Annotated in this window: 306 protein-coding genes, 3 tRNA genes, 3 pseudogenes and 3 riboswitches; of the genes and pseudogenes, 188 read left to right on the forward strand and 124 right to left on the reverse strand. The window is 71.8% G+C overall.

The features are described 5' to 3' along the window. The first annotated feature begins 219 nt into the window (after positions 1 to 219). The 6 genes from ACZ7EC_RS21725 to ACZ7EC_RS21750 all read left to right on the forward strand — a co-directional run bounded on the left by ACZ7EC_RS21725 (position 220) and on the right by ACZ7EC_RS21750 (position 7,728). On the forward strand, positions 220 to 1,890 hold the full coding sequence (locus tag ACZ7EC_RS21725; RefSeq protein ID WP_471064814.1) for a DUF3492 domain-containing protein: 1,671 nt from the start codon (positions 220 to 222) through the stop codon (positions 1,888 to 1,890). A gap of 560 nt (positions 1,891 to 2,450) precedes the next feature. After that, the gene (locus ACZ7EC_RS21730; RefSeq protein WP_471064816.1) at positions 2,451 to 3,512 is read left to right on the forward strand and encodes a hypothetical protein; all 1,062 of its coding nucleotides are present in this window, start codon (positions 2,451 to 2,453) and stop codon (positions 3,510 to 3,512) included. Positions 3,513 to 3,603: 91 nt separating this feature from the next. Further along, on the forward strand, positions 3,604 to 4,563 hold the full coding sequence (locus ACZ7EC_RS21735) for an NAD-dependent epimerase/dehydratase family protein (RefSeq protein ID WP_471064818.1): 960 nt from the start codon (positions 3,604 to 3,606) through the stop codon (positions 4,561 to 4,563). Continuing rightward, entirely contained in the window at positions 4,551 to 5,312 is a 762-nt protein-coding gene (locus tag ACZ7EC_RS21740) for a spherulation-specific family 4 protein (RefSeq protein ID WP_471064819.1), read from the forward strand. The genes ACZ7EC_RS21735 and ACZ7EC_RS21740 overlap by 13 nt, the downstream gene beginning before the upstream one ends. A gap of 63 nt (positions 5,313 to 5,375) precedes the next feature. After that, positions 5,376 to 6,554, forward strand: a complete 1,179-nt coding sequence (moeZ, locus tag ACZ7EC_RS21745) for an adenylyltransferase/sulfurtransferase MoeZ (protein ID WP_471064821.1) — start codon at positions 5,376 to 5,378, stop codon at positions 6,552 to 6,554. 190 nt (positions 6,555 to 6,744) lie between these two features. After that, positions 6,745 to 7,728 carry an alpha/beta hydrolase gene (locus tag ACZ7EC_RS21750; protein ID WP_471064822.1) on the forward strand — a complete coding sequence of 328 codons (984 nt, stop codon included), beginning with the start codon at positions 6,745 to 6,747 and terminating at the stop codon, positions 7,726 to 7,728. 66 nt (positions 7,729 to 7,794) lie between these two features. Here the strand turns inward: ACZ7EC_RS21750 and ACZ7EC_RS21755 are convergent, their stop codons facing one another. Next, positions 7,795 to 9,384, reverse strand: a complete 1,590-nt coding sequence (locus tag ACZ7EC_RS21755; protein WP_471064824.1) for an alpha/beta hydrolase — start codon at positions 9,382 to 9,384, stop codon at positions 7,795 to 7,797. Between the two features lie 161 nt (positions 9,385 to 9,545). After that, a complete protein-coding gene (locus tag ACZ7EC_RS21760) occupies positions 9,546 to 12,431 on the reverse strand; it encodes a lysylphosphatidylglycerol synthase transmembrane domain-containing protein (RefSeq protein WP_471064826.1) in 2,886 nt (961 codons plus the stop codon). A gap of 186 nt (positions 12,432 to 12,617) precedes the next feature. On the opposite strand from ACZ7EC_RS21760, the gene ACZ7EC_RS21765 reads away from it, so the two are divergent. The 5 genes from ACZ7EC_RS21765 to nudC all read left to right on the forward strand — a co-directional run bounded on the left by ACZ7EC_RS21765 (position 12,618) and on the right by nudC (position 22,831). Continuing rightward, positions 12,618 to 13,001, forward strand: coding sequence for an MGMT family protein (locus tag ACZ7EC_RS21765; RefSeq protein WP_471064828.1), 384 nt, complete (start codon positions 12,618 to 12,620; stop codon positions 12,999 to 13,001). 206 nt (positions 13,002 to 13,207) lie between these two features. Further along, positions 13,208 to 16,630, forward strand: coding sequence for an ATP-dependent helicase (locus ACZ7EC_RS21770; RefSeq protein ID WP_471064829.1), 3,423 nt, complete (start codon positions 13,208 to 13,210; stop codon positions 16,628 to 16,630). A gap of 107 nt (positions 16,631 to 16,737) precedes the next feature. Further along, positions 16,738 to 20,256: a UvrD-helicase domain-containing protein gene (locus tag ACZ7EC_RS21775; protein ID WP_471064831.1), complete on the forward strand. Its 3,519-nt coding sequence runs from the start codon at positions 16,738 to 16,740 to the stop codon at positions 20,254 to 20,256. A 47-nt stretch (positions 20,257 to 20,303) separates the two neighbouring features. Then, on the forward strand, positions 20,304 to 21,707 hold the full coding sequence (locus ACZ7EC_RS21780; protein WP_471064833.1) for a dipeptidase: 1,404 nt from the start codon (positions 20,304 to 20,306) through the stop codon (positions 21,705 to 21,707). Between the two features lie 179 nt (positions 21,708 to 21,886). After that, positions 21,887 to 22,831 (forward strand): NAD(+) diphosphatase, encoded by a 945-nt coding sequence (gene nudC / locus ACZ7EC_RS21785; RefSeq protein WP_471064834.1) that lies wholly within the window; start codon positions 21,887 to 21,889, stop codon positions 22,829 to 22,831. A gap of 120 nt (positions 22,832 to 22,951) precedes the next feature. Here the strand turns inward: nudC and ACZ7EC_RS21790 are convergent, their stop codons facing one another. Beyond that, on the reverse strand, positions 22,952 to 23,194 hold the full coding sequence (locus ACZ7EC_RS21790; protein ID WP_030338954.1) for a mycoredoxin: 243 nt from the start codon (positions 23,192 to 23,194) through the stop codon (positions 22,952 to 22,954). 286 nt (positions 23,195 to 23,480) lie between these two features. Here ACZ7EC_RS21790 and ACZ7EC_RS21795 point away from each other — a divergent pair, with 286 nt between their 5' ends. The 5 genes from ACZ7EC_RS21795 (at position 23,481) to ACZ7EC_RS21815 (ending at position 27,403) form a co-directional block, all read left to right on the forward strand. Then, the gene (locus ACZ7EC_RS21795) at positions 23,481 to 25,688 is read left to right on the forward strand and encodes an ATP-dependent DNA helicase UvrD2 (RefSeq protein ID WP_471064836.1); all 2,208 of its coding nucleotides are present in this window, start codon (positions 23,481 to 23,483) and stop codon (positions 25,686 to 25,688) included. A 163-nt stretch (positions 25,689 to 25,851) separates the two neighbouring features. Continuing rightward, complete coding sequence (locus ACZ7EC_RS21800) at positions 25,852 to 26,175, forward strand: hypothetical protein (RefSeq protein ID WP_471064838.1); 324 nt, start codon at positions 25,852 to 25,854, stop codon at positions 26,173 to 26,175. A gap of 170 nt (positions 26,176 to 26,345) precedes the next feature. Continuing rightward, positions 26,346 to 26,714, forward strand: a complete 369-nt coding sequence (locus ACZ7EC_RS21805; RefSeq protein WP_046421414.1) for a WhiB family transcriptional regulator — start codon at positions 26,346 to 26,348, stop codon at positions 26,712 to 26,714. Continuing rightward, positions 26,711 to 27,031: a hypothetical protein gene (locus ACZ7EC_RS21810; RefSeq protein ID WP_471064840.1), complete on the forward strand. Its 321-nt coding sequence runs from the start codon at positions 26,711 to 26,713 to the stop codon at positions 27,029 to 27,031. The genes ACZ7EC_RS21805 and ACZ7EC_RS21810 overlap by 4 nt, the downstream gene beginning before the upstream one ends. Before the next feature lie 159 nt (positions 27,032 to 27,190). Continuing rightward, positions 27,191 to 27,403: a hypothetical protein gene (locus ACZ7EC_RS21815; protein WP_471064841.1), complete on the forward strand. Its 213-nt coding sequence runs from the start codon at positions 27,191 to 27,193 to the stop codon at positions 27,401 to 27,403. A gap of 13 nt (positions 27,404 to 27,416) precedes the next feature. On the opposite strand, the gene ACZ7EC_RS21820 is transcribed toward ACZ7EC_RS21815, so the two are convergent. Continuing rightward, positions 27,417 to 28,829 (reverse strand): ABC1 kinase family protein, encoded by a 1,413-nt coding sequence (locus ACZ7EC_RS21820; RefSeq protein WP_471064843.1) that lies wholly within the window; start codon positions 28,827 to 28,829, stop codon positions 27,417 to 27,419. Beyond that, complete coding sequence (locus tag ACZ7EC_RS21825; protein ID WP_471064845.1) at positions 28,822 to 30,051, reverse strand: TOMM precursor leader peptide-binding protein; 1,230 nt, start codon at positions 30,049 to 30,051, stop codon at positions 28,822 to 28,824. The genes ACZ7EC_RS21820 and ACZ7EC_RS21825 overlap by 8 nt, the downstream gene beginning before the upstream one ends. A 207-nt stretch (positions 30,052 to 30,258) precedes the next feature. On the opposite strand from ACZ7EC_RS21825, the gene ACZ7EC_RS21830 reads away from it, so the two are divergent. From ACZ7EC_RS21830 to ACZ7EC_RS21845, 4 genes are all read left to right on the forward strand, one after another. Further along, positions 30,259 to 30,831, forward strand: coding sequence for a M48 metallopeptidase family protein (locus tag ACZ7EC_RS21830; RefSeq protein WP_471064847.1), 573 nt, complete (start codon positions 30,259 to 30,261; stop codon positions 30,829 to 30,831). Between the two features lie 139 nt (positions 30,832 to 30,970). Beyond that, positions 30,971 to 32,656: a TerD family protein gene (locus tag ACZ7EC_RS21835; protein ID WP_471064849.1), complete on the forward strand. Its 1,686-nt coding sequence runs from the start codon at positions 30,971 to 30,973 to the stop codon at positions 32,654 to 32,656. Positions 32,657 to 32,667: 11 nt separating this feature from the next. Then, positions 32,668 to 33,348 carry an AIM24 family protein gene (locus ACZ7EC_RS21840; RefSeq protein WP_471064850.1) on the forward strand — a complete coding sequence of 227 codons (681 nt, stop codon included), beginning with the start codon at positions 32,668 to 32,670 and terminating at the stop codon, positions 33,346 to 33,348. A 17-nt stretch (positions 33,349 to 33,365) separates the two neighbouring features. Then, positions 33,366 to 34,121 carry an AIM24 family protein gene (locus ACZ7EC_RS21845; protein WP_471064852.1) on the forward strand — a complete coding sequence of 252 codons (756 nt, stop codon included), beginning with the start codon at positions 33,366 to 33,368 and terminating at the stop codon, positions 34,119 to 34,121. Positions 34,122 to 34,211: 90 nt separating this feature from the next. Here the strand turns inward: ACZ7EC_RS21845 and ACZ7EC_RS21850 are convergent, their stop codons facing one another. Together ACZ7EC_RS21850 and ACZ7EC_RS21855 are read right to left on the reverse strand one after the other, a co-directional pair. Next, positions 34,212 to 34,733 (reverse strand): NUDIX hydrolase, encoded by a 522-nt coding sequence (locus ACZ7EC_RS21850; RefSeq protein ID WP_471064854.1) that lies wholly within the window; start codon positions 34,731 to 34,733, stop codon positions 34,212 to 34,214. Continuing rightward, entirely contained in the window at positions 34,730 to 36,178 is a 1,449-nt protein-coding gene (locus ACZ7EC_RS21855) for a zinc-dependent metalloprotease (protein WP_471064856.1), read from the reverse strand. The genes ACZ7EC_RS21850 and ACZ7EC_RS21855 overlap by 4 nt, the downstream gene beginning before the upstream one ends. Before the next feature lie 190 nt (positions 36,179 to 36,368). Here ACZ7EC_RS21855 and ACZ7EC_RS21860 point away from each other — a divergent pair, with 190 nt between their 5' ends. The 4 genes from ACZ7EC_RS21860 (at position 36,369) to ACZ7EC_RS21875 (ending at position 39,634) form a co-directional block, all read left to right on the forward strand. Continuing rightward, complete coding sequence (locus ACZ7EC_RS21860) at positions 36,369 to 37,493, forward strand: SDR family oxidoreductase (protein ID WP_471064858.1); 1,125 nt, start codon at positions 36,369 to 36,371, stop codon at positions 37,491 to 37,493. A 167-nt stretch (positions 37,494 to 37,660) separates the two neighbouring features. Further along, entirely contained in the window at positions 37,661 to 38,122 is a 462-nt protein-coding gene (locus tag ACZ7EC_RS21865; protein WP_397984130.1) for a molybdenum cofactor biosynthesis protein MoaE, read from the forward strand. A 190-nt stretch (positions 38,123 to 38,312) separates the two neighbouring features. Next, positions 38,313 to 38,486 carry a hypothetical protein gene (locus ACZ7EC_RS21870; RefSeq protein ID WP_471064860.1) on the forward strand — a complete coding sequence of 58 codons (174 nt, stop codon included), beginning with the start codon at positions 38,313 to 38,315 and terminating at the stop codon, positions 38,484 to 38,486. Between the two features lie 50 nt (positions 38,487 to 38,536). Then, positions 38,537 to 39,634, forward strand: a complete 1,098-nt coding sequence (locus tag ACZ7EC_RS21875) for a YlbL family protein (protein ID WP_471064862.1) — start codon at positions 38,537 to 38,539, stop codon at positions 39,632 to 39,634. A gap of 113 nt (positions 39,635 to 39,747) precedes the next feature. Here the strand turns inward: ACZ7EC_RS21875 and ACZ7EC_RS21880 are convergent, their stop codons facing one another. Continuing rightward, on the reverse strand, positions 39,748 to 40,290 hold the full coding sequence (locus ACZ7EC_RS21880; protein ID WP_397984127.1) for a PPA1309 family protein: 543 nt from the start codon (positions 40,288 to 40,290) through the stop codon (positions 39,748 to 39,750). Between the two features lie 163 nt (positions 40,291 to 40,453). Here ACZ7EC_RS21880 and ACZ7EC_RS21885 point away from each other — a divergent pair, with 163 nt between their 5' ends. The 4 genes from ACZ7EC_RS21885 to ACZ7EC_RS21900 all read left to right on the forward strand — a co-directional run bounded on the left by ACZ7EC_RS21885 (position 40,454) and on the right by ACZ7EC_RS21900 (position 45,662). Continuing rightward, on the forward strand, positions 40,454 to 43,369 hold the full coding sequence (locus ACZ7EC_RS21885) for a UPF0182 family membrane protein (RefSeq protein ID WP_471065280.1): 2,916 nt from the start codon (positions 40,454 to 40,456) through the stop codon (positions 43,367 to 43,369). 41 nt (positions 43,370 to 43,410) lie between these two features. Continuing rightward, positions 43,411 to 43,484: transfer RNA gene (locus tag ACZ7EC_RS21890), tRNA-Met, on the forward strand. A gap of 220 nt (positions 43,485 to 43,704) precedes the next feature. Further along, the gene (locus tag ACZ7EC_RS21895; RefSeq protein ID WP_471064864.1) at positions 43,705 to 45,516 is read left to right on the forward strand and encodes a tetratricopeptide repeat protein; all 1,812 of its coding nucleotides are present in this window, start codon (positions 43,705 to 43,707) and stop codon (positions 45,514 to 45,516) included. Positions 45,517 to 45,588: 72 nt separating this feature from the next. Then, a tRNA-Met gene (locus ACZ7EC_RS21900) sits at positions 45,589 to 45,662 on the forward strand. Positions 45,663 to 45,821: 159 nt separating this feature from the next. Here the strand turns inward: ACZ7EC_RS21900 and ACZ7EC_RS21905 are convergent. Then, the gene (locus ACZ7EC_RS21905) at positions 45,822 to 46,238 is read right to left on the reverse strand and encodes a Fur family transcriptional regulator (protein WP_085566460.1); all 417 of its coding nucleotides are present in this window, start codon (positions 46,236 to 46,238) and stop codon (positions 45,822 to 45,824) included. A gap of 145 nt (positions 46,239 to 46,383) precedes the next feature. Here ACZ7EC_RS21905 and ACZ7EC_RS21910 point away from each other — a divergent pair, with 145 nt between their 5' ends. Beyond that, a complete protein-coding gene (locus tag ACZ7EC_RS21910; protein WP_471064866.1) occupies positions 46,384 to 47,838 on the forward strand; it encodes a catalase in 1,455 nt (484 codons plus the stop codon). Between the two features lie 108 nt (positions 47,839 to 47,946). Here the strand turns inward: ACZ7EC_RS21910 and ACZ7EC_RS21915 are convergent, their stop codons facing one another. After that, positions 47,947 to 48,354 (reverse strand): cyclic nucleotide-binding/CBS domain-containing protein, encoded by a 408-nt coding sequence (locus ACZ7EC_RS21915; RefSeq protein WP_397984124.1) that lies wholly within the window; start codon positions 48,352 to 48,354, stop codon positions 47,947 to 47,949. Positions 48,355 to 48,504: 150 nt separating this feature from the next. Then, on the reverse strand, positions 48,505 to 49,305 hold the full coding sequence (gene hisN / locus ACZ7EC_RS21920) for a histidinol-phosphatase (RefSeq protein ID WP_471064867.1): 801 nt from the start codon (positions 49,303 to 49,305) through the stop codon (positions 48,505 to 48,507). Positions 49,306 to 49,558: 253 nt separating this feature from the next. Here hisN and ACZ7EC_RS21925 point away from each other — a divergent pair, with 253 nt between their 5' ends. Beyond that, a complete protein-coding gene (locus tag ACZ7EC_RS21925; RefSeq protein ID WP_471064868.1) occupies positions 49,559 to 50,152 on the forward strand; it encodes a TetR/AcrR family transcriptional regulator in 594 nt (197 codons plus the stop codon). A gap of 9 nt (positions 50,153 to 50,161) precedes the next feature. Here ACZ7EC_RS21925 and ACZ7EC_RS21930 read toward each other — a convergent pair whose 3' ends face one another. Beyond that, positions 50,162 to 51,853, reverse strand: a complete 1,692-nt coding sequence (locus ACZ7EC_RS21930; RefSeq protein ID WP_471064870.1) for an ABC transporter family substrate-binding protein — start codon at positions 51,851 to 51,853, stop codon at positions 50,162 to 50,164. 133 nt (positions 51,854 to 51,986) lie between these two features. On the opposite strand from ACZ7EC_RS21930, the gene ACZ7EC_RS21935 reads away from it, so the two are divergent. Genes ACZ7EC_RS21935 through ACZ7EC_RS21945 form a run of 3 tightly spaced genes read left to right on the forward strand, consistent with a single transcriptional unit; the run spans position 51,987 to position 55,719 of the window. Further along, on the forward strand, positions 51,987 to 52,976 hold the full coding sequence (locus tag ACZ7EC_RS21935) for an ABC transporter permease (protein WP_471064873.1): 990 nt from the start codon (positions 51,987 to 51,989) through the stop codon (positions 52,974 to 52,976). Next, positions 52,973 to 53,923 carry an ABC transporter permease gene (locus ACZ7EC_RS21940; protein ID WP_471064875.1) on the forward strand — a complete coding sequence of 317 codons (951 nt, stop codon included), beginning with the start codon at positions 52,973 to 52,975 and terminating at the stop codon, positions 53,921 to 53,923. Before ACZ7EC_RS21935 ends, ACZ7EC_RS21940 begins: the two co-directional genes overlap by 4 nt. Further along, the gene (locus ACZ7EC_RS21945; RefSeq protein ID WP_471064877.1) at positions 53,920 to 55,719 is read left to right on the forward strand and encodes a dipeptide ABC transporter ATP-binding protein; all 1,800 of its coding nucleotides are present in this window, start codon (positions 53,920 to 53,922) and stop codon (positions 55,717 to 55,719) included. The genes ACZ7EC_RS21940 and ACZ7EC_RS21945 overlap by 4 nt, the downstream gene beginning before the upstream one ends. Positions 55,720 to 55,815: 96 nt before the next feature. Here the strand turns inward: ACZ7EC_RS21945 and ACZ7EC_RS21950 are convergent, their stop codons facing one another. From ACZ7EC_RS21950 to ACZ7EC_RS21965, 4 genes are all read right to left on the reverse strand, one after another. Further along, the gene (locus ACZ7EC_RS21950; protein ID WP_397984118.1) at positions 55,816 to 56,139 is read right to left on the reverse strand and encodes a DMT family transporter; all 324 of its coding nucleotides are present in this window, start codon (positions 56,137 to 56,139) and stop codon (positions 55,816 to 55,818) included. Between the two features lie 93 nt (positions 56,140 to 56,232). Next, entirely contained in the window at positions 56,233 to 57,243 is a 1,011-nt protein-coding gene (rsgA, locus tag ACZ7EC_RS21955) for a ribosome small subunit-dependent GTPase A (RefSeq protein WP_471064879.1), read from the reverse strand. An 8-nt stretch (positions 57,244 to 57,251) separates the two neighbouring features. Then, positions 57,252 to 58,568: a 3-phosphoshikimate 1-carboxyvinyltransferase gene (aroA, locus tag ACZ7EC_RS21960; RefSeq protein ID WP_471064881.1), complete on the reverse strand. Its 1,317-nt coding sequence runs from the start codon at positions 58,566 to 58,568 to the stop codon at positions 57,252 to 57,254. Between the two features lie 72 nt (positions 58,569 to 58,640). Then, positions 58,641 to 59,363: a M50 family metallopeptidase gene (locus tag ACZ7EC_RS21965; protein ID WP_471064883.1), complete on the reverse strand. Its 723-nt coding sequence runs from the start codon at positions 59,361 to 59,363 to the stop codon at positions 58,641 to 58,643. A 50-nt stretch (positions 59,364 to 59,413) separates the two neighbouring features. Here ACZ7EC_RS21965 and ACZ7EC_RS21970 point away from each other — a divergent pair, with 50 nt between their 5' ends. The 8 genes from ACZ7EC_RS21970 to ACZ7EC_RS22005 all read left to right on the forward strand — a co-directional run bounded on the left by ACZ7EC_RS21970 (position 59,414) and on the right by ACZ7EC_RS22005 (position 66,774). Continuing rightward, complete coding sequence (locus ACZ7EC_RS21970; protein ID WP_471064885.1) at positions 59,414 to 60,229, forward strand: SOS response-associated peptidase; 816 nt, start codon at positions 59,414 to 59,416, stop codon at positions 60,227 to 60,229. Position 60,230: 1 nt separating this feature from the next. After that, complete coding sequence (locus ACZ7EC_RS21975; protein WP_471064887.1) at positions 60,231 to 60,857, forward strand: alpha/beta hydrolase family protein; 627 nt, start codon at positions 60,231 to 60,233, stop codon at positions 60,855 to 60,857. Between the two features lie 256 nt (positions 60,858 to 61,113). Further along, on the forward strand, positions 61,114 to 61,809 hold the full coding sequence (sigR, locus tag ACZ7EC_RS21980) for an RNA polymerase sigma factor SigR (protein ID WP_397984112.1): 696 nt from the start codon (positions 61,114 to 61,116) through the stop codon (positions 61,807 to 61,809). Next, entirely contained in the window at positions 61,806 to 62,108 is a 303-nt protein-coding gene (rsrA, locus tag ACZ7EC_RS21985) for a mycothiol system anti-sigma-R factor (RefSeq protein WP_471064889.1), read from the forward strand. Before sigR ends, rsrA begins: the two co-directional genes overlap by 4 nt. A gap of 204 nt (positions 62,109 to 62,312) precedes the next feature. Further along, the gene (locus ACZ7EC_RS21990) at positions 62,313 to 63,293 is read left to right on the forward strand and encodes a hypothetical protein (RefSeq protein WP_128791613.1); all 981 of its coding nucleotides are present in this window, start codon (positions 62,313 to 62,315) and stop codon (positions 63,291 to 63,293) included. A 73-nt stretch (positions 63,294 to 63,366) separates the two neighbouring features. Beyond that, positions 63,367 to 64,017, forward strand: coding sequence for a peptide deformylase (def, locus tag ACZ7EC_RS21995; protein ID WP_471064891.1), 651 nt, complete (start codon positions 63,367 to 63,369; stop codon positions 64,015 to 64,017). A 301-nt stretch (positions 64,018 to 64,318) separates the two neighbouring features. Continuing rightward, positions 64,319 to 65,404, forward strand: coding sequence for an epi-isozizaene synthase (gene cyc1 / locus ACZ7EC_RS22000; RefSeq protein ID WP_471064893.1), 1,086 nt, complete (start codon positions 64,319 to 64,321; stop codon positions 65,402 to 65,404). Beyond that, positions 65,401 to 66,774 carry a bifunctional albaflavenone monooxygenase/terpene synthase gene (locus ACZ7EC_RS22005; RefSeq protein ID WP_471064894.1) on the forward strand — a complete coding sequence of 458 codons (1,374 nt, stop codon included), beginning with the start codon at positions 65,401 to 65,403 and terminating at the stop codon, positions 66,772 to 66,774. The genes cyc1 and ACZ7EC_RS22005 overlap by 4 nt, the downstream gene beginning before the upstream one ends. Positions 66,775 to 66,831: 57 nt before the next feature. Here the strand turns inward: ACZ7EC_RS22005 and ACZ7EC_RS22010 are convergent, their stop codons facing one another. The 8 genes from ACZ7EC_RS22010 to nagB form a co-directional block, all read right to left on the reverse strand. Beyond that, entirely contained in the window at positions 66,832 to 67,794 is a 963-nt protein-coding gene (locus tag ACZ7EC_RS22010; RefSeq protein ID WP_471064896.1) for a helix-turn-helix domain-containing protein, read from the reverse strand. A gap of 247 nt (positions 67,795 to 68,041) precedes the next feature. Then, positions 68,042 to 69,052 (reverse strand): ribonucleotide-diphosphate reductase subunit beta, encoded by a 1,011-nt coding sequence (locus ACZ7EC_RS22015; protein WP_471064904.1) that lies wholly within the window; start codon positions 69,050 to 69,052, stop codon positions 68,042 to 68,044. 55 nt (positions 69,053 to 69,107) lie between these two features. Then, entirely contained in the window at positions 69,108 to 71,465 is a 2,358-nt protein-coding gene (locus ACZ7EC_RS22020) for a ribonucleoside-diphosphate reductase subunit alpha (RefSeq protein ID WP_471064906.1), read from the reverse strand. A gap of 124 nt (positions 71,466 to 71,589) precedes the next feature. Then, positions 71,590 to 71,724, reverse strand: a riboswitch (cobalamin riboswitch). 42 nt (positions 71,725 to 71,766) lie between these two features. Further along, a complete protein-coding gene (locus ACZ7EC_RS22025; RefSeq protein ID WP_471064908.1) occupies positions 71,767 to 72,273 on the reverse strand; it encodes a GNAT family N-acetyltransferase in 507 nt (168 codons plus the stop codon). Between the two features lie 81 nt (positions 72,274 to 72,354). Further along, the gene (gene mctP, locus ACZ7EC_RS22030) at positions 72,355 to 73,983 is read right to left on the reverse strand and encodes a monocarboxylate uptake permease MctP (protein WP_471064910.1); all 1,629 of its coding nucleotides are present in this window, start codon (positions 73,981 to 73,983) and stop codon (positions 72,355 to 72,357) included. Continuing rightward, entirely contained in the window at positions 73,980 to 74,243 is a 264-nt protein-coding gene (locus tag ACZ7EC_RS22035; RefSeq protein WP_471064913.1) for a DUF3311 domain-containing protein, read from the reverse strand. Before ACZ7EC_RS22035 ends, mctP begins: the two co-directional genes overlap by 4 nt. Before the next feature lie 138 nt (positions 74,244 to 74,381). Then, positions 74,382 to 75,146 (reverse strand): GntR family transcriptional regulator, encoded by a 765-nt coding sequence (locus ACZ7EC_RS22040; RefSeq protein WP_471064915.1) that lies wholly within the window; start codon positions 75,144 to 75,146, stop codon positions 74,382 to 74,384. Positions 75,147 to 75,330: 184 nt separating this feature from the next. After that, entirely contained in the window at positions 75,331 to 76,116 is a 786-nt protein-coding gene (gene nagB / locus ACZ7EC_RS22045) for a glucosamine-6-phosphate deaminase (RefSeq protein WP_471064917.1), read from the reverse strand. Positions 76,117 to 76,614: 498 nt separating this feature from the next. On the opposite strand from nagB, the gene ACZ7EC_RS22050 reads away from it, so the two are divergent. Continuing rightward, complete coding sequence (locus ACZ7EC_RS22050; RefSeq protein WP_471064919.1) at positions 76,615 to 78,090, forward strand: sensor histidine kinase; 1,476 nt, start codon at positions 76,615 to 76,617, stop codon at positions 78,088 to 78,090. 264 nt (positions 78,091 to 78,354) lie between these two features. Here the strand turns inward: ACZ7EC_RS22050 and ACZ7EC_RS22055 are convergent, their stop codons facing one another. After that, on the reverse strand, positions 78,355 to 78,612 hold the full coding sequence (locus ACZ7EC_RS22055; RefSeq protein WP_003992873.1) for a WhiB family transcriptional regulator: 258 nt from the start codon (positions 78,610 to 78,612) through the stop codon (positions 78,355 to 78,357). Positions 78,613 to 78,932: 320 nt separating this feature from the next. Further along, the gene (locus tag ACZ7EC_RS22060) at positions 78,933 to 79,901 is read right to left on the reverse strand and encodes a diacylglycerol/lipid kinase family protein (RefSeq protein WP_471064921.1); all 969 of its coding nucleotides are present in this window, start codon (positions 79,899 to 79,901) and stop codon (positions 78,933 to 78,935) included. Positions 79,902 to 80,195: 294 nt separating this feature from the next. Here ACZ7EC_RS22060 and ACZ7EC_RS22065 point away from each other — a divergent pair, with 294 nt between their 5' ends. Next, positions 80,196 to 80,639: a hypothetical protein gene (locus tag ACZ7EC_RS22065; protein WP_471064923.1), complete on the forward strand. Its 444-nt coding sequence runs from the start codon at positions 80,196 to 80,198 to the stop codon at positions 80,637 to 80,639. A gap of 10 nt (positions 80,640 to 80,649) precedes the next feature. Here ACZ7EC_RS22065 and ACZ7EC_RS22070 read toward each other — a convergent pair whose 3' ends face one another. The 3 genes from ACZ7EC_RS22070 to ACZ7EC_RS22080 form a co-directional block, all read right to left on the reverse strand. Further along, positions 80,650 to 81,750: an RNA polymerase sigma factor SigF gene (locus tag ACZ7EC_RS22070; protein WP_471064925.1), complete on the reverse strand. Its 1,101-nt coding sequence runs from the start codon at positions 81,748 to 81,750 to the stop codon at positions 80,650 to 80,652. Positions 81,751 to 81,770: 20 nt separating this feature from the next. Next, positions 81,771 to 82,187: an ATP-binding protein gene (locus ACZ7EC_RS22075; RefSeq protein ID WP_009190566.1), complete on the reverse strand. Its 417-nt coding sequence runs from the start codon at positions 82,185 to 82,187 to the stop codon at positions 81,771 to 81,773. 406 nt (positions 82,188 to 82,593) lie between these two features. Beyond that, the gene (locus ACZ7EC_RS22080) at positions 82,594 to 82,854 is read right to left on the reverse strand and encodes a UBP-type zinc finger domain-containing protein (RefSeq protein ID WP_471064927.1); all 261 of its coding nucleotides are present in this window, start codon (positions 82,852 to 82,854) and stop codon (positions 82,594 to 82,596) included. Between the two features lie 61 nt (positions 82,855 to 82,915). Between ACZ7EC_RS22080 and ACZ7EC_RS22085 the strand changes: the two genes are divergently transcribed. Further along, positions 82,916 to 84,511: a Na+/H+ antiporter gene (locus tag ACZ7EC_RS22085; RefSeq protein ID WP_471064928.1), complete on the forward strand. Its 1,596-nt coding sequence runs from the start codon at positions 82,916 to 82,918 to the stop codon at positions 84,509 to 84,511. Positions 84,512 to 84,581: 70 nt separating this feature from the next. On the opposite strand, the gene ACZ7EC_RS22090 is transcribed toward ACZ7EC_RS22085, so the two are convergent. Next, a complete protein-coding gene (locus ACZ7EC_RS22090) occupies positions 84,582 to 85,484 on the reverse strand; it encodes a 1-aminocyclopropane-1-carboxylate deaminase/D-cysteine desulfhydrase (RefSeq protein WP_471064930.1) in 903 nt (300 codons plus the stop codon). Between the two features lie 189 nt (positions 85,485 to 85,673). Here ACZ7EC_RS22090 and ACZ7EC_RS22095 point away from each other — a divergent pair, with 189 nt between their 5' ends. From ACZ7EC_RS22095 to ACZ7EC_RS22105, 3 genes are all read left to right on the forward strand, one after another. Next, positions 85,674 to 87,080: a family 2B encapsulin nanocompartment shell protein gene (locus tag ACZ7EC_RS22095; protein ID WP_471064931.1), complete on the forward strand. Its 1,407-nt coding sequence runs from the start codon at positions 85,674 to 85,676 to the stop codon at positions 87,078 to 87,080. 112 nt (positions 87,081 to 87,192) lie between these two features. Beyond that, on the forward strand, positions 87,193 to 88,329 hold the full coding sequence (locus ACZ7EC_RS22100) for a family 2 encapsulin nanocompartment cargo protein polyprenyl transferase (protein WP_471064933.1): 1,137 nt from the start codon (positions 87,193 to 87,195) through the stop codon (positions 88,327 to 88,329). 155 nt (positions 88,330 to 88,484) lie between these two features. After that, positions 88,485 to 88,817, forward strand: coding sequence for a DUF952 domain-containing protein (locus ACZ7EC_RS22105; protein WP_471064936.1), 333 nt, complete (start codon positions 88,485 to 88,487; stop codon positions 88,815 to 88,817). 23 nt (positions 88,818 to 88,840) lie between these two features. Here ACZ7EC_RS22105 and ACZ7EC_RS22110 read toward each other — a convergent pair whose 3' ends face one another. Continuing rightward, positions 88,841 to 89,257 carry a VOC family protein gene (locus ACZ7EC_RS22110; protein WP_471064938.1) on the reverse strand — a complete coding sequence of 139 codons (417 nt, stop codon included), beginning with the start codon at positions 89,255 to 89,257 and terminating at the stop codon, positions 88,841 to 88,843. A 62-nt stretch (positions 89,258 to 89,319) separates the two neighbouring features. Beyond that, on the reverse strand, positions 89,320 to 89,673 hold the full coding sequence (locus tag ACZ7EC_RS22115; RefSeq protein WP_471065282.1) for a helix-turn-helix transcriptional regulator: 354 nt from the start codon (positions 89,671 to 89,673) through the stop codon (positions 89,320 to 89,322). Between the two features lie 185 nt (positions 89,674 to 89,858). Here ACZ7EC_RS22115 and ACZ7EC_RS22120 point away from each other — a divergent pair, with 185 nt between their 5' ends. Further along, positions 89,859 to 91,013: an inorganic phosphate transporter gene (locus tag ACZ7EC_RS22120; RefSeq protein ID WP_471064940.1), complete on the forward strand. Its 1,155-nt coding sequence runs from the start codon at positions 89,859 to 89,861 to the stop codon at positions 91,011 to 91,013. Positions 91,014 to 91,029: 16 nt separating this feature from the next. Continuing rightward, positions 91,030 to 91,254, forward strand: a complete 225-nt coding sequence (locus ACZ7EC_RS22125; RefSeq protein ID WP_471064941.1) for a hypothetical protein — start codon at positions 91,030 to 91,032, stop codon at positions 91,252 to 91,254. A 100-nt stretch (positions 91,255 to 91,354) separates the two neighbouring features. Here the strand turns inward: ACZ7EC_RS22125 and ACZ7EC_RS22130 are convergent, their stop codons facing one another. The 4 genes from ACZ7EC_RS22130 to sodN all read right to left on the reverse strand — a co-directional run bounded on the left by ACZ7EC_RS22130 (position 91,355) and on the right by sodN (position 93,655). Then, complete coding sequence (locus ACZ7EC_RS22130; RefSeq protein WP_471064943.1) at positions 91,355 to 91,954, reverse strand: cysteine hydrolase family protein; 600 nt, start codon at positions 91,952 to 91,954, stop codon at positions 91,355 to 91,357. Between the two features lie 22 nt (positions 91,955 to 91,976). Continuing rightward, the gene (locus ACZ7EC_RS22135; RefSeq protein WP_471064944.1) at positions 91,977 to 92,387 is read right to left on the reverse strand and encodes a MarR family winged helix-turn-helix transcriptional regulator; all 411 of its coding nucleotides are present in this window, start codon (positions 92,385 to 92,387) and stop codon (positions 91,977 to 91,979) included. A gap of 138 nt (positions 92,388 to 92,525) precedes the next feature. Next, the gene (locus tag ACZ7EC_RS22140) at positions 92,526 to 93,089 is read right to left on the reverse strand and encodes a GNAT family N-acetyltransferase (RefSeq protein WP_471064946.1); all 564 of its coding nucleotides are present in this window, start codon (positions 93,087 to 93,089) and stop codon (positions 92,526 to 92,528) included. A gap of 170 nt (positions 93,090 to 93,259) precedes the next feature. Further along, positions 93,260 to 93,655 carry a superoxide dismutase, Ni gene (gene sodN, locus ACZ7EC_RS22145; protein ID WP_014674929.1) on the reverse strand — a complete coding sequence of 132 codons (396 nt, stop codon included), beginning with the start codon at positions 93,653 to 93,655 and terminating at the stop codon, positions 93,260 to 93,262. Positions 93,656 to 93,800: 145 nt separating this feature from the next. Between sodN and sodX the strand changes: the two genes are divergently transcribed. Next, positions 93,801 to 94,235 (forward strand): nickel-type superoxide dismutase maturation protease, encoded by a 435-nt coding sequence (gene sodX, locus ACZ7EC_RS22150; RefSeq protein ID WP_397987181.1) that lies wholly within the window; start codon positions 93,801 to 93,803, stop codon positions 94,233 to 94,235. Here sodX and ACZ7EC_RS22155 read toward each other — a convergent pair. After that, a complete protein-coding gene (locus ACZ7EC_RS22155; RefSeq protein ID WP_397984080.1) occupies positions 94,139 to 94,768 on the reverse strand; it encodes a CGNR zinc finger domain-containing protein in 630 nt (209 codons plus the stop codon). The two genes, sodX and ACZ7EC_RS22155, sit on opposite strands and share 97 nt — an antisense overlap. A 100-nt stretch (positions 94,769 to 94,868) precedes the next feature. Here ACZ7EC_RS22155 and ACZ7EC_RS22160 point away from each other — a divergent pair, with 100 nt between their 5' ends. After that, on the forward strand, positions 94,869 to 95,627 hold the full coding sequence (locus tag ACZ7EC_RS22160; protein WP_471064948.1) for a class I SAM-dependent methyltransferase: 759 nt from the start codon (positions 94,869 to 94,871) through the stop codon (positions 95,625 to 95,627). A 121-nt stretch (positions 95,628 to 95,748) separates the two neighbouring features. Here ACZ7EC_RS22160 and ACZ7EC_RS22165 read toward each other — a convergent pair whose 3' ends face one another. The 3 genes from ACZ7EC_RS22165 to ACZ7EC_RS22175 are packed head-to-tail and all read right to left on the reverse strand — an operon-like array spanning position 95,749 to position 98,466. After that, a complete protein-coding gene (locus tag ACZ7EC_RS22165; protein ID WP_471065283.1) occupies positions 95,749 to 96,501 on the reverse strand; it encodes an amino acid ABC transporter ATP-binding protein in 753 nt (250 codons plus the stop codon). A gap of 38 nt (positions 96,502 to 96,539) precedes the next feature. Next, entirely contained in the window at positions 96,540 to 97,472 is a 933-nt protein-coding gene (locus ACZ7EC_RS22170) for an amino acid ABC transporter permease (RefSeq protein WP_471064950.1), read from the reverse strand. Between the two features lie 40 nt (positions 97,473 to 97,512). After that, positions 97,513 to 98,466, reverse strand: coding sequence for an ABC transporter substrate-binding protein (locus ACZ7EC_RS22175; RefSeq protein ID WP_471064952.1), 954 nt, complete (start codon positions 98,464 to 98,466; stop codon positions 97,513 to 97,515). A 564-nt stretch (positions 98,467 to 99,030) separates the two neighbouring features. On the opposite strand from ACZ7EC_RS22175, the gene ACZ7EC_RS22180 reads away from it, so the two are divergent. After that, positions 99,031 to 100,254: an NAD(P)-dependent malic enzyme gene (locus ACZ7EC_RS22180; RefSeq protein WP_471064953.1), complete on the forward strand. Its 1,224-nt coding sequence runs from the start codon at positions 99,031 to 99,033 to the stop codon at positions 100,252 to 100,254. Between the two features lie 198 nt (positions 100,255 to 100,452). Beyond that, positions 100,453 to 101,418 carry a zinc-binding dehydrogenase gene (locus tag ACZ7EC_RS22185; RefSeq protein ID WP_471064955.1) on the forward strand — a complete coding sequence of 322 codons (966 nt, stop codon included), beginning with the start codon at positions 100,453 to 100,455 and terminating at the stop codon, positions 101,416 to 101,418. 52 nt (positions 101,419 to 101,470) lie between these two features. Here the strand turns inward: ACZ7EC_RS22185 and ACZ7EC_RS22190 are convergent, their stop codons facing one another. Together ACZ7EC_RS22190 and ACZ7EC_RS22195 are read right to left on the reverse strand one after the other, a co-directional pair. Continuing rightward, positions 101,471 to 102,460, reverse strand: a complete 990-nt coding sequence (locus tag ACZ7EC_RS22190; RefSeq protein WP_471064957.1) for a helix-turn-helix transcriptional regulator — start codon at positions 102,458 to 102,460, stop codon at positions 101,471 to 101,473. Position 102,461: 1 nt separating this feature from the next. Further along, on the reverse strand, positions 102,462 to 103,337 hold the full coding sequence (locus tag ACZ7EC_RS22195) for a DUF4097 family beta strand repeat-containing protein (RefSeq protein ID WP_471064959.1): 876 nt from the start codon (positions 103,335 to 103,337) through the stop codon (positions 102,462 to 102,464). 207 nt (positions 103,338 to 103,544) lie between these two features. On the opposite strand from ACZ7EC_RS22195, the gene ACZ7EC_RS22200 reads away from it, so the two are divergent. Beyond that, positions 103,545 to 103,724: a DUF6104 family protein gene (locus ACZ7EC_RS22200; RefSeq protein ID WP_028420339.1), complete on the forward strand. Its 180-nt coding sequence runs from the start codon at positions 103,545 to 103,547 to the stop codon at positions 103,722 to 103,724. Between the two features lie 68 nt (positions 103,725 to 103,792). Here ACZ7EC_RS22200 and ACZ7EC_RS22205 read toward each other — a convergent pair whose 3' ends face one another. The 4 genes from ACZ7EC_RS22205 to ACZ7EC_RS22220 all read right to left on the reverse strand — a co-directional run bounded on the left by ACZ7EC_RS22205 (position 103,793) and on the right by ACZ7EC_RS22220 (position 110,541). Next, positions 103,793 to 107,584, reverse strand: a complete 3,792-nt coding sequence (locus ACZ7EC_RS22205) for a multifunctional oxoglutarate decarboxylase/oxoglutarate dehydrogenase thiamine pyrophosphate-binding subunit/dihydrolipoyllysine-residue succinyltransferase subunit (RefSeq protein ID WP_471064961.1) — start codon at positions 107,582 to 107,584, stop codon at positions 103,793 to 103,795. Positions 107,585 to 107,884: 300 nt separating this feature from the next. Then, positions 107,885 to 109,003: a HAMP domain-containing sensor histidine kinase gene (locus ACZ7EC_RS22210; RefSeq protein ID WP_471065285.1), complete on the reverse strand. Its 1,119-nt coding sequence runs from the start codon at positions 109,001 to 109,003 to the stop codon at positions 107,885 to 107,887. 2 nt (positions 109,004 to 109,005) lie between these two features. Continuing rightward, positions 109,006 to 109,752, reverse strand: coding sequence for a response regulator transcription factor (locus ACZ7EC_RS22215; protein WP_397984070.1), 747 nt, complete (start codon positions 109,750 to 109,752; stop codon positions 109,006 to 109,008). A 111-nt stretch (positions 109,753 to 109,863) separates the two neighbouring features. Beyond that, positions 109,864 to 110,541 (reverse strand): spermine/spermidine synthase domain-containing protein, encoded by a 678-nt coding sequence (locus ACZ7EC_RS22220; RefSeq protein ID WP_471064962.1) that lies wholly within the window; start codon positions 110,539 to 110,541, stop codon positions 109,864 to 109,866. Between the two features lie 234 nt (positions 110,542 to 110,775). Between ACZ7EC_RS22220 and ACZ7EC_RS22225 the strand changes: the two genes are divergently transcribed. Together ACZ7EC_RS22225 and lon are read left to right on the forward strand one after the other, a co-directional pair. Beyond that, complete coding sequence (locus tag ACZ7EC_RS22225) at positions 110,776 to 111,528, forward strand: rhomboid-like protein (RefSeq protein ID WP_471064964.1); 753 nt, start codon at positions 110,776 to 110,778, stop codon at positions 111,526 to 111,528. 82 nt (positions 111,529 to 111,610) lie between these two features. Further along, positions 111,611 to 114,031 (forward strand): endopeptidase La, encoded by a 2,421-nt coding sequence (gene lon, locus ACZ7EC_RS22230; RefSeq protein ID WP_471064966.1) that lies wholly within the window; start codon positions 111,611 to 111,613, stop codon positions 114,029 to 114,031. A gap of 129 nt (positions 114,032 to 114,160) precedes the next feature. Here the strand turns inward: lon and ACZ7EC_RS22235 are convergent, their stop codons facing one another. After that, a complete protein-coding gene (locus ACZ7EC_RS22235) occupies positions 114,161 to 114,985 on the reverse strand; it encodes a lysozyme (protein ID WP_471064967.1) in 825 nt (274 codons plus the stop codon). A gap of 249 nt (positions 114,986 to 115,234) precedes the next feature. Between ACZ7EC_RS22235 and ACZ7EC_RS22240 the strand changes: the two genes are divergently transcribed. Next, positions 115,235 to 115,726, forward strand: coding sequence for a MarR family winged helix-turn-helix transcriptional regulator (locus ACZ7EC_RS22240; RefSeq protein WP_471064969.1), 492 nt, complete (start codon positions 115,235 to 115,237; stop codon positions 115,724 to 115,726). Positions 115,727 to 115,743: 17 nt separating this feature from the next. Here the strand turns inward: ACZ7EC_RS22240 and ACZ7EC_RS22245 are convergent, their stop codons facing one another. Beyond that, positions 115,744 to 116,532 carry a hypothetical protein gene (locus tag ACZ7EC_RS22245; RefSeq protein WP_471064971.1) on the reverse strand — a complete coding sequence of 263 codons (789 nt, stop codon included), beginning with the start codon at positions 116,530 to 116,532 and terminating at the stop codon, positions 115,744 to 115,746. A 384-nt stretch (positions 116,533 to 116,916) separates the two neighbouring features. On the opposite strand from ACZ7EC_RS22245, the gene ACZ7EC_RS22250 reads away from it, so the two are divergent. Genes ACZ7EC_RS22250 through ACZ7EC_RS22270 form a run of 5 tightly spaced genes read left to right on the forward strand, consistent with a single transcriptional unit; the run spans position 116,917 to position 122,641 of the window. Further along, on the forward strand, positions 116,917 to 119,823 hold the full coding sequence (locus tag ACZ7EC_RS22250) for a sensor histidine kinase (RefSeq protein ID WP_471064973.1): 2,907 nt from the start codon (positions 116,917 to 116,919) through the stop codon (positions 119,821 to 119,823). Continuing rightward, positions 119,820 to 120,311, forward strand: coding sequence for a roadblock/LC7 domain-containing protein (locus ACZ7EC_RS22255; RefSeq protein WP_471064975.1), 492 nt, complete (start codon positions 119,820 to 119,822; stop codon positions 120,309 to 120,311). The genes ACZ7EC_RS22250 and ACZ7EC_RS22255 overlap by 4 nt, the downstream gene beginning before the upstream one ends. Further along, positions 120,308 to 120,724, forward strand: coding sequence for a DUF742 domain-containing protein (locus tag ACZ7EC_RS22260; protein WP_471064976.1), 417 nt, complete (start codon positions 120,308 to 120,310; stop codon positions 120,722 to 120,724). Before ACZ7EC_RS22255 ends, ACZ7EC_RS22260 begins: the two co-directional genes overlap by 4 nt. Next, positions 120,705 to 121,364, forward strand: a complete 660-nt coding sequence (locus tag ACZ7EC_RS22265) for a GTP-binding protein (RefSeq protein ID WP_471064978.1) — start codon at positions 120,705 to 120,707, stop codon at positions 121,362 to 121,364. The genes ACZ7EC_RS22260 and ACZ7EC_RS22265 overlap by 20 nt, the downstream gene beginning before the upstream one ends. Positions 121,365 to 121,387: 23 nt before the next feature. Beyond that, positions 121,388 to 122,641 carry a styrene monooxygenase/indole monooxygenase family protein gene (locus ACZ7EC_RS22270; RefSeq protein ID WP_471064980.1) on the forward strand — a complete coding sequence of 418 codons (1,254 nt, stop codon included), beginning with the start codon at positions 121,388 to 121,390 and terminating at the stop codon, positions 122,639 to 122,641. A gap of 106 nt (positions 122,642 to 122,747) precedes the next feature. Here ACZ7EC_RS22270 and ACZ7EC_RS22275 read toward each other — a convergent pair whose 3' ends face one another. The 3 genes from ACZ7EC_RS22275 to ACZ7EC_RS22285 form a co-directional block, all read right to left on the reverse strand. Then, positions 122,748 to 123,779, reverse strand: coding sequence for a C40 family peptidase (locus ACZ7EC_RS22275; protein ID WP_471064982.1), 1,032 nt, complete (start codon positions 123,777 to 123,779; stop codon positions 122,748 to 122,750). 115 nt (positions 123,780 to 123,894) lie between these two features. Next, positions 123,895 to 124,221 (reverse strand): hypothetical protein, encoded by a 327-nt coding sequence (locus ACZ7EC_RS22280; protein ID WP_471065287.1) that lies wholly within the window; start codon positions 124,219 to 124,221, stop codon positions 123,895 to 123,897. Between the two features lie 4 nt (positions 124,222 to 124,225). Continuing rightward, complete coding sequence (locus ACZ7EC_RS22285; RefSeq protein ID WP_471064984.1) at positions 124,226 to 124,888, reverse strand: TetR/AcrR family transcriptional regulator; 663 nt, start codon at positions 124,886 to 124,888, stop codon at positions 124,226 to 124,228. A 119-nt stretch (positions 124,889 to 125,007) separates the two neighbouring features. Between ACZ7EC_RS22285 and ACZ7EC_RS22290 the strand changes: the two genes are divergently transcribed. Together ACZ7EC_RS22290 and ACZ7EC_RS22295 are read left to right on the forward strand one after the other, a co-directional pair. Beyond that, positions 125,008 to 125,601: a HutD/Ves family protein gene (locus ACZ7EC_RS22290; protein WP_471064986.1), complete on the forward strand. Its 594-nt coding sequence runs from the start codon at positions 125,008 to 125,010 to the stop codon at positions 125,599 to 125,601. Between the two features lie 108 nt (positions 125,602 to 125,709). Further along, the gene (locus ACZ7EC_RS22295) at positions 125,710 to 126,279 is read left to right on the forward strand and encodes a hypothetical protein (protein WP_471064988.1); all 570 of its coding nucleotides are present in this window, start codon (positions 125,710 to 125,712) and stop codon (positions 126,277 to 126,279) included. Positions 126,280 to 126,348: 69 nt separating this feature from the next. On the opposite strand, the gene ACZ7EC_RS22300 is transcribed toward ACZ7EC_RS22295, so the two are convergent. Then, complete coding sequence (locus ACZ7EC_RS22300) at positions 126,349 to 127,287, reverse strand: AurF N-oxygenase family protein (RefSeq protein ID WP_471064990.1); 939 nt, start codon at positions 127,285 to 127,287, stop codon at positions 126,349 to 126,351. A gap of 123 nt (positions 127,288 to 127,410) precedes the next feature. Here ACZ7EC_RS22300 and ACZ7EC_RS22305 point away from each other — a divergent pair, with 123 nt between their 5' ends. Next, positions 127,411 to 128,520, forward strand: coding sequence for a ferritin-like domain-containing protein (locus tag ACZ7EC_RS22305; RefSeq protein ID WP_471064991.1), 1,110 nt, complete (start codon positions 127,411 to 127,413; stop codon positions 128,518 to 128,520). Between the two features lie 115 nt (positions 128,521 to 128,635). Further along, entirely contained in the window at positions 128,636 to 129,514 is an 879-nt protein-coding gene (locus tag ACZ7EC_RS22310) for a hypothetical protein (protein WP_471065289.1), read from the forward strand. A gap of 72 nt (positions 129,515 to 129,586) precedes the next feature. Here ACZ7EC_RS22310 and ACZ7EC_RS22315 read toward each other — a convergent pair whose 3' ends face one another. From ACZ7EC_RS22315 to ACZ7EC_RS22335, 5 genes are all read right to left on the reverse strand, one after another. Next, on the reverse strand, positions 129,587 to 131,044 hold the full coding sequence (locus ACZ7EC_RS22315) for a penicillin-binding transpeptidase domain-containing protein (protein WP_471065291.1): 1,458 nt from the start codon (positions 131,042 to 131,044) through the stop codon (positions 129,587 to 129,589). Positions 131,045 to 131,079: 35 nt separating this feature from the next. Further along, positions 131,080 to 132,441: an FtsW/RodA/SpoVE family cell cycle protein gene (locus tag ACZ7EC_RS22320; protein WP_471064993.1), complete on the reverse strand. Its 1,362-nt coding sequence runs from the start codon at positions 132,439 to 132,441 to the stop codon at positions 131,080 to 131,082. 83 nt (positions 132,442 to 132,524) lie between these two features. After that, entirely contained in the window at positions 132,525 to 133,781 is a 1,257-nt protein-coding gene (locus ACZ7EC_RS22325; RefSeq protein WP_471064995.1) for an ATP-binding protein, read from the reverse strand. Then, positions 133,778 to 134,533: a hypothetical protein gene (locus ACZ7EC_RS22330; protein ID WP_471064997.1), complete on the reverse strand. Its 756-nt coding sequence runs from the start codon at positions 134,531 to 134,533 to the stop codon at positions 133,778 to 133,780. Before ACZ7EC_RS22330 ends, ACZ7EC_RS22325 begins: the two co-directional genes overlap by 4 nt. Positions 134,534 to 134,646: 113 nt before the next feature. Continuing rightward, complete coding sequence (locus ACZ7EC_RS22335) at positions 134,647 to 135,153, reverse strand: protein-tyrosine phosphatase family protein (protein ID WP_471064999.1); 507 nt, start codon at positions 135,151 to 135,153, stop codon at positions 134,647 to 134,649. A gap of 99 nt (positions 135,154 to 135,252) precedes the next feature. On the opposite strand from ACZ7EC_RS22335, the gene ACZ7EC_RS22340 reads away from it, so the two are divergent. Next, entirely contained in the window at positions 135,253 to 136,056 is an 804-nt protein-coding gene (locus ACZ7EC_RS22340) for a nuclease-related domain-containing protein (RefSeq protein WP_471065000.1), read from the forward strand. Positions 136,057 to 136,117: 61 nt separating this feature from the next. Here the strand turns inward: ACZ7EC_RS22340 and ligD are convergent, their stop codons facing one another. Then, positions 136,118 to 137,014, reverse strand: a complete 897-nt coding sequence (gene ligD / locus ACZ7EC_RS22345) for a non-homologous end-joining DNA ligase (protein ID WP_471065002.1) — start codon at positions 137,012 to 137,014, stop codon at positions 136,118 to 136,120. A gap of 53 nt (positions 137,015 to 137,067) precedes the next feature. On the opposite strand from ligD, the gene ku reads away from it, so the two are divergent. Then, on the forward strand, positions 137,068 to 138,084 hold the full coding sequence (ku, locus tag ACZ7EC_RS22350) for a non-homologous end joining protein Ku (RefSeq protein ID WP_471065004.1): 1,017 nt from the start codon (positions 137,068 to 137,070) through the stop codon (positions 138,082 to 138,084). A gap of 39 nt (positions 138,085 to 138,123) precedes the next feature. Here ku and ACZ7EC_RS22355 read toward each other — a convergent pair whose 3' ends face one another. Both ACZ7EC_RS22355 and ACZ7EC_RS22360 read right to left on the reverse strand, forming a co-directional pair. Beyond that, positions 138,124 to 139,944, reverse strand: coding sequence for a DUF2264 domain-containing protein (locus ACZ7EC_RS22355; RefSeq protein WP_471065005.1), 1,821 nt, complete (start codon positions 139,942 to 139,944; stop codon positions 138,124 to 138,126). Positions 139,945 to 139,958: 14 nt separating this feature from the next. Next, positions 139,959 to 140,939 (reverse strand): hydroxyacid dehydrogenase, encoded by a 981-nt coding sequence (locus ACZ7EC_RS22360; RefSeq protein WP_471065293.1) that lies wholly within the window; start codon positions 140,937 to 140,939, stop codon positions 139,959 to 139,961. Between the two features lie 496 nt (positions 140,940 to 141,435). Between ACZ7EC_RS22360 and ACZ7EC_RS22365 the strand changes: the two genes are divergently transcribed. The 3 genes from ACZ7EC_RS22365 to ACZ7EC_RS22375 all read left to right on the forward strand — a co-directional run bounded on the left by ACZ7EC_RS22365 (position 141,436) and on the right by ACZ7EC_RS22375 (position 146,837). Further along, complete coding sequence (locus ACZ7EC_RS22365; RefSeq protein WP_471065295.1) at positions 141,436 to 142,533, forward strand: LacI family DNA-binding transcriptional regulator; 1,098 nt, start codon at positions 141,436 to 141,438, stop codon at positions 142,531 to 142,533. A 192-nt stretch (positions 142,534 to 142,725) separates the two neighbouring features. After that, the gene (locus tag ACZ7EC_RS22370; RefSeq protein ID WP_471065006.1) at positions 142,726 to 143,112 is read left to right on the forward strand and encodes a DUF6083 domain-containing protein; all 387 of its coding nucleotides are present in this window, start codon (positions 142,726 to 142,728) and stop codon (positions 143,110 to 143,112) included. A gap of 704 nt (positions 143,113 to 143,816) precedes the next feature. Then, positions 143,817 to 146,837, forward strand: coding sequence for an AfsR/SARP family transcriptional regulator (locus tag ACZ7EC_RS22375; RefSeq protein ID WP_471065007.1), 3,021 nt, complete (start codon positions 143,817 to 143,819; stop codon positions 146,835 to 146,837). A gap of 32 nt (positions 146,838 to 146,869) precedes the next feature. On the opposite strand, the gene metK is transcribed toward ACZ7EC_RS22375, so the two are convergent. The 3 genes from metK to ACZ7EC_RS22390 all read right to left on the reverse strand — a co-directional run bounded on the left by metK (position 146,870) and on the right by ACZ7EC_RS22390 (position 150,213). Next, positions 146,870 to 148,108 carry a methionine adenosyltransferase gene (metK, locus tag ACZ7EC_RS22380; protein ID WP_471065009.1) on the reverse strand — a complete coding sequence of 413 codons (1,239 nt, stop codon included), beginning with the start codon at positions 148,106 to 148,108 and terminating at the stop codon, positions 146,870 to 146,872. 23 nt (positions 148,109 to 148,131) lie between these two features. After that, on the reverse strand, positions 148,132 to 148,587 hold the full coding sequence (locus ACZ7EC_RS22385) for a hypothetical protein (protein WP_471065010.1): 456 nt from the start codon (positions 148,585 to 148,587) through the stop codon (positions 148,132 to 148,134). Between the two features lie 117 nt (positions 148,588 to 148,704). Continuing rightward, the gene (locus tag ACZ7EC_RS22390) at positions 148,705 to 150,213 is read right to left on the reverse strand and encodes an amino acid adenylation domain-containing protein (protein WP_471065011.1); all 1,509 of its coding nucleotides are present in this window, start codon (positions 150,211 to 150,213) and stop codon (positions 148,705 to 148,707) included. Between the two features lie 206 nt (positions 150,214 to 150,419). Between ACZ7EC_RS22390 and ACZ7EC_RS22395 the strand changes: the two genes are divergently transcribed. From ACZ7EC_RS22395 to ACZ7EC_RS22440, 10 genes are all read left to right on the forward strand, one after another. Then, entirely contained in the window at positions 150,420 to 151,181 is a 762-nt protein-coding gene (locus tag ACZ7EC_RS22395; protein WP_471065012.1) for an alpha/beta fold hydrolase, read from the forward strand. Beyond that, a complete protein-coding gene (locus ACZ7EC_RS22400; RefSeq protein ID WP_471065013.1) occupies positions 151,178 to 152,416 on the forward strand; it encodes an MFS transporter in 1,239 nt (412 codons plus the stop codon). Before ACZ7EC_RS22395 ends, ACZ7EC_RS22400 begins: the two co-directional genes overlap by 4 nt. A 54-nt stretch (positions 152,417 to 152,470) precedes the next feature. Beyond that, on the forward strand, positions 152,471 to 153,547 hold the full coding sequence (locus tag ACZ7EC_RS22405) for a thioesterase domain-containing protein (RefSeq protein ID WP_471065014.1): 1,077 nt from the start codon (positions 152,471 to 152,473) through the stop codon (positions 153,545 to 153,547). Positions 153,548 to 153,573: 26 nt separating this feature from the next. Next, positions 153,574 to 154,068 (forward strand): SAM-dependent methyltransferase, encoded by a 495-nt coding sequence (locus tag ACZ7EC_RS22410; RefSeq protein WP_471065015.1) that lies wholly within the window; start codon positions 153,574 to 153,576, stop codon positions 154,066 to 154,068. A 116-nt stretch (positions 154,069 to 154,184) separates the two neighbouring features. Further along, the gene (locus ACZ7EC_RS22415; protein WP_471065016.1) at positions 154,185 to 155,651 is read left to right on the forward strand and encodes a coproporphyrinogen-III oxidase family protein; all 1,467 of its coding nucleotides are present in this window, start codon (positions 154,185 to 154,187) and stop codon (positions 155,649 to 155,651) included. Between the two features lie 2 nt (positions 155,652 to 155,653). After that, positions 155,654 to 156,703 (forward strand): PLP-dependent transferase, encoded by a 1,050-nt coding sequence (locus tag ACZ7EC_RS22420; RefSeq protein WP_471065297.1) that lies wholly within the window; start codon positions 155,654 to 155,656, stop codon positions 156,701 to 156,703. Next, complete coding sequence (locus ACZ7EC_RS22425; protein WP_471065018.1) at positions 156,697 to 157,749, forward strand: hypothetical protein; 1,053 nt, start codon at positions 156,697 to 156,699, stop codon at positions 157,747 to 157,749. Before ACZ7EC_RS22420 ends, ACZ7EC_RS22425 begins: the two co-directional genes overlap by 7 nt. Continuing rightward, positions 157,739 to 158,503, forward strand: coding sequence for a class I SAM-dependent methyltransferase (locus tag ACZ7EC_RS22430; protein WP_471065020.1), 765 nt, complete (start codon positions 157,739 to 157,741; stop codon positions 158,501 to 158,503). The genes ACZ7EC_RS22425 and ACZ7EC_RS22430 overlap by 11 nt, the downstream gene beginning before the upstream one ends. An 11-nt stretch (positions 158,504 to 158,514) precedes the next feature. Further along, positions 158,515 to 159,837 carry an ATP-grasp domain-containing protein gene (locus ACZ7EC_RS22435; protein ID WP_471065021.1) on the forward strand — a complete coding sequence of 441 codons (1,323 nt, stop codon included), beginning with the start codon at positions 158,515 to 158,517 and terminating at the stop codon, positions 159,835 to 159,837. 93 nt (positions 159,838 to 159,930) lie between these two features. Beyond that, the gene (locus ACZ7EC_RS22440; RefSeq protein ID WP_471065023.1) at positions 159,931 to 160,413 is read left to right on the forward strand and encodes an SAM-dependent methyltransferase; all 483 of its coding nucleotides are present in this window, start codon (positions 159,931 to 159,933) and stop codon (positions 160,411 to 160,413) included. A gap of 30 nt (positions 160,414 to 160,443) precedes the next feature. On the opposite strand, the gene ACZ7EC_RS22445 is transcribed toward ACZ7EC_RS22440, so the two are convergent. The 3 genes from ACZ7EC_RS22445 to ACZ7EC_RS22455 all read right to left on the reverse strand — a co-directional run bounded on the left by ACZ7EC_RS22445 (position 160,444) and on the right by ACZ7EC_RS22455 (position 162,514). Then, positions 160,444 to 160,902, reverse strand: a complete 459-nt coding sequence (locus ACZ7EC_RS22445; RefSeq protein ID WP_471065025.1) for a helix-turn-helix domain-containing protein — start codon at positions 160,900 to 160,902, stop codon at positions 160,444 to 160,446. A gap of 91 nt (positions 160,903 to 160,993) precedes the next feature. Beyond that, positions 160,994 to 162,172 (reverse strand): pyridoxal phosphate-dependent aminotransferase, encoded by a 1,179-nt coding sequence (locus ACZ7EC_RS22450; protein WP_471065026.1) that lies wholly within the window; start codon positions 162,170 to 162,172, stop codon positions 160,994 to 160,996. A gap of 51 nt (positions 162,173 to 162,223) precedes the next feature. Beyond that, entirely contained in the window at positions 162,224 to 162,514 is a 291-nt protein-coding gene (locus tag ACZ7EC_RS22455; protein ID WP_471065028.1) for a hypothetical protein, read from the reverse strand. A gap of 426 nt (positions 162,515 to 162,940) precedes the next feature. On the opposite strand from ACZ7EC_RS22455, the gene ACZ7EC_RS22460 reads away from it, so the two are divergent. Beyond that, complete coding sequence (locus ACZ7EC_RS22460) at positions 162,941 to 163,702, forward strand: hypothetical protein (RefSeq protein WP_471065030.1); 762 nt, start codon at positions 162,941 to 162,943, stop codon at positions 163,700 to 163,702. Positions 163,703 to 163,762: 60 nt separating this feature from the next. On the opposite strand, the gene ACZ7EC_RS22465 is transcribed toward ACZ7EC_RS22460, so the two are convergent. After that, the gene (locus ACZ7EC_RS22465; protein WP_471065032.1) at positions 163,763 to 164,989 is read right to left on the reverse strand and encodes a DNA cytosine methyltransferase; all 1,227 of its coding nucleotides are present in this window, start codon (positions 164,987 to 164,989) and stop codon (positions 163,763 to 163,765) included. 741 nt (positions 164,990 to 165,730) lie between these two features. Between ACZ7EC_RS22465 and ACZ7EC_RS22470 the strand changes: the two genes are divergently transcribed. From ACZ7EC_RS22470 to ACZ7EC_RS22480, 3 genes are all read left to right on the forward strand, one after another. Further along, positions 165,731 to 166,525 carry a hypothetical protein gene (locus ACZ7EC_RS22470; protein WP_471065033.1) on the forward strand — a complete coding sequence of 265 codons (795 nt, stop codon included), beginning with the start codon at positions 165,731 to 165,733 and terminating at the stop codon, positions 166,523 to 166,525. A 695-nt stretch (positions 166,526 to 167,220) separates the two neighbouring features. Further along, positions 167,221 to 167,364, forward strand: coding sequence for a hypothetical protein (locus ACZ7EC_RS22475; protein ID WP_360087597.1), 144 nt, complete (start codon positions 167,221 to 167,223; stop codon positions 167,362 to 167,364). A gap of 226 nt (positions 167,365 to 167,590) precedes the next feature. Further along, the gene (locus ACZ7EC_RS22480) at positions 167,591 to 168,160 is read left to right on the forward strand and encodes a hypothetical protein (RefSeq protein ID WP_471065298.1); all 570 of its coding nucleotides are present in this window, start codon (positions 167,591 to 167,593) and stop codon (positions 168,158 to 168,160) included. Between the two features lie 990 nt (positions 168,161 to 169,150). On the opposite strand, the gene ACZ7EC_RS22485 is transcribed toward ACZ7EC_RS22480, so the two are convergent. Continuing rightward, entirely contained in the window at positions 169,151 to 170,791 is a 1,641-nt protein-coding gene (locus ACZ7EC_RS22485) for a GmrSD restriction endonuclease domain-containing protein (protein WP_471065035.1), read from the reverse strand. A 154-nt stretch (positions 170,792 to 170,945) separates the two neighbouring features. On the opposite strand from ACZ7EC_RS22485, the pseudogene ACZ7EC_RS22490 reads away from it, so the two are divergent. Together ACZ7EC_RS22490 and ACZ7EC_RS22495 are read left to right on the forward strand one after the other, a co-directional pair. After that, positions 170,946 to 171,521 (forward strand): annotated as a pseudogene (locus ACZ7EC_RS22490) (tyrosine-type recombinase/integrase); the annotation flags it as partial. Positions 171,522 to 171,713: 192 nt separating this feature from the next. Beyond that, positions 171,714 to 172,097, forward strand: coding sequence for a DUF6083 domain-containing protein (locus ACZ7EC_RS22495; RefSeq protein ID WP_471065037.1), 384 nt, complete (start codon positions 171,714 to 171,716; stop codon positions 172,095 to 172,097). A gap of 177 nt (positions 172,098 to 172,274) precedes the next feature. On the opposite strand, the gene ACZ7EC_RS22500 is transcribed toward ACZ7EC_RS22495, so the two are convergent. Next, positions 172,275 to 172,346, reverse strand: a tRNA-Arg gene (locus tag ACZ7EC_RS22500). A gap of 108 nt (positions 172,347 to 172,454) precedes the next feature. Between ACZ7EC_RS22500 and ACZ7EC_RS22505 the strand changes: the two genes are divergently transcribed. The 25 genes from ACZ7EC_RS22505 (at position 172,455) to ACZ7EC_RS22625 (ending at position 198,470) form a co-directional block, all read left to right on the forward strand. Then, positions 172,455 to 172,976: a response regulator gene (locus ACZ7EC_RS22505; protein ID WP_397987173.1), complete on the forward strand. Its 522-nt coding sequence runs from the start codon at positions 172,455 to 172,457 to the stop codon at positions 172,974 to 172,976. A 126-nt stretch (positions 172,977 to 173,102) separates the two neighbouring features. After that, positions 173,103 to 174,107 carry an ArgS-related anticodon-binding protein NrtL gene (nrtL, locus tag ACZ7EC_RS22510; RefSeq protein ID WP_471065039.1) on the forward strand — a complete coding sequence of 335 codons (1,005 nt, stop codon included), beginning with the start codon at positions 173,103 to 173,105 and terminating at the stop codon, positions 174,105 to 174,107. A 57-nt stretch (positions 174,108 to 174,164) separates the two neighbouring features. Further along, positions 174,165 to 175,556, forward strand: a complete 1,392-nt coding sequence (gene lysA / locus ACZ7EC_RS22515) for a diaminopimelate decarboxylase (protein ID WP_471065041.1) — start codon at positions 174,165 to 174,167, stop codon at positions 175,554 to 175,556. 146 nt (positions 175,557 to 175,702) lie between these two features. Beyond that, entirely contained in the window at positions 175,703 to 176,995 is a 1,293-nt protein-coding gene (locus ACZ7EC_RS22520; protein WP_471065043.1) for a homoserine dehydrogenase, read from the forward strand. 6 nt (positions 176,996 to 177,001) lie between these two features. Continuing rightward, the gene (gene thrC, locus ACZ7EC_RS22525; RefSeq protein ID WP_397984019.1) at positions 177,002 to 178,060 is read left to right on the forward strand and encodes a threonine synthase; all 1,059 of its coding nucleotides are present in this window, start codon (positions 177,002 to 177,004) and stop codon (positions 178,058 to 178,060) included. A gap of 218 nt (positions 178,061 to 178,278) precedes the next feature. Beyond that, entirely contained in the window at positions 178,279 to 179,196 is a 918-nt protein-coding gene (thrB, locus tag ACZ7EC_RS22530) for a homoserine kinase (protein ID WP_471065045.1), read from the forward strand. A gap of 408 nt (positions 179,197 to 179,604) precedes the next feature. After that, positions 179,605 to 181,644 (forward strand): transcription termination factor Rho, encoded by a 2,040-nt coding sequence (gene rho / locus ACZ7EC_RS22535; protein ID WP_471065047.1) that lies wholly within the window; start codon positions 179,605 to 179,607, stop codon positions 181,642 to 181,644. A gap of 338 nt (positions 181,645 to 181,982) precedes the next feature. Continuing rightward, positions 181,983 to 183,113 (forward strand): LCP family protein, encoded by a 1,131-nt coding sequence (locus ACZ7EC_RS22540; RefSeq protein WP_471065049.1) that lies wholly within the window; start codon positions 181,983 to 181,985, stop codon positions 183,111 to 183,113. Positions 183,114 to 183,267: 154 nt separating this feature from the next. Next, positions 183,268 to 183,492, forward strand: a complete 225-nt coding sequence (gene rpmE / locus ACZ7EC_RS22545; RefSeq protein WP_019326867.1) for a 50S ribosomal protein L31 — start codon at positions 183,268 to 183,270, stop codon at positions 183,490 to 183,492. 108 nt (positions 183,493 to 183,600) lie between these two features. Then, positions 183,601 to 184,668, forward strand: coding sequence for a peptide chain release factor 1 (prfA, locus tag ACZ7EC_RS22550; protein ID WP_471065051.1), 1,068 nt, complete (start codon positions 183,601 to 183,603; stop codon positions 184,666 to 184,668). Positions 184,669 to 184,705: 37 nt separating this feature from the next. Then, positions 184,706 to 185,551, forward strand: coding sequence for a peptide chain release factor N(5)-glutamine methyltransferase (gene prmC, locus ACZ7EC_RS22555; RefSeq protein WP_397984014.1), 846 nt, complete (start codon positions 184,706 to 184,708; stop codon positions 185,549 to 185,551). A 47-nt stretch (positions 185,552 to 185,598) separates the two neighbouring features. Next, positions 185,599 to 186,246: an L-threonylcarbamoyladenylate synthase gene (locus ACZ7EC_RS22560; protein WP_471065053.1), complete on the forward strand. Its 648-nt coding sequence runs from the start codon at positions 185,599 to 185,601 to the stop codon at positions 186,244 to 186,246. Beyond that, a complete protein-coding gene (locus ACZ7EC_RS22565; protein WP_397984012.1) occupies positions 186,243 to 186,920 on the forward strand; it encodes an arsenate reductase/protein-tyrosine-phosphatase family protein in 678 nt (225 codons plus the stop codon). The genes ACZ7EC_RS22560 and ACZ7EC_RS22565 overlap by 4 nt, the downstream gene beginning before the upstream one ends. Before the next feature lie 88 nt (positions 186,921 to 187,008). After that, positions 187,009 to 188,247 (forward strand): serine hydroxymethyltransferase, encoded by a 1,239-nt coding sequence (locus ACZ7EC_RS22570; protein ID WP_471065055.1) that lies wholly within the window; start codon positions 187,009 to 187,011, stop codon positions 188,245 to 188,247. Positions 188,248 to 188,419: 172 nt separating this feature from the next. Then, positions 188,420 to 189,751, forward strand: coding sequence for an MraY family glycosyltransferase (locus tag ACZ7EC_RS22575; RefSeq protein ID WP_471065057.1), 1,332 nt, complete (start codon positions 188,420 to 188,422; stop codon positions 189,749 to 189,751). A 302-nt stretch (positions 189,752 to 190,053) separates the two neighbouring features. Beyond that, a complete protein-coding gene (locus ACZ7EC_RS22580) occupies positions 190,054 to 190,494 on the forward strand; it encodes a hypothetical protein (protein WP_471065058.1) in 441 nt (146 codons plus the stop codon). 210 nt (positions 190,495 to 190,704) lie between these two features. Further along, positions 190,705 to 191,541: a F0F1 ATP synthase subunit A gene (gene atpB / locus ACZ7EC_RS22585; RefSeq protein ID WP_471065059.1), complete on the forward strand. Its 837-nt coding sequence runs from the start codon at positions 190,705 to 190,707 to the stop codon at positions 191,539 to 191,541. 72 nt (positions 191,542 to 191,613) lie between these two features. Continuing rightward, positions 191,614 to 191,862 carry an ATP synthase subunit c family protein gene (locus tag ACZ7EC_RS22590; protein ID WP_345056149.1) on the forward strand — a complete coding sequence of 83 codons (249 nt, stop codon included), beginning with the start codon at positions 191,614 to 191,616 and terminating at the stop codon, positions 191,860 to 191,862. 37 nt (positions 191,863 to 191,899) lie between these two features. Beyond that, a complete protein-coding gene (locus ACZ7EC_RS22595; protein ID WP_471065061.1) occupies positions 191,900 to 192,445 on the forward strand; it encodes a F0F1 ATP synthase subunit B in 546 nt (181 codons plus the stop codon). Further along, entirely contained in the window at positions 192,442 to 193,257 is an 816-nt protein-coding gene (locus ACZ7EC_RS22600) for a F0F1 ATP synthase subunit delta (RefSeq protein ID WP_471065062.1), read from the forward strand. Before ACZ7EC_RS22595 ends, ACZ7EC_RS22600 begins: the two co-directional genes overlap by 4 nt. A 158-nt stretch (positions 193,258 to 193,415) precedes the next feature. After that, on the forward strand, positions 193,416 to 195,008 hold the full coding sequence (gene atpA, locus ACZ7EC_RS22605) for a F0F1 ATP synthase subunit alpha (RefSeq protein WP_397984005.1): 1,593 nt from the start codon (positions 193,416 to 193,418) through the stop codon (positions 195,006 to 195,008). Positions 195,009 to 195,029: 21 nt separating this feature from the next. After that, entirely contained in the window at positions 195,030 to 195,947 is a 918-nt protein-coding gene (locus tag ACZ7EC_RS22610) for a F0F1 ATP synthase subunit gamma (RefSeq protein WP_471065065.1), read from the forward strand. Then, complete coding sequence (gene atpD, locus ACZ7EC_RS22615) at positions 195,948 to 197,384, forward strand: F0F1 ATP synthase subunit beta (protein ID WP_471065067.1); 1,437 nt, start codon at positions 195,948 to 195,950, stop codon at positions 197,382 to 197,384. It begins immediately after the preceding gene. 110 nt (positions 197,385 to 197,494) lie between these two features. After that, the gene (locus tag ACZ7EC_RS22620) at positions 197,495 to 197,869 is read left to right on the forward strand and encodes a F0F1 ATP synthase subunit epsilon (protein WP_037656493.1); all 375 of its coding nucleotides are present in this window, start codon (positions 197,495 to 197,497) and stop codon (positions 197,867 to 197,869) included. A gap of 154 nt (positions 197,870 to 198,023) precedes the next feature. Then, positions 198,024 to 198,470, forward strand: coding sequence for a DUF2550 domain-containing protein (locus tag ACZ7EC_RS22625; protein WP_471065068.1), 447 nt, complete (start codon positions 198,024 to 198,026; stop codon positions 198,468 to 198,470). A gap of 84 nt (positions 198,471 to 198,554) precedes the next feature. On the opposite strand, the gene ACZ7EC_RS22630 is transcribed toward ACZ7EC_RS22625, so the two are convergent. Beyond that, a complete protein-coding gene (locus ACZ7EC_RS22630; protein ID WP_471065070.1) occupies positions 198,555 to 200,393 on the reverse strand; it encodes a glycosyl hydrolase family 18 protein in 1,839 nt (612 codons plus the stop codon). A gap of 261 nt (positions 200,394 to 200,654) precedes the next feature. On the opposite strand from ACZ7EC_RS22630, the gene ACZ7EC_RS22635 reads away from it, so the two are divergent. Next, positions 200,655 to 201,356 (forward strand): DUF4097 family beta strand repeat-containing protein, encoded by a 702-nt coding sequence (locus ACZ7EC_RS22635; protein WP_471065071.1) that lies wholly within the window; start codon positions 200,655 to 200,657, stop codon positions 201,354 to 201,356. 10 nt (positions 201,357 to 201,366) lie between these two features. Here the strand turns inward: ACZ7EC_RS22635 and ACZ7EC_RS22640 are convergent, their stop codons facing one another. Beyond that, positions 201,367 to 201,939 carry a cob(I)yrinic acid a,c-diamide adenosyltransferase gene (locus tag ACZ7EC_RS22640; RefSeq protein ID WP_397983999.1) on the reverse strand — a complete coding sequence of 191 codons (573 nt, stop codon included), beginning with the start codon at positions 201,937 to 201,939 and terminating at the stop codon, positions 201,367 to 201,369. A 318-nt stretch (positions 201,940 to 202,257) separates the two neighbouring features. On the opposite strand from ACZ7EC_RS22640, the gene ACZ7EC_RS22645 reads away from it, so the two are divergent. The 3 genes from ACZ7EC_RS22645 (at position 202,258) to ACZ7EC_RS22655 (ending at position 206,319) form a co-directional block, all read left to right on the forward strand. Further along, positions 202,258 to 203,106: a 3-hydroxyacyl-CoA dehydrogenase family protein gene (locus ACZ7EC_RS22645; protein WP_471065073.1), complete on the forward strand. Its 849-nt coding sequence runs from the start codon at positions 202,258 to 202,260 to the stop codon at positions 203,104 to 203,106. A gap of 190 nt (positions 203,107 to 203,296) precedes the next feature. Further along, positions 203,297 to 203,620, forward strand: a complete 324-nt coding sequence (locus tag ACZ7EC_RS22650; RefSeq protein ID WP_397983994.1) for an STAS domain-containing protein — start codon at positions 203,297 to 203,299, stop codon at positions 203,618 to 203,620. Positions 203,621 to 203,871: 251 nt separating this feature from the next. Then, positions 203,872 to 206,319, forward strand: coding sequence for an ATP-binding protein (locus ACZ7EC_RS22655; RefSeq protein WP_471065075.1), 2,448 nt, complete (start codon positions 203,872 to 203,874; stop codon positions 206,317 to 206,319). Positions 206,320 to 206,430: 111 nt separating this feature from the next. Here ACZ7EC_RS22655 and nucS read toward each other — a convergent pair whose 3' ends face one another. Next, entirely contained in the window at positions 206,431 to 207,102 is a 672-nt protein-coding gene (gene nucS / locus ACZ7EC_RS22660; protein WP_471065077.1) for an endonuclease NucS, read from the reverse strand. Between the two features lie 288 nt (positions 207,103 to 207,390). On the opposite strand from nucS, the gene ACZ7EC_RS22665 reads away from it, so the two are divergent. Further along, the gene (locus ACZ7EC_RS22665; RefSeq protein ID WP_471065078.1) at positions 207,391 to 207,783 is read left to right on the forward strand and encodes an SCO5389 family protein; all 393 of its coding nucleotides are present in this window, start codon (positions 207,391 to 207,393) and stop codon (positions 207,781 to 207,783) included. A gap of 170 nt (positions 207,784 to 207,953) precedes the next feature. Here ACZ7EC_RS22665 and ACZ7EC_RS22670 read toward each other — a convergent pair whose 3' ends face one another. Further along, positions 207,954 to 208,982, reverse strand: a complete 1,029-nt coding sequence (locus tag ACZ7EC_RS22670) for an LLM class flavin-dependent oxidoreductase (RefSeq protein WP_471065080.1) — start codon at positions 208,980 to 208,982, stop codon at positions 207,954 to 207,956. 220 nt (positions 208,983 to 209,202) lie between these two features. On the opposite strand from ACZ7EC_RS22670, the gene ACZ7EC_RS22675 reads away from it, so the two are divergent. Further along, positions 209,203 to 209,535 carry an ATP/GTP-binding protein gene (locus ACZ7EC_RS22675; protein ID WP_471065081.1) on the forward strand — a complete coding sequence of 111 codons (333 nt, stop codon included), beginning with the start codon at positions 209,203 to 209,205 and terminating at the stop codon, positions 209,533 to 209,535. A 10-nt stretch (positions 209,536 to 209,545) separates the two neighbouring features. Here ACZ7EC_RS22675 and ACZ7EC_RS22680 read toward each other — a convergent pair whose 3' ends face one another. From ACZ7EC_RS22680 to mce, 7 genes are all read right to left on the reverse strand, one after another. After that, the gene (locus tag ACZ7EC_RS22680) at positions 209,546 to 210,427 is read right to left on the reverse strand and encodes an ABC transporter permease (RefSeq protein ID WP_471065083.1); all 882 of its coding nucleotides are present in this window, start codon (positions 210,425 to 210,427) and stop codon (positions 209,546 to 209,548) included. Continuing rightward, complete coding sequence (locus tag ACZ7EC_RS22685; protein ID WP_471065085.1) at positions 210,424 to 211,719, reverse strand: ABC transporter ATP-binding protein; 1,296 nt, start codon at positions 211,717 to 211,719, stop codon at positions 210,424 to 210,426. The genes ACZ7EC_RS22680 and ACZ7EC_RS22685 overlap by 4 nt, the downstream gene beginning before the upstream one ends. A 130-nt stretch (positions 211,720 to 211,849) precedes the next feature. Then, entirely contained in the window at positions 211,850 to 212,644 is a 795-nt protein-coding gene (locus ACZ7EC_RS22690; RefSeq protein WP_471065087.1) for an ABC transporter permease, read from the reverse strand. Continuing rightward, positions 212,641 to 213,594 carry an ATP-binding cassette domain-containing protein gene (locus tag ACZ7EC_RS22695; protein WP_471065088.1) on the reverse strand — a complete coding sequence of 318 codons (954 nt, stop codon included), beginning with the start codon at positions 213,592 to 213,594 and terminating at the stop codon, positions 212,641 to 212,643. The genes ACZ7EC_RS22690 and ACZ7EC_RS22695 overlap by 4 nt, the downstream gene beginning before the upstream one ends. 154 nt (positions 213,595 to 213,748) lie before the next feature. Next, the gene (locus tag ACZ7EC_RS22700; protein ID WP_397983984.1) at positions 213,749 to 214,684 is read right to left on the reverse strand and encodes a coiled-coil domain-containing protein; all 936 of its coding nucleotides are present in this window, start codon (positions 214,682 to 214,684) and stop codon (positions 213,749 to 213,751) included. A gap of 183 nt (positions 214,685 to 214,867) precedes the next feature. Further along, positions 214,868 to 218,848 carry a polarized growth protein Scy gene (gene scy, locus ACZ7EC_RS22705; protein WP_471065091.1) on the reverse strand — a complete coding sequence of 1,327 codons (3,981 nt, stop codon included), beginning with the start codon at positions 218,846 to 218,848 and terminating at the stop codon, positions 214,868 to 214,870. Positions 218,849 to 219,055: 207 nt separating this feature from the next. Next, positions 219,056 to 219,496: a methylmalonyl-CoA epimerase gene (mce, locus tag ACZ7EC_RS22710; protein ID WP_397983982.1), complete on the reverse strand. Its 441-nt coding sequence runs from the start codon at positions 219,494 to 219,496 to the stop codon at positions 219,056 to 219,058. 149 nt (positions 219,497 to 219,645) lie between these two features. Here mce and ACZ7EC_RS22715 point away from each other — a divergent pair, with 149 nt between their 5' ends. The 3 genes from ACZ7EC_RS22715 to ACZ7EC_RS22725 all read left to right on the forward strand — a co-directional run bounded on the left by ACZ7EC_RS22715 (position 219,646) and on the right by ACZ7EC_RS22725 (position 223,252). Further along, the gene (locus tag ACZ7EC_RS22715) at positions 219,646 to 220,845 is read left to right on the forward strand and encodes an acetyl-CoA C-acetyltransferase (RefSeq protein WP_471065093.1); all 1,200 of its coding nucleotides are present in this window, start codon (positions 219,646 to 219,648) and stop codon (positions 220,843 to 220,845) included. A gap of 39 nt (positions 220,846 to 220,884) precedes the next feature. Then, entirely contained in the window at positions 220,885 to 221,841 is a 957-nt protein-coding gene (gene meaB, locus ACZ7EC_RS22720) for a methylmalonyl Co-A mutase-associated GTPase MeaB (protein ID WP_471065094.1), read from the forward strand. 211 nt (positions 221,842 to 222,052) lie between these two features. Next, positions 222,053 to 223,252: an MFS transporter gene (locus tag ACZ7EC_RS22725; protein ID WP_471065096.1), complete on the forward strand. Its 1,200-nt coding sequence runs from the start codon at positions 222,053 to 222,055 to the stop codon at positions 223,250 to 223,252. A 58-nt stretch (positions 223,253 to 223,310) separates the two neighbouring features. Here the strand turns inward: ACZ7EC_RS22725 and ACZ7EC_RS22730 are convergent, their stop codons facing one another. The 4 genes from ACZ7EC_RS22730 to ACZ7EC_RS22745 all read right to left on the reverse strand — a co-directional run bounded on the left by ACZ7EC_RS22730 (position 223,311) and on the right by ACZ7EC_RS22745 (position 225,985). Continuing rightward, positions 223,311 to 223,787: a MarR family winged helix-turn-helix transcriptional regulator gene (locus tag ACZ7EC_RS22730; protein ID WP_471065098.1), complete on the reverse strand. Its 477-nt coding sequence runs from the start codon at positions 223,785 to 223,787 to the stop codon at positions 223,311 to 223,313. Positions 223,788 to 223,879: 92 nt separating this feature from the next. Continuing rightward, the gene (locus ACZ7EC_RS22735) at positions 223,880 to 224,704 is read right to left on the reverse strand and encodes an AIM24 family protein (RefSeq protein WP_471065100.1); all 825 of its coding nucleotides are present in this window, start codon (positions 224,702 to 224,704) and stop codon (positions 223,880 to 223,882) included. Then, a complete protein-coding gene (locus ACZ7EC_RS22740) occupies positions 224,701 to 225,351 on the reverse strand; it encodes an AIM24 family protein (RefSeq protein WP_471065102.1) in 651 nt (216 codons plus the stop codon). The genes ACZ7EC_RS22735 and ACZ7EC_RS22740 overlap by 4 nt, the downstream gene beginning before the upstream one ends. A 1-nt stretch (position 225,352) precedes the next feature. Beyond that, the gene (locus ACZ7EC_RS22745) at positions 225,353 to 225,985 is read right to left on the reverse strand and encodes an AIM24 family protein (RefSeq protein ID WP_471065300.1); all 633 of its coding nucleotides are present in this window, start codon (positions 225,983 to 225,985) and stop codon (positions 225,353 to 225,355) included. Between the two features lie 192 nt (positions 225,986 to 226,177). Here ACZ7EC_RS22745 and ACZ7EC_RS22750 point away from each other — a divergent pair, with 192 nt between their 5' ends. The 7 genes from ACZ7EC_RS22750 (at position 226,178) to ACZ7EC_RS22780 (ending at position 231,191) form a co-directional block, all read left to right on the forward strand. After that, a complete protein-coding gene (locus ACZ7EC_RS22750) occupies positions 226,178 to 226,528 on the forward strand; it encodes a DUF3817 domain-containing protein (protein WP_471065104.1) in 351 nt (116 codons plus the stop codon). Then, positions 226,525 to 226,836 (forward strand): MTH1187 family thiamine-binding protein, encoded by a 312-nt coding sequence (locus ACZ7EC_RS22755; protein WP_471065106.1) that lies wholly within the window; start codon positions 226,525 to 226,527, stop codon positions 226,834 to 226,836. The genes ACZ7EC_RS22750 and ACZ7EC_RS22755 overlap by 4 nt, the downstream gene beginning before the upstream one ends. Positions 226,837 to 226,981: 145 nt before the next feature. After that, positions 226,982 to 227,749 (forward strand): hypothetical protein, encoded by a 768-nt coding sequence (locus ACZ7EC_RS22760; protein WP_471065108.1) that lies wholly within the window; start codon positions 226,982 to 226,984, stop codon positions 227,747 to 227,749. Further along, complete coding sequence (locus ACZ7EC_RS22765) at positions 227,746 to 228,393, forward strand: TetR/AcrR family transcriptional regulator (RefSeq protein ID WP_471065110.1); 648 nt, start codon at positions 227,746 to 227,748, stop codon at positions 228,391 to 228,393. The genes ACZ7EC_RS22760 and ACZ7EC_RS22765 overlap by 4 nt, the downstream gene beginning before the upstream one ends. Positions 228,394 to 228,502: 109 nt before the next feature. After that, entirely contained in the window at positions 228,503 to 229,012 is a 510-nt protein-coding gene (locus ACZ7EC_RS22770; RefSeq protein ID WP_397983973.1) for a MarR family winged helix-turn-helix transcriptional regulator, read from the forward strand. Between the two features lie 43 nt (positions 229,013 to 229,055). Continuing rightward, positions 229,056 to 229,394 carry a DUF3817 domain-containing protein gene (locus ACZ7EC_RS22775; RefSeq protein ID WP_471065112.1) on the forward strand — a complete coding sequence of 113 codons (339 nt, stop codon included), beginning with the start codon at positions 229,056 to 229,058 and terminating at the stop codon, positions 229,392 to 229,394. Positions 229,395 to 229,490: 96 nt separating this feature from the next. Beyond that, positions 229,491 to 231,191 carry an acyl-CoA mutase large subunit family protein gene (locus ACZ7EC_RS22780; protein ID WP_471065113.1) on the forward strand — a complete coding sequence of 567 codons (1,701 nt, stop codon included), beginning with the start codon at positions 229,491 to 229,493 and terminating at the stop codon, positions 231,189 to 231,191. 126 nt (positions 231,192 to 231,317) lie between these two features. Here ACZ7EC_RS22780 and ACZ7EC_RS22785 read toward each other — a convergent pair whose 3' ends face one another. Continuing rightward, positions 231,318 to 231,935 carry a TetR/AcrR family transcriptional regulator gene (locus ACZ7EC_RS22785; RefSeq protein WP_471065115.1) on the reverse strand — a complete coding sequence of 206 codons (618 nt, stop codon included), beginning with the start codon at positions 231,933 to 231,935 and terminating at the stop codon, positions 231,318 to 231,320. A 219-nt stretch (positions 231,936 to 232,154) separates the two neighbouring features. Here ACZ7EC_RS22785 and ACZ7EC_RS22790 point away from each other — a divergent pair, with 219 nt between their 5' ends. The 4 genes from ACZ7EC_RS22790 to ACZ7EC_RS22805 all read left to right on the forward strand — a co-directional run bounded on the left by ACZ7EC_RS22790 (position 232,155) and on the right by ACZ7EC_RS22805 (position 236,480). Next, a complete protein-coding gene (locus tag ACZ7EC_RS22790) occupies positions 232,155 to 233,132 on the forward strand; it encodes a tetratricopeptide repeat protein (RefSeq protein ID WP_471065117.1) in 978 nt (325 codons plus the stop codon). Positions 233,133 to 233,753: 621 nt separating this feature from the next. Beyond that, positions 233,754 to 234,386, forward strand: coding sequence for a DUF6230 family protein (locus ACZ7EC_RS22795; RefSeq protein WP_471065118.1), 633 nt, complete (start codon positions 233,754 to 233,756; stop codon positions 234,384 to 234,386). Between the two features lie 116 nt (positions 234,387 to 234,502). Then, positions 234,503 to 235,063: a DUF6114 domain-containing protein gene (locus ACZ7EC_RS22800; RefSeq protein WP_471065119.1), complete on the forward strand. Its 561-nt coding sequence runs from the start codon at positions 234,503 to 234,505 to the stop codon at positions 235,061 to 235,063. Further along, positions 235,053 to 236,480, forward strand: a complete 1,428-nt coding sequence (locus tag ACZ7EC_RS22805; RefSeq protein WP_471065121.1) for a hypothetical protein — start codon at positions 235,053 to 235,055, stop codon at positions 236,478 to 236,480. The genes ACZ7EC_RS22800 and ACZ7EC_RS22805 overlap by 11 nt, the downstream gene beginning before the upstream one ends. Before the next feature lie 99 nt (positions 236,481 to 236,579). Here the strand turns inward: ACZ7EC_RS22805 and pyk are convergent, their stop codons facing one another. The 3 genes from pyk to pta form a co-directional block, all read right to left on the reverse strand. Further along, positions 236,580 to 238,004: a pyruvate kinase gene (pyk, locus tag ACZ7EC_RS22810; protein WP_471065122.1), complete on the reverse strand. Its 1,425-nt coding sequence runs from the start codon at positions 238,002 to 238,004 to the stop codon at positions 236,580 to 236,582. 83 nt (positions 238,005 to 238,087) lie between these two features. Then, a complete protein-coding gene (locus tag ACZ7EC_RS22815; protein WP_471065124.1) occupies positions 238,088 to 239,296 on the reverse strand; it encodes an acetate kinase in 1,209 nt (402 codons plus the stop codon). Continuing rightward, positions 239,293 to 241,392 (reverse strand): phosphate acetyltransferase, encoded by a 2,100-nt coding sequence (gene pta / locus ACZ7EC_RS22820; RefSeq protein ID WP_471065126.1) that lies wholly within the window; start codon positions 241,390 to 241,392, stop codon positions 239,293 to 239,295. The genes ACZ7EC_RS22815 and pta overlap by 4 nt, the downstream gene beginning before the upstream one ends. Positions 241,393 to 241,604: 212 nt before the next feature. Here pta and ACZ7EC_RS22825 point away from each other — a divergent pair, with 212 nt between their 5' ends. Further along, on the forward strand, positions 241,605 to 242,630 hold the full coding sequence (locus tag ACZ7EC_RS22825; protein WP_471065128.1) for an ATP-dependent 6-phosphofructokinase: 1,026 nt from the start codon (positions 241,605 to 241,607) through the stop codon (positions 242,628 to 242,630). 49 nt (positions 242,631 to 242,679) lie between these two features. On the opposite strand, the gene ACZ7EC_RS22830 is transcribed toward ACZ7EC_RS22825, so the two are convergent. The 3 genes from ACZ7EC_RS22830 to ACZ7EC_RS22840 form a co-directional block, all read right to left on the reverse strand. Continuing rightward, on the reverse strand, positions 242,680 to 243,369 hold the full coding sequence (locus ACZ7EC_RS22830) for a helix-turn-helix domain-containing protein (protein ID WP_471065129.1): 690 nt from the start codon (positions 243,367 to 243,369) through the stop codon (positions 242,680 to 242,682). A 142-nt stretch (positions 243,370 to 243,511) separates the two neighbouring features. Continuing rightward, positions 243,512 to 244,195, reverse strand: a complete 684-nt coding sequence (locus ACZ7EC_RS22835; protein WP_471065131.1) for a response regulator — start codon at positions 244,193 to 244,195, stop codon at positions 243,512 to 243,514. After that, on the reverse strand, positions 244,192 to 245,823 hold the full coding sequence (locus ACZ7EC_RS22840; protein WP_471065132.1) for a sensor histidine kinase: 1,632 nt from the start codon (positions 245,821 to 245,823) through the stop codon (positions 244,192 to 244,194). Before ACZ7EC_RS22840 ends, ACZ7EC_RS22835 begins: the two co-directional genes overlap by 4 nt. Before the next feature lie 166 nt (positions 245,824 to 245,989). Here ACZ7EC_RS22840 and ACZ7EC_RS22845 point away from each other — a divergent pair, with 166 nt between their 5' ends. Further along, positions 245,990 to 247,366 (forward strand): cation:dicarboxylate symporter family transporter, encoded by a 1,377-nt coding sequence (locus tag ACZ7EC_RS22845; protein WP_471065134.1) that lies wholly within the window; start codon positions 245,990 to 245,992, stop codon positions 247,364 to 247,366. Between the two features lie 115 nt (positions 247,367 to 247,481). Here the strand turns inward: ACZ7EC_RS22845 and ACZ7EC_RS22850 are convergent, their stop codons facing one another. Next, on the reverse strand, positions 247,482 to 248,105 hold the full coding sequence (locus ACZ7EC_RS22850; protein ID WP_471065136.1) for a TetR/AcrR family transcriptional regulator: 624 nt from the start codon (positions 248,103 to 248,105) through the stop codon (positions 247,482 to 247,484). A 119-nt stretch (positions 248,106 to 248,224) separates the two neighbouring features. Here ACZ7EC_RS22850 and ACZ7EC_RS22855 point away from each other — a divergent pair, with 119 nt between their 5' ends. Together ACZ7EC_RS22855 and ACZ7EC_RS22860 are read left to right on the forward strand one after the other, a co-directional pair. Further along, positions 248,225 to 249,895: an MFS transporter gene (locus tag ACZ7EC_RS22855; RefSeq protein ID WP_471065138.1), complete on the forward strand. Its 1,671-nt coding sequence runs from the start codon at positions 248,225 to 248,227 to the stop codon at positions 249,893 to 249,895. Positions 249,896 to 249,990: 95 nt separating this feature from the next. Beyond that, positions 249,991 to 250,755, forward strand: coding sequence for a DUF2127 domain-containing protein (locus ACZ7EC_RS22860; protein WP_471065140.1), 765 nt, complete (start codon positions 249,991 to 249,993; stop codon positions 250,753 to 250,755). Between the two features lie 81 nt (positions 250,756 to 250,836). Here the strand turns inward: ACZ7EC_RS22860 and ACZ7EC_RS22865 are convergent, their stop codons facing one another. Together ACZ7EC_RS22865 and ACZ7EC_RS22870 are read right to left on the reverse strand one after the other, a co-directional pair. Then, positions 250,837 to 251,118, reverse strand: coding sequence for a hypothetical protein (locus tag ACZ7EC_RS22865; protein WP_471065142.1), 282 nt, complete (start codon positions 251,116 to 251,118; stop codon positions 250,837 to 250,839). A 253-nt stretch (positions 251,119 to 251,371) separates the two neighbouring features. Next, positions 251,372 to 255,853, reverse strand: coding sequence for an RICIN domain-containing protein (locus tag ACZ7EC_RS22870; RefSeq protein ID WP_471065143.1), 4,482 nt, complete (start codon positions 255,851 to 255,853; stop codon positions 251,372 to 251,374). Positions 255,854 to 256,524: 671 nt separating this feature from the next. Between ACZ7EC_RS22870 and ACZ7EC_RS22875 the strand changes: the two genes are divergently transcribed. Beyond that, positions 256,525 to 258,759, forward strand: a complete 2,235-nt coding sequence (locus ACZ7EC_RS22875; RefSeq protein WP_471065144.1) for a HelD family protein — start codon at positions 256,525 to 256,527, stop codon at positions 258,757 to 258,759. 91 nt (positions 258,760 to 258,850) lie between these two features. On the opposite strand, the gene glgB is transcribed toward ACZ7EC_RS22875, so the two are convergent. From glgB to ACZ7EC_RS22895, 4 genes are all read right to left on the reverse strand, one after another. Further along, the gene (glgB, locus tag ACZ7EC_RS22880) at positions 258,851 to 261,061 is read right to left on the reverse strand and encodes a 1,4-alpha-glucan branching enzyme (RefSeq protein WP_471065146.1); all 2,211 of its coding nucleotides are present in this window, start codon (positions 261,059 to 261,061) and stop codon (positions 258,851 to 258,853) included. A 30-nt stretch (positions 261,062 to 261,091) separates the two neighbouring features. Continuing rightward, positions 261,092 to 262,462 (reverse strand): maltokinase N-terminal cap-like domain-containing protein, encoded by a 1,371-nt coding sequence (locus tag ACZ7EC_RS22885; protein ID WP_471065149.1) that lies wholly within the window; start codon positions 262,460 to 262,462, stop codon positions 261,092 to 261,094. Between the two features lie 173 nt (positions 262,463 to 262,635). Continuing rightward, a complete protein-coding gene (treS, locus tag ACZ7EC_RS22890; RefSeq protein WP_471065150.1) occupies positions 262,636 to 264,333 on the reverse strand; it encodes a maltose alpha-D-glucosyltransferase in 1,698 nt (565 codons plus the stop codon). Beyond that, positions 264,330 to 266,558: an alpha-1,4-glucan--maltose-1-phosphate maltosyltransferase gene (locus ACZ7EC_RS22895; protein WP_471065152.1), complete on the reverse strand. Its 2,229-nt coding sequence runs from the start codon at positions 266,556 to 266,558 to the stop codon at positions 264,330 to 264,332. The genes treS and ACZ7EC_RS22895 overlap by 4 nt, the downstream gene beginning before the upstream one ends. A gap of 322 nt (positions 266,559 to 266,880) precedes the next feature. On the opposite strand from ACZ7EC_RS22895, the gene glgP reads away from it, so the two are divergent. Beyond that, on the forward strand, positions 266,881 to 269,499 hold the full coding sequence (gene glgP / locus ACZ7EC_RS22900; protein ID WP_471065154.1) for an alpha-glucan family phosphorylase: 2,619 nt from the start codon (positions 266,881 to 266,883) through the stop codon (positions 269,497 to 269,499). A 19-nt stretch (positions 269,500 to 269,518) separates the two neighbouring features. Here glgP and ACZ7EC_RS22905 read toward each other — a convergent pair whose 3' ends face one another. The 6 genes from ACZ7EC_RS22905 to ACZ7EC_RS22930 form a co-directional block, all read right to left on the reverse strand. Continuing rightward, positions 269,519 to 270,040 carry a DUF1990 family protein gene (locus ACZ7EC_RS22905; protein WP_471065156.1) on the reverse strand — a complete coding sequence of 174 codons (522 nt, stop codon included), beginning with the start codon at positions 270,038 to 270,040 and terminating at the stop codon, positions 269,519 to 269,521. A gap of 89 nt (positions 270,041 to 270,129) precedes the next feature. Then, positions 270,130 to 271,785 (reverse strand): M4 family metallopeptidase, encoded by a 1,656-nt coding sequence (locus ACZ7EC_RS22910; protein ID WP_471065158.1) that lies wholly within the window; start codon positions 271,783 to 271,785, stop codon positions 270,130 to 270,132. 369 nt (positions 271,786 to 272,154) lie between these two features. Beyond that, entirely contained in the window at positions 272,155 to 272,796 is a 642-nt protein-coding gene (locus ACZ7EC_RS22915) for a response regulator (RefSeq protein ID WP_471065160.1), read from the reverse strand. Continuing rightward, on the reverse strand, positions 272,786 to 274,036 hold the full coding sequence (locus ACZ7EC_RS22920) for a sensor histidine kinase (RefSeq protein ID WP_471065162.1): 1,251 nt from the start codon (positions 274,034 to 274,036) through the stop codon (positions 272,786 to 272,788). The genes ACZ7EC_RS22915 and ACZ7EC_RS22920 overlap by 11 nt, the downstream gene beginning before the upstream one ends. 26 nt (positions 274,037 to 274,062) lie before the next feature. Then, positions 274,063 to 274,797, reverse strand: a complete 735-nt coding sequence (locus ACZ7EC_RS22925) for an ABC transporter permease (RefSeq protein ID WP_471065164.1) — start codon at positions 274,795 to 274,797, stop codon at positions 274,063 to 274,065. Next, positions 274,794 to 275,702, reverse strand: coding sequence for an ABC transporter ATP-binding protein (locus ACZ7EC_RS22930; protein WP_471065165.1), 909 nt, complete (start codon positions 275,700 to 275,702; stop codon positions 274,794 to 274,796). Before ACZ7EC_RS22930 ends, ACZ7EC_RS22925 begins: the two co-directional genes overlap by 4 nt. 185 nt (positions 275,703 to 275,887) lie before the next feature. On the opposite strand from ACZ7EC_RS22930, the gene ACZ7EC_RS22935 reads away from it, so the two are divergent. Genes ACZ7EC_RS22935 through ACZ7EC_RS22945 form a run of 3 tightly spaced genes read left to right on the forward strand, consistent with a single transcriptional unit; the run spans position 275,888 to position 280,172 of the window. Continuing rightward, positions 275,888 to 277,783 carry an ABC transporter ATP-binding protein gene (locus tag ACZ7EC_RS22935; protein ID WP_471065167.1) on the forward strand — a complete coding sequence of 632 codons (1,896 nt, stop codon included), beginning with the start codon at positions 275,888 to 275,890 and terminating at the stop codon, positions 277,781 to 277,783. Then, positions 277,780 to 279,588: an ABC transporter ATP-binding protein gene (locus tag ACZ7EC_RS22940; protein WP_471065169.1), complete on the forward strand. Its 1,809-nt coding sequence runs from the start codon at positions 277,780 to 277,782 to the stop codon at positions 279,586 to 279,588. The genes ACZ7EC_RS22935 and ACZ7EC_RS22940 overlap by 4 nt, the downstream gene beginning before the upstream one ends. Before the next feature lie 11 nt (positions 279,589 to 279,599). Next, the gene (locus tag ACZ7EC_RS22945; protein ID WP_471065171.1) at positions 279,600 to 280,172 is read left to right on the forward strand and encodes a GNAT family N-acetyltransferase; all 573 of its coding nucleotides are present in this window, start codon (positions 279,600 to 279,602) and stop codon (positions 280,170 to 280,172) included. On the opposite strand, the gene ACZ7EC_RS22950 is transcribed toward ACZ7EC_RS22945, so the two are convergent. The 5 genes and pseudogenes from ACZ7EC_RS22950 to glgX all read right to left on the reverse strand — a co-directional run bounded on the left by ACZ7EC_RS22950 (position 280,105) and on the right by glgX (position 285,550). Next, positions 280,105 to 281,340: a hypothetical protein gene (locus ACZ7EC_RS22950; protein ID WP_471065173.1), complete on the reverse strand. Its 1,236-nt coding sequence runs from the start codon at positions 281,338 to 281,340 to the stop codon at positions 280,105 to 280,107. The two genes, ACZ7EC_RS22945 and ACZ7EC_RS22950, sit on opposite strands and share 68 nt — an antisense overlap. Positions 281,341 to 281,378: 38 nt before the next feature. Then, positions 281,379 to 282,098: pseudogene (locus tag ACZ7EC_RS22955) on the reverse strand (dolichyl-phosphate beta-glucosyltransferase); the annotation flags it as partial. Positions 282,099 to 282,160: 62 nt separating this feature from the next. Then, the gene (locus ACZ7EC_RS22960; protein WP_471065175.1) at positions 282,161 to 282,439 is read right to left on the reverse strand and encodes a hypothetical protein; all 279 of its coding nucleotides are present in this window, start codon (positions 282,437 to 282,439) and stop codon (positions 282,161 to 282,163) included. A 257-nt stretch (positions 282,440 to 282,696) separates the two neighbouring features. Then, the gene (locus ACZ7EC_RS22965) at positions 282,697 to 283,203 is read right to left on the reverse strand and encodes a SigE family RNA polymerase sigma factor (RefSeq protein WP_471065177.1); all 507 of its coding nucleotides are present in this window, start codon (positions 283,201 to 283,203) and stop codon (positions 282,697 to 282,699) included. Positions 283,204 to 283,318: 115 nt separating this feature from the next. Beyond that, positions 283,319 to 285,550, reverse strand: a complete 2,232-nt coding sequence (gene glgX, locus ACZ7EC_RS22970; protein WP_471065180.1) for a glycogen debranching protein GlgX — start codon at positions 285,548 to 285,550, stop codon at positions 283,319 to 283,321. Positions 285,551 to 285,818: 268 nt separating this feature from the next. Between glgX and ACZ7EC_RS22975 the strand changes: the two genes are divergently transcribed. The 6 genes from ACZ7EC_RS22975 to ACZ7EC_RS23000 all read left to right on the forward strand — a co-directional run bounded on the left by ACZ7EC_RS22975 (position 285,819) and on the right by ACZ7EC_RS23000 (position 292,172). Continuing rightward, on the forward strand, positions 285,819 to 287,042 hold the full coding sequence (locus tag ACZ7EC_RS22975; protein ID WP_471065182.1) for a L,D-transpeptidase: 1,224 nt from the start codon (positions 285,819 to 285,821) through the stop codon (positions 287,040 to 287,042). A gap of 169 nt (positions 287,043 to 287,211) precedes the next feature. Further along, entirely contained in the window at positions 287,212 to 288,429 is a 1,218-nt protein-coding gene (locus ACZ7EC_RS22980) for a L,D-transpeptidase (protein ID WP_471065184.1), read from the forward strand. 101 nt (positions 288,430 to 288,530) lie between these two features. Continuing rightward, a complete protein-coding gene (locus ACZ7EC_RS22985; RefSeq protein ID WP_471065186.1) occupies positions 288,531 to 289,298 on the forward strand; it encodes an enoyl-CoA hydratase/isomerase family protein in 768 nt (255 codons plus the stop codon). Positions 289,299 to 289,517: 219 nt separating this feature from the next. Next, the gene (locus ACZ7EC_RS22990; RefSeq protein WP_471065188.1) at positions 289,518 to 290,126 is read left to right on the forward strand and encodes an ATP-binding protein; all 609 of its coding nucleotides are present in this window, start codon (positions 289,518 to 289,520) and stop codon (positions 290,124 to 290,126) included. Between the two features lie 70 nt (positions 290,127 to 290,196). After that, complete coding sequence (locus tag ACZ7EC_RS22995; RefSeq protein ID WP_471065190.1) at positions 290,197 to 290,985, forward strand: polysaccharide deacetylase family protein; 789 nt, start codon at positions 290,197 to 290,199, stop codon at positions 290,983 to 290,985. Beyond that, positions 290,985 to 292,172 (forward strand): YVTN family beta-propeller repeat protein, encoded by a 1,188-nt coding sequence (locus ACZ7EC_RS23000; protein WP_471065191.1) that lies wholly within the window; start codon positions 290,985 to 290,987, stop codon positions 292,170 to 292,172. The genes ACZ7EC_RS22995 and ACZ7EC_RS23000 overlap by 1 nt, the downstream gene beginning before the upstream one ends. On the opposite strand, the gene ACZ7EC_RS23005 is transcribed toward ACZ7EC_RS23000, so the two are convergent. After that, positions 292,143 to 292,802, reverse strand: coding sequence for a GNAT family N-acetyltransferase (locus ACZ7EC_RS23005; protein WP_471065193.1), 660 nt, complete (start codon positions 292,800 to 292,802; stop codon positions 292,143 to 292,145). The genes ACZ7EC_RS23000 and ACZ7EC_RS23005 overlap by 30 nt on opposite strands. Before the next feature lie 47 nt (positions 292,803 to 292,849). On the opposite strand from ACZ7EC_RS23005, the gene ACZ7EC_RS23010 reads away from it, so the two are divergent. Next, a complete protein-coding gene (locus tag ACZ7EC_RS23010; protein WP_471065195.1) occupies positions 292,850 to 293,761 on the forward strand; it encodes a MerR family transcriptional regulator in 912 nt (303 codons plus the stop codon). Between the two features lie 59 nt (positions 293,762 to 293,820). After that, positions 293,821 to 294,033 carry an EF-hand domain-containing protein gene (locus ACZ7EC_RS23015; RefSeq protein ID WP_471065197.1) on the forward strand — a complete coding sequence of 71 codons (213 nt, stop codon included), beginning with the start codon at positions 293,821 to 293,823 and terminating at the stop codon, positions 294,031 to 294,033. A 52-nt stretch (positions 294,034 to 294,085) separates the two neighbouring features. On the opposite strand, the gene ACZ7EC_RS23020 is transcribed toward ACZ7EC_RS23015, so the two are convergent. From ACZ7EC_RS23020 to gcvT, 6 genes are all read right to left on the reverse strand, one after another. Further along, positions 294,086 to 294,640, reverse strand: coding sequence for a glycoside hydrolase family 25 protein (locus ACZ7EC_RS23020; RefSeq protein ID WP_471065199.1), 555 nt, complete (start codon positions 294,638 to 294,640; stop codon positions 294,086 to 294,088). Continuing rightward, on the reverse strand, positions 294,619 to 295,233 hold the full coding sequence (locus ACZ7EC_RS23025) for a GNAT family N-acetyltransferase (protein WP_471065201.1): 615 nt from the start codon (positions 295,231 to 295,233) through the stop codon (positions 294,619 to 294,621). The genes ACZ7EC_RS23020 and ACZ7EC_RS23025 overlap by 22 nt, the downstream gene beginning before the upstream one ends. Positions 295,234 to 295,262: 29 nt before the next feature. After that, entirely contained in the window at positions 295,263 to 296,630 is a 1,368-nt protein-coding gene (locus ACZ7EC_RS23030; protein ID WP_471065203.1) for an L-serine ammonia-lyase, read from the reverse strand. A gap of 55 nt (positions 296,631 to 296,685) precedes the next feature. Next, positions 296,686 to 297,951 (reverse strand): serine hydroxymethyltransferase, encoded by a 1,266-nt coding sequence (gene glyA / locus ACZ7EC_RS23035; protein WP_471065205.1) that lies wholly within the window; start codon positions 297,949 to 297,951, stop codon positions 296,686 to 296,688. 14 nt (positions 297,952 to 297,965) lie between these two features. Beyond that, positions 297,966 to 298,343 (reverse strand): glycine cleavage system protein GcvH, encoded by a 378-nt coding sequence (gene gcvH, locus ACZ7EC_RS23040; RefSeq protein WP_471065207.1) that lies wholly within the window; start codon positions 298,341 to 298,343, stop codon positions 297,966 to 297,968. A 128-nt stretch (positions 298,344 to 298,471) separates the two neighbouring features. Then, on the reverse strand, positions 298,472 to 299,590 hold the full coding sequence (gcvT, locus tag ACZ7EC_RS23045) for a glycine cleavage system aminomethyltransferase GcvT (RefSeq protein WP_471065209.1): 1,119 nt from the start codon (positions 299,588 to 299,590) through the stop codon (positions 298,472 to 298,474). 44 nt (positions 299,591 to 299,634) lie between these two features. Then, positions 299,635 to 299,747: riboswitch (glycine riboswitch) on the reverse strand. After that, positions 299,748 to 299,845, reverse strand: a riboswitch (glycine riboswitch). It lies immediately after the preceding riboswitch. A 178-nt stretch (positions 299,846 to 300,023) separates the two neighbouring features. Here gcvT and ACZ7EC_RS23050 point away from each other — a divergent pair. The 10 genes and pseudogenes from ACZ7EC_RS23050 to ACZ7EC_RS23095 all read left to right on the forward strand — a co-directional run bounded on the left by ACZ7EC_RS23050 (position 300,024) and on the right by ACZ7EC_RS23095 (position 311,691). Continuing rightward, positions 300,024 to 300,698: an AAA family ATPase gene (locus ACZ7EC_RS23050; protein ID WP_471065211.1), complete on the forward strand. Its 675-nt coding sequence runs from the start codon at positions 300,024 to 300,026 to the stop codon at positions 300,696 to 300,698. A gap of 40 nt (positions 300,699 to 300,738) precedes the next feature. Next, the gene (locus tag ACZ7EC_RS23055; RefSeq protein ID WP_471065213.1) at positions 300,739 to 301,524 is read left to right on the forward strand and encodes an enhanced serine sensitivity protein SseB; all 786 of its coding nucleotides are present in this window, start codon (positions 300,739 to 300,741) and stop codon (positions 301,522 to 301,524) included. 95 nt (positions 301,525 to 301,619) lie between these two features. Continuing rightward, positions 301,620 to 302,432 carry an enhanced serine sensitivity protein SseB C-terminal domain-containing protein gene (locus tag ACZ7EC_RS23060; RefSeq protein WP_471065215.1) on the forward strand — a complete coding sequence of 271 codons (813 nt, stop codon included), beginning with the start codon at positions 301,620 to 301,622 and terminating at the stop codon, positions 302,430 to 302,432. Between the two features lie 297 nt (positions 302,433 to 302,729). Further along, the gene (locus ACZ7EC_RS23065) at positions 302,730 to 303,728 is read left to right on the forward strand and encodes an ABC transporter permease (protein ID WP_471065217.1); all 999 of its coding nucleotides are present in this window, start codon (positions 302,730 to 302,732) and stop codon (positions 303,726 to 303,728) included. Between the two features lie 54 nt (positions 303,729 to 303,782). Further along, positions 303,783 to 305,531 carry an ABC transporter substrate-binding protein gene (locus ACZ7EC_RS23070; RefSeq protein ID WP_471065218.1) on the forward strand — a complete coding sequence of 583 codons (1,749 nt, stop codon included), beginning with the start codon at positions 303,783 to 303,785 and terminating at the stop codon, positions 305,529 to 305,531. Positions 305,532 to 305,603: 72 nt separating this feature from the next. Beyond that, positions 305,604 to 306,611, forward strand: a complete 1,008-nt coding sequence (locus ACZ7EC_RS23075) for an ABC transporter permease (protein WP_471065219.1) — start codon at positions 305,604 to 305,606, stop codon at positions 306,609 to 306,611. Next, positions 306,608 to 307,696 (forward strand): ABC transporter ATP-binding protein, encoded by a 1,089-nt coding sequence (locus ACZ7EC_RS23080; RefSeq protein WP_471065221.1) that lies wholly within the window; start codon positions 306,608 to 306,610, stop codon positions 307,694 to 307,696. The genes ACZ7EC_RS23075 and ACZ7EC_RS23080 overlap by 4 nt, the downstream gene beginning before the upstream one ends. Beyond that, positions 307,693 to 309,054: pseudogene (locus ACZ7EC_RS23085) on the forward strand (ABC transporter ATP-binding protein); the annotation flags it as partial. The gene ACZ7EC_RS23080 and the pseudogene ACZ7EC_RS23085, both read left to right, overlap by 4 nt. A gap of 538 nt (positions 309,055 to 309,592) precedes the next feature. Then, entirely contained in the window at positions 309,593 to 310,984 is a 1,392-nt protein-coding gene (locus tag ACZ7EC_RS23090; protein ID WP_471065222.1) for a M1 family metallopeptidase, read from the forward strand. A gap of 47 nt (positions 310,985 to 311,031) precedes the next feature. Then, positions 311,032 to 311,691, forward strand: a complete 660-nt coding sequence (locus ACZ7EC_RS23095; protein WP_471065224.1) for a trimeric intracellular cation channel family protein — start codon at positions 311,032 to 311,034, stop codon at positions 311,689 to 311,691. Here the strand turns inward: ACZ7EC_RS23095 and ACZ7EC_RS23100 are convergent. Beyond that, positions 311,600 to 312,886, reverse strand: coding sequence for an alpha/beta hydrolase (locus ACZ7EC_RS23100; protein WP_471065225.1), 1,287 nt, complete (start codon positions 312,884 to 312,886; stop codon positions 311,600 to 311,602). The genes ACZ7EC_RS23095 and ACZ7EC_RS23100 overlap by 92 nt on opposite strands. Before the next feature lie 159 nt (positions 312,887 to 313,045). Here ACZ7EC_RS23100 and ACZ7EC_RS23105 point away from each other — a divergent pair, with 159 nt between their 5' ends. Next, on the forward strand, positions 313,046 to 313,909 hold the full coding sequence (locus tag ACZ7EC_RS23105) for a thioesterase family protein (RefSeq protein ID WP_471065227.1): 864 nt from the start codon (positions 313,046 to 313,048) through the stop codon (positions 313,907 to 313,909). A gap of 21 nt (positions 313,910 to 313,930) precedes the next feature. Here ACZ7EC_RS23105 and ACZ7EC_RS23110 read toward each other — a convergent pair whose 3' ends face one another. Beyond that, positions 313,931 to 314,296: a YybH family protein gene (locus ACZ7EC_RS23110; RefSeq protein ID WP_471065229.1), complete on the reverse strand. Its 366-nt coding sequence runs from the start codon at positions 314,294 to 314,296 to the stop codon at positions 313,931 to 313,933. Between the two features lie 113 nt (positions 314,297 to 314,409). On the opposite strand from ACZ7EC_RS23110, the gene ACZ7EC_RS23115 reads away from it, so the two are divergent. The 5 genes from ACZ7EC_RS23115 (at position 314,410) to ACZ7EC_RS23135 (ending at position 318,970) form a co-directional block, all read left to right on the forward strand. Continuing rightward, a complete protein-coding gene (locus ACZ7EC_RS23115) occupies positions 314,410 to 315,297 on the forward strand; it encodes a LysR family transcriptional regulator (RefSeq protein WP_471065230.1) in 888 nt (295 codons plus the stop codon). Positions 315,298 to 315,483: 186 nt separating this feature from the next. Beyond that, a complete protein-coding gene (locus ACZ7EC_RS23120) occupies positions 315,484 to 315,993 on the forward strand; it encodes a toxin-antitoxin system HicB family antitoxin (protein ID WP_471065232.1) in 510 nt (169 codons plus the stop codon). A 266-nt stretch (positions 315,994 to 316,259) separates the two neighbouring features. Next, positions 316,260 to 317,099: a DUF4097 family beta strand repeat-containing protein gene (locus tag ACZ7EC_RS23125; RefSeq protein ID WP_471065233.1), complete on the forward strand. Its 840-nt coding sequence runs from the start codon at positions 316,260 to 316,262 to the stop codon at positions 317,097 to 317,099. 99 nt (positions 317,100 to 317,198) lie between these two features. Continuing rightward, positions 317,199 to 318,194, forward strand: coding sequence for an ATP-binding cassette domain-containing protein (locus ACZ7EC_RS23130; RefSeq protein WP_471065235.1), 996 nt, complete (start codon positions 317,199 to 317,201; stop codon positions 318,192 to 318,194). Beyond that, positions 318,191 to 318,970, forward strand: a complete 780-nt coding sequence (locus ACZ7EC_RS23135; protein ID WP_471065237.1) for an ABC transporter permease — start codon at positions 318,191 to 318,193, stop codon at positions 318,968 to 318,970. Before ACZ7EC_RS23130 ends, ACZ7EC_RS23135 begins: the two co-directional genes overlap by 4 nt. A 30-nt stretch (positions 318,971 to 319,000) precedes the next feature. Here the strand turns inward: ACZ7EC_RS23135 and ACZ7EC_RS23140 are convergent, their stop codons facing one another. Then, a complete protein-coding gene (locus tag ACZ7EC_RS23140; protein WP_471065238.1) occupies positions 319,001 to 319,627 on the reverse strand; it encodes a TetR family transcriptional regulator in 627 nt (208 codons plus the stop codon). Positions 319,628 to 319,772: 145 nt separating this feature from the next. Here ACZ7EC_RS23140 and ACZ7EC_RS23145 point away from each other — a divergent pair, with 145 nt between their 5' ends. The 4 genes from ACZ7EC_RS23145 to mnmA all read left to right on the forward strand — a co-directional run bounded on the left by ACZ7EC_RS23145 (position 319,773) and on the right by mnmA (position 323,027). Continuing rightward, complete coding sequence (locus tag ACZ7EC_RS23145; RefSeq protein ID WP_397983900.1) at positions 319,773 to 319,940, forward strand: hypothetical protein; 168 nt, start codon at positions 319,773 to 319,775, stop codon at positions 319,938 to 319,940. Between the two features lie 30 nt (positions 319,941 to 319,970). Next, positions 319,971 to 320,249: a DUF4190 domain-containing protein gene (locus tag ACZ7EC_RS23150; RefSeq protein WP_471065239.1), complete on the forward strand. Its 279-nt coding sequence runs from the start codon at positions 319,971 to 319,973 to the stop codon at positions 320,247 to 320,249. Between the two features lie 158 nt (positions 320,250 to 320,407). Continuing rightward, the gene (locus tag ACZ7EC_RS23155; protein WP_471065240.1) at positions 320,408 to 321,577 is read left to right on the forward strand and encodes a cysteine desulfurase family protein; all 1,170 of its coding nucleotides are present in this window, start codon (positions 320,408 to 320,410) and stop codon (positions 321,575 to 321,577) included. A 328-nt stretch (positions 321,578 to 321,905) separates the two neighbouring features. Further along, the gene (mnmA, locus tag ACZ7EC_RS23160; protein WP_471065241.1) at positions 321,906 to 323,027 is read left to right on the forward strand and encodes a tRNA 2-thiouridine(34) synthase MnmA; all 1,122 of its coding nucleotides are present in this window, start codon (positions 321,906 to 321,908) and stop codon (positions 323,025 to 323,027) included. Positions 323,028 to 323,033: 6 nt separating this feature from the next. Here mnmA and ACZ7EC_RS23165 read toward each other — a convergent pair whose 3' ends face one another. Together ACZ7EC_RS23165 and ACZ7EC_RS23170 are read right to left on the reverse strand one after the other, a co-directional pair. Then, positions 323,034 to 323,816, reverse strand: coding sequence for an alpha/beta fold hydrolase (locus tag ACZ7EC_RS23165; protein ID WP_471065242.1), 783 nt, complete (start codon positions 323,814 to 323,816; stop codon positions 323,034 to 323,036). Between the two features lie 37 nt (positions 323,817 to 323,853). Beyond that, positions 323,854 to 324,177, reverse strand: coding sequence for a DUF427 domain-containing protein (locus tag ACZ7EC_RS23170; RefSeq protein ID WP_471065243.1), 324 nt, complete (start codon positions 324,175 to 324,177; stop codon positions 323,854 to 323,856). Between the two features lie 74 nt (positions 324,178 to 324,251). Between ACZ7EC_RS23170 and ACZ7EC_RS23175 the strand changes: the two genes are divergently transcribed. The 5 genes from ACZ7EC_RS23175 (at position 324,252) to ACZ7EC_RS23195 (ending at position 331,447) form a co-directional block, all read left to right on the forward strand. Beyond that, positions 324,252 to 324,791 (forward strand): LOG family protein, encoded by a 540-nt coding sequence (locus tag ACZ7EC_RS23175; protein WP_471065245.1) that lies wholly within the window; start codon positions 324,252 to 324,254, stop codon positions 324,789 to 324,791. A gap of 7 nt (positions 324,792 to 324,798) precedes the next feature. Continuing rightward, positions 324,799 to 325,497, forward strand: coding sequence for an SDR family oxidoreductase (locus tag ACZ7EC_RS23180; RefSeq protein WP_471065247.1), 699 nt, complete (start codon positions 324,799 to 324,801; stop codon positions 325,495 to 325,497). A gap of 149 nt (positions 325,498 to 325,646) precedes the next feature. Then, on the forward strand, positions 325,647 to 326,645 hold the full coding sequence (locus tag ACZ7EC_RS23185; RefSeq protein ID WP_471065302.1) for a methionine synthase: 999 nt from the start codon (positions 325,647 to 325,649) through the stop codon (positions 326,643 to 326,645). Positions 326,646 to 326,660: 15 nt separating this feature from the next. Then, positions 326,661 to 328,859, forward strand: coding sequence for an NAD-dependent DNA ligase LigA (gene ligA / locus ACZ7EC_RS23190; protein ID WP_471065249.1), 2,199 nt, complete (start codon positions 326,661 to 326,663; stop codon positions 328,857 to 328,859). A 260-nt stretch (positions 328,860 to 329,119) separates the two neighbouring features. After that, positions 329,120 to 331,447: a putative bifunctional diguanylate cyclase/phosphodiesterase gene (locus ACZ7EC_RS23195; RefSeq protein ID WP_471065251.1), complete on the forward strand. Its 2,328-nt coding sequence runs from the start codon at positions 329,120 to 329,122 to the stop codon at positions 331,445 to 331,447. A 121-nt stretch (positions 331,448 to 331,568) separates the two neighbouring features. On the opposite strand, the gene ACZ7EC_RS23200 is transcribed toward ACZ7EC_RS23195, so the two are convergent. After that, positions 331,569 to 332,159 carry a TetR/AcrR family transcriptional regulator gene (locus tag ACZ7EC_RS23200; protein WP_471065253.1) on the reverse strand — a complete coding sequence of 197 codons (591 nt, stop codon included), beginning with the start codon at positions 332,157 to 332,159 and terminating at the stop codon, positions 331,569 to 331,571. Between the two features lie 93 nt (positions 332,160 to 332,252). Between ACZ7EC_RS23200 and ACZ7EC_RS23205 the strand changes: the two genes are divergently transcribed. From ACZ7EC_RS23205 to ACZ7EC_RS23245, 9 genes are all read left to right on the forward strand, one after another. Beyond that, a complete protein-coding gene (locus tag ACZ7EC_RS23205) occupies positions 332,253 to 332,624 on the forward strand; it encodes a DUF4267 domain-containing protein (RefSeq protein ID WP_471065254.1) in 372 nt (123 codons plus the stop codon). Positions 332,625 to 332,856: 232 nt separating this feature from the next. Further along, complete coding sequence (gene gatC / locus ACZ7EC_RS23210; RefSeq protein ID WP_006130840.1) at positions 332,857 to 333,153, forward strand: Asp-tRNA(Asn)/Glu-tRNA(Gln) amidotransferase subunit GatC; 297 nt, start codon at positions 332,857 to 332,859, stop codon at positions 333,151 to 333,153. A 2-nt stretch (positions 333,154 to 333,155) separates the two neighbouring features. After that, positions 333,156 to 334,652: an Asp-tRNA(Asn)/Glu-tRNA(Gln) amidotransferase subunit GatA gene (gene gatA, locus ACZ7EC_RS23215; RefSeq protein ID WP_471065256.1), complete on the forward strand. Its 1,497-nt coding sequence runs from the start codon at positions 333,156 to 333,158 to the stop codon at positions 334,650 to 334,652. Then, positions 334,649 to 334,888: a hypothetical protein gene (locus ACZ7EC_RS23220; RefSeq protein WP_471065257.1), complete on the forward strand. Its 240-nt coding sequence runs from the start codon at positions 334,649 to 334,651 to the stop codon at positions 334,886 to 334,888. Before gatA ends, ACZ7EC_RS23220 begins: the two co-directional genes overlap by 4 nt. Before the next feature lie 16 nt (positions 334,889 to 334,904). Beyond that, positions 334,905 to 336,419, forward strand: coding sequence for an Asp-tRNA(Asn)/Glu-tRNA(Gln) amidotransferase subunit GatB (gatB, locus tag ACZ7EC_RS23225; protein ID WP_471065259.1), 1,515 nt, complete (start codon positions 334,905 to 334,907; stop codon positions 336,417 to 336,419). A gap of 218 nt (positions 336,420 to 336,637) precedes the next feature. Continuing rightward, the gene (locus ACZ7EC_RS23230) at positions 336,638 to 338,893 is read left to right on the forward strand and encodes an MMPL family transporter (protein ID WP_471065261.1); all 2,256 of its coding nucleotides are present in this window, start codon (positions 336,638 to 336,640) and stop codon (positions 338,891 to 338,893) included. Continuing rightward, on the forward strand, positions 338,871 to 339,446 hold the full coding sequence (locus tag ACZ7EC_RS23235; RefSeq protein ID WP_471065263.1) for a GNAT family N-acetyltransferase: 576 nt from the start codon (positions 338,871 to 338,873) through the stop codon (positions 339,444 to 339,446). Before ACZ7EC_RS23230 ends, ACZ7EC_RS23235 begins: the two co-directional genes overlap by 23 nt. Positions 339,447 to 339,491: 45 nt before the next feature. Beyond that, positions 339,492 to 340,142, forward strand: a complete 651-nt coding sequence (locus tag ACZ7EC_RS23240) for a hypothetical protein (RefSeq protein WP_471065265.1) — start codon at positions 339,492 to 339,494, stop codon at positions 340,140 to 340,142. A 129-nt stretch (positions 340,143 to 340,271) separates the two neighbouring features. Then, positions 340,272 to 340,505, forward strand: coding sequence for a DUF6191 domain-containing protein (locus ACZ7EC_RS23245; RefSeq protein WP_471065267.1), 234 nt, complete (start codon positions 340,272 to 340,274; stop codon positions 340,503 to 340,505). On the opposite strand, the gene ACZ7EC_RS23250 is transcribed toward ACZ7EC_RS23245, so the two are convergent. Continuing rightward, positions 340,502 to 341,665 (reverse strand): PQQ-dependent sugar dehydrogenase, encoded by a 1,164-nt coding sequence (locus ACZ7EC_RS23250; protein WP_471065268.1) that lies wholly within the window; start codon positions 341,663 to 341,665, stop codon positions 340,502 to 340,504. The two genes, ACZ7EC_RS23245 and ACZ7EC_RS23250, sit on opposite strands and share 4 nt — an antisense overlap. A 52-nt stretch (positions 341,666 to 341,717) precedes the next feature. Next, a complete protein-coding gene (locus ACZ7EC_RS23255; RefSeq protein ID WP_471065270.1) occupies positions 341,718 to 342,716 on the reverse strand; it encodes an aldo/keto reductase in 999 nt (332 codons plus the stop codon). 74 nt (positions 342,717 to 342,790) lie between these two features. Between ACZ7EC_RS23255 and ACZ7EC_RS23260 the strand changes: the two genes are divergently transcribed. From ACZ7EC_RS23260 to ACZ7EC_RS23280, 5 genes are all read left to right on the forward strand, one after another. Then, positions 342,791 to 343,831: a 2-hydroxyacid dehydrogenase gene (locus ACZ7EC_RS23260; RefSeq protein ID WP_471065272.1), complete on the forward strand. Its 1,041-nt coding sequence runs from the start codon at positions 342,791 to 342,793 to the stop codon at positions 343,829 to 343,831. Between the two features lie 383 nt (positions 343,832 to 344,214). Continuing rightward, on the forward strand, positions 344,215 to 347,643 hold the full coding sequence (locus ACZ7EC_RS23265) for a putative bifunctional diguanylate cyclase/phosphodiesterase (protein WP_471065274.1): 3,429 nt from the start codon (positions 344,215 to 344,217) through the stop codon (positions 347,641 to 347,643). A gap of 243 nt (positions 347,644 to 347,886) precedes the next feature. After that, the gene (locus ACZ7EC_RS23270) at positions 347,887 to 349,737 is read left to right on the forward strand and encodes an acetolactate synthase large subunit (protein WP_471065276.1); all 1,851 of its coding nucleotides are present in this window, start codon (positions 347,887 to 347,889) and stop codon (positions 349,735 to 349,737) included. Positions 349,738 to 349,758: 21 nt separating this feature from the next. Further along, on the forward strand, positions 349,759 to 350,283 hold the full coding sequence (gene ilvN / locus ACZ7EC_RS23275; RefSeq protein ID WP_397983877.1) for an acetolactate synthase small subunit: 525 nt from the start codon (positions 349,759 to 349,761) through the stop codon (positions 350,281 to 350,283). A gap of 129 nt (positions 350,284 to 350,412) precedes the next feature. Next, positions 350,413 to 350,803: NAD(P)-binding domain-containing protein (locus ACZ7EC_RS23280; RefSeq protein ID WP_471065278.1), on the forward strand; the 391-nt coding region annotated here is incomplete at its 3' end.

Below are 350,803 nucleotides of genomic sequence, written 5' to 3' on the forward strand. Positions count from 1 at the left end.
CCTCCTCTTCCATCCATCCCCCCCGCGCCGGTCCTCCCCCCCCCCCCCCCCGCTGAGCGCCAAAACAAAAAACCCGCCAAAGGCACCCCCCCCCTTGAACACGCCCTCCCCCGCGCCCCCCCCCCCCCCCCCGCCACCCTCTTGTCCGCTTACGTTCGTCCCGCTGTGAGCCGCCGGGACCAACGGCGGCCGACCAGGAGGAAGATCGGGGGTGCGCGCGTGCGCACGGGACTGCTGACCGAGGGCGGCTATCCCTTCGTGGGCGGCGACGCCGGCCTCTGGTGCGACCGGCTGGTGCGCGGGCTCGGGCAGCACGAGTTCGACCTCTACGCGCTCAGCCGCAGCAGGCGCCAGGAGGAACAGGGCCTGCTCCCGCTCCCGCCCCAGGTGACCCGCGTCCGTACGGCGCCGCTGTGGACGGCGGACGACGACGGCGGCCCGGTCGGGTACGGACGGCGCGCACGCCGGCGCTTCACCGAGCACTACGCCGAACTGACCGCCGCGGTGTGCACGGCGGCGGACGCCGGCCAAGGGGTCGCGGCCGGGGACCCCAGCGCCTCCGGTGCGGTGGCGGACCGTTTCGCCAACGCCCTGTACGGGCTCGCCGAACTCGCCCGCGATCAGGGCGGACTCGGCGCGGCGCTCCGCTCCGACCTCGGCGTGCGCACCCTGGAGCGCGCCTGCCGCGCGCCCGGTGCGCCGCGCACGGCGCGCGAGGCGCGCGTGGCCGACCTGCTCACCGTCACCGCTCACCTCGAACGCGCCCTGCGCCCGCTCTCCCTCGACTGGTACGGCGACGACGCGCTCGGCGCCGCCGACCTCTGCCACGCCACCTCCGGCGGCCCCGCCGCCCTGCCCGGACTGCTCGCCCGGCACTTCCACGGGGTGCCGCTGCTGGTCACCGAGTACGGCGTCCAGCTGCGCGCGCACTACCTCGACCGCGGACCCGGCACCGCGCCCGCCGTCCGCGCCCTGCTCGCCGCCTTCCACGGGCGGCTCGCCACCGAGATCTACCGCCGCGCGGAGATCCTCACACCGGGCAACGCGCACGCCCGCCGCTGGCAGGAGCGGTGCGGAGCGGACCGGGCCAGGATCCGCACCGTCTACCCCGGCATGGCGGCCGACGGCTTCACCGAGGCCGGCGAGTCCCCGGACCGCGCGGACCCGGACACCCTGGTCTGGGTCGGGCGCGTGGCACCCGCCAGGGACCTGGTCTCCCTGCTGCACGCCTTCGCCGAGGTGCGCAGGCGCGAGCCCGGCGCCCGGCTGCGGGTCGTCGGTTCGCCGGACGGACCCGAGGGAGCGGAGTACCTCGGGCACTGCCGGGCGCTCGCGGCCCAGCTCTTTCCGGACGAGGCGGAGGGGGCGCACGCGGTCGGCTGCAACCCGGTGTCCTTCGAGGAGATCGGCGGCCCGGACGCGCCCACGCTGCCCGAGGTGTACGCCGCCGGAGCCGTCGTCGTGCTCTCCAGCGTGGTGGAGGGGTTCCCGACCGGGCTCATCGAGGCCATGTTCTGCGGCCGGGCGACCGTTTCCACGGACGTCGGCGCGGTGGTGGAGGTCATCGGCGGTACGGGACTGGTCGTGCCCCCGCGCAATCCGCGGGCGCTCGCCGATGCGTGCGTGGCGCTGCTGCGCGACCCCGAGCGCCGTGCGCGCCTCGGTGCGGCCGCGCGGGCCCGCGCGCTGGAGCTGTTCACGGTCGAGCAGAACGTCGCGGCGTTTCACGGCATCTACCTGGAGATCGTCTCGCACTGCCCGGTCCGCCGCGACCTCCTCGACGCGTCCGGCGCGCCGCTGCCCTTCGCCGCCCCCGCCGAATCCCACGTCCCCGCCCACTGGCCCGCCACCCCCACCTGGGCCCTCCCCAGCACGGAGCCCGCCCGATGAGCGACACACCGAGAATGCCGAGCGGTGGGGTGCCGTGGGAGCCGGAACCCTCGACGGACCCGGACCGGCCGACGCCGGCTGGGAGGGGTCCGGCGGCGGGGGGCGGGGGGTGGACTGCGACCGGGCCGGTCCAGGAGCAGAGGGAGTGGGCCTCGGCCGGGTCCGGTTCGGGGGCGTTGCCCGTCAATTCCGTTCCTCACCTGCCCCGTTCGGGCGGAGCCTCAACTGCCGGGCGGCCGCGTGCGGGTGAGGTCTCCGTGAGTTGGCCGGATGTCTCGGAGCACCTGCCCGCCACGCTCGGCGCAGCGGAACTCACCGTCGATTCCCTTACCGAACAGCCGCTTTCGGCTCTGACTCTCCCTGCCGGGGGCGACGAACCCGCGAACCGGCGGGCCGGCGCGGTGGCCTCCAGGGCCGGGGTGTCCCTCTCCAAGGCGCGTGCCGGTGAGCCCCATACCGCCGCGGCCCAAGTCGATGGCCCACCCGCGAGCCCGCCGACCGGCCGATCCCCCCACCGCGGAGCCGCCCCCCGCCGCCCCTCCGGTGACCCCGTCAAGGCGTTGCTGCACCGGCACCGCGACCTGTGCGAGCGGGCCGTCGACGCGCTGGAGATCGCGGCGGGGCTGGAGGCGGAGGGAATCACCGACCGGACCGCGGCGCGGTTCCGGCACCGGGACGTCTTCTCGCTCGCGGAGGAGCTGTACGCGCGGGTGCCGCGCACCGGGGAGCCCCGGCGCGAGCCGGAGCCGCCGCTGCCGGTGCCCCGAGTCGGCGCGCAGTGGGCCCTGGCGAGCCTGCTGCCGGGACTCGCCGCGGCGGGCACCGTGGCCGGGACGCGGCTCACGCAGGGACAGCCACGGCTGCTCGTGGCCGTCGCCGGGATCGTCGCCGTAGCCCTCGCGACCCGCGCCGCCCTGCGCACCGGGCCCCTCGCCGCGCGCCGCGGACCCCATGGCCCGCGCCTCGCCGCGTGCACCCTCTGGCTGCTCGGCTACGCCCTGTTCGGCGACGGCCTGCTGCACAACGTGCTCACCGGCGGCCCCGACGCGCTGCCCGACGGCGCACCCGGCGGCCCCTGGCCCACCGCCACCGCGCCCGCGCTCGCCCTCGCCCTCTCCCTCGCGCCGGCCACCTGGTGCGCGCACCTCCTCACCGCGGGCGCCCGGCGCAGGCTCGCCGGCAGCCGGGGGCTCGGAGACTTCACGGCCGCCGCGCGACCCCTGCTGCTCGGCGCGTTCGCGCTGTTCCTCGGCGCGCTCGCCGCGCTGCTCCTGGCGTGCGGCAAGGCCCTCGGCGAACCCGCGGCCTGCCCGCAGGCGCTCACCCTCGGCGCCCTGCTCCTGCTCGCCCGCCTGCTCACCGCGCACCGGCACCGGCGCGCCCCCGCCCTCGTCCTCGGCGCCGCCGTGATCACGCAGGCGGCGGCCCTCGCGCTGCCCCTCGCCGGGCGGCTGCCATACCTGGGCTTCCTCGCGACGCCGGTCCGCACCCTCACGGACACCCTCGGCGAGCCCGCCGTACCGGCGCTCATCTGCGGCATCGCGGCGCTGACCCTGCTGCTGCACGCCGGCCGCACGCTCACCCGCGCCTCGGCCCACGCACCCACCGGAGCACCCGAGTAGGCGCCCTTCTGTGCCGTACCGAACCACCAGCACCACCCCTTGAAGGAGACCTCCAGATGTCCACCGAACCCCTCACCCAGGGAGCCGCCCGATGAGGGTCCTGCTGATCGGAGCCAATGGCTACCTCGGCCGGTCCGTGGCCGAGCGGCTGCTCGCCGACCCCGCCGTCCAGCTCACCGCGCTCGGGCGGGGCGACGACGCGGACGTCCGGTTCGACCTCGCCACCGGCAGTCCCGGCGCGCTCACCCGGTTCCTGGGGGCGGTGCACCCCGGCGTCGTCATCAACTGCGCCGGCGCCACCCGCGGCGGCGCCCGCGAGCTGACCCGGCACAACACCGTCGCCGTGGCCACCGTGTGCGAGGCCCTGCGGCGCAGCGGCTGCGGCGCGCGGCTCGTGCAGATCGGGTGCGGCGCGGAGTACGGGCCCAGCCAGCCCGGCTCGTCCACGGCCGAGGACGCCGTACCGCGGCCCGGCGGCCCGTACGGTGTCAGCAAGCTCGCCGCCACCGAACTCGTCCTCGGCTCCGGCCTGGACGCCGTGGTGCTGCGCGTCTTCTCGCCCTGCGGCCCCGGCACACCGGCCGGCTCCCCGCTCGGCCGGCTCGCCGAGGCGATGCGCCGCGCGATGCAGTCCGGCGACGGGGAGCTGAAGCTCGCCGGGCTCGGTGTGCAGCGCGACTTCGTGGACGTGCGCGACGTCGCCCGCGCCGTGCACGCCGCCTCGCTCTCCGCCGCGCAGGGCGTGATCAACATCGGGTCGGGCCGCGCCGTACGCCTCCGGGACGCCGCCGGGGTGCTCGCCCGCGTGGCCGGTTACGGCGGCGCGCTGCACGAACTCGACGCCCCGCCCGGCGCGCCGCGCGCCGCCCTCGGCCACCCCAGGGCCGAGGCGGAGCACGTGGCCCCCGCGGCCTTCCCCTACCCGGACGGCTGCGGCGGCTGGCAGCAGGCCGATGTGCGCACCGCTCGCGACCGGCTCGGCTGGCGCCCGCGGATCAACCTCGAAGAGTCCCTGGCCGACATCTGGATGGAGGCGGCATGCCGCATCTGACCGGGGGCGCGGCGGTCGGCGCCGGGGGCGCGACCGGCACCGCCGTACGCACCGCGCTCGGCGTCCCCGGCTTCGCCCACCCCCTGGTCGCCCCCGCCCAGTGGGCCGCGCTCGCCCGTCCCGGCATCCCGCTGGACTGGGTGGTGCTCGACGTGGCCGGCGGCCCCGGCGCCCGTCCCGACCCGCACTGCCTCCAGGCGGTGGACCCGCTGCACCAGGCGGGCGTCCGCGTCCTCGGCCGCCTCGACCTCGCGCAGGGCGCCCGCGCCCGCGCCGACCTGGTCGGCGACGCCCACCGCTACCTCGACTGGTACCGGGTCGACGGCTTCCTCCTCGACCACTGCCCCCTCGGCCGCGCCGAACTCGACGGGGTGCGCCGGGTGCTCGCGGACCTGCGGGCGGTCACCGGCACCGGCCACCTCGTCCTCGGTCACGGCGGCCATCCTCATCCGGGCTACGCCGACCACGCCGACCAGCTGGTGACCTTCTCGGGGTCCTGGTCCGACTACCGCTGGTCGCAGGTCGCGGAGTGGACGTCCGACCACCCGCCCGAGCGGTTCTGCCACGTCGTGCACGGTGTGCCGCGCGGGCACCTGGAGGAGGCGCTGCGCATCGCGCGCTGGCAGGGCGCGGCCACCATCTACTTCACGGACCGCACCCGAGGCCGGACCTCCGGAGAGCCCTGGGAGGCGATGCCCGGCTACTGGGACGAGATCGTCTCGCGCCTCGGAACAGGTGTCTCGGAATGAAGAAGGGCGTGGCAGTGTTACGGGGAGAACAAACGTAGTGATTGACCGACCAACGGAGTCCCCGTGTCGCTGCCACCCCTGGTCGAGCCGGCTGCCGAGCTCACCGTAGACGAGGTCCGCAGGTACTCCCGCCACCTGATCATCCCCGATGTGGGCATGGACGGGCAGAAGCGGCTGAAGAACGCCAAGGTGCTGTGCGTGGGCGCCGGCGGCCTCGGCTCGCCCGCGCTGATGTACCTGGCCGCGGCGGGCGTCGGCACGCTCGGCATCGTGGAGTTCGACGAGGTCGACGAGTCGAACCTCCAGCGCCAGATCATCCACAGCCAGTCCGACATCGGCCGCTCCAAGGCCGAGTCGGCGCGTGACACCGTCAAGGGCATCAACCCTTACGTCGACGTGGTCCTTCACGAGGAGCGGCTCGAAGCCGAGAACGTGATGGACATCTTCCGTCAGTACGACCTGATCGTGGACGGCACGGACAACTTCGCCACCCGCTACCTGGTCAACGACGCCTGCGTGCTGCTGAACAAGCCGTACGTCTGGGGTTCGATCTACCGCTTCGACGGCCAGGCCTCGGTCTTCTGGTCCGAGCACGGCCCCTGCTACCGCTGCCTCTACCCGGAGCCCCCGCCGCCGGGCATGGTCCCCTCCTGCGCCGAGGGCGGCGTGCTCGGTGTGCTGTGCGCGTCGATCGGCTCCATCCAGGTCAACGAGGCCATCAAGCTGCTCGCGGGCATCGGCGAGCCGCTGGTCGGCCGGCTGATGATCTACGACGCCCTGGAGATGCAGTACCGCCAGGTCAAGGTCCGCAAGGACCCGAACTGCGCGGTGTGCGGCGAGAACCCGACCGTCACCGAGCTCATCGACTACGAGGCCTTCTGCGGTGTCGTCTCCGAGGAGGCGCAGGAGGCGGCGGCCGGTTCGACGATCACTCCCAAGCAGCTCAAGGAGTGGATCGACGACGGCGAGAACATCGAGATCATCGACGTCCGCGAGCCGAACGAGTACGAGATCGTCTCCATTCCGGGCGCCCGGCTGATCCCGAAGAACGAGTTCCTCATGGGCACCGCCCTGGAGTCGCTGCCCCAGGACAAGAAGATCGTCTTGCACTGCAAGACGGGTGTCCGCAGTGCGGAAGTCCTCGCGGTGCTGAAGTCCGCGGGCTTCTCCGACGCCGTGCATGTCGGCGGCGGCGTCATCGGCTGGGTCAACCAGATCGAACCGCACAAGCCGGTCTACTGACCGACCTCCGCTGAAAGCCCGTGGCCCTGAACCGAGTTCAGGGCCACGGGCTTTTTTCGCCGCCTCGGACCCGCCCGCGCTAGATGGTCGTGCACAACTCAGTTGTGCGCAATCTAATTGGGTGTTACCTTCCTTTGCGTATCCGTCGCCCGGCCGATCCGGCCGCCGGCCCGACACCCAGGAGCTCCTCATGTCCGAGATGTTCGAGACGTCCGAGACCACCGCCCGCCCGGTGCTGGAGCCGGCCGCCGCCGCCTTCGCCGAGGCCACCGCCAACCCGCCGTACCTCTTCGACCTCGGCCCGGTCGAGGGCCGCAAGGCCGTCGACGAGGTGCAGTCCGGGCAGAGCGGGAAGCTGCCCGTCGACGAGGAGTGGGTGAACGTGCAGGGCGGGCCCACCGGCTCCGTCCGCGCCCGCATCGTCCGCCCGGCCGGGGCCACCGGCACCCTCCCGGTGATCGTCTACATCCACGGCGCCGGCTGGGTGTTCGGCAACGCCCACACCCACGACCGCCTGGTCCGCGAACTGGCCGTCGGCGCCCGCGCGGCCGTCGTCTTCCCCGAGTACGACCTCTCGCCCGAGGCCCGCTACCCGGTCGCCATCGAGCAGAACTACGCCGTCGCCCAGTGGGTCGTCCGCGAGGGCGCCGCGCGCGGCCTGGACGCCGCCCGGATCGCGGTCGCGGGCGACTCCGTCGGCGGCAACATGTCGGCGGCGCTCACCTTGATGGCCAAGGAGCGCGGCGACGTCCCGCTGGTCCAGCAGGTGCTGTTCTACCCGGTCACCGACGCGTCCTTCGACACCCCGTCGTACCACCAGTTCGCCGAGGGCTACTTCCTGCGCCGCGACGCCATGCAGTGGTTCTGGGACCAGTACACGACCGACGAGAAGCAGCGCGCCGAGATCACCGCGTCGCCGCTGCGCGCCACCACCGAGCAGCTCACCGGGCTGCCCCCGGCGCTGGTCATCACCGGCGAGGCCGATGTGCTGCGGGACGAGGGCGAGGCGTACGCCGCCCGGCTGCGGGCCGCCGGGGTGCCGGTGACCGCCGTGCGCTACCAGGGCGTCATCCACGACTTCGTGATGCTCGACGCGCTGCGCGGGACCCGCGCCGCCGACGCCGCCATCGCCCAGGCGGTCGCCGTGCTGCGCGGCGCGCTCGGCACGGTCTGAGCCGGCGGGGACGCATACGGCGGCCGGCCCGGAAGGGTTTCCCCTCCGGGCCGGCTCGCGCGCGGCTCAGGCGCAGACCGCGCCCGCCTTCGGGATCGTCCCGTTGAGCAGGTACGCGTTCACCTTGCTCTGCACGCACGGGTCCTTGCTGTCGTACGCCCCGTGCCCCTGGCCCTTGAACGTCAGCTGGACGCCGACGCCCTTGCCGAGGGCCTCCGCCATCCGCCGCGCGCCCTCGTAGGGGGTGGCCGGGTCGCCCGTGTTGCCGACGACCAGGATCGGCGCCGCGCCGGGGGCGCTGACATCGGGGTGGTCGGCGGCGCCGGGCACGGCCCAGTCGGTGCAGCCGATCATGCCCCAGGCCAGGAAGTCCCCGAACAGCGGCGAGGCGGCGCGGAACTCGGGGAGCGCGCGCTGGACGTCGGCGACGGTGTAACGGGGCTTCTCGTCCGCGCAGTTGATCGCCACGTTGGCCGGCGTGATGTTGCTGTAGTGGCCGTTCTCGTCGCGGCCGTTCATCGCGTCGGACAGCACCATCAGCACCTTGCCGTCACCGTCGTACGCCTGCTCCAGGCCCTCGGTGAGGTACTCCCAGAAGTCCTTGGAGTACAGGGACTGCGCGATGCCGCTGGTCGCCGCGGTCTGGGTGAGCAGGCGCGGGGCGATACCCGGAATGGGCTTCTTGTCCAGGTCGGACAAGAGCTTCGCGATGCGGTTCTCGACGTCCTGCCGGGTGTCCCCGATCGGGCAGCCCTCCGGCTTGGAGACGCAGTCCTCGGCGAAGTTGCCGAGCGCGAGCTGGAAGCCCTTCGCCTGGCCGAGCGCGCTCTGCTCGGGGTCCTGGGTCGGGTCCACCACCCCGTCGAACACCGCCCGCCCGACGTGCGTGGGGAACAAGTGGGCGTAGACACCGCCGAGTTGGGTGCCGTACGAGATGCCGAAGTAGTGCAGCTTGCGGTCGCCGAGCACCCGCCGCATCAGGTCGATGTCGCGGGCCGCGTCGGTGGTGCGCACATGCGGCAGCACCTGCCCGGAGTCGCGCTCGCAGCCCGCGTTGAAGTTCCGGGTGCGCTGGACGAGCCGGCTGCGCTCGGTCGCGTTGTCCGGGGTCGCGTCCTGCTGGAAGAACGTGTCGAGCTGGGCGTCCGTCCTGCACGTGACCGGCGCGCTGCGGCCCACCCCGCGCGGATCGAAGCTGACCAGGTCGTAGCGGGTGCGCAGGGACGCGTAGTCCTGGGCGAAGGCGGGCAGCGCGGTGACGCCGCTGCCGCCGGGCCCGCCGAAGTTGAAGATGAGCGAGCCGATCCGCTCGCTCGCGGGTCCGCTGGCCCTGGCCCGGATCAGGGCGATGCCGATGGTGGTCCCCTGCGGCCTGCTCCAGTCCAGGGGTGCCCGCAGGGTGGCGCATTCCCAGGTGGTGCCGTTCGGCAGCGGGGAGGGCGCGCCCCCGCCGCCCTCCGCCTCGCTCGGCGCCGGGCAGGCCGTCCAGTCCAGCGTCTGCGTCGTGAGGGACGTCAGGGACGCGCCGGTGCCGGTGCGGACATCGTCGTCACCGCAGCCCGCCACCAGAGCGGCCAGCAGCACGGCGGCCGTCGTCAGGGCGGTGGTGCGCGGCCAGGGGGGAGCGGCGGCTCGCAGCCGGGAGGGAAAGGCCATGTCCCCATCCTGCGGGCGCGCACGCCGGGCCGCGCGGGGCGCGGGCCGTACGAGGTACGGCGCTCCCGCGCACGCCCCCGCGACGGTCTGCACCCTCAGGCCCCGCGACGGTCGACGCGCGCACGCCCCCGCGGCGGGGCGGTCCGGGGGCGCCCGGTGACCTACAGGGCTCCCTTACGGGTCAGGTGGTTGAACGCCAGCCACCCCGGCAGCACCGGCAGCCACAGCGTCATCAGCCGGAACAGCAGGACGGCGGGGGCCGCGACCTCCTTGGGCAGGCCGAAGGCGATCAGGCCGAGGGTGAGGCTGGCCTCGACCGCGCCCACGCCGCCGGGGGTGGGCGCCGCCGAGCCGAGCGCGTTGCCGGCGAGGAAGACGACCGCGACGCTGGCGATGCTCAGCGAGGTGGTGCCGTCGCCGAAGGCCCGCACGGAGGCGTCGAGGCACATGACGAAGCAGGCGGTCAGCAGCAGCATGCCGCCGATGCCGGTGACCAGCTTCTGCGGCCGCTGGAGCACGTCGAGCATGCGCGGCACGACGCCGGCGAACAGCGACCTGACGCGGGTGACCACGAACTTCCGCAGGAACGGCACCGAGGTCACCACCAGCACCAGCACCGCGACCGTCAGCAGACCCGCGATGACAGTCCGGGACGGCGACAGCGTCGGCGTCTTCTCGGTGCCGGTCAGATAACCGAAGGACAGCAGCATCAGGATGTGGCAGCCGAGCCCGAACAGCTGGGAGGCGCCGACACTCGCCACCGCGAGCCCCGGCCGCACCCCCGCGCGCTGGAGGAAGCGCGTGTTCAGCGCCACCCCGCCGACCGCGGCCGGCGCCACGATCTTCACGAAGGACCCGGCCACCTGAGCCGCCACCGTCCGCGGGAACGGCACCCGCTCGGGCACGAACCCCAGCAGCGCCATCGCCGCCGCCACATAGCTGACCGCCGAGAACAGCGCCGCCGCGATCACCCAGCCCCACTGGGCCTGCGCGAACAGGGTGCCGAACTGGATGTGGGTGAGCTGTGTCAGCAGGAAGTACGCGCCGATCGCGCCGGCGATGAAGCTGATCAGCGTGCGCGGACGCACCCGCTCCAGACGGGCCGGCTGCACCGGCGCCTGCGGCCGGATGCGCAGCACCTGGTGCCGGATCTGGGTGAGCAGATCCTCCTCGCGGGCCTCCTCTATGGCCTCGTCGATCGCCCGCCGCTCGGCCCGCTGCTCCGCTCGTACGACCTTCTTGTCGGACTTGTCGAGTCTGTGGAGCCTGTCGAGCTGCTCGTCGGTGTCCGCGTCCTCGGCGAGGGTGGTCCCGTTCGCCGCTGCGGCCTCCCGCAGCCGGGCCAGCTTGGCCTGCCGGGACGCCTCCAGGACCGCCTCCCGCTCCCGCTCGGCACGCTCCCGGCCCAGTCGGCGCAGGGTGTTGCGGGTGGAGCGGGTGAGCGCGATCGGCTGGAGCATCGGCAGACAGTCGGCCACCGTGTCCGGCCCGAGCACCTCGACCGCCGAGGCCACCGCGCGCTCGGCGCCGACCCGCAGGCCCAGCGTGGTCAGCAGCTGGGCCACGTCCATCCGCAGCAGCAGCTCACCGGCCGCGATCTCGCCGCCGCGCAGCTCGGTGAGGACCACCTCGCCGGAGTCGCGCACCAGGATCGCGTCCCCGGCCAGCCTGCGGTGCGCGATGCGCCGCGACTGGAGCGCGCGCACCTGCGACCAGGTGTCGCGCAGCAGCTCGTCGGTGATCTCCTCGTCCGCCAGCGCGTCCAGGGTGCGTCCGCCGGTGTGCTCGTAGACCAGCATCACCGCGTCCGGGCCCAGCTCCGAGGTGGCGATCAGCTTCGGCGCGTTGGCGCCCGCCGCGATCGCCGCGTAGGCCAGCAGCGCCTCCTGCTCCAGCGCCTGGCGCAGCGACTGGAGGCTGGAGCGAGTGGCGAAGCCGCGCAGGGTGAGGTTGCGCCAGGCCCGGTAGAAGAAGCCCTGGGCCTGCTGTTCCCGGTCCACGACGGTGACGTCCAGCGGCGGGCCGTCCTCCAGGGTGACGAAGTAGCGCCGGCCCCGGTCGCCGTTCTCGCTCTCCACGACCTCCTCGCGGGCCGCGCCGACCGGGCGGAAGCCGACGTGGCGGAGTCCGGCCATCAGGGTCTGGCCGGTGGGGCGGACATTGGGGGAGCCGACCGCGTACAGCGTGCCGTACGCCACCGACCAGCCGATCAGCACCGTCAGGACGATGGAGAAGGCGGTCGTGTAGCCGGTGACCAGCATGGAGAAGGCGTCGAGCAGCAGCACGATCCACAGCACCGAGCGCCAGCGGGGCCGGCGGGACATGCCGACGGCCGTCATATAGGCGATCACGGGCGCCAGATAGCCGTGCACCGGGTCGGTCAGGGCGTGCACGTCGACCGGCGAGGGCTGGGTCAGGGCGTCCTGGATCGAGCCCGGCGCGGCCCGCGCGACCCACAGGTCGGTGGCGAGCGTCACCCCGTGCGCCAGGACGGCGGCGAGGACGCCGTCGGCGATGCGCAGCCCGTCGCGTTTGACCAGCCGCTCGATCGCGAAGGCGACCGGGACCAGCAGGATCGCGATGCTGGAGGCCAGCCCCGCGAATCTGATCAGCAGATCGGGGGCCTGTCCGGTGCCCTTGTTGATGTCCTGTTCGAGGCCCGAGGTGGTGCCGTGCGCGAACGCGGCGACCGCGAGCAGCACCGCGATGGCGAGCAGCCCGACCAGGAGCCGCATCAGATCCGAGGGCCGGTGCACCCGCGCGGGGAGCAGCGGCTCGTCGCCCTCCACGGGGTCCGGGTGGTCGGCGTGCGGTTCCGCGTGCGGATCGCCGTCGTCTGCGTCGCCTCCGGAGCCGCTCCGGTCGGCCGGCGGGTTGTGCGGGATGTGCGCCCCCTCGGTGCGTTCCGCCTCGGTGCGTTCCGTGTCCGCGGGGTGCGGATCCCGGTGGGCGTCCTGGCCGCCCTGGCCCGTGCGGCCGGTGTCCGGGCGTGCGCCGGCGTCAGGGGTGCCCGAGCCGCCCTCGGGGTGCACTCCCTGCTGATTCATGGTCTCTTCTTGGTCTCGTATCACCGGTCACCGCCCGCACGATGGTGGCATGCCCCACCGACACAGGGGGGCGCCAGGGTGCGGATGCGCGGTCGCACAGTCTGCCGGAAGCGCCGTCCGGGGGCGAGGGGAGCGAGCGCCGCACCGCGCTCCGCGATGTCGGCGGGGTGCGGCAGGATGGGGCGAATGAGCGAGCAGAGCCCCGGCGCGGAGCCCCGCGAGACGTCCCCGGCCGACCTGCCCGAGTACGCCGAGCGGGTCCTGGAGGTCGCCGAGCTGATCCCGCCGGGACGGGTCATGACGTACGGCGACGTCGCCGAGTGGCTGGAGGAGGGCGGCCCGCGCCAGGTCGGCCGGGTGATGTCCCTGTACGGCGGCGCGGTGCCGTGGTGGCGCGTCGTGCGGTCCGACGGGGCGCTGCTGCCGGGTCACGAGCTGAGCGCGCTCGCGCACTACCGCGCCGAGGGCACACCGCTGCGCGAGGCGGGCAGGAGCGCCGGGGGCCACCTGCCGCGGCTCGACATGCGGCGGGCCCGGTGGGACGGAGGTGCGGACACGGGTCACACCTGACAGCTTCCGCCATAGGGGGCGGTCGGCGGCAACCTGTGGCCCGTACGGGTGATGGCCGGGACATCCGTGGCATGCCGTACGTTCGGGAGTCGGCGGTATCGCGCCGGCGGGCCGTGCGCACCTCACCCGGAGCACACCACCCCGCGCGCGTGACCGCCCGCCCGCCCGCACCACCAGCAGTACGACCACCAGGACCGGCCAACCACGTGAGCTCCTCTTCCTCCACCGGACACCCGCCGCACCCCGAGGCGCGGCGGGGGAGCCGTGGCGCTTACCGCCTGGTCCGTACCCCGGCGGCCCGCACGGCTCCTCCTGTTCTGGACGCCGCCCAGCGCGCCGTGGTTGACCACCGCTCCGGTCCCCTGCTCGTGCTCGCGGGACCGGGCACCGGCAAGACGACGACCCTGGTCGAGTCGGTGGCCGCGCGGATCGCCCGCGGCGCCGACCCGGACCGCGTCCTGGTGCTCACGTTCAGCCGCCGGGCCGCCGTCGACCTGCGCGACCGGATGGCCCTGCGCATCGGCGCGGCCCGCGCCCCGCGCGCGACCACGTTCCACTCGTACAGCTACGCCCTGGTCCGCGCGCACCAGGACAGCGGGCTGTTCGTGGAGCCGCTGCGGCTGCTCTCCGGGCCCGAGCAGGACGTCACCGTCCGCGAGCTGCTGGCCGGGCAGCCCGAGCTGGAGCGGCTGGGGCTGACCCATGTGCGCTGGCCGGACGAGCTGCGCGCCTGCCTGACCACGCGCGGCTTCGCCGACGAGGTCCGCGCCGTCCTCGCCCGCAGCCGCGAGCTGGGCCTCGCGCCAGGCGCCCTGGACGCCTTCGCCCGGCGCATCGGCCGCCCCGACTGGCGCGCGGCCGCCGCCTTCCTCGCCGAGTACCTGGACGTGCTCGACCTCCAGGGCGTGATCGACTACGCCGAGCTGGTGCACCGCGCAGTCCTGCTCGCCCGCCGCCCGGAGGTCGCCGCGGACCTCGCCGCCCAGTACGACGCCGTGTACGTGGACGAGTACCAGGACACCGACCCCGCCCAGGTGCGACTCCTGCACGCCCTGGCCGGCGGCGGCCGCACCCTGGTCGCGCTCGGCGACCCCGACCAGTCGATCTACACCTTCCGGGGCGCCGACGTGAACGGCATCCTCGACTTCCCGCAGTCCTTCCCGCGCGCCGACGGCACACCGGCGCCCGTGCACGTGCTGCGCACCAACCGGCGCTCCGGCGCGAAGCTGCTGGCCGCGACCCGGCTGATCACCCAGCGCATGCCGCTGCCCCGGCTGCCCGCCGACAAGGTGCGCGCCCACCGGGAGCCGGCCGCGGTGCGCGACGGCGGCCGGGTCGAGGTCTGCACGTACCCGACGCCGGGCACCGAGCTGGACAACATCGCGGACATCCTGCGCCGCGCCCACCTGGAGGACGGCCTGCCCTGGCGCGAGATGGCCGTCCTGGTCCGCGCCGGCGCCCGCTCCCTGCCGGCCCTGCGCCGCGCGCTGACCGCCGCGGGCGTCCCCCTGGACATCGACGGCGACGACCTCCCGCTGCGCCACGAACCGGCGGTCGCCCCCCTGCTGACGGCCCTGCGCGCGGTGGCGACGGCGGAGGCGCGGGGACGGGGCGCGGACGGTCGGCAGGTGGCGGCGGACCGGGGAACCGACGGCCGGGACCTGGACGCGGAGGGGCTCGCCCCGGACTCGCCCGACTCGCCGGAACCCGCGGGGGAGAGGCCGCCGGATTCCCCGGATGCCGCGGCACAGGCCCCCTGGCTCGACACCGAGACCGCGCTCACCCTGCTCGCCTCGCCGCTCGCCGGGATGGACGCCGCCGACCTGCGCCGCCTGGGCCGGGCGTTGCGGGAGGAGGAGCGGGCCGGCGGGAACATGGTGCCGCCGCCCTCGGACGAGCTGCTCACACGGGCGCTCGCCGAGCCGGAGCGGCTGGCGGTGCACGATCCGGCGTACGCCCGCGGCGCACAGCGGCTCGGCGCACTCCTGCGCACGGCCCGCGAGCGCCTCGCGAACGGCGGCACCGCCGAGGAGGCGCTGTGGGACCTGTGGAACGGCACCCCCTGGCCCGGCCGCCTGGAGCGCGCCGCCCGCCGCGGCGGCGCGGCCGGCCGCAACGCCGACCGGGACCTGGACGCCGTATGCGCCCTGTTCGCCACCGCCGCGCGCGCCGAGGAGCGCACCGGCGGCCGCGGCGCCCTGAACTTCCTGGCCGAGATCGAGGCCGAGGACATCGCCGCCGACACGCTGACCCGCCGTGCCGTACGGCCCGACGCCGTCCGCTTGATGACCGCGCACCGCGCCAAGGGCCTGGAGTGGCGCCTGGTCGTCGTCGCCGGTGTCCAGGAGGGCCTGTGGCCGGACCTCAGGCGCCGGGGCTCGCTCCTGGAGGCCGACCGCATCGGCCGCGACGGACTCGCCGAACCGCTGACTCCGGGCGCGCTGCTCGCCGAGGAGCGCAGGCTGTTCTACGCCGCCGCCACCCGCGCGCGCGACCGCCTGGTCGTCACCGCCGTGAAGGCGCCCGCCGAGGACGGCGACCAGCCGTCCCGTTTCCTGACCGAGCTGGGCGTCGAGCCGCGGGACGTCACCGGTCGGCCCCGCCGCCCGCTGGCCGTCGCCGCGCTGGTCGCCGAGTTGCGCGCCACCACCGTCGACCCGGACGCCTCTCCCGCCCTGCGCGAGGCCGCCGCCCGCCGCCTGGCCCGGCTCGCCGCGCTCACCGACGAGGACGACCGTCCCCTCGTGCCGGCCGCGCACCCCTCCCGCTGGTGGGGGATGTTCGAGCCGACCGCGAGCAAGGTGCCGCTGCGCCACCGCGACCAGCCCGTCGTGCTCTCCGGCAGCGCCCTCGACCAGCTCGCCAACACCTGCGCCCTCCAGTGGTTCCTGGGCCGCGAGGTGAAGGCCGACGCGCCCGCCACCACCGCCCAGGGCTTCGGCAATGTCGTGCACGTCCTCGCCGACGAGGTCGCCTCCGGGCGTACCCCGGCCGACCTGGACGTCCTCATGGAGCGCCTGGACTCGGTGTGGAACGCGCTCGCCTTCGACGCGCCCTGGAAGTCACGCCAGGAGAAGGACAACGCCCGCGCGGCACTCGAACGCTTCCTCAACTGGCATGTGATGAACCGCGCCACCCGCACCTCCGTCGCCAGCGAGCAGGACTTCGACGTCACCCTGGAGGCCGGCGACTACCAGGTGCGCATCCGCGGCCAGATGGACCGGGTGGAGACGGACGCCGAGGGCCGCGCCTACGTGGTCGACTTCAAGACCGGCAAGCAGGCGCCCACCGCGCGCGAGGTGGAGCGCCATCCCCAGCTCGCCGTCTACCAGCTCGCCATCCGCGAGGGCGCCGTGGACGCCGCCTGCGACGGCGCGCGCCCCGAGCCCGGCGGCGCCGAACTGGTGCACCTGCGACAGGGCGCCGCCAAGCGCGACGGCGGCGAGACCCTGCCCAGGGTGCAGACCCAGGAGCCGCTCACGGGGGAGTGGGTCGGCGAACTGCTGGCCACCGCCGCCGGAAAGGTCCTGGACGAGCGGTTCGGCCCGAGCGCCGGCCAGCACTGCGCCCACTGCGCCTTCCGCGCCTCGTGCAGCGCACGCCCGGAGGGGCGGCACGTGGTGGAGTGACGTACGGCACCCCGCGCATCCCTCCCGACGCTCCTGACCTGCGCCGATCCCCGCGCCGACGAGCGGCGCGCACGGGATTGTCAGTGCCCCCCGCTACCTTTTTGGACATGCCCGCCCCTCTCACCGATCCCGAGCAGCTCAAGGAGCTCCTCGGCATCCCCTTCACCCCGGAGCAGACGGCCTGCATCACCGCGCCGCCCGCCCCGCAGGTGATCGTGGCCGGTGCGGGGTCGGGCAAGACGACCGTGATGGCGGCCCGCGTGGTCTGGCTGGTCGGCACCGGACAGGTCGCCCCCGAGCAGGTCCTCGGGCTGACCTTCACCAACAAGGCCGCGGGCGAGCTGGCCGAACGCGTCCGCAAGGCCCTGGTCAAGGCGGGCGTCACCGACCCGGATGCGATCGACCCGGACAACCCGCCGGGCGAGCCGGTCATCTCCACGTACCACTCCTTCGCCGGCCGCCTCCTCACCGACCACGGCCTGCGCATCGGCCTGGAGCCCGCCTCCCGCCTCCTCGCCGACGCCACCCGCTACCAGCTCGCCGCCCGTGTGCTGCGCGAGGCCCCCGGCCCCTACCCGGCCCTCACCCGCTCCTTCGCCGATCTTGTCGGCGACCTGCTCGCCCTCGACTCCGAACTCTCCGAACACCTGGTGGAGCCGGGGACACTGCGCTCCTGGGACGCGGAGCTGCTGCGCACCCTCGGCGGCGCCAAGCTCGGCAACGCCGACCTGCGCAAGGTCCCCGAGACCGCGACCGCCCGCCGCGAACTCGCCGAACTGGTCCAGCGCTACCGGGCCGCCAAACGCGAACGCGACCTGCTCGACTTCGGCGACCAGATCGCCCTGTCCGCCCGCCTCGCGGCGCTGCCCGAGGTGGGCCGCCTGCTGCGCGAGGAGTTCCGGGTGGTCCTCCTGGACGAGTACCAGGACACCTCCGTCGCCCAGCGCGTCCTGCTCGCGGGCCTGTTCGGCGCCGGCACCGGCCACCCGGTGACCGCCGTCGGCGACCCCTGCCAGGCCATCTACGGCTGGCGCGGCGCCTCCGTCGCCAACCTGGACGACTTCCCCGACCACTTCCGCCGCGCCGACGGGCGCCCCGCCACCCGCCAGGCGCTCAGCGAGAACCGCCGCAGCGGCGGCCGCCTCCTCGACCTCGCCAACGGACTCGCCGCCCCGCTGCGCGCCCTGCACGCGGGCGTCGAGGCCCTGCGCCCGGCCCCCGGCGCCGAGCGCGACGGCCTGGTCCGCTGCGCCCTGCTGCCCACCCACGCCGAGGAACTGGACTGGCTCGCCGACTCCGTCGCCCACCTCGTGCGCACCGGCACCGCGCCCGGCGAGATCGCCGTCCTGTGCCGTACGGCCGCCGACTTCGCCGCGATCCAGGGCGCCCTCGTCGCCCGCGAGGTCCCCGTCGAGGTGGTCGGCCTGTCCGGGCTGCTGCACCTGCCCGAGGTCGCCGACCTGGTCGCCGTCTGCGAAGTCCTCCAGGACCCCGGCGCCAACGCGAGCCTGGTACGGCTGCTGACCGGCCCCCGCTGGCGCATCGGCCCCCGCGACCTGGCCCTGCTCGGCCGCCGCGCCCGCCTGCTCGTCGCCCACGCGGGCGCCGGTGACACCGACGACCCGGACCGCCGGCTCGCCGCCGCGGTGGAGGGCACCGACCCGGCCGAGGTGATATCGCTCGCCGACGCCCTGGACACCTTCCTGGACGCCCGCGGCGGCGACGAGGACGGGCTGCCGTTCTCCCCGGACGCCCGCGTGCGCTTCGCCCGCCTCGCCGGCGAACTGCGCGACCTGCGCCGCGCGTTGTCCGACCCGCTGATGGACGTCCTGCACCGCGTCCTCGCCGTCACCGGCCTGGAGGTGGAGCTGTCGGCGTCCCCCGGCGCGCTGGCCGCCCGCCGCCGCGAGACCCTCGCCAACTTCCTCGACGTCGCCGCCGCCTTCGCCGCGGGCGACGGCGAGGCCACCCTGCTCGCCTTCCTGGGCTTCCTGCGCACCGCCGCCCAGTACGAGAAGGGGCTGGACAACGCCCTGCCCGGCGGCGAGAACACCGTCAAGGTGCTCACCGCGCACAAATCCAAGGGCCTGGAGTGGGACGTCGTGGCGGTGCCGGGACTGGTCACCGGCACCTTCCCCAGCGCCAGGGGCCGCGACAAGTGGACCGCACAGGCCAAGGTGCTGCCGCACGCCCTGCGCGGGGACGCCGCCACCCTGCCCGACGTCGACGGCTGGGACGCGCGCGGCATGAAGGCGTTCCACGAGGCCGTGAAGGAGCACCAGCACACCGAGGAACTCCGCCTCGGCTACGTCACCTTCACCCGCCCCCGCTCTCTCCTGCTCGGCTCCGGCCACTGGTGGGGGCCCAGCCAGAAGAAGAAGCGCGGGCCCTCCGACTTCCTCCAGGCCCTGTACGCGCACTGCGCCGCCGGGTACGGCGAGATCGAGGTCTGGGCCGAGGAACCCGCCGACGACGAGGAGAACCCGGCCCTCCACCAGGCCGACGCCGACCTGGCCTGGCCGCTGCCCCTGGACGCCGGCGCCTTCGCCCGCCGCCGCGCCGCGGCCGAGACGGTCCTCGCCCACCTCGACGCCCTCCAGACCCCCGGCCCCGCCCCCGCCGACCCGGCCGCCGCCGAGGACCCGGACTGGCCGCCCCCGCCGGAGGAGCCGCCGTACGACGAGGCGTACGAAGAACCGCCGTACGACGAGGTTCCGCTCCACGGGGAGCCGCCGTACGAAGACCCGTACGACGCCGAGCCGCCGTACGAAGACCCGTACGACGCCGAGCCGCACCACGCGCCCCCCGCCGGCGACCCGTACGCCGACGCCGCCCCCGTCATCCCCCACCAGGCCCCCGCCCCCGCCGTCGCGGACCCCCGCCCGGCCCTCACCCCGGAGGAATCCCGGCTGATCGCCTCCTGGGACCGCGATCTGGACGCGCTCGCCGGGGAGCTGCTGCTCGCCCGCCGTGCCGTCACCGACGTACCCCTGCCCGCGACCCTGACCGCCACCCAGTTGCTGCGCCTGGCCGAGGACCCGGACGGGCTCGCACAGGAGCTCGCGCGCCCCATGCCGCGCCCCCCGCAGCCCGCCGCACGCCGGGGCACCCGCTTCCACGCCTGGGTGGAATCGCGTTACGAGGAGCTGGCGCTGCCCCTGCTGGAACCCGACGAGCTGCCCGGCACCGACGCCGAGATCGCCGACGAACAGGACCTGGAGGCGCTCAAGGCGGCCTTCGAGCGCACCGAGTACGCCCGGCGCACGCCGTACCGGGTCGAGGAGCCGGTCCAGCTCGTCCTCGCCGGGCGCGTCGTCCGCGGCCGGATCGACGCCGTCTACCGGGAGGGCGAGGGCGCGGCGGCGACGTACGAGATCGTGGACTGGAAGACCGGCCGGGAGCACACCGCCGACCCGCTCCAGCTCGCCGTGTACCGGCTGGCCTGGGCCGAACAGCAGGGCGTCCCGCTCGACGCGGTCACCGCCACCTTCCTGTACGTGCGCACCGGGGAGGCCGTACGCCCCCCGGACCTGCCGGACCGGGCCGCGCTGGAAACGCTGCTCACCGGCGGCTCCACGGCAGCAGGCGGCGAGGACGACGTGACCCAGCGCGCCCCCCGAGTGTGACGAACCGCCCGCCGAGGACCGGGGCGCGGGCCGATAGGCTCGTGAGCATGAGCCAGACCCCGGACAGCGCCGTCCGCACGTACATCGAGCAGCACCGCGCCGCCTTCCTCGACGACCTCGCCGCATGGCTGCGCATCCCCTCCGTGTCGGCCCAGCCCGACCACGCGCCCGATGTGCGGCGCAGCGCCGACTGGCTGGCCGGGAAGCTGACCGAGACCGGCTTCCCGACCGTCGAGGTCTGGCCCACCGCGGGCGCCCCGGCCGTCTTCGCCGAGTGGCCCTCCGGCGACCCCGCCGCGCCGACCGTGCTGGTCTACGGCCACCATGACGTGCAGCCCGCCGCCCGCGAGGACGGCTGGGACAGCGAGCCCTTCGAGCCCGTCGTCCGCGGCGACCGCCTCTACGCGCGCGGTGCCGCCGACGACAAGGGCCAGGTCTTCTTCCACACCCTCGGCGTCCGCGCCCACCTCGCCGCCACCGGCCGCACCGCCCCCGCGGTCAACCTCAAGCTGCTCGTCGAGGGCGAGGAGGAGTCCGGCTCGCCGCACTTCCGGGCCCTGGTGGAGGAGCGGGCCGGGCGCCTGGCGGCCGATGCCGTGATCGTCTCCGACACCGGCATGTGGGCCGAGGACACCCCGACGGTGTGCACCGGCATGCGCGGCCTCGCCGAGTGCGAGATCCGGCTGTACGGCCCCGACCAGGACATCCACTCCGGTTCCTTCGGCGGCGCCGTGCCCAACCCGGCCACCGCCGTCGCCCGCCTGGTCGCCGCCCTGCACGACGAGCGGGGGCAGGTGGCCGTCCCCGGCTTCTACGACGGTGTCGTGGAGCTGACCGACCGCGAGCGCGAACTCTTCGCCGAGCTGCCCTTCGACGAGGAGCGCTGGCTGCGCACCGCCAAGTCCCGCGCGACCGCGGGCGAGGCCGGGCACACCACCCTGGAGCGCGTCTGGGCCCGGCCGACCGCCGAGGTCAACGGCATCGGCGGCGGCTACCAGGGCCCTGGCAGCAAGACGATCATCCCGTCCTCCGCGCTGGTGAAGCTGTCCTTCCGGCTGGTCGCGGGCCAGGACCCCGACCACGTCGAGAAGGCCGTCCGCGCCTGGGCCGCCGAGCAGGTGCCCGCCGGGATCCGCTGCGAGATCGAGTTCGGGTCGGCCACCCGCCCCTGCCTGACCCCGCTCGACCACCCGGCCCTGAAGTCCGTCGCCCGCGCCATGGGCCGCGCCTTCGAGGGCCCGGTCCGCTTCACCCGCGAGGGCGGCTCCGGACCCGCCGCCGACCTCCAGGAGGTCCTCGGCACCCCCGTACTCTTCCTGGGGATCTCCGTCCCCTCCGACGGCTGGCACGCGCCCAACGAGAAGGTGGAGCTCACCCTCCTCCTCAAGGGCGTCGAGACCAGCGCCTACCTGTGGGCCGACCTGGCCGAGAACTGGCGGCCCACGCCCTGACCAGCACCGCCGTGGGAAAAGGCGCCACGGGCGCGAGGCACACTGGAGACACCGCCCCGCCCGCGCCCGACCCGGTGCGTTCCGCCGTACGCCACGCAGTCCCGTCGTACGCCGTGTTACGTCCGCCCGAACCGCCCGCCGAACCGAGAACCGCCGTACTGGGGGAGTTGGAAGCACCCGTGACCACCTGGACCGACGACACAGCCGACCGACCCATCTCGCTGACCGCCACCGGCGGCATCGACCGCGCCGCCCACCACCGGCTGGACGAGGCCTGGCTCGCGGCGGCGTGGAGCCACCCCTCGACCCGCTGTTTCGTGGTCTCCGGCGGCCAGGTGCTCGTCGACGAGACGGCCGACGGCCGCACCGAACTCGTGATGACCCCCTCTTTCGAGGCCCCGCTCACCGAGGCGCACCGCTACTTCCTCGGCATCGACGAGGAGGGCGTCGCCTACTTCGCGCTCCAGAAGGACGCGCTGCCCGGCCGCATCGACCAGTCCGCGCGCCCGGCGGGCCTGCGCGAGGCGGGCCTGCTGCTGTCCCCGCGCGACACCGCGCTCATGGTGCACGCGGTCGGCCTGGAGAACTGGCAGCGCACCCACCGCTTCTGCTCCCGCTGCGGCGAGCGGACCGTGATCGCCGCGGCCGGGCACATCCGCCGCTGCCAGGCCTGCGGCGCCGAGCACTACCCGCGCACCGACCCCGCCGTGATCATGGCCGTGACCGACGCGGAGGACCGGATCCTGCTCGGCCGCCAGGTGCACTGGCCGGAGGGCCGCTTCTCCACGCTGGCCGGCTTCGTGGAGCCCGGCGAGTCCATCGAGCACGCGGTGCGCCGCGAGGTCGCCGAGGAGGTCGGCGTCACCGTCGGCGGCGTCGAGTACGTGGCGAGCCAGCCCTGGCCCTTCCCGTCCAGCCTGATGCTCGGCTTCATGGCGCGCGCCACCACCACCGAGATCAACGTCGACGGCGACGAAATCTCCGAAGCCCGCTGGTTCTCCCGCCAGGAACTGCACGAGGCCTTCGAGTCCGGCACCGTGCTGCCGCCCTTCGGCATCTCCATCGCCGCCCGCCTGATCGAGATGTGGTACGGCAAGCCGCTGCCGACGCGCAGCTTCGTCTGAGCGACTCCGGGCGGGCGTCCACCACCGGGCCGTGCCGGCCGCCGTACCGCCAGGCAAACGGAACGGCGGTTCCCGAGGCCACTGTGGCCTCGGGAACCGCCGTCCGCCCGCTCGCGCGCGTTACGCCGCGAGCTTCTGCTTGACCTGGGCCAGCGAGGGGTTCGTCAGCGTGCTGCCGTCCGCGAAAAGCACGGTCGGGACCGTCTGGTTTCCGCCATTCGCCTTCTCCACGAAGGCCGCCGACTCGGGGTCCTGCTCGATGTTGATCTCGGTGTAGGCGATGCCCTCGCGGTCCATCTGGCTCTTGAGCCGACGGCAGTACCCGCACCACGTCGTGCTGTACATCGTCACAGTGCCCTGCATGTCTCTCGCGCTCCTCAGGCAGCTCGGTAAAGGTCGTCCGGGGGGAGAACGCGGGGGAGCGCTCCGCCATTCCCGCCGGGGGTACGGCGGGGGCGGGCCGGTTCGCGCCGGGGGTGTGCGGCCTCCACCTGCGCGTTCTGGCAAGGGAACAGATGCCCGGCCCCGGACCCGCCCGCCGTGACACGGTCCGCATGAGGCCCTGACACCGGACGCGTTAGTACGACTATGAGGTCCCGCCTGTGGACAACCGCCGCGGCCGTCCCGCGCGACCTGGCAGCATGGCTGTGTGACAGCAGCAACGCACTCCACCCTCCTCCCGCAGGTACCGGACGTCCCGGACTCGGCCGACGCGGTGCTCGAAGGGCTCGACCCCGAGCAGCGCGAAGTGGCCACCACGCTGCGCGGCCCGGTGTGCGTGCTGGCCGGCGCGGGCACCGGCAAGACCCGCGCGATCACCCACCGCATCGCCTACGGGGTGCGCTCCGGCATCCTCCAGCCCGCCAGCGTGCTCGCCGTCACCTTCACCAACCGCGCCGCCGGCGAGATGCGCGGCCGGCTGCGCCAGCTCGGCGCCCAGGGCGTCCAGGCCCGCACCTTCCACTCCGCGGCCCTGCGCCAGCTCCAGTACTTCTGGCCGAAAGCCGTCGGTGGCAGCCTGCCCCGGCTGGTCGACCGCAAGGTGCAGCTCGTCGCCGACGCGGCCGCCCGCCTCGGCACCCGGCTCGACCGCGGCGAGCTGCGCGATGTCACCGCCGAGATCGAATGGTGCAAGGTCACCCAGACCATCCCCGCCGACTATCCGTACACGGCCGCGAAGGCCGGCCGCGAGGCCCCCCGCGACCCCACCGAGATCGCCCACCTGTACGCGGCGTACGAGGACCTCAAACGCGAGCGCGCGGTGATCGACTTCGAGGACGTCCTGCTGCTCACCGTCGCCGTCCTCCAGGACCGCCAGGACATCGCCGAACAGGTGCGCGCCCAGTACCAGCACTTCGTGGTCGACGAGTACCAGGACGTCAGCCCCCTCCAGCAGCGCCTGCTGGAGCTCTGGCTCGGCGACCGCGACGACCTGTGCGTGGTCGGCGACGCCAGCCAGACCATCTATTCGTTCACCGGAGCAACGCCGGACCATCTGCTCGACTTCCGCACCCGCCACCCCGGCGCCACCGTCGTCAAGCTCGTCCGCGACTACCGCTCCACCCCCCAGGTCGTCCGCCTCGCCAACGGCCTGCTCGCCCAGGCCCGCGGCCGCGCCGCCGACCACCGGCTGGAACTCGTCTCCCAGCGCCCCTCCGGCCCCGAACCCGGCTACACCGAGTACACCGACGAGCCCGCCGAGGCCGAGGGTGCCGCCCGCCGCATCCGCGAGCTGATCGACGCCGGCGTCCCCGCCGCCGAGATCGCCATCCTGTTCCGCACCAACTCCCAGTCCGAGACCTACGAGCAGGCACTCGCCGACGCGGGCGTCCCCTACCAGCTGCGCGGCGCCGAGCGCTTCTTCGACCGGCCCGAGGTGCGCAAGGCCGGCGTCGCGCTGCGCGGTGCCGCCCGCTTCGGGGGCAACGACTCCCTCCTGGACGACGTCGTGGACCTGCCCTCCCAGGTGCGCGCCGTGCTGTCCGGCGAGGGCGGCTGGACCCCCGAGCCCCCGGCCGGCTCCGGTGCCGTCAGAGAGCGCTGGGAATCCCTCGCCGCCCTGGTCGGCCTCGCCCAGGACCTCGCCGCCGCCCGCCCCGGCGCCACCCTCGCCGACTTCGTCGCCGAACTGGACGAGCGGGCGGGCGCCCAGCACGCCCCCACCGTCCAGGGCGTCACCCTCGCCTCCCTGCACGCGGCCAAGGGCCTGGAATGGGACGTCGTCTTCCTGGTGGGCGTCGCCGAGGGCATGCTGCCCATCAGCTACGCCAGGACCGACGAGCAGATCGAGGAGGAGCGCCGCCTCCTGTACGTCGGCGTCACCCGCGCCCGCGAGCGCCTGCACCTCTCCTGGTCGCTCACCCGCTCACCCGGCGGCCGCCACAACCGCAAGCCCAGCCGCTTCCTCGACGGGCTGCGCCCCGGCACCACCCCCACCGCCGGCCGCAGCGCCGGGTCGGCCGGGGGCGTCGAGCGCGGCATCCGGGGCGCGGACACCGCCGCGGTGCCCCGGCGCGCCCAGCGCAGCCCGGCCCGCTGCCGGGTCTGCGGCCGCACCCTCACCGACGCCGGCGAGATGAAGCTGATGCGCTGCGAGGACTGCCCCTCCGACATGGACGAGGGGCTGTACGAGCGGTTGCGTGCCTGGCGCGCGGTCCAGGCCGCCGACAGCGGGCAGCCGGACTTCTGCGTCTTCACCGACCGCACGCTGATGGCCATCGCCGAGGCCCGCCCGGACAGCGCCGCCGAACTCTCCCGCATCCCCGGCGTCCTCAGCCGCAAGCTGCGCAGCTACGGAGCCGAAGTCCTGGCCATCTGCGCAGGTCAGGAGCTTGATGGCGAGATCGCGGCAGACTGATGCGAACTCGTCGCAAAAATAGTTTGCGCATGCGCCGGGAATCCCCATAGGTTCTAGGCACGGAAGCAGCGGCCTTCTCCAAGGCCCGCTCTCCGTGATGTACTTGCATATACGAAACGGACCGGTCCACCGGTCCCTGAGACGCCGAGAGGAGGCGAGTCCAGTGATCAGCATCAACGTCAGCGACATCCGCACGGCCAAACTGACCGATCGCTCGGCCGTCTCCCTGTGCCTGCTCGGCGCCCTCGACCGGGGCACCGGTCTGTCCGGCATCCGTGCCGCGCGCCCGGCGTCCTCCCTGCCCGTCGCGGGCCTTCCCGTCCGCGACGAGCGCAATGAGCGACCGACCAAGGCACTGGGAGCAGTAGAGGCGCAGGCGACTGCCTATGCCTTTACGGCGACTGGTGCCGGATTCCGGAAGCAGACGACGCAGCACCACCAGATGTGGGCCTTCCGTGGGCCAAAACCCTGGAGTTATCCAGCCTGATTCGCTCAGGCCGGCGCCTTCAGGGCCGCGGAACCCCATCCGGGATCCGCGGCCCTTCAGTTTTTCCCGAACGGGAAGGACGGCGCGAAGGGGCCTCGGGACAAGAAAAGAACCCGGTACCAGCCGACACCCGGTCAACCGGCCGGACGACCAGACGAGGAAGACCACCCGTGCAACTCGAAGCGCACGCCCCGTCCGTACCGCCTTCGCAAACGATCCCCCCGCCCGGCCTCACGGAGGACTCCACCTTGATCCCGCTCACCGCGCTCACCGCGCTCGACGACGCCATCGAGAACCTCGGCGTGCCCGTCCCGTGCCGCTCCTACGACCCGGAGGTCTTCTTCGCCGAGTCGCCCACGGACGTGGAGTACGCCAAGTCCCTCTGCCGCACCTGCCCCCTGATGGAGGCCTGCCTCGCCGGGGCGAAGGAGCGGCGTGAGCCCTGGGGCGTCTGGGGTGGCGAGCTGTTCGTCCAGGGTGTCGTCGTCGCCCGGAAGCGGCCGCGCGGCCGCCCGCGGAAGAACCCGGTCACAGCATGAACATCACAGGAACGATCGACCGCCCCCTCACGCACGACCCCAAGAAGCAGGCCCCGATGAAGCCGTCCACCAGCGAGCCCGCAGGCTCCGTGACCCCAGACTCCACCTCCGGCGCGACCGAAGCCCGCCAGAACAGGACCCGAGAGATGCAACTCATGCAAGAAGCCCTGGCCCGTGCGCATATGCACGAGCGCCTCCATGCCGCCCAGCGGCAACGCCAGGCCACCCGCCTGGCCGTCGCCCAGCGCATGCAGCGCCGCGCCGAACGCGCCTCCCTGCGCGCTCGCCGCGCGCTCGCCATGGCCGTCATGCAGTAGCGACCGCAGAGACCGCATACGAGAAAAAAGGTGCCTCCCCGTGCCGGGGAGGACTCGACCGATGCGGTGAGTTCACGCGGGGGCCGGTCCGGCCGAACGGACCGGCCCCCGCGGTGCGTTCTGCGTGCCGCCCGCCGGTGACGGAGTTATCGTCACCGGATGACGAGTCTTCCTCCAGGAAGCGATCACGGCGACCGCACGGAGCGCCCGGCCCCCCTCGAGTGCGCCCGCTGCGGTGCCCCCGCCCCCGCCCCCCACCCCGTCACCTGGACCTGCTCCGTGGAAGCCGGCGTCCCCCGCTACTTCTGCGCCGTCTGCTCCCGCGACAACCTCCGCGCCATCGAGGGCCGCCTGGACTCCCCCTGGTGGTGACCCCCCGCCGGGGTCACGCCTCCGCCGCGGACTCCTCGGCGACGTCGTCTTCGAGCTGCTCCTCCTCCGTGTCCCCCGGGTCTTCCGCATCCTCGGCCAGGAAGAAGCCCGGCAGCCAGGACTCCAGTTCTTCGCGCAGGCGGACCGTGGCGCCCAGCTGGCACAGGACACCGATGGTGCTGAGGGTCACGCGGTGGATGAGGAGGTACGCGGGGGGCAGGTTGAGCTGCTTGCCGAGCTGGTAGGCGGGGGAACGCGGGTCGGCGATGCGGGCGGCCTGGCTGCGCATCCAGGAGCGGGTGAAGGTGAACGCGTCCACGCGGGCCGGTTCGATGATCGGCAGCAGGTAGTCGAGGACCGCGTCCGGATCCAGCTCTATGGATTCCTTGACGAACCCCTCCTCGCACAGCAGCTCGTAGACCGTCTCCGCGTCGCCGTCCAGCGTGAGTCGCAGAGAGATCCCGATCGGCGTGGGCAGCCCTCCGGGAAGCCGGTCGACCGTGCCGAAGTCCAGGACCCCGAGCCGCCAGTCGTCCTCGCCGTCCGGACCGCCCGGCAGCAGCCGGAAGTTGCCCGGATGCGGGTCGGCGTGCAGCAGCCCGGTGCGGGCCGGGCCCGAGAACAGGAAGCGGGCGAGCAGCTGACCGGCCCGGTCCCGCTGCTCCGGCGTGCCGTCGGCGATGATCTCCGACAGCGGGATGCCGTCGATCCACTCCGTCACCAGCACCTGCTCGCACTGGTGCACCACCGCCGGGACCACCACGTCCGGATCGCCCGCGAACTCCCGCGCGTGCGCCGTCTGCGCGGCGGCCTCCAGGGCGTAGTCCAGCTCCTCGGAGACCCGGTCCCGCAACTCCGCGATCAGCGGCTTTATGTCCACGCCCGGAATGAGCGGCCCCAGCAGCCGGGCGAAGCGGCCCAGTTGGACGAGGTCGGACAGCAGGGCCTCGCCGGCGCCCGGATACTGCACCTTGACCGCCACCTCGCGGCCGTCGTGCCACACCGCCCGGTGCACCTGGCCGATCGAGGCCGCGGCCGCCGGCTTGTCCTCGAACTCCTCGAACAGCTCCCGCCAGTCCGGTCCGAGCCGCTCGGTGAGCACCGCGTGCACCGTACGGGTCGGCATCGGCGGGGCCGCCTCCTGGAGCTTGGTCAGGGCCACCCGATAGGGCCCGGCGACCTCCTCGGGCAGCGCGGACTCGAAGACGGACAGGGCCTGCCCGAACTTCATGGCCCCGCCCTTCAGCTCGCCCAGCACCTTGAAAAGCTGCTCCGCCGTGCGCTGCTGCAGCTCCCGGCCGACGATCTCCGCGGACTCGCCCACGATCCGCTTGCCCAGCCCCCAGGTCGCCCGGCCGGCGAAGCCGAGCGGGAGCGCGGCGAGCTTGGCGGTCCGGGTGACCGCCTTGCGCGGAAGATCAGACATGCGCCCTCCAAGTCCCTGTCGGCCGTGCCGCGCCGGCTTCACGTGCCCGCTCCGTCGACGGCTGTTGCACCGCCATTGTCGCGCGTGCGGGCCCGCGGGTTGCGGAGTGTGCCGCGTCTGCTTTGTCACCCGCTCTTTCCGCCGCGCCGCAGCGGCAGGCCGGATGGGGCGGGAGCGGCCGGGAATGCCAGTTCAGACCGGGTAGGGACACCTCCCAGCGGGCGCCCGCGGCGGAGGGCGACGCGCCGTCCAGGAAGGCCAGCGCGTGGGCGGCGGCCAGTCCGGCGACCGCCGTGGAAAGCGCCAGGTCACAGGCGCCGACCGGGCGGTTTCCGGCGCCGGAGCGCCACTGGGCGAGCAGCCGGGGCCAGGCCGGGTCCCGGTCCGTGCGCGACTCGTGCAGACAGCCGGCGCAGGCCGTCTCGCCCGGCAGCACCAGCGGTCCGACGACTCCTGTGCCCTCCACCACCCCCGCGTACAGATGCGGGGTGCCCGAGGCGAGCAGCGGCTGCGCGGCGCGCGGGTCCGGGGCGTGCACGGACACCTCGTCCCGTGGCGCGAGGATCACCAGCGAGAGTCCCGGTTCCCCGGAGCCGGAGCCGGGGGAGTGGGCATGGCGGGGCGGGCGGTCCGGGGCGGCCCGGCGGACGACCGCCGCTGCCGCCGCGGCCCGGAGGTCACCGACCGACTCGGCCGGCAGCCCACCCGGCGCCACGTCCCACGGCCGCACCCGCCCCTCGTCGCGCACCTCCACCTCGCCGATGCCCGCGCCCGAGAGCACCGCCGCCACCACGGCCCCCACCCGTCCCGCGCCGAGCACCCGCACCCGCAGCGCCCGGCGGGCGGCGAGCCGGGCCAGCGCGCCGCCCGGCTCCGGCGAGGTCAGGGAGAGCGAGGCGAGATCCGGGCGCAGCCGCCGCAGCACCTCCGTCTTCCCGCGCAGCGCGTCCGCGGCCGGTCCGCCGCCGCGCGCGTCGTCCACGAGGCCCGCGCGGGCCAGCCGGTCCACCAGTGTGTCGACCCGGCCCTCCGGCAGCTTCAGCCGGCGGCCCTCGGCGCGCAGCAGCGCCAGCCCGCGGGTGCCGTTGAGCAGGTCCAGGAAGCGGCTGGTGGCGGTGTCCATCGGACCGAGTGTCAGCGCGTGCGCGGGCGTCATCCCGAACTGCACCGTGCCGAGATCACGCCAGCCGCGCCGCAGCGCGGGTTTCACCACCGGATGCATCACAGGCCCCCATTTCCCTGTATCAGCGTGACTGTCAGGACATCGTCGGATGAGTCGTATCCCGCCGACGCCTGCCAGCATGCCCGCTCGGCCCGCGAGGCGTGGAAAGTTATCCACAGGCGGCGGTGATCTTCATATGAACCGGCAGGCACGGCGAACCGTCCGGGAGCCGGGACTTTGCCCCTGCCCAGCGGGTAACGTCGGGGCGTGTCCGCCGACCCCTTGCAGCACCGCGCCGGAAAGACAGAGCGCAGCGCGACGAGCGCGATCGAGGTCCGCAGGAGTGCCCGACGCCGCCGTACGGTCTCCGCGTACCGCGAGGGCGATCGTACGGTCGTACTGATTCCCGCCCGGATGTCGAAGACGGAGGAGCAGCGCTGGGTGACCGTCATGCTCGACAAACTCGCCGCCCAGGAGAGCCGGCGGGTGCTCGGCGACACCGAGCTGGCCGAGCGCGCCGAGCGGCTGTCGGCGCAGTTCTTCGACGGCGGCGCCCGCCCGGCCTCCGTGCGCTGGGTCACCAACCAGAACACCCGCTGGGGCTCGTGCACCCCGGCCGAAGGCAGCATCCGCCTCTCCCACCGGCTCCAGGGCATGCCCGAGTACGTCATCGACTACGTGCTCTGCCACGAGCTGGCGCACCTCCTGGTCCCCGGTCACGGCCCCGACTTCTGGCGGCTGCTGGAGGCGTATCCGCGCACCGAGCGGGCCCGCGGCTACCTGGAGGGCGTGGTCGCCGCCGCACGGCTGCCGCATGGGCCCGACGCGCAGGGCGAGTGACCGCGGCCCGCGTGTGTGTGGCCGGAATCGGTTCTGTACCGGGTCTGTACCGACCGGGACCGGCCGGGGTGATCGCCCGGCACAGCCGTTAGCCTGGCGCGACGCACTCGTATTTCGGGATGGGGGACGGTCGTATCGCATGGCCAGGGAATTCCAACGCGGCCACAAGGCCAGGATCAGTGACCTCACGGCGGGCACCGATCTGTACGTAGGCGTGCAGATCGCCGGACCCGGACTGACCTTCGACATCAGCTGCTTCGGCCTGGACGCCGAGGAACGGCTCTCGGACGACCGCTACTTCGTCTTCTTCAACCAGCCCGCGTCGCCGGAGGAGTCCATCCGGCTGCTCGGGGCCCAGGCGGGCGACACGGAGTCGTTCCGGGTCACGCTCGACCGCATCCCGGAGCGGATCCGCAAGCTGTCCTTCACGGCGACGCTCGACGGCGCCGGGCAGATGTCGCAGGCCGGCCCCGGTTACCTGCGGATCGTCGCGGGTGGCGAGGAGGTCGCCCGGTACTCCTTCACCGGTGCGGAGTTCTCCACCGAGCGGGCCGTCATGCTCGGCGACATCTACTTCAAGGACGGATGGCGGTTCGCCGCGGTCGGACAGGGCTTCGACGGCGGCCTGGAGGCGCTGCTGAGGAACTTCGGCGGCGAGGTGCTGGAGGAGGAGGCGCCCGCCGCGCCCGAGCCGCAGCCCCAGTCCGGCGCCCCCGGCTTCGCCCCGCCCGCGTTCGCCCCGCCCGCCGAGACCCCCGCCCCGCCCGCCTTCGGCGCTCCCGCGGGCCCCGCCCCGGCACCCGCCCCCGCGGCCCCCCAGGGCTACGCCCCGCCGGCCGCCACCACACCTCCGCAGGGCTTCACACTCCCCGGCCAGACCCCGCCCCCGGCCCCGACCGCGCCGGACGTGCACGGCGCGCCGACGGTCATCGCGCCCCTGACCCCGCCCGCCGGGCCGGCGGGCACCGTCCCGCCGCCCGCCCCGGCCCCCGCGCCGTACGGGCAGCCCCCGCAGCAGCCCTCGTACGGCGGCCCTCCCGCCGCCCCGATGCCGCCCCCCGGCTACGGCGGGCAGCCCGGCGCGCCGATGCCGCCGGGCTACGCGCAGATCCCCGGTCAGCAGGCCGCCTCCTACGGTGTGCCCCAGGGCGCTCCGCAGGGTGGTGCCGGTGTGGGCGCGGCGCTCCAGAAGTTCAAGGAGACGCCCACCGGGCAGCGCTGGACGCAGCAGAACAAGAAGCTCATGCGCGTCGACCTCGGCATCGGCGGGCAGCCGGTGCTGGCCAAGCAGGGCAGCATGGTGCTCTACCAGGGCAAGGTCGATTTCGGCTACAAGGGCGCCGGTTTCGCCGGCCGCATCGTCGGCAACACCACCGGCCAGGAGATGCAGCTGATGCGCTGCACCGGCCAGGGCCAGGTGTTCCTCGCCGAGAACGCCACCAACCTGCACCCGATCGAGCTCCAGGGCGACGCGATCTGCGTGTCCGCCGAGAACGTGCTCGCCTTCGACGAGACCCTCCAGTACGAGGTCCGCCGCATCGAGGGCCACGGCATTCCGGGCGGCGCGCTGTTCACCATGCAGTTCCAGGGCACCGGCACCATCGTCGTCAAGACGCACGGCGCGCCCGTGGTGCTGCCGGTCACCCCGACCACCTTCGCCGACTGCAACGCGGTGGTGGCCTGGTCGGCGGCCGCCCAGGTGATCGTCTCCAGCCAGGTCCGCATGCGCCGCAACGCCTACCCCGGCGACACCGGCGAGAGCGTCAACCTCCAGTTCCGGGGCGCGCCCGGCAACTTCATCGTCGTCCAGCCGTACGAGGTCTGAGGGAGCCCGTCATGAACCAGCCGCTCGCGGGCTTCGCTCCCGCACCCGTCACCGCCCGCATGGCGAACCACGGCGACTACATGCTCAAGGTTGCCATGCAGACCGGCAACGACCTCTTCGCGCGTGTGGGCTCGATGGTCGCCTACGAGGGTTTCGTGCAGTACGAGCCCAACCCGCCGGCCGTCCGCCAGATCGCCCGTGATTGGATCACCGGCGAGGGCGCCCCGCTGATGAAGTGCTCCGGGGACGGGCTGCTCTACCTCGCCGACTACGGCGCGAACGTCGTCGTGATCAACCTCGACGGCGACGGCATCTCCGTCAACGCCACCAACCTGCTCGCCTTCGACGCCCACCTGAGCTGGGGCGTGGAGCGGGTCAAGGGGCTCGCGAAGTTCGCCGGGCAGGGCCTGTGGAACACGCGGCTCTCCGGGCAGGGCTGGGTCGCCCTGACCTCCCGCGGCACGCCGATCGTCGTGGACTGCGGCGGCGGCGAGGACGAGACGTACGTGGACCCGGACGCGCTCGTCGCCTGGTCGCCGAACCTCAAGGTCAAGGGCAAGCGCAGTTTCAAGGCGCAGTCGCTGATCGGCCGGGGCAGCGGCGAGGCCTACCAGATGGCCTTCTCCGGACAGGGCATCGTCGTCGTCCAGCCCAGCGAGGACAGCACCGACCGCCTCCGGGTCCGGGGCTGAGGGGGAGTCAACACGCCATGCAGAGCCCGATTTTCGCGTACAACGACAATCAGACGCAGGAGCGCTGGAGCCTCCAGAACGCGCAGTTGCTGCGCGTCGTCCTGGAGGGCCACGACGACCTTCTGGCCCGCAAGGGCACCATGGTGGCCTACCAGGGCCTGGTCGAGTTCGACGCCGAGTACCGCAGCGACAACCAGCGGCACGCGCGTGCCCACACCGGCGAGGGCCTGGACCTGATGCGCTGCCACGGGCAGGGCACGGTGTATCTGGCCAACCTCGCCCAGCACGTGCACATCATGGACGTGGAGCAGGACGGGCTGACCGTCGACGGCTCCTACGTCCTCGCCATGGACTCCTCGCTGCACCACGAGGTCATCGCCGTCGACAGCCTCTACGGCATCTCCGGCTCCGGGAAGTACCAGCTCAACATCACCGGGCGCGGCCGGGTCGCCCTGATGACCTCGGGGTCGCCGCTGCTGATGCAGGTCACCCCGGACCGGTACGTCAACTGCGACGCCGACGCGATCGTGGCCTGGTCGACCGGGCTGCGGGTGCAGATGCAGGCCCAGACGCACTCCTCCGGGGTGTGGCGCAGGCGCGGCGACACCGGTGAGGGCTGGGAGCTGAGCTTCATGGGATCCGGGTTCGCGCTGGTCCAGCCCAGCGAGCTGCTGCCGCCGCAGCACGCGGTGATCGGCCAGGGCCTCGCCGCCCAGTTCGGCATGGGCCAGCACGGGGCGCGCGGCGCCAACCAGGGCAACGTCTGGAGCTGACCGCCGGGGAAAAGCGCACCCCCGCAGCGCCGAAGCCACCCGTAGAGCAGAAGTAAGGGGCGACCGCCATGGCGGTCGCCCCTTACCGGCTCACAGCCTCGCGCGGGCCGCGGCCAGGAGCCGTACGACCGACTCGTCGGCCACGCTCGCGACCTCGTCGTAGCCGAACCAGCGCAGGTCCAGGGACTCGTCGCTGATCGCCGCGACGGCGCCGGAGGGGGCCAGCGCCGCGTACTGGACGTCGTAGTGCCAGTGGCACGGCGACGGGATCGGATGCCGGTCCAGGCGCACCGGGCCGCCGGGCAGCAGCGTGAGCCCCGCCACGCCCGACTCCTCGGTCGCCTCGCGCAGCGCGGCCGCCGCCACGGTGGCGTCGCCCGGCTCGCAGTGGCCGCCCATCTGGAGCCACATCCGCAGCTTGCGGTGGAGGGTGAGCAGCACCCGGCCGCGCTCGGGGTCGATCACCAGGGCGCTCGCCGTGACATGCCCCGCGTGACAGGCCTTCCACATGCCGTCGGGGTGGGCCGCCAGGTGGTCCAGGTAGGACTGGCGCAGCTCGTCCTGGCCCTCGTACCCCTTGAGGACGAGGACCGCGTCGTCGTACAGGCTCACTCGGTGTCGTCGCCCCCGGCCTTGCCGTCCTTGTCGTCCTCGCCGGCGTCCTTGCGCAGGTCCGGCTTGCCGGCGGCCTCGCCGAGCATCTTGTCCAGCTCGGAGAAGTCCGGCTGCTCGCGGTGCACGAAGCCGTCCGGGTCGTCCAGGTCGGTCGCGGTCGGCAGCATGTCCGGGTGGTGCCACAGGGCGTCCCGGCCGTCGACGCCGCGCGCGTCGGTGAGGGAGGCCCACAGCCGGGAGGCGTCGCGCAGCCGGCGGGGGCGCAGCTCCAGCCCGATCAGCGTGGCGAACGTCTGCTCGGCCGGGCCTCCGGTGGCGCGGCGGCGGCGCAGGGTCTCGCGCAGCGCGTCGGCGGACGACAGACGGGGCTTGGCGGCCGCGTGGACCACCGCGTCCACCCAGCCCTCCACGAGCGCCAGAGCGGTCTCCAGGCGCGCCAGAGCGGCCTTCTGCTCGGGCGTGTCCTCGGGCTGGAACATGCCCTGCTGGAGCGCGTCCTGAAGCTGCTCCGGGTTCTGCGGGTCGAACTGGCCGACCACGTCCTCCAGCTTGGCGGTGTCGACCTTGATGCCGCGCGCGTAGCCGTCGACCGCGCCGAACAGGTGCGAGCGCAGCCACGGCACATGCGCGAACAGGCGCTGGTGGGCCGCCTCGCGCAGGGCCAGGTAGAGCCGGACCTCCTCCAGCGGCACGCCCAGGTCCTTGCCGAACGCCTCCACGTTGGCCGGCAGCAGCGCGGCCTTGCGGGCCGGGCCGAGCGGCAGGCCGACGTCCGTGGAGCCGACGACCTCGCCCGCGAGCACGCCGACGGCCTGTCCGATCTGCGTGCCGAACATGGCGCCGCCCATCGAGCGCATCATGCCGATCAGCGGGCCCGCCATGGCCTGCATCTCCTCGGGCAGCACATCGCCCATGGCCGCGCCGACCCGCTCGGCGACCGGGTCGACCAGCTCGCGCCACGCGGGCAGGGTCGCCTCGACCCACTCCGCGCGCGACCAGGCCACGGCGGAGGCGGAGCCCGACGGCAGGGAGGTGGCGTCGTCCAGCCACAGATCGGCCAGGCGTACGGCCTCCTCCACGGCCTTGCGCTCGGAGGGGCCGACGCTGGCGTCCTTGGCGCCGTCCGCGGTGCCCTGGGCGACCGTCTGGCGGGCGATCTGCTTGGCCATGTCCCAGTTCACCGGGCCGCCCTCGTAGGAGAGCATCTGGCCCAGCTGCTGGAACGCGGCACCGAGGTCGGTGGGGTTCAGCGAACCGAACATGGCAGCGAGCGGATTGTCGGCGCCGGGGCCGCCAAAGCCACCGGCTCCGGGCATGCCGCCGAAACCGAACGGGTTGGCCGGTCCCTGCTCACCACCGCTCTGCTGGTCCTTCTTCTTGCCCTCGTCGCCGTCCTCCGGCTCCTCCGGCGGAAGGCCGAAACCGAATGGGGTGTCACTCACGGGATTCCTCGGCTGGTAAGGCCACCGGTCTTCTCCGGCGGCGCGGCTGCCCGACAACACCACCCAGCGTAGACACCCGGACCCGATCGGGCCTCGATGCTCCGCCCGCGGGAGCCCTGCGGCAGGATGGATGCACCTCGTACGCGCGCGTCACCGCGCCCGTACAGAAGACAACCGCTGGAGATGCCGGGTGAGTTCCCCAGATCCGCAGGTTCGCGCAGCGCGAAACCACTCAGAGGCGTCCGCCGGGCGCAGACCCGCCGTGCGCGGGCCCGTCGTGGCGGTCACCGGGGCCGCGACCGGCGTCGGAGCCCTGCTCACGGCGCGACTCGCCGCGTCGGAGGAGATCCGGCGGGTCGTCGCGATCGACGAGCGGCGCGGGGAGTGCGAAGAGGCGCAGTGGCACATCCTGGACGTCCGCGATCCGGCCATCGCGGACAGACTGCGCGGCGCCGACGTGGTCGTCCACCTCGCGCTCGACCTGGATCTCGGCAGCGACGCGGCCGCGCGGACCGCTTACAACGTCCGGGGGACGCAGACCGTGCTGACCGCCGCGGCGGCGGCCGGCGTGCACCGGGTGGTGCTGTGCACCTCCGCGATGGTCTACGGCGCGCTGCCGGACAACGAGCTGCCGCTGTCGGAGGACGCCGAGCTGCGGGCGACGGCCGAGGCGACCGGCGTCGGGGACCTGCTGGAGATCGAGCGCCTCGCCCGGCGCGCGCCCCGCGCACACCCCGGTCTGAACGTCACCGTCGTACGCCCCGCCGTACTCGTCGGTGGCACGGACACCGCACTGACCAGGTATTTCGAGTCGCCGCGGCTCCTTGTGGTGGCCGGGTCGCGGCCCGCGTGGCAGTTCTGCCATGTCGAGGACCTGTGCGGGGCCCTGGAGTACGCCGTCCTGGAGAAGGTCGAGGGGGAGCTGGCGGTCGGCTGCGACGGGTGGCTGGAGCAGGAGGAGGTCGAGGAGCTCAGCGGCATCCGGCGCATGGAGCTGCCCTCGGCGGTCGCGCTGGGCGCGGCGGCCCGGCTGCACCGGATCGGGCTCACCCCGTCCCCGGCGGGCGACCTCGCCTACACGATGTACCCGTGGGTGGTCAGCGGGAGCCGGCTGCACGACGCGGGATGGCGGCCGAAGTGGACCAACGAGGAGGTCCTCGCGGAGCTGCTGGAGGAGGCCGCCGGGCGGCATACGGTGGCCGGCCGGCGGCTCGGCCGCAAGGACGCCACGGCGGCGGGCGCGGCCGGCGCGACGGTTGCCCTGCTGGGCGCGGCCGCGGTGGTACGGCGGGCCCGCAAGGCGCGCCGGCGGTAGGCGGCGCCTGTACGGGCGCCCGGTCGGGCCGCGGCCCTACGGGCATCGCGGCCGGTCTCGTCCGTACGAGCATCCCCTCCCGTCCGTACGAGCATCCAATGCGATCGCGCTCGCGCCGGGTGAACCTCGTATTCCTCGCCGTCTCGGGCGTGCGGCACGATGGGGGCATGGCTGAGATGAGCGAGCACCCCGGTGAGCGGGCCGCGCAGGATCCCGTCAAGCTGATCGGCGTCCGGGAGAGCGCGCTCTCGGTGGACGAGGTGTTCCGGGCGGTCGGCGACGCGGCGGCCGGCGGGATCGCGCTGTTCGTCGGGACGGTGCGCAACCACGACGGGGGCGCCGACGTCGACGCGCTCGGCTACTCCTGCCACCCCAGTGCCGAGGCGGAGATGCGGCGGATCGCCGAGAAGGTCGTCGCGGACCATCCCGTGCGGGCCCTGGCCGCGGTGCACCGGGTGGGGGAGCTGGGCGTGGGGGACATCGCGGTGGTCGTCGCCGTGGCGTGCCCGCACCGCGCGGAGGCCTTCGAGGCGTGCCGGAAGCTGATCGACGACATCAAGCACGAGGTGCCCATCTGGAAGCACCAGAAGTTCTCGGACGGCACGGAGGAGTGGGTCGGGGCCTGCTGAAGCGGACGGGGGTGCGCCGAAAACGGGCGAGATCTGTCGAAATGGGGCGGAGCGCTGCGCCGAACCGGTCACTCCCGGCCCATCACTGTCTCCGGTTGCGTAACCGCCCCCCGCACGTGAGCGTTGTGGGTGCGGATGGTTAATCTGCTGATCAGTCAGTTGCGGACGCTCACAGCGTTGGGAGGTCGGCATGGGCGCGCTTGTCTGGCTGCTGATTCCGCTCATGGGTGCGGTCGGCGGCGGGCTGTGGGGCAGTTGGGCCAACAGGACGCGCAGGGCCCGCAGCGACGGGCCCGAGCTGGACGGGTACGCCCGGTTCCGCGAGGCGATGGAGCGGTCCCACACGGGCGCGGGCGGCGTCTGACAGGGGTGCCCTGACAGTGCGCCGACAGACGCGTCACGTACTGTCGGGGCATGCCACGCCGCACCGCGACGATGCTCGCCTCCACCCTGATGCTGATCGCGCTCCTGTGCGCCGGAGTGCTCATCCCCGTGCCGTACGCGGAGATGTCCCCCGGCCCGACCGTGAACACGCTCGGGGACCACCAGGGCGAGCCGGTGCTCCAGATCTCCGGCCGTAAGACGTACCCGACGGACGGTCACCTGAACATGACCACCGTGCGCGTGACCAGCGTGGACTTCCGGATGAACCTGGTGGAGGCCGTCTACGGCTGGCTGTCGCGCGACAGCAAGGTCGTGCCGCACGACACGCTCTACCCGAAGGGCACGACGGAGGAGCAGTCCTCCCAGCAGAACGCCGAGGAGTTCAGCCAGTCCCAGGAGAGCGCCAAGGTCGCCGCCCTGAAGCAGCTGAACGTCCCGGTGAAGTCCTGGGTGATCGTCTCCACCGTGGTCAAGGGCTCCCCGGCCGAGGGCAGGCTGCACGCCGGTGACGTGATCAAGGCGGTCGACGGCCACGCGGTCAAGCAGCCCTCCGACGTCGCGGGCTTCGTCACCAAGCACAAGGCGGGCCAGAAGGTGGTCTTCACCGTCGTCCCCGCCAAGGAGCAGGCCGCCGCCGAGAAGGCCCACAAGACGGCCGCGAAGACCCAGGACGTCGCGATCACCACGGCCGCCTCCGACGACAGCGGGCCGAAGCGGGCCATCGTCGGCATCTCGGCCGGGACCGACCACACGTTTCCGTTCACCATCGACATCAAGCTCGCCGATGTCGGCGGGCCCAGCGCCGGTCTGATGTTCGCGCTCGGCATCTACGACAAGCTCACGCCGGGCGATCTGACCGGCGGCACGTTCGTGGCCGGCACCGGCACCATCGACGACAACGGCACCGTCGGGCCGATCGGCGGGGTCGACATGAAGACCGTCGGCGCGCGGAACAAGGGCGCCCAGTACTTCCTGACGCCCGCCGACAACTGCGCCGAGGCCGCCGCGGACAAGCCGGGCGGGCTCACCCTGGTCAAGGTGAAGACGATCAAGGACGCGCTGGCCGCGCTCAAGGACATCCGCGGCGGGAACACCGCGGCCCTGCCGAAGTGCACGGCCAAGGGCTGAGGCTGCGAGCGACGTGACATGACCGGGGGCGGCCGCTCGGACGAGGGGCGCCCCCGGCTGTAAACGCCGGCGGCGCCCCTGCTGTCGTACGAGAAGGATCAGCCGGCGGAAGATCAGTCGGCGAACGTCGCCGTCAGGGCGTCCGCGAGGCCCGGTACCAGGTCGGGACCGGTGAGAACCTCGGTCGGGGAGTCCTTCTCGCGCAACCGCAGCGCCGACTCGCGGGCGCCGCCGCGCAGCACCGCCACCGTCATCCGCACCTCCTGGCGCTCGGGGTGGTCCGCCACCCACTTGGCCAGCTTGGCCTCGCTGAGGTTCTTCGGGACCTGCGCCTCGGCGGACGGCGGCAGCATCAGCCGCTCCACGGTGAGCGCGCAGCCGGCCACCGCGTCGGGCCAGGCGATGGTGGCGAGGAACTCGTCGAGCGGCTTGCCGGACGGGATCTCGTCCTGCTCGATCGGGGTGAGACCGGCGGTCTCGGACTCGCCCTCCAGGCCCAGCTGGGCCGCGAGCGCGGGCTCCTGGCTGCGCAGCCGAGCGGTGTCTACGAGGGCGAAGAGGCGAGCGGGCTGGTCCCAGCCGAGGCCGGAGGCGTACTCGTCGATCTCGAGTACGGCCCGTGTGAGCGGGCTCGCTGCCATGGGAGTGTTGGACATGGTCACAATCCTGCCTCGTTCCCCACCGGAATCGGGAACCGAGCAGGGCCTGAGTAAGTTGCATATGTGTCGGCCCGCGATCACGGGGGGCCACCGGGGCCCGCGGAGCACGGGGCCCGAGGGATCGAGAGCGAATTTCGAGGGGCGCACCTTGGCTTTCCAGATGCCGGACCGCGGCCAAGGCCCTGCGGGGCCACGGACGGGGGCGGGCCGACCGTCCCGGCGGGTGAGGGTCCTGCTCCTGACGCTGGGCGTGCTCGCCGTCCTCGGTATGACCTTCAGCATGTTCGCCGGCTTCTGGACGAACTGGCTCTGGTACCGGTCGGTGCACTACTCGTCCGTGTTCACCACCACACTGTGGACCAAGATCGGACTGTTCTTCGTCTTCGGTCTGCTGGCCGCGGCCGTGGTCGGCCTCAACATCTGGCTGGCCCACCGGCTGCGGCCCCCGCTGAGCGCCATGTCCATGGAGCAGCAGAACCTGGACCGCTACCGCATGGGCCTCGCGCCGTACAAGACCTGGCTGCTGGTCGGTGTCTGCGCCCTGGTCGGGCTGATCGCGGGCGCCTCGGCGGCCGGCCAGTGGCGCACCTGGCTGATGTGGGTGAACGGAGTCCCCTTCCACGAGAAGGACCCCCAGTTCCACCTCGACATCGCCTTCTACGCCTTCGACCTGCCCTGGTTCCGGTTCCTGCTGGCCTTCGGCTTCGCCGCCGTCATCCTGTGCCTGATCGCCGCCGCCTTCACGCACTACCTGTACGGCGGGCTGCGCCTGACCAGCCCCGGCGCGCGCGCCACCGCCGCCGCGACCGGGCACCTCTCGGTGCTGCTCGGCCTGTTCGTCGCCCTCAAGGCGGTCGCCTACTGGCTCGACCGGTACGGCCTGGCGGTGAAGTCCAGCGACTTCAAGGCGAACGGCGACTGGACCGGACTGCGCTATGTCGACGCCAACGCCTATCTGCCGGCCAAGACGATCCTGTTCTGCATCGCCGTCATCTGCGCCCTGCTGTTCTTCGCCACCCTGTGGCGGCGCACCTGGCAGCTGCCCGTCATCGGCTTCGGCCTGATGGTCCTGTCGGCGATCCTGATCGGCGGGCTCTACCCGGCGATCGTGCAGAAGTTCCAGGTCGAGCCCAACGAGCAGGCCAAGGAAGCTCCGTACGTCCAGAAGAACCTCACGGCGACCCGCGAGGCGTACGGCATCGACGACACCGAGGTCACCCCGTACGACGGCAAGTCCACCACCACGGACAAGGCCAAGCTGCGCGCGGACGTGGACGACGCGGCGAGCATCCGGATCATGGACCCGAACATCGTCTCGCCGACGTTCCAGCAGGCGCAGCAGATGAAGGACTACTACGGGTTCCCGGCCAACCTCGACGTCGACCGGTACCCCACCAAGGACGGCAAGCTCCAGGACACCGTGATAGGCGTGCGCGAGCTGAACCTCGACGGCAAGGGGATCAAGCACAACTGGATCAACGACCACTTCCGTTACACGCACGGCTACGGCGTGGTCGCGGCCAAGGGCACCGAGGCGGCCGACGGCCAGCCCGTCTTCACCGAGTCCGACCTGCCCTCCAAGGGCGACCTGGGCACCTACGAGCAGCGGGTCTACTACGGCGAGAAGACCACCACGTACTCCATCGTCGGCGGCCCGCAGAAGGAGATCGACCGCCCCACCGACGACAACCGCGAGGTGACCACCAGTTACACCGGCAAGAGCGGTGTGAACCTCGACAACCCGCTCAACCGGGCCGCGTACGCGATGGCGTTCAGCGAACCGCAGATCCTGTACTCGGGCGCGATCGGCAAGGGCTCGCGGATCCTGTACAACCGCACGCCCAAGGAGCGCGTCGAGGCGGTCGCCCCCTGGCTGACCATCGACGGCGACGCCTATCCGGCCGTCGTCAAGGGCCGCATACAGTGGATCGTCGACGGCTACACGACGTCGAACGGCTACCCGTACTCCTCCCGTACGACCCTCGGCGACACCACGGCCGACTCGCTGACCGCCGGCAGCGACAACCGCAGCGTGGTGGCCCCGCAGAACCAGGTCAACTACATCCGCAACTCGGTGAAGGCGACCGTCGACGCGTACACCGGCGAGGTCAAGCTGTACCAGTGGGACACCGCGGACCCGGTGCTGAAGACCTGGATGAAGGCGTTTCCCGGCACGGTGCTGCCCAAGAGCGCGATCTCCGCACAGCTGCTGTCCCATCTGCGTTACCCCCAGGACCTGTTCAAGGTCCAGCGCGAGCTGCTCACCCGCTACCACGTGACGGACCCGCAGACCTTCCTCACCGGCAGCGAGGTGTGGCAGGTGCCCAACGACCCGACCAACAGGTCGGGTGACGCGGTGCCGCCGTACTACCTGAGCATGAAGATGCCCGGCCAGAGCAAGCAGGCGTTCTCGCTGTCCACCACGTTCACCCCGAGCGGCCGGGACAACCTCAGCGCCTTCATGTCCGTCGATTCCGAGGCGGACAGCAAGGATTACGGCAAGATCAGGATCCTGAAGCTGCCGACCAGTACGACGGTCGACGGGCCCAAACAGGTCCAGAGCCAGTTCAACTCCGAACAGGACGTCGCCGCAGCGATCAAACTCCTCAAGGGCGGCGACTCCGAGGTGGAGTACGGCAACCTGCTGACCGTGCCGCTGGACGGCGGGCTGCTCTATGTGGAGCCGGTCTATGTACGCGGCGGTGGACTGAAACTCCCCTTGCAGCGCAAGGTGCTGGTCACCTACGGGGACCGGCCGCCGGCGTTCGAGGACACGCTCGGCGAGGCGCTGGACAAGGTGTTCGGCACCAGCTCCGCCGCGGCCGGTGCACCGGACGGCGGCTCCAAGGCCCCGCCCGCCGCCCCGCCCGCGGCGAGCGACCCGGATGTCCGGCAGGACCTGGCCGACGCCCAGAAGGCGTTCGACGCCGGGCAGCGGGCCCTGAAGCAGTCCGGCGGCCCCGACTGGGACGCGTACGCGAAGGCGCAGAAGGACCTCAAGGCTGCGCTGCAGCGGGCCCAGGACGCGCAGAAGCAGCAGCAGAAGCCGCAGGAACAGCCGCGAGAGAAGGGCTGATCACCACCGCCCCGCGCCGTGATACGGTTGGCTCACAACGGCGCGGGGTGGAGCAGCTCGGTAGCTCGCTGGGCTCATAACCCAGAGGTCGCAGGTTCAAATCCTGTCCCCGCTACTGATATCGAAGGCCCGGATCCTTTACGGATCCGGGCCTTCGTGGTGTGTGAACTCGCCGCAGGCGAACACAAGTTGGGGAAGGAGTTCGCGCCGCGCCGCCGTGAGGAGCGAGGCGCTGTGTGTTTGACTTGTCGTCCTGTGGGCATGTCGACAAAACGCTGAAGTGACCTCACGGGGTGGGGTATACCGGGTGTACCCAGGTTGCGGGTGGTGCGACGATGGACGTTATGGGGGACAAGGCAACTCTGTTCGAGTCAGGGCGATTTGTACAGACTTCCGGTGAGGGGTCGGCCCGCGACGAGGCGGGCGACATGGCCGAAGCCGACGAGGAGGTGCGCCTCGCGCTCGCCGCACGCAGCGGTGACGCGGAGGCGTCCAGCGTCCTCGGCGCCATGCTGCTGCGCCGCGGCGACCTCGACGGCGCCGAGACCCATCTGCGGGCCGCCACCGCCGCCGGCGACCGGGCCGCCGCCAACAACCTGGGCGTCCTGCTGCACCAGCGGGGGTATTCCGAGGAAGCCGCCGGGTGGTGGCGGATCGCCGCCGTCGCCGGTTCCGCGGCCGCCGCGCACGCACTCGGCCGCTACCACCGCGAACGCGGGGACGAACCGGCCGCGGAGTACTGGCTGCGCCAGTCCGCCGAGCAGGGCCATGTCCTCGGCGCCTACGCGCTCGCCGACCTGCTGGAGCACCGCGGGGACGCGGCGGCCGGGCACTGGATGCGGCTCGCCGCCGAGCGCGGGCACCGGGAGGCGGCGTACCGGATCGCGCGCGCGCTCGACCGGGAGGCCGGCGGCCGGGGCGAGGGCGGGACTGACAACGCTGTCGCGGAGGCCGAGCAGTGGTACCGGCAGGCCGCCGCGCGCGGTCACCGGCGGGCCGCCCTGCACCTCGGGGCGATCCTGGAGCAGCGTGGAGAGCTGAAGGAGGCCGGGCGCTGGTACCTGACCTCCGCCAAGGACGGCGAGCCGCGGGCCGCCTGCGCCCTCGGCTTCCTGCTGCGGGACGCCGGGGACACCGAGAGCGCGGCCGTGTGGTGGCTGCGCGCCGCGCAGGAGGGCGACGGCAACGCGGCCAACGCGCTCGGCGCGCTGCACGCCGAGCGGGGCGAGACCCAGACCGCCGAGCGCTGGTACCGGGCGGCGCTGGACGCGGGGGACGACAACGGCGCGTACAACCTCGGGCTGCTCTGCGCCGAGCAGGGCCGCACCGCCCAGGCCGAGCAGTGGTACCGGCGCGCCGCGTACGCCGGGCACCGGGAGGCCGCGAACGCGCTGGCCATCCTGCTGCTCCAGGTCGGCGACACCTCCGGAGCGGAGCCGTGGTTCTCCAAGGCGGCCGAGGCGGGGAGCGTGGACGCGGCGTTCAACCTCGGCATCCTGTACGCCGGGCGCGGCGAGGACGCCATGGCGCTGCGCTGGTACGAGCGGGCGGCCTCGGCCGGGCACACCGAGGCCGCGCTCCAGGTCGGCATGGCGCGGCTGCGGGAGGGCGACGAGCGGGCGGCCGAGCGGCATCTGCGGTGCGCGGCGGGGGGCGGCAGCGCGGAGGCGGCCTACCGGCTGGCCGCGCTGCTGGACGCCCGCCGCCCCCCGCGCCCCGCGCACGAGCTGGGGGAGAGCGTCCACGAGAAGGCCGAGTGCGAGGAGTGGTACGAGCGGGCGGCCGAGCAGGGGCACCGCCGGGCGCAGGTGCGGGTCGGGATGCTCGCCTCCGCGCGCGGGGACGTGGTCGAGGCGGCGCGCTGGTACCGGGCGGCGGCGGAGGCGGGCTCGCGCAACGGGGCGTTCAACCTGGGGCTGCTGCTCGCCCGCGAGGGGAGCGAGCCGGAGGCCGTGGTGTGGTGGACGCGCGCGGCCGGCGACGGCCACGGCCGTGCGGCCCTGCGCCTCGCCCTCGTCTGCGCCCGCCGCGGCGACCTCGACGAGGGGCAGCACTGGGCGACCCGCGCCGCGGAGCTGGGGCCCGCGGAGGTCACCGAGCGGGCGGGCCGGCTGCGGGACGCGCTGCGTGAGGAGCTGTCCGCGTGAGTGGCCCTGGTCACTCGGACCCGAATGGATTTGCTTCCGTCGGCTTCCCTCGCGTAATGTCGTGTTCACCGACGCGGGGTGGAGCAGCTCGGTAGCTCGCTGGGCTCATAACCCAGAGGTCGCAGGTTCAAATCCTGTCCCCGCTACTGAAGGCCGAGGGCCGGAATCCAGAAATGGGTTCCGGCCCTCGGTCGTATGCGCGTGGCCCTCGTGCGGGTCGGTCCCCGCAGGGCGCGAAAGAGGAGTCCGGGGGCAAAAAAGGAGGGGGCTCGCGCCCCCTCCTCACTCCGTGAACCGCCGAGCCGTCACGCGCCCGCGCACTCCGGGCACAGTCCCCGGTACGTCACCTCGACGTCGGACACCGTGAAGCCGAAGCGCTCGGTGTCGGGGAGGTCGGCCAGCGGGTTGCCGGTGGGGTGGACGTCGCGGATCGCGCCGCAGCGGGCGCAGACCAGGTGGTGGTGCGGCCGGTGCGCGTTCGGGTCGTAGCGCTTGGCGCGCTTGTCGGTGGAGACCTCCAGCACCTCGCCGAGCGTGACCAGCTCGCCCAGGGTGTTGTACACGGTCGCGCGGGAGATCTCCGGCAGCTTCGCGACAGCCCGCGCGTGGACCTCGTCGGCCGTCATGTGCACGTGCTCGCCGTCGAGGACCTCGGCCACCACGCGTCGCTGCGCGGTCATCCGCCATCCGCGTCCACGCAGCCGTTCCAGAAGGTCGCTCATGGCCACCAGCCTAACAGCAGAGGGGACCAGGACGGGAATAGGTGTGACTTTGGAACTTCGCTTGACTTGGACTTAGTCCAATGTAGGATCAGTGACGGCTTTGGCCAAGGGACAGGATTGGCCGGCGTAGACGCAGGAGGCGCACGTGACGCAGGGACCGCTCACCACGGAGGCCGGGGCTCCGGTCGCGGACAACCAGAACAGCGAGACGGCGGGCGTCGGCGGCCCGGTGCTGGTCCAGGACCAGCTCCTGCTGGAGAAGCTGGCCCACTTCAACCGGGAGCGCATCCCGGAGCGGGTCGTGCACGCCCGCGGCGCCGGCGCCTACGGCACCTTCACGGTGACCGCGGACGTCACGCCGTACACCAGGGCCGCCTTCCTCTCCGAGGTCGGCAAGGAGACCGAGGTCTTCCTGCGCTTCTCGACGGTGGCCGGGAACCTGGGCGCGGCGGACGCGGTCCGCGACCCGCGCGGTTTCGCGGTGAAGTTCTACACCGAGGAGGGCAACTACGACCTCGTCGGCAACAACACCCCGGTCTTCTTCATCCGGGACGCGATCAAGTTCCCCGACTTCATCCACACCCAGAAGCGCGATCCGTACACGGGCAGCCAGGAGGCCGACAACGTGTGGGACTTCTGGGGGCTGTCGCCGGAGGCGACCCACCAGGTGACCTGGCTGTTCGGGGACCGCGGCATCCCGGCGTCGTACCGGCACATGGACGGCTTCGGCTCGCACACCTTCCAGTGGAACAACGAGGCGGGCGAGGTCTTCTGGGTCAAGTACCACTTCAAGACCGACCAGGGCATCAAGAACCTCACCGCCGGTGAGGCCGCGGTGCTCGCGGGCACCGACCCCGACTCCCACCAGCGCGATCTGCGCCAGGCGATCGAGCGGGGCGAGTTCCCGAGCTGGACCGTGGGCGTGCAGATCATGCCGGCGGCGGACGCGGCGGCGTACCGCTTCAATCCGTTCGACCTGACCAAGGTGTGGCCGCACGCCGACTACCCGGTCGTCGAGATCGGCAAGCTGGAGCTCAACCGCAACCCGCGCAACGTCTTCGCCGAGGTCGAGCAGTCGATCTTCAGCCCCTCGCACTTCGTGCCGGGCATCGGCCCCTCGCCGGACAAGATGCTCCAGGGCCGGCTGTTCGCGTACGGCGACGCGCACCGCTACCGCGTCGGTATCAACGCCGACCACCTGCCGGTCAACCGCCCGCACGCCACCGAGGCCCGTACGCACTCCCGCGACGGCCACCTCTACGACGGACGGCACGGCGGTGCCAAGAACTACGAGCCCAACAGCTTCGGCGGGCCCGCGCAGACGGGCCGGGCGCTGTGGCAGTCCTACGACGGCTTCACCGGCGGCACCGGTGACCACCCGACCCCGCGGCACGCCGAGGACGACGACTTCGTGCAGGCCGGAAACCTCTACCGGCTGATGACGGAGCCGGAGAAGGAGCGGCTGATCGCCAACCTCGCCGGGTCGATCTCCCAGGTCTCGCGCGAGGACATCGCGGAGCGCGCGATCGGCAACTTCGCGGCCGCGGACGCCGACTTCGGCAAGCGGCTGGAGGCGGCGGTGCGGGCCCTGCGCGACTGAGCGCGACCGAGACGGCGGCACTCGTCCGCCGGGCGGGCCGGGTCCCTGGTGCTCGGGGTCCGGCCCGTTCGCCGTGTCCGGGTCCCCGTGGGCGGCGCCCCGGACCGGTCAGGAGCCCGCTCTGGCCAGCGGGGCCGGCGCGCGGGCCGGGGACCAGCAGCGGATGATGTCCCGGACCGAGACGATCCCGGCGACCTCGCCCCGGTCGAGGACGATCAGATGCCGGAAGCCGCCGTGCGCCATGGCGCCGGCGGCCTCCTCCAGCGTCCAGGTCGGCGCCGCGAAGACGACGTCGGTGGTGGTGTGGGCATGGGCGCGCTCGACGTCCGGGTTCTGGCCGAGGCCGACGGAGTTGAGGATGTCGCGCTCGGTGAGGATGCCGATGCCGCCCGCGTCCGGATCGAAGACGACGGCGGCGCCGATGCGCCGGGCGGACATCAGGGTGGCCGCCTCACGGAGGGTGTGGGCGGGGCCGAGGGTGAGGATCACGGTGCTCATGGCGTCGCGGACCAGCATGGGTGGGGCCACCTCCTGGGGGTCCGGGGGCCTTGTCCCCGGATTCACAAGTTCACAAGTGGGGGTGGCTTCAGCGTCTCAGGTCACAGCCGGGTCAACAAGAGGGCGCGTGTGGCCCGCCGGGGGGCGTGCGCAAGCGCCCCGTGCGTCTCACTGGCGCCGGTTGAGATACCCCAGCAACTCGTCGTGCAGCAGTCCGTTGGACGCCGCCGCGTTGCCGCTGTGCGGTCCGGGGCGGCCGTCGAGACCGGTGAAGGTGCCGCCCGCCTCGGTGACGACGATCGCCGGGGCGGCCATGTCCCACAGCGACAGCTCCGGCTCCGCGCACATGTCCACGGAGCCCTCGGCGACCATCATGTACGGCCAGAAGTCGCCGTACGCGCGGGTGCGCCACACCTGGCGGGAGAGGTCCAGGAAGCCGTCGAGGCGGTCCTGCTCCTCCCAGCCGGACAGGGACGAGTAGGCGAAGGAGGCGTCCGCGAGGGTGCTGACGCCGGAGACGTGGAGCCGGCTCGCGGAGGTCAGATTGCGGCCGGTGAAGGCGCCGTGGCCCTTGGCGGCCCACCAGCGGCGGCCGAGGGCGGGGGCGGAGACCAGGCCCACGACGGGGTGGTAGCCCCCCTCGCCCGCCTCCATCAGCGCGATCAGCGTGGCCCACACCGGGACGCCGCGCACGTAGTTCTTGGTGCCGTCGATCGGGTCGATCACCCAGCGGCGGGGGCCGGTGCCCTCGACGCCGTACTCCTCACCGAGGACCGCGTCTCTGGGGCGGGCCCGCTGGAGCTGGCCGCGGATGAGTTCCTCGGCCGCCTTGTCCGCTTCGCTCACCGGCGTCATGTCCGGCTTCGTCTCCACCTTCAGGTCCAGGGCCTTGAAGCGGTCCATGGTGGCCGCGTCGGCCGCGTCGGCGAGGACGTGGGCGAGACGGAGGTCGTCGAGGTAGTCCGGCATGTACGTCACGCTATCGGCTGGCCGGGTACGGCAGCCAGCGGGGGCGTGCGTGTGTCGGGCCCGCCGGTCGCGGTGTCACACGTGTGCGCGGGCGGCCACCACGCACCCGCGCGCGACCACCGCGCACATACCCGCGGCCACCGCACGCCCGCACGCCCTCCATTGGCCCTCCGTGCCCGGCGAGCGGACCCTTGACATCATCCGAAAGTCCGTCAAATCTGGGCGGAACGCGGTCTGTCCCAGGGAGGCCACGATGGCTGCTGCCCGCGAAGCCTTGCTGGACGCCGCCGCCACGGCCCTGGCACGCCGGCCGTGGCCGGCCGTGCGCATGGTGGAGGTGGCCGCCGCCGCGGGCGTGTCCCGGCAGACCCTGTACAACGAGTTCGGCGGCAAGGACGGCCTCGCGCGGGCGCTGGTGCTGCGGGCCGCCGACGACTACCTCGCCGGTGTCGAGCGCGCCCTCACGGGCGGCGGCGGCATCTGGGAGCGGCTCACCGCCACCGCCGAGTGGACGGCGACCGCGGCCCGGCAGGACGCGCTGGTACGGGCGTTGCTCACCGGCTGCTGGAGCGAACGGCTCCCCGCGCCGCCGCGCGGCCCCGCGCCGGTACCGCCACCGCGCCGCCCGGAGCGCCCGCTCCCCTCGCCCCCCGACCTGGTGCGGACCGTCCGCGACCGCGCCGTCACCGTGCTGTCCGGACCCGGCGCCGGCCCCGCCGCCACCGCCGAACTCGCCCGCGCCTGCGAACTGGCGGTCCGCCTCGCCCTGTCCTGTGTCGCGGTGCCGCCGGGAGACGACGGGGTAGCCGGACTGGTCCGGGCCCTCGCCGGCCGCCCGGCGCCCTGAGCTACGCCGTCACTTCTTCACCCAGCCCACCTTCGTGTAGTCGACGTCGGCGAGACCCTCCGCGCCGAAGTTCGCGAGCCCCGAGCGCACGGCCAGGATCTCCGGGCGCTGGTACAGCTCGATGGAGTGGGCGAGGCGCCAGATCTCGGTGTCGGCCTGGTTGTACAGATCCGCGGCCTTCGCGTGATCGGTGGTTTCGCCGGCCCGCTTCAGCAGAGCGTCGATCTCCGGTGAGCCCACGGACCCGAAGTTCTGGAAGAGGTTGCGCCCCTTGGGCCGGACGAACACCGGGGTGAGCATGGACGGGTAGACGGCGTCCACGTTCCGGAAGCTGGTGAGGTCGAAGTTGCCGCGGTTGACGAACTGGTTGAAGTAGTCGTTGGCCGGCACCTTCTTCAGTTCGACCTTGATCCCGACCTGCGCCAGCTGCTGCTGCACCAGCTGGGCCTGGTCGGTCTGGGCGGAGGTGCTGCCGGCGCTGAGTACGTAGTCGAGGGTGAGCTGCCTGCCGCCCTTGGTGCGCGCCCTGCCCGCGCCGGCGTCCTTCCAGCCCGCCGCGTCCAGCAGCTTCTTCGCCGCTGCCGCGTCGTAGTCGGCGTACCCGCCCGAAGTGTCCTTGTAGCCCTGCTGGTTGGGCATGAAGAAGTGGTTGTCGAGCGGCTTGAGCTGGAAGGAGAGGTCCTTGGCGAACGCCTCGTCGATGCCCTGCCGGTCCACGGCGTGCTGGACCGCCTGCCGCACCCGCAGATCCTTCAGCGGGCCGCGGCCGCCGTTGAGCGTGATGTGCACCTCGTCCCAGCGCGCGCCCCGCCGGATGTCCGTGTCCGGCGCCTTGGCCAGCCGCTGGTAGTCCTCGGGCAGCAGCGCGCTGGTGTAGTCGATCTCCTTGTCGAGATAGGCGTCGGGGCGGGCGGAGGTGTCCAGGACGCGGTACACGATCGAGTCCAGCCTGGGCTTGCGGCCCCACCACTCGGGGTCCGGCACGAGCGTGATCGTCTGCGCGGTCTTGTCGTAACCGCCGATCTTGAAGGCGTCCCCGGAGACCGGCACCTTCTCCGCCCAGCTCTTGAGGAACTTGGCGGGGCTGTCGTAGTACCGCGCCGGGTAGAGCGGGTCGAACAGCCGCTGCCAGTCGGCGTACGGCGCCTTGAAGGTCACCTTCACCGCGTGCGGGCCGGAGCCCTGCCCGACGTCCGCGATCTGGTCGTAGCCGCTCGGATCGGCGGCCTCGTAGGCCGGGTCGGAGCCGTTCAGCGCCTGCCACTGGGCGCGGAAGTCGCGCCAGCTCAGCGGCTTGCCGTCGGACCACCTGGCCTTGGGGTTGAGCTCGTACTCGATCACCTGCGGGCTGGTGGAGACCACCTTCGCGGAGACCAGGAAGTCCGGGTTGGCGTGCGGGGTGCCCCGGGTGTCGGAGTCGAACAGATCGGGCATCACCGTCCTGATGATCTCCTGGGCGTCGCCCTGCTGACCGTCGACGTCGTTGACGTTGTACTGCGTGATCCACTGGTCGATCGCCAACCGCAGCGTGCCGCCCTGGCGCAGGTCGTCGAGCGGGCGCGCGCCGATGTCCTGGCCGTCTACCTCGGGCGCCGCCGCCTTCTTCGACGTGCCGTCCTGGCCGCCGGGCCCGCAGCCGGTCAGCAGGAGCGCGGTGGCCGCGGTGGCGGCGATCCAGGCTGCGGCGGATGTGGGGCGCATGTCGGTTTCCTTTGTGAGGTCGACAGGGGACGCGCCGAACCTAGAACGCCGCGGGTGGGGCGGGGGAGACCCCCGAGGTTACTGACATGTTCTCTTCATAGTGCGGCAACAAGAGGACTGGACCATGTGAGGCGTGCCCCTCTACCTGGCCAAACGTCTCGGCTACCACGCCGTCCTGCTGCTGGCCGCCGTGTGCCTGTCGTACCTGCTGGCCTCGCTGGCGCTCGATCCGCGCGCCTACTACGCGGGCCGGCAGCCACCGCTGTCCCCGGCCGCCGTGGACCACCACCTGGCCGCGCTCGGCCTCGACGACCACCAGCCGCTGCGGCAGCGCTTCCTGCACTGGGCCGACCGCGCGTTCCTGCACGGCGACCTCGGCGAGACCATCGACGGCACCTCGGTCGACGCCGAGTTCGGGCGGCGGATCGGTGTCAGTCTGCGGCTGCTGGTGGCGGGCACCGTCGTGGGCACGGTGACCGGCGTCCTCGTCGGCGCGTGGACGGCCGTGCGGCAGTACCGGCTCAGCGACCGCGCGGTCACCGTCGTCTCCTTCGCGCTGCTGTCCACGCCGGTGTTCCTGCTGGCCGTCCTGCTGAAGACCGGAGCGCTCTGGTTCAACCGGAGCACGGGCACCGACCTCATCCAGTTCACCGGCGAGAAAAGCGCGGGGCTGGACGGCGGCTTCTGGACCGTCCTGGAGGACCGCGCGGTCCATCTGCTGCTGCCCACCGTTTCCGTCGCCCTGTTCGCCATCGCGGGCTACAGCCGCTACCAGCGCAGCACCATGCTCGACGTGCTCGGCTCCGACTATCTGCGCACCGCCCGCGCCAAGGGGCTCGGCCGGCGGGCCGTGCTGCTGCGGCACGGGCTGCGCACCGCGCTCATCCCCATGTCCACGTACTTCTCCTACGGCTTCCTCGCCCTGTTCACCGGCGCCACCTTCACCGAGACGATCTTCGGCTGGCACGGCATGGGGGAGTGGTTCATCGACTCCATCGGCAAGGACGACGTGAACTCGGTCGTCGCCGTCAACGTCTTCGCCGCCGTCATCGTGCTGCTCTCCGGATTCCTCGCCGATGTGCTGCACGCGGCGCTCGACCCGCGTGTGCGGCAGGCGTCATGACGGCCGTCACCGGGATCCCCGAGATCCCCGAGGTCCCCGAGACCCCCGAGACCCCCGAGGTCCCCGGCGCCCTTGTGCCGGCCGCCGCCGCGCCGAGCGGGCGGGCCGCGCTCGTCCTGCGCCGCTTCCTGCGCGACCGGTCCGCACTCGCCGGGGCCGTCGTCCTGCTGCTGCTCTTTCTGCTCGCCTTCGTCGGGCCCTTTCTGACGTCGTGGTCGTACGATCACATCGACTATGGGGCGCTGCGTGCCGCGCCCGGTCCCGCGCACTGGTGGGGCACCAACCGCATCGGCCAGGACGTCTTCGCACAGACCGTCCGCGGGCTCCAGAAGTCCCTGATCATCGGCCTGCTGGTGGCGGTGCTGGCCACCGGGCTGGCCTCGTTCGTGGGGGCCTGCGCGGGCTACTTCGGCGGCTGGGCCGACCGCGTGCTGATGTTCCTGGTCGATCTGCTGCTGGTCTTCCCGTCCTTCCTGATCATCGCGATCGTCTCGCCCCGGCTGCGGTCCGGCGGCTGGGTGGCGTTCGTCGGACTGCTCGCGGTCTTCGCCTGGATGATCACCGCACGGGTCGTACGGTCCATGACCCGCTCCCTGAAGGAGCAGCCCTTCGTACGCGCCGCCCGGTACATGGGCGTCGGCCCCTTCCGCGTCATCTGGCGCCATGTGCTGCCCAATGTCGCCTCCTTCCTCATCATCGACGCGACCATCCAGGTCGGCGGCGCGGTGATGAGCGAGACCGCGCTGTCCTACTTCGGCTTCGGGGTGCAGCCGCCCGATGTGTCGCTGGGCACGCTGATCGCCGACGGCACCGGCGCGGCGATCACCTATCCCTGGATGTTCTTCTTCGCCGCCGGGCTGCTCGTCGTGTTCGTGCTCGCGGTCAATCTGGTCGGCGACGGGCTGCGGGACGCCCTCGACCCGACGTCGAAGGGAGGCCGGCGGTGAGTGCGCTGCTGGAAGTGCGGGACCTGGAGGTCGCGTTCGACGGCGTACCGGCCGTACGGGACGTGAGCCTCACCCTGGAGCGCGGCGAAGTCCTCGGCCTGGTCGGCGAGTCGGGTTCCGGGAAGTCCGCGACCGCGCTCGCGGTACTGGGGCTGCTGCCCGGCAACGCGAAGGCGCGGGGTTCGGTCCGGCTCGACGGCACCGAGCTGCTCGGCGCGACGGAGCGGGAGTTGGCCCGCGTGCGGGGCGGCCGCGTCGCGATGGTCTTCCAGGACCCGCTGTCCGCGTTCACCCCGGTGTACCGGATCGGCGACCAGATCGCGGAGGCGGTACGGGCCCACCGGGACGTGTCGCGCGAGCGGGCGCGGGAGCGGGCCGTCGAGCTGCTCGGCCTCGTCGGCATCCCCGAACCGGCCCTGCGGGCGCGGGCGTTCCCGCACGAGTTCTCCGGCGGCATGCGCCAGCGGGCCATGATCGCGATGGCGATGGCGAACGACCCGGACGTGATCCTCGCCGACGAACCCACCACCGCGCTCGACGTCACCATCCAGGCGCAGATCCTCGATGTGCTGCGCACCGCGCGCGAGGCGACCGGGGCGGCGGTGCTCCTCGTCAGCCACGACCTCGGCGTGATCGCGGGGATGGCGGACCGGGTGGCGGTCATGCGGGCCGGCCGGGTGGTCGAACAGGGCCGGGTGCGGGAGGTGTTCGAGACCCCGCGGGAACCGTACACCCGGCAACTGCTCGCGGCCGTCCCGCGCATCGACGCCCACCTCGACCCGCGACCGGTCACCGGCGAACCGGTGGTGAAGGTGCGCGGTTTGACCCGCACCTTCCCCGTGCGCACCGGCACGGCCCTCAGGCGCCGTACCGGCACGGTGTACGCGGTCGACGGGGTGGACCTCGACATCCGGCGCGGCGAGACGCTGGCACTGGTCGGCGAGTCCGGGTCCGGCAAGTCGACCACGCTGTTCGAGCTGCTCGAACTCGCGGCGCCGCAAGGCGGTTCGGTGGAGCTGTTCGGGCAGCGGCTCGGCACGCTCACCAAGGCAGGGACCAGGGCGCTGCGGCGGCGCGTCCAGATCGTCTTCCAGGACCCGATGGCCTCCCTGGACCCGCGGATGCCGGTCGGCGACATCATCGCCGAGCCGCTGCGCACACAGGGCGCGGAGCGGGCGGTGATCTCCCGACGGGTGCCCGAACTGCTGGGCCGGGTCGGTCTCGAACCGGCCCACGCCGACCGCTTCCCGCACGAGTTCTCCGGCGGCCAGCGCCAGCGGATCGCCATCGCCCGCGCGCTGTCCGTCTCGCCGGAACTCCTGGTCCTCGACGAACCCGTCTCCGCGCTCGACGTCTCCGTCCAGGCGGAGATCCTCGACCTGCTGCGGGAGCTCAAGCGGGAGCTGGGCCTCGCCTACCTCTTCGTCTCCCACGACCTCGCGGTCGTCCGCGCCATCGCCGACCGGGTGAGCGTGGTGTACCTGGGCCGCACGGTCGAGTCCGGCCCGGTCCGCGAGGTCTTCGAGCGTCCCCGCCACCCCTACACCCAGGCCCTCCTGTCGGCCGTCCCCGTCCCGGACCCGGTCCGCGAACGCGAACGCCGGCGGGCCCGCATCCTCCTCCTCGGCGACCCCCCGAGCCCGACCCGGCGGTACGACGGCTGCCGCTTCCGCCCCCGCTGCCCGCTGTACGCCGAACTGCCGCCGGAGGACCGGAAGCGCTGCGCCCACGAGGCACCGGACTTCACCGGCGACGGCGCCGCGTGCCACTTCCCGAGAGAACGGTCCGTGCTGTAGCGCCCCGAAGGGGCGCGGGGATCCGCGCGACCGGCCACCACGCACCCGCACCCCGACCGCGCACCCGGCGATCCACCGGCGAGCCGAGCGGCAGCGCTACCGCGCCGAACCCGACAGCTGCAGCCCGACGATCCCCACGATCACGAAGCTGATCGACACGATCTTCAGGGTGGACACCACATCCCCCAGGAAGATCATGCCGTAGATCGCCGTGCCGGTCGCGCCGATGCCCGTCCAGACGGCGTACGCGGGGCCCACGTCGAGTTTGCGCAGCGAGAGGGTCAGCAGGCCGAAGCTGCCGAGGGCGAAGGAGGCGAAGGCGATGGTCGGCCACAGGCGGGTGAAGCCGTGGGAGAGCTTGAGGCACACGGCGAAGCCGGTCTCCAGCACTCCGGCCACGATGACCAGCAGCCACGCCATGCGCTGTCCTCTCGTTGATCCGGATCTCCGGTCCGGTGCGATTATGCACTTGCCGCACCGCCGTCCGGGCAAACAACGCGAAGGCCGTCTTCCTCAGTCGCCTTCCGTGCGCTCCCGCGTCGCCAGCAGCCGGCGCAGCGAGTACAGCCGCGCCGGATCCGCGTGCCCCGCCTCCACCCACGCGTCCAGCGCGCAGTCCGGCTCGTCGTGGCTGCACGCGCGCGGGCAGTCCACTGTGCCGGGCTCCAGGTCGGGGAAGGCGTGGATGACGCGGGACGGATCGACGTGCGCCAGGCCGAAGGACCGGACGCCCGGAGTGTCGATCACCCAGCCGTCATCGCCCGCCAACGGCAGCGCCAGCGCCGAGGTGGTGGTGTGCCGGCCGCGCCCCGTCACCGCGTTGACATGTCCCGTCGTACGCCGCCGCTCCTGCGGCACCAGCGCGTTCACCAGCGTCGTCTTGCCGACGCCGGAGTGCCCCACGAACGCGGTGATCCGCCCGTCCAGCAGCTCGCGCACCCGCTCCGCCGCGTCCCCGTTCTCCAGCTCCGCGCGGCTGGTGACCACGTACGGGATGTCCAGGTGGCCGTACAGCTCCAGGAGTTCGTCCGGCGGGGCCAGGTCCGACTTGGTCATCACCAGCAGGGGTTCGAGCCCGCCGTCGAACGCCGCGACCAGGCAGCGGTCGATCAGCCGGGGACGCGGCTCGGGGTCGGCGAGGGCGGTGACGATCGCCAGCTGATCGGCGTTGGCGACCACCACGCGCTCGTACGGATCGTCGTCGTCCGCCGTGCGCCGCAGCACCGACGTCCGCTCCTGGATCCGGACGATCCGCGCGAGCGTGTCCTTCTTGCCGGACAGATCGCCGACCAGCATCACCCGGTCCCCGACCACCGCCGCCTTGCGGCCCAGCTCCCGCGCCTTCATCGCCGTCACCACCCGGTCCTCGACCAGGCAGGTCAGCCGTCCTCGGTCCACGGTCAGGACCAGCCCCTCGGCCGCGTCCTCGTGCTTGGGCCGGATGTTCGTCCGCGGCCGGTTGCCCTTGCGGTTGGGGCGGGAGCGGATGTCGTCCTCGTCGGTGTGCTTGCCGTAGCGGCGCATGGCTTTCCCTACTGCCCGAGCATCCCGGTCCACAGCTCGGGGAAGTCCGGCAGGGTCTTGGCCGTCGTTCCGATGTTCTCGATGCGTACGCCCTCGACCGCCAGGCCGATGATCGCGCCGGCGGTGGCCATGCGGTGGTCCTCGTAGGTGTGGAAGGTGCCGCCGTGCAGGGTGCGCGGGCGGATGTGCAGACCGTCGGCCGTCTCCGTGACGTCGCCGCCGAGTTCGTTGATCTCCTTGGTGAGCGCGGCCAGCCGGTCCGTCTCGTGCAGCCGCAGATGGGCCACACCGCGCAGCGTCGAGGGGGAGTCGGCGAGCGCGGCGACGGCCGCGATGCCGGGGGTCAGCTCGCCGACGTCGCTCAGGTCGACGTCGATGCCGTGCAGCGCGCCGGAACCGGTGAACACCAGTCCGGCCTCGGTGAGTTCGCAGGTGCCGCCCATCTCGGTGAAGATCTCCCGCAGTCGGTCGCCCGGCTGGGTGGTGCGCTCCGGCCAGTCCGGGATCAGCACCTTGCCGCCGGTCACCAGGGCCGCCGCCAGGAACGGCTGCGCGTTGGACAGGTCCGGCTCGATCGTCAGGTCCCGGCCGAGCAGCGCGCCCGGCGTCACCCGCCACACGTTCGGCTCGCCGCCCGACTCCGGGGTGTCCACCTGGGCGCCGACCGCGCGCAGCATGTCCACCGTCATCCGGATGTGCGGCAGGGAGGGCAGGCTCGCACCGGTGTGCCGGACCTCGACGCCCTGGTTGAAGCGGGGGCCCGAGAGCAGCAGCGCGGAGACGAACTGCGAGGAGGACGACGCGTCGATCGACACCGGGCCGCCGTCCAGCGCCCCGCCGCCGTGCACGGTCAGCGGCAGCGCGCCCCGGCCGTCGTCGTCGATCCGCGCGCCGAGCTGCCGCAGCGCGTCGATCACGCCGTGCAGCGGACGCTCGTACGAGCGCGGGTCGCCGTCGAACCGGATCGGACCGTCGGCCAGCGCGGCCACCGGCGGCAGGAAGCGCATCACGGTGCCCGCGTTGCCGACGTCCACCGTGGCCGGGCCGTGCAGGCCGGTCGGCAGCACCCGCCAGGCCTCGCCGGTGCCCTCGGGGCCTACGCCCTCCTCGATCTCGACGCCCATCGCGCGCAGCGCGCCCGCCATCAGCAGGGTGTCCCGCGAGCGCAGCGGGCGGCGCAGCCAGCCCGGCTCGGAGGCGAGGGCGGCCAGCACCAGGGCGCGGTTGGTGACCGACTTGGACCCCGGCACATGGACGGTGGCGTCGACGGCTCCGCTCGCGTGCGGAGCGGGCCAGAGGGCGGAGGAGGCGGTGTTCGGGGCCATGGGGCCCACTTTATAAGGAGGGCGGGAGCCGGACCCTCCGGCGGCGGGCCCGCCGTGCGGGCCGAACGGCCCTCAGACCTCCAGCAGCCAGCGCCCGCCGCCGATCAGCGAGCACAGCGACACGGCGTGGAACAGGAACAGCCACAGGGCCGCCGGGACATGCGTCAGCCGGGACAGCTGGTCCGCGTCCGAGTCCCCGGCCTCGCCCCGCCGCCGCTTGCTCTGCAGCTCGAACGGCGGCCGTACGCCCCCGAGCAGCAGGAACCACACCACCGCGTACGCGAACGCCGCCTGCACCTGCGGCCCCGCGAGCCACGACACCAGCAGGAACGCCCCGCCCGCGAGCACCACGGTGAGCACGCCGTACGCGTTGCGGATCATCACCAGCATCACCGCGAGCAGCGCGGTCGCCGCCCACAGCAGCAGCGTGATGCGGCCCGCGGCGAGCAGGGCGGCGCCGCCGAGGCCGAGCATCGAGGGCGCGGTGTAGCCCGCGGCTGCCGTGAGGATCATGCCGAGCCCGTACGGCTTGCCCCGGCTCACCGTCAGCCCGCTGGTGTCGGAGTGCAGCCGGATGCCGGTGAGCTGCCGCCCGGTGAGCAGGGCGATCAGCCCGTGGCCGCCCTCGTGCGCGATGGTGACCGCGTTGCGCGACACCCGCCACAGCGGATGCGGGACGACCACCACCAGCGCGGCGGCCAGGGTGGCGAGCACCACCCACAGATCGGGGTCGGGCTGGATACCGGTGAGCCGGTCCCAGAGGCCGGACGGCGCGAGGGCGGCGAGGCTGTTCATGTGTCCGAGTGGCTCCCAGGTGGCGGGCGGAGTCTGGCAGTGTGGCACGTATGTGCGGACGGTATGCAGCCAGTCGTAGGCCCGAGGACCTCGCCCAGACCTTCGGGATCGAGAAGTGGGAGCCCGAGGAGGCCCTGGAGCCGGACTACAACGTGGCCCCCACCAAAGAGGTCCACGCCGTGCTCGACCGCCCCTTGAAAGACGCGGACTCGCCGCGTCCGGTTCGCCAGCTGCGCACGCTCAGGTGGGGACTGGTGCCGTCCTGGTCGAAGACCCCCGAGGGCGCCGCCCGGATGATCAACGCCCGCGCGGAGACCGTGCACGAGAAGCCGTCCTACCGCCGCGCCTTCGCCGCCCGCCGCTGCATCCTGCCCGCCGACGGCTACTACGAGTGGGTGACCGGCCGGCAGGAGCGCGACCTGGAGGTCGAGGGCAGGAAGAAGCGGCCCCGCAAGCAGCCGTACTTCGTGCTGCCCGCCGACGGCTCCGTCTTCGCGATGGCCGGCCTGTACGAGTTCTGGCGCGACCGCACCCTGCCCGACGACCACCCCGGTGCCTGGTGGGTCACCTGCTCGGTGATCACCACGGAGGCCGAGCAGACCCCGCTGGCCGCCGCCCCCGCCGAGGGGCCGCGCTCGCTCGCCGACATCCACCCCCGGATGCCGCTGATGCTCACCCCGGACCGCTGGGACGCCTGGCTCGACCCCTCCCGCACCGACCCGGACGAACTGCGCGCCCTGCTCGCCCCGCCCCCGCCCGGACTGATGCGCGCCTACCCGGTCGCCACCGCCGTCAGCAACGTCCGCAACAACGGACCGGAGCTGCTGAAGGAGCTGGAAGCCCCCGAAGAGGGCACACTTTTCTAGCGTGATCGAGATTGTCGAGACCGACGCCGGAACCGCCCGCATCACCTGGCACCGGGCCGCCGACCCGCGGGCCGTCCTCGCGCTGAGCCACGGCGCGGGCGGCGGCATCGAGGCGCGCGACCTCCAGGCGCTCGCCGGGGCCCTGCCCGGCCACGGGGTGACCGTGGCCCTCGTCGAGCAGCCCTGGCGGGTCGCCGGCCGGAAGGTGGCGCCCGCCCCGAAGACGCTGGACACCGGGTGGCGGGGGCTCTGGCCCGCGCTGGCCGGCATGGAGCTGCCGGTGATCGCCGGCGGCCGCAGCGCCGGCGCCCGCGTCGCCTGCCGCACCGCCGCCGAACTGGGGGCCCGCGCCGTCCTCGCCCTCAGCTTCCCGCTGCACCCGCCGGGCAGGCCCGAGAAGTCCCGCGCCGGGGAACTGCTGGGCACGGGCGTGCCCACCCTCGTCGTCCAGGGCGGCAACGACCCCTTCGGCAGGCCGGCCGAGTTCCCCGAGGGGGGCTTCCGGATGGTCGAGGTGCCGGGCGCCGATCACGGCTTCGCCGTCCCCAAGCGCGCGGAGACGGGCCAGGAACGGGCTCTGGAGATCATCACCGACGCCGTCGCGGAGTGGACCGCGTCACTGGCGTGACCCGCGGGAATGCCGCGCGTCCGGGCGCTGTTGTGTCGCACAGAAGTGCTGAGGCCTCGGCACCGACGTCGTGGGAAGGGAAGTCCGCCGCATGGGTCCGACCGTATGCCCGGCCCGCCAGAACAGCCCCGAGCTGGCCTGGACGGTGTTCCACGCGCCCAAGGCCGCCACAATTCGAGGGGCGGCGGGCACGGGTCGTGTTCTATCCTCCGAATCGAGTGGGACCACTCCCGGTCCCGCCCGGAATCTTGAGGAGGTGGGTCCGGTCACAGGGACCGACGCGGGGACCGACAACGGCCAGGCGGAGCAGCCCGAGGGCCGGGGCACCAGTGCGGAGGCGTCCGCCGAGTCGTCCGCGGAGCGCAGCGCGCGCTTCGAGCGGGACGCACTCGAGTTCCTCGACCAGATGTACTCGGCCGCCCTGCGCATGACGCGCAACCCGGCCGACGCCGAGGACCTCGTGCAGGAGACGTACGCCAAGGCCTACGCCTCCTTCCACCAGTTCCGCGAGGGCACCAACCTCAAGGCGTGGCTGTACCGGATCCTCACCAACACCTTCATCAACTCGTACCGCAAGAAGCAGCGTGAGCCCCAGCGCTCCGCCGCCGAGGAGATCGAGGACTGGCAGCTCGCCCGTGCCGAGTCGCACATGTCGACGGGGCTGCGCTCCGCCGAGTCGCAGGCGCTCGACCATCTGCCCGACTCGGACGTGAAGGAAGCGCTCCAGGCGATTCCCGAGGAGTTCCGCATCGCCGTGTATCTCGCGGATGTGGAGGGGTTTGCCTACAAGGAGATCGCGGACATCATGGGGACACCCATCGGAACGGTGATGTCCCGGCTGCACCGGGGCCGCCGTCAACTGCGCGGCATGCTGGAGGACTACGCCCGTGAGCGCGGGCTGGTTCCGGCGGGCGCCGGAGAGTCGGACGAAGCGAAAGGCTCGGGCTCATGAGCTGCGGAGATCCGCACGAGACGGACTGCGGTGAGGTCCTGGACCATCTGTACGAGTTCCTCGACAGCGAGATGCCGGACGTCGACCGCGACAAGTTCCGGCACCACTTCGAGGAGTGCTCGCCGTGCCTGGAGAAGTACGGCCTGGAAGAGGCCGTGAAGAAGCTGGTCAAGCGGTGCTGCGGCCATGACGACGTGCCCGCGGACCTGCGCGCCAAGGTCATGGGGCGGCTCGATCTCATCCGCTCCGGACAGCCCGCGCCCGACCACGACATCACCACCACGGTCCAGGACAACTGAGCCCGCGCGCCGCCCGCGCCCCGCACCTTCCCGTCGCGCCGCCGGCGCCGGCGAGACGTACGGCACTGTCTGATCCCGCCCGCATCCGGGTAACCCATGGGTAATGAGCGCCGTTCCCACCGCACGTGGTTGGATGCGAGGGAGAGGGCGCCTGGGGGCACAAGCCAGCCCACTGTGCGGAACTGGAACTGGCAGGCGGGAATCGTGAGGATCTTCGGCAAGGGACGGCACCGGCCCTCCGCCTCCTGGCGGCAGGCCACCGATCGCGCGTTCACGCTCATCGGCGACGGTCGGTACGAGGACGCGGGCGAACTGCTGACCCGCGCCGCCGACCTGGAACCCTGGCTGTCGGAGTCCTGGTTCAACCTCGCGCTGCTGCACAAGTTCCGGCACGACTGGGAGCAGGCCCGTGCCGCCGGGCTGCGTGCCGTCGCCCTGCTCGACCGCGAGAGCGGCGCCCCCGACTGGTGGAACGTGGGCATCGCCGCGACCGCTCTCCAAGACTGGCCGCTGGCCCGCCGCGCCTGGCAGGCGTACGGCCTGAAGGTGCCCGGCGGTGCGACCGCCGCCGGGGAACCGCTCGGCATGGAGCTGGGCAGCGCGGCCGTACGGCTCTCCCCGGAGGGCGAGGCCGAGGTGGTGTGGGGCCGCAGGCTGGACCCCGCGCGGATCGAGGTGCTGTCCATCCCGCTGCCCTCCTCGGGGCGGCGCTGGGGCGAGGTCGTCCTGCACGACGGCGTCCCGCACGGGGAGCGCACCACCTCCGCGGGGCACAGCTACCCCGTCTTCGACGAGATCGAGCTGTGGGCGCCCTCGCCCGTGCCCACCTGGGTGGTCCTCCTGGAGGCGGCCACCGAGGCGGACCGGGACGCGCTGGAGCAGCTGGCCGCGGACGCCGGGTTCGCCGCGGAGGACTGGTCGTCCTCGGTGCGGCTGCTGTGCCGGATGTGCAGCGAGTCCCGGATGCCGTCCGACGAGGGCGAGGGGGAGCATCTGGACCCCCACGACCACAGCGAACCCGGCCACCCCGGCCCCCTGGGGCACCGCACGGACGGCCAGCTGTGGGTGCCCGAGCGGGAGTGCGGGGTGGCCGCGCCGCCTTCGCTGGTGCGGGGCCTGCTGGACGGATGGGTCGCCGACAGCCCGGATTCGAGGGACTGGCGGGACTTGGAAGAGGTTTGCTGAGCAGCGGGTGACCGGCCACCTTTAGGCTGTACACGCAGAATTTTCCAGGCTTGCAGGAAGGCGTACGTCGGTCATGGCGCAGCAGGACACCGATCAGCAGCACGCGGGCGTGCTCCCCGTCGACGACGAGGGCTATGTCGTGGACACGGAGGACTGCGAGGGGCGCGAGAAGGCCTGGCGGGAGAGCGGCACCTCCCGGCCGATCACGGTCGTCGGCAACCCGGTACTGCACAAGGAGTGCAGGGACGTCACCGAGTTCGGCGAGGAGCTGCGGCAGCTCGTCGCCGACATGTTCGCCAGCCAGCGCACCGCCGAGGGCGTGGGCCTGGCCGCCAACCAGATCGGCGTCGACCTGAAGGTCTTCGTCTACGACTGCCAGGACGACGAGGGCGTCCGGCACGTGGGCGTGGTGTGCAACCCGAAGCTGGTCGAGCTGCCCGCCGAGCGGCGCCGGCTCGACGACAACAACGAGGGCTGCCTGTCGGTGCCCGGCGCCTACGCCGAGCTGCCGCGTCCCGACGTCGCCGAGGTGACCGGTCAGGACGAGCAGGGCAACCCGATCAAGGTCCGCGGCACCGGATACTTCGCACGGTGTTTGCAGCACGAGACCGACCACCTCTACGGCTACCTCTACATCGACCGGCTCTCCAAGCGCGACCGCAAGGACGCGCTGCGGCAGATGGCCGAGAACGAGCCGCGCTACCCCGTGGTCGCCAACGACTAGGCTCCGGTGGGTTGTTGGGCGCCGGGCCGGGACCGCTCCCGGCCCGGCGCCCTTCTTCTTGCCCTCCTCCGTCCTCTTCTTCGCTCATCAGTGCTTCGCACAAACGGTCGCTTCTGTGATGCCGGTGATCATTAATCAGTCACAGCAGGGGGGAATCTCGGCATCATGGGGTAGTGAGTGGCGCAAATCCGTTCCCACGACGGTCAGTTGTAGTGCTGAATGGGAAGTGCGGGACAGGTAACGAGGCGCACCGGCCCCACCCGAGCGGGTGCGTATCCGGCGGCTGAGAGGGGTTTGTTCTGTGCAAGCTTTCCCACACAGCACCACAGAGACGACGACGGCGGTCGTGGTACCACCCTCACTGGCACTCCCGGTGATCGAGTCCGGCTTTCCCCGGCGACTGCACCCGTATTGGCCGCGGCTTCAGGAGAGGACCCGGCTGTGGCTGCTGGAAAAGCGGCTCATGCCCGAAGACAAGGTGCGCGAGTTCGCGGACGATCTGCGCTACACCGACCTGATGGCGGGCTACTACACGGACGCCCCCGACGAGGTGCTCCAGGCCATAGCGGACTTCAGCGCCTGGTTCTTCGTCTGGGACGACCGGCACGACCGCGACATCGTGCACGGGCGCGCGGGCGACTGGCGGCGGCTGCGCCACCGGCTGCACAGGGCACTCGACGCACCCCGGCACCATCTGCACCACCCCGACCCGCTGGTCGCGGGCTTCGCCGACAGCGTGCTGCGTCTGTACGGCTTCCTGCCGGGCACCTGGAACCGGCGCTTCGCCCGGCATTTCCACACGGTCATCGAGGCGTACGACCGTGAATACCGCAATCGCACCCAGGGATATGTGCCCGGCGTCGAGGAGTATCTCGCCCTGCGCCGGCTGACCTTCGCGCACTGGATCTGGACGGACCTCCTGGAACCCAGTGCCGGGTGCGAACTCCCCGACTCCGTGAGAAAGAACCCCTCCTATCGCCGGGCGGCATTACTCAGTCAGGAATTCGCCGCCTGGTACAACGATCTGTGCTCCCTCCCGAAGGAAATAGCGGGCGACGAGGTCCACAATCTCGGTATCAGCCTCATCACGCATGAGGGCCTGACCCTCGAAGAGGCGGTGGACGACCTCAGGCAGCGCGTCGAGACATGCGTCGACGAATTCCTGAAGGCCGAACGCGAGGCACTCCGGTTCGCGGATGCACTTGCCGACGGCACGGTCCACGGAAAGGAACTGAGCGCCGCCGTACGCACCTGCGTCGGCAATATGCGCAACTGGTTCAGCGCGGTCTACTGGTTCCACCACGAGTCCGGCCGGTACATGGTGGACAGCTGGGCCGACCGCTCCACACCCCCGTACGTCACCAACGAAGCGGCAGGTGAGAAATGACCGTAGAGTCCGTGCAGCCCGAGACCTCCGCAGTCCCTCCGGAGCTGCGTGAACCACCCCTGGCCGGCGGCGCCGTCCCGGTGTTCGGGCACGGCCTCCAACTGGTGCGCGATCCGCTGGACTTCATGTCCTCGCTGCGCGCCCACGGCGACATCGTGCGCCTGAGGCTCGGCCCGAAGACCGTGTACGCCGTCACCACCCCGGAACTGACGGGCGCGCTCGCCCTCAGCCCCGACTTCAAGATCGACGGCCCGGTGTGGGAGTCGCTGGAGGGCCTGCTCGGCAAGGAGGGCGTGGCCACCGCCAACGGCCCCCGCCACCGCCGCCAGCGCCGCACCATCCAGCCCGCGTTCCGGATGGACGCCATACCCAACTACGGCCCGGTCATGGAGGAGGAGGCGCACGCGCTGACCGAGCGCTGGCGCCCCGGCGAGCCCATCGACTGCACCTCGGAGTCCTTCCGGATCGCCGTGCGGATGGCCGCCCGCTGCCTGCTGCGCGGCGACTTCATGGACGAGCGCGCCGAGCGGCTGAGCACCGACCTCGCCACCGTCTTCCGCGGTATGTACCGCAGGATGGTGGTGCCGCTGGGCCCCCTGTACAAGCTGCCGTTTCCGGCCAACCGCGAATTCAACCGCGCACTGGCCGATTTGCATCTGCTCGTGGACGAGATCGTCGCCGAGCGGAGGGCCTCTGGTCAAAAGCCGGACGATTTGCTGACGGCATTGCTGGACGCGAAGGACGACAATGGTGAGCCCATCGGGGAGCAGGAGATCCACGACCAGGTCGTCGCGATAATCACTCCCGGCGCCGAAACGATCGCCTCCACGATCATGTGGTTGCTCCAGGCGCTCGCACAACACCCGGAGCACGCCGAGAAGGTGCGTGCCGAGGTCGAATCGGTGACCGGTGGTCAGCCCGTAGGATTCGAGCACGTCCGCTCCCTCAGGCACACCAACAATGTGATCCTGGAGGCCATCCGGCTGCGCCCCGCCGTATGGATTCTGACGCGCCGGGCGACCGCCGACACCGTGCTCGGGGAGTATCGCATTCCGGCCGGGGCGGACATCATCTACAGCCCGTACGCCATTCAGCGCGACGCCCGCTCCTACGACCGCCATCTCGACTTCGACCCGGACCGCTGGCTTCCGGAGCGGGCCGGGGAGGTGACGAAGTACGCCATGAGCCCCTTCAGCGTCGGCAACCGCAAGTGCCCCAGCGACCACTTCTCCATGGCCCAGCTGAGCCTGATCACCGCGGCGGTCACGGCGAAGTACCGCTTCGAACCCGCCGACGGCAACGACGACAGTGTCCGGGTGGGCATCACGCTGCGCCCGGACAACCTGCGGCTGCGGCCGCTGCCCTGGTGAGACGCCTGCGGTGACCCGGTGGGGGGCACCGGGAGCGATGCCGCTGCCGGCGCGCGTTCAGGCGGCCCGCGGGCCCCGGAACGCGCGCCGGTAGGCGTTCGGCGTGGTGCCGAGCGCCCGCACGAACTGGTGGCGCAGCGCGGCCGCCGTACCGAACCCGGTGCGGGCGGCGATCGCGTCCACCGTCTCGTCCGTGCCCTCCAGCAACTCCTGCGCACGCAGCACCCGTTGGCGCAGGATCCAGCGGTACGGCGTGGTTCCCGTCTCCTGCTGGAAGCGGCGGGCGAAGGTGCGCGGCGCCATGAGGGCGCGGGCGGCGAGCTGTTCGACGGTCACCTCCGCATCGAGGTGCTCCTCCATCCACACCAGCACCTCGCCGACGGTGTCGCAGGGCGCCTTGGGCAGCGGCCGCTCGATGTACTGGGCCTGGCCGCCGTCCCGGTGCGGGGGCACCACCATCCGGCGGGCGATCTTGTTGGCGACCTCGGGCCCCTGTTCCTTGCGCACCAGGTGCAGACAGGCGTCGATACCGGCCGCGGTGCCCGCGGAGGTGATCACCGGGTCCTCGTCCACATAGAGCACGTCCGGCTCGACGGCGAGCCGGGGGTAGCGCCGGGCCAGCTGCTCGGCATGGTGCCAGTGCACCGCGCACCGGCGCCCGTCCAGCAGCCCCGCGGCGGCCAGCACGAACACCCCGGAGCAGACGCTGAGCACCCGGCAGCCCCGCCCGACGGCCCGCCGCAGCGCCGCCAGCAGCTCGGGCGGGTACTCCCGGTCCGGGTAGCCCTCAGCGGCCGGCACGGCGATCAGATCGGCCTCTTCCAGCCGTTCCAGGCCGTGCGGTGTGGACACGGTGAACCCGCAGTGGGTGCCGAGGTCGGGCCCCTCGGCCGAGACCACGGCGAAGTCGTACACCGGCAGTCCTTCTTCGCTGCGGTCGATGCCGAACACCTCGCAGACGACGCCCAGTTCGAAGGGGTGCACTCCGTTCAGCAGCACGGCGGCCACGTTCTTCAGCATGCCCCCAGTGTGCCGCGGAGCTGGCAGTAAATCGAGGGTGCGCGGCAGTCCTGCCACTCCCGGTCAGCAGCGTCCAGCGGGACAGTAGTGGCATGACCGGAAACCAGATCCAAGGCCTCATCGGAATGACCGCGACCCTCGGAATCCTCGTCCTCCTGGCCCTTCCCTCGGTGCTCGGCATCCTGCGCGAGCGGCGCATCGACCGGCAGATCGGGAAGGCCCAGGAGGCCCGTGGAGACGAGGAGGCTCAGAAGTCCTCGTCCAGGTCGACGGTGCCCTCCACCGCCACCTGGTACGCCGACGGGCGGCGCTCGAAGAAGTTGGTCAGCTCCTGAACCCCCTGGAGCTCCATGAAGGAGAAGGGGTTCTCCGAGCCGTAGACCGGCGCGAAGCCCAGCCGGGTCAGGCGCTGGTCGGCGACGCACTCCAGGTACTGCCGCATGGAGTCCGTGTTCATGCCCGGAAGGCCGTCACCGCACAGGTCGCGCGCGAACTGCAGCTCGGCCTCGACGGCCTCCCGCAGCATGTCGGTGACCTCCTGCTGGAGCTGCTCGTCGAACAGCTCCGGCTCCTCCTTGCGGACGGTGTCGACCACGTCGAAGGCGAAGGACATGTGCATCGTCTCGTCGCGGAACACCCAGTTGGTGCCGGTGGCCAGGCCGTGCAGCAGACCCCGGCTGCGGAACCAGTAGACGTACGCGAAGGCGCCGTAGAAGAACAGGCCCTCGATGCACGCGGCGAAGCAGATCAGGTTCAGCAGGAAGCGCCGGCGGTCCGACCGCGTCTCCAGCCGGTCGATCGTGTCCACCGAGTCGATCCATTTGAAGCAGAACTCGGCCTTCTCGCGGATCGAGGGGATGTTCTCGACCGCCGCGAACGCCGCCGCGCGGTCCTCCGGATCGGGCAGGTAGGTGTCCAGCAGCGTCAGATAGAACTGGACGTGCACCGCCTCCTCGAACAGCTGACGGCTCAGGTACAGCCGCGCCTCGGGGGAGTTGATGTGCTTGTACAGCGTCAGCACCAGGTTGTTCGCGACGATCGAGTCCCCCGTCGCGAAGAACGCGACCAGGCGGCCGATCAGGTGCTGCTCGGCCGGGCTGAGCTTCGCGAGGTCGGCGACGTCCGAGTGGAGGTCGACCTCCTCCACGGTCCAGGTGTTCTTGATGGCGTCCCGGTAGCGCTCGTAGAAGTCCGGGTAGCGCATCGGGCGGAGCGTCAGCTCGAAGCCGGGATCGAGCAGGTTCTGGTTGCGGGTCATCGCTTTCGGCGCGAAGCGCCGTCCTCCAAGTGGGTGGTCGGGTGGCGGGCGGGAATTACTGGCAGGCTTCGCAGGACTCGGGGTTCTCCAGGGAGCAGGCGACGGCGTCGGGGTCCGCGGCCTGCTGGACGGGGATGGCCTGCTGCGCCCGGGCGGCGCGGGCGATCCGGGTCGCCGGGCGCGAGCGCAGGTAGTACGTCGTCTTCAGCCCGGACTTCCAGGCGTACGCGTACATCGAGGAGAGCTTGCCGATCGTCGGCGTCTCCATGAACAGGTTCAGGGACTGCGCCTGGTCGAGGAACGGGGTGCGCGCCGCCGCCATGTCGATCAGACCGCGCTGCGGGATCTCCCACGCCGTGCGGTACAGCGCCCGCACCTCCTCGGGGATCCACGCGAAGCCCTGCACCGAGCCGTTGGACTCGCGCAGCGCCTCGCGGGTGCGCGCGTCCCAGACGCCCAGCTCCTTGAGTTCCTGCACCAGGTAGGAGTTGACCTGGAGGAACTCACCGGACAGCGTCTCGCGCTTGAACAGGTTGGACACCTGCGGCTCGATGCACTCGTAGACGCCCGCGATGGAGGCGATGGTGGCCGTCGGCGCGATCGCCAGCAGCAGCGAGTTGCGCATGCCCACCCGCGCGATCCGGGTCCGCAGCGCCGCCCAGCGCTCGGGCCAGGTCTCCTGGACGCCGTAGTGGTCGGGGTGCAGCACACCGCGCGCGGTACGGGTCTTCTCCCAGGCCGGCAGCGGGCCGGTGCGCTCGGCGAGGTCGGCGGACGCCTCGTACGCGGCGAGCATGATCCGCTCGGCGATCCGGGTGGACAGCGCCTTCGCCTCGGGCGAGTCGAAGGGCAGCCGCAGCTTGAAGAAGACGTCCTGGAGGCCCATCGCGCCGAGGCCCACCGGGCGCCACCTGGCGTTGGAGCGGCCCGCCTGCTCGGTCGGGTAGAAGTTGATGTCCACCACGCGGTCGAGGAAGGTGACGGCCGTGCGGACGGTCTCGTCGAGCCGCTCCCAGTCGATGTCACCGTCGGCCACGAACGCGCCGAGGTTGACGGAGCCCAGGTTGCAGACGGCCGTCTCGCCGTCGTTGGTGACCTCCAGGATCTCCGTGCAGAGGTTGGAGGAGTGGATGACCTGGCCCGGCTCGGCGGTCTGGTTTGCGGTGCGGTTGGCGGCGTCCTTGAACGTCATCCAGCCCTGGCCGGTCTGCGCGAGGGTGCGCATCATGCGGCCGTACAGCTCACGGGCCGGCATGGTCTTCCTCGCCAGGCCCTTGCGCTCCGCCGCGCGGTAGGCGGCGTCGAACTCCGCGCCGTACAGGTCCACCAGCTCGGGTACGTCCGCCGGGGAGAACAGCGACCACTGCTCGTCGGCGTTGACCCGGCGCATGAACTCGTCCGGCACCCAGTGCGCCAGGTTCAGGTTGTGCGTACGGCGCGCGTCCTCACCGGTGTTGTCCCGCAGCTCCAGGAACTCCTCGATGTCGGAGTGCCAGGTCTCCAGGTACACCGCCGCCGCGCCCTTGCGCCGGCCGCCCTGGTTCACCGCGGCCACCGAGGCGTCCAGGGTCTTCAGGAACGGCACGATGCCGTTGGAGTGCCCGTTGGTGCCGCGGATCAGCGAACCGCGGGCGCGGATACGGGAGTACGACAGACCGATGCCGCCCGCGTGCTTGGAGAGCCGGGCGACCTGGTGGTAGCGGTCGTAGATGGAGTCCAGCTCGTCCAGCGGGGAGTCGAGGAGGTAGCAGGACGACATCTGGGGGTGCCGGGTGCCGGAGTTGAACAGCGTGGGGGAGGAGGGCAGGTAGTCGAGCCGGCTCATCAGCCGGTACAGCGCGGCCACCTCGTCCACGGAGCGCGCCGAGTCGTCCTCGGCGAGGCCGGCGGCGACGCGCAGCATGAAGTGCTGGGGTGTCTCGATGACCTGGCGGGTGATCGGGTGGCGCAGCAGGTAGCGGCTGTGCAGGGTGCGCAGGCCGAAGTAGCCGAAGCGGTCGTCGGCGGCCCGGTCGACGAGCTGGTCCAGCCGGGCGGCGTGCACGCGCACGAACTCGGCGGTCCGGTCGGCGATGAGCCCCTCGCGGTGCCCGACGGCGACCGACTCGGTGAAGGACGTCACGCCCTGCGAGGCGGCCTCGGCGCGGATGGAGAGGGTCAGCAGCCGGGCGGCGAGCCGCGAGTACGCCGGGTCCTCGGAGATCAGGCCGGCCGCGGCCTCGGTCGCGAGCTCGCGCAGCTCCGCCTCGTCGGCGTGGGCCGAGCGGCCGCGCAGCGCGGCGGCCGCGACCCGGCCGGGGTCGGCGTCGGGGAGGTCCCCGGTCAGCTCGGTCAGGGTCCGCAGCAGTGCGGCACCGGGACCGTCGTTCTCCAGGCCCTTGGCTGAAGCCGGTTCGGCTGGCGCGATGGTCACGTGGGGCTCTCCCTCGCTCGGCACGGGGCCTGGCGGAGGGCAGGGGGCAGCCACGAGCGCACACGGCGTCGCGTCCACCGGCCCACTCCACGAGGCCCGGACGTCTCAGAGCACCCGGTCCGGTGGGCCGGGTGCGCTGCCGGCAGGTCCTCGGACTGACTCCTGTGCGCGGATACGCACAAGTACACCGTTGCGGGACAGTTCCGGATTCGCACCGGATTCCCCTGCGACGACAGCGACCATGAGCATACATCTAGTGCCGGGCTGCCGTGTCACCCCCAGATGTTGTGTCGCCCTGGTGTCAGAGCGTCAACTTGTAGGTGATGAGGGTGACGTCGTCCAGCTCCGGGGCGGGGTTCCAGTCCCGCTCGGGCGTGCGCACGAACCCGAGACGTTCGTAGAGCCGGTGGGCGCTGTGCATGGTGCGCTGGCTGGAGAGGACGACGGACGAGCACCCCGCGGTGCCCCGAGCACGGTCGACACAGGCGCGCACGAGGGCTTCGCCGGTGCCCCTGCCACGTGCCTCGCGCCGCACTGCCAGCGCCCGGATCTCGGCCTCCGTGGGCCGCGCGATGTCGGCGACGGGGCCGCCCGAGGGGACGAAGGTCACGCCGCCGGCAAGGCGGTCCCCCAGCACGGCGACGAGGATCTCGGCGGAGGCGGCTCGCGCGGCCACGTCCTTGAGTACGGGGAGGTACGGGTCGCTCTCGCCGAAGTCGAGGTGGCCGTCGAGGAGGTAGGCCTCGGCCGTGAGCTCGCCGAGTTCGTCGTACTCGGCCGGGTCGGCGGGGCGGATGCGGATGTCCATGCAGGCGAGTGTGCACGGCAACGGGCCGCCGGAGCAGGTGCTTTCCGGCGGCCCGTGGGCGGTTGTCGTGTGCGGAGACGGTCAGTGGCTGGTGCCCGCCGTGGCCGGCGGCAGCTCCACCTGGACGCCCGGATCGCCCGCGTCCGCCGTGTAGTCCTCGGGACGGGTCTCGTCGATGCCCTCGGGGGCCTTCACGGCCTTCAGGACGACGGTCAGCACGACCGTGACGAGGACGTTGAGCACGAACGCCGTCATGCCGATGTAGCCGATCTGGCCGATGCCCGGAATGTCGTCGGCGGAGCCGCCGAAGTGCTTCTGGGTGGGGGAGGCGACACCGTACGCGGCGAGGGTGCCGTAGACCATGCCGACCGCCCAGCCCGCGAGCAGCGCCCAGCGGTGGAACCAGCGGGTGAACAGGCCGCCGACCAGGGCCGGGAAGGTCTGCAGGATCCAGATGCCGCCGAGCAGCTGGAAGTTGATGGCGACCGTCTTGTCCATGCCGAGCACGAAGACCAGCGCGCCGACCTTCACCAGCAGCGACACGAACTTGGAGACCTGCGCCTCCTGCTTCGGCGTGGCGTCCGGCTTGATGAAGTCCTTGTAGATGTTGCGGGTGAACAGGTTCGCCGCCGCGATCGACATGATCGCCGCCGGCACCAGCGCGCCGATGCCGATCGCCGCGAACGCCACACCGGTGAACCAGTCCGGGAACATGTCCTCGAACAGCTGCGGGATCGCCAGCTGCCCGTTGGTGACCTTCACCCCGGCCGCGATCGCCATGAAGCCCAGCAGCGCCAGCAGGCCCAGCATCAGGGAGTACAGCGGCAGGATCGTGGTGTTGCGGCGGATCACGTTGCGGCTCTTGGAGGAGAGCGTCGCGGTGATCGAGTGCGGGTACATGAACAGCGCGAGCGCGGAACCGAGCGCCAGCGTGGCGTACGTCCACTGCCCGGCGGGCGGCGGCGCGAGCGCCCCGCGCGGCTTGCCGGTGGCCGGGTTGACCTGGCTGAACGCGTGGGCCGCCTTGGCGAAGACGTCGTCGAACCCGCCCAGCTTGATCGGTATGTAGATGATCGCGACCAGGATCACGAGGTAGATCAGCGCGTCCTTGACGAAGGCGATCAGCGCGGGCGCCCGCAGGCCCGAGGAGTAGGTGTACGCCGCGAGCACCGCGAACGCGATCAGCAGCGGCAGGTCCTTCACGAACGCGTTGGTGTCGTCGCCGCCGCCGACGCCCATCACGTCCAGCACCGCCTGGATGCCGACGAGCTGGAGCGCGATGTACGGCATCGTCGCCAGGATGCCGGTCACCGCCACCGCGAGCGACAGCCCCTTCGAGCCGAACCGGCCGCGCACGAAGTCGGAGGTGGTGACGTACCCGTGGCGGTGCGAGACCGACCACAGCCGCGGCAGGAAGGTGAAGATCAGCGGGTACACCAGGATCGTGTACGGCACCGCGAAGAAGCCGGACGCGCCCGCCGCGTAGACCGCCGCCGGTACGGCCACGAAGGTGTACGCCGTGTACAGGTCGCCGCCGAGCAGGAACCAGGTGATCCAGGTGCCGAACGACCGGCCGCCCAGGCCCCATTCGTCCAGCGTGTGCTCGTTCTCGGCGCGGCGCCAGCGCGCGGCGAGGAAGCCCAGGACCGTGACGGCCAGGAAGAAGAAGATGAAGACGCCGAGCGCGACGCCGTTGACTCCGGTCTTCACTGCGCGGCACCCCCCTGCGCGGCACGGCGGGAGCGCTGGTCGTGCTGCCAGAGCTTGTACGCGATCATGGTGAGGGCGGTGGAGATCAGCACCCAGGCCATCTGGTACCAGTAGAAGAACGGGATCCCGATGAACGCCGGATCCGTCTTCGCGTACGAGCCGACCCACAGCATCGCCACGAACGGCGCGACGAGACAGATGCCGATGACCACGCGGAGCGGTGTCACCACCGGTGGTCTCGCTTCGGGCGTTTCAGACATGCTGCGGCTCCGTCCCCTCGTAGATCACCGGTGTAATGAGCAGGCAATCTAGGTGACGGTGTCGTGGCAGAGGAAGACCCTGTCCGCAGGTCGGTATATCGATTCGGCGAAGGCCCGGCCCGCTCCGAACGCGAGGCCCTAGTCCAGCGGGCGCTTGAGCCGGGCGACGAACTTGTACCGGTCGCCCCGGTACACCGAGCGCACCCACTCCACCGGGAGGCCCTCACGGTCCAGCGAGTGCCGGGAGAGCATCAGCATCGGCAGTCCGACGTCGGTGCCGAGCAGACCGGCCTCCCGCGGGGTGGCCAGCGAGGTCTCGATGGTCTCCTCGGCCTCGGCGAGATGGACGTCGTACACCTCGGCGAGCGCGGTGTAGAGGGACGTGTACTTCACCAGCGAGCGGCGCAGCGCGGGGAAGCGCTTGGCGGACAGGTGGGTGGTCTCTATGGCCATGGGCTCGCCGTTGGCCATGCGCAGCCGCTCGATGCGCAGCACGCGCCCGCCGGCGGAGATGTCGAGCAGCCCGGCGAGCCGGTCGTCGGCGGTGATGTAGCCGACGTCCAGCAGCTGCGAGGTCGGCTCCAGGCCCTGGGCGCGCATGTCCTCGGTGTAGGAGGTGAGCTGGAGCGCCTGGGAGACCTTGGGCTTGGCGACGAAGGTGCCCTTGCCCTGGATGCGCTCCAGACGGCCCTCCACGACCAGCTCCTGGAGCGCCTGGCGGACGGTGGTGCGGGAGGTGTCGAACTCCGCGGCCAGCGTGCGCTCCGGCGGGACCGGCGTGCCCGGAGCCTGCGTCTGCGTCATGTCGAGCAGGTGCTTCTTCAGGCGGTAGTACTTCGGCACGCGCGCGGTACGGACGGTCGTGCCGGCCTCGTTCTCCGCACTGCTGACGTCGGTGCTCATGCTCTGCCTTCCCGGCTCCGGATGCCGAAAGCGACCGACATCCCCATCGGCCACGGCTCACATCGTGGCACGGCCTGCCGCGTCAGGACTCCACCCGCGCGCTCCGTGATCCCCCTGTATACCGCCGGGGCCCGAGCTGGTCTAGTCCAACAGGGGTCCCGGCGGGGGGTCCGGCCCCGGCGCCCTAGATCCCCTGCCACTGCGGCTTGTTCGCGTACGTGTGCCGGAAGTAGTCCGCCAGCTTCAGCTTGGACGCGGCCGCCTCGTCCACGACGACCGTGGCGTGCGGGTGCAGCTGGAGCGCCGAGGCCGGGCACACGGCCGCCACCGGCCCCTCCACGGTCGCCGCCACCGCGTCCGCCTTGCCCTCGCCGGTCGCGAGCAGCACCAGGTGCCGCGCCTCCAGGATGGTGCCGATGCCCTGGGTGATGACGTGGTGCGGGACCTGCTCGATCGCGCCGTCGAAGAAGCGGGCGTTGTCCACGCGGGTCTGCTCGGTCAGGGTCTTGATCCGGGTGCGGGAGGCGAGCGAGGAGCAGGGCTCGTTGAACCCGATGTGCCCGTCGGTGCCGATCCCGAGCAGCTGGAGGTCCACCCCGCCGGCCGCGGCGAGCGCGCGGTCGTACGCCTCGCACGCCGCCTGGACGTCCTCGGCCGTGCCGTCGGGGCCGAGGAAGGAGTCCATGGCGATGCCGAGCGGCTCCAGCACCTCGCGGCGCAGTACCGAGCGGTAGGACTCGGGGTGCTCGGCGGGCAGGCCCACGTATTCGTCGAGCTGGGCTATCCGGGCCCGCGCGGTGTCCACGGCGCCGGAGCGCACCTTGGCCGCGAGCGCCTGGTAGACGGGCAGCGGGGTGGAGCCGGTGGCGACGCCGAGCAGGGCGTCGGGCTTGCGGCGCAGCAGCTGTGCCATGGCCTCGGCGATCAGCTCGCCACCCGCCGCGGCGTCCGGAACGATGACAACTTCCACGCTGGACCTGCCGTTCTGGAGAGGGCTCGTGCGTCTATGTGGTTTAGACCAATCTAGCAGAGCGGGTCCCCGCCGCCGATGGCTCGGTGCGCGGGGCCGCGGAATTTCCGACGCCTTCCGTCCCCATGGTCGACCCCGGCGGGCTAGGCTGCGTGGCATCGAGTGCCATGGGCCGCGTATGCCCGTAAGGGCATGGACATGCCCCATGGTCTAGTCCACAATCGAAGCGACTGTCCGAACGGTGCGTACGACGCGGTACGCGAGCGGACAGCACGAAGCGAACAAGCCCCGCCTTCCCCGCACAGGAGGGCGGATCGAGGAACCGGCGCTCTCTGCCCTGACTGCCCCGGCTCCTCGGCCTTCGGCCGACCGGGACCGCACACCCCACGGCCGATGATGCTCCGGGCTGCGGTGCCGGGAGGGTTGAGGGTCCCTTCCAGGCGCCGCGGCCCGCGGGTGTTTTCCGGCCATGCCGGGCCCGCGGGTACGCTCGCAACCGTGCCCTCCATGAACGAACTGGTCCGCCAGCACACCGCTCTCGACGACTCCGACCTCGAGTGGCTCCACCTGCTGGTCTCGGAGTGGCAGCTGCTCTCCGACCTCTCCTTCGCCGACCTGGTCCTGTGGGTCCCCACGCGGGACGGCACCCGGTACGTCTCGGTCGCCCAGATGCGCCCCAACACCGGCCCCACCTCCTACCAGGACGACATGGTCGGCCACCTCGTCCCGCGCGGCCGGCGGCCGATGCTGGACGTGGCGCTGGACGAGGGCCGGATCGTGCGCGAGGGCGACCCGGAGTGGCGCGAAGAGGTCCCCGTACGGGTCGAGTCCATCCCCGTACGGCGCGAGGGCCGGGTCCTCGGGGTGATCGCCCGCAACACCAACCTGCTCACCGTGCGCACCCCGAGCCGCCTCGAGCTGACCTACCTGCAGAGCGCCTCCGACCTCGCCCAGATGATCGCGGCCGGGTCCTTCCCCTTCCCCGGCCAGCAGGTCGACATGGACGCCTCGCCGCGCGTCGGCGACGGACTGATCCGGCTGGACGTCGACGGCATCGTGCAGTACGCCTCCCCGAACGCGCTGTCCGCCTACCACCGCCTCGGTCTCGCCGCCGACCTGGTCGGACACCACCTCGGCCGGACCACCGCCGAGCTCGCCCCCACCCGCGGCCCGGTGGACGAGGCGCTGGCGAAGGTGGCCAGCGGCTGGGCGCCGCGCGAGTTCGAGATCGAGTCACCCGACGGGGTGATCCAGTTCCGGTCCATCCCGCTCAAGCCCAAGGGCACCCGGATCGGGGCGCTGGTGCTGTGCCGGGACGTCACCGAACTGCGACGGCGAGAGCGTGAGTTGATCACCAAGGACGCCACCATCCGGGAGATCCACCACCGGGTGAAGAACAACCTCCAGACCGTGGCCGCCCTGTTGCGTCTCCAGGCCCGGCGCATCGACTCCGAACGCGGACGGGCGGCCCTGGAGGAGGCGGTGCGCCGGGTCGGCTCCATCGCCATCGTGCACGAGACGCTCTCGCAGAACCTGGACGAGCGCGTGGAGTTCGACGACATCGCCGACCGGGTGCTGTCGATGGTGGCCGAGATCTCGCCGGGCAAGGTGACCGGCCGGCGCAGCGGGCGGTTCGGGATACTCGACGCCGAGGTGGCCACGCCGCTGTCGATGGTGCTCACCGAGGTGCTCCAGAACGCCCTGGAGCACGGCTTCCGCGAGGGCGAGACCGGCACGGTGGAGGTCGCGGCGGTGCGCGGCGGCACGGCGAAGGAGTCCCGCCTCCTCGTCACCGTCCAGGACGACGGGGTCGGCCTGCCCGAGGGCTTCGACCCGCACCGCTCGGGCAACCTGGGGCTCCAGATCGTACGGACTCTGGTGGAGGGCGAGTTGGGCGGCACGTTCGACATGGTCCCGGCGCCGGAGCGGGGCACGCGGGTGATCCTGGACATCCCGGTGCGCGCGCAGAAGTAGTCAACGGCCTCCTGTGGAGGCGCCGTTGGTATCGACCAATGGTGCCGGCGGGTGGGCCGGTGGTCGGAAAGCGGTACCGGTGGGCGGCCCGGGGGCCCGGACAGCAAAAAGCCTCGGACCGTCTTCGGTCCGAGGCTCGTGCTCGTTGCTGCGCTGCTGTTCGCTGGCGGCATCGGGGGATACTGCGCGCTGCTGCTCGGGGGCGGGAGATGCGTGCGCGATGCACGCGCCGCCAAGCTCAGGCTGTCAGCTGGGGTGGGTGTGTCAGGCGGAGGCCTGACGAGCCCGGTTGCGGGCGGCACGGCGCTTCATCGCGCGACGCTCGTCCTCGCTGAGGCCACCCCAGACGCCGGAGTCCTGGCCGGACTCGAGCGCCCACTGCAAACACTGCTCGATCACCGGGCAGCGACGGCAGACGGCCTTGGCTTCCTCGATCTGCAGCAGCGCGGGACCGGTGTTGCCGATGGGGAAGAACAGCTCGGGGTCTTCCTCGCGGCAAACGGCGTTGTGACGCCAGTCCATGGCTGCTACCTCTCCTTGGTATTACGTGCAAGTTGCTTGTGAATGTGAACGCTTTCACGAATCCCTCGACAAGTGAAGGGCCGAACGCCGAGTCTCCCCCGGCGGGGTCCTTGGTATGAAGAGGGGTTCCGGTGATCAGTGGAGGCCGGTGTTGGGGGCCGTCCCGATCGCCACGTAGAGACTCGCAAACCTCAGCGGCGGATACAACCCCTTCCGGAAAGTTTTTTTTGATTCCTCGGTGTCGACTGGGTCACAGCCGTACTTCCATGGGGTGGATCCTGGCCTAAACGTTCGAGTGAAAGGACTTTCGCCTCTTCCACTCACACAATCACACGCAGTGCGCGGCGTACGCCTGTGAACGTCACGCTGGTGCGCAGCCCCAGGTGGTCACCGTCCATCTGGAGCGGCAGCGGAGCCTTCGAATGCAAGGTGAAGCGGTCCAGATCATGGAGCGGGAAGGCGTGCCTGCCCCGGGGCCCGCGCTCGGGGGACGAAGTGAGCAACTGGGTGCCATACCGGGCAACCGCGGCCGTCGACAGGCGGCTGAGACCGAGCACGTCGATGCCCGTGTCGAACGAGGCCTTAGGCGATGTGTACATGGGGCGATTGCCGAGATAGGTCCAAGGGGACGTGTTCGAGACTATGGCGACAACAAGGTCCTCGATCGGGTCCTCGCCGGGCCGCTCCAGCGTGATCAGACCGTGCCGGCGATTGGCCTCGGCGAGGAACTGCCGGATCACCTGCCGTACGTAGAGGGCGTGCGTCGACCTCTTGCCCCGGTCGCGCTGCTGCTCGACCCGGCCGACGACGCCCGCGTCGAAACCGAGTCCGGCGTTGAAGGTGAACCAGCGGGCCGGGACCCCTTCGTCCTCGCTGCCCGGCGTGCCGGAGGCGAGGCCGAGGCCCACCGTGCGCTCCCGGCCCTCGCGCAGCGCGTCCAGCAGGGCGCCGGTGGCCTCGACGGGGTCGTTGGGCAGGCCCAGGGCGCGGGCGAAGACGTTGGTGGAACCGCCGGGTACGACGGCGAGGCCGGGCAGCCGGGCCAGATCGGGGCCGGCGTGCAGCAGTCCGTTGACGACCTCGTTGACGGTGCCGTCGCCGCCGAGCGCCACGACCATGTCGATGTCGTCGCTCTCGGCCGCCTGCCGGCCCAGGTCGCGCGCGTGCCCGCGGTACTCGGTGGTGACCGCCTCCAGCTTCACCTCGCTGGCCAGCGCGTGGATCAGCACGTCACGCCTGCGTGCGCTGGTGGTGGTTGCCGCCGGATTGACCACGAGGAGAGCACGCATGCACGTCAGCGTACCTACCCGGCGGTACCGACCCCAGACCGAGGTAGGGATCGGGTAAGAGGGGACAAGAGTGGAGGGAAAGGGGGTCCGACACGGCTGTGCTGGTCAGGGGCGGGTTGAGGCGGGGCGGGGGCGGCCGGATTCCGGGTGCGGGTGAGTGGGGCTCGGCGCTCGGTGTCCCGCACCCCCAGGGGGGCAGGCGCCGGTGGTGCCCCCTCCGGAGGAGGCGCCCCGCCTGCGCAGGCGAGCGACCCGACCCCCGGCCCTCGGCGTGCCGGCGGCTACCCTGCTGGGGTGAGCAGTGAGCAGAAGCCCGCGCAGGAAACGTCCGCCACCGAGGGAACCCGGCCCCGGAGGCTGACGTACGCCGCCACCCTGGCCGCCCTCGAAGGCATCGCCCTGTTCGCCGGCGGCCTCTGGGTCCTCGTGCTCGGCGTCACCGGCGCACCCGACGACCGGCAGCAGGCCGTGACGCTGGGTATCACCCTCGCCGTACTCGCCCTGCTTCCACTGCTCGCCACCCGCGGCCTCCTGCTGCGCCGCGGCTGGAGCCGGGGCCCCGCCGTGATCACCCAGCTGATGGCCCTCCCGGTCGGGCTCACCATGCTGAAGTCCGGCGGCGCCGCCGTCCCCGTCGGCATCGCCCTCGCCGTCGTGTCCATCGCGGCGCTCGTGCTCCTCGTCAACCGGGAGACGACACAGGCCCTCGGCATCAAGGGTCCGGGCCGCGCCGAGTAGGACAGGCGCCCTACTCCTCCACCAGCAGCTTCTCCCGCAGCTGCGCCAGCGTCCGGGCCAGCAGCCGGGAGACGTGCATCTGCGAGATCCCGACCTCCTGCGCGATCTGCGACTGCGTCATGTTCCCGAAGAACCGCAGCAGCAGGATCCGCTTCTCCCGCGGCGGCAGATCCTCCAGCAGCGGCTTGAGCGACTCCCGGTACTCCACCCCCTCCAGCGCCTCGTCCTCCGCGCCGAGCGTGTCGGCGACCGCGGGGGACTCGTCGTCGGTGTCGGGGACGTCCAGGGACAGCGTGGAGTACGCGTTCGCCGACTCCAGGCCCTCCAGGACCTCCTCCTCGGAGATGGCGAGCTTCTCGGCCAGTTCGTGCACCGTCGGCGAGCGGCCGTGCAGCTGGGACAGCTCCGCCGTCGCCGTGGTCAGCGAGAGCCGCAGCTCCTGTAGCCGGCGCGGCACGCGGACCGCCCAGCCCTTGTCCCGGAAGTGCCGCTTGATCTCGCCGACCACGGTCGGCGTGGCGTACGTGGAGAACTCCACGCCCCGCTCCGGGTCGAACCGGTCCACGGACTTGATCAGGCCGATGGTGGCGACCTGGGTGAGGTCGTCCAGCGGCTCGCCGCGGTTGCGGAACCGGCGCGCCAGGTGCTCCACGAGCGGCAGATGCATGCGGACCAGCTGATTGCGCAACTCCGCGTACTGCGCGCTGCCCGTGTCGAGTCCGCGCAGCTCGACGAACATCGCACGGGCCCCGCTGCGGTCGTGCGGGTCGTGCGGTGCGGCGTGTGCGCTCAGCGCGTCGTCGTCGGCGTATCGCTCGTGCTCGCTCATCGTCCCGCCCGTAGCCCTTCCCCGAGGCCTCGCCCCCGCGCGGCCGGCGGGAGCGGTCCCGCCGCGCGCCGCGGGCGAGGAGCCGGGGTCCGCGCCCGCACCGCCGGGCTCCGCGGAGTGGTCCTCCGGGTGTGGCCTGGCCTGCTCGGGGATGCCGTCGATGCCGTCCGCCATGCGCCGGCCGTCGCGGGGGCTCTCCCCGGACGTCTCGGCCGCACTCGACCAGGGGGCACCCCCGTCCCCGGTCGGCAGCTCACGCGTGCCGCGATCTTCGTCCCGCACCGGACCGTCCCCGTTCTCCCTCACGCCGGCCCGGGACCCGCGCCGCGCTGTTTGTAGAGGCTGATGGACACCGTCTTGTCCTCGTCGACGGCGGACGAGACCTTCCCCGCGAGGGCCGACAGCACGGTCCAGGCGAAGGTGTCCCGCGAGGGGGCATGGCCGTCCGTGGTCGGGGCCGAGACGGTGACCTCCAGCGAGTCGTCGACGAGCCGGAAGACACAGCTGAGCACCGAGCCCGGCACGGCCTGCTGGAGCAGGATCGCGCAGGCCTCGTCCACGGCGATGCGCAGATCCTCGATCTCGTCCAGGGTGAAGTCCAAGCGGGCCGCCAGACCGGCCGTGGCCGTCCGCAGCACCGACAGGTAGGCACCCGCGGCCGGCAGCCGGACCTCCACGAAATCCTGGTTCGCCGCGGGTTCGCCTGCGATCTGGGACACCCTCACCTCCATGGTGGTACAAGCTTTACAGGGGCCGAGGGTCGCCCCCCGGGGCTAACGCGTTGGTGGTTCAAGCGGTGACGCTATCGCGCGCCGAATGTATCCGTCCCCGGGACCCCGTCCCCCCGGCGTCACTCACAGTAAAGCTGTGGATACGCTCCGTGTCTAGGGGGTGTGCGGCCCCAAATCGGGAGAGCCCGCGCCGGGTTGACGTACCCAGACGTCAGACGCCCGAACCGTCGTGCGCGCGCCGCCGCATGCAGTGTCACACGACACAGCCCCCGATCGGGAAGATGATCAACGACCCGACGCCACTCGTACGGGGTGCGGCCCCGATTCCGCCCGGATCGGCCGGGAATCGCACGGCGACCGCGCTCCGGCGAGCGCCGCTCGGACCGGGTGCCGTTCAGACCAGGACGTGGTCCACGAAGCACCAGCGCCAGTCCTCGCCAGGTTCGATCGTCCGCATCACCGGGTGACCGGTCTGCTCGTGGTGTCCGGTGGCGTGCCGGCCCGGAGAGGAGTCGCAGCAGCCGACGTGGCCACAGGTCAGGCAGAGCCGCAGCTGCACCGGGTGCGTGCCGCTCGCCAGGCACTCCGGGCAGGTCGCGGAGCGCGGCTCGGGTTCCGGCTGCGGCAGCGCGTCGGCGTGCGTGCACTGTTTCATGATTGCCAGGTTACGACGGGCGCGCGGGTGCCCGCGCGGAAGACGAGGGTGGGCGAGAAGCATGGACGTGATGCCCCTGCTGTTGCTGGTCGCGGGCAGTGCCGCGGTCGCCGGGATCGCCCGGCGCACCCCGGTGCCCGCGCCGCTGCTGCTGGTCGCGGTGGGCCTGGCGGTCTCGTACGTCCCCGGCATCCCCGACTACACCCTCGAACCCGAGGTCGTCCTGCCCCTGGTGCTGCCCCCGCTGCTCTACAAGGAGGGCACCGAGAGCTCCTATCTGGACCTGCGGGCCCAGAAGCGCCCGGTGGGGCTGCTGTCCGTCGGATACGTGCTGTTCGCGACCTTCGCCGTCGGCTGGGCCGCCTATCTCCTCGTACCCGGACTGCCGCTGCCCGCCGCGCTGGTGCTCGGCGCGGTCGTGGCGCCGACGGACGCGGTCGCGGCCGCCGCGATCGCCCGCCGGGTCGGGCTGCCCTCCCGGATCACCACGATCCTCCAGGGCGAGTCGCTGCTGAACGACGCCACCGCGATCACCGCCTACAAGGTGGCCGTCGCCGCCGCCGTCGGCGCGGGCTCCACCTGGGCGGGCGGCATCGAGGAGTTCCTGCGCGCGGCGGTCGGCGGTGTGCTCGTCGGCCTGGTGCTCATGGTGCCGATCCACTGGCTGCGCACCCGTCTGACCGAGGCGCTGCTCCAGAACACCCTCTCGCTGCTGATCCCGTTCGTCGCCTACGGGGTCGCCGAGCAGCTGCACGCCTCCGGAGTGCTCGCGGTCGTCGTGGTCGCCGTCTACCTCGGACACCGCGCCTGGGAGGTCGACTTCGCGACCAGGCTCCAGGAGGAGGCGGTGTGGAAGATGGTCGCCTTCGTGCTGGAGTCGGCCGTGTTCGCGCTGATCGGCCTCCAGCTGCCGCCCATTCTGAAGGGTCTCGCCGCCTACCACGGGGCCGACGCGGCCTGGTACGCCCTCGTCGTCTTCCTGGTCGTCGTGGCGGCCCGGTTCGTCTGGACGTTCCCGGCGACCTTCCTGCCGCGCGTGCTGTCCGGGCGCGTCCGGGAGCGCGAGGAGAACCCCACCTGGCGGGCGCCGGTGGTGGTCTCCTGGGCCGCGATGCGGGGCGTCGTCTCCCTGGCCATCGCCTTCTCCATCCCGGAGACGGTGCGCGGCGGCGCGCCCTTCCCGCAGCGCAACCTGATCCTCTTCCTGACCTTCACCACGGTCATCGGCACCCTGGTCGTGCAGGGCCTCACCCTCGCCCCGCTGATCCGCCTGATGAGGTTCCCCGGCCGCGACCGCCGGGCCGAGACCCTGGCCGAGGCCAACGCGCAGGCACAGGCGTCCCTGGCCGCCGAACGCCGCCTGGAGGAACTCCTCGCCGACGAGCGCAACGCGCTGCCGCCGCCGCTCGCCGACCGCCTCCGCGACGTCCTGGAGCGCCGGCGCAACGCCGTCTGGGAGCGCCTCGGCCAGGTGAACCCGGTCACCGGCGAGTCCGTGGACGACACCTACCGCAGGCTCTCCCGCGCGATGATCAGCGCCGAACGCGAGGTCTTCGTACGGCTGCGCGACCACCGCTACATCGACGACGAGATGCTGCGCGCCCTGCTGCGGCACCTGGACCTGGAGGAGGCGGCGGCGTACCGGGAGACGGCGTGACCCGGCCGCCGGGGCCGCTCGTTCGGATCCGCCGGGCTCGCGGGGTCCGGCCTGATCCGAACGGAAGACCCTAGGGTTCGGGGAACGGCCGGCCCGTGACGACGGCCGCGAGCGTCGTGCCGCGCGGGAAGGCGCCCTCCCCGGCGAGGGCCACCAGCCCGTAGAGCAGCTTGGCGACGTAGAGACGTTCCACGGGCAGCCCGTGCCGCCGCTCGAAGTCCTCGGCGAACGCGTCGAGTTCGGGGGTGGTGCGCGCGTACCCGCCGAAGTGGAAGCGGTCGTCCAGGGACCAGTCGCCGGTACGACCGCCGAAGGCACGTTCCTGCAACGCCTCGGTGTCGGCTGCCAGGAAGCCGCCCCGCAGGACCGGCACGCCCAGCGCCCGCTGCCCCTTCGCCAGCCCGGCCGCGAGCCCGGCGAGCGTCCCGCCGGTGCCGCAGGCGACCGCGACGACATCGGCGTGCCCGCGCAGTTCCGCCCCGAGCGCCGTGCAGCCGCGCACCGCCGCCGCGTTGCTGCCGCCCTCCGGCACGACGTACGCGCCCTCGGCGCCGGCCGCGCGCAGGATCGCCGCCAGCGTCCGCGGCTCGGCCTTGCGCCGGTAGACCGACCGTTCGGCGAAGTGCAGCCGCATCCCGTCGGCCGCGCACCGGGCGAGGGAGGGGTTGAGCGACCGGCCGGCCAGCTCCTCACCGCGCACCACCCCGGTGGTGGCCACCCCGAGCAGTCGGCCGGCCGCCGCGGTGGCCCGCAGGTGATTGGAGTAGGCCCCGCCGAAGGTGACCAGCGGCCGGCCGGCCGCCGCGGCGAGGTTCGGCACCAGCTTGCGCCACTTGTTGCCGATCAGCTCCGGGTGGATCAGGTCGTCCCGCTTGAGCAGCAGCCGGATCCCGCGCCGCTCGAACCGCTCGTCCCGCAGCTCCTGGAGGGGCGAGGGAAGGCGGGGGGCGAGGGGATCGCTGCTGGTCACCATGCCATTGTCGCCGACGCAGGGCACGCGCGTCCGGGCGCGGCCCGTTTTCCGAAGTCCTCCTTTCTGCCCACTAGTCCGATGATCCATTCCCCCTCTTTCGGGTAATGGCGGGGCGACCGTGCGTGATGGGACGCTCGATGCGAGACCGGCCCGCTGCGGCCGGTGCATTACATGGGAGGGCATTTCCACATGTCGGTAGGCGATGAGGTCCGCACGGATCAGGGCAAGCCGCAGCAGTCCCTCGGGACCGCGGCAGCGCGGAACCTGGCCACCACCACCAAGTCCGTTCCGCAGATGCAGGAGATCAGCTCCCGCTGGCTGCTGCGCACGCTCCCCTGGGTGGACGTCCAGGGTGGCACGTACCGGGTGAACCGCCGGCTGACGTACGCCGTCGGCGACGGCCGCATCACCTTCATCAAGACCGGGGGGCAGGTCGAGGTCATCCCGGCCGAACTCGGCGAGCTCCCGGCCCTGCGGTCGTACGAGGACGAAGAGGTCCTGGGCGAGCTGGCCCGGCGCTGCCGCCAGCGCGACTTCGCCCCCGGCGAGGTGATCGCCGACTTCGGCAACCGCAACGACGGCGTGTATCTGCTCGCCCACGGCCGCGTCGAGAAGATCGGCACCGGCCCCTACGGCGACGACTCGGTCCTCGGCGTCCTCGCCGACGGCGCCTACTTCGGCGACCAGGCGCTGATCGACCCGGACGCCATCTGGGAGTACACGGTCCGCGCGGACACCGCCAGCACCGTGCTCATCCTCAGCCGCCAGGACTTCGAGCAGATCGCCGAGCGCTCCGAATCCCTCCGCGCGCACCTGGCCCAGCTCCGCTCGATCCCGGAGCAGCGCACCAACAAGTACGGCGAGAAGGCGGTCGACCTGGCGGCCGGCCACTCCGGCGAACCCGACATCCCGCACACCTTCGTCGACTACGAACCCCGGCCCCGCGAGTACGAACTGAGCATCGCCCAGACCGTGCTGCGCGTCCACTCCCGCGTGGCCGACCTGTACAACCAGCCGATGAACCAGACCGAGCAGCAGTTGCGGCTCACGGTCGAGGCGCTGAAGGAGCGCCAGGAGCACGAGCTGATCAACAACCCGGAGTTCGGTCTGCTCAGCAACTGCGAGTACGACCAGCGGATCCAGCCGCACGACGGCGTGCCGAGCCCGGACGACATGGACGAGCTGCTCAGCCGCCGCCGCGGGACCAAGCTGTTCCTCGCCCACCCGCGCGCGATCGCCGCGTTCGGCCGCGAGCTGAACAAGCGGGGGCTGGTGCCGGAGACCATCGACATGGGCGGCAACCGCATCCCCACCTGGCGCGGGGTGCCCATCTTCCCGTGCGGCAAGATCCCGATCAGCGAGGCGCGGACCACTTCGATCATCGCGATGCGTACCGGCGAGGAGGAGCAGGGCGTCATCGGCCTGCGGCAGTCCGGTATCCCGGACGAGATCGAGCCGAGCCTGTCCGTCCGCTTCATGGGGATCAACGAGCAGGCGATCATCAAGTACCTGGTCACGGCCTACTATTCGGCCGCCGTCCTGGTGCCCGACGCGCTCGGCGTGCTGGAGAACGTCGAAATCGGCCGGTGGAGGTGACGTTTCCGCACGTCGCGGCCGTGTCCCCGGCCGTATGGGCGGGTACACCCTCGGGGTACGCGTCCGGCCGGGCAGGATCCGCCGGTGCCCGCGGACCTGGCGAGGGGGAGACATGGCCGAGTCCATGACGGAGATCGACGAGCGTTCCTGTGGTGTGCCGTACCCCGGCGTACCACAGGGGCGGCGGGGGACCGGGGACACCGGCCCCGGCCCGCACGACGGGCAGGAGGCGCCGGCGCTGCTGGAGCGGAGCCGGGCGCTGGTCGACCCGGCGATGCGCGCCGCCGTCGAGTCGCTGCCCGGTTCCATGCGCCGGATCGCGCGCTACCACTTCGGCTGGGAGCACGTGGACGGCAGCCCGGCCGCAGGCCACGCGGGCAAGGCGATCCGCCCGGCCCTGGTGCTCGCCGCCGCCGGCGCGCTCGGCGGCCCGGCGGCCCGCGCGGCCGCCGTACCGGCCGCGGCGGCGGTGGAGCTGGTCCACAACTTCACACTGCTGCACGACGACGTGATGGACCGGGACCCCACCCGCAGGCACCGGCCCACCGCCTGGACCGTGTTCGGGGACGCGGACGCGATCCTGGCCGGGGACGCGCTCCAGGCGCTCGCGCTGCGCCTGCTGGCCGAGGACCCGCACCCGGCCGCGGCTCCGGCCGCGGCCCGGCTCGCGGACTGCGTGATGGAGCTGTGCGCCGGCCAGCACGCCGACACCGACCTGGAGCACCGGGCCCCGGCCGAGGTCACGCTGGACGAAGTGCTCGCCATGGCCGAGGCGAAGACGGGGGCGCTGCTGGGCTGCGCCTGCGCCCTCGGCGCGCTGTACGCGGGCGCGGGGCCCGAGGCGGTGAAGGCGCTGGACGGCTTCGGGCGTCAGGCGGGGCTCGCCTTCCAGCTGATCGACGACGTCATCGGCATATGGGGTGAGCCGCTGCGCACCGGCAAGCCGGCCGGTGCCGATCTCGCGGCCCGCAAGAAGTCCCTGCCGGTGGTGGCGGCGCTGGTCTCCAACACCCCGGCGGCGGCCGAACTCGCCGCGCTGTACGGAAAGCCGTACATCACCGGGGACAGCGAGGGCATAGCGCAAACCGCGCTGGCCGTGGAGCAGGCCGGCGGCCGGGACTGGGCGCAGGCGGAGGCGGCCGACCGGATGGCCCGCGCGATGCAGGAGCTGGCCCGCGCCATCCCGGACCCGGAGGCGGCGGGCGGGCTGCTCGCCCTCGCCGAGTTCGTGACCCGGCGCAGCAGCTGAGCGTCGCGGTCCGTGCCGCCGGTCCGTCCGGCGGCCCCGAGGACCCGGAGCCTCCGGGCCCGTGCGGCTCCTGACCCCGCACGGTGCTCCGGGGGCTCCGGTCGTACGACCCGCCCTGGACCCTCACCGGTTGCCCCGGCAGCTACCGTGGGGCCATGCCGAAGCCCTCCCGCATCGTCCACCTCACCGAGCGCTCCCTGTGGGAGGCGGCCCGCGAGCGCGGCACCTACGAGGTGTCCACCCGTGGCCGCACCCTCGACCAGGTGGGCTTCATCCACTTCTCCTCACGCGAGCAACTTCCGTCCGTCGCGGCCTTCCTGTACGGCGATGACGACGGCCCGGACGAGCTGGTGCTCCTGGTGGTGGACCCGGCGCTCCTGGACGCGCCCCTGAGGTACGAGCCGGCGGAGCCGGGCGGCGAGGAATTCCCGCACCTGTACGGTCCGTTGCCGGTGAGCGCGGTGGTGGACGTGGAGCCCTGGGGGTGAAGTGCCGCAGGCCGTAGGCGCGTTCAGGCGACCGGCCGCTGGAAGCAGCGCAGCAGATTGCCCGCCGGGTCGCGGAAGGCGCAGTCGCGCACGCCCCACGGCTGGTCGGTCGGCTCCTGGAGCACATCGGCGCCGGACTCCCGCAGCCGCTCCCACAGCGCGTCGCAGTCGTCGGTGGCCAGGATGACCCCGCGCAGCATGCCCTTGGCGAGCAGTTCGGCGAGCGCCTGCCGGTCGGCCGGGGAGGCGTCCGGGTTGGCGCCGGGCGGCTCCAGCACGATCTCCACGTCCGGCTGGTGCGGCGAGCCGACGGTCACCCATCGCATCCCCTCGAAGCCCACGTCGTTGCGGACCTCCAGGCCGAGGACGTCGCGGTAGAAGGCGAGGGCCTTGTCGTGGTCGTCCACGGCGATGAAGCACTGCGCGAGTCGTACGTTCATGCGTTCACGCTAAGCCGGTCGGGACGACGGCGCGCGCGGCTCGGGGGAACGGCCGGGCGGGATCAGTACGGGCGGCGGCGGGGCCGGGTGAAGGCGCGGGCCACGCAGGAGGGGATCACCGCGGCCGGTTCGTGCGAGGCGGCCCGGTAGGCGCTCGGGGTCTGGCCGACCAGTTCGGTGAAACGGGAACTGAAGGACCCCAGCGACGTACACCCCACGGCCAGGCAGACCTCGGTCACGGTGAGGTCGCCCCGGCGCAGCAGCGCCTTGGCCCGCTCGATGCGGCGGGTCATCAGATAGCTGTAGGGCGTCTCGCCGAACGCCTTGCGGAAGCTGCGCTGGAAATGGCCGGGGGACATCAGGGCGCCGCGCGCCAGCTCGCTCATGTCGAGCGGCTCGGCGTACTCCCGGTCCATCCGGTCGCGCACGCGCCGCAACCGCCGCAGATCCTCCAGGCTCACGCCCACCAGCTTGGCACAGCCCACCGACACCGGACCGGGACCGGGAGATCCGGCCGTCCCCACCCTGTCTCCGCTCGGGTATCGGAGGGCGTTATCTCCCAGTCCGCGCGGAATCGGTTGAGTCTTGGTTGGCTGGAAGTATGGACCACATCACGTTCCTCGTGGCGGTCGTCATCGTGACGGCGCTGGCGTTCGACTTCACGAACGGGTTCCATGACACCGCGAACGCGATGGCCACCTCCATCGCCACGGGCGCGCTCCGGCCCAGAATCGCGGTCCTGATCAGCGGTGTCCTCAATATCGCGGGCGCGTTCCTGTCCACCGAGGTGGCCCGGACGATCTCCGGGGGCATCGTGGACGACACGCTGGTCACCCCCGCGATGATCTTCGCCGGGCTGGTCGGGGCGATCCTGTGGAATCTGGCGACCTGGCTCGCCGGGCTGCCCTCCAGTTCCTCGCACGCCCTGTTCGGCGGGCTGATCGGCGCGGTCTGGGTCGGCGCGGGGTCCAAGGGCGTGCATGTCGAGCAGGTGCTCGACAAGGTGCTGCTGCCCGCCGTCGTCTCCCCGGTGGTGGCCGGCGCGGCCGCCTGCGCCGCCACCTGCCTCGCCTATCTGCTCTCCGCCCGCGCCCGCCAGGACCGGGTGACCAAGGGCTTCCGGCTCGGCCAGATCGCCTCCGCCTCCCTGGTCTCCCTCGCGCACGGCACCAACGACGCGCAGAAGACCATGGGCGTGATCACGCTGACCCTGATCTCCGCGGGCGCGCTCGGCCATGGCGCCGGGCCGCCGGTCTGGGTCATCGGCTCCGCGGGACTCGCGATCGGCCTCGGCACCTATCTGGGCGGCTGGCGGATCATCCGCACCATGGGCAAGGGCCTGACGGACATCCGGTCACCGCAGGGGTTCGCCGCCGAGACGGCCTCCACCGCCGTGATCCTCACCTCCGCCCACCTCGGCTTCGCCCTGTCCACCACCCAGGTCGCCTCCGGCAGCATCCTCGGAGCGGGACTCGGCCGCCGGCTCGCGGAGGTCCGCTGGAGCGTGGCCGGACGGATGGCGCTGGCCTGGCTGATCACCCTGCCGTTCGCCGCGCTGGTCGGCGGCCTCGCGGCCGGCGTGGTCGAGCACGGCGGGAACGTCGGCACGGTCGTCGTCGCCCTGGTGGCGCTGGCCCTCGCCGTGGGCGGCGTCGCCGTCTCCCGCCGCAATCCGGTGCACGCCGACAACGTCAACGACGACCACGAGGTCACCCTCCGCGCCCAGCCCCCCACCGACGTCGGCTCCGCCGTCTGAACTCCGGGAGTCCGCCATGCACATCGACTGGTCGGCCCTCGCCCGCGTCGCCGCGGTCAGCCTCGGCGTCACCGTCACCGTGGTCGTCGCCTTCACCCTCGGCGTCGTGGGTGTGTCCCGCGCCGCCGACCGCCGCGCGGGCGCGGCGATCGCGGCCCGCGCCCAGGCCGGGCTGTGCTTCCTGGCCTGCGCGGCGGTGGTGGGGTACGGGATCTACCTGATCGTGCCGCAGTTCCACTGATCGCGCCTGCCGCGCGGCCCACCGGCCCCGCACCGCACGCATGGCCGTGCGGACACGGCCCGGCTGGAAGGCGCCCTCCTCACGAGCTCCACGGAACGCGTCAGGCCGAACCCAGCAGCTCGCGCAGCCCCGCGGTGTCGATGACGTGCGCCCGCATCGGGAACACCTTCTCCAGCAGCACCCGGTGGACCTCCGGGTCACGGTCGGCGACCCCGTCGGACAGCACGATGACGCGGTAGTCGCGGTCGGCGGCGTCGGTCAGCGTGGAGAGTACGACCCCGCTGGTGCTGATCCCGGAGAGGATCAGCGTGTCGATACCGCGCGCGTCCAGCTGCTCGTACAGGTCGGTGGTGGAGGCCGCGCCGATGCGGACCTTGCGCACCACGATGTCGCCGTCCTCGGGCGCGATCCGCTCGTCGACCTGCGTCGCGGGGTCCTCGTGGTGGTTGAGCCTGGCCGCGGCGAGCGGGCCGAAGGGCTTGTTCCGCTCAGGGATCGCGGCCCAGTCCTCCTCGGTGAAGGCGACCCGGACGTAGCCGATGGTGCCGCCGGCGGCGCGGACCTCGGCGATGGCGCCCTTGACCAGCTCGATCAGCGCGTCCGGGTCCGAGGCGTGGGAGAGGATGCCGCCCTGGAGGTCCATCGCCAGCAGGGCGGTGCGCTCGGGGGCGATCGAGGTCAGGGTGGCGGGGGTGGTCATGCGGTGGTTCTCCTCGCGGATCTCAGGGGGCGTGCGGGGGGATCTCGGCCCCGGCGGGACGCTCCAGCAGCTCGACGGCCTTCTCCAGGTCGTCGAGTTCCTCCGGGGGTACGACCTGTGCGATGGCGCGGGCCAGGAAGGAGGCGCGGCCCGCGAGCAGCCGTTCGATCAGTGCGCCGGCCGAGGGGTCGGCGCTGATCAGCTTGCGGCGGCCGTCTCGCGGATCGGGCGCCCCGTGCACCAGTCCGGCGGCCTTCAGTACCGCGAGGCTCTGGGCGATGGCCTGGGGCGTGACGTGCTCCAGCGCGGCCAGCCGCGCCGCCGTGACCGGCCCCTCGCGCACCACCTCGGCCAGGACGGCGAGTTGGGTGGCGGTCAGCCCGGTCGCGTGCTGCCCCGACTCCGCGCGCAACCGCGCCCGCAGGCGCTTCATCGCCTGGTCGAGCCGTTGCGCGGTGTCGGAGGGGGGCGTGCCAAGTTGCTTGATGAACTCTTGGCGGGGACTCTCCCTCGGGGCGTCGGGGCGTCGGGGCGTCGGGGCGTCGGGGCGTCGGGGCGGTGCGGGGACGGACTACCGCCTCTCCCACTGCTCCTTGGTGATCTCGTACCGCACGCCTCCGAGCTCGGCGCCCTCGACCATCGCCATGTCGGGGGGAGTGGGGAGGGTGTCCGTGAGGGTCATCCCGAGTTTCTCCATGACGTTGCGCGAACCCCGGTTCACGGACATCGTGTCGGCCCAGACCATGCGCACTCCGAGCTCCGTGAACGCCTTGCGCAGCAGGGCCCGCGAGCCCTCGGTGGCGTACCCCTTGCCCCAGGCCGCCTGCCGCAGCCGGTAGCCGAGTTCGACCTCGTCCAGGGGGCCCTGCGCCTCGGGACGCAGGATGAACCAGCCGATGAACGCGCCGCCGTCCTTCTCGTGCGCGGCGAACAACCCCAGGTCGCCGCCCCACTTGTCGTAGCCGGCGAGGATGTTCGGCAGATGACGCTCCCGGACGATCTCCGGCGCGGTCGGCTCGCCACCGCTCAGGTACCGCATCACCGCCGGGTCGCTGTCCAGCTCTATCAGCAGCTCGGCGTCCCCGTCGGTGAAGCGGCGCAGCGCCAGTCGCTCGGTGTCCAGGTAGGTGTCCATGAGCCGATCATGTCGGAGGCCACCCGGGGCGGCCTACCGGTTTTCGCAGACCGGCGGAAAAGACCGCACCCGGCCCTACGGGCGCCATGGTGCGGCGCCCCGGGGGCCGGGTGCGGGAAGTAGACCGGGCGATCAGGGAAATCGCAGGTCAGGTGGCGTGACCGGGAGGGTCAGGCCTTCTTGGTCTCCCAGAAGATCTTGTCGATCTGGGCGATGTAGTCGAGCGCCTTCTGGCCCGTCGCCGGGTCGGTGGACGCCTTGGCGGCCGAGAGGGCCTTCAAGGTGTCGTTGACCAGCTGGTGCAGCTCGGGGTACTTCTCGAAGTGCGGGGCCTTGAAGTAGTCGCTCCAGAGGACGGAGACGTGGTGCTTCGCGAGCTCCGCGCGCTGCTCCTTGATGACGGTGGCGCGAGCCTGGAAGTGGGGGTCGTCGTTGCCGGCCATCTTCTCCTGGACGGCCTTGACCGACTCCGCCTCGATGCGGGCCTGGGCCGGGTCGTACACGCCGCAGGGCAGGTCGCAGTGGGCGCTGACCTTGACCTTGGGGGCAAACAGGCGGGAAAGCATGGAGCATTCCTTCCTCGTGATCGTCTTCTCAGGTGCGACATTACTCCCTGAGCGACCTGTTTTCCCGAGTGCCCCCTAGGGCTTAGGACAAAAGTCCAGGGTCAGACTGAGACTGGTGGAGGAACGGACCGGGGAGGTGCCGGGAATGCCGGAGCTGTCGCAGGAGAGCGAGCGGGGGAGGTCGCCCGCGCCGTTCGGGCTGGCCGAGGTGACGGGGCCGTCCATGGTGCCCACGCTCCAGCACGGCGATCAGCTGCTCGTGCGCTACGGGGGCACGGTCAGGCCCGGTGACATCGTCGTACTGCGGCATCCGTTCCAGCAGGACCTGCTGGTGGTCAAGCGGGCCGTGGAGCGGCGCGAGGGCGGCTGGTGGGTGCTCGGGGACAACCCGTACGCGGGCGGGGACAGCACCGACTACGGGGTCGTGCCGGAGGAGCTGGTGCTGGGGCGGGCCTGGGTGCGGCTGCGGCCGTTCCGGGCCGGTCAGCGTTCGCCGCTGGCCGTGCTGGGCTGGGCCGTCTCGGCCGTACGGCCGCTGCTCGGCGACCGGTCGGCCTCCAGGCGCTTGCGGGCGCGGTAGGCGGCCACGTTGGCTCGGGTGGCGCAGCGGTCGGAGCAGTAGCGGCGGGACCGGTTGGTCGAGGTGTCCAGGTAGGCGTTGCGGCAGGGCGCCGCCTGGCACAGGCCGAGCCGGTCCACGCCGTACTCGGTCAGGTGGAAGGCCAGGCCCATCGCCGCGATCGCCGCGTAGCCCGCGGTGGCGTTGGACGGGTGGTCGGCCAGGTGCATGTGCCACAGCGGGCGGTCGTCCTCGTCCCGGTGGTCGTGGCCGGAGATCTGGGGGCTGACCGGGAACTCCAGCAGGAGCGAGTTCAGCAGGTCCACGGCCAGCGTCTCGTCGCCGCCGTCGGCCGCCTCGAAGACCGAGCGCAGCCGGGCCCGGACGGAGCGGAAGCGGGTGACGTCGGCGTCGGTGGCGCGGCGGGCCGCGGACGCGTTGACGCCGAAGAGGTCACGGATGGCCTCGACCGAGGTCAGGCAGTCCTTCCCCCGGCTCGGTTCCTCGGTGTTGACGAGTCGCACGGCGTAATCCGAGTAATAGGCCAGTTCCACTTGTAGTCCTTACGGGGGCGCTCTATCGTCGTACCAGCGGTCGGGTAACAGTCGATCGTGCATCCAGGGTATTACGCATCCGAGGGGAAAGGCGGGTTCCATGACCACGAGTACCGGAACCGACTGGGCGGCCTGGCAGAGCAGCTGGGACCGGCAGCAGGAGTGGTACATGCCGGACCGCGAGGACCGCTTCCGGATCATGCTCGACATGGTCGAGGCCCTCGTCGGCACGGCGCCGCGCGTGCTCGACCTCGCCTGCGGCACCGGCAGCATCACCGCCCGGCTGCTGGCCCGGTTCCCCGAGGCCACCAGCACCGGCGTCGACCTCGACCCGGCCCTGCTCGCCATCGCGCGCGGCACCTTCGAGGGCGACGACCGGGTCTCCTTCGTGACCGCCGACCTCAAGGACCCCGACTGGACGACGCGCCTGCCGTACGCGTCGTACGACGCCGTACTGACCGCGACGGCCCTGCACTGGCTGCACAGCGAACCCCTCGCGGACCTCTACGGCCGGATCGCGGAACTCGTCCGGGCCGGCGGCGTGTTCATGAACGCGGACCACATGATCGACGACACCACGCCCCGGATCAACGCGGCCGAACGGGCCCAGCGGCACGCCCGTATGGATCAGACCAAGCGGGACGGCGCCCTCGACTGGGCCGAGTGGTGGCAGCTCGCGGCGGAGGACCCGGTGCTCGCCGAGCCGACCGCCCGCCGCTTCGAGATCTACGGCGAGCACGCCGACGGCGACACGCCCTCCGCCGCCTGGCACGTGCGCATCCTGCGGGAGAAGGGCTTCGCGGAGGCCCGGCCGGTGTGGTGCTCGCCGTCGGACGGCCTGGTCCTCGCCCTCAAGTAGGCGTCGAACGGGCGGACGGGCAGGGGGCGGTGCGCGCGCCGTCCCTTCCGGTCGGCCCGCGTACCGCTCCGTCCGCTCGGCCCGCGCGCCGCCCCTTCCGCTCCGTCCGTGCCGCGGCCGGTTACAGCACCTTCGACAGGAACGACTGCGTCCGCTCGTGCCGCGGATTCGTCAACACGTCCCGTGGATGGCCGGATTCGACCACGACACCGCCGTCCATGAACACCAGGCTGTCGCCGACCTCACGGGCGAAACCCATCTCGTGGGTGACGACGACCATCGTCATGCCGGACTCGGCGAGGTCGCGCATGACGTCCAGGACGTCGCCGACCAGCTCCGGGTCCAGGGCCGAGGTCGGCTCGTCGAACAGCATCAGCTTGGGGTCCATCGCCAGCGCCCGCGCGATCGCCACCCGCTGCTGCTGGCCGCCGGAGAGTTGCGAAGGGTAGTTGCCCGCTTTGTCGGCCAGACCCACCCGCGCCAGGAGCTGCCCGGCACGCTCCCGCGCCTCGCCCTTGGCCACGCCCTTGACCTGGACCGGTGCCTCCATGACGTTCTCCAGCGCCGTCATGTGCGGGAACAGGTTGAAGCGCTGGAAGACCATGCCGATGTCCCGGCGTTTCATGGCGACTTCGCTGTCCTTGAGCTCGTACAGCTTGCCGCCCTTCTGGCGGTAGCCGACCAGCTCGCCGTCGACGTACAGCCGTCCGGCGTTGATCTTCTCCAGGTGGTTGATGCAGCGCAGGAAGGTGGACTTGCCCGAGCCCGAGGGGCCGATGAGGCAGAACACCTCGCCGGGGCGCACCTCCAGGTCGATGCCCTTGAGCACCTCCACATGCCCGAACGACTTGTGGACGCCCTCCGCCCTGACCATCGCGGCGGGGCTCTGCTGCTTGCTCAGCCGGTTGTCGCTCATGCCATGACCTTCCTGCTGGAGAAGGTCGTCAGATGCGCCCTGACCTTCTGCCACGGGGTGGGCGGGAGGCTGCGGCTGGAGCCGCGGGCGTAGTACCGCTCGAGGTAGTACTGGCCCACGCTGAGCACCGAGGTCATGATCAGGTACCAGGCCGCGGCCAGGAAGTACATCTCCACCGGGGCGCCGGAGTTCTGGCCGATGTCCTGGGCGTAGCGGAACAGCTCGGGGTACTGGACGGCCGCCACGAGCGAGGTCGTCTTCAGCATGTTGATGACCTCGTTGCCGGTCGGCGGCACGATCACCCGCATCGCCTGCGGGATGACGACCCGGCGCAGCGTCCTGCCGTGGCTCATGCCCAGCGCCTGGGCCGCCTCGGTCTGGCCCTCGTCCACCGCGAGCAGGCCCGCCCGGCAGATCTCGGCCATGTACGCCGCCTCGTTCAGACCCAGGCCGAGCAGCGCCGTCAGCAGCGGCGTCATGAAGTTCGACCAGTAGTCCTTGTAGAGCGGCATCAGGTTGATGTACTCGAAGACCAGGCCCAGGTTGAACCACAAAAACAGCTGGACCAGGACCGGGGTGCCGCGGAAGAACCAGATGTAGAACCACGCGATGGACGAGGTCACCGGGTTCTTCGACAGTCGCATGACGGCCAGGACGATGCCGCCGGCGATGCCGATCAGCATCGACAGGACCGTCAGCAGGAGCGTCTTGCCGACACCGGTCATGATCCGGTGGTCGAAGAAGTACTCCGGCACCGCATGCCAGTTGATCTTGCCCTGGCTGAAGGCGTGGACGATCGCGACGAGGATCGCGATGGCGACGACGGCGGACACATAGCGTCCGTAGTGCCGCACCGGGATGGCTCTGATGGCTTCCGGGCCGGCCGGGGGAGTGCCCTGCTCCCCGGCCGCCTTCTGTATGTCCGTCACGGATGTGCTGCCTCTCGGTGGCCGCTGGGTACGCCGCGGGTCACTTGCCGCCGTTGATCACGGATTCCTTGACGGCGCCGTCCTGGGCGCCCCACTTCACGAGGATCTTCCGGTACTCGCCGTTCTTGATGATCGCGTCCATCGCGGCCTTGAGCGCGTCCCGCAGCTGGGTGGCCTCCTTGGAGACCGCGATGCCGTACGGCGCCGCCGAGACCTGGTCGCCGACGAGCTGGAAGTCCTTGCCGCCGCCCGAGGTCTTCACCGCGTACGCCGCCACCGGGAAGTCGGAGGAGGCCGCGTCCACGCCGCCCGAGCGCAGCCGGGTCTGGGACTGCTGGTCGTCGTCGAAGGGCTCGATGGAGAGCTTCTTGCCGGCCGGACACTTCTTGGCCTCGGTCTTGGCCAGATCCTCCGAGACGGTGCCGCGCTCGACGGCGATCTTCTTGCCGCACAGGTCGGACCAGCCGGTGATGCCCTGGGTCTCGCCCTTGCGCGTGTAGATGGAGACGCCGGCGGTCAGGTAGTCGACGAAGTCGACGCCCTCGCCGACCTTCTTGCCGGTGTCCGGGTCGACGCCCTGCTGGCGGTCCTTGTTGTCGGTCATGGCCGACATCGCTATGTCGTAGCGGCCCGAGCGCAGGCCGGTGAGCAGGGCGTCGAAGGTGCCGTTCTGGAACTCGAACTTCACGCCGAGCTGCCTGCCCAGCGCGGCCGCGAGGTCGGGGTCCAGACCGACGGCCTTGCCGCTGGAGTCCTTGAACTCCACCGGGGCGTACGCGATGTCCGAGCCGACCAGGATCCTGCCCTTGTCGCGGACGGACTGCGGGAGCTTGCTCGCGAGCGGGGCGGAGGACGCGGCGCCGGAGTCGTCGCTCTTGCCCTTCGTCTGGTCGCCGCAGCCGGTGACCAGCAGGGCGCCTGCGACCGCGAGCGCACCGACCGCGGCCAGCCGGGGGCGGGTGGCGGTGGAACGACGGGGGGAACGTGCGGTCATCGTGGATTCCTCCGGCAGATGCGAAGAGTTGGCCGCTGGCCAGTCGAGAACACACACCATCGGGTGGCGCGACCTCGCGGGTTTACGGCATCTTGCCATTCGGACTACGCCATCCAGGGGCGCCGATATGTCAAAATCGGATAACGGGTGACCCCCGAATGCCATCAGGTCGGTACATCCCCGGTTCCCCGGTGCCCTACCGCAGCGGACCACCTGCGCGAATCCCGTCCCGCCGCCGGAAAACCTCCGGCACATCCCGGCCTGCGGACGGCCGGACGCTCCGGCCCCTCCCGTGCCGCCGTCAGCGCGGCCGTCAGCGGTGTGTCATCTCCGTGTGGCTATCTGGTTCCGAGATGTGACCTTGCACCTATTGGACTCGTCGTGGGCGCCGTCCGTCCGGTAAGAAGGTTCTTTACACCCCTCATCCGGGGCCCAGGGCGCGTGTGCGGCGCGCCCGTCGCGCATGACCCGTGCGTATCCGCAATCGGGCCCTGCGCGGTGCCCGCCCACCCCTCACCAGGAGTGGTCGACCCTCAAATCATGCATACCTAAGGGGTAGAACAAGTGGCAGCGGAGATCGTCAATCCTCGCAGCGACATCGGTACGGACCAGGACGGCGGGGCCGAGCCCCTCGATCCCTTCGATCCGGTGTTCGCTCTGCACCGCGGCGGCAAGATGGCTGTGCAAGCCACCGTGCCGGTCCGCGACAAGGACGACCTTTCCCTCGCGTACACGCCCGGCGTCGCGCGCGTGTGCACCGCGATCGCGGAGCAGCCGGAGCTGGTCAACGACTACACATGGAAGTCCTCCGTCGTCGCCGTCGTCACCGACGGCACGGCGGTGCTCGGACTCGGGGACATCGGTCCCCGGGCCTCCCTCCCGGTGATGGAGGGCAAGGCGATCCTGTTCAAGCAGTTCGGCGGTGTCGACGCGGTGCCCATCGCGCTCGACTGCACCGAGGTGGACGAGATCGTGGAGACCGTCGTCCGGCTCGCTCCCTCCTTCGGCGGAGTCAACCTGGAGGACATCTCGGCGCCCCGGTGCTTCGAGATCGAGCGCCGCCTCCAGGAGCGCCTGGACATCCCGGTCTTCCACGACGACCAGCACGGCACCGCCGTGGTCACGCTCGCGGCGCTGCGCAACGCGGCGCGGCTCAGCGGCCGGGAGATCGGGCAGCTGCGCGCCGTGATCTCGGGCGCCGGCGCGGCCGGTGTCGCCATCGCCAGGATGCTGGTCGAGGCCGGCATCGGCGATGTGGCGGTGGCGGACCGCAAGGGTGTCGTCTCGGCGGACCGCGAGGACCTGACCCCGGTCAAGCGCGAGCTGGCCGGATTCACCAACAAGGCCGGGCTCAGCGGCACGCTGGAGGACGCGCTCGAGGGCGCGGACGTCTTCATCGGCGTCTCCGGCGGTACGGTCGCGGAGGCGGCCGTGGCCCGGATGGCCGAGGGCGCCTTCGTGTTCGCGATGGCCAACCCGAACCCCGAGGTGCACCCCGAGGTCGCGCACAAGTACGCGGCGGTCGTGGCCACCGGGCGCTCCGACTTCCCGAACCAGATCAACAACGTGCTGGCCTTCCCCGGCATCTTCGCCGGCGCCCTCCAGGTGCGGGCCACGCGGATCACCGAGGGAATGAAGATCGCGGCGGCGGAGGCGCTGGCCGCGGTGGTCGGGGACGATCTCGCGGCGGACTACGTGATCCCGTCGCCGTTCGACGAGCGGGTCGCTCCGGCGGTCACGGCGGCCGTGGCCGCGGCGGCTCGCGCGGAGGGCGTCGCCCGCCGCTGACCCCGGTTGAAGACGGCCCCGCCGGTGTTCCGGGCGGGGCCGTTTCCTTCCCGCCCGCCCAGCCGGGAACCCGTGTCGCGAGGCGACCCGTGCACGGCCTCCCGGCAAGCTGCGCCGACCGGGTGCCGTGCGCAAGAGGGCATGTGTCACAGCGCGGCCCGGTTCCGCCGGCCGCCCGGCGCCCCTATCGTCGGCACCATGTTCGCCGTCTACGCCGCCCGAATCGACCGCGACCAGCCGCTCTCCGGCCTTGAGTTGGGGGAGCGTCCGGCTCCCGAGGCCCGCCCCGGCTGGAGCACCATCGATGTGCGCGCCGCCTCCCTCAACCACCATGACCTCTGGTCCCTGCGGGGCGTCGGCCTCCCGGAGGACCGGTTGCCGATGATCCTCGGCTGCGATGCCGCCGGGGTCGACGCGGACGGCAACGAGGTCGTCCTGCACTCCGTCATCGGCCAGACCGGTCACGGCGTCGGCCCCGGAGAGCCGCGCTCCATCCTGACCGAGCGCTACCAGGGGACCTTCGCCGAGCAGGTCGCCGTGCCGACCTTCAATGTGCTGCCCAAGCCGAAGGAGCTGTCCTTCGCCGAGGCCGCCTGTCTGCCCACCGCGTGGCTGACGGCGTACCGGATGCTGTTCACCAACGCGGGGGTACGCCCCGGAGACTCGGTCCTGGTGCAGGGCGCGGGCGGCGGGGTCGCCACGGCTGCGATCGTGCTCGGCAAGGCCGCGGGGCTGAAGATGTTCGCCACCAGCCGGGACGAGGCGAAGCGGAAGCGTGCCCTGGAGCTGGGCGCCGTGGAGGCCCTGGAGAGCGGGGCGCGGCTGCCGCAGCGGGTGGACGCGGTCATCGAGACCGTGGGCGCCGCGACCTGGTCCCACTCGGTGAAGTCGCTGCGTCCCGGCGGCACGATCGTGATCTCCGGCGCGACCAGCGGCGACCGGCCCTCGCACGCCGAGCTGACCCGGATCTTCTTCCTGGAGCTGAAGGTGGTCGGCTCCACGATGGGCACCAAGGAGGAGCTGGAGGACCTGCTCTCCTTCTGCGCCACGACCGGGGTACGGCCCGTCATCGACGAGGTGCTCCCCATGGACCGCGCTCGCGAGGGTTTCGAACGGATGGAGTCCGGCGAGCAGTTCGGGAAGATCGTGCTGACCACGTCCTGAGTCCGCCGTGGGGGCGGCGGCGGGTCCGGACCGGTGCCGGGCCCGCCGCTTCCTAGCCCTTCGTCTCCTCTTCCTTCCGCGGGCGCAGCACCGAGGTGATCTCCGCCGCCGCGCGCGACAGCTGTTCACGGGTCGCCCGGAGCTGGTCCGGGGTCACGCCGTGGTCGCGGGACAGATCGCGGATGTCGTCGCGGAAGCGGTCCAGGAGGCGGTCGAGGTCGCGGGCGGGGTTGTCGGTGGGGGGTTCGTGCGTCCACGAGGGGACGTACTCGGCGGGGAAGTCTGCCGTGGTGTAGGTCGGGGTCGGGGCCGGGCGGGGGGTGGTCCAGTCCTTGCCCAGGTCGCCCAGCTCCCGCGCCAGTTCGGACAGGCCCTCGCGGACGCCCGCGGGCCAGTTTCCGCGCGCGAAGTGGTCCTGGACGCGGCGGGCGATACGCTGCATCTCCTCCTGCGCCTGGGCGCGGGCGCGGGCCTGGGCCTCCTGGGCCTGGTGGCGGGCGCGCTGGGCCTCCTCGCGGGCCCGGCGGCTCTCGTCCTTGGCGCGGCGGGCCTGCTCCTTCCACTCCTGCCTGACCCGGCGCATCTCCTCCTTGGCGGCCCGCCAGGCGTCCTTGGACTCCGGGCCCGCCCCCGAGTCCCCGGCGCCGCCCCCCTCGCGGGCTTCCGACGCGGCGGCACGCATCTCGCGCCGCAGATCGCCGGCCGCCCCGCGCACATCGGCCTTGATCTCGGCCGCCAGTTCCGCCACCGACTCGCGGATCTCCAGTTCCAGGTCGGCCAACTCGCCGCTGCGGTCGGCCAGTTCGGCACGGCCCGCGTCGGTGATGGCGTACACCTTGCGGCCGCCCTCGGTGGTGTGGGTGACCAGGCCCTCGGCCTCCAGCTTGGCCAGGCGGGGGTAGACGGTGCCCGCCGAGGGGGCGTACAGCCCCTGGAAGCGCTCCTCCAGGAGGCGGATCACCTCGTAGCCGTGGCGCGGTGCTTCGTCCAGCAGCTTGAGCAGGTACAGGCGCAGGCGTCCGTGAGCGAAGACGGGGGGCATGTCAGAGCACCTTCTTGTCGGTCGGGCCGTCGGTGGGGCCGGCGCCGGTGCCGTCGGTCGGGCCCTCGGGGGTCCGGTCGGGGCGGCGGAGCAGGGCGATCGCGCCGGAGACCGTGGTGGCCCGGAGCCGTCCCGTGCCCGCGCCCAGCCTGCCGGTTATCTTGTGGGCGCCCCACTGGCCGTGCACCCGCAGCCCCTCGAAGGCGTTGGAGATCCGGCCGCTCGCCGTGTTCGCCTCCACCTCCGCGTCCGCCGGGTGCGGCAGCCGGATGGCGATCTCGCCCGAGACGCTGGTCAGGTGCACGTCCGTCGGCCCCTCCGGGTCCAGGTCCACGATCATCGAGCCGCTGACCGAGTCGGCCCGCACGGCGGGGCCTGATCCCTCGACCACGGTCAGGTCGCCGGAGACCGAGGTGAAGCGCAGCTCGCCGGTGACCGCCTGCGCCTCCAGATTCCCCGACACGGTGTTCGCCTGGACCGGTCCGGAGAGGCCGACCAGGGTGGTGTCGCCGGTGACGCCCCGGACCACGGCGGGGCCCCGGATGCCGGAGACCACCGCGCCGGCGCCGACCGTGCCCACCTCCACCCTGGCGTCCGCCGGGACCGCCAGGGAGACGACCGCGCTGCGGCGCCAGCTCCTGCGGTCCAGGAACTTGGTGAAGCCCTGCCAGGTCAGGTCCTCGTAGCCCACCGTCAGGGTGCCGTTCTCGTGTATCACCGTCAGCGGGGGCCCCTCGACGTCCGAGACCTCCAGGCGGGCGGGGCCCTCCTCGGTCCCCACCACGTTCACCGTGCCGCCCGCGATGCGCACCTGGAGGGTGCTCACCGGTGCGTCGAACGTGAGCTTCCGTGGCTCGGCGACGGACCACTCGGGCATGGGGGACCTCCTCGGCCGTACGGCGTCGCGACGCGTCATATCGCGTCTGTCGAGAAACACGATATATCGTGGTGTCGCGAAGTCAAGACACTCTTCCGGGACCGCGGCCCCGCGCATTGCTTAGGCTGGTGAGGACGCCGACGCCTGTCCCATCGGCTCGGGGCACCTGCGCACACGGCGCATACGCACACCAGGAGACGCAACCCCATGTACTTCACCGACCGCGGCATCGAGGAGCTGGAGAAGCGGCGCGGCGAGGAGGAGATCACCTTCGAGTGGCTCGCCGAGCAGCTGCGCACCTTCGTGGACCTCAACCCCGACTTCGAGGTGCCAGTGGAGCGCCTGGCCACCTGGCTCGCCCGCCTCGACGACGAGGACGACGAGTAGGCGGGAGAACGCCGAAGGGCCCGGTTCCGTGACGGAACCGGGCCCTTCGGCGTTGCCGTGCCGGAGGCTTACGCCTCGAACACCTCACGCACGAGCTGCTCCTGCTCGGCCTGGTGGCGCTTGGCGGAGCCCACCGCCGGGGACGAGGAGTGCGGGCGCGAGATGCGCCGCAGCCGCTCGCCGGCCGGGATGTCCGCGCCGACCGCCAGGTCGAGGTGGTCGATCAGGTTGAGCGCGATGAACGGCCAGGCACCCTGGTTCGCCGGCTCCTCCTGGACCCACAGGTACTTCTCGGCGTTCGGGTACTTGTTGACCTCCGCCTGGAGCTCGGCACCCGGCAGCGGGTACAGGCGCTCGATGCGGATGATCGCCGTGTCCGTGGCGCCGCGCTTCTTCCGCTCGGCCTCCAGGTCGTAGTAGACCTTGCCCGCGCAGAAGACGACCTTGCGGACCGCGGCCGCGTCGGCCGTGGCGTCGCCGATGACCGGGCGGAAGCCGCCGGTCGTGAACTCCTCCGCCTTGGAGGCGGCGGCCTTCAGGCGCAGCATCGACTTCGGGGTGAAGACGACCAGCGGCTTGTGGGCCGGGTTGTGCACCTGCCAGCGCAGCAGGTGGAAGTAGTTCGACGGCGAGGTGGGCATGGCCACCGTCATGTTGTTCTGGGCGCACAGCTGGAGGAACCGCTCCGGGCGCGCGGACGAGTGGTCCGGCCCCTGGCCCTCGTAGCCGTGCGGCAGCAGCAGGACGACGCCGGAGGTCTGGCCCCACTTCTGCTCGGCCGAGGAGACGAACTCGTCCACGACCGTCTGGGCGCCGTTGACGAAGTCGCCGAACTGGGCCTCCCACATCACCAGCGCGTCGGGACGCGCCAGCGAGTAGCCGTACTCGAAGCCCATGGCCGCGTACTCGGACAGCAGCGAGTTGTAGACGTTCAGCCGCGCCTGGTCCTCGGCGAGGTACTGGAGCGGGGTGTACTCCTCGCCGGTCTCCCGGTCGATGAGCACCGCGTGCCGCTGGCCGAAGGTGCCGCGCTGGGAGTCCTGGCCCGCGAGGCGGACCGGGGTGCCGTCGAGCAGCAGGGAGCCGATGGCCAGGGTCTCGCCCATGCCCCAGTCGATGGTGCCGTCCTCGACCATCGCCGCACGGCGCTGGAGCTGCGGCAGCAGCCGCGGGTGCACGGTGATGTGCTCGGGGATGTTGACCTGGGACTCGGCGATCCGCTTGACGACCTCGGCGGAGATCGCGGTCGGGACCGTGGCCGGGAAGCCGTCCTGGGCCTCCTGGGCGGCACCGGCGGCCGGCTGCGCGGTGGCCTCGCGGACCTCGGTGAAGACCTTCTCCAGCTGGCCCTGGTAGTCCTGGAGGGCCTGCTCGGCCTCTTCCAGGGTGATGTCGCCGCGACCGATCAGGGACTCGGTGTAGAGCTTGCGCACCGAGCGCTTCTTGTCGATCAGGTCGTACATCAGCGGCTGGGTGAAGGCCGGGTTGTCCGACTCGTTGTGACCGCGGCGGCGGTAGCAGATGAGGTCGATCACCACGTCCTTGTTGAACGCCTGGCGGAACTCGAACGCGAGGCGCGCGACACGGACGACGGCCTCGGGGTCGTCGCCGTTCACGTGGAAGATCGGGGCCTCGATCATGCGGGCCACGTCCGTCGCGTACATGGAGGAACGCGAGGACTCGGGGGCCGCGGTGAAGCCGACCTGGTTGTTGATGACGATGTGCACGGTGCCGCCGGTGCGGTAGCCGCGCAGCTGCGACATGTTCAGGGTCTCGGCCACCACGCCCTGGCCCGCGAAGGCCGCGTCGCCGTGGATCGCCACCGGCAGGACGGTGAAGTCCGTGCCGCCCTTGTTGATGATGTCCTGCTTGGCGCGGGCGACGCCCTCCAGGACCGGGTCGACCGCCTCCAGGTGGGAGGGGTTGGCGACCAGCGAGACCTTGATCTGCTCGCCGTCCAGGCCGGTGAAGGTGCCGTTGGCGCCCAGGTGGTACTTCACGTCGCCGGAGCCGTGCATCGACTTCGGGTCGAGGTTGCCCTCGAACTCGCGGAAGATCTGCGCGTACGACTTGCCGACGATGTTGGCGAGCACGTTCAGGCGGCCGCGGTGGGCCATGCCGATGACGACCTCGTCCAGGCGGGACTCGGCGGCGGAGTCGATGACCGCGTCCAGCAGCGGGATGACGGACTCGCCGCCCTCCAGGGAGAAGCGCTTCTGGCCGACGTACTTGGTCTGCAGGAAGGTTTCGAACGCCTCGGCCGCGTTCAGGCGGCGCAGGATGCGCAGCTGCTCCTCGCGCTCCGGCTTGGCGTGGCCGCGCTCGACGCGGTCCTGGATCCACTTGCGCTGCTTGGGGTCCTGGATGTGCATGAACTCGATGCCGGTGGTGCGGCAGTACGAGTCGCGGAGCACACCGAGGATGTCGCGCAGCTTCATCATCGACTTGCCGGCGAAACCACCGACGGCGAACTCGCGCTCCAGGTCCCACAGGGTGAGGCCGTGCTCGACGATGTCCAGGTCGGGGTGCTTGCGCTGGCGGTACTCCAGCGGGTCGGTGTCGGCCATGACGTGGCCGCGGACCCGGTAGGAGTGGATCAGCTCGAAGACGCGCGCGGCCTTGGTGACGTCGTCGTCGTGGGACGCGTCGATGTCCTTGAGCCAGCGGACCGGCTCGTAGGGGATGCGCAGCGCCTCGAAGATCTCGTCGTAGAAGTTGTTCTCGCCGAGCAGCAGGTTGGCGACCTGGCGCAGGAACTCGCCGGAGGCGGCGCCCTGGATGACCCGGTGGTCGTAGGTCGACGTGAGGGTCATGACCTTGGAGATACCGAGCTTGTTCAGGGTGTCCTGGCTGGTGCCCTGGAACTCGGCCGGGTAGTCCATGGAGCCGACGCCCATGATCACGGACTGGCCGGGCATCAGCCGCGGCACGGAGTGCACGGTGCCCAGGCCGCCGGGGTTGGTCAGGGAGACCGTGACCCCGGTGAAGTCGTCCATGGTCAGCTTGCCCTCGCGGGCGCGCCGGACGATGTCCTCGTAGGCCTGCCAGAACTCGAAGAAGTTCAGCGTCTCGGCCTTCTTGATCGCCGCGACGACGAGCTGGCGGTCGCCGTTGGGCTTGACCAGGTCGATGGCGAGACCGAGGTTGACGTGCTCCGGCTTGACCAGGGTCGGCTTGCCGTCCTTGACGACGAACGAGTGGTTCATCGCCGGCATGGCCTTGATGGCCTGCACCATCGCGTACCCGATGAGGTGCGTGAAGGAGATCTTCCCGCCGCGGGCGCGCTTGAGGTGGTTGTTGATGACGATGCGGTTGTCGAACAGCAGCTTCACCGGGACGGCGCGGACCGAGGTGGCGGTCGGCACCTCCAGCGAGGCGTCCATGTTCTTGGCGACCGCGGCGGCCGGGCCGCGCAGGGTGATCTGCTCGGGCCCCGCGGGGGCCTCGGCGGCGGGAGCGGCCTTCGGCTTCGGCTGAGCGGGCGCCTGTGCGGGTTGCGCCGGCTTGGCCGGGGAGGGGGCCGTCTTCGCCGCGGGAGCGGGCGCCGGGGCGGCGGCGGGCTTCGGGGCCGCCGGGGCCGCCGGGGCCGCGGGCGCCGGAGCGGCCTCGGGCGCCGGGGTGGGGGTCGCTGCGACCCCCGCGGCCGCAGCACCCGCCGGCACGGGCGTGGCAGGCGCGCCCGGCTTGTAATCGGCGAAGAAGTCCCACCAGGCACGGTCTACCGAATTCGGGTCCTGGAGGTACTGCTGATAGATCTCGTCGACGAGCCACTCGTTCGCGCCGAACGCGGCCGCGGGGTTCTTCCCGGCGGCTTGGTCGTCGGTGGAGATGCTCGAGTTACTGGGGGACTGTGGCGACACGGCGGCAACCGCCCTCTTCCGCTTCACAAGGTGATGGACAGCGGGAATAAAGGCTACGCCTTGGAGACGGGGAAGGTCAGGTCGGGCCGGTTCATCGTCGTGTAAGTCACATCGAAAATCTTGTTTCAGGGCTTGAAATGGCGGGAAACAAGCGTGGTTCCGGAGAACGAGGGTGCACTGGTCCGGCCCTGCGCCCCCGGCTTCTGCGGGCGGCGCGGGGCTCTGGCGATGCACACGTGTCCAGCTGCGCGAAGACGGCGCGGACGACCGTGGATCTTGTGCCTCCGCTCGCACTTTACGTCAACTTGAAGGGGAACTCTCTCCCGGAAGAGTGACGATGATCCGGCAGCCCCGCTCGGATTCGGCCACACCGATCCGGCCGCCGTGCAGATCCACCGCCCAGCGGGCGATCGCGAGCCCGAGGCCCGTGCCGCCGTCGCTGCCGGGGCCGTGCGGCCGGGTCACGGCGCCCCGGTTGAACCGCTCGAAGACGCGGTGCCACTCCGAGCGCGGGATGCCGGGGCCCTCGTCCAGGACCTCCAGCTCCAGCGAGTGCGGCTGGGGGCCGCGCCGCGCCTTCACCGTCACCCGGCCGTGCGGCGGGCTGTGCTTGACCGCGTTGTCGATCAGGTTGGCGACGACCTGGTGGATGCGCTCGGGGTCGGCGTGCGCGGTCAGCTCCGGCGGGGAGACGTCCAGGTGCAGATGGACGTCGGTCCGGGTGTGGCTGCCGGAGCCGGTGGCCATGCCGGCGCGCGCCGAGGCGACCATGTTGGCCTCCTTCAGTACGCCCGACAGGTACGGCCACACCTCGAAGCGCCGCATCTTCAGCGGTACGACGCCGTTGTCCAGCCGGGACAGGTCCAGCAGCGTCTCCACCAGGCGGCCGAGCCGCTCGGTCTGCTTCAGGGCCGTCCGCATGGTCTCCGGATCGGCCTCGGTGACCCCGTCGACGATGTTCTCCAGCACGGCGCGCAGCCCCGCGATCGGGGTGCGCAGCTCATGGGAGACGTTCGCGACCAGCTCCTTGCGCTGGAGGTCCTGGGCCTCCAGCTCGTCGGCCATGACGTTGATCGTCTGCGCCAGGTCGCCCAGTTCGTCCCGCCGGGCCTCGCGTACCCGGCGGGTGTAGTCGCCCTGCGAGATGGCACGGGCGACCGTGTTCATCTCGTCCAGCGGCATGGTGAGCGAGTGCGCCACGAACTGGGTGATCAGCAGGGTGGCGATCATCGAGAACACCGTGATGAAGCGCAGCTCCGTCTTGGTGTGCACCGCGACGATCGACAGACCGGTGGTGATCAGCACCGCGATGATCACCAGCGCGGTCAGCTTGGTCTTGATCGAGAACGGGCGTACGCCGCCCCAGGGGTCCTCGGTGCGGGCCCCGGTGCTTCTCCGTGCGGCCTGGCGCCCGCTCACGCTCACGGGGTCGGCGTCTCCAGCGCGTAGCCCACACCGTGCACGGTGCGGATGCGCTCGGCGCCGATCTTGCGGCGCAGCGCCTTGATGTGGCTGTCCACGGTGCGGGTGCCGGAGGCGTCCGCCCAGTCCCACACCTCGGCCAGCAGCTGCTCGCGGGAGAGCACCGCGCGCGGGGTGTTGGCCAGGCAGACCAGCAGGTCGAACTCGGTCGGCGTCAGGTGGACGTCCTCCGACTTCACCCGCACCCGGCGCTGCGCGTGGTCGATCTCCAGCTCGCCGAGGCGCAGGATGCCGGAGCGGGGCGTGGAGGCGGCGATGGCCGCCCGCTCCACCCGGCGCAGCAGCACATGCACCCGCGCGGCCAGTTCGCGCATGGAGAACGGCTTGGTCATGTAGTCGTCGGCGCCGACGCCGAGGCCGACCAGCATGTCCGTCTCGTCGTCCCGCGCGGTGAGCATCAGTACCGGCACCGGGCGCTGGGCCTGCACGCGCCGGCAGACCTCCAGGCCGTCGAAGCCGGGCAGCATGATGTCGAGGATCAGCAGGTCGGGCTGCCATGCCTCGGCGGTGTCCACGGCCGCCGGCCCGTCGGCCGCGGTCTGCACGAGGAAACCCTCGGCGCGGAGCCGGGCCGCGATGGCGTCGACGATCGTCTGGTCGTCCTCCACGACCAGTACCCGGCGCTGGGCGCCCGGAGTGGTGGTGGTCGCCGCCGCGCCGCTCTGGGAGGTGTGTGTCTGCTCCATCGCCCGCCCCTGCTTGTTGCTTTCCGGAACCCGTGGGGTGATCCCATGTCTGCGATCGACGCGAAAGATCCGCGTCAGGGCAGCACCCTACGGGGATCGGCCGTGCCGTCGCTATCCAGGGCGGACGCCGAGGTGCACGGCGTCCGGAACTCCGCGGGCAACGGGCACCTCTTCGGTACGCACCCGTCGGAACCCGGCATTCCGCAAGGTTCCTTCAAATTCCGGAGACGGTTTCGCCGACCATACGGCCAGCACCCCGCCGGGTCTCAACGCCCTTGCGCAGGCGGCGAGTCCGGCCGGCGAGTACAGGCCCGCGTTGTCCTCGGTGACCGTCCAGCCGGGGCCGTTGTCGATGTCGAGGCACAGGGCGTCGAACGTGTCCGATGTCTCATTGACGTAATGGACGAGGTCGCCCCGGACGATCTCGGTGCGCGGGTCGGCGAGTGCCGCGCAGGTCAGTTCGGCGAGGGGGCCGGTGCGGTGCCAGTCGATGACGGCGGGCTCCCGCTCCACGACCGTGATCCGCCCCCAGCGGGAGTCCTCGGACGCGTGTGCGAGTGAGAACCCGACGCCCAGTCCGCCGATCAGCACGGCCGGTGCCGGGCGGTCGTCGAGGGCGTCGCGCGCCGCGTCGATCAGCAGCCGCTCCGAGCGGCCGTCCGAAGTGTCCATGAGGAAGCAGCCGTTGGCGATGATCTGGAGCAGCGCGCCGTGCCTGCGCAGCACCACCTCGCCGTACGGCCCCTCGCGCCGGTCCAGCACCACCGGGGAGTCGTCTGGGGCAGCCATGGGTCCATCCTGCTTGAACAGAGCTTTGCTTTCACGGCAATTACGGATGCCGGCCGGGGGCGCGGGGATCGGACGCGGGGGCGGGCGGTGATACCGGGCGTGGACGCGGGCGCCCCCCCCCGCAACGCATCCGGAACGTATGAGGTTGCCGTGAAATCGCTCTCCCGGGGTTGCGGTGATGGACAGCGGCTTCCCGCAGCACGGAGGGTGGGGCGGGACGGAAGGAGCGCCACCGTGGAACGGATCGCGCCGAACACTGTGGGCGCCGACCTGCTGGACGGTGTGCCCCGCCAGCGGTCCGTGCTGCCCGCGCCGCCGCCCGCCCGCCGCCTCGCGGTGCCGCGCGGGCGCCCCTGGCTGCCGCTGCCGACGCCCGCCGGGACGCCGTTCACCCTCGGCTACGCGGCCCTGCTGCTCGTCACCTCCCTGGTCGCGACCCTGGCGCCCCCCTCCCTCGTGTACGCCCTCTACCAGGGCTCCAGTACGGACGTGGCCCACCTGGTGCGCTCCCCTGCGGTGGTGCTGCTGGCCAGCGCGCTGTGGATCGCTGGCGGGCTCCTGTCGCCGTATGCGGCCGCGTTCGTCCTGGTGCTCACCGCGCTGGAGCGCCGGATAGGAGGTGCGCGCACCGCCTGCGTCTTCCTCGCCGGTCATGTCCTCGCCACACTGGCGACGGAGGTCCCGGTGGGCCTCGCGGTGCTGGCCGGGCATCTCCCGGCGACCTCCCTGCACCGCCTGGACTACGGCATCAGCTTCGGGGTGGCCGCGAGCACGGGCGCCCTGTCCGGGCTGCTGCGCCCCTGGCTGCGCTGGCCCCTGCTCGCCGGTACCGCGGCCCTCCTGCTGACCGACCTGATGGCCTACGTGGACCCCCTGACGGACTGGGGCCACCTGATCGCGCTGGCGATCGGCGTCTCCACCTGGCCGCTGCTGCGCCGGTGGGCCGCCGAAAGCCCCTCCCACCTGCCCGGACGAGTTGATCGCTGACAGCGAACGCCGGACCGGGAACATTCCCCGCGCATCAAACATTGAGTCGGCATAGCTCAAGTTGACTGCCGAAGGGGAGATCATGGCTGCTGAGTCACCGGCGTTCACGCTCGTCCTGCCCGTGCTTCCGCTCGACGACGAGGTCGTGCTGCCCGGCATGGTGGTTCCGCTGGACCTGAGCGACGCCGAGGTCCGGGCCGCGGTGGAGGCCGCCCAGGCCGCCGCGCGCTCCGAACCCGGCAAGCCCAGGGTGCTGCTGGTACCGCGCGTCGACGGCACGTACGCGAGGACCGGTGTGCTGGGCACGGTCGAGCAGGTGGGGCGGCTGGCCGACGGCGACCCCGGCGCGCTGATCCGCGGCCGCAGCCGCGTCCGCATCGGCGCCGGTACCACCGGGCCCGGCGCCGCCCTGTGGGTCGAGGGCGCCGAGGTGGACGAGACCCTGCCCGAGCCGCTGCCCGGCCAGGTCGCCGAACTCGTCAAGGAATACAAGGCGCTGGCCACCAGCTGGCTGCGCAAGCGCGGCGCCTGGCAGGTCGTGGACCGCGTCCAGGCCATCGACGGCGTCTCCGCGCTCGCCGACAACTCCGGCTACTCGCCCTTCCTGACCACCGAGCAGAAGGTCGAACTCCTGGAGACCGCCGACCCGGTGGCCCGGCTCAGGCTCGCCACCCAGCAGCTGCGCGAGCACCTCGCCGAACAGGACGTGGCCGAGAGCATCGCCAAGGACGTCCAGGAGGGCGTCGACAAGCAGCAGCGCGAGTTCCTGCTGCGCCGTCAGCTGGAGGCCGTCCGCAAGGAGCTGCGCGAGCTGAACGGCGACAAGGAGGGCGAGGAGTCCGACGACTACCGCTCCCGCGTGGAGGCCGCCGACCTGCCCGAGAAGGTCCGCGAGGCCGCGCTCAAGGAGGTCGACAAGCTGGAGCGGTCCTCCGACCAGTCTCCCGAGGGCAGCTGGATCCGCACCTGGCTGGACACCGTCCTGGAGATGCCGTGGAACGAGCGGACGGACGACGCCTACGACATCGGGGCCGCCAAGGCGGTCCTGGACGCGGAACACGCGGGCCTGGAGGACGTCAAGGAGCGCATCACCGAGTACCTGGCCGTGCGCAAGCGGCGCGTCGAGCGCGGGCTCGGCGTGATCGGCGGGCGGCGCGGGGGCGCGGTGCTCGCGCTCGTCGGCCCGCCCGGTGTCGGCAAGACCAGCCTGGGCGAGTCCGTCGCGCACGCCATGGGCCGCACGTTCGTCCGCGTCGCGCTCGGCGGCGTCCGCGACGAGGCCGAGATCCGCGGCCACCGCCGTACGTACGTCGGCGCGCTGCCCGGCCGGATCGTGCGCGCCATCAAGGAGGCCGGGTCCATGAACCCGGTCGTGCTCCTGGACGAGATCGACAAGGTGGGCTCGGACTTCCGGGGCGACCCGGCCGCCGCCCTCCTGGAGGTCCTCGACCCGGCGCAGAACCACACCTTCCGCGACCACTACCTGGAGGTCGAACTCGACCTGTCCGACGTGGTCTTCCTGGCCACCGCCAACGTCCTGGAGGCGATCCCGGAGGCGCTCGCGGACCGGATGGAGATCGTCCGCCTGGACGGCTACACCGAGGACGAGAAGGTCGTCATCGCACGGGACCACCTGCTCCCGCGCCAGCTGGAGCGGGCCGGGCTCGGCGAGGACGAGGTCACGCTGGCCGAGAGCGCGCTGCGCAGGCTCGCGGGCGAGTACACGCGCGAGGCGGGCGTGCGCAATCTGGAGCGCTCCATCGCCCGGCTGCTGCGCAAGGTCGCGGCCCAGCACGAACTGGGCGAGCGGGAGCTGCCGTGCACCATCGGGGACGGCGATCTGCGCGCCCTGATCGGACGGCCGCACCATGTGCCCGAGTCGGCGCAGGACCCGGCCGAGCGCCGTACCGCCGTGCCCGGCGTGGCGACCGGGCTCGCGGTCACCGGCGCGGGCGGCGACGTCCTCTTCGTGGAGGCGTCCCTCGCCGACCCGGAGACCGGCGCCGCGGGGCTGACCCTCACCGGGCAGCTGGGCGATGTGATGAAGGAGTCGGCGCGGATCGCGCTGAGCTTCCTGCGCAGCCACGGCGCCGAACTGGAGCTGCCGGTGACCGACTTGAAGGACCGGGGGGTGCACATCCACTTCCCGGCGGGCGCGGTCCCCAAGGACGGCCCGAGCGCGGGCATCACGCTGACCACCGCGCTGGCCTCGCTGCTCTCCGGCCGCCAGGTGCGCCCGGAGGTGGCGATGACCGGCGAGGTCTCGCTGACCGGCCGGGTGCTGCCCATCGGCGGTGTGAAGCAGAAGCTGCTCGCCGCGCAGCGCGCCGGGGTGACCACCGTGATCATCCCCAAGCGCAACGAGCCCGACCTGGACGACGTCCCGGCCGAGGTGCTGGACAAGCTCGACGTCCACACCGTGACCGATGTGCGCCAGGTCCTGGAGCTGGCGCTGGCGCCCGCGGCCGACGCGGCGGCGCCGGAGGTTCCCCTGGCGGCGTGACGGACGCCGGGGGAGAGGCAGGGCCCGGCTCCCGTGAGGGGGGCTCGGGCCCTCGCCGTGCGCACGCCCGGCCCGCCGGGCCGGGCGTGGCGGCGTATCGGCCGGTGCCCGCAGGCCGATGCCGGGCCGTCAGCCGTTGGCGAGCGCCTGGACGCGGTCGAGCGCGCCGTTGAAGTGGTCGTGGTCGCCGACGGTCGGGCCGGAGGAGGTGTACTGCCACATGGTGTAGTACGACCAGCCGGCCGGGAGCGTCCCCACGGTGGTGGCGTAGCGGGCGATCCACAGCGGGTTGCTGCCCGCGAAGCCGGCGTAGTCGCCGGTGCACTCCGTCCACCAGCTGGTGGCGGTGTAGATCACGGCGTCCCGGCCGGTGAGGGACTTGTAGGTGTTGAGGAAGTCCGCGATCCAGCTGACCATCTGGGCGGCCGTCTTGCCGTAGCAGTCGGCGCCGTACGGGTTCCACTCGATGTCGAGCACGCCCGGCAGGGTCTTGCCGTCCTTGGACCAGCCGCCGCCGTGCGCCACGAAGTAGCTCGCCTGGGTGGCGCCGCTGGTGGTGTCCGGGGTCGCGAAGTGGTACGAGCCGCGGATCATGCCCACGTTGTACGAGCCGTTGTACTGCTGGGTGAAGGAGGGGTTCGTGTAGTACGTGCCCTCCGTCGCCTTCGTGTACGCCCAGCGGACGCCGCTGCCGTAGAGGGTCGACCAGGCCACGTTGCCCTGGTAGTTGGAGACGTCCACACCCTCGGTCTGGGTGGCGTCGCCGCTCGTGGGGGTGCCGTGGGTGCCGTCGTGGGCGGCGACGGTCTCGCCCATGTAGGCGGTGCCGCGGGTGGGCGTGGAGGCGGCCTGGGCGGTGCCGAGGGGCAGGGCGCAGGCCGCCGCCGCGAGCAGCGCCGTGACCAGGACGGCGAGCGGGCGGGGGCGCAGCGGGCGGGGTCTGGGAGCGGACATGACGAGCCTCCGGGGAGGGTGGGGAGGGAGGGGTGCATGTGGGGGGAACATGGCCGTGACGCGGGAGTGGCGCACTGTCGTGGGCATGTCATTCAATGCTCTGACGAAAAGCTACGCACGTAGACAGCGGCGTGGGAAGGGGGTCCGGCCGCCGCCGTTGGTCTACGCCTGCGAAATACTTACGGAGCTGCGGCTATGACGGCGTTTGGCAGAAACTTTCAGGACCGCGAAACCGATCAGGGGTGTGACGTGCACGAGGACGCAAACGGCGCAGAAGCACGCGTCGCCGAGCAGGTGACGCCCAGTGGTGCAGACCAGGAATTCCTGGCACTCGAACGCGAGTTGACCGTACTGCTGCGACGCGCCCGCGCCAACCAGGGCGAGATGGCACGGGAGGTCCACCCCGACCTGGAGTCCTCCGCCTACGGGCTGCTGATCCGGCTGAACGAGCACGGCGGCCGGCGCGCCACCGAACTCGCCGGCTACTTCGGCGTCGGCAAGGCCACCATGTCCCGCCAGCTCCGTGCCCTGGAGGAGCTGGGTCTGATCACCCGCGAGCCCGACCCCGCCGACGGCCGCGCCTGGCTCGTCACCCTCACCGAGGAAGGGCGCCGACGGGTCGGCACGGTCCGCGAGGCCCGCCGCGCCCGGTACGTCAGCCAGCTCGCCCACTGGGACCGCCGGGAGGTGGCCGAGCTGGCCCGGCTGCTGCACCAGCTGAACGGGGTCATGGAGAGGTAGCCCGCGACCCGAGCCGGTCACAGCTCGACGTACACCACCGTCGCGTCGTCGTGCGTCTTGCCGCGCCCCAGGAAGGCCCGCTCTTCCCGGTCCGCCGCCTCCAGCCGCCGTACCCGGTCGACCAGCGAGCGAGCGCCCTCGCGGGCGAGGAGGCCGAACAGATCCGTCCAGTCGCCCTGGCGGAACGTCTCCGTCCAGCGGGTCGCGCCGTCCGTGAGGGCGGCCAGCGCGGCGACCTCGGACCGGGGCGCGGTGCCGGTCACCGCGCGGGCGGCGACGGCCGGGTCCGCGGCGGCCGTGAAGAAGCCGCCCTCCTTGTTGCGCAGGCGCGCGTCCACCAGCGCTTCGGTGGCCAGCGCCGAGCGGGGCAGCCGGGCGAGCCGGTCGTCCAGGACCGGGGTGACCTTGCCCGAGGGAGAGCGCAGCAGCAGCGCCGAGTCCGAGAGCACCAGGTACTCGACCGTCTCGGCGGACCACCGCACCACGACCACGGTTGCCTGCGGCGTGCGCGGGTGAGAAAGGTCACAGGTGTCCGCATGTGTCCGCGCGGTGCGCTCGATCGCCCGCGAAAGGATCTCGGCCGGTGTCAGATCTCGGCCGGAAAGGGTCAGTTCGGTCAGCGCGCCGCCGAGCCGGGCGGTGAACCAGGGGACGGAATGCAGACAGCCGCTCTCCCCGGCCGGCGGTGTCACTCCGTCCAGCAAGATCGCGCAACCGCCCTGTCCGGAGGCGGCCAGTCCGATATCGGCGAAGTCCTCGTTGGGTCGGTTCGCGTCGCCGGGTTCCGAAACGAGATCAGTTCGCATCCGGCCAGTCTGCACGACCCCTTCACCGCGTCTCCCAAAGGCTGGCAATCGCCGTCCGATTGACATGCTCGCGCAGGCCAGCCGCCTGGTTTGGTCGGAAATGGGCCACTCCGAAAAAGCGCGGTGGCGAATATTGCCAAACCCTGTCGCGTGCGTCCAACCGGCCTGCCGCAGGGCGGCCCCGCACACGCCAGAGGAACTTGCCCGCCAACTCCCCTCCGATGTTCACTCCTTCGGGTGGCGGGTCAGGTGATGCGCGGCCACTGCCCACCGGCGCTGGGAGGGTCGGGAACCGTACGAACCGGGTGCACGCACCACTTGGCACCGAGCTGACGGGGCGCCACCCGGACCCTTGGGTAGACGAGTTCAGGAATGCGAGCACCGGTGCAGATGAAGCGGCCTCGGCGCACAGGCAGGCAGACGGCCCCCGAGAAGGCCGCCCCCGAGACCCCCGTGGGCACCGGCCGGCCCACGCATGTGCGCACCCGGCTGATCGTCGCCGTCGCGGTCGTGGCCGCCGCGGTGGCCGGCGCCGGAGCGCCCTCGCTGCTCACCGCTTCCTCGGACGTGAGCGACTCCCAGGACCTGGTGACACTGGCCGCCCGCACTCAGGACGCCCTCGCCCTCGCGGGTTCCCTGGCCGACGAACGCGACGAGGTCACCGCCTACATCGCGGCCGGCCGCCCCGAGTCCAAGGCGCCCGCCGAGGACCGCAGCACCCGCGTCGACCGCCAGGTGCAGGACCTGCGCGCCGACAGCGGCACCCCGGCCGGCCTGCGCGGCGACCTCGACCACATCGCGACCGTCCGGCGCGCCGCCCTCGCCGGCAAGAGCACGGCCCTGGAGGCGCACCAGGCGTACTCGGCGACGATCACCGAACTGCACCGGCTCGCCGAGCAGCTCGCCGACCGGATGCCCCCGCGGGCCGGTTCCGGCGCCCACGCGCTCGCCGAGCTGGACACCGCCGTCCAGCAGTCCGCCGCCGCCCGCGGTCTGCTGCTCGCCGCCCTCGGCGTCCCGGCCAGCACCCAGACGGTGTACAACCCGGTCACCGGGCTGTCCACCACCATCTCCGTGCCCACGGCGGCCGGCCGCAAGCAGCGCGACGCGCTCGTCGCCGCCGCCCAGCAGGCCCGGCTGCGCTCCGACGCGGCCCTGGCCGACTTCCGCGACACCGCGCCCAAGTCGGCCGTCGACGCCTACGACTCCACGGTCACCGGCGGCGAGGTCAACTCGGCCGAGAAGTACCTGGACACGCTCACCGCCCGGCCCACCTTCCCCGAGGGCGCGTCGGTCCCCAGCGCCGCCAAGCTGGACGCGGCCCTGTCCGGGCGCATCGACCTGATGCGCGGCGCGGAGTCGGCCCTCTACCAGCACCGCACCCAGGACCTGGAGAAACTGCGCGACGACGACGTCACCGCGCTGGAGATCCGCGTCGCCGTCCTCGGCGTGCTGCTGCTGGTCGCCGTCGGCGTCGCCACCGCCATGGCCCGCACCCTCACCCGGCCGCTGTCGGTGCTGCGCCGCGGCACCGCCCGGCTCGCCGAGCCCGGCGACGTCTGCGCCCGCGAGCCCATCGCCTTCACCGGCCGCAACGACGAGTTCGCCCAGGTCGTCCGCTCGGTCAACGCCCTGCACGCGCACGCCGTCGCCCTCCAGGAGCGGGTCACCACCCTGGAGACCGACCGCAAGCACCTGGTCGGGCAGCGGCAGCAGATGGCCGACGCCCGCGAGGAGCTGCGCGCCGAACTCGCCGGGGCGACGGCCGAACTGGGACGGGTGCGCGCCAGCATCGGCGGCACCTTCGTCAACCTGGCGCTGCGCACCCTCGGACTGGTCGAGCGGCAGCTCGCCGTCATCGAGGGCCTGGAGGACCGCGAGCAGGACCCGGAGCGCCTCGCCACCCTCTTCAAGCTGGACCACTTCGCCACGGTGATGCGCCGACACAGCGAGAACCTGCTGGTTCTCGCCGGCACCGAGCATGTGCAGCAGCACCACGGCCCGGTGCCGCTGGTCGACGTGGTGCGCGCCGCGGTCAGCGAGATCGAGCGGTACGAGCGGGTGCGCATCGCCTCGCTGCCGCCGCACGCGCACCTCGCGGGCTTCGCCGCGGACGACCTCTCGCACCTGCTGGCGGAACTGATGGAGAACGCCACCACGTTCTCCCCGCCGGACGTGCCGGTCGAGGTCTCCGGCTGGCTCCTGGAGTCCGGCGAGGTCATGCTCTCCGTGCACGACGAGGGCATCGGCATGGCGGAGGACCGCCTCACCCGCCTGAACGCGCGCCTCGCCGACTTCGACCCCGAGGCGGCGTACGACCAGGAGGGCGACGACGGCCTCGGGCTCGGCCTGTACGTCGTGGCCCGCCTCGCCCACCGGCACGGGGTGCGGGTGCAGCTGCGCGAGCAGAAGCAGGGCGGGGTCGCCGCGGTCGTGGTGCTTCCGGCCACCCTGCTGTCCGAGGCCCCCGCCACCGCCGTACCCCCGCATCCGGCCACCTCCACCACCGGCACCTTCACCCTGCCGGGCGCCGCCGCCGAGGCCAACTCCAACCTCCTGCCGGCCCGCCCGAAGGACGGCACCGGGCAGCAGGACCCGCTGGTGGCGCTCGCCGAGCAGGCGGTCCGGGACGCCGGGGTGGAACCGGACCGGGACCGGGACCAGGAGCCGGCGCGGGCGCCCGAGCGGGAGGCCGGCCCGGACGCGTCCGACGACGCGGAGCCGGAGGCCGGCGACGAGACGACGCACGAGCAGGCGGGGTCCGCCCCGCAGGAGGCGGAGGCCCGTCCCAAGGCCCCGGTGGAGACCTTCGCCGAGACGACGATGGAGCTGCTGCTCCCGGTCACGGACGAGGCACCGGACCAGACGGCGGTCGAGGCAGCGGACCCGGCGCCGGGCAGGACGCCGGACCGGGCACCCGGCGAGCCCCCGGCTCCCGCCGCGACCGAGCCCCCGGCTCCCGCCGCCGAATCCGCGGCTTCCGCCGGTGCCGGCAACGCCGGCCACACCGACCACATCAGCCACGCGCGGCCCGCGGCCGAGGACGCCGCCGAAGACGGCGCGGACGAGGAGCGGGTGACCAGCAAGGGGCTGCCCAAGCGCACGCCCAGGATCACCGCACCCGCACCCCCGCCCCGCCAGCGCAGTACCAGCGTCGATGCCGAGGCCCTGCGCCGCAGGCTCGGTGGCTTCCGCCGAGGAGCACAGGCCGGCTACCGCGACGTAGAGGCAGAGATCGCAGACCATTCCGAAGAAGCCACGGGGGGCCCTGTCGAGGAGGCAAGCAGTTGACCGCTCCCAGTACCTTCGGGCTGAGCACTGAGGCCCGCAATCTGCACTGGCTGCTGACCAACCTGGTCGAGGAGGTCCCCGGCATCCAGTCCGTCGCCGTGGTCTCCTCGGACGGTCTGCTCCTGCTGTCGTCCGATCCGGGCCACGCAGCGCAGTCCCGCCAGGCCCGCCCCGGCAAGGGGCCCCGAGGCTCGTCCGCCGACCTCGCCACCATCGTCTCCGGCATCGGCAGCCTCACCGTCGGCGCCGCCAAGCTGATGGCGTTCGGCGGGGTCAAGCACACCATGGTCGCCATGGAGGAGGGCAGCCTGTTCGTGATGTCCATCAGCGACGGCTCACTGCTCGGCGTGCATGGCTCCGCCGAGTGCGACATGAGCGTCGTCGCCTATCACATGGCGCTGTTCGTCGGCCGCGCCGGCCACGTCCTCACCCCGGAACTCCGCAGCGAGCTGCGCAAGTCCCTGGAGTCGGCCGGGAGCGCCCGATGAGCGCAGCGCCCAGGAAGCTCCCGGTGCGCGGCGGCGAGCGCAAACCCGCCCGCGTGCGCCCCTACTCGCTCACCGGCGGCCGCACCCGCTTCGGCCATGTCCTCCTCGTGGAGACGTTCGTGGCCAGCACCGCGGCCATCGAGGCGCCCGAGGAGCGCAAGGAACTGACGAAGGGATCGCTCGCCGGTGTCATGCCGGAGATGCGGGCCATCGTCGAACTGTGCCGCCGTATGCGCACGGTGGCCGAGATCGCCGCGCTGCTGAAGATGCCGCTCGGCGTGGTCCGCGTACTCCTGAGCGACCTCGCGGACCAGGGAAAGATCCGTGTGTACGGCACCGGAACCGGTCACGGCACCGGCCGCCCGGACCGCGCTCTGCTGGAAAGGGTGCTGAGTGGACTTCGCCGTCTCTGACGCCACCGCCTCCGCGAGAGGCGCCGCCCCCCTCGTGGCCGGGTTCGCCGAGCCCGACGAGGACCTGAAGGCCTGGCAGACGGACCGGACGCGGGCCCCCGTCGCGACGAAGATCGTGGTGGCGGGCGGCTTCGGCGTCGGCAAGACCACGCTGGTCACGGCCGTCTCGGAGATCACGCCCCTGCAGACCGAGGCGCTGATGACCCAGGCGAGCGAGGGCACCGACGACCTGTCGGACACCCCGGACAAGGTCACCACCACCGTGGCCATGGACTTCGGCCGCATCACGCTCGACGACGACCTGGTGCTCTACCTGTTCGGCACGCCGGGCCAGCAGCGGTTCTGGTTCATGTGGGACGACCTGGTGCGCGGCGCGATCGGCGCCGTGGTGCTGGCCGACACCCGCCGGCTCAAGGACTGCTTCCCCGCCCTGGACTACTTCGAGAGCTGCGGACTGCCGTACGTCGTCGCAGTCAACCACTTCGACGGCAGCGAGCGGTTCGACATCGAGGATGTACGGGAGGCGCTGACGATACCCGCGCACATCCCTGTCATGATCATGGATGCGCGCCGGCGGATTTCGGCCATCGAGACCCTCCTGGCCCTGGTCGGCCACGCGCTGGACGAAACCCCCGAGTAGTCCTGTAAGGAGCCACCACCCTCATGCGGAAGATACTCGTCGTCGGAGCCGGTCAGTCCGGCCTCCAGATCGCCCTCGGCCTCCAGTCGCACGGCTACGAGGTCACCTTGATGTCGAACCGGACCGCGGACGAGATCCGGTCCGGCCGTGTGATGTCGACGCAGTGCATGTTCCACACCGCGCTCCAGCACGAGCGCGACCTCCAGCTGAACTTCTGGGAGTCCCAGGCCCCGAAGATCCAGGGCCTCGGCGTCTCGGTCGCGGCCCCCGGCTCGCACGACCCCGGCCCCACCCAGCGCGCCATCGACTGGGTGGGCAGGCTCGACGGCTACGCCCAGTCCGTCGACCAGCGCGTGAAGATGGCCGGCTGGATGGAGACCTTCGCCCAGCGCGGCGGCCAGCTGGTCATCCACGGCGCGGCGGTCGGCGACCTCGACTACTTCTCGCGCACCTACGACCTGGTGCTGGTCGCGGCCGGCAAGGGCGAGCTGGTGTCCATGTTCGCCCGCGACGCCGCACGCTCCGCGTACAGCGAGCCGCAGCGCGCGCTGGCGGTGGCGTACGTCCACGGGCTCGGCCCGCGCCCCGAGCACCCGGAGTTCGACGCGGTGCGCTGCAACCTGGTGCCGGGCGTCGGCGAGCTGTTCGTCATGCCGACGTACACCGTCTCCGGGCGCGCCGACATCCTGTTCTGGGAGGGCATACCGGGCGGCCCGCTCGACGTCTTCAACGGTGTCAAGGACCCGGCCGAGCACCTCTCCCTGACCCTGGAACTCATGGAGCGGTTCACGCCCTGGGAGTACGCGCGGGCGACGAAGGTCGAACTCACGGACGCCGGTGGCACGCTGGCCGGGCGGTACGCGCCGACCGTGCGCAACCCGATCGGCCGGCTGCCCTCGGGCGGCCTGGTACTGGGCGTCGCGGACGTGGTCGTCGCCAACGACCCGATCACCGGGCAGGGCTCCAACTCCGCGTCCAAGTGCGCGGCTTCGTACCTCGCGTCGATCCTGGAGCGCGGGGAGCAGCCGTTCGACGAGGAGTGGATGCGGGGCACGTTCGAGCGGTACTGGCAGACCGCGCGGCACGTCACCAAGTGGACGAACGCGATGCTGGCGCCGCCGCCGGAGCATGTCCTGAACCTCATCGGGGCGGCGGGGCAGCTGCAGCCGGTGGCGGACCGTTTCGCCAACGGGTTCAACAACCCGGCCGACTTCGAGGAGTTCTTCTTCGAGCCGGAGAAGGCCGAGGCGTACCTCGGGTCGGTGGCCGGGGCCTAGTGACCGTGGGGGCGCGTGGGCGGCTGCGGGTGGTTCGTGGCTGCCCGCGCTCGCACCGGTCGAGCCGCGTGCCGGGCACCGCCCCGCGCCCCTCGGAAGTCGCCCCTCAGCCCCTGTCGGGCCGGACGGCGCCCAGGACCGGGTTGGATGCCAGCGGTGAGATCTTGATCCTCGTGCCCGGTCTCGGGGCCTGGACGACCTTGCCGTCGCCCGCGTAGATCGCCACGTGGGTGGCCTCCGGGAAGTAGATCACCAGGTCGCCGGGGCGCAGCTGGCGCAGGGGGATGTGGCGCAGGGTCCGCCACTGCTCCTGGCTGGTGCGGGGGATCGGGGTGCCCGCGTGGCGCCAGGCCTGGGAGGTCAGGCCGGAGCAGTCGTACGACGAGGGGCCCTGCGCACCCCAGACGTAGGGCTTGCCGACCTGCTTCAGGGCGAAGCGGACGGCGCGTTCGCCGGCGCCGGAGGGCGAGCGGTCGTCGGGGAGGGAGCCGGCCAGGGCCCGCTGTGCCGCGGTGACGCCCTGCTGTTCGAGGCGGTCGACGGCGGCCAGCTGGTCGGGGTCGAGGGTGGCCAGCAGGCGCTCCACGTCGGCGAGTCTCGCCTGGACGGTGTCGCGCTGCTTCTTCTGCTGCCCGGCGAGGGCCCGTTGGGTGTCGAGGGCCTTGCGCGCGGTGCGGGCGACGGCGTCCGATCGCCGCTCGGCGCCGGTCAACCGGTCGACCGCGTGGGCGCGTTGCCGGGCCAGCTCGCCGAGCACATGGCTCTCGTCCAGCAGACGCTGCGGATCCGGGGCGAACAGCAGGCTGACGTAGGGGCCGAGCCCGCCGGAGGCGCCCTGGTACTGCTGGCGGGCCAGTCGCCCGGCGTCGGCGCGGCCGGCCTCCAGGGCCCGCCGGGCGCGCTGGAGTTCCTTGTCCAGGCGGGCCACCTCGGACTTCTGCCGCCCCAGCCGGTCGGCGGTGGCGTCGTAGGTCTCGGTGGCCTGCTCGGTCTGCCGGTACAGCTTCTGGAGGTCCGTCAGCAGCTGGGAGACGGAGCGCTGCGGCGAGTCGGGCGCGGCGGTGGCGGGCACGGGCGCGAGGACGGCCTGGGCCGCCACCGTGGCCGTACAGGCCAGGCGCACAAGCTTTCCTGACACGTCATCACCTCGGGTGCGGAAGGGGTGGGCGCATTGCCGTGCCCTATCCGACCGCGATAATCAGACGTATCCCTGCTTGGCGCGCGCCGCGTGTGCGCGGTTCGGCGCAACCGTGTCACCCGCGCGTGTCACCCGGCTTGCCGTCCGCCCCGGCGCGCGGTTCGGTGTGCGGTTTCGCGTGCGGCCTGGACCAGGGCCAGCGCAGGCGGCCGCCGGAGGTGTCGTCGGGGTCGTACGCGTACTTCCATCCCTGGACCAGGCCCAGCCGCCTGCTGTGGCCGCGGGGCACGCGGCGGTAGACGTACACCGTGGGCGGGCCGTCGTCCGGGGCGGGGACGGGGATGCGGTACGTCTTCGGGGGGTGTCCGGTCGGCCCGAGCAGGACGGGCAGCACGCGTCCGTCCATGGGGCCGTCCTCGAACGGGATGTCCTGGGTCTTCACGGTCTCAGTCTCGGCCATCCTCCGCGAGGGTGCCCACGAGGGCGGCGGTCTGCTCGTCGCGGGCCGCGGTGACCGAGAGGGTGGCGACGAACTGGTCCACCAGCCAGTCGCGCAGTTCTCCGGCGGGCGGCTGCTTGTCCTCGTCCAGCCAGATCAGCGAGGCCGCCTCGACGGCCGTGATCCACATGCGGATGGTCATGCGCAGCCTGGGGCCGGGGTCGGTGGCGCCGAGGTGGCTGAGAATGTGCTCGGCGGCGGCCCGCCGCACCCCGTCCACGATGGCCGTGGTGCGCGAGGTCTCCGCCACGCTGCCGCCGCGCAGCAGTGCGGCGAAGCCGGTGTCGTGCTCGTCCACGAAGGCCAGGTAGCGGGTGAGGGCGCGGGTCAGCCGGGCCAGCGGGGAGCCGGTGCGGGGCTCGTCGAAGCACTGCCGCAGTTCGTCCGCGGCCGACCCCAGCGCGGCCTCGTACAGCTGCTGCTTGCCGCCCGGAAAGTACCGGTACACCAGCGGCCGCGACACCCCGGCCGTCTCCGCCACGTCGTCCAGCGACACGTCCTCGGGCGCCCGGTGCGCGAACAGCGACAGCGCGGCGTCCAGCAGTTGCCGCCGCCGCTCCTCGACGCTGAGCCGGCGGTAGGCGGGGGTGGTGGCGGTCTGGGGGGTCATGCCACGCAGCGTAACTTGCGCGCCCGCTGCGGCGCGGGGTGCCGGCCGGCCTACCGCGCTCGACAGCGGGGGCGGTCCGCGGATACACACGGGGGAGATCGGACGAGAGGGAGTGCGGGATGGCGGTGCGCGTGCTGAGGGCCGGAGAGCGGGCGGCGGTGGCGTGGAAGAACGGGGGCGGGCTGACCCGTGAGATCGCCGCGGCCCCCGCCGGGGCGGGAATGGCGGACTTCGCGTGGCGGGTCAGCCTCGCCGATGTGGCGCGGGGCGGCCCGTTCTCCCGCTTCGAGGGGGTGGACCGGGTCATCACCCTGGTCGACGGCCCCGGCATGGTGCTGACCGTCGACGGGACCCCGCACACCGTGGCCGAGCCGTACGTCCCGTTCGCCTTCCCCGGCGACGCGGACACCGGCTGCCGGCTGCTCGGCGGGCCGCTCGTCGACTTCAACGTGATGACCAGGCGCGGGCGGGCTGGCGCGCGGGTGGAGATCGTCCGGGGGCGGGTGGCGCTGCCCGCCCCGCCGGCCGGGGCCGTGCTGCTCGCCGTCGTCCTGGCGGGCTCCGCCGTCCTCGACGGGGAGGGTACGGCTCTCGGGCGCTTCGACGCGGCCCTGTTCGATGCGGCCCTGTCCGGCGGGGCCCGCGAGGAGGCCCTCGATGTCACCGGTGTCGCCGCGCTCGTCACCCTCACCGGGGCGGGCGGGGATTCGTAGGGCGTTCGCGTTGTTACCAAGTGCGGACAGAACCGGGTGAACTCCGCGCGCACAGCGGTCATCTGATGGGGCGTAGGGAACAGCAGACGACCAAGGGGGAGTTCGATCATGATTGCTCGCAGTGCTCGCCGTACCGCTCGCACCACCGGCCTGGTGGCCGTCGCCGCGGCCGCGGCGCTCTCGCTGACCGCCGTTTCCGCCCACGCCGCCACCTCCCACGGCGCGCACCGCACCACGGCGGCGGCCACGACGGCGAAGAAGTCGTCCCCGGACCGCACCCAGAAACTGCCGGACGGCAGCACGGCCGAGATCTACCGGCTCGGTGAGCAGAGCTACCGCGCCGAGATCGTCAACCGCGGCTCGGTCCTCGCCACCCTGGAGACGAACGGACAGGACGCGGGCCTCGACGCCAACGACATGTTCATCGTGCTCACGCTGGGCGGCGAGGTGCACGCCTGGATGGGCGGCGGCCACCAGGGTCCGGGCACCTTCAAGCTCGCGGGCGGCTGGACCGCCAAGGTCACCAGGTTCGGCGAGCTGCGCTACCGCGCGCAGATCATCGGCCACGACGGTGTGGCCGCCACCATCGAGACGAAGGACCGGCACGACGTCGGCCTCGACGCCAACGGCGTGTACATCGTGCTCAGCAACGGCGGTGTGATCAGCGCCCACGCCTAGGGTGCGCGGGCAGGCCGGGGTCCCCGCCGGACGGACGCGGTTCCGCCGGCGGGGGCATGGCGTGCCCGGCTACGCCAGCAGCCCGGACGACCGCCACAGCCGCCGTCCGGCGCCCCGCAGCACGCCGATGTCGTCGAGGAAGTCGGTCAGCCGCTTCGCGCCGGTCTGCATGACCTCGCGGCGGTGACCGCTGGCCTTGACCTGGGCCATGGCCTCGCGCTTGTCGAGCCCGACGTTGGTGTACACCTCGGGGTTGACGAAGGCGATGGAGAAGACGCGGGCGAACTCCCCGGAGGTGAGCCGGGTGAACTCCTGGGACCAGCGCGGCGCGGTCACCATCTGGCGGCGCAACTCCTCGCGCGCGTACCGCACATGGCGCGCCTCCTCCACCACATGGATCCGCGTCACGCCCCGGACCAGGGGCTGCACCCGCTCGTCCGGGAAGGTCAGCCGCTGCATCCAGTCCAGGACCTCCTCGCCCAGCAGGGTCGCCGTGAAGGAACCCGGAGTGGTGGAGATGGTCTTGAAGAGGCGGCCCAGGTGCAGATGGGTCTTGCTGACCGGGTACCAGGGTGTGTCGCCGCGCTCGATCAGGCGGGCGAACATCTTCGAGTGGCGGCACTCGTCCTCGATCTCGGTGAGGGCGTAGCGCACGTGCGCGCTCGTGGCGGCCTTGTCGTAGATGTGCCGCACCAGCAGCTGCATCAGGATGAGTTCGAACCAGATGCCGAGCGAGGCCAGCGCCGCCGCCTCGTGCTGGGAGAGCAGGATGCGCTGCTCCTCGCTCATCCGCTGCCACATCGGCGTGCCGTACAGCGAGACCAGCTCGGGCGGCCAGAACCACTTGCCCTCCTCGAAGGGCGCGTCCCAGTCCAGCTCCTTGTCGGGGTCGAAGGAGTGCTTGGCGGAGGAGACCAGCAGCCGTTCGGCCACCTGCTCCCGGTCCTTGAGCAGGCCGAGCGCGTCGCGCAGGCCGTCCAGCGCGTCCGCATCCGTCAGGGTCGTCATGGCTCCCTCACCTCGTTACCCGGTGGTATGTCGTACGCAACTTATGAGACTGCTTGTCAGCAAGCCCGTCAATCCCCTGCGCACGACTTGTTGACTACGCGTCTACGTGTGAACCTGCGAGATATGTCCACCCATGACCTGTACGCCAATGAACCCGGAGAGCCCACCTGGCAGGTGCCCGCGTCCGGCGCGGCCCGGTTCAGCTGGGAGTACGACGACGGCCGCGAGCGGCTGCTGGCCCTGTACCAGAAGGGCAAGGACAAGCAGTGGGACGGCACCCGGCGCATCGACTGGGACCTGGAGGTCGATCCCTGCGACGCGCTCGGCACCCCCGACGAGGCGACCGCCCTGTACGGGACGCGCTACTGGGACCTGATGAGCGAGCGCGACAAGGGCGAGCTGCGCCGGCACTTCACGTCCTGGCAGTTCAGCCAGTTCCTGCACGGCGAGCAGGGCGCGATGATCTGCGCCGCGCGGATCGTGGAGTCGGTGCCCGACCTGGACGCCAAGTTCTACTCCGCGACCCAGACCATGGACGAGGCCCGGCACGCGGAGATCTACGGCCGGTTCCTGAAGGAGAAGATCGGGCTCGTCTACCCGATCGACGACAACCTCGGGTCGCTGCTGGACGACACCCTGCGCGACAGCCGCTGGGACATGCCCTACCTCGGCATGCAGGTGCTCATCGAGGGGCTGGCCCTCGCCGCGTTCGGCATGATCCGGGACACCACGGACAAGCCGCTGCCCCGGCAGATCCTCACGTACATCATGCAGGACGAGGCCCGGCACGTGGCTTTCGGCCGGATGGCGCTGCGCGACTACTACCGGCAGCTCACCGACGCCGAACTGCGCGAGCGCGAGGAGTTCGTCGTCGAGGGCTGCTATCTGATGCGCGACCGGCTGCGCGGTGTGGCGGTGCTGGAGAACTTCGGCATCCCCCGCGCCGAGGCAGCGGAGTTCACCGAGCGCAGCGAGTTCCTCAGGCTGTTCCGCAAGCTGCTGTTCAGCCGCATCGTGCCCTGCGTCAAGGACATCGGCCTGTGGGGCGAGCGGTTGCGGCGGGCGTACGCCGACCTGGGCGTGCTGGAGCTGGGCGACTCGGACCTGGAGGGGCTGATGGTCCAAGACGAGGAGCTGGCCGACCAGTTGGACGCGCGGCGCTTCGCGGCACAGGAGCGGGCGCGGATCGCGGAGGTGGAGGCGGCGATCGAGTCGGGGGCGGAGGGGGACTGAGCGGGCGGGGAGAGGCGCGGGGCGGAGGGGGCCGGGCAGGCCGGGGCGGGCGGAGGCCCGGCGGCGGCTCGGTGCCCGTCCGTTCACTCCGGTGCAGTAGCGTGCTGGCGTGTCCATGCCTCCGCCGCAGCAGCCGCCGTACCCGAACCAGCCCGGTTCCCCCTACGGCCAGCAGCCTCCGTACGACCAGCAGCCTCCCTACGGGCAGCAGTCCCCCTACGGCCAGCCGTCCGCCTACGGGCAGCCCCAGCCGCAGAACCCCGGTCCGTACGGCGGCTCGCCGTACCCCCAGCCGGGGTTCCCGCAGCAGCCGCCGTACCAGGGCTGGGGCGGTATGCCGCCCGTCGTGCCGCCGCCCCCGAGGAAAAGCCGGCTCGGCCTCATCCTCGGGATCGTCGGCGGTGCGGTCGTACTGATCGTGGGCGGCGTGGTCGCCCTCGGCGCGATCGGCTACAAGGCGGCCACCACCTACCCGGACGCCCGGAACAGGCTCACGCTGCCCCGGACGCTGCTGGACGGGAAGTACGAGTTCTCCAAGGACCTCTCCGCGCAGGACGGCCAGGAGATCGAGAGCGAGGCGAACTCCTCCTGGAACGCCAAGGACGTGCACGCCGTGGTGGGCACGTACGCCCTGGGCGGCGACCCGGCCAAGGGCAACCTCGTGGTGTCCGGCATGTACGGCCGGCTCAAGGAGACGGACCAGCTCCGCCGGAACATGATGAAGGGGGTCACCCAGAGCGCCGGCACCACGCTCGCCGTGCCCGCCAAGGACTTCGACCTGGGCATCACCATCAGCTGCGAGGTGGCGGTCCAGGACCACGCCGGCACGAAGATCACCATGCCCTCCTGCGCCTGGGCCGACGGCAACACGGCGGCCACGATCGCCATCGTGGACATGGCCGACATGGCGCAGGACCCGTCCCGGGTCGACCTGGCGGCGCTCGCCAGGCAGACGTTCCAGGTCCGCTCCGAGGCGATCAAGCCGATGGGCTGACCGCCGCCTGCGGTCCGGGCGCGAACGGCATCCGCCACAGCGGGCGATTCGGCCGCCCGCGCCCGCCCCGTCTCACCGGCCGAGCACCGCCCGCATCACGTCCCGCGCGATCGGCGCCGCGTCGCCCCCGCCGCTGATCTCGCCCCGGTCCGCCGAGGCGTCCTCCACCACCACCGCGACCGCCACCGCCGGCTCCACCGCGTCCTGGTCCTGCGCCCAGGAGACGAACCAGGCGTACGGCAGCCCGGTGTTGCCCACCCCGTGCTGCGCGGTGCCGGTCTTGCCGCCGACGACGGCGCCGGGGATGGCCGCGCGGGTGCCGGTGCCCTCCCGCACCACCCCGGTCATCAGCTCCTTCAACTGCTCGGCCGTGTACGGGCGCATGACCTGCCGCACCGGATGCGTCCCGCTGCCCGTGACCGTCTCGCCGTCCTGCCGCGTGGTGCGCTCCACCAGGTACGGCGTGTGCAGCCGCCCGTCGTCGGCGACGGCCGCCGCGACCATCGCCATCTGGAGCGGGGTGGCGCGGGTGTTGTACTGGCCGATCGAGGAGAGCGCCAACTGGGCCTTGTCCACATGGGAGTCGAAGGTGCTGCGCGCGACCGGGAAGGGGATGCGCAGTCCGCCGTCGTCGAACCCGAACGCCCGCGCCGTGGCCGTCATGCCCTGCACTCCGACGTCCACGCCCAGCTTGGCGAAGACCGTGTTGCAGGACCACTCGAAGGCGTCCCGCAACGAGGTGTCCGCGCAGCCGTCGGCCTCGTTGGTCAGCTGGGTGCGGGTGCCGGGCAGCCGGTAGGGGTCGGGGGAGCGGGTCCGCGCGTCCGGGTCGGTGACCACGCCCGCGTCCAGCGCCGCCGCGGCGGTGACCACCTTGAACGTGGAACCCGGCGGATAGGTCTGCGACACCGCCCGGTTGAGCATCGGCTTTTCCGGGTCGCCGTTGAGCCGCGCCCACGCGGAGGCCACGGACTCGGCGTTGCCGGAGAGCTGGGCCGGGTCGTACGACGGGCTCGTCACCAGGGCCAGGACGCGCCCGGTCGAGGGTTCGATCGCGGCCACCGCGCCCTTGCGCCCGCCGAGCCCCCGGTACGCCGCCTCCTGGGCCGCCCGGTTGAGGGTCGTCACCACGTTCCCGCCCGGACTGCGGCTGCGCGTCAGGCCGTTCCACAGCGGCAGCGGCGCGAGCAGCGGGTCGCTGCCGGAGAGCACCCCGTCCTCGGCGTTCTCCAGGAACGTGGTGCCGTACGACTGGGAGGCGAACCCGGTCACCGGGGCGTACAACGGGCCGTTCTGGTAGGCGCGTTCGTAGCGCAGTTGCTCATGGGTGTCCACGGAGCCGGTGACCGGCTTGCCGCCGACCAGGATGTCGCCGCGCGGCTGCTGGTAACGGGCGATGGCCGCGCGGCGGTTGGCCGGGTTGCCGGTGTAGTCGCCGGCCTGGACCAGCTGCACGCGGGCCGCGTTCACCAGCAGGGCGGCGAGCAGCAGCGTGCAGAACGCGCAGGCGTGCCGGATGTACCGGGCCATCGGCCGCCCGCCCTCGCCCACCCCGGAGAACTCGCTCACGGCGCCTCCCTGCCGTCGTACTGGCTGCGCGCCGAGTCGCTGACCCGGATCAGCAGGGCCACGATCGTCCAGTTGGTGACCACCGAGGAGCCGCCCTGGGCGAGGAACGGCATCGCCATGCCGGTGAGCGGGATGAGCCCGGTCACCCCGCCCGCGATCACGAACACCTGGAGCGCCAGGATCGAGGCGAGCCCCACCGCGAGCAGCCGCCCGAACGGCTCGCGCAGCGCGAGGCCCGCCCGGTAGCCGCGCTCCACCAGCAGCGCGTACAGCAGGATGATCGCGGCGAGACCGGCGAGGCCCAGCTCCTCGCCGGCCGTGGCCAGGATGAAGTCGGACTTGGCCGCGAAGCCGATGAGTACCGAGTGCCCGAGCCCCAGCCCGGTGCCCAGCAGCCCGCCGGCGGCGAACGCGAACAGCGACTGGGAGAGCTGGTTGGGGCCCCGCCCGGCCTCGATGGTGGCGAACGGGTGCAGCCAGTCCGCGATCCGGCCGCCCACGTGCGGCTCCACCCGGCCGACGGCCACCGCACCCAGCACGGCGAGCACCAGCCCGACCGCGATCCAGCCGGTGCGCCCGGTGGCGACGTACAGCAGCACCACGAACAGCCCGAAGAACAGCAGCGAGGTGCCGAGGTCCCGCTCCAGGACCAGCACCCCGACGCTGAGCAGCCAGATCGTCACGATCGGGCCGAGCACCCGCCCGGTCGGGAACTGCATCCGCCACAGCCGGCGGCCGGTGTACGCCAGCGCGTTGCGGTTGGCGGCGAGGTACGCGGCGAAGAACACCGCCAGCAGCACCTTCGCGAACTCGCCGGGCTGGATGGAGAATCCGGCGGCCCGGATCCAGATCCGGGCCCCGTTGACCGCCGGGAAGAGGATCGGCGCCAGCAGCAGCACGAGGGCCGCGACCACGCACACGTAGGAGTAGCGCTGGAGCAGCCGGTGGTCGCGCAGCAGCAGGACGACGACGATGAACAGGGCCACCCCGAGCGCGGACCACACCAGCTGGGCCGGGGCGGCCCGGTCGCCCGGCGTCTCCAGGTCCAGCCGGTAGATCAGCACCAGGCCGAGCCCGTTGAGCAGCACCCCGATGGGCAGCGGCAGCGGATCGGCGTACGGCGCCCGCAGCCGTACGGCGAGGTGCGCGAGCAGCGCGAGCACCCCGAGCCCGGCCCCGTACGCCAGCGCCCCCGGCGGCACCCGACCGGCCCGCGCCAGGCCCACCGCGCAGTACCCGTACACCGACAGCGTGACGGCCAGCACGATCAGCGCGAACTCGATGCCACGTCGCCGGGGCAGCCGGGCGACGGATACGGCGGCGGGGGCCGTGGCCGCGGCGGTTCCGGCGTCGGTCATGCCGAGAACCTACCGAAACCGGGCTAATTCGCCGCACTGCAACGCGCCCCAAAGGGGCGCGGGGCCGTGTGTGCCCTGCGGCTCTACGGCGTCGCCAGCGAAGCCACCGGCAGGACGAGCGTCGCCACCGCGCCCCCCTCCGCCGCGTTCCGGAACGACAGCCGCGCGCCCAGCACCTCCGCCTGGCCCGCCGCGATGGTCAGGCCGAGCCCGTGCCCCTTCGCCCCGCCCTCGGTGCGGAACCGCTGCGGGCCGTGCGCGACCAGGTAGTCGGGGTATCCGCCCCCGTGGTCCCGCACCGTCACCACGGGCCCGTTGACCGTGAGGACCACCGGCGGCGCCCCGTGCTTGTGCGCGTTGGCCACCAGGTTCCCCAGCACCCGCTCCAGGCGCCGCCGGTCGGTCTCCACCAGCGCGTCCCGGACCACCCGTACCTCGGTGTCCGTCCCCGAGGCCCGCACCACCCGCTCGGCGAGCGCCCCCAGCTCCTCCGCGTCGGCCTCCAGCCGCTCCCGCCCGGTGTCCAGGCGGGAGATCTCCAGCAGGTCCTCGGTGAGCGTGCGCAGCGCCGCCACCCGGTCCCGCACCAGTTCCGTCGGCCGCCCCGGCGGCAGCAGTTCCGCCGCCGCGTGCAGCCCGGTGAGCGGGGTGCGCAGCTCGTGCGCCACGTCCGCGGTGAACCGCTGCTCGCTGAGCAGCTTGCTCTGGAGCGAGGCGGCCATCGTGTCCAGCGCGGCGGCCACCGCGGCCACCTCGTCCTGGGGCCGGGTCGGGTCCTTCGTGCGGGGGTCGCCGACCCGCGCGTCCAGGTCGCCCGCGCTGATCCGGCGGGCCACCCGCGCCGTGCCGTGCAGCCGCCGGGTCACCCGCGACACGGCGAACACGCCGACCAGCACGGTCGCGCCGATGGCGAGCACCGAGGACCACAGGATCGAGCTGTCCAGCCCGGCGATGGTGCGGGACTGCTGCGAGTAGTCGATCTCCACGGCGAGCGCCCGGTGCCCCTGGACGGGGCCCGCCGCCCACATCGTCGGCCGCCCCCGGTGCGTGGAGACGATGGTGCCGCGCCGCCCGGAGACCGCGAGCGCCCGCAGCGAGCCGGGCAGCCCCTGGGGGTCCACCCCGGCGTTCGGCAGCAGCGTGTCCCCGGCCTCGTAGGCGCGGGTGGCGTCCGCCAACCGGGACAGGGCGAGGCCGCGGGCCTGGCCGACGGTCTGGTCGGTCACCGAGACGTGCACCAGCACACCGAGCAGCGCGGCCAGCGCGCAGCACATCACGGTGATGAACGCGGCCGCCTTCACGGCGAGGGGCCCGGCCCAGCGGGCCAGCAGCAGCCTCATGGCGTGCCCGAGGGGGACGGGGCGGCGGACGGAGCGGCGGACGGAGCGGCGGACGGAGCGGCCTTGTGGACGCGGCGGCCCGTGCCGGTGTGCAGGTACTCGTCGCGGGAGAACACCATCGCCCGCTGGCCGGGGTCCCACTCCCAGGTGGTGCGGTACTCGTAGCCGGAGATGTCGGCCGGGTTGCGCTCGATCAGCGCCCGCCCGGCCAGCTCCACGCCGAGGATCGCGTCGTTGTCGGCCAGCACCTGCACCAGCCGGCGGCCCTCGACGGTGTAGACCCGGACCGCCGTCTGGTTGGTCGGGTACAGCCGGAAGCCGAGCGTGAGATCGGGCCGGCCGTCCCCGGTGAGGTCCCGGTAGTACGGCTTGAGCAGCGGGCACAGCGCCCGGTCGCCGCCCGCGCGGCACTCCTTCACCCGGTCCACGGTCCCGTGGAACGCCCCCTTGGACCCGTAGTCGGCCGGGTGCGCCTTCAGCTCCGCCTCCACGATGTCCACCGGATCGACCCGGCGTATGTCGCCGCCGGGCACGGTCAGGCCCTTGACGACCTCGCGGGTGGCCACGTCGTACGGGTAGGCCGGGCTGGACGCCGGGCGCAGGTCGGGCCAAAGCTTGGCGGGGCTGTCCGCGGTCTGGGTCGGCCCGGCGCTGCGCAGCTGTCCGGCGTCCCCGCAGGCCGCCGCCGTCGCCGACAGCAGGGCGACGGCGACCGCGGCGAAGGCGGTGCGCACAGGGCGACGGAGGGGCACGGTGCTCCAGGGGCGATGGATTTGCAGGTCAGTAGGCCAGTATGCACATAGATTCCAAGGAAGCCCCTTTTCGTCCGTTCTGCGCCCCCGGCTGCCGGAAGCCTGGAGAGAGGCTACTCGGCCAGTTCTTCGAGGAGTCGTACGGTGGGCAGCCCCGCGCGCAGATACGCCACGAACAGGTCGTTGTGCAGCGCCCACGCCGAGCGGCGGGCCCGGATCAGCCGGACGGCCTCGTCCGGCGCCTCGCCCCGCTGGATCAGCGCGTGCGCCACCACCAGACCCGAGCGGTTGTAGCCGTGGTAGCAGCGCACCAGCACCCGGCGGCCGGCGTCCAGCGCCTCGTTCGCCGCCCGCGCCAGCCGGATCACCCCGGCGAGCTGCGTCCCGTCCAGCGGCCCGTCCGGGACCGGCCACACATGGTGCTCGACGCCCGCGTCCGGGCCGTAGCCCGGCAGCCGCAGCAGCGACTGCACCACATCGAACTCGTCCCGTACGACGGCCGTCTCCAGCCGCCCCGTACGCCCCCGGTACTCGTGCCCGCCCATCCACAGGCCGGGCACGATCTCGCTCCACGGGCTCCGTGGAGCGGGCACGTCGGGCTGCATCCCGCGGGTTCGCACCGGCGCCTCCCCAACTCCCCTGCGCAGGGCCGCCCTCCACGGTAGCCGCTCTTGCCCGGTAAGCACCCGGCCTGTTCCCATGGTCGAGGGGTGATGCGTATGAACGCACTGCGCGTGGTCCCGGCCCGCCGGCACGGCCGGGACCGGTTGTACGTCTGCCGCCCGGACGGCAGCCGGATCGCCTGGTACGACCGCGACGCCGGCCGGGTCGACCTGCTCGCCGAGGCCGAACGGGAACGGGTGCTCGAAGCCCTGGGGCCCTTCCTCACCGGCCCGGTCGCCGTGGGGCCGCCCCCGGTCCCCACGCCCGCCGAACTGGCCCGGCTCGCCCTGCACCCGGACGACGACCTCGCGCCCAACCGGCCCGGCGAGGCGCTGCTGGTCGCCCTCGACCGCGATCCGGGCGCCGGGCACCGGCTGCGCCCCGACCCGCGCCGGCGCGCCCTGCTGGCCGAGCAGACCGTGGGCGCGGCCCTCGACCGCCTGGAGGGCGGCGGCTGGCGCGCCCTGCACTCGCTGCCGCTGCCGGGCGGCGACCGGGTCCACCATCTGCTGATCGGCCCCGGCGGGCTGTTCGCCGTCCACGCCCTGTACGCCCGCAGGGCGCGGGTGCGGATCGCCGACCCGATGGTCGCCGTGGGGCGGCGCGCGGCCGAGCCCCTGCTGCGCCGGCTGCGGGACCGGGCCGGCCGGGCCGCCTTCGCCCTGACCGCGGAGGTCCGCCCGCTCCTCGCCCTGACCGACCCCGCCGGGGTGACCCTGACCGCCGCGCCGCGGGAGGTCCGGGTCCTGTCCGCCGCGGAGCTGCCGGGGCTGGCCCGGCTGGGCGGCGTGCTGAAACCGGCGGACGTGGAGGCGCTGCACGCGATGGCACGGGACCGGCACACCTGGGAGCAGGTCTAGGGTCCGTCGTTCGGATCAGGCCGGGCGCTCGGGGGCCCGGCCTGATCCCGGAGGGAAGACCCTAGGTCTTGGGAGGCAGGGGCGCGGCCTGCCGCGCGTCCAGCAGGGGGGCGAGCAGGTCGCCGTGGTCGCGCAGGCGCGGTGCGATGTCCTCGGCGCGGAACTCCAGCTGCTCCGGCGAGCGGCACCCGGCGACCTCGTCCCAGGTCACGGGCGCGGAGACCAGGGGGGCGCGGCGGGCGCGCAGGGTGTAGGGGGTGGCGGTGGTCTTGCGGGCCGCGTTCTGGCTCCAGTCCACGAACACCTTGCCGGGCCGCAGGCTCCTGGTCATCCGGTGCACCACGAGCCGGGGCAGCGCACGCTCCGCCTCGACCGCGAGCGCCTTGGCGTACTCGCTGGTCCGCTCCGGGGAGGCGCCGGACACCGCGGCCAGCAGGTGCAGCCCCTTGGACCCGGCGGTCTTCGGGTACGCCTCGATCCCGTCCGCCGCGAGCCGCTCGCGCAGCCACAGGGCGACCTCGCAGCACTGCACGACCGTCGCCGGGGCACCGGGGTCGAGGTCGAACACCAGCCGGTCGGCCACCCCCGGCGAGGGCACCAGCCACTGGTGGGTGTGGAACTCGGTGACCAGGTTCGCCGCCCACACCAGGCTCGGCAGATCCTGTACGACGACCATCCGGGCGGGCCCCTCCGCCGAGGACCGCGGCACCTCGGCCGTCGTGACCCACTCGGGGGTACCCGGCGGCACGTTCTTGGTGAAGAACACCTGGCCCTCGGGGCCGTCCGGATAGCGCAGGAAGGACACCGCGCGGTCGCGCAGATGCGGGAGCAGGGCGTCGGCGGTGGTGGCGTAGTAGTGCACCAGCTCCGCCTTGGTGAAGCCGGTCGCCGGATACAGCACCTTCTCCAGGTTGGTCAGCGGGACCCGCCGCCCCTCCACCTCTGTGATAGGCGTCATAAGATGACAATCCCAGATGTACCGGTCGAAATGGGAAAGGACGGGTGCGGCACGTGCGATCGATATGGAACGGCGCCATCTCCTTCGGGCTGGTCAGCATCCCGATCAAGCTGGTCAACGCGACCGAGAGCCACGCGATCTCCTTCCGCCAGATCCACACCGAGGACAACGGCCGCATCCGCTACCGCAAGGTGTGCGAGGTGGAGGACCGCGAGGTCAGCCAGTCCGAGATCGGCAAGGCGTACGAGGACGCGGACGGCACCATCGTCCCGATCACCGACGAGGACCTGTCCCACCTGCCGATCCCGACGGCCCGCACCATCGAGATCGTCGCCTTCGTGCCGGCCGACCGGATCGACCCGCTCCAGATGGGCGCGGCGTACTACCTCGCCGCGAGCGGGGCCCCGGCCGCCAAGCCGTACACCCTCTTGCGCGAGGCCCTGAAGCGCAGCAACAAGGTCGCCATCGCCAAGTTCGCACTGCGCGGGCGGGAGCGGCTCGGGATGCTCCGGGTCGTCGACGACGCGATCGCCATGCACGCCCTGCTCTGGCCGGACGAGGTACGGGCCCCCGAGGGCGTCGCCCCGGACGTGGACGTCACCATCCGCGACAAGGAACTCGACCTCGCGGACGCCCTGATGGACACCCTCGGCGAGGTCGAGATGGCGGATCTGCACGACGAGTACCGGGAGGCGCTGGAGGAGGTCATCGCCGCGAAGGCCGCGGGCGAGGCACCCCCGCAGGCCCCGGAGCCGGCACCCGGCGGCAAGGTCCTCGACCTCATGGCCGCCCTGGAGAACAGCGTCCGCGCCGCCCGCGAATCCCGTGCGCCCGTGGGCGAGGCCGAGGTCAGGTCCCTGCCGGACCGCCGCTCCACCCCGAAGGAGACGGACGGCAGGAAGTCCGCCTCCACGGCGAAGAAGACCGCCGCGAAGAAGGCCCCGGCGAGGAAGTCCACGTCGAAGTCGGCATCGAAGCAGGCGGAATCCGCCAAGAAGTCGACGGCGAAGAAGACGGCCGCGAAGAAGACGGCGGCGAAGAAGACGTCCGCACGGAAACGCTCGGCCTGAGCGGCCCCAGCGGGCCGGTCGAGCCGCAGGCCGGGAGACTCACGGGGTGGGCCCGTGCGGCTCGGGAAGCGCGGCGCGCAGGGCGCGGGGGAGACCGGGCAGGGCGCGCCAGTCGAGCGGCTCCGTCCGGGGAGTGCCGCCGTCGGCGGTGCCGTGGACATCGGCGGCCAGCCAGTGCTCGCCCGGCGGGAGCCGGCCGCGGAGCACGGGCAGTGCCGTCCGGGGCCACCGGAGGTGGCTGCCGGGGTCGGGGAACATGACCTCACCCACGCGGGCCCCGGTGAGGTCCCGTACGGCGCTCACGAGGTCGCCGCACACCGCCCGCGCCCCCTCGCCCCCGGCCCCGGTCACGGCCCCCTCGCGGGGCAGAGCGAAGCCGCCCTCGACCGTGTGCAGCGGGCGGGGGGTGGCCAGGCGGTGGACGCGGACGTGCCGGCCGGGCCCGGCCGGCAGCAGCCAGGTGTCGACGGTGACATCGGGCCAGGGGTGCCAGCGGGCGCGCACCCGGTCGGCGGTCACGGAGCGGGACGCGCAGGCGATCCGGGAGCGCCAGTACAGGCCCTCCTCGCTGAGCAGCAGGGTGCTGTCCGGGGCGGCGGCCTCCGCGCCGAGCGGGCCGGTGGCGACGGCGCAGCCGAAGGCCGTGGAGTAGGCGAACTTGCCGTACTTGGCGGGCGCGTTGCGCACCCGGATGTCGGCGTCGCAGGCGGCCAGCGCCGTGGTGTGCCCGCCGCCGTGCTGGACCAGCAGACCCGCTTCCGGCTGGGCGTGCACCGCGTCCGCGGCGGGCGGCGGCTCCTCGTCGGCGGTCCAGAACGGGTGCCCGGCGGGCAGCGCGAGCGGCAGGAACGCCTTGAACGCCCAGTAGGGGGAGCCCGCCGCGTTGTACTGCTCGCTCATGAACAGGTTCGGGTAGGCGTAGCCGACCGGCAGCGTGCCATCGGCGGCGAACATCGGCTGCCGCGCCCACCAGCGCAGATTCCGCGCCCACAGCCCGCGCAGCACCCCCCAGGGCAGCGCCTCCACGCCCGCGTGGGCGAGCGCGCCCCAGAAGGCGCACTGCGCGAACCGGTACGTCAGACTCCGGCCGAAGGGCAGCGCCGCGCCGTCGGCCGCGAACCAGTGCCGGAACTCCCCGGCGAACAGCGCGGCCCGCTCCCGTACCCGCGCCACGACCGCCGGGCCGGCGTCCGGGGCGAGGGTCGTGTACAGCAGTGTGTACAGGTGCAGGGCCCACGGGCCGTAGTAGTCACAGGGTTTGCCGTCCGGTCCGTCCGAGTACCAGCCGCCGCCCCGGTGGAAGTCCTCCACCCGCGCCAACGCCCGCTCGGCGAGCCCCGGTTCGGGCGCCTCCCCGACCGCCGTCAGGCCCAGCTCCGCCATCACCGGGAACAGATGCCAGTTGTTGTCGGGGACGCGTTCGGCCCGCGCCGCCGTGCGCAGCCAGGCGGCGAGGCGGGTCCGCTCCCTGCCGGAGAACGGCTCCCACAGTTCGCCGGGTGCCAGGGCCAGCGCGCACCCGAGCCCGGCCGCCTCGACCAGGCGCTGGTCCATCGCACCGGGCTCGCCCCAGTACTCCGGGTGTGCCGGGTCGGTCCCGGCGGCGACGGCCCGGCGCACGCGCTCCCAGCCGTCGTACCGCCCGCCGCCCGCCGCGAGCGGGGCCAGTCCCCACAGCGGTCGTACGGTCGCCTCGAGCCGGGCGACGCGGGGCGAGTACGCGGTGCCGGGAGCGGCCAGTGCCGCGTCGTCGGGGTAGGCGTCGGCGAGCGGGGCGCACAGGGCGAGCAGCGCGCGCTGCCAGTCGGCGCGGCTGGAGAGGGGATTGCCGGAGAACGGGTGCGGGCGGTTGCGGGTCATGGCTCCTCGTTCGTTCAGGCCGAGCGCTCGAACTGCTCGCGGACGACCGGATGGGCGAACGGCCGCCCGTGTGCGAGGCGTTCCAGCTCGTCCAGCGCCGAGTCCGCCAGCCGGTGCAGCTCATTGCCGAGCGAACCGGCGATGTGCGGGGTGAGCACCACGTTGTCCAGGTCGTACAGCGGGGAGTCGGGCGGCAGGACCTCCGGCTCGGTCACATCCAGTACGGCGTGCAGCCGGCCGCTGGTCAGCTCGCGGATCAGCGCGTCCGTGTCCACCAGCGCCCCGCGCGCGGTGTTGACCAGCGTGGCGCCGTCCGGCATCAGCTTCAGCCGGCGCTCGTCGATCAGGTGCCGGGTCTCGGGCAGCGCGGGCGCGTGCAGCGAGACCACGTCGCAGCGGGCGCACAGCTCGTCCAGGCCGACCGGGCGGGCGCCGAGCGCGCGCGCCTCCGCCGCGCTCAGGTACGGGTCGTACACCAGGATGTCCATGTCGTAGGGAGCGAGCAGCGCGATGAGGCGGCGCCCGGTGCGGGAGGCGCCGACGATGCCGGCGACCCGGCGGTAGTTGCCGGCGTCGCGGTACTCGTGCTGCCAGGACAGCCGGGCGCGCACGGCCCGGTAGTGGTCGCGGGTCCGCAGCGCCCGCTTGTTGGCGAGCAGGATCATCGCCAGCGCGTACTCCGCCACCGGCAGCGCGTTGGCGTCGGCGGCGGAGGACAGGGCGATGCCCCGCTCCCAGCAGGCGTCGGTGACGAAGTCCTTCACCGAGCCGGCGGCATGCACCACCGCCCGCAGCCGGGGCGCCCCGGCGAGCACCTCGGGCCCGAGGGGAGGGCAGCCCCAGAAGGTGAACAGGACGTCGGCGCGGGCGAGTTCGGCGGCGACGGCGTCGGCGGTGAAGTCGTCGGCGACCAGCGTCGGGTCCAGGTCGGCGAGTCCGGTGAGCCGGGCCATCCGCGCCGGGTCGAGCAGCCGGGGCAGCAGATCGCGCTGCATGGCGAGCAGGACCCGCGGGCGGCGGACCGCGGGGGGCAGATCGGACACGGGGCTCCTCGGGTCGTGGCGTGGGGCACCGGTGGCAGGCGGCACCCCGCGGGGGAGACGCGGTACGTCAGCGGGCGGCGGCCGGGCCCGGCACCGGCGGCCGGATGCGCGCAGGGGCGATCGCGTTCATGGCGAGGGCGCCGCCGGACCCGCTGGATGCCGCGACCGCCTCCGCCGTCCGGTGCGGCTCCAGCTTCCGGTCACGTCCCTCACCCGTCAATGAGGCCGTGCGCATATGGAACGATCCGGAGCCATCCGGAGCAGTCCGATACCCCGCTCTCTCCTCTTCCGCCCCTTATCCGTCCTTCCGGTCATCCGCCGCCCGGCCGTCCTCCCGCGCTTCAGGGGCCGCCGGGGCTGCCCAACTCCCGCCGGGCGGACTAGGTTTCTTCCGTTCTCAACAGTTCGGAACCTCTTCCAGTCGGCGCCAAGGGAAATGTGACGCGTGATGCTCTCTCCGGACCGGCACGACCTGCTCCTCGCCCATCTGCGGGAACACGGCTCGGCACGGATCAGCGACCTCGTGGGTCTGCTGGGGGTCTCCGACGTCACGGTGCGACGCGATGTCGAGGCCCTGGAACGCGAGGGCCTGGTACGGCGGTTCCACGGCGGCGTCGCCCTGGACCGCAGAGCCGCGACCCGCGGCCTTGAGCCCGCACGCGCCTCCGGCACCCTGCGGTTGGGTCTGCTGCTGCCCAACGGCGCCTATTTCCGGGAGGTCCTGGAGGGAGCCCGCGAGGCGGCGTCGGAGCTGAACGCCGAACTCACCCTCGCCTTCTCCGACTACCAGCCCGAGCAGGACCTGGTCGCCGTCCGCCGCCACCTGGACGACGGCGTCGACGGCCTCCTGCTGGCCCCGCCGCCCCTGGAGAACTCCCGCCACACCCGCTTCGAGGAGCGCCTGCGCGAGCTGAAGCTCCCGGTGGTCCTGGTGGAACGCGAACTGCGCTCCACCACACTGGTCGACCGCCTGGACCACGTGGTCACCGACCACCAGGCCGGCGCCCGCCTCGCGGTGGAGCACCTGGCCCGCCTCGGGCACCGCCGGATCGCCCTCATGGTCAAGGACCTGGGCCCCACGGCGCCCGCCGTCCGCCTCGGCCACACCCACGCGCTGCGCGTCCTGGGCCTCGATGAGGACATCCCCGTCCACCTGGTCCCGCAGCGCGAGACCTCCCCGTACACCGAGCAGCGCATCGGCGAGGTCCTCGACGACCTGCGCGCCCACGGCGCCACCGCCGTCCTCGCCCACGGCGACGCCGAGGCCATCGTCCTGCTCCAACTGGCCGCCCAGCGCGGCATCCGCGTCCCTCGGGATCTCGCGATCATCTCCTACGACGACGATGTCGCCGCGCTGGCCAGCGTCCCCCTGACCGCCGTCGCCCCACCGAAACGCGCCCTGGGCCGCAAAGGCATCGAACTCCTCACCTCCCGCCTCCGCGCCGACCAGCCCCTCCCCGTCCACCACCTGACCCTGCAACCGGCCCTGGCCGTCCGCGCCTCGTGCGGCGGCGGAGCGGGCGGCCGGGGACGCGGCGGGCACTGAACGGGGCCGGCGGGCCCGCCGTACGGCGCTGCCACCGGCCCTTCGGGGCGGTTCCCGGCCATGACTCCCCGGCCACGGGTTGCCGAACGCGCCTGCCGCGCCGAACCCCGCCTCCCCGCTCCAGGCACGTCCCACCCGTCCCGTCCGGCGAACGCCCTGCGCCGGGGACCGCACACTGCCGACCCTCGTCTCATGGGGGCTTCGGAAGGGACTCCGCGCCGGCTCGGCGGCGGGCGGACACACTGCCCGGACTGCGGCCTGCCGCAGGACCGGGTGCCGACGCTGGACCACGAATGGGTCCTGCTGGAACCGGACCGCAGGCCACTGGCCCACGAGGTACCGGCGGCCCACCGATGGATCGAGCTGTCCGACGGACGGGTGACCGTCTACGGCGTGTGCCCGCCGGACCAGTCCCAGCGGTGCCGCATCGAACACCGCCTCGCCTGCCCCGCCCGGCCCCTGCCGGACCTGTGGCGGTGGCTGACGGACCTGCGGGACGCGAACGCGCGGCGGAGGGAGCAGCCGACGGCGCCCAAGCCGCCACCGTCCCCGTCCGAGGAGTGGCCGGACGCCGGTTGAGCACGTGCGAGGCCCTGCCGTCTGCCGTCCACCGGCCGGCCCCGCTCACCGGCGGCAGCGCCGGGAACCGGCCACGGCGAAAGGCCGCCGCGGCCGGCCCGGCCGGTCCGTGCGCGCACGCGCGTGACCTTGCTCATTGCCCTTTGCATCTGGACTGCCCTGCGGGCAAGATGGATTAGATTTCGGCCGGTCCGCGCCGCCCGACCGTACGTGTCCGGCGGCGCGCCGGAGAGATGCGCAGGTGCACGGCATCGGCCGTGCGGGCTGACGGGGGCGGACATGAAACGTGGCAGTGCGGAAGACGACCGGGCTCACTGTCCGGACCCGGCAGCCGGAAAACCGTCGCTTTCACATCCCTCACCCCCGAAACCGCCGTCCCCCGACCCGTCGTTCCCACCGGGTGCCGTCGCCCGGCGCCATCCCGCCTGACGCCACGGCCCGCCCCGTGCGGCCCGGACCGCTGCCCGGCACCGCCTGAGCGGCGAACCGGCTCCGGCCCGCGCCGGGTTGGTCCCATCCCTGGTCACGCCCGCCACCCGGCTCCGGGAACGCGGGCGCCGGGCCATGCCCACGGGGTGGTTGCCACTCCTGTGCCATGCATCAGGAAACTCATGGCAATCACCGGATGTCAGCTCCAAACCAGGGTTACGGTGCTGATCGTTGACCGCGATGCTACGTGTGGGGGGAAGGCAAGGGTGGACGACATGATCCTTCGGCTGCTGGGGCCGGTCGAGCTGGTCCACGAAGGTCGTCCGCTCGACGTCGGCGGGCCGCGCCAGCGGGTGGTCCTGGCGATGCTGGGCCTGCACGTCAACCGCACGATGTCCACGGAACAGCTCATCGACGCCGTATGGGGCGACGCACCCCCCGTCACCGCGCGCGGCCAGATCCAGGTCGCCATCTCGACGCTCCGCAAGCAGTTCGCCCTGGCCGGCCGGCCCGACGCGATCAGGACCCGAGCCCCCGGCTACGCGCTCGAACTGGGGCCGGACCGGGTGGACGGCCTGGAGTTCGACCGGCTGGTCACCACCGCGCGCGAGCACGCCCGTGCCGACCGGATCCCCGAGGCCGCCGCCGCCCTGCGCGCGGCCCTGGGCCTATGGCGCGGACCCGCCCTGGACGGCGTCCCCAGCGATTCCGTACGGCATCTCGCCCGGCATTACGACGACCGGCGGCTGGCCGCGATCGAGGAGTGCCTGCGCCTCGAACTCCTGCTCGCCAGACACGGTGAGATCTGCGCCGAACTGACCGAGCTCATCGGCCGGTTCCCGCTGCGCGAACGCCTCTACGAGCTGCTCATGCTGGCGCTGTACCGCTCGGGGCGGCAGGCGGAGGCGCTGGAGACGTTCCAGCGGGCGCGCAAGGCCCTCGTCGAGGAGATGGGCATCGAGCCGGGGCAGGAACTGCGCGACCTGGAACAGGCGATCCTGCGGCAGTCCCCGGCACTCGACCTTCCCGCGCCGCCGCCGGGCCCCGGCGCCCCCGCCCGCCCCTCCGGCACACCGGACGGCCTGGACACCTTGGACGGGCCGGAGAGCGGCTTCCGTCTCGTGCCCCGCCAACTACCCGCCACCATCGGAGACTTCACCGGCCGCCGCGCCCAGCTCGACGAGATCAAGGAACTGCTCCTCGCCCCCTCCCGGAGGGAGACCGCGGGGTACGCCGTTCCGATCGTGGACATCTCCGGCCCCGGCGGCGTGGGCAAGTCGGCCCTCGCCGTACGCGCCGCGCACGAGGTGAGCAAGCACTTCCCCGACGGCCACCTCTACGCCGACCTGCACACCGTCTCCGGCGACGCCCCGGTCACCGCCCTGCTGGCCCGCTTCCTGCGGGCCCTCGGCATACCGGCCAAGGCGATCCCCGACGACGCCGAGGAGCGCGCCGAGATGTACCGCAGCCGGCTGGCGGACAGCCGGGTGCTCGTGGTCCTGGACGGAGTGACCGGCGCGCAGCAGGTGACACCGCTGCTGCCCGGCAGCCCCACCTGCGCGGTGATCACCACGAGCCGGGCCCGGCTGGCCGGCACCGACGGCGTCCGCGGCATCGACCTCGCCGCCTTCGACATGGCCAACGCCCTGGAACTGCTGGCCGGCATCGTCGGCCGCGAACGCGTCCAGGCGGAACTCGACACGGCCGTCGAACTGGTCAACCTGTGCGACGCGCTGCCGCTGGCACTGCGCATCGCCGGCGCCCGCCTCGCCTCCCACCCGCACTGGCGGATCGAATGGCTGGTCCAGCGGCTGCGGGACGAGCGCCGCCGCCTGGACGAGCTGAGCCACCGCGGCCTGGAACTGCGCTCCACCATCAGCCTGACGTACCGGGCGCTGCCCCCCGCCGCGCAGCGCCTGTTCCGGCTGTTCTCCCTCATCGAGGCGCCCGACTCGCCCGCCTGGGTCGCCGCCGCCCTGCTGGACACCGGCCTCGCCGCCGCGGAGGACACCCTCGACGCCCTGGTCGAGGCGCAGGTCATGGACACCGTGCGCTACCCGGACTCGCTCCGGCCGCGCTACCGCTTCCACGACCTCGTGCGCGCCTACGCCCGTGAGGAACTCCTCGCGGGCGAACCCCCGGCGGAGCGGGACGCCGCCCTGGCACGGGTGCTGGGCGGCTGGCTCTCCCTGGTCGAGGAGGCCCACCGGGAGGAGTACGGCGGGGACTACACGACCATCCACGGCCGCGCCCGGCGCTGGAAGCTGCCCGAGGGCACGGACGCGGAGCCCGCCGCACGGCCCGTGGAGCGGCTCAGCGGGGAACGCCGGGCGCTGGTGACGGCCGTACGGCAGGCCGCCGCCGCCGGAATGGACGAGCTGTGCTGGGACCTCGCCCTCACCTCGGTCACCCTGTTCGAGGCCAAGGGGTACTTCGACGACTGGAAGGAGACCACGCGCCTGGCGTACGAGGCGTCGGCCCGCGCCGGCAACCGGATCGGGCAGGCGGCGATGGCGTACTCCCTGGGCACCCTGTACATGTTCCAGACCCGCATGGAGCAGGCCGACGAGAGCTTCGGCCGGGCGCGGGAGCTGTTCGAGGCGGAAGGGCACGACCACGGGCGCGCCCTGGTGCTGCGCAACGCCGCCTACCTGGACAGCGTGCGCGGGGACGACGCCGCCATGCGGGAGAAGTACGACGAGGCGCTGGCGATCACCAGACTGGTGGGCGACCGGATCGGCGAGGCCCACATCCTGCGCAGCCTGGCCGGCTGGTGGCTGGCCTCGGGGAACACCGAGCGCGCCCGCACCCTGCTGGAGCAGGCCCTGACCATCTCCCGTGCGGAGAAATGCCTGCGCGTGCAGGCGCAGGTGCTCCAGCGGTTCGCCGAGCTGCACCTCGCGCTCGACCAGCCGGAGCGGGCGCGGGAGGCGCTTCAGGAGGTCCTGCGGATCGTCCGGGACAGCGGGGACCGGATCGGCGAGGCGTACGCGCTGTACGGCCTCGGGGCGCTGCGCCGCCGCGAGAAGCGGCTCGACAGCGCCGCCGACACCCTGACCCGCGCGCTCGGCCTGTCGCGGCAGGTGGGGGAGCGGGTCGTCGAGGCCAGGTCGCGCTACGCGCTCGCCGAGATCGCCCTGGCCCGTGGCGACCACCAGCTGGCCGCGGCCCAACTGGAGGAGGCACGCGACCTGTTCGCCCGCCTCGGCTCGCGCACCTGGCTGGAACGGACCGAGGACCTGATGATCGAGGCCGGCGGCCCGAACACCGCCGCCCCCGGCGCCACGATCCCGTAGGCCACCTCCCGGCGCCGCCCCGCCCCTCCGGCTCAGTCCGCCGCCGCGCCCGCCTCCCCGGCGGCCGCTCCCGCCACCGCCCGCAGCCGCTCCGCGCGGTCCACCCGTTCCCAGGTGAAGTCCGGCACCTCGCGGCCGAAGTGGCCGTACGCGGCCGTCTGGGCGTAGATCGGGCGCAGCAGGTCGAGGTCGCGGATGATCGCGGCCGGACGCAGGTCGAAGACCTCGGTCACCGCGTCCTGGATGCGCGCCACCGGCACCGTCTCGGTGCCGAAGGTCTCCACGAAGAGTCCGACGGGCTCCGCCTTGCCGATGGCGTACGCCACCTGGACCTCGGCCCGCCGGGCCAGCCCCGCCGCCACGATGTTCTTGGCGACCCAGCGCATCGCGTACGCGGCGCTGCGGTCCACCTTGGACGGGTCCTTGCCCGAGAACGCGCCGCCGCCGTGCCGGGCCATGCCGCCGTAGGTGTCGATGATGATCTTCCGCCCGGTCAGGCCCGCGTCCCCCATCGGGCCGCCGATCTCGAACCGGCCGGTGGGGTTGACCAGGAGGCGGTAGCCCTCGGTGTCGATGCCGAGGGCGGCCAGCTCCGGCTCCACCACGTGCGCGCGGACGTCCGGGACGAGGGTCGCGTCCAGATCGGTGTCGGCGGCGTGCTGCGCGGAGACGACGACCGTGTCGAGGCGGACCGGCCTGTCGCCGTCGTACTCGATGGTGACCTGCGTCTTCCCGTCCGGGCGCAGATAGGGCAGGGTGCCGTTCCTGCGGACCTCGGACAGCCGCCGGGACAGCCGGTGCGCCAGGGTGATCGGCAGGGGCATCAGCTCCGGCGTCTCGTCGCAGGCGTAACCGAACATCAGGCCCTGGTCGCCCGCGCCCTGCCGGTCCAGCTCGTCGCGCTCCCGGCCCGCGGCTCCGTCCCCGGCACGGGACTCGTACGCCGTGTCCACCCCCCGTGCGATGTCCGGGGACTGCGCGCCGATGGAGACGGAGATCCCGCAGGAGGCGCCGTCGAAGCCCTTGAGCGAACTGTCGTAGCCGATCTGGAGGATGCGGTCCCGCACCAGGGCCGCGATCGGGGCGTACGCGGTGGTCGTGACCTCGCCCGCGATATGCACCAGGCCGGTGGTGACCAGCGTTTCCACGGCGACCCGTGCGGTCGGGTCCTCCTTGAGCAGGGCGTCCAGGACGCAGTCGCTGATCTGGTCGGCGATCTTGTCGGGATGGCCCTCGGTCACGGACTCCGAGGTGAACAGACGACGGGACACGGTCACTCCTCAGGACGGGACGGTCAGTGGTGGTCGCGCGAGCTTGCCGCCGGTTCCGCCCCGGCCCAGACGTCGCCCCGCACCAGCAGCTCGCCCGGCACGGCCCGGCGCACCGCGAGGTAGACCTCGTCCGCCGGCACCCCGAGCAGGGCGCTCAACTCGTCGCGCAGCAGCCGCAGCAGCCGGCCCACGGTCTCCCGCGGGTAGCTCGCCTTGCAGGTGACGAAGCCGATCGGGGCGCACGGACGGTCGCCCGCCGGGTGCGGCCGTGCGGATGCGGGCGCGGTTGCGGGCGTCGGCTCGGGCGGGGCGGGGCGGTCCCATTCGGGCCGGTGCGCCGCGTCGGCGTCGAGCCGCTGCCAGATCACCCAGCAGTGCTGCGGGGCGATGCCCAGCAGTCCGGTGACCGCCTCGGCGATCTTCGCCAGGGCGGGACGGCCGGGGCTCGCGTCGGGCGACATCAGGGTGATGACGGGCATGGGGGTGCCTTTCTCGGCGTGGAGGTTTCCTCGGGGCGCGGGGGCCGGCGGGCGCGCGGGGGACCCCGCGCACGCGCGGGAGCGGGGCCGCCGCGGGGCCACGACCCGCCGGGGCGCTCAGCCGGCGAGCGTGGCGAGCAGCTCCGCCCGGTCGATCTTGCCGTTGGCCGTCACCGGCAGCCGCCGCACGCGCCGTACGACGTCCGGCACGGCGTGCGCGGGCAGCCGCTGGGACAGGGAGCGGCGCAGCAGCACCGGGTCCTCGTCGGTCTCGGCGGCGGAGGTGTAGAACAGCGCGAGCCGGTCGTAGGTGCCGAGTCGGCCGGGGACGGGCACGGCCACGCAGTGCGTGATGCCGGGCAGCTTCGCCGCGTGCGCCTCGATCTCCTCCGGCTCGATGCGATACCCGCGGATCTTGACCTGGCGGTCGGTGCGCCCGGTGAAGTGGAAGACGCCGTCCGCGTCCCGCAGGCCGTGGTCGCCGGTCCGGTACAGCCGGGTGCCGGAAGCCGGGTGCTCGGTGAAGCGCGCGGCGGTGAGCTCCGGGTCGCCGAGATAGCCCCGCGCCAGCCCCGCGCCGCCGACGCACAGCTCGCCGACGACGCCGGGCGGGCACTCCCGCCCGCTCTCGTCCAGCACGAGCATCCGGGTGCCGGGGACCGGGCGGCCGATGGGGATGCCGTGCCGCGCCGTGCAGTCCGCCGCGGTGATGGGGTGCACGGTGGCGAACACGCAGCTCTCCACCGGGCCGTAGCCGTTGAACAGCCGGGTGCCGGGGTGCGCGGCGAGGAACCGGCTCACATGCGCGGCCGACAGCCGCTCCCCGCCGATGTACAGGGCGCGCAGGCCCCGGAAGCAGTCCGGGTCGATCTCGGTGAACAGGTTGAACAGGGAGGAGGTGAGCCACGCGGTGCCGACCCCGCTGGTGTCGATCAGATGGCGCAGGGTGTCCGGCAGGAGGTAGTCCTCCGCGGCGGTGACACAGGTGCCGCCGGTGGTGAGCGCCCCCCACAGCTCCAGCGAGAAGGCGTCCCAGGACGACGGGGCCGCCTGCATCATGACGGTGCCGGGACCGAAGGCGAGGGGCCCGTCCGCCGGGAACAGCCGGGTGGTGGCCGCGTGCGGGGACACCACGCCCTTCGGCGTGCCGCTGGTGCCGGAGGTGAAGAAGACGGTGGCGGGGGCGTCGGACGGCCCGTCGTAGGCACGGAACGCGCGCGCGGCGGCGGTATCGAGCTCGCCGGACAGCGCGGGAGGCTGCCACACCGGCCGCTCTCCGCCGGCGGACCCCGACTCCTCCGCGTCCGTCACCAGCACCGGCCCGCCGAGCTGCCCGAGCACCGACTCGACCCGCTCCCGCGGCCACCTCGGGTCCAGCGCGGCGTACCCGGCACCGCACTTGAGCACCGCGAGCAGCGCGGCGTACAGCCGGGCCGAGCGCGGCAGCAGGACGGGGACCAGCGTGCCCGGTCCGGCGCCGACCGCCGCCAGAGCGGCCGCCCAGGCGTCCGCCGTCGCGTCGAGGGTGGCGTAGTCGAGCCGTGTGGAGCCGTCCACCACGGCCAGGGCGTCCGGCCGCGTCCGGGCCCGGTGTGCGACCGCCTGGTGGATCAGGCCGACTCCCATGGAATTCCCTCCGGTTCCGCGGACGGTACGAGGACCGGGCCGGCCGGAATTCCGGCAACCCGTCACCGATACTCCGCCCCCTTCACTCGCGGTGTCACGTACCCGAATCCGGGGACAGCGAAGGGAGTTGACGTACCCCGCCGTCGAACCGGAATCTGATCGGGCCGGGCAGCCGACCTCGGCATTCCTCAAGGGGGTTGATCTCGATGAGCGTTGCCGGACCGGAAGACCGCGTTCTTCCCACACCGGCCCTGGCGGGACACGGCAGCGGTGTCCGACTGCTGGACTACGACGCCGTACCCGGACGCTCCGGCGCCGGCGGTGCTCCGGGCAGCATGCTCCTGCTGCACGGATTCGGCGGCGACAAGACCCAGTTGCGGCCCCTCGGCGACGCCCTGTGCCCGGCCGGCGCGGTCGCCGTCCACCCCTCGCTGCGCGCCCACGGCGACAGCCACCGGCCGGCCTGGGGCTACTCGGTGCTGGACTTCTCCGCCGACCTGCACCGCATCGCCGACATCCTCCCCGACGAGGTGCACCTGGTCGGATACTCCTACGGCGGCCTCGTGGCGGCCGTCTCCGCGGTCACCTGGGGAGCCTCCCGCGTCCGCAGCCTGGTGGTGATCGACCAGTCCTTCGACGCGCACCCCGCGCTGCACGAGGCCGACGAATGGGCCGAGGGCAGCCTGCTGCGCTGGACCTACGACTTCGGGCATCTGCCGGACCTGCTGGAGCGGCTCGGTGTCCCGGTGCTGGTACTGGCCGGCGCCGACAGCCGCAACATCCTGCCCGCCGAACGCGAGCGCCTCGCCGCCCGCGGCGGCATGCTCCGCGTCGAGACCGTCCGGGGTTCGCACGCCGACTGCTATCGCAATACGACGGAGATCACCTCCGTGATGCGCGATTTCTACCGCACCGCATTTCCGGGGATTCCCGGCACGGAAAACGCCGAGAAGGGCGACGTCGCATGAAAACCCGTCTTGTCGAGGAAGGGCCCGCCCGCACCCTGGTGCTCGGCACGCTCGCCAATTCCCTCGGGAACGGCGTCTTCGTCACCTGCTCCGCCCTCTATTTCACCCGGATCGCGGGCTTCAGCCCGGCCCAGCTCGGCCTGGGCCTGAGCATCGCGGGCATCGCCGGACTCTTCGCGGGCGTCCCCTTCGGACACCTCGCCGACCGCAGGGGCCCGCGCGGCACCGCGGCCGCGCTCCTCGTCCTCGCGGGCCTCGCCACCGGCGCCTACCTGCTCACCGACGCGTACCCGCTGTTCATCGTCTTCGCCTTCCTGTACGCGCTGTTCGACCGCGGCGCCTACGCGGCCCGCCAGGCCCTGATCCCGGCCGTGCTGGACGGCGAGAACCTGGTCCGGGTCCGCGCCAAGATCCGCGTGGTCACCAATGTGGGCGTCTCGGCCGGCGCCGCGCTCGGCGGCCTGGCCCTGCTGTGGGACACCGGGACGGCGTACCGGCTCACCTTCCTGCTCAACGCGCTCAGCTTCGTGGTCTGCGGGCTGGTGTTCCTGCGGCTGCCTGCCGTACCGCCCGCCCCGCAGCGCCCGCCGGGCGAACCGCGGCTCGCGGTGCTGCGCGACACCCCGTACGCGCTGCTCGCCGTGCTCAACATGGTGATGCAGCTGCACATCCCGATCCTCGAAGTCATCCTGCCGCTGTGGATCGCGCTGCACACCGGCGCCCCGCACGCGCTCACCGCCGTACTCCTCCTCCTGAACACCCTCGCCTGCGTCGGCCTCCAGGTCCCCGTGACCAAGAAGATCGGTGAACTGCGCTCCGCCGTCCGCGCCTTCCGCGTCGCCGGAGTCGCCCTGCTCGGCTGCTGCGCCGCGTTCGCGCTCTCCTCGGGCCGCGGCCCCTGGGTCGCGACCGTGACGCTGGTGGTGGCCGCCGCCCTCCATGTGTACGGCGAGATGGTCCAGTCGGCCGGCTCCTGGGTGATCGGCTACGAACTCGCCCCGCCCGACAAACAGGGCCAGTACCAGGGCCTGTTCAACACCGGCATCGCGGCGGTGCAGATGTTCGGCCCGGTCTCGCTGACCCTGCTGCTCATCGACTGGGGCACCCCCGGCTGGCTGACCCTGGGCGCGGTGTTCCTGCTCGGCGGACTCGCGATGGCACCGGCGGTGCGCTGGGCCGAGCGCCGCAGGGCCGCGGCCGCGGAAGCCGCCCCCGCGGCGGTGCCCGCGACCTGACCGGCGCCCCGGCCCCCGCATCACATCCCCACGACACACCGGACGAGGGAGACGATGACTCACCCCAACCCGACCACGGACCCCGGTCGCGACGGCGTGGAACTCCAACTGGCGGACGTATGGCGCCGGTTGCTGGGCCGCGACGATGTCGGCATCCACGACGACTTCTTCTCGCTAGGCGGCCACTCGCTGCTCGCCATCAAGCTGACCGTGGAGGTGCGCCGGCTGTTCCAGGTCGACCTGACCGCCGCCGACCTGCTCGCCGCGGCAACCGTCGCCGAACTCGCGGAGATCGTCCGCCGGGGCACCGCCGACCGGCAGGGCCAGCTGGTCCGCATCCAGCAGGGCGCGGGCGGCAGCCCGGTGTACGCCCTGCCACCGGTGTCCGGCACCGTCCTGCTCTACCCGCCCATCGCCCGCGCCATGGGCCTCGACCAGCCCTTCTGGGCCGTGCAGTCGCTCGGCCTGCTGCCCGGCGAGGAGCCCCTGACCTCGATCGAGGCGATCTCCGAGCACTTCATCGAGCAGCTGCGCACCGTCCACCCCGAGGGTGCCGAGTGGAACCTGATGGGCTATTCGATGGGCGGACTGCTCGCCTACGAGACCGCCCGCCGCCTGAGGGAACGGGGCGAACGCGTCGGACTCGTCGGCCTGCTCGACACCCGCATCACCGTCGAGCCCAGCGCCGACCCGGACTTCGCGCTGCGCGCCCTGCTGTGGCGCGGGCTCAAGCTGGAGCTGGACATCGACTGGCTGCGCGGCCTGGACCCGGACAGCCGGGCGCGGACCCTGGTCGAGCGGGCCGTCGAGGCCGGCACCATGCCCGCCGACTTCGACGCCGACCGGCTGCGCCGCATGATCGACATGTACCAGTACAACCTGGACGCCCTCGCGGCCTACGAGATCAAGCCGTACGACGGCCCCGTCACCGTCTTCCGGGTCACCGACCGCTCCATGGAGGGCGGGACGCTCCCCGAGGACCTGGGCTGGAGCGAGGTCGCCGAGCGCGCCGTCGTCGTCGACGTCCCCGGCGACCACTTCACGATGGTCGAGCCCGGCCAGGTCGAGGTCCTGGGCCGGCGGCTGCGCGAACAGCTCGACCTGGCCTCCGCGTCCGCCGTCGCCTCCTGACCCCCGAGCCCCGCAAAGGAGCACCCGTGCAGGACCCGGACGGGATCCCGCCCTCGTACGCCCTCCAGCCCATCGGTGTCGTCCGCTCGCCGCGCAGCGTGCCCGAGCACGACCACTGGGGCGGCGTCACCTCGGTCATCGAGCTGGACCCGGAGCGGCTGCGGCCCGAGGCCGTGGCCGGCCTGGAGCAGTTCTCGCACCTCGAAATCGTCTTCCACTTCCACCTGATCCCGGAGTCGGCGGCCGTCACCGGCGACTGCCATCCCCGAGGCCGCACCGACCTGCCCCGCCTCGGCATCCTCGCCCAGCGCCTCAAGGAACGCCCCAACCGGCTCGGCGTCTCGCGCTGCGAGCTGGTCCGGGTCGACGGGCTGACCCTGCACGTCCGGGCGCTCGACGCGCTGGACGGCACCCCGGTCCTCGACGTCAAGCCGTACCAGCGGATCTTCGCGCCGCCGGCGGACACGGTCCGCGAACCGGCCTGGCTGCACGAGGCGATGTCCCGGTACTACGCCCGCTGAACCACGCCCCCACGAGTCCGACGCCTCCCGGCGACAACCCACGCTCCTCGCGCCATCCCGTACCGCCCCGGTGCCGCCACAAGCCATCCGGGCCCGTCCACAGCCAAGGAGTTTCCATGTCCGTCCCCACCACCGACGGCACCACGGTCGATCTGGAGCTCAACCTCGGCCGCCTGCTGGACCGCAACCCGCAGCTCCAGATCCCCCGCGACGAGTACAACATCAACGTCACCTCGAACGAGGGCGACCGGCTCACCGCCGACGAACTCGCCGCCGAGTACGGCCGGTTCGCGGGCGCGGGACTCCCGGCCCACCTGTACTTCCACCTCCCGCTGTGCAACTACATCTGTCACTTCTGCAACTACGTCAAACGCCTGGTGCCGCGCGGCAAAGAGGACGGCGCCCTGCGCCTGTGGTCCGACCTCCTCATCGAGGAGTCCCGCCGCTACCTGGACCGCTTCGACTGGATACCCCGCGCCCGCATCGAGTCCTTCTACATCGGCGGCGGCACCGCGGCCCTGCTGCTCAACAGCCCCGAGTACATCCGGCCGCTGGTCGAGCACGTCCGGGAGAACTACGACCTCGCGGACGAGATCGAGTTCAACATCGAGGGCAACCCGGAGAACTTCCAGCAGCACCACCTTCAGACCGCGCGGGAGCTCGGCTTCAACCGGTTCAGCCTCGGCGTGCAGTCGCTCCAGGACGAGGTGAACGACTTCACCAAGCGCCGCCACTCCACGGCCCAGTCGCTGGAAGCCATCGAGAACCTGCTCGCGACCGGCTGCCCCTTCAACGTCGACATGATGTTCGGCCTGCCGTACCAGACCCCGGAGTCGGTCCGCCGGGACATGGAGATCCTCACCGGCCTGGGCGTCCCCACCATCACCATCTACCGGCTGCGCAACGCCGACCGCGAGGAGATGGGCATCGGCAACCGCGCGGTCTGGAACAACCCCGCGGTGCGCGAACGGCTCATCCGCGAGGGCCGGTTCCCGGAGCTGGACTCGACGTACGCGATGCGCCAGGAGGCCGTCGAGGTCCTGCTGGAGCAGGGCTACTACCCGAGTCCCTGCGGCTGGTGGAGCCGGCCCGGCACCTACGAGGGCGGCAACATCCCGCAGACCTCGAAGAACAAGTGGGAGCACTACAACACCATGATCGCCTACGGTCCCGGCGCCTACGGCTGGCTCACCGGCGACCAGGAGGAGTTCCTCCAGACGCACAACGTCACCGACATCAGCAAGTACGTGTCGTTCATGCAGAACAACGAGGGACTGCCGCTCAACTTCGGCCGCCGGCTCAGCGGCCACAAGGCCATCGGCACCGCGCTCGGCTTCAACTTCAAGGCCAACCAGCCGATCGACCTCGCCCGCTACCAGGAGCGCTTCGGCGCCGACCTGCTGGAGATGGAACCGTTCGCCTCCGCCTTCGCCGAGCTGATCGAGCGCGGACTGGTCGAGAAGGTCAACGACGGCACCGCCCTCAAGCCGACCCTGGACGGCGAGGCGCTGCACGAGGAGATCATCTTCCACTACTTCCACCAGCGCATCGGCCTGTCCGACGCCCCCGTGTGCCGGCGGTGACCATGCACTCCACCGCCCCCGAGACCACCGCCGCCCCGGCCTTCGCGAGCCCCGCCCGGCGCGTCGAGGACGCCTTCGCCGCCCTGCACGGCGCCGACCGCGCGCTGCTCGCCCCCGGCGTCGTCGCGGCCACCACGGCCACGCTGCTCGCGCTCACCAACCCCGGCGGCCACCTCATCGCCTCCGACCAGACCTGCGACCCGCTGCGCGGCGTCCTCACCCGGGAACTCGCGGGACTGGGCCGCACGGTGACCTTCGTCGACAGCACCGACGCGGACGCCGTCCTGACCGCCGTACGGCCCGAGACCCAGGTCGTCTACACGCAGTCCCTCAGCGACCCGCTGATGCGGCCCGCCCCGCTCAACGAGATCGCCATCCACGCCCAGATGAACGACCTGCTGCTGGTCGTGGACAACACCGCGCTGTCCCCCGCCGAACTGCGGCCCCTGGAGACCGGCGCCGTGATCGTCATCGAGGACACGGCGCCCTTCCTCGACGGCTGGGACGACGTCGGCGCCGCCCTCGTCACCGGCCTCGACCGGTACCTGCCGGGCATCGCGGAGCAGTGCGCGCGGCTCGGCGGCGCGGTGCCCGACTGGTCCGCCCACCTCCTCGAACGCTCCCTGGCCACCCTCCCGCTGCGGCTGACCGCCCAGCGCGACGGCGCCGAGCGGATCGCCGGGATGCTGCGCGCCCACCCGGCCGTACGGGCCGTACACCGCCCGTCGTTCGACGCGGCACCCTGGGCGCTGGAGACCCACCGGGGCTTCGGCGGGCTGCTGTCCTTCGAGGTCGACCCGGACATCCACGACCTCACCGGCATCCTGGCCGCCTGCGCGGGCGACCACAGCCCCCTCGGCAGCACCGCCCGGCTGCCCGCCCGCACCAGCCACGCCCACCTCAGCGAACGGGTGCGCCGGGAGCAGGGCATCACCCGGCGACTGGTCCGCCTCTCGGTGGGCGTCACCGACGCCGACGCCCTGTCCAGCCGGCTGCGGCGGGCCCTGGACACCGCACTCGCCCAGCGCACCGGAGGTGACGAACGATGTTGAACGGCGTCGACCTGCGCGCCCGGCAGTCCCTCGCCGAGCAGATCCGCGAGGACTCCTGGGAGGCGCAGCTGAGCATCGGCGTGGCGGCCCGGCCCGCGGCGGCCGGCCGCTGCCGGGTGCGCACCGAACCGATGCGGCTCGGCTCCACACGGGTGGCCCGCGCCTTCGGCATCGACCAGCGGTTCGGGCCCGGCGCCGCCGACTGCCTCGACCCGGTCGGCTCGGTGCTGGTGGCGCTCGGCGCGTCCGTCGCGGACAGCGTCGTCACCGAGCTGTCCGGCCAGGGCTGCGGCCCGGCGCTGCTGGAGGTGCTGCCCTGTGCCGAGTTCGCGGCGGACGGCACCGGCCGGCTCTCGTACGAGATACGGCTCGACGGCGAGGTCCCGGCCGACCAGGCCCGGCGGGCGGTGGCCGCGGCCCGCGCCCGGTGCACCGCCCACCGCACCCTGGAGGAGCCCAACGACATCAAGGCGGTGGTGCAGACCGCGCGGGACGTGCACCTCGCCAGCCCGCCCGCCGCGGCCGACGGCGCGGACCGCACCCCCGTCCGGCGGCGCACGGCCCGCGTGCTGTGGGAGATCGGCACCCACGTCCTCGCCGAGGTCGACGGGGTGCACGCCGAATCCGACCAGCCCAAGCAGCTGTTCGGCGCCGACCTCGCACCCAGCGCCCAGGAGTACTTCCTGGCCGCGCTGGCCGCCGAGGCCCTCGGCTTCGCCGACCCGCGCGCCGCCGCGCCCGGCGCACCGGCCGCCTCCGTGCACGCCTCCGGCCGGATCGACCTGCGCGGCCCCTACTCCACGCAGGACGCCCCCGTCGGCCTGTGCAACATCCTCGTCCAGCTGCTGCCCGCCGACCCGACCCGCGACGACGAGTCCGCGCCGGACGCGATACGCCGCTGGTTCGCCGAGGGCGACGCCCTGCGGCTGGTACGGGACCCGCACCCGATCGGGGTCCGCCTGGTCCTCGACGGCACCCCCGTCCCCGTACCGCACCCCGAGAACGACCGCACCACCGACACGAAGGAACCCCACCGTGCCCCGTGAATGGGACGCCAAGACGTACGACTCGCTGCCCCTGCCGCACCAGCAGTGGGGCAAGCGCACCCTCGGCAGGCTGGACCTCAAGGGCGGCGAGACCGTCCTGGACGCCGGCTGCGGCACCGGCCGGGACACCGCCGCGCTGCTCGACCTGGTCCCCGACGGCCGGGTGATCGGCGTCGACGGCTCCGCCCGGATGCTCGACCAGCTGCGCACCAAGCTGGCCGACCGGCTCGACCGGCTGGAGATCGTCCAGGCCGACCTGACCAAGCCGCTGCCGATCTCCGGCCAGGTCGACGCGATCACCAGCGTCGCCACCTTCCACTGGATCACCGACCACGCCGCCCTGTTCGCCAACCTGGCCGGACATCTGCGGCCGGGCGGCCAGTTCGTCGCCGAGTGCGGCGGCCAGGGCAATGTCGCCCTGATCAACGCGGCCGTGGGCGAGGTGCTCGGCAAGAGCGCGGAGGACGAGCCCGAGGGCAAGGACCAGGTCTGGTACTTCGGCGGCGTCGAGGAGACCACCGAGCGGCTGGCGGCGGCCGGGTTCACCGACATCGACGTCAACCTGCTGCCCGACCCGGCGCGGCTGGAGCCCGGCGACCAGCTGTGCAGCTACCTGGCCACCGTGGTCCTCGGCTCCCACCTCGACAAGCTCCCCGAGTCCGACCACGAGGACTTCGTGCGCGCGGTCGCCGCCCGCCTGCCCGAACCCGTCGTCGACTACGTACGGCTCAACATCACCGCCCGCCGGGCCTGACGGAGGCACCCATGGCACACTCCGCGCTCCCCACCGTCCTGGTCGTCCACGGCCAGGGCTCCGCCACCGCGTGGCGCATCCTGTCGGCGGCCCGCGGACTGTGCCGGGTGGTCTTCCTGTGCGAGCCCCAAAACCCGGCGTACCAGGACGAGTTGGCGCAGATCGACGGACACGCCGAGATCGCCGACACCACCGGACTCGGCGAGGCGGAGGTGTGCCGGCTCGCCGCGAGCCTGCGCCCCGCGGGCGTCGTCACCTTCAGCGAGTACCGGCTGCGCACCACCGCGGCGGTCGCCGAGCACTGCGGGCTGCGCCACCACTCCCGCGCCACCGCGGCGGCCCTCACCGACAAGTACCGCCAGCGGCGGGTGCTTGCGGACGCCGGCGTCCAGCACACCGCGTGCGTCCTCGTCCGCGATCCGGACGAGGCCGCCGCCGCGCTCGCCCGCGTCGGGCCCGCGGTCCTCAAACCCCGGCACGGCGCCGGCAGCGTGGACACCTGCCTGATCACCTCGGCGGACGAACTCCAAAAGCTGCTCGCGGAGTTCGCGGCCGACGGCGAACGCGAGTTCGTCCTGGAGGAGTTCCTGCCCGGCGATCCCACCCGGACCGGCCCCGGCTGGGCCGACTTCGTCTCGGTGGAGTCCCTGGTCGTCGACGGCGAACCGCGTACCGCCGCGATCAGCGGAAAGCCGCCGATGGTCCCGCCGTTCCGGGAGACCGGCCACGTCCTGCCCGCCCCCCTCGCGCCCGGTCTCGCCGCCGAGGCCGAAGGACTCGCACAGGCGGCGGTGCGGGCCCTCGGCATCCGCCACGGCATCACCCACACCGAGGTCAAACTGACCCCGCACGGGCCGAGGATCATCGAGGTCAACGGGCGGCTCGGCGGACTCATCGCCGAGATCGTGCAACGGCGCACCGGCTACGACATGGTGGCCGCCGCCCTGCGCCTGGCCCTGGGCCTGCCCGTCACCGAACCGGACCCCGCCCGGCTGCACGGGGACCGGGTGACCTTCCAGTACCTGCTGTTCCCGCCCGCCGGCCCGCTCCGGCCCGGCCCGCCCGCACTCCTCGACGGCCTCGGGGACCTGCCCGGTGTCGACCTCGCCGACCTCCGCCCGCCCGCCGACTGGCACACCGACTGGCGCCGGGGCACGCTCGGCGCGATCGGCACGCTCTACGGCTCCGCCGCCGACCACACCGAGCTGCGGGCACTGCTCGACCGGATCGGCGAGCGGATGGACCGGTTCTGGCACGCTGCGGACACACCGGGTGCCGGCGCGCCGCAGCCGGTCGATACGGTAGGCAACTCCATTGACGTACCGACCTGTTGACGTACCGATCCGCTGACGTACCGACACAGCGACGTACCCCCCGACGCGTCGGGCCGCCGACGTGTCGCACGCTCTGAACGAAAGGCGCTGCTCATGCCCGAGAACAACACTCCCGCCGAGGTGGTTTCGGTCCCGGTGGGCCGGGTGGTCGGCGGCCGGGCGGAGGTCCGCGACGACGACTGGGGCCGGGAGACCGCGATCATCCGCCTGGACGCCGGCCAGTACGGCCCCGAGGCGGTGGCCGGCCTGGACTCCTTCTCCCACCTCGAAGTCGTCTACCACTTCGACCGCGTACCCGTGGAGAAGATCGAGACCGGCTCCCGGCACCCGCGCGGCAACACCGACTGGCCCCGCGTCGGCATCTTCGCCCAGCGCGGCAAGAACCGCCCCAACCGGCTCGGCGTCTCCCGCTGCCGCCTGATCAAGGCCGACGGCCTCGACCTGCACGTCCAGGGCCTGGACGCCGTCGACGGCACCCCTGTCCTCGACATCAAGCCCTACATGAGCGAGTTCGGCCCCCAGGGCGAGACCACCCAGCCCGAGTGGGCCACCACCATCATGCGCGACTACTACTGACGGTACGGCTCCCGACGGTACGACGGCCGCTCACTGCGGCTGGAGACCGAGCGCGACGCGGGTGAGTTCCGCCTTGTTGCCGATACCGAACTTGGATCGCACCCGCTTCACGTACGTGTCCACGGTGTGCTGGCTGATGCCGATGCGCCGGGCCACCTGGCCATGGGTCATGCCCGACGCGATGAACCGGAGCACCTGCTCCTCGCGCGGCGACAGCCCGGCCGGCGCCCTGTCGCCCGCGGCGAGGGGCGCGCGCCGTGCCAGTGCCGCGTACACCTGGCGCAGCACCTGGTCCGGGGCCGCGTCGGCCCGCACCACGACGACGTCCGGCGCGTTCGCCCCCCACACCGCTCGCTCCGGCACGTCCTGCTCCAGGGTGTCCTCGACCAGCAGCACATCGATGCCGGCGCCGGGTTCGGGAAAGGCGTCGGCCGAGGTGAAGACGACCTCGCAGGGCGACTGCGTGGTCAGCAGGTGGGTGAGACCCATGAGCACGAGCGGCCGCACACCGCAGATCGCCGTTCTCGTCCCCCCACCGTCCCCCGTCGAAGCCGCTCTCGGGCGTTCGAGCGTGACCGTCTCAGTCCTCATCGGCGCCTTCCCCGTAGATTTTGTTGATGCGTTCGATCGCCTCGGCCACTCGCCGCGGCGGCGCGGCCGTGAAGCACAGGCGCGCCCAACCGCCGTAACGCGCCCCGAAGTCCCGCCCCGGCGCAAGGCCCACGCCGAGCCGGGCACACCGCCGCACGAACCGCTCCCCGTCCCCCCAGGCCCGCAGGTCGAGGAACGTGTACAGGCCGCCGGACGCCTCCGTGTGCGGCACCTCCAGCGTCGAATCGGCCAGCCACCAGGCCGCCGCGGCATGGTCCCGGCGCCGGTCCAGCTCCTCGCGCGGCGTGCGCAGCGCCTCGTACGCGGCGAACTGCGCCGCCGTGGGGACCGGCCCGCCGGTGTACGGCGCCCAGGCGGCCACCGGCGCGGCGAGCCCCGGCGGGCAGACCAGGTACCCCACCCGGTTGCCGGGCATCGCGTACGTCGTCCCGCAGCCGTGCGCCGAGAACGTACGCCGTGCCGCCGCGCCGACCGCCGCCACGTCCGGGAACCCCTCCCTGGTGAAGTCGTACCCGTCGTACGTGTTGTCGGCGATCAGCCACAGATCGTGCCGCTCGGCCAGCTCCACGAGCGCCGCGAGCCGCCGCCGGTCGAGCCGGTGACCGGTCGGATTGTTGGGGCTGTTGAAGTAGACGGCCCGCGTCCTGCCGGTCACCGCCGCCCCGACGGCCCCGGCGAAGTCGAACCCGAACCCGTCCCCGAGTTCCAGGAAGACCGGCACCTCGCGAGCCACCCCGCCCGCTGCCCGCACCAGCCCGGTGGCGTACGGCCACTGCGGCGAGAGCACCAACACCTCGTCGCCCGCCCGCAGTACGGCGCGGAACGCGAGGAGGAGCGCCTGCGTGGCCCCGCCGGTGACCAGCACCTGCTCGGGCGGCACGGTCTCGCCCCGCCGGCCGCTCACCTGCGCGGCGAACGCCGCCCGCAACGCGGGCACGCCCCCCGCGGGTGCCTCCTCGTGCGCCCCGACCCCGAACTCCGCTTCGTCCCACCCCCGAGGCCGCGCGCAGGGCTCGAAGACGGTCCTGCCCCGGTGCAACCGCACCGGCTCCCCGCACCCGGACCCGCGCAGCAACGCATCGACGCGATCACCGAACCCGGCACTCGGGCCGACGAGTTCACCGCGAGGGCGGGGGAGTGAGGGCATGGACGGATGCTCCTGTGGGGTACGGGCGGGTATGGGGACGCACCGGTCGTCCTAGGCGGCGGTGGCACCCCAGTGGGTGTCCGCGGGAACGGCGGCGGGGGCCGCCGGTGTGCTGCCCCAGTGGGTGTCCGCGGGCGCCGTGTCGGCGAGGGCGGCGTGGGTCGCCCCCCAGTGGGTGTCGGCGGGTGCGGACGCGGCGGCGAGGATGGCGCGGGCCGCGCCCCAGTGGGTGTCTCCGGGAGCGGACGCGGCGGCCCCGTCCGCCCCGGCCACCGTCAGCACCGCCGCCACCCCGGCCACCAGACCGAGCACCGCGCGGGTCACGACCCTGGTCTTCGTCATCGCTCTCTCCTCGTCCACGGACACTCCCTCCGCCGGGGCCACCCCCGAGCCGCGTCCCATTCCACCTCCGCCCCCTTTCGAACGGCCTTCCGCCGACCCAGCAGGCATGCCACGCCCACCGAAAGCGGATCAGAAGAAGACGAGAAGGCGCCGAGGGGGTCGTGCACTACCTACGGCACGAGAACCTGGCCGAGACACCCGCCGACCTGCTCCCCAAGGCGAAATCCACCCGGAGCCGGCCGACTATAGGCTCCAGCAGCTCGCACAAAGCAGGTCCGGCTTTTACGCGCATTCTGCTCCGGGCCTTGCGCAGGCCGACGGAGAGTTCCTTCGGACCGGTCCCGGCCCTGTTGCGTCATCTGGTTGACAGCGTTCAAGGCCGGGTGATCACATAGCTCCCCCACTGGTGTTACATGAGGGGTGGAAGTGACGCTGGAGCGTTTGGTTTCGCGGGCGCAGCTTTTGGACAGTGCGCAACTGGACATGCTCGGGGAAATGGCCGAGGCATTGCGGCAGCCATGCGAGGTTCAACTCGATCCTTGCTCCGACCTGGTGAGCAGTGAATTCAGCGACTACTTTTTGAATCGCCTGAAAGTTCACCATGCGACATCCGAAGAGAAATTCAAGAAAACTTCGTTCGAATATGCCTTCATCGCCGCAGCCAGGTATGCGGGAGCCTCCGCGAGTAAAACGCTATCGCAAACCTTCCAGGGTGCTGATGTCATAGTCGACGGGGTGCGCTGGTCGCTGAAGACCGAGGCATCGGCAGGGATAGGTAAATCCAGTATCGTGGTCTCGAAGTTCTCCGAGGCTCGCTGGATTCGGGACTGCAAGACGCCCGGAGACTTTGCGAGCGAATGTCTGCCGAGGTTTCTTGCGCACTTGGCCGAGTATGACAGAATCGCCACACTCCGCGCCTTTTCGGTGGGTCATGAATTTGTGCGTTATGACCTCGTAGAGATACCGAAAAGCCTTTTGATGGGCGTGGCCGACCTTACTGAAGACGACTTCACGCTGCCGACGAAAAACGGCGGAAGCTCTGCGCTCGTGAAGGACGGCAACGGTATCGCATTCAAGCTGGTTCTCGACGGCAGCGTCGAGAAGGTCACCCTGACTCGAATCCCGGTCAAGCGTTGCCGGATCCATGCGAGTTGGACGGTGCCCACTATTCCTGAGAGTACCGAATAGCGGGAACGAATGAAAAGGCGGAGCGCGATCTCGATGAACAGCGCTCCGCCCGTACCGACGTCAAACCGCGGCGAGATCCAGCTGCGCCGGCTGGTCGGAGAGCACGATGTCCTCCGGCCGCAGGCTGGTTCCGGGAAGGATGACGCTCTCGAGTTCGGGCCGCTTTCCTGTCAGCACCCACTCGGTGACGTGCGCCAACTGGTAAGAAATCAACGGCGGTACCGCATCGCCGATATGACGGTACATGTTGGAGACCGCACGGGCCTTGAAGACAAAGCTTTCCGGGAAACCTGACAGGAGACCAAGTTCACGCACGGTGCACAGCCGGTCCTGTTCGGGATGCGAGTATCTCCCGTTGCCGAAGTGCGAGCACTCTCGCTTGATGGTGGGCGACGGCCTGTCCCACCACAAACGCCCGTAGATGTCGGGATAGGAACCGAACTTGCCGGCGGCGATCGTACGTTTCATGGCCGGCGTCAATACGATGTCAGCGTCGGGATGTTCCCGCATATCGATCCACGAGCCGCCATTGCGCGGGGTGGCCTGAAGCCGCCTGAGTGTGACGTCCGTACCGATGGAGGGCGAGACGTGCATCGGATCGGCGGGGTGACGCACGCCTGCTGCCACCTGCGGTAGATGGCTGATCGCCCGCCGCACCGAGATGGCTTCCGGCTGCACTGTCGCGTCGCCCCACAGCTCTTCGAGGGTGTGGAGCTGCTTGTCCTCGCGGACGGCGATGACCAAGGCGCGCTCGCGCTGCTGCGGCAGTCCGAACCGCGTCAGCATGTGGGTGCCGGCGTAGACGCGATAGCGCATGTCCTTCAGGTCTGCGCGGAGCTGTTCGAAATGATGGCGGAAGTTTCCCTGAAGCATCTCCCGCGCGTTCTCCATCACCAGGACGGAGGGCATCAGTTCTGCGACGAACTCCGCTGTCTTTCCGATCAGCGAGTTTCGCGCGTCGTCTTCGATGTGGTTCTTCGGGTTGGCTCGGGACAAACCAGTGCAAGGCGGGCAAGCGCTGAGCACGTCCAGTTCCCGGCCCTGAAGCCGCGGTTCCAGCAGTGAGCGAAGATCTGAGCCGGAAAGTGCAGCGATGTCTTTTTCGAATGGCTGGAGATGCATGTTGGCTGCATAGGTGTCATTGCATTCCAGCGTTCCCCTGCCGCTGCTGGGCTTGCCCAGCTGAGCGTCAACGGCCCCGACCAGCTGGAAGGCGCCATGTGCATGAAACCCATAGCTCATTCCGCCGGCGCCGCTGAAGAGGTCGGCGAACGTCCATCGTTGCATCCAGCTGCCCCTTTCTCGGCGACTGCGGCAGTCGCGCTGCGGATCCTAGCGACTCGTCAAGGCTCGATGGGCTTCCCATGAGCACAGCCATTGTGGCGGGAGCCACTGACATCGCAGAGGGCGCCGTCCCCTCATCCGTCCGCAGCCACGGCCGGACAAGCAGGACACGCCAGTGCCGGCTGGCGACAGACCTTTACGATCAGCGAGTCTACGTTGTGCCGCTGCCCGGAGCTGCGGGCCTGCCCGGTAAAGCAGACGTCGGCGCCACGATCTTCGAGGCCGGCACAAAGCTGCTGGCAAAATGCGCATCGTGCTGGGGCGCTCATCAACACCTCGGCTCTCCCGGCTTGGCCCAGCGCCCCGGTGCCGGTGCGCGGGCGGGCGGAAGTCCACGTTGCGCCGTCCGCCGAGGGCGCTGCCGTGACCGATTCAACAGCCCCTTCCCCGAGGTCTTCCGTCCCCTCCACGGACACGCCCGGCAGGGCTCCCCGCGCCGGCTTCGCGGGGCGCTCACACCTCTTCGGCTGACCGAGCGCGCCGTTGCGGCCCCGCATCACCGAGTACGCGGCCAAAGACGCGAGACCGCGACCGTCAACCCCGGACCCGGGCCCGCATGCCCTGGTGCCGTTGCACCGCCAATCCCTGCTCGGCCTTGCTGCCGGTCCTCGCCGCCCCCGGTCCCGGCAGCGCTGGCTCACACCCGCGTTGACGCCCCCCGGCCCGCTGCACACGATGACCGCCATGACCCTCCTGCGACGAGTACGCCAAGACCTGTCCCGTGGCGAGCATCTGGAGATCTATACGACCGCCCTGCTGTCCTTGGCCCTGGCGGTCCTGGGAGTTCTCGACATAGCCGGCGGGAAGACCCTGGCCGCCGCCACCCTCGCCACCCTGGCCCTGCTTGCCGGAGGGCTGCTCGGCAGCCGCAGGCAGGTCTCCGACCTGGCCGCGCACGTGCGCTCCCGCCTCGAAGGCGAGGTGTCCGCGGAGGACTTCCTGTCCCACGGCAAACCCGAGCTGATCGAGCAGATACGTGGCGCGCAGGACATCAGAATCATCGGGGTGACCCTGTCGCGCACGCTGCGAGACCTGGTCGACGAACTGCAACGCCGAGTCACAGCCGGAGCGACGGTCAAGGTGGCGCTGATCGATCCGACCACCTCCGCCCCGGCCGAAGCGGCGCGTCGCAGCACCATTCCCGACCGGCCGAGCGTGTACGAGAACAGACTGCGTCCGTCCATCGACCTGTTGCGAGAGGTGATGGAGACTCCGGGCGCGGAAGGCAGGGTGGAGGTGAGATTCATCCCCTTCGTCCCCGCATTCGGCCTTGCGCTGGTGGACCCGCAGCGCCCGTCGGGTCACATCCATGTCGACATCTACTCGCACAGCTCCGCCACCGGAGACGCCGTCTTCACGCTGACCCCGGACCGTGACGGCCAGTGGTACCAGCATTTCCAGGCCGAATTCGACCGCATCTGGACCTTCGGCCGCCCCGCCGCCACATCCGACGGCTTCACCCCCGCCCCCGGCGCGTAGTGGCCTTCCTCCTCCACAGGAGCCCACTCGATCGACGCCATCGGACAACCAGCCCCGAGCCGCGGTCGCTCAGGCCGACATCCGGCTGCACACACGACCAGTGAGACACCCTGGACCTACATCGAGGCCTCAGGCATACCGCCTGGGACCTCCAGCTGTGTGCCGGGCCTGACTGCTGCGCGTTCGAGAACGGTGTCGACCGAGGCGGCCATCCGCACCGACCTCACCTGTCGTGACGCCCACTCGATCAGCGGCACGTCCGACCTTGAGACCCCGCCCGCGTAACGCGTACCCACCGCCAACTACCCTTGCCGTCACGGAACCTGATCGAGCAGAACACAGGCCAGGCTGTTGACGAGCTGTCGAAAGATCGTCGACGGTCTGACGAAAATCGGCCTGCTCACGGGGGTTTACCAGGCAGTCGCGTCTGTCCTCGCGGACGACCTGACACGGTCGGCTTTGCTTTTTGCGGACAGTCGAGGCGATAGTCGACAAGGAGCACGGCAATGCTGAAGAGGTCACTGGTGGCCGTTATGAGCGCTTCCGCCCTCGCGATAGGGGCGCTGGGACTGAGCGCCGGATCTGCCTCGGCAGCTTCCACCTGGAAGTTGAAGGCCACATGCAGCTCAGTCAACATACGAGCGAAGTCCAACACCAGCGCGAAGGTCAATGGCGTCGCTTACAAGGGTGACCTCATGAACGGCACCAAGGTGGACTACAAGGGCTACAAGGACATCAAGGTGGACAAGGCCTGGATCTACGGCAAGGTGGTCCGCAAGGACCACAAGGTCATCTACGGCTGGGCCGCGCTCAAGTGCTTCAACCCTTACGAGCAGTAGGGGAAACCTGCTCGGACAACCCACGGCCTCTGACCGTTTCACCCGGTCAGAGGCCGTTCGTCTCGCGGTGGGCGTGGAATCTGAACCCACATTGACTCGCGCCGCGACGGCCTTCAAGACCGCTGACCATTCAGGAGACCGGGTTCGAAAGCCGGCGGCCGACACCGTGCCGATATCGTCTGGCTCGCGCCCCGTGTTGTGCCTCAGAATTCTCGGCGTGGCAGACATGGGACCCACCGAAGAAGAAACGTCGGACGGGCTGTTGGGCTGGTGCCTGGTGGCCAACGTGACGCGAGAGACCGCGCACGGCGAGGGCGGCCTCGACATCCAGCACGGCACGAAGCACTTCCGCGCAGGCGCCCTGCTGTGGCTCCCGCCCGTCCGCTGGGACCCGGGCCACTGCCGCTGGCCTGCGGTGGGTCGGCACCGGGGCAACGGCCGCCGGTACGTCAGCATGGTCGTACGCACGCATGACCTGGAGAACTTCCGGGTCAAGGGTGTCTACAGCGAAGCTCTGGTGCGCAGCCTCAACGGCTCTGAGCACGACCCGGCTGCCCCGCGGATCCTGCAGAACCCGTGGACCCGCGAGCGGGCCCAAGAAACGGCGGACAGCTGGAACCAACCCCGGGAGTCCGTCCGCATCGACGGCCACTCCCACCCGTGGATCTCCGTGCCCAACCCTCCGCCTCCAGAGCTCCAAGTCGACGGTGAGACCCTGCACCTCGCCCACTACGGCACCAGGGGAACCCACTACAGCCGCACACCCCCTCCCGTGGAACGGACCCCCGGGCCCTGAGAGGGCCATCCCCTTGGCCAACAAAGTGGATGTCGATCACTGAGTGTTGCAGTTGAGCCTGTGCGCGTCTTCGTTGGTGTCACCGAGCTGAAGGTGGTGGCTACGCAGCTCGATGTCCGGGTGTACCAGGAGCGTCAGTTCCCGGCACTCACTCCGCTCTCGGGCGTTCTCACGGCCGACCAGGTGGAGCAGGAGCGTTGCTCGCCATCGCCAGGCTTGGAACCGGGCCTGAGCCCGGCATCCCGGTGGGCTGCCGGCCGTTCCCACCGGAGCCGTGGGCGGGCTCCGCAGTGATTCCGGCGAATAGGACGAACAGCCAGGGAGCCTCGACGATCAGGATCAGACGGAGGGCGATGCAAGCAGCCCTTCGCACCGGCACTCCGGCCCGGCCCTCGCGCTCCCGCACCTCGACGCCTACCAGCATCCGGCAGTTCAGGAACACCGGGGCGCTGTGGACCGACCGTCCAGCGACGTCGTGGCTTTCCGGACCTCACCTGCGACGATGCTTCAAGGCCCCGTCCACGCCCCGTCCGCAGCCGCTTCGGACCGCATACGCCTGCACATACGCGAAGACCCCGACCTCAGCGTTTCCGCTGGTGACGGGGTCTTGGGCACCTGAACCAAGTTGCCCCCGGCAGGATTCGAACCTGCGCACACGGCTCCGGAGGCCGACTGCTTGCCTCGCATCTGCGGAGGTCGAGGCAGGCGCCGAGTCGGTGGAGTGCCATGACTGGCTCGGCGGAGTGAGAACGTCCTGGTCGATGGCCTTTTATCCTACCCCGACCCAAAGCCGCGCCTCGAACTGTGGAGAGAGCAGCGGTGTCGGCAATCGATGGGAAGCAGCGCTCATCTGTGAGTGTTGCCTCCCATCAGCCGGCGGTTTCTGCAAGTGCAGGTGGTTCGTGGCATTGACGGTGAACCACTGCACGACGCGGTGCTTGGGGGGTAGAGATCTCCCGCTAACCGGTCAGCGCTGCAGCTTGACTGTCGTCAGGGGCTCCACAAGCGACCGCTCGTCAAGGAATTCATAGCTGTTTCGACTTCTTCTGCCCGCGCACTGATGAATGCCTCGTAGTCGTTGTCCCTAAGTGGTTTCTCAGGAATGGCGTGTGTCTTGAGGCGAAAAACGATTTCATCATCACCGAGACTGCTTGCTTCCGCGCGATCTCGCATATAGACGAGTGGCTCTTTGTTGTGGATGGTCCTGTTCGTCTTCCAGGTAATGAGGGCGCAGTTGAGGGCCAGGTTTGAGGGTAGGGCTACCTTATGGTCCTTAAGATAGCCGTCCGGGAAGATGTGATGATATTCGCGACTGGTCGCGTTTAGTGTAGTAATGGCCTCGCCCTCGGCGAGATCAGTGGCTCCTCCCTGAAGGCTAACCAGGAGGATTGCCCGTGCAAGGCGGTCTTTTTTCTTGGGCCATCCCGCCTCTTGTAGATCTTCGAGGCTTGGGAGGTCTTCACTAAAAATGGGTGGCTTTGGATCAGGAGCCCCATCCCTGATGGCCTTGGTCAACTCTCGTACATCCTGAATCACTGCTGTGTGTGCGCTACTTTCATAGCGCTCAGTAAAGAATGCACGCCACATGAACTTACGTATCAGCGTACGTGCTTCTCCTAGTCTGTCGGGACTCAGGTCGGTAGCGTGCGACCAAAGGCTTATCAGGGCAGGCACGGCCGTGAAAATCGGCAGCCTGGCAGAGTCTATTACCTTTTCAGCCTCCAAAAATTCCACTGCCTTTTCGGCTCCGGCGACCAGGCGAGGCCAAGTGGTAACAACCACATCCCAGTCCAGGTTGAGGATGCTAGGTCGGTCTGGCGTCTTGTCCTGCATTAGGGCCGCGGTCCGGAGAACGATGTCTTGAACGTCTCCATACCGAGACAACCCCGGAACACGGCCGTTCAGGTTTTCGAGCAGATCGTGTAGTGACTCTCCGACTGCTTGCTCAATGTCGGCAGTGATGATATCGAAAATGGACAGCGGCGTCGACCCCGTATTGATTCGCGTGAAGACCTCCAGAACTTGAGCGGCGCTTGTATCTTTAGGTAGAGACAGGAAGGGAATGTTGAAGGCGGAAACTGTGGATCGCCATCCGTTGACCTTCTTGATGAGTTTAATGACATTGGCGTGATCATCGCCGCACGCCGTCTGGATCCATTCAATCGCCGTGTCGTTGGCGCCCTCCCCGGGTAGAAGTAGCCGCACAGGGACAAGGTCGCGCTCGAGCAATTTAGCGGGATCGTCTACCCAAAGAGGGTAACGTTTACCGTCCCGCTCGCTGATCTTGATGCTTTTTACCGCAGTGCCAGCATAGTCTGTTTTCTCGATCATGCTGACAAAGAATTCGCGCTCGGGGTAACCTCCATGCAAACTCTTCCAAAGGGCCGTAACGCGCTGTTGGCCATCGAGTAGGAGTTCGCTGACCTTACCTTCCGCGGGAGCACTGTTGATGGGACGGGGATGAAAAGGGGGATTTCCTTCTACCTCGAGCAGAAACATAGCGCCGATGGGAAGGTCATTCAGTACGCTCTCAAGCAGGCCCTGAACTTGTGAGTAGCTCCAGGCCTCAAATCTCTGGAAACGGGGAAGTTTCACTTGGCCGGACCTCACCGCAGAAAGCCACTCGCTCAAGCTTCGGTTCCTTGCTTCCATAGCCCCTCCCAGTTCAGCTCTGATGTCTGCAGGACGAAGGTACATGCTGGGGCTAGGGCATGACCGGTGAATGAGACCTCGCCCTCTGCCAACCCCGCACCGACTACCTCAGGTCGGCGGAGCGGCTTTGGGCTGGAGCTGCTTGTACTACGGCGCTCTGCGTCCGGCTGAGGCCGTCGGCCTTACCGCCGCGGACGTGAAGCTGCCCGAGGTTGGCTGGGGGACGGTCCTCCTGAACAGGACGCGCCCCAGTGTCGGCAAGCGGTGGACGGACTCTGGCGAGACCCATGACGACCGGGGCCTGAAGAACCGGCCGGCGGAGGAGGTCCGGCTCGTACCGATCCCGCCCCAGCTCGTCGCCATCCTTCGGCAGCATCTCGATACCTTCGGCACCGCCGAGGACGGGCGACTGTTCACCAATGAGCGCGGGGGAGTGGTCGGCTCTTCGACGTACTACCGCGTGTGGCAGGAGGCCCGTGTACTGGCGCTTCCGCCGGCCGCGGTTGCTTCCCCGCTTGCCGCGCGCCCATACGATCTGCGGCACTCGGCGCTGTCGACGTGGCTCAACTCCGGGGTGGACCCGACCGAAGTGGCCGAGCGTGCGGGCAACAGTGTTGAGGTGTTGCTGAGCCGTTACGTCAAGTGCATCGATGGACGGCAGGAGATGGCCAACCGCAAGATCGAGGATCTGTTGCGCGAATACGAATGACCAAGCAAGCACACCGATGCCCTCCGCTTACACGAGCGGATGGCATTGTCGTTTATCAGCCGTATGCCGGCGGCCGGTAGATGCTGAGTGCACCTGCCGCGTCGCCTTTCGTATCACTGATGATCGGACGGCTCAGAGGTTCCGTCCAATTCATCTCTACGAATATGCCGCAGGGCTGTCGACCCTCACCGTATGGGGTATTCGGAGGAGGAGCCACGTCGGCTGCGCGGCGGGCAGTCGCGCTGTCCGTACTGTGGCCTGTTGCAAGACCGAGTGGCGACGCTTGAGCAGGACTGGGTGTTGCTGGAGCCGGATATGAACCCGTTGGCCCACACGGTGCCGGCGGAGCATCGGTGGATCGAGCTGTCAGATGGGCGAGTGGCCGTCTACGGAGTATGTCCGCCAGACCCTTATCAGCGGTGCCGTGTCGAGCACCGATTGGCGTGCTCGGCACAGCCGCTCCCGGATCTCTGGCCTTGGTTGACCTCGCTCCGCGGTGAGAACGCGCGACGAGCCGAACGGCAGGCCGGCTCGGAGCCACCCCGGTTCCCTGAGCAATGGCCGGATGCCGGGTGACGGCTGTCGGCCTCACATGTGCTGGCTGACCTGGGAAGACGCACCGAGATTCTGTCCACGAATAGTCCACAGACCCCGACACACAGCCGCTCCGGACCGCACACGCCTGCACAAACGCGAAGACCCCGACCTCAGCGTTTCCGCTGGTGACGGGGTCTTGGACACACTTGCACAGTGTGCCCCCGGCAGGATTCGAACCTGCGCACACGGCTCCGGAGGCCGTTGCTCTATCCCCTGAGCTACGGGGGCGTGTCGGTTGCGGAGCGTTGTGCTCGCGGCGACGGATAGAACATTAGCAGGTCCGGTGGGGTGATCAGGAACCCGTTTGCGGGGAGGGGTCCCCTGGAGGGGGCGGAAGTGGGGAAAACCCGGACGCGGTGGCCCGGCCGGTCCTACTCTCGAGTTGTGCCGGGCGCGTCGGGCCGGGTGCTTGTTGTCGACGACAACAAGGTCATCCGGCAGCTGATCAGGGTCAATCTCGAGCTGGAAGGGCTTGAGGTCGTGACCGCGGCCGATGGTGCCGAGTGTCTGGACGTGGTGCACCACGTGCGGCCCGATCTCGTGACGCTCGACGTCGTCATGCCGCGGCTGGACGGGCTGCGCACCGCCGCCCGGCTCCGCGCCGATCCCCGTACGAACCATCTGCCCCTCGCCATCATCAGCGCCTGCACCCAGTACGAGGTCGAGACCGGCCTCGACGTCGGGGTCGACGCCTTCCTCTCCAAGCCCTTCGAACCCGCCGAACTCGTGCGCCTCGTCAAGCAGCTGATCCAGGGCCGCGCCGGGCGCGGGGGAGGGGGCGGTGGTGGTGACGGGGATGAGGACGACGACGATGACGGGCTCGCGGATGGGGTGGCCGGCGGCGTTTCCATCGGGTGAACCGGGCGGCTCCGAGGGGTCCGGCCTCTAGGCGCCCCGCGTCCGCAGGCAAGGACAGCGCCCCTCCCCGTCTCACCAGGGAAACCGGCTCGCCCTCCCACCCCCTGCCTCCCCTACCCTTGTCCCGTGACCCCCGTCGAACTCTCCCGCACCGTCCTGCACGCGGTGCGTCGTGCCGTGGACGAGGGGGAGCTGAGCGGAGCGATTCCCGAGCGGGTGGTCGTGACGGAGCCGGGGGCCGGCGGATGCGGCCAGTACGCGACCAACGTCGCGCTCCAACTCGCCCGCGCGGCCGGGAAGCCGCCGCTCAAGGTCGCCGAGATCCTGCGGCCCCGGCTCATCGCGGCGGAGGGCATCGAGGACGTCGTCGTCACCGGGCCCGGTTTCCTCAACTTCCGGCTCGACCTGCGGGTCGATCCGCTCCAGGCGCTGGCACGGGAGATCCGCGCGCAAGGGGAGCGGTACGGGCACGGGGACGCCCTCGCCGGACAGGTCCTCGCGTTGCGGGTGCCGTACGACGTGCGGGCCGAGGTCGTCGCCGACGCCGTCGTACGGATCGTCGCCACTCAGGGTGGGCGGGCCACCGTGGCGCACGGCGAGCCCGTCAATCTGCGGCCCGTGCCCGCGCCCGAGGACCCCGCGCCGCTCGGGCCCGACGCCGCCCGGTGGGCGCTGCTCCACCCCGCGCCGCACGACCGGCCCCGCATCAGCGCGGACCATCTCGTCCAGCGCGAGGGCAATCCGCTGTTCCGGGTGCGCTACGCCCACGCCCGCATCCGTGCCCTCGGCCGGAACGCCGCCGACCTGGGCTTCGCCGCCGAACCCGGCCCCCTGACCGAGCAGGACCCGCCGACCGAGCCACCCCCCCTCGCCGCCGCCCTTCACACCCCCCTGTCCGACTACCCCCGCATCCTCACCGCGGCCGCCACCCATCGCGCCCCGGACCGGTTGGCCCGGCATCTCGTCACCGTCGCGGATGCCGTGCTGCCCTTTCTGACCGGTGTGCTGCCGATCGGCGAGGAGAAACCCTCGGCCGCCCACCGGGCCCGGCTCGCGCTTGCCGAAGCGGCCGGGACGGTGCTGGCCGGCGGCCTGTCCCTGCTCGGCATCGACGCACCCGAACATCTCTGAGGGGACCGAGGAACCGATGTCCCCCGGAGAGAGACAGAGAGTCTGAGAGCCACCGTCATGAGCCGTTCCGCCCATCCCGCCGGGCCCCGTCACGCCGATGTCCTGCCCGAGGGTCACTACTCCGCGCCGCCCGCCGACCTCAACGTGCTCGACCACAAGGTCTGGGCGCAGACCGTCGGCCGCGGCGAGGACGGGGTCGTCACCGTCGGCGGGGTCCCCGTGACCCGGCTCGCCGAGGAGTTCGGCACGCCCGCCTACATCCTGGACGAAGCCGACTTCCGGGCGCGGGCGCGCGCCTGGCGCACCGCCTTCGGGGCGGACGCCGATGTGTTCTACGCCGGGAAGGCGTTCCTCTCGCGCGCCGTCGTGCGCTGGCTGGCGGAAGAAGGGCTGAATCTCGACGTTTGCTCCGGTGGCGAGCTGGCCACGGCGCTGTCCGCGGGGATGGACCCCGCGCGCATCGCCTTCCACGGGAACAACAAGTCCGTCGAGGAGATCACCCGCGCCGTGGAGGCCGGCGTCGGGCGGATCGTGCTCGACTCCTTCCAGGAGATCGTGCGGGTCGCCCACATCGCCCAGTCCCTGGGCAAGCGGCAGAAGGCGCAGATCCGGATCACCGTCGGCGTCGAGGCCCACACCCACGAGTTCATCGCCACCGCCCACGAGGACCAGAAGTTCGGCATCCCGCTCGCCGGCGGGCAGGCCGCCGAGGCGGTACGGCGGGCGCTGCAGCTGGACGGGCTCGAACTGATCGGCATCCACTCCCACATCGGCTCGCAGATCTTCGACATGTCCGGATTCGAGGTCGCCGCCCACCGCGTCGTCGGACTGCTCAAGGACATCCGCGACGAGCACGGCGTCGAACTGCCCGAGATCGACCTCGGCGGCGGCCTCGGCATCGCCTACACCAGCGACGACGACCCGCGTGAGCCGCACGAGATCGCCAAGGCGCTCGGCGAGATCGTCAGCCGCGAATGCGAGGCCGCACGGCTGCGCACCCCCCGGATCTCGGTCGAGCCGGGGCGCGCCATCGTCGGCCCGACCGCGTTCACGCTCTACGAGGTCGGCACCGTGAAGCCGCTGGAGGCGCTGCGCACCTACGTCTCCGTCGACGGCGGCATGTCCGACAACATCCGGACCGCGCTGTACGACGCCGCGTACAGCGTCGCCCTCGTCTCGCGGGCCAGCGACGCCGAACCGATGCTCGTCCGCGTCGTCGGCAAGCACTGCGAGAGCGGGGACATCGTGGTCAAGGACGCGTTCCTGCCCGCCGATCTGGCGCCGGGCGACCTCATCGCCGTACCGGCCACGGGGGCGTACTGCCGGTCGATGGCCAGCAACTACAACCATGTGCCGAGGCCGCCCGTCGTCGCGGTGAAGGACGGCGAGGCCCGGCTGATCGTCCGGCGGGAGACGGAGGAGGACCTCCTGCGTCTCGACGTCGGATGAGTCCCGTCGGCGCGGGATGGAAGATCTGCGGTCTTCCGACCCCGCGAAAATGAAATAAACGTCTCAGGATCCGGACGAAGGGTAGAAAGTCCCGTCCGGTGAGTGAGACTGGTCCAACCGTAGACGGTAAGAGGAAACGAGGTCGGATGATGCGTACGCGTCCGCTGAAGGTGGCGCTGCTGGGCTGTGGGGTCGTCGGCTCAGAGGTGGCGCGCATCATGACGACGCACGCCGACGACCTCGCCCAGAGGATCGGCGCCCCGGTGGAGCTCGCCGGGGTCGCCGTACGCCGTCCGGCCAAGGTGCGCGAGGGCATCGACCCGGCCCTGGTCACCACGGACGCCACCGCGCTCGTCAAACGCGGCGACATCGACGTCGTGGTCGAGGTGATCGGCGGGATCGAGCCCGCCCGGACGCTCATCACCACCGCCTTCGAGCACGGAGCGTCCGTCGTCTCCGCGAACAAGGCGCTGCTCGCCCAGGACGGCGCCGCCCTGCACGCCGCCGCCGGGGAGCACGGCCGGGACCTCTACTACGAGGCCGCCGTCGCCGGCGCCATCCCGCTGATCCGCCCGCTGCGCGAGTCGCTGGCCGGCGACAAGGTCAACCGGGTGCTCGGCATCGTCAACGGCACCACCAACTTCATCCTCGACAAGATGGACTCCACCGGCGCCGGCTACCAGGAGGCCCTGGACGAGGCCACCGCGCTCGGCTACGCCGAGGCCGACCCGACCGCCGACGTCGAGGGCTTCGACGCCGCCGCCAAGGCCGCCATCCTCGCCGGCATCGCCTTCCACACACGGGTGCGCCTGGACGACGTCCACCGCGAGGGGATGACCGAGGTCACCGCCGCCGACTTCCGTTCGGCCAAGGAGATGGGCTGCACCATCAAGCTGCTCGCCATCTGCGAGCGGGCGCCGGACGGGGCGTCCGTCACGGCGCGCGTGCACCCCGCCATGATCCCGCTGAGCCACCCCCTCGCCTCCGTGCGCGGCGCGTACAACGCCGTCTTCGTGGAGAGCGAGGCGGCCGGCCGGCTGATGTTCTACGGCCCCGGCGCCGGCGGTTCCCCGACCGCCTCCGCCGTGCTCGGCGACCTCGTCGCCGTCTGCCGCAACAAGCTCAACGGCACCACGGGGCCCGGCGAGTCGGCGTACGCCGCGCTGCCGGTCTCCCCGATGGGCGATGTCGTCACGCGGTACCACATCAGCCTGGACGTGGCCGACAAACCGGGCGTCCTCGCCCAGGTCGCCACGGTCTTCGCCGAGCACGGGGTGTCCATCGACACCGTTCGGCAATCGGGCAAGGACGGCGAGGCGTCCCTCGTCGTCGTCACCCACCGGGCCCTCGACGCCGCCCTCAGCGGTACCGTCGAGGCGCTGCGCAAGCTCGACACCGTGCGGGGTGTCGCCAGCATCATGCGGGTTGAAGGAGAGTAACCAGCAATGACCCACCAGTGGCGCGGAATCATCGAGGAGTACCGGGACCGGCTGCCGGTTTCCGACACCACGCCGGTCGTGACGCTCCGTGAGGGCGGCACGCCCCTCGTGCCCGCGCAGGTGCTCTCCGAGCGCACCGGCTGCGAGGTCCACCTCAAGGTGGAGGGTGCGAACCCGACCGGGTCCTTCAAGGACCGCGGCATGACGATGGCCATCTCCAAGGCCAAGGAGGAAGGGGCCAAGGCCGTCATCTGCGCGTCCACCGGCAACACCTCCGCCTCCGCCGCGGCGTACGCCGTGCGCGCCGGCATGGTCTCGGCCGTGCTGGTGCCGCAGGGCAAGATCGCGCTCGGCAAGATGGGCCAGGCCCTGGTGCACGGCGCGAAGATCCTCCAGGTCGACGGAAACTTCGACGACTGCCTCACTCTCGCCCGCGCGCTGAGCGAGAACTACCCGGTGGCGCTGGTCAATTCGGTCAACCCGGTGCGGATCGAGGGCCAGAAGACGGCCGCCTTCGAGATCGTGGACATGCTCGGCGACGCGCCCGACATCCACGTCCTGCCGGTCGGCAACGCGGGCAACATCACCGCGTACTGGAAGGGCTACCGCGAGTACGCCGCCGACAAGGCCGCCACCCGTACGCCCCGTATGTGGGGGTTCCAGGCCGCCGGCAGCGCGCCCATCGTGCGCGGCGAGGTGGTCAAGGACCCGTCGACCATCGCCACCGCCATCCGGATCGGCAACCCGGCCTCCTGGCAGTACGCGCTCGCGGCACGAGACGAATCCGGCGGTGCCATCGACGAGGTGACGGACCGTGAAATCCTGCGCGCCTACCGGCTGTTGGCCGCGCAGGAGGGCGTCTTCGTGGAGCCCGCCTCCGCCGCGTCCGTCGCCGGCCTGCTGAAGGCCGCCGAGCAGGGCAAGGTCGATCCGGGCCAGCGCATCGTCTGCACCGTCACCGGCAACGGCCTGAAGGACCCCGACTGGGCCGTCGCCGGCGCGCCGCAGCCGGTCACCGTCCCGGTCGACGCGGCCACCGCGGCCGAGCGCCTCGGCCTCGCCTGAGTCTTCCCTGACAGGGGGCACAGGGGGCTTACGACACGCATCGTGCGCCTCCTGTGCGCCCTATGTCGCTACTGAACCTTCCTTCGATAGGCTGTACCGAACCCGCTCGTTGCATATGCACTGCGCATAGGGGCAACGCCGCGCCGACTGCGCGAGGGTCTCCACGTACGTATCGAATGTCTCAGACAGTCACGCAGCTCAAGGAGAGTCTTCGAGCGATGGCCGGTCCAGCCTTCCGTGCCGCCGCCGTCCGGGTGCGCACCCCCGCCACCAGCGCCAATCTCGGTCCGGGCTTCGACGCCCTGGGCCTCGCGCTGGGGCTCTACGACGACGTCGTCGTCCGGGTGGCCGACTCCGGGCTGCACATCGACATCGCGGGCGAGGGCAGCGAGACCCTGCCGCGCGACGAGCGCCACCTCCTCGTCCGCTCCCTGCGCACCGCCTTCGACCTGCTGGGCGGCCAGCCCCGCGGCCTGGAGATCGTCTGCGCCAACCGCATCCCGCACGGCCGGGGGCTCGGCTCCTCCTCCGCCGCCATCTGCGCCGGCATCGTGGCCGCCCGTGCCGTGACCATAGGCGGCGAGGCCCGGCTGGACGACGCGGCCCTGCTGGCGCTGGCCACCGAGATCGAGGGCCATCCCGACAACGTGGCCGCCTGTCTGCTCGGCGGATTCACCCTGTCCTGGATGGAGACCGGCGTGGCCCGCGCGATCAGGATGGACCCCGACGATTCCATCGTTCCGGTGGTTTTCGTGCCCGGAAAGCCGGTCCTGACCGAGACCGCCCGCGGACTGCTGCCGCGCACCGTGCCGCATGTCGACGCCGCCGCCAACGCGGGCCGTGCCGCCCTGCTGGTGGAGGCCCTCACCCGGCGCCCCGAACTGCTGCTGCCCGCCACCGAGGACCGCCTCCACCAGGAGTACCGCACCCCTGCCATGCCGGAGAGCGCCGCGCTGGTGGAGCGGCTGCGCGCGGACGGCGTACCGGCGGTCATCTCCGGCGCCGGACCCACCGTCATGGCCCTGACCGACGCCGGCACCGCCGACAAGGTCTCCCACCTCGCGGGCGAGGGCTGGGCCGCCAACCGGCTGGACCTCGACATGCGGGGAGCGAGCGTGCTTCCGCTTGCGCCCTGACACACGGTTGCCGGATTTGGAGAGGGGGAATGTTTGTTGGATCCGGTAGTGTTAATCTCAAGTCTGCACCCGACCTCACCATGGCGAGGTGCCACGTGTCCCCGTCCGGGACAGACATTCTTCCGGGAGCCCCCCACGCCACTCCGTGTTCCGTGCGCCGTACCTGGGCAGTACGACGGACGCGAGCACTGAGCCGGTCGCAGGGCATGCTCCGGAACAGGTGCGACCACGCCACGTGACACTGGGTGCCACGGCTCGCGGAAGCGCCATCACCGCACATTTCTCTTCCGCCGCGTTCGTTGGCGGACCACCGCCCCGGCACGGTTCACCGAAGACAGGACCGTAGCCGGACAGCACAACCGGTCGCCGAGCCAGAAGGCCGACGTCCGCTCCAGGGAAGGACCCTTCGTGAGCGACACCACCGATCTGATGGGCGCACGTGTCGAGGAGACCGCTGCCGCGCCCGCCACGGACGCCTCCGCGCCTGCCACCGGTGCCGGCTCCCGGCGGCGCCGGGGTACCGGCCTTGAGGGCATGGTGCTGGCCGAGTTGCAGCAGGTCGCCTCGGGCCTCGGGATCAGGGGCACCGCGCGGATGCGCAAGAGCCAGCTGATCGAGGTCATCAAGGAGGCGCAGGCCCAGGGCGGCGCCCCCAAGACCGAGGCCGCCGCCGAGACCAAGCCGAAGCGCCGGGCCACCTCCAAGGCCCGCACCGGCGAGAGCGCGGACGGCGCGCAGAAGGCCGCCAAGTCCGAGGCGCCCGCCGAGAAGGCGCAGCAGCAGATCGAGATTCCGGGGCAGCCCGTCGCCGGGGGCACCGCCCGCGCGAGCGAGGCCGAGCGCGCGGACGAGGCGCCGGCCGAGCGCCGTCGCCGTCGCGCCACCGCCGAGGCCGGCAGCCCCGCCGCGGGCACCGAGACGGCCGCCGCCGAGGCGAAGACCGAGGCCAGGTCCGACGCCCAGCAGTCGCAGGGCGAGTCCGCGAAGAACGACGCCGGTGACGGCGAGGGCCGTGGCCGCCGCGACCGCCGTGAGCGCGGCCGTGACCGTGACCGCGGTGAGCGTGGTGACCGCGGTGAGCGTGGTGAGCGCGGTGACCGTGGTGAGCGCGGTGACCGCCGCAACAAGGGCGACGACCAGCAGGGCGGCCAGCGTCAGCAGCAGGGCCAGCAGGGCGGCCGCCAGGACCGGCAGCAGCAGGACGACGACGACTTCGACGGCGGCCGGCGCGGCCGGCGCGGCCGTTACCGGGACCGCCGGGGCCGTCGTGGCCGCGACGAGATCGCCGAGCCGCAGGTCGCCGAGGACGACGTCCTGATCCCCGTCGCGGGCATCCTGGACATCCTCGACAACTACGCCTTCATCCGGACCTCCGGCTACCTGCCGGGCCCGAACGACGTGTACGTCTCCCTCGCCCAGGTCCGCAAGAACGGCCTGCGCAAGGGCGACCACCTCACCGGTGCGGTCCGCCAGCCCAAGGAGGGCGAGCGTCGCGAGAAGTTCAACGCGCTGGTCCGCCTCGACTCCGTCAACGGCATGGCGCCCGAACACGGCCGCGGCCGACCGGAGTTCAACAAGCTGACGCCGCTGTACCCGCAGGACCGCCTCCGCCTGGAGACGGACCCCGGTGTGCTGACGACCCGGATCATCGACCTCGTGTCGCCGATCGGCAAGGGCCAGCGCGGTCTGATCGTGGCCCCGCCGAAGACCGGCAAGACCATGATCATGCAGGCGATCGCCAACGCGATCACGCACAACAACCCCGAGTGCCACCTGATGGTCGTCCTGGTCGACGAGCGTCCGGAAGAGGTCACCGACATGCAGCGGTCGGTGAAGGGCGAGGTCATCTCCTCGACCTTCGACCGCCCGGCCGAGGACCACACCACGGTCGCGGAGCTGGCCATCGAGCGCGCCAAGCGCCTCGTGGAGCTGGGCCACGACGTGGTCGTGCTGCTGGACTCCATCACGCGTCTGGGCCGCGCCTACAACCTGGCGGCGCCGGCCTCCGGCCGCATCCTGTCCGGTGGTGTCGACTCGACCGCGCTGTACCCGCCGAAGCGCTTCTTCGGTGCCGCGCGCAACATCGAGGACGGCGGTTCGCTGACCATCCTCGCGACGGCCCTCGTGGACACCGGCTCCCGCATGGACGAGGTGATCTTCGAGGAGTTCAAGGGCACCGGCAACATGGAGCTCAAGCTCGACCGCAAGCTCGCCGACAAGCGCATCTTCCCGGCGGTGGACGTGGACGCGTCCGGTACCCGCAAGGAGGAGATCCTGCTGGGCGCCGAGGAACTGGGCATCGTCTGGAAGCTGCGCCGGGTGCTGCACGCCCTGGACCAGCAGCAGGCGATCGAGCTGCTGCTGGACAAGATGAAGCAGACCAAGTCGAACGTCGAGTTCCTGATGCAGATCCAGAAGACGACGCCGACCCCCGGCAACGGCGACTGACGCTTCAGGCGCCGAACGAGAGGCCGTCCCCTTCGAGGGGGCGGCCTCTTCGCCGTACGGCTGCCGGCAGGCGCCGGCGCGAGACCTTTGCCACAAGGGTTACGGTGCGTACCCGGCCGGAAACGTACGACAACCGGCGGCAAAACCCCAGGTGAGCGCCGTATCCCGGACCCTGGCGACTACATACGGTGCCCATCGCCGCACACGGTGGGCACTCTGCGTTGTGCAACGCTGTCCCGAGTTTCTCCGTCCTCCCGGACGGGGTGACGATGGAGCGGTGACGACCGCGCCTGACCCTGACCGCAGGGGGTAACCGATCGACGAGACCTAGGAGTGCCGTGTCCGCCGAGAGCATGCCGGAACCGATACCCCAGACCGGCGCCCAGGAGCCCGGCCCAAGGGGCCGGGGACGGCGCCGCAAGCCCCGCAGCACCGGCCGCAAGGCCCTGCTCGCGACGGCCTGGACGGCCGCGGGCGTGCTGGTGCTCGGCGGCGCCGGGGCCGGCTACCTGTACTTCAAGCTCAACGGCAACCTGCACAGCGTCGACATCAACCAGGTCCTCGGCAGGGACCGCCCCACGAAGATCGACAACGGCTCCGAGAACATCCTGGTCCTCGGCTCGGACACCCGCTCCGGCTCCAACAAGAAGCTCGGCGGCGGCACGGACGACGGCAGCGCCCGCTCCGACACCGCGATGATCGTCCACGTCTACAAGGGCCACAAGACGGCCGGCGTGGTCTCCATCCCCCGCGACACCCTGGTCGACCGCCCCGCGTGCACCGACACCAAGGGCACCACGCACCCGCCGGCGAGCGCCGTGATGTTCAACGAGGCGTACTCCACCGGCGGCGCCGCCTGCGCCGTGAAGACCGTCGAGTCCCTCACCGGCATCCGCATGGACCACTACCTGGAAGTCGACTTCGCGGGCTTCCAGAAGCTCATCGACGACCTCGGCGGCGTCCCGGTCACCACCACCAAGGCCATCGCCGACCCGAACAGCCACCTCGACCTGAAGGCCGGCACGCACACCCTCGACGGACAGCAGGCCCTCGGCCTGGTCCGCACCCGGCACGGCGTCGGCGACGGCTCCGACCTCGGCCGCATCCAGCTCCAGCAGGCCTTCGTCAAGGCGCTGCTCGGCCAGGTCAAGAGCGTCGGCGTCTTCAGCGACCCCAAGAAGCTGTACGACCTCGCCGACACCGCCACCAAGGCCGTCACCACCGACTCCGACCTCGGCTCGGTCAACTCCCTCATCCAGTTCGCCGACGGCCTCAAGGGCATCGACTCCCGGCACATGACGATGGTCACCATGCCCGTCGAGTACGACCCGGCGAACCCCAACCGGGTGCTGCTGGTCAAGTCCAAGGCCCAGCTGGTGTGGGACGCGCTGAAGCAGGACCGCCCGATCCCGAAGTCGGCCACGAAGGGCACGGCCACGGGCGAGGCCGGCGGCGTGGTCAGCGGCTGACGGACGGCCGCCCGGACCGCCCGCGGAATAGAACAACCGCACCCCCGGTTTTGGGGGATGGGCCCAGTCCTGGCAGACTGGTCCGTCGGCCCCGGTTCACGTCCCCGCAGCCCGCGGCGGCGACCCGGAGCCCTCCCGGAACCTAGGAGAAACCTTGAAGCGCGACATCCACCCCGAGTACGTCGAGACGCAGGTCAGCTGCACCTGTGGCGCCTCGTTCACCACCCGGAGCACCATCGAGTCCGGCACCATCCGTGCCGAGGTCTGCTCCGAGTGCCACCCGTTCTACACGGGCAAGCAGAAGATCCTCGACACCGGTGGCCGTGTGGCCCGCTTCGAGGCCCGCTTCGGCAAGGCTGCCGCCGGCTCCAAGAAGTAGCGAGCCCCCATTCGCCGGTCCACGGCCGTACGTCCGCGAGGGCGTGCGTCCGGGACCGGCGTTTTTGGTCGCCGCCCCTTCCCCTCACCGCAGTACAGGAGCCGAAAGATGTTCGAGGCAGTCGAGGAGCTCGTCGCCGAGCACGCCGACCTCGAGAAGAAGCTCGCCGACCCGTCGGTCCACGCCGACCAGGCGAACGCGCGCAAGCTGAACAAGCGCTATGCCGAGCTGACCCCGATCGTCGGCACGTACCGCTCCTGGAAGCAGGCCGGCGACGACATCGAGACCGCGCGCGAGCTGGCCGCCGACGACCCCGACTTCGCCGCCGAGGTCAAGGAGCTGGAGCAGCAGCGCGAGGAGCTGACCGAGAAGCTGCGCCTCCTGCTGGTCCCGCGCGACCCCAGTGACGACAAGGACGTCATCCTGGAGATCAAGGCGGGTGCGGGCGGCGACGAGTCGGCGCTGTTCGCCGGCGACCTGCTGCGCATGTATCTGCGCTACGCGGAGCGCGTCGGCTGGAAGACCGAGATCATCGACGCCACCGAGTCCGAGCTGGGCGGCTACAAGGACGTCCAGGTCGCGGTGAAGACGCGCGGGCAGACCGAGCCCGGCCAGGGCGTGTGGGCGCGGCTGAAGTACGAGGGCGGCGTGCACCGCGTGCAGCGCGTGCCGGCCACCGAGTCCCAGGGCCGTATCCACACCTCCGCCGCCGGTGTCCTCGTCACCCCCGAGGCCGAGGAGGTGGACGTGGAGATCAACCCGAACGACCTCCGGATCGACGTCTACCGGTCCTCGGGCCCCGGCGGCCAGTCCGTCAACACCACGGACTCCGCGGTGCGCATCACCCACCTGCCCACCGGTGTGGTCGCCTCCTGCCAGAACGAGAAGAGCCAGCTCCAGAACAAGGAGCAGGCCCTGCGCATCCTGCGCTCCCGGCTGCTCGCCGCGGCCCAGGAGGAGGCCGAGCGGGAGGCCGCGGACGCCCGCCGCAGCCAGGTCCGCACCGTCGACCGCTCCGAGAAGATCCGTACGTACAACTTCCCGGAGAACCGCATCTCCGACCACCGTGTCGGCTTCAAGGCGTACAACCTGGACCAGGTCCTGGACGGCGAACTCGACGCGGTCATCCAGGCCTGTGTCGACGCCGACTCCGCGGCGAAGCTCGCGGCCGCGTAAGGAACCACGAGGACTTGCTGACTTCCGGAGGACTTGCGTGAACCTGCTGCTATCGGAGGTGGCCCAGGCCACCCAGCGGCTGGCCGACGCCGGCGTGCCCTCGCCGCGCACCGACGCGGAGGAGCTCGCCGCGTTCGTGCACGGCGTCAAGCGCGGCGAACTGCACTCCGTGAAGGACGCGGACTTCGACGCCCGGTACTGGGAGGTCATCGCCCGGCGCGAGCAGCGCGAGCCGCTCCAGCACATCACCGGGCGGGCCTACTTCCGCTACCTGGAACTCCAGGTCGGCCCCGGTGTGTTCGTGCCCCGGCCGGAGACCGAGTCGGTGGTCGGCTGGGCCATAGACGCGGTGCGCGCCATGGACGTGGTCGAGCCCTGCATCGTCGACCTGTGCACCGGCTCCGGTGCCATCGCGCTCGCCCTCGCCCAGGAGGTGCCGCGCTCGCGGGTGCACGCCGTGGAGCTGTCGGAGGACGCGCTGCGCTGGACCCGCAAGAACGTGGAGGGGTCCAGGGTCGACCTGCGCCAGGGTGACGCCCTGGCCGCGTTCCCGGACCTGGACGGCCAGGTCGACCTGGTCATCTCCAACCCGCCGTACATCCCGCTCACCGAATGGGAGTACGTCGCCCCCGAGGCCCGCGACTACGACCCCGAGCTGGCGTTGTTCTCGGGGGAGGACGGGCTCGATCTGATCCGCGGCATCGAGCGCACCGCGCACCGGCTGCTGCGGCCCGGCGGAGTCGTCGTCATCGAACACGCGGACACCCAGGGCGGACAGGTGCCGTGGATCTTCACCGAGGAACGGGGCTGGGCCGACGCGGCCGATCACCCCGACCTCAACAACCGGCCGCGGTTCGCCACCGCCCGCAAGGCGCTGCCGTGAGCAGCGAGACGTCAACCCCGCAGTTTGTGTACGAGGAGGCCCGTTAGATGGCACGGCGATACGACACCAACGACGCGACCGACCGCGCGACGGGTCTGCGCGAAGCCGCGTCCGCCGTCCGCCGGGGCGAGCTGGTGGTGCTGCCGACCGACACGGTCTACGGCATCGGTGCCGACGCGTTCTCCTCCGAGGCCGTCGCCGATCTGCTCGCCGCCAAGGGCCGGGGCCGCAACATGCCGACCCCCGTGCTCATCGGTTCCCCGAACACCCTGCACGGCCTGGTCACGAACTTCTCCGAGCTGGCCTGGGACCTGGTCGACGCGTTCTGGCCGGGCGCCCTGACACTGGTCGCCAAGCACCAGCCGTCGCTCCAGTGGGACCTCGGCGACACGCGGGGCACGGTCGCCGTGCGCATGCCGCTGCACCCGGTCGCCATCGAGTTGCTCACCGAGGTCGGTCCGATGGCGGTCTCCTCCGCCAACCTCACCGGGCACCCGTCGCCGGAGACCTGCGACGCCGCGCAGGACATGCTCGGCGACTCCGTCTCCGTCTACCTCGACGGCGGCCCGACGCCGGGCAACGTGCCCTCGTCGATCGTGGACGTCTCCCGCGACGTGCCGGTGCTGCTGCGCGAGGGCGCCATCTCGCCGGACGAGCTGCGCAAGGTCGTACCCGACCTTGAGGTGGCGAATTGACGGCCCCTGAAGCGGGGCGTGGCATAGGCATCGGGGAGCGCCTCGCGGAGGAGACGACGACCTTCGGGTTTCCGCGCGACACCTTCCGCATCCTCCACGTCAGTACCGGCAACGTGTGCCGCTCGCCGATCACCGAGCGGCTGACCCGGCATTTCGTCGCCGAGCGCCTCGGCGTGCTCGGCGGCGGCCTGATCGTGGAGAGCGCGGGCACCTGGGGCCACGAGGGCGCGCCGATGGAGGCCAACGCGGAGACCGTGCTGGCCGACTTCGGCGCGGACGCCTCCGGCTTCATGGGCCGGGAGCTGCTGGACGAGCACGTCATCCGGGCCGACCTGGTCCTGACCGCGACCCGCGACCACCGAGCCCAGGTCATCTCCATGGGCCATTCGGCGGGCCTGCGCACCTTCACCCTCAAGGAGTTCACGCGCCTGGTCCGCGCGATCGACCCGGCGACGCTGCCGCCCCTGGAGGACGGCCTCGTCATGCGCGCCCGCGCCCTGGTCCGCGCCGCCGCCGCCCTGCGCGGCTGGCTCCTGGCCCCCACGGCCGAGGCCGACGAGGTCTACGACCCCTACGGTGCCCCCCTGCCCTTCTTCCGCTCCATCGGCGACGAGATACGGGACGCGCTGGACCCGGTGGTGACGGCCCTGACGGGTGTCCCGGCGCGGATGTAGGGACCGCCCGAGTCCGCCGACACCGCGCCCCCGGACGGACCCCGGCCTACATTGGGGATACGTCACCGTCGACCGCCCGGAGTCCGTCATGTCGGTCATCACCCTGCACGAGGCCGATGTCCTGCGGGAGCAGGACCCCGAGGTGGCCGAGATCCTGCTGGGGGAGCTGCGGCGGCAGTCGACGTCGCTCCAGCTCGTCGCGGCGGAGAACTTCACCTCCCGCGCCGTGCTCGCCGCCCTCGGGTCGCCGCTGGCGAACAAGTACGCCGAGGGCTACCCCGGCGCCCGCCACCACGGCGGCTGCGAGCTGGTGGACATGGCCGAGCGGCTGGCCGTGGAGCGGGCGTGCGCGCTGTTCGGGGCCCGGCACGCGAATGTGCAGGCGCACTCCGGCTCCTCCGCCGTCCTCGCGGCGTACGCCGCCCTGCTGCGCCCCGGCGACACCGTCCTCGCCCTGGGGCTGCCCTACGGCGGTCACCTCACCCATGGCTCCCCGGCCAACTTCTCCGGCCGCTGGTTCGACTTCGTCGGCTACGGCGTCGACGCGGAATCCGGGCTGATCGACCACGACCAGGTGCGCCATCTGGCCCGCAACCACCGCCCCAAGGCGATCGTGTGCGGCTCGATCTCCTACCCCCGGCACATCGACTACGCCTTCTTCCGCGAGGTCGCCGACGAGGTCGGCGCCTATCTGATCGCGGACGCCGCCCACCCCATGGGCCTCGTCGCGGGCGGCGCCGCCCCGAACCCGGTGCCCTACGCCGACATCGTGTGCGCGACCACGCACAAGGTGCTGCGCGGCCCGCGCGGCGGCATGGTCCTGTGCGGCGAGGAGCTGGCCGAGCGGGTGGACCGGGCGGTGTTCCCGTTCACCCAGGGCGGGGCGCAGATGCACACCGTCGCCGCGAAGGCCGTCGCGTTCGGGGAGGCCGCGACGCCGGCGTTCGCCGCGTACGCGCACCAGGTGGTCGCCAACGCCCGCACCCTGGCCGGCCACCTCGCCGAGGAGGGGCTCGCCGTCATCACCGGCGGCACGGACACCCACCTGATCACCGCCGACGTGGCCCCGCTCGGCGTGGACGGCCGCACCGCCCGCGGCCGGCTCGCCGCCGCCGGGATCGTCCTGGACTGCTGCGCCCTGCCGGGCGGCGACGGCCGGGGTCTGCGCCTGGGCACGGCCGCGGTGACCACCCAGGGCATGGGCGAGCCGGAGATGGAACGGATCGCGAAGCTGCTCGCCGCGGTGGTGCGCGGGCACCCGGAGCCGGCCGGGGCACGGGCGGAGGTGCGCGAGCTGACCGCCGCGTTCCCGCCGTATCCGGGGTGATTCCCGCCGTATCCGGGGTGAACGGGGTAGCCGCTTCCCAGGGCACAGCGCCGGCACGGCGGCGGTCACAGCAAGGTCTGCAACCATCCTGGCTACCCGTAAGTCCTCATCCGTATACGCCCGCCGCTAGGCTGTGAGGCTGTGATGGCCAGCGAGACCTGTGGGGAAGCCCGTGCGTGAATACCTGCTGACGCTCTGCATCACGGCCGCGGTGACGTACCTGCTGACGGGGCCGGTGCGGAAGTTCGCGATCGTGGCGGGGGCGATGCCGGAGATCCGGGCCCGTGACGTGCACCGGGAGCCCACTCCGCGTCTCGGCGGGATCGCGATGTTCTTCGGACTGTGCGCCGGTCTGCTGGTCGCCGACCACCTGTCCAGCCTCAACTGGGTGTTCGAGAAGTCCAACGAGCCGCGGGCCCTGCTCTCCGGCGCCGCCCTGATCTGGCTGATCGGCGTCCTGGACGACAAGTTCGAGATCGACGCCCTCATCAAGCTCGGCGGCCAGATGATCGCCGCCGGCGTCATGGTGATGCAGGGTCTGACGATCCTGTGGCTGCCCATCCCCGGCGTCGGCAACGTGGCGCTCACCCAGTGGCAGGGCACGCTGCTGACCGTGGCGCTCGTGGTCATCACCATCAACGCGGTGAACTTCGTGGACGGCCTGGACGGTCTCGCGGCCGGCATGGTGTGCATCGCGACGGTGGCGTTCTTCCTGTACGCGTACCGCGTCTGGGTGTCGTACGGCATCGAGGCCGCGGCCCCCGCCACCCTGTTCGCATCGATCCTCATGGGCATGTGCCTGGGTTTCCTGCCGCACAACATGCACCCGGCGCGGATCTTCATGGGCGACTCCGGCTCCATGCTGATCGGCCTGGTGCTGGCCGCGGGCGCCATCTCGATCACGGGTCAGGTGGACCCGGACGTGATGAACCTGTTCTCCGGTTCCGAGCGCGCCACCGTGCACCAGATGGTGCCGGTCTACATCCCGCTGCTGATGCCGCTGACGATCATCGCGATCCCCGCCGCCGACCTGGTGCTGGCGATCGTGCGCCGCACCTGGCGCGGCCAGTCGCCGTTCGCCGCGGACCGCGGGCATCTGCACCACCGGCTGCTGGAGATCGGCCACTCGCACAGCCGCGCGGTGCTGATCATGTACTTCTGGTCCGCGCTGATCGCCTTCGGCGCGCTCGCCTACTCGGTCAACTCGGCGTCCATGTGGATCGTGCTCGGCGTCGTCTTCCTGAGCGCCGTCGGCCTCGTCCTGCTGCTCCTGCCGCGCTTCACGCCGCGGGTGCCCGTGTGGGCCCAGCGCTTCGTGCCGCCCCGCTACCGGCGCCGGCGCGCGGCCGCGGCGGCGGAAGCGGAACTCGCCATGGAGGCGGCGGAGCAGGGCAGTTCGGAGGTTCCGGAGGGCGAGGAGCGCGCGCCCGTGCCGGCCGGTGTGTCCGGCGTCAACGGGGCGACCGCAATCGGCACTCGTGGGCGATTTCCTGATCGTTCCTGAGACGGTCAAGGTAAGAATCTGACTAGAGCATTGCCAACTCGTGGGGGAGCAAAGATCCCCAATAGCAGACAAAGCGGCGGGGTTTCTGATCAGACGTGCAGAGTCACTCTCATGTGTGACAGCAAGCACACCGACCAGGTAAAGACCTCATCAAATAGTTTGTGATACTGTTCACGAGAACCCCGGATAGAGCCGAAGGACCGTAGTGCGACGGTCCATTGGTGTGAGATCTCGATCGCTCAGTCCGGGACTACGCTCGTCCATGACGACACCTGCCCCCCTGTGAAAGCGGAGTTGCCGCCATGCCGTCTTCTGACGCCCGGATCCTTGCCCAGGCCGCCGTGCCCACGGCTGCCGTCGGCGCGCTCGCCGCCGTCGTCAGCGGTGTGGTCGCGGGTGGCAAGGGAGCGATCGGGGCCGTCGTCGCGACGGTGGTCGTCATCCTGTTCATGGGGCTCGGTCTGTACGTGCTCCAGCGCACCGCCAAGTCTTTCCCGCAGCTGTTCCAGATGATGGGCCTGATGCTCTACGCGGCCCAGCTGCTGCTGCTGGTCATCTTCGTCGCCCTGTTCAAGAACACCACGCTCTTCAACCCGCGTGCCTTCGCCATCACGCTCGTGGTCGCCACCCTCGCGTGGATCGGCGCCCAGACACGTGCGCACATGAAGGCCAAGACCCTCTACGTCGAACCGGACGCCTCGTCCTCGGGTGACAAGCCCGAAAAGACAGGGCGTACGTCGTGAGAGGTAGGGCCGGGATAAAGGCGCAGCACGCTTGCTGCTATCGTCCGGTGCCAACTGCGGCATCGCGGGCGCGGGCATCCGAGCTGACGCCTGTTCGATCGCGAGGCGAGATGCCCCCCAGCCGCCCCCACATCCGTCACACCAGTCCCGTGCCGACCCGCGGCCGCACGCCGCGCCGACACAACGAGGTTGCCGTACCTATGCGCCACGATGAAGGAGCCCGCGGTGAGTGCTGATCCGACGCAGACGCTCGCTTTCGACACGAGCTGCCACCTGTTCGACGGGTGCGGCTTCCCGGCTCCGGGCCTGCACTCGTTCCTGTTCAAGCCGCTCTGGGGCGACGCGGACAGCAACTTGTACTTCAACAAGACGATGCTGCTGGCGCTCCTCGGTTCCATCATCATCATCGGCTTCTTCTGGGCCGCCTTCGCCAGGCCGAAGGTCGTTCCGGGCAAGCTCCAGATGGTGGCCGAAGCCGGTTACGACTTCGTTCGCCGCGGTGTCGTCTACGAGACCATCGGCAAGAAGGAAGGCGAGAAGTACGTCCCGCTGGTCGTCTCGCTGTTCTTCTTCGTCTGGATGATGAACCTCTGGTCGGTCATCCCGGTCGCCCAGTTCCCGGTCACGTCGATCATCTCGTACCCCGCCGTCCTGGCCGGCATCGTCTACGTCATCTGGGTCGGACTGACCTTCAAGCGGCACGGCTTCGTCGGCGCCTTCAAGAACTTCACCGGCTACGACAAGTCGCTCGGCGCGGTCCTCCCGCTGTCGATGACGATCGAGCTGTTCTCGAACCTGCTCGTGCGGCCCTTCACCCACGCCGTCCGACTCTTCGCGAACATGTTCGCGGGCCACACCCTGCTGCTGCTGTTCACGATCGCCAGCTGGTACATGCTCAACGGCATCGGCATCGCCTACTCCGCCGTGTCGTTCGTGATGGTCATCGTCATGACGGCCTTCGAGCTCTTCATCCAGGCTGTCCAGGCGTACGTCTTCGTACTGCTGACGTGCAGCTTCATCCAGGGCGCGCTCGCCGAGCACCACTGAGCCTCCCGACCACCCACCCAGACATCCGGTGGCCAACCCCCACCGGTCTTTGAAAGAGAAGGAAGAACCGGCATGTCCGCTCTCGAAACCTTTGCCGCCGGCGTCCAGATCAAGGGCAACCTCGGCTCCATCGGTTACGGTCTCGCCGCCATCGGCCCGGGTGTCGGCGTCGGCATCATCTTCGGTAACGGCACGCAGGCTCTCGCCCGTCAGCCCGAGGCTGCCGGCCTGATCCGCGCCAACCAGATCCTCGGCTTCGCCTTCTGTGAGGCGCTCGCCCTGATCGGTCTGGTCATGCCGTTCGTCTACCCGGCCTCCTGACCCGACCGCCGCGCACCAATAGACGAAAGGCACTGATATGAGCCCCCTGGTTCAGCTCGCGGCTGAGGAGGCCGAGAACCCCCTCATCCCGCCGATCCCAGAGCTCGTCATCGGCCTGATCGCCTTCGTCATCGTCTTCGGCTTCCTCGCCAAGAAGCTTCTCCCGAACATCAACAAGGTTCTGGAGGAGCGCCGCGAGGCCATCGAGGGCGGTATCGAAAAGGCCGAGGCCGCGCAGACCGAGGCCCAGAGCGTCCTTGAGCAGTACAAGGCCCAGCTCGCCGAGGCCCGGCACGAGGCCGCGCGGCTGCGCCAGGAGGCGCAGGAGCAGGGTGCCGCCCTCATCGCCGAGATGCGGGCCGAGGGCCAGCGGCAGCGTGAGGAGATCGTCGCCGCCGGTCACGCCCAGATCGAGGCGGACCGCAAGGCCGCCGCGTCCGCGCTGCGCCAGGACGTCGGCAAGCTCGCCACCGACCTGGCCGGCAAGCTCGTCGGCGAGTCCCTCGAGGACCACGCCCGGCAGAGCCGCGTGATCGACCGCTTCCTCGACGAGCTCGAGGAGAAGGCCGAGGCCGCGCGATGAACGGAGCGAGCCGCGAGGCCCTGGCAGCCGCACGGGAGCGTCTCGACGCGCTGACGGACTCCACGTCCGTGGACGCGAGCGCGCTCGCCGACGAGCTGGCGGCCGTCACCGCGCTGCTCGACCGCGAGGCCGGCCTGCGCCGGGTCCTCACCGACCCGGCGCAGTCCGCGGAGGCCAAGGCCGGGCTGGTCCAGCGCCTGCTCGGCACCCAGGTCAGCGGCGTGACCGCCGACCTGGTGGCCGGGATGGCCCGCGCCCGCTGGTCGCAGCCCCGCGACCTGGTGGACGCACTGGAGCAGCTGGCGGACATCGCCGACCTCACCGCCGCGGAGAAGCGTGGCAACCTCGACGAGGTCGAGGACGAGCTGTTCCGGTTCGGCCGGATCGTCTCCTCCAGCACCGAGCTGCGTGCCGCCCTGACCGACCGCGCCGCGGCCGCCGGGGCCAAGACCGAGCTGCTGCACCGGCTGCTGGGCGGACGGGCCAAGCCCGCCACCGAGCGCCTGGTCGTGCGCCTCGTGACCGCACCGCGTGGTCGTAGCCTGGAAGCGGGACTGGAGTCCCTGTCCAAGCTGGCCGCGGAGCGCCGGGACCGCCTGGTCGCCGTCGTCACCTCGGCGGTACCGCTGAGCGACACCCAGAAGCAGCGCCTCGGCGCCGCCCTCGGCAAGCTCTACGGCCGCCGGATCCACCTCAACCTGGACGTGGACCCCGACGTCGTCGGCGGAATGCGGGTCCAGGTCGGCGACGAGGTCATCAACGGTTCGCTCGCGGACCGGCTGGACGAGGCCGCCCGCCGCATGGCGGGCTGACCGCGACGCGGCAGCGACGCAGCACCTCGACATACCGATATAGCAGTACGTACATACGGCCCTGGTTGGGCCGTGCAGAGGATTCACCTCCTGTTGGGGGGAGTCCCCATCCCCCCAAAGTGAAACTTCGGGCCCAACAAGGAGAGCAGGGAACCCAGATGGCGGAGCTCACGATCCGGCCGGAGGAGATCCGGGACGCGCTGGAGAACTTCGTCCAGTCGTACAAGCCGGACGCGGCCTCGCGCGAGGAAGTCGGTACGGTCACCCTTGCCGGCGACGGCATCGCGAAGATCGAGGGTCTTCCCTCGGCCATGGCCAACGAACTGCTGAAGTTCGAGGACGGCACCCTCGGCCTCGCCCTCAACCTCGAGGAGCGCGAGATCGGTGCCATCGTCCTCGGCGAGTTCAGCGGTGTCGAGGAGGGCCAGCCGGTCACGCGTACCGGCGAGGTGCTCTCCGTCGCGGTCGGCGAGGGCTACCTCGGCCGTGTTGTCGACCCGCTCGGCAACCCGATCGACGGCCTCGGCGAGATCGAGACGTCCGGCCGCCGCGCGCTTGAGCTGCAGGCCCCCACGGTCATGCAGCGCAAGTCGGTGCACGAGCCGATGGAGACCGGCTACAAGGCCGTCGACGCGATGACCCCGATCGGCCGCGGTCAGCGTCAGCTGATCATCGGTGACCGCCAGACCGGCAAGACCGCCCTGGCCGTCGACACCATCATCAACCAGCGCGACAACTGGCGCACCGGCGACCCGAAGAAGCAGGTCCGCTGCATCTACGTCGCCATCGGCCAGAAGGGCTCCACCATCGCGGGCGTGCGCCGCTCGCTGGAGGAGAACGGCGCCCTGGAGTACACGACCATCGTCGCCGCCCCGGCGTCCGACCCGGCCGGCTTCAAGTACCTGGCGCCGTACACCGGTTCGGCCATCGGCCAGCAGTGGATGTACGAGGGCAAGCACGTCCTCATCATCTTCGACGACCTCTCGAAGCAGGCCGACGCCTACCGCGCCGTGTCCCTGCTGCTGCGTCGCCCGCCGGGCCGTGAGGCCTACCCCGGTGACGTCTTCTACCTGCACTCGCGTCTGCTGGAGCGCTGCGCCAAGCTCTCCGACGAGATGGGTGCCGGTTCGATGACCGGTCTGCCGATCGTCGAGACCAAGGCCAACGACGTCTCGGCGTTCATCCCGACCAACGTCATCTCCATCACCGACGGCCAGTGCTTCCTGGAGTCGGACCTGTTCAACGCCGGTCAGCGTCCCGCGCTGAACGTCGGTATCTCGGTCTCCCGAGTCGGTGGCTCCGCCCAGCACAAGGCGATGCGCCAGGTCTCCGGCCGCCTGCGTGTGGACCTCGCCCAGTTCCGCGAGCTGGAGGCGTTCGCCGCCTTCGGTTCCGACCTGGACGCGGCCTCCAAGGCCCAGCTGGAGCGCGGTCAGCGCATGGTCGAGCTGCTGAAGCAGGACCAGTACCAGCCGATGGCCACCGAGGACCAGGTCGTCTCCGTGTGGGCCGGCACCAACGGCCGCATGGACGACGTCCCGGTCGCGGACGTCCGCCGCTTCGAGCGGGAGCTGCTGGACTTCCTGCACCGCAAGCACCAGGGCCTGATGACCTCCATCAAGGAGGGCGCCAAGATGTCGAACGACACCATCCAGGCGATCGACGACGCCGTCGCCGAGTTCAAGAAGCAGTTCGAGACCTCGGACGGCAAGCTGCTCGGCGAGGACACTCCTGCCGCTGCCGCCAAGTGACGTAAGGAAGGGACCTGACTCATGGGAGCCCAGCTCCGGGTCTACAAGCGTCGCATCCGATCCGTCAGCGCGACCAAGAAGATCACCAAGGCGATGGAGATGATCGCCGCCTCGCGCGTCGTCAAGGCGCAGCGCAAGGTGGCGGCCTCCACGCCGTACGCGACCGAGCTGACGCGCGCGGTCACGGCGGTCGGTACGGGTTCGAACACCAAGCACCCGCTCACCACGGAGGCGGAGAACCCGACCCGTGCCGCGGTCCTGCTCCTCACGAGCGACCGCGGTCTGGCCGGTGCCTTCAACTCCAACGCCATCAAGGCGGCGGAGCAGCTGACCGAGCGCCTGGAGCGCGAGGGCAAGCAGGTCGACACGTACATCGTCGGCCGGCGCGGTGTCGCCCACTACAACTTCCGCGAGCGCAAGGTCGCGGAGTCGTGGACGGGCTTCACCGACGAGCCGACGTACGCGGACGCCAAGAAGGTCGCGGCACCCCTGATCGAGGCCATCGAGAAGGACACGGCCGAGGGCGGCGTGGATGAACTCCACATCGTCTACACCGAGTTCGTCTCGATGATGACGCAGACCGCGCTCGACGCGCGGCTGCTTCCGCTGCGCCTCGACGAGGTCGCCGAGGAGACGAAGTCCGAGGGCGAGATCCTTCCGCTCTACGACTTCGAGCCCTCGGCGGAGGACGTCCTCGACGCCCTGCTGCCGCGCTACGTGGAGAGCCGTATCTACAACGCGCTGCTTCAGTCGGCCGCTTCCAAGCACGCCGCCACGCGGCGCGCGATGAAGTCGGCCACCGACAACGCGGGCGAGCTGATCAACACGCTGTCCCGCCTTGCCAACGCGGCCCGCCAGGCCGAAATCACCCAGGAAATCAGCGAGATCGTCGGTGGCGCGAGCGCCCTGGCCGACGCGACCGCGGGGAGTGACCGATAAATGACCACCACTGTTGAGACCGCGACGGCTACGGGCCGCGTCGCCCGGGTCATCGGCCCGGTCGTCGACGTGGAGTTCCCCGTCGACGCGATGCCGGACATCTACCAGGCGCTGCACGTCGAGGTGGCCGACCCGGCCAACGCCGGCGAGAAGAAGACGCTGACCCTGGAGGTCGCCCAGCACCTGGGTGACGGTCTGGTCCGCACCATCTCCATGCAGCCGACCGACGGCCTGGTCCGCCAGGCCCCGGTCACCGACACCGGTGCCCCGATCTCGGTGCCCGTCGGCGACTTCACCAAGGGCAAGGTGTTCAACACCCTCGGTGAGGTGCTGAACGTCGACGAGCAGTACGAGGGCGAGCGCTGGCCGATCCACCGCAAGGCGCCGAACTTCGACGAGCTCGAGTCGAAGACCGAGATGTTCGAGACCGGCGTCAAGGTCATCGACCTGCTGACCCCGTACGTCAAGGGCGGCAAGATCGGCCTGTTCGGCGGTGCCGGCGTCGGCAAGACGGTGCTCATCCAGGAGATGATCTACCGTGTCGCCAACAACCACGACGGTGTCTCCGTGTTCGCCGGTGTCGGCGAGCGCACCCGTGAGGGCAACGACCTCATCGAGGAGATGACCGACTCCGGCGTCATCGACAAGACCGCCCTGGTCTTCGGTCAGATGGACGAGCCGCCGGGCACCCGTCTGCGCGTCGCGCTGGCCGGCCTCACCATGGCCGAGTACTTCCGTGACGTCCAGAAGCAGGACGTGCTGTTCTTCATCGACAACATCTTCCGCTTCACGCAGGCCGGTTCCGAGGTCTCCACGCTGCTCGGCCGTATGCCATCCGCGGTGGGTTACCAGCCGAACCTGGCCGACGAGATGGGTCTCCTCCAGGAGCGCATCACGTCGACCCGCGGTCACTCGATCACCTCGATGCAGGCGATCTACGTCCCCGCGGACGACCTGACCGACCCGGCCCCGGCCACCACCTTCGCCCACCTCGACGCGACGACGGTGCTCTCCCGTCCGATCTCGGAGAAGGGCATCTACCCGGCCGTGGACCCGCTGGACTCGACGTCCCGGATCCTGGACCCGCGGTACATCGCCGCGGACCACTACAACGCGGCCATGCGCGTGAAGAACATCCTGCAGAAGTACAAGGACCTGCAGGACATCATCGCGATCCTCGGTATCGACGAGCTCGGCGAGGAGGACAAGCTCGTCGTCCACCGTGCCCGTCGCGTGGAGCGCTTCCTGTCCCAGAACACCCACGTCGCCAAGCAGTTCACCGGCGTGGACGGTTCGGACGTGCCGCTGGACGAGTCGATCGCCGCGTTCAACGCGATCTGCGACGGCGAGTACGACCACTTCCCGGAGCAGGCGTTCTTCATGTGCGGTGGCCTCGACGACCTCAAGGCCAACGCCAAGGAGCTGGGCGTCTCCTGAGCCTCGCGCTCGTACGAGGGGGCGGGCGCGTCCCGCCCCCTCAGCAACGCCCACTAGAATTGACCCCAACACCCGGCGCCCCTGCCGGGTGGTGACCCGAGGAGCCACTCTTGGCTGCTGAGCTGCACGTCGAGCTGGTCGCCGCGGACCGCCAGGTCTGGTCCGGCGAGGCCACCCTGGTCGTCGCGCGCACCACCTCCGGCGACATCGGCGTCATGCCCGGTCACCAGCCGCTGCTCGGTGTGCTGGAGTCGGGCCCGGTGACCATTCGTACGAGTGATGGCGGAACCGTCGTCGCCGCGGTGCACGGCGGTTTCGTCTCGTTCGCGGACAACAAGCTGTCCCTGCTGGCCGAGATCGCCGAGCTGTCGGACGAGATCGATGTCCAGCGCACGGAGCGGGAACTCGAGCGGGCGAAGGCGGAGGGCGACGCCGCCGCCGAACGCCGCGCGGACGTCCGACTTCGTGCGGCGACCGCGCGCTGAACCAGCCGCGCGGTACGTTGACATCACTCAGCCGCGGCCGGCCCGGAGCAATCCGGTGCCGGTCGCGGCTGAGGCAGATGTAGGTGTTTTTTCCGTTTCATTACTCAGTAGTAGAAGCAGTTCCCCTACCTAGGAGACGAGGAGGTCGGTGCCGATGGTCCTCGCTCTGACTGTGTGCGGGATCGTGGTCGCGCTCGTGGTGGTCGGGCTGTTTCTGTTCGGGCTGCGTCGCCGGCTGATCCAGCGCTCGGGCGGGACCTTCGACTGCTCCCTGCGCTGGGACCTGGCCGGGAAACCGGACACCGGCGGCAAGGGCTGGAGCTACGGCGTCGCCCGCTACAACGGCGACCGCATCGAGTGGTACCGCGTCTTCTCCTACGCCATCCGCCCCCGCCGCGTCCTGGAACGCGCCCAGATCGAGGTGGCCGGCCGCCGGCTGCCCGAGGGCGAGGAGGAACTGGCGCTGCTGTCCGACGCGGTGATCCTCGCCTGTGTCCACCGGGACACGCGTCTCGAACTCGCGATGAGCGAAGACGCGTTGACCGGTTTTCTCGCGTGGCTGGAGGCGGCCCCACCCGGACAGCGAGTGAACGTGGCGTAGCCGCGTTCACTCGCTGTGTGGGGCCCCCGGACGCAGTCCGGGGGAGTGTCGACGTCGCTCAGAGGGTCTTCCCGTCGACGGTTCTCACAGGTTGCTGCTGATCGCGTTCACCAGCTCGCCGTCGCCGGTGTCGCCGCTGAACTCCCAGAAGAACGCACCGCCCAGACCTTGGGTCTTGGCCCAGCTCATCTTCCCGGCGATGGTCGACGGGGTGTCGTACGACCACCAGTTGCTGCCGCAGTGGGCGTACGCGGTACCCGCTATGGTGCCGGTGACCGGGCAGGACGACTTGAGGACCTTGTAGTCCTCGATGCCCTGCTCATAGGTGCCGGCCGCCGGACCCGTGGCGGTGCCGCCGGGCGCGTCCTGGGTGACACCGGTCCAGCCGCGGCCGTAGAAGCCGATGCCGATGAGCAGCTTGGACGCGGGGACGCCGGCCGCCTTGTACTTGGCGATCGCGTCGGCGGTGGTGAAGCCGGCCTTCGGGATGCCGCTGTACGAGGTGAGCGGGGAGTGCGGGGCGGTGGGGCCCTGCGCGTCCCAGGCGCCGAAGAAGTCGTACGTCATCACGTTGTACCAGTCGACGTACTGGGCGGCGCCGGAGTAGTCGGCGGAGTCGATCTTGCCGCCGCTGGAACCGTCGGCGGTGACCGCGGCGGTGACCAGCTTGCCGGAGCCGAACTTGGCGCGCAGCGCGGCCAGGACGTTCTTGAACGCCTCGGGCCCGCTGGTGTCACAGGTCAGACCGCAGTTGTTGGGGTACTCCCAGTCGATGTCGATGCCGTCGAACACGTCGGCCCAGCGCGGGTCGTTGACGAGGTCGTAGCAGGACTGGGCGAAGCCGGCCGGGTCCTTGGCCGCGTCGGCGAAGCCGCCGGACCAGGTCCAGCCGCCGAAGGACCAGATGATCTTGAGGTTCGGGTACTTGGCCTTCAGCTCGCGCAGCTGGTTGAAGTTGCCGCGCAGCGGCTGGTCCCAGGTGTCGGCCGTGCCGTTGACGGACTGGTCGGCGGTGAACGCCTTGTCGTAGTCGGCGTAGGAGTCGCCGATGGTGCACTTGCCGCCGGTGATGTTGCCGAAGGCGTAGTTGATGTGGGTGATCTTGGCGGCGGAGCCGGAGGTCACCAGGTTCTTCACGTTGTAGTTGCGGCCGTAGATGCCCCAGTCGGTGAAGTAGCCGAGCTTGACCTTGCCGCCGGCGGGCGGGGGAGTGGTGGAGCCGCCGCCGGTGGTGTGCACGGCGAGCGCGGCGCTGGCCGGACCGGTCTGGCCGGCGGTGTCGCGGGCCTGCACGGAGTAGGAGTAGTCGCTGCCGGCGGTGAGTCCGGTGTCGGTGTACGAGGTGGTGGTCACGGTGGCGACGACCTTGCCGTCGCGCAGCACGTCGTAGTTCTTGATGCCCTTGTCGTCGGTGGCCGCGCTCCAGGTGAGCTTCACCGAGGTGTCGGTGACGGCGGAGGCGGTCGGGGTGCCGGGGGCGCTCGGGGCGGCGTCGCCGGGGGCCGTCGTGCCGTCGCAACTGCCGCCGTTGAGCGTGCAGTTGCTGGGGCTGCCGGAACCGGCGCCGTTGAAGCCGAAGCTGACGGAGGCGCCGGGGGCGAGGGTGCCGTTGTAGGACTTGTTCTTCGCCGTCCAGTGGTTGCCGGAGTTGGTCACGTCGGCGTCCCAGGCGGAGGTGACGGACGTGCCGGAGGGGAAGTCCCATGCGACGGTCCAGGAGCTGATGCTCGCGGAGCCGGAGTTCTTGATGGTCCACTGGCCGCCGAAGCCGGTGCCCCAGTCGCTGGACTTGGTGAAGCTCGCGGTGACACCGGCCGCCTGGACGCCGGCCGCGGCCGGCGCGGGGCTCGCGAGTCCGACCAGTCCGGCCAGGGGGAGTGCCAGGGTCGCGAGCCCTGCCGCGACCTTGTCTCTGAAGCGCATCGAGCGCCTCCCTCGGTAGTGGGGTGACAGAGGGCGGACATGACTGAGCCTCCATGTCCACGGTGCCCCGAGGGTAGGAAGGTCTGGACCACGGGTCAATAGGTCTGGACCAATCCAACTCCGGTGAGCACCCGGCGGATTGGGGGGTTTTCCCCAGCGAAGCGCAGACGGCGGGGCCCGTACGATCGCGGTGACCGATCAGCGATCCGATGCTCTGTATACGGGGGACCCTTCATGCGTCGCGCGCGTTTCCTTGCTGCCGTGGCCCTGGCCGCACTGTCCGTCGGCGGCCTGTCCGCGTGCTCGGTCCTCGACCGGAAGACCTTCCAGGACGACGCCGTGGTGTCGCAGAAGATCACGTCGATACGGATCGACAGCGGCGACGGCGGGGTGAAGGTGGAGGCGTCGCGGGACACCTCCGGGATCTCCGTGCACCGCAAGGTCACCTACAGCGGCGACAAGCCGACAGGCATGTCCTTCCGCGTGGCGAACGGCGTCCTCACCCTCGCCGGCTGCGGCCACCACTGCGGCGTCGACTACGACGTCAAGATCCCCGCCGCCCTCCCGGTCACGGGCAGCACCTCCAACGGCGATCTCGCGCTGGACGGCGTCGGCGCCGTCGACGTGCACACCAGCAACGGCGGGATCACGGTGCGCGACACGGCGGGCCCGGCGCGGCTGCGCACCTCGAACGGCGAGGTCAGGGTGGAGAACGCCAGGGGCGGCATCGACGCGGGGACCTCGAACGGCGGAGTGACGATCCGGATCGCGACCCCCCAGGACATCAGGGCCCACACCTCCAGCGGGGACCTCACGGTCACGGCGCCGCCCGCCAGGTACCGGATATCGGCACACAACACCAACGGTGACAGGAAACTGGCCTTCCAGGACGACCCGTCGGGCCGCTACACCCTGGACCTGTCGACGACGAACGGCGACCTGACGGTGAGGTCGGCGAACTAGGGCAGGCGCGCTAGCGTTCGCCGCCCGGTACCCACAGCACGTCGCCCGTGGCCTTGTTGGCGATGCGGGCCAGGATGAAGAGGAGGTCGGAGAGGCGGTTGAGGTAGGTGGCGGTGAGGGGGTTCATGAGGTCGCCGTGCACCTCCAGGGCCGCCCAGGTGGAGCGCTCGGCGCGGCGGACGACCGTGCAGGCCTGGTGGAGCAGGGCCGCGCCCGGAGTGCCGCCGGGGAGGATGAAGGAGCGCAGCTTCTCCAACTGCTCGTTGAAGCGGTCGCAGTCCGCCTCCAGGCGGTCGATGTAGAACTGCTCGACCCGCAGCGGCGGGTACTGCGGGTTCTCCGCCACCGGGGTGGACAGGTCCGCGCCCACGTCGAACAGGTCGTTCTGCACGCGGGTGAGGACCTGGACGACCTCCTCGTCCAGACCGCCCAGGGCGATCGCGGTGCCGATGACCGCGTTGGCCTCGTTTGAGTCCGCGTACGCGGAGATCCGGAGGTCCGTCTTGGGCACCCGGCTCATGTCACCGAGGTGCGTGGTGCCCTTGTCCCCGGTACGGGTGTAGATACGCGTCAGATTGACCATGGGCCCAGCGTAATTACGCCCCGGCCGTCCGGAACACCCACGTGTCGCCCGTCACGGACCGCGTCCACCGGGTAGCAGAACGGCACGGAGTGGGACTGGCCGACCGGCTCGCCGAACTCCCGCGGCTGATGGCCGGTCAGTCGGGCCGAACGGGGCCGGGGCGCCGCCGGATTCGAACGGAAACACGTCCCGATGTGACGTCCGTCAAATGAGACGTGACGCGCGTTACTTACTGGTCACACGGCAGCTTCGGAGCGCTATCGTCCGCCGAAGACGCACATGTCCATAGTGGGTAACAGCGGGAAGAGGGAGTCGGACGTGGCAGGGAAGCTCGCCGTCATCGGGGCCGGTCTCATGGGGTCCGGTATCGCTCAGGTCGCCGCGCAGGCGGGCTGGGAGGTCGTCCTGCGCGATGTCACCGACGAGGCGCTGGCGCGCGGTACCGACGGCATCAAGGCGTCGTACGACAAGTTCGTGAGCAAGGGCAAGCTGGACGCTGCGGACGCCGAGGCGGCGCTGGGCCGTATCACCCCCACCACCGACCTGGACGCCGCCGCGGACGCGGACATCGTCGTGGAGGCCGTGTTCGAGAAGCTGGAGGTCAAGCACGAGATCTTCCGCGCGCTCGACAAGATCGTGCGCCCGGAGACCGTGCTCGCCTCCAACACCTCCGCCATCCCGATCACCAAGATCGCGGCGGCCACCGAGCGCCCCGAGCGGGTCGTCGGCGTCCACTTCTTCTCGCCGGTGCCGATGATGAAGCTGGTCGAGCTGGTGCGCGGCTACAAGACGAGCGACGAAGCGCTCGCCACCGCGCGGGAGTTCGCCGAGTCCGTCGGCAAGACCTGCATCGTCGTCAACCGCGACGTCGCCGGGTTCGTCACCACCCGCCTCATCTCCGCGCTCGTCGTGGAGGCCGTCAAGCTCTACGAGTCGGGCGTGGCGACCGCCGAGGACATCGACCTCGCCTGCAAGCTCGGCTTCGGGCACGCCATGGGCCCGCTCGCCACCACCGACCTGACCGGCGTGGACATCCTGCTGCACGCCACCGGGAACATCTACACCGAGTCCCAGGACGAGAAGTTCGCCCCGCCGGAGCTGATGCGCCGGATGGTGGACGCCGGTGACATCGGCCGCAAGAGCGGGCAGGGCTTCTACACGTACTGAGCGGCGTACGGACGCGCCCCGCACCGAATTCACCCCCGAAGCATCACTCGCAGGGGTGAATTCGGTATCGGTTCGCTTACAAGCAGCAACCGCACCGCCACGCATTCAGTCAGACGGTGCACACCATCGAGTCAGACGGTGCACACCATCGATACGGAGTTGGCCACAACCGCACTCACGGGGAGCGCATATGTACATCAGGGGCGACCACGCCGAGCTGGTCGTCGGGGGGCGCCTCGACGTCCGCAGCGCGGCGGACGCCCGTACGGCCCTGCACTCGGCCGTCGACGACGGCGCCGGCGATCTGGTGCTCGACCTGTCCGAACTGGACTCCTGGGACGCCACCGGACTCGGCGTGATCATGGGTGCCCACCGGCGGGCCGGCCGCTGCGGCCGCCGTCTGGTGCTGCGCGCCGTACCGCCGCAGATGCAGCGCCTGTTGGTGGCCACCCGGCTGCACCGCATCCTCGCGATCGAGGGCGGCATCGGGGTGGACTCGCTGCCGCGGGTCTGAGTCTTCGCGCGGGTCTGAGCCTTTGAGGGGCGCGGGCGCGGGACGGCGGGCAATCCGCGTCGGACCGTGACGTTCCCGGACCGCCGGGCACCCCGCCCTGTCGTGGATACTGGGCAAAGGTTTAGTGTTCGGTCGCCCGCCTGACTCGCATCCCTCGACCGAGCGGGCCCGGACCGGAACGACTGAGCGACGTGCGGCAGGCCGGGAGGGCCGCAACACGAGCACACGACGCTTCTGGGGGGCTTGAACCCATGGACCCGATCAGCCCTGGGCCTGAGGAGTACGGACACACGGGCGCCCGGCGCCCGCACCGGGATCCCCTCACCGCCGACTTCGGCCCGAGCACGCCCGCGCTCGCCCGCACGGCACACCTCGTCTCCGGCGATCTGCTGCTGACCGTCAACCCCGTGGACGGCAGCGAGATCGAGCCCTGCCCGCCGGCCGATCGGCCGGGCAGCCCCCGCAAGCGGAGCGCCGCCGAGCGGGCCGCGGCCGAGCGCGCGGCCCGGCCCCCGGTGCCGCCGGGAGCCGCTCCGCGCCCGCTGCCCCTGCTGGAGCGTCAGGAGGTGCGGGAGCGGCTGGTGCGGCTGCTCGCGCGCGGCCGTACCGTACGGCTCACCGGCCCCGGCGGGTCCGGCCGTACCGCCCTGCTCGACCTGGTCGCCGACGACTGCGCCGACCTCGCGCCCGACGGCGTGGTGCGCCTGTGCGGCGCCCACCGCACCGCCGAGGACCTGCTCCACGACCTCTTCCACACCGTCTACGACGCCCCCGGACACCGCCCCCAGCGCCGCGAACTGCGGGCGCCGCTCGCGGAGATCGGGGCGGTCGTGGTGGTGGACGACATCGGGTTCGGCGGCGCCGAGCTGGACGAACTGCTGGACGCGACGCCCGAGTGCGCCTTCCTGGTCTCCGCCACCCCGGACGTGCCCGCGCCGTCCGCCGACGCCGATGTCGAGGAGGTCTTCCTCGGCGGGCTCGACCGGGCCGGCGGAGTGGACATCCTGGAGCGCACGGCCGGGCGGGTGCTCACCGAGGAGGAGGCCAACTGGGCGGGCGATCTGTGGTTCGAGTCCGAGGGGCTGCCGCTGCGCTTCGTCCAGGCGGGCGCGTTGCTGCGGCAGCGGGACCAACTGCGCGCCGAGTCCGGGGCGGTGGACGAGTACGGCGTCTTCGAGGACGTACGGCCCGTGGTGCACACGGTGCAGGAGTTCTCCGGCGAGGACGGCGGACCGCTGCCCTCGCTCGGCGAGGCCGCCGCCCCCGCGCCGCTGCTCGCCTCCCGGCTCAGTGCCTCCGCCCGCGCCACGCTGCGTTTCGCGGTCGCCCTCGGGGGCGAGGTCCCGCACCAGGCGCACCTGCCCGCGCTGGTCGGCGACACCCATGCGGACGCGGCGCTCGGCGAGTTGGCGAGCTGCGGCCTGGTCTCCCCGGCGGGCTCGCGCTACCGGCTCGCGGCGGGCGTGCGCGCCCAGCTGGAGGCCGCGGGGTACGGCGACGACGCGCCGGAGCGGGCGCGCGCCGCCGCCGAGCACTACGCCTGGTGGGCCGGGCACCCCTCCGTCACCGCCGAGCGGGTCGGCGCGGAGGCCGACGCGGTCCTCGCGGCGCTGGCGGCCGTGGTGCCGCCGGCCGAGGGCGATGAAGGGCAGGCGGTACGGCTCGCACGCGCCGCCGCGCCCGCGTTCGCCGCCGCGCTGCGGTGGAGCGCCTGGGAGCGGGCCCTGCGGCTCGGGGCACAGGCCGCGCTGCACTCCGGCGAGGTGCCCGAACAAGCCTATTTCCACCACGAGTTGGGAATCCTCGCGCTGTGCGGGGGGCGGCTGGACCGGGCCCGCGCGGAGCTGGAGGCGTCGATCGGGCTGCGCGGCGCGCTCGCCGACAAGCGGGGCGCGGTCGCGGGGCGCCGGGCGCTGGCGCTGGTCGCGGACCGGGCGGGGGAACTGCCCGGAGTGCCGGTACCGGCGCCGCTGCCGGGGGTCGTGGGCGAGCCCGCGACGGAGCCGCTGCCGGCGCTGCCGTCCGTGCTGTCGGTACCGGCCGTGCCGGACACCCTGGTCACGCCGCGGGTGGTCCCCGCGCCCCCGGCGAAGGGGATGGCCATCCGGCGGCTGGCGCGCCGCAACCTGGTGGCGGCCGGTTCCGGCGCGCTGCTCGCGGCGGTCCTGGGCACGGTCGTGACACTCGGGATGACCTCCCACGACAGCGACGACAAAAACCCCGCGGGACGAGCCGACGACAACCCCTCCACCAGCCAGGACGCGGGCGACCCGGCCACCGGTCAGGCCCCGGCGCAGGCTCCGGGCACGGGCTCGGGTCCGTCCACGGGGCGGCGCTCGATCCCGGCCCCGGCGGGCACGTACGCCGGGACGAAGGCCCCCGTGCGGCCGTCCGCGAGCCCCACGGCGGACCCGACGGGCCCGGCGGGTACGGGTACGGCCGGCGGTGGCGGCGCCACCGGGAGCAGCGGGGGCAGCGGGAGCACGTCCCCGGCGCCGACCAGGACCACGTCCCCGACCCCGACCCCGACCAAGCCGACGCCGAGCGCGCCCTCGACCTCGCCGTCCGGTTCGACCACCCCGCCGACCCCGACGGGCTCGCCCTCGGACTCCGCGAGCGACCTGGCGCCGTTCACCAGGTCCGCGTCCGAGCCGGCCGCACCGACGGACTCGGACCCGGCGGTGGTGGCCCAGCCGTGACGAACGGCGGTGCCGAACCGGCACCGCCGTCCACCGTGTCACGTGTGCGCCGTCGCGGCGGGGGAGCGCCGCCGCCCTCGGAACCGGCCTCCCGGAGAGGCTCCCGGTCCCTCAGAACAGCCGCAGCTTGTCGTCCTCGATGCCGCGCAGGGCGTCGTAGTCCATGACGTGGCAGTCGATGCCCCGGTCGGTGGCGAGGACGCGGGCCTGGGGCTTGATCTCCTGGGCGGCGAAGATGCCGCGGACCGGCGCGAGGTGGGCGTCGCGGTTGAGGAGTTCGAGGTAGCGGGTCAGCTGCTCCACGCCGTCGATCTCGCCGCGGCGCTTGATCTCGATCGCGACCGTCCGGCCCTCGCCGTCGCGGCACAGGATGTCCACCGGGCCGATCGCCGTCATGTACTCGCGGCGGATGAGCGTGTACCCCTCGCCGAGCGTCTCGATGCGGTCGGCGAGCAGCTCCTGGAGGTGCGCTTCCACGCCGTCCTTGATGAGGCCCGGATCCACACCCAGTTCGTGCGAGGAGTCGTGGAGGATCTCCTCCATCGTGATGATCAGTTTCTCGCCCGCCTTGTTGACGACGGTCCACACGCCTTCGTCCTCGCCGGCGCCCTCCTTCAGCGTGCAGGGCGGCGACATCCAGTTGAGGGGCTTGTAGGCCCGGTCATCGGCGTGGATGGAGACGCTGCCGTCCGCCTTGACCAGGATCAGGCGGGGCGCCGAGGGCAGGTGGGCGGTGAGCCGGCCGGCGTAGTCGACCGAGCACCGGGCAATGACGAGACGCATGGTCGGCAACGCTACTCGACACCCGCCGCCGGGCGCGATTCGCCCGAGCCGCTCCCCGTGGATCGTCCCACTTGTCACTGCTTTGTCCCTGGACACTCTTGTTCATCCATGGCCGATTGTGGGTGCAACCCGACCGTTCCATATACGCATTCTGGTGGTGTGGTCACCGACCGTTGCCTACCGTAGGGACGGGAGGTCGCGATCCATGTACTCAGCGTGTTTTTCGGCGCCGAACTCCCTTTAACCGTCCGGCAACCCCTGCTCGTCGGGGGTGCGAGAGGAGAACCCATGTCGCTCGACGTCTCACCGGCCCTACTCGACGCGGCCGAGCGAGGCGAGGTCGACGAAGCAGACTTCGTCGACTGCGTCCGGAGCTCCCTGCCCTACGCATGGGAGATGATCAGCTCCCTGGTGGCCCAGCTGAAGGTGGACGGCGGCCCCTTCGCCGACAACCAGACGCCCCCGCCCAACGAGCAGGCGCGTGGCCAACTGCTGCGCGCCCTCGCGAGTGACGCCATCCGCGGCGCGCTGCAACGCCACTTCGGCGTGCGGCTGGCCTTCCAGAACTGCCACCGGGTCGCGGTGTTCCCGCTGGACGCCTCGGTGGACGAGACGCTGACCCGCTTCACCTCGGTGCGGGCCCAGCTGCTGAACCAGTCGCCGGAGCTTCGGGACTGCTGACCCGCTGCCCCGGCGCGTCCGGGGTGGTGCGTCGCCTGCTTGCCGCTCCGCCCGCGGAGGTGCGTTCGATGCCGGGGCGGCAAGCCCCCCAGGTGGCTTGCCGCCTGTACGGTGCCGTCAGCCTCTGCCGAGCTGTTTCGCCGACTTCCGTCAGCGCACTCGCCGACGGGTCAGCGCAGCTGCGGCAGCACCTCGGCGCCCAGGCGCCGCAGGTTGTCCTCCGTGGCCGCGAGATCGCCCGAGCCCTCGACCAGCAGGGCGAAGCGGGAGATGCCCGTGCGCTCGGCGGTGGCCGCGAGCCGGTCGCCGGCGAGCCGGGGGGTGCCCACCGGGTGCAGCCCGCAGAGCAGCTCGGTGTAGGCGACCGGGTCGCGCATCGCGCGCTTGCGCCCGTCGACCGTCACATGCGCGTCGAGCCCCTGTTTCAGCCAACCCGGCATCGCCTTCAGCAGCGTCTCCACCGCGTCCTGACGGCGGTCGGCGAGCTGGCACACCCCGGCCGCCACATGCGCCGCCGCCGCGATCTCCTCGGGGTCCCGGCCCGCGGCACGGGCGGTGCGCCGCCACAGGGCGACCATCTCGGCCTTCTCCTCGTCGCCCGCGTGCATCCCGAGCAGCATCGGCAGCCCGCGCTCCGCGGCCAGCCGCACGCTCCGGGGCGAGGTGCAGGCGACGACGACCTCCGGGCCAGGAGTGTCCGTCAGTGCCTCCGAGGGGCGGGGTACGACGGGCACCTCGCGGAACGCGAACTGCTCCCCGAAGGCGCCCACCGCGGGCTCGCGCAGCCAGCGCAGCAGCAGATCGAGTGACTCGGGGAACCCGTTTTCGTACGCGTCGAGGCCGCTGCCGAACACCTCCAGGTCAACCCAGGGGCCGCCGCGGCCCACCCCGAGGGTGAACCGTCCGCCGCTCGTCACGTGCAGCAGCGCCGCCTGCTCGCCGAGGGCGACCGGGTGGACCGTGGGCAGTACGCTGACCGCGGTGCCCACCCGGATCCGGCGGGTGCGGCCGAGCAGCAGCGCGGCCAGGGTGACGGCGGACGGACAGGTGCCGTACGGCACGAAGTGGTGTTCCGCCAGCCACACCGAGTCCAGCCCGGCCTCCTCGGCGACCTCCGCCGAGCGGACCGCCCGGTACAGGGCCTCCCCCTGGCCCTGGCCCGGAAACTGGGCGCCCAGCACAAAGCTTCCTACGTACATCGCATTTCCCGCTTCCTCGGCTCCGATCCGAGCTCCCCCACCGGCATAACCGTCTGACACGTGCCAAGGACACGGCCTGGGGAGGTAATTGACGGATTGTCTTCAGAATCGGCTGTTGTGGAGGGGGACTTGCGCCGCTTGGCGGCCTTCGCGTACCCCGCCCGGCGGCGCGTACGCTGGGCGCAGCCCTTTCCTGCCGCCGAGCCCCGAGAGGTGTCCCGTGTCCCCGCGCCGCAACCGACCGAAGGCCGCCGGCTCGCCCGGCCGCAGCGCCGAGGACGACCCCACCCGGCGGTACGGCGGCTTCCAGTCCACCGAGGACTGGCAGGGCGAGGAGTGGAGCGTGCGCCATGTCGCGGGCGCGAGCGCCGAGGGCAAGACGTACCGCTGCCCCGGCTGCGACCAGATGATCCCCTCCGCGGTGCCACACGTGGTGGCCTGGCCGGAGCACTCGGGGGTGGACGACCGCCGCCACTGGCACAAAGCCTGCTGGAACGCGCGAGACCGCCGCACCAGCCGGGTGCGGCGGTCTCGTAACGCGCCGAGGTTCTGAGGACCCGCGCTCACACGTCCCGGTTGCGCAGCAGCGCGTACGCGCCCGCGCCGGCCGCCGCGGTCAGCCCCATGATGATCCACAGCGGATCCCAGCCGTGGGGGCCGGAGCCGCTGAGCGTGTTGTCGTAGAAGACGCTGAGCTGGCTCGGGAAGCTGTACTCGAACAGGAAGTCGCGCACCGAGTGCAGCGACTCCGTGGCCATGAACAGCGCCAGTACCAGCGGGGCGAGCACCAGGCCGATCATGATGGTGATGCCGCCCGCCGAGTGCCGGATCATCGAGCCGACGAGCAGCGCGAGCAGGCCGAGCAGCGCGATGTACAGGCTCACGCCGACGGTGGCCTTGAACCAGTCCGCGCCGGAGGGCGAGGTGGCGCCGGAGCCGCTCAGCATGGACGACTGCACCATCGCCACGAAGGTGACCGACACTAGGGACACCACGAAGGCCACCGCGAAGAACACGATCGCCTTGGCGGCCAGCACCCGGCCGCGGCTCGGGCACGCCGTCATCGTCGTCCGGATCATGCCGGTGCCGTACTCCGAGGCCGTGGTCAGCACGCCGAGCGTGATGAGGCACATGGTGCCGACCAGCAGCCCGAAGAAGCCGAAGGAGAGCGGGCTGGTGCCGCTCAGCGAGGACTCGCTCGCGTGGGCCGACACCAGCGCTCCGACGAGCAGGCCGATGCCCACGACGAGGAACACGAAGACGCTGAGCGTCCAGATCGTGGACCGCACCGACTTGATCTTCGTCCACTCGGAGGCCACCGCGTGCCCGAGGTGGGTGGGCACCACGGGGATCGGCGAGGTGTAACCGGAGTACGGCCCGCCGGGCGCCGCCTGCCGGTCGGGCGCGGCGGGGGCCTGCGGCATCGGAGGCTGGTGGGTGCTCATCGGGCGTCCTCGGGCTGGTTCGTGTCGGCGGCGGGGGAGGAGGCGTCAGCCGTGGCGGCGGGTGCGGTGGGTGCGGCCGGGGGTGCGGCGGGTGCCGCCGTCTGCGCGGCCGGGCTCTGCGGGACCGGCTGGGCGTACGGGTTGGCGGCGGCGGGCGCCGGGCCCGCGGGGGCCGCCGGGGCGCCGTACCCGCCCGCCGGGGCGCCGCCGTACGGGCCCGCGGGCGCGCCGGGGCCGCCCGCCGGCATCCCGAAGGGCTGCCCGCCCTGCTGGGGCGGCGGCGGGGCGTACCAGCCGGGCTGGCCCTGGCCGGGCACCGGCATGGGCGGCTCGGCGCCGGGCGGCAGCGGCTGCTGGAGCCCCGCCTTCTGGTCGGTGGTGGAGCGGTAGTCCACCGCGCCCTGGGTCATCCGCATGTACGCCTCTTCGAGCGAGGCCTGGTGCGGGGACAGCTCCCACAGCCGTACGCCCGCCTCGTGCGCGAGGTCGCTGATCCGGGGCAGCGGCAGCCCCATCACGCGCAGCGCGCCGTCCTGCTCCGGCAGCACATGGCCGCCCGCGCCGGTGAGCGCGGCGCCGAGCTTCTCGCGCAGCTGCGGCTCGGTGTCGGGGGTGCGCACCCGCGCGAAGTCGGCGGAGTTCGCGGAGATGAAGTCCTTGACGCTCATGTCGGCGAGGAGCTGCCCGCGCCCGATCACGATGAGGTGGTCGGCGGTCAGCGCCATCTCGCTCATCAGGTGGGAGGACACGAAGACCGTCCGGCCCTCCGCGGCCAGCGCCTTCATCAGGTTGCGCACCCAGAGGATGCCCTCGGGGTCGAGGCCGTTGACCGGTTCGTCGAACAGCAGCACCTGGGGGTCGCCGAGCAGCGCGGCGGCGATGCCGAGGCGCTGGCCCATGCCGAGGGAGAAGCCCTTGGAGCGCTTCTTGGCGACGTCCTGGAGGCCGACCACGCCGAGCACCTCGTCCACGCGGCGGGCCGGGATGCCCGACAGCTGGGCGAGGCTCAGCAGGTGGTTGCGGGCGGAGCGGCCGCCGTGCACGGCCTTGGCGTCGAGCAGCGCGCCGACCTGGCGGGGCGCGTTGGGCAGCCTGCGGTACGGGTGACCGCCGATGGTCACCTGGCCGGACGTGGGGTTGTCCAGACCGAGGATCATCCGCATCGTGGTGGACTTGCCCGAGCCGTTGGGCCCGAGGAAGCCGGTCACGGCTCCCGGTCGCACCTGGAAGGAAAGGTTGTACACGGCGGTCTTGTCGCCGTACCGCTTCGTCAGGCCTACAGCCTCGATCATGCTCCGCACCCATCGGAAGGTTCAGGACAGCCGGGAACCGCCCCCGTAAGGGTTAGGAGGATAACGGGGCGCTGACGGTTCCGCCCAAAGAAAAGTAAAGCTGAAGTAATACGCTGCGTGAACGCGGCCTCTACTGCGCGTCCCGGTGTCTGAGCAGCGCGTACCCGCCCGCGAGCGCGGCCACCACCCACAGCGCCATGATCCCGAGCCCGCCCCAGGGCCCGTAGGGGGTGTCGTCGGCGCCCGGCACCGCCTGCATGATCCGGCTCCCGGCCTGGTCGGGCAGGTACCGGGCGACCTTCTTGGTGGTGTCGACGGCGGCCAGGATGTTGGAGATCAGGAAGAAGAACGGCATCAGGATGCCGAGCGACAGCAGCGGTGAGCGCAGCATGGTGGCCACGCCCATGGAGAACACCGCGATCAGGGTGAGGTACAGCCCGCCGCCCACCACCGCGCGCAGCACTCCGGGGTCGCCGAGTCCCGCGCGGTAGGGGCCGAGCATGGCCTGCCCGAGGAAGAACGCGGCGAAGCTGGTGACCATCCCGACGAGCAGGGCGAGCGCGCCGGCCACCGCGATCTTGCCGGACAGGAAGGCGCCGCGGCGCGGTACGGCGGCCAGCGAGACCCGGATCATGCCGGTGCTGTACTCGCTGGTGACCACCAGCACCCCGAACACGATCATGGCGAGCTGGCCGAGGGTCATGCCGGCGAAGCTGGTGAAGGTCGCGTCGAAGGCCAGCCGCTCCCGGATCGGCATCGAGTCGTACTCGTTGCGGGTCAGCGCGGAGATGAGCATGCCGATGCCGATGGTGACCACGACGGCGACGGAGAGGGTCCAGCCCGTGGACGACACCGACCGGATCTTCGTCCACTCGGACCGCAGGATCTGCGCGGCACGGGTGCCCGCCGGGCCGGCGCTCGTCATGCCGTACCCCCTTGCCGGCCGGTGCCCCAGCCCCGCGGGGCGGTCTCCGATTGCGCGTGGTACTCCACCGACCCCGCCGTCAGCCGCATGAACGCCTCCTCCAGGGACGCCTGGCGGGGGCTCAGCTCGTGCAGCACGATCCCGTGGCCCGCGGCCAGCTCCCCGATCCGCTCGGCCTGGTCGCCCTCCGCCTCCAGCGCCCCGTCCGCCGCCCCGGCCACGGTGATCCCGGCCTCGTGCAGCGCGTCCAGGAGCCGTTCGCGCTGGGGCGAGCGGATGCGCACGTAGCTGCGCGCGTGCCGCCGGATGAAGTCCGCCATGGAGGTGTCCGCGAGCAGCCGGCCCTGCCCGATCACCACGAGGTGGTCGGCGGTCTGCGCCATCTCGCTCATCAGATGGGAGGACACGAAGACCGTCCGGCCCTGCGCGGCCAGCGATCGCATCAGCGTGCGGATCCAGTGGATGCCCTCGGGGTCGAGCCCGTTCACCGGCTCGTCGAACATCAGGATCCGCGGATCCCCGAGCAGCGCGGCGGCGATCCCCAGCCGCTGCGACATGCCGTACGAGAACCCCTTGGCCTTCTGCCGGGCGACGGCCATCAGGCCCACCGTCTCCAGCACCTCGCCGACCCGTGTGCGCGGGATGCCGTTGCTCTGCGCGAGGCACAGCAGATGGTGGTAGGCGCTGCGACCGCCGTGCACCGCCTTGGCGTCCAGCAGCGCGCCGATGTACGTCAGCGGGTCCGCCAGCTGGTCGTACCGCCTGCCGTCGATCCGCACAGCACCGGCGGTGGGGTGGTCGAGCCCGAGGATCATCCGCATGGTCGTGGACTTCCCGGCGCCGTTCGGCCCGAGGAACCCGGTGACGATGCCGGGCCGCACGGCACAGGTCAGACCGTCGACGGCCACCTTCTCGCCGTACCGCTTGGTCAGCCCGTCCAGCTCGATCATGAAGTCACGCTAGAACGGGACAAAGCCCCCTGCCACTTGAAGCAGGGGGCTCCTCTGCGCGACCCGCAAGGGGCGCGGGGCTCTGCCGGTATGCGGCTCCGCCGCGCCGGTGCGACCAGCCGCAACGGACCCGCGGCCGCCCCGCGACCGGAGGTTAACGGGTCTGCTGGGCCGGTACGCCCCGAGAAACCGGCTCGTCCTCACCCGTCGTGCCGGCGGCGGCCACCGCCGCACCGGTCAGCGTGGCCAGCATCTCGCGCACGTTCGTCAGCTGGGCGTTGATGCTGTCGCGGCGGTTGGTGAGGGCCGCCAGCTCCCGCTCGGATTCCGAACGGATGCGGTCCGCCTTGGCGTTGGCGTCGGCCACGATGTCCTCGGCCTGGCGCTGCGCGGTCTCCACCGTCTGGCGGGCGCGGCGCTCGGCGTCGGTGCGCAGCTTCTCCGCTTCCAGGCGCAGCTGCTCGGCGCGGTGCTCGATCTCCGCGAGCCGCTTCTCCGCCTTCTGCTGACGCGAGGCCAGGTCGCGCTCGGACTGCTCGCGGCGCTTGGCCAGGTTCGTCTCGAAGTCGGCGGCGGCCTGCGCGGCCTTGGCGCGGGTCTCCTCGAAGAGGGCGTCCGCCTCCTCCCGCTTGGACTGCGCGTCCTTCTGCGCGTCGGCCCGCAGCTGAGAGGCCTCGCCCTTGGCCTTCTCGACGATCCGCGCGCCCTCGTCCTCCGCCTTCGCCTTGCGCTCGGTGGCGTAGGACTCGGCGTCGTTGCGCACCTGCTGGGCGGCCGACTCGGCCAGCTCGCGGTGCTGTTCGGCCGCGCGGCGGGCCTCCTCACGCAGCTCCTTGGCCTCTTCCTCGGCCAGGCGCAGGATCTTCTCGACCCGCGCGCCGAGACCGGCGTACGACGGCTCGGCGTCGCTTACCTGGGTCTGGGCGTTCTGCGTCTCGAGGTGCAGCTCCTCGATCCGCTTCTCCAGGGCGGTGATACGGGCGTTGGCCTGGTCACGTTGGGAGACGAGGTTGGAGATACGTTCGTCCACCTGAGCGCGGTCGTACCCACGCCGCACAAGCTCGAAGCCGTAGGGGGAAGTGTCGCTCATGGGGTTCCTGTCAAATGAGACCGGTGAGGTGATAGGGGGAATCCTAGGCGCCGAAGCGGTGTGTCATCGAGCGGATACGTGTTTGATCTGGAGAATGACACCTCTTTTGAGTGGCTGACCGCCAGAGGGCTTGCCAACGAGCAGGGCAAAGCCCTCAGTCGACACCGAAACACCCCTTGGATGCTAGCCGTCTGACGACTTGCCACCCGAACGGGGGGCGCCGACCGTCGCACCGGCCTTGACCGAACCGTCCTTGCCCGCACCCGGCGTCTCGAAGGACTCCAGCGCGTCCAGCACATCCTGGACGCGGGAGATCTCGGCGTTGATGTCCTCGCGCCTGCGCACCAGGACCTCCAGCTCGCGCTTGCCCTCCTCGACCGAGCGCCGCGCCTCCTGGATCGCCTCCGCCTTGAGCTCCTCGGCCTCCTTGACCAGCCGCGCCTTCTTCTGCTCGGCCTCCTTCAGCAGGCCCTCCGCCTTCTTGACGGCCGCGATGCGCACCTTGCCCGCCTCGGAGTCGGCGTCGGAGAGGATCTCCTTCGCCTTCGCCTGGGCCTTCTCCAGCTGCTCCTCGGCGGCCTTGATGAGCGCGTCGCAGCGGTCGCCGGCGGACTTCATCGTCTCGGCGGCCTCGCGGCGGGCCCGCGTGTGCAGCTCCTCGATCTCGGCGGTGACCCGCTCGCGCAGCTCCTCCGCCCGCTCCCGGATCGCGGTCGCGTCCCGGCGCGCGCCCACCAGCAGCTCGTCCGCGTCCGTGCGGGCCTTCTCCACCAGGGAGTTGCCCTCGATGGTCGACTCGGCGACGATCCGCTCGGCCTCACTGCGGGCCGCGCCCACCATGGTGTCGGCCTGCGCCTCGGCGTCCGCCGTGGTCTTCAGCGCCTGCTGCTGCGCCTCGGTGAGCAGCTTGTCGGCCTCGGCCGTGGTCTCCCCGATGAGCTTGTCGACCTGCTCGGCCGCCTCCGAACGCCGCTTGTTGGCCTCCTTGCGGGCCTCGTCCAGCGTCCGCTCGGCCTCCTCGCGCGCCGAACCGAGCAGCCGTTCGGCCTTCGCCGCCGCGTCCGCCTCGACCCGCTCGGCCTCCGCCCGCGTCCGCTCGGCGTGCGCCTGCGCGGCGCCCACCGTCTCGGCGGCCTCGGCCCGCAGCCGCTCCGCCTCCGTGGTGGCCTCGCCGACCAGCTGGTCCGCGGCGGCCCGCGCCTCGGCCCGCACCCGCTCGGCCTCGGCCACGGACTCCGAACGCACCCGCTCGGCCTGTGCCAGGGATTCGGTGCGGAGTCGCTCGGCCTGTGCCTCCGACTCCGTGCGCACCCGCTCGGCCTCGGCGGCGGTCTCCGTCCGGAGCCGCTCCGCCTCCGCGACCGTCTCGGTCTGGAGGAGTTCAGCCTCCTTGCGCGCCTCCGTGATGAGCGTGTCGGCCTGGGCCGCCGCGTCCGAACGGATGCGGTTGGCGTCCTCGCGGGCGTCCGCACGGGTCCGCGCCGCCGCCTGGTCGGCCTCCGCCAGCGCGTCGGACGCCTCGGTCCGCACCCGCTGCGCGTACTCGCCCGCGTCCGCCCGCAGCCGCTCGGCCTCCGCCGTCGCCTCCGCGAGGGTGCGCTCGGCCAGTTCCCTGGCCGCCTCGGACTCCTCGCGCGCCTCCTGCCGCAGCCGCCCGGCGTCCTCGCCCGCCCGCTCCCGCTCGGCGTGCGCGTCGGCCCGCAGCCGCGCGGCCTCCTCCTCGGCCTCCGCCCGCGTACGCTCCGCCGCGTGCTCGGCGGCCGAGCGCAGTCCGGCGATCTCCTCCTGCGCCTGCTCGTGCAGCCCGGCCACGGAGTCCCGTACCTGCTGCGCGTGCTGTTCGGCGGCGGACACCATCTCGCCCGCCCGCCGCTCGGCCTCCTCGACCAGCCGGACCGCCTCGGCCTGCGCGTCCTCGACCCGCTTGCGCGCCGAGGCCAAGAGCTCCTCGCTCTGCTCGCGGGCCCGCCGGCGCTCCTCGTCGGCCTCCTCGCGGGCCGCGCCGAGCAGCTCCTCGGCCTCGCGGCGGCGCCGGGCGGCCTCCTCCTGCGCGGCGGCCAGCGTCTCGGACGCCTCGGCCGCCAGCCGCTCGGCGGCGGACTGCGCCTCCGCGCGCACCCGGTCGGCGCTCTCCTGCGCCTCGGTCCTCAGCCGCTCCGCCTCGGTCGCGGCCTCGCTGCGCAGCCGTATGGCGACGGCCTCGCCCTCGGCGCGGGAGGCGGACGCGTCGGCCGCCGCCTCGGTGCGCAGCCGGTCCGCCTCGGTCGCGGCCTGCTCCTGGAGCGTCCGGATCCGCTCGGCGGCCTCGGCGCGCAGCCGCTCGGTCTCCTCGGCGGCCTCCTTGCGGATCCGCCCGGCCTCCTCGCGGGCGTCCGTGAGCGCCTGCTCGGCCGCGCCGAGCCGCTCCTGCGCCTCGGTCCCGAGCCGGGTCAGCTCCTCGGCGGCCTCCGCGCGCCGCGCCTCGACCGCCTTGTCGGTCTCCTCGCGCAGCTCGCGGGCCGCCCGCTCGGCCTCCGCCCCGACCGACTCGGCCCGCTCGTCGGCCTCGGCGCGCAGCCGCTCGGCCTCCTCGCGGGCGCGCTCCAGGGTCTCCTCGGCCTGCCGGCGCAGCGCCGTGGCCCGCTCGATGGCCTCGGTGCGGACCTTCTCGCTGTCCGCGGTCGCCTTCTGCCGCAGCTCGTCGGCGTCCGCCTTGGCCTTGGCCAGCAGCTCCTCGGCGGACTTGGCCGCCTCCTCGATCTTGGTGACCGACTCCCGGCGGGCCTCCGCGCGGATCGACTCGCCCTCGGCCACCGCGTCGGCGCGCAGCTGCTCGGCCTCGCCGCGCAGCCGGCGGGCCTCCTCCTGGAGCTCGACCGTCTTGGCGCGGTACTCCTCGGTGTCGTCCTTCGCCGCGCCCTTGAGCTGCTCGGCGATGTCGTGCGCCTCGGCGCGCAGCCGGTCCGCCTCGGCCTCGGCCTCCTTGCGGATCCGCTCCGCCTTCTCGGCGGCTGCCCTGGTGGTCTTCTGGGCGTCCTCCGACGCCTTGTTGAGGACCTCCTCGGCGGTCCTGGCCGCCTTGGACAGCTGGGTCGCGGTCTCCTCGGCGGTGACCGCGCGCGCCTTCTCGGCGGCCTCGGCGACGATCTTCTCCGCCTCGGCTCGGGCGTCCGCCACCAGGTGCTCGGCCTCCGAGCGGGTGGCCTCGGCCTCCTTGGTGGCCTCCTCGACCAGCCGCGCGACCTGCTCCTTGGCGGTGCGGGTGCGCGTCTCGTTGGCGGCCTCGGCGCTCGCCAGCTTCTTGGCGGCGGCCTCCTCGGCCGCGGCGACCAGCTTCTCGGCCTCGGACTGCGCCTTGCGCAGCGCCTCCTCCGCCTCGGCCATCTGCTTCTCGGCGGCCCGGCTCAGCTCGGTCGCCTGCCGACGGGCGGCGTCCGACTCGGTGGCCGTGGTGGTGCGCAGCCGCTCGGCGTGCTCGGTGGCCTCCTGCGCCTGCGTGGACGCCGCGTTCAGCAGCCGCTCGGCGTCGGTGCGGGCCCGGCGCAGGATCTGCTCGGCCTCCGCGCGGGCCTCCTCGGCCTCGCCGCGCAGCCGGTCACGGGCCTCGCGGGTCAGCCGTTCGGCCTCCGCGCGGGCCACGGCCATCGCCTGCTCGGCCTCCGCGCGGGACTCGTCGAGCAGCCGGCGGGCCTGCTGCTCGGTCCGGGCGCGCAGCTGCTCCGCCCACGCCACGTTCTCGTTGACGTGCGACTCGACGGTCGCCCTGCGCTCGGCCAGCTCCTGGTCGAGCTGCTGGCGCCGGGTCACCGCCTCCTGGTGCAGCTCGGCCTGGAGCCGCGCGGCCTGCTCGGCGTGCTCCTGGAGGATCCGCTGGGTCTGCGCGCGCACCTGGCTCAGCTCGCGCTCGGCGTCCTGCCGCAGCTGCTCCGCCTGCATCTGGGCGTTGCGGAGCAACTGTTCGGCCTGGTAGCCGATGTCGCCGCCGTCGAAGGCGGGACGGGTCATCAGGGTGCGGCGCGCCTCGTGCAGCTTGGCGCGCAGCACCTCGACCTGGTAGCCGAGGTCCTCGGCGTGCTGGATCGCCTTCTCCCGCTCGGTCCTCAGCCGCTTCATATCGGCCTCGAACCGAGAGAGGTGGTCGACGTCAGCCGCCGGCTCTCGCTCCTGGCTCTCGTAGCCCCGCACTGCGCGGTCCCATCCGTCCCCTGGTCAGCTTCTCCAACGAGCCACGTCCAACCGCCGAACGGGGCCCCCGGGGAAATGGTGTCAGATCAACGGCGGAGCACGGCCTGCTGCCCCGACGCACGTCCCCCGAAACCCGGACCCCGGCATGCGGCCGCCCCGGTTCGCGGGACGACCGCCCCCAACCCTACCGGCCCTTATGTACGGCGGTCAGTGCTCGGGAGACTCAACAGGCGCCGAAGTCACCAGTTCTGTGAGGACACCATGGCAGTCCTTGGGGTGCAGGAAGGTGATCCGGGACCCCATGGAACCGCGTCGCGGCTCGTCGTAGAGCACCCGTACGCCCTTGCCGCGGATGTCCGCGGAGTCGGCGTCGACGTCCGCCGTGCCGAAGGCGATGTGATGCACGCCCTCGCCGTTCTTCGCCAGCCACTTCCCGACCGCGGAGTCCTCGCGGGTCGGCTCCAGGAGCTGGAGGTAGGAGGCGCCGCCGTCCGAGGTCTCGTTGATCTTGAGCATGGCCTCGCGTACGCCCTGCTCCTCGTTGACCTCGGTGTGGAACACCTCGAAGCCGTACGTGGCCCGGTAGAACTCGACGGTGGCGTCGAGGTCGTGGCAGGCGATCCCGATGTGGTCGATTCGCGTCAGCATGGTTTCAGTGCAGCGCCACGGCGATGGTTACGCAACGTGCGCGCGATCACACCGACAGGACGATGACGGCACTGAGTGACGCTCAGTACATTCGAGGTAAACCCTCGTTCACTCCTCGGCTCTGCGGAGCTGGAAGGGGATCGCACCTCATGTCTTCTGGAACGAACAGTTCGGTGATCGTCGCGGGCGCCCGTACGCCCATGGGACGACTGCTGGGCTCCCTGAAGTCCTTCTCCGCGGCCGACCTGGGCGGATTCGCGATCAAGGCCGCCCTGGACCGCGCGGGCATCGGCGGCGACCAGGTGCAGTACGTGATCATGGGCCAGGTGCTCCAGGCCGGCGCCGGCCAGATCCCGGCCCGCCAGGCCGCCGTCAAGGGCGGCATCCCGATGAGCGTCCCGGCCCTCACCGTCAACAAGGTGTGCCTGTCCGGGCTCGACGCGATCGCCCTGGCCGACCAGCTGATCCGCGCCGGCGAGTTCGACATCGTCGTGGCGGGCGGCATGGAGTCCATGACCAACGCCCCCCACCTGCTGCCCAAGTCCCGCGAGGGCTACAAGTACGGCGCCGTCGAGATGCTCGACTCGATGGCCTACGACGGCCTGACCGACTCCTTCGAGAACATCGCCATGGGCGAGTCCACCGAGCACCACAACGGCCGGCTCGGTATCGGCCGCGCCGAGCAGGACGAGATCGGCGCCCTGTCCCACCAGCGGGCCGCCGCCGCGCAGAAGAACGGCGTGTTCGAGGCGGAGATCACCCCCGTCGAGATCCCGCAGCGCAAGGGCGACCCGATCCTGTTCAGCAAGGACGAGGGCATCCGCGCCGACACCACCGTGGAGAGCCTGGGCAAGCTGCGCCCGTCCTTCACCAAGGACGGCACCATCACCGCCGGCACCTCCTCGCAGATCTCCGACGGCGCCGCCGCCGTGGTCGTGATGAGCAAGGCCAAGGCCGAGGAGCTGGGCCTTCAGTGGCTCGCCGAGATCGGCGCACACGGCAATGTCGCGGGCCCGGACAACTCGCTGCACTCCCAGCCGTCCAACGCGATCCGCAACGCCCTCGGGAAGGAGGGCAAGGAGGTCGCCGACCTCGACCTGATCGAGATCAACGAGGCTTTCGCCGCCGTCGCCGTGCAGTCAATGAAGGACCTCGGTGTATCCACGGAAAAGGTGAACGTCAATGGCGGCGCGATCGCGCTCGGCCACCCGATCGGCATGTCCGGCGCCCGCCTCGTGCTCCACTTGGCGCTGGAGCTCAAGCGCCGGGGCGGCGGTCTCGGCGCGGCCGCGCTGTGCGGTGGCGGCGGCCAGGGTGACGCCTTGATCGTGCGGGTACCGAAGGCCTGAGCCCTTCCGTCGGGTCGGTGAAGCGAACGGAGCTGTGCGATGCAGGACGTCTCCTCTCTGGTGGCCCAGGCCAGGGACGGCAGGCCGCGGGCCGTGGCCCGGCTGATCTCCCTGGTGGAGGGGGCGTCCCCGCAGCTCAGGGAGGTCATGGCGGCGCTGGCGCCGCTGACCGGCAACGCCTATGTGGTGGGCCTGACCGGCTCGCCGGGCGTCGGCAAGTCGACCTCCACCTCCGCGCTCGTCGCGGCCTACCGCAAGCAGGGCAGGCGGGTCGGCGTCCTGGCCGTCGACCCGTCCTCGCCCTTCTCCGGCGGCGCGCTGCTGGGCGACCGCGTGCGCATGTCGGAGCACGCCTGCGACCCCGGCGTCTACATCCGCTCCATGGCCACCCGCGGCCACCTCGGCGGCCTCGCCTGGTCCGCCCCGCAGGCGATCCGCGTGCTGGACGCGGCCGGCTGCGACGTGGTCCTGGTCGAGACGGTGGGCGTGGGCCAGTCCGAGGTGGAGATCGCCGCCCAGGCGGACACCAGCGTGGTGCTGCTGGCACCGGGCATGGGTGACGGCATCCAGGCCGCCAAGGCGGGCATCCTGGAGATCGGCGACGTCTACGTCGTCAACAAGGCGGACCGGGACGGCGCCGACGCCACCGCCCGCGAGCTGAACCACATGCTGGGCCTCGGCGAGGCCCGCAAACCCGGCGACTGGCGGCCGCCCATCGTGAAGACGGTCGCCTCCCGCGCCGAGGGCGTGGACGAGGTGGTCGAGGCGCTGGAGAAGCACCGCGCCTGGATGGAGGAGCACGGGGTGCTCACCGAGCGCCGGCGCGCCCGCGCCGCCCGCGAGGTGGAGTCCATCGCGGTCACGGCGCTGCGCGAGCGCATCGGGGACCTGCACGGCGACCGGCGCCTGGGCGCCCTCGCGGAGCGGATCGTGGCGGGCGAACTCGACCCGTACCGGGCGGCGGACGAACTGGTGGCGGGGATCACGGAGGGCTGAGCCGGCAGGCGGGGACGGGACCGGTGCCGGAGCTGGTGCCGAATCCGGACCCGGAAGGCCGGAGAGCTGGTCAACACCCGTATCGGACCGCTAAGTTGGGTTTCATGTTCCTCCTGCTGGCATAGAGCACGCCCCGCGCGCGACGCCGTGACGATTCCGGCGCCGCGTGCCCTCGCGTGCCCTTTTCCGCCTCCCCCAGAGGAACCTCCGCATGTCCACGCATGCTCCCGCGCGGCCTTCGTACGCCGCCGTGCTGCGCCTGCCGGGCGCCCGCCGCACCTTCACGGCCGCCCTGACCGCCCGTCTCTCCTACGGCACCGTGTCCCTCGCGGTGATGCTGTCCGTCACCCGCGCCACCGGCTCCTACGCTGTCTCCGGGGCGCTGATGTCCCTGTTCGGCGCCGCGTCGGTCTTCCTGATGCCGGTACGCGGCGCCCTGATCGACCGGCACGGGCCCCGCCGGGCGCTCGCGCCCATGGCGCTCGTGTACGGCGCCCTGCTGTCCCTGCTCGCCGTCCTGACCTGGCGTCCCGGTGCGCCGGTGGCCCCGCTCGCGGCGGTCGCGGCGCTCGCCGGCGCGTGTACGCCGCCGCTCGGGCCGACGATGCGGTCGCTGTGGGCCGAACTCGCGCCCGACCGGACCCTGTTGCAGCGCGCCTACAGCCTCGACGGGGTCGCCGAGGAACTGCTCTACGTCTCCGGGCCCGTGCTGGTCGGCGCCCTGACCGGGTTCGCCCCGCCGGCCGCCGGGATCCTGCTCAGCGCGGCGCTGATCGTGGGCGGCACCGGGTTCTTCGTCACGTCCCCGGTGCTGCCGGCCCCCCGGCCCGCCGCCCGGCCCGCCCGGCTCCGGGGCGCCCCCGGTCTGCTCGCCCCCGTCGTCGTCGCGCTCGGCGCCGGGCTGACCCTCAGCGGGGTGGACCTGCTGACCATGGCGTACGCCTCCGCGCACGCGTACGACACCGGTCTCGTGCCGTGGGTGCTGGGCGCGATGTCGGCGGGCAGCGTGCTGGGGGGCCTCGCGAACGGGGCGGTACGGTGGCTGACCCCGGCCCGCACCCGGCTGCTCCGCTTCTCGGCGCTGCTGGGCCTGATCGTCGCGGTGGCCGGCCTGGCCCCCGGTCTGTGGGTGCTCACCGCCGTGCTGGCCCTCGCCGGGGCCCTGATCGCACCGACCCTGACGACGGCGTACCTGGCGGCCGACGAGTCGGTGGCCGCCGAGTCCCGTACGCAGGCCGGGGCGTGGGTCAACATGGGGGTGAACGCGGGGAGTTCGGCCGGAGCGTTGGCCACGGGGCTGCTGATCGGCCGGATGCCGCTGGCCGCCTGCTTCCTGGTGGCGGGCACCACCGCTCTGGCGTCCGCCGCCGTGGCGGGTCTCGGTGGCCTCGCGCGGTCGCGTCGCGGCTGACCGCGTGCTTCCCCGCACCCCTCGAGGGGTGCGGGGAACCGGCGCTCGCCGAGGGCCCCTAGGGGCGTCCCCGCTGTCCTCGCAGGTGTTCCGCGATCGGCTTCAGGGCCTTGTCCAGCTCGACCAGGGCCTCCGGCGAGAGCAGGTCGATGAAGTGCCGCCGCACCGAGGACACATGGTGCGGCGCCACCTTCTTCATCGTCTCCATGCCGTGCTCGGTGAGCACCGCGTACAGCCCCCGGCGGTCCGACTCGCAGTTCTCGCGGCGCACGAGGTCCGCGTTCTCCATCCGGGTGATCTGGTGCGAGAGCCGGCTCTTGGACTGCATCGTCGCGGAGGCGAGGTCGCTCATCCGCATCCGTACGTCCTCCGACTCGGACAGGTTCACGAGGATCTCGTAATCGTTCATCGTCAGGCCGAACGGCTGAAGATCCTTCTCCAGCTGGTACGTCAACAGCCTGTTGACCTCCAGGTGGGTGCGCCAGGCGCACTGCTCCGCATCGGTCAGCCAGCGCGTGGCCGTCTCGGTCTCCATGAATGAAGTCTACCTAAGAAGTTGAATGGCGAACTACTTCGGGTGGTGTGACTGTGCGCACGCGTTCGACGTCACACTCCGCAGACTACCGCTCACAGCCCGAAGCGACGCTGGAGGTCCCCCAGCTGTCCGGGAAGGCGCGGTGCGCCGGATGGTTGCGGACCGTGTCCGGCCCGCCCCGGTGCGCCATCTCCGGGCGTCCCCGGTTCGGCCGGGACGACCCCCGTGTCGACCTCCGGCATCAGGGCCTCCGATGACTGGAGCAGCACCGTCCCCGCGCCGACGAACTCGAACTGGTGCTCCTCTCCGGAAACCCCGCCCAGGCCCGTCATCGCACGGAGTCCGCCCAGTACACCGGTCAGGTACCCGTGGTCGTAGTGATGGCAGGGGGAGGGGCAGTCGGCCCAGCCGACGAGCGCTTGGGGATCCACCCGCAGGGGAGGCTCCATGAAGACCACCGGTCCGTTGGACGCGGCCACGAATCTTCCGGTTCCGATGAGGGTCAGAAAACCCGGCACGATCGATTGTTTGAGCGTGAGAGTTGGCTGAAAAGCGAGCAGATTGCCCGCGCGAATGGTCAAGTTCCCGTCGTCCAGGTCGTACGAGTTGACGTCGAAGGCCCGGTCGGCGAGGAGCATCTTGCCCGAGCCGTGGGCCACGACCCAGTCGCTCGCGTGCAGTGGCGAATGGAACGAGGTGCGCACGAGGTGGTCGAGCCGGCCGTGTCCGATGCCGTCGAACCCGATCGCCCCGTAGTAGGCGATCATCTTCCCCTTCTGCAGGAACCACTGCCCGTCCTTGAGCTCGACGCAGAACGTGTAGCTGTTCACGTTGTCGTCGGCGGGCAGGGTCACCGGGTCGTACACCACCGGGCCGCCGGGACCGGCGGTGCCGTAGGTGCTCGAGTACGCGTTCACAGCTTCTCCTCCGAGGCCTGGACGTACACCGTGCCGCTGCCGCTCAGCTCCAGCTGGAACGCCTCGCCGGAGCCGCGGCCCACCATCTCCCGCCAGCCGAGGGCGGTGGAGAGCCTGTTGCGGACGTCGCCGTGGTGGGCGACGTACGCCTGCGGGTCCACATGCACCGGGCGGTCGGGGGTGATCGGCAGCTCGAAGACGCCGCCGTGCGCCATCACGGCGACCGCGCCCTCGCCCTGGAGCGTGGTGGTGAACAGCCCCTGGCCGGTGACCTGGCCGCGCACCAGGCCCATCACCCCGCCCTGCGAGCCCATGAACATGGTGCCCTGGCGCAGAGTGCCCTCGAAGGCGAGCAGGCGGTCGGCCTCCACGTACAGGGTGTCGCCGGTGAGGCGGATGACGTGGACGTGATGGCCGCCGTGCCCGAAGAACACCGTGCCGCTGCCCTCGACGGTCATCAGCGGGGTCGCCTCGCCGGTCACCCGGCGCCCCAGCATGGACATCACCCCGCCCTGGCCGCCCTGGACGTTGGGCGTGAAGGACACCTCGCCTTTGTAGGCGAGCATGGCCCCGCGCTGGCTGAACAGCCGCCGGCCGGGCAGCACCGTCGCCTCGACCATCTTGGAGTTGATCTCGCGGAAGGTCATCTCACAGATCCCCCGCGATCGTGTTCCGCTCGCTCGGCTGCACGTACACCAGGCCGTCCCCCTCGAAGCGGATCTGGAAGGCCTCGCCGCCGCCCTCCCCGAGGAAGGTGCGGAACGTCACACCGGACTGGAAGGACTGCCGCACGTTGCCCTGATGGGCGACATAGGCCCCCGGATCGACGGTCAGCGGGTACTGGGGACTGACCCGGAGCACCACCGCCGGCCCGTCGGACATGATCGCCGCCTGGCCGTGCCCCTCCACCGTCGTGGTGAACAGGCCGTTGCCCTGGGAGGCGCCGCGCAGCCCGGTGAACGTGGTGCCCGTACGCAGCGCCGCCTCCGTCACCAGCAGGTTGCCCGACTCGACGTACAGCTTCTCGCCCCGCAGCCGCACCAGGTTGATCTCGGTCGCCCGGTCGGCGAACCAGCAGGTGCCGTGCCCCTTCACCTCCATCACCGCCATCTGCTCACCGGTGAGCCGGCGGGTCACCATCCCGCGCAGCCCCTCCCCGCCCCCGGTGAGTTTCCTGAAGGACATCTGCCCGTCGTACGCGACCATCGAGCCGTTCTTCGCCTTGACGGCGTCGCCGGTCATCTCGACGGCGAGCACCTTGCTGCCTTGCAATCGGAACATCGCCACGCTGCGAACGTAGCGCCGCCGCGGGTGGGCCGAACAGCACCCGCGGGTGGAGCCGCACCCTGAGCGGACCCGCAGGGGCACCGTTTGCCACAATGGCGGCACGCTTGTGCGTGCGTTCACAAAGACGATCACGACAGCGGACGCGCCCCAGCGCCCCCTCAGCGACACTCCCACCGAAGGTGACCCGTGGACCTCAAGACAGCCTCCGCCATCCGCCGCCTGCGCCTGATCTCCGTGCCGGAGGGAATCTCCTGGATCGTCCTCGCGGCCTGCACGATCATCAAGTACACGGTCGACTCCGGCGTGAACGTCGCCCCCGTGATGGGCCCGATCCACGGCGTGCTGTTCATCCTCTACGTCCTCTTCTGGGCGGACGCCTGGAACCGCGCCAAGTGGAACAAGGGCAAGGCCGGCCTCTACATCGCCTACTCGGTCATCCCCTTCGGCGGCTTCATCGTCGAGCGCGCGCTGCGCCGCGAGGCCGAGGACGCCGTGATCGCCGCCCGCGCGCGCAAGGAAGGGGTCGTGAACGCATGATCGTCGCCTTCTCCGTGACGCCCCTCGGTGTCGGCGAGGACGTCGGGGAGTACGTCGCCGACGCCGTCCGCGTGGTCCGCGAGTCCGGCCTGCCGAACCGCACCGACGCCATGTTCACCTCCATCGAGGGCGACAGCTGGGAGGAGGTCATGGACGTCGTCCGGCGCGCCGTCGCCGCCGTGGAGGCGCGCGCCCCGCGCGTCTCCCTCGTCCTCAAGGCCGACATCCGCCCCGGCGTCACCGACGGCCTCACCTCCAAGGTGGAGACGGTCGAACGCCACCTGGCGGACCGGCCGGACACCGCCTGAGCGGGCCCGCCGGACCCCGCCTGGACGGCCGGTCGTGAACCGCCGTGCGGGCCGCGGTTTTGAGCGATCGCTCGAAGGGAAGTACCTTCTCCTCGAAGATCCTTTGAGCGGTCGCTCAATCGGCGGCCTGACGTGGGGGAACACCATGGGTCTCTATACGGAGACGCACATACGCGCCGACCTCGACCGACTGTGGGCGCACACCCAGGACCCCGTCCTGCACCGGCGCTGGTACCTGCTCGTCACCGAACTCCACCAGCTCCCGAGCGCCGCCCCCGGCGAGCCGCGCCCCTTCCGTTTCACCGCGCGCCTGACCCCCTTCCTCACCCTCTCCGGCACCGGCGTCTCGGCCGGCGAGAAGGAACGCCCCGACGGCACCCGCACTTCCGCCGTCTGCTTCTCCTCCACCCGCCCCCGCGGCCTGATCGCCGAGGGCAGCGGCTACTGGCGCTACGTCCCCGACGCACAGGGCGTGCGCTTCCTCACCGGCTACGACTACCGCCCCCGCGGCGGACCCCTCGGCGCCGCCGCCGACCGCCTGCTCGTCCGCCCGCTGCTCGACTGGGCCACCGCCTGGTCCTTCGACCGGCTCCGGCTCTGGCTGGAACGCGGCATCACCCCCGAGCGCGCCCTGGGCAACTGGCTCGCCGAGATCGCCGTACGCGCCCTGCTGCTCGCCACCTGCCTCGGCGGGCTGCGCATGGAGCGGTTGCTGCGCCTGTTCGGGCCGTTCGCCGCCGCCGTGGCCTATGTGTGCCCGGTGCTGCTGCTCGGCGCGGTCTGCCTCGCCCTGTTCAAGGCACCGCTCGCGTGCACCCCGGCCGCCCGTCGCTGCCTGCGCGCGCCCGCCACCCGGATCCGGGCCCCGCGGCTGCTGCGCGCCCTCCAGCAGCGCGTGGAGGCGCCCGCGTGAGCCCCGAGACGGCGAAGGCACGGGAGACCAAGGCCAAGCTGCTGGAGGGTGCCCTGCGCACGCTCACCGAGCAGGGCATCGCCAAGACCTCCGCCCGCACGGTGGCCGCCGCGGCCGGCGTCAACCAGGCGCTGGTCTTCTACCACTTCGGCACGGTGGACGAGCTGCTCGCGGCGGCCTGCCGGTACGGCGCGGAGCAGGCGGTCGGCCGCTACCGGACGCGGCTCGCCGCGGTCGCCTCGCTGTCCGAACTGCTCGCCGTCGGCCGGGAGATCCATGAGCACGAGCGGGACGGCGGCCATGTCGCCCTGCTCGGCCAGCTGCTCGCCGGCGCGCCGACGCACCCGGCGCTCGGGCCCGCGACGGCGGCGGGGCTGCGGCTGTGGACCGACGAGATCGAGCAGGTGCTCGCCCGGCTGCTGGCCGGGACCCCGGTCGCCGAGTTCGTCGACCCCGCGGGGTTCGCGCGGGCGGTGGCCGCGTCGTTCGTGGGGATCGAGCTGTACGAGGGGGTCGACGCAAAGGGGGCGGAGGCGGCGCTGGGGGCGCTGGACCAGCTGGCCGCGCTGGTGGCGGCGCTGGAGGAGCTGGGGCCGGTGGCGCAGCGGGCCGTACGGCACCGCCTGCGGCGGACCGGGCGGTGAGGAGCGGGCCGGAGGGGTGGCGCCGGGAAGAAGCGGTCCCTGGACGCGGGGCGGTCGAAAGGTGAGACGGAGCTGACCGGCATATGACCGGCCGGTAGGGTCTGATGACGTGCCGAAGCCTCTCAGCCTCCCGTTCGACCCCATCGCCCGCGCCGACGAGCTGTGGCAGCAGCGCTGGGGAAACGTGCCGTCCATGGCCGCGATCACCTCGATCATGCGGGCCCAGCAGATCCTGCTCGCCGAGGTGGACGCGGTGGTCAAGCCGTACGGGCTGACGTTCGCCCGCTACGAGGCGCTGGTGCTGCTCACCTTCTCCAAGGCCGGCGAGCTGCCGATGTCCAAGATCGGCGAGCGGCTCATGGTGCATCCCACGTCCGTGACGAACACCGTGGACCGGCTGGTGAAGTCCGGCCTCGTCGCCAAGCGGCCCAACCCCAACGACGGACGCGGCACCCTCGCCGTGATCACCGACAAGGGCCGCGAGGTGGTCGACGCGGCCTCCCGCGACCTCATGGCCATGGACTTCGGGCTCGGCGTGTACGACGCGGAGGAGTGCCGGGAGATCTTCGCGATGTTCCGCCCGCTGCGGATCGCGGCGCTGGACTTCGACGAGGGGTGACCCCCGCCAAGATCTCCCGGAACGGGTGGTTACGCTCGACTCCATGAAGAAAAGCGTGCTGACCCGCTACCGCGTCATGGCCTACACCACGGGTGTCCTGCTGGTGCTCCTGTGCCTGAGCATGATCGCGAAGTACGGGCTGGACATCAGTGGCGCGGCCGACGTGACCCGTGTCGTCGCCATCGCCCACGGCTGGCTGTACGTCGTCTACCTGGTCTTCGCCTTCGACCTGGGTTCCAAGGCGAAGTGGCCGGTCGGAAAGCAGCTGTGGGTCCTGCTCGCCGGCACCATCCCGACGGCCGCGTTCTTCGTGGAGCGGAAGATCAGCCGCGAGCTGGACGGCAAGATCGTCGACCGTACCCCCGCCGTCGCCGAGGCGTAGGTCCCGCCGCGGAACTCGGGTCGCGGCCGCCGTACGGCACCCGTACGGCGGCTCTGCCATCGACAGGTACTAGGACGTCCAAGTAAATTCGCCGGTATGGACGCTCACGCGATCGAGGAGGGCCGCCGGCGCTGGCAGGCCCGATACGACGCCGCGCGCAAGCGTGACGCCGACTTCACCACGCTCTCCGGTGACCCCGTGGAGCCGGTGTACGGGCCGCGGCCCACAGACACGTACGAGGGATTCGAGCGGATCGGCTGGCCGGGGGAGTACCCGTTCACGCGGGGGCTCTACTCGACCGGCTACCGCGGGCGCACCTGGACGATCCGGCAGTTCGCCGGGTTCGGCAACGCCGAGCAGACCAACGAGCGCTACAAGATGATCCTCGCGGCGGGCGGCGGCGGGCTGTCCGTGGCGTTCGACATGCCCACGCTGATGGGGCGGGACTCCGACGACCCCCGCTCGCTCGGCGAGGTCGGGCACTGCGGGGTCGCGATCGACTCGGCCGCCGACATGGAGGTCCTGTTCAAGGACATCCCGCTCGGCGAGGTGACCACGTCCATGACGATCAGCGGGCCCGCCGTGCCCGTCTTCTGCATGTACCTGGTCGCCGCGGAGCGGCAGGGCGTGGACCCCGCGGTGCTCGACGGCACGCTCCAGACGGACATCTTCAAGGAGTACATCGCCCAGAAGGAGTGGCTGTTCCAGCCGGAGCCGCATCTGCGGCTGATCGGCGACCTCATGGAGTACTGCGCGGCCGGCATCCCCGCCTACAAGCCGCTGTCGGTCTCCGGGTACCACATCCGGGAGGCGGGGGCGACGGCCGCGCAGGAGCTGGCGTACACGCTCGCGGACGGGTTCGGGTACGTGGAGCTGGGGCTGAGCCGGGGCCTGGACGTCGACGTGTTCGCGCCCGGACTGTCGTTCTTCTTCGACGCCCATGTCGATTTCTTCGAGGAGATCGCCAAGTTCCGTGCCGCGCGGCGGATCTGGGCGCGGTGGCTGCGGGACGTGTACGGCGCGCGGACCGAGAAGGCGCAGTGGCTGCGGTTCCACACACAGACCGCCGGGGTCTCGCTGACCGCGCAGCAGCCGTACAACAACGTGGTGCGCACCGCCGTGGAGGCGCTGGCCGCGGTGCTCGGCGGGACCAACTCGCTGCACACCAACGCCCTGGACGAGACGCTGGCGCTGCCCAGCGAGCGGGCCGCGGAGATCGCGCTGCGCACGCAGCAGGTGCTGATGGAGGAGACCGGGGTCGCGGCGGTGGCGGATCCGCTGGGGGGCTCCTGGTACGTCGAGCAGCTGACCGACCGAATCGAGGCGGCCGCGGAGGAGATCTTCGAGCGGATCAGGGAGCGGGGGCTCGCGGCCCATCCGGACGGGCGGCACCCCATCGGGCCGATGACCTCCGGGATCCTGCGCGGGATCGAGGACGGCTGGTTCACCGGTGAGATCGCGGATTCCGCCTTCCGCTATCAGCAGGCCCTGGAGAAGGGGGAGAAGAAGGTCGTGGGCGTCAACGCGCACACCGGTTCCGTCACCGGCGAACTGGAGATCCTGCGCGTCGGCCACGAGGTGGAGCGGGCCCAGGTGCGGATTCTGGAAGACCGCAGGGCCGCGCGCGACGAGGGCGCCGTACGCAGCTCCCTGGCCGCGCTCCTCACCGCCGCCCGCGACGGCTCCAACATGATCGAGCCGATGCTGGCCGCGGTCCGCGCGGAGGCGACCCTCGGCGAGATCTGCGGCGCCCTGCGCGACGAGTGGGGCGCGTACACGGAACCGGTGGGCTTCTGAGGGCGCCCGGCCTCGGCGGGTCGGCAGCGGCCGGCCCTATGGCGCGTGCGCGCGCCATCGGACTCCGCGGCGGTCTCGGGTGCCGGGGCCGGAGGGGGAGCCGCGCGGCAGGGACGCGCAGGTGCCTCAGGCCGGTGCCGACAAGCCCAGCAGAAGGGCTCTGATGAAGCTCCGTACCCACGGGCCGTCCGCTGGTTTGCCGCTGATCAGGGTCCGGTGGACGACGGCGCCGGCGATCATGTCGAAGGTGAGGTCGATGGTGCGGGCGGTTTCCTCCGGGTCGGATTCCGGGGGGAGTTCGCCGCGGGCCTGGGCGCGCGAGCGGCCCTCGACGACCAGCCGTTTCTGGCGTTCCACGACCGAGGCGCGGATGCGTTCGCGCAGCGGTTCGTCGCGGGTCGACTCGGCGACCACCGCCATCAGACCGCTGCGGCACTCGGGGCGGTCCAGGAGCGCCGCGAACTGGAGGACCACGCCCTCGATGTCGGCGGCCAGACTGCCCGCGTCGGGCAGCCGCAGCTCGTCGAAGAGTTCCGCGACCGCGTCCACGACCAGCTCGTTCTTGCCGGCCCAGCGGCGGTAGAGGGTGGTCTTCGCGACCCCCGCGCGCATCGCCACGTCCTGGAGGGTGAGCTTGGACCAGCCCAGCTCCACCAGCGCCTGCCGGGTCGCCGCCAGGATCGCGGCGTCCGCGGCGGCGCTCCGCGGGCGCCCGGTGCGGCTGGCGGGGGTGCGGCTCTGCATCCCCCGACCATAACCGGCCGGTACCGGCCTGTTCCGTGGCGTCGTGAGGCAGATCACCGGATCATGGTGGAGCGTGACCCCTCATTGCCATTACGCTACGGGTCGTAGCGAAAGCTCGCGAAGGACGTACGCGGGCGGTACGGCACGGCGCGGGTGGGGACCCGGCGCCGAACATCGACGCTTTTTTCTTCAGACGCGGGATCGGGGGAGGATAGACCCATGCAGCCACGGAACATGTCCATGAGCGGCGTGGTCGACCTCGCCGCGGTGAAGGCGGCCCAGGAGGCCAAGGCCAAGGCCGAGCAGGCGCGCGCCGAAGCGGCCCGGCAGGGCGGCACGGGTGCCGTCTCCCCGGCCGATCTCGTCATCGACGTCGATGAGGCGGGCTTCGAGCGCGAGGTGCTCCAGCGCTCCGCCGAGGTGCCCGTCGTCATCGACTTCTGGGCCGAGTGGTGTCAGCCCTGCAAGCAGCTGAGCCCGGTCCTGGAGCGGCTGGCCGTCGAGTACAACGGGCGCTTCCTCCTCGCCAAGATCGACGTCGACGCCAACCAGATGTTGATGCAGCAGTTCGGGGTGCAGGGCATCCCGGCGGTGTTCGCCGTCGTCGCGGGCCAGGCCCTGCCCCTGTTCCAGGGGGCGGCCGCCGAGACGCAGATCCGCGGCACCCTCGACCAGCTGGTGCAGGTCGCCGAGGAGCGGTTCGGCCTGACCGGTCTGACCGTCGACCCGGACGCGCAGCCGGGCGGTGCGTCCGGCGCGCCCGCCGAGGCCCCGGCGGGCCCGTACGAGTCGCTTCTGAACGCGGCCGCCGCGGCCCTGGACGCCGGCGATCTGGACGGCGCGGTCCGCGCCTACCAGAATGTGCTGGCCGACGACCCGGCCCACCCGGAGGCCAAACTCGGTCTGGCGCAGGCCGAGTTGCTGCGCCGGGTACAGGGCATGGACCCGCAGAAGGTGCGCCGTGAGGCGGCCGAGAAGCCGAAGGACGCCGACGCGCAGATCGCCGCCGCGGACCTGGATCTGGTGGGCGGTCATGTCGAGGACGCCTTCGGGCGGTTGATCGAGACCGTGCAGCGCACGGCCGGTGACGAGCGGGACGCGGTGCGTCGCCGGCTCCTGGAGCTGTTCGAGGTCGTGGGCTCCGAGGACCCGCGGGTGGTCGGAGCGCGCAGGGCGCTCGCACGGGCGCTTTTCTGACCAGTCGCTAAACGCCACGGCCTGTGATGCCGAGGTGAAAGGTTCGCCGACAAGGCGTTGAGGCCGCTCCGCTTTGCCAAATCTTGGCAATCGGGGCGGCTGTTACTCCGAGTAAATCAAGGCCGTTGATCTGTCTGGTTTCGTACAGAGATCAACGGCTTTGCTCTGCCCTCCGTTGCGACGGAGTGTCGCGCTCCGGGATCACCTTGTCGTGTCCCGGTTATCCCCCCGTTACTAGCCAGTAACGAACCCCCTTGTGCGGGCGGCCAATTTGCACCACGATCGGCGACGCTCGGTCCATTCCCGCACCCCGGCACCCGGTCGGGGCGAGGGAGACTCTGGGTCCCCACCGAGCAGAGCCGGCGGCAGTGGCGCCGGCTCTCGGGCAGGGGGGTCTTCGCCGGCCGGCGAAGCCTGTCCAGAAGGTTGTGCGTGATGTGTGTCAGGCGCGACCAGTGGTTGTCGCTCGGGGGTGATCGCCGGTGATCCGGGCGCGCTATGCGCCCGCGAGTACGGGCGCTCCTTCCCGAGGACGTAGCACTTCTCCCATCCCTGCCCCGGCTGAGCCGCCGTACGTGGGCGAGTCCGGGCCAGGAGATGTACGTCCGAGAAGGAGGAAATATGGAGTCCCAGGTGCGTGGCGGGACCAGATGGAAGCGGTTCGCTGTGGTCATGGTGCCCAGCGTCGCCGCCACGGCGTGTATAGGTGTGGCCCTCGCTCAGGGTGCGCTGGCCGCCTCGTTCAGCGTGTCGGGTCAGTCCTTCAAGGTGACCGCGGACAAGCTGGTCGGCCAGGGCTTCGAGCAGTACGGCGCGCTCGACAACGGCTACACCCTCAGTGGTGACCAGACGGCCCACCCGGTCGCGGTCTCGGCCTTCAAGTCGGCCGAGATCACGAACATGTGCCAGTCGGTCGTCACGCCGAACATCCCGGTGCTCGGTTCGGTGACCCTGAGGCTGACCGCCGGCCAGAAGGACCCGGTCGAGGCCGACCGGCTCTACATCGACGTCGACGACCTGAACGCCGACGCCACCTTCAACAACATCGACATCGGTGTTGCGGCCAAGGACGCCGGCAAGGGTCCGGGCATGAAGGGCGGCAAGGAGCAGGCCAACCCGTTCGGCTTCGCGCAGCAGGCCGACTCGGCCACGCTGACCGGTGTGAAGCAGACGGCGTGGGCGACCACGGCCGGCACCTTCAAGCTCAGTGGTCTGCACATGTCCGTGCAGGCGGGCACGCACGAGTGCTACTAGGCACTCGCTGACGGGCGGGGGAGCCGACGGCGCCCCCGCCCGCGCCACATCCGCCGCGTCTCCACGCGCGGCACACGTCATCACCACAGCAATGCCGCACCAGGGAGCTGTTTTCCATGAGCGCCGAGACCCCTGCCGCCGACCCCGGCCAGTTCACCAACCGGAGGCAGCAGTTCCGCGCCTGGCGGGGCGCGCGGCCGTTCTGGGCAGGTCTGTTCGTCTTGCTCGGCGGCTTTCCGATCATGTACTTCCCGTACGCCCATCTCCAGCTGGGACACCTGACGCTGGCGATGGCGACCACCGCGGGAGCGGGATCCCTGATCATCGGTGTGCTGCTCGTCGTGCTGGGGATCAGCCTCTGGTTCCAGAAGCATGTGCGGACCTTCGCGGGAGTCGCCGCGATCCTGCTGGCACTGGTGTCCCTCCCCGTGTCCAACTTCGGGGGATTCGTCCTCGGCTTCCTGTTCTCCCTCATCGGCGGGGCGATGGCCGTGGCGTGGGCGCCGGGCGAGCCCGCGGGCCCGGAGGCGCAGGCCGGTGAGGCCGCCCCGGACGCGGGCGGCGCACCCGGATCCGTGCCGCTGCCCGGTCAGGGCACCGGCGGGGCGTACGAGCCGAACGACCTGTCAGGAACGAGCCCGGCCAACGGGGCGAACGGGAGGCACAGTGCCGGCTGACGAGGTGAGCCGCGGGAGCGATGCGGACGAGTCCCGCGGGAGAACCGGACCCCGCCACGCGGCTCCCAGGAAGCCGCTGTTCACCAGGTTCCACATGCCGGCCGGCAAGGCGATAGCCACCGTGGCGATGCCGACGGCCGTGCTCATGGGCATGGGCTTCACCTCCACGCTCGCCCTCGCGGCGGGCAACGGCGGCGGCCCCACCACCTCGCCCGCGGCCAAGAGCATGTCGGCGGAGGAGTACAAGGACTGCGTCAAGGCGCTGGACGACGGCAAGGACCCCAAGTCCTCGCCCTCGCCCTCGGCCGACAAGTCCACCGACGCGCCGACGCCGTCGTCCTCACCGAGCGGTGACGCGACGAAGGACACGGGCAAGGACACCTCCAAGGACACCTCGAAGGACACGCCGGGCTCCTCGTCGTCCGGAGACGCGGGTTCGGGTTCGGACTCGGGTTCCGGTTCGGGTTCGGACTCGGGTTCCGCGGACAAGACCGCGCCCAAGCCGACCGGGACCTCCGGCTCCTCCGACTCCGGCTCGGGTTCGGGTTCGGGCTCCGGTTCCGGTACGACGACGGGCACGTCCCCGAGCCAGAGCAGCAGCGGCGGGCTGCTCGGCACCATCGGCGACACCATCGGGAACATCCTCACCGGCGGCAAGCACGACTCCGCCGCACCCTCCGCGAGCACCACGCCCTCGGCGAGCCCCTCGCCCTCCGCGTCCGGCTCCACGGCGCCGTCGTCCGGCACGAAGCCTTCCGACACCGTCAAGGACACGACCTCCAAGACCGCCAAGACGGTCGGGGACACGGTGAGGAACACCACCGGCACGGTCTCCAAGGCGGTCGACGGCGCGGGGAAGGCGGTCAAGGACACGGCGGACGCCGCCACCACGGGCCCGTCCCCGAGCCCCTCGGCGAGCACCAGCCCGAGCCCCTCGGCCACGGACTGCCCCGCCGCCACCACCGATGAGGGGGGCGTCGACAACGCGGTGCCGGTGGCGGACGACCCCTGGTACCTCCAGGCCAGCTCGCTGCTGCTCAAAGGCGCCGACTACCAGGGCATCGTGGAGGTGAAGACGGCGAGCGGCACCACCAAGAAGGCGCTGAAGTACGTCATCTCCGACGGCACGGACATCGGCGACCTGCACCAGACCGTGCACGACTCGCTGTCCGGCAAGACGTACCACGTCCAGGCGGCCAAGGGCTCGACGTCGACCATCAGGGACGGCAAGACCGTGATGTACACCGAGTCGATCTCGGGCAACCTGTTCGGTCTGATCCCGATGACGTTCAGCCCCGACAGCCCGCCCCCGCTGAACCTTCCGCTGATCTACTTCACCAGTGTGAAGGTGACCCAGGCCGCCCAGTTCGGCGGCAGCCTGCACGTGCCCGGAATGCACGTGTACACGACCGGCTGACCGGTCCCCCAGACCCGTCCGGGAGCCGCAACACCGCTGAGGGCGCCCCCTGTTCGCAGGGGGCGCCCTCAGCGCCGTTCAAGGCCCGTACGGGCCGCGTCAGTTGTCGGTGCCCAGGTGGTGCACCCGGATCATGTTGGTGGTGCCGGGGACGCCGGGGGGCGAGCCGGCGGTGATGACCACGGTGGCGCCCTTCTCGAAGCGGGCCAGCTTGGCCAGCTCCTGGTCCACCTGCTCGACCATGTCGTCGGTGGTGTCCACGAACGGCACCACGTACGGCTCCACGCCCCAGCTCAGCGTGAGCTGGTTGCGGGTGGCCTCCTCGGTGGTGAAGGCGAGGATCGGCTGCGCGGCGCGGTAGCGCGAAAGGCGGCGCGCGGTGTCACCGGACTGGGTGAACGCGATCAGGCCCCGGCCGCCGAGGAAGTCGGCGATCTCGCAGGCCGCGCGGGCCACCGAACCACCCTGCGTGCGCGGCTTCTTGCCCGGCACCAGCGGCTGGAGGCCCTTGGAGAGCAGCTCTTGCTCGGCGGCCTGGACGATCTTCGACATCGTCTTGACCGTCTCGACCGGGTAGGCGCCCACCGAGGACTCGGCGGACAGCATCACCGCGTCGGCGCCGTCCAGGATCGCGTTGGCCACGTCGGAGGCCTCGGCGCGGGTCGGCCGGGAGTTGGTGATCATCGACTCCATCATCTGGGTCGCCACGATCACCGGCTTGGCGTTGCGCCGGCACAGCTCGATCAGGCGCTTCTGCACCATCGGGACCTTTTCGAGCGGGTACTCCACCGCGAGGTCGCCGCGCGCCACCATCACCGCGTCGAACGCCGCGACGACGTCCTGCATGTTCTCCACCGCCTGCGGCTTCTCCACCTTGGCGATGACCGGGACCCGGCGGCCCTCCTCGTCCATGACGCGGTGCACGTCCTGGACGTCCTTGGCGTCCCGCACGAAGGACAGCGCGACCATGTCGCAGCCCATGCGCAGCGCGAACCGCAGGTCCTCGACGTCCTTCTCGCTCAGCGCGGGCACGTTGACGGCCGCGCCGGGCAGGTTGATGCCCTTGTGGTCGGAGACGACGCCGCCCTCGATCACGATCGTCCGGACCCGCGGGCCGTCCACGTCCACGACCTTCAGCTCGACGTTGCCGTCGTTGATCAGGACCTGGTCGCCGCGCGAGACATCGCCCGGCAGCCCCTTGTACGTCGTCCCGCAGATGTGCCGGTCGCCGGCCACGTCCTCGGTGGTGATGACGAACTCGTCGCCGCGCTCCAGCTCGACAGGGCCCTCGGCGAAGGTCTCCAGGCGGATCTTCGGGCCCTGGAGGTCGGCGAGGACGCCGATGGGGCGGCCGGTCTCCTTGGCGGCGGCCCGGACGCGGTCGTACCGCGCCTGGTGCTCGGCGTGGGAGCCGTGGCTGAAGTTGAAGCGGGCCACGTTCATGCCCGCCTCGATCATGGCGACGAGCATCTCGTGGGAGTCGACCGCGGGGCCGAGAGTACAGACGATTTTCGAACGGCGCATGGGGCGATCCTATCGGTTTGTTTCGCTACGGAATATTCCGTCTGGCGGAAGATACAAATGAGAGGCGGTCTGCTCAGGTGCTCTCAATTGCTCTTTCCGACCAGTGCGTAGGTCTGCGTCGCGATCTCCAGTTCTTCATCCGTCGGCACCACGGCCACGGCCACCCGTGCGGACGCGGGCGAAATCAGCCGCGCCGCGTCGCTGCGTACGCGGTTCAGCTCCGGGTCGACCGCCGCGCCCAGCCCCTCCAGGCCCGCGATCGCCGCCTCGCGCACGGGCGCCGCGTTCTCCCCGACCCCGGCGGTGAACGCGATCGCGTCCACCTTCCCGAGGACGGCGAAATAGGCGCCGATGTACTTCTTGAGCCGGTGAATGTAAATGTCGAAGGCGAGGGCGGCTTCCTCGTCGCCCTCCTCGATCCGGCGGCGGATCTCCCGCATGTCGTTGTCCCCGCACAGACCGAACAAGCCGCTCCTCTTGTTGAGAAGAGTGTCGATCTCGTCCATGGACATTCCGCCAACCCGCGCCAAATGGAAGATGACGGCGGGATCCAGATCACCGGATCGCGTACCCATCACCAGCCCCTCCAAAGGCGTGAGCCCCATGGAGGTGTCCACGCACCGGCCCCCCGCCACCGCCGAAGCGGAGGCGCCGTTGCCCAGGTGCAGCACGATCACGTCGACCTCGGCGGGGTCCTTGCCGAGCAGCCGGGCCGTCTCGCGGGACACATAGGCGTGCGAGGTGCCGTGGAAGCCGTAGCGGCGCACCCGGTACCGGTCGGCGATCTTCGGGTCGATGGCGTAGCGCGCCGCCGACTCCGGCATGGTGGTGTGGAAGGCGGTGTCGAACACGGCGACCTGCGGCAGGTCGGGGCGCAGCGCTCGGGCGGTGCGGATGCCGGTGAGGTTGGCCGGGTTGTGCAGCGGGGCGACCGGGATCAGCCGTTCGATCTCGGTGATCACGCCGTCGTCCACGACGGTGGGCTCGGTGAAGAACATCCCGCCGTGCACCACCCGGTGCCCGATCGCCAGCAGGTCCGGCGAGTCGAGGCCGATGCCGTCGCGGGCCAGCTCGCCCGCGACCGCTTTGAGCGCGGCGTCGTGGTCGGCGATCGGGCCGTTCTGCTCGCGGGTCTCGCCGCTGCTCGCGCAGGTGTGCTTGAGCCGGGAGGTCTGCTCGCCGATCCGCTCCACCAGGCCGAGGGCGAGCCGGCTCGCGTCCCGCATGTCGAGCAGCTGGTACTTCAGCGAGGAGGAACCGGAGTTGAGGACGAGGACACGGGTCGCGGTCACGGTACGGGCACGCTTTCTGCTCGGTCTGCGGAGGTCTGGGCCTGGATGGCGGTGATGGCGACGGTGGTCACGATGTCCGGCACCAGGGCGCCGCGGGACAGGTCGTTGACCGGCTTGTTCAGTCCCTGGAGGACCGGGCCGACGGCGATCGCGCCGGCCGAGCGCTGCACGGCCTTGTAGGTGTTGTTGCCGGTGTTGAGGTCCGGGAAGATCAGCACGGTGGCCTGCCCGGCGACCTCGGAGCCCGGCAGCTTGGTCGCGGCGACGGTGGGCTCCACGGCGGCGTCGTACTGGATCGGCCCCTCGATCTTCAGGTCCGGCCGCCGGGCGCGCACCAGCTCGGTGGCCGCGCGCACCTTGTCGACGTCGGCGCCGGTGCCGGAGGTGCCGGTGGAGTACGACAGCATCGCGATCCGCGGCTCCACCCCGAACCGGGCCGCCGTACCGGCCGACTGGATGGCGATGTCGGCGAGCTGCTCGGCGTCCGGGTCGGGGTTGACCGCGCAGTCGCCGTAGACCAGCACCTTGTCGGCCAGGCACATGAAGAACACCGAGGAGACGATCGCCGCCTCCGAACGGGTCTTGATGATCTCGAAGGCCGGGCGGATGGTGGCCGCCGTGGAGTGCACCGAGCCGGAGACCATGCCGTCGGCGAGGCCCTCCTCGACCATCAGGGTGCCGAAGTAGTTCACGTCCGTGACCACGTCGTACGCCAGCTCCACCGTGACGCCCTTGTGGGCGCGCAGGGCCGCGTACTTCTCGGCGAAGCCGTCGCGCAGCCCGGAGGTGGCCGGGTCGATCAGCTGGGTGTCGCCGAGGTCGATGCCCAGGTCCGCGGCCTTCTTGCGGATCTGGTCGGCGGGCCCGAGCAGGGTCAGGTCGCACACGCCCCGGCGCAGCAGCACCTCGGCCGCGTGCAGCACCCGCTCCTCGGTGCCCTCCGGGAGCACCACCCGGCGCCGGTCGGCGCGGGCCCGCTCCAGCAGCGTGTGCTCGAACATCATCGGGGTGACGCGGTCGCCGCTCGGCGCGGAGATCCGGCGCGCCAGCTCGGCGGTGTCCACATGGCGCTCGAACAGGCCGAGCGCGGTCTCCGCCTTGCGCGGGGTGGCCGCCGTCATCCGGCCCTCCAGCGAGAACAGCCGCTCGGCGGTGGGGAAGCTGTTGCCGCGCACCGAGAGGACAGGGGTGCCCGGTGCGAGCCGGGCGGCCAGGGTGAGGATCTCCTGGCTCGGCACCTCGTCCAGGGTGAGCAGCATGCCGGCGATCGGCGGGGTGCCGGCGCTGTGCGCGGCCAGCGCGCCGACCACCAGGTCCGCGCGGTCGCCCGGAGTGATCACCACGCAGCCCGGCGTCAGGGCGGTCAGCAGGTTCGGCAGCATGGCGCCGCCGAAGACGAAGCCGAGGGCGTCGCGGGCGAGCCCGGAGTCGTCGCCTAGCAGCACCCGCGCGTCCAGGGCCTGGGCGATCTGCGCGATGGTCGGCGCGGACAGGGCGGGCTCGTCGGGCAGCACGTAGCAGGGCACCGGCAGCCGGGAGGCCAGGCGCTCGGCGATCTCGGCGCGGTCCTCGCGGGCGACCCGGTTGGCGATCATGGCAAGGACGTCGCAGCCCAGGCCGTGGTAGGCGCGGTAGGCGTTGCGGACCTCCGCGCGCACCGAGTCGGCGTGCTGGCCGCGGCCGCCGACGACCGGCAGCACGGCGGCGCCGAACTCGTTGGCCAGCCGGGCGTTGAGGGCCAGCTCGTCGGGGAGCTGGGTGGCGGCGAAGTCGGTGCCGAGGACGAGGACGACGTCGTAGTCGCGGGCCAGCAGGTGGAAGCGGTCCACGAGGGCGGAGACCAGTTCGTCGGTGCCCCGCTCGGCCTGGATCGCGGACGCCTCCCGGTAGTCCATGCCGATCACGGTCGCCGGGTCCTGGGAGAGGCGGTAGCGCGCCCGCAGCAGCTCGAACAGCCGGTCGGGGCCGTCGTGCACGAGCGGGCGGAAGACGCCCACCCGGTCGACCTGCCGGGTCAGGAGTTCCATGACCCCCAGCTCCACGACCTGGCGGCCGTCGCCGCGGTCGATGCCGGTCAGGTACACGCTGCGCGTCACGTGTCCACTCCGTTTCTGATGTCGCTCGCCGTCGAAAGATCGTCGTCAAAGGGTCGGCATAAAAATCGCCCACCAGGGTGAGCGGAACCCTCTTGACAGTACCCCTCAATCGGGATAAGGCGCCCGTCAGGATCCCAGGGCTCCCCGGCGGACGTGAAAGAATCGGTGCAGGCTCACGCACGGACGAGACAGCGAGCAGGAGACACAGCACGATGCGCATCGGAGTTCTCACCGCAGGCGGCGACTGCCCCGGCCTGAACGCCGTGATCCGTTCGGTCGTGCACCGCGCGGTGACGCAGTACGACGACGAGGTCATCGGATTCGAGGACGGCTACCGGGGCCTGCTCGACCGCCACTACCGCGCCCTCGACCTGGACGCGGTCAGCGGCATCCTCGCCCTCGGCGGCACCATCCTCGGCTCCTCCCGGCTGGAGCGGGACCGGCTGCGGGAGGCCTGCGAGCGGGCCACCGACATGGTCGAGGAGTTCGGCATCGACGCGCTGATCCCGATCGGCGGCGAGGGCACCCTGACGGCCGCCCGGATGCTCTCCGACGCGGGCCTCCCGGTCGTCGGCGTGCCCAAGACGATCGACAACGACATCTCCTCGACGGACCGCACCTTCGGCTTCGACACCGCGGTGGGCGTCGCCACCGAGGCGATGGACCGCCTCAAGACCACCGCCGAGTCCCACCAGCGGGTGATGGTGGTCGAGGTCATGGGCCGGCACGCGGGCTGGATCGCCCTGGAGTCCGGTATGGCCGCCGGCGCCCACGGCATCTGCCTGCCCGAGCGGCCCTTCGACCCCGCTGACCTGGTCAAGATGGTCGAGGAGCGCTTCGCGCGCGGCAAGAAGTTCGCCGTGATCTGCGTCGCCGAGGGCGCGCACCCGGCCGAGGGCACCATGGACTACGGCAAGGGTGCGATCGACCAGTACGGCCACGAGCGCTTCCAGGGCATCGGCACCGCCCTCGCCTACGAGCTGGAGCGCCGCCTCGGCAAGGAGGCCAAGCCGGTCATCCTCGGCCACGTCCAGCGCGGCGGCGTGCCCACCGCCTACGACCGCGTGCTCGCCACCCGCTTCGGCTGGCACGCCGTGGAGGCCGCCCACCGCGGTGAGTTCGGCCGGATGACCGCCCTGCGCGGCACCGACATCCGGATGGTCCCGCTCGCGGAGGCGGTGACCGAACTGAAGACGGTCCCGAAGGACCGCATGGACGAGGCGGAGTCGGTCTTCTAGGCCGCCGGACTCCGGGGCCGGGTCGCGGCGGGAGGCCGTGGCGGGAGTCCTACGGCTCCCGCCGCGCGGCCGCCCAGAAGTGGTCCACGATCCGCTCCAGGAACTCCTCCCCGGCGGCCCCGGCCGAACCCCCGCCGCCCCAGCCGAGGGTGGCGGTCATCCGGCCCTGGTAGTCCCGGTGCAGCCGGCGCAGCGCCTCCTCCAGGTCGGGGCGCGCCACGGCCACCAGCTCCCCGACCTGCCGTACATAGGCCTGCCAGCGGGTGGTCACGGCCCCGCGCAGCAGCTCGGCGAGCCGCTCCGTACGACCCGTGACGGCCACCACGTCCGGCGGCTCGAGGCGCAGCACCCGGACGAGGTCGCCGAGTTGGCGCTCGGTGCCGCGCCAGGTGCCGTCCTCCTCCATCCGCAGATACTCCGGAAGGTCCACGCCGACGGCGCGGGCGACGTCCTGCGGTGCGACGCCGCGGGCGATGCGGTGTTCGCGCAGGGTGCCGGGGCGGCCGAGGAGTTCGCCGGGGTCGCACCACAAGGTGCCGGCGAGCGCGGCGAGTTCGGTGTGGTCCGGGACGGCGGTGCCGCGCTCCCAGGCGAGCACATGGCCGGGGGTGACATGGGGCAGCCCGTACGCGGAGCGCAGGGTGTGGGCGACATGCTCGGGACCCATGCCGAGCGCGCCGCGCAGCCGGCGGGCGGCGGGGGCGTCGAACGGGGGCGGAGGCGAGGAGGGTGGGCGCACCCCGCACAAGGTAGGCCCGGCGGGCCGCGGGGGATACGGTCCGTTCCGACAGGATCACGGATTGTCCGAACGCACAGGGCCGATTACTCGACCGCGTGATCCTGCTCTACGCAGCGATAGGGCGCCGGTGATCACACCGGGCTCACTGCGGCCCCGGCACCCAGCGGTACACCAGCTCCGGCCGCCCCACCTGGCCGTACAGCGGGCTGCGCGCGGCCCGGCCGGTGGCCACCAGGTGTTCCAGGTAGCGGCGCCCGGTGATCCGCGAGATGCCGACGGCCTCGGCGGCGCCGGCCGCGGTGAGCCCGTCGGGCGCCTCGCGCAGCGCCCCGGTCACCCGCTGGAGCGTCGGCCCGCTGAGCCCCTTGGGCAGCGCCGCGGGCGCGGGCGCCCGGAGCGCCGCGAGCGCCCGGTCCACCTCGTCCTGTCCGCTCGCCTCGCCCGCCGCGGCGCGGAACTCGGCGTAGCGCACCAGCCGGTCGCGCAGCGTGGCGAAGGTGAAGGGCTTGAGCACGTACTGCACCACCCCCAGCGAGACCCCCTCGCGCACCACCGCCAGATCCCGCGCCGAGGTCACCGCGATCACATCCGCGTGATGGCCCGAGGCGCGCAGCGAGCGGGCGAACTGGAGCCCGTGCACATCGGGCAGATGCAGATCGAGCAGGAGCAGATCGACCCCGGTGCGGTCCAGGACGCGCCGCGCCTCGGCGCCGGTGCGGGCCTTGGCGACCGGGACGAAGCCCGGTACCCGGCCCACGTACAGCTCGTGCGCGTCGGCGGCGACCGGGTCGTCCTCCACCACGAGCACTCTGATGGCCTCCGTCACGCGGCACCGCCCTCGGCCGGCACCGGCGCCGGGCGCAGCGGCAGCCGTACCTCGAACACCGCGCCGCCGGGGGCCGCGTCCGTGACCGTCAGCGTGCCCTCGTGCCGGGTCACCGCCTGCCGTACGAGCGCGAGCCCGAGCCCCCGTCCGCCGGGTCCGGCCGGCTTGGTCGTGAAGCCGCGCTGGAACAGCAGGTCGGCGTGGCCGGGGTCGACACCGGGGCCGGTGTCCGCGACGCGCAGCACCAGTCCGGCCGCCGAGGCGTACGCCGACACGGTCACCCGCGCCGGCGTGCTGCCCTGCGCCGCGTCCACCGCGTTGTCGATCAGGTTGCCGAGCACGGTCACCAGGTCCCGCGCGGGCGGACCGCCGGCCAGCAGCCCGTCGTCCAGGCGGCTGTCCGGCGACACCACCAGCTCCACGCCCCGCTCGTTGGCCTGCGCGGTCTTGCCCAGCAGCAGCGCGGCGAGGACGGGTTCGGCCACCGCCGCCACCACCTGGTCGGTCAGCGCCTGCGCCAGCTCCAGTTCGGCGGTGGCGAACTCCACCGCCTCCTCGGACCGGCCCAGTTCGATCAGCGAGACCACGGTGTGCAGCCGGTTCGCCGCCTCGTGCGCCTGCGAGCGCAGCGCCTGGCTGAAGCCGCGCTCGGTGTCCAACTCGCCCATCAGGGACTGGAGTTCGGTGATGTCGCGCAAGGTGACGACGGTGCCCCTGCGCTCGCCGCCCGAGACCGGGGAGGTGTTGACCACCAGGACGCGGGAGGCGGTCGGATGCACCTCGTCCACGCGGGGCCGCGAGGAGAGCAGCGCACCCGTCAGCGGCGCCGGCAGGCCCAGTCCGGCCACCGACCGGCCCACCACCTCGTCCCGCGGGCCGAACCCGAGCAGTTCCCGGCCGCCGTCGTTGATCAGCGCCACCCGGTACTGCCCGTCCAGCATCAGCAGACCCTCGCGGACCGCGTGCAGCGCGGCCTGGTGGTAGTCGTGCATCCGGCTCAGTTCGGCGGCGTTCATGTTGTGGGTGTGCCGGCGCAGCCGGGCGTTGACGACGTACGTGCCCACCGCGCCCAGCAGCAACGCCCCGCCGGCCACCCCGAGCAGCGCCGTGACCTGGTCCTGGAGCCGCTCGCTGATCCGGTCCACGGTGATGCCGGCGCTGACCAGGCCGATGATCCGGCCGCCGTCCGTCACCGGGGTCACCGCCCGCACGGAGGGGCCGAGGGTGCCGGTGTAGGTCTCGGTGAAGGTGCGGCCGCGGCGGGCGGGGGCGGTGGTGCCGAGGAAGCGTTTGCCGATCTGCCGGGGGTCCGGGTGGGTCCAGCGGATGCCGTCCGGGCTCATGATCGTGACGAAGTCGACGTTGGTGTGCCGGGTGACCTCCAGGGCGTACGGCTCGAGGCGCGCGGTCGGGTCCGGGGTGCGGATCGCGTCGCGGACCGCGGGGGAGTCGGCGACCGAGCGGGCCACCGCGGTGGTCTGCCGGGCGGCCGCGTCCCGCGCCTGCCGCCGGTCGCTGACGTAGGCGAACAGCGCGTATCCGGCCACGACCACTGCTATCAGCACCGCCTGCATGGCGAACAACTGGCCCGCCAGGCTGCGCGGACGGGTCAGGGACGGAAAGCGCATGCCAGCCAGTGTGCCCCCGGTCGTGGCGTGAACTAAATGAACGCAAGCGTGACCGCCCTCACAGGACGGGAGATAGTCGCCGCGTTCCCCAGCACCACCCGGACGTGAGCCGCACGCCGGTCGTGGACCGACGACGACGTCGACGAAGACGTCAAGGAGGGCAGTCGTGGCCGCCACCACTCCCGAGACGGCACCCGCCGCACCCCGAGCCCGGCGGGACCGGACCCATTACCTGTACATCGCCGTCATCGTGGCCGTCGCGCTCGGCATCGCCGTCGGGCTGATCTGGCCGGATGCCGCCGTCCGGCTCCAGCCGCTGGGCACCGGGTTCGTCAACCTGATCAAGATGATGATCTCGCCGATCATCTTCTGCACGATCGTGCTCGGCATCGGATCGGTGCGCAAGGCGGCCAAGGTGGGCGCCGTCGGCGGCATCGCCCTCGGCTACTTCCTGGTGATGTCGCTGGTGGCCCTCGCCATCGGGCTCGTCGTCGGCAATGTGCTGCACCCCGGTGCCGGGCTCCATCTGACCCACGCCCTCAAGCAGACCGGACACGCCCAGGTCAGCAGCGACGCGCTGCCGCCCGTGGACTTCGTCCTGTCGATCATCCCGCAGACCTTCGTCTCCGCCTTCACCGAGGGCCAGGTCCTCCAGACGCTGCTGGTCGCGCTGCTCGCCGGGTTCGCCCTCCAGGCCATGGGGGCGGCTGGGCAGCCGGTGCTGCGCGGCGTCGAGCACGTCCAGCGGCTCGTCTTCCGCATCCTGTCCATGGTCATGTGGGCCGCCCCGGTCGGCGCGTTCGGCGCGATCGCCGCCGTCACCGGCTCGGCCGGGCTGGACGCGCTGAAGAGTCTCGCCGTGCTGATGCTCGGCTTCTACGTCACCTGCGCGCTGTTCGTCTTCGTGGTGCTCGGCGCGGTGCTGCGGATCGCCGCCGGGGTGAACGTCTTCTCCCTGTGCCGCTACCTCGCCCGCGAGTTCCTGCTGATCCTGTCCACCTCCTCCTCCGAGTCCGCGCTGCCGCGCCTGATCGCGAAGATGGAGCACCTCGGCGTCAGCAAGCCGGTCGTCGGCATCACCGTGCCGACCGGGTACTCCTTCAACCTCGACGGCACGATGATCTACATGACCATGGCCTCGCTCTACATCGCGGACGCGCTGGGCACGCCGATGTCGGTCGGCGAGCAGATCCCGCTGCTGCTGTTCCTGCTGCTGGCCTCGAAGGGCGCGGCCGGCGTCAGCGGCGCGGGTCTCGCCACCCTGGCCGGCGGCCTCCAGTCGCACAAGCCCGCTCTGGTGGACGGCGTCGGCCTGATCGTCGGCATCGACCGGTTCATGAGCGAGGCGCGGGCGCTGACGAACTTCGCGGGCAACGCGATCGCCACGGTGCTCGTGGGCACCTGGACCAAGGAGATCGACCGGGCGCGGGTGTCGCGGGTGCTCTCGGGAGACCTGCCGTTCGACGAGACGGTGATGGACGCCACGGCGGGTACCGTGACCGGGACCCCCGAGCCCCGCGAGGAGAAGCTGGCCAGGGCCTAGCGCCCGGCCGCCTGCTCCGGATGCCCGGCCCCGCCTGAACCGGGTCCGGGCATCCGGCTGTTCGGGACCGCCTGTCCGCGCCGCTCCCGGACCGCGTGTGCGCCCCGCGCGCGCCCTACAGGTCCGAACTCACCTTGGCCACCAGGGCGGTGGCCAGCGAGGCGGGTACGCCCGCCGAGGTCAGCACGGTGACCGCGGCGGCGCGGCCCGCCTCCTGTGCCGCCAGCAGCCCGTCGTTGACCGCCTCCATGACCGCGAAGAGGGACTGCTCGTGCACATAGGCGAGCGCGGGCGCCGGTAGCGGTGAGCTGAACACGCCCTCGTCCAGGCCCTGTTGGAGCACCCGGATCTTGGCCGCGCGCACCGGGGCGAGGCGTTCGCGGATGCCCTGCACGGTGACCGTGCGCTGCGCGAGGGCGATCAGCAGCCGGTAGCGGTCTGCGGTCGCCCAGAGCCCGAGCACCGACCGGGCGAGGGCCTCCGCCGGGTCCGTGATCCCCGTACGCACCGCCGCGTCCACGTCCGCGAGCGCCTGCACCGCCTCGTCGGTGAGGGTGCTGATCAGCGCCTCCCGGCTGGGGAAGTGACCGTACACGGTCCGTCGTACGACCCCGGCGGCGCGCGCGATCTGATCCATCGAGGCGTCCGGGTCGCGCAGCAGCTCGGCGAGGGCGACGTCGAGGATGCGGCGGCGGTTGGCGTCCGCGCGGCTGGGGTTACCCGTGGTCATGAAGGCCATTCTGCACTCCCTCACCCGACTTGCACAGTGCTGTGCAACGGCGTACATTGCACATTGTTGTGCAATTGCACGGTGCTGTGCAAATTCCATCGCGAACCTGAGGAAGGCAAACCCCTGCCATGCGACTCGTCATGACCGAACCGGTCGAGAAGATGGAGCGCCCGTACGCCCGGCGCTGGTGGGCACTGCTGGTGCTCTGCCTGAGTCTGCTGATCATCGTGATGGCCAACACCGCCCTCACGGTCGCGGCGCCCGACATGACGAAGGACCTCGGGCTCTCCAGCGCCGACCTCCAGTGGGTGATCGACGGCTACACCGTGCCCTACGCGGCCCTGATGCTGCTGCTCGGCGCGATCGGCGACAAGTACAGCCGGCGCGGGGCGCTCGTGCTCGGCCTGCTGGTCTTCGGCGGCGGCGCGGTCTTCGGCTACCTCGCGGACAGCGCGGCGACCGTGATCGCGGCGCGCGCGGTGATGGGCGTCGGCGCGGCGCTGATCATGCCGGCCACGCTGTCGCTGCTCGCGGCGACCTTCCCGCGGGCCGAGCGGGCCAAGGCGATCGTGCTGTGGACGGCGACGGCGGGCCTCGCCATCGCCGCCGGACCGGTGGTCGCCGGCGCGCTGCTGCGCGACCACGGCTGGTCCTCGACCTTCCTCATCAACGTGCCGATCGCGCTGGTCGCGCTCGTCGCCGCCTTCGTCCTGGTCCCGCCGTCCAAGGCCGGCCACCACGACCGCATCGACTACGTCGGCGGCCTGCTGTCCGTGATCTGGACCGGCTCGCTGGTCTACATGATCATCCAGGGCCCGCACTTCGGCTGGAGCGGCAAGGCCGTCGCCGCCGCCGTGATCGCGGGCGTCGGCCTGATCGCCTTCGTCCTGTGGGAGCTGCGCCACCCGCGCCCGATCCTGGACGTCCGCCGGTTCGCGCACCGCCGCTTCGCCGGCTCCAACCTGGCCGTCGCCCTGTTCTTCCTGGCCGTCTTCGGCGCGTTCTACTTCCTCACCCAGCACCTCCAGTTCGTCCTGGGCTACGACGCCCTGGAGACCGGTGTACGGATGCTGCCGCTGGCCGGCGCCGTGTTCGTCGGCTCGGCCCTCACCGGCTGGCTCACCCCGCGCCTGGGCATGAAGTGGACCGTCAGCGCGGGCATGGTCCTCGGCACGGTGGCGCTGGGTCTGCTCACCCGAGTGGACGCGGGCTCGACGTACGGCGACTTCCTGGCCCCGCTGATCATCCTCGGCCTCGCCATCGGCCTCGCCCTCTCGCCCTGCACCGACGCGATCATGGGTGCCTTCCCCGAGTCCGAACTCGGCGTCGGCGGCGCGGTCAACGACACCTCGCTGGAACTCGGCGGCTCCCTCGGCATCGCCATCCTCGGCTCGCTGCTCGCCACGTCGTACGGCAACCACCTCACCGACGCGACCGCCGGCAGCAAGCTCCCGCCGAGCGCCCTGGACACCGCCAAGGACTCGGTCGGCGCCGGTTACGCCGTCGCGCAGGGCATCGCCGACAAGGCCCAGCAGGCCGCCGCCGGGGCCGCGCACGCGAGCAGCCCCCAGCAGGCCGCCGCGCTCAAGCAGCAGGCCGCCGAGCTGGCCGCCGGCGCCCGCCAGATGGCCGACGCCGTGGGCTCCTCCTTCTCCTCCGCCGTGGCCCACACCAGCCTGGTCGGCGCGGTCGTCCTCGGCATCGGCACGGTCCTGGTCGCGTTCCTGCTGCCGCGCCGCGCGACGACCGAAGAGGTGAAGGAAACGGAGAAGGAACTGGCGCGGACCACCGCCGGCTGACGCTTTCCCGCCGGCATCCATTAGCGTGCCGTTCCGGATCACCGGAACGGCACGCTCGTGCGTGGCGTCTGTACCGTCATGGAGGCACGGGGGATATGAAGATCGACTGGGACCGGCGGACCTGCGCGCGCAAGGGGCACGTGACCTACGCGCCCGACGATCCGCGACTGCGGGTACGGCTGCACGCACAGACCGGGCTCGGGGACGCCTGGCGCTGCCTGCGCTGCGGGGACTTCGTGCTCGGCGAACCCCACGGGTCGGGACCGGCGCGGAACGCGCCGCTGGTGCCGCGGGGCAAGGTGCTGCGAGACCTGTTCATCCTGCGCTTCCTCGCCGTCGAGCGGGCCGTGCGCGGGGTGTTCATAGTGCTGGTCGCGGTGGCCGTGTGGAAGTTCAGCAACAGCCAGGACGCGGTGCGGCGGCTGTTCAACGAGTACCTGGCCGTGCTGCGGCCGGTCTTCCGGCACTTCCACTACGACCTCGACCACTCACCCGTGGTCGGCTCCATCCAGAAGGCGTTCGGCTACAAGCACTCCACGCTGCTCCTCGTCGCCGGACTGCTCCTCGCCTACGCGCTGATCGAGCTGGTGGAGGCGGTCGGCCTGTGGCGCGCCAAGCGCTGGGCGGAGTACCTCACGGTCGTCGCCACGGCCGCGTTCCTCCCGCTGGAGATCTACGAGCTGACCGAGAAGGTCAGCTACCTCAAGATCGCCACCCTCGCCCTCAACATCCTCGCCGTCCTCTACATCGCCTTCGCCAAACGCCTCTTCGGCCTGCGCGGCGGCCGCCGCAAATTCGACGAGGAACGCCACAGCGCGTCCCTGCTGGAGGTGGAGGAGTCGGCGGGGGTGCTGGTCTGAGGCCACCGTGCGGCGTCGCCCTCCCTCCCACCGGTCGTGGGAGGGAGGGCGACGCCGTGTGCGGGTTCCGTTGCGGCCGTCTCAGTCGTGGACGTACACATCGCCCCTGGCGATGTCGTCGACATCCTCGGCCGGAACGGCGGAGAAGCCGGCCAACCGCAGGATGCCGATCAATGCCCTCTGCATGAGGAGAACGACCTCGGCATGGTGTCTCCATTCTGGCGCCGCCGGGTCCTGTCGTTCTGTCACCGCCCTTATCCCGGCCTCTGCCAGATTCGGTGCACTCCAGCGAATGTAGAGGCCGCCGGCGTGATCATCCTGGCTGTCGTCGACTTCCACCCGTGCGCCGGGCTGTCTGGTCACTTCCGGGCGCATGACGTACGCGGGAATACCGGCGCGGTGCAGTTCCCGGCAGACTCGGTCTGCGAGCTCATTCCCGGCGGGGATGTCCTCCTCCGAGGGGGACGGATGGCCGTGCGCCTCTGCCTCGGACCGGTTCTCGGGACCTCTGTGCTTCAACGGGGTATCTCCTGGCTTCCTCGCCGGCAGTCATCGCGTTGTATGTCCATACGCAAGAGGAGCGCCGGAAGCCTTTCCAGCGCCCTCTCTTTCCGCGTCACTCAGACTCGGGCAGCTGACCGTAGCGGGCGAAATGCCCACGCTCGAACGTGTCGAGCAAGTGCTCCAACATATAGTACGCTCCGGGTCCATCCGGGGTCGAATAGGTCACCGGAATGCCTTGCAGGAGCGGAGAGCACTTGTTCTCGCAGGGGCTGCGTTCGCTGTAGAGTTCCGAGATCTGGTTCCTGTTGAATCCCTTTTCCTCCAGCTTCTGTATGATCAATTCCTCCGAGTGGAGTCCCTTGGGGATATTTGCGAAGACGACGAAATCGTCCTTCGCGCCGGTAGCCGCGGCCCAACCCGGAACCCTTGCAACCGCGATGTTCCGGCCGAACTTGTACCTGAGTCCGCTGGCCACCCGAAACTTGTACGCGACCACGGCCAGTTCCGAACTGGCGTACGGAATCATGCCTTCGCACGCATTGTTCGCGGAGAGTGCCAACGCGGCTCTGCTGCGCTTCGTACACGTCTCGTACAGTTGCCTGAGGACCTTGGCGCCGATTCCTTCTTTTGCCAGCGGCGACAGACCGTCCAGGCTGCGCAGTGCCTTGTAGGCGTCGTCGAAGTCGATGCCGGTCCTGGCGGCGGCGTCGAGTGCCTTGACCGCCTTGGCGATGTCGTTGAGCGCGCCTCCCAGAGGGAAGTAGGTGGCGTAGGTCCAGGCGCAACCGCCGGCGCTGCCGTGGAGGCAGTCCATCATGTCGTCGGCGAAGAACGAGAACAGAACCGCCCCGGCCACGTCGCCGAAAAGGCTCTGCCATCCGGCGCGGACGATGTCCTTGCCGGAGAAGTGGTGCTGCCAGTTCTCGATCTTGACGTTCTTCAGTGTCGACCGCTGGAGGAACTGCCACGCCGGCTTCGGGCAGCCGTCGGCTGTGGCCTGTGCCGCGTCGTCGGTGCACAGATAGAAGTCGGCCTCGTAGTTGACGACCAGGTTGTACGCGGCGTCGCAGCCCGTCATGGCCGCTTGCGGCATCGGGGGACACTCCCCGATCTGCTGGGAGCTGACGATCTCGACGGTGGACTCGTCCGGAACGACGAACACACCGGGAATGCCGGTACCGGAGCCCTGTGTCGCTTCCTTGTTGGCCTGCTCCCGTTCGGTGCGGTCGGCCGCGTCCTGGGCGTCCCTGGCGTACTTGTCGGCGTCCTTGGCGGCCTGTTCGGCCTCGGTTGCGGCGGTGTCGGCACGGTCGGCGGCCGCGCGGGCGTCCTTGGCGTCCTGTTCGGCCTGGTCGGCGGCGGAACGGGCGGCGGCGTCGAGTTCGGCGGCGTCGGCGGAGGCGCGGGCGTCCTTGGCGTAGCCCTCGGCGCTGCCGGCTGCCTTGTCGGCGGCCGCGGCGTCGTCGGCGGCCTGTTTGTCGTAGGCGATGGTGCGGGTCAGGGACGCGGTCGCGGCCGATGCGGCCGTGGCGGCGTCGGCCGCGTAGCCGAGGGCCTCCTTGGCGTAGGTGCGGGCGTCGGCCGCGTACTTGGCGGCGCCGGCCGCGTGCTGGTAGGCCTCCCTGGCGTCGCCCTTGGCCTGCTCGGCGAGGTTCTCGGCCGCGTCCGCCTCGGCGGCGGCGTTCCTGGCGTGTGCGTCGGCGACGGCCCGCTGCTGGTCGGCGATGGACTTGGACGCCTGGCCGGTCAGGACCACCAGGCCGGCCGCCGAGTCGGTGTCGACGTAAGGCGAGCCGAGCTGGATGGCGTCGTTGGCCGGGGCGGCGACTTGCCCTGCAGCCTTGCCGGCGTCGACGGCCGCCTGCGCGGTGACGTGCGCGAACCCGGCGGCTTTCGCCGAGGCCGCGAGTGCCTTGCCCGCCTCGGCGTTCGCCTGGTCGGCCTGGTTCTTGGCGTCCTTGGCGTGTTGTTCGGCCTCGTCGGCAAGTTCGACGGCGGTCTTCGCCTCGGCGGCGGCGTCCTGGGAGGCCGCGATGGCGTCCGCGACCGCGCTGGTGGCGGTGCGGACCGCCGCGTCCGCGTTCAGCTTGTCCGCCTGGGCGCCGTCCGCGTCAGAGCGGGCCCGTTTGGCGGCCGCCTCCGCACGGGTCGCCGCGGCGTCGGCGTCGGCCGCCGCCTGAGTGGCCGCGTCCGCGTCCGCGCGGGCCTTCGCCGCCGCCGTCTCGGCTTCGGTCGCGGCCTTGTCCGCGTCGTCGGCCGCGGAGCGGGCCGCGTCGGCTGCGTCCCCGGAGTCGAGGGAGTCGGCGTAGGCGTCCTTGGCGTCGGCCTTGGCGCGGGCCGCGTCGGCCTTCTGCTCCGCGTCCCAGGCGTCGTCGCGCATGGCCCTGGCATGGTCACTGGCCTTGACCGCGTCGTCGCGCTTGCCCTGAGCGGTCTTCTCGGCGGCGTCCGCCTTGTCCTTGGCTGCCCCGGCCTTGGTCGCCTGCGCCTCGGCAGCCTGTCTGTACTGGGCGGCGTCGGCCCGTTTGACGGCGGCCGTCTCCTTCTCCGCCTTGGCGGTCTTCTCCTCGGCCTCCGCGGCCAGCCGCTTGGCGTGGGCGTCCGCGGCGGCCGCCTTCGCGTCCCCCTCGGCCTTCAGCGCGTCACCGAGCCTGGCCTCCGCGGTCTCCTTGTCCGCCTTGGCGTTGTCACGGTGCACCTTCGCCGCGTCCGCGGCCGCCTTGGCCTGCTCCTCGGCTGCCTTGGCGGCCTCCTTGCGGAACTCCGCCTTGACCTGCGCGGCCTGCGCCAGCGCGCGCTGTGCGATGGTTGCGCTGTCCCCGGCCGCGGCACGGGTGGCGGCCTGGGCCGTCTCACCGGCCTTCTCCATCGCCTGGAGCGCGGCCACCACGCCTCGGGTCACCTGCGCCTTCTGCTGCCCCACCAGCAGACCCCGGCCGCGCGGCGCGCCCTCGTCGTCGGCGATGCCGTACGCGGTCTGAAGGGCGGCATCCGAGATGCCGTCGGCGTGCCTCGCGGCGACCAACTGCCCCTTGAGCACGGCCAGTTTCGCACCGGCACCGTTGCGGGCCGCGGTGACACCGGCCGTCGCCTTGGTGAACTGCGCCTTGTCCGGGTACGACGGCTTGTCGGTGCCGTCGTGCGACTGTGCCACCACACGGATCTTCTGCGCGTCGGTGCCGTTGCACGTGTACAGCTGGCTGTCGTTGCCGTTGGTGAACGTGTGCAGGTCCAGGCACTTGTCGGTGGCGGCGTTGCGCAGCTCGCCGGCGGCGCGGACGTCGAGCTGCCACTGCTGGGCCGCGGTGCCGTTGCACGTCCACACCTGGATCTTCGTGCCGTTGGCGTCGGCGGCGCTTTTCACGTCGAGGCACTTCTGTGCCTTGGTGTTGTACAGGGCGTAGCCGCCGTCGTAGGAGCCCCAGAACTTCCACTGCTGGGCGGTACTGCCGTTGCAGGTGTAGATCTGCACCGGGGTGCCGTTGGCCGTCGCACCGCCCTGGACGTCCAGGCACTTGCCGTCGGCCGCCTGCACCTGCATGACCAGGGAGCCGTCGCCGATCCAGCCAATGCCGCCCGGCGACCAGTAGTCCTGCCAGCGCGTGAGATGGTCCGCGACCCAGGAGTGCCCGAGCATCTCGCTCAGCGCCTTCGCGCCCTGGGATAGGGCGTCGACCGCGGACTTGTCCGCGTCCAGGATCCGGTTGCGCTGGGCGGCCTGCGAGGAGACCTCCTGCTGCCACTCGTCCGCGGCGGTGGAGGAGACATCGCCCAGCACACCGTCCGGGTCGAGCGGGTCCCGCCAACCGCAGGCCGCGAAGCGGGACTTCACGTCCTCCACCGCGATGCGGTACTCCGGCGTCCCCGGCTGCGGAGCCGTATGCGGGAATCCGCCGGAGGACAGGAAGACCCGAGCGTCGTCGGCACCCGCGTTGGCGCCCGGAACGCCGTGCATCCACTGGAACGCGTCATGCTCGGCCCACGCCCGGTCCTGCTCCCGCGGGGTCATCCCGGACGTGTCCGGATCCTTGCCGTAGAGGGCGTTGCCGAGGTTGTCGACGGCCTTGAGGGTCGTGCCGCCGGCCTTGGGGGTCTCGTCCTCGTAGAAGTCGTCGTCGCTCTGCCAGAACCGGTCCGCGACCCACTTGCTCAGACCGGTCTGGTTGTAGAAGCTCTGGTCACCGCTGGGCGGCCAGTGGAAATCCGTTTCGGTGAATCCGGCCGGGGTGGTCAGGCCGTCGAGGGGCTTCTGCCAGCCGGCCCGCAGCGCGTCGAGATCGTCCAGCTGCTTGCCCGCCGCGTCCCGGTCGTTCTGGTAGGCGACGGCCAGTGGCGTCTGCTCCCACTTCTTGCGATCGGCGAGGATGTGTAGCTTGTCGGGGCGCTGATTGAGGCCGTCCTGCGCGGTCGCGGCCATCGACGGCCCGCCGAGCCGCAGCACGTCGGTCATCAGGCACTGGTCCTGCCGCAGCTGCTCGGCGGCGGTGTCCTGGTACCAGGGGTAGGAGTCGGCCGCCGGCTCGGCGGCCAGCCGGGCCAGACCCGGCTGTACGGCGATGCCGGCCACGACGGCCAGCGCGGCGACGGACGACATGCCCGCGGTCAGCTTTGCCGGTCTTCGCAATCCGGGCAGGCGGAACCAAGGTCTGGAGCGCAAAGGAGCGTCCCCCCTCTTCACTGTCGAACGGTCGGACCGGGAGTCCGCCGCACAACAGCAGCAGCCGGTCCGCGTGCGAGCAGAGCCCCGCTTTCCGCGGACGACGGTGTTCCCTCGGTCATCGAGCGATGTGCGTGCAACCACGGATTGGTCAAGATCCGGTAAGGCGCGGCGATACCTTACGCATACACGGATCGCGCAGTACAGAGCGTTATCCACTGGCCGCAGTGTGTTGGCTGGAATATGTTCGCGCTGGTCAGGGTCCTGGGTCGATGCCCCGATAGTGGCCTGACCATGGGGATTCTGTGTGTCTACTGTGTTGATTCCGTGTCGACGGGCGGCGGTTCCAGAAGTATCGGCCGCCCGGAGACGGCTCGTTTTCGACCTCGTCGTCGCGGTCGGCGCTCGCGGGGCGGGTCCCGCCGGGTCGGGTCGTGCCGGAGTCGTCGCGCGCACGAGAAATCCCCCGGACAATTGCGTCCGGGGGATTTCTGCGGGTATATTCAATGGTTCGCGACTTCATGTTCATGCGGTCACGAAAAGCTTTGTGGGCACAGTATATCCGGGCGGGAGTGGAATTGTCAAACGCCGAATTTCCAGACGATGAATTGCGCCGCGAGCAGGAATTCATCGACGGACTGTACGCGCGCGTCGACGTGCTGCGCGGTGACGCCGAGGCCGCGGTCGGGGACGCGCTCGGGCAGGGTGACAAGCCCATGCAGGCCCGGCTGGAGCGGGACATCCTGGTCGCGGAGCGGTCGGGGCTGCTCGCCGCGCTGAACGCCGTCGACGGCTCGCTCTGCTTCGGGCGGATCGATCTCGCGAGCGGTACGACCCACCACATCGGCCGGATCGGGCTGCGCGCGGACGACACCGAGCGCACGCCGGTGCTGATCGACTGGCGCGCCGCTGTCGCCCGGCCGTTCTACCTGGCCACCGGGCACACCCCGATGGGGCTGCGGCGGCGCCGGCACATCGCCACCGAGGGCCGTACCGTCACCCGGCTGCACGACGAGATCCTGGACCTCGGCGACGCCACCCGCACCGGGCACGAGGACCACAACGGCGACGCCGTGCTGCTGGCCGCGCTGAACTCGGCGCGCACCGGCCGGATGGGCGACATCGTGCGCACCATCCAGGCCGACCAGGACCGGATCATCCGGGCGCCGCACCAGGGCGTGCTGGTCGTGGAGGGCGGCCCCGGCACCGGCAAGACCGCGGTGGCCCTGCACCGGGCGGCGTACCTCCTGTACGAGCACCGGGAGCTGCTGGCCCGCCGTGCCGTGCTGATCGTCGGCCCCAACCCGGCCTTCCTCGGCTACATCGGCGAGGTGCTGCCCTCCCTCGGCGAGACCGGCGTCCTGCTGGCCACCGTCGGCGAGCTGTTCCCCGGCGTGAAGGCGACGGCCACCGACACCCCCGAGGCGGCCGCGGTCAAGGGGCGCGCCGACATGGCGGACGTGCTCGCGGAGGTGGTCCGCGACCGGCAGGCGCTGCCCGATCCGGTCCTCGTGATCGAGCACGACCGCGAGGTGCTGATGCTGGACGACGGCCTGGTGGGCGTCGCCCGCGAACGCACCCGCGCCGCGAAGCTGCCGCACAACGCGGCCCGCGAGTACTTCGAGGGCCACATCCTCAACACGCTCACCGAGCTGTACGCGGAGCGGGTCGGCACCGACCCCTATGACGGGAGCAGTCTGCTCGACGCCTCCGACATCACCCAGATCCGCGACGAGCTGGCCGAGAACCCCGAAGTCTGGTCCGCGATCGACCAGTTGTGGCCCCGGATCACCCCGCAGCGGCTGGTCGCCGACTTCCTGGCCGAGCCCGAGGGGTACCTGAGCGACGCGGACGCCGCCGCGATCCGCCGCCCGGTGACCCGCGCCTGGACCGTCGCCGACGTGCCGCTCCTGGACGAGGCCGCCGAACTCCTCGGCGAGGACGACCGGTCGGCCCGGCTGCGCGCCGATCGCGAACGCGAGACGCAGATCGCGTACGCGCAGGGCGTGCTGGACGTGTCGTACGCGTCGCGGACGTACGAGTTCGAGGACAAGGAGGACGGCGACCCGGACGCCTCCGAGGTGCTGTCCGCGCACGACATCATCGACGCCGAGCGGTTCGCCGAGCGGCAGGAGGAGGCGGACCACCGCAGCGCGGCGGAGCGGGCGGCGGCCGACCGGACCTGGGCGTTCGGGCACATCATCGTGGACGAGGCGCAGGAGCTGTCGCCGATGGCGTGGCGGCTGCTGATGCGGCGCTGCCCGACCCGCTCCATGACCTTGGTCGGCGACCCCGCGCAGACCGCGGAGGCGGCCGGGGTCGGCTCCTGGGCCGAGATCCTCGCGCCGTATGTCGGGGACCGGTACGAGCACACGCGCCTCGGCGTCAACTACCGCACCCCGTCCGAGATCATGGACCTCGCCGCGGCCGTGGTCCGCGCCGAGCACCCGGACTTCCGGCCGCCCAGCTCGGTGCGCTCCACCGGGGTACGGCCCCGCGTGCGGCGGGAGGACGACGACCTGCCCGGCGCGGTGGCCAAGGCCGCCGCCGAACTCGCCCCCGTCGAAGGGAGGCTGGCGGTCATCGCGCCCCGCCGGCTGCACCGCGCGATCGCCGCCCGCCTGGACGGCGTCACCGCCGGCGCCGAACCGGACCTGACCCGGCCGGTCGTCCTCCTCGACCCCCGCCAGTCCAAGGGCCTGGAGTTCGACTCGGTGCTGGTGGTCGAACCGGCCGAGTACGGCACCAGCGACCTCTACGTCGCCCTGACCCGAGCCACCCAGCGCCTGGGCGTCCTGCACACCGGGAACCTGCCCGCGGCCCTGGCGCGGCAGGAGGCGTAGGGCGCACCTGCCGCGCGGGCCCCGGAGAAACCCCCCTTCTCCGGGGCCCGCGCATCCCCCCCCGTGATCCCGGCCGCTCGGCGCCGGATCCCTAGGCCGGTCGCAGCCACACCGTGGCCAGCGGCGGCAGGGTCAGGCGGAGGGCGGCCGGGTGGCCGTGGGCGCCTCGGGGCTCCGGTTTCAGGGGGTCCGGGTGGGTGACGCCGCTGCCGCCGTAGGCGGAGGAGTCCGTGTTCAGGATCTCCGTCCAGGCGGGCACGGAGTCCGGGACGCCGACGAGGTAGTCGGGGCGGACGACGGGGGAGAAATGGCAGACGGCGAGGAGCGGGGAGCCGGCGGCGTCCCGGCGCAGGAACGCGAGGACGTTGTCGGCCGCCGCGTCACCGGCGATCCACTCGAAGCCCGAGGGATCGGTGTCGCGCTGCCACAGGGCTGGAGTGTCCCGGTACCGGGCGTTCAGATCGCGGACCAGATCGCGCACGCCCCGGTGGTCGGGGGCGGCGGGGTACGACGGGTCGAGCAGCCACCAGTCGGGACCGGCGGCCTCGGACCACTCCGCTCCCTGGGCGAACTCCTGCCCCATGAAAAGGAGTTGCTTGCCGGGGTGCGCCCACATGAAGGCCAGGTAGGCGCGCAGGTCGGCGCGCTGCCGCCACCAGTCGCCCGGCATCTTGGACACCAGGGACCCCTTGCCGTGCACCACCTCGTCGTGGGATATCGGCAGGACGTAGTTCTCGCTGTACGCGTACACCATGGAGAAGGTCATCTCGCCGTGGTGGTACGCACGGTGCACGGGGTCGTGCGCCATGTACTGGAGCGAGTCGTGCATCCAGCCCATGTTCCACTTCAGGCCGAAGCCCAGCCCGCCGAACCCGCTCGGGCCCTGTACATGGGTCGGCCGGGTCACCCCGTCCCAGGCGGTGGACTCCTCGGCGATGGTCACCACGCCGGGACAGCGCCGGTAGACCGTGGCGTTCATCTCCTGGAGGAAGGCCACCGCGTCCAGGTTCTCCCGGCCGCCGCGCTCGTTCGGCCGCCAGCCACCCGGCTCGCGCGAGTAGTCGAGGTAGAGCATGGAGGCCACCGCGTCCACCCGCAGCCCGTCCACATGGAACTCCTCGCACCAGTACAGGGCGTTCGCCACGAGGAAGTTGCGCACCTCGCGCCGGCCGAGGTCGAACTCCAGTGTGCCCCAGTCCGGATGCGCGGCCCGCTGCGGATCGGGGTGCTCGTACAGCGGCCGCCCGTCGAACTCGGCCAGCGCCCACGCGTCCCGCGGGAAATGGGCCGGTACCCAGTCCATCAGCACCCCGATACCGGCCTGGTGCAGCCGGTCCACCAGGTACTTGAAGTCGTCCGGGGCGCCCAGCCGGGCCGTCGGCGCGTAGAAGCCGGTGACCTGGTACCCCCAGGAGCCGCCGAAGGGGTGTTCCGCGACCGGCATCAGCTCCACATGCGTGAAGCCCATCTCCGAGACGTACGCGGTGAGTTGGTCGGCCAGTTCGCGGTACGTCGAGCCGGGGCGCCAGGAGGGGAGGTGGACCTCGTACACCGAGAACGGCGCCTCGTGCACCGGGGTGTCCCCCCGGTGCGCCATCCACCGCGCGTCGCCCCACTCGTAGTGCGAGGCGTGCACGATCGACGACGTGGCGGGCGGCACCTCGGTGCGGCGGGCCAGCGGGTCGGCGCGCAGGGTGCGCGAGCCGTCCGGGCGGGTGATCTCGAACTTGTACAGCTCGCCCTCGCCGATCCCCGGCACGAACAACTCCCAGACCCCCGAGGAGCCCAGCGACCGCATCGGAAACCCGGTGCCGTCCCAGAAGCCGAAGCTCCCCGCGACCCGCACCCCCCGCGCGTTCGGCGCCCAGACCGCGAACCGGGTCCCGCGCACCCCCTGGTGGGTCAGGACGTGTGCGCCGAGCGCCCGCCACAGCTCCTCGTGCCGGCCCTCGCCGATCAGATGCAGGTCCAGTTCGCCGAGGGTGGGCAGGAAGCGGTAGGCGTCCGCCGTCTCGTGGACCGCGTCGCCGTACACCACCCGCAGCCGGCTCTCCTCCGGTGCGGCAGCCGGCGGGAGCAGCCCCGAGAAGAAGCCGTCGCCGTCGTCGCGCAGCGCGGTGTGCGACGTGCCGCAGACGACGGTGACCGAGCGGGCGCCCGGTCGCAGCACGCGGTAGGCGAGCCCGCCCGGCACCGGGTGGGCGCCCAGCACGGAGTGCGGGTCGTGGTGGGTGCCGGCCAGCAGCCGTGCGCGGTCCTCGGCTCCCACGGCGGGATCGGACAGGTGCTTCTTCGACGTCACGAGCGAGTCTCCCCTGGGGCGAGAACCGGGTCAGTGAGGGTCGGACACGGCGAGGCGGCGGACCGCCGACAGCGGTACGGACAGCCAGTCGGGGCGGTGGCGGGCCTCGTACACCACCTCGTAGACGGCCTTGTCGGTCTCGAAGGCGCGCAGGAGCACCGGATCGGTGCGCGGATCGCGGCCGGACACCTCCGCGTACCCGGAGCAGTAGGCCGCCCGGCAGTCGTGCGCCCACCGGGGTGGGGCCGAACTCGCCGAGCAGGCCGCGTAGTCGAAGGAGCGGAGCATCCCCGCGATGTCCCGCGCCGTCGGTTGCGGCATCCGCCGCTCGGCGGGGGGCCGGGCCGGTTCCCCCTCGAAGTCGATCAGCGACCAGTCGCCGGACGGCGCGCGCAGGCACTGCCCGAGGTGGAGGTCGCCGTGGATGCGCTGCGCGGTCCAGGTGCGGCCGTCGGCGGCCAGCTCGCCGAGCGCGGTGTACGCCGACCGCAGCCCCGGCTCGTACGGCAGCAGCGCCGGTACGGCCTGTACCGCCGCCGCGAGGCGCTCGGTCATCCCGTCGACCAGCGGCCCGAGTTGGGCCGGGCCGAGGGTGACCGTCGGCAGGGCGCGGGCCAGCGCGGTGTGCACCTCGGCCGTGGCCCGGCCCAGCGCCCGCGCCTCGGCGGTGAAGTCCTCGCCCTTGGCCAGCTCGCGCAGCGCCAGCTCCCAGCCGTCGGCGGCACCGCTCACGAAAGGCTGCAACACCGCGAGGACGTACGGCTGTTCGTCCAGCTCGGCACGGAGCCACGCGGTCGGCGCGGGCACCCGCGGGCAGCCCTCGCGGGCGAGCGCGAGCGGCAGCTCCAGATCGGGGTTGACACCGGGGACGACCCGGCGGAACAGCTTGAGAATAAACGTATCTCCATAGACCACCGAGGAGTTGGACTGCTCGGCGGCCAGCGGCCGGGCCACCAGCTGGGGCCGGATCTCCCGGCACGGGTCCCGCTCGAAGCGCAGCCCGCCGACGCGGGCTCCGGTGCGCAGGGCTTCCAGGAGCACTTCGGCGGGCCGGCGGTCGTACAGGGCATCGTACACCGTGCGTCCGGCGAGCGGGCCCTGGTCCACATGGCCGATCAGCGCGGGCGCCAGCCGGGGTGGCAGCGCCTCGCGCGTGCCTATGAGGAGCTGGTAGCAGTCGCCGGGGTGCGAGGTCTCCGGTGGCTGGTGGACGCGCAGGAGCACGTGGTACAGGCCCAACGGGCCGTCTTCCGGCAGGAGTTCGGTCACGGCCACGGGGGTGAACCCGGTGACCGGCCGGCCCTTGCCCGCGAACCAGCGCTGCCGGGGCAGCCAGGCGCGCAGCAGCGGGGCCAGTGAATCGAGGGTGGTGCTCGCCGAAGGGGTGACCGCTTCCGTCACGGGCGTCACGTCCTTTCCCCGGATCTGGTCGGGGTGTCACTGATGGGTGCCCCGACCGGGACGGTGGAAACCCACCGCCCCGCCGGGCAGCGCCCCGAAGGGGCGCGGGGAACCGCGCGACCGGCCACGACGGCCGCGCGGACGAACGACGGCCTGTCGCGGTCCGGCGGGCGCTACGCGTCCGCGCGCAGCCGGAACCAGTAGAAGCCGTGTCCCGCCAGGGTCAGCAGATACGGCAGGTCGCCCACCGCGGGGAAGCGCACCCCGCCGAACAGTTCCACCGGGTGCCGTCCGCCGAACCGGCTCAGGTCCAGCTCGGTGGGCTGGGCGAAGCGGGAGAAGTTGTGCACGCACAGCACCAGGTCGTCCTCGTACTCGCGCAGGAAGGCGAGTACCGCCGGGTTGGAGGACTGGAGTTCGTCGTACGAGCCGAGTCCGAAGGCGGGGTTCTGCTTGCGGATCTCGATCATGCGCCGGGTCCAGTGCAGCAGCGAGGACGGCGAGGACATGGCCGCTTCCACGTTGGTGACCTGGTAGCCGTAGACCGGGTCCATGATCGTGGGCAGGAAGAGGCGTCCCGGATCGCTGGAGGAGAAGCCGGCGTTGCGGTCCGGCGTCCACTGCATGGGGGTGCGGACGGCGTCGCGGTCGCCGAGCCAGATGTTGTCGCCCATGCCGATCTCGTCGCCGTAGTAGAGGATCGGCGAGCCGGGCAGGGAGAGCAGCAGGGCGGTGAACAGCTCGATCTGGTTGCGGTCGTTGTCGAGGAGCGGGGCGAGGCGGCGGCGGATGCCGATGTTGGCGCGCATGCGGGGGTCTTTCGCGTACTCGGCCCACATGTAGTCGCGTTCCTCGTCGGTGACCATCTCCAGGGTCAGCTCGTCGTGGTTGCGCAGGAAGATGCCCCACTGGCAACCCGAGGGAATCGCGGGCGTCTTGGCGAGGATCTCCGAGACGGGGTGGCGCGATTCCCGCCGTACGGCCATGAAGATGCGCGGCATGACGGGGAAATGGAACGCCATGTGGCACTCGTCGCCGCCGCTCGGGAAGTCCCCGAAGTAGTCGACCACGTCCTCCGGCCACTGGTTGGCCTCGGCCAGCAGCACCGTGTCCGGGTACTGGGTGTCGATCTCCTTGCGGACCCGCTTCAGGAACTGGTGGGTCGCGGGCAGGTTCTCGCAGTTGGTGCCCTCGCTCTGGTACAGGTACGGCACCGCGTCCAGCCGGAACCCGTCGATGCCGAGGTCCAGCCAGAACTTCAGCGCGGAGATCATCTCCTCCTGCACCGCCGGGTTCTCGTAGTTGAGGTCCGGCTGGTGGGAGAAGAAGCGGTGCCAGTAGTACTGCTTGCGTACCGGGTCGTACGTCCAGTTGGACGCCTCGGTGTCGACGAAGATGATGCGGGCGTCCTGGTACTGCTTGTCGTCGTCGGCCCAGACGTAGTAGTCGCCGTAGGGGCCGTCGGGGTCCTTGCGGGACTCCTGGAACCACGGGTGCTGGTCGCTGGTGTGGTTCATGACGAAGTCGATGATCACGCGCATACCGCGCTGGTGGGCGGCGTCCACGAACTCCACGAAGTCGGCGAGGTCGCCGAACTCCGGCAGCACGGCGGTGTAGTCCGAGACGTCGTAACCGCCGTCTCTCAGCGGCGACTTGAAGAACGGCGGCAGCCACAGGCAGTCCACGCCGAGCCACTGGAGGTAGTCGAGCTTGGCGGTCAGGCCCTTGAGGTCACCGACGCCGTCGCCGTTGCTGTCCTGGAAGGAGCGGACCAGGACCTCGTAGAAGACGGCACGCTTGAACCAGTCCGGGTCCCGGTCCCGAGCGGGAGTGTCCGCGAAGGTGTCCGGGACGGGCTCGTTGACGATCATATGGTGGGTGACCCTCCGATCTGCGGGTTGGACGGTCGCAGGACGGTGAGGACGTGCGCGGGGCGCCGGCCCGGTTCGAGGCGCACGTAGTTGGCCCTGCCCCAGTGGTAGGTCTCGCCGGTCAGCTCGTCGCGTACCGGCACCGACTCGTGCCAGTCCAGGCCGAGTTGCGGCATGTCCAACGAGACCGTGGCCTCCTGGGTGTGGTGCGGGTCGAGGTTGGCGACGACCAGAACCGTGTTCGATCCGGCACGCTTGGAGTAGACGATCACCGCGTCCTTGTCGGCGTGGTGGAAGTGCAGGTCACGCAGCTGCCGCAGGGCGGGACTGCGCCTCCTGACCGCGTTGAGGCGGGTGATGAGCGGTGCGATGGTGCGGCCTTCGCGTGCGGCCGATTCCCAGTCGCGTTGCCTGAGTTGGTACTTCTCGGAGTCGCGGTACTCCTCGCCGCCCTCCCGCAGCGGGGTGTTCTCGCACAGCTCGTAGCCGCTGTAGATGCCCCAGGAGGGGGAGAGGGTCGCGGCCAGCACGGCCCGGACCTCGAAGGCGGGGCGACCGCCGTGCTGGAGGTGGCCGGGCAGGATGTCCGGGGTGTTGGCGAAGAAGTTGGGCCGCATGTAGGCCGCGGCCTCGCCGGTCAACTCCGTCAGGTACTCGGTGAGTTCCTGCTTCGTCTCACGCCAGGTGAAGTAGGTGTAGGACTGCTGGAAGCCGATCTGCGCCAGGGTGTGCATCATCGCCGGGCGGGTGAAGGCCTCCGCCAGGAAGATCACGTCCGGGTCCTTGCGGTTGATCTCGGCGATGACCCGCTCCCAGAAGACCACCGGCTTGGTGTGCGGGTTGTCCACCCGGAAGATCCGCACCCCGTGCTCCATCCAGTGCCGCAGCACCCGGACCGTCTCCGCGATCAGGCCGTCCATGTCCGTGTCGAAGGCGATCGGGTAGATGTCCTGGTACTTCTTCGGCGGGTTCTCGGCATAGGCGATCGTCCCGTCGGGGCGGTGGTGGAACCACTCCGGGTGCTTGTGCACCCAGGGGTGGTCGGGGGAGCACTGGAGGGCGAAGTCCAGGGCGACCTCCAGGCCCAACCCCCTTGCCTCGGCGACGAAGTGGTCGAAGTCCTCGATGGTGCCGAGGTCCGGGTGGATCGCGTCGTGCCCGCCCTCCGGGGAGCCGATCGCCCACGGCACCCCCACATCGTCCGGACCCGCGGTGAGGGAGTTGTTTGGGCCCTTGCGGAAGGTCCGGCCGATCGGGTGAATGGGCGGCAGGTAGACGACGTCGAAGCCCATCTCCGCGATCGGCTTCAGCCGCCGCGCCGCGGTACGGAACGTGCCGTGCGGCCGCTCGGCCGTGCCCTCGCTGCGCGGGAAGAACTCGTACCAGGAGCCGTACAGCGCCCGCTCCCGCTCCACGAGCAGCGGCATCGGATCGGACGCGGTCACCAACTCCCGCAGCGGATAACGCTCCAGGACCTCCCGCACGGGGGGCCGCAGCGCCTGGGCGAGCCGCCAGGCCGCCGGGCGTTCCTCGTCCCGCAGGACGGCCGCCGCGTCCAGGAGCTTGCGCCGGTGCGTCCGCGGGACCCCGGCGGCGGCACGCTCGTACAGCTGGGCGCCCTCCTCCAGCACCAGTTCCGTGTCCTGGCCGGCGGGGATCTTGATCCCGGCGTGGTGCCGCCAGGTGGTGAGCGGATCGGCCCACGCCTCGACCGTATACGTCCAGCGGCCGGGCGCCCCGGCCGTGACGGTGGCGCCCCAGCGGTCGGTGCCCGGCGCCAGTTCCCGCATCGGCGTCCAGGGTCCCCGCCGGCCCCGCGGATCGCGCAGCACCACATTGGCCGCCACCGCGTCGTGCCCCTCGCGGAACACCGTGGCCGAGACCTCGAACGACTCCCCGGTCACCGCCTTGGCGGGCCGGCGCCCGTGCTGGACCACCGGGCGTACGTCCAGGACCGGGATCCGGCCGACGGCGGTGGCGTGCCTCGATGGCGCCCCGGCGGGCGACTTGGCGCGTTTGCGCGCCTCCGCCTTCTTCGCCGCCGCCTTCTTCGCCGCCGGCTTACCGGCCGGCGCGGGCGCGCCCTCGGAGGGTGGCGCGGCGCCCGGCGGGGACGACGACGAGGTGCGCGCGGCGGCCGACGAGCCGCGGGCGGCGGCCGGCGGGGTGCGTGTGGCGCCTGACGGTGTGTGCGCTGCGGCTGACGAGTGGTGCGTGGCGGGCATGACCGCTCCTGTCCGCGTCAACGTGGGATGACCAGGGGAGGTGGGTCCTGCGGGCGGTGCTGGGGGGTGCGTGTGGGGTGGGTACCGGTGGAGCCTTCCCATCCTCTTCGGGTGGGCAATCCGGAACTTTGTTAACTACTCGCGCGTATGTCCACCCACCAGACCGGCCCACTTGTACGGATGCCCCGGCCCCGCCTCCCCACGCCCCGACACCCTTGCCGGTACGTCCCCACCGACGCCCCGGTAACCACTACCGTCGAAGGGACGACGAGACGCACAGCGCCGTGCGTCTCACCCCGAAACGCGCCCGCCGAGGTGGCATGTGAAGGCGATCCGTCGGTTCACCGTCCGTCCCGTTCTCCCCGAACCCCTCCGGCCGCTGAGCGAGCTGGCGCACAATCTGCGCTGGTCGTGGCATGCGGAGACGCGCGATCTGTTCCAGTCCGCCGACCCGGAGGCATGGGCCGCCGCCGGGTGCGACCCGGTGCGGCTGCTGGGCCGGGTGCGGCCCGCGAGACTCGCCGAACTCGCCGGGGACCGGCGGTTCCGGCGCCGTCTGAACGCGGTCGCCGATGATCTGGACGACTATCTGACCGGTGACCGCTGGTACCAGGCGCAGCCCGAGGGACTGCCCCGTGCCGTGGCCTATTTCTCCCCCGAGTTCGGCATCACGGCCGCCCTGCCGCAGTACTCCGGGGGGCTCGGCATCCTCGCGGGCGACCATCTGAAGGCGGCCAGCGATCTCGGCGTGCCCCTCGTCGGGGTCGGGCTGCTGTACCGGCACGGCTATTTCCGGCAGACCCTCTCCCGCGACGGCTGGCAGCAGGAGCACTACCCGGTGCTCGACCCCAACGAGCTGCCCCTCACCCAGTTGGCGGAGGCCGACGGAGCGCCCGTCCGCGTCTGCCTCGCGCTGCCCGGCGGCCGGGTCCTGAACGCGCGGATCTGGCTGGCGCAGGTCGGCCGGGTGCCGCTGCTGCTGCTCGACTCGGACGTGGAGGAGAACGACCCCGGCGCCCGCTCCGTCACCGACCGGCTCTACGGCGGCGGCAGCGAGCACCGGCTGCTCCAGGAGATGCTGCTCGGCATAGGGGGTGTCCGGGCGGTGCGCGCGTACTGCCGGCTCACCGGGCACCCCGAGCCGGAGGTCTTCCACACCAACGAGGGGCACGCCGGCTTCCTCGGCCTGGAGCGGATCGCCGAACTGAGCGCGCGGGGCCTGGACTTCGGCGCCGCGCTCGAATCGGTGCGCGCGGGCACGGTGTTCACCACCCACACCCCGGTCCCGGCCGGCATCGACCGCTTCGAACGCGACCTGATCGCCCGGCACTTCGGCCCGGACGCCGAGCTGCCCGGCATCGAGACGTCCCGTGTCCTCGGGCTCGGCATGGAGACCTATCCGGGCGGCGAGCCGAACCTGTTCAACATGGCCGTGATGGGGCTCAGGCTGGCCCAGCGCGCCAACGGGGTCTCGCTGCTGCACGGACAGGTCAGCCGGGAGATGTTCGCCGGGCTGTGGCCGGGATTCGACCCCGAGGAGGTGCCGATCACCTCCGTGACCAACGGGGTGCACGCCCCCACCTGGGTGGCGCCGGAGGTACTGCGCCTCGGTGCCCGGAAGATCGGCGCCCAGCGCGCGGAGGACGCGCTCGCCGTCGGCGGCTCCGAGCGCTGGGACTCGGTGGCGGACATCCCGGACCAGGAGATCTGGGAGCTGCGCCGCACCCTGCGCGAACAGCTGGTGCTGGAGGTGCGCGAGCGGCTCGGTGCGTCCTGGCGCCAAAGGGGCGCGGTGGACGCCGAGTTGGGCTGGATCGACGGGGTGCTCGACCCGGACGTCCTCACCATCGGGTTCGCGCGGCGCGTGCCGTCGTACAAGCGGCTGACGCTGATGCTGCGCGACCGGGACCGGCTGCGGGAGCTGCTGCTGCACCCCGAGCGGCCGGTGCAGATCGTGGTGGCGGGCAAGGCGCACCCGGCCGACGACAGCGGCAAGCGGCTGGTGCAGGAGCTGGTCCGGTTCGCGGACGACGTCCGGGTGCGGCACCGGATCGTCTTCCTGCCCGACTACGGCATGGCGATGGCGCAGAAGCTCTACCCCGGCTGCGACGTGTGGCTGAACAACCCGCTGCGCCCGCTGGAGGCGTGCGGCACCTCCGGGATGAAGGCGGCGCTGAACGGCTGCCTCAACCTCTCGGTGCGTGACGGCTGGTGGGACGAGTGGTTCCGGCCGGACTTCGGCTGGGCCATCCCGACCGCGGACGGCGCCGGCACGGACGCCGAGCGGCGCGACGACATCGAGGCGGCGGCGCTGTACGACCTGCTGGAGCAGCGGATCGCGCCGCGCTTCTACGAGCGCGGCCGGGGCGGGCTGCCCGACCGCTGGATCCAGATGGTCCGCCAGACCCTCACCCTGCTCGGGCCCAAGGTGCTGGCGGGCCGCATGGTCCGCGAGTACGTCGAACGGCTCTACGCCCCGGCCGCCCGCTCCCACCGCGCGCTCACCCCGGACACCGCGCGGGAGATGGCCGGGTGGAAGGCGCGGGTGCGGGACGCCTGGCACGCGGTGAGCGTCGACCACGTGGAGACGACCGAGACGGCCGCCACGGCGGAACTGGGTACGACGATCGGGCTGCGGGTGCGCGTCGGGCTGGGCGCGCTGACCCCGGACGACGTCGAGGTGCAGGCGGTCTCCGGACGGGTCGACGGCCGGGACCGCATCACCGACGCCACCGTCGTCCCCCTCAAGCCGGTCGGCACCCCCGACCTGGAGGGCCGCCGCCTCTACGAGGGCCACCTCTCCCTCGACCGCATCGGCCCCTACGGCTGCACGGTCCGCATCCTCCCGGCCCACCGCCTCCTCGCCTCCCCGGCCGAACTGGGCGTGCTCGCCCTGCCGTCGGAGGACACGGGGGAGGGGGCGGGGGTGCTGCTGCGCTGAGACCCGGCGGGAGGGACGGTCAGCCGGGTTCCACCGCGGCGCACAGCCTCCTCAGGACCGCTCCGCAGCGGCGGGCGTAGGCGTGCTGGAAGCCGCGGGTCGCCGGGCCGGCGGCCTTGGCGTACCACTTGGCCGGTTTGCTGAAGGCGGCGACGGTGAGCCAGACCGTGCCGTCGCCGGTGCGGTCGACCAGGAAGGCCTCCTCGCCGCATTCGGGGTGGCTCTCCAGGGTGCCGTAGGCCCAGCCCGCGCGGCGGGGTTCCTCCGCGGTCCATATGATCCGGCAGGGCGCCCTGACCAGGCCGGCCAGCGTGACCGTGACGTCCACGCCGGGGGCCGCGCGGTCGGCGGTGGCGTCTATGCCCACGCCGAGCGCGCGGTGCATCTCCCAGGTGAGGACCGCCTCGGCGGCCCGGCTGAAGACCTCCTCGCCCTCGCCGAGGCGGGCGCGCACCAGCATCGGGCGGAAGCCGGGCGGGCAGAAGGTCAGGTCGTCGCGGGTCGCTCCGACCGGTTCGTACGTGAAGGGTGCCGAGGACATGGGGCCCAAGAGTAGGGCGGCACCCGGAGGAGATCCGCTCCGGGTGCCGCCCTCTTCACAACCCTGCCCTCGTCACCGCCGCACGGGGGTCAGTTGACGTTGACCGCCGACCAGGCCGCCGCCACCGCCTTGTACTCGGCGCTGGAGGAGCCGTACAGGGCGGACGCCGCGGACAGCGTGCCCGCGCGGGCCGACTTGTAGTTGGTGGTCGACGTGAAGTACGTCGTCAGCGCCTTGTACCAGATCTGCAGCGCCTTGTCCCGGCCGATGCCGGTGACCGCGGAGCCGTTGTACGTCGGGGAGTTGTACGACACCCCGTTGATCGTCTTCGCGCCGCTGCCCTCGGACAGCAGGTAGAAGAAGTGGTTGGCGACGCCGGACGAGTAGTGGACGTCCAGGTTGCCGACGGAGGAGGACCAGTAGTCCGCCGAGCCGCCGTCCTTGCTGGGCTTGTCCATGTAGCGCAGCGGGGTGCCGTCGCCGTTGATGTCGATCTTCTCGCCGATGAGGTAGTCGCCCTTGTCGGACGCGTTGTTCGCGAAGAACTCCACACCGGTGCCGAAGATGTCCGAGGTGGCCTCGTTCAGACCGCCGGACTCGCCGCTGTAGTTCAGGCCCGCGGTGTTGGAGGTGACACCGTGGCTCATCTCGTGGCCGGCCACGTCCAGCGCGGTGAGCGGGTGGTTGTTGCCCTCGCCGTCGCCGTACGTCATGCAGAAGCAGCTGTCGTCCCAGAACGCGTTCACGTACGAGCTGCCGTAGTGCACGCGGGAGTACGCGCCGACACCGTTGTTCTTGATGCCGCTGCGCCCGAACGTGCTCTTGTAGAAGTCCCAGGTCTCCTGCGCGCCGTAGGCGGCGTCCGCGGCGGCCGTCTGGTCCGTCGTGGAGCTGGAGGCCGTGCCGGTGCCCCAGACGTTGTCCGCGTCGGTGAACAGCGTGCCCTTGCCGGACGTCTTGTGCGCCAGGTTGTAGGTGCTGTGGCCGCCGCGGGTGGCGTCGGTGAGCTGGTACGACGACCCGGACTGGGTGGTGCTCAGGCTCACGGAGCCCGAGTAAAGGGTCTTGCCGGTGCCGGTCGCGTTCTCGATGCCCTGGTACTCGAACAGCTTCTTGCCGGTGGCGGCGTCGGTGATGACGTGCAGCTGGTTCGGGGTGCCGTCGTCCTGGAGGCCGCCGACGATCGTCTCGTAGGCGAGGACGGGGGTGCCGGAGCCGGCCCAGATCACCTTGCGGGCGCCGTCCGCGGTGGACTTGGCCGAGCCGAGGGCCTTGGCGGCGGACACGGCCTGCTTCTCGGCCTTGGCCGGGGTGAGCTTCGGCGTGAGCGAGGCGACCTTGATGGCGGCCTTGGTCGCCTTGGTGACGCCCTCGGTCTTGCCGGACTTGGCGGTGTGCACGACCAGGTCGCCGCCGAGGACCGGCAGGCCCGCGTAGGTGCGCTCGTAGCGGGTGTGGACCGTGCCGTCGACGTCCTTGACGACGTCCTTGACGACCAGCTTCTCCTTGGCGCCGAGGCCTATCCGCTGAGCCGTCTCGGGCGCGTCGGCCTGCGCCTGCTTGATCAGCGAGGTGTGGGCGGCGGTGGAGAGCGCGGCGGGCGCGGCGGCCAGCGGCTTGGCGGCGGCCGGGGTCTGGGCGGCCGAGGCGCTGGTGGCCAGGGAGGCGGAGACGAGAGCTCCGGCGGCGACGGCGGTGGCGATGGCCAGGCTGGTGCGCTTGTGACGCGCGTAGAGGGGGCTCACGCAAGCTCCTTCTTCGTGGGGGAGGGCCGGTCAGCGTGGGGTTACTGGCCGGGTATTTCGCTGTGAAGCTGCTGTGCTGCTTGCGGCGTGGAGAGAGAGTGACATCAAGGGCGCGTACATGTCAGGACCCTGAAGTGATGTTGGCTGAAAACTGATCGACCGGGAAATATTGCAGTGGTGTGAACAAGTGGCGCTCAAGGGGGTGGCGCGCCTCAACGGCCTTGATTTCTCGGTCCGTTGAGATGCGGTTTACGGGAACGCCGTATTCCGGACGCCCCGTACCGGCACGCCGTACGTGGCTTGATTCCCACCACCCGAACCCACCGCTGTATTGGCCGATTCAGCCATCCGGCCAGGACGGCACGGGAGTCAGCCCAGGATCCCCCGGTCGTAGGCCGCCGCCACCGCGGCCGCCCGGTCCTTGGCGCCCAACTTGGTGTACAGGTGCGTGAGGTGGGTCTTGACCGTGGCCTCGCTGATGAAGAGTTCGCGAGCGATCTCGCGGTTGGAGGTGCCCTTGGCGACCAGGGCGAGGACCTCGCGTTCACGGGCCGAGAGGGGCTCGTTGCCGGGGGCGGGGGAGCGCACGGCCCTAACCAGGCGGGAGGCGACGGCCGGGGAGAGGACGGTGCGGCCCTCGGCGGCGGCGCGCACGCCGGTGAACAGCTCGTCGCGCGGGGCGTCCTTGAGCAGGTAGCCGGTGGCGCCCGCCTCGATCGCCGGGAGGGTGTCGGAGTCGGTGTCGTACGTGGTGAGCACCAGCACCCTGGCGCGGGCGCCGCGCCGGGTCAGCTCGCGGATCGCGGCGACGCCCGAGCCGCCGGGCATGCGCAGGTCCATCAGGATCACGTCGGGGTCCAGCTCGGCCGCCCGCGCCACCGCCTCCGGACCGCTCGCGGCCTCGCCGAGCACCCGGAAGCCGGGCGCCGACTCGAACATGCCGCGCAGACCGTCCCGGACGACCGGGTGGTCGTCGACGATCAGCAGCGTGATGAGGGGCTCAGTGGTCATCGCGCACCAACGGTACGCGAGCCGACACCGCGGTGCCCTGCCCCGGTTCCGACTCCACCGCGAGGGAGCCCGCGATCCGCTCGGCGCGCGCCCGCATCCCGGCCAGGCCGAAGCCCCCGGCGCGGGTGCGGGCGGGGACGGCGGCCGGGTCGAAGCCGGTGCCGTCGTCGCGGATGTCCAGGATCACCTCGTCCCCGAGGAACGTCAGCGTGACGCCGAGACGGCTCGCGCGGGCGTGCCGGGCCGCGTTGGACAGCGCCTCCTGGGCGATCCGCAGCAGCGTCGCCGAGATCTCCTCGTGCAGCGTCTCGGCGGTGCCGGCGACGGCGAACTGGGCCCGCACCCCGGTGCGCTCGCCCCAGTCGGCGACGGTCTTCTTCAGCGCCTCCGGCAGCCCCGCGGCGGCCAGTTCGACGGGGGCGAGGTTGTGCACCGAGCGGCGGGCCTCGCCGAGGCTGTGCCGGGCGAGCGAGGAGGCGCGCTCCAGATGGGTGCGGGCGGTCGCCAGGTCGGTCGCGCCCGCCACCACCTGGAGCTGGGCGATGATCCCGGCCAGGCCCTGCGCGATCGTGTCGTGGATCTCCGCGGCGAGCCTGCGCCGCTCGTCGGCGACGCCCGCCTCCCGCGCCTGCACCAGCAACTGGGCGTGCAGGGCCGCGTTCTCGTCCAGCGCCTGCTGCAACGCCGCGTTGGTGCGCTCCAGCTCGTCGATGGTGTCCGCCTGCGCCTCGATGCGCCGCTGCTCCTGGTCGGCGAACCGGAAGAACAGCCCGACCAGCCCGAGGTTGGTGCAGAACACCGCCGCGAAGATCAGCCACATCAGCGGCCCGTGCGGCGGCATCCCGCCGATCTCGCTGCCGGCCATGGTCACCGCGGTCATGAGCAGCCCGAGCGGCATCAGCCGCCGCGAGAGATGCAGGCTGGAGCTGTAGTAGCCGACGGCCGCGTAGATCCCGAAGAACGGGTTGAGCCAGGTCAGCGCGAAGGCCAGCGCCCAGCGCACGAAGTACAGGCAAGCGGTGCCGCGGTTCGGCCCCGGTGTGTCCGGTGTCACCCGCCGCCACGAGAGCTGGAGCAGCAGCGCGGCCACCACCAGGGCACCGGCCGCCGTCATCCCGCCCCGCGACATCCCGATCGCACGGGCCGAGGCGCCCGCCGTCACCAGGCCGACGGCGAGCAGCGCGTAGGGTCCCCAGCGGTCGAAGGAGGCCCTGCGCTTCGGTCCGGTCGCGTACGTCATGCCGCCAGTGTCCGGCACGGCCGTACTCACTCCCAGCGGAACCAGCGCGCCGCGCCCGCCGTGAGCAGCACCGCCCACAGCGTGAGCACGCCCAGGTGCGCCCAGCCGGGCCAGTGGCCCGCGGCCGCCTGGTTCAGGGCCTCGGCCGCCGCCCCGAAGGGGGTGCAACCCACGATCCGGGCCAGCGTGTGCGGCATGTTCTGCACCGGCAGCCACACCCCCGCGCAGAACATCATCGGGAAGAACACCGCCGATCCGACCGCCCCCGCGATCTTCGTGGTGCGGGACAGCGCCGACAGCAGGGAACCGAGGGCGAGTGAGGCCGCCGCCGTGAGCAGCAGCGCCAGCAGATAGCCGCCCGGCTGCGCGGGCAGTCGTACGCCGAACACCAGCCGGCCGGTCAGCAGCGCGAGCAGCGCCGAGGCCAGCGCCACCCCGCCCTGCACCGTCATCTGCGCGGTCAGCAGCGCCACCGGCCGCACCGGGGTGGCCGACATCCGGCGCAGGATGCCCCGCTCCCGGTAGCCGGTGAGCACCTGCGGCAGCGACTGCGCCCCGCACAGCAGCAGCGCGATCAGCACGGCCACCGGCACATAGGCGTCGATGGGCCGCAGCCCGCCCATCGAGGCGTCGGCCTTCCGGAACGCGGGGATCGAGCCGAGGATCGCCAGCAGCAGCGTCGGGAACAGGAACATCCAGAAGACGGCGGCCGGTTCGCGCCGAAAGAGCCGGAACTCGGTCCGCAGGACGGCGGTGTTCATGCCGTGGCCTCCTTGGTCAGGTCGAGGAACGCGTCGTCCAGGGTGGCGTCCACGACGCGGAGCTGATGGGCGGTGACGCGGTGCCGGGCGAGCAGGGTGAGGACCGCGTCGACGGTCGCGTCGGTGCCGGACAGGGTGAGCCGGCCGTTGTGGTGCCCGATGGAGGCGAGCGCGGGAAGCGCGGCCAGCTCACGCTCGTCCAGCGGCGCCGACGGGGTGAAGCTGATGACGGTCGCGCCCGCCGAGCGGTGGATCAGCCCGGCCGGGGTGTCCAGGGCGGCCACCCGCCCCTTGTCGATCACCGCGACCCGGTCGCACAGCCGCTGCGCCTCCTCCATGAAATGGGTGACGAGCAGCACGGTGACCCCGCTCGCGCGGACGTCCTCGATCAGCTGCCAGGTGTCCCGCCGCGCCCGCGGGTCCAGGCCGGTGGTCAGTTCGTCCAGGACCACGATCCGGGGGCCGCCGATCAGCGCCAGCGCGATGAACAGCCGCTGCTGCTGCCCGCCGGACAGCTTCCCGAACCGCGTGCCGAGCTTGTCGGTGAGCCCCAGCCGCTCGGCCAGCAGCCGCCAGTCGGCGGGCCGCGGATAGTAGGCGGCATACAGCTCCAGTGCCTCCCGCACGGTCAACTTGGCCTGGATCTCGCTCTGCTGCAGCTGGGCGCCGAGGATCCCGGCGACCTTGGCGTGATCGGCGACCGGATCGAGCCCGGCGACCCGGACCCGGCCGCCGTCGGGGACCCGCAGGCCCTCGACGCACTCGACGGTGGTGGTCTTGCCGGCGCCGTTCGGGCCGAGGATCCCGAAGATCTCGCCCTCCTCGACGGCGAAGGAGACGCCGTCCACGACGGTCCGGCCGCCGTACGACTTGCGCAGATCGGTGACTTCGATGACGGATGGCATGCACCGAGAATCCCGTCCGGCGGGGGCCCGGCACATCGGCCGGCCCGCCCGACCCCGCATCAGCCGATCGGTTGATGCGGGGCTACGACCCGACGGGCGCCGGGGGGGCGTAGGACCAGCGGCGGAGCGGGGCCCGGTCAAAACTCGGTGGGCGATCCGGGTGCCGCTCCGTACGCTCGTTCGCGATGCCCACGACACGTGAAACCCCCGAGGACAGATCCGCCGCGCGCAGCCTGCTGCGGCTGTGGCCGTATGTGCGGCCGGTGCGGGCGCGGCTGCTCACCGCGGCCCTCGTCGCGATCGTCGCCTCCTGCACGGGCCTGGTGATCCCGCTCGTCCTCAAGTGGATGGTGGACGGCCCCGTCGCCGACCGGGACCCGGCCGGGGTCTGGCTCGGTGCGCTGTACCTGCTGCTGCTCGGGATCGCCGAGGCGGTGCTGTTCGGCATCCGGCGCTGGCTCGTGGCCCGTCCGCTGTCGCAGGTCGAGGCGCGGATGCGGGCCGATCTGTACCGGCATCTCCAGCGGCTGCCCGTCGCCTTCCACGACCGGTGGGCCTCCGGCCAGTTGCTGTCGCGGGGCACCACCGATCTGATGCTGGTGCGCATGTTCCTCGCCTTCCCGCTGACGTTCCTGCTGGTCAACGGCGTCACGATCCTGGTCGGCGTGGTCATCATGCTGGCCCAGGACTGGCTGCTCGGGCTGGTCGTGCTGGTGCCCGCGGTGCCGGTGCTGTGGACGTGCGTGGTCTTCGAGGGGCGGTACGCGCGGGCGGCGCGGCGGGCCCAGGACCAGGTGGGGGACCTGACCACGCTGGTCGAGGAGAGTGTGCTCGGCATCCGCGTCATCAAGGGGTTCGGCCGGCACCGCAGCCAGGCGCGGGCGTTCGCCGCCCTCTCCGCCGAACTGCGGGGGACCGAGCTGCACAAGGCGCGGCTGCTGGCGGTGATCTGGGGCGTCATCGTCACCCTGCCGGAGGTGGCGATCGGGGCGGCGCTGGTGCTGGGCGCGGTCCAGGTCGCGGACGGGGACCTGTCGGCGGGGACGCTGGTGGCCTTCCTCAGTACGGCCCTCGCGCTGCGCTGGCCCGTGGAGTCGACCGGGTTCCTGCTGGCGATGAGCCAGGAGGCGGCCACCGCCACGGAGCGGTACTTCGAGGCGATGGACGAGGCACCGGAGGGGGGACCAGCCGAAGGCGGCGTACGGCAACCGGAACCCGAGCCGTCCGGAGGCGCCGTACACGAGCCGGAGCCGGCCGACTCCGGCACCCGGCCTCCGGCGTCCGCCCCGGCCGGGTCCCGCCCCCGGCTCCCGGCGGCCGCCCCGGTCGCCGTCCGGGAGGCCGGGCTCCGGTTCGAGGGCGTCCGGTTCCGCTACCCCGACGCGCCCCCCGGCTCCCCGCCCCTCCTTCACCACATCGACCTGCACATCCGCCGCGGCGAGTCCATGGCCCTCGTCGGCGCCACCGGCAGCGGCAAGACCACGCTCACCGCCCTCGTCCCCCGCCTCCACGAGGTGACCTCGGGCCGTATCACCCTCGACGGCGTCGACATCACCGCCATGCCCCGCCAGGAGCTGCGCGAGAAGGTCGCCGTGGCCTTCGAAGAACCCACCCTCTTCTCCGCCACCGTCGGCGAGAACGTCCTCATGGGCGCCCCGGACGGCACCGGCAGGGACGGGCTCGACCGCGCCCTCGCCATCGCCCAGGCCGAGTTCGCGCACGCGCTGCCCCAGGGCACCGACACCCGCGTCGGCGAGCAGGGCCTCAGCCTCTCCGGCGGCCAGCGGCAACGGCTCGCGCTGGCACGGGCCGTCGTCGGCCGCCCCGAGTTCCTGGTCCTCGACGACCCGCTGTCCGCGCTGGACGTGCACACCGAGGCCGCCGTGGAGGCCGCGCTGCGCCGGGTGCTCGCGGACACCACCGCGCTGATCGTCGCGCACCGCCCCTCGACCGTGCTGCTCGCCGACCGGGTGGCGCTGCTCTCCGGCGGCCGGATCACGGCCGTGGGCACCCACCAGGAGCTGCTGCGCGGCAACGCCGAATACGCGCACCTCATGTCCGGCGAGGAGGAACCCCGTTGACCGCCACCAGCCCAGAGAACCCCTTCGACCGGGACGTGCTGCCCTCCCCGCCCGGCGCCACCGCCGCCCTGCTGCGCTCGCTGCTCGCGCCGATGAGGGCCCGCGCCGCCCTGACCGCCGCCCTGGTGCTGCTCCAGCAGGCGGCCGTGCAGGTGGGCCCGCTGCTGGTGGCGTACGCCATCGACCGCGCCGTACCCGCGTTCCGGGACCACCGGTACGGTCCGCTGATCGCGGTGGGCGCCGGCTATCTGCTGTGCTCGCTGCTCTCCGGCGGCCTCCAGGTCGCGTTCGTACGGCAGTCCGCGCGGGTCAGCCAGGACGTCCTGCTCGACCTGCGCGGGCGGATCTTCCGGCACGCGCAGGCGCTCAGCATCGACTTCCACGAGCGGTACACCTCCGGGCGGCTGATCTCCCGCTCCACCACCGACGTCGAGTCGCTGCGGGAGCTGATGGAGGACGGGCTCCAGGAGCTGGTGACGGTCGTCCTGTCCTTCGTCTACATCTCGGCCATGCTGCTCTGGCTGGACCTCGGGCTCGGCGCGGTCGCGGTGGCGTCCTTCGTCCCGCTGTACTTCCTGGTCCGGCTCTACCAGCGGCGCGCGGGACGGGTGTTCCGGGCCCGGTCCACGGCGATCGCGGCGGTGATCGTGAAGTTCGTGGAGACCATGAACGGCATCCGCCCGGTGCGCGCCTTCCGCCGGGAGGCGGCCAACGACGCCGCGTTCGCCGAGCTGAACCGCGCCCACGAGCGGACCAACGGGGACTCCATGCTGGAGATGGCCCGCTATGTGGTGGGTTCCCGGCTGGTCGCCAACACGGCGGTCGCGGGCATGGTGCTCTGGGGCGCCTACCGGGTGGCGTCCGGCTCGCTGGAACTGGGTGTGCTGGCGGCGGCGGTGCTCTACCTGCGCCGCCTGTACGACCCGATCGACCGGCTCGGGATGTTCCTGAACTCCTACCAGTCGGCCGCCGCCTCCCTGGAGAAGATCGCGGGCCTGCTCGCCCGGACGCCGTCCGTGCCGGAGCCGGCCGTCCCGGCCGAACTGCCGCCTGCCCGCGGTGGGTTCCCCGGCCGCGAGGTGCGGTTCGAGGGGGTCGCGTTCGCCTATCGCACCGGCGGCGAGGTGCTGCCCCGCTTCGACCTGACCCTGCCGGCCGGGCAGACGGTGGCCGTGGTCGGCTCCACCGGCGCCGGCAAGTCCACGCTCGCCAAGCTGCTCGCCCGCTTCTACGACCCCACGCGGGGCCGGGTGCTGCTCGACGGGGTGGACCTGCGCGACCTGCCCACGGCCGAGCTGCGGCGCGGGGTGGTGATGGTGACCCAGGAGGCGTTCCTGTTCTCCGGGACCGTCGCGGACAACATCGCGATCGGCCGCCCGGACGCCTCCAGGGCGGAGATCGAGCGGGCCGCGAAGGTGATCGGCGCCCACGAGTTCATCAGCGCGCTGCCCGACGGCTACGACACCGATGTGCGCAAGCGCGGTGGCCGAATCTCCGCAGGGCAGCGCCAACTCGTCGCCTTCGCGCGTGCGTTGCTCGCCGATCCGGCCGTTCTCATCCTGGACGAGGCCACCAGCTCCCTGGACATCCCCGGCGAACGGGCCGTCCAGCGCGCCATGTCCACCGTCCTGCGCGGCCGTACCGCCGTGGTCATCGCCCACCGCCTGTCCACCGTGGAGATCGCCGACCGGGTCCTGGTGATGGCCGACGGCCGCGTCATCGAGGACGGCTCACCCGCCGAACTCGTCGCGGGCACCGGCCGGTTCGCCGACCTGCACCAGGCGTGGCAGGACAGCCTGGCCTGAACGGGAGACTCGTGATCCGGCCGACCGCCACCCCCCTCGACACGCCCCGCCTGCGCCTCGAACCCCTGCGGGTCGCGCACGCGGCGGAGGCGGTGCGCGTCTTCGACGACGTACGACTGCACACCTGGACCGGCGGCGCACCCGCCACCCTGGCCGAACTGGAGGCCCGGTACCGGCGCCAGTCGGCCGGGCACTCCCCGGACGGCTCGCAGGGCTGGCTGAACTGGATGCTGCGCAGGCGCGCGGACGGGCGGCTCGTCGGCACCGTGCAGGCCACCCTCCAGGCGTCGGACGGGGACCACACGGAGGCCGAACTCGCCTGGGTGATCGGCGTCGGCCACCAGGGCGAGGGCTACGGAAGGGAGGGCGCGCTCGCCATGGCCGCGTGGCTGCGCGCCCGCGGGGTGGACCGGCTGACCGCGCACATCCACCCCGGACACGAGGCGTCCAAGGGCATCGCACGGGCCCTCGGCCTGCGGCCGACGGACCGGAGCACGGACGGCGAGGTGCTCTGGGCTACGGCACCCCCAGCTCGAACAGCGCGTACCCCGCGTACGAACCCGAGGCCAGGGCCGCGAAGGTGAGCACGGTGCACAGCATCGGCAGCGACAGCCGGCGCAGCGCGGCGGCGAGCGGCAGGAAGAGGGGGAAGCAGGGGAGCAGGTAGCGCGAGACGTTGGCGAAGATCTGCTGGCTGCCGAGGACCAGGGCCAGGGTGAGGACGGTGTACACGACCAGCACCGCCGGCGGGCGCAGCCGGATCAGCAGCGGGAGCAGCGTGAGGGCGAGCAGCACCACGCCGACGCCGATCATGTCCGCGTAGGGGTAGGCGAACAGGTAGTCGCCGAACCGGCCCACCGGTACCGAGCGCAGCACGTCCAGGGTCTGGCTGCCGTAGTCGAAGCGGTGCGCCCACGCCCCCGACTGGAGCTTGAAGTAGCCGCCGAGGTCGCCCATCCGGTCGCCGACCCAGAGCAGGTAGCCGAGCAGCCCGAGCGGGGCCAGCGCCAGCGCGGTCAGCGGGCGCAGCACCCCGTCCTCGCCCCGGCGCACCGCCAGCAGCGCGGCCACCGCGAGCGCGGCGATCAGGGCCCCGGCCGTGGGCCGGTTGAGGCCGGCCGCGAAGGTGAGCACCCCGGCGGCGAGCCAGCGGCGGGTCAGCACGGCGTAGCAGGCCCAGACGGCCAGGGCCACGTAGAGGGAGTCCGAGTAGACCGCCCACTCCACGCCCGAGCCCGGCCACACCGCCCACAGCCCGGCCGCGGCCAGCCCCGCGCGGCGCCCGCCGAAGCGTTCCGCCACCGCGTGGACGCCGAGCGCGGCCGCGAACGACGCGAGGATCGACACCAGCAGCCCGGCGCCGTACGGGCCGAGGCCGGTCACCGCGGAGGCCATCCGGATCAGCGCCGGGTACAGCGGGAAGAACGCCGCCGAGTTGCCCTCCAGCGTGATCATCCCGGTGGCGCCCGGCACGGGGACGAGCTTCGGGTCGTAACCGTGCAGCGCGATCTGCTGGTACCACCAGCCGTCCCAGGTGGCCAGCACGTCCCAGGCGTGCGCCCCGCCGCCGAAGCGGGGGTCCTTGCCCCGGTAGTCACCGGCGGCGGACAGCAAATACATGAAGGAGAGGAACCCGGCCAGCTTCAGCGCGCCGAACACGGCGAGGACGGGACCGTGTCGGCGGGTGGCGGCGCGCAGCCGGGAGCCGGGCGCGAGGGCCGGGGCGAGGGGCCGCGGCAGGGTCGCGGTCACGCGGCCGGGCGGGGACGGCGGGCGCGCGGACCCGAGGCGGCCAGGGTGCGCCGCATCCGGGCGATCCCGCGCAGGTCGGCCAGCGCGGTGGCCAGGATGTCGACGCTGCTGTCCGGGTCGTCCACCCAGTCCACCGGCACTTCGTGGATCCTGAGCCCGGCCCGCTCGGCGAGCACCAGCAGCTCGGTGTCGAAGAACCACTCCTCGTCCCGCACCAGCGGCAGCAGCCGCTCGGCGGCCTCGCGGCGCACCGCCTTGAACCCGCACTGCGCGTCCGAGAAGCCGACGGCGAGCGTCCAGTGCAGCAGCACGTTGTAACAGCGCGAGATCACCTCGCGCTTGGGCCCGCGCACCACCTGCGCGCCGGACGCCAGCCGGGTCCCTATGGCCAGGTCGGAGTGGCCGGAGATGAGCGGCGCGACGAGCGGCAGCAGCGCCGCGAGCCCCGTGGACAGGTCGACGTCCAGATAGGCCAGCACCGGCGCCCGCGAACCCGACCAGGCCGCCCGCAGCGCCCGGCCGCGGCCCTTCACCGGCAGCCGGAGCGAGGTCACCTCGGCGATCTCCAGGGCGAGCCGGGCCGCGATGCGTTCGGTGCCGTCGGTGCTCGCGTTGTCGGCGATCGTGATCCGGAAGGGGTAGGGGAAGGTGTCGCGCAGATGCGCGTGCAGCCGCCGGACATTCGGCTCCAGGTCCTTCTCCTCGTTGAACACCGGGACGACCAGGTCCAGCACGGGCTCGTCGTGGTGGGTGGGCAGCGGGGCGCGGCGGGGCGCCGGGGTCTGGGCCGGCCCGGAGTACCGGACCGGTCGGATGCTGATCAAAGGAAATCCCCGTCCGGTGTCACCTGGTGGTGGTAGCGGTGGTAGCGGTGGTAGCGGTGGTCGTGGTGGGAGGCGGCGGCGGGTACGACGTGGTCGGCGCCGAACCGGGAGCGCCGGGCGGTACCGGACTCGTCGAGCTCGACGACGGGTCCGGGGCCGACGGGGGCGGGGCGGTCGGGGTCGTGCTCGGCGCGGCCGACGGCGAGGGCGCCGGGCTGGTCGCGGGCCGGGGCACCGGCCCGCCGGGCCGCACCTCGGCGGGCCCGTGCGGCCACAGGAACAGCCCGAGGCCGAGCCCCGCGACCACCGCCGCGGAACCGGCGGCCCGGTACACGGCCCGCACCCGGCGCCGGGTACGCACACGGGCGCGCAGCCGCTCCCGGTGCCGCGCCTCGAACGGCGCGTGCTCCAGCGTCCCGTGCATCAGTCGCGCCAGCCGCTGCTCGAAGCCGTCGGGGCCGCCTGCCCCACCGGTCCCGCCGGCCCCCTCGGCCTCGCCGGTCCCGTCCATGTGATTACCGAGCTTCATCACTCACCCCACCGGCTCGATGACGTCCGACAGCAGCTGCCGCAGCCGGGCCACCCCGCGCGCGGCATGGGAGCGTGCGGTGCCGACCGGGCAGCCGAGCGTCTCGGCGACCTGCCGGTCGGGCATGTCCTGGTAGTAGCGCAGCACCACGGCGGCCCGCTGCCGCGGCGTCAGCTGCGCGAGCGCCGTCTCCAGCCGGGAGCGCTCGGCCACGGTCGCCGACAGGTCGCCGGTCGCCGCCACCTCGGGCAGCTGCTCCACCGGGCGCTCGCCCCACCAGCGCCGCCGCGCCGAACGGGCCGCCGCCCGCGCCAGCACGGTGCGCACATACGCCTCCGGCGCCTCGTCGGCCACCCGCGGCCAGGCGAACCACAACTTGACCAGGGACTCCTGCAACAGGTCCTCGGCCCGATGCCGATCGCCCCCGGTGAGCAGACGGGCCAGATGGCACAGGACCGACCAGCGGGCCGCCACGAACGCGTCGTACTCACCGGCCCGAGCCTGCTCCATTCCCACGGGTCCTCGTTTCTCGCCGGCGCTTCTCACCAGGGATAAAGGCCCTGGCCCCCCGCGCGCGCTGCACCGGAGGTGCGTGATCCACGTCACACACAGCCCGCGCGCGGGCTCAGACGACCCGCAGCAGCAGCACCGCCCGCCCCGGCACCGTGAGTTCCGTGCCCGCCGGGTGCACGGTGCCGGGCGCCGCCGACTGGTCCTCGCGGGAGGTGTCCACCACCACCTCGTACCGCTCGGCCCACGGCGGACCCGGCAGCACGAAGCCGGTCGGGGTCTCGCCCGCGTGCAGCACGGCGAGGAAGCTGTCGTCCACCACCTGCGCGCCCCGCTCGTCGCGGCCGGGAATGTCCCGCCCGGACAGATACATGCCGAGCGTGGCCGCGGGCGCGTACCAGTCGGCCTCGGCCATCTCCGCGCCCCGCGCCGTGAACCAGGCCAGGTCCCGCAGCCCGTCCGCGGTCTGCGCCCGCCCGGAGAAGAAGGCGCGGCGGCGCAGCACCGGATGCCGGTGGCGCAGCGCGATCAGCCGGGAGGTGAGGGTGAACAGGGCCCGCCAGCCCGGCTCCTCCAGCAGCGACCAGTCGAGCCAGCTCGTCGGGTTGTCCTGGCAGTACGCGTTGTTGTTGCCGCCCTGGGTGCGCCCCAGCTCGTCGCCTGCCACCAGCATGGGCACGCCGGTGGACAGCAGCAGCGTGGTCAGCAGATTGCGCAGCTGGCGGCGGCGCAGGGCGCGGACCCGCTCCTCCGCCGTCTCGCCCTCCGCGCCGCAGTTCCAGGACCGGTTGTCGTCGGTGCCGTCCCGGTTCTCCTCGCCGTTGGCCTCGTTGTGCTTGCGTTCGTACGACACCAGGTCGCGCAGCGTGAATCCGTCGTGCGCGGTGACGAAGTTGACGGAGGCGTACGGGCGGCGCCCGCCCCAGGCGTACAGGTCGCTGGAGCCGGAGAGCCGGTAGCCCATCTCGCGCACGTCGGGCAGCGCGTGCCGCCAGAAGTCGCGCACGGCGTCCCGGTACCGGTCGTTCCACTCGGCCCACAGCGGCGGGAAGGCGCCCACCTGGTAGCCGCCCGAGCCGATGTCCCAGGGCTCGGCGATGAGTTTGACCCGGCGCAGCACCGGGTCCTGGGCGATCACCGCGAGGAAGGGGGAGAGCATGTCCACGTCGTGCATCGAGCGGGCGAGCGCCGCCGCCAGGTCGAAGCGGAAGCCGTCCACGCCCATCTCGGTCACCCAGTAGCGCAGCGAGTCGGTGATCAGCCGCAGCACCTGGGGCCGGACCACGTGCAGCGTGTTGCCGCAGCCGGTGTAGTCGGCGTAGCGGCGGGCGTCGTCCTGGAGCCGGTAGTAGGCGCGGTTGTCGATGCCCTTCAGGGACAGCGTCGGTCCCAGCTCCCCGGCCTCCGCGGTGTGGTTGTAGACCACGTCGAGGATGACCTCGATGCCGGCCGCGTGCAGCGCGCGCACCATCCGCTTGAACTCGCCGACCTGCGCTCCCGCCGTACCGGAGGCGGCGTAGCCGGCGTGCGGGGCGAAGTAGCCGACCGAGTTGTAGCCCCAGTAGTTGGCGAGGCCCCGGCGCAGCAGGTGGTCCTCGTGCGCGAACTGGTGGACCGGCAGCAGCTCCACGGCCGTGACGCCCAGCGTCACCAGGTGCTCGATCGCGGCCGGGTGGGCGAGCCCCGCGTAGGTGCCGCGCAGGTGTCCGGGGATGCCGGGGTGCAGCTTGGTGAAGCCGCGGACGTGCAGCTCGTAGATGACCGAGTCCGCCCAGGGCGTCTTGGGGCGGCGGTCGTCGGACCAGTCGTCGTCATCGTGGACGACGACACCCTTGGGGACGTACGGCGCCGAGTCCCGGTCGTCGCGCACCGTGTCGGCGGCGTGCTGCTCCGGCCAGTCGCGCACATGGCCGTACACCTCGGCCGGCAGGGTGAACTCGCCGTCCACCGCGCGGGCGTACGGATCGAGGAGCAGCTTGGCGGGGTTCCAGCGGGCGCCGGTCCACGGGTCCCAGCGGCCGTCCACCCGGTAGCCGTACCGCTGTCCGGGCAGCACGCCCGGCACGAAGCCGTGCCAGATCTCGTGCGTCAGCTCGGTCAGCGGCACCCGTGTCTCCCGGCCGTCCGCGTCGAACAGGCACAGCCGAACCGCCTGCGCCCCGCCCGCCCACAGCGCGAAGTTGGTGCCCGCCACCCCGTCCGGACCGACCCGGAACCGGGCCCCCAGCGGGGTCGGCGACCCCGGCCGCACCGGCGGGGCGGGCACCGGGGCGCGCCGGGCGCCGTTCGTCGAGGGCACCACGGCCCGCCCTCCGGCCGGTGCCCGCTGCTCGGCTGCGCTCGTCACCTGTCGGCCCCTCTTCCAGTGGCTCGGCCGGGAGCGGCGCAGCCCCGCGCGCCGGGCCGCCGGGCAGGCCCGAAGGCACCCGGACGGACCCGGCGCGGCCCGGCGCTCCGGGCCGCCGGCGAACCCGGCCGCCCGGTGCGGCCGCGCCCCCCGGCTCCGGTGCGGGCGCGGCGGTCGGCTCCCTGACGTGTCGTCCTTCCCACAGTTCTGCCCACCGCATGGCTCGCACTCACGTTTCCCCGGAGCATGCCCGGTCGTTGAGCAGCGCGTGAGGCACGTACATGGGCGCGCACGGCGCGCGGGGGCCGCACTGGCGGCCGTACTGACATGGGCCGGACTGCTGGCCGGATGCTCCGCGGGCGGCTCGGGCCCGCTGGGCCTGGGCGGCAGACCCGGCGGGACTTCGGCACCCGAGGACACCATCCGGATCGCCCCGGACGACGGCAGCAGGGCGATCCCGCAGAGCCGGCGGCTGCGGGTGAGTGTGCCCGACGGCCGCCTGGAGAAGGTGAAGGTCGTCAGGGAACAGGACGCGCAGGCCACCCCGGTGCCCGGACACCTCAGCGCCGACGGGCTGACCTGGCGGCCGGACGACGACCGGCTGGCGCTCGCCGCCAGGTACACCGTGGACGCGGTGGCGCTGGACTCCGCCGGGCGCCGCTCGGCCCGGCACGCCTCCTTCACCACTTACGTCCCCGACAAGAGGTTCATCGCCTACGCCACCCCGGAGAACCGCTCCCTCGTCGGCACCGGGGAGATCGTCTCCCTGGCCTTCAGCACGGACATCGTGAACAAGGCCGCCGTCGAACGCGCGGTGCGGATCACCGCGCGGCCCGCGGTGGAGGTCCGCCCGCACTGGTTCGGCAAGAACCGGCTCGACTTCCGCCCGGAGAAGTACTGGAAGCCCGGCACCAAGGTCACCGTCGACCTCGCCCTGCGGGACGTGGAGGCCGCCAAGGGGGTCTACGGGCTCCAGTCCAAGACGTTCTCCTTCACCATCGGGCGCAGCCAGACCTCCCTGGTCGACGCGGCGGCGCACACCATGCAGGTGCGGCGCGACGGCCGGCTGCTGGCCACCGTCCCGATCACCGCGGGCGCCCCGGAGAACCCCACCTACAACGGCAAGATGGTGGTGATGGAGATGCTGGAGGAGACCCGGATGAACAGTCAGACGGTCGGCTTCGGCGGCGAGTACGACATCCCCGACGTCCCGCACGCCATGCGGCTCACCGACTCCGGCACCTTCCTGCACGGCAACTACTGGGACCCGACCGCCCCCGGCGTGGCCAACGTCAGCCATGGCTGTGTGGGCCTCAGGGACGTCCAGGGCGGCAGTTCGGACACCCCCGCCGGGTGGTTCTTCGACCGCAGCCTCGTCGGTGACGTCGTGGAGATCGTCAACAGCCAGGACAAGACCGTCGACCCCGGTAACGGCTTCGGCGGGTGGAACCTGTCCTGGCAGGCATGGAAGGCGGGTTCCGCGGTGAAATAACCCCGTGGACGGCCACGGGCGGCGCGCGGGGGAGGGTTCGGGTGGCAGGCGGAAGTTGCGACGGAACGGTGACTGACGCCTGACATCCCGCTCACACCAGGGCAGTTAATATGCGCGCACCAACTGTGGTGGGGAGCGGGCCGGGCAGGCCCTGCGAGGGGAGAACGACGTGAACGTGCGGCCGATATCGGGGGCGTCGGTGGCGAGGCGGCGGCGCGCGGCCGGGGGGCTCATAGCCGGCTCCCTGGTGCTTGCGCTCGCGGCGTGCGGCGGGGGCGGGGGCGGCAAGGACGACGGCAAGGGCGCCGCGACCCAGCAGGGCCGGCCCGCCACGGCCGACGTCAGCATCGCCCCGGAGCAGGGTGCCACGGGCGTCGCCACCGACGGCGCCCTCAAGGTCAGCGCGGCCCGCGGGAAACTGACCGAGGTCACCGTCGAGGACGCCAGGGGTGCGAAGGTCGGCGGCAGCATCACCGCCGACGGCGCCTCCTGGACGCCCTCCGCCCATCTGGCCGCCGGCACCAGGTACACGGTGCACGCGGTCGCCAAGGACACCGACGGCAAGGCCACCACCAAGGACTCCAGCTTCACCACCCTCACCCCGAAGGCCACCTTCACCGGCTACTTCACGCCCGAGGACGGCTCCACCGTCGGCGTCGGCATGCCGTTCTCGATCGACTTCTCACGGGGCATCACCCACCCCGGCGCCGTCGAGAAGTCCATCAGGATCAAGACCGATCCGCCGGTCGACGTCGAGGGCCACTGGTTCGGCAACGACCGCCTCGACTTCCGCCCCGAGCACTACTGGAAGCCCGGCACCAAGGTCACCGTCGACCTCGACCTCGACGGCGTCGAGGGCCGCGACGGCGTCTACGGCAAGCAGCACAAGACGGTGTCCTTCACCATCGGCCGCGCCCAGGTCTCCGTCGTGGACGCGAGCAGGCACACGATGAAGGTGACCCGCGACGGCAAGGTGATCAAGACCCTCCCGGTGACCACCGGCAAGCCCGGCTACGACACCTGGAACGGCCAGATGGTCATCAGCGAGAAGCTGGCCGTGACCCGGATGAACGGCGACACGGTCGGCTACGGCGGCGAGTACGACATCAAGGACGTCCCGCACGCCATGCGCCTGACCACCTCCGGCACCTTCGCGCACGGCAACTACTGGGGCGGCGGCGCCTTCGGCAACTACAACGCCAGCCACGGCTGCATCGGCCTGCGCGACGTCAAGGGCGGCTACGACTCCTCGACGCCGGCCGCCTGGTTCTTCGACCACTCGATCCTCGGTGACGTGGTGGTCGTCAAAAACTCCCACGAGAAGACCGTGGACCCGGCGAACGGGCTCAACGGGTGGAACATGTCCTGGGCGGACTGGAAGAAGTAGCCCGTCTTCCGGACGGGGCGCGCCCCGAACGGTGTGCGGGCCCGGTGCTGTGACCTACGGCACCGGGCCCGCCGCCGTTAGTCGCCGTTAACCTGAGCCGTATGACCGTCACACTCGATGTCGCCGAAGGCGTCGGCACCCTGCGCCTCGACCGCCCCCCGATGAACGCGCTGGACGTGGCCACCCAGGACCGGCTGAGGGAACTCGCCGAGGAGGCCACGCGCCGCGAGGACGTGCGCGCCGTGGTGATCTACGGCGGGGAACGGGTGTTCGCGGCGGGCGCGGACATCAAGGAGATGCAGAACATGGACCACACCGCGATGGTCCTGCGCTCCCGCGGCCTCCAGGACGCCTTCACCGCAGTCGCCCGCATCCCCAAGCCCGTCGTCGCCGCCGTCACCGGCTACGCCCTCGGCGGCGGCTGCGAACTCGCCCTGTGCGCCGACTTCCGCATCGCCGCCGACAACGCCAAGCTCGGCCAGCCCGAGATCCTGCTCGGCCTGATCCCCGGCGCCGGCGGCACCCAGCGCCTGCCCCGCCTCGTCGGCCCCTCCAAGGCCAAGGACCTCATCTTCACCGGCCGCATGGTCAAGGCCGACGAGGCCCTCGCGATCGGCCTGGTGGACCGGGTCGTGCCGGCCGCCGAGGTCTACGAGCAGGCGCACGCCTGGGCCGCGAGGCTCGCCCAGGGCCCGGCCGTCGCGCTGCGCGCGGCGAAGGAGGCCGTCGACGTCGGCCTGGAGACCGACATCGACACCGGACTCGCCGTCGAACGCAACTGGTTCGCGGGTCTGTTCGCCACCGAGGACCGCGAGCGCGGCATGCGCAGCTTCGTGGAGGAGGGGCCTGGCAAGGCCAAGTTCCTTTAGACGATGCTGCGTTGGTGAAGACCCTTCGGAGTTCCTTGAAACGTGTACCGAACTCCCTTGAGTCCACCACCAGTTGACGTGTCGTCTCATACGGGTCCCTCGATGGGGCGGATTATGGGAGCCTTAAAGCACCCTTAAGTCTGTCCGGTCGAGGGAGCCCCGCGATTGCCCGGAAGTGAGTCGTCCTCGCAGCTCAGCCGGGGTGTACCGGCCAGTGACATGCCGTCGGCATATGCCCGGTGCGCGGTGTGCAACGGGGGCGTACGAGGGGCGTATTCCTCGGGAACGGCCCCCAAGGCGCCTTGCGACGGCCATCATGGGGGCATGGCGGGGCTGGAGGGCATCGAACAGCCGCGGGGACACAGCCGTGCATCCGCGGCGCGCTGGTCGCCCACGGTCGAGGACGAACAGGCGCTCAAGGCGCTCGAACTGTTCGGCAATCCGACGGAGCGCGAGGTGCAGTTGCCCTCCCGCCCGGAATCCGCCGCCACCGCCCGCCGTCTCGCCCAGGTCGTCGTGCTGCGCACCTGGCGGCTCAGCCCCAAGCTGACCGAGGATACGGTCCTGCTCGTGTCCGAACTGGTCGGCAACGCGGTACGGCACACCGGCGCCCGCGTCTTCGGCCTGCGCATGCGCTGCCGCCCCGGCTGGATGCGCGTCGAGGTGCGCGACCCCTCCCGCGGGCTGCCCTGCCTGATGCCGGTCCAGGAGCTGGACGTCAGCGGCCGGGGCCTGTTCCTGGTCGACAAGCTGTCCGACCGCTGGGGTGTCGATCTGCTGCCGCGCGGCAAGACGACGTGGTTCGAGATCCGGGTGAACGAGCGGTAGGCGGCGGCCGCGGCGCGCCCCCGGACGTCGATTCGGACAAAACGCGTGTTTCTTACCTTTCATCCCTTAAATGGCGCGCGTGACGACCACCAACCGCCGTGACGCACTGCGCGCGGGCGCCGGACTGCTCGCGGGCGGCGCGCTCGCCGCCGGCTGCGCGACCGGAACGGCCGCCCCGACCGCCCCCACCGCCACCCCGCAGCCACCCTCCACCGCCGTGCGGGCGTCCCCCGCCCCGGCCCCCCGCGCCTACCCCGGCCAGCCCGCCCAGATCACCCACGGCCCGCGCACCCGCCCGCAGGTCGCGCTCACCTTCCACGGCCAGGGCGACCCGGACCTCGCCCGCACCCTGCTCACCAGAGCCGAACGGCACGGCGCCCGCCTCACCGTGCTCGCCGTCGGCACCTGGCTCGACGAACACCCCGGCATCGCCCGCCGCATCCTCGACGGCGGCCACGACCTCGGCAACCACACCCAGCACCACATCTCCGTCAACGACCTCGCCGAGGCCGACGCCCGCAAGGAGATCACCGACTGCGCCGACCGGCTGCGCCGGCTCACCGGCTCCATCGGCACCTGGTTCCGCCCCTCCCGCTCCCCGACCGCCTCGGCGCTGGTGGCGGAACTGGCCCGCCGAGCGGGCTACCCGCACGTACTGTCGTACGACGTCGACTCGCTCGACTACACCCGCCCCGGCGCCGCCGCCGTCACCCGCAAGGTCCTCTCGGAGGTGCGCGAGGGCTCGGTGGTGAGTTTGCATTTCGGGTACGAGGACACGGTCGCCGCTCTCCCCGACGTCCTCACGGAACTCGGCCGCCGTCACCTGCGCGCCGTCACCACCACGGAGCTGCTGAGCTGATGCGAACCACGAAAGCCGCCCGCCGGCTGGCCGCCGGTGCCGCCCTCGCCGCCCTGGCCCTGGTGTCCGCGTGCAGCGGGCAGGGCACACGGCACGAGACCCAGAGCCCCGGCAGCAAGCCGCCGGTGCAGCCCCAGGTGGACCAGGCGCGGGTGAACGTGCTGCCCGGCATGCCCCCGGTCCAGGACCCCGCGGACGTCTACGCGGCGGACCGGCCCGGCATGCTCTCCCCGGTGGTCAGGGACTTCCCCTCGCGGGTGTACGTGCCCAACACCAACTCCGACACCGTCACCGTCATCGACCCTGCGACGTACAAGGTCATCGACACCATCCCGGTCGGCCGCCAGCCCCAGCACGTGGTGCCCTCCTGGGACCTGAAGACCCTGTGGGTCAACAACGACCTCGGCAACAGCCTCACCCCCCTCGACCCGCGCACCGGCAAGGCGGGCAAGCCGGTCGCCGTGCACGACCCGTACAACCTGTACTTCACGCCCGACGGCAAGTACGCGGTCGTCATGGCCTCCATGGACCGCCAGCTCGTCTTCCGCGACGCCCACACCATGAAGACCGTCAAGGCGGTGCCGGTCGGCTGCTACGGCGTCAACCACGCGGACTTCTCCCGCGACGGCCGCTACTTCATCGTCTCCTGCGAGTTCAGCGGCGAGATCCTGAAAGTCGACACCGCGGGGATGCGGGTGGTCGGCCAGCAGAAGCTGCCCGTGCACGGCTCCATGCCGCAGGACGTCAAGGTCTCCCCGGACGGCAAGCGCTTCTACATCGCCGACATGATGGCGAACGGGGTGTGGGTCCTGGACGGCGACCGCTTCACCAAGCCGTCCTTCCTGGCCACCGGCAAGGGCGCGCACGGCCTCTACGTCAGCCGCGACTCCCGCGAGATGTACATCTCCAACCGGGGCGAGGGGAGCATCTCCGTCTTCGACTTCGCCCGGAACAAGCTCACCAAGAAGTGGGAGCTGCCCGGCGGCGGCAGCCCCGACATGGGTGGCGTCTCCGCCGACGGCAAGGTCCTGTGGCTGTCCGGCCGCTACGACGCCGAGGTGTACGCCATCGACACCCGCACCGGCCGGGAACTGGCCCGCATCCCGGTCGGCAGCGGCCCGCACGGCCTCGCGGTCTACCCCCAGCCGGGCCGCTACTCACTGGGCCACACGGGCGTCTTCCGCTGAGGCGGGGGGCTGGAGCAGCAGCTCCGCGCCGACGGACTCGTAACCGGCCGCCTGGAACGCCCGCAGACTCCGGGCGTTCCCCGGCGCCACCTGCGCCCACAGCGGCTCGCCGGCCAGGTGCCGGGCCGCGCCCGCCAGCAGCCGCCCCAGACCCTTCCGCGCCCCCTCGTCCACCTCCACCGAGACCTCCAGGCGCCCGGCCATCCCACGCCCCGTCACCAGCACCCCGCCCTCCGCCCGCCAGGCCCGCACCGCCTCGCGGCGCTCGCGGGCGTAGCGGACGCGGGGATGGCCGGCGTCCCGGATCTCCGTCAGCGCGAGCGGGGGCGCGCCGGGGAGCGGGCCCGCCGCCAGCACCGCGTCGACCGTCTCCGCCCGCCGCCCGGTCCGCTCCAGCAGCGCGGCCAGGAAGCGCGGGTGCAGGGCGGCGGCCAGCGGATCGCAGTCCGGGCCGCGCAGCGCCTCGTACACCCACGCCGGATCCTCGTCGGTGACGACGACGGAGTGCGCGGTGAACGCCAGCACGCCCGCGTGCCGCGGCGAGGGCTGCGGCAGGACCGTCGTACGCCCGTCCGACGGCGGGAACACGCCCCGCCCCGCACCGTCGAGAATCTCCCGCAAGCTCGCCACGACGCCTCCTTGAGTCTCCACCCGCTGGAAGGTCCAGACTTCCGGACATGAGCGACGACGGTACCGGACTTCTCACCATCGGCGAGCTGGCGCGGGCCACCGGACTGACCGTGCGCACCATCCGCTACTGGTCCGACGAGGGCGTGCTCGCTCCGGTGACCCGCTCCTCGGGCGGCTACCGGCTGTACGACACCCCGAGCGTCGCCCGGCTGGAGCTGATCCGGACCCTGCGCGAGCTGGGGCTCGGCCTGGACGACGTGCGCCGGGTGCTGACCGGGGAGCGGACCGTGGCACAGGTCGCGGCGGCGCACGTGGCCGCGCTGGACGCGCAGATCAAGTCGCTGAAGGTGACCCGTGCGGTGCTGTCGTCGGTCGCCAGACGTGGTTCGAGTGAGCGGGAGACGACCCTGATGAACAGACTGGCCCGGCTGTCGGCGGCCGAACGGCAGCGGATCGTGGCGGACTTCGTGGCGGAGGCCCTCCAGGGGCTCGACGCGGTGGACCCCGAGGTGCAGGAGCGGCTGCGCGCCACCACGGTGGACCTGGCGGACGACCCCACGCCCGAGGAGGTGGACGCGTGGGTGGAGCTGGCGGAGATGCTCCAGGACCCGGAGTTCCGCGCGCAGATGCGCCGGGCGATGGAACTCAACGCGGCGGACGGGGCGCCGGGGGAGAGGCGCGGCCGTTCGCTCTGGTTCGCCAGGCGGCTGGTGGAACTGGTGGCCCCGGCCCGCGAGCGGGGCATCGCCCCCGAGTCACCGGAGGCGGATGCGGTCCTGCACGACCTCTTCGGCGACGCGGCCCACGAGGACGTCCTGGAGCGCATGGCGGCCGGCTTCAACGACCGGGTCGCCCGCTACCGCCAACTCGTCGCCCTGGTCAACCGGGCCCCCGCGCCGCCGCACGCCGAGGACTTCGCCTGGGTGGTCGCGGCACTGCGTGCCCGCACGGACAGCTAATCTGACCAGCGTCAGTACGCCTGCACGGCACAAGAAAAACGAACAAAAGGGGCGGATCGGTGGCGGACATCGAGGAAGCACGCAAGGAATTCCAGCGGATCGACGCGGACGGAGACGGTTTCGTCACCGCCGCCGAGTTCAAGTCCGCCCTGGCGCAGGGCGGCGACTGGAACGTCACCGACACGGTCGCGGAGGCCATCATCAAGTCCCGTGACCTCGACGGCGACCGGGTCCTGTCCTTCGACGAGTTCTGGACCTACCTGAACAAGTGACACGGGCCGGCAGGGGTGCCCCGTCTTACGGGAACGGGCACCCCTGCGTGCGTCAGCCGGCCGCCCACTCCTTCAGCGCCGCCTTGGAGGGGAAGTCGGCCACGTCCTTGTCGAGGGGCTGGCTCGCGTACTGGTGGAAGCGCCACTTGGCCTTGATGCGGGGCTTGCCCGCGGTGACGTAGTCGGCGATCCACAGGCCGTCGCCCGCGTAGGAGGTGCGGTCGATGTTCAGCCAGAAGTCCCTGTTGGTGTAGAGCACGACCCGGTTGTGCGGGCGCAGTTGTTTCAGCTTGCGGATGAAGGAGTCCTTCTCCGCGTTGCTGGCATGGGAACCGTCGCTGGTGGGCTCCCAGTCGACGGCGAGGATGTCACCGGCGCGCTCCGGCGCGTGCTGGAGGAAGTAGTCGGCCTGGGCGGAAAGATCGCCCGGCCACAGGAAGTGGTAGAAACCCATGACCAGTCCGGCGTCGCGGCCGGTCTTGGTCTGCGCGGTGAGACGGGGGTTCACGTACGAACGGCCCTCGGTCGCCTTCATGAAGACGAAGGAAAGGCCGTCCGTGTCATATGACGTGGACTGGAAAGCACTTACGTCGATGCCGTGGAGCATGCAGAGTGTGTGCCCCCCGCAGGGCCCCCCGGAAACTTGCCCCCGGTCGCGGGGCGATTCAGACGCCAGATCACATCGATACCGCAGCCCGACGGCGCCGCCGGCACAGGCGCCTGCTCACGCCGGAGCTCGGTGAAGCCCAACCGGCGCGGAACGGCGCGACTGGGGGCGTTCGCCAGATCGTGCACGATCTCCAGGTGGTCCACGTCCGGCAGCGCGAACAGCTCCCCGGCCAGCGCCGCCGTCGCCCGCGTCGCGATGCCCCGCCCCACGGCCGCGGGATGCAGCCAGTACCCCAGCCGCAGCCCACGGGGCTCGGCGCGGTACGCCTGGCACATCCCGAGGAGCCGGCCGCCCATTTCGACGGCGTAGTTGTACAGCTCCCCGCTCTCCCACTTCGCCTCGGAGCGCGCCAGCAGTTCCCGCGTGCTCCGCTCGTCGTGACCGTCGACCCAGGGCATCCACGGCCGCAGATGATCCCTGGATTCCGCTATCAGCGTGAACAGTTGAGCGAAATCACGCTCGTCCCGTAAACGCCGGAGGGCGAATTCCGCGCACTCGATGAGCTGACTCGGTCGGTCCATGGAAGCCATGATTGTTCCGCGGACCGGCCGTGTAAATGTCAGCACTCGATAATGTTCACCGCGAGCCCGCCCCGCGCGGTCTCCTTGTACTTGACCGACATGTCCGCGCCGGTCTCCTTCATCGTCTTGATGACCTTGTCGAGGGAGACCATGTGCGAACCGTCCCCGCGCATCGCCATCTTGGCCGCCGTGACCGCCTTCACCGCGGCCATGCCGTTGCGCTCGATGCACGGGATCTGGACGAGGCCGCCGACCGGGTCGCAGGTCAGGCCCAGGTTGTGCTCCATGCCGATCTCGGCGGCGTTCTCCACCTGTTCGGGGGTGCCGCCCAGGACCTCGGCGAGGGCGCCGGCGGCCATGGAGCACGCGGAGCCGACCTCGCCCTGGCAGCCGACCTCGGCGCCGGAGATGGAGGCGTTCTCCTTGAACAGCATGCCGATCGCGCCCGCGGCCAGCAGGAAGCGGACCACGCCGTCCTCGTCCGCGCCCGGCACGAAGTTGATGTAGTAGTGCAGCACCGCGGGGATGATGCCGGCCGCGCCGTTCGTCGGGGCGGTCACCACCCGGCCGCCGGCCGCGTTCTCCTCGTTCACCGCCATCGCGTAGAGCGTGATCCACTCCATCGCACGCGCCAACGGCTCGCCCTCGGCGCGCAGTTGGCGCGCGGAGACGGCCGCGCGGCGGCGGACCTTGAGGCCGCCCGGCAGGATGCCCTCACGGGTCAGACCGCGCTGCACGCACCCCCGCATCACCCGCCAGATCTCCAGCAGGCCGGCGCGGATCTCGTCCTCGGTGCGCCAGGCCCGCTCGTTCTCCAGCATCAGGGAGGAGATCGACAGGCCGGTCTCCTTCGTCAGGCGCAGCAGCTCGTCGCCCGTGCGGAAGGGGTACTTCAGGACCGTGTCGTCCAGCACGATCCGGTCCGCGCCGACCGCGTCCTCGTCCACCACGAAGCCGCCGCCGACCGAGTAGTACGTCTTGGTCAGCAGCTCCGCGCCCGAGGCGTCGTACGCCCATATCGTCATGCCGTTGGCGTGGTACGGCAGGGCCTTGCGGCGGTGCAGGACCAGGTCGTCGTCGAAGGAGAAGGCGATCTCGTGCTCGCCGAGGAGCGACAGGCGCCCCGAGCGCTTGATCGACTCCACCTTGTCGTCGGCGGTTTCCACGTCGACCGTGCGCGGGGAATCGCCTTCCAGGCCGAGCAGCACCGCCTTGGGGGTGCCGTGGCCGTGTCCGGTCGCGCCCAGCGAGCCGTACAGCTCGCAGCGCAGGGAGGCGACCGAGGCCAGCAGTTCCTCGTTGCGCAGCCGGTGCGCGAACATGCGCGCCGCGCGCATCGGGCCGACCGTGTGGGAGCTGGACGGGCCGATGCCGATCGAGAACAGGTCGAAGACCGAGATGGCCACGGTCACTCCTTGGGGCAGTGGTGGGGCACCCGGCGGTGGGTGCCCCACCGGGGAATCACTTGGACAGGGCCGGGTACAGCGGGTGCTTGTCGGCCAGGGCCTTGACCCGAGCCTTGAGCGACTCCGCGTCGTACGACGGCTTGAGCGCCTCGGCGATCACGTCCGCGACCTCGGCGAAGTCCTCGGCCGTGAAGCCGCGGGTGGCCAGCGCGGGCGTGCCGATCCGCAGGCCCGAGGTGACCATCGGGGGGCGCGGGTCGTTCGGGATGGCGTTGCGGTTGACCGTGATGCCGACCTCGTGCAGCCGGTCCTCGGCCTGCCGGCCGTCCAGCTCGGAGGCGCGCAGGTCGACCAGGATCAGGTGCACGTCCGTGCCGCCGGACAGCACGTCGACCCCGGCCGCGCGCGCGTCGTCGGCCGTCAGGCGCTCGGCGAGGATGCGGGCACCGTCCACCGTACGGCGCTGGCGCTCCTTGAACTCCTCGGAGGCCGCGACCTTGAAGGACACCGCCTTCGCCGCGATCACGTGCTCCAGGGGGCCGCCCTGGAAGCCCGGAAAGACGGAGGAGTTCAGCTTCTTCGCGAACTCCTGCTTCGCCAGGATGATGCCGCCGCGCGGGCCGCCCAGGGTCTTGTGCGTCGTGGAGGTGACCACGTCCGCGTACTCGACCGGGTTCGGGTGCAGACCGGCGGCGACCAGGCCGGCGAAGTGCGCCATGTCGACCCACAGGTACGCCTCGACCTCGTCGGCGATCCGGCGGAACTCCGCGAAGTCGAGCCGGCGCGGGTACGCCGACCAGCCCGCGATGATCACCTTGGGGCGGTGCTCCTTGGCGAGCCGCTCGACCTCGGCCATGTCGACCAGGCCGCTCTCCTCGTCCACGTGGTAGGCGACCACGTCGAACTGCTTGCCGGAGAAGTTCAGCCGCATGCCGTGGGTCAGGTGGCCGCCGTGCGCCAGGTCCAGGCCCAGGATGGTGTCGCCGGGCTGGGCCAGCGCGAACAGGGCCGCCTGGTTGGCGGAGGCGCCGGAGTGGGGCTGCACATTGGCGTACTCGGCGCCGAACAGCTCCTTGATCCGGTCGATGGCGATCTGCTCGGCCACGTCGACGTGCTCGCAGCCGCCGTAGTAGCGGCGGCCGGGGTAGCCCTCGGCGTACTTGTTGGTGAGGACCGAGCCCTGGGCCTCCATCACCGCGAGCGGCGCGAAGTTCTCGGACGCGATCATCTCGAGCGTGGACTGCTGGCGGAGCAGCTCGGCGTCGACCGCGGCGGCGATCTCCGGGTCCAGCTCGTGCAGGGGCGTGTTCAGGACAGTCATACGGCTACGACTCCTCAGCCGGCGATGTGGGCGTCGTACTCGGCGGCGGAGAGCAGGTCGCCCGGCTCCTCCGTGACGCGTACCTTGAACAGCCAGCCGCCTTCGAAGGGCTCGGAATTCACCAGCGACGGGTCGTCGACGACGTTCTCGTTGACCGCGGTGACCTCGCCGGTGACCGGGGAGTACAGGTCGGAGACCGACTTGGTGGACTCCAGCTCACCGCAGGTCCCGCCCGCCTCGACGGTGGAGCCGACCTCGGGGAGCTGGGCGTAGACCACATCGCCGAGCGCGTTGGCCGCGAACTCGGTGATGCCGACCGTCGAGACGCCGTCGTCGGCGGCCGACAGCCACTCGTGCTCCTTGCTGTAGCGCAGCTGCTGGGGGTTGCTCATGTCCTGAATTCTCCTGTACGCGCGGGAGTGCTGATGACGGGGGGAGCGCGGTCACCGCCGGTGGGCGGGCGAATGTGCGCAGGGTCACGCCACCGCCCGGCGGGGCGGGGCGCAAGGGGGCTCGCTGTCTACTTCTGGCGCTTGTAGAACGGCAGCGCCACGACCTGGTAGGGCTCGTGGCTGCCGCGGATGTCCACGCCGACGCCCTCGGTACCGGGCGCGGCGTGCGCGGCGTCCACGTAGGCCATGGCGATCGGCTTGCCCAGGGTGGGGGAGGGGGCGCCGGAGGTGACCTCGCCGACCACCTTGCCGTCCGCGACCACCGGGTACCCGGCGCGCGGCACCCGACGACCCTCGGCGATCAGGCCGACCAGGACCCGCGGGGGGTTCTGCGCGGCGCGCTCGGCGGCCTCGGCGAGCGCCGCGCGCCCCACGAAGTCGCCCTCCTTGTCGAACTTGACCACACGGCCGAGCCCGGCGTCGAAGGGGGTCAGCGAGGTGGTCAGCTCGTGCCCGTACAGCGGCATGCCCGCCTCCAGGCGCAGCGTGTCCCGGCAGGACAGTCCGCAGGGCACCAGGCCGGCGCCCTCGCCGGCCTTGGTCAGCGCCTGCCACAGCTCGACCGCGTGCTCGGGCTTCACGAACAGCTCGAAGCCGTCCTCGCCGGTGTAGCCGGTGCGGGCGATCAGCGCGGGGACGCCGGCGACGGTGCCGGGCAGGCCGGCGTAGTACTTCAGACCGTCCAGGTCGGCGTCGGTGAGGGACTTCAGGATGCCGGGGGAGGCCGGGCCCTGGACGGCGAGGAGCGCGTAGGCGTCCCGGTCGTCGCGGACCTCGGCGTCGAAGCCGCCGGAGCGCTCGGCCAGCGCGTCCAGGACCACCTGGGCGTTGGAGGCGTTGGCCACGACCAGGTACTCGGACTCGGCGAGCCGGTAGACGATCAGGTCGTCCAGGATGCCGCCGTCGGCCCGCACGATCATCGTGTAGCGGGCGCGGCCGACGCCGATGGAGGCGATGTTGCCGACCAGGGCCGCGTTCAGGAAGGCGGCGGCCTCGGGGCCGGTGACGGTGATCTCGCCCATGTGGGAGAGGTCGAACAGACCCGCCTTGGTCCGCACGGCCACGTGCTCGTCGCGCTCGGAGCCGTAGCGCAGCGGCATGTCCCAGCCCGCGAAGTCGGTCATCGTCGCACCGAGCGAGCGGTGCACGGCGTCCAGCGCGGTGTGTCGGAGTTCGGTACTGCTCATCGGTCGGTCGTCTCCCAGGGCAACAGGGATGGGGCGAGGAACGTTCCTCCCCATCTGTCATCGGAACCTGAGAGGTTCGCCGGAACCGCCACGGGGGCGACCACGGCTTGCACCTTGGGTGGGGCCGCCGTCGCGGCGGCCCGCTTTTCAGATGTGCCTCGCCCGCGCGGTAACGGGGCCTGAGAGATTCAAGGGAGGGACTTGCTCCTTCGGCGCCCCAGCGAAGCCTGCTGGGGACTCTCCCGCGCGGATTCAAACGGCCGGTATGCAGTTGGCGGCCACATCATTGCACGTCGGGCCCCCGCCCGTCAGGGGCCGCATCCGTAACCGAACCGTGGCGGAACGCGCACCTCCCCTTGGCACACCGGACATTACCTTCCCTTTACTTCCACTGGGCATGAATATTACGCACCACAAGGGGAGGACGATCACGGTGGACAGGACCATGGCGTACGCGACCGGCATCCCGGCGCCGGGCAGCCCCGCGCGCCGCGAGCACGCCCGCCCCGCGCCCGGCGTGCTGGATCTGCGCGGCCGGCCGCCCCGGCGCCCCGGCACCCTCCGCTTCGGCCCCCGCGACATCGTGGTGGTCACCGGGCTGCCCGGCAGCGGCAAGTCCACGCTGATGCGCCGCGCGGTCGCCACCCGCCGCCTCGACTCCCAGGACACCCGCGCCCGCTTCGCCGCCCGCCTGCCCCGCCCGCTGCCGTACGCCTTCTACCGCCCCCTGGTGCGCGCCGCGCACTACTGGGCCCTGCGCCGCGCCCTGCGCACGGACCAGGGGCTGGTGGTGCACGACTGCGGGACGCAGCCCTGGGTGCGCCCCTGGCTGGCCCGCGCCGCCCGCCGCTCCGGCGCCACCCTGCACCTGCTCCTGCTGGACGTGCCCGCGGAGACGGCCCGCGCGGGCCAGCACCGGCGCGGCCGGACCGTCTCCCGCCGCGCCTTCGAACGCCACCGGCGTACGACCGCCCGGCTGCTCGGCGCCCTCAAGCGGGGCGAGGTGCCCGCGGGCTGCGGCTCGGCGGTGCTGCTGGACCGGGCCGCGGCCGACGCGGTACAGCGGATCGTGTTCACGGAGTACGGCTCTGTCACCGGTACCCGTTAGCCTTCATGGTCACCAGTGGTTTCCAGCAGGCGGTAGGCAGATGGACTTCCCGGCGGACTTTCCCGCGGACTTCCCGGCACAGGCGCACCCCCACCCGCACGGCGGTTGGCCCGGCAACGAGTTGGAGGAGGTGCTCTCGGCCTCCCTCGGCATACCCGCGGCGGGCGGCCGGATCGTCGAGGTCCTCGGCCGCAGCTTCGTCTGGGTGCCGCTGCCGTCCGGCGGCGGACCGGGCAGCGGCCCGCTGGACCTGCCCACGCTGGAGATCGAGGGCCAGGCGTACGTCCCGGTGTTCAGCTCCGAGGAGCAGTTCCGCCAGGCGGTCGGCTCCCACATGTCGTACACCATCGCCCCGGCCGTGGAGTTCGCCCGCGGTCTGCCCCCGCAGGCCGGCATCGCGGTCAACCCCGGCGGCACGGTCGGCATCCCGCTGCCCCCCGAGGCCGTCGCCGAGCTGTGCCGTGCCGGGCGCACCCCGCTGGACGGCCCCGCCGGCGGCGGCCGCGTCCGCCTCTTCGAGCCCGACTGGCAGGTCGACCCGGTCGACTTCCTCTCCGCCGCCTCCGCCGAGTTCGCCGCCACCGGCGTGGTCCTCACCGCCCGCCGCTGCCTGGCCGCCATCGAGAACGCCGACCCGGTCATGTTCGTCGGCGTGGAACTCTCCCAGTGGGAAGGCGACTTCCGCGCCCTGCCCCTGGAAGCCCTGGGCCGCGCCCTCGCGCGGGTCCCCACCGCCTGGCCGGTCAACCTGGTCCTGCTGGACGTGACGGACGACCCGGTGGCCGAATGGCTGAAGTCAAGCGTCCGGCCCTTCTACGTTCGCTAGCCCCGGCCGGGGCGAACGGACAACGGGCCCCGTGCCCGTCGGCGCATAAGCTGTCTGCACACGCGGGGCACGATGGAGAAGAAGGGCATGACCAGGTGAGCGCCACCCACAGCGGAAGCGTCGAACACACGCTCCGCCACGTCACGCCCGGACGCTACGACGCCTACGAGGCCCTTCTCCGCGCCCTCGCCACCCCCGCCGCCGGCCAGATCTGGATGCTGCTCTGGCACGGCCAGGCCGGTTCCCCGGACGCGCAGTACGGAGACATGGAGGTCGACGGCTGCCATTACGCGCCCTGTGTCACCTCCGCCCAGGAACTGTCCGCCAGTGGCTGGAACCGCTCGTACGAGGTGACCGACGGCCTGGACGTCGCCCGCACCCTCTACCCCGACCACTACGGCCTCTGGCTCAACCCGCACGCCCCCGGCGGCGGCGTCGGCATCCCCTGGCTGGACCTGCGCCGCATCGCCACCGGCCTGGACCGCCAGCCCGCCGGACCCCTCCGGCTGTCCGAACCCGGCATCGAGATCCCGCAGTTCTACGCCCTGCTCACCCAGCACGCCCACCGCACCCCCGCCCTGCGCTCCCTGCGCCGGGCCTGGGTCCAGCCCGCGCTCGGTGCGCCGTACCTCGCCATCGGCCTGGACCTGTACGAGAGCTCGCCCGCCGCGGTCGACTCGGTGCGCGCGATGATGCAGAGCTCGGTCACCGCGGTCCCCGAGGGCCTGCCCGTGTCCACGGTCGCGCTGACCGACGACCACGACCCGGTCGTGATGTGGATGCGCGCCAACGCCCGCCCGTTCTACGACCGCGAGGCCCACGCCCCCGCCCCCGCCGGCCGCCCCGGACCCCAGCTCCAGGCCCCCGTGCCGGGCTACGGCTATCCACCGGTGCACGGCGGTTACTGAGCTTCCGCCGCTTCCGGAGCCGTTGCCGCCCTACCTCCCGAACCGCGGCATTACGCCGGTGTGTCCCAACTAGCCCCTGTCCGGGGGCCGTTACCCACTGTCCGGATAACGGAATCCTCCGTTGTGCATCACGGTTGCGCATACTTTCACCGTCAGCTCTGGCGAGTGATCGCGAGGACGCTGAAGACTCCCGACTCAGACCACGAGCCTTCAGAACTCGTGTTCGCTTGCAAGTCGACAAAGCCGCAAACCGCGGCAGCGCAGGCCGGTCACCACCGGCGAGAGGGGTCGCACATCGTGACCGCACCGATCGAGACCACCGGGGCGGCAGCCGACGCGCAGCCTGAGGCTGTGCTCGCGGGAGCCGACAAGGGGCGGATCGAGGGTCGTTCCCTGGGCCAGATCGCCTGGACCCGCTTCAAGCGCGACAGAGCCGCCGTGGCCGGCGGAGTCGTCGTGATCCTGCTGATCCTGCTGGCCATCCTCTCGCGCCCGCTCCAGGCCGCCTTCGGCCTCGACCCCAACGCCTTCCACCAGGACCTGATCGTCCCCGACACCTCGCTGCCCAAGGGCGGCATGGGCGGGATGAGCATGGCCCACCCGCTCGGTGTGGACCCGAAGTTCGGCCGGGACATCGCCACCCGCGTCCTGGAGGGCTCCTGGGTCTCGCTGGTCGTCGCCTTCGGCGCCACGATCCTGTCCAACGTGATCGGCGCGATCATGGGCGTGATCGCGGGCTACTACGGCGGCCGGGTCGACTCGGTCATCAGCCGGCTGATGGACACCTTCCTCGCCTTCCCGTTGCTCCTGTTCGCCATCGCGATCTCCGCAACGCTCCAGGGCGGCGCCTTCGGTCTGAACGGTCTTCCGCTCCACCTCGCCGTGCTCATCTTCGTGATCGGCTTCTTCAACTGGCCCTATCTGGGCCGGATCGTGCGCGGCCAGACGCTGGCCCTGCGCGAGCGCGAGTTCGTCGACGCGGCCCGCGGCATGGGCGCCAAGGCGCCGTACATCCTCTTCCGCGAGCTGATGCCGAACCTGGTCGGCCCGATCATCGTCTACTCGACGCTGCTCATCCCGACCAACATCCTCTTCGAGGCGTCCCTGAGCTTCCTCGGGGTGGGCATCCAGCCCCCGCAGGCCTCCTGGGGCGGCATGCTCCGCGAAGCGGTCACCTACTACCAGGTCGATCCCCAGTACATGATCGTGCCCGGCCTCGCCATCTTCATCACCGTCCTCGCGTTCAACCTGCTCGGCGACGGTCTCCGCGACGCTCTCGACCCGCGCAGCCGCTAGGCAGCCAGAGAGCTCACCCAAGTTTTCCGATCAATGGAGGGGAAGCAGACCATCATGCGAAGGTCAGCGCTGGCCGCGGTCGCGGCCATCGGCTCCGCAAGCCTGCTGCTCGCAGGCTGCAGCAAGGCCGATGACAACAAGGACACTCCGAAGGCGGCCGGCGCCAACGTGGCGACCAAGAGCGTCGTCAACGCGTCCGACAAGAAGGGTGGCACGGTCACCTACGAGATGTCGGACGTGCCGGACTCGTTCGATCCGGGCAACACGTACTACGCGTACATGTACAACTTCAGCCGCCTGTACGCGCGTCCGCTGATGACGTTCGAGCCCGCCCCCGGCTCCAAGGGCAACACCCTGGTCCCGGACCTCGCGGCCGGCAAGGGCGTCCCCAGCGACGGCGGCAAGACCTGGACGTACAAGCTGCGCTCGGGCCTGAAGTACCAGGACGGCACGCCGATCACCTCGAAGGACGTCAAGTACGCCGTCGAGCGGTCGAACTTCGCCCGTGACGTGCTCTCGCTCGGCCCGAACTACTTCCAGCAGTTCCTGAAGGACGGCGACAAGTACAAGGGTCCCTACAAGGACAAGAGCGCCAAGGGCCTGTCCTCGATCGAGACCCCGGACGCCACCACGATCGTCTTCCACCTGAACAGGGCGTTCCAGGAGTTCGACTACCTGGTCGCCACGCCGGAGACGGCCCCGGTGCCGCAGTCCAAGGACGACGGCGTCGACTACGTCAAGCACATCGTGTCCTCCGGCTCGTACCAGTTCCAGAGCTACCAGGACGGCAAGCAGGTCGTGCTGGTCCCCAACAAGAACTGGGACCCGAAGACCGACCCGCTGCGCAAGCAGCTGGCCAGCAAGATCGTCGTCAACCTGAAGGTCAACGCGGAGACGATCGACAAGGACCTCCAGTCCGGCGACGCCACCGTCGACCTCGCGGGCACCGGCGTCCAGGCCTCCACCCAGGCCGACCTGCTCAACTCCGCGGACGGCAAGGCCAGCACCGACAACACCTACGGCGGCCGCCTCGTCTACGCGGCGATCAACACCAAGGTGAAGCCGTTCGACAACGTCGCCTGCCGCAAGGCCGTCGAGTACGCCATCGACAAGGTCTCCGTGCAGACCGCCATGGGCGGTCCGATCCGCGGTGACATCGCCTCCACCGTCCTGCCGCCGGACATCACCGGCTACCAGAAGGCGGACACCTACTCGACGCCGGGTGACAAGGGCGACGTCGCGAAGGCCAAGGAGCAGCTGAAGTCCTGCGGCCAGAAGACGATCAACACCAACATCACGGCCCGCTCCGACCGTCCGGGCGAGGTCGACGCGGCCACCGCGATCATCAACTCGCTGAAGAAGGTCGGCATCAACGCCAGCCTCAAGCAGTACCCGCAGGGCAAGTACTTCACCGACTACGCGGGTGTGCCGAGCTTCGACAAGAAGCAGAACATCGGCCTGATGATGATGCAGTGGGGTGCCGACTGGCCCTCCGGCTACGGCTTCCTCCAGCAGATCCTGAACAGCAAGGCGATCAGCCAGTCGGGCAACACCAACCTGTCGCAGTACACGAACAAGAAGGTCGACGACCTGCTCGCGCAGTCGATCGCCGAGCCGGACACGGCCAAGCGCAACGCCCTGTACGCGCAGATCGACAAGCAGGCGATGGACGACGCCGTCCTGGTCCCGCTGACCTACTTCAAGGTTCTGCTGTACCGCTCGCCGTACGCCACCAACGTGGTCTCCACGGCCGCCTTCAGCGGTCAGTACGACTACCTCAACCTCGGCACCACGAAGAAGTAGCAGCCCCGGAAGGCAGGTGAAGGCATTGGTGCCCGCGGGCTTCGCGGCCCGCGGGCACCAGCGCCGGTCCCCGTGATCTCGTACATCCTCCGCCGGACGTTCGCGGCAGTGATCCTGCTGCTGGTCGTCACCGCGGTCACCTTCGCCATCTTCTTCCTGCTGCCACGGCTCGTGGGGCAGTCGGCGGACCAACTGGCGCAGCAGTACATCGGAAAGAGCCCGTCGAAGGCGGACATCGCCGCGGTCAAGCACAACCTCGGTCTGGACCAGCCCCTCTACGTCCAGTACTGGCACTTCATCAAGGGCATCGTGGTCGGCACCGACTACAACCTCGGTCCCAAGACGGTGCACTGCGACGTCCCCTGCTTCGGCTACTCCTTCAAGGATCACGTCGCGGTCTGGTCGCAGCTCACCTCGCGCATTCCGATCACCCTCTCGCTGGCCGCGGGTGCCGCCGTGCTCTGGCTGCTCTCCGGTGTGGCCGTCGGTGTCGTCTCCGCGCTCAAGCCGCGCTCGCTGTTCGACCGCACCTTCATGGGCGTGGCCCTCGCCGGCGTCTCGCTGCCCATGTTCTTCACGGGCAACCTGGCGATCCTGCTGTTCACCTACACCTGGCCGATCTTCGGCCGCACCTACGTCCCGTTCACCGAGAACCCCGCGCAGTGGGCCAACACCCTGTTCCCCGCCTGGTGTTCGCTCGCGCTGCTGTACTCCGCGATCTACGCCCGGCTCACCCGCTCGGGCATGCTGGAGACGATGAACGAGGACTTCATCCGCACGGCCCGCTCCAAGGGCCTGCCCGAACGCACGGTCGTCGTCCGGCACGGCCTGCGCGCCGCCCTCACCCCGATCATCACCGTCTTCGGCATGGACGTCGGTCTGCTGCTCGGCGGCGCGGTGATCACCGAGTCCGTGTTCTCGCTCCCCGGCGTCGGTCAGTACGCGGTGCAGGGCATCACCGACAACGACCTGCCGAAGATCCTGGGCGTGACCCTGCTCGCCGCCATCTTCGTCGTCATCGCAAATCTCGTGGTGGACGTGGTCTACGCCGCCGCCGACCCGCGGGTGAGGCTCTCGTGACCGAACTCTCCAAGACCGCCGCCGGTGAGAAGGACGCCACCGTCGAGGCGCCCTCGGCCTTCCTCGAGGTCCGCGACCTCAAGGTGCACTTCCCGACCGACGACGGCCTCGTCAAGTCCGTCGACGGGCTCTCCTTCTCGGTGGACAAGGGCAAGACCCTCGCCATCGTCGGCGAGTCCGGCTCCGGCAAGTCCGTCACCTCGCTCGCCGTGATGGGCCTGCACCGGCTCGGCGCGCGCGGCAAGAACGTCAAGATGTCCGGCGAGATCTGGCTGAACGGCAAGGAGCTGGTCGGCGCCTCCCCGGACGAGGTGCGCAGGCTCCGCGGCCGCGAGATGGCGATGATCTTCCAGGACCCGCTGTCCGCGATGCACCCCTACTACAAGGTCGGCGACCAGATCGTCGAGGCGTACCGGGTGCACCACAAGGTCGGCAGGAAGGAAGCCCGCAAGCGCGCCATCGAGATGCTCGACCGCGTCGGCATCCCCGAGCCGGCCAAGCGCGTCGACGGCTACCCGCACGAGTTCTCCGGCGGTATGCGCCAGCGCGCCATGATCGCCATGGCGCTGGTGAACAACCCCGAACTGCTCATCGCCGACGAGCCGACCACCGCACTCGACGTGACCGTCCAGGCGCAGATCCTCGACCTGATCCGCGACCTCCAGAAGGAGTTCGGGTCCGCGGTCATCATGATCACGCACGACCTCGGCGTGGTCGCCGAGATCGCCGACGACGTCCTCGTGATGTACGGCGGCCGGTGCGTGGAGCGCGGCACCGCCACCGAGGTCTTCGAGAAGCCGCAGCACCCCTACACCTGGGGTCTGCTCGGCTCGATGCCCCGCATCGACCGCGAGACCTCCGAACGGCTCATCCCGGTCAAGGGCCAGCCGCCGAGCCTCATCAACGTCCCCTCGGGCTGTGCCTTCCACCCGCGCTGCCCGTACGCGGACATCCCCGCGGAGAACGTCAGCCGCACGGTGCGCCCCGAGCTGGAGCTGGTCGGCGCCGGACACTGGTCCGCCTGCCACCTGGCGGCCGAGGACCGTGAGCGGATCTGGACCGAAGAGATTGCGCCGAAGCTGTGAGTGAGACGAAGAAGACGGACACCGCGGACACCGCGGACGCCGCCGCGCAGGCCGCGGTCCCCGCGCAGGCGCCGGCTCCGGACGAGCGGGAGGTGCTGCTCAGGGTCGAGGGCCTGACCAAGCACTTCCCGATCAGGAAGGGCATCCTGCGCCGCCAGGTCGGCGCGGTGAAGGCCGTCGACGGCATCGATTTCGAGGTGCGCAAGGGCGAGACCCTGGGCGTCGTCGGCGAGTCGGGCTGCGGCAAGTCGACGATGGGCCGGGTCATCACCCGTCTCCAGGACCCGACCGGCGGCAAGATCACCTTCGAGGGCCAGGACATCACCCGGCTGTCCACCGGCGGCATGCGTCCGCTGCGCCGCGACATCCAGATGATCTTCCAGGATCCGTACGGCTCCCTGAACCCCCGGCACACCATCGGCTCGATCGTCTCGGCGCCCTTCCGGCTCCAGGGCATCGAGCCCGAGGGCGGGGTGAAGAAGGAGGTCCAGCGGCTGCTCGAACTGGTCGGCCTGAGCCCCGAGCACTACAACCGCTACCCGCACGAATTCTCCGGCGGCCAGCGCCAGCGCATCGGCATCGCCCGCGCGCTGGCCCTGAAGCCGAAGCTGGTGGTGGCCGACGAGCCGGTGTCCGCGCTGGACGTGTCGATCCAGGCCCAGGTCGTCAACCTCATGGACGACCTCCAGCAGGAGCTGGGCCTGACCTACGTCATCATCGCGCACGACCTGTCCGTCGTCCGGCACGTCTCGGACCGTATCGCGGTGATGTACCTCGGCAAGATCGTCGAACTGGCCGACCGCAACGCGCTGTACGAGGCGCCGATGCACCCGTACACCAAGGCGCTGATGTCGGCGGTGCCGGTGCCGGACACCAAGCGCCGGGGGCTCAAGAGCGAGCGCATCCTGCTGCGCGGCGACGTGCCCTCGCCGATCGCGCCGCCGTCGGGCTGCCGCTTCCACACCCGGTGCTGGAAGGCGACGCAGATCTGCACGACGACCGAGCCGCCGCTGCTGGAGCTGAAGCCGGGCCAGCGCGTCGCGTGCCACCACCCGGAGAACTTCGCCGACCAGGCACCGCAGGACACGGTCCTGCTGTCGGCGGCGAAGGAGGCGTCGGAACTGGTACCGGACGCGGTACTGGCCGGCGAGCCGGAGCCGGAGGCGGCGGAGAAGCCCGAGGCGACGGAGAAGGAGACCGGGCCGGAGTCCGCGGCGCAGAACACGGCCGACGCCAAGTCCGAGGAACCGGACGGGACTTCACCGGAGCCGGAGGCCGCGGAGAAGCCCGAGGCGTCGGCCGGGATTTCGCCGGGGCCGGAGGCCGCGGGGAAGCCCGAGGTGGCGGCCGAGTCCGGGGCCTCGGGCGGGACTTCGGCGGACGCGAAGGCGGAGCCGGCGTCGGCGGGGAAGGCCGAGGACGTGTCCGGGGCGGAGCCCGAGGCTGCCGAGTCCGCGACTGCCCTGGCCGCGGGCGAGTCCGTTGCGTCGGCCGGGATTTCACCGGAGCCGGAGGCCGCGGAGAAGTCCGAGGCGGCGGCCGAGAACAAGTCCGGTGATTCGGGCGGGGCTTCGGCGGACGCGAAGGTGAAGCCGGCGTCGGCGGGGAAGGCCGAGGACGTGTCCGGGACGGAGCCCGAGGCCGCCGAGTCCGCGACTGTCGCGGAGTCGGAGTCCGCAGCCGGGGAGTCCGGGCACGGGCCGGCTTCCGAGCCGGAGGCGGAGGCCGCCGCCGGATCCGGCGACGCTCCCAAGTCCCCGAAGCCGAAGCGCAAGTAGCCGGGAAAGGTCATCCACCGGCCGAGTTCCGGCAAAGGCATGTACATGCCCGAACGGGAGAGTGCAGAGTCGTCCGTGCCCGACAGCTGATCGGTAACACGCTCGAAAGGGACGACTCATGGCACTCTCCCGTTCGGCACGCGCAGGGATCCTGGCCACCGCCGCCGCCTCCTTCCTGCTCATCGCCGCCGCCCCGGCCCCCGTCCACGGCGCCCCCGGCGTCGGCGACCCCTACTTCCCCGAGCTGGGCAACGGCGGCTTCGACGCCCTGCACTACGACCTCGACGTCGCGTACGCCCCCGGCACCGGCCGCCTGGACGGTCGTACGACCCTCACCGCCCGCGCCACCCGGAACCTCTCCTCCTTCGACCTGGACCTCCAGAAACTGGAGATATCCCAGATCCAGGTGAACGGCAGGAACGCCCGCTTCAGCCGGGACGGCGACGAGGTCACCATCACCCCGCGCCACCCGCTGGCCGAGAACCGCCGCTTCACCGTGCGCGTCACCTACGGCGGTGTGCCCCAGCCGCTGAGCGGCCCCATCGTCTTCGGCTCGAAGTACGGCTGGATGAAGACCCCCGACGGCGTCTTCGTCGCCTGCGAGCCCAACGCCGCCTCCACCTGGTTCCCCTCCAGCGACCACCCCTCCGACAAGGCCACCTACGACATCCGGATCAAGGCGCCCAAGGGCCTGACCGCCGTCTCCAACGGCCTGCTGGTGTCGACGCGCGACCGGGGCGGCTCGACGTACACCCACTGGCGGGAGTCCAGGCCGATGGCGACCTACCTCGCCACCGCCACCATCGGGAAGTTCGACGTCCGCACCGGCCGCACCCCCGGCGGTACCCCGATCTACGTCGCCGTCGACCCGGTGCTGAAGAACGCGAACAAGGTCGACGTGTACGGGGTCACCGCGGAGGCCACCGACTACTGGTCGAAGATCTTCGGGCCGTACCCGTTCGAGGAGACCGGCGCGATCGTGGACGACATGCCCGAGGCCGGGTTCTCGCTGGAGGTGCAGAGCAAGCCGGCGTACTCCGCCGTGCGCAGCGAGACGACCATCGTGCACGAACTGGCCCACCAGTGGTTCGGCGACTCGGTGAGCGTGGCCCAGTGGAAGGACATCTGGCTGAACGAGGGCTTCGCCACCTACGCCCAGTGGCTGTGGGCCGAGCACCGGGGCACCCGCACCGCCCACGACTCCTTCCTGGCCGACTACAACTCCATCCCGGCCGATTCGTCGTTCTGGCAGACGAAGGTCGCCGACCCGCAGCGCGACACGATGTTCGCCGACGCCGTCTACGAACGCGGCGCCATGACCCTCCAGGTGCTGCGCGAGCGGATCGGGGACAGGGCCTTCTTCAAGCTGCTCCCCGCCTGGACCCGGCTGCACCGGTACGGCAACGCCGACACCGCCGACTTCATCCGGCTCGCCGAGCGGATCAGCGGGCGCCAGCTCGGCGATCTGTTCGACACCTGGCTGTTCACTACAGGCAAACCGGCCCTGTGAGCCTGGCTTTGTAAGGTTTGGCCCGCTCGACAGGTGAGAATGTCAGGGTGCAGCTCCAACAGTTCTTCAGCCCCTCCGTCCAGCACACGCTCGACGTGATCGGCATCTTCGTCTTCGCGATCTCCGGCGCACTGCTGGCCGTGCGGAAGAACTTCGACGTCTTCGGCATCGCCGTGCTCGCCGAGGTCACCGCGCTGGGCGGGGGACTCTTCCGCGACGTGGTGATCGGGGCCGTGCCCCCGGCGGCCTTCACGGACCTCGGGTACTTCGTCACCCCGCTGCTGGCCACCCTCGTCGTCTTCTTCCTGCACCCGCACGTGGAGCGGATCCAGACGGCGGTGCTCGTCTTCGACGCGGCCGGCCTCGGCCTGTTCTGTGTCAGCGGTACGACGAAGGCGTACGGCTACGGCCTCGGCCTGACCGCGTCGGCGACCCTGGGGCTGGCCACCGCGGTCGGCGGCGGTGTGCTGCGCGACCTGGTGGCCAACGAGGTGCCCTCGCTGCTGCGCTGGGACCGCGATCTGTACGCGGTCCCGGCGATGGTCGGCGCGGGCATGGTGGTGCTGTGCATCCGCTACGACGCGCTGACCCCCCTCACCAGTGGGATCGCGGCCGTCACCGCTTTTGTGCTGCGCCTGCTCGCGATGCGGTTCCACTGGCGAGCTCCGCGTGCGTGGAACCGCCGGTCGACCGTGACGGAGGAGTAGTACCGGTCTCGCCGGCCGCCCCGACGCCGGTGCCCGGCGTGCCGGTGACCGAGTGGTCCCGGCCCTTGGCGTGGCTCTGGCCCATCTGGAGGGTGAGCCAGCGGAACACCGCGGGCACCTGCGGCCGCCACAGCGCCATCGTGTGACCGCCCGCGCTCTTCGGCAGGAAGACCACGTGCACGGTGGTCGGCGCCTTGGCGACGGACTCCAGCGCCATGCCCGCCTCATAGCCGTCGCCGGACTCGCCGGAGACGTAGAGGGCGACGGGCGGCGGCACGGCGGCCTTCTTCAGCAGCAGGTACGGGTTGTTCTCGGCGCGCAGGGTGGGGTTCTGCGCGGCCAGCGAGTTGCGCTCGCCGATCGGGTCGTTGTAGCCCGACATGCTCACCGCGGCCCGGTACCGGTCCGGGTGCGCCACGGCCAGCTTCACCGCGCACTGGGCGCCCGCCGAGTACCCGGCGATGGCCCAGCCCTGCGGCGCCGGCTGGGCACGGAAGTTGTCCATGACCATCTTGGGCACGTCGATGCTGAGCCAGGTGTCGGCGTTGACCTGGCCCGGAATGTTGGCGCAGCCGGTGTCCACGCCGGCCAGCAGGTTGGTGCGCGGCGCGACCATGATGAAGGGGGCCACCTGGCCGCTGCGCATCAGCGGCAGCAGCTGCTCATGGGCCTTCATCGAGCCGAACCAGGCGCGCGCCGATCCGGGGTAGCCGGGCAGCACCTCGACCACCGGGAACTTCTTGTGCTTGTAGGCCGGGTCGTTGTACTGCGGCGGCAGCCAGACGTAGACCTCGGCGTTGACGCCCGAGACCCGGCCCTTGAGCTGGGTGACGCGGACGCCGCCGGCGGAGTGCATGCCGGGGCCGGTGGCCTGGGCGAAGGTCTGCTTCACCTTCGGCAGGCTCTTGACCGCTATGCCGCCCGTGCCGTCGCGGCCGAGGTCGGCGGCCTGCTGGACGTGGCTGCCGGTGCCGAAGAGGTCGGCCCAGTTGTCGTACAGGTTGTTCTGGTTGTTCACCAGCACGAAGACCAGGGTGACGGCCGTGCCCTGGGCGAACAGCAGCATCAGGACGCGGGCGGCGGTGCGCAGGTGTCTGGGGCCGCGCATCTTCGACCACAGCAGAAGCGGCAGTATGAGGGCGACCACGGCCAGCACGATGGTCGTGTAGAGGAACGGAGTCCCGGTGAGGCTCATGTCCCCATAGAGGGGAAACAAGGGCTCGGGGTTACGGACGTGTCCTGACACTTACCGAGAAATTGCCGAAACCTCACCCCTCGTAATCCTACCGTGACGTCGAGGGGTGAGGAAACCAGAAAGCTACCGCTTAGTAATTGCCTGTTGTACCGTTTCACCATGTCAGAAGCAGCTTCCGCGCCCTCTTCGTCGCGGGCAGTGATCGGCGACAGCGAGTTCGACCGCGACACGGCCGTCGTTCGCCGCGCGCCCGGTGTCTACGACCTCGACCTCTCGGCCGGCTGGACCATCCTCGGCGCCGTCAACGGCGGCTATCTGCTGGCCGTGCTCGGCCGGGCCCTCGGCGACGCCCTTCCGCACCCGGACCCCTTCACCATCTCCGCGCACTACCTGACCGCGTCGCGGCCGGGCAGGGCCGTGATCCGCACGCAGACCGTGCGCACCGGCCGCACCCTCTCCACCGGCCAGGCCTCGCTCCTCCAGTACGACGACGAGGGCAACGAGGTCGAACGCATCCGCGTCCTCGCCTCCTACGGCGACCTCGCCGCCCTCCCCGACGACGTCCGCACGACCGCGAAGCCGCCCGCGATCCCGCCCTTCGAGCAGTGCTTCGGCCCCGCCGACGGCCCCGACCCGCTCAAGGGCACCTCGGCCATCACCGACCGGCTGCTGCTCAAGCTCGACCCGGCCACCCTCGGCTGGGCGCTCGGGCAGCCCTCCGGCAAGGGCGAGATGCGCGCCTGGTTCGGGCTCGCGGACGGCCGGGACGCCGACCCGCTCTCCCTGCTGCTGGCCGTGGACGCCCTGCCCCCGACCGCCTTCGAGATGGGTCTCAAGGGCTGGGTCCCCACCGTCGAGCTCACGGCCCACATCCGCCACCGCCCCGCACCGGGCCCGCTGCGCGTCGCCATCACGACGCGCAACCTCGCCGGCGGCTTCCTGGAGGAGGACGCGGAGGTCTGGGACAGCGAGGACCGGCTGGTGGCCCAGTCCCGTCAGCTGGCGCGGGTCAGGCTGGCCTGATCCGGCGCCCCCGACCCCCGGTCAGCGGGCGGGCGTGACGAACTCGGGCTGGTCGAGCAGGCGCAGCCAGCTTCCGTCGGGCTGGCGCCGGGCGACCTGGGCGCGGGCCCCGGCGCCGTCCCTGGGCGGGGTGGCGGTGAGCGCGATGTCGCCGCTCACCAGCGTGGGCAGCGGCGGCTCCGGCTCGAACCTGGGCCGGCCCGCCAGCACCTTCTCCCACAGCGCCCGGATCGCCTCCCGGCCCACGGTCCGCTCGCCCGGCGGGTAGGCGAGCACCGCCTCCTCCTCGTAGAGCGCGGCGACCCCGGCCGCGTCCCCCGCGTTGGACCGCTCGACGAACAGGCGGGTGATGTCCTCGGGCCGCATGGCCTTCTCGTACTCCGGCACGGCTTCCTCCTGGTGACTCCGTCCGACACCTCACAGCCTGGTGGTGCCCCGACCAGAAGTCCAACAGATGGAACTTATGGCAACCAGAACCAGGGGTCATAGAATCCCCGGTCATGGAGCTGAGGCAGCTGGAGTACTTCGTCGCGGTCGCCGAGGAGCGGAACTTCACCCGCGCCGCCGAGCGGGTGCACATCAGCCAGTCCGGCGTCAGCGCCCAGATCCGCCGGCTGGAGCGGGAGCTGGGCGCCGAGCTGTTCGACCGCTCGGCCCGCACGGTCACGCTCACCGTGGCGGGCAAGGCCGCCCTCGCCCACGCGCGGGCCGCGCTGGCCGCCGCCGGGGCGGTCGGGCAGGCGGTGGGCGAGGTGAGCGACCTGATCCGGGGCCGGCTCACCGTCGGGATGGTCGTCGGCTGCACCGTGACACCGCTGTTCGACGCCCTCGCCGCGTTCCACCGGGCCCACCCCGGCGTGGAGCTCTCGCTGCTGGAGGACAACTCCGACCGGCTCCTCGAAGGGGTGCGTACCGGCGCGGTCGACCTGGCGCTCGTCGGCACCGCCGCCGTACCGGCGGACCTGGAGGCGCTGACCCTCGTCGACGAGCGGCTGGTCGCGGCCGTCCCGCCCGGTCATCCGCTGGCGGCGCGGCCCCGGATCACCCTGTCCGAGCTGCTCGCGCACCCGCTCGTGTGCATGCCGCCGGGCACCGGAGTGCGCACGGTGTTCGACCAGGCGTGTGCCGCGCGGGACCTCCGTCCCGTCATCGCCCTCCAGGCCACCGCCGCGGACGCCATCGCCGACCTCGCGGCCCGCGATCTCGCGGTCGCCGTCCTCAGCGAGTCCATGGCCGCACGTCACACCGACCGGCTCACCGCCCGCCTGATCGAGGACGCCGAAGCCCCCGCACTGCTCGCCCTGATCTGGAAGGGCGGCCAGGGTCCGGCGGTGCGCGCACTCCTCGCGCACAGCCGCCGGGCGTTCGCCGTGGCGACGCGCGCGTGAACCGGATGGCGTCACGTGGCACCACATGGCGTCACGTGACGCCATGTGGTGCCACGTGGGCGTCCGCGCCTGTTGCTGTGCGTTCATGCAGGTCAACGCGGTCGCGCCTCGCTTTGCCCAAGATGTCGAGCCCTGTAGTGCCAAACCCCCTTGCGAATGGCGCCACGATGGTGCCATGATGGCGTCATGGACCTCACCCCCTATGTCGACAACCTCCGCCGCGAACTCTCCGTCGCCGCCGAAGCGGGCGGCGAGGAAGCTCGCGAGCTGGCCGAGCGGCTGACCGCTCCGCTGGAGTCGGCGGCCCGCCTGACGATGCTCAACGTGCTGTCCGCGGCGATGGACGAGATCACTCGGGACCTGGCGCCCGGCTCGGTCGATGTGCGGCTGCGGGGACTGGATCCCGACTTCGTGGTGACGCTGCCGGAGACCGGCGGCCCCGTCGAGGCCACCGCCGAGCCGGTCGCGCTGCCGCAGGCGCCGGCCGACACGGACGAGGGCGGCACCGCGCGGGTCAATCTGCGGTTGCCGGCCCAGCTCAAGGCGCGGGCCGAGGAGGCCGCGAGCCGGGAGGGGCTGTCGGTCAACGCCTGGCTCGTACGGGCCGTGTCGGCCGCGGTCGACGGCGGGACCCGGCCGCGCCCCACGGAGAAGACCCAGACGTTCGGACAGAGCTTCACGGGCTGGGTGCGCTAGGGCCTTTCTTCCGGATCAGGTCGGCTCGGGTTGGCGGTGCCTTACGGCCGAGCCGAGCGGGGGCTGGTGCGTGCAGATGCAAGGCGGAGGAGGGAGTCGACGCGGAGCGTCGACGACCGACGACAACGCCGCAGATGTGCGTGCCAGGCCCCGCGACCCCGGCAAGATCCGGAAGAAAGGCCCTGGCCGCGCCCCGCCCGACCTCTTCACCCACACCACGTCCCACCAGCGGGGACGCCCCACGGACTCATGAGGACGGCACAGCCATGCCTGCTTTCGACACACCCGAGCCCATTTCGGTCACCGCCCATGTGGGCGCCGGTTCCGTCCGGTTCATCGCGAGCGACCGCCTTGACACCGTCGTGGAGGTACTGCCCGGCGGCAAGCGGAACAAGGACGTACGGGCCGCCGAACAGACCGAGGTCACCTACGCGAACGGCGAGCTGAGCGTCCGGACCAGGGAGCGCACCTTCATCGGACCCACCGGAACCGTCGAGGTGACGGTCGAACTGCCCGCGGGCTCCCGCGTCGACGTGGGCGGCTCCTGGGTCCAGGTGTTCGCCGAGGGCACGCTCGGCGAGACCCGCGTGAAGACCTCGGTCGGCGACGTCCGCCTCGATACCGCCGGGCCGCTCCAGCTGACCGTGTCCCACGGCTCGATCAGCGTCGACCGGGCCGCGGGCGGGGCCGAGATCACCACCAGCTCCGGCAGTCTGCGCGTCGGCGCCGTCCACGGCCCCGCCGTCCTGAAGAACTCGCACGGCAGCACGGTCGTCGGCCACGTGACCGGTGACCTGCGGGTGAACGGCGCCAACGGCGACATCGACATCGAGTGCGCCGAGGGCGACGTCGTCGCCACCACCGCCCACGGCACCCTGCGCGCCACCGAAGTCGTGCGCGGCAGCGTCCAGTTGGAGACCTCCTACGGCGCCATCGAGGTCGGCGTCCGCGAGGGCACGGCCGCCTGGCTGGACGTCAGCTCCGAGCGCGGGCACGTGCGCAACGCGCTCACCGCCTCCGGGGCCCCCGAGGAGTCCGAGGAGACCGTCAAGGTCCGCGCCCGTACCCGCTACGGCAGCATCGACGTGCGCCGCGCCCGGCGCTGACCGGAGGCCGGCCAGTCGCAACCCGCCCGCGTCTTCAGCCACTTCAGCTCTGTCACCCACTTCAGCCTTCGAACGGGGGGCGTCATGCCTTCTTCTGTCATGCCCACGCCAAGGAAGGGTGGCGGTGCGCAGGCACCCGCCGCCGTCTCCGCCTTCGATCTGCGCAAGTCGTACGGCGACAAGACCGTCCTCGACGGCATCGACCTGCGCATTCCGGCCGGGACCGTGTTCGCGCTGCTCGGGCCCAACGGGGCCGGCAAGACCACCACCGTGCAGATCCTGACCACGCTCGTCGCCGCGGACGGCGGACAGGCGCAGGTCGCCGGCCACGACATCGCCACCGCCCCGGACGGGGTGCGCGCCGCGATCGGGGTCACCGGCCAGTTCGCCGCGCTCGACGACCTGCTCACCGCCGAGGAGAACCTGCTCCTCATGGCCGACCTGCTCCGCCTCGGCAAGCGCGAAGGGCGCGCCCGCGCACGGGAGTTGCTCGAACGCTTCGGCATCGCGGACGTCGCGGGCAAACGGGCCGCGACCTTCTCCGGCGGCATGCGGCGCCGGCTCGACCTCGCCATGACGCTGGTCGGCGACCCCCAGGTGATCTTCCTGGACGAGCCGACGACCGGCCTCGACCCGCGCAGCCGCCGCACCATGTGGGAGATGGTCCGCGAGCTGGTCGCGGGCGGTACGACGGTCTTCCTCACCACCCAGTACCTGGAGGAGGCCGACCAGTTGGCCGACCGGATCGCGGTGCTGGACGGCGGCCGGATCGTGGCCGAGGGCACCGCCGACGAGCTGAAGGCGCGCATCCCAGGCGGCCATGTACGGCTGCGGTTCACCGACCCGGCCGCATACGGGCGCGCGGCGGCGGCCTTCCCCGGCGCCGCCCGTGACGACGGCGAACTCGCCCTGCGGGTCGCCGGCGACGGGGGACTCGACGCCCTGCGCGCCCTGCTCGACCGGCTCACCGACGCGGGCATCGAGACCGCCGACCTCTCCGTGCACACCCCCGACCTCGACGACGTCTTCCTCGCCCTGACCGGCCAGGGCACCGGCGGCCCCGGCGCCCCGCTCCACCTCAAGGAGAACCGATGAGCACCTTCGCCCACACCGTGCACGACTCCCGGACGATGCTGCGGCGCAACCTCAAGCACGCGATCCGCTACCCGTCCGTCGGGCTCGGCGCCGCCATGATGCCGATCCTGATGATGCTGCTGTTCGTGTACGCCTTCGGGGGCTCGATCGGCGCCGGGATGGGCGGCCGGGACGCCTACATCGGCTATCTCACCCCCGGAATCGTCATCATGGGCGTGGCCGCCGGTTCGATGTCGACGTCGATCGCGGTCTGCAACGACATGACCGAAGGCATCATCAACCGCTTCCGCACCATGAACATCACCCGCTCGTCGTTCCTGACGGGGCACGTCGTCGGCAGCGTCGTCCAGACGATGCTCTGCTGCGTCCCGGTCGTGGGCGTCGCCCTCGCGGTCGGCTTCCGCTCCGCGGCGAGCCCGCTGGAATGGCTCGCCGCGGCCGGCCTCCTCGCGGCCATCGCGTTCGCGGTGACCTGGCTGTCGGTGGCGCTCGGTCTGATCTCCAAGACGGTCGAGTCCGCGAGCAACAAGCCGCTGCTGATCCAGTTCCTGCCGTTCCTCGGCTCGGCGTTCGTGCCGGCCGGGTCCATGTCGCCGGGGCTGCGCTGGTTCGCCGAGAACCAGCCGTTCACGCCGATGACCGAGACGCTGCGCGGACTGCTCTGCGGCACGGAGATCGGCGACAACGGATGGATCTCGCTGGCCTGGTGCGCCGGGATCGCCCTGATCGGCTACCTCTGGTCGCGCTCGCTGTTCAACAGCGAAACCAAGCGCTGACGGCGCTGCCGGGCCGGACCCTGCGGCGGTTCAGTCCAGCCAGTGGTCGCGGCCGATGGTGATGAGCCGCAGCTGCCGGGTGGCCAGCCGGGTCACCCGGTCCCGCTCCTGCGCCGGGCTGTCCAGCGCCTCCAGGAACTGGGAGGCGCTGATCAGCATCTGATCGACGTACAGGCGGGCGAGCATCAGCACGTCGTCGTCGCTCCAGCCCGCCGCCTCGGGGTCCCGTGCCAGCTCGGCCTTCACCTCCTCGGCGAACCGGGCCAGCTGGTCGCCGATGGCCTCGCGCACCGGCTGCACCCCGCCGTGCCGCTCGCGGGCGATGAAGCGGACGTGGGAGGGGTGGGCGGCGACGTAATGGGCGATCAGCTCCACGGCGCGGGTGATGCGTTCCTCGCTGTCGCCGGTCGTGGACACCGTCTCGCGCACCATCGGGTGCAGGCTGCCCAGCGCCTCGTCGACCAGGGCGACACCGAGGTCGGGGATCGAGCGGAAGTGCCGGTAGAAGGCGGTGGGGGCGACACCGACGGCACGGGTGACCTCGCGCAGACCCAGGCTGCTCAGGCTCTGCTCCTCCAGCAGCGCGAGCGCCGCGTCGAGGAACGCCTGCCGGGTCTTCTGCTTCTGGGCCTGCCGGATGCCGAGGGTGTGACTCATGTCATCCAGTTAACAACTGTTCTCCGGAATTGAAAAGCGGTCGGACGGGATACACTCAAAGTGAGTGAACAAGTGTTACTACAACTGTTCACCGAAAATTTACAGAGCCTGCCACACGAGGCATCTCGGAGGGGGATCCGATCCCATGCTGTTCCTCGTCGCCGCACTCATGCTGCTCGGTGTGGTGCTGGGCACCGTGGCCCACGCACCGCTGCCGGTCACCGGTGTCCTGGCCGCCGTCATCGCCGTCTGGCTCGGCGTCTTCGCCGTCCGCGAGCGGCTCGGCCGCCGCCGGCGCACCTCGGCCAACTGACCGCCCACCGACCCTCAGGAGACGAGCACCATGCAGCTCACCGCCCCGGCCGCCGCCCACGCCCCGGCCCCCGCCCGCAAGCGCGACGCCGACGGCATGGCCGTCGCGTCCTTCATCCTCGGCCTTCTCGGCCTCCTCGTCCTCAACCTCTTCCTCGGCCCCATCGCGATCGTCCTGTCGGCGGTCTCCCTGTGGCGCGGCACGGCCCGCCGCGGCCGCGCCTACCTGGGCCTGGCCCTGGGCGTCGCCGACCTGGCCGTCCTGCTGATCGCGATGCAGCTCTCCCACACGGTCTCCTGGAGCCTGTGACCCGCAGGCGCACCGCCCACCGCCGCGGGCATGCGTCCCGCGCGGCGCCGGGGGAGGGCGGGCGCGGCCCGCGGGTGCCGGGCGCGCCGCCGTGTCCCGGTGCGGCCGACGTGGGGCGCACGGCCGGCCGAGTCGCCGCGCCGTAGAATCTCCCCACCATGGCTTACCTCGATCACGCCGCGACCACCCCGATGCTCCCGGAGGCGGCGGAGGCTCTGACCGCCCGGTTGAGCGTTACGGGCAACGCCTCCTCCCTGCACGCCTCCGGCCGCCAGGCCCGTCGGGCGGTCGAGGAATCCCGCGAGACCCTCGCCGACGCGCTCGGCGCACGGCCCAGCGAGGTCGTGTTCACCTCCGGCGGCACCGAGGCCGACAACCTCGCCGTGAAGGGCCTGTACTGGTCCCGCCGCGCCGCCGACCCCGCCCGCACCCGCGTCCTGTCCAGCCCCGTCGAGCACCACGCCGTCCTGGACGCCGTGCACTGGCTCGGCGAGCACGAGGGCGCCACCGTCGAGTACCTCCCCGTCGACTCTTACGGCCGCGTCCACCCCGAGGCCCTGCGCGAGGCCATCGCCCGCGACCCGCAGGACGTCGCGCTGGCCACCGTGATGTGGGCCAACAACGAGATCGGCACGATCATGCCGATCCGCGAACTCGCCGACGTCGCCGCGGAGTTCGGCATCCCGCTGCACGCCGACGCCGTCCAGGCGTTCGGACAGGTCCCCGTCGACTTCGGCGCCTGCGGCCTCGCCGCGATGACCGTCTCGGGACACAAGATCGGCGGTCCGTACGGCATCGGCGCCCTGCTGCTGGGCCGCGAGTACACCCCCGTACCCGTGCTGCACGGCGGCGGCCAGGAGCGCCATGTGCGCTCCGGCACCCTCGACGTCCCCGCCATCGCCTCCTTCGCCGTCGCCGGCCGCCTCGCGGCGGAGCGGCGCGCGTGGTTCGAGCGTGAAGTGGGCGCCCTGCGCGACCAGTTGACCGCCGCCGTGCTGGCCGCCGTACCGGACGCGATCCTCGGCGGCGACCCCGCGCCCGGCGGCCGGCTGCCCGCCAACGCGCACTTCGCCTTCCCCGGCTGCGAGGGCGACTCCCTGCTGCTCCTGCTGGACGCCCAGGGCATCGAGTGCTCCACCGGCTCCGCCTGCACCGCGGGCGTCGCCCAGCCCAGCCACGTCCTGCTCGCCGCCGGCGTCGACCCGGACCTCGCCCGCGGCACCCTGCGCTTCTCGCTGGGCCACACCTCCACCCGCGCGGACGTGGACGCCGTCGCCAAGGCCATCGGCCCCGCCGTGGAACGCGCCCGCGCCGCCGGTCTCAGCTGAACCGGGCCCCCGCGGGCACGCGAAAACGACCTACGAGGCGGGTTCCCTTCGCCGGCATTGTCCGGATCAGGTGTCTGGAGGTCGCCTTCCGGTCTACGACCATCCGGCCTCTCAGCCCGAGCGTCGACGTCGGCACCAGCGGATCCCTCGCGGTCTCTCGCTGACGTCGGCTACTCCGCTTGGACTCCCTCACTCGTCTCGTAGGTCTACGACCACCATAAGCCCGCCCATACCAGACATAAAGGGCCTCGTCCATGATTTTTCCGGGGCCGGTACCCCGCCCGCACCCGGCCGCCCGGTCCCCGCGGCCCCGTACCCTGGAAGCGTTATGACTGAGACCCCGCAGCGCCCCCTCCGCGTCCTCGCCGCCATGTCCGGTGGGGTCGACTCCGCCGTCGCCGCCGCGCGCGCCGCGGAAGCCGGCCATGACGTCACCGGCGTCCATCTCGCGCTCTCCGCCAACCCCCAGTCCTTCCGCACCGGCGCGCGGGGCTGTTGCACCATCGAGGACTCCCGCGACGCCCGCCGCGCCGCCGACGTCATCGGCATCCCCTTCTACGTGTGGGACCTCGCCGACCGCTTCCGCGAGGACGTCGTCGAGGACTTCATCGCCGAGTACGAGGCCGGCCGCACCCCCAACCCCTGCCTGCGCTGCAACGAGAAGATCAAGTTCGCCGCGCTCCTGGACAAGGCGCTCGCCCTCGGCTTCGACGCCGTCTGCACCGGCCACTACGCCAAGGTGATCGTCCGCGAGGACGGCTCCCGCGAGCTGCACCGCGCCTCCGACATGGCCAAGGACCAGTCGTACGTCCTCGGCGTCCTGGACGAGAAGCAGCTCGCGCACGCCATGTTCCCGCTCGGCGACACGGTCACCACCAAGGAGGAGATCCGCGCCGAGGCCGAGCGCCGCGGCCTCGCGGTGGCCAAGAAGCCCGACTCGCACGACATCTGCTTCATCGCCGACGGCGACACCCAGGGCTTCCTGGCCCAGCGGCTCGGCAAGGCCGAGGGCGACATCGTGGACGAGTCCGGTACCCGCCTCGGCACGCACGAGGGGGCGTACGGCTTCACCATCGGCCAGCGCAAGGGCCTGCGCATCGGCACCCCGGCCCCGGACGGCAAGCCCCGCTACGTCCTCGACATCTCCCCGGTCACCAACACCGTCACCGTCGGCCCGGCCGACGCCCTGGACGTCACCGCCCTCACGGCGATCAAGCCCCGCTGGTGCGGCACCGCCCCCACCGCCCCCGGCACCTACACCGCCCAGCTGCGCGCCCACGGCGGCGAGACCGAGGTGCGGGCCGAGCCGGTCGACGGCGAACTGCGCGTCACCTTCACCGAACCGGTCCGCGGCGTCGCCCCCGGCCAGGCGATCGTGCTCTACGACGGCACCCGCGTCGTCGGCTCGGCCACGATCGCCTCGACGACGCGGGCGACGACGGCGGTGTGACCCCGGCTAGGCCGTGAAGAACTCGGCCAGGACCGGGCCCAGCACCTCCGGCTCCACCATGTGGGTCTGACCCTCCAGGACCCGGTACGCGCCGTCGGGCACCGCGTCCGCGATGTCCCGGCCGGCCCCTCGCATCCACTCGGGGCTCGCGCCGCCCGCGATGGCCAGCAGGGGGACGGAGACGGCCGCGAGGCGGTCGCGGGGGAGCAGTCCGTCGCCCATCACGGCGTCGTCGTACGCGAGGCTCGGCGCGACGGCCTCCAGGCCGGGCCACATGGGGGACTGCCGGGCACGCCGGATCATCTCCTCGCCGAGTCCGGTGAGCCGCAGGAACAGCTCGACCGCGTCCCCGCGCCGGCCCTTTGCGAGCGCCCGGCCGAGGTTCCGCTTGTACTCGGCCTCCCGCTCGGCGCCGCCGGGCAGATGGTCCGCGTACGGCACCTCGTACACCGCCGTACGGGTGACCGGCAGCCCGCTCGCCGCCGCCTGAAGCACCAGCGCGCCGCCGGAGGAGACGCCGAACAGCGCGGCGTCCCCGCCGGCCGCGTCGAGCAGCGCGGCCAGGTCCTCGATCTCGCGTTCCACCGCGTACGGCGCGGTGTCGCCGCTCTCGCCGCGGCCCCGGCGGTCGTAGACGACGGCCGTCACCCGGTCCGCGAGCCGTTCGGCCAGCGGGGCCAGGGTGCCGCCGGTGGACATCGCGCCGCTCACCAGGATCACCACCGGCCCCCGGCCGGTCACCGCGTAGGCGAGAGGGGTTCCGTCGCGTGAAGTCGTCCTCTTGTCCATGTCGGTGCAGACTGCCGCACGAGGCCCGACTCGTCGGTCACGACACGTCGGCTTCGTAGAAGCAGAGGTGGTCCTTGATCGCCGCGACGTCCGGCTTCGGCTCCGGGTACGCCCAGGCGAGATCGGGCGCGTCCGGCAGCGACCAGTAGGACGCCGTGCCCTTGAAGGGGCAGACGGTGTGGGTCCCGGAGGGGGTCAGCAGGTCGAGCCGTACGTCCCCGGCCGGGATGTAGTAGCGGTCCGGGCAGCCCGTCTCGCGCAGGACGAGGGGGCGGTCGGTCTCCGCGAGCACCTGGTCGCCGTGCACCACGCGCACGTGCCGCTCGCCGGACTCGATGGTGATGGTGTGTCCTTCGGCCATACCAGGACAGCGCCGCCGGGCGCCGGGTTCTTCCCGCGTACGGCGCCGGGTTCCTCCCGCGTACGGTAGAGGCCATGAACATCTGCGTCTTCCTCTCCGCCGCCGACCTCGACGAGCGGTACACCCGCCCCGCCCGCGAGTTCGCCGAGCTGCTCGGCAAGGGCGGCCACACCCTGGTCTGGGGCGGTTCCAACGTCGGTCTGATGAAGGTCGTCGCCGACGGGGTGGAGGAGGCGGGCGGCCGGCTGGTCGGCGTGTCCGTGGAGTTCCTGGCCAACAGGACGCGGCCCGCCGCCGACGAGATGGTGATCGCCGCCGACCTCGCCGAGCGCAAGAAGCTGCTCCTGGAGAAGGCCGACGCCGTCGTCGTCATGGTGGGCGGCACCGGCACGCTGGACGAGGCCACCGAGATCCTGGAGCTGAAGAAGCACGGGCGCACGCGGAAGCCGGTGGTGCTGCTGAACACCGCCGGGTTCTACGACGGGCTGCGCGAGCAGTTCCGCCGCATGGAGGAGGAGGGCTTCCTGCCCCGCCCCCTGGCCGAGCTGGTCTTCTTCGCCGAGGAGCCGGCCGGCGCCCTCGCCTACCTGGAGGAGCAGCTCGGCACCCGCTGATGCGAGCATGGCGGGTATGGCTACACATGTGATCACCGGGGCCGGTTCCGGCATCGGCGCGGCCGTCGCCCGCCGGCTGCACGCGCGCGGAGACGGACTCGTGCTGCACGCGCGGGACGCGGGACGCGCGAAGGAACTGGCCGCGGAGTTTCCCGGCGCCCGCACCCTGGTCGGCGACCTCGCCGAACCCGACCGGCTCTCCTGGGCGTTCTCCCACCAGGCGCTGCCCGACCGGGTGGACTCCCTGCTGCACGTCGCCGGCGTGGTGGACCTCGGCGAGGTGGGCGAGCTGACCCCCAAGTCCTGGCGCCACCAGCTCGACGTCAACCTCCTGGCCCCCGCCGAGCTGACCCGCCTCCTGCTGCCCCAGCTGCGCGCGGCCCGCGGCCACGTCCTCTTCGTCAACTCCGGCGCGGGCCTCGCCGCGCACGCCGGCTGGGGCGCGTACGCGGCCTCCAAGCACGGCCTCAAGGCCCTCGCCGACGCCCTGCGCCAGGAGGAGCACGCCGCGGGCGTCCGCGTCACCTCCGTGTATCCGGGCCGCACCGCGAGCCCCATGCAGGCCAAGGTGCACCAGCAGGAGGGCAAGGAGTACGACGCCGGCAAGTGGATCGATCCCGAGTCGGTGGCCACCACGATCGTGATGGCGCTGGACCTCCCGCGGGACGCCGAGGTCAACGATCTGACGGTACGACCGGGACGGTGAGCGGCGGACGGTGAACGGCGGTCCGTGAGCGGGGCGGTGCCGGGACCCTTCCGGTAACGCGCCCGTTCACCGCGGTCTCCGGCCTCCCCGCAGGTCCGGGCGGTTCCCAGGCCGCGGCCGTGACGGCTTACGCTGCCGGGGTGAGCGAGATGAGTGGGTTCAGGTTCGCGGGCGCCACCGGCGTCGGGTCGATGCCCGGCGGGGACGCGCGCGAGGCCGTCAAGACCGTCACCGGATCCTTCGAGGACTTCCCGTACCTGCCCGAACTGCCCGCCCGCGGGCCCGGCGCGGACATGCTGGGCCGGACCGCCGGGATGCTGGTCGAGCTGTACGCGCGCGTGGAGCCCAGCGGCTGGCGGATCGGGGACCGGCCGGGGCGGGACACCCGGCGGGCGCGCGCCTGGCTCGGGGAGGACCTGGACGCGCTGGAGGAGTTCACGCAAGGCTACGAGGGCGACCTGAAGGTGCAGGCGGTCGGGCCCTGGACGCTCGCCGCCGCCCTGGAGCTGAGGAACGGCGAGGCCGCCCTCTCCGACCCCGGCGCCTGCCGCGACCTCGCCGGCTCCCTCGCCGAGGGGCTCCGGCTCCACCTCGCCGAGGTCCGGCGCCGCGTCCCCGGCGCCCGCGTGCTGCTCCAGCTCGACGAGCCCTCCCTCACCGCGGTGCTGCGCGGCCAGGTCCGCACCGCCAGCGGCTACCGCACCCACCGCGCCGTGGACCGCCAGGTCGTGGAACACACCCTCCGGGAGGTCGTCGGCGCCCACCCGGACGGCCCGGTCGCCGTCCACTCCTGCGCCCCCGACGTGCCCTTCGCCCTGCTGCGCCGGGCCGGTGTCGACGCCGTGTCGTTCGACTTCACGCTGCTCACCGAACGTGACGACGACGCGATCGGCGAGGCCGTCGAGGCAGGCACCCGGCTGTTCGCCGGTGTCGTACCCGGCACGGACGGCCCATTGTCAGACCCTGCCGGTAGCGTCATGGGTGTCAGGACGTTGTGGCGCAGGCTGGGGCTGCATCCGGGCCTGCTCGCCGAGGCGGTCACCCTCACCCCGGCGTGCGGTCTCGCGGGCGCTTCCCCCGCCTACGCGCGCCAGGCGCTCGCCCATTGCGTCCGGGCGGCGAGATCCCTCGCGGACAACCCAGAGTAACGGGAGGACAACACGGTGGCCGGCGACAAGCAGGCGGAGACCACGGCGGTGCCCGCCGAGGCCCGCGACAGGCACGCGCAGCTGGCGGAGCAGATCGAGGAGCACCGCTTCCGGTACTACGTGAAGGACGCTCCCGTCATCAGCGACGCGGAGTTCGACCAGCTCCTGAAGTCCCTGGAGGCACTGGAGGAGCAGTACCCCGAACTGCGCACCCCCGACTCGCCCACCCAGAAGGTCGCGGGGTCGTACGAGACGGAGTTCACCGCGGTCGAGCACCGCCAGCGCATGCTCTCCCTCGACAACACCTTCAACGACGAGGAACTGGCCGCCTGGGCCGACCGCATCGCCCGCGAACTGGGGGACCAGAAGTACCACTTCCTGTGCGAGCTGAAGGTCGACGGCCTCGCCGTCAACCTCACGTACGAACGCGGCCGCCTCACCCGCGCCGCGACCCGCGGCGACGGCCGCACCGGCGAGGACATCACGCCCAACGTGCGCACCATCGCGGACATCCCCGACCGGCTGGACGGCGACAAGGTCCCCGACCTGGTGGAGATCCGCGGCGAGGTCTACTTCCCGATGGAGAAGTTCCTCGAACTGAACGAGCGCCTGGTCGCAGCCGGCGACAAGCCCTTCGCCAACCCCCGCAACGCGGCGGCCGGTTCGCTGCGCCAGAAGGACCCCCGCGTCACCGCCACCCGCCCCCTGCACATGGTGGTGCACGGCATCGGCGCCCTGGAGGGCTTCAGCGGCATGACCCGCCTGTCCCAGGCGTACGACCTCCTCAAGTCCTGGGGCCTGCCCACCTCCTCGCACAACCGGGTGGTCGACGGCCTCGACGGCGTCCGGCGGTTCATCGCGCACTACGACGGCGAGAACCGCCACTCCGTGGAGCACGAGATCGACGGCGCCGTCATCAAGCTGGACGAGATCCGCCTCCAGGGCCGCCTCGGCTCCACCGCGCGCGCCCCCCGCTGGGCCATCGCCTACAAGTACGCGCCGGAGGAGGTCAACACCAAGCTCGTCGACATCAAGGTGGGCGTCGGCCGCACCGGCCGGGTCACGCCGTATGCCCAGGTCGAGCCGGTCACCGTCGCGGGCAGCGAGGTCGAGTTCGCCACCCTGCACAACCAGGAGGTCGTCAAGGCCAAGGGCGTGCTGATCGGTGACACGGTCGTCATCCGCAAGGCCGGCGATGTCATCCCGGAGATCCTCGGCCCGGTGGTCGACCTGCGCGACGGCAGCGAGCGGGAGTTCGTGATGCCCGGCGAGTGCCCCGAGTGCGGCACCCCGCTGCGGCCCATGAAGGAGGGCGACATCGACCTCCGCTGCCCCAACGCCCGTAGCTGCCCGGCCCAGTTGCGCGAGCGCGTCTCCTACCTCGCGGGCCGCGAGTGCCTGGACATCGAGCACTTCGGCGGGGTGGCCGCCGCCGCCCTCACCCGCCCGCTGGAGCCGGCCGACCCGCCGCTGGTGGACGAGGGCGACCTGTTCGACCTGACGGTGGAGAAGCTGCTGCCCATCAAGGCGTATGTCCTCGACCCGGACAGCGGGCTGCCCAAGCACGACCCCAAGACCGGCGAGGCGAAGGTCGTCACGGTCTTCGCCAACCAGAAGGGCGAACCCAAGAAGAACACCCTCGCCCTGCTGGAGAACATCGAGGCGGCCAAGTCCCGCCCGCTGGCCCGCTTTCTGAACGGGCTGTCCATCCGGCATGTCGGCCCGGTCGCCGCCCAGGCCCTCGCCCGCGAGTTCCGCTCCGTCGACCGCATCGAACAGGCCACGGAAGAGGAGTTGGCGGCCACCGACGGCGTCGGACCCATCATCGCCGCCGCGGTCAAGGAGTGGTTCGCCGAGGAGTGGCACCGCGAGATCGTCCGCAAGTGGAAGGCCGCGGGGGTTCCGCTGGAGGACCAGGTCAGCGGGGAGGCGGAGGGTCCGCGTCCGCTGGAGGGGCTGACCGTCGTGGTCACCGGCACGCTGGAGGACTTCACGCGGGACGGCGCCAAGGAGGCGCTCCAGAGCCGGGGTGCCAAAGTGACCGGCTCGGTTTCGAAGAAGACCTCTTTCGTTGTTGTTGGTGACAATCCGGGATCGAAATACGACAAGGCCATGCAATTGAAGGTTCCGGTGCTCGACGAGGACGGATTCGGCGTCCTGTTGGAGCAGGGTCCCGAGGCCGCGACGGAGGCCGCGCTTCCGACCGAGGAGTAGCGGTTGAAGGCCACCCGTTCGGCGCATACCAGTTGCATACGGGTGGCGCCGGGCGCATTCGGGCAACCGCCGACGACCGGTGCCCGTGGAAGCCCCGCGCGGCCTAGTGTTGAGTTGTGCACCTGCCGTGCCCGGCGGCGGACGGGGGCGTTTCCCTGCCCGCCGCGGGCGCGGCGAGGGTTTCTTCAGCGCGAAGCCGTCGATGGTGTCGGACATCGGGCCGCGTGGCGTGGGCACCGCCGGCTGTGAGAGGGACGGGAATGGAACCGACCGAGAGCGTCGCCCCGGACTCACGGCTGCGCCTGCGCCGCCGCGCGCTCGCCTGGCGGGAGATCCTGCGGCCCGGACGCGGTGGCGGTCGTACCGGCCCGCGCGTCCACCCGGCCATGGCCGGCCCCGCCGGCGCGCCGGGCACCCGCGTGCCCCTCGCCATCGAACCCGCGCCCGGCCTGGCGGGCGGGGGCGTCGGCCTCGGTGCCGGGCCGGAGTCCGGCCGGCCGGTGCCCTGGCCCGCACTGCCCGCGGCCGTCACGGCGGCCGCCGCGCTCGTCCTGGCCGCCGGCTTCGTCCGCGCCTTCGACGGCGGCCACGCCCTCTTCCCGGGCGGCACCCTCGGCTGGTCGCTGGCCCTGCTCACCGGGATCATCGTCGGACACCTCGTCATGCTGGGCCGCGCCCGCTGGTGGGGCGGCACCGGCTCGGGCGCCGCGCTCACCCTCGCCGTGCTGCTGCTCTACGGCTGGGTGCCCGCCGGCATGGTCAGCCTGACCGTCGTCGTCCTGGTCGGCGTCGCCCGCCGGCACCGCTGGCGCCAGGGCGTGCTGCACGGCGCGACGGACATCCTCGGCATCGTCGTGGCCGCCCTGCTGCTCGGCGCGCTGGGCCGGGTGCCCAGCGTGGAGCAGCCCTGGCGGGCGCAGACCTGGGGCCTCGCCACCGTGCCCGAGGTCGTGCTCGCCGCCCTCGCCTACCTCGCCGTCGGCCGGGGCCTGCTGTGGTACCTGACCGCGCCGCGCGAGCACGGACTGCCGAGCATCCCCCGGCCGGCGCTGGTCCGGCAGGGGCTGGTGGCCGTGGCGCTGCTCGGCATCGCGCCGCTGCTCTGCGTGGTCGCGGAGGCCCAGCCGGTGCTGCTGCCGCTGTCCGCCATCCCCCTCATCGCCCTCGACTCGGCCCTGTGGATGGCCCGCGCCCGCGCCGAGGAGCAGTTGCGCGATCCGCTGACCGGGCTGCCCAACCGGCAGTGGCTCCAGGAGCGGATCTGGACCGCGCTGGACGACGCCGACCGTGTAGGCGCCCGCTCCGCGCTGATGCTGATCGACCTCGACCGTTTCCGCTCGGTCAATGACACTCTCGGTCATCTCGCCGGTGACCGGCTGCTGTTGCAGATCGCCGAGCGGCTGCGGCTCGCCCTGCCGCGCGGCGCGGAGGCGGCCCGGCTCGGCGGCGACGAGTTCGCCGTCTTACTTCCTGCAGCCGACTCCATCACGTCGGCGATGCGGGTCGCCCGCGGCCTGGTGGCCGCCCTCAGCTCCCCGCTCGACCTGGACGGCCTCACCCTCGTCCTGGAGGCGAGCGCCGGGGTCGCCGTCTTCCCGGACCACGCGATGGACGCGGAGGGGCTGCTGCGGCGGGCCGATGTGGCCATGTACCAGGCGAAGCGGGACCGTACGGGCGTCGAGGTCTACGAGTCCAAGCGGGACTCCAACACCCCGGACCGGCTCGGTCTGCTCGGCGATCTGCGCCGGGCGCTGGACGCCCGCGAGGTGCAGCTGCACTACCAGCCCAAGGTGCGCTTCGACGGCCAGGTGGCCGGTCTGGAGGCGCTGGTGCGGTGGGTGCACCCGGAGCGCGGGAAGGTGCCGCCGGACGAGTTCATCGCGATCGCCGAGTCCTCCGGGCTGATGCCCCATCTCACCGAGTACGTCCTGGAGACCGCCCTCGCACAGGTCGCCCGCTGGCGGGCGCAGGGCATCCGGGTGCCGGTCGCGGTCAACGTCTCGCCGCGCGATGTGCACACACCGGGATTCGCGGGCTCGGTCGCCGCGCGGCTGGCCCGGCACGGGGTGCCGGCGGGCGCGTTGCAGCTGGAGATCACCGAGCACGTCCTGCTGGAGGACCCGCAGCGGGCCGCCGACACCCTCGCGGCGCTGACCGGGCACGGCGTCAAGATGTCCCTGGACGACTTCGGGACCGGGTACTCCTCCCTGGTGCATCTGCGGCGGCTGCCGGTCAGCGAGCTGAAGATCGACCGCTCCTTCGTGGCCCGTCTCGCGGTGGACGCGGAGGACGCGGAGATCGTGCGCTGCACCATCGACCTCGCGCACTCCCTGGGGCTGCTCGTGGTCGCGGAGGGCGTGGAGGACGACGAGACCTGGGAGCGGCTGCGGGACCTGGGCTGCGACGCGGTGCAGGGGTGGCTGGTGGCCGCGGCGATGCCGCCGGAGGAGACGACGGCGTGGCTGCGCTTCCGCCAGAGCAGTGTCGGCTCGCCCACGCGCCGCCCGCTGCCCGAGGGCGAGGCGCCGGTTCCGGGCGCGAGCGGCCCGCCCCCGGCGACGGCGGGAGGCCGTAAGCCGTCCGCCTAGGGCCCGGCGTGAACCTGCCGGCCGCAGTCTCTCGCGGCCGGCCGCGACCCCGGGCGGCGGCCGGGCGGTCCCGCGCACCGGTCGGCCGCGAGTCCGCCGGCACCCGGTGGCGTACGCCTTCCTACCCTCCCGCCGACCCCGCGTGCGCGAACCGGTCCACCAGCAGTTCCAGGCGCCGTTCGTGCGCCCCCTTAGGCAGCCGGCCGCTGCGCACCAGGGTGGCCAGGCCGTGCAGGGCGGCCCAGAAGGTCTCGGTCAGCAGGCCGGCCTCCTCCTCGGCCGAGACCGGCGCCACCGCGGCCAGCAGCTCACCGAAGGCGTCCTGGAGGGGGGCCGGGGCCTCGGGGGTGGCGAACGGCAGGTCCACCAGGTGGGTGAACATCGCGTCGTAGAGGGCGGGGCGGCGCCGGGCGAAGGCGGTGTAGGTCCGGGCGACCGCCGCGAGCGAGCCCCGGACGCCGTCCGCACCCGCGCGGGCCCGCCGTAGCTCCGCCGCCAGATCGGCGCAGCCGTCGACCGCGACCGCCGCCATGATCGCGTCCTTGCCCTTGAAGTGGCTGTAGAGGACGGGCTGGCTGTACTCGATCTCGGCGGCCAGCCGGCGTGTGGTCACCGCGTCCCAGCCCTCGGCCTCGGCCAGTTCCCGCGCGGCCGTCACGATCAGCTGCCTGCGCTCGGCTCGTTCGCGCTCCCGGCGCGTCTGGATCGTCATATCCGGAATTCTAGCAACGCTAGGCAATCTATCGGTGCTCTGCTAGCGTCACTCGTGTTGCTAGCGCCGCTAGCCAAATCGACGGGAGACGTCATGACCACCGCCGCCTACACGCTGGCCGTCCTGCTCGACCTGTTCTGCCTCTTCCTCGGTTACCGCTTCTGGTTCCAGCCCGGCCCGGCCGCCGCGGGCTACGGCGTCCCCGCCGACCCCGCGGGCGACGCCGGCGCCTATCTGGCGGTCAAGGGCGGCAGGGACGGCACCCTCGGTCTCATCGGCCTCGCCCTGCTGGCGTTCGCCGGCGCGCGCGCCGAGGCGTGGTTCATGCTCTGCGTGGCCCTCATACCGCTCCTCGACACCGTGACGGTCCTGCGGCACGGCGGACGGAAGGCCGTCGCGTTCGGGGTGCATTTCGCCACCGCGGTGGCCGTCCTCGTCTGCGCCGCGCTCCTGTTCGCGGCCTGAGCGGATCGCGTGTCCGGGGCGGGCCCGCCCTTCCCGAGATGGCCCCTCCTGGCATCCGCGAGATGGCCCCTGCTGGCGAGGGGAGCGGTACGACAATCCTCCCTGGAGAGCGCCGCCCGGTGACGGCCGGCACCACCGGGCGCGGGCCCGCGGGGAAACCGTTTAACGGCCGGGCCACCCCGCCCCATAGGATTGGCTCCAAACCACACACACTCACCCAGAGGATCGCTGCATGCCTGGCATCACGCGCGAGGAGGTCGCCCACCTCGCCCGGCTGGCGCGTCTGGAGCTGAAGCCCGAAGAACTCGACCACTTCGCCGGCCAGCTCGACGACATCATCGGCGCGGTCGCCCGCGTCAGCGAGGTCGCCGACCAAGACGTACCGCCGACCTCGCACCCGCTCCCGCTGACGAACGTCATGCGCGCGGACGAGGTCCGTCCCTCGCTCACCCCCGAGCAGGCGCTCTCCGGCGCCCCCGCCCAGGAACAGCAGCGTTTCAAGGTGCCGCAGATCCTGGGGGAGGAGTGACCATGACGGACAACATCATCAAGCTCACGGCCGCGCAGATCGCCGAGAAGATCGCCTCCGGCGAGCTGACGGCCGTCGCGGTCACCGAGGCCCACCTCGCCCGCATCGAGGCCGTCGACGAGAAGGTGCACGCCTTCCTGCACGTCGACCGCGAGGGCGCCCTCGCCCAGGCCCGCGCCGTGGACGAGAAGCGGGCCCGCGGCGAGAAGCTCGGCCCGCTGGCCGGCGTCCCGCTCGCGCTCAAGGACATCTTCACCACCGAGGGCGTGCCCACGACCGTCGGCTCGAAGATCCTGGAGGGCTGGATCCCGCCGTACGACGCGACGCTCACCAAGCGCCTCAAGGACGCCGACGTCGTCATCCTCGGCAAGACCAACATGGACGAGTTCGCCATGGGGTCCTCCACCGAGAACAGCGCCTACGGCCCGACCGGCAACCCCTGGGACCTCACCAAGATCCCCGGCGGCTCCGGCGGCGGCTCCTCCGCCGCGCTCGCCTCCTACCAGGCGCCGCTCGCCATCGGCACCGACACCGGCGGCTCCATCCGCCAGCCGGCCGCCGTCACCGGCACCGTCGGTGTGAAGCCGACCTACGGCGCGGTCTCCCGCTACGGCATGGTCGCCTTCTCCTCCTCCCTCGACCAGGGCGGCCCCTGCGCCCGCACGGTCCTGGACGCGGCCCTGCTGCACGAGGTCATCGCGGGCCACGACCCGATGGACTCCACCTCCGTCGACGCCCCGGTCCCGCCGGTGGTCGAGGCCGCCCGCAACGGCAGCGTGGCGGGCATGCGCGTCGGCGTCGTCAAGCAGTTCCGCGGCGAGGGCTACCAGGCCGGCGTCATCCAGCGCTTCGACGAGTCCGTCGAGCTGCTGAAGGAACTGGGCGCCGAGATCGTCGAGCTGGACTGCCCGTCCTTCGACCTCGCGCTGTCGGCGTACTACCTGATCGCGCCGTCCGAGTGCTCCTCCAACCTCGCCCGCTTCGACGGCCTGCGCTACGGCCTGCGGACCGGCGACGACGGCACGCGCTCGGCCGAGGAGGTCACCTCCCTGACCCGCGAGGCCGGCTTCGGCCCCGAGGTCAAGCGCCGCATCATGCTCGGCACGTACGCCCTGTCGAGCGGCTACTACGACGCCTACTACGGCTCCGCGCAGAAGGTCCGCACCCTCATCACGCGGGACTTCGAAAAGGCGTTCGAGCAGGTCGACGTGATCGTCTCCCCGACGACGCCGACCACTGCCTTCGCGATCGGCGAGCGCGTCGACGACCCGATGGCGATGTACCTCGCGGACCTGTGCACCATCCCGACCAACCTGGCGGGCAACGCGGCCATGTCCCTGCCCTGCGGACTCGCCCCGGAGGACAACCTCCCGGTGGGTCTTCAGATCATCGCCCCGGCGATGCAGGACGATCGCCTGTACAAGGTGGGCGCCGCCGTCGAGGCCGCCTTCGTGGAAAAGTGGGGACACCCGCTGCTTGAGGAGGCTCCGTCGCTGTGAGCAAGCTGTCCAAGGCCAAGGACTTCAAGAAGTCCAAGTCCGGTACGTACCTGTCCATGGCCACCACCGCGTTCGGCGCGATCGGTGTCACCAAGCAGATCAAGAAGGCCCGCGCCGAGCACGACACGCTGCGGCTGATCGACGCCTCGGTCTCCGCCGTCGCGATCGTCACCGGCCTCGCGATCCTCTACCGCGAGCTGAAGCGGCTGGGCGACGACGACGTCCTGCTGGGCTGAGAGGGAAGTTTTCACCGTGACCACCACGACCGACCTGGTGTCGTACGAGGACGCGCTGGCGTCGTACGACCCCGTCATGGGCCTCGAGGTCCATGTCGAACTCGGCACCAAGACCAAGATGTTCTGCGGGTGCTCCACGGAGCTGGGCGCCGAGCCCAACTCGCAGACCTGTCCCGTCTGCCTCGGCCTGCCCGGCGCGCTCCCGGTCGTCAACGCGACCGGCGTCGAGTCGGCCGTCAAGATCGGCCTCGCGCTGAACTGCTCGATCGCCGAATGGTGCCGCTTCGCCCGGAAGAACTACTTCTATCCGGACATGCCGAAGAACTTCCAGACCTCCCAGTACGACGAGCCGATCGCCTTCGACGGCTATCTCGACGTACAGCTGGAGGACGGCGAGACCTTCCGCGTGGAGATCGAGCGCGCCCACATGGAGGAGGACACCGGCAAGTCGACGCACGTCGGCGGCGCCACCGGCCGTATCCACGGCGCGTCCCACTCCCTGCTGGACTACAACCGCGCCGGCATCCCGCTCATCGAGATCGTCACCAAGCCGATCGTGGGCGCCGGCGAGCGCGCCCCCGAGGTGGCCAAGGCGTACGTCCGTGAGCTGCGCGAGGTCATCCGTGCCCTCGGCGTGTCCGAGGCCCGCATGGAGATGGGCCAGATGCGCTGCGACGTCAACCTGTCGCTGATGCCCAAGGGCGCCGACAAGTTCGGCACGCGCTCGGAGACGAAGAACGTCAACTCCCTGCGCTCGGTGGAGCGCGCGGCCCGCTTCGAGATCATGCGGCACGCGGCCGTGCTCTCCTCCGGCGGCACCATCGTCCAGGAGACCCGCCACTTCCACGAGGACACCGGGTCCACGACCTCGGGCCGCGTGAAGGAGGAGGCCGAGGACTACCGGTACTTCCCGGAGCCCGACCTGGTCCCCGTCGCGCCCTCGCGCGAGTGGGTCGAGGAGATCCGCGCGGCGCTGCCCGAGCTGCCGCTGGTGCGGCGCACCCGGCTGCTCGCCGAGTGGGGCATCTCCGCCACCGAGATGCAGGCGATCCTGAACGCCGGCGCGCTGGACCCGATCGTCGCCACCATCGAGGCCGGAGCCGACGCGGCGTCCGCCCGCAAGTGGTGGATGGGCGAACTGGCGCGCAGCGCCAACGAGTCCGGCACCTCCCTGGACGAGCTGCCGATCACCCCGCAGCAGGTGGCCCGCGTCACCGAGCTGGTCGCGAAGGGCGATCTGAACGACAAGCTGGCCCGCCAGGTCATCGAGGGCGTCCTCGCGGGCGAGGGCACCCCGGACGAGGTCGTCGACCAGCGCGGCCTGAAGGTCGTCTCCGACGACTCGGCGCTCGGCACCGCCGTGGACGAGGCCATCGCCGGCAACCCCGGCATCGCGGACAAGATCCGCGGTGGCAAGGTGGCCGCGGCCGGCGCCCTGGTCGGCGCGGTCATGAAGGCCACCCGCGGCCAGGCCGACGCGGCCCGCGTCAAGGAGCTGATCCTGGAGAAGCTCGGCGTCAGCGAGGGCTGAGCCACCGTCAACCGAGGGGGACGCGCCGCACCGGCGCGTCCCCCTCGGCGTCTCCGGTGCCGTCCGCCCCCGCTGTGAGTAAGCCCACGAACGCGGCAAAGGATCACTTTTGCCTGCAAGAGTGTCCTCTGATTGCTCATGCGTTCTTTGCGGGCTGTTCCGTCCATGGACGATCTTTCCCGGTCAAAGATCCACAAACCATCCCTGGGAGCACGTCCGTGGCAGCCCTCGCGCGCTGGTGCGTCCGGCACCGACTGATCGCCGTCCTGCTGTGGCTGTGCGCCTTCGGCGGGGCCACCGCGGCCGCCTCCGTCGCCGGCACGTCGTACTCGAACGACTACGCGGTCCCCGGCACCGAGTCCGGCCGCGCCGCTCAGCTGCTCCAGGCGGGCTTCCCCGGCCTCGGCGGCGACAGCGACACCGTCGTCTGGCACACCACCAAGGGCACCGTCCGCGCCGCCGACGTCGAACAGAGCATGACCGGCGCCCTCGACCGGATCGCCGGCCTGCCCGGCGTCGCCTCCGTGGACGGCCCGTACGGCGCTCAGGGCGCCCGGCAGATCAGCGCCGACGGCCGGACCGCCTACGCCACCGTCACCTTCGCGCAGCAGGCCGAGGACATCGGCGCGAACGAGGCCCGGGCCGTCGTGGGCGCCGCCAAGGCCGCCGAGGGCGACGGCCTCCAGGTGGAACTGGGCGGCAGCGCCATCGGGCTCACCGAGACGCCGGACGACCGCACCGCGGAGGTGGTCGGCGTCCTCGTCGCCGCCGTCGTCCTCTTCCTCGCCTTCGGCTCGCTCGCCGCCTCCCTGCTGCCGATCGCCACCGCCCTGATCGGGGTGGGCACCGCGCACGCCGGCATCGGGCTGCTCGGCCACGCCATGACGGTCGCCGACTTCGCGCCCATGCTCGGCATGCTCATCGGCCTCGGCGTCGGCATCGACTACGCGCTGTTCATCGTCACCAGGCACCGGCGCGGACTCAAACGCGGCCTGGACGCCACCGAGGCCGCCGTCAGCGCCGTGACGACCACCGGACGCGCCGTCGTCTTCGCGGGCGCGACCGTGTGCATCGCCCTGCTGGGCATGCTGATCCTGCGGCTGAGCTTCCTCAACGGCGTCGCCGTGGCCGCGAGCCTCACCGTGATCCTCACCGTCGCCGCCTCGGTCACCCTGCTGCCCGCCCTGCTGTCGTACATCGGACCGCGCGCCCTGGGCCGCCGCGAACGCCGCAGGCTCGCCGAGCACGGGCCGCGCCCCGAGGTGCCCACCGGCCTCGCCGCCCGCTGGTCCGCGCTGGTGGAGCGGCGCCCCAAACTGCTCGGCGCGCTCGCCGTCGCCGTGATCGCGCTGCTCGCCCTGCCCACCCTCTCGCTCCACCTCGGCACCTCCGACCAGGGCAACGACCCCCGCACCTCCACCACCCGCAAGGCGTACGACCTGCTCGCCGACGGCTTCGGCCCCGGCGTCAACGGGCCGCTGACCCTCGTCACCCGCGTGGACGGCGCCGCCGACCGGCTCGCCCTGGACCGCCTCGACACCACCCTGCGCGCCACCCCCGGCGTCGCCTCCGCCACCCCGGCCGCCTACGCCACCGGCGGCGAGACCGCCTACCTCACCGTCGTGCCCGACTCCGCGCCCCAGTCAAGGGCGACCAGTGCCCTCGTGGACCGGCTGCGCGAGAGCGTGCTGCCTCGCGCGGAACGGGGCACCTCCCTCGACATCCAGGTCGGCGGGGTGACCGCCAGCTACGACGACTTCGCCGATGTCATCGTCGGAAAACTCCCGCTGTTCGTCGGCACCGTCATCGGGCTCGGCTGCCTGCTGCTGCTCGTCGCCTTCCGCTCGCTCGGCATCCCGCTCAAGGCCGCGGTGATGAACATCGCCGCCGTGGCCGCCGCGTTCGGCGTCGTCGTGGCCGTCTTCCAATGGGGGTGGGGCAGCGAACTGCTCGGCCTCGGCCGCGCGGGCCCCATCGAGCCCTTCCTGCCCGTGATCATGGTCTCCGTCCTCTTCGGACTCTCCATGGACTACCAGGTCTTCCTGGTCAGCCGGATGTACGAGGAATGGCTGGCGACCGGCGACAACCGGCGCGCCGTCCGGGTGGGCCTCGCCGAGACCAGCCGGGTGATCAACTCGGCGGCCGTGATCATGATCTCCGTCTTCCTGGCCTTCGTGCTCAGCGGCGACCGCGTGATCGCCATGTTCGGCATCGCGCTGGCCGCCGCGGTCGCCCTGGACGCCTTCGTGCTGCGCACCCTGCTGGTGCCCGCCCTGATGCATCTGCTCGGCGCGGCCAACTGGTGGCTGCCCGGCTGGCTGGAGCGCCGGCTGCCGCACATCAGCATCGAGCCGCCGGAGTGCCGGGCCGCGCATGAGAGGCTCGCACGGGTCCCGGCCGACCGGCTCGGCCGCGACCGGACGGACGAGTGGCAGGAGGAAGCACCACACCATGTACGCGATACCCCTGGGTGACGACGACGCCGAACTGCGCCCCCTGGAGGTCTGGCACGCCGAGGAGCTGCTGGCCCATATCGACCGAGGACGCGCGTTCATCGGGCGGCACGTCGGACTGCCGGAGGTGGTGGCCGACCTGGACGGCGCCCGTGCCTATCTGCGGTCGTACGCCGACAAGCGCGCCGCCGACGCGGGCGCGCTGCACGGCATCTGGCAGGGCGGGAGGCTGGTCGGCGGGCTCCTCTTCCGCACCTGGGACACGCCGAGCGGGGTGTGCGAGGCCGGCTGCTGGCTGGAACCGTCGGCGGCCGGACGCGGGCTCGTCACGCGCGGCATGCGGATCCTGCTCGACTGGGCGTTCGAGGAGCGCGGCATGCACCGCGTCGAGTGGCACGTCTCCACCGCGAACCAGCCCAGCATCGACGTGGCCCGGCGGCTCGGCATGACCCGTGAGGGTGTCCTGCGCGAGAACTACCCGCACCGTGGGGAGCGCACCAGCACCGAGATCTGGTCCCTGCTGGCACCCGAATGGCGCACGGCCCGTTCCGGTGACGCGCAACACGCCCACTGACGATCATTAAGCGCCCTCTCAGACGGCATCCGTACGGTTGCTGCCATGGCAACGAAGACATCGGAAGACGCCGCGGCCGGTACGACGGCGGCGCAGCACGACGACGAGACGACACAGGGGGGCGACACCGCGGGGCAGGACACCGCGGTCGAGGCGGAGACGACGCCCGCGGGCGCACAGGGCGCGGTGGCCGGGGGCGCCGACGAGACGGCCGGCGACGCGCCGGCCGGGGAGACGCCGGACGGCGCTGTGGACGAGCCGGTGGACGAGCCCGTGGCCGACGCGGCCGACACCAAGGCGCCCACCGGGGTCGGCCAGGGCGCCGGTGCCGTCGTCTCCGCCGCGCTGGGCCTGGTCTCGCTCAGCGGCGGCTGGGTCGGCACGGTCGCGGGCGCCCGCCAGCAGCTCATCGGCCAGCTGCGGACGTCCTCCACGGCGGGCGTCGCCACGCAGATCAAGGCGGTCTACGGCGACGCCTGGCACACCACCGCGCTGTGGGCCGGCTTCTTCGCCCTGCTCGCGCTGATCACCGGCGTGGTCGTCCTCGCCCGCCCCGCCTTCGGCACCCCCGGCCGTCCCCAGGCACCCTGGATCAAGTCGGTGGCCTGGGCGGGCGTCTCACTCGGCGTCATCGGCCTCCTGCTGGCGGTCCTGAAGTACTCGGACGCGCTCCTGGCGCTGCCGTCGGCGAGCTGAGGGGGCGGCAGCCCACGACGCCCGCGGGGGCCTCGGGGAACTCGTGCACATGTCACGGTTCCCCGAGGCCCCCTTCGCGTGCGGTGCGGGAGATGATGGCCCCAGGACAACCGGCAAGGGGGAGCAGCCGTGTTCGACGCCTTCAGTGAACTGTTCGCGCCGGGGCGCAAACACACCCGCGAGGAGCAGAACCGCCTCGAACTGACCCGAGAGGAGGTCGGCGACAGCGACCCCGGCCGCGGGCCCATAGACCTCACCTCCGGCAAGGCGGTCATCCGCCTGTCCGCTCCGGCCCCGGCCACCACGGAGCCGGAGCGGGACGGGGCGGGGGAAAGTCCCCGGGAGGAGTCGGGGCGAGGCTAGCTCACCTGGAGCTCCAGCAGCCTGTCGTCCCCCTTCTTCGGATGTCCCCGGCCGTCCGTGTTGTTCGTGAGCAGCCAGAGTCTGCCGTCACCGGCCGGGGCGACCGTGCGCAGACGGCCGTAGGTGCCGGTGAGGAAGGACTGGGGTGCGGCCGCCGCTCGGGTGCCGCGCAGCGGGATGCGCCACAGGCGTTCGCCCTTGAGGGCGGCCATCCAGATGACGCCGTGCACGTAGGCGATGCCGCTGGGGGAGGCGTCGTCGGTGTGCCACTGGGCGAGGGGGTTCTGGAAGCGGGGGTTCGCGGACCTGCCCTCGGCGTCGGGCCAGCCGTAGTTGCCGCCGGGCTTGATGGCGTTCAGCTCGTCCCAGGTGTCCTGGCCGAACTCGGAGGCGAACAAGCGCTGGCGGTCGTCCCAGGCGAGGCCCTGGACGTTGCGGTGGCCCAGGGAGTAGACGGGGGAGTCGGGGAAGGGGTCGCCGGGGGCCGGTTCGCCGTCCGGGGTCAGCCGGAGGATCTTGCCGCCCAGGGAGCCCCGGTCCTGGGCGAGTCCGCGCCGGCCGCTTTCGCCGGTGCCGGCGTACAGCATGCCGTCGGGGCCGAACGCGATCCGGCCGCCGTTGTGGATGGGGCCCTTGGGGATGCCCTTGAACACCGTGTCGGGGGCGCCCAGTTGCTCACCGGCCGGCTTCTTGTCGTCGTACAGCATGCGGACGATGCGGTTGTCCGAGGCGGAGGTGAAGTAGGCGTAGATCATGCGGTCCGAGGTGAAGTGCGGGGACAGCGCGATGCCCAGCAGGCCGCCCTCGCCCGCCGGGGCGACCCCGGAGACCGTGCCCAGTTCGGTGGTGCGGCCCGTGTCCGGGGCGATGCGGGTGATCGTCCCGTCGTCGCGGGAGGAGACCAGCAGATCGCCGCCCGGCAGCACGGCCAGCCCCCACGGTGACTTCAGGTTCCCGGCCACCGTGCGCAGCACCCGCACCGAGCCCTTGGCCGGCGCCGCCGACTCCGTGGCCGGGGCGGCGGGCGCGGTGCTCGGCGGCGCCGTACGGGGCAGCTGCCCCGGAAAGCCCACGCCCGGCGAGCCGGACGAGCAGCCCGCCGCCAGCAGGAGGGCGGCCGCGGCCAGCACGGTCGGCACAGCTCGACGTCGCACGATCATGATCCCTTCGGGGCGGCGTTCCAGCGGCAGGTCTTCCCCTCCCAAGGGTCCCTCAGTCCCACGACCCCTGCGCCCCCGGCAGCCGCGCGATCTCCGCCAGATCTTCGGGCGACAGCCGCAGCCCGGCCGCCGCCGCGTTCTCCGCGGCCCAGCGCTCCCGCTTCGTGCCCGGCACCGCGACCACATGGCGCCCCCGCGACAGCACCCAGGCCAGCGCCACCTGCGCCGGGGTGATCTCCGGGCCGTGCCGCCGGGCGACGCGGCGCAGACCGGCCACGATCGGCTGGTTGGCGGCCATCATCTCGGCGGTGAACCGGGGGTGGCGGGCGCGCACGTCGTCCGGTTCGAAGCCCTCGCCGGGCGTGAGCGTGCCGGTCAGGAAGCCGTTGCCCAGCGGCATCGCCGCCAGGAAGCCCACGCCCCGCGCCTCGCACCACGGCAGCAGCGTCCGCAGCGCCTCCGGCGACCACACCGACAGCTCCGCCTGGACCGCGGCCACCGGGAACACCTGCTGCGCCCGCTGCAACAGGCGCAGCGTGCCGTCGTACAGGCCCGCGCCCGAGCGGCGTCCGCCGCGCGCGCCCAGCGCGCACAGGCCCAGCGACCGCACCTTCCCGGCCCGCACCAGCTCGGCCATCGCGCCCCAGGTCTCCTCGATCGGCACCTCGGGGTCGGGGCGGTGCAGCTGGTAGAGGTCGATCACATCCGTCTGGAGCCGGCGCAGCGAGGCGTCGCAGGCCCGTCGCACATAGCCGGGGCGGCCGTTGGCCACGATGTGCTGCTCGCCCACCAGCAGCCCCACCTTCGTGGAGACGAACGCGTCCGCCCGCCGCTCCCTGAGCACCCGGCCGAGCAGCAGCTCGTTGGTGAACGGGCCGTACATGTCCGCGGTGTCCAGCAGGCTCGCCCCCAGGTCCAGCGCCCGGTGCACGCATCTCACCGACTCGTCGCCCCGTTGCCGCGAGGTGCTGTACGCCCAGCTCATCGGCATGCACCCGAGTCCGACGGCCCCCACCGCGAGCGCCCCCGCGCCGATCGTCCTGCGCTCCACCTGCTCCGGAACCTCCCTTGGCCGGTCCCCAACCTAACCTCTGCGCCGCGCGTACCTGACATAGCCTCCTGACCATGAGCGCAGACGTATGGCTTCCGCTTCCGCCCGAGGAGATCGAGGGGCTGCCCGAGGGCCTCCGGTATCTGTTCTGGGACGGCGGCGAGGACGGCGACCAGGAATTTCCGGGCGACCCCGCGCGGTGCGTGATGTACGTGGTGCCGTACATGAGGCGGGGGCCGGTCAAGGTGCGGCCACTGGAGCGGCTGAGCGGCGTCGAGGTCATCCAGACGCTCACGGCCGGCGTCGACGACATCACCGCGCGGCTTTCGGCCATCAGGCCGGGCGTACGGCTGTGCAACGCGCGCGGGGTGCACGAGGCGAGCACCGCCGAGCTGGCGCTCACCCTGACCCTGGCCGCGCTGCGCGGCATCCCGGAGTTCGTGCGGGCCCAGCAACAGGAGCGCTGGCAGGGCGTGTTCCGGCCCGCGCTCGCCGACAAGAACGTGCTCATCGTCGGCTACGGCTCGATCGGCGCCGCCATCGAGGACCGGCTCACGCCCTTCGAGCTTGCGCGGGTGGCGCGCGTCGCGCGCTCCCGGCGCACTACGGCGCGCGGTCTCGTGCATCCGATCGCCGATGTGCTCTCTCTGCTTCCGGACGCCGATGTGGTGATTCTGTCCACCCCCCTCACCGACGCCACCCACCGTCTGGTGGACGCCGAGTTCCTCTCCCGGATGAAGGACGGGGCGCTCCTGGTGAACGTCGCGCGCGGGCCCGTCGTGGACACGAACGCGCTGCTCGCGGAGCTGGAGCGGGGCCGGATCACCGCCGCCCTGGACGTCACCGACCCGGAGCCGCTGCCGCCCGGCCACCCCCTGTGGAAGGCCCCCGGCGCACTGATCACCCCACACGTGGGCGGACCCACCTCCGCCTTCCTGCCGCGCGCCAAGCGGCTGCTGGTCGATCAGCTGACCCGGTTCGTGCGCCACGAGCCACTGCGGAACGTGATCCTGACGACGGGTCAGGACCCGAAGGACCCGGTGGGAACGGCCCCCGGTGATCCGTCGGGAACGGATCCGGAGGGCCCGGACAGCCCCGGAACGGGCGGGATTTAGGGCCGTTCCGGCACCCTCCGCGACCTCTCGGACGCGGCCCGTGCCCGCATCGCCGCTGCTCGTCACGGAGCGTAGAGAAGCTATGTCCCTGAGTGACGATCCTGGTGTATCGTCCCGACTGGGGCAGCGCCGCCTACATCGGCGCCGGGGATGACATTTCAGATCTTGTGAGGGGGGCGACGGGCGATGCACGGCCTATGGACGAACGATCCGACGCGGTGGAGCCGGCGACGGCGGCCCTGGCGCACGGCCGCGGGCAGACCCGGCCACCACACCGCTCACCACACCCACCACCCGCGCCGGCCGGCCGGCCCCCGCAGGCACGCACACCCGGTGCGCCGGGTGCAGCGGGAAGCGGGCGCCTCGGCCACCGGGAGGCCCCGGTGAGCGCCCCCACGCCGACCACCACCGTCCACGCGCAGGTGCGCGCGCCGCACCCCCACCAGGACCCGCCCGCGCCCGGACGGCTCCGCATCCGGCGCACCCGCGCCTGTGAGCAGCTCGTCCTCGCCCTCGTCTGCGCGGCGTACGCCGTCGGCGCCGCCTTCGACTGGGGCACCGACGAACTCGCGCTGATCATGGGTGACTTCGGGCTCAGCGCCGCGGCGGCCGCCGCCGCCGTCTCCTGCTTCCTGTACGGCCGCGGACCGCGGGTGCGCTACCGCCCCGCCTGGCTGCTGTTCAGCCTCTCCTCGGCCATGGCCTCCCTGGGCAACGGCGTCTGGGGCTGGTACGAGGTGGTGCTCGGCCGGCCCGTGCCCAACCCGTCGTACGCCGATCTGTTCTTCCTGTGCTTCGCGCCGCCCGCGATCGTGGGCCTGCTGGTGCTCGCCAGCCGTCCGGTCACACGGGCGGGCTGGATCTGCCTGGGGCTGGACGCCTGGCTGGTCGGCGGCTCGCTGCTCACCCTGTCCTGGAGCCTCGCGCTCGCCCAGGCGGCCCGGTTCGACGGGCCGAGCGTGGCGCACACCGCGCTGTCACTGGCGTACCCGCTGCTGGACATCGCGCTGGTCAGCATGGTGCTCGCCCTGCACTTCCGGCGCGCCCCCGGCAACCGCACCGCCGTGAACACCGCGATCGGCGCGCTCGCCCTGACCGTGATGTGCGACGCGCTGTTCACCTCGCCGCTGCTGCACAGCAGTTACCACTCCGGGCAGCTGCTGGACGCGGGCTGGTTCGCCGGGTCGCTGCTGCTCGCCTACGCCCCCTGGGCCACACCCCGGCCGGGGAGCGCACCGCAGGCCAGGGTGGTGGACGGGCACACCCGCACGGCCACCGGGCACCTCCGCGCGACCGCCGGGCACCCGCGCGCCACCGGCACCCGGCCGCCGTCCGCGCCCGCCGCCGGTCACCAGCCGCCGCCCGCGCCCGCCCCGACCGCCGAGCACAGCCGGGACCCCGGCTCCGGTCAGGACGCGTACACGGGTTCCGGGCACGACACGTACGCGGGCGCCGAGCGCGACGCGTACGAGGGCTCCGGGCACGGCTCGTACCCGGACACCGAATCCGGCCGCCCCCGCGACGCCGGCGGCCCGTTCCCGGACACCGGGGACGGCTTCTCCCCGAGCGCCGGGCTCGGGCCCCGCCCGGCACCCGAGCCCTACCCCGGCGCCGACCACGTCCGTTACCCGGCCGGCCGCCCGATCACCGGCTCGCTCGCCGCGCTCACCCCGTACCTCGCCGCCGCGGTGTGCACCCTGGGCATCCTGTACAACGTCCTCAACGGCCGCAGGCCCGACCACGTCGTGCTGATCACCGCGGGCTGCGTCGTGCTCGCCCTCGTGATCCGCCAGGGCATCATGCTGCTGGACAACATCGCCCTCACCCAGGAACTGGCGCAGAAGGAGAACCACTTCCGCTCCCTGGTGCAGGGCTCCAGCGACGTCATCATGATCGCCGCGCCCAGCGGCATCCTGCGCTACGTCTCCCCGGCCGCCGCAGGGGTCTACGGCCGCCCCGCCGAGGAACTGGTGGGCACCGAGCTGGCCGCCCTGATCCACCCCGAGGACCTGGGCTGCGTGGTGCACGAGGTGCGCCGCTTCCTCGCGGCCTCCCCGGCCGTGGAGCCCACCACCCGCATCGAGTGCCGCTTCCGCTTCGGCGGCGGGGCCGCCTCCCGGCCGGGCGAGGCCGGGAGCGCGGGAGGCTGGCTGAACGTCGAGTCCACCGTCAGCCGCCACCACGGCGGCCTGATCTTCAACAGCCGGGACGTCACCGAACGGGTCCGCCTCCAGGCGCAGCTGCAGCACAACGCGGAGCACGACCCGCTGACCGACCTGCCCAACCGCGCGCTGTTCACCCGGCGCGTCCAGCAGGCCCTGTCCGGCCGCCGGGCCACCGACCGGGGCGCCGCCCTGCGCGGCACCGCGGTCCTCTTCATCGACCTCGACGGCTTCAAGGCCGTCAACGACACCATCGGTCACCAGGCCGGCGACGAACTCCTCGTCCAGGCCGCCCGCAGGCTCCAGGACGCGGTCCGCCAGGGCGACACCGCCTCCCGGCTGGGCGGCGACGAGTTCGCGGCCCTGATCGTCGGGGACGGCACCCATGACCGCGCCGCCCGCGAGCGCAACATCCTGGAGCTCGCCGACCGCCTCAGGATGACCCTCTCCCAGCCCTACGCGATCGACGGCAACGATGTCCGGGTCAACGCCTCCATCGGCGTCGCCTTCGCCGAACCCGGCCTCGGCGCGGGCGAGTTGCTGCGCAACGCCGACCTCGCGATGTACCGCGCGAAGTCGGCCGGAAAGGGCCGGGTCGAGCTGTACAAGCCGCAGATGCAGCAGGACGTCGTACGCAAGGCGGAGCTGGCCACCAGGCTGCGCGCCGCGCTGCACGACGGCGAGTTCGCGCTGCTGCACCAGCCCGTGGTGTCGCTGGACGACGGCCGGATCACGGCGGTCTCCGCGCAGGCCCGCTGGCGCTCCTCCCAGGGGGTGCTGTTCACCCCGGCCGAGTTCCTGCGGGTGACCGAGGACGGCGACAAGACGGCCGAGCTGGACCGCTGGATCCTCCAGGAGGCCGTGGCGGGGGCCGCCGAGCGGGCGGCGAGCGGGCTCGTCGCACCGGTGGCGGTGCGGATGAGCGCCCGGCGGCTGCTGGACCGCTCGCTGCCGCCCGGCTCCGTGGAAGCGCTGCTGACCAGGTACGGACTGCCGCCGGGAGCGCTGGTCATCGAGCTGTCCGACACCGATCCCGGTCTCGGTCTGGACGAGCTGGAGCGGCGGCTGACCGCGCTGAGCCGGCTCGGGGTGCGCATCGCGCTGGACGGCTTCGGCAGCGGCCACGCGGCGATCACCGCGCTGCGGCGGCTGCCCGTGGACATCCTCAAGCTGGACCGCGGCCTGGTCGAGGGCGTGCTGGAGTCCGCGCGGCTGCACAAGATCACCAGCGGGCTGCTGCGGATCGCGGGCGATCTCGGGCTCCAGTCCGTCGCCGAGGGCGTGGACCTGCCCGAGCAGGCCCTGGCCCTGCGCGCGATGGGCTGCACCCATGGCATGGGCGCGGCGTTCTCCGGCCCGCTGGACGAGTACCGGCTGCGCCGGGCGCTCGGCGCCGGGGTGTGCCCGGCGCCGACGGCCGGCCCGCACGTGCAGACCGGACCGCACCTGCCGGCCGGCCCGCACGTGCCCGCCGTCCCCCACCCGGCCACCGGGGCGCACCCCTCGGCCGAACCGGCGTTCGCGGGCCGGGTACGGGAAACCCAGGGGCGACTGGGCGCCGCGGGGGTGTACACCGGAGGAGTACCCGCAGTTCTCGGAGGCGGCAGTGCCCTTCGTTCACATTCTGAGACGTCCGTCCCACCCACTTGACACGTGGTGCGCCCCGGAGGGAGGGTCAGTGCCATGCGCACCCGAATTCTCGTACTTGGACAGCGCGTCGGCTGAGCTGGGACCTACCGGAACGCGATCCGGAATCCCCAGCGACCCTCACCGGCGCGCTCCCCTCGCTTGCCTCACGGCACGAGGGGTTTTTTGTTGCACGGGTGCCCCCCGTGCGACACCCGAACTCCGCCCGAACCTCGCAAAAAACCTCAGCATCGAGAAGAGAAGCCGATGACCGAGCAGGCCACCGGGGCCCATCATCCGCAGCCCCGGCCCCGATCCGGCGGACAGCACTCCGCCCCCGTCGAGCACGTCACGGGCGCGCAGTCCCTCATCCGCTCCCTCGAGGAGGTCGGGGCGGACACGGTATTCGGAATTCCCGGCGGCGCGATCCTGCCGGCGTACGACCCGCTGATGGACTCCACCCGCGTGCGCCACGTGCTCGTCCGGCACGAGCAGGGCGCCGGGCACGCGGCCGAGGGATACGCCCAGGCCACCGGCAAGGTCGGCGTCTGCATGGCGACGAGCGGACCGGGCGCCACCAATCTGGTCACCCCGATCGCCGACGCCCACATGGACTCGGTGCCGATGGTCGCGATCACCGGCCAGGTGGCGTCGAAGGCGATTGGCACGGACGCCTTCCAGGAGGCGGACATCGTCGGCATCACCATGCCGATCACCAAGCACAACTTCCTGGTGACCAAGGCCGAGGACATCCCGCGGATCATCGCGCAGGCCTTCCACATCGCCTCCACCGGCCGCCCCGGCCCGGTCCTGGTCGACATCGCCAAGGACGCCCTCCAGGCGAAGACCACCTTCTCCTGGCCGCCGGTCATGGACCTGCCCGGCTACCGCCCGGTCACCAAGCCGCACGCCAAGCAGATCCGCGAGGCCGCCAAGCTGATCACCGCCGCCAAGCGGCCCGTGCTCTACGTCGGCGGCGGCGTGCTGAAGGCCAAGGCCACCGCCGAGCTGAAGGTCCTCGCCGAACTCACCGGAGCGCCCGTCACCACCACCCTGATGGCGCTCGGCGCGTTCCCCGACAGCCACCCGCTGCACGTGGGAATGCCGGGCATGCACGGCGCGGTCACCGCCGTCACCGCCCTCCAGAAGGCCGACCTGATCGTCGCCCTCGGCGCCCGCTTCGACGACCGTGTCACCGGCAGGCTGGACAGCTTCGCGCCGTACGCCAAGATCGTGCACGCCGACATCGACCCGGCCGAGATCGGCAAGAACCGCGAGGCCGACGTGCCGATCGTGGGCGACGCCCGCGAGGTCATCGCCGACCTGGTGCAGGCCGTGCAGAAGGAGCACAGCGAGGGCAACCGGGGCGACTACAGCGCCTGGTGGAACGACCTCAACCGGTGGCGCGAGACCTACCCGCTCGGCTACGACCGCCCCGAGGACGGCTCGCTGTCCCCGCAGGCCGTCATCGAGCGCATCGGGCAGCTCGCCCCCGAGGGCACCATCTTCGCGGCCGGAGTCGGCCAGCACCAGATGTGGTCCGCGCACTTCATCCAGTACGAGCAGCCCGCCACCTGGCTGAACTCCGGCGGCGCCGGAACCATGGGCTACTCGGTCCCGGCCGCCATGGGCGCCAAGGCGGGCAGGCCCGAGCGGACGGTCTGGGCGATCGACGGCGACGGCTGCTTCCAGATGACCAACCAGGAACTGACCACCTGCGCCCTGAACAACATCCCGATCAAGGTCGCCGTCATCAACAACGGCGCGCTCGGCATGGTCCGCCAGTGGCAGACTCTGTTCTACAACCAGCGCTACTCCAACACCGTCCTGCACAGCGGTCCCGACGACGTCAACCCCGACGCGCGGGGCACGCGGGTGCCGGACTTCGTGAAGCTGGCCGAGGCGATGGGCTGCGTGGGGCTGCGCTGCGAGCGCCCCGAGGACCTGGACAAGGTCATCGAGGAGGCCAATTCCATCAACGACCGTCCGGTGGTCGTGGACTTCATCGTCCACCAGGACGCCATGGTGTGGCCGATGGTCGCCGCCGGCACCTCGAACGACGAGATCATGGCCGCGCGGAACGTCCGCCCCGACTTCGGCGACAGCGAAGACGACTGAGCGAGAGAGACGCGAAAAACCATGTCCAAGCACACGCTCTCCGTCCTGGTGGAGAACAAGCCGGGCATCCTGGCCCGGATCGCCGCCCTGTTCTCCCGCCGCGGCTTCAACATCGACTCGCTCGCGGTGGGCGTCACCGAACACCCCGACATCTCCCGGATCACCATCGTGGTCGGTGTCGAGGAACTGCCGCTGGAGCAGGTGACCAAGCAGCTCAACAAGCTCGTCGAGGTGCTGAAGATCGTCGAGTTGGAACCCACTCAGGCGGTCCAGCGCGAACTCGTCCTGGTGAAGGTCCGCGCGGACAACGAGACCCGCTCCCAGATCGTGGAGATCGTCCAGCTGTTCCGCGCCAAGACCGTGGACGTCTCCCCGGAGGCCGTCACCATCGAGGCCACCGGGTCGGGCGAGAAGCTCTCCGCCATGCTCAAGATGCTGGAGCCGTTCGGCATCAAGGAGCTGGTCCAGTCCGGCACCATCGCCATCGGCCGCGGCGCCCGTTCGATCACGGACCGCTCGCTGCGCGCCCTGGACCGCTCCGCGTAACACCCGGCACGCGGGCGTGCGGGCGGCCGGCCCGCACCGCTCGCCCGTATGCCGAGACCCCCGAACCACCTCGTCGCCCACCGGCATACGGTGGGACGCACCACCTGCACACATAGGGAGAGACCCAAAGTGGCCGAGCTGTTCTACGACGCCGACGCCGACCTGTCCATCATCCAGAACCGCAAGGTCGCGGTCATCGGTTACGGCAGCCAGGGCCACGCGCACGCCCTGTCGCTGCGCGACTCCGGTGTCGACGTCCGGGTCGGCCTGCACGAGGGCTCGAAGTCCAAGGCCAAGGCCGAGGAGCAGGGCCTGCGCGTGGTCACCCCGGCCGAGGCCGCGGCCGAGGCCGACGTGATCATGATCCTGGTCCCGGACCCGATCCAGGCGCAGGTCTACGAGGAGTCCATCGCCGGGAACCTGAAGGACGGCGACGCGCTGTTCTTCGGCCATGGCTTCAACATCCGCTTCGGCTTCATCAAGCCCCCGGCCGGCGTGGACGTCTGCATGGTCGCCCCGA

The organism is Streptomyces sp. NPDC037203, from assembly GCF_055605065.1.

What these genes read in the sequence shown, in the direction of transcription:
- ACZ7EC_RS22855 (WP_471065138.1), top strand. Translation starts at nt 248,225, where the DNA reads ATGCGACTCGTCATGACCGAACCGGTCGAGAAGATGGAGCGCCCGTAC.
- ACZ7EC_RS22595 (WP_471065061.1), top strand. Translation starts at nt 191,900, where the DNA reads ATGAGCCCCCTGGTTCAGCTCGCGGCTGAGGAGGCCGAGAACCCCCTC.
- ACZ7EC_RS22270 (WP_471064980.1), top strand. Translation starts at nt 121,388, where the DNA reads ATGCGGAAGATACTCGTCGTCGGAGCCGGTCAGTCCGGCCTCCAGATC.
- ACZ7EC_RS22745 (WP_471065300.1), bottom strand. Translation starts at nt 225,985, where the DNA reads ATGTTCCGATTGCAAGGCAGCAAGGTGCTCGCCGTCGAGATGACCGGC.
- ACZ7EC_RS22850 (WP_471065136.1), bottom strand. Translation starts at nt 248,105, where the DNA reads ATGGCCTTCATGACCACGGGTAACCCCAGCCGCGCGGACGCCAACCGC.
- lon (WP_471064966.1), top strand. Translation starts at nt 111,611, where the DNA reads ATGGCTGCTGAGTCACCGGCGTTCACGCTCGTCCTGCCCGTGCTTCCG.
- ACZ7EC_RS22665 (WP_471065078.1), top strand. Translation starts at nt 207,391, where the DNA reads ATGTCGCTCGACGTCTCACCGGCCCTACTCGACGCGGCCGAGCGAGGC.
- ACZ7EC_RS21915 (WP_397984124.1), bottom strand. Translation starts at nt 48,354, where the DNA reads ATGCTGGTCCGCGACGCCATGAGCACCGTGATCCTCACCCTCGGCCCC.
- ACZ7EC_RS22015 (WP_471064904.1), bottom strand. Translation starts at nt 69,052, where the DNA reads ATGACCCGCAACCAGAACCTGCTCGATCCCGGCTTCGAGCTGACGCTC.
- ACZ7EC_RS23150 (WP_471065239.1), top strand. Translation starts at nt 319,971, where the DNA reads ATGCAGCTCACCGCCCCGGCCGCCGCCCACGCCCCGGCCCCCGCCCGC.
- ACZ7EC_RS22435 (WP_471065021.1), top strand. Translation starts at nt 158,515, where the DNA reads ATGGCACACTCCGCGCTCCCCACCGTCCTGGTCGTCCACGGCCAGGGC.
- ACZ7EC_RS22480 (WP_471065298.1), top strand. Translation starts at nt 167,591, where the DNA reads ATGGGACCCACCGAAGAAGAAACGTCGGACGGGCTGTTGGGCTGGTGC.
- ACZ7EC_RS22405 (WP_471065014.1), top strand. Translation starts at nt 152,471, where the DNA reads ATGACTCACCCCAACCCGACCACGGACCCCGGTCGCGACGGCGTGGAA.
- ACZ7EC_RS22025 (WP_471064908.1), bottom strand. Translation starts at nt 72,273, where the DNA reads ATGGACATCCGCATCCGCCCCGCCGACCCGGCCGAGTACGACGAACTC.
- ACZ7EC_RS23090 (WP_471065222.1), top strand. Translation starts at nt 309,593, where the DNA reads ATGGCACTCTCCCGTTCGGCACGCGCAGGGATCCTGGCCACCGCCGCC.
- ACZ7EC_RS23165 (WP_471065242.1), bottom strand. Translation starts at nt 323,816, where the DNA reads ATGGACAAGAGGACGACTTCACGCGACGGAACCCCTCTCGCCTACGCG.
- ACZ7EC_RS22870 (WP_471065143.1), bottom strand. Translation starts at nt 255,853, where the DNA reads ATGTCGTCCGTCGCCGCGCTGGCCGTCGTGGCCGGCATCGCCGTACAG.
- ACZ7EC_RS22090 (WP_471064930.1), bottom strand. Translation starts at nt 85,484, where the DNA reads ATGGTGACCAGCAGCGATCCCCTCGCCCCCCGCCTTCCCTCGCCCCTC.
- rsrA (WP_471064889.1), top strand. Translation starts at nt 61,806, where the DNA reads ATGAGCTGCGGAGATCCGCACGAGACGGACTGCGGTGAGGTCCTGGAC.
- gcvT (WP_471065209.1), bottom strand. Translation starts at nt 299,590, where the DNA reads ATGAGCAGTACCGAACTCCGACACACCGCGCTGGACGCCGTGCACCGC.
- ACZ7EC_RS22570 (WP_471065055.1), top strand. Translation starts at nt 187,009, where the DNA reads ATGTCGGTCATCACCCTGCACGAGGCCGATGTCCTGCGGGAGCAGGAC.
- ACZ7EC_RS23185 (WP_471065302.1), top strand. Translation starts at nt 325,647, where the DNA reads ATGAGTGGGTTCAGGTTCGCGGGCGCCACCGGCGTCGGGTCGATGCCC.
- ACZ7EC_RS21925 (WP_471064868.1), top strand. Translation starts at nt 49,559, where the DNA reads ATGGCTGCTGCCCGCGAAGCCTTGCTGGACGCCGCCGCCACGGCCCTG.
- gatA (WP_471065256.1), top strand. Translation starts at nt 333,156, where the DNA reads ATGACGGACAACATCATCAAGCTCACGGCCGCGCAGATCGCCGAGAAG.
- ACZ7EC_RS23000 (WP_471065191.1), top strand. Translation starts at nt 290,985, where the DNA reads ATGCGAACCACGAAAGCCGCCCGCCGGCTGGCCGCCGGTGCCGCCCTC.
- ACZ7EC_RS23010 (WP_471065195.1), top strand. Translation starts at nt 292,850, where the DNA reads ATGAGCGACGACGGTACCGGACTTCTCACCATCGGCGAGCTGGCGCGG.
- ACZ7EC_RS22915 (WP_471065160.1), bottom strand. Translation starts at nt 272,796, where the DNA reads ATGACCACTGAGCCCCTCATCACGCTGCTGATCGTCGACGACCACCCG.
- ACZ7EC_RS21760 (WP_471064826.1), bottom strand. Translation starts at nt 12,431, where the DNA reads ATGAATCAGCAGGGAGTGCACCCCGAGGGCGGCTCGGGCACCCCTGAC.
- ACZ7EC_RS22285 (WP_471064984.1), bottom strand. Translation starts at nt 124,888, where the DNA reads ATGACCCCCCAGACCGCCACCACCCCCGCCTACCGCCGGCTCAGCGTC.
- ACZ7EC_RS22390 (WP_471065011.1), bottom strand. Translation starts at nt 150,213, where the DNA reads ATGGGAGTCGGCCTGATCCACCAGGCGGTCGCACACCGGGCCCGGACG.
- ACZ7EC_RS21970 (WP_471064885.1), top strand. Translation starts at nt 59,414, where the DNA reads ATGTGCGGACGGTATGCAGCCAGTCGTAGGCCCGAGGACCTCGCCCAG.
- ACZ7EC_RS22925 (WP_471065164.1), bottom strand. Translation starts at nt 274,797, where the DNA reads ATGAACACCGCCGTCCTGCGGACCGAGTTCCGGCTCTTTCGGCGCGAA.
- ACZ7EC_RS23240 (WP_471065265.1), top strand. Translation starts at nt 339,492, where the DNA reads ATGGCAACGAAGACATCGGAAGACGCCGCGGCCGGTACGACGGCGGCG.
- mce (WP_397983982.1), bottom strand. Translation starts at nt 219,496, where the DNA reads ATGCTGACGCGAATCGACCACATCGGGATCGCCTGCCACGACCTCGAC.
- ilvN (WP_397983877.1), top strand. Translation starts at nt 349,759, where the DNA reads ATGTCCAAGCACACGCTCTCCGTCCTGGTGGAGAACAAGCCGGGCATC.
- ACZ7EC_RS22860 (WP_471065140.1), top strand. Translation starts at nt 249,991, where the DNA reads ATGAAGATCGACTGGGACCGGCGGACCTGCGCGCGCAAGGGGCACGTG.
- ACZ7EC_RS22135 (WP_471064944.1), bottom strand. Translation starts at nt 92,387, where the DNA reads ATGAAGCGCCTGCGGGCGCGGTTGCGCGCGGAGTCGGGGCAGCACGCG.
- ACZ7EC_RS22610 (WP_471065065.1), top strand. Translation starts at nt 195,030, where the DNA reads ATGGGAGCCCAGCTCCGGGTCTACAAGCGTCGCATCCGATCCGTCAGC.
- mnmA (WP_471065241.1), top strand. Translation starts at nt 321,906, where the DNA reads ATGACTGAGACCCCGCAGCGCCCCCTCCGCGTCCTCGCCGCCATGTCC.
- ACZ7EC_RS22360 (WP_471065293.1), bottom strand. Translation starts at nt 140,939, where the DNA reads ATGCAGCGCGATCTGCTGCCCCGGCTGCTCGACCCGGCGCGGATGGCC.
- ACZ7EC_RS22560 (WP_471065053.1), top strand. Translation starts at nt 185,599, where the DNA reads ATGGCACGGCGATACGACACCAACGACGCGACCGACCGCGCGACGGGT.
- ACZ7EC_RS22355 (WP_471065005.1), bottom strand. Translation starts at nt 139,944, where the DNA reads ATGACCCGCAACCGCCCGCACCCGTTCTCCGGCAATCCCCTCTCCAGC.
- ACZ7EC_RS21790 (WP_030338954.1), bottom strand. Translation starts at nt 23,194, where the DNA reads ATGCAGGGCACTGTGACGATGTACAGCACGACGTGGTGCGGGTACTGC.
- ACZ7EC_RS22195 (WP_471064959.1), bottom strand. Translation starts at nt 103,337, where the DNA reads ATGCCCGAGTGGTCCGTCGCCGAGCCACGGAAGCTCACGTTCGACGCA.
- lysA (WP_471065041.1), top strand. Translation starts at nt 174,165, where the DNA reads ATGAGCCGTTCCGCCCATCCCGCCGGGCCCCGTCACGCCGATGTCCTG.
- ACZ7EC_RS23130 (WP_471065235.1), top strand. Translation starts at nt 317,199, where the DNA reads ATGCCCACGCCAAGGAAGGGTGGCGGTGCGCAGGCACCCGCCGCCGTC.
- ACZ7EC_RS22580 (WP_471065058.1), top strand. Translation starts at nt 190,054, where the DNA reads ATGCCGTCTTCTGACGCCCGGATCCTTGCCCAGGCCGCCGTGCCCACG.
- ACZ7EC_RS22235 (WP_471064967.1), bottom strand. Translation starts at nt 114,985, where the DNA reads ATGTCCGCTCCCAGACCCCGCCCGCTGCGCCCCCGCCCGCTCGCCGTC.
- ACZ7EC_RS22475 (WP_360087597.1), top strand. Translation starts at nt 167,221, where the DNA reads ATGAACGGCACCAAGGTGGACTACAAGGGCTACAAGGACATCAAGGTG.
- ACZ7EC_RS22375 (WP_471065007.1), top strand. Translation starts at nt 143,817, where the DNA reads ATGATCCTTCGGCTGCTGGGGCCGGTCGAGCTGGTCCACGAAGGTCGT.
- ACZ7EC_RS22035 (WP_471064913.1), bottom strand. Translation starts at nt 74,243, where the DNA reads ATGTCTGAAACGCCCGAAGCGAGACCACCGGTGGTGACACCGCTCCGC.
- ACZ7EC_RS22415 (WP_471065016.1), top strand. Translation starts at nt 154,185, where the DNA reads ATGTCCGTCCCCACCACCGACGGCACCACGGTCGATCTGGAGCTCAAC.
- thrB (WP_471065045.1), top strand. Translation starts at nt 178,279, where the DNA reads ATGGCCGGTCCAGCCTTCCGTGCCGCCGCCGTCCGGGTGCGCACCCCC.
- ACZ7EC_RS22005 (WP_471064894.1), top strand. Translation starts at nt 65,401, where the DNA reads ATGACCGTAGAGTCCGTGCAGCCCGAGACCTCCGCAGTCCCTCCGGAG.
- ACZ7EC_RS21765 (WP_471064828.1), top strand. Translation starts at nt 12,618, where the DNA reads ATGAGCGAGCAGAGCCCCGGCGCGGAGCCCCGCGAGACGTCCCCGGCC.
- ACZ7EC_RS22640 (WP_397983999.1), bottom strand. Translation starts at nt 201,939, where the DNA reads ATGGTCAATCTGACGCGTATCTACACCCGTACCGGGGACAAGGGCACC.
- ACZ7EC_RS21755 (WP_471064824.1), bottom strand. Translation starts at nt 9,384, where the DNA reads ATGGCCTTTCCCTCCCGGCTGCGAGCCGCCGCTCCCCCCTGGCCGCGC.
- ACZ7EC_RS22590 (WP_345056149.1), top strand. Translation starts at nt 191,614, where the DNA reads ATGTCCGCTCTCGAAACCTTTGCCGCCGGCGTCCAGATCAAGGGCAAC.
- ACZ7EC_RS21775 (WP_471064831.1), top strand. Translation starts at nt 16,738, where the DNA reads ATGCCCGCCCCTCTCACCGATCCCGAGCAGCTCAAGGAGCTCCTCGGC.
- ACZ7EC_RS21810 (WP_471064840.1), top strand. Translation starts at nt 26,711, where the DNA reads ATGAACATCACAGGAACGATCGACCGCCCCCTCACGCACGACCCCAAG.
- ACZ7EC_RS23020 (WP_471065199.1), bottom strand. Translation starts at nt 294,640, where the DNA reads ATGCTCCACGGCATCGACGTAAGTGCTTTCCAGTCCACGTCATATGAC.
- ACZ7EC_RS22790 (WP_471065117.1), top strand. Translation starts at nt 232,155, where the DNA reads ATGCAGCCACGGAACATGTCCATGAGCGGCGTGGTCGACCTCGCCGCG.
- rsgA (WP_471064879.1), bottom strand. Translation starts at nt 57,243, where the DNA reads ATGCGCCGCTACGGCAAGCACACCGACGAGGACGACATCCGCTCCCGC.
- ACZ7EC_RS22695 (WP_471065088.1), bottom strand. Translation starts at nt 213,594, where the DNA reads ATGATCGAGCTGGACGGGCTGACCAAGCGGTACGGCGAGAAGGTGGCC.
- ACZ7EC_RS22990 (WP_471065188.1), top strand. Translation starts at nt 289,518, where the DNA reads ATGCCGTCGGCATATGCCCGGTGCGCGGTGTGCAACGGGGGCGTACGA.
- sodX (WP_397987181.1), top strand. Translation starts at nt 93,801, where the DNA reads ATGCCGGAGCTGTCGCAGGAGAGCGAGCGGGGGAGGTCGCCCGCGCCG.
- ACZ7EC_RS22085 (WP_471064928.1), top strand. Translation starts at nt 82,916, where the DNA reads ATGGACGTGATGCCCCTGCTGTTGCTGGTCGCGGGCAGTGCCGCGGTC.
- ACZ7EC_RS23155 (WP_471065240.1), top strand. Translation starts at nt 320,408, where the DNA reads ATGGCTTACCTCGATCACGCCGCGACCACCCCGATGCTCCCGGAGGCG.
- ACZ7EC_RS22785 (WP_471065115.1), bottom strand. Translation starts at nt 231,935, where the DNA reads ATGCAGAGCCGCACCCCCGCCAGCCGCACCGGGCGCCCGCGGAGCGCC.
- ACZ7EC_RS22010 (WP_471064896.1), bottom strand. Translation starts at nt 67,794, where the DNA reads ATGCTGAAGAACGTGGCCGCCGTGCTGCTGAACGGAGTGCACCCCTTC.
- ACZ7EC_RS23250 (WP_471065268.1), bottom strand. Translation starts at nt 341,665, where the DNA reads ATGATCGTGCGACGTCGAGCTGTGCCGACCGTGCTGGCCGCGGCCGCC.
- ACZ7EC_RS21735 (WP_471064818.1), top strand. Translation starts at nt 3,604, where the DNA reads ATGAGGGTCCTGCTGATCGGAGCCAATGGCTACCTCGGCCGGTCCGTG.
- ACZ7EC_RS23125 (WP_471065233.1), top strand. Translation starts at nt 316,260, where the DNA reads ATGCCTGCTTTCGACACACCCGAGCCCATTTCGGTCACCGCCCATGTG.
- ACZ7EC_RS22160 (WP_471064948.1), top strand. Translation starts at nt 94,869, where the DNA reads ATGACCACGAGTACCGGAACCGACTGGGCGGCCTGGCAGAGCAGCTGG.
- ACZ7EC_RS21950 (WP_397984118.1), bottom strand. Translation starts at nt 56,139, where the DNA reads ATGGCGTGGCTGCTGGTCATCGTGGCCGGAGTGCTGGAGACCGGCTTC.
- ACZ7EC_RS21815 (WP_471064841.1), top strand. Translation starts at nt 27,191, where the DNA reads ATGACGAGTCTTCCTCCAGGAAGCGATCACGGCGACCGCACGGAGCGC.
- ACZ7EC_RS21825 (WP_471064845.1), bottom strand. Translation starts at nt 30,051, where the DNA reads ATGCATCCGGTGGTGAAACCCGCGCTGCGGCGCGGCTGGCGTGATCTC.
- ACZ7EC_RS21845 (WP_471064852.1), top strand. Translation starts at nt 33,366, where the DNA reads ATGCAGAGCCCGATTTTCGCGTACAACGACAATCAGACGCAGGAGCGC.
- ACZ7EC_RS22450 (WP_471065026.1), bottom strand. Translation starts at nt 162,172, where the DNA reads ATGCCCTCACTCCCCCGCCCTCGCGGTGAACTCGTCGGCCCGAGTGCC.
- ACZ7EC_RS22985 (WP_471065186.1), top strand. Translation starts at nt 288,531, where the DNA reads ATGACCGTCACACTCGATGTCGCCGAAGGCGTCGGCACCCTGCGCCTC.
- ACZ7EC_RS23140 (WP_471065238.1), bottom strand. Translation starts at nt 319,627, where the DNA reads ATGAGTCACACCCTCGGCATCCGGCAGGCCCAGAAGCAGAAGACCCGG.
- ACZ7EC_RS23145 (WP_397983900.1), top strand. Translation starts at nt 319,773, where the DNA reads ATGCTGTTCCTCGTCGCCGCACTCATGCTGCTCGGTGTGGTGCTGGGC.
- ACZ7EC_RS22370 (WP_471065006.1), top strand. Translation starts at nt 142,726, where the DNA reads ATGGGGGCTTCGGAAGGGACTCCGCGCCGGCTCGGCGGCGGGCGGACA.
- ACZ7EC_RS23235 (WP_471065263.1), top strand. Translation starts at nt 338,871, where the DNA reads ATGTACGCGATACCCCTGGGTGACGACGACGCCGAACTGCGCCCCCTG.
- pyk (WP_471065122.1), bottom strand. Translation starts at nt 238,004, where the DNA reads ATGCGCCGTTCGAAAATCGTCTGTACTCTCGGCCCCGCGGTCGACTCC.
- ACZ7EC_RS22455 (WP_471065028.1), bottom strand. Translation starts at nt 162,514, where the DNA reads ATGACGAAGACCAGGGTCGTGACCCGCGCGGTGCTCGGTCTGGTGGCC.
- ACZ7EC_RS22825 (WP_471065128.1), top strand. Translation starts at nt 241,605, where the DNA reads ATGCGCATCGGAGTTCTCACCGCAGGCGGCGACTGCCCCGGCCTGAAC.
- gatC (WP_006130840.1), top strand. Translation starts at nt 332,857, where the DNA reads ATGCCTGGCATCACGCGCGAGGAGGTCGCCCACCTCGCCCGGCTGGCG.
- ACZ7EC_RS22440 (WP_471065023.1), top strand. Translation starts at nt 159,931, where the DNA reads ATGCCCGAGAACAACACTCCCGCCGAGGTGGTTTCGGTCCCGGTGGGC.
- ACZ7EC_RS22700 (WP_397983984.1), bottom strand. Translation starts at nt 214,684, where the DNA reads ATGAGCGACACTTCCCCCTACGGCTTCGAGCTTGTGCGGCGTGGGTAC.
- ACZ7EC_RS21880 (WP_397984127.1), bottom strand. Translation starts at nt 40,290, where the DNA reads ATGTCCAACACTCCCATGGCAGCGAGCCCGCTCACACGGGCCGTACTC.
- ACZ7EC_RS22445 (WP_471065025.1), bottom strand. Translation starts at nt 160,902, where the DNA reads ATGGGTCTCACCCACCTGCTGACCACGCAGTCGCCCTGCGAGGTCGTC.
- ACZ7EC_RS22755 (WP_471065106.1), top strand. Translation starts at nt 226,525, where the DNA reads ATGATCGTCGCCTTCTCCGTGACGCCCCTCGGTGTCGGCGAGGACGTC.
- ACZ7EC_RS22305 (WP_471064991.1), top strand. Translation starts at nt 127,411, where the DNA reads ATGTCCACCCATGACCTGTACGCCAATGAACCCGGAGAGCCCACCTGG.
- ACZ7EC_RS22185 (WP_471064955.1), top strand. Translation starts at nt 100,453, where the DNA reads ATGTTCGCCGTCTACGCCGCCCGAATCGACCGCGACCAGCCGCTCTCC.
- ACZ7EC_RS22200 (WP_028420339.1), top strand. Translation starts at nt 103,545, where the DNA reads ATGTACTTCACCGACCGCGGCATCGAGGAGCTGGAGAAGCGGCGCGGC.
- ACZ7EC_RS22730 (WP_471065098.1), bottom strand. Translation starts at nt 223,787, where the DNA reads ATGGAGACCGAGACGGCCACGCGCTGGCTGACCGATGCGGAGCAGTGC.
- ACZ7EC_RS22310 (WP_471065289.1), top strand. Translation starts at nt 128,636, where the DNA reads ATGCCTCCGCCGCAGCAGCCGCCGTACCCGAACCAGCCCGGTTCCCCC.
- ACZ7EC_RS23170 (WP_471065243.1), bottom strand. Translation starts at nt 324,177, where the DNA reads ATGGCCGAAGGACACACCATCACCATCGAGTCCGGCGAGCGGCACGTG.
- ACZ7EC_RS22320 (WP_471064993.1), bottom strand. Translation starts at nt 132,441, where the DNA reads ATGACCGACGCCGGAACCGCCGCGGCCACGGCCCCCGCCGCCGTATCC.
- ACZ7EC_RS22495 (WP_471065037.1), top strand. Translation starts at nt 171,714, where the DNA reads ATGGGGTATTCGGAGGAGGAGCCACGTCGGCTGCGCGGCGGGCAGTCG.
- ACZ7EC_RS22395 (WP_471065012.1), top strand. Translation starts at nt 150,420, where the DNA reads ATGAGCGTTGCCGGACCGGAAGACCGCGTTCTTCCCACACCGGCCCTG.
- ACZ7EC_RS22760 (WP_471065108.1), top strand. Translation starts at nt 226,982, where the DNA reads ATGGGTCTCTATACGGAGACGCACATACGCGCCGACCTCGACCGACTG.
- ACZ7EC_RS22420 (WP_471065297.1), top strand. Translation starts at nt 155,654, where the DNA reads ATGCACTCCACCGCCCCCGAGACCACCGCCGCCCCGGCCTTCGCGAGC.
- ACZ7EC_RS21895 (WP_471064864.1), top strand. Translation starts at nt 43,705, where the DNA reads ATGGACGTTATGGGGGACAAGGCAACTCTGTTCGAGTCAGGGCGATTT.
- ACZ7EC_RS22935 (WP_471065167.1), top strand. Translation starts at nt 275,888, where the DNA reads ATGCCCACGACACGTGAAACCCCCGAGGACAGATCCGCCGCGCGCAGC.
- meaB (WP_471065094.1), top strand. Translation starts at nt 220,885, where the DNA reads ATGCAGGACGTCTCCTCTCTGGTGGCCCAGGCCAGGGACGGCAGGCCG.
- ACZ7EC_RS22655 (WP_471065075.1), top strand. Translation starts at nt 203,872, where the DNA reads ATGGACCCGATCAGCCCTGGGCCTGAGGAGTACGGACACACGGGCGCC.
- ACZ7EC_RS22260 (WP_471064976.1), top strand. Translation starts at nt 120,308, where the DNA reads ATGAGCGCAGCGCCCAGGAAGCTCCCGGTGCGCGGCGGCGAGCGCAAA.
- ACZ7EC_RS21820 (WP_471064843.1), bottom strand. Translation starts at nt 28,829, where the DNA reads ATGTCTGATCTTCCGCGCAAGGCGGTCACCCGGACCGCCAAGCTCGCC.
- ACZ7EC_RS22315 (WP_471065291.1), bottom strand. Translation starts at nt 131,044, where the DNA reads ATGGCCCGGTACATCCGGCACGCCTGCGCGTTCTGCACGCTGCTGCTC.
- ACZ7EC_RS22290 (WP_471064986.1), top strand. Translation starts at nt 125,008, where the DNA reads ATGGCGGTGCGCGTGCTGAGGGCCGGAGAGCGGGCGGCGGTGGCGTGG.
- ACZ7EC_RS22800 (WP_471065119.1), top strand. Translation starts at nt 234,503, where the DNA reads ATGAGCGCCGAGACCCCTGCCGCCGACCCCGGCCAGTTCACCAACCGG.
- ACZ7EC_RS21840 (WP_471064850.1), top strand. Translation starts at nt 32,668, where the DNA reads ATGAACCAGCCGCTCGCGGGCTTCGCTCCCGCACCCGTCACCGCCCGC.
- ACZ7EC_RS22120 (WP_471064940.1), top strand. Translation starts at nt 89,859, where the DNA reads ATGGACCACATCACGTTCCTCGTGGCGGTCGTCATCGTGACGGCGCTG.
- ACZ7EC_RS22220 (WP_471064962.1), bottom strand. Translation starts at nt 110,541, where the DNA reads ATGGCTGCCCCAGACGACTCCCCGGTGGTGCTGGACCGGCGCGAGGGG.
- ACZ7EC_RS22300 (WP_471064990.1), bottom strand. Translation starts at nt 127,287, where the DNA reads ATGACGACCCTGACGGATGCGGACGCGCTGGACGGCCTGCGCGACGCG.
- ACZ7EC_RS22215 (WP_397984070.1), bottom strand. Translation starts at nt 109,752, where the DNA reads ATGGAGCAGACACACACCTCCCAGAGCGGCGCGGCGGCGACCACCACC.
- ACZ7EC_RS22175 (WP_471064952.1), bottom strand. Translation starts at nt 98,466, where the DNA reads ATGACCGCACGTTCCCCCCGTCGTTCCACCGCCACCCGCCCCCGGCTG.
- ACZ7EC_RS22520 (WP_471065043.1), top strand. Translation starts at nt 175,703, where the DNA reads ATGATGCGTACGCGTCCGCTGAAGGTGGCGCTGCTGGGCTGTGGGGTC.
- ACZ7EC_RS22165 (WP_471065283.1), bottom strand. Translation starts at nt 96,501, where the DNA reads ATGGTCAGGGCGGAGGGCGTCCACAAGTCGTTCGGGCATGTGGAGGTG.
- ACZ7EC_RS21750 (WP_471064822.1), top strand. Translation starts at nt 6,745, where the DNA reads ATGTCCGAGATGTTCGAGACGTCCGAGACCACCGCCCGCCCGGTGCTG.
- ACZ7EC_RS22400 (WP_471065013.1), top strand. Translation starts at nt 151,178, where the DNA reads ATGAAAACCCGTCTTGTCGAGGAAGGGCCCGCCCGCACCCTGGTGCTC.
- ACZ7EC_RS22725 (WP_471065096.1), top strand. Translation starts at nt 222,053, where the DNA reads ATGTCCACGCATGCTCCCGCGCGGCCTTCGTACGCCGCCGTGCTGCGC.
- ACZ7EC_RS22115 (WP_471065282.1), bottom strand. Translation starts at nt 89,673, where the DNA reads ATGGACCGGGAGTACGCCGAGCCGCTCGACATGAGCGAGCTGGCGCGC.
- ACZ7EC_RS22685 (WP_471065085.1), bottom strand. Translation starts at nt 211,719, where the DNA reads ATGATCGAGGCTGTAGGCCTGACGAAGCGGTACGGCGACAAGACCGCC.
- ACZ7EC_RS22740 (WP_471065102.1), bottom strand. Translation starts at nt 225,351, where the DNA reads ATGACCTTCCGCGAGATCAACTCCAAGATGGTCGAGGCGACGGTGCTG.
- ACZ7EC_RS22795 (WP_471065118.1), top strand. Translation starts at nt 233,754, where the DNA reads ATGGAGTCCCAGGTGCGTGGCGGGACCAGATGGAAGCGGTTCGCTGTG.
- ACZ7EC_RS22190 (WP_471064957.1), bottom strand. Translation starts at nt 102,460, where the DNA reads ATGCCCCCCGTCTTCGCTCACGGACGCCTGCGCCTGTACCTGCTCAAG.
- ACZ7EC_RS21740 (WP_471064819.1), top strand. Translation starts at nt 4,551, where the DNA reads ATGCCGCATCTGACCGGGGGCGCGGCGGTCGGCGCCGGGGGCGCGACC.
- ACZ7EC_RS22630 (WP_471065070.1), bottom strand. Translation starts at nt 200,393, where the DNA reads ATGCGCTTCAGAGACAAGGTCGCGGCAGGGCTCGCGACCCTGGCACTC.
- atpB (WP_471065059.1), top strand. Translation starts at nt 190,705, where the DNA reads ATGAAGGAGCCCGCGGTGAGTGCTGATCCGACGCAGACGCTCGCTTTC.
- ACZ7EC_RS22650 (WP_397983994.1), top strand. Translation starts at nt 203,297, where the DNA reads ATGTACATCAGGGGCGACCACGCCGAGCTGGTCGTCGGGGGGCGCCTC.
- ACZ7EC_RS22060 (WP_471064921.1), bottom strand. Translation starts at nt 79,901, where the DNA reads ATGCGTGCTCTCCTCGTGGTCAATCCGGCGGCAACCACCACCAGCGCA.
- ACZ7EC_RS21870 (WP_471064860.1), top strand. Translation starts at nt 38,313, where the DNA reads ATGGGCGCGCTTGTCTGGCTGCTGATTCCGCTCATGGGTGCGGTCGGC.
- ACZ7EC_RS22670 (WP_471065080.1), bottom strand. Translation starts at nt 208,982, where the DNA reads ATGTACGTAGGAAGCTTTGTGCTGGGCGCCCAGTTTCCGGGCCAGGGC.
- ACZ7EC_RS21865 (WP_397984130.1), top strand. Translation starts at nt 37,661, where the DNA reads ATGGCTGAGATGAGCGAGCACCCCGGTGAGCGGGCCGCGCAGGATCCC.
- gcvH (WP_471065207.1), bottom strand. Translation starts at nt 298,343, where the DNA reads ATGAGCAACCCCCAGCAGCTGCGCTACAGCAAGGAGCACGAGTGGCTG.
- ACZ7EC_RS23070 (WP_471065218.1), top strand. Translation starts at nt 303,783, where the DNA reads ATGCGAAGGTCAGCGCTGGCCGCGGTCGCGGCCATCGGCTCCGCAAGC.
- ACZ7EC_RS23270 (WP_471065276.1), top strand. Translation starts at nt 347,887, where the DNA reads ATGACCGAGCAGGCCACCGGGGCCCATCATCCGCAGCCCCGGCCCCGA.
- ACZ7EC_RS22465 (WP_471065032.1), bottom strand. Translation starts at nt 164,989, where the DNA reads ATGCAACGATGGACGTTCGCCGACCTCTTCAGCGGCGCCGGCGGAATG.
- ACZ7EC_RS22365 (WP_471065295.1), top strand. Translation starts at nt 141,436, where the DNA reads ATGCTCTCTCCGGACCGGCACGACCTGCTCCTCGCCCATCTGCGGGAA.
- ACZ7EC_RS21885 (WP_471065280.1), top strand. Translation starts at nt 40,454, where the DNA reads ATGCCGGACCGCGGCCAAGGCCCTGCGGGGCCACGGACGGGGGCGGGC.
- ACZ7EC_RS22105 (WP_471064936.1), top strand. Translation starts at nt 88,485, where the DNA reads ATGCCGAAGCCCTCCCGCATCGTCCACCTCACCGAGCGCTCCCTGTGG.
- ACZ7EC_RS23200 (WP_471065253.1), bottom strand. Translation starts at nt 332,159, where the DNA reads ATGACGATCCAGACGCGCCGGGAGCGCGAACGAGCCGAGCGCAGGCAG.
- ACZ7EC_RS22625 (WP_471065068.1), top strand. Translation starts at nt 198,024, where the DNA reads ATGGTCCTCGCTCTGACTGTGTGCGGGATCGTGGTCGCGCTCGTGGTG.
- ACZ7EC_RS22425 (WP_471065018.1), top strand. Translation starts at nt 156,697, where the DNA reads ATGTTGAACGGCGTCGACCTGCGCGCCCGGCAGTCCCTCGCCGAGCAG.
- glyA (WP_471065205.1), bottom strand. Translation starts at nt 297,951, where the DNA reads ATGACTGTCCTGAACACGCCCCTGCACGAGCTGGACCCGGAGATCGCC.
- ACZ7EC_RS22295 (WP_471064988.1), top strand. Translation starts at nt 125,710, where the DNA reads ATGATTGCTCGCAGTGCTCGCCGTACCGCTCGCACCACCGGCCTGGTG.
- thrC (WP_397984019.1), top strand. Translation starts at nt 177,002, where the DNA reads ATGACCCACCAGTGGCGCGGAATCATCGAGGAGTACCGGGACCGGCTG.
- ACZ7EC_RS22920 (WP_471065162.1), bottom strand. Translation starts at nt 274,036, where the DNA reads ATGACGTACGCGACCGGACCGAAGCGCAGGGCCTCCTTCGACCGCTGG.
- ACZ7EC_RS23205 (WP_471065254.1), top strand. Translation starts at nt 332,253, where the DNA reads ATGACCACCGCCGCCTACACGCTGGCCGTCCTGCTCGACCTGTTCTGC.
- def (WP_471064891.1), top strand. Translation starts at nt 63,367, where the DNA reads ATGGCGCAGCAGGACACCGATCAGCAGCACGCGGGCGTGCTCCCCGTC.
- ACZ7EC_RS22140 (WP_471064946.1), bottom strand. Translation starts at nt 93,089, where the DNA reads ATGGACACCTACCTGGACACCGAGCGACTGGCGCTGCGCCGCTTCACC.
- ACZ7EC_RS21930 (WP_471064870.1), bottom strand. Translation starts at nt 51,853, where the DNA reads ATGCGCCCCACATCCGCCGCAGCCTGGATCGCCGCCACCGCGGCCACC.
- ACZ7EC_RS21905 (WP_085566460.1), bottom strand. Translation starts at nt 46,238, where the DNA reads ATGAGCGACCTTCTGGAACGGCTGCGTGGACGCGGATGGCGGATGACC.
- sodN (WP_014674929.1), bottom strand. Translation starts at nt 93,655, where the DNA reads ATGCTTTCCCGCCTGTTTGCCCCCAAGGTCAAGGTCAGCGCCCACTGC.
- ACZ7EC_RS22680 (WP_471065083.1), bottom strand. Translation starts at nt 210,427, where the DNA reads ATGAGCACCCACCAGCCTCCGATGCCGCAGGCCCCCGCCGCGCCCGAC.
- nucS (WP_471065077.1), bottom strand. Translation starts at nt 207,102, where the DNA reads ATGCGTCTCGTCATTGCCCGGTGCTCGGTCGACTACGCCGGCCGGCTC.
- treS (WP_471065150.1), bottom strand. Translation starts at nt 264,333, where the DNA reads ATGATCGTCAACGAGCCCGTCCCGGACACCTTCGCGGACACTCCCGCT.
- ACZ7EC_RS22715 (WP_471065093.1), top strand. Translation starts at nt 219,646, where the DNA reads ATGTCTTCTGGAACGAACAGTTCGGTGATCGTCGCGGGCGCCCGTACG.
- ACZ7EC_RS21780 (WP_471064833.1), top strand. Translation starts at nt 20,304, where the DNA reads ATGAGCCAGACCCCGGACAGCGCCGTCCGCACGTACATCGAGCAGCAC.
- ACZ7EC_RS22100 (WP_471064933.1), top strand. Translation starts at nt 87,193, where the DNA reads ATGGCCGAGTCCATGACGGAGATCGACGAGCGTTCCTGTGGTGTGCCG.
- ACZ7EC_RS22600 (WP_471065062.1), top strand. Translation starts at nt 192,442, where the DNA reads ATGAACGGAGCGAGCCGCGAGGCCCTGGCAGCCGCACGGGAGCGTCTC.
- ACZ7EC_RS23115 (WP_471065230.1), top strand. Translation starts at nt 314,410, where the DNA reads ATGGAGCTGAGGCAGCTGGAGTACTTCGTCGCGGTCGCCGAGGAGCGG.
- ACZ7EC_RS21875 (WP_471064862.1), top strand. Translation starts at nt 38,537, where the DNA reads ATGCCACGCCGCACCGCGACGATGCTCGCCTCCACCCTGATGCTGATC.
- aroA (WP_471064881.1), bottom strand. Translation starts at nt 58,568, where the DNA reads ATGGCCCCGAACACCGCCTCCTCCGCCCTCTGGCCCGCTCCGCACGCG.
- ACZ7EC_RS23120 (WP_471065232.1), top strand. Translation starts at nt 315,484, where the DNA reads ATGGACCTCACCCCCTATGTCGACAACCTCCGCCGCGAACTCTCCGTC.
- ACZ7EC_RS22995 (WP_471065190.1), top strand. Translation starts at nt 290,197, where the DNA reads ATGGCGCGCGTGACGACCACCAACCGCCGTGACGCACTGCGCGCGGGC.
- ACZ7EC_RS22690 (WP_471065087.1), bottom strand. Translation starts at nt 212,644, where the DNA reads ATGACGAGCGCCGGCCCGGCGGGCACCCGTGCCGCGCAGATCCTGCGG.
- ACZ7EC_RS22905 (WP_471065156.1), bottom strand. Translation starts at nt 270,040, where the DNA reads ATGTCCTCGGCACCCTTCACGTACGAACCGGTCGGAGCGACCCGCGAC.
- ACZ7EC_RS22780 (WP_471065113.1), top strand. Translation starts at nt 229,491, where the DNA reads ATGGACGCTCACGCGATCGAGGAGGGCCGCCGGCGCTGGCAGGCCCGA.
- ACZ7EC_RS23105 (WP_471065227.1), top strand. Translation starts at nt 313,046, where the DNA reads ATGTCAGAAGCAGCTTCCGCGCCCTCTTCGTCGCGGGCAGTGATCGGC.
- ACZ7EC_RS22130 (WP_471064943.1), bottom strand. Translation starts at nt 91,954, where the DNA reads ATGACCACCCCCGCCACCCTGACCTCGATCGCCCCCGAGCGCACCGCC.
- prfA (WP_471065051.1), top strand. Translation starts at nt 183,601, where the DNA reads ATGTTCGAGGCAGTCGAGGAGCTCGTCGCCGAGCACGCCGACCTCGAG.
- ACZ7EC_RS21940 (WP_471064875.1), top strand. Translation starts at nt 52,973, where the DNA reads ATGACGGCCGTCACCGGGATCCCCGAGATCCCCGAGGTCCCCGAGACC.
- ACZ7EC_RS23025 (WP_471065201.1), bottom strand. Translation starts at nt 295,233, where the DNA reads ATGGCTTCCATGGACCGACCGAGTCAGCTCATCGAGTGCGCGGAATTC.
- ACZ7EC_RS23055 (WP_471065213.1), top strand. Translation starts at nt 300,739, where the DNA reads ATGGACTTCCCGGCGGACTTTCCCGCGGACTTCCCGGCACAGGCGCAC.
- ligD (WP_471065002.1), bottom strand. Translation starts at nt 137,014, where the DNA reads ATGACGCCTATCACAGAGGTGGAGGGGCGGCGGGTCCCGCTGACCAAC.
- ACZ7EC_RS23195 (WP_471065251.1), top strand. Translation starts at nt 329,120, where the DNA reads ATGGAACCGACCGAGAGCGTCGCCCCGGACTCACGGCTGCGCCTGCGC.
- ACZ7EC_RS21835 (WP_471064849.1), top strand. Translation starts at nt 30,971, where the DNA reads ATGGCCAGGGAATTCCAACGCGGCCACAAGGCCAGGATCAGTGACCTC.
- atpA (WP_397984005.1), top strand. Translation starts at nt 193,416, where the DNA reads ATGGCGGAGCTCACGATCCGGCCGGAGGAGATCCGGGACGCGCTGGAG.
- ACZ7EC_RS21965 (WP_471064883.1), bottom strand. Translation starts at nt 59,363, where the DNA reads ATGAACAGCCTCGCCGCCCTCGCGCCGTCCGGCCTCTGGGACCGGCTC.
- ACZ7EC_RS22325 (WP_471064995.1), bottom strand. Translation starts at nt 133,781, where the DNA reads ATGAGGCTGCTGCTGGCCCGCTGGGCCGGGCCCCTCGCCGTGAAGGCG.
- ACZ7EC_RS23260 (WP_471065272.1), top strand. Translation starts at nt 342,791, where the DNA reads ATGAGCGCAGACGTATGGCTTCCGCTTCCGCCCGAGGAGATCGAGGGG.
- hisN (WP_471064867.1), bottom strand. Translation starts at nt 49,305, where the DNA reads ATGCCGGACTACCTCGACGACCTCCGTCTCGCCCACGTCCTCGCCGAC.
- ACZ7EC_RS22340 (WP_471065000.1), top strand. Translation starts at nt 135,253, where the DNA reads ATGAACGCACTGCGCGTGGTCCCGGCCCGCCGGCACGGCCGGGACCGG.
- ACZ7EC_RS23135 (WP_471065237.1), top strand. Translation starts at nt 318,191, where the DNA reads ATGAGCACCTTCGCCCACACCGTGCACGACTCCCGGACGATGCTGCGG.
- ACZ7EC_RS22840 (WP_471065132.1), bottom strand. Translation starts at nt 245,823, where the DNA reads ATGCGCTTTCCGTCCCTGACCCGTCCGCGCAGCCTGGCGGGCCAGTTG.
- ACZ7EC_RS22895 (WP_471065152.1), bottom strand. Translation starts at nt 266,558, where the DNA reads ATGCCCGCCACGCACCACTCGTCAGCCGCAGCGCACACACCGTCAGGC.
- atpD (WP_471065067.1), top strand. Translation starts at nt 195,948, where the DNA reads ATGACCACCACTGTTGAGACCGCGACGGCTACGGGCCGCGTCGCCCGG.
- ACZ7EC_RS22095 (WP_471064931.1), top strand. Translation starts at nt 85,674, where the DNA reads ATGTCGGTAGGCGATGAGGTCCGCACGGATCAGGGCAAGCCGCAGCAG.
- ACZ7EC_RS23100 (WP_471065225.1), bottom strand. Translation starts at nt 312,886, where the DNA reads ATGAGCCTCACCGGGACTCCGTTCCTCTACACGACCATCGTGCTGGCC.
- ACZ7EC_RS22965 (WP_471065177.1), bottom strand. Translation starts at nt 283,203, where the DNA reads ATGGAGCAGGCTCGGGCCGGTGAGTACGACGCGTTCGTGGCGGCCCGC.
- ACZ7EC_RS22930 (WP_471065165.1), bottom strand. Translation starts at nt 275,702, where the DNA reads ATGCCATCCGTCATCGAAGTCACCGATCTGCGCAAGTCGTACGGCGGC.
- ACZ7EC_RS22080 (WP_471064927.1), bottom strand. Translation starts at nt 82,854, where the DNA reads ATGAAACAGTGCACGCACGCCGACGCGCTGCCGCAGCCGGAACCCGAG.
- ACZ7EC_RS22385 (WP_471065010.1), bottom strand. Translation starts at nt 148,587, where the DNA reads ATGCCCGTCATCACCCTGATGTCGCCCGACGCGAGCCCCGGCCGTCCC.
- ACZ7EC_RS23175 (WP_471065245.1), top strand. Translation starts at nt 324,252, where the DNA reads ATGAACATCTGCGTCTTCCTCTCCGCCGCCGACCTCGACGAGCGGTAC.
- ACZ7EC_RS22245 (WP_471064971.1), bottom strand. Translation starts at nt 116,532, where the DNA reads ATGCGAACTGATCTCGTTTCGGAACCCGGCGACGCGAACCGACCCAAC.
- ACZ7EC_RS23180 (WP_471065247.1), top strand. Translation starts at nt 324,799, where the DNA reads ATGGCGGGTATGGCTACACATGTGATCACCGGGGCCGGTTCCGGCATC.
- ACZ7EC_RS22125 (WP_471064941.1), top strand. Translation starts at nt 91,030, where the DNA reads ATGCACATCGACTGGTCGGCCCTCGCCCGCGTCGCCGCGGTCAGCCTC.
- ACZ7EC_RS22775 (WP_471065112.1), top strand. Translation starts at nt 229,056, where the DNA reads ATGAAGAAAAGCGTGCTGACCCGCTACCGCGTCATGGCCTACACCACG.
- ACZ7EC_RS22055 (WP_003992873.1), bottom strand. Translation starts at nt 78,612, where the DNA reads ATGGACTGGCGTCACAACGCCGTTTGCCGCGAGGAAGACCCCGAGCTG.
- ACZ7EC_RS22110 (WP_471064938.1), bottom strand. Translation starts at nt 89,257, where the DNA reads ATGAACGTACGACTCGCGCAGTGCTTCATCGCCGTGGACGACCACGAC.
- ACZ7EC_RS22470 (WP_471065033.1), top strand. Translation starts at nt 165,731, where the DNA reads ATGACCCTCCTGCGACGAGTACGCCAAGACCTGTCCCGTGGCGAGCAT.
- ACZ7EC_RS22040 (WP_471064915.1), bottom strand. Translation starts at nt 75,146, where the DNA reads ATGAGCACCGACGTCAGCAGTGCGGAGAACGAGGCCGGCACGACCGTC.